This is a genomic window from Pseudomonas sp. LS_2 (assembly GCF_042709235.1).
In the GTDB taxonomy this organism is placed as follows: Bacteria; Pseudomonadota; Gammaproteobacteria; order Pseudomonadales; family Pseudomonadaceae; genus Aquipseudomonas.
The window spans coordinates 1-400,779 of record NZ_JAVAYC010000001.1 but is presented as its reverse complement, the minus strand read 5'-3'; the positions used below and the strand labels follow the sequence as shown (position 1 = coordinate 400,779).

Genomic DNA, 400,779 nt, shown 5'->3' with positions numbered 1-400,779 from the left:
CGCTCCGCTTAAGTGAACAGCATTACGGCCTGGTGCCGGGGTTTTTCTTTTTTCAGTTCGATGACCGGGTGAAGTCCACCAGGGCGAACGCCTTGGGGTCACCGCTGTCGGCTGGCGCACGAGGCAGCACCCTGCGGACTTCGCCAGGGGCCACTCGGTTCATGAACCGCAGCATCCTGCGCGATATTCCATCCAGCTCGGCCCCAGGGCCGACCTCGTTGCCGTACAGGCGCTGCAGCCTGCCATGGAGACCGTTGTAGAGCCGCTCGGCGAACCCTGCTGGCGTCAGGTAGGCCCGCGTGATACCGGTCTGCAAGTCCAGTGTCATGCCGTAGGTATTGGCGCCCAGGAAGGAAGAATAGGACCAGTGCCGCCAAGTGGGCACAAGGCCGTTGCGACTCAGCAACGCCCTTACCGGTTTGCCTATGTTGCTGCTCAACAGCCAATCGCCCCCCACCATTACCGCCGTGATCTCGCCCTCAGGGCCGCTCGCTCGCAAGCGCTCCACGGCCCCGTTGATAAGAGGCCTGATGTAGTTGGCGACCTTGTGGTCGATGTGCAGCACCGCGCCCATGCGGCTTACCGGGTTATAAAGCGCTACGCCAACGCAGGATTGAAGATTGAGCGTATAGAGGTAGTTCGCTTGGGCGCCTTCCAGAAATTGCGCGCACACATACTCACCCTGGAGTGCGCCGCGCGTAAGCTCTGGCCGGTCCAGGCCGGGAACCACGTGCTCGAGCGAACCTGCATAGCCTGCATCTTCCATTCGGTTGCCCCCGCGCAACCCCGGCAAGACCGGACGCAAACCGCCATCGGAAGTCACCTGTACGGGCAGCTTGTACATGGCATCGGGACGCTGGGAATTGACCACACGCAGGAAATCCTCGCCGCTGCGATGCTCCAGGCGGTAGTAACGCCCACGGTAGCGCACGTAGTGCCTGCCATCGGCAGCGACCTGCGTCCCCTTCCAAACGCCTTCCGTGCCATCACCCACCAGCCCTGCCGGTGGGTGCTCCAGTGCCCAGCGCCTGTTCATCCCTAGGGCCTCCAGCCTGACCGCCTTGCCCCCCGCGACCTCCCTGCCCCCCGCTACACTGCGCAGCCCTGCCACGGCCGAGCGCCCCACCAGCACCACGCCAAGCACCGCCCACGACGCCTGCAACCAGCCCATCAGGGCCTTGTTCGTATCGCCCTTGGCATGGGCGACGATCGCGGCATGCATACCTGCGGCGAGGAACGCCGCATCCATCAGCAACGCAAAGGGTGCACAGACCAGCGCCAGCGGCAACGCGCAGAGGAACAAGCCCTTCAGCACATGCGCCTCGATCAGTTGCCTGCGCGTCGTACTGACCTGGCTGACTTCATCCAAGCCGTGCTGCACGTAGGTATTGAATTCATCCACCAGTCTCCTCACGCGCTGCCCTTCTCGCAGTGAATCGGGATGCGCCTGCTGCGCCGCGAGCCTGACCAGCAAAGCGCTCGCTGACACCCGCGTGGCCTGCGTGGCGCGCCCCACCAGATAGTCGTGCAACACAACCGCTGTATCGCCACGCAGGTCAGCGTAGGGGCGTAGCAACCGTTGGTCAGGGGAGTCGGGGGTGTACAACCAATCCTTAGCTCGGCCATCCTTGAACACCCTGAACACATACACGCCGAGAATGGGCTTGGCATCCAGGGTCAGGCGAAAGATGCCGTCAGTCCGCGCGACGCTTTCGGAACCCTCCGGCCTGGCAGGCGTGGCCGTCCACTGCGATGCCTCGGTGACCAGGCGGGTCAGCGTCGAATGATCCTCCAGGTCCAGATGTTGTTGCCCCAGCCCCTGGCGCAGGTCGCGATCGAGCATCGCCACCAGCATTCTGTTGAAGGCGCGTCTGCGAGCGCTGTAGGTATCGGCGCTCTCGTCCAGGTACCTCGCCGCCATCGTCTCGACATATTGCTGCCCCAGGTACGCCGAGCGCGCGTAGATTGCCAAAGGGGCGCTACGGACTGCTTCCAGGTTTTGCCCAGCCGACGAGCGCACGCCACGCCTGGGGTCATCGATACCTGAGGTGTCGCTGTATCCATGGAGCGCCATGTCGAGCAATGTCATGGTGCCTTTGACCAACCCCGCACTGTCCTCGTGGTAGTCGATCAGCACCGTTTCCGGGTCTACCTCCTCGGTAACCCCGACACTGCGCAGGTAAGGCCTGATGCGCTCGGCTACCGTGCGTCGAACGAACGCCAGGTAAGGCTCATAGTCATCCAGTTGGCGCTCGAAGGCTTTCTCGAAGAGGCTGGCCTTCTGCCGTTCGGTGTTTTGAAGCCTGCGCCCGGCTGTCGTCAGGTTACGGTACCAGTCGGGTGAGTCTCGTCGCTGGACATCGCCCAGGTGACGGTTCTGACGCGCGTGCACAAGGTCCCTGGAGCAATCGCCATAACCTGCCGGCAGCCCGCGCAGTTCCAGGCTTCGATCCCAACTACCGACTTTCAGCGCCAGCTTGGCGTACTGCCCTGTGGCGTACTCCAGCAACGCATGGGGCGTAAGCTGCGACAGGTACTGGCGGCCTGCTTCATTCTCGAGCCAGCCTACTATTTCCTCGGTGACGGCACGCAGGCTGTTGAGTTCGACCCATTCCTGCCCGTCCGGCTTGTCAGGGGCATAGAGCACGAGCCTATCGATCTCCTTGCTTGGGCTTTCACGGTAGAACAACAGCAAGTCACACCAGTGGCTACCGGGTTGCAGCCCCAGGGTTCGCACGTGCAAGGCTCCGGCCTCGCCACCTGCGGCAGCCTTGACCTGATCGGCCAAGGCGTCCCCGACATGCCCGGCGTACCTGCCAATCAGCAGGCTGTGCTGCAACCGGGCCTCGTACTCCTCTTTCATCGCCTCCTCGAGCTCGTCGCTGCCATAGCGGGTAGTCAGCGCCTGGAGGTAGTCCGATGGTGCATCGATCGCTGCGAGCAATTCTTCGACAAGGGCGGGTGACAGTGCATGGGCATAACGTTGCGGGGCGTCCTCCCGATGGATCTCGTAGAAACCGGCCACGTTGACCGGCCCGGCCGCTACCAGCGCTGCAAGGCTTACGGTATCGCTATGCGTTGCATAACCTTCGGGAAAGCGCCGGTGGATCAAGATCTGCTCGGGGTGCATGCGATGGCCGGTCTGTTGCCACAGGTATTGCTGCGCACGCTTGCCGGCATGCTCCCTGAGCGTAGCGACGCCATCCATCAGTAGGTTGTGCACATGAACAGCATCCTCCAGACGCGCCTGGGTGGCCTTCAGTGCGTCCCATTGCGCCTGCGACAGGCCCTTCATCCAATCAGGTTCGAGCGGCTTGGCCAGCCGATCGAGGCGTTCGAGCTCCGAGTCGCTGGCCAGTGCTCGCAGCAGCACCTGTGTGCGCCAGGAGTGCTCGAGGTCCTCCATGCGCGCACGCAGCCCTTGTGGGGTCTGCCCCGCCAGTTCTGCACTGCCGAACAGTGCTTCGCACTCGGCCTTGTGACTGTCGAGACGCGTCTGTAGCCGACGGCGATAGCCGGCGACATCCGCTACCCCCTCCGGATCCTTCGACCAATGGGGTTGCAAGGCGTCGGTGTAGACGCAGGCCAGCCTGCCGCTCATCGCCTCCACCACTTGAACCAGAACGGTCCGACGTTGCGCGAGCACCGTATCGGCGGTCGACGTGTACCACATTGCCAACTCATCGGTAGGCGGCTCGTAGGGCCCCAACGCCCCCTGGATACGGCACTGCAGCACGATGTCGAGCAGTGCATCGGCAAAGCCGTCTACAAAGGCCTCGCCGGGCAATTGGCTATTCAGTTCGATTAACAGGTGCTCCTCCAACTGTTCGAACCAGCGCGGCTGGGTTGCGAGCCGCTTGCCGAGCGCTTCTCCCCATTGGGTCAAGCGCTCGAGCAACTGGGTGTCTGTTTCCCTGGGCGGCGTGGGTTCGGTCTGTTGATTCATAGCGGGCTCCTCCTGAAAAGGGCATGCAGGATGGCCGGACCGAGCGGCGCGCTTGCGGTAAATGCTGCTGGCCAGGCAGGCCTGGCGCCGGGGCCGCTCCACATTGCCGCCCGCCTGACGTAAACTGCGCCCTTTGCGCAGCCTGTGGCTGCCCCTGTCGATTTCTCAAAGGTGCCCGCCATGCCCTGGCTGCAAGTACGCCTGGCCATCAGCCCGGAACAAGCCGAAACCTACGAAGATGCCCTGCTGGAAGTAGGCGCCGTCTCGGTGACCTTCATGGATGCAGAAGACCAGCCGATCTTCGAGCCGGACCTGAACACCACCCCGCTGTGGTCGCACACCCACCTGTTGGCGCTGTTCGAGGCCGATACCGACCCCGAGCAGGTCTTCGCCCACCTGCGCCTGCTGACCGGCAGCGAGCTACCCGAGCACCAGGCCGAAGTGATCGAGGACCAGGACTGGGAGCGCAGCTGGATGGACAACTTCCAGCCCATGCGTTTCGGCCGCCGCCTGTGGATCGTGCCGAGCTGGCACGAGGCGCCTGAGAAAGATGCAGTGAACCTGCTGCTCGACCCAGGCCTGGCATTCGGCACCGGCACCCACCCCACCACCGCCCTGTGCCTGGAATGGCTCGACGGCCAGGCACTGCAAGGCACCCAGGTACTGGACTTCGGCTGCGGCTCGGGCATCCTGGCCATCGCCGCTTTGCTGCTGGGCGCCCGCGAGGCGGTCGGCACCGACATCGACGTGCAGGCCCTGGAAGCCTCCCGCGACAACGCCCAGCGCAATGGTATCGCCGACGAGACGTTCGCCCTGTACCTGCCCGAGCAGATGCCGGCCATGCAGGCCGACGTGCTGGTCGCCAACATCCTGGCCGGCCCGCTGGTGTCGCTGGCCCCGCAGCTGTCCGGCCTGGTGCGTCCTGGTGGCCTGCTGGCACTGTCGGGCATCCTCGCCGAGCAGGGCGAGGAAGTGGCCGCAGCCTATGCTGCGGACTTCGACCTGGACCCGATCGTCGTACGCGATGGCTGGGTACGGATCAGTGGTCGCCGCCGCTGAGTAGACCTAGACTCAACTTCTGCCAAGCCCTTCGGAACGCCGCATGACCGACAGTTTCGTCACCCAGTGCCCGCATTGCCAGACCAGCTTTCGCGTCACTCACCACCAACTGAGTGTGGCGCGCGGCGTGGTGCGCTGCGGCCAATGCCTGCAGGTGTTCAATGCGGCGCGCCAATTGCTGGAGCAGAGCCAGGCGGCCAACGCCGCGACACAACCCCTGGTGCCCGTGACAGCGCCACCTTCTGCCGTCGAGCCCCCAGCAGTGGTGGCGCCGCCAGTAGTACCGGTGAAGGCCCCTGAGGTTGCCCCCTTGCCGCCAAGCCAGGACGACTGGGCCAGCACCACCCAGGCGCTGGATGAGCTGGACCTCGACCAGGAGCTGGCGCTCCTGGAGCGTCGCGGGGCGCAACCCGAGCGTCAGGCCAAGGGCGATGCTGACACCTTGCAGGCCCGCCGCGACGAGCACCACAGCGAGGAGCATGACGATAAGCCTTTCGGCACGGCCAACGACGGCGATCATCAGCTCGAACCCGAAACTCACCCGCCGCTGGCGCAGGCGCCAGTCGAGCAGGAAGCCCTCGACCTTCAGCCAGCCGCCGAATCACGCACCGAACCCACCCTGGGCCGAGCCCTGGACCTGGACGACGAAGAACCGCCGGTGCGCAAGGCGGCTGTCGAGCCTCCAGCGCAAGCGCTCGCCAAATCCTCCGCCGAAGTCGACGATGAGCCGCTCGTACCGAAAGGCTTTTCGGCAATCGATGACGAGCCCGCCGCCGTGCGCGTCTCGACCCGCGATGACGATGACGAGCACGAACCAGCCCCAGGCGAGCGCCTGGAACCGGTACTGGCCACCAAGCCCACGCGTGCACGCAAGGAGCCGCTGGTCGACGTGGTAGACGACCCGCTGCAACTGGGCTGGGAAAAACCTGCGGCGAACTGGGGCATGCGCCTGCTGTGGGGCGTATTGACGTTGTTGGCCACCGCGCTTCTGGCCTTCCAGTACATCTGGTACCACTTCGACGAAATGGCCCGCCACGACAACTACCGCCCGCTGTTCCAGCAAGTGTGCCCGCTGGTCGGCTGCCAGGTGCCTACACGGGTCGACATCGCACGGATCAAGAGCAGCAACCTGGTGGTGCGCAGCCACCCGGACTTCAAGGGTGCGCTGATCGTCGACGCCATTCTCTACAACCGCGCGCCGTTCTCGCAGCCCTTCCCACTGCTGGAGCTGCGTTTCGCCGACCTTAACGGCCAGCTGATCGCCAGCCGACGCTTCAAGCCCAGCGAGTACCTTTCCGGGGAACTGGCCGGGCGCGGAGAAATGCCCAGCCAGACACCGATTCACATCGCCCTGGACATCCTCGACCCAGGGCCGAAGGCGGTGAACTACAGCCTGAGCTTCCGCTCCCCGGAGTAACTCCGGCAGCGCGATACGACCGGTGTAGGACTCGATTTTCCGGGCTATGCAGTGGTTGTAATGACATCACCAACCTAAATGTCATAACGCCGTAACTGTTCAGATTTTATCCAGCTCCATCTTTATCCGGTCACCGAGAGCGGGTATGATGCCAACCCTTTTTCGAACTCCCATGATCCGGCCCCACAACAGGGAACACCTATGTCGGCGGTACGCATCGGCCCATACATACTGCGGAACAACCTGATCCTCGCGCCCATGGCCGGGGTCACGGACCAACCTTTCCGCACGCTTTGCAACGCCCTGGGGGCGGGCATGGTGGTGTCGGAAATGGTGACCAGCGACATGAGCCTGTGGAACAGCCGCAAGTCGAGCCTGCGCCGCATCCACGAAGGTGATCCCGAGCCACGCTCGGTGCAGATCGCCGGGGGTGATGCGCAGATGATGGCAGCCGCGGCCAGGGCCAACGTCGAGGCCGGCGCGCAGATCATCGACATCAACATGGGCTGCCCGGCAAAAAAAGTCTGCAACAAGGCCGCAGGCTCTGCTTTATTGAGAGATGAAGCCTTGGTCAGCGAGATCCTCCACGCCGTGGTCGGCGCAGTGGAGGTCCCGGTGACCCTGAAGATCCGTACCGGCTGGGACCGGACGAGCAAGAATGGCCTGGAGGTGGCGAAGATCGCCGAACAGGCAGGAATCCGGGCGCTTGCGGTACATGGCCGCACACGCGCCGACCTGTACACCGGTGAAGCCGAGTACGACACCATCGCCGCGATCAAGCAGGCGGTGTCGATCCCGGTGTTCGCCAACGGCGACATCACCTCGCCGGAAAAAGCCCGCGCGGTGCTCGACGCCACCGGCGCCGACGGCCTGCTGATAGGCCGCGCCGCCCAAGGGCGACCGTGGATCTTCCGCGAGGTCGAGCATTACCTGCGTACCGGTGAACACCTGCCAGCCCCTGGGCTTGCGGAAGTTGAACGTATTTTGCTGGAGCACCTGGCCGCGCTGCATGCCTTCTATGGCGACGTGATGGGCGTACGTATCGCCCGCAAGCACGTAGGTTGGTACCTGGCTACACGCCCGGGCGGCAGGGAGTTTCGCGCCCGGTTCAATGCCTTGGAAGATACCCAAGCGCAGTGCGCCAACGTTCGAGCGTATTTCGCCGAACGTACAGAGAGCCTTGAGACAGAGGACGGACAAGGGGTGGCCGCATGACGATGATGACCGAGACATTAGTGAGTGGAACAACGCCCGTGAGCGACAACGCCAACCTCAAACAGCACCTCAACACGCCGAGCGAAGAGGGCCAGACCCTTCGCGACAGCGTCGAGAAAGCGCTGCACAACTACTTCGCCCACCTCGAAGGCGCGACCGTCACGGACGTGTACAACCTGGTGCTCTCGGAGGTCGAGGCGCCACTGCTCGAAAGCGTGATGAACTACGTCAAGGGCAACCAGACCAAGGCCAGCGAGATGCTCGGGCTCAACCGCGGCACCCTGCGCAAGAAGCTCAAGCAGTACGACCTGTTGTAAAGCCAGAATCCCAATCAGAAAAGGCGGCTCGTCAAAGAGGCGCCTTTTTTGCTGACTCCACCGCGTTATGGAATCCGAAATGACCGACCAGACTACCCGCCTGCCGATCCGCCGCGCCCTGATCAGCGTCTCCGACAAGACCGGTATCCTCGAATTCGCCCGTGAGCTGCAACAGCTCGGTGTCGAGATCCTGTCCACCGGCGGCACCTACAAGCTGCTCAAGGACAACGGCGTGAACGCGGTGGAAGTGGCCGACTACACCGGCTTCGCCGAAATGATGGACGGCCGGGTCAAGACCCTGCACCCGAAGATCCACGGCGGTATCCTCGGTCGTCGCGGCACCGATGACGCCATCATGAACGAGCACGGCATCAAGCCGATCGACCTGGTAGCGGTCAACCTGTACCCGTTCGAGGCCACCATTTCCAAGCCAGGCTGTGACCTTCCGACCGCCATCGAGAACATCGATATCGGCGGCCCGACCATGGTTCGCTCGGCAGCCAAGAACCACAAGGACGTCGCCATCGTGGTCAACGCCAGCGACTACGCGGGTATCGTCGAAGGCCTCAAGGCTGGCGGCCTGACCTATGCCCAGCGCTTCGACCTGATGCTCAAGGCCTTCGAACACACGGCCGCCTACGACGGCATGATCGCCAACTACATGGGCAGCATCGACCAGGCCCAGGACACCCTGTCCACCGAGGGCCGCAGCGAATTCCCGCGCACCTTCAACAGCCAGTTCGTCAAGGCCCAGGAAATGCGCTATGGCGAGAACCCGCACCAGAGCGCGGCGTTCTATGTGGAAGCGAAGAAGGGTGAAGCGAGCATCTCCACTGCCATCCAGTTGCAAGGCAAGGAACTGTCGTTCAACAACGTGGCCGACACCGACGCTGCGCTGGAGTGCGTGAAGAGCTTCGTCAAGCCGGCCTGCGTCATCGTCAAGCATGCCAACCCGTGCGGCGTAGCTGTCGTGCCTGAAGACGAGGGGGGCATCCGCAAGGCCTACGACCTGGCCTACGCCACCGACACCGAATCGGCCTTCGGCGGCATCATCGCCTTCAACCGCGAGCTCGATGGCGAAACCGCCAAGGCCATCGTCGAGCGCCAGTTCGTCGAAGTGATCATCGCCCCGAAAATCTCCCAGGCCGCCCGTGACGTGGTGGCTGCCAAGCAGAATGTGCGCTTGCTGGAGTGTGGCGAATGGCCTGCCGAGCGTGCTGCCGGCTGGGACTTCAAGCGCGTCAACGGTGGCCTGCTGGTGCAGAGCCGCGACATCGGCATGATCGCCGCCGACGACCTGAAGGTGGTGACCAAGCGCGCGCCGACCGAGCAGGAGATCCACGACCTGGTGTTCGCCTGGAAAGTGGCCAAGTTCGTCAAGTCCAACGCCATCGTCTACGCCAAGAACCGCCAGACCATCGGCGTCGGCGCCGGCCAGATGAGCCGCGTCAACTCCGCGCGCATCGCTGCAATCAAGGCCGAGCATGCTGGCTTGCAGGTGCAGGGTGCGGTCATGGCATCGGACGCGTTCTTCCCGTTCCGTGACGGCATCGACAACGCGGCTAAAGTGGGTATCAGCGCGGTGATCCAGCCAGGCGGTTCGATGCGCGATGCCGAAGTCATCGCTGCTGCCGACGAAGCCGGCATTGCGATGGTGTTCACCGGTATGCGCCACTTCCGCCATTAATCAGATGACAGGCTGATCGCCGGCCCCTGTGGGAGCGGGTTTACCCGCGAATGCGATGCTGGATTCACCGCCGCATTCGCGGGTAAACCCGCTCCCACAGGGTCGGGGATCACCGCTAGACAGAGGTTTTGAAATGAAAGTTTTGATCATCGGCAGCGGTGGCCGTGAACACGCCCTGGCCTGGAAAGTCGCCCAGGACCCCCGCGTCGAGAAAGTCTTCGTCGCCCCCGGCAACGCCGGCACCGCCACCGAAGCCAAGTGCGAGAACGTCGCCATCGACGTGCTGGCCCTGGAGCAACTGGCCGATTTCGCCGAGCAGAACGTGCAGATGACCATCGTCGGCCCTGAGGCGCCGCTGGTCGCAGGCGTCGTCGACCTGTTCCGCAGCCGTGGCCTGGACTGCTTTGGTCCGACCAAAGGTGCAGCCCAGCTGGAAGGTTCCAAGGCCTTCACCAAGGACTTCCTGGCCCGCCACAAGATTCCGACCGCCGACTACCAGAACTTCACCGAGATCGAACCGGCCCTGGCCTACCTGAAGGAAAAGGGCGCGCCGATCGTGATCAAGGCCGACGGCCTGGCCGCGGGCAAAGGCGTGATCGTCGCCATGACCCTGCAGGAAGCCGAAGATGCCGTGCGTGACATGCTCGCAGGCAACGCCTTCGGCGACGCAGGCTCGCGCGTAGTGATCGAAGAGTTCCTCGATGGCGAAGAAGCCAGCTTCATCGTCATGGTAGACGGCCACAACGTACTGCCAATGGCCACCAGCCAGGACCACAAGCGCGTCGGCGATGCCGACACTGGCCCGAACACTGGCGGCATGGGTGCCTACTCCCCTGCCCCGGTGGTCACCGCCGAGGTGCACCAGCGCGTGATGGACCAGGTTATCTGGCCGACCGTGCGCGGCATGGCCGCAGAAGGCAATGTCTATACCGGCTTCCTGTACGCAGGCCTGATGATCGACAAGGCGGGCAACCCCAAGGTCATCGAGTTCAACTGCCGCTTCGGCGACCCGGAGACCCAGCCAGTCATGCTGCGCCTGGAATCGAGCCTGGTGCTGCTGGTGGAAGCGGCATTGGCCAAGGCCCTGGACAAGATCGAAGCCCAGTGGAACCCACGGCCGAGCCTGGGCGTGGTGCTGGCCGCTGGCGGCTACCCTGGCGACTACGCCAAGGGCGCTGCGATCAGCGGCCTGGAGGCTGCCGCCAAGCTGGAAGGCAAGGTATTCCACGCCGGTACCACGCTCAAGGACGGTCAGGTCGTCACCGCAGGTGGCCGCGTACTCTGCGCCACGGCCCTGGGCGATACCGTCGAGGCTGCGCAACAGCAGGCCTACCGGCTGGCCAAGGAAGTGAGCTGGGAAGGCAGCTTCTACCGTACAGACATCGGCTACCGGGCCATTGCCCGCGAGCGCGGTGAAGTCAAGCACTAAGCTACAACCGAAACGTCGTGCCGCCCTGGCGCACGGCCTTCGGCTCGTCGACAAGGCCCTCCAAGGGCCTTGCCTTCGTCTTCGCGCGCCGCGCATAGTTGTAATCCGGCACCTCAGCCAAGAAAGGATCTCGTCGTGCGTCGGCTTCGGATTGCCATAGCCCTGTTCGTCAGCCTGCTGACCCTGCTCTGCCTGGCCCCGGCTTCAGCCGAACCTGGCGGGAGCTGGTCGGTTCTGCTCGACGAACAAGCCAGCCTGCAACTCTCCGACGTACGCTCCGAACGCTACCGCAACCAGTTCAGCCCGATCCCCCTCGACGAGCTGGATGCCGCCTTGCCCAACCAAGCCCTGTGGCTGCACTACCGCCTCGAGCCGGCGGACCAGGAACGCCTGTTGCGCATTTTCGCGCCCGACCTGTCGCAACTGGACCTCTATGCCCTGGACGGCAACACGCTGCTGCGCCAACTGCATCATGGGCGCCAAGTCGGCCTCGCCAGCCCGACCCTACGTGGCAGCGACCATGTGCTGCCGCTGCCGAACAGCGGGCAACCCCTGGATATCTACGTTCGCCTGGTTTCCGAGCACCAGCTGCGCCCGGCCATCAGCCTTGAAAGCGCGGCCATGGCGGCCATCGACCAACGCCAGCCACTGCTGTTCGGCCTGCTGTTCGGCGGCCTGGCGATGCTGATACTGCACAACCTGTTCCGCGTCCTCTATGCACGCTCCGGCACCACCCTGGTGCTGGCGCTGTACCACGCCCTGATGCTGCTGAGTGCGCTGATCCTGCTTAACCTCAGCGGCCCCTGGTGGCAGGTCTGGCACAGCGCGCAGACCCCCGCCGCCTACCTCACGCTGGTTTTGGCCGGGCTCTCAGGCCTGTACTTCACCCAGCGCTTTTTCAGCCACTGCCCCGCGCCGCGGCTGAATCGCCTGCTGCAGGCAGAGATGCTCATCGCCTGCATCAGCGGCCTGATGCTGCTGTTCATCGACACCCTGCCGCTGAACCTGACCACCTATGCCCTGCTGGCCCTGGGCAGCGTCAGCATGCTGCTGGTCAGCGCGTACCACTGGTACAAGGGCTACTCGCCAGCACGCCTGTTCACGCTGGCCATGCTGGTGTTCAACCTCGGCGGCCTGGTGCTGCTGCCCGCGCTGCTGGGGCTGACCCGCACCCCCACGCCATGGCTGCTGGGCATCCTGCTGGGCATGACGGTCGCCAGCGGCTTGCTGCTCAACCTGGCGGTCGGCGAGCGTCTGCGCAAGCTCACCGACGAAAGCGCCCGGGCCAGCCGCGCCATGGCCGCCAGCGATGCGGAAATCAACGCCAAGGCCGAGTTCCTGGCCAAGATCAGTCATGAAATACGTACACCGATGAATGGCGTGCTGGGCATGACCGAACTGCTGCTCGGTACACCCCTGTCGGTCAAGCAGCGCGACTATGTGCAAACCATCCACAGTGCGGGCAACGAGCTGCTCACGCTGATCAACGAGATCCTCGATATTTCCAAGCTCGAATCCCGGCAGATCGAGCTGGACGACGTACAGTTCGACCTCAACGCCCTGATCGAGGACTGCCTGAACATCTTCCGGGCCAAGGCCGAGCAGCAGAATATCGAGCTCATCAGCTTCACCCAGCCCCAGGTACCGCGGGTGATCAGCGGCGACCCCACCCGCCTGCGCCAGGCGCTGTCGAGCCTACTGGACAACGCCCTGAAGAACACCGCGCAAGGGGAGATCCTGCTGGTGGTGGCCCTGGACCAGCGCGGCGACACCCCGCGGCTGCGCGTCGCCGTGCAGGACAGTGGCGAGCCCATGCCTTCCGCCGAGCGCGACGCCCTGCTGCAAGCCGAGCTGCACAGCCATCACTTCCTCTCCAGCAACAAGCTCGGTGGGCACCTGGGGCTGGTGATCGCCAAGCAACTGATTGGCCTGATGCACGGCGAGTTCGGTATCAAGACCAGTACAAGCATGGGCAACACCCTGTGGCTGACGCTGCCGCTCGACCCTTCGCGCCTGGAGCAGCCCGCAGCCGACCTCGACGGCCCGCTGCGCGACGCACGGGTGCTGGTGGTGGACGACAACGATACCTGCCGCAAGGTGCTGGTGCAGCAATGCAGCGCCTGGGGCATGAATGTCAGCGCAGTACCGTCCGGCAAGGAAGCCTTGGCCTTGCTGCGTACCAAGGCGCACCTGCGTGACTACTTCGATGCCGTGCTGCTCGACCAGAACATGCCAGGCATGACCGGCATGCAACTGGCCGCCAAGATCAAGGAAGACCCCAGCCTGAACCACGACATCCTGGTGGTCATGCTCACCGGTATCAGCAATGCGCCGAGCAAGGTCATTGCCCGCAATGCCGGGGTCAAGCGCATCCTGGCCAAGCCGGTGGCGGGCTATACGCTCAAGACCACCCTGGCCGAGGAGCTGGCCCAGCGCGGCCGCGAGCCGTTGCAAACCCTAGCCCTGGGCGGCACACCGCCGCCACTGGACCTGCCCACGGACTTCCGCATTCTGGTGGCCGAAGACAACAGCATTTCCACCAAGGTGATTCGTGGCATGCTCGGCAAGCTCAACCTCGAGCCAGATACCGCGAGCAACGGCGAGGAAGCCTTGCAGGCGATGAAAGCCCAGCGTTACGACCTGGTGCTGATGGACTGCGAAATGCCGATACTCGACGGTTTCTCCGCCACCCAGCAACTGCGCGCCTGGGAAACAGCCAATCAGCGCCTGCGTACGCCGGTAGTGGCATTGACGGCGCATATTCTCAGCGAGCACAAAGAACGTGCACGGTTGGCGGGCATGGATGGGCACATGGCCAAGCCGGTCGAGCTCTCGCAACTGCGCGAGCTGATCCAGTTCTGGGCAGGCAGGCGTGCCGCGCGCTCAGGCTCGGTACCGGCCTCCTGAAACTGCGCTGCCCGACGGTGCTGCTGATACACTTTCCCGCACTTTCCCCGCCATGGACTCACGCCCATGCTTCATGAGTTGTTCAGCGTCTACCTGAAGATGCTCGTGCTCTACAGCCCATTCTTCGTGCTTTCGTGCTTCATCAGCCTGACCCGCGGCTACTCCAGCAAGGAGCGCAAGCAACTCGCCTGGCGTGTGGCGATCGCGGTGCTGATCGCCAGCGTGCTGCTGTACCTGTTCGGGCGGGTGATCTTCGGCGTGTTCGGCATCACCGCCGATGCCTTCCGCATCGGTGCAGGCTCGGTGCTGTTCATCTCGGCATTGGGCATGGCCCAGGGCAAGTCGGCGGTCCAGGCCGACAACGTGCAGCAGGACGTGACCATCGTGCCGCTGACCATCCCCCTCACCGTCGGCCCCGGCACCATCGGTGCCCTGCTGGTGATGGGGGTCAGCCAGCCGCACTGGGACGACAAGGCGCTGGCCATCGTCAGCATCGCCCTGGCCAGCTTTACCGTCGGCCTGGTGCTGTACCTCTCGCACCGTATCGAACGTATCCTAGGCGACCAGGGCTTGCAGATCGTCAGCCGCTTGATGGGGCTGTTCGTCTGCGCGCTCGCGGCGCAGATCATCTTCACAGGGATCAAGGGCTACCTGGTCGGCTAGATCTCGACGTCGCGGATGTATTGAGCGAAGCGGTTCTGCAACGCCTGCTCGACCTTGCCTCGGTACTCTTGGTCGAACAGGCGTGGGTTGAAGCGCACCAAGGTCGCTCGTGCTTTGCGCACCTTGCGTTCGCGGTAAAGAAAGCCGGCACTGAGCTGCGATATTTCGCACTCCTCGTGGTAGATCACCATGTCGACATATCCGCCCTTGACCCTCGCGCAGGGCACCAATTGGAAGCGGTGCTCCTCGCGGCTGCGCTGTTCGAAGTGCAACAACGCGCCTGCGTCCCGATTCAACTGATCGAAAGCCATGCCCGTGGTGACCGCGTAGTAATCCCCACCCTTGGCGCCAATCGTCTGCAACGCCGTATCGACGATCTGCACCCGGTTCTCGTCCGGCCAATGGATTCGCTCGGGGGTTACCGGGTCCCAGCCAAGGAAACGAAGCTTGTTGCAGTAGGCCGAATACCAGTCGAGCTCCGGATTCGTCTCGTATTCCGCCCGCGTCTGAGCCTGCGCCATCGAAAGGGCCATATGCACGGCACTGCGTTGCTGCGCATTGCCGCCCGGAATGGTTACCAGGCAGTTACCGACCACGGCAGTTTGTTGATCACTCACGCCCACCTCCGGTATTCAATTCGTCCAGCGGCACCAGGTAACGGAACTCCGCCTGTTTTTCCGCTATCGTTTCATGCAGTCTGGCCTGGTGCTTCTCGAACGAGGCTGGGTCCAAGGTGGCGCAAAAACCTTTCATCCAGTACTCGCGCAGCGTATCGCCCGCCATCATGCAACCCAGCCCAACCTGCTCGAGCGGTACGCTGCAATCGACGAAAACGCAGCACAGGTCGATGACCGGCCCCGTCTGCACCACCCCCACCTCCAACAGCGCACAGGAGCCGTGTGCATGCGTTTGATGGGTGAGCGAGCGCAAGCACTCAGCGCTGCCGTGTGCGATGGTCGCCAGGGCATAATTCAACGCTGGGACGGCCGCGGGGTTGCGTCCGTGCAACCACTCCTGCAAAGGCTGGGTCAGCGACAGGGGCGCGTCGTTTTTTCCGGTGGCGTGCTCGTTGCTGCGCTGGGTGATGATCCAGCCAGTCATGGAAATGGCCTGGACATACGCCTCATGCCACTTGGGAAAATGCGTGAGACGTGGACCTTGCTTCTTGTTCGCCAACAACTGCGCATAGATCAACGTATCGAGCGCAGCCTGCCGCTGTTCAGTCGGCAGGTCGTTGGCCACGAGCAGTACGGTGCCGTTGGCCAACCATAGCGAGTAATCCTGCTGCTTCATCGAATCCCCTCCTGCGAAAACGACAAAACGGGACGGCGCCTGAGCGCAGCCCCGTCCCCTTCAGATGTCGAAGTCCATGACATTGGCCAATGCGCGCTCGGCCAACTTGCCCACCACATGTTCACGCAAGCGGTTGTAGACCTGCTTGTTGAACGACAACATCGCCATGCCCGAATAGCTCTGCGACGAAGTACTCTTCCACTCGAACACGACGGTATCGAGGTCAGTCTGCGAGGCGGCGGAGCTGATGGCAGCGACCCCCATGACGACTTCGCCCTCGCTGGTTTCCAGGCACGATGCGAGCCCTACCGTGGCGCTGCTTTTCGTCTTCACATTCCTGGAGAACAGTTGCTGTGGCTCGTCGACCTTGCCCAACCCCTCCACCGCCTGGCCGGCCAGCGAAATCATCGCTTCGCCAACCGCCCCGCCCACCAGCGCCTGGCCTGTGATCTTCATCGCCTTGAAGGCGATGTTACCCAAGGTCAGCGACTCGCCTGCGATATGCTCGCGCTCGAATGTGCGACGGACAATGGTCCAGCCGCTCTGCGTCAAGGCACCGATGAACGTGTCGAACCACTGCTCCGCCTGATCTTCCTGGTCGTAGCGCTTGGAGGCGACCAGCGAAGCCAGCTGGAAAGAGCTCTTCACATCGGTGCGGCTCTGGTACGACATGCCAGCGCCAAATGCCATCAGGGATTGCTCTACCACCGCCGCACTGTTGGTGGTGGTGACGCTCATGTTGTCGGTCATCTTGGATAATCCTTCTGTATGAGCCCGACGCGAAGTGGACGGGCCGGCACACGCTATCCAAGTGCTCGCTGATCGACAGGAGCGAAGGCTTTCCTAACGCCCCTCGCCCGCTACCGGGTACCAGCGTGGCGTATACACCCACTGCCCGCCGCAAGCCCTGTCGAACGTGCAAGTGGTGGACGAACCGACCAGCACCATGGTGCGCATGTCGACCATTTCCGGCGTGAGCTCGGCCAAAGTGACTACCTTGAGCGTCTGCCCCGGCCTACCGATATCGCGACCAAGGACTACGGGCGTCTGGCTTTCACGATGACGCCGCACGATGTCCAGGGCATTGCCCAGCTGCCAGGGCCTGGCCTTGGAGATCGGGTTGTAGAACGCCAGCACCAGGTCAGCCTGGGCGGCCAGGTCCAGGCGCTTTTCGATGATCGACCAGGGCTTGAGGTTGTCCGACAACGACATCACGCAGAAGTCGTGCCCCAAGGGCGCGCCAGCCTGTGCTGCGGTTGCCAGCGAAGCGGAAACCCCCGGCAGAATTTGCAGATCGATACGATGCCAGGCGGGGTCGCTGGACGCGTGCAGCGCTTCGAGCACGGCGGCAGCCATGGCGAACACGCCTGGGTCGCCAGACGACACCACCACCACCGAACGCCCTTGTGCGGCCAGCTCGAAAGCGTGGCGTGCGCGCTGCATTTCCTCACGGTTATCGGTGCAGTGCAGCACTTGGTCGTCGCGGAACGGGCCGGCCATCCGCACGTAGGTCTCGTAACCCAGCACATCCTCGGCACGGGCCAGCTCTGCCTTGACCGCCGGAACCATCAGCTCGGCGGCGCCTGGACCTAGGCCGATCACAGCCAGACGCCCACGCCTGCGGCCAACCTGGGCGATATCGATTGGCGCGTTCGCGACAGCAATCGCGACACCCGCTTGCTCATTCACCCGCGCCCCGGGCACGGCCTGGGCCAGCATGTGCGCGAGGTTCTCGACCTGCGGCGCGTAGCGCAGGGCAACGCCCAATGCCTGCGCCGCCTCGTGCAATGCAGGCTCGGCCATCGCCTGCTCCGGCGCCAGCAGGCACGCCAACGCAGCCTCGGCAATGCCAGCGGCGTCCAGCGCCTGGCGAACTTGCGTGACGACCTCGCCCTGCTCGCCATCCACCGCCACCACCACCGCACGCGCGTGGATCAACAATTCGTCGCGGCTCGCCGGGCGCGCCTGGTAGCCCACATGGAGGGTGCGTTGGGCCGCATCGTCCTCGGGCAGTTGGGCATCAGCAAGCCAAGGTGCATCGCCTTCGATGCGCACCGTTTCACCTGCCAGCAGGTCGGAAACGAAGCGCTTGCCTTGCTCGATATCAGCCAGGACATAGCCCTCGGGCGGGTTGAGCAGGCAAGTGCCGAAGCGCAGCTCGCCACTGGTGGTGATGGCCGCGGCCACCCCCAGCGCCTCGCCCAACTGGCGCGCCATCACGTTCACCCCTGCCAGCCCCCCCAGCAGCGGCACCACCGCACTGCCGTCCTCGGCGACAGCCAGCACGGGAGGCTCGGCACCCTTCTTGTCGAGCAGCCCGGCCAGGCTACGGATGACGATACCCGCGGCGCACAGGGCGATGATCGGCGTGCCCTGGATGTACAGCGCACGCAGCGCATCGCCGAAGGCCAGGTAATGGACATCCGCCTCCTCGACCCGGCCACGCAGCCCGTGAACCAACGCCTGTGGATAACGCTGCTGGATACGCCGTGCCGTGGCCAGGCTGCCAGGGCCGAGAATCACGATTGCCGGAGCGGTGTTCGGGGTCAGCCCTGCCATTTTTCCCCCGGTACCACGATCAGCGAGAAGTACGGCGAAGACTGCGGGTCGACCTCATCCAGCGCGACGATCTTCTGGTTGGCCATGGTCGCGCGCTCGACATACAGCGCACGATCGTCCATGCCCAGCTCGGTGAGCACCTGACGCACCTTGGGGAAGTTGCGCCCGAGCTTCATGATCACCGCCGCGTCGGCATCGGCCAGGCGACGCTTGAGTTCAGCGTGGGGCAGCACGCCGGAAAGCACCGTGAGGGTCTGGTTGCGGTACACCAGTGGCGCGCCGAGTACCGAGGCGCCACCGAGCATCGAGCACACGCCCGGGACCACCTGGGCATCGAAGCGCTGCGCCAGGCGGTCGTGCAGGTACATGTACGAACCATAGAAGAACGGGTCGCCCTCGCAGATCACCGCCACGTCGCGCCCGGCATCCAGGTGCTCGGCCACTTGCACGGCCGCTTCGTCGTAGAAGTCGCTGATGACCTGTTCATAGGACAACGGCGCCGGCAGCACCTCGGTGGTCACCGGGTACACCAGCGGCAACAGGGTTTGCTGTGCCTGCAGGTGCCCCTCGATGATGCCGAAGGCATTGCCGCGCTTGCCCTTGGCCACGAAGTACGCGACCACGGGCGCTTCGCGCAGCAGACGCAGCGCCTTGAGGGTGATCAGTTCCGGGTCGCCAGGGCCTACGCCCAGGCCGAGCAGCCGTCCGCGTGGCACCATCACTCCACCTCCGTGGCCAGGGCATTGACCGCCGCTGCGGCCATCGCGCTGCCGCCCAGGCGGCCCTGCATGATCACGAACGGCACGCCGCGACTGTCGGCGGCCAGCATTGCCTTCGACTCGGCAGCCCCCACGAAGCCCACCGGGAAGCCAAGGATCAGCGCCGGCTTCGGCGCGCCGGCATCGAGCATTTCCAGCAGGTAGAACAACGCCGTCGGCGCATTGCCGATCACCACCACGCTGCCTTCAAGGTGCGGGCGCCACAGCTCCAGGGCCACCGCCGAGCGGGTGTTGCCGGCTTCCTGGGCGAGGGTCGGCACGCTCGGGTCGCGCAGGGTGCAGATCACCGGGTTGTTGGCGGGCAGACGCGCACGGGTGATGCCCTCGGCGACCATGTGTGCGTCGCACAGGATCGGCGCGCCCTTGGCCAACGCCTCGCGCCCGGCGCGGCCGGCACCTTCGGAGAATTGCAGGCCGTCGATGGCCTCGACCATGCCGCAGGCGTGGATCACTCGCACGGCCAGCTTTTCCAGGTCGGCGGGGATCCGCTCGAGGCGGGCTTCCTCGCGGATGATCCGGAAGGAATTGCGATAGATCTCCTGACCATCGCGGATGTAGTCAATCATCAAGGTGCTCCGTCGGCAGGTCGAGCATTGCGCCTGCTTCTTCTGGGGTAAGGTCGGATGCGCGCAAGCGGCCGAAGCCCGGCGTGCGCGCGTCACGCAGATAAAGGTCGTAGCGGCCCGCGGCGCGGGCCAGCAGGGTGGCCGGTGCGATGTGGGCCACGGCGCAGGAACGCGGGCAGCCCGACAGGTGCACGCTGCCCGGCGCCTTGGCGCGCAACAGGGTGGCCAGGTGGGTGGCATCGGCCTTGGTATCGGCCAGGCCCTTGGCACAGCCGCTGGAGCCTGTGCAGGCGATGACCTGTGCCAGAGGCTCGTGAGGTGTGCAGAGCATACCCAGCGCTGTCAGTTCAGCTTGGGCCTGCTCGATGCGGCCAGCCTTGAAATGGGTCAACACCAGGCTCTGCCAGGGGCTCAGGCGCAGGCTGCCGTCGCCTGCCTCGCGCGCCAGCCGGGCCAGCCCGCGCAACATGGCCGGAGTCAGGCGGCCCAGGGGCGGCGCCACGCCCAGGGCCATGCCTCGCTGCTGGGCAAGCGGCCCGAGCCAGTCGCCCACGCTTGGCTTGCGGCGCCAGCCAAGCACATCGGCATCCTGGCGAATGTGCAGCCCGAGGCCTGCGACGAACACCTTCGGCGAGCAGGTTTCCAGCAACTGGCGCATACGCGCTTGCTCAGGCGTTGCCAGGTCGAGGAAGCGCTCAAGCACGGCGCGCACCAGCACCAGCCCCTGGGATATCGGCACTGCGCCCAGTACCTGGCCGTCAGCGGGGCAACCGGCCAAGCCGAAGGCCAGCCATGGCTGGTGGTCGATCGCCATCGCCGACAGCCACACGTCGTGCGGGTGTTCAAGCATGGCCAGGCCCTCGCCGCCATCGAGCTGTATCGCGAACTTGGCCGAAAGCTCATGCAGGCGTGGCGTGGTTTCCAGCATCGCCAGCAGCTGCGCGGCCAGCGGGCGCACGTCGAACATCTGCTCGGGGTCGAAACCGGCCAAAGGGCTGAGCATCAGGTTGCGCACATCGTCACCCGCCGCCTCGCGCGGACCCAGGCCTGCGGCCAGGAGGTACTCGACCAGGTCGTTATGGTCGGCCTGGATACCCCGGATCTGCAGGTTGCCCCGGTTGGTCGCCTCGATCACCCCGCCGGCAAAACGTTCGGCGGCATTGGCCACGGCCTCGGCCTGCTCGGCCAGCAGCAGGCCACCGGGCAGCTTGATACGGCAGATGCCGCCGTCACGGGCCGCGACGATACGCCACAACCCCGGACAGGCCGAGGGGCGGGGCGAAACGCTGGAGGTCTGGGCGTGCTTCAAGAGGGGGTGTCCGACAATCGTGAAAGTGCGCTTCAGTGTAGAAGGCGCGGTATTATGCCTGCTTTGCCCGGCGGCATGAAAAGCCGGTGGTCGAACGCTGGCCGCCGGGCCGGCGCAACAGGCTTCATGAGGACACCATGGCCCCCTGGCTGACAGTAATAGGTATCGGCGAAGACGGCTTCAGCGGCCTGGGCAAACAGGCCCGGCGCGCACTGCTGGGCGCTGCGCGCATTTTCGGCAGCCCACGCCAATTGGCCCTGCTGCCACGCTGCGTGGTCGGCCAGCGCCATGAATGGCCAAGCCCCTTTTCCCTGGAGGACGTACTGGCCCTGCGCGGTGCGCCGGTCTGCGTGCTGGCCAGCGGCGACCCGATGTTCTATGGCGTCGGCGCCAGCCTGGCGCGGCAGGTTCCAGCAGCTGAAATGCAGGTGCTGTCGATGCCGTCCTGCTGTGCGCTGGCGGCCGCACGCCTGGGCTGGCCGTTGCAGGACGTGCAGGTGCTGTCGATCGTCGCCCGCCCCTTGTCGGCGCTCAACCTCCAGCTCTACAGCGGCGTTCGCCTGCTGGTGCTGAGCAACGACGGCGACAGCCCCGCAGCCATCGCTGCGCTGCTGTGCGCGCGCGGCTTCGGCCCTAGCCGCATGCAGGTTTTCGAGCACCTGGGCGGCGCGCAGGAGCGCACGCTGCAGGGTATCGCCCAGGACTGGCCCCACGCCCAGGTCGCCGCGCTCAACCTGGTGGCCATCGAATGCCAGGCCGCGCCCGACGCGCCACGCCTGTCGTCCGTGGTCGGCCTGTCGGACAGCGCCTTCCGCCACGACGGACAACTGACCAAGCGCGACGTGCGCGCCATCACCCTCGCCCGCCTGGCCCCCGCGCCAGGCGAGCTGCTGTGGGATGTCGGCGCAGGCTGCGGCTCCATCGGCATCGAGTGGATGCGTGCCCACCCCAGTTGCCGGGCGGTGGCCATCGAGGCCGACGAAGGCCGCCAGGCGTTCATCGAGCACAACCGCGAGCAGCTTGGCGTACCGGGCCTGCAACTGGTGCGCGGCAAGGCACCCGAGGCCCTGGAGGATCTACAGCGCCCGGATGCGATCTTCATTGGCGGCGGGGTCACCCGCGAAGGTGTGCTGGCGGTGTGCTGGGACCGCCTGCGCCCCGGCGGACGCCTGGTGGCGAACGCCGTAACCCTGCAAAGCGAACTGGCCCTGGCGCACTTTCGCGAGCAACATGGCGGCGAACTGACCCGCATCCACGTTGCCCAGGCCCAACCCCTCGGGGCCTTCGACACCTGGCGCCAGGCACTGCCCATCACCTTGCTCGACGTGGTCAAGCCGCCCCATGCGTGAAGAAACCCGCGAGCACTCCGCGCCCCTGCGCAGCGGCCTGACCACCGGCAGTTGCGCCACCGCCACCAGCCTGGCTGCCGCGCGCCTGCTGCTGACCGGCCAGCGCGACGACGCCGTGCACATCACCCTGCCCAAGGGTAAGCAAGTACAGATGCGCCTGGAGTTCTGCCGCCGCGACGGCGAGCGGGCCGAGGCCGGCACGCTCAAGGATGCCGGCGACGACCCGGACGTCACCCATGGCGCCCTGCTCTACAGCCAGGTACGCCTGCTGGCCGAGCCGGGCATCCGCTTCGTCGCAGGCCAGGGTGTCGGCACCGTGACCCGGCCAGGCCTAGTGCTGGCCGTGGGCGAGCCTGCGATCAACCCGGTGCCACGGCGAATGATCGGCGAACACCTGCAACGGCTCGCCGAGGAATGTACCTATGCGGGCGGCTTCGAGGTCACGGTCAATGTGCAGGGTGGCGAGCAACTGGCGCTCAAGACCATGAACCCACGCCTGGGCATCCTTGGCGGGTTGTCCATCCTGGGCACCAGCGGCATCGTCCGGCCCTTTTCCTGCGCGGCCTACATTGCCTCGATTCAGCAGGGCATCGACGTGGCCCACAGCAATGGCTACAGCCATGTCGCCGCCTGCACTGGCAACGCCAGCGAAGACACCATGCGCCGCGTCTACGCCCTGCCGGAAATCGCCCTGATCGAGATGGGCGACTTCGTCGGCGCGGTGCTCAAGCACCTGCGCAAGGTCCCCATGGCGCGCCTGAGCCTGTGTGGCGGTTTCGGCAAGATCAGCAAGCTGGCCGCCGGGCACATGGACCTGCACAGCCGCCATTCGAGCATCGACCTGCCGCAACTGGCTGGCTGGGCCGCCGATATCGGAGCCGACGCCTCCTTGCAGCAGGCCATCGTCGCCGCCAACACCAGCCAGCAGGCCTTGGCCCTGGCCCACGACGCGGGTATCGCCCTGGGCGACGCGGTGTGCGGGCATGCGTTGGCCTTTGCCCGCAGCGTGGTGCCTTCCCAGGTGCAGGTCGAGGTGTTCGCCATCGACCGCCAGGGCGGCATCGTCGGCCAGGCCGGCGTGCAATGAACGGTCGTATCCTGCTGCTGGGCGGCGTCAGCGAGGCCCTGGCCATAGCACGGCGCCTAGGCCCTGCACATGTCTACAGCCTTGCCGGCATCGGCCGCGTACCGCAAGACCTGGCCTGCCAGGTGCGGGTTGGCGGCTATGGCGGCGCCGAAGGGCTTGCAGCGTACCTGCGCGCCGCCGGTATCGACCTGCTGGTCGACGCCACCCACCCCTATGCCGCGCGAATCAGCCACAACGCTGCCCTTGCCGCCCAGGCCGCCGGCATTCCCTGCTGGGGCCTGCGCCGCCGGGCCTGGAAGGCGCAGGCCGGCGATGATTGGCGCGAGGTCGAGGACTGGGCCAGGCTGATCGAAGCGTTGGCGCCGTTCCAGCGCCCGCTGTTCACCCTGGGCCGCGAACCCTTGCAGCACCTGGCGGAAATCCCTTCGCACCAGTTCTGGACCCTGCGCGCCCTCGAAGCCTGTCCAGGCAACGAGCGTTGCGAGGTGATCGGTGCACGCGGGCCGTTCCAGCTCGCCGACGAACGCGTGCTGTTCGAGCGACGGCAGGTCGACGTGCTGGTAAGCAAGAACAGCGGCAGCGTGGCCACCGAGCCCAAGCTCGAGGTGGCGCGCGAGCGTGGCGTGCCGGTGCTGATTCTCAAGCGGCCGTCGTTGCCTGAAGTAGACCGGGTGTTCCACGAGAGCAACGAGCTTCTTGAAGCCCTGGGCCTCTGAGCGGCTGGCGCCATCAGAGTATTCCCACCAGGATGCCGGACGCGGCTGAATGGCTAATGCCACAGGCACTGCCGTAGACTCCAACCTTCCTTCCCCGCAAGGCCCTGCACCTATGGAAATGCAATGGTGGATCTGGCTGGTGTTCGGTATCGCCCTGGTATTGCTCGAACTGGTAATGCCGACGTTCTTCATCCTCTGGTTCGGCATCGGCGCCGTGCTGGTGGCGCTGATCGCCCTGGCGGCGCCCGAGCTGGGGCTGGATATGCAGATACTGCTCTGGGTACTGCTCTCCTCCGTCACCACCTTCCTGTGGTTCAAGGTGTTTCGCCGCAAGCAGCCCGACACCCGCTGGACCGCCGACAGCGTGATCGGCGAGGTCGGGCTGCTGACCGCCAGCGTGTCGCCATTCCAGAAAGGTCGCGTGCGTTTCCAGAAACCGGTCCTCGGCAATGAGGAGTGGGTCTGCGTCGCCGACAGCGACATCGCCGCCGGCGAGCGTGTGCGCCTGTCAGCCATCGAAGGCAATATCGCCCGGGTGATCCCGGCCTGAACCCCGTTTAAAAGGAAGTTCCTACCATGACCAGCCTTATCGTCGTCAGCGTCATCGCCCTGTTCGTGCTCATCACCGTGTTCAAGGGGGTGCGCATCGTGCCCCAGGGCGAGGAATGGATCGTCGAGCGCCTGGGCCGCTACCACAGCACCCTCAAGCCCGGCCTGAACATTGTCATTCCCTACATGGACGTGGTCGCCTACCGCCTGCCGACCAAAGACATCATCCTCGATGTCCAGCAGCAGGAAATCATCACCCGCGACAACGCGGTGATCGTGGCCAACGCCCTGTGCTTCGCCAAGGTCGTCGACCCGCAGAAGGCCTCTTACGGTGTGCAGAATTTCACCTTCGCCGTCACCAGCCTGACCATGACCTCGCTGCGGGCCATCGTCGGCTCCATGGACCTCGACGAGGCGCTGTCCAGCCGCGAGCAGATCAAGGCCCGCCTGCGCGAGGCGATGTCCGAGCAGACCGAAGACTGGGGCGTGACCGTGCGCTCGGTGGAAATCCAGGACATCAAGCCCTCCGAGAACATGCAGGTAGCCATGGAGCGCCAGGCGGCCGCCGAGCGTGAGCGTAAAGCCGACGTGACCCGTGCAGAAGGCGCCAAGCAGGCGGCGATCCTTGAGGCCGAAGCACGCCTGCAAGCGGCCAAGCTGGATGCCGAGGCGCAGATCAACCTGGCCGAGGCCTCGGCCCGCGCCATTTCCCTGGTGAAAGAAGCAGTCGGCAACGAAACCGTACCCGCCATGTACTTGCTTGGCGAACGCTACATCGGCGCGATGGAAAACCTCGCCGGCAGCGACAATGCCAAGGTGGTGGTACTGCCGGCAGACCTGCAGGAGACCGTGCGCGGGCTGCTGGGCCGCGGCAAGGCATGAAGCGGGGTGCGGCACTTCATCGCACCCCGGCATTTTTACCTATACTCGGCCTTACAATAGCCCCCTGATTCCTGACCGGATCTCTCCATGCCCCCACGTCGGCACATCGCCTGGATAGCCTGCCTAGCTGTGCTGTTCAACCTGCTGGCCATGCCGCTGTCCTCCGCCGCCCCTGATGGCGCGGCGCAGGAACTGCTGTGGGGGGCTTTTTGCTCCAGTGGCGCGGCCAAGGCCAAACCCGATGTGCAGGCCCTGGCCAAGATCGACCTCGGCCAGCAGGGCGAGACGCATTCCACCATGCAGCATTGCTGGTGTTGCTCTGGCGCCGCACCGGCATTGGCCCTTCCTGGCCACCCCGCGCAACTGCACACGCCTTCCGCGCTGCGCTTCGGCCACGCGCCGCCCATTGCCTCGCATCAACCCACGCCGCGCCAGCTATGGCCGGCACTCAATCCCCGCGCCTCTCCCCCGGCCTGATTCGCAACGCACTCACACGCACTCGAACAGACCGGAGATTCACCATGCTCAAGCAAGCCCTCATCCTGGCCACCCTGCTGCTGCCCAGCGCCTTCGCCAGTGCCCATGAATACAGCGTCGGCGAACTGCACATCGCCCACCCCTGGTCCCTGGCACTGCCGCCCAACGCCCCCAACGTCGCCGCTTACTTCGTCGTGCACAACAACGGCAAGGTCGACGACCGCCTGCTGAGCGTCGACACCCCGATCAGCGACGACGCGCAATTGCACGAGCATGCCAAGACCGTCGATGGGCTGATGAAAATGCAACAGGTGAAAAGCGTGGTGATCCCTGCCGGCAAGGACCTGGCCTTCGCCCCCAGCGCCTACCATGTGATGCTGCTGCAACCCAAGGACCGCAGCCTGCTGGTCGACGGCATGCGTTTCCCCCTGACCCTGCACTTCGAGAAGGCCGGCGACATCACCGTGGAGGTCGCCGTACAGCAGCAGCCTCCCGCCGCCCAGGCGGCACACGAACACGCGCACTGAGCTGACGTGACCTGACCTGGCCTGCGCTTTCCATGAGCCTGCCGCGCGACCGCTCACGCCACACCTCAAGCCCTGATCGCAGGCGCTACAGAGGCGGTTGGCTGAGCCTGTTCGCCATGTGGATGATTTTCATCGGCCCACTGGTCTCCCAGTCGATGCCGATGACCCCGCATGCCGGCATGCCAATGGACCACGCCATGCCGATGCCCAGTGGGCACGCTCACGGCGCCATGGCACATGGCGGTCACAGTGGCCACGGCGGTGACAGCCACGCCCACGCACTGTGGGAAGCGTGCGGCTACTGCACCCTGCTGTTCAATTGCCCCGCCCTGCCGCAAACCCTCAGCCCACTCAGCACCAGCAGCGCCCGCCCTTCTCTGCCCAATGCCCTGCCCACGCGCCACGGTCATGCCGACCAGGCCGTGTTCCCCGGTGCACGCAGCCGCGCACCGCCCCTCTCGATCAGCGTCTGACCCATCCGTTCCACGCCCGAAGCCAGGAAGCTTCGCGCTGACTCACGACTGATCGACTGGAATCACTATGTCCGGCTGCACCCCTGTTTTTGCCTTGTCCCTGCGCGGGACCATCGCCCTGCTCTGCGGCTCGCTGATCGCGCCGCTGGCCGTGGCTACGGAACATGCCCATGAAGGCCACGCCCATGAGCCGCCCGAGCTCAGCCCCACGGTGATCACCGCCGTGGCGCCCAGTTCGCCGTTGACCATCGTCACCAACCCCAAGGCCCCTCGCCAGCCCGTGCCTGCCAGCGATGGCGCCGACTACCTCAAGACCATCCCCGGCTTCTCGGCCATCCGCTCCGGCGGCACCAATGGCGACCCGGTGTTGCGCGGCATGTTCGGCTCGCGCCTGAACATCCTCACCAATGGCGGCCTGATGCTCGGCGCCTGCCCCAACCGCATGGACGCCCCCACCTCGTACATCTCGCCGGAAACCTACGACCGCCTGACCGTGATCAAAGGCCCGCAAAGCGTGGTCTGGGGACCAGGCGGCTCGGCCGGCACGGTGCTCTTCGAGCGTGAACCGGAGCAATTCGGCGAGCTTGGCAGCCGCGTCAACGCAAGCCTGTTGGCCGGCTCAAATGGCCGCTTCGACAAGGTCCTGGATACAGCGGCCGGAAACCGCCAGGCCTATGCGCGGTTCGTCGGCAACCAGTCGCGCTCGGACGACTACCAGGACGGCAACGGCGACGACGTGCCGTCGCGCTGGGACAAGTGGAATGGCGACGTCACCCTGGGCTGGACCCCAGACGCCGACACCCTGCTGGAGCTCACCGCCGGCAAGGGCGACGGCGAAGCCCGCTACGCCGGGCGCGGCATGGACGGCTCGCAGTTCAAGCGCGAAAGCCTGGGCCTGCGCTTCGAAAAGTCCAACTTCGGCGAAGTGCTCGACACGCTCGAGGCGCAGGTCTATTACAACTACGCCGACCACGTGATGGACAACTACAGCCTGCGTACCCCCAGCGGTAGCGGCATGATGGGCATGCCCATGGTCAGCAACGTCGACCGCCGTACCCTCGGCGCACGCATCAAGGCCACCTGGCGCTGGGCAGACGTGCAATGGGTCAGCGGACTGGACGCGCAGACCAACGAACACCGCAAGCGCGGCGGCATGGGCATCGATGCGCACAAGGGCCAGCCCTGGAGCAAGGACGCCGATTTCCACAACTACGGTCTGTTCAGCGAACTCACCTGGTACGCCACGGGCGAAGACCGCTTCATCACCGGCGCGCGCCTGGACCGCGCCTCTGCCCGCGACTTCCGTCAGGGCAGCGCCACCGACGGCAGCACCCGCGCCGACACCCTGCCCAGCGGCTTCGTGCGCTACGAGCACGACCTGGCAGACATCTCCGCCACCACCTACATAGGCCTGGGCCACGCGCAACGCTTCCCCGACTACTGGGAGCTGTTCTCGCCCAGCCGCGCCCCGGTTGGTGCAGCCAACGCCTTCGACGGCATCAAGCCGGAAAAGACCACCCAGCTCGACTTCGGCATCCAGTACCAGGGCGAACGCCTGGAGGCCTGGGCGTCGGGTTATCTCGGCCAGGTGCGCGACTACATCCTGTTCGACTACCGCCCGAACATGATGGGCACGCTCACTTCCCAGGCACAGAACATCGATGCCCGCATCATGGGCGGCGAGCTGGGCGCGGCCTACACGCTGACCGAGCGTTGGAAGGCCGACGCCACGCTGGCCTACGCCTGGGGCAAGAACAGCACCGACGGCAAGGCGCTGCCGCAGATGCCCCCCCTGGAAAGCCGCCTGGGCCTGACCTATAGCCGCGACGACTGGAGCGCAGGCGCCCTGTGGCGCCTGGTGGCCGCGCAGCACCGCATTGCCGAGAACCAGGGCAACGTGGTGGGCAAGGACTATGAGCAAAGCAGCGGCTTCGGCGTGTTCTCGTTCAACGGGGCCTACAAGGTGAGCCACAACCTCAAGCTCAGCGCAGGCGTCGACAACCTGTTCGACAAGGCCTACGCCGAGCACCTGAACCTCGCCGGGAATGCCGGGTTCGGCTTCCCGTCGGCAGACCCGCAGCCGGTGAACGAACCGGGCAGGACGTTCTGGACCAAGGTCGATGTGAGTTTCTGACAACAACAACGGGCGCGGTCCTTGCCGCGCCCAACCAAAGCCGATGGGGGTTCCCATGAGCAAATCGAGCGTTTCCTTCTACAACCTGGCGTGGCGCTGGCATTTCTATGCCGGGCTGTTCGTCGCGCCGTTCATGATCCTGCTGGCGCTTACCGGGATCATCTACCTGTTCAAGCCCCAGCTGGACCCGCTGATGTATCGCGAGCTGCTGGTAGTGGAAGCAGGCCACCACCCACAAACGGCCGACACCTTGCTGGGCAAGGTGCGCCAGGCCTACCCACAGGGCCAGGTCAGCCAGTACCTGCCAGCGCCCGAGGCCACCCGCAGCGCACAGTTCGTTGTGCAGGAGGCCGGGCATGAACTGAACGTTTTCCTCGACCCATACAGCGGCAAGGTACTGGGCGAGCAGGATGCCAAGCGCAACCTCCAAGCGATCGCCCGTGCGCTGCATGGCGAGCTGATGGTCGGCACCGTCGGCGACCGCCTGGTTGAACTGGCCGCCGGCTGGGGCATCGTGCTGGTGGTGTCGGGCCTTTATTTGTGGTGGCCGCGCGGGCGCAACAGCGCAGGCGTGCTGTGGCCACGGTTGTCGTCTCGCGGCCGTGTGCTGTGGCGCGACCTGCATGCGGTGAGCGGTTTCTGGGGCTCGGCCCTGCTGCTGCTGATGCTGCTCAGCGGCATGACCTGGACCGGCCTGTGGGGCAAGCAATACGCCGACCTGTGGAACCGCTTCCCGGCGGCCATGTGGAACGACGTGCCCAAGTCCGACCAAGAGGCCCGCGTGCTCAACGAAGCCCACCGCCAGACCGTGCCCTGGGCCGTCGAGAACACGCCGATGCCGGTGTCTGGCGCGCATGCCGAACACGCTGGGCACCACGGCATGACCAGCACCCCAGCCGCACCGCAGGTCAGCTTGCAGCAGGTCCAGGACCTGGCCAGCGCGCGCCAGGTCGAGCCGGGCTACAGCATCACTCTGCCGACCAGCGCCGAAGGCGTGTTCACCATCGCGGTGTTCGCCGACGACCCGCGCAACGACGCTACCCTGCATGTCGACCAGTACACCGGCCAGGTGCTGGCCGATGTGCGCTGGGAACACTACAGCCCGGTCGCCCGCGCTACCGAGCTGGGGGTGATGCTGCACGAGGGCAGGATGTTCGGGGTGTGGAACCAGCTGGTGATCCTGCTGGTGTGCCTGATGATCCTGTTGGGGTCGGTGAGCGGTCTGGTGATGTGGTGGAAACGCCGGCCTTCGGGCGGGCTCGGCGTACCGCCGCTGCGCCATGACCTGCCGCGCTGGAAGACTGCCGTCGGGGTGATGCTGGTACTGGGGGTCGCCTTCCCGATGGTGGGGGTTTCGATGGTGTTGATGTGGCTGGTCGACAGCCTGGTCGTGCGGCGCGGGGCCGTGGTTCAGGCTTGAGATCCGTGGCGCTGTCTTCGCGGGCAAGCCCGCTCCCACAGGGCTCAGTGCAATACCTGTAGGGGCGTGCCCGCGAACCGGCCATTCACACTAAATCTATCTGTACCGCCAACTTCCGAGCCTTCTGTCTACCCCACCCGCGAAACCCGCGTGGTAGCCTAGGCGGCCGTCACAAGAAGACACACCTTCGTTGGAACGCTGCCCATGACCCGCACCCCTGCCCCGCAACCTGCTGAAGACCAGCACCTGCAACGCAACCTGACCAACCGCCATATCCAGCTCATCGCCATTGGCGGTGCCATCGGCACCGGCCTGTTCATGGGCTCGGGCAAGACCATCAGCCTGGCCGGCCCATCGATCATCTTCGTCTACATGATCATCGGCTTCATGCTGTTCTTCGTCATGCGCGCCATGGGCGAGCTGCTGTTGTCGAACCTCGACTACAAGTCGTTCATCGACTTCTCCGCCGACCTGCTCGGTCCCTGGGCCGGCTACTTCACCGGCTGGACCTACTGGTTCTGCTGGGTGGTCACCGGTATCGCCGATGTGGTGGCGATTGCCGCCTACACGCAATTCTGGTTCCCCGAGCTGCCGCAATGGATACCGGCGCTGACCTGCGTCGGCGTGCTGCTGGCACTGAACCTGGTGACCGTGAAAATGTTCGGCGAGATGGAGTTCTGGTTCGCTTTGATCAAGATCATCGCGATCCTCGGCCTGGTCGCCACCGGCCTGTACATGGTTGTCACCGGCTTCCAGTCGCCCAGCGGGCACACCGCGCAGCTGGCCAACCTGTGGAATGACGGCGGCATGTTCCCCAACGGGCTTCTGGGCTTCTTCGCCGGGTTCCAGATCGCCGTGTTCGCCTTCGTCGGCATCGAGCTGGTGGGCACCACCGCAGCCGAAGCGAAGAACCCCGAGCGCACCCTGCCCCGGGCGATCAACTCGATACCAATCCGCATCATCGTGTTCTATGTGCTGGCGCTGGTGGCGATCATGGCGGTCACCCCATGGCGCGACGTGGTGCCGGGCAAGAGCCCGTTCGTGGAATTGTTCGTACTGGCGGGCCTGCCGGCGGCGGCCAGCATCATCAACTTCGTGGTGCTGACCTCGGCGGCGTCCTCGGCCAACAGCGGTGTGTTCTCCACCAGCCGCATGCTGTTCGGCCTGGCCCAGGAAGGCGATGCGCCCAAGGCCTTCGAGAAACTGTCGCGCCGCGCCGTGCCGGCCAACGGCCTGTACTTCTCCTGCGCCTGCCTGCTGCTGGGCGCGGTGCTGATCTACATCGTGCCCGACGTGGTCGAGGCGTTCACCCTGGTGACCACGGTGTCGGCGGTGCTGTTCATGTTCGTGTGGACCCTGATCCTGCTGTCATACCTGAGCTACCGCAAGCAGCGCCCGGCATTGCACCAGGCCTCGAAGTACAAGATGCCGGGCGGGCGCTTCATGTGCTACGTGTGCCTGGTGTTCTTCGCGGGCATTCTGGTGCTGTTGAGCCTGGAGGCCGACACCCGCTCGGCGTTGGTGGTGACGCCGATCTGGTTCCTGATCCTGGCGGTGACCTACCAGTTCGTGCGCAGCAAGCGCCAACCGCGGGCTGCGATTCGCAATAGCTGATAACCGGGGCTGCTGCGCAGCCCCAATCCTGTGCATCGCCTAGCGCACAGCACCAAGCTGGACCCACCCCCCTCGCGAAACCCCGCCAAAGCCCCGTATACACGGGGCTTTTCCACTTGTACACAAGTCGGCACACCACTTGCAAAAGCCCTCTCCCGAGTTGCCAACACCCTAATAAAACATCGGAGAGAGCACATGAAGCGTCGCAGTCTGATCAAGGCCGTCACCTTAAGCGCAGGCCTCGCAGCCATGGGTTTGAGCTGGACCATCCAGGCCGCCGAGACCATCAAGGTCGGCATCCTGCATTCGCTGTCGGGCACCATGGCCATCTCCGAGACCTCGCTCAAGGACATGGCGCTGATGACCATCGATGAGATCAACGCCAAGGGCGGGGTAAACGGCAAGATGCTCGAGCCGGTGGTGGTCGACCCCGCCTCCAACTGGCCGCTGTTCGCCGAGAAGAGCCGCCAGTTGCTGACCCAGGACAAGGTCGCGGTGGTGTTCGGTTGCTGGACCTCGGTTTCGCGCAAGTCGGTGCTGCCGGTGTTCGAGGAACTCAACGGCCTGCTGTTCTACCCGGTGCAATATGAAGGCGAGGAAATGTCGCCGAACGTGTTCTACACCGGCGCCGCGCCGAACCAGCAGGCGATCCCGGCGGTGGAATACCTGATGAGCGAAGACGGCGGCGCAGCCAAGCGTTACTTCCTGCTGGGCACCGACTACGTCTATCCGCGCACCACCAACAAGATCCTGCGCGCCTTCCTGCACAGCAAGGGTGTGGCCGACAAGGACATCGAAGAGGTGTACACCCCGTTCGGCCATGCCGACTACCAGACCATCGTCGCCAACATCAAGAAATTCTCCGCAGGCGGCAAGACCGCGGTCATCTCTACCGTCAACGGCGACTCCAACGTGCCTTTCTACAAGGAGCTGGCCAACCAGGGCCTGAAGGCTACCGACGTACCGGTGGTAGCGTTCTCGGTGGGCGAGGAAGAACTGCGCGGCATCGACACCAAGCCGCTGGTCGGCCACCTCGCAGCGTGGAACTACTTCGAGTCGGTGGATAACCCGGTCAACCAGAAGTTCGTCGCCGACTGGAAGGCCTACGCCAAGGCCAAGAACCTGCCGGGCGCCGACAAGGCCGTGACCAACGACCCGATGGAAGCCACCTACGTGGGTATCCACATGTGGGCGCAGGCCGCCGAGAAGGCCAAGTCCACCGATGTCGACAAGGTCCGCGAGGCCCTGGCCGGCCAGACCTTCGCTGCGCCGTCCGGCTACACCCTGACCATGGACAAGACCAACCACCACCTGCACAAGCCCGTGATGATCGGCGAGATCCAGGACGACGGGCAGTTCAGCGTGGTTTGGGAAACCCAGCAGCCACTGCGGGCACAGCCATGGAGCCCATTCATTCCGGGTAACGACAAGCGTCCTGACTATGCAGTGAAAAGCAATTAAGTGATCGGGGCTGCTTTGCGGCCCATTCGCGGGCGAGCCCGCTTCTACCGGTTCAACGCTGCACGTGTAGGAGCGGGCTCGCCCGCGAAGAATCCACCGCCGTTTTCCAGGACTGCTCGCATGCTCAGACTCCTGCTCACCCTCCTGCTCCTGCTGCCCCTGGCAACCCAGGCCAGCGAGGGCGAATTCTTCCTCACCGCCAAGCCCGCCGAGCAAGCCAACCTGCTCGAAGGCTGGGCGGCGCAACCTGACCCTGCACGCCTCACGCTGCTGGAAAACCTGCGCGAAGGCCGTATCGCCGAGGGCGACACGCGCAAGCTGCGCCTGAACAACCGCCTGCGCGGGCTGATCGATAACGCGCTGGCCAGCCACCAACTGCTCAGCGACCAGGCCGACACCCGCCTGGCCGCCGCCCGGCAACTGCAAAAAAGCGCGCAGCCCGCGCAAATGGCCTTTCTCGACCGGCGCTTCGCCAATGAAGCGGACAGCGCCGTGCACGCAGCCCTTGGCCTGGCCCTGGCCAACCTGCAACTCGGCGCCGAAGACCCCGCGGTACGCCTGGCCGCAGTGCGCCTGCTCGGCGAAACCGGTGACCCGCTGGCGCGCACCCGCCTCGAGGCGCTGCTGCAACCTGGCGTGGAAAACAACGCCGGCGTACGCACTGCCGCCGAAACCAGCCTGGCCCAGGTCAAGCGCAAGCTGCTGATGGGCGAGTTGCTCGGCCAGGCCTTCAGCGGCCTGTCGTTGGGCTCGATCCTGCTGCTGGCGGCCCTCGGCCTGGCCATCACCTTCGGCCTGCTCGGGGTCATCAACATGGCCCACGGCGAAATGCTGATGCTGGGCGCCTACAGCACCTACATGGTCCAGGTGCTGCTGCAGCGTTATGCCCCCGGCGCCATCGAGTTCTATCCCTTGATCGCCCTGCCGGTGGCATTCGCCGTCAGCGCCGGGGTCGGCATGGCCCTGGAGCGCACGGTGATCCGCCACCTGTATGGCCGCCCGCTGGAAACCCTGCTGGCGACCTGGGGCATCAGCCTGATCCTGATCCAGGCCGTACGCCTGATGTTCGGCGCGCAGAACGTCGAAGTCAGCAACCCGGCCTGGCTTTCTGGCGGTATCCAGGTCCTGCCCAACCTGGTGTTGCCCTACAACCGCCTGGTGATCATTGGCTTCGCCCTGGCCGTGGTGCTGCTCACCTGGATGCTGCTCAACCGCACGCGGCTGGGCCTGAACGTGCGTGCCGTCACCCAGAACCGCAACATGGCGGCCTGCTGCGGCGTCTCCACCGGGCGTGTCGACATGCTCGCCTTCGGCCTCGGCTCTGGTATCGCGGGCTTGGGCGGCGTAGCCCTGAGCCAGGTCGGCAACGTCGGCCCGGACCTGGGCCAGAGCTACATCATCGACTCGTTCCTGGTGGTGGTGCTCGGCGGCGTCGGGCAATTGGCCGGCAGCCTCTGGGCGGCCTTTGGTCTTGGCATCGCCAACAAGCTGCTGGAGCCGCAGATCGGTGCGGTACTTGGCAAGATCCTCATCCTTGCGCTGATCATTCTGTTCATCCAGAAACGCCCGCAAGGCCTGTTCGCCCTCAAGGGACGGGTAATCGACTGATGAACCAGCCACTGCTTGTCACTGCCGCGCAAAAGGCCGGGCCGCGGGTATCGCGGGCCTTAGGCGCCCTCGTCGTCCTGGTGCTGCTGGCCATGCCGCTGCTGTCGTTGCTGCCGGCCGACCATGCTTTGCAGGTCTCGGCCTACACCCTGACGTTGGTGGGCAAGATCCTCTGCTACGCCATCGTCGCCCTGGCCCTGGACCTGGTCTGGGGCTACGCCGGCTTGCTGTCGCTGGGTCACGGGCTGTTTTTCTCCCTGGGTGGCTACGCCATGGGCATGTACTTGATGCGCCAGGCCGCCGGCGACGGCCTGCCGGGTTTCATGACGTTTCTGTCGTGGACCGAACTGCCCTGGTACTGGGCCGGTACCCAGCACTTTGCCTGGGCAATCTGCCTGGTGGTTCTGGCGCCGGGGTTGCTGGCGCTGGTGTTCGGCTTCTTCGCCTTCCGCTCGCGGATCAAGGGCGTGTACTTCTCGATCATGACCCAGGCGCTGACCTTCGCAGGCATGCTGTTGTTCTTCCGCAACGAGACCGGCTTCGGCGGCAACAACGGCTTCACCAACTTCCGCACCATCCTGGGCTTCGACATCACCTCGCAAGGCACCCGCGCGGTGCTGTTCCTGCTGACCGTCTGCCTGTTGCTGGCCAGCCTGTACCTGTGCTGGCGCCTCACCCGCAGCAAGTTCGGGCGCCTGCTCACCGCCGTGCGCGACGCCGAGAACCGCCTGATGTTCTGCGGCTACGACCCGCGCGGCTTCAAGCTGATGGTGTGGGTGCTGAGCGCAGTGTTGTGCGGCCTTGCCGGTGCGCTGTACGTGCCCCAGGTGGGCATCATCAACCCCAGCGAGATGTCGCCGACCAACTCCATCGAAGCTGCCGTGTGGGTAGCCCTGGGCGGGCGTGGCACGTTGATCGGCCCGCTGCTTGGCGCGGGCCTGGTCAATGGCATGAAGAGCTGGTTCACCGTCGCGTTCCCGGAGTTCTGGCTGTTCTTCCTCGGCGCGCTGTTCATCCTCGTTACCCTGTACCTGCCCAAGGGCGTGGTGGGCCTGCGCAAGAAAAGGAGCCAGCCATGAGAGGCGTGCCCCCGGTACACCCGGAATTCATGCTCGAGCCGGTGTTCGACGAACTCGGCAACGGCCGCGACGCAATCGGCCTGGGCCAGGCGCGCAAGCAGGGCCTGGACACCCGCCACGGCACGGTGCTGAGCCTCGAGGACATCAGCGTCAGCTTCGATGGTTTCAAGGCGCTCAACGCGCTGAACCTGTACATCGGCGTCGGCGAGCTGCGGTGCATCATCGGCCCCAACGGCGCAGGCAAGACCACGATGATGGACGTGATCACCGGCAAGACCCGCCCTGACACCGGCACCGCGTTCTTCGGCGACACCCTCGACCTGACCCGCATGAGCGAGTACCAGATCGCCCAGGCCGGTATCGGCCGAAAGTTCCAGAAGCCCACGGTGTTTGAGGCGTTGAGCGTCTACGAGAACCTGGAGCTGGCGCTGAAGACCGACAAGTCGGTGTGGGCCAGCATCACCTCGCGCCTGGGCGACGAGCAGCGCCAGCGTATCGATGAGGTGCTGACCACACTGCGCCTGCAAGCACTGGCCGAACGCCAGGCGGGCTTGCTGTCCCACGGCCAGAAGCAGTTCCTGGAAATCGGCATGTTGCTGGTGCAGGAGCCGCAGTTGCTGCTGCTCGACGAGCCGGTGGCAGGCATGACCGATGCCGAGACCGAGTTCACCGCCGAGCTGTTCAAGGGCCTGGCGGGCAAGCATTCGCTGATGGTGGTGGAGCACGACATGGGTTTTGTCGGCAGCATTGCCGACCATGTGACCGTGCTGCACCAGGGCAGCGTGCTGGCGGAGGGATCGCTGGAGCAGGTGCAGGCGGATGAGCGGGTGATCGAGGTGTACCTCGGTCGTTGATTTTCGCAGTCTGTACCGGCCTCTTCGCGGCGGTTCGGCGCCCCGATAAACCCGCTCCCACAGGTATTGCGCTGCACCTGAGGGCACTGGAGAACCTGTGGGAGCGGGTTCACCCGCGAAAGGGCCAGTACAGGCAAAACAGGTTTACTAGGAACCCAACATGCTCAAGATCGACTCCCTGCACCAGTACTACGGCGGCAGCCACATCCTGCGCGGCCTGTCCTTCGAGGCGAAGGTCGGCGAAGTCACCTGCCTGCTGGGCCGCAACGGCGTGGGCAAGACCACCCTGCTGCGCTGCCTGATGGGCCTGGTGCCCTCGCGCGAAGGCAGCGTGGAATGGGAAGGCAAGCCGATCACCGCGCTCAAGCCCCAGCAACGCGTACATGCCGGCATCGCCTACGTGCCCCAGGGCCGTGAAATTTTCCCGCGCCTCACCGTCGAGGAAAACCTGCTGATGGGCCTGTCGCGCTTCCCGGCCCGCGAAGCGCGCGAGGTGCCGGCGTTCATCTACGAGCTGTTCCCGGTGCTGGAGCAGATGAAGCAGCGCCGCGGTGGCGACCTCTCCGGCGGCCAGCAACAACAACTGGCCATCGGCCGCGCCCTGGCCAGCCGCCCACGCCTGTTGATCCTCGACGAACCTACCGAGGGCATACAGCCGTCGGTGATCAAGGAAATCGGCGCGGTGATCCGCAAGCTGGCCAACCGTGGCGACATGGCCATCCTGCTGGTAGAGCAGTTCTACGACTTCGCCGAAGAACTGGCAGACCAGTACCTGGTGATGGCCCGTGGCGAAATCGTCCAGCGTGGCCGTGGCGAAAACATGCAAGCCGAGGGTGTGCGCGGCCTGGTTACCATTTAATCTGCGCCAAACCCTTTGCGAGACGTTGTCATGAGTTACCTGATCCGCGATGCCCTGCCCGAAGACGTACCCGGCATCCTCGATATCTACAACGACGCCGTGCGCAACACCACGGCGATCTGGAACGAAACCCCGGTCGACCTGGCCAACCGCCAGGCCTGGTTCGCGGCACGTGCCGAGCAGGGCTACCCGATCCTGGTAGCGGTGGATGACAGCGGCGTGCTGGGTTATGCCTCGTTCGGCGACTGGCGCCCGTTCGAGGGCTTCCGGCATACCGTGGAGCATTCGGTGTACATCCGCGACGACCAGCGCGGCAAAGGCCTGGGGCCCGTGCTGATGCAGTCCTTGGTGACTCGCGCACGGGCATGCGACAAGCACGTGATGGTGGCGGCGATCGAAAGCGGTAACGCCGCGTCCATCCGCCTGCACCAGCGGCTGGGTTTCACCATCACCGGGCAGATGCCGCAGGTGGGGGTGAAGTTCGGCCGCTGGCTCGACCTGACCTTCATGCAACTGCTGCTAGACGACAACGCACTGCCCCCGGCAAGGAGCTGATCCCATGAACGCCGCCCACCTGCATCGCGTGACCCACGAAGGCCTGGCCTACTACCGCGATGGCCTGGTGGAACTGCTGTTGGATGCGGTGCGCAATGGCGCTTCGGTGGGGTTTCTCGACGATATCGACGAAGGCCAGGCCGGGCGTTACTTCGATGAGGTGAAGACGCGGCTGGTCAGCGGCGAGTTGCTGCTGTGGGTCGTCGCCCAGGGTCAGGAGGTGCTGGCCAGCGTGCAGCTGGGGTTGTGCCTGAAGCCCAACGGGCTGAACCGGGCCGAGGTGCAGAAGCTGCTGGTGCACAGCCGGGCGCGCCGTCGAGGGCTGGGGCAGCAGTTGATGAAGGCGCTGGAGCAGGCGGCGCGTCAGCAGCGGCGCGGCATGCTGTACCTGGATACCGAGGCGGGTTCGGAAGCCGAAGCGTTCTACCGGGCGCTGGGGTACTCCAAGGCGGGGGAGATTCCCGACTATGCCTGTGGGCCGAGTGGGGTGTATCGGGCTACCGCGCTGTACTACAAAGTGCTGGCTAGCGCTTGAGGTAGGGGGTGTTCTTTTCGCGGGTAAACCCGCTCCCACAGGTACCCCACTGTACCCGAGGGCACTGGAGATCCTGTGGGAGCGGGTTTACCCGCGAAAAGAACACCCCATTTACATCTGGGTAAACCGCCCCAACCGCTGGCGCAACATGCTGTTCTCGCTACGCAACTGCTGCACTTCCTCCAGCAGCTCCAACGCCAGCGCCACGCCTTCCCATTCCAACTCAAGTTCCTGATGCAGCTTCACCGCGCGCTTCAAGGTCACCGGCGCGCGAGCGTCGAACACCCAGTCCTCCGGCGTTCGCCCCGAAGGTTCAACGATGCCGTGCTCGACGATCTCGATCACGCAGTCGGCCGTAAGGTCGGCTTCCTGGCAGAGGGTACGCATGTCCAGTTGAACGATCAGGGTGCTGCTCATGGTCACTTACTCCATTGTGTCCTCGGGTTGAACGCTGCCTTTTCGGACAGCTTGCTCCACAGTTCACGGGCCGCCGCATCGGACTGCGCGGGCATCACCACCTTGAGCTGGGCATAGAGGTCGCCGCGCTCGCCCTGCTTGTTGAGCAGGCCCATGCCCTTCACCCGCAGGCGTTGGCCACTCTGGCTGTCGGGGCGGATGGTCAGGTTGATCTTGCCGGTCAGGGTCGGCACCGCCACCTTGGCACCCAGTGCCGCCTCCCAGGGGGCCAGCGGCACGGTGATGATCAAGTCATGGCCTTCGACATCGAACAGCGGATGCGGTGCCATGCGCACGGTCAGGAACAGGTCGCCATTGGCCCCGCCACCAGCGCCCGGCGCGCCCTGGCCCTTGAGGCGAATACGCTCGCCATCGGTGACCCCGGCGGGAATCTTCACGTTCAGGGTCTTGGTGGTGAAACCGGTACGCTGACCAGCCGCGTTGGTCTGCGGCACTTGGAAGCTGATCTTCTTGGAGTCGTTGCTCAGGGTTTCCTCGAGGAAGATCGCCAGTTCCAGTTCCACGTCCTGCCCTCGCCTGCCGCTGCTGCGTTGCTGCTGGCCACCACGGCCGAAGGGGTTGTTGCCGCGGGCACCGAAAATGGAGCTGAAGAAGTCGGAGAAATCACCGCCCTCGAAGCCGCCACCCGCGCCACCGCGCCCTTCCCAGCCCGGTGGGGCCTGGAACGGGCGACCATGCTGGCCGCCGTACTTGCGAATCTCGTCGAACTCGGCGCGCTTTTGCGCATCGCCCAGCACTTCATAGGCCTCGTTGGCCTCCTTGAACTTGTCTTCGGCGTCACGCTCCTTGCTGACGTCGGGGTGATACTTGCGCGCGAGCTTGCGGTAGGCGGCCTTGATCGCCTTGTCGTCCGCTGTCGGCTCTACGCCAAGAATCTTGTAATAGTCTTTGAAGTCCATCTAAGGATCACCAGTGGGAAATTTCGCGTTGCTTCACAAGATAGGGGCCAAGCATAGCCTTTCAAGGTTCGCTTGGGTGCTTTGAACAGCAGACGACCGGTCTTGATTCTGTCGGCCAAAGGCATAAACTGCGCGGCCGTTTTGCCTCAGGAAGCCCATCCACCATGTCTGACGCATCCCCGGCCCGCGCCTGCGGCATCGACTTCGGCACCTCCAACTCCACGGTCGGCTGGCACCGTCCGGGTGTCGAATCGCTGATTGTCCTGGAGGACGGCAAGATCACCCTGCCATCGGTGGTGTTCTTCAACCTCGAAGAGCGGCGCCCGGTGTATGGTCGCCTGGCCTTGCACGAGTACCTGGAAGGCTACGAAGGCCGCCTGATGCGCTCGCTCAAGAGCCTGCTGGGCTCCAAGCTGATCAAGCACGACACCAGCGTGCTGGGCACTGCTCTGCCGTTCAAGGACCTGCTGGGCATGTACATCGGCGAGCTGAAAAAACGCGCCGAGGCTGCCGCGGGCCGTGAGTTCGAGCAGGTGGTATTGGGCCGTCCGGTGTTTTTCGTCGACGAAGATCCGGCCGCCGACCAGGAGGCCGAGGACACCCTGGCCGAGGTGGCACGCAAGCTGGGTTTCAAGGAGGTGTCGTTCCAGTACGAGCCGATTGCCGCGGCATTCGACTACGAGTCGGGTATCGAACGCGAGGAACTGGTGCTGATCGTCGACATCGGCGGTGGTACCTCGGACTTCACGCTGATTCGCCTGTCGCCTGATCGCCACCTGGTGGCCGAGCGCCAGAGCGACATCCTTGCCACCGGCGGCGTACACATCGGCGGTACCGACTTCGACAAACAGCTGAGCCTGCAAGGGGTGATGCCGCTGTTCGGCTATGGCAGCCGCATGAAAAGCGGCGCGCTGATGCCCACCAGCTACCACCTGAACCTGGCCACCTGGCACACCATCAACAGCCTCTATTCACAGAAGTCGCAGTTGGCCCTGGGCAGCATGCGCTACGACATCGAGGACACCCTGGGCATCGACCGCCTGTTCAACCTGATCGAACAGCGCGCCGGGCACTGGCTGGCGATGGAAGTGGAAGCCAGCAAGATCGACCTCACCGAGCGCGACAGCCGCCTCATCGACCTGGGCCGTATCGAACCCGCACTCTCGGTGGAGCTGACCCGTGCAGTGTTCGAGGACGCCATCGGCAGCCTGCTGGAGCGCGTGCGAGGCAGCGTCACCGAGCTGCTGGCCAAGGCCGGCGTGGGCGAAAGCCAGGTGGATACGGTGTTCTTCACGGGCGGCTCCAGCGGCATTCCCGCGCTGCGTAATAGCGTGGCCGCCCTGCTGCCCAATGCCCGACATGTAGAAGGCAATATCTTCGGCAGCATCGGCAGCGGCTTGGCGATCGAGGCACGCAAGCGCTACGGCGTGCTCTGAAGCGCGATGACGCGCAAGGCGAGGCCCGCACACGCGGGCCTCGCCTTCAATCACGTTGCAGCGGTTTCAAGCATCCTGCCATTTATTCGCCGGCCTTCTCGGCGTTGAAACCGTCGAAGTTCTCGAATACCCCCATGAAGCCAGGTACCGTCGCCTCGCGCGCCCAGTCGCGTTGCAGCTCGCAGTACATCTGCACACGGCTGATGAGCTTGACGCCGGCCTGCTCCATGCGGCGCAGCGCCGCCTCGTGGGCGGCGAGCGAGGTACCACCGACCGCATCGACCGGCACGTACACCTCATAACCTTCCTGGATCGCGTCCAGAGCCGGGAATGCCAGGCACGCTTCGGTCCACAGCGCAGTCATGATCAGTTTGCGACGGCCGACGGCCTTGACCGCTTCCTTGAAGCCGGTGTCTTCCCAGCTGTTGATCGAGGTGCGGTCGTAGGTCGGCAGATGGCCCAGGACATCTTGCAGAGGCTGGATCGGCGGCTTGTTGCGACCGGTTTCCACGTTCACCGTGGAATGAATGATCGGAAGGTTGTAGTTGAGGGCGGCCTTGGCGACGCTGGTGATGTTGAACACCAGTTCATCGCGGGGCATCGAGCGGATCGAGGAGACCTGGATCGGCTGGTAGTCGATGATGATCAGCATCGAGTTCTCAGGCGTCAGGAGCTGGTCGGTGAGGGGGTTGCGGATAGTCTCGCTTGCCATTTGCACATCCTGTTCTCAGTTGTAATGGCCGGACCAGGCGCCGACGGCGTTATAGTCCGGAGACCGGATTGTGCTGTTCCGGTTATCGCCGCAGTAGTCGCATCCCGTGACTAGCTGTGTTGCTAAAAGGGGAACACCGACGTGGATCTAGAAACACTCGAGACATTCGTGGAAGTCGCCGACACCGGAGGCATTTCCCAGGCGGCGCAACGCCTTGGAGTGAGCAAGTCGATCGTCAGTCGGCGGTTGTCGCGGCTGGAAGCAGAGCTGGGCACCCAGTTGCTGGCGCGCAACACCCGTGGGGCGGCGCTGACCGAGGCCGGGGCTACGTTTCGTGAACATGCCGCCAGGGTTTGCGCCGAGATCGACAGCGCACGGGAAGCCATTCTGCCGGACGGGCCGCTACGCGGTCGCTTGCGCGTTGCCGTGCCCGTGTCGTTCGGTCCCACCTTCGCCCCGATGCTGGCGCAAATGGCGCGGCGCCACCCCGGGCTCACCCTGCAGACCTGCTACAGCGACCGCTTCGTCGACCTGATCGGCGAAGGTTTCGATTGCGGAATAAGGGTGGGCTATCTGCCGGATTCGAACCTGGTCATCGCCAAGCGCATCGGGCCGGTGTACACCTCGCTGGTCGCCAGCCCAGGCTACCTGAAGACCCATGGCGCACCGCAGGCACCAGAAGCACTCGGCGAACACCAGGCACTCATGCAGGGCACCGAAACCTGGCAGTTCCTCGACGGCGACAAGGTCGTCACCGGACACCCGCAGGGACGTTTCAAGGCTGACAACGGCAGGGCACTGGTGGATGCCGCCGTGGCGGGGCTGGGCATCGCCTACCTGCCCGATTGCCTGGTCCAGGAGCATTTGAATTCCGGGGCGCTGGTGCCGATCATGACCGACTATCCACCACCGCCGGCAGGCGCCTACGTCGTGCGTCTGCCAGGGCAGCACCCTGCACGCAAGATACGCCTGCTGACTGAACTGCTGATCGAGCTGTTCGGCGAATCCCTGCACGCACCGGCGCCTGTCGCGCGCTGAACGCTCAGACCAGCTCGGCGCGCTTGAGCTCGCTCTTGAGGTAGGCGTAGTAGATCGGCCCTGCCACCACCCCTGGCAGGCCGAAGGCTGCCTCGAATACCAGCATCGCCAGCAGCAGCTCCCAGGACTTGGCGCTGATCTGCCCGCCGACGATGCGCGCGTTGAGGAAGTACTCGACCTTGTGGATGACGATCAGGTAACCCAGCGCCGCGACCGCCACCCAGATCGACAACGACAGCCCGACGATGGTGATGAGGGTGTTGGAGATCAGGTTGCCGATCACCGGCAGCAGGCCGAGCAGGAACGTCAGCACGATGAGCGTCTTGGTCAGTGGCAGGTGCACGTCGAACAGTGGCAACACCACCGCCAGGAAGATACCGGTGAAGAAGGTGTTGAGCAGCGAGATCTTGATCTGCGCGAAGACGATGTTGCGAAACGCCTGCACCAGCAGGCTCAGGCGCTCGAACAGCGCTGCCGCCAAGGGTTTGCGCCGGGTCAGGTCGGGAATGCGCTGCAAGGCCACGATGGCGCCGAGGATCATGCCGATCAGCAGGGTCACGAACATGTGCGCCATGCCCTTGCCGACCAGTTGCAATTCGCCCAGATGGCTTCTCAGCCAGTCGCCGATGGCCACCTTGAACTCGGCGGCGCTGGCCGGCAGGTAGCCCTCGATGAACGGCGGCAACTGGCCCCGCGCGCGTTCCACCAGGCCCATGAACTTGTCCAGCGAGGCGCCGGGGTTCTCAGCTTCGTGCAACAGGAAGCTGAACGCCCCGGCGATCAACAGCGTCAGGGTGCTGACCACGAGCGTGCCGAGCAGCGCCACCGCCAGCCAACGCGCACGCTGCCCGGCAATGACCACCTGCAAACGTGGGGTGAGCATGTTGACCAGCTCGAACACCAGCAGCCCGGCCAACAGGCTCGGCAGCAACTTCAGGGGCAGGGCCAGCAGCAGGCCGGCAAACACGATGATCCAGCTGGCCAGGGTGATCTGGCGGGGGGTGAAGGTCATACGGCCTCGGCGGCAGACGGCGCAAAGACACGCAGTCTGCCAGCCTTCACGCACCAGGCATAGGCGCGGGTCATTTCTTCTTCAGGCAGTCGCTCATGAAGGCTTTGCGCTCGTCGCCCTTGAGCGCCTTGGTAGTGGCGTCGGCGTTGCAGGTCTTCATTTTTTCCTGCTGGGTGGCCGGCGCCTTGGCCTTCAGGCAGGTGCTCATGAACGCCTTGCGCTCGTCGCCCTTGAGGGCCTTCTCGGTGGCCTCGGCGTTGCAGGTCTTCATCTTCTCCTGCTGCGCGGTGGCGGCGAATCCTTGCGCGCTGTGCAACACACCCAATACCAGCAATGGCAGGTGCAGCATTTTCATGGAGTGGTCTCCTTGTCTGCGCGCTGGATGCGCGGCTGTCGAGCTGAGTGTAGACAAGAATTTTTACAGCTCAGCCCTGGCGCGCCTGGCGGCGGTACTGCTCCGGTGTGCAATGGGCCTGGCGCTGGAACATGGCGATAAACGCCGAGGCAGTGCTGTAGCCCAGGTCGAAGGCGATGGCCTGGATCGATGCACCGCTCTCCAGCGCTTCGATGGCCCGCAGAAAACGCAGGCGCAAGCGCCATTCGCCGAAGCTGATGCCCAGCTCACGCAGAAACTGCCGGGCCAGGGTGCGCTCGCTGACGTGCACCTGGCTGGCCCATTCGGCCAGGGGGCGATTGTCGCCGGGCTCGGCATGCAGGGCCTCCAGGACCTGGCCCAGGCCTTCGCTGCGGGCGAACGGAAGGTAGGCGGTCTGGGTCGGTGCCAGCAGCAACTGGTCGAGCAGCACCTGCACCAGGCGCTGGTCACGAGCGTCTTGGGCCACACGCAGGTCGCGCCGGGCGAAATCGCCGAGAATCGCCTTGAGGATGTCGCTGATCAAAAGGCTACAGGGCTGCGCGGGCAACTGCGTGCACAGGCTGGCATCCAGGTAGACCGAGCGGTAGACGATGGCCTGGGGGTTGTAGCAACCATGCTCATGGCCCGGTGGCACCCACACCGCGTAGAGCGGCGGCGAGACGAAACGCTGGCCTTCGACATCCAGGTGCATCACGCCGTGGGAGGCATAGTTGAGCTGCCCCCAGGTGTGGCGGTGCGGGGCGCTGGTGGTGTCGGCGCCGAACTCGTCATAGCGGAAGTACACCGGGGCGGGTAACTCGGGGAAGGTGGGGATGTCGAGGTATTTGACGGCCATGGTGTCTGGTTCGATGGGCGGGTTGTCTGGATGCAAGTATAGGCGTGTGGACAGACAGGGGATAATGGCGGCCATCGGCGGCGCCCTCTTCGCGGGTAAACCCGCTCCCACAGGTACACCACTGCCCTTGAATTCAGTGGTGTACCTGTGGGAGCGGGTTTACCCGCGAAGAGGGCCGGCACTCACACCGCAATACCAAGAGCCACAGATACATGAACTACACCTTCCCCCTCATGGCGATCCTCATCTGGGCCGGCAACACCGTGGTCACCAAGATGTCCGCCGGGGTCATCTTCCCCGCCGAGATCGGCTTCTACCGGTGGCTGCTGGCCGGCCTGCTGTTCACTCCATTCCTGCTGCCCAAGGTCTGGCGCAACTGGAGCGCCATCCGTCCGCACCTGGGCAAGCTGTTCGTCCTGGGCGTACTGGGCATGGCCATCTACCAGAGCCTGGCGTACTTTGCCGCCGGCATCACCAGCGCGACCAACATGGGCATCATCCTCTCGCTGATGCCGTTGATGTCGCTGGCGCTGTCCATCGCCTGGCTAGGCCAGCGCCTGACCTTCGGCGCGCTGGCCGGCGCTGCGGTGTCGTTCGTCGGGGTGCTCGAAGTGGTCTCGGCGGGCCAGCCGCAGGCCTTGCTGCAACAGGGCCTGAACCACGGCGACCTGCTGATGCTGGTGGCTACCTTCGCCTACGCGCTATACAGCTTCCTGCTGAAGAAATGGCAACTGCGCCTGCCGCCACTGCAACTGCTTTATCTTCAGATACTGGTCGCCATCCTGGTGTTGCTGCCGCTGTTCGTGCTTTCGCCCAAGACTGGCCTCACCTCCGGCAACGTCGGTCTGGTGCTGTACGCCTGCATACTGGCCTCGATGATCGCCCCGCTGTTCTGGATGCAGGCCGTGCAGCGCCTGGGGCCCAGCCGCACCACGCTGTTCTTCAACCTGCTGCCGGTGGTTACCGCGCTGGTCGCCGCGGGGGTACTGGGCGAGGAACTGGCCAGCTACCACCTGTATGGCGGCCTGCTGACCCTGGTGGGGGTGATCCTTGCCGAACGCTGGACCACTCCGCTGCGCCACGGCCTCAGCAGCCCGCGGCCTTGAGCCGGGCGGCGTGTTCAAGGAACAGCCGCACCGGGTCGGCGCCCTTGCCCACTGCGCCCATCTGCTGGTTGACGATATCCAGGTGATCGAGCGGGTAGTCGTCGCCGATCACCTCGCCCAGATGTGAGCTGTAGCGCCCGACCATGCCGTCGCACTGGCCCTTTTCCCGTACGAAGCTGCGGGCGAACAGGCGGCAAAAGCGGTTGCTCCCGTCGAAGCGGTTCAGGCCGCGGTCGGTGCGGCCCGGCTGCAAGGTGCCAGACCACGAGTAATAGCGCACCCCGCCCTCCTCGCTGGGGCCATGGCCGCCCCAGGTGCTCGGCAGGCCCTGTGGATAAGCCTGGTTGAACAGCGCCACCCCGGCGCTGGTCAGCGACTGGTGCGACGCGTGCACGTCGATCGGCAGCGGCTCGCGGCGCCAGCCGGTTTCCAGCCATAACAGCAGCACGCCCAGCCCATGCAGCGCGGCGCGCAGCACGCGCCCTTTGGCCGAATGCCGCGGAGCCTCGCGTTCGAGGTGGTCGGCCAGTTCCGAGCCATGGTTGGGGCCGGCCACCGAGGTCACCGAAGCCACCCGCTGCGGGCGCAACGCCGCTGCGTAGCGCGCGCTGAGGGCGCCCTGGCTGTGACCGATGAGGTTGACCCGGTCGGCGCCGGTGCGTGCACAGATGTCCTCGATGATCGCCAGCAACTGCTCGCCGCGCACTTCGCTCGAATGCAGCGGCGAGACCTGCACCGGAAACACTTGCGCGCCGCCGCGGCGCAGCGCCGGCACGATGCCGAACCAGTAGGGGAAGAGCACCAGGCGCACGAACCCGAGCATGCCCGGCACCAGTACCAGCGGGTAGCGTGTGGCCAGATCCTGCGTCATTCCCTTGCCTCCCCGGACGCGCCCAAGCTGCTGCTTACTATAGGCGGCAATCGAACTCCTGGCGCGGCGCGCGGTTCCAACCAGTACACCCCCAAAGCAAGGAGCGTGACCATGTATAGAAAGACTCTGGCCATCCTGCTGGCAAGCGCCACCCTCGCCGCTTGCGGCAGCCGCCCGGAAAACCCGGTGGACTACGTCACCTACCGCGACGAGCCGCTGGTCAAGCAGGTCGAGAACGGCATGACCATGCAGCGGGTCAACGCCATCGGCGGCAACCCCTCGAGCGCCACCGACCTGCCTCATGGCGGCACCTGCAATGACTACATCCTCAACCGTGACGGCCACCAGCAGCCCTACTACGTGCGCTTCGACGCCACGGGGCATGTCGACGCCAAGGGCTTCAAGACCTGCAAGCAACGTGAAGAAGACAGCAAGGCTGCCGCCGGAGCGTGAGCAGCCTGAGCCGTCCAAGTACCCGATTACCCTGAACAGCGGAGATGACCATGAGCAATGCTGAACTGACCGACGTGAAAACCTTGCGCGAACGTGCCCGCCAGCATGTCGAGCAAGGCGCCGTGACCGAAGGCTACAGCGCCGACCGCGAGCAGATCTTGCGCCTGCTCAACGAATCACTGGCCACCGAGCTGGTCTGTACCCTGCGCTACAAGCGCCACTACTTCATGGCCAGCGGTATCAAGGCCAGCGTGGCGGCTGCGGAGTTTCTCGAGCATGCCAACCAGGAAAGCGAGCACGCCGACAAGCTGGCCGAGCGCATCGTGCAGCTGGGCGGCGAGCCGGACTTCAACCCGGACAACCTGAGCAAGAACTCCCACGCCCAGTACGTGGCGGGCAGTTCGCTGAAGGAAATGGTGCTGGAGGACCTGGTGGCCGAGCGGATCGCGATCGACAGCTACCGCGAGATCATCCAGTACATCGGCGAGCAGGACCCGACCACGCGGCGCATCTTCGAAGACATCCTCGCCCAGGAAGAAGAACACGCCGATGACATGGCGGACCTGTTGCAAGGGCTGTAGGCCTGGTTGAATCAGTACCGGCCATTCGCGGGCAAGCCCGCTCCTACAGGGTTGGCGTTGTCCCTGCAGGAGCGGGCTTGCCCGCGAATGGACCCTACCGCTTGGCCCCCACCGCCGCCGGCGCCTTGCCGGCCTTCATCTGCTCCAACAACGGCGTGCACTGGTTCGGCACATCACCACTCGGTGCGATCAGCGCCAGCAACCCCGCTGCCGGCCCCACCGCTACCCCCAACGCCACCATGCCCGCACCGCGCAGTGCCAGCGGTACGGCCTGCACACCGGCATTGGGCTCGGCGAACGGCCCGCGTACGTATAGCGGCGAGCGCAGCGAGAACAGGCGCAGGCCCTTGGATTCCGGGGTGACCTTCAGATCCAGCTGCTCGCTGGCGAAGTTGGCGGTGCCATTGATGTAGATGATGGCGTTCTCGGTGTCGAACACGAACAAGCGGGTCGTGGCCAGGCCATCCTTGATGCCGATGTTGGCCGCCGCGCAATTGATCTTCACATCTTCGTCGCCGAACAACTTGCCGACCACGTAGTTGCCGACGTTCAGCCCGGCGATCTCCATCAGGCTGCGGCTGATGGCGCCATCGTTGATCAACAGGCGCAAGTCGCCATTGGCGGTGCCCAACAGCGCGGCCACCGAATTGCCCTGGCCACTGATGTCGGCATCGCCATTGAGCTCGCCGAAGCTGGTCTGCATGGGCGCGAAGGTGGGGAACAGCTGCTTGAGCTTGAAGCCGCGGGCAGTAAGCTGGGCACTACCTTGCAGGGGCGTGGCGCGGCCGTCGAGGCGGATGTTCGAGTCCAGGTTGCCGCCCGCCACGCCGAAGCGCAGCGGGGCCAGGCGCAGCAGGCCGTCCTCGAGCAGCACGTGGGCCGAGAGGTCGTTGAAGGGCAATTGCTCGCTGTGCACGATACGCTTGCCGGCGAAAGTGACATCGGCGTCCATCGCCCGCCAGCGTTCGGTGCGGAACTCCTCTACCGGCAGCACCTTGCCTGCGGGTTGCTTGCTGGCGCCGCCACGGGCCTTCTGCTCGGCATTGGAGTCTGCACCGATCAATGGGGCGAGGTCCTTGAACAGCAGTTGGTTGGACACCAGGTTGCCGGAAAGCTTGGGCCGCGGCTGACTGGCGACGAACGCCAGGTCGCCGTGGATATCGCTGTCGCCGATCTTGCCATTGAAGCCTTCATAGCGGAAACGCGCGCCCTCGGGGTCGTGCAGGTTGGCGGTGAGGTGGCCGTCGGTGGCGTAGGGTGGGGTGTCCGGCAGGGTGACGCCGGTCAACGGGTAGAGGTTGCCCAGGCTGGCGCCGGACAAGCGCAGGCGCAGATCGAGGGCGCCCAGGTTACGCGGGTCGGTCAGGGTACCGGCGAGGGCTACGCGGGTATCGCCGATGCGTGCATCGGCCTGCAAGGGGAATGGCTGGCTGGCGTCCTGTAGCGCCAGCAAACCGCCGATCTTGCCGGTGGCCGACACCGCCTGGCCTTTATAGCGGCCCTGGGCCTTGAGACCAAAGGCGTAGTCCTGCGCCCCACCGGCCTTGTCAGCGCTGGCCTTGCCGACGATCTCGCTGAAGGGAATCGGCTTGCCGAGTGGGTCGATCTGCACCTTCATGCTGGTTTGCAGGGTCTGGTCGTCGAAACTGACGTTGCCCTGGTCGAAACCAATGGTGCCGATATCCAGCACCCACTTCGAGGGCTCGGCATTCTCGTCCTTCGGCCCGAAGTCGAAGACCCAGTTCGCCCGGCCATCTGCCAGCCGCGTCAGGCCAGCGACAGGCTGGGTAAGGTCGATACGCGGGATCACGATCTGCTGGAACAACAGTGGCAGCGGCGACAAGCGGAACTCGACACGCTCCAGGCCCACCATCTGCGGTTCCTTGGCCCATTCGGGGTTGCCCAGGGACAGGTCCTCGGCAATGAAACGCGGCCATGGCACCCAGGCGCGCCAGCCGCCTTGGTCCGGCTCACGTTGCCAGTGCACGGCCAGGTTGCCATTGATGGCGAAGGGGCGGTGCAGGGCTTCGGAGACCTTCTCGTTGAGCAACGGCTTGACGCGGTTCCAGTCAAAGGTGGCGATCACCACCACCAGTATCGCCAACAGTACCGCGAGGCTGGCGAGGGTCCAGGTAAAGATTCTGGCAGGGCGCGTCATTGCATGATTCTCCTGACTGCATGAGCTAAGCACGACGGTGGCTTTCACTTTCTCGGACTGATGAAAAACGCCGTGGTTTTATCGAAATGGCCAATGATAAGGAAGACTTTTCCTGACCGTATCCGTAACTTTTTGCTTGGCGAACCCTTGGATGTTACCCCGGACCGCAGCTAGCACTTAGCCACATTCCTCCCTGAAAGTGCTTATCTAGAGCCTCTCACTCGCTCCATCAATTCCGTCGATTGTCACCATTAGCTTTATGAACTTCTATCTTAAGTTACCAAGCGTAGCATTGGCCTCGTACCCACTTTCCAGCGCCCCACGAGGAGCACCGAATCATGAAACGCCAACTGCTGCTGAGCTTGAGTCTTTCCATCCTGGCTGCCAACGCCTTCGCGCTGCCAGCCAAAGATCAACACCTGACCTCCGAAGCACGTTCCAGCGCCGAGATCTCCCAGCCGCTGAACCCGCTGGCCGAAGGCGGTTCGGATCGACTGATCGAGCGTAACGACCGTGTTGCCGAAGGGGGTTCCGATCGTCTGATGGAGCGCAACAACCGCGTTGCCGAAGGGGGTTCGGATCGCCTGATGGAGCGCAACAACCGCGTTGCCGAAGGTGGTTCTGATCGTCTTATGGAGCGCAATAACCGTGTGGCCGAAGGGGGTTCCGACCGTCTGATGGAGCGCAACAACCGTGTTGCCGATAGCGGCGCCGACGTGCTGAACCAGCGCAACAGCGTTGCCGAAGGGGGTTCCGATCGCCTGATCGAGCGTAACAACCGCGTCGCCGAAGGTGGCTCGGATCGTCTGGTCGAACTCAGCCGTGTGAGCTAACCCTTATGGCTGAAAACGACAACTCGACCTACCAAGCCTTCTCCCCTCCAAAGCCCGGTCCATTGACCGGGCTTCGTTTTTTTATCTAGAGTGCCCAGCCGTACAACCACAGAATCCTGCCCCATGCTGCCGCGCGCCGAACAGAAGCTACAGACCCGCCAGGCCCTGCTGGACGCTGCCTGCCAGCTGATGGAGAGCGGCCGAGGCTTCGGTGGCATCAGCCTGCGCGAGGTGGCCAAGGCCGCCGGTATCGTCCCGACCGGTTTCTACCGGCACTTCACCGACATGGACGCCCTGGGCCTGGCCCTGGTCGCCGAGGTGGACACCACCTTCCGCCAGACCATTCGTCTGGTACGCCAGAATGAATTCGAGCTCGGCGGCATCACCGATGCCTCGGTGCGTATCTTCCTCGACGTCGTGGCCGCCCACCGTGCGCAGTTCCTGTTCCTCGCCCGCGAGCAATACGGCGGCTCCCAGGCCGTACGCCAGGCGATCGCGCAACTGCGCCAGGACATCAGCACCGACCTTGCCACCGACCTCGCCCGCATGCCGCGCTGGCAGCATCTCGACAGCGCTGCCCTGGCCGTGATGGCCGACCTGGTAGTGAAAACGGTGTTCGCCACCCTGCCGGAACTGATCGACCGCCCCACCCCGAGCAACCCGCAGGCCCTCAGCCCGCAAGATAAGATCATCCAGCAATTGCGCTTCATCTTTGTCGGCGCGCGCCACTGGCAAGGCCTGAGTCACCCGGGCTGAGATAGCGCCAGCACAGGTGAAAGCGCCAGGGGCAGTTCTGCTACCATGGCGCACTGCCCGATCGTCACGAGCGCCTTCATGTCCAGCACCGCCCCTTCCGAATTCACTACCCGCCTGGCCCACCTGCGCCAACACTTCGCCGAACGCATCGTGCCGCTGTGGCAGGGCCCTGGCTGGAACGCGGAACTGGCCCTGCCCTATGAAGCCCTCGACAACCAGCACAAGCCGCTGCCGGTACAACGCTACCGAGCCATGGCCTGCGCGCGCCAGCTGTACCTGTTCAGCAGCCGCATCGAGCAACCGGGCACGGCCGAGCGGGCTGCGGCGCTGTTTCGCTCGTTGCAACGGCACTTCCACGATGCCGAGCATGGTGGCTGGTTCTACAGTATCGACGCCGACGGCAAGCCACTGGACCGGCGCAAGGACCTCTACACCCATGCCTTCATCGTGTTCGCCTGCGCCCATTACTGGGGCAAGGTGCGCGAAGGCCTGGTGGAATCGACGCTGAATGCTGCCCTTGAGATCGTCGCCGAACGTTTCGCCCGCGACGACGGGCTGTACGAGGCGAGCCTGGGCGAAGACTGGACGGACCTGGCCAGCGGCCCGCTGCAGAACCCGCAAATGCACCTGGCCGAAGCCTTTCTGCAAACCCTCGCGGTGCGCGAGGATGCCCCGGTACAGCAGGCGCTGGAGCAGTTATGCACAGCCTTGCAGGCGCACTTCATCGAGCCGGCGCATGGCCTGATGCTGGAGAAACCACGCGGGGCTGTGGATAACTGGTTCGAGCCAGGCCATCAGTTCGAATGGTTCTACCTGCTCGAGACCTCTGCGCTGCTCAAGGGTAGCCCGCTGCACGCCTCGATTTCCCGGGCATTCGCCTATGCCGAGCGGTGTGGAATAAAGGATTCGGCAGTACTGGCCATGCTCGCCGTGGATGGCCAGGTCCTCGACCCTACTCAGCGTATCTGGGCCCAGGCCGAGTACCTGCGGGCGCTTGCGCTGCGCCCAGGCAGCGAATCGCGCCTGCTGGCGCAGCTCAAAGCAATGGAAGAACGCTTCCTGCACCCGGCGGGCTGGTACGAGTGCCGCGACGGCGCCGGTTCTGTCAGCCGCCACGACATGCCTTCCACCACCCCCTACCACCTGGCGACCTGCCTGGAAGGTTTGCAGCGCCTGGAGTAAGCCTGGCATTTTTGTCAGTTTCGCCGCCAAAAGCCTATTGCTAGGGTAAACCCAACATCAACGGGGGGTTTACCATGGACAAAGCAGCACTCAAGGACTTCCTCGAAGCAAACATCAACGTGGCAGCCAAGCAGATCCAGGACAAGAAGCGAGTGGACCTGGATCACATTGCCTACGGCCAGCTCAGCTACCTGTTGAGCCTGCGCCGCGTGATCGAGGGCACCGCTACCCGGGAAGACCTGGGCGTGCATGATGCGATCAACGATGTCCTCGAACGACTAGGCGTTATCACGCTGCTGCAAGAAAACGACCGACTTCCCAAGGGCAAGAGCTACCTGCATCTCATCAAGTGAGCAGTAGCCCTCGCCGCCTCCCCTCCTGGGTTAGCCCTTGACCGACCGGTCGATGGCAAACCCAGCCCAATCCTGGCTCACTGGCATCAGCTCGAGGTTGTTGATGTTGATGTGCGCCGGCTGGTTGAGCACCCAGAAGATGGTGTCGGCGATGTCCTGCGGCTGGATCGGCTCGGCGCCCGCATAGGTGGCGTCGTAGCGCGCCTGGTCGCCACCGAAGCGCACCAGGGAGAACTCGCTTTCGCACAGCCCCGGCTCAATGTTGGTGACGCGCACGCCAGTGCCGCGCAGGTCGCAACGCAGGCTCAGTGAGAACTGCCCGACAAAGGCCTTGGTGCCGCCATACACGTGGCTGCCGGGGTAAGGGTAGTTGCCCGCCACGGAACCGACGTTGAGGATGCTCGCGCCACGGCCATGGGCGATCAGCCGTGGCAGCAACAGGCGAGTGGTGTACATCAGGCCCTTGATATTGGTGTCGACCATGGTTTCCCAGTCGTCCAGGTCGCACTGTGGCGCCGGGTCCGCGCCCAGGGCCAAGCCTGCGTTGTTCACCAACGCCTGCAGCTTGTCGAAGGTCGGCGGCAGGCCCGCGATGGCTTCTTCCATGGCCTTGCGGTCACGCACATCGACCACCAGGCCCAGCACCTCGGTCTTGGCCGACAGTTCGCTGCACAGGGCATCCAGGCGCTCCTTGCGACGCCCGGTGAGGACCAGCTTCCAACCGGCCTCGGCAAAGCGGCGGGCAGTGGCCTCGCCGAAACCGGAAGTCGCGCCAGTGATGAATACGGTGGACGTCATGCTCTTCTCCTTCGCTGTTCAGGCTGGGTCGCCAAGCCATGCAGCATGCCCGCCAGGCAAGCTGTCAGCAAGCCGTTTCCACCCCTGGTCAAAAAACAACCATTCCGTGCAAAGCCTTGTGCCAAGGGGCCTGCCGCCAGCTATGCGCATGTTATCCACAAGGCTTTCCCCACGGATTGGGGGCAATTCGTCATAAGCGTGGAACCCTTTGGCGGTAGCGAAGTCGCCGGGATAGTGGCGCAACGCTTTCAACGATGCCTTTCGCAGCGGTCTGTCCAAGGCTTTTGCACAGAGTTATCCACAGGTTTTCCGGCACGGCGAACACCCTTCCCACAGCGCTGAAAGACGCTTTTTTCGACAGACAGGCAATTACCGATCAAAAATTGATCAAAGCCTTGCAGGCCACGAATATCAAGGAATACAACGGAATGCCACGAGGTTTTCCACAGGCGCTTCCACATCATCCGTGGACAAATACCTGCCTGTGGAAACAAGGGCTTGCGAAGGGAATATCGCGTGATTCAAACGGCATATGCGACAAGTTGTCCACATCGTGCCGTGGGGCTGCTGTACAGCAGCCCTGTTCGCATGGACTCAGTGTCCGCCGAGGTAGGCGTTGCGCACTTCCTCGTTGACCAACAACTCCTGACCCGTGCCAGTCATGCGGATCTGCCCGTTGACCATCACGTAGGCCCGGTCCGACAGCTTCAGCGCGTGGTTGGCGTTCTGCTCCACGAGGAAGATGGTCATGCCGGTCTGCGCCAGCTCGCGCAAGGTCGAGAAAATCTGCTTGACCACGATCGGCGCCAGCCCCAGCGACGGCTCGTCGAGCAGCAACAGCTTGGGCCGGCTCATCAGCGCACGGGCGATGGCAAGCATCTGCTGCTCGCCGCCCGACATGGTCATGGCCCGCTGGTTACGCCGTTCCTTGAGCCGTGGGAACAGCTCGTACATGCGCTGCATGTCCTCATCGGCGTGTTTGTCGCCGATCGGAATGGTGCCCATCATCAGGTTTTCCTCGACAGTCATGTCGGGGAACACCCGGCGCCCTTCGGGGGACTGGGCAATGCCGTTGGAAGCGATGTAGTGCGACGACTTGCGGGTGATATCGGTGCCGCGGTAGATGATCTGCCCGCCGGTCGCCCGCGGCTGGCCGAAGATCGACATCAACAGGGTCGACTTGCCCGCGCCGTTGGCGCCGATCAGGCTGACCGTCTCGCCTTCGTCGATGTGCATCGAGACTTTCTTCAGCGCCTGGATCGGCCCGTAGAACACGTCCAGGTCCTTGAGCTCGAGAATGGGTGCACTCATACCAGTTCCTCTTCGTCGGCACCCAGGTAGGCGGCGATCACCGTCGGGTTGTTGCGGATATCCTGCGGCGCGCCTTCGGCGATCACCGTGCCGTGGTCGAGCACCACGATATGGTCGGAAATGCTCATGACCATGCCCATGTCGTGCTCGATCAGCACCACAGTGATGTCATGCTCGTCACGCAGCACGCGAATCATGCGGCTCAGCGCCTCGGTTTCCTGCGGGTTGAGGCCCGCGGCCGGCTCGTCCAGGCAGATGATCTTCGGCCGCGTGCACATGGCCCGGGCAATTTCCAGGCGGCGTTGCTGGCCGTAGGACAGCTCGCCGGCCAGGCGGTTGGCGCAATCGACCAGGTCGACCACCTCCAGCCAGTAGAAGGCGTGGTCGAGAGCATCGCTTTCGGCCTGGCGATAGCCCTTGGTGTTGAGCACCCCAGCCAGCAGGCTGCGGTTGACCCACATGTGCTGGGCCACCAGCAGGTTCTCCACCACCGACATTTCCTTGAACAGGCGAATGTTCTGGAAGGTGCGCGCCAGACCTGCGCGGTTCACCAGGTGGGTACCGCCGAACATCTTGTAGTACATACGGTTGGCGAAGCGCGCCGGGGACACGAAGTCCGCCGCCTGGAAGCGTTCGCCCAGCAATTGGATGACGTTGGTGTGGCTGCCGCGCACGTTCAGCTCGATACGCCCACCGCTGGCCTTGTAGAAGCCGGTCAGGCAGTTGAACACGGTAGTCTTGCCGGCGCCGTTGGGGCCGATCAGGGCGAAGATCTGGTTGCGCTTGACCTTCAGGCTGACGTCGCTGAGCGCCTTGATGCCGCCGAACTGCATCATCAGGTTGTCGACCGACAGAATGATTTCGTCGCTCATGGCGCCACTCCTTTACGCGGGACCACACCGGTACGGCTGATGCGGATCAGCCCTCGCGGTCGCCAGATCATCATCAGCACCATCAGTACGCCGAACAGCAGCACGCGGTATTCCGAGAAGCTGCGCAGCAGTTCCGGGGCTACGGTCAGCACGAACGCGGCGATCACCACGCCCACGGTCGAACCCATGCCACCCAGCACCACGATGGCCAGGATCAGCGCCGACTCGAAGAAGGTGAACGACGACGGGTTGACGAAGCCTTGGTAGGTGGCGAAGAACACCCCGGCGAGGCCGGCAGTAGAGGCGCCCAGGGTGAATGCCGAAAGCTTGACCAGCACGTGGTTCAGGCCCATCGAACGGCAGGCGATCTCGTCTTCGCGCAACGCTTCCCAGGCCCGACCGACCGGCATGCGGGTCAGGCGGTGCTTGATGTACAGCACTGCCAGCACCACCAGGAACAGCACGGCGTAGATGAAGATGAATTTCAGGTTGGCGTTGTATTCGAAGCCGAAGAACTCGTGGATCGGCACCCCGCCGTCCTTGGCCCGGCGGCCGAACTCCAGGCCGAAGAAGGTCGGCGAAGGCGCCGGCATGCCGTTCGGGCCGCCGGTGAACGACAGCCAGTTGTTCAGCACCAGGCGAATGATCTCGCCGAAGCCCAGGGTCACGATGGCCAGGTAGTCACCGTGCATTCGCAACACCGGGAAGCCCAGTATGCACCCGGCCAGCGCCGCGGCGATGGCCGCCAGCGGCAGCACAGTCCAGAAACCCAGGCCAAGGTACTGGTAGCCCAATGCCAAGCCATAGGCGCCGATGGCATAGAACGCCACGTAGCCCAGGTCGAGCAAGCCAGCCAGGCCGACCACGATATTCAGGCCCAAGCCCAGCAGCACATAGATCAACCCGAGGATGACCACGGTCAGCAGGTACTTGTTGGCGAAGATCGGGAAGACGATGGCGATGACGATCAGCGCTGGAATGATATAGCGCAGGCGCGACTTGTAGTCCGGGGCGTTGACGTGCACGCCCGAGCCACCGCTGTCGAAGCTGTGCAGCAGGCGGTGCCCGCCGGCGGTTTGCAGGTACAGGCTGAGCAGGAAGCGCCCAAGCATGACTCCGCCGACCAGCCAGGCCACGCGGGAAGGTTCGGCATTGAAGCTGTAGCCGTCGAGCACCACACCGACGATCGGGCCGAAGACGATGAGCGCCAGCAAGCCGGCGACAACGGTTTCGATCAAGCTGCGCTTGATGTCGAAACCCTTGGTTTGGGATACAGAGGCAGTATTGGCAGCAGACATGTTTACACCTTAGCCACGAGCGGACGGCCCAGCAGGCCTTGCGGACGGAAGATAAGGATCAGCACCAGCAGCGAGAAGCTGAACACATCCTTGTAGTCGGAGTTGATCAGGCCGGCGAACAGCGACTCGGAAATCCCAAGGATGATCCCGCCGAGCATCGCGCCAGGCAGCGAGCCGATACCGCCGAGCACTGCGGCGGTGAACGCCTTGATGCCGATGATGAAGCCTGCGTAGAAGTCGAAGGTGCCGTAGTTCATGGTGATCAGCACGCCCGCCAGGGCGGCCATCACCGCACCGATGACGAACACGTAGGAAATCACCCGGTCGGTGTTGATCCCCAGGATCGAGGCCATCTTGCGGTCTTGCTGGGTAGCGCGGCACATGCGGCCGAGCTTGGTGTACTTGATGACGTAGGTGAGCAGGCCCATGCCGACGAAGGCAGCGACCAGGATGAAGATCTTGGTGTAGGTCAGTTGCACGAAGCCGCTGCCGACTTCCAGGCGCCAGGCACCTTCGAGCAGGGTTGGCACGCCTTGCTGGCGAGCGCCCTGGCTGATTTGCGCGTAGTTCTGCAGGATCAGCGAGATACCGATGGCACTGATCAGCGGTGCCAGGCGGGTGGAGTTACGCAGGGGCTTGTAGGCGATGCGTTCGATGGTGAAGCCATAGACGCCAGTGACGACAATGGTGAACAACAGCGTGCCGAGCATCAGCAGTGGAAACGACTCGATGCCGAAGTAGGCCAGCAATGCCAGGCTGATCGCCGCGAGGTACGCGGAAATCATGTACACCTCGCCGTGCGCGAAGTTGATCATGCCGATGATGCCATAGACCATTGTGTAGCCGATGGCGATCAGACCATAGACAGACCCGAGGGTCAGCCCATTGATCAGTTGCTGCAGGAAAATACCATCCATAACGCAATCTCACCTGTTGAGATTGCACGAGCGCCGACCACGACGAGGGCCGGTGCAACACCTCTCGCCGGGCAGGACTGTGCAGATCTACGGATAAAGTACAGATACCGCAAGGCAATGGCCCGGCGCTTTGCACGCCGGGCCGTCAGCCCTTGTTATTTTTGTTTTTCCAGCTGGTGGTACTTGCCGTTGGCATCCCACTGGTAGACCACGTAGTCGGAGACGGTCAGGTCACCCTTGTTGTCCCACTTCTTCTCGCCCATGACGGTCTTGACCGGGTTGGCCTTGAGCCACTTGGAAGCGTCTTCGCCCTTGTTCGACTTGGCACCGTTGAACGCGGCAGCCAGCGCCTGGACCGAGGCGTAGGCATACAGGGTATAGCCTTCAGGCTCGGTGCCGCCCTTGCGGAACTCCTCGACCACTTCCTTGCTGTCTGGCAGCAGGCGTGGGTCGGCGCCGAAGGTCATGTACACGCCGTTGGTGTACTGGGCGCCACCGGCGGTGGTGACCAGTTCGTCGGTGACGATACCGTCGTCGGACATGAACGCCACGTCCTTCAGGCCCTGCTCGCGCAGCTGGCGTACCAGCGGGCCAGCTTCCGGATGCAGGCCGCCGAAGTAGACCACGTCGGCACCGGCGGCGCGGATCTTGGTGACCACGGCGCTGAAATCTTTCTCGCCACGGGTCAGGCCTTCGTACAGCACGGGCTTGACGCCGCGCTTCTCCAGCTGGGCCTTGGTGGCATCGGCCAGGCCTTGTCCGTAGGTGTCTTTGTCATGCAGCACGACCACTTTCTTGCCCTTGAGCACATCGACGATGTAGTCGCCGGCAACGATGCCTTGCTGGTCGTCACGGCCGCACATGCGGAACATGCCGGACAGGCCGCGCTCGGTCACCTGTGGGTTGGTGGAACCTGGGGTGATGGCGATCACGCCGGCTTCGTCGTACACCTCGGAAGCAGGAATGGTGTTGGAGGAGCAGAAGTGCCCGACCACGCCAATCACTTTGTCCTGGTCGACCAGGCGGTTGGCCACGGCCACGGCCTGCTTCGGCTCGCAGGCGTCATCGCCGGCAACCAGGATGATCTTCTCGCCGTTGACCCCGCCTGCGGCGTTGATCTTGTCCGCCGCGGCCTGGGCACCTTTCATGTACTGCTCGCCAAACGCTGCGTTGGCGCCCGTCATGGGGCCCGCGACACCGATCTTGACGTCGGCTTGAACATACGAAGAAACACCCAGTGCCGTGGCAACGGCCAGAGCCAGGAAACCTTTCTTGTAAAACGTCTGCGACATGTGGTGGTGCTCCTAGAGTTTTTTTGGTTGGCACTACAACTTCTGCCCTGTGCTCCGAGCAAGGGCCGTGCCAGCGGTTTTATCAATCGTGAAAACACACCCTGTTGAGCTGCCGCGTGGACGTGAAGGGCGTTTCTTTATTGAGCGTGCAACCGTCTGCCATACGGCAAGCGCCACCACGCCAACAACAAAGGAGCAACCCGCTCGTGCCATCATTGCAACCCACGTATACGTCAACGTGCAACCAACCTGTAACCGGCTGACGTCACCGAAGTGCACACCTGCAGTGCGCAACTGCTACAGACACGCACCGAAAAAAGGCTAGCTGGTATAGGAAGAAACGGTAGTTTGTAGGTGATGGCCCTTTCATAGCTATTGCGACGTGCCCCGCGATAGGGCCATCGGCTAGGTCACAAATGCCTCATCACCAGGGAAAACGCTGGCACAATGGCCTTTCTTCCCGCCCCGACCAGGAGCCCCTGAATGAGCGAGAGCGCATTCGCCGAGCGGATCGTGCACAACCTGCTCGATACCGACTTCTACAAGCTGACGATGATGCAGGGGGTGTTGCACAACTATCCCGACGCCGATGTGGAGTGGGAATTCCGCTGCCGCAACGGCGAAGACCTGCGCCCCTACCTGGGCGAGATACGTCGACAGATCGAGCTGCTCGAAGAGCTGACCCTGGCCCCCGGCCAACTGGCCTTCCTTGAGCGCATCAGCTTCCTCAAGCCCGACTTCCTGCGCTTCCTCGGTCTGTTCCGCTTCAACCTGCGCTACGTGCACCTGGGTATCGAGAACGACCAGCTGTACCTGCGCCTGCGTGGCCCGTGGCTGCACGTGATCCTGTTCGAAGTGCCGCTGCTGGCGATCGTCAGCGAGGTGCGCAACCGCCACCTGCACCCGCACATGCGCCTGGTCGAGGCGCGTGACCAGCTCTACCGCAAGTTCGACTGGCTGCGTGCGCATGCCAGCGCTGATGAGCTGGAACACTTGCAGGTGGCCGACTTCGGCACGCGCCGACGCTTCTCCAGCCGGGTGCAGGATGAAATGGTGCGGGTGATGCGCGATGACTTCCCGGCGCGCTTCGTCGGCACCAGCAACGTCGACCTGGCATGGAAACTGGATATCAAGCCCCTGGGCACCATGGCCCATGAATGGATCATGGCCCACCAGCAGCTCGGGCCACGGCTGATCGACAGCCAGATCGCCGCCCTGGACTGCTGGGTCCGCGAGTATCGTGGGCTGCTCGGCATCGCCCTGACCGATTGCATCACCATGGATGCCTTCCTCGGCGATTTCGACCTGTACTTCGCCAAGCTTTTCGATGGCCTGCGCCACGACTCGGGCGAGCCGGTGGCCTGGGCGGAAAAGGCCATCGCCCATTACCGCAAGCTGGGAATCGACCCGATGACCAAGACCCTGGTGTTTTCCGACGGCCTGAACCTGACCCGCGCGCTGGAGATCTTCCGCGCCCTGCGTGGACGTATCAACGTCAGCTTCGGCATCGGCACCAACCTGACGTGCGACATCCCCGGGGTGGCGCCAATGAGCATCGTGCTTAAAATGACCGACTGCAACGGCTCGCCGGTGGCGAAGATTTCCGACGAGGCCGCCAAGACCCAGTGCCGCGACGAGAACTTCGTCACCTACCTGCGTCACGTATTCAAAGTCCCCAGCAAGGAGTAACCCATGCAAGCCGTCCAGCGAGAGATCGCGCAAGCGCTGCAAGTGCAGCCGCCGTTCGCCGACGCCGCAGCGCTCGAGGCCGAAGTCGCCCGGCGCGTGGCTTTCATCAAGGATTGCCTGGCCAATGCCCGGCTCAAGACCCTGGTGCTGGGCATCAGCGGCGGGGTCGATTCGATGACCGCCGCCCTGCTTGCCCAGCGCGCGATCAACGAGCTGCGCGCCGAGACGGGCGACAAGGCCTACACCTTCATTGCGGTACGCCTGCCCTACCACGTGCAGCACGACGAGCACGACGCCCAGGCCTGCCTGCAGACGATCAACGCCGACGAAGTGCATACCGTCGACATCGCTCCGGCGGTGAAGGCGTTGGCTGCGCAGGTCGAGGAGCTGAAGTGCGGCTCGCCAGAGTTGGTGGACTTCGTCGTCGGCAACATCAAGGCGCGCATGCGCATGGTAGCCCAGTACACCCTCGCCGGCGCCCGCGCGGGCCTGGTGATCGGCACCGACCACGCTGCCGAAGCGGTGATGGGCTTCTTCACCAAGTTCGGTGATGGTGCCTGCGACCTGGCCCCGCTGAGCGGCCTGGTGAAGAACCAGGTACGCGCCATCGCCCGCAGCTTCGGGGCGCCTGAGAACCTGGTGGAGAAAGTGCCGACCGCCGACCTGGAAGACCTGGCGCCAGGCAAGCCGGACGAAGCGTCCCATGGCGTGACCTACCAGCAGATCGACGCATTCCTGCATGGCGAGCCAGTAGACCAGGAGGCGTTCGACATCATCGTCAATACCTACCGCAAGACCCAGCACAAACGCGAACTGCCGTTCGCGCCTTGATGAAGCACTAGAAGCGCCTGTGGGAGCGGGTTTACCCACGAATGCAGCGGTGATTTCACCATCGCATTCGCGGGTAAACCCGCTCCCACAGTGTTCCAGGTCAGGCTTTGCTTACTTGACGACGACCTTGCCTTTCATCATCGCGATATGGCCTGGGAAGGTGCAGAAGAAGCTGTAGTCGCCACCGGCTTCCAGCTTGGACGTGTCGAACTTCACTTCAGTCTGTTTCTCAGGCGCGCCGATCATCGCGGTGTGGGCGATGATGTTGGCGTTGTCTTCCTTCAGGTAGCCCTTGTCGATACCCTGGCTCATGCCCTCGGTGGCGATAGCCTGCATGTCGGCAGTCTTGCTGATGACCAGGTTGTGGCCCATGACGTTCTTCGGCAGATTGCCGGAGTGGGTCAGCTTGACGGTGAATTCCTTGCAGCTCTTGTCGACGGTGAACTCCTTGGTGTTGAAGGACATCTGGTCGGTCGAGTCGACCGTCACCGAACACTCGGCGGCGAATACGGAGGCGCTGGCCAGGGTCAACAGGGATACCGCTACGGCTTTCGCAAACATCGTGAATCTCCTTGGAAGGGTTGATCAATTGCGAGACTGCCTGAAGCCACCGGCGCCCTCGCTGACATGGGTCAAGGGGCGGCCAGTGGCCAGCCAGTAGATTTGTTCAATGGATTGTATACAACCAATCTAAGTGCACATCATGCCTGCTTGATAGACGATGGGACAACCTCTAACTCTAGGAGCAAATTCCATGTCCCTCGGAAATTTCATGCGCAGTCTGTTGGCTGCCTACGCCTGCGGCGCCAGCGGCACTAACGTTCACGAATTCTCCCGCCCTGAATGAACCCCTTGGAAGCGGCAGGCTTGCGTCTTACCCTGTGTGCCCCTTGCCTGTGCAAGGGCTGAAATGCACTGGAGAGAAGCAATGCCTGTACGTTCCGTCTGTGTCTTTTGCGGCGCCAGCATCGGCGCCAACCCTGCCTATCGAGAAGCAGCCGTCGCACTTGGCCAGGCCATCGCCCAACGCGGCCTGACGTTGGTGTATGGCGGCGGCGCGGTCGGCCTGATGGGCACCGTGGCCGACGCCGCCCTGCAAGCCGGTGGCGAGGTGATCGGCATCATCCCGCAGAGCCTGATGAACGCCGAAATCGGCCACAAGGGCCTGAGCCGCCTGGAAGTGGTGGACGGCATGCATGCGCGCAAGGCGCGCATGGCCGAGCTCAGCGATGCCTTCATCGCCCTGCCGGGTGGGCTGGGTACGCTGGAAGAATTGTTCGAAGTGTGGACCTGGGGCCAGCTGGGCTATCACGCCAAGCCGCTGGGCTTGCTGGACGTGAATGGTTTCTATGAAAAGCTTGGCGGGTTCCTCGACCATATCGTCGAGCAAGGTTTCGTAAGGCCACAGCACCGAGCGATGCTGTTGCTGGGGCAGCAGCCAGGTGAGCTGCTGGATGGGATGGATAATTTCGTCTCGCCGGTGTTGCCCAAATGGGTCGACAAAAAGCCTGACTGATATTTAGGGAGCCTGCAGGGGCGGGCTTTCCCGCTCCTACAGGCGCTATCTGAGCCTTCGGTCAGCGCGGAATCACCGGCTGACGAGGCTTCTTGCCCTTGCCACCCTTGGCGGCCTCCTTGCGCTCCTTGGCCGCCTGCTGGTTGCGGGCAAACGCCTCGGCCTTGGCCTTCTCGCGCTTGTCCCATGGCTTGCTGCCATCGCTGGCACGCGGCGGCAGGCCGCTGTGTTGGGTAAGGATCTTCTGCTCCTTGCCCACCTTGTGACTGCCGCTCGGAGTCGAGTTCTTGCGACGTGCGCTCTGGTAGCTGTCGGTCTGCGGTTGGTGCGCCGGAATCAGCTGGTGCTTGCCAGGGCCGATGAGGTCGGCACGGCCCATGCGTTCCAGCGCCTCGCGCAGCATCGGCCAGCCCTTCGGGTCGTGGTAGCGCAGGAACGCCTTGTGCAACCGGCGTTGCTCGTCGCTCTTGACGATCTCCACACCTTCGCTCTTGTAGGTGACCTTGCGCAGCGGGTTCTTGCCCGAGTGGTACATGGCCGTGGCCGAGGCCATGGGCGAGGGGTAGAACGCCTGCACCTGGTCGGCGCGGAAGCCGTTGCCCTTGAGCCACAGCGCCAGGTTCATCATGTCTTCGTCGGTGGTGCCGGGGTGCGCGGCGATGAAGTACGGGATCAGGTACTGCTCCTTGCCCGCCTCCTTCGAGTATTTCTCGAACATGCGCTTGAAGCGGTCGTAGCTGCCGATGCCCGGCTTCATCATCTTGTCCAGCGGGCCACGCTCGGTGTGCTCCGGGGCGATCTTCAGGTAGCCGCCCACATGGTGGGTGACCAGTTCCTTGACGTACTCGGGGGACTCCACAGCCAGGTCGTAGCGCAGGCCCGAGGCAATCAGGATCTTCTTCACCCCCGGCAGCGCGCGGGCCTTGCGGTACAGCTCGATCAGCGAGCTGTGGTCGGTGTTGAGGTTCTCGCAGATGCCCGGGAACACGCACGACGGCTTGCGGCAATGCTTCTCGATGTCCTGGCTCTTGCAGGCGATGCGGTACATGTTGGCGGTCGGGCCGCCGAGGTCGGAGACCACGCCGGTGAAGCCTGGCACCTTGTCACGCATTTCCTCGATCTCGCGGATGATCGAGTCGTGGGAACGGTTCTGGATGATCCGTCCTTCGTGCTCGGTGATCGAGCAGAAGGTGCAGCCGCCGAAGCAGCCACGCATGATGTTCACCGAGAAGCGAATCATCTCGTAGGCCGGGATACGCGCCTTGCCATAGGCCGGGTGTGGCACGCGCGCATAGGGCATGCCGAACACGTAGTCCATTTCCTCGGTGGTCATGGGAATGGGTGGCGGGTTGAACCACACATCCACTTCGCCATGCTTCTGCACCAAGGCGCGGGCGTTGCCGGGGTTGGTTTCCAGGTGCAGCACGCGGTTGGCATGGGCATAGAGCACCGGGTCGTTGCGCACCTTCTCGAACGAAGGCAAGCGGATCACCGACTTCTCGCGGGTCATGCGCGGGCTGTCGAGAATCTGCACCACCTTGGCTTCGTTCGGGTCTTCCACCTCGCCCTTGGCCTGCTCGATGGCGCAGGCCTGGGTGTCCTGGGTGTTGACGTAGGGGTTGATGATCTTGTCCACGCGACCGGGGCGGTCGATGCGGGTCGAGTCGATCTCGTACCAGCCTTCAGGGGTGTCGCGACGTATGAACGCGGTGCCGCGCACGTCGCTGATGCTCTCGATCGACTCGCCGTTGGACAGGCGCTGGGCCACTTCGACCACCGCACGCTCGGCGTTGCCGAACAACAGGATATCGGCACAGGCGTCGATCAGGATCGAATGGCGGACCTTGTCCTGCCAGTAGTCGTAATGCGCGATACGGCGCAGCGATGCCTCGATGCCACCAAGCACGATCGGCACGTGCTTGTACGCTTCCTTGCAGCGCTGGCTGTACACCAGGCTAGCGCGGTCAGGCCGGCTGCCCGCCAGGCCGCCGGGCGTGTAGGCATCGTCGGAGCGGATTTTCTTGTCCGCGGTGTAGCGGTTGATCATCGAGTCCATGTTGCCGGCCGCGACGCCGAAGAACAGGTTCGGCTCGCCGAGCTTCATGAAGTCGTCTTTCGACTGCCAGTTCGGCTGGGCGATGATGCCCACACGGAACCCTTGGGCCTCCAGCAGACGCCCGATGATAGCCATGCCAAACGACGGATGGTCGACGTAGGCATCGCCGGTCACGATGATGATGTCGCAGGAATCCCAGCCGAGCTGATCCATCTCTTCCCGGCTCATCGGCAGGAACGGCGCTGGCCCGAAGCATTCGGCCCAGTACTTGGGATAGTCGTAGAGTGGTTTGGCTGCGTGCATGTCAGTGACCGGTTCTGGTGTGCAGGGAAATCGCGGGCGCGGAATATAGCACAAATTTTGACCAAATCCGACTGAAACGATCACCTTTTCGCGGCTCAGACGGCCTGCACATCCATGCACCTGACAGAATTATCAGTTGCAGGTTTATAGAGAATACTTAAAGTCGCATCTCACGCCATGCTGAAAACAGCTGATTTTCCCGGAGGGAAAATGCGTTTCTTCTACGCTAACAATAAGCTAGCCACGCTATCAGCAGACGTTACAAACAGTTCAGTATTCAGAATCGACCGCATCCCCTTGGCACTAAGCCAAGAGAACTGCACATCCGTTATCGCGTCTGACCCGATGGCCTCGCCGCATTACATTTTATCGACCACGGGCCTCCTGCCAGTTGCATTCAGCCCCTATGGTGCGAGCACCGTCGATAACCTTACGATAGGTTTCAAGGGCGAACACTCACTGCTAACGCCAGCGCTTTATTTGCTCGGCAATGGCTATCGGGGATACAACCCTACACTGATGCGCTTCAACAGCCCCGACCTGGAAAGCCCTTTCGCACGAGGCGGGCCGAATAGCTACACCTTCGTCCTAAACGACCCGGTTAATAAGCTAGATCCCACCGGAAGGTTTTTTCAGCGCATCACTTCGAACGCGTCAGCAGCCATGCGCTCCGCCGCTCAACGTATTGATGGCTGGGTGCGCAGCCTTGAGCACACGAAGACCTACCAAGGAAAAATAGTTGCAGAATTCGACGGAATCGTCGCTTTCACCGGGAGCAAGCACAAACCCGGTAGGGACCCAACTCTGTACATATCCGCCCACGGTAGAGCAGGCGCCATCTCAGGAAATAGGGAGATCGGATACAGCGCCCAGAAGCTCTTTGAAAAACTAGAGACCCTGGGTCTCTCACCGCAGCAAAAACAAATGCATATACTTGCGTGCGACAGTGCCGTTCCATCGAATCTAACCGGAACATCATTCATTGAGGATTTGGCGAAACTCACCTCGGCACAAGTATCAGGTTATGACGCTACGATATTGATCACCGAAGAACGAACCCTCACTGGCACTGACACTATTTACACCGCTCAGAAAAGACACTCAGCATTTGAGCGTGGAACGACGGGCATAAAAACCAGGGCCGGCAACATTCGAAACCCGCACAAGTTGAGTTAGGGCTATCCGACGCACGGGGCGTCATTCAGGTTTGTCACTCATCATCATCAAAGTTGTACATGCCCGGCGCCAAGTTCTCGAAGCGGGTGTACTTGCCGATGAACGCCAACCGCACAAAACCGATAGGGCCGTTACGCTGCTTGCCGATGATGATTTCGGCCACGCCCTTATGCTCGGTCTCGGGGTGATACACCTCATCGCGGTAGACGAACATGATCACATCGGCGTCCTGCTCGATCGCACCGGATTCACGCAAGTCGGAGTTTACCGGGCGCTTGTTCGGGCGCTGCTCCAGGGAGCGGTTGAGCTGCGACAGGGCGATGACCGGGCAGTTGAACTCCTTGGCCAGGGCCTTGAGCGAGCGCGAGATCTCGGAAATCTCGTTGGTACGGTTGTCGCCCGCAGAGCCGGGGATCTGCATCAACTGCAAGTAGTCGACCATGATCAGCGCGATCTCGCCATGCTCACGCGCCAAGCGGCGAGTACGGGCACGCATCTCCGAGGGGCTGATGCCGGCAGTATCGTCGATGAACAGCTTGCGGTCGTTGAGCAGGTTCACCGCCGAGGTCAGGCGCGGCCAGTCATCGTCGTCCAGCTGGCCGGAACGCACCTTGGTCTGGTCGATGCGGCCCAGCGACGAGAGCATACGCATGACCAGCGATTCACCGGGCATCTCGAGGGAGAACACCAGCACTACCTTGTCGCTGCGCAGTACCGCGTTCTCCACCAGGTTCATGGCGAAGGTGGTCTTGCCCATCGACGGACGCCCCGCGACGATCACCAGGTCGGCCGGCTGCAGGCCGCTGGTCTTCTCATCCAGATCGGTGAAGCCGGTGGAAACGCCGGTAATGTCGCTGTCGGAGTTGAACAGCGTGTCGATACGGTCGATGGCCAGGGTCAACAGGTCGTTGACCCCTACCGGGCCGCCGGTCTTGGGCCGCGCCTCGGCGATCTGGAAGATCTGTCGCTCGGCATCGTCAAGGATTTCCTCGGCATTGCGGCCCTGGGGATTGAAGGCGTTATCGGCGATGTCGGTGCTGATGCTGATCAACTGGCGCAGCGTCGCACGCTCGCGAATGATCGCCGCATAGGCCTTGATGTTGGCCACCGACGGGGTGTTCTTGGCCAGCTCCGCCAGGTACGCCAAGCCACCGACCTGGGTCGACAGGCCTTCCTTTTCCAACTGCTCGTGCAGGGTGACCACGTCGAACGGCTGGTTCAGGTCGGCCAGCTTATGGATCGCACGGAAGATCAGGCGGTGGTCATGCCGGTAGAAATCGCCATCCGATACTTGGTCCAGCACCCGTTCCCAGGCGCCGTTCTCCAGCAGCAGGCCACCGAGCACGGCCTGCTCGGCCTCGATGGAGTGCGGCGGCACCTTCAGCGCAGCGGTTTGCAGGTCGAGCTGTTCGGGATGGGTGATCTCGTTCATGGCCACGAATGAATTCTGGGGGAATGAAAAAACAAAGGGCACGGCCTGCGCGAGGCAGGGCCGTGCCCGATGTTACCGGCTGGCCCGCAATGAGCCAACCGACAGCTACAGCTTAGGCTGCAACGACGACCACGCGTACAGTGGCTTCGACATCGCTGTGCAGGTGCACGGCTACGTCGTATTCGCCAACTTGACGGATGGTGCCGTTCGGCAGACGAACTTCAGCCTTGGCCACTTCAACGCCGGAGGCGGTCAGGGCGTCAGCGATGTCGTGGGTGCCGATCGAACCGAACAGCTTGCCTTCATCACCAGCGGTAGCGGTGATGGTGACTTCCAGCTCAGCCAGTTGGGCAGCGCGGCTTTCAGCCGAAGCTTTCTTCTCGGCGGCAGCCTTTTCCAGCTCGGCACGGCGCTCTTCGAACGCAGCCAGGTTGGCGGCGTTGGCAACGGTGGCCTTGCCGAATGGCAGCAGGAAGTTACGGCCGTAACCGGCTTTAACTTTAACTTTGTCGCCCAGGTTGCCCAGGTTGGCGACTTTTTCCAGCAGGATCAGTTCCATTTGGTAAAACCTCTTAACTTTTAACCTTCACCGTTCGCGGAGTCGTCACCCTTGGGTGACTTGCGACCGCGAAAATCAATCAGGCTGTCGACAACGGCCAAAACCACGAGCAACGGATAAGTCAGCTGCATGAACAGCACCAGCGTCACGTACAACCCCACCAGCCAGAACTTGGCCAGGCGTTTCTGCGCCACCAGCCCATGCATCAGGGCAAGGCCCGCGAACATGAGCGGCACGCTGCACAGCGGCGTCAGCAGTGCCAGGCCAGAACCGAGGTTCGGGCCGAACAGCATGCAGGCCAGCAACAGCAACGCCGGCATCAGAGGAATACGCACCGCCTGAAACTCGCGGCCGAAACCTCCCGGGTTGTACAACTTGGCCTGCCAGTAGCGACCCAACATCAGGGCCAGCACACTGACAGCTTGCAACAGGGCCGCGATCAGGCCGTTGAGCACCGGTACGATGAGCCCCGCCAAGTGTCCCTGTTCCTCTACCGACAACTGCTGGTAGAGGCCGCCGAGCATCTGCGGCAGGGCTTTTTCAAGCGCTCGCGCCAGAGCTTCGATCGGTTCCTGGAACACTGAACCAAGGATCACACCGTACAACAGGCCCAGGGCGATGCTGGACAACAGCACCCGGTTCCAGGAATGCCCGGTGCGCAACAGCGCAGCCAGCCCCAGCGTACCCAGCAGCACCATCAAGGTGCGCGGCTCGCCGAAAACCCACCAGGCCAACGCGGGCAAGATGCCCCAGACGATGACCGAGAGTGCGTCCTTGAAACCGTGCCGCAGGAACACCAGGCTCGCAGCGGCAGCACTCAACCAGAACAACAGCGGCAATGCCGCACAACCGGCCACCACTACAGTGGCCTGCACGCGACCGCGCATGATGAAATCAGCCAACGCTCGCATGCCTATCCCTTACTTCTTGTCGACGACCCGGTCTCAGCGGCCGTGGCTGTCGGTGTAGGGCAGCAGGGCCAGGAAGCGGGCGCGCTTGATAGCGGTGGCCAGCTGACGCTGATAACGAGCTTTGGTACCAGTGATACGGCTCGGAACGATCTTGCCGGTTTCGGATACGTAAGCTTTCAGGGTGTTGAGATCTTTGAAGTCGATCTCTTTCACGTCTTCAGCAGTGAAGCGGCAGAATTTACGACGACGGAAGAAACGTGCCATGTAATAGGCTCCTTAAAAGGTCCGTGGATTACTCGTCAGCGTTATCGCTGTTGTCGCTGTCATTGCTGTCGTCGCCATCGGCGGAGTCAGCATGCTCAGGACGCTCGCGACGCTCACGGCGCTCACTGCGGTTCTCTTCGGCCTTCAGCATCTCGGACTGGCCAGTGACGGCCTCGTCGCGACGGATGACCAGGTTACGGATTACGGCATCGTTGTAGCGGAAGTTGTCTTCCAGCTCGGCCAGGGCCTTGCCCGAGCACTCAACGTTCAGCATCACGTAGTGAGCCTTGTGAACGTTGTTGATGGCGTAGGCCAGCTGACGACGGCCCCAGTCTTCCAGGCGGTGGATCTTGCCACCATCTTCTTCGATCAGCTTGGTGTAACGCTCGACCATGCCGCCGACTTGCTCGCTCTGATCCGGGTGGACCAGGAAGATGATTTCGTAATGACGCATGAATGCTCCTTACGGGTTAGTAGTCTGCCAGCGAATCTGGTCAGACAAGGAGTGAATGACACTGTATGTCTCGCCTTGAAGGAAGGCACGTAAGCACCTGCCAACTCGGCAAGGGGCGCAATTGTAGAGAAGGCCGGGCGCACAAGCAAGGCGATTGGCGATTATTTGAACAGCCGGAAACATATCGGTGGGGAGGATGTGGAAACCGCGGTGTGTTCTTCGCGGGCAAGCCCGCGCCTACAGATTCACGCTGAACGTGGAGGAGCGGGCTTGCCCGCGAAGTACACACCGCCGTTTCGGAACCTCAACGCTTGGCCTGACGCTGGCGTACCGCCTCGAACAGGCAAACACCCGTGGCCACCGAAACGTTAAGGCTGCTGACGCTGCCCGCCATCGGCAGCTTCACCAGGAAGTCGCAATGCTTGCGGGTCAGGCGACGCATACCCTTGCCTTCGGCGCCCATGATCATCACCAGCGGGCCGGTGAGGTCCTGCTGGTAGATCTCCTGCTCGGCCTCGCCAGCGGTGCCAACCACCCAAAGGCCGCGCTGCTGCAGTTTCTCCAGGGTACGCGAAAGGTTGGTCACGGCCACCAGCGGGATCACCTCGGCGGCGCCACAGGCGACCTTGCGCACCACGCCCGTGAGGGTGGCCGACTTGTCCTTGGGAATCACCACTGCCGTAGCCCCCGCAGCATCGGCGGTACGCAGGCAGGCGCCAAGGTTGTGCGGGTCGGTGACGCCGTCGAGCACCAGGATCAGCGGTGGCGTCTCGGTGCGCTCGAGCAGTTCCTCGAGCATCGCTTCGCCCCACACCTGGCTCGGGCTGACCTCGGCCACCACGCCTTGGTGCACACCCTCGACCCAGGCATCCAGCTCACGGCGCTCGGCCTGGCCGACCGGTACGCGGTACTCCGCGGCCAGCGCCAGCAAGGACTGGAGGCGCGGCTCGCTGCGCCCTTCCGACAACCAGATCTGCTTGACCCGCTTGGGATGGTGCTGCAGCAACGCCTGCACCGCGTGCACGCCGTAGATTTTTTCCAGCTGACTCATGACTTGTTCTTGCCTTTACGTGGCGCGCCGGACTTCGACGGTCCCTTGCGATGCTTGGTCGGCTTGCCGGACGCCTTGGTGCCTTTGTCCGACTTGCCGCCAGCGTTGGCGCTACGCGCCTCGCCCATCAGCGCCTTCTTCATTTCGCGGCTCTTGCGCACCTCGGCATTGCGCTGCACGGCGTCCTTGGGGAAATACGCATCGGCGGCTTCGCTCTTGCGGCTACGCGGCTTGGGCGTGGCGCGTGCGGTTTCCGGGGCCTGCTCGGCGGCGGCGGGTGCCGAAGCGCCCTGCTGCCTGCGGCCCACCGGGGCCTTGATCGCCGCTTCGGAAAGCTCGAAGTCGATCTTGCGCTGCTCAAGGTCGACCCGCATGACCTTGACCTCGATCGAGTCGCCCAGGCGGAAACTGCGGCCCGTACGCTCGCCGGCCAGGCGATGGTGCACAGGGTCGAAGTGGTAGTAGTCGCCCGGCAGTGCACTGACGTGCACCAGGCCTTCCACGTAGATGTCGGTCAGCTCGATGAACAGGCCGAAACCGGTCACTGCGGTGATCACGCCCGGGAAGGTCTCGCCCACGCGGTCACGCATGTATTCGCACTTGAGCCAGTTGACCACGTCGCGGGTGGCTTCGTCGGCACGGCGCTCGGTCATCGAGCACTGCTCGCCCATCTGCTCGAGGGTGTTCTCGTCGTACGGGTAGATACGCGCCTTGGGAATGCTCATGGCGCCAGCACGCTTGACGTGCGGGGTTTCCACCTTGGAGCGGATGACGCTGCGAATGGCGCGGTGCACCAACAGGTCCGGGTAGCGGCGGATCGGCGAGGTGAAGTGGGTGTAGGCCTCGTAGTTCAGGCCGAAGTGGCCGTTGTTCTCGACGCTGTACACCGCCTGGCTCAGCGAGCGCAGCATGACGGTCTGGATCAGGTGGAAGTCCGGGCGCCCGGCGATGCTCGCCAGCAGCGCCTGGTAGTCCTTGGGCGATGGGTCCTTGCCCTTGTGCAGGCTCAGGCCAAGCTCGCCGAGGAAGGCACGCAGCTTTTCCAGACGCTCCGGCGGCGGGCCGTCGTGCACGCGATACAGCGCCGGCACGTTGTGTTTTTGCAGGAATTCGGCGGTGGCGACGTTGGCCGCCAGCATGCATTCCTCGATCAACTTGTGGGCGTCGTTGCGTACGGTCGGACGAATTTCGTCGATCTTGCGATCTTCGCCGAAGATGATGCGGGTTTCCTGGGTCTCGAAGTCGATAGCGCCGCGGGTGTGGCGGGCATCGACCAGCACCTTGTACAGGGCATAGAGGTGCTTGAGGTCCGGCAGCACCGCGCTGTATTCCTCGCGCAGGGCCTTGCCTTCACGGGTACGGGCGTGCTCGAGCATGCTGCTGACCTTGTTGTAGGTCAGGCGTGCGTGGGAGTGGATGACGCCTTCGTAGAACTGGTAGTCGACCATCTGGCCGGACTTGTTGATGGTCATCTCGCAGACCATCGCCAAACGGTCGACGTGCGGGTTCAGCGAGCACAGGCCGTTGGACAGCTCTTCCGGCAGCATCGGTACCACGCGCTCGGGGAAGTACACCGAGTTGCCGCGCTGCTGGGCTTCGTGATCCAGAGCCGAACCCAGGCGCACATAGCTGGAGACGTCAGCGATGGCCACGTACAGGCGCCAGCCGCCGGAGAACATGCGCAGCTTGCCCAGAGGCTCGCAGTAGACGGCGTCGTCGAAGTCGCGGGCATCTTCACCATCGATGGTGACGAAGTTCAGGTGGCGCAGGTCGATGCGCTTTTCCTTGTCCTTCTCCTCGACCTCGGAATGGAACTTGCGCGCTTCCTTGATCACATCCTTGGGCCAGACGTGCGGGATATCGTAGCTGCGCAGGGCAACGTCGATTTCCATGCCGGGCGCCATGTAGTTGCCGATCACCTCGACCACATCACCCTGAGGCTGGAAGCGCGGGGTGGGCCAGTGGGTGATCTTGATCTCGACGAACTGACCGATCTTCGCACCACCGTTGCGCCCGGCGGTCACCAGCACTTCCTGCTGGATCTTCGGGTTGTCCGGGGTGACGTAGCCGATATCGCCTTCCTCGAAGTAGCGACCGACCACGCTCTCGTGGGCGCGGGAGATGATCTCGACCAGCGAACCCTCGCGGCGGCCCCGGCGGTCGACACCCGACACGCGCGCCAAGGCGCGGTCGCCATCGAATACCAGGCGCATTTGCGCAGGGCTGAGGAACAGGTCCTCGCTGCCATCATCGGGAATGAGGAAGCCGAAACCGTCGCGATGGCCCGAGACCCGTCCGCAGATCAGGTCCAGCTTGTCTACCGGGGCATAGGTGCCGCGCCGGGTATAGATGAGCTGGCCATCACGCTCCATGGCACGCAGTCGGCGGCGCAGGGCTTCGATCTGGTCTTCCTCGAAGAGCTGGAACTCCGCTGCCAGCTCTTCGCGCGCAGCTGGCTCGCCGCGGTCGGCAAGGCGCTGCAGGATCAGCTCACGGCTAGGAATGGGGTTCTCGTATTTTTCCGCTTCGCGGGCGGCCTCGGGGTCGAGGGATTGCCAATCGGCCATCAGGAAAGGTTCACCTTGGTGTATATAGAGAAGAAGTTTGGCATAGGCGTATTGAAACCGGAAATTTCAGCCTTGGACAGCCCCGCAGGAGGCTCGTGGTGCGCAAGAAGGCTTGCGGAATCAACAAGTTGAATTTTTTGAAATTTTTTTCGATTCGGGGGTTTACAGCCCCTGGGGGCATCCGTATAGTGCGCACCACGACGACGGACACCCCCGACGTTGTAGTTGAGATGAACGATGTTGTAAAGCATCATGTGGTCTCGACGAGTGTGCCCAGGTGGCGGAATTGGTAGACGCGCTGGTTTCAGGTATCAGTGACTTAACGGTCGTGGAAGTTCGAGTCTTCTCCTGGGCACCAAAAATTTCGAGTGATAGATAGCAGAGTCATCTGTCATTCAGCAACACGATTCATGCTGTAGATGCAAAAGCTTTGCCCAGGTGGCGGAATTGGTAGACGCGCTGGTTTCAGGTATCAGTGACTTAACGGTCGTGGAAGTTCGAGTCTTCTCCTGGGCACCATATAAAAACCCACTAGCTTGCTAGTGGGTTTTTTCTTGCCTGCGATTTTTATCCCCCCTCCCCCTTGGCTCGTCTACGACACGCCTACGCCGAGAGTCCGCTCCTGAAATTTCCTTCATGCGGCCACATGAGAAACGATTTCGTTTACCATTGTTACCAAATATGTAGCCGTAAGCGAGGAAGTACCCGCATGACGATCCGCCCGAAACTGCTGATGCGCACCCTGGCCGCCGCCGTACTGGGCCTGGTGATCGGTGCACCGGCCGCCCTGGCAGACGAACCGGTCACGCTGACCCTGTACAACGGCCAGCACAAGGAAATCGGCGACGCCATCGCCAAGGCCTACGAGGCCAAGACCGGTATCCATATCAATATCCGCAAGGGCAGCAGCAACCAGCTGGCCAGCCAGATCATCGAGGAAGGCGCACGCTCCCCGGCCGACCTGATCTACACCGAAGAGTCCCCACCGCTGAACAACCTGGGCGAACTGGGCCTGCTGGCGAAGATCGACGACGCCACCGCCAACATGGTGCCCAAGGAGTACGTGGGCGCCAATGGCACCTGGATGGGCATCACCGCACGCACGCGCATCGTGGTGTTCAACCCGAAGAAGGTGGACGAAAAAGACCTGCCCACCACGGTCATGGACTTCGCCAACCCCGAGTGGGACGGGCGCGTCGGCTACGTACCCACCAGCGGCGCCTTCCAGGAACAGGCCGTGGCCATCCTGAAGATGCACGGGCGCGAAGCCACCGAAGAATGGCTGACCGGCCTCAAGGCCTTCGGCAAGACCTACACCAACAACATGGTGGCCCTCAAGGCCGTGGAAAAAGGCGAAGTGGCTGCCGTACTGGTAAACAACTACTACTGGTATGCGCTCGAGCGCGAGCGCGGCAAGCTGGACTCCAAGCTCTATTACCTGGCCGATGGCGATGCTGGCAACCTGGTCACCATCTCCGGCGCTGCCGTGGTCAAGGCCAGCAAGCACCCGAAGGAAGCCCAGGCCCTGCTCAACTGGATGGCCAGCGAAGAAGGCCAGCGCGTAATCACCCAGACTACCGCCGAGTATCCACTGCACAAGGGCATGGTTTCCGACCGCGGCCTGAAGCCATTCGAAGACCTGCGCCCACCGAAGATCTCGCCAGCGGACCTTGGCAACGCCGAGGAAGCGATCGAGCTTGAACGCGAGGTCGGCCTGCTCTGATGACTGCCGCCGTGCCCGAACCTATGCAGGTACGTTTCGTGCCGCGCCGCAAGCGCCCCTCGGTGTGGGTGGTGCTGCCCGTGCTGTTTCTGGTAGCGATGAGCCTGCTGCCTTTGGCCTACGTTGCCATCAAGGCCTGGCAGGCCGGCTGGCATGAAGCCCTGCGCCTGCTCTGGCGCCCCTTCGTCTGGGGGCTTTTGCGCAACACCCTGATGTTGATGGCCGGCGTCACGCTGGCGTGCATGGTGGTTGGCCTGGCGCTGGCCTGGCTGCTCGAACGCAGCGACCTGCCTGGCCGGCGCTTGTGGGGCGTGGTGCTGTGCCTGCCCTTCGCCGTGCCCTCGTTCATCAGCAGCTTCACCTGGGTGTCGCTGAGCTCGGACTTCGAGGGGCTGGGCGGGGCGATCCTGGTCATGGCGCTGTCCAAGTACCCCCTGGTGTTCCTGCCGGTGGCCGCCACCCTGCGCAACCTCGATACCTCCCTGGAGGAGTCTGCGCGCACCCTGGGCCATGGCCGCTGGGGCGTGTTCACCAAGGTCACCCTGCCCTTGCTGTGGCCATCGATGCTGGGCGGCGCGTTGTTGATTGCCCTGCATATGCTGGTGGAATTCGGTGCGCTGTCGATTCTCGGTCTGCAAACTTTCACCACGGCGATCTACCAGCAGTTCGAGCTGGAGTTCAGCAATGCCAACGCCGCCATGCTCTCGGCGGTGCTGCTGGCGCTGTGCCTGGCCATGCTCTGGCTGGAACTGCGGGTGCGCGGCAAAGCTCGTCATGTGCGTATCGGCCAAGGTGTGGCACGTCGTGCGCAGCCCCTGCGCCTTCGCGGCTGGAGCCTGCCGGCGCAGTTGTTCTGCGGGGGCCTTGCGGTACTCGGCAGCGGCATCCCACTGGCCATGCTGGGTTACTGGCTGAGCGTCGGTTCGTCAGCGGCGTTCCCTGTCGCAGAGATTGGCAAGGCGCTGCTCACCTCGCTGTCGGTGTCCCTGGGCGGCGCGGGTTTCTGTGTGCTATTGGCCTTGCCCATCAGCTTCCTGGTCGTGCGCTACAAGGGCCGCCTGGCGATCTGGGCGGAACGCCTGCCCTACCTGCTCCACGCCCTGCCAGGCCTGGTGATCGCACTGACCCTGGTGTTCTTCGCCCTGCACTACGTGCCGACGCTGTACCAGACCACGGCCCTGCTGATCCTGGCCTATGCCCTGCTCTTCCTGCCACTGGCCCAGGCACCGGTGCGCACGGCACTGAACAAGGCCTCACCGACCCTGGAAGAGGCAGCGCGCACCTTGGGCGCCAGCAGCTTCGCGGCGTTCTGCCGGGTGACCCTGCCGATCATCTTCCCGGCACTGGCCGCCGCCTTCGCGCTGGTGTTTCTCGATGCCATGAAGGAGCTGACCGCAACCTTGCTGCTCAGCCCGACCGGCATGACCACCCTGGCCACCGAGGTATGGGCGCACACCGCCAACGTGGAGTTCGCGGCGGCGGCGCCTTATGCGGCTTTGTTGATCGTGGTGTCGGGGTTGCCGGTGTATCTGCTGACTACGCGGATGTACCTGAACAAGGCGTGACACTGCGCTGCATGGCACGGGCTACGCTTGTGTTCGCGGGCAAGCCCACTCCTACAGGTATTGCGTTGCCCTTGAAAGCCACAGAGCACCTGTGGGCTTGCCCCGCGGTAGCTGCTCCGCGGAGCATGAGCAACGCCTCAGGCGCGGAACTGCCCAAGGCTGGCGCGCAATTGTGCCGCCAGATCGTCCAGCACCTTGCTGCTGGCCGTGGTCTGCATCACCACCTTGGCCGAACGCTCGGCCTGGGCATGGATGTTTTCTACCCTGCCACGTACTGCCTGGGCGCCATGGGCCTGCTGCTCTGCCGCACGGGTGGCCAGGCCGATGGCTGCATGCACCTGTTCGACCGCCGCCTGCACCGATTGCTGGCGGCGCTCGTTGTCGCGCAGCACCACCAAGCCTTCGCTGGCCTTGATGCCCGCCTGGCTGATGGTCGCCACCGCCTCCTTGGCGCCCTTCTGCAACGCCGCGATGTGCTCCTGGATATCGCCCGTCGAGCTCTGGGTCTTGCTGGCCAGCGCCCGCACTTCGTCCGCCACGACAGCGAAACCACGGCCGGTCTCACCGGCGCGTGCCGCCTCGATGGCTGCGTTGAGTGCCAGCAGGTTGGTCTGCTCGGCGATGCCGTGAATGACCGTCAGCACCACTTCGATCTGCTCGCTCTGCTTGGCCAGCCGCTCGATCACCTGGGAACCGGTCTGCACCTGCCCCGCCAGGTTCTCGATCAACCCGGCCAGTTGCGTGGTGGCCTGGCTGTTCTCGTCAGTGGCCTGGCGAATGTCCACCACCTGCTGCAAGGCGGCTTGCATCGCGTGGCTCTCGGCCTGGGCTTCGTCAGCCATGCTGGAGAGGTCACGCAGGCTGGCCGCCACTTCGTCGCGCTGCAACGCGGCAGCGGCATCGGCGCCAGCGTTGTGCTGGGCCATGGTGTCGATCTCGACACCGGTACGCTGGGCTACTTCGCCGGCCTCGCGAACGATGGGTTGCAACTTGTCGACGAAGCGGTTGACCGACGAAGCCATATCGCCAATCTCGTCACGGCTGTCGAGGGCCACGCGCTTGGTCAGGTCGCCTTCGCCGGCCGCCAGGTCATCGAGAGCCGCGATCAGCAGGCGCAGCTTGCTGACCACGCGACGCCCCAGCACCACAGCGACCACCAGCAGCACACCCAGGCCCACCAGCACCAGGCCAACGCCGATACGCCAGCGCAGCTCGCCCGCAGCCTCGCGCACGGTATGCGCAGTGTTTGCCTGCATGGCGGTGGCGCTGTTCTGCGCCGTCTCCAGGCGCGCGCGCAGGGCCGCACCGGTATCGGCGGAGGCCGCCCCGAGGCTCTCGCCCACCAGTTGGTCGCCACTGGCGATCAAGGTAGCGAAACGCTCGTCGAGGGCTTTGAGCTCCTGTTCTACGGAGGCGGTGGAGACGCCCATGATCACCTTGCCGATTTCCGCGCCATTGGGGCTGATGGAAGCCTCGACGAAGTACACCGCAGGGTCTTTGCGCGCAGCGTTCAGCACTTTGTCCAGGGCACGCTCGCCCTCGCCCTTCTCCATCAACGCCTGGTTGATGGGATTTTGACGGTTCAGGTAGCGCGTCAAATGTTCGCCCTGGGCGTCGTCATAGATCACGAACAGCACGTTGGGGTTGCGCTGGGCACGTCGGGCGAAGTCGGAGAGGGTCGGGACGTCGTTGTCCCAGATCGCCCTGGGCGCCACCGAGGCCAGCAGCTCGGCCATGTCGTTGGCTGAGTCCTTAAGGTTTTTCTCCAGGGTCGCGCGCAGCTGCTGCTGCTCGCTTTCCAGCCGCGCGGAAAGCCCCGCGCTCAAGCGCTGGCGAGTGCTGGCCGAAAGGCTGTCGAGGCCGGAGCGCACATCCTGACTGGCCTGATCGAGCTCGCCAGTCAATTTGCGGGTGTCGGCGCCCAGGCGCTCGCCCAGGTCCGCCTCGAGGGCGGTAACCGTGCTCCTTGTCAGCGCCACGGCGACCAGCACCTGCACCAAAAGAGCGATACCGAGTGCAACAAAAACAGGCCGCAGGAGGCGGCTTCGTAACAGAGAGAGGATGGCAGACACGTTGTAACCCCCGTGTTTCTGGCGCCATTACTTTGATGGCATCTACAGAGCATTCTTACAGCAAGGGTTGTGCCGAAAACAAGTGGATACCTGACAAGGTACAGCAGTGCTCGCACCAGAATGAAAAACGCCGCGCTCCCGTACGGAAACGCGGCGTTCGATCAGCCGTTACAAGCGCGGATCAAGCGAACGGATGGCGCAGAACGATGGTCTCGTTGCGGTCCGGGCCGGTGGAGATGATGTCGATCGGAGCACCTACCAGTTCTTCGATGCGCTTGATGTAGGCACGTGCATTGGCTGGCAGTTCTTCCAGGGTTTTCACGCCCACGGTCGACTCGCTCCAGCCTGGCATCTCTTCGTACACCGGCTCCAGGCCGATGTAGCTGTCGGCATCGGAAGGCGCGTCGATGACCGCGCCGTTCTCGTTCTTGTAGCCCACGCAGATGCTGATGGTTTCCAGGCCGTCCAACACGTCCAGCTTGGTCAGGCAGATGCCCGAGATGCTGTTGACGTCGATGGCACGACGCAGGATCACGGCATCGAACCAGCCGCAACGGCGAGCACGGCCGGTGGTGGAGCCGAACTCGTGGCCACGCTTGGCCAGGGTGGCGCCGGTTTCATCGAACAGCTCGGTCGGGAACGGGCCGGAACCTACGCGGGTGGTGTAGGCCTTGGTGATGCCGAGGATGTAGTCGAGGTACATCGGGCCAACGCCGGAGCCGGTGGAGATACCGCCGGCGGTGGTGTTGGAGCTGGTGACGTACGGGTAGGTACCGTGGTCGATGTCCAGCAGCGAGCCCTGCGCGCCTTCGAACATGATGTCCTTGCCGGCGCGGCGCAGGTTGTGCAACTCGGCAGTGACGTCGAGCATCATCGGCTTGAGCTGCTCGGCATAGGCCATGCACTCGTCCAGGGTCTGCTGGAAGTCGATGGCTGGCTCTTTGTAGTAATTCACCAGCTGGAAGTTGTGGTAGTCCAGCAGCTCGCCGAGCTTGGCAGCGAAACGCTCGCGGTGGAACAGGTCGCCCACGCGCAGGCCGCGGCGCGCGACCTTGTCTTCGTAGGCTGGGCCGATGCCACGGCCGGTGGTGCCGATCTTGGCTTCGCCACGGGCTTTCTCACGGGCCTGGTCCAGGGCCACGTGGTAGGAGAGGATCAGCGGCGCAGCCGGGCTAATGCGCAGGCGTTCGCGAACTGGCACGCCCTTCTCTTCCAGCTTGGTGATTTCGCGCATCAGGGCGTCCGGTGCAACGACGACGCCGTTACCGATCAGGCACTGTACGCCCTCACGCAGGATGCCCGATGGAATCAGGTGCAGAACGGTCTTCTCACCGTTGATGACCAAGGTGTGACCCGCGTTGTGGCCACCCTGGTAGCGCACCACGGCGGCAGCATGTTCGGTCAGCAGATCGACGATCTTGCCCTTGCCCTCATCACCCCACTGGGTGCCCAGGACGACGACATTCTTACCCATAACACTTGTCCTCATTCACGCAAACTTGGTTGCCGGCCATATGCCGACGAGAAAATCTCATTGGGTCAGCGGCAGAACCTGCCAGCGCCCGTCTTGCTGAATCAATTGACGATCACAATCCGCCTCGCGGGCAGCACTCAGCGGCTGCCCAGGCAGAGCCTGGACCACACGCTGGCCCTCGTTGCGCAACTGGCAGACCAACTGCCACAGGGCTGCGTCGCTGCTGTCGGGCGTCCAGATCCCGCCAGTCGGCAACACAACCTCCGCTCGCCCCAGTGTGACCAGGGTCTTCAAATCCGTGGAGAAGCCGGTGGCCGGACGCGCCCGGCCGAAGTCGGCACCGATATCGTCGTAGCGACCGCCCTGGGCGATCGACTGGCCGACGCCTGGCACGAAAACGGCGAACACCACACCGGTGTGGTAGTGGTAGCCGCGTAGTTCGCCCAGGTCGAAATACAACGGCAGGTCCGGGTAGCGCGCAGCCAGGCGATCGGCGATGGCCAGCAGGTCGTCCAGTGCCGCCAGCACGCTCGCCGGCGCACGACCCAGGCGTACGCGAGCCTCGTTCAGCACCTCTCGGCCACCGCACAGTTCGGTCAGGGCACGCAACATGCTGCCCAGGTCCTTCGGCAGGTCGGCGGTCAGTGCCTGCACTTCATCACTGGCCTTGCGCTGCAAGGCATCGAACAGCTGCTGCTCGACATCGCCAGAGAGCCCGGCGGCACGCGCCAGGCCTCGGTAGATACCGACATGGCCGAGATCCATGTGCACATCTGCAACGTCGGTCAGTTGCAGGGTGGCGAGCATCAGGCTGATGACTTCGACATCGCTGGTAGGGCTGGCATCGCCGTACAGCTCGGCACCCAGCTGGATCGGGCTGCGCGAGGTGGACAGTGCACGCGGCTGGGCGTGCAGCACGCTACCGGCATAGCACAGGCGGCTCGGGCCTTCGCGGCGCAGGGTGTGGGCGTCGATGCGCGCTACCTGCGGGGTGAAGTCGGCACGGAAGCCCATCAGGCGGCCGGACTGCGGGTCGACGACCTTGAAGGTACGCTGGTCCAGGTCCTGGCCAGCGCCGGTCAGCAACGATTCCAGGTACTCGATATGCGGGGTGACGACCAGTTCGTAGCCCCAACTCTGGAACAGGTCCAACACCTGGCGCCGCGCGATCTCGATGCGCGCAGCTTCAGGTGGCAGTACTTCCTCGATGCCATCTGGCAGAAGCCAGCGGTCTACCGTTGCCATTAAGCCTTTTCCCCTCTGGTCCGGGCGGCCTGCCTGGGGCGAGCCGTCTGTAAAGCAGGCATTGGCACACAACAACAGGCAGCACCGATCCCAGCGCCACCGCCGTGCCAACACCCTCGAAATACGCTGCGCTGCGCTGCTGATCTTGCCAATCAACCTTGCAGACGCAAAAAAGCCGGGAATTTCCCGGCTGACTCATCATACACCCGTTTTCGTTCGGGATGCACCCCGCCGGACACTTTAGCTGCCCGGCGGGGTATTTCCTGTTACGGCTTGCTCTTGTCGAGGAAGCGGAAGAACTCGTTCTTCGGATCCAGGACCAGCACGTCGCTCTTGCTGGCGAAGCTCTCGCGGTACGCCTGCAGGCTGCGGTAGAACGTGTAGAAATCCGCATCCTGGCCGAAGGCCTTGGCGTAGATGGAAGCTGCCTCGGCATCACCATCACCGCGGGTTTCCTCAGCTTCACGATAGGCTTCTGCCAACAGTACGCGGCGCTGGCGGTCGGCATCGGCACGGATACCTTCGGCAAGCTCGTTACCCTTGGCGCGGTGCTCGCGGGCCTCACGCTCACGCTCGGTGCTCATGCGATCGAACACGCTGCGGTTGACTTCCTTCGGCAGATCGATGGTCTTGACGCGGACGTCGATAACCTCGATACCCAGCTCGGCGGTCGCCATGCGGTTGAGCGAAGCGGTGATTTCAGCCATCAGTGCGTCACGTTCACCGGAAACCACTTCGTGCAAGGTACGCTTACCGAACTGGTCACGCAGGCCGCTTTCCAGACGACGGGAAAGACGCTCGTCGGCGATCTGCTTCATACCCGATGTCGCGGTATAGAAGCGCTCGGCGTCCTTCACCCGCCACTTGGCGTACGCATCGACCATTACCGCTTTCTTCTCGAGGGTGAGGAAGCGCTGGGTCGGGGCATCCAGGGTCATCAGGCGGGCATCGAACTTGCGCACCTGGTTGACGTAGGGAACCTTCACATGCAGGCCTGGCTGGACATCCGCCTGGACCACACGGCCGAATTGCAGCAATACCGCACGCTCGGTCTGCGACACGATGTAGAAGCAGTTGAAGGCCACGACGGCCAGCACCACAGCGGCGATCAGGGCGATCAGCGATTTATTGCTCATCAGCGGCTCTCCCTAGAACGCAGCGGCTGTTGTTGCGGTTGCAGGTCCTGGACCGCGCGAGCGGCGGCGTCGTTGACCGACGGCGACACACTGCTGCCCGATACTGCGCTGTTGCGGCTGCCTTCGACCATCTTGTCCAGTGGCAGGTAGAGCAGGTTGTTCTGCCCGTCCTTGGTCGCCACCATGACCTTGCTGGTGTTGCTGTACACCTCCTGCATGGTCTCCAGGTACAGACGCTGACGAGTGACGTCAGGTGCCTTGCGGTACTCGGCGACCAGCTTGGTGAAGCGGTCGGCCTCACCCTTGGCGCGGGCGATCACTTCATCGCGGTAGCCGTTGGCGTCCTCGATGATACGCTGGGCCTGACCACGGGCTTCCGGTACCACGCCGTTGGCGTAGGACTCGGCCTGGTTGCGGGCACGCTGCTCGTCTTCACGGGCACGAATCACGTCGTCGAAGGCTTCCTGCACTTCACGCGGGGCTGCCGCGCTCTGCACGTTGACCTGGGTAACGGTGATGCCGGTACGGTAGGTGTCGAGGAAGCGCTGCAGGCGCTCGCGGATATCCACGGCCATCTGCTCACGGCCTTCGGTCAGGACCTGGTCCATGGAGGTGGAGCCCACGACATGGCGCAAGGCGCTGTCGGTGGCGTGCTGCAGGCTGACTTCCGGCTGGTCGACGTTGAGCACGAAGTCCTGCAGGTTGCTGATCCTGTACTGCACGGTCAGCGGCACCTCGACGATGTTCTCGTCCTCGGTGAGCATCTGGCCCTGCTTGGTGTACGCACGCTCACGCGTGACGTTTTCCATGTACTTGCGGTCGATCGGCGGGAAGTAGATGTTCAGGCCCGGGCCGACGGTCTCGTAGTACTTGCCGAAGCGCAGCACCACGGCCTGCTCCTGCTCGTCCACCACGTAAACGGCGCTGTACAGCCAGATGGCCGCGAGAACGGCCAGCCCGATGCCCAGCAGGCCGAAGCCAGCCCCCTTGCCGATGTTGCGGTCACCACCGCCACCACCGCGTTTCTTGCCGCTGCCGAACATGCCGTTCAGGCTGTCCTGCAGCTTGCGGAAGGCCTCGTCGAGATCCGGTGGCCCTTTCTTGTCGCCACCGCCACCGTTGCCGCCGCCACGACGGCCGCCCCAGGGATCCTGATTGTTCGAGTTGCCACCCGGCTCGTTCCAAGCCATAGCGCTCTCCATCTGATAAAGCAAAGACGCGCCCACGGCGCGCCGTCCAATGCTACAGAATGCCTGTCACGGTCGCCCGGCGACCTCGCTGGGCATTTATTGCAAAGTGTGTTGCTCGATGAACCCTTGCGGCTCAAGCCCTTCGCGACTGACCAGGCGATTCAACTCGACCCTGGGCAGACGCACGCTCAACAGGCTGCTGCCTTGCTCATCGTGCTCTTCGCCTTGCACAGCGCCGAGCTCGAAGAATTGCGCGCGCAGGCGGGCAAATCGCTGTTCAAGGCGCAGGGTTCCGACAAACAGATCATCCCCCAGCAATTCGGCAATCGCCTGGCCAACCAGCTCCAGGCCACGCCCATCACGTGCCGATACCCAGACCCGCTGCGGCTTGCCATCGGCATCGCGCTGGATCTGCGGCTCGACATCTTCGAGCAGGTCGAGTTTGTTATAGACCTCGAGGATCGGCAAGCCTTCGGCACCGATCTCACCCAGAACCGCAAGCACCTGCTCGATCTGCTCCATGCGCTCAGGCTCATGGGCGTCGATCACGTGCAGCAGCAGGTCGGAGTTGCTCGACTCCTCGAGCGTAGCCCGAAAAGCCTCGACCAGCTTGTGCGGCAGGTGACGAATGAAGCCCACGGTGTCGGCAAGCACGATTGGCCCCAGGTCGCTCAGTTCGAGCCGGCGCAGGGTCGGGTCAAGGGTGGCGAACAACTGGTCAGCGGCGTAGACCTCGGATTGGGTCAAGGCATTGAACAGTGTGGATTTGCCGGCGTTGGTGTAACCCACCAGCGATACCGAGGGAATGTCCGCGCGCTTGCGGCCACGGCGGGCCTGCTCACGCTGGCTGCGGACCTTTTCCAGGCGCGCCTTGATCTGGCGCAGGCGCACCCGCAGCAGGCGGCGGTCGGTTTCCAACTGGGTCTCGCCCGGACCACGCAGGCCGATACCGCCTTTCTGGCGCTCAAGGTGGGTCCAGCCACGCACCAGGCGTGTGCTCATGTGCTCAAGCTGGGCAAGTTCCACCTGCAGCTTGCCTTCATGGGTACGTGCGCGCTGGGCGAAGATATCGAGGATAAGGCCGGTGCGGTCAAGCACGCGACACTCGAAGACACGCTCGAGGTTACGTTCCTGACTGGGGGTGAGGGTGTGATTGAAGATCACCAGGTCGGCTTCCTGGGTCTTCACAAGGTCGCGCAGTTCCTCGACCTTGCCGCTGCCGATCAGGTACTTGGCCGTAGGCTGGTGCCGCGACACCGTACTCAGCGAGACGATGTCTGCCCCGGCCGACAGTGCCAGCTCCTGAAACTCCTGCGGATCTTCGCGCGCCTCAGGGTTCTGACCTTCCAAGTGAACGAGCAAGGCCCGTTCACCACCACCGTGGCGCTCAAAGAACAATGCGGGCTCCTAACTCAGGCGTTGCCTGGCTCGCTGTCGCCACTATCGGACTCGGACATCTGCAGGCGGATAGGACGGGAAGGTACAACGGTCGAGATCGCGTGCTTGTAGACCATCTGGCTGACGGTGTTCTTCAGCAACACGACGAACTGGTCGAACGACTCGATCTGGCCCTGCAACTTGATCCCGTTGACCAGGTAGATCGAAACCGGGACTCTTTCTTTTCTCAAAGCGTTCAAGTAAGGGTCTTGTAGCGAATGCCCTTTTGACATATGCCGCACTCCTGTAAGGATCAATAGTAGAAAAACAATAAAAATCGATAAATTTCGCCGCCCATCCGCAAGGATAGACGGCTAAAAGCAGGGACTCAGCTCAATATGGAGATGGCCCCAAGGTATTTCAAGGTGCGAGACAGATTGTCGCAGGCCAGGCTGTCAAGCCAGTGCACGCCGGACCAGCCACGCAACCAGGTGAACTGCCGCTTGGCCAGCTGACGCGTCGCGATGATACCGCGTTCGCGCATGGCGTCTGCGGTCAGCTTGCCGTCCAGATAGTCCCAGACCTGTCGATACCCCACTGCCCGTATAGACGGCAGCCCCGCGTGCAAGTCACTTCTGGCGCGCAAAGTTCGGACCTCGTCGACGAAGCCCTGTTCCAACATTTGTGAAAATCGTAACGCAATTCGATCATGCAAAATGTGACGATCTGTAGGAGCAATCGCCAAACTCGCGACAGTATAGGGTAAATGCCCGCCCGCGCCTGTGTCTGAATCGCTACTTTCCGCGAATTGACGTTGACGATGCGCCGTCATGCTCTGGCCACTGACCCGGTAAACCTCCAGTGCCCTGATCAAGCGCTGCGGATCGTTCGGGTGAATGCGCGCTGCCGACTCAGGGTCTACCTCGGCCAGTTGCCGGTGCAACTCGGCCAGCCCCAGCTCGCGGGCCTGGGCCTCGAGCTCGGCGCGAACGCTCGCATCGGCCGCAGGCATGTCGGCCAGGCCGTCGACCAAAGCCTTGTAGTAGAGCATGGTGCCGCCCACCAACAGCGGGATCTTGCCGCGCGCGGTGATCTCGGCCATCGCCGCCAGCGCATCGCTGCAGAACTGCGCGGCCGAATAGCTTTGCGCCGGGTCGAGGATATCGACCAGCCGATGCGGATAGGCGGCCAGGGTTTCCTTCGAGGGCTTGGCAGTGCCGATGTCCATGCCGCGATAGACCAGCGCCGAGTCGACGCTGACCAACTCACAAGGCAAGGCCTTGGTTAGCTCGATGGCCAGGTCGGTCTTGCCGGCTGCCGTCGGGCCCATGAGAAATATTGCCGGGGGCTTGCCACTCATGTCATCGACCGCGCAGGAAAAGTTTGTCCAGGTCGTCCAGCCCGAGCTGGGTCCAGGTCGGACGGCCATGGTTGCACTGGCCGCTGCGCTCGGTGTTTTCCATGTCGCGCAACAGTGCGTTCATCTCGGGAATGGCCAGGCGCCGGTTGGCTCGCACCGCGCCATGGCAGGCCATGGTGCCGAGCAGCTCGTTGAGGTGCGCCTGGATACGGTCGCTGGTGCCGTACTCCATCAGGTCGGCCAGCACATCCTGCACCAGACGGTTGGCCTCGGCCTGCTTGAGCAAGGCCGGAATCTGGCGAATCGCCACGGTTTCCGGGCCCAGGCGCTGCAACTCGAAGCCCAGGCGCTGGAACCACTGCGCATGTTCCTCGGCGCAATCGGCCTCGCGCTGGCTCATCGCGAGCGACTCCGGCACCAGCAAGGGCTGACCGCTCAGGCCCTCGCTGGCCATGGCCAGCTTGAGGCGCTCGTACATGATGCGCTCGTGGGCCGCGTGCATGTCCACCAACACCAGGCCCACGGCGTTCTCGGCGAGGATATAGATACCCTTGAGCTGGGCCAGGGCATAGCCCAGCGGCGGCACGTCACCCTGGGCCTGCGGCAATGCCGTCGGAGCCTGGGCGCCGGTGTCGAGCGGCGCATAGAACTCACGGTAGACCGCCTGGGCCTCGGCGGTAGCCACCGGTTGGGCCGGGCGCGGGCTGTACTGGTATGGGTAGCCGGCGCCTGCCGACGAGTACGACGGACGCTGCTCTGCCTGGGGCTGCTCGAGCACGGGCGACGCCAGGCGCATCTCGCCCTGGGGGCCGAACTCGCCCGCCTGCAAGCCGCTCGTGCGGACGATATCGGCGGCCGCAGCAGGTGCTGCCAATTGGTCTTCGGGACGCACATCGGCCAGCGCGCGGTGCAAGGTGCCGTACAGGAAGTCATGCACCATGCGCCCTTCGCGGAAACGCACCTCGTGCTTGGTCGGGTGCACGTTGACGTCGACGCCGCTGGGCTCGAGTTCCAGGAACAGTACGAAGGTCGGGTGCCGGCCATTGAACAGCACATCGCGATAGGCCTGGCGCACCGCATGGGCGACCAGCTTGTCGCGCACTGCGCGGCCATTGACGAAGAAGTACTGAAGGTCCGCCTGGCTGCGCGAGAAGGTCGGCAAGCCAACCCACCCCCAAAGGCGCAAGCCGTTGCGCTCCACATCGATGGGCAGCGCCTGCTCCAGGAAGCCCGGCCCGCAGATGGCGCCCACGCGCCGTGCACGGGCCATTTCATCCGGCGCCTCGTGCAGGCTGAGGACGCTCTTGCCGTTATGCCGCAGGTGGAAGCCCACGTCGAAGCGTGCCAGCGCCAGCCGGCGAATGACTTCGTGGAGGTGATCGAATTCGGTCTTCTCGGCCTTGAGGAACTTGCGCCGGGCCGGGGTATTGAAGAACAGGTCACGCACCTCGACCGAAGTGCCGACCGGGTGCGCAGCAGGCTGCACCCTTGGGGTCATGTCACGCCCCTCGGTCTCGACCTGCCAGGCCTCGCCAGCACTGGCGGTACGCGAAGTGAGGGTCAGCCGGGCGACCGAGCTGATAGAGGCCAGCGCCTCGCCGCGAAAGCCCAGGCTCAGCACCCCTTCGAGGTCTTCCAGCTCGCGGATCTTGCTGGTGGCATGACGCGCCAGGGCCAACGGCAGGTCGTCGGCCGCAATGCCAGCGCCATCGTCGCGCACCCGCAGCAGCTTGACGCCGCCCTGCTCGACTTCCACGTCGATGCGCCGGGCACCGGAGTCGAGGCTGTTCTCCAGCAGCTCCTTGACCACCGAGGCCGGTCGCTCGACCACCTCGCCAGCGGCGATCTGGTTTGCCAGCCGCGGGCTGAGCAGCTCGATTCGAGAACCGCCACTCATTGCTGGGACGCCAAGGTAGTGCCGGGAATATCCAGCTGCTGGCCGACCTTCAGCTCGTCAGTCTTGAGGCTGTTGGCGCTGCGCAGGCTGGCGACGCTGACCTGGTAGCGCACGGCGATCATCGCCAGGGTTTCGCCCGGGCGCACGGTGTGCTCGCGCGGTCCCTGGGCGATCTTGCCGGTGTCGCGCAGCCAGGCAATGTAGGTGCCAGGCGGAGGGTTCTGCTGGAAGAACTGCCGCACGCCGGTGTGAATCGAACGCGCCAGCGCCTGCTGGTGGCTCTTGGTCGCCAGCTTGGCGGCTTCGTTGGCGTTGGAAATGAAGCCGGTTTCCACCAGGATCGACGGGATGTCCGGCGATTTCAGCACCATGAAGCCCGCCTGCTCGACGCGCCGCTTGTGCAGCGAAGTGATGCGACCCATGTTGCCCAGTACCTTCTGTCCAACGTTCAGGCTGGAGCTCAAGGTAGCGGTCATCGACAGGTCGAGCAGCACCCCTGCAAGCATGCGGTCCTTGTCATCGAGGCTGACGTTGCCGGCGCCGCCGATCAGGTCGGAACGGTTTTCGCTGTCGGCCAGCCAGCGCGCGGTCTCGGAGGTGGCGCCGCGGTCGGACAAGGCGAACACCGAGGCGCCGAACGCGGCCTTGGACGGCGCGGCATCGGCGTGGATGGAAATGAACAGGTCGGCGCCCTTCTTGCGGGCGATCTCGGTGCGTTTGCGCAGCGGAATGAAGTAGTCGCCAGTACGCGTCAGTTCGGCACGGTAGCCCTTCTCGACGTTGATCTGGCGCTGCAGCTCACGCGCGATATCGAGAACGATGTTCTTTTCGTGCTGGCCGCGCGAGCCGGAGGCACCCGGGTCTTCACCGCCGTGGCCAGCGTCGATGGCGATCACGATGTCACGCTTGCCGCTGGGTGCCGGGGGCAACTTGATCGCAGGCTGCGCCGGGGTCACCGGTACCGCCGGGGTGGTGGCCGGTACCGGCACCGGCGCAGGAGCCGGGTTGCTCGCGGCGACGGCATCGGCTTCCTGGTCGTACAGGTCGACTACCAGGCGGTTGCCGTACTGGGCGTTGGGTGCCAGGGTGAAGCTCTTGGGCGTGACCGACTTGTTCAGGTCGATCACCACGCGCAGGTCGCTGGGCGTGCGCTGGGCCGAGCGCACGCTGGTGATCGGGGTATTCGAGGTGGCGACGTTCAGCGGCGCAGCCAGGGTGGCACCATTGATGTCGATGACCAGGCGGTCCGGTGCGCTCAGGGTGAAGACACTGTGCTGCACGGGGCCGGAAAGGTCGAAGACCAGCCGCGTGTTGTCCGGGGCGCGCCACAGACGCATGCTCTTGACTTGTGTGACGGCCAGCGCGTCGACGGTCACCGCGGTAAGCAGCAGCCCAACGACGGCGACCAGTGCGCGTATGCGCATACCATTCCCCACTTACTGTTTGTATTCGGCAGCCAGAGCGGCACACCAGGCTTCGCCGCGAGCCCCCTGCGGCGACAGGTTCAGCGAGCGGCCGCCCGCCTGGGGGCTTATGGTAATGGTCAGGTCAGGCTTTGGCAAAATGCCCGCACCCTTGCCTGGCCACTCGAACAGGCACAGCGGGTCGCCTTCGAAGTAGTCGCGAATGCCCATGAACTCCAGCTCTTCCGGGTCTACAAGGCGATAAAGGTCGAAATGGAAGGCACGTATTTCGCCGATCTCGTAGGGTTCTACCACGGTAAATGTCGGACTTTTCACCGGGCCGGTATGGCCCAAGCCTCGAATCAAGCCACGGGACAGCGTGGTCTTGCCGGCGCCCAGGTCGCCCTCGAGAAAGATCACGCCATGGCCGCCGCTCACCGCGGCCAACCGTGCGCCGAACGCGACGGTGGCTGGCTCGTCGGCCAGAAACAGGGTTATGCCTGACACGCTGAATGCTCCTCCAACAACTCACGAATGGCTGGCACCAGGTCACTGGCGGCCAACCCTCTACCTTTTATTCCCAGCCGTTCACCGGCACAGGCATGCAACCACACTCCCAGGCAGGCCGCCTGCCAGGCATTCAGGCCCTGGGCCAACAAGGCCGCCAACACACCGGTGAGCACATCGCCCAGGCCCGCGCCGGCCATGGCCGGATGCCCTCGCCCGCACAACGCCAGACGGCCGTCCGGCGCAGCGACCAGGGTGCCTGCGCCTTTCAGCACACAGACGCTGTCGTGTCGACGGGCCAACTTGCGGGCCGCGCCCGGCCGGTCCGTTTGCACCGCCTCGATGGAAACCCCGAGCAGGCGCGCGGCCTCCCCCGGATGCGGGGTGAGGATGCTGCCGCTGGGCAACGCCAAAGGGGATTGGGCCAGCAGGTTGAGGGCATCGGCGTCCCACACCTGGGCCTGGCGAGCATTGGCGGCCGCCGACAACAAGCTGCGCCCCCAGGCCGCCTGGCCTAGCCCTGGCCCCACCACCAGCACGGAGGCCCGCTCCAGCACCGTCACCAGTTGGTTGGCCGAACTCACCCCCAGGCACATCACCTCGGGCAGGCGCGCAAGGCTTGCCGACACATGCTCCGGTCGCGTAGCCACGCTGACCAGCCCGGCGCCGCAGCGCAAGGCCGCCTCTGCGCCGAGCAACACCGCGCCGCCCGCGCCCAGGTCGCCACCGACCACCAGCACATGGCCAAAGTCGCCCTTGTGGCTGTCCAGCGGGCGCGGCGGCAAGCGGGCGACGCTCACGCTGCTGAGTTCCTGTGCGTTATCGGGGTGTTTGGTCCGAGGCATGGGGTCAAAGGCTCCAATGTCTGGCAGAATTATACGCACCTGAGCCTGTATTGCCTTGCCCATCCATGCCTCTCTCATCCCCCGACCTCGCCGCGCTGGCCCAATCGATCAAGCATTGGGGCCATGAACTCGGTTTCGCCCATGTGGGCATTGCCGATATCGCGCTTGGCGAGCACGAACAGCACCTGCAGCGCTGGCTCGAGGCCGGCTACCAGGGTGAGATGGAGTATCTGGCAGCGCACGGCACGAAACGTTCACGCCCAGCCGAGCTGATCCCCGGCACTGTACGCGTGGTGTCCATGCGCATGGACTACCTGCCCGGCGACACGCTGATGGCGCAACGCCTGGCACAACCGGAGAAAGCCTACGTTTCGCGCTACGCCCTGGGCCGCGACTACCACAAGCTGGTACGAAAGCGCGTACAGCACCTGGCCGACCGCATCCAGGAAGCCATCGGCCCGTTCGGCTACCGCGCCTTCGTCGACAGTGCCCCGGTGCTGGAAAAAGCCCTCGCCGAACAGGCCGGCCTGGGCTGGATCGGCAAGAACACCCTGCTGCTCAACCGCAAGGCGGGCAGCTATTTCTTCCTTGCCGAGCTGTTCGTCGACCTGCCGCTGCCGGTGGATGGTGCCCAGGGCAGCGAACACTGCGGGCGCTGCCAGGCCTGCCTGGACATCTGCCCGACCCAGGCCTTCGTCGGCCCCTACCAGCTCGATGCCCGGCGCTGCATTTCCTACCTCACCATCGAGCTCAAGCACGCCATTCCGGTGGAATTGCGCTCGATGATCGGCAACCGCGTGTTCGGCTGCGACGACTGCCAGATCGTCTGCCCTTGGAACCGCTTCGCCAAGACAACCGACGAAAACGACTTCAAGCCGCGCCATGGACTGGACAATGCCGAGCTGGCCGCGCTGTTCCTGTGGGACGAGAAGACCTTCCTGGCCCACACCGAGGGCTCGCCGCTCAGGCGCGCAGGCTACGAGCGATGGCTGCGCAACCTGGCGGTGGGGCTGGGTAACGCGCCGTCGACGATACCGGTGCTGGAGGCGCTGAGGGCGCGGCGCGAGCACCCCTCAGCGCTGGTGCGCGAGCATGTCGAGTGGGCGCTGGCGCAGCATGCGGCGAACGGCCTTGGCTAACCGTCGGCCTTTGCGCGGGTGAACCCGCCCCTTAAAGGTTCGGCGCCGCTCTCAAGTACAGCACCCGCGAACAGCCGGAACAGGCGCTCACTGCTGGTCGTTGTAGTGGAACTTGGGCATTTCCCAATGGAAACGAATCGCCAGCAACCGCACCAGGAAACCGCCGAACAAGGTCAGCAGCATGGCCTGTTCAGCCGGCACTTTGAAGTGCACGCAGCCCAGGTAGAACCAGGCCGCAGCGAAGGACACGCTGGCGTAGAGCTCGCGGCGGAACACCAGGGGAATGTCGTTGCAGAAAATATCCCGCAGGATGCCGCCAAACACCCCAGTAATGACCCCGCTGATCGACGCCACCAGCATGCCCTGCCCCATCTCTAGCGCCGTCATGCAGCCGATCAGGGTAAAAGCCACCAGCCCCAGTGCATCGAGCACCAGGAACAGCGAACGTAGGTGGCGCATCAGCGGCGCGATGAAGATCGTCAGCAGCGCCGCGAAGCTGGTCAGTACCAGGTATTCCGGGTGCTTGACCCAGGTCAGCGGGTAATGCCCAAGCAACACGTCGCGCACCGAGCCACCACCCAATGCAGTCACGCAGGCGATCAGCACCACGCCGAACCAGTCCATGCCACGGCGACCGGCGGACAATGCGCCAGTCATGGCTTCGGCAGTAATGGCAACCAGGTAGAGCATCAACAGCATGGCGGGGCCCAGGCGAGAAAAGGCGCGCAGTCTACAGACTCAAGCCGCGCACCAAAAGGGGGCGAAGTGGCGCCCTCGGCACTTACACCTTGATGAAGTGCTCGCGGTAGTGACGCAGCTCGGCGATGGATTCGCGGATGTCGTCCAAAGCCAGGTGGGTGTTGCCCTTCTGGAAGCTGTCACGCACTTGCGGCGCCCAGCGCGCGGCCAGCTCCTTCAGGGTCGAGACATCCAGGTTGCGGTAGTGGAAGTAGCGTTCCAACGCTGGCATGTGGCGATAGAGGAAACGCCGGTCCTGGCAGATGCTGTTGCCGCAGATCGGCGACTTGCCCTTGGGCACCCACTGTTCGAGGAAGGCGATGGTCCGGGCCTCGGCCTCGGCCATGCTAACGCGGCTCTCGCGTACGCGCTGGGTCAGGCCCGAGTCGCCGTGGGTGCGGGTATTCCATTCGTCCATGCGCGCCAGTACTTCATCGCTGTGGTGGATGGCGATCACCGGGCCTTCGGCCAGGGTGTTCAGCTCGCTGTCGGTGACGATGGTGGCCATCTCGATAATGACGTCGCTGTCCGGGTCCAGGCCGGTCATTTCTAGGTCGATCCAGATCAGGTTCTGTGGGTTCTGCATGTAGGGGCTCCTCGAATAGGCCGCCATATTAGCCTAGTGGAGCATGCTAAACTGCCTGCCGTTTTCTTTTGCCCCGCCACCACGGAACCTTCATGGCCAAACGCCAGCTCAACCGCCGCCAGAACTGGCGCATCGAAAAGATCCAGGGCGAGCGCGCCGCCCGCGCCGCCAAACGTGAGCAGCATGCCTTGCAGGAATTGGAAGGCGGCGACCTGGGCCCCGAGCAACTGGGCCTGGTGATCGCCCACTTCGGCGTGACCGTCGAGGTAGAGGCGCAGGAGGGCGAAAGCGCAGGCCAGGTGTTCCGCTGCCACCTGCGCGCCAACCTGCCGGCACTGGTGACCGGCGACCGCGTGGTGTGGCGTGCCGGCAACCAGGGCAATGGCGTGATCGTCGCGCAGATGCCGCGCAGTGCCGAGCTGTGCCGCCCGAACAACCATGGGCAACTCAAGCCGGTGGCGGCCAACGTCGACCTGATCGTGATCGTCTTTGCCCCGGCTCCAGAGCCACAGGCCAACCTGATCGACCGCTATCTGGTTGCCGCCGAGCACGCAGGCATCCGCCCGCTGCTGCTGCTGAACAAGGCCGACCTCATCAACGACGCCAATGCCGCCACGCTCAATGCGCTGCTGGCGGTGTACCGCGAGCTCGGCTACCCGCTGCTGGAAGTGTCAGCGCACCATGGCGATGGCATGCAGCGCTTGCAGCAGACCCTCGATGGGCACATCAGTGTATTCGTCGGGCAGTCGGGGGTGGGCAAGTCGTCGCTGGTCAACAGCCTGCTGCCCGATGCGCAAAGCCGGGTCGGCGACCTGTCGGAGTGGTCCGGCCAGGGTACTCACACCACCACCACGGCGCGGCTGTACCATTTCCCCAATGGCGGCGACCTGATCGACTCGCCGGGCATTCGCGAGTTCGGCTTGGCGCATGTCAGCCGCGACGACGTGGAGGCGGGGTTCGTCGAGTTCCGCGACCTGCTCGGCACCTGTCGTTTTCGCGACTGCAAGCATGATCGCGAGCCGGGTTGTGCGCTGCTCAAGGCGTTGGATGAAGGGCGGGTATCGGCACAGCGGATGCACAGCTATCGCTCGATCGTGGCGAGCCTGACGCAAGACACCTACTGACGAGTGCGATCCCTTCAGGAGCGGGCTTGTCCGCGACCACCGGCAAGGCCGGTGCCATGCACCGCAGTGCCTGGTTCGCGGACAAGCCCGCTCCTACAGGGTATGGCCTCAGTTTTCCTTGGGCTCGTCCATCTTCAAGACACCCTCTTCGAAGATGTTCAGCTTCTGGCGCAGCTCACGCGGCTGCATCGGCTGCGAACCGTCGGTCGGCGCCGTTGACGCGCCGGGTGGCGCATCGACGGGCGCCGCCGGGTTGGCCGGTGCTTCGGGCGCGCCCTGCTCGCCTTCGATATCGCGCTGGGCCTTCTTGGTCAGGACGATGATATCGATACGACGGTTCACCGGGTTGAGCGGGTTCTCGCGGTCGAACAGCGACGACGAGGCATAACCCACTACCCGCGCCACCTGCCCGTCCGGGTAGCCACCAGCGACCAGCGCACGGCGCGCGGCGTTGGCGCGGTTGGCCGACAGCTCCCAGTTGCCGTAGTCGCCGGTGCCGGAGTAAGGCTTGGCATCGGTATGGCCACTGACGCTGATCTTGTTCGGCACCGCCTTGATGGTGTCGGCCATGGCCAGCAGGATGTCTTCGAAATAGGGTTTCAAGCGCGCACTGCCCAGGTCGAACATGGGTCGGTTCTCGGCATCCATGATCTGGATGCGCAGGCCGTCCTGGGTAATCTCGAACAGGATCTGGTCCTTGAACTTCTGCAGCTCAGGGTTTTCCTCGACCTTGTTCTGCAACTCTTGCAGCAGCAGGTTCAAGCGCTCCTGCTCGACCTGCTCGGCCATGTTCTCGATCCGGTCCTTGTCCAGCTGGATGCTGGTGTCAGGGGTGGGCTCGGCCTTTTCTTCCGGGTTGATGGTCTTTTCCGGCGCCAGCTCAGGCGAGCCGCCCAGGTCGATGACATAGGGCGTGCCACTTTCCGTGAAGCCGATCGGGTCCTTGAAGTAGCCGGCAATGGCGATCTTCTGCTCGGGCGTGGCGGTGGAAAGCAGCCACAGCACGAGGAAGAACGCCATCATCGCCGTGGCGAAGTCGGCAAAGGCGATCTTCCAGGAACCGCCGTGGTGGCCGTCGCCATAGCGCTTGACGCGCTTGACGATGATGGGCTGATTGTTCTCCATGGCTTAGCGACCGCGAACCGCTTGTTCCAGTTCGGCGAAGCTGGGGCGGTGCGCCGGGTACAGCACCTTGCGCCCGAACTCCACGGCCAGCGATGGCGGCATGCCGGAAGCCGACGCCACCAGCGAGGCCTTGATCGCCTCGTAGACGTTCAGCTCTTCCTTGGCATCGTGGCGCAGCGAGGTGGACAGCGGGCCGAAGAAACCGTAGGCCGCAAGAATACCGAGGAAGGTACCCACCAGTGCAGCGCCGACGTGCAGGCCGATGGACTTCTGGTCGCCCTCGCCCAGCGAGGCCATGGTGATCACGATACCCAATACCGCCGCCACGATACCGAAGCCCGGCAGGGCGTCGGACACGGCGGTCACGGCGTGGGATGGGTGCTCGAGCTCTTCCTTGAGGCTCATCAGTTCCATGTCGAACAGGCCTTCCAGCTCGTGGGGCGCCATGTTGCCGGTGGACATGATGCGCAGGTAGTCGCAGACGAACGCCGTCATGCGCTCGTCGCCGATCACCGCAGGGTACTTGGCGAAGATCGGGCTGGCCGCGGGGTCTTCGATATCCCCCTCGATGGCCATCATGCCTTCGCGACGGCTCTTGTTGAGGATCTCGTAGATCAGGCCCAGCACTTCCAGATAGAAGGTGTGCGTGAAGCGGGTGCCGAACATCTTCAGGGACTTCTTGAATACATGCATGGTCATGTATCCAGGGTTCGCCTGAAGGAATGCACCGAAGGCCGCACCGCCGATGATCAGAACTTCGTAGGGCTGGATCAGTGCCGCGATCTTGCCGTGGGAGAGCACATATCCGCCGAGCACGCTCGCGAATACGACGATGATGCCGATAATTTTAGCCATAGGTTCAAAGCACTTGCTGTCGTGGTCGGGGTCGGGGTGCGGAAGCTGTCAAACACTTCTTCTACTTATCGGCAGAACTGCGCCAGACTATAGCCACGAATCGCGAAAAGCCAGTTTGGACTGATGTCAAAATGCCAATTGAAACCAAGCTACCCGCTCAGACACCCTCCTCCCTCGATGCCTGGGTAAAGCTGCTCGACGGTGTTCGCGTACCGGTTCCCAAGGAAAGCTACGACAGCGTCATGGCGGCCATCAGGGACAGCCGCAGCTCCCTGCGCGACATCGCCGAGCTGATGCAGGACAGCCCGTCGCTGGTGTTGTGCGTGATGCGCGAGGCCAACCACCCGGCCAACGCCAGCCAGGCCCAACCCGCCGAGAGCCTGGAAGTGGCCCTCAACCGCCTGGGCCTGACGCGCATCGCCGAGATGCTCGGACGTCTGCCGGTAATGCCCGGGGACGATTTCCCGCCGGTACTGCGCCAGTTCCTGCTGATCAGCCAGCATGCCACGCAACAGGCCAACGGCCTGTTCGCCAGCCGCCTGGCGCGTCTCTGGCAGGAAATCCACTGGGGCAGCCTGCTGTTCCTCTCCCCGCTCTGGGCCATGGCCCTGGCCTACCCCAAACTGCTCGATGCCTGGGAACTGCGGGTCATCCACAAGGGCGAAGAAGCGGCGCAGGTGGAGCACGAACTGTTCGGCGTGCGCGTCATGCAGTTGTGCCAGGTTGTTGCAGAGCACTGGCGCCTGCCCGGCTGGGTGACCCAGGGCTACCGCCTGCTGCTCGAAGAACGCGAGCAACTGGCCCAGGTACTGCTGATCGCCCGCGAACAGGATGCCCTCACCCAGCAACACCTGCTGGACGAAGCACCGGCCCTGCGCCGCTGGTTCAACCAGCCACCCAACACCGTGCTGCTGGCCAACGGCTTGGCGCTGTCGGCCCAGGTAGGCTGGGACAACCCGCACCTGCTGCGCTGGCAGTTGCTCACTGCGTTGTACCTGCAAACCTCGCTGGATGACGTGCAGCAGCAGGTGCACCAACAGGCCGCCGCCAGCGCCCGCCACCACGCACGGCACGCCTTGTTCCACCCCGCCGAAGCGCTTATCTGGCCGTGGAACCAGCGCCGCCCGCACCCCGACATGCTCACCCCGCCGCCGCCACCGCCGCACGACCTGGAGCGCTGGCGGGCACTGTGCGGCGAACTGCTGGCCCAGCCCAGCCCGTTCAGCAATGCGGTGCACCTGGCAACCCAGGCGCGCATGGCCCTGCAAGCCTGCGGCCTGACCCGTATCATGCTGTTGATGGTCGACCGCCAGCAGGACTGCCTGCGCGTACAACAAACCACCGGCGTGCCACGTGAAGCCGCCGCCCTGGTACTGCCGCTTGCCGAGAGCAAGCTCTTGCAGCGCCTGGTCAGCAAGACCGGGCAACTGCGCCTGACCCCAGAGAACCACGCCCAGTTCGCCGCCCTGTTGCCCGCGCCGCTGCGCACGCTGTTCAATGGCGAGCACCTGCTGATGCGTTCGCTGGCAGTGGGCGAGCAAGTATTGATGCTGGCGATTGCCGACCAGGACGGCAGGCCGCTGGCCGACGTCAGCGTGCAGGGCTTCGGCAAGACCGCCCAATGCATTGAGCGGGCCCTGGCCACCTTCGCCAACCGCAATGCCTGAGCCTTGCGCTACAATCGCCCCTCCGTTCCACCTTGGAGACCGTGGATGACTGATTTTTCCGGCTTGCCCCTGGTGATCGAAGCCGCCGACCTGCTGCCACGCCTGGGCTCGCCCTCGCTGATCCTGGTAGACCTGACCAGCGCCAACCGCTACGTCAGCGGGCACATCCCCGGCGCCCGTTTCGTCGACCCGAAGCGCACCCAGCTTGGCCAGCCGCCTGCGCCAGGCCTGCTGCCGGCGCGTGCCGACCTGGAAAAGCTGTTCGGCGAACTCGGCCATCGCGACGATGCTGTCTACGTGGTGTATGACGACGAAGGCGGCGGCTGGGCCGGGCGCTTCATCTGGCTGCTCGATGTGATCGGCCACGGCAAGTACCACTACCTCAATGGCGGTATCCAGGCCTGGCCGGCCGACAAGCTGTCCACCGAAGTGCCCGACAACGTCGGCGGCCCAGTGAGCCTGCACCTGCATGCCGAACCTACCGCCACCCGCGAGTACCTGCAAAGCCGCCTGGGCGCCAGCGACCTGGCGATCTGGGACGCCCGCGCCCCCGGTGAGTACCGCGGCGAGAAGGTTCTTGCCGCCAAAGGTGGGCATATTCCAGGCGCGGTCAACTTCGAGTGGACCGCCGGCATGGACATGAACGACCACCTGCGTATCCGCAAGGACATGCCAGAAATCCTCCAGCAACTGGGTATCACCCCCGACAAGGAAGTGATCACCCACTGCCAGAGCCACCACCGCTCCGGCTTCACCTACCTGGTGGCCAAGGCCCTGGGCTACCCACGCGTCAAGGCCTACGCCGGCTCCTGGGGCGAATGGGGCAACCACCCGGACACGCCGGTAGAAGTCTGAATTCAAGGAATCTCAATGAAATCCCGCTTGTTCATCATCAGCCAGCACCTGCTGCCGCACCACTTGCTGTCGCGGCTGGCCGGCTGCATCGCCGAGTGCCGCGCGCGCTGGCTCAAGAACGCCTTCACCGCCTGGTTCGCCAAGCGCTACCAGGTGAACATGGACGAGGCGCTGGTCGAAGACCTGACCGCCTACGAGCACTTCAACGCCTTCTTCACCCGCGCCCTGAAGCCTGGTGCACGTCCGCTGGACGAGACCCCAGGGGCGATCCTCTGCCCGGCCGATGGCGCGGTCAGCCAGCTTGGTCCGATCGAGCACGGTCGAATCTTCCAGGCCAAGGGCCACAGCTTCAGCGCCCTGGAACTGCTGGGCGGCGACCCGGCGCTGGCGGCGCCGTTCATGGGCGGTGAGTTTGCCACCATCTACCTGTCGCCCAAGGACTACCACCGCGTGCACATGCCGTTGGCCGGCACCCTGCGCGAAATGGTCTACGTGCCGGGGCGGCTGTTCTCGGTCAACCAGACCACCGCAGAGAACGTGCCCGAGCTGTTCGCCCGCAACGAGCGCGTGGTCTGCCTGTTCGATACCGAGCGCGGGCCGATGGCCGTGGTACTGGTGGGCGCGATGATCGTGGCCTCGATCGAGACGGTCTGGGCGGGCCTGGTGACCCCACCGAAGCGCGAACTGAAGACCTTCCGCTATGACGAAGCCAGCCGTGCGCCAATCCACCTGGAAAAAGGCGCCGAGATGGGCCGCTTCAAGCTGGGCTCAACGGCCATCGTGCTGTTCGGGCCAGCGCAAGTGAAGTGGGCCGAGACCCTCGGCGCAGGCTCTGCTGTACGCATGGGCGAGCAACTGGCGCTGCCTGCACAGGGCTGATCGTCACGAAAATGAAAAAGGCCCTGCCTGGTCACCCAGGCAGGGCCTTTTTCATAGGCCTATCGGCCGACGGTAAACCGGTAGGCGCGTGTGGACACCGCCCTCATCAGCTGCGGGCGTCGCGGTCGCGCCAGCCCAGCAGGTACAGCACGCCATCGAGCCCCAGGGTGGAGATGGCCTGCTTGGCCGACTGGCGCACCAGCGGCTTGGCACGGAAAGCCACGCCCAGACCTGCCAGCGACAGCATCGGCAAGTCGTTGGCGCCATCGCCGACGGCGATGGTCTGCTCCAGTTGCAAGCCTTCCTTGTGCGCCAGCTCTTGCAGCAGCTGCGCTTTGCGCTGGGCATCGACGATCGGCTCCACCGCAACGCCGGTGACCTTGCCATCTACCACTTCCAGCTCGTTGGCGAAGACATAGTCGATTCCCAGGCGCGCCTGCACCTGCTTGGCGAAGTACGAGAAGCCGCCCGAGAGGATCGCGGTCTTGTAGCCCAGGCGGCGCAGCTCGGCGAACAGGTTCTCGGCGCCCTCGGTCAGGCGCAGCGAAGCGCCGATCTCGTCCAGCACGCCCACGTCCAGGCCCTTGAGCAAAGCCATGCGCTCCTTGAAGCTGGCGCGAAAATCCAGCTCGCCACGCATCGCCCGCTCGGTGATCGCCGACACCTGCTCGCCAACACCGGCCGCCTTGGCCAGCTCGTCGATCACTTCGGCCTCGATCAGCGTCGAGTCCATGTCGAATACCGCAAGGCGGCGGTTGCGGCGGAACAGGTCGTCCTGCTGGAAGGCGATGTCGATGCTCAGCTCGGCCGACAAGGCAAAGAAGTCCGCACGCAGGGCCTGGGCGTCGCTGGGCTCGCCACGTACGGAAATTTCCAGGCAGGCGCGGCCTTTTTCGGTCGGTGCATGCAGGGCCACCCGGGCCGACAGGCGCTCGATACGCTCGATGGTCAGGCCGTACTGGCTGATGACCGCACTCACCCGCTGCAACTGCTCGGGGGTGACCTTGCGGCTGAGCAGGGTCACGATATGGCGACCCTCGCCATGGTTGTCGACCCAATGCTGGTAGTCGGCCTCGGAAACCGGCGTGTAGCGCGCTTGCAGGTTCAGCTCGTGGGCCTTGGCCTGCACGCTTTGCAGTAGCTGGGTGGCGACTTCGTTGTCGGGTATGTCGACCAGGATGCCGAACGACAAGGTGCCGTGCATCACCGCAAGGCCGATGTCGAGAATGTTCACACCGCCCTGGAGCAGGACGCCGGTGATGGCCGCAGTAAGACCGGGACGGTCTTCGCCAGTGATGTTGACCAGGACGATTTCGCGCAAGACCGGGGCTCCAATTCGATGAAAAATGCGCATTCTACCGATTTTCCGTGACCATCGGGCGGCATCGATACTTTGCCGACAAAACACGGCTCGCTATACTGCGCACCACCTATATCGCCATAAAGAGCCGCGCTCTGTGAACCGGCCCACGCCTGTCAAGACCGACAACTTCTTCCTGATGATCTTCCGAGCCCTGCGCCAGCGTCGTGTCCCCTTGGCATTACGCATCGCCAGCCACAACATTTTCCTGGTTGCCCTGGCACTGGTGATCTACGCCTGCGTGATGGGCCTGCAATTCAAGCAGGCCATGCACGAGCAGGCCGATGCCGTGGGCCAGAGCCTGACCACCCAGACCGCCACCTCGGCGACCGAGCTGCTGGTGTCCAACGACATCCTCAGCCTCAACGTGCTGCTGGGCAACCTGGTGAAGAACCCGCTGGTGGCGCATGCGGCGATCTACAGCGTGGACAACCGCATCCTCGCCGAGGCCGGCCAGCGCCCGAAGAACAGCTTGCTGGGCGAGGTCGAAGGCCTCTACCAGACCAAGATCACCTTCCAGGACGTGACCGCCGGGCAGTTGCGCATCAGCCTGGACATGAACCAATTCCAGCAGCCGATGCTGATCAGCCTGCAGAGCATGGGCATCCTCGCCGCCATTCTGCTGGCCCTGGCCTTGACCCTGAGCCTGCGCCTGGGCCGCTTCATTTCCACGCCGCTGCTGCAGTTGCGCGTGTGGCTGCGCGACCCGCACCCCTACACCCCAGGCACCGACCGCCAGGATGAGATCGGCGACCTGGCCCGCCAACTCCACGCCCGCCTGGCGCCGCCGCCCCCGGAAGAGCCCGAGGAAGAGGACGAAGACGACTTCGCCGACCTTCACGACCCCGCGCCGGTGCCTATGGCAGCCAAGGCCGTGACGCGTGCGCGACCGGTCACCGACGATGAAGACGACGATGAGGCCTTCGCCGGGCTGATCGACGTTGACGACAGCCCTGCGCGTCCAGCCGTCGCAGTGTCGGACGAGCCACAGAGCAGCGCGGTGCTGGCCGTGCAACTCGGGTCCCAGGAGCAACTGCGCCGCCTGCCGCGCACGCGCCTGACCGAGCTGCTGGAGCGCTACCGCGACTGCCTGGACCAGGCCGCATCGCTGTATGAAGGTGAAGTGCACACCCTGAACGACGGCAGCACCTTGCTGTTGTTCCACAGCCAGGACAGCGGCGAAGACTACCTGACCAACGCCATTTGCTGTGGCGAGCTGCTGCGAGCCCTGGGCCACGCCTTGCAGATCGAGGTAGCCGACAGCGGCATCACCCTGCAACTGCAACTGGGCCTGGTGCTGGGCGATGACGACCTGCAGGGCCTGGACCAGGTCGACCTGCTGATGACCGAGAAGGCCCAGGACGCCCTGGCGCTGTCCCAGCACAGCCGCAACCTGCTGCTGGTCGAGCGCAAGGTCAGCGACGATGCACTGATTCGCCAGCGCGCACGTATTCGTCCGATCGCCAGCCCCGAAGGTGCCTGCTGTGTCGAACGCCTGATGGAGCCCTACCCGTCGATGCTCGAACGCCAGCTTGCACGGATGCACGAACGCCGCGCCTGACCTCTAGGCCCCAGACACAAAAAAACGCCACGAAAAAGCCCGCATTACTGCGGGCGTTTCGTGGCGTTTTCGTGTTAGAGCATCTATCAGAACCGATAGACTTCCATATCGGTACGAATCGGCGAAGCCATGGGGATCCTGGTCTTCTCCGGATCCTTCTTCACCTGGGTCGGTGCCGCAGGTTTCTTCGGGGTTTGCTCGGCGATCGCCGGTTGGTTGGCCAGCGGCTTGACCGCGACGCTCAACTGCTCGGCCAGCTTCTGCAGCAACTGGCCCTGGGCCTGGACCTGGGAAGCCTCGGTGCCCTGGTGCTGCTGCTCCAGGTGGACGATGCGGTTGTCGCGCACGTTGCCCCGGCGGTCCAGCACACGCCACTGGGCGTCGAGGATTGCCGGCTGGTCGACACCGGAATCCAGGCGAGTGATCGACAACAGTACCTGTACATCCGGGGTGAAGCCCGTGCTCGCCGGTGCCAGCACGACACGCTGGCTATCCAGACGCCAGGCGAGCTGGCGCACCAGCAACTGGTCGATATCCGACGAAAGGCTACCGGCCCAGCGACCGTCGGTCGCTGCGGTCAGGCTGCCATCGGCCTGGCGTTGCAGGAAGGTTTCGCGTTGCAGGTAGTCGGCCACCGACACGGGGCCGAGCACCACCGCCATGCCCGCTGCTTGCGAAGGCTGGCCGGGAGCACCGCTGTCGAGCTGATACAAGGCGACTGGCTGGTGCATGCTGCACCCGCTCAAGCCCAGCAAGCCGGTCATCAGCAGCGCAAATGGAAGGCGCAGAAATTTCATTCGTTCCATCCAAGCGGCCGCCATCCGGCAACCGCAGTGATACCCATATGTGAATATTCCTACAGACAAACGGCCACGCCGCGCCTGCAAGGGCACTATCATCCGCGAAATAACCCCAGGACTCCAGCATTTCCGCCGTGTAAAACGCCGAAAATGCCGTTCCAGACCACCGGTCCGCTTACTCAGGCCGCTCTACGAGCATGCCGTCGACCCGCTGAAAGCCGCGTGGCAATTTGCTACCACGACGACCCCGCTCGCCTTTGTAGTGCTCGAGGTCATCGGGCTTGAGGGACAGGGTACGCTTGCCAGCTTGCAATACAAGCGTCGATCCCTCACCGATCACGGCAAGATCCGTAACAAATTCTTCCCTGCTGGCCACTCGCTCACCAGGAACACCGATGATCTTATTACCCTTACCTTTACCAAGTTGTGGCAGGTCAGCGACCTTGAACACCAACAGGCGCCCTTCGGTGGTCACCGCCGCCAGCCAATCCTGCTCGCGGTCGAGCACCTGGCGCGGGGTCATCACCTTGGCGCCATTGGGTAGGCTGAGCAGGCCCTTGCCGGCCTTGTTCTTGGCTTGCAGGTCTTCACCCTTGACCACGAAGCCGTAGCCCGCATCGGACGCCACTACGTACAGCGCGTCGTCATCGGGCAGCAGCACACACTCGAAGGTGGCGCCCGGCGGCGGTGTCAGGCGCCCGGTCAGCGGTTCGCCCTGGCCACGGGCCGAGGGCAGGCTGTGGGCAGCCAGCGAATAGCTGCGCCCGGTCGAGTCGATCAGCACGGCGAACTGGTTCGAGCGCCCCGGTGCCGAGGCCTTGAAACCATCGCCGGCCTTGTACGACAGGCCCGTGGCATCGATATCGTGGCCCTTGGCGCAACGCACCCAACCCTTCTCCGAGAGCACCACGGTAACCGGCTCGGTCGGCATCAGCTCGTTTTCCGACAGGGCCTTGGCCTCGGCACGGGCGACGATGGGCGAGCGGCGGTCGTCGCCATAGGTCTCGGCATCCTTGAGCAGCTCGCTACGTACCAGCTTGCGCAGCTTGCTGTCGCTGCCCAGCAGGGCCAGCAGTTGTTTCTGCTCCTTGAGCAGCTCGTCCTGCTCGCCGCGGATTTTCATCTCCTCAAGGCGCGCCAGCTGGCGCAGGCGGGTCTCGAGGATGTAGTCGGCCTGGATCTCGCTCAGTTCGAAGCGGGCGATCAGCGCCTGCTTGGGCTGGTCCTCGGTACGAATGATGTGGATCACTTCATCAAGGTTGAGGAACGCGGTCAGCAAACCTTCCAACAGGTGCAGACGACGCTCGACCTTGTCGAGACGGAACTGCAAACGGCGACGGACGGTACCGATCCGGAACTGCAGCCACTCCTGCAACAGGGTGCGCAGGTTCTTCAGTTGCGGGCGGCCATCCAGGCCGATGATGTTGACGTTGACCCGATAGGTGCTTTCCAGGTCGGTGGTGGCGAACAGATGCTGCATCAGCTCATCGGCATCGACGCGGTTGGAGCGCGGGATGATGACGATGCGGCAGGGGTTCTCGTGGTCGGACTCATCGCGCAGGTCGGCAACCATCGGCAGCTTCTTTGCCTGCATCTGTGCGGCGATCTGCTCCAGCACCTTGGCCCCGGAAACCTGGTGCGGCAACGCGGTCACGACAATGTCGCCATCTTCCACGCGGTACACCGCGCGCATGCGGATCGAGCCCTTGCCGGTCTCGTAGAGTTTCAGGATCTCGGCACGCGGCGTGACGATCTCGGCTTCGGTCGGGTAGTCCGGCCCCTTGATGTGCTCGCACAACGCCTCGATGGTCGCCTTGGGCTCATCGAGCAGGTGCACGCAGGCACTGGCGACTTCCCGCAAGTTGTGTGGAGGCACGTCGGTGGCCATGCCCACGGCGATGCCGGTGGTGCCGTTGAGCAGGATGTTCGGCAGGCGCGCCGGCAGGACCTGCGGCTCTTGCAGGGTGCCATCGAAGTTCGGCACCCAGTCCACGGTGCCCTGGCCCAGCTCGCTGAGCAGCACCTCGGAATAGCGTGACAGGCGCGCCTCGGTGTAACGCATGGCGGCGAACGACTTCGGATCGTCCGGCGCACCCCAGTTGCCCTGGCCATCGACCAGGGTGTAGCGATAGCTGAACGGCTGGGCCATCAGCACCATGGCTTCATAGCAGGCCGAATCGCCGTGGGGGTGGAACTTACCAAGCACGTCACCGACGGTACGCGCCGACTTCTTGTGCTTGGCGTCGGCATCCAGCCCCAACTCGCTCATGGCATAGACGATACGTCGCTGCACCGGCTTGAGGCCGTCGCCGATATGCGGCAGGGCGCGGTCCATGATCACGTACATGGAGTAGTTGAGGTAGGCCTGTTCGGTGAAGTCAGCCAGGGAGCGGCGCTCTACGCCGTCGAGACTGAGTTCCAGTGAGTCGCTCATGCGGGCCTCGTCATTTCAGGTTCTGGCGCAGCAGCATGGTGCCGCCGCGCTGGGTAAATTCAAGTTGTTTCAGGGCGCTCATGCCCAGCAGGATCGTCTGTCCATCCAGTCCAGGCACCACCACGGCACGTACGTCGCCCAGGCGAATGTCGCCCAGTTGCAAGCTTTGCAGGCGGGTGCGATAGCCCTCGGTGCGGCCGTTGGCAGTGCTCAACAGCACAGGTGCGCCGCGCGGCAGGTCGAGGTCGCGCGCCAGCACCTCGGGAATCGCCACGTCGGTGGCGCCGGTGTCGAGCATGAAATGCACGACCTTGCCATTGATCGCGCCATCGGCGACGAAATGCCCTTGGCCATTGCCCAGCAGGCGCACTTCGATGAAACCGTCGCCGCGTTCGGATTGCACGACCGCGTTGGGGTTCTGCTGGCGGTCTTCCCACTGGCCGAAAAAGCGCGTGGCAAGGAACATCGCCGCGGCCCAGGCCAGTACCATCAGCACCCTGCCGGCGCGCTTCCCTGGTGGCTGCTGGCTCAAGGCTTGGCGCTCCAGCCGCCGTCGGGCGCGGCGAAGCGCCATACGATCGGCCGCGTCTCGCCATCGCCGCGGCTGCCGTTGTTGTTGTCCAGGCCGATCCAGGCGCTGTCCTTGTCGATCACCAAAGCCTCGGCCAGGCCGAACGGCTGGTCGTAGCGGCGTGCGTCCGTCAACGCGTCGGCGGCGAACGACCAGCAGCGCTCGACTGCGCCAGTGTCGGCATCACGGCGGCAGATGCGAAAGGCATTGCGCTCGAGGGTGAACAGCTTGCCGTCGAACAGCGCCAGGTCGGCGAAGTCCCGTGGCAGCGCACGCGAACCGGGCATCTGCGGCGGTTGCATTTCCACGCCGGCCTCGCTGAGCAACACGCAGCTGTGGCCACAGGTCCACACCGCCTGCTGGCGTTGCACGGCAATCAGCCCGCGGCGCTCGCGCTCGGCGGCAAGCCACAGGCGGTCGCCCGCCGGGTTGATCGCCAGGCCTTCGAACAAGGCATTGAAGTGCAGCAACATGCCGCTGGCGCGCGCCTGGCGCACCATGGTCTGGTCGATGCGCAGCCAGTTCGGCTCGCCCTCGAGCGGCACTTGCAACACGGCGGCGTGGGTCTCGCTGACCAGGTAGAGGTTGCCCGCCTGGTCGCAGGTGATGCCTTCATAGTCGAGCTCACCGCCGCGAATGAAGGAAACCGCCCAGTTGCGCACCTTCAGGCCCCAGGGCAGGCCGCTCTCCGGCGCGGGCGGCGGAACAAAGGCCAACGCCTGGGCTTGCCAGGTGTTGGCCTGCTGGTCGAAGCGGTAGACCTGATCGTCGTCGCGGTCGGAGACACCCCATAGGGCGCCACGGCACAAGGCCAGGCCCGACAGGTTGCCGCCGCGCATGCCGTCGATCGGGTGCTCGCTGGCAAGCTTCAGCTGCGGCCAGTCGCCCGCCAATGTCGGCAGGGCGAACAGCGCCAGCAGAGCCGCGAGTAGCAGACGCGTCAAACCAGGACCTCGGCCAGGTTGCCCTTGGTTTCCAGCCAGTTCTTGCGGTCACCGGCACGTTTCTTGGCCAGCAGCATGTCCATGATTTCGGTGGTGCCTTGCAGGTCGTCGAGGGTCAGCTGCACCAGGCGCCGGGTGTTCGGGTCCATGGTGGTTTCGCGCAGTTGCGGCGGGTTCATCTCGCCCAGGCCCTTGAATCGCGTGACCTGCGGCTTGCCGCGCTTCTTCTCGGCCACCAGCCGGTCGAGAATGCCGTCCCGCTCGGCCTCGTCCAGGGCGTAGTAGATTTCCTTGCCCAGGTCGATGCGGTACAGGGGCGGCATGGCCACGTACACGTGCCCGGCCTCGACCAAAGGGCGGAAATGCTGGACGAACAGGGCGCACAGCAAGGTGGCGATGTGCAGGCCGTCGGAGTCGGCGTCGGCGAGGATGCAGATCTTGCCGTAGCGCAGTTGCGACAGGTCGGTAGCGCCGGGGTCGACGCCGACGGCCACGGCGATGTTGTGCACTTCCTGGCTGGCCAGCACTTCGCCGCCGTCCACTTCCCAGGTGTTGAGGATCTTCCCGCGCAGCGGCAGGATCGCCTGGAATTCCTTGTCCCGCGCTTGCTTGGCGGAGCCGCCGGCCGAGTCACCCTCGACCAGGAACAGCTCGGCACGCATCGGGTCCTGCCCGGCGCAATCGGCCAGCTTGCCAGGCAACGCCGGGCCCTGGGTAATACGCTTGCGCTCGACCTTCTTGCTCGCCTTCAGGCGCCGGCCGGCGTTGCTGATCGCCAGCTCGGCCAGTTGCATGCCCAGCTCGGGATGGCCGTTGAGCCACAGGCTGAAGGCGTCCTTGACCACGCCGGAAACGAACGCTGCCGCCTCGCGGGACGACAGGCGCTCCTTGGTCTGCCCGGAGAACTGCGGTTCCTGCATCTTCATCGAGAGCACGAAGGTGATGCGTTCCCACACGTCTTCCGGCGCCAGCTTGACGCCACGCGGCAGCAGGTTGCGGAACTCGCAGAACTCCCGCATGGCATCCAGCAGGCCTTGGCGCAAGCCGTTGACGTGGGTGCCGCCCTGGGCGGTGGGAATCAGGTTGACATAGCTTTCCTGGATGCTGTCGCCGCCCTCCGGCAGCCAGAGCAAGGCCCAGTCCACCGCCTCCTTGTTACCGGCCAGGCTGCCGCAGAACGGCTCGTCGGGCAGGCGCTGGAACTCGCTGACCGAGTCCACCAGGTAGGAGCGCAAGCCATCCTCGTAGTGCCACTCGACCTTCTCGCCGGTGCCTTTGTCCTCGAAGCTGATGGACAGCCCCGGGCACAGCACGGCCTTGGCCTTGAGCACATGCTTGAGGCGGCTGATGGAGAACTTGGGGGAGTCGAAATACTTCGGGTCGGGGCTGAAGTAGACACTGGTGCCGGTGTTGCGCTTGCCGACCGTACCGATCACTTCCAGCTCGCTGGCCTTGAAGCCATCGGCGAAGGTCATCTGGTATTCGTTGCCGTCGCGCTTGACGCGCACCCGCACCTGGCTCGACAGGGCGTTGACCACCGAGATGCCGACGCCGTGCAAACCGCCGGAGAACTGGTAGTTCTTGTTGGAGAACTTGCCGCCGGCGTGCAGCTTGGTGAGGATCAGCTCGACCCCCGACACCCCTTCTTCAGGGTGTATATCCACCGGCATGCCGCGGCCATCGTCGCAGACTTCCAGGGAATGGTCGGCATGCAGGATCACCTGTACCGAGCGGGCGTGGCCGGCCAGGGCTTCGTCGACACTGTTGTCGATGACTTCCTGGGCCAGGTGGTTGGGCCGGCTGGTGTCGGTATACATGCCCGGGCGTTTGCGGACCGGGTCAAGGCCGGAGAGGACTTCGATGGCGTCTGCGTTATAGGCGCTAGCGCTGGGATTGGCCATGGGTTCTCGTCGTCAGTCTGGTGAATGCGAAAAAATCAAAATACCGAAAAATCGAGTGCTGCATATTGCTGGCGGGCAATGTCGGCGAAGGCCAGCAATGCCGGCATTTGCTCCATGAAGCCTTGGTAGCTGTGGTCGCCGCCCGCCTGGATGCGCAGGGCGCAGGCCCGGTAGTAGCGCTCGGCATGGCGATAGTCCAGTGTTTCATCGCCGGTCTGCAACCACACCTGGTAGCGCGCGGCGTCCTGAGGCTCCGGCACTTCCAGTTCGGCCAGGGCCTGCACGTGGTCCAGGGTCAGCTCCCAGGTTTCGTCGGTATAGAGGTTGCGCTGGGTGCCGAGGTAGCCGTCGAACAGCAGGTGCGGACGTACCGCAGGGTTGACCAGCAGGGCCTTCAGGCCATAGCGCTCGGCCAGGTGAGTGGCATAGTAGCCGCCCAGCGAACTGCCGACCAGCAAGGGCGCGCCAAGCTCAGCGATGTCTGCTTCGAGCTGGGCGATGGCCTGGCGCGGGTGGTGATGCAGGGCCGGGACGCGCAGGTGTCGGGCCAGGCCCAGGTGCTGCATCACCGCCTCGAGCTGGCGCGCCTTCATCGACAGCGGCGAGCTGTTGAAGCCATGGATATAGAGGATTGAACCCGACATGCTGCCCCCGGAATCTGTGGCTTCGCGCCCGGTCGTGCGGGCGCAGGGACGCGCAGTGTAGCGTGTTCGCCGGGTTTTGGCGCAATGTGCGGTTTTTCGCAGCATAACCTTCACAAATGAGGGTGCTATCGCGGGCCTCTTCGCGGGTAAACCCGCTCCCACAGGTACCCCACTGCATTCAAATTCAGTGGGGTACCTGTGGGAGCGGGTTTACCCGCGAAGAAGGCGCCTCAGTAACCGGGGCTATTGAAGTCCAGTTTCACCACATAACCCTGCGCCCGCTCCACACCGGTTTCGATACGCCCATCGGCATGCAGGCGCAACCAGCGGTAGCCCGGTCGCTCTTCGCTGACCTTGAAGTCGTCGCTGCCCGCGGCGAACTGGATACAGGTGGAAGGCGTAGCCAGCAGGCGCAGCCCGCCACGCTGCTCATCCCACTCCTGATGAATATGCCCCCAAAGCACGGCCTTTACCTGCGAGTGGCGCTCTAGTCGCTGGAATAGCTCATCGGCGTTGCGCAAGCCAATCGGCGCGATCCAGGCGCAGCCGATCTCCACCGGCTGATGGTGGCAGCACACCAGGCAATAGCGCTCACCAGCGCCTGCCAACGCAGTCTCCAGCGCCTCCAACTGCGCGGGTTCGAGGAACCCATGAGTAGCCCCAACCACTGCCGAGTCGAGCATGACGATGCGCCAGGCGCCAATGTCGGTGACCGCCTGCACCAGATGCGGCGCAACTTGGGCCATGACCCGCGCCTCGTCATGGTTGCCGGGCAACCAGCGGGTTGGCACGTCGAACACCGAGGTCAGCTCGCGAAACGCCTCATATGAAGCCACGCTGGCATCCTGGGACAGGTCACCGGTGCACAGCAGCAAATCGATGCGTGGCTGCTCCCGACGTACCTGCTCGACCACGTGACGCAGGCTGTCGCGGGTGGCGAGGCCCAGCAGCGTGCCGGCGGGGTCGGCGAACAGATGGGCGTCGGTCAGTTGCACCACGTGCACGGGTGTCGGGACGAGGGATGGGTCTGGCTGGGCCAACGGCCTTCTCCTGGAGCGGATTCAGCACGAATTATGGCGTGAGAAAGGTTTCGAGCAAACATTCGAAACCGACGGGCATCACATTTCAGCGCACCGCTTCGAGCTCGTGGCCGCAGGCCAGGCAGTGGCTCAGCCATTCGCCCAGGAACAGGTTGAGCTGAGCTTTTTCGTCCGGCTGGTGCATCGCCGCGTTGGGGTACGGGTAAATGCTGCGCAGGCGGCGGGTGTGCTCGGCACTGACCACCTCGGCCATGCGCGCGTCGTGGTACACCTGCACTTCCAATTGCGGCACGGGCAGCCAAGGCAGGCTGTGCTCCTGGCGCACGCGTACGGTGGTGGTGTAGGGGCAGGCCAGCAGCACGTCGAGCGTCAGCACACCCAGCATCTGTTCACCCTGGGTCATGCCGATACGGCGCGAACCCTGGGCGTTGCGCATTTCCGGCAACAGGCGCATCAAGCGGGCATAGTTGGCCTCGCAGGCCGCTTGCAGGCCGGCGAGGTCGACCTTGTAGCGCTCGCGCAGCGGGCTCACTTCCACATCCCCCGCACTTCGTCACGGTTCAGCGCCAGCCATTGTAGGGCGATGATGCTCGCGGCATTGGCGATGCGCCCGTCGCGCACGGCTTGCAGGGCATCTTCGAACGACCAGACGCGCACGCGGATATCTTCGCCCTCCTCTTCCAGGCCATGCAGGCCTCCCGCGCCTTCGCTGCTGCAGCGGCCCAGGAACAGGTGCACGAACTCATCACTTCCGCCGGGCGACGGGAAGTAGCGGGTCATCGGCCACAAGGCGCTGAAGGTAAGGCCCGCTTCCTCCATTGCCTCGCGGTGGGCGACTTCCTCGGGTTGCTCGTCCTTGTCGATCAGGCCGGCGACCAACTCGATCAGCCAAGGGTTTTCCACCTTGCCAAGGGCGCCGACGCGGAACTGCTCGATCAGCACCAACTCGTCGCGCAGCGGGTCGTAGGGCAGCACGCAGACCGCGTCGTGGCGCACGAACAGCTCGCGGCTGATCTCGCGGCCCATGCCGCCGGCGAACAATTCGTGGCGCAGGTGCACCTTGTCGAGCTTGTAGAAGCCCTGGAAACAGTTGGTGCGCTTGACGATCTCGACCGCCTTGGGCACCGCATTCAACGTGTCCGACATGGGAATCCTCATTACCTCGTCTACCGCATCGCGCCATCCTACTCTGCGTGCCGCCGCGTTTCATCCCCTTGACGCGACCGTTCGGGCAGGCGGGACAGGCCGCCTTCTCTTTGATAGCTTAGTGGCGAACCGAAGGCCCTGCCGACGGTCCAAGGCCGATCATCCAAGTTCTGCAAGGATCCTCATGACGCTCGTCAAACTGACTGCCGTGGCCATGCTGGCACTGGCCCTCGGCGCCTGCCAGAGCCTGTTCGCGCCCAATTACCGGGCCCCGTTGGAGGTCAAGCGCGAAGCCTGGGAGCACGTCAAACCTGGCTGCAGCGAAAGCGACTGCCCATTGGTGAACATCGACACCGTGCATTTCCCGGCCCTGCCCAAGCTCGACGGCATCGTCGAGAAGCGCCTGCTGCAACTGACCGAGGACAGCCAACGCGCGGACGCGCCAGCCACCTTGCAGGCTTATGAACAGCAGTACCTGGCCAGCGCACAGAAGCGCAACAGCAGCTATCTGCAAGCCAAGGTACGTGAGCAGCATGACGGACTGGTGATCGTCGAGCTGTCCAGCTACCTCGACACCGGCGGCGCCCATGGCATGCCGGGGCGCGCCTTCATCAACTACTCGCGCAAGCTGGACAAGGTGCTGACCCTGCAGGACATGCTGGTGCCGGGCCAGGAGGAAACCTTCTGGAAGACCGTGGAGGAATCCCACCGCGCCTGGATGATCAGCACCGGCATGGACAAAGACGCCGAGTTCATCAAGACCTGGCCGTTCAAGCGCTCGCCACACGTGGCGCTGACCTACGGCGCGGTGGTGGTGAAGTACGAGGTGTATGCCATCGCGCCCTACTCCATGGGCCACGTCGAGCTGAAGATTCCCTACCCGCGTCTCAATGGCGTGCTCAAGCCCGAGCTGTTCCCCGGTCGCGGCTGAACCGCGCCGCTGTGAAATCGCTGCTGAACCCGTAGGAGCGGGCTTTTCGGGGCGCCAAACCGCCGCAAACCGCGCTGCGCGGTGAATGGCGCTGCCCTTGCCGGTGTTCGCGGGCAAGCCCGCTCCTGCAGGCATATTGCAACAGGTGGAAAAAGGGCGGCTAACCGCCGCCCCCCCCTACTACACCTTCTTGTACAACTGGCTACCTTCCTGTCGGAACCGCTCGGCCTGCTCGCGCATGCCGTTCTCGACCGTCACGTCCACGGTTTCGATCTTCGCGGCGTACTCCCGCACTTCCTGGGTGATCTTCATCGAGCAGAACTTCGGCCCGCACATCGAGCAGAAATGCGCGACCTTGGCCGACTCCTTGGGCAGCGTCTCGTCGTGGAAGGAACGCGCGGTATCCGGGTCCAGGCCGAGGTTGAACTGATCCTCCCAGCGGAACTCGAAGCGTGCCTTGGACAGCGCGTTGTCGCGGATCTGCGCGCCCGGATGCCCCTTGGCGAGGTCCGCGGCATGCGCGGCGATCTTGTAGGTGATGATGCCGGTCTTGACGTCATCCTTGTTCGGCAGGCCCAGGTGCTCCTTGGGCGTGACGTAGCAAAGCATGGCGCAACCGAACCAGCCGATCATCGCCGCACCAATGCCGGAGGTGATGTGATCGTAGCCTGGGGCGATGTCGGTGGTCAGCGGGCCAAGGGTGTAGAACGGCGCCTCGTCGCAGCACTCGAGCTGCTTGTCCATGTTCTCCTTGATCAACTGCATCGGCACGTGGCCGGGGCCTTCGATCATGCATTGCACGTCGTGCTTCCAGGCGATCTTGGTCAGCTCGCCAAGGGTCTCCAGCTCACCGAACTGGGCCGCGTCGTTGGCATCGGCGATCGAGCCCGGGCGCAGGCCATCGCCCAGCGAGAAGCTGACGTCGTAGGCCTTCATGATTTCGCAGATCTCGTCGAAGTGCGTGTACAGGAAGTTCTCTTTGTGATGCGCCAGGCACCACTTGGCCATGATCGAACCGCCGCGGCTGACGATGCCGGTGACGCGTTTGGCGGTCAGCGGCACGTAGCGCAGCAGTACGCCGGCGTGGATCGTGAAATAGTCCACGCCCTGCTCGGCCTGTTCGATCAGGGTGTCGCGGAACAGCTCCCAGGTCAGGTCTTCGGCGACGCCGCCGACCTTTTCCAGAGCCTGGTAGATAGGCACGGTGCCGATCGGTACCGGCGAGTTGCGGATGATCCACTCGCGGGTTTCATGGATGTGCTTGCCGGTTGACAGGTCCATGACCGTGTCCGAACCCCAGCGAATACCCCAGGTCAGCTTGGCCACCTCTTCTTCGATCGAGGAGCCCAGGGCGCTGTTGCCGATGTTGCCGTTGATCTTCACCAGGAAGTTGCGGCCGATGATCATCGGCTCCAGTTCCGTGTGGTTGATGTTGGCTGGGATGATCGCGCGGCCGCGGGCAATTTCTTCGCGCACGAACTCGGGGGTGATTTCTTTTGGAATGCTGGCGCCGAAGCTGTGGCCGGCATGCTGCTGGCTCAGCAGGCCGGCGGCGCGGGCTTCCTGGAGCTTCATGTTCTCGCGGATGGCGACGTATTCCATCTCGGCAGTGATGATGCCCTGGCGGGCGTAGTGCATCTGCGAGACGTTGGCGCCGGCCTTGGCCCGGCGTGGGTTGCGCACATGGTTGAAGCGCAGCTTGGCAAGCTCGGCGTCGTTCAGGCGCTGCTGGCCGAAGTTCGAGCTCAGCCCGCCCAGGCGCTCGGTGTCGCCGCGGGCGTCGATCCACGCCGAGCGAACATCGCCCAGGCCCTTGCGCACGTCGATGATGACGTCGGGGTCGGTGTAGGGGCCAGAGGTGTCATAGACCAGCACCGGGGCGTTCTTCTCGCCACCGAAGTCGGTGGGGGTGTCGTGCAGGCTGATTTCGCGCATGGGCACGCGAATGTCGGGGCGTGAACCCTGGACATAGACCTTGCGGGAATTGGGCAGCGGTTGCACGGACTGCTGGTCGACTTGCGCCGACTCGCTGAGGTGGATCGTTTTTTCTTGTTTGCTCATCACAGGCTCTCCAGACGGCTTCCAGCGGGCGGAATGTCGGGGAAGAACCTGAAGGGCGCGGACGCACCCCTCGATGGGTGCAGTGCCGGATACCTGGAGTGCCATCGAGCATGAAGCATCGACAATCCCGGACCTGGCACAAGAGGCTCCCGGGAAGTGAGAGCAATCTTGTTCCCTACGCAGGCGCTAACCTGATCAGGTTCAACGGGATCCGCACCTATGCGATCTCAGCCTTCGACTCAAGGCACCCCGACAAGAACGTGGGCAGTCTAGACTGGAGTGGCCGGCAAAGCCAAGCACTCTGATGCGGCCCGCCAGGGCGGGTGATGAAAGGCGCGACGGGCGATTGTTGCCGGATGCGCGTGGCACTACACTGGCGCATCTAACAAAACTCAACAGTTCAGAAATTCAAGGATCGTCCTATGCTGCGCAAACTCTCACTGGCGATAGCCGTGTCTTGTGCGTCCAACGGAGCGGCCTGGGCAGCGGACGTGCCCACGACGGTGAAGACCGACCTGGTCAGCGTCTACCAGGAAGCCGTCGACAACAACGCCGACCTCGCCGCTGCCCGCGCCGACTACGGCGCTCGCCGCGAAGTGGTGCCCCAGGCTCGCGCAGGCCTGTTGCCGAACCTGTCGGGCGGGGCCGAAATGATGAGCACCCGCACCAAGCTGGACGAGCCTTCTATCACCTCCAACCGCGGTGGCAACAGCTGGAGCGCCACCCTGTCGCAGCCGATCTTCCGCGCCGACCGCTGGTTCCAGTTGCAGGCCGCCGAGGCGGTCAACGAGCAGGCAGCGCTGGAGCTGTCGGCCACCGAGCAGAACCTGATCCTGCAAACCGCCGAGAACTATTTCGCGGTCCTGCGCGCCCAGGACAACCTGGCCTCGACCAAGGCCGAGGAAGCGGCCTTCAGGCGCCAGCTCGACCAGTCCAACGAACGCTTCGACGTGGGCCTCTCCGACAAGACCGACGTGCTGCAATCCCAGGCCAGTTACGATACCGCCCGCGCCAACCGGATCATCGCCGAGCGCCGCGTGCAGGACGCCTTCGAGGCCCTGGTGACCCTGACCAACCGCGAGTACGCATCCCTCCAGGGTGTGGTTCATACCCTGCCGGTGCAGGTGCCGACACCCAACGATGCCAAGGCCTGGGTCGAGACCGCCGCGCGCCAGAACCTCAACCTGCTGGCCACCCACTACGCCGTCGACGCCGCCGAGGAAACCCTGCGCCAGCGCAAGGCCGGGCATGCGCCAACACTCGATGCCGTAGCACGCTACCAGAAGGGCGACAACGATAACCTCGGCTTCACCAACCCGGCGCCGCAGCCCGGCGTGCGTTATGGCGGCGACGTGGAACAGACCAGCATCGGCCTGCAACTGAACATTCCGATCTACAGCGGCGGCCTGACCAGCTCCCAGGTGCGCGAGGCGTATTCGCGCCTGAGCCAGACCGAGCAGCAGCGCGAAAGCCTGCGCCGCCAGGTGGTGGAGAACACCCGCAACCTGCACCGCGCGGTAAACACCGATGTCGAACAGGTGCAGGCCCGCAAGCAGTCGATCATTTCCAACCAGAGCGCACTGGAAGCCACAGAGATCGGCTACCAGGTCGGTACCCGCAACATCGTCGACGTGCTCGATGCCCAGCGCCAGCTGTACACCTCGGTACGCGACTACAACAACAGCCGCTACGATTACATCCTCGACAACCTGCGCCTGAAGCAGGCGGCGGGTACGCTCAGCCCGCAGGACTTGCGGGATCTGGGGCGCTACCTGAAGGCCGACTACAACCCGGACAAGGATTTCCTGCCGCCGGACCTGGCGGAGGCGGCGGCGAAGAATTTCGAACGCAGGCCCTGATTTTCGTCGCCTGTACCGGCCTATTCGCGGGCAAGCCCGCTCCCACAGGTTCTCCACCGCTCTTAGGGCAGTGGAGAACCTGTGGGAGCGGGTTTACCCGCGAAAGGGCCAGAGAAATCAGCGAAGAAGCCGCGCCAAACCGTCGAGCAGCCGTTGCAACGCCCCCTGGTTGGCCTGCATCACCGCCCTGCCCGCCTCGCCCATGCGCCGCGCATCCTGCGGCAACTCGACCAGCCGCCGCACTTCCTGCGCCAGCCCCTGGGCATCGTCAACCTGGCGCAGCGCCCCCGCCTCACGCAGCATCGCGCTGATCTCGAGGAAGTTGAACACATGCGGACCGGTGATTACCGGCAAGACCAGCGCCGCTGGCTCCAGCGGGTTGTGCCCGCCCGTGGGCACCAGGCTGCCACCGACGAAGGCGATATCGGCCAGGGCGTAGAGGAACAGCAATTCACCCATGGTGTCGCCCAGCAGCACCTGGGTGTCGCTGTCGAGCCGCTCGCCAGTAGAGCGGCGCACAACGCTGAACGCCTCGGCACACAACGCATGCACCGCAGCGAAACGCTCCGGATGACGCGGTACCAGGATCAGCAACGCATCGCTGTGCACCGCCAGCAACTGACGATGCGCCTCGAGGATCAACCCGTCCTCGCCCTCGTGGGTGCTGGCTGCGATCCATACCGGGCGCGATGTCGCCGACCACTGCTCGCGCAACTGGCGGGCACGCGGCAGCAGTTGGTCGTCCACCTTCAGGTCGAACTTGATCGAGCCGGTCACCTGCACGCACTCGGCGCGCGCGCCCAGGCTGCGGAAACGCTCGGCCTCCGCCTCGGTCTGTACGGCGATCAGGCTCATTTCCTCGAGCATCGGCCGGGTCAGGCCGGCGAAGCGGGCATAGCCACGCGCCGAGCGCTCGGACAACCGCGCATTGGCCAAGACCACCGGGATACCGCGCCTGGCGCACTGGTGGATATGGTTGGGCCACAGCTCGGTCTCCATGATGATGCCCAGCCGCGGCTGCACATGATCGAGGAAACGCCCCGCTGCCCAAGGCAAATCGTAGGGCAGGTAGCAGTGCTGGATACGCGGCTCGTCCTTGAACATCGCGCGGATGCGTTCGGAGCCGGTGGGGGTCATGCAGGTCAGGGTGATTGGCAGGTCCGGGTAGGCCAGAAGCAAGGCGCGTACCATCGGCGCAGCGGCAATGCTCTCACCCACCGAAACCGCGTGCACCCAGATGCCACCGCGACGCACCGGCGGCAGGCCACGGGCAAAGCGCTCGGCGATGCGCTGGCGATAGGCCGGCGCCTTGCGACCACGCAGGAACAGGCGCAGCGCGACCAGCGGCAGGCCAAGGTGAAACAGCAAGGTATAGAGGGTTCTGTTCATGGCGGCGAAGTGTACAAGGAACAGTGGAAAAAGGCCTGCTAGCCAATCGCCTTTAGGTGGACTGCGAAGCGTTGCGCCAACCACTGCGCCGCAGGCCCCAGTGGCTGATCGCGACGCCAGGCCAGTTCCACCACCAGCGCCGGGGGGCGCCACTCGCTGGCCAGTTCCACCATATGGGCCTGGTAGGTCGGGTACTGCACCACATGACGCGGCAACCACGCCCAACCCAGGCCTCGCATGAGCAGCTCGGCCATGGCGTAGAAGCTGTCGGCGCGCCATACCTGCGGGCTGATCGCCTGGCCGCCGGGGTAGTCGCTTTCCTGAGGCGCGATCAGCAACTGGCGATGACGCGCCAACTGCTGGCGAGTGACACGGCCCAAATGGGCCAGGGGGTGGCCCACGGCACACACGGTGACCATTTCCACGCTGCCCAGGACACGCCGCTCCAGCGACGCCGGGATGCTCTCATGATGGAAGAACAAACCCAGGTCGGCACGCCGTTCCACCAACTTGCGCGCCACGTCGCCCTGGGCAGCGCTGGCCAGCTGCACTTGCAGGTAGGGGAAGCGACTGGCCAGCTCATCCAGGCTGTCGATCACCGGCTGGTAAGGCATGGCTTCGTCCTGGGCCACTCGCAACAGGGCTTCCTGGCCGCGCATCAGCGCCAGCGCCCGCCCTTCAAGATGTTCGCACTGGCGCAGCAACTCGCGGGCATCTTCCAACAACGCGGCACCACTCTCGGTCAACTGGGGCTGGCGACCACTGCTGCGCTCGAACAGGGTCACGCCGAGGTCGGCCTCCAGCATCGCGATGGCGCTGCTCACGGCAGACTGCGCCTTGCGCTGCGCCCGCGCCACGGCAGAAAACGAGCGTAATTCGGCAACCTGGACGAACAGGCGCAGCTGCTCGAGGTTCCACTGATCGGCCATCGACCTATCTCCTTTAACGATAGGTAATGACTTTACCCCATCTGATCGAAGCCCGAAAATGCCGCCCATCAACGGAGGAATCGCACCATGAACGCCTACATCTACCTGACCATCGCCATCTTCGCCGAAGTCATCGCCACCGCTTCCATGAAGTCGGTCAAGGGCCTGAGCACTCCGCTGCCCCTGATGCTGATGGTCTGCGGCTATATTCTGGCGTTCTGGATGCTGACGCTGGTGGTGCGCACCATCCCGATCGGCATTGCCTACGCCATCTGGGCAGGGATGGGCATCGTCATGATCAGCGTGGCAGCGCTGGTGATCTACGGGCAGAAGCTGGACACCCCGGCCATGCTCGGCATGGCCATGATCGTCGGCGGCGTGGTGGTGATCCAGCTGTTCTCCAAGACCACGGGGCATTGATCGAAAGGCGCATGTGCCTGATGCGGGCTGTATACTGGGCAATCGTTCCAGTCTTCGAGGTACCCGCATGCCATCCGCCATTTCCACTGACGTACTCATCGTCGGCGCCGGGGTCGCAGGGCTCTGGCTCAACGCCCGGCTACGCCGGCTGGGCTATTCGACGGTGTTGGTGGAACGCGCGAGCCTGGGCGGCGAGCAGACCATCAAGTCCCAGGGGATCATCCACGGCGGCACCAAGTACGCCCTGCATGGCGCCCTGACCGGCGCCTCGGAGGCCATCGCCGATATGCCCCGGCGCTGGCGCGAGGCGCTGGCCGGCAGCGGCGAACTCGACCTGAGCCGCACCCGGCTGCTGTCCGATGCGCATTACCTGTGGTCGCCCGGTACCCTGGCCGGCAACCTCACCAGCTTCTTCGCCAGCAAAGCCGTGCGTGGCCGAGTCGACCAGGTCAAGGGCGAGCAACTGCCGCCGGCACTGCAGGACCGCGCTTTCAAGGGCAAGGTCTACCGCCTGGCAGAGCTGGTGATCGATGTGCCGAGCCTGCTGGCCAACCTGGCGGCACTCGGCGGCGACGGCCTGCTGGCCGGTGAACGTATCGAGCCGCTGCACGAGGCTGGCGAACTGGCTGGCCTGGTGGTCGACGGCCGCGCGATTCGCGCACAACGTGTGGTGCTCAGTGCCGGTGGCGGCACCGCGGCCTTGCTCGAGGCCCTGGGCCTGGAACAGCCCGCCATGCAACTGCGGCCGCTGCACATGGTCATCGCCAAGGGGCCGAACCTCAAGCCGCTGTACGCCCATTGCCTGGGTGGCGGGCCGAAGCCGCGGGTTACCGTGACCACCCACCCGGCCAGCGATGGCCAGTGGGTGTGGTACCTGGGCGGCGACCTTGCCGAAGCCGATGGCGTGGCACGCGGGCCCGCCGCACAAATCGCGGCGGCGCAGAAGGAAATCGCCAGCCTGCTGCCTTGGGTCGACCAGAGCCTGGTGCGCTGGGCCACCCTGCGCGTCGACCGTGCCGAGCCTGCGCAGTCGGGCCTGGTGCGCCCCGACAATGCCTTCCTCGCCGAACAGCAGCGTCTGCTGGTGGGCTGGCCGACCAAGCTGGCCCTCGCGCCAGACTTCGCCGACCGCGTGCTGGCCAGTTTCGAACGCGATGGCGTTCGCCCCCTCGCCCACCCCGAACTCAGCGACCTGCCTCGCCCGCCATTGGGTGTACCTGCCTGGGAGCAACTGCTGCCATGAGCCTGCCAACCCTGCACGACTTCCACCGCCCACTGGGCAGCACCGGCCTCAGGGTTTCGCCGCTGGGCCTGGGCACCGTCAAGCTGGGCCGCGACCAGGGCGTGAAATACCCCTCCGGCTTCACCATTCCAGGCGACGACGACGCCCGCTTGCTGTTGGCCCAGGCACGTGAGCTTGGCCTCAACCTGATCGACACCGCCCCCGCCTACGGCCGTAGCGAAGAGCGCCTTGGGCCGCTGCTGCGCGGTCAGCGCGAGCAATGGGTGATCGTCAGCAAGGTGGGTGAAGAGTTCGACGATGGCACGTCACGCTTCGACTTCAGCGCCGCGCACACCCGTCGCTCGGTCGAGCGCAGCCTCAGGCGTCTGGAAACCGACCGCATCGAACTGGTGCTGGTGCATTCCGACGGCAACGACCTGGCCATCCTCGAGCAGCAGGAGGTGTACCAGACCCTCGCCGCGCTCAAGCAGGAAGGCAAGATTCTCGGCTATGGCTTCTCCGGCAAGACCGCGGAGGGTGGCCTGAAGGCTTTGGAACAAGGCGACTGCGCCATGGTCACCTATAACCTGAACGAGCAGGCGGAGCGCCCGGTGCTGGACTACGCTGCCGCACACGGCAAGGCCATCCTGGTCAAGAAGGCCCTGGCCAGCGGCCATATCTGCCTGTCGCCAGGTGTCGACCCGGTTCAGGCCAGCTTCGAACTGTTGTTTGCCCACCCAGGCGTCAGCAGTGCTATCGTCGGCACTATCAACCCAGTGCACCTGGCCCATAACGTGGCCACCGTCGCCCGTATCCTGGGCCAGGCCTGAGCCGCCAGCGCGGCCGCCCAACGCAAGGAGGAGCCTCGTGGCGCGAACGCTGATCCGCAAGAACCCCAGCAACTTCAAGACCCTGCCCCTACATGTCGAAGCGACCCCCGACGGCCTGACGTACAAGAGCATCGGCATGCCGCTGAACTTCGCCCAGACCCTGCAAAGACGCAAGGCAATCAGCGTCGATGACAGCGAGCATTTCGTGGCTGAGCTGGCCAACCTCGGGGTGTCGGTACGGCTGACCCTGCACTGGCAGAACCGTGACTACTGGGTGCTGGTGCGCCAGCGGCGCCAGGACCGCGGCGATGTGGTGCTGAAGCTGATCTCGGGTTACGTACCGGCCCAGGAACTGAATATTCCGCTGCACACGGCCATTCAGGAAGTCGCCGAGGAGTGCCTGCTGGAAACGCCCGAGGGCTGGCTGGGCGGTCGCTTCAACGACACCTGGCTGCCCACCCCCTACGCGGCGGCCCTGCATTACCGAGAGACACCGCCCTTCGAGCTGTCCCCGGCATCCGGTGCGGCGCGACCGGTGCACTGCGCCAATCTGACGCTGCTGGAGCGACCGCGGGCCTATGTGCACTTGCCCACCGCCTCTCTGCAATTGATCTACGATCTGCGCTTGCAGGTGCCGAAGGACGCCAAGTCGCTGAGCCTGTTCCACGTCGATGAACGGCTGGAGGGCGACCAGCTGGTGACCCGCCTGAACCGCAAGCGCCCCGACCTGTACCTGATGCCGCTCAAGGATGGCCAACCCACGGCCGAACTCTACACCCTGAAGAAAGACCAGTTGGTACCGGCGAGCACGCGCGGCCTGTACCTGGCGGAAAGTTTCGCGCGCCAGGAAGGCTGGGTGGTGAAGGATGAGCGGGTACGCTGGAGGGACTGGCTGAAGCAGCAGGGCCTGGAGGAGCCGAAAGCCAGCAAGGCATCGCACTTGCGGCGTTTCAGTGACAAGGCGAAGGCGCTGCTGCGACGCGCACGCACATCGCTGCACAAATAACGAAAGGGGCTGCAATGCAGCCCCTTTCGGCATCCATCAATGCTTGCGGATTTTCTCGACGATCGCCGTGGTCGAGCTATTTTCTACCAGCCCCAGCACCCTTACCGTGCCGCCATAGGCCGTGACGATATCGGCCCCTACCACCTGGTCGATGCCATAGTCGCCGCCCTTGACCAACACGTCGGGCTTGACCTGGCGCAGCAGGTTCTCGGGCGTGCCTTCGGGGAAGCTGATGACCCAGTCCACCGCCCCCAGGCCTGCCAGTACGGCCATGCGCCGATCGACACTGTTGATCGGACGGCCCGGCCCCTTCAGGCGGCTCACCGAGGCGTCGTCGTTGACCGCGACGATCAGTCGGTCGCCCTGGGCGCGCGCCTGCTCGAGGTAGGTCACGTGGCCGGCATGGAGGATATCGAAGCAACCGTTGGTGAAGACGATCTTCTCGTTGTGCGCGCGGGCATCGTCGATGGCCAGCAGCAACTGCTCCAGGCCCAGCACACCTCGCTCGGAGCCTTCCTCACGCTGGATCGCGCGGCGCAGTTCGGGAGCGCTGATGGCGGCGGTACCCAGCTTGCCGACCACGATCCCCGCAGCCAGGTTGGCCAGGGCAACGGCGTGGGGCAGGTCTTCGCCGGCGGCGATGGCGGCGGCCAAGGTGGAAATCACCGTATCGCCAGCACCGGTCACATCGAACACTTCGCGGGCACGGGCCGGCAGGTGCAGGGCCGGGTGGCCGATGCGCAGCAGGGTCATGCCGTGCTCGCCGCGGGTCACCAGCAACGCGCCGAGGTCGAGATCTTCGAGCAGCTTCAGGCCCTTGCCGACCAGTTCGGTCTCGTCGGCGCAGCGGCCGACGATGGTTTCGAACTCGCTCAGATTAGGAGTGATCAGGCTGGCGCCACGGTAGATGGAGAAGTCCTTGCCCTTGGGGTCGGCAAGTACCGGGATGCCCTTGGCCCGGGCCGCCTCGATCAGGCCCTGGTGATCGCGCAGGGCGCCCTTGCCGTAGTCCGACAGCACCAGCACCTTGACCCCGGCGAGCAGGTTGTCGACTTCCGCGCCCAGCGACAGTGGATCGGTGGCGAACGGCTCCTCGAAATCGATACGCAGCAGCTGCTGGTGGCGGCTCATGACCCGCAGCTTGACGATGGTCGGCTGGTGGGCGATGCGCTGGAAGACCGAACGAACGCCAGCAGCCTGCAGGCTGTTGGCCAGGCTGTCGGCCGCCTCGTCCTGGCCGGTGACGCCAACCAGCGAGGCCGGGGCGCCGAGCGCTGCGATGTTCAAGGCAACGTTGGCCGCACCACCCGGGCGGTCCTCGATCTGGTCGACCTTGACCACCGGCACTGGCGCTTCAGGCGAGATACGCGAGGTACCGCCATGCCAGTAGCGGTCGAGCATGACATCGCCGACCACCAGTACCGGGGCTTGATCGAAACGCGGCATGGACAACTTCATGGACAACCCATCAGACAAAATGAACAGGGGCGGGATATTAGCACAGGGCTAATGACACCACTTCACTTGGCGATTCGCCGCACCCAGAACAGTTCGTGGCGCCTGACCGCCTTGCGGAAGAATTCGTCCTCGCCCGTCACCGGCCAGCGCCGCGCGCCGAGCAGCCACTGGATAAGTCGACGCACACGCTCCTTGAGCGGCAACGGCCCGCGCAAGTCGTGCTGCATGCCCAGTGCCATGGCCTTGTCGAGCTGGGTCTCGGGGTCCAGCGAGGGGCTCCACAGGCGATCAGCCGGCAGCGGCTCCAGGGTAGGCGGCAAGGCGACCCCCGTACCGGCCGGGCCCATTGGCCAGCGGTCGTTGTCGTGCAGGTGATTGGCATAGAACAGTGCGGTGCCGGGTTTGCAATCGCTCTGCGCGATGGCCTGGAAGATCGCCTGGGTCGTGGCGACATGGTCGGCATGCGGGTCCAGCTCGGGGTGCGGGGTGATGATCACCTCGGGGCGATAGTGTTCGAGCAGTGCCACGAGGTCCGCCACCAGGTTTTCCCAGGTGGGCGCACCATCGCGGTCGGCCGGAAGTTGTAACGGGTTGTGCCGACGCACGCTGCGGATATCGCTTTCGCCCGACTCACGCGAACCGAAAGCCTTGCCGGGCTCATCGTTCATCGCGGGCAATTGCAGGCAGTAGTAGCCCAATTGCACGCAGTGACTGGCCTTCACCCCGCCCCACAGCGGCACCGCCAGGCTGTCCCAGCTGCGCAGGCGACCCTTCAGGCGAGCAGCGGCAGCGGTGTCCAGCCCAAGCTCGTGATAGCTGTCGGCCTCGATTTCACCTTGAGTCAGGGTGGCGATAGCCACCTCGGGGCTATGGCTGTAGAAACCGAATGCCGCCAGCTCCGCATCGTCGGCATGGGGGGCGAGAATCAACGCGCGTTGTTGGCGGTAGTCCGGGCTCGCCATTACATACAGGCGCGCCTCGCGATGCACCCAGCAACGCCGGCCGCGTATCACCAGTTCACCCCGAGTCAGTTGCTCGCGCTGGCCGGAAAGGTTGAGGTAGCGCTGGCCGCTGGCGCGCCGCTCGAAGTCCTGGCGGTCGTCGCCAACTTCGATGAAGGGGTCCAGCCAGCGGCCCAGCCAGCAGTGGTGTACGCGAACGCACAGAATGAGGGTTTCCCCTTCACCCGGTTCACGGGACAGCTTTACCCGTCCATCCTCGAGGGTGACGGGTTGCGAATGAGCGTCATCGGGGAACAGGTATTGGTAGTCGTCGCTGCTGCGATAGAAGAGGTGGTCGGCAAACCACGCCTCGTGGGCGACCCAGGCCGCCAGCAAAACCAAGGGCAGCAACCACCAGGCGACGGCCGCCCCCAAGGCCAGGGCGGCCAGCAGCACGACCAGCAGGGTAATGCGCTTTCTACGACGATGAGCCTTCAAGAGCAGTTGCTTGCGTGCGCTCATTACTCAGACCTGATAGACCGCCACCTTCCGGCACCAACGGTCTTTGTATTCACGATCGGCGCGACCGAACGAGTAACGCAGGGGCTTGCCTATCGCCCTGGCGTCTTCCCAGGCCTGCTGGGTGTTGACGAAGCTCAGTACGCTACCAGGGCTGAAAGCACGGCTCTGCGGATCGACCCCGCCATTGATGTACTCCAGCGACACCCATTCTGGCGCCTCAACCCTGTACAGAACCTGAACGGCCACCGGGGCGCCATCGAGCAGCACCACCGACCCTGTCATGAACTCGCGCAGCAGGCCGAACACCTCCACCAGGCCCTGCTTGCCCGGCACCTCGAAGGCCCAGCGGCGCTGGAACAGGTCGGCGTACATCGCCGCCTGCTCGGCAGGCGTGAAGTCGCTCATCGGCCGCAGGCTGCCGCCCGACTCTTCGAGCAGGCGCAACTCGCGCCGCTGGTTGTAGCGGAACTTCTTCGAGTAATCCTCAGGCTCGCGGGCCAGCGCCAGGCCCTCGGGCTGGTTGCGTAGGGTCGCGATGTTGTCGGCATTGAGCTCGGAGACATAGCCCATGCGCTGGCGAACCGGAACCTGGACCGAGTTAGCGATGGGCAGGATGACCTCGGCATTGCCCAGGTCCAGCAGGCCACGCTTGCGCTCACGCTTGAGCACATCCTTGGCCAGCGCCAGGTACCGACCCGAACAAGGCATGGCGGCCTGCAACTGACCGTCGGCGTGCCAGCCCAGGTAGCGCACCGGCAGCTCGAGAAACGCCGACAGCCGCGCCACCACCTCCGGGTGCGTGGCAAAGCTGCCGCCATATCGATGCCAAGCCTTGGCGTAGTCTGTTGCGTCGATTTCCTGCCAACCCCGTTCACGCCACGCGCGCAACAGGTTCAGCATACGTCGGCGGCCTGCGCGGGCTTGTCGTCGTCGCCTTCCTCGAACTCGCGGGCATGCAAGCGCGCGTAGTGGCCGTTGCGCGCCAGCAGCTCGTCGTGCGAGCCGCGCTCCACGATACGGCCATCCTCCATCACCAGGATCAGGTCGGCCTTCTCGATGGTCGACAGGCGGTGAGCGATCACGATCGTGGTGCGATTCTGCACCACGTGGTCGAGTGCTGCCTGGATGTGACGCTCGGATTCGGTGTCCAGGGCCGAGGTGGCCTCATCGAGAATGAGCAGCGGTGCATCCTTGAGCAAGGCCCGGGCAATCGCCAGGCGCTGGCGCTGGCCACCGGACAGCAGTACGCCGTTTTCCCCCACCAGGGTGTCGTAGCCTTGGGGCATCTTGCGGATGAACTCATCGGCATAGGCCTCGCCGGCTGCCTTGTGCACCGCCTCGATGGGCGCACCGGCCAGGTCGCCGTAGGCGATGTTGTTGGTGACCGTGTCGTTGAACAGGGTCACCTGTTGGCTCACCAGGGCAATGTGACGGCGCAGGTTGCGCAGGGTGAACGCCTGCACTTCGTCATCGTCGAGCAGGATCTGCCCATGCTCATGCTGATAGAAACGCGGAATCAGCCCAGCCAGGGTCGACTTGCCGCTGCCCGAACGTCCCACCAAGGCCACCATCTGACCGGGCTCGGCGACAAAGCTGATGTCGTCGAGCACCTTCTTGTCGGTGCCGGGGTACTGGAAGCTCAGGTTGCGCACCTCGAGACGACCTTGTACGCGCTCGCGCTCGATGGTGCCGCTGTCGACTTCCGGGGCTTCGTCGAGTTGCTCGAAGATGCTTTCCGCGCCGGCCACGCCGCGCTGAATGGTCGAGCTGACCTCGGAGAGCTGGCGAATCGGCTTGGGCAAAAGGCCGGCCATGGTGATATAGGCCACCAGGTCACCGGCGGAAGCCTCGCCACGCAGCAGCAGCACCAGGAACATCACGATGGCCATGGCGCTGTAGGTCACCAGTTGCAGGGTCGGCGTGTAAACCGCGCCGGTCTTGGTCATCGACAGCTGCTTGTTGGTATTGCTCAGGCTGGCCTGCTTGAAACGGTCCTGTTCGTAGGTTTCGCCACCGAAGCTGCGTACCACGCGGTAGCCATGAATGGTTTCCGAGGCAACGTGGGTGACGTCGCCCATGGACACCTGGATCTTCTTGCTCTGCTTGCGGAATTTGCGGCTGGTGCTGCTGACCATCAGAGCGATGATCGGCAGGATCGCCACCATCACCAAGGTCAGTTTCCAGTTCATCCACAGCAAGGTGCAGAACAGGAAGACCACGGTCATGCCTTCGCGGATCACCACCTTGATGGCATCGGTCGCGGCGCCGGTAACCATGGTCACGTTGAAGGTGATGCGCGAGATCAGGTGCCCGGAGTTGTGCTTGTCGAAATACTGGTTAGGCAACTCGAGCAGCTTGTTGAACAGCACCACCCGCAGGTCATGTACCAGCCCCAGGGAAACCCGGGCGAGGAAATAGTTGCCCAGGTACGAGCCGACACCTTGCCAGGCGGCGATCGCCACGATCATCAGCGGCACGGCCTGCAGCAGGCGCAACTCGCCCAGCCAGGGGTTACCGGGGAACAACACGGCATCCGGGTTGGCCAGGCCGTCGACGAAATACTTGAGGATGTAGGCCAGCATTGGCTGCGTCGAGGCAAACAGCAGAAAGCCTACGATGCTGAGGATGAACAGCCCGATGTAAGGGCGCACGTAGGTCAACAGGCGGAAATAGATCGCCAGGGTGGACTGAGGGCGAGGTTCAGGACTGCTCATGGGAATCCGCACACTAAAATGAGGCGCCGATCATATCACAGCGACTTTTCACCCCCATGAAACCGACAGCAGCGACACCGAGGCAAGTCAGATAAGATAACCGGCTTGGTTATCGGAGGTTACTCATGCAAGCACTGGATCATTCCACCTACCTGGCTTTACGCGAAGGCGCCCAGGTACTGGAGGCCGACGGTTCCGGCGACAAGGTGCTGCGCTTGCGTGATGGCCGAATGCTCAAGCTGTTCCGGCGCAAACGCCTGCTCAGCTCGGCGCTGTTCTTCCCCTACGCCGAGCGGTTCGCACACAACGCAAGCACCCTCGCCAGCCTGGGTATCCCCAGCCCGGAAGTGATCGCCACGTACCGCATTGCCAGCATTGCCCGTGACGCCGTGTACTACCAGCCACTGCCAGGCCAGACCTTGCGTCAGCTGCTGGATGATGCGGCCCAGGCCCAGGCGCTGCGCCTGCAGCTAGGGCGCTTTGTAGCGCACCTGCACGAGACCGGGGTTTACTTTCGTTCGCTGCATCTGGGCAATGTGGTGCTTACGCCCGACCAGGAACTGGGGTTGATCGACATCGCCGACCTGCGCCGCCAGCGCCGCGCACTGCGCGATAGCCAGCGCGAACGCAACTTCCACCACATGCTGCGCTACCCGCAGGACCGTCAGTGGCTGCTGGGCGAGAATGCGGGGGAAACCTTCCTGCAAGGCTATCGCCAGGAAATGGAACGGGGCCAAAACAGGCCCCGTCCACGTCTGCTGAACAACCTGCGGCAGTTGCTTGGCTAGCGACCGATTACCAGCACGGTAGATTTCTTGCGATTGGCGAAACTCGCCAGTACGCGCATCTGGTGCTGCTCAAGCCACGCGGTGAGCCACGGCTCGTCTGGACGACCCTCCAAGACGAAGTAGCTGTAGCGGCGGGCTGCGTCATCATGAATGACTTCAGCCTGCGGCAGGGAGGTCACGTAGCCGCGCCCCGCGTAGTAGCTGACCCGACCATCATCGTAGTAAACCTTGGCCTTGGGGTCGATGTTGGCGGCAACCCAATGCCCTGCCTCGATCAGATGGGTTTTGCGTGCCCCCGTGGAAATGACGTTGGAGACCATCACCAGCAACCCCACCACCACCAGCACCTTGCCCAGACGGGGGAAATGGCTTGCGAAATGCCACGCCCCCACCGCCAGCAACGGTACTACCAACAGGTTGAGGAAGCTCAAGTAACGACCGTTCATGAACTGCATGCTGATGAAGAACAACATCAGCACCGTCAAGTACATCAGAGCCGCCCAGGCAAACGCCTGGTAATCGCGCAAGTAGGTACGCAGCGCCTGCCAGCTTTCGCGTCGCAGGAAGGGTAGCGAGAAGGGACCGGTCAACGACACGAACTGGATAAGCAACGCCGCAAGCATGCCGAAGAATATGATTCGACCGGTTTCGTCGCGTGAATACTTGTAGGTCATGCTGTCGCCCAACTGGTCAGCCACTTGACGCAAAGCGAAATACACCTGCCTCGGGTCAATCAACTCGAGGTAATCCTCAAGCCGCGTCGAGGTGATTTCACCCTTGGCCAGCAAGACCACCAACCCAGCGCTGCCAGCTACCAGCGGCAGGACGATGAACTGGGCCAGACGCCTCATTCCTTGAGGTTCGCGCAGCCCTACCACTAGCCAAAGCACCAAGGCCACCTCCAGCATCAATGCCTCGAGCCGGAACAGTATCGCCAGACCTATCGCCAGATGGACAGCGGCCGCGCGCAGCCATCCGCCTCGTAACTGCCAGCGCATGACCAGCCACAACGCCAGGACACAGAAAAACCAGAACCCGTACTCACGGATGATGTCATTGCGGAACTGGTTTACCGCCGGCATCGCCAGAACCACCAGGCAGGCCCAGCCTGCGGCGGCCGGGACACGCTGACGCACGACATCTACCAGCAAGGCGCACGTACCGGCCATGAATAGCGCGCACCACAGATAGGCACACCACTCCAACGGCAGGCGCAGAACCATGTGGCTTGCCGCAAGCAGGTAGGTAAACCAAGGCCAGTTGAAAAGCTGCCAGGCCACCTGCGGCCCTTCCTGGCTGACGCGCTCGGCGATAGTCATATAGAACGATGCGTCGCGACCAAGCGTACCCGCGCCCAGCACAGCTACCAACGAAAGCAAAAGGCTGGCGAAAAACGCCAGCCTTACAGGGTACTCGCCAACAATTTTTGAAACGAACTTGCCCACTCCAACATCCTTTCCGTCAACAGCAGTCCCAATGAACCCCTTAAGCCATCACCAACCGCGATGCCTTGCGCAAATATGACCAGCGCATCGCCTGAGTCGGACTCAGCCGCAGCGCATGGCCATAGAAGCGCCGCGCAGCAGTACGGTCACCCGACAGCAGCGCTGCGCGGAACAACGAAAGGTAGCGCTGAGCCCGGTAGCGCCCCCTCAGTTCCTGACACTCAGCCGGCAAACTGGCAAATACCTCGTCGACCAGCGTCATCGCGTAGGCTTCTTCGTTCTCGCGGTTGTGCCGCTGGCTGTCCGGGTGCTTGTGAATCCGCGCCAGGGGCACATCGGTGGTGACCACCTTGGCGTTGACCACCAGGAAGGCGAACACTGGAATGTCTTCGCTGGTACGCAAGTTCTCGGGGTATGGGCGACGCAGCAACAGATCACGGGCGAACAGCGTGCAGCAATGCGAGACGGTAATGCGCTTGTCCAGCAAGTAGCTGCGCGCCAGCTCCTTGGCGCTGGCCTGCGGCACCGGCGTCGGCAGGCGCACGCGCTCCTTGCCGTCCGGGAATACCGAAATCTGCCCACCCAGCACCATGCCGGTGTCGGGGTTGGCGCGCAGCACTTCGCGCAATACCTCGATGGCACCGGGTACCAGCTCGTCGTCGGCATCAAGCAACAATACGTAGCGACCGCGCGCCTGGGCGATGCCCTTGTTGCGAGCGGCAGCGGCACCGGCGTTGGCCTGATCGATGACCTGCAACTGCGGGTGGCGGGCAACGTAACCCGCCAACACTTCCAGGGTGTTGTCCTTGGAACCGTCGTTGACCACGATCACTTCAAGGTCATCGGCCCATTGAGCAAACACCGAGTCCAGCGCCCGTGGCAGCAGCTTGCCGTAGTTGTAAGCCGGAATGACCAGGCTAATCAGTATTTCAGGAATCTTCATACTCTGGCGCACCCTCTTTGACCACAAGGATGTCTTCCATGATCAGATACTGCAGGTCGGACCCATAGAACATGTTCAGCGCGTCGGTCGGCGAGCAGATCATCGGTTCGCCACGACGATTGAGCGACGTGTTCAGCGAAACGCCATTGCCAGTCAGCGCTTCCAGCGCCTTCATCATGTCGTAGTAACGCGGATTGTACTCCCGCTTCAGCACCTGCGCACGGGACGTGCCGTCCTCGTGGACTACCTCCGGCACGCGGGTTTTCCACTCCTCGGCCACCTCGAAGGTAAAGGTCATGAAGGGCGCCGGGTGGTCGACCTTGATCATCTGTGGCGCGACGGTGTCGAGCATCGAGGGGCAGAAAGGTCTCCAGCGCTCGCGGAACTTGATCTGCTCGTTGATACGGTTGGCAACGCCCGGCACGCTCGGACAGCCAATGATCGAACGCCCGCCCAGGGCGCGCGGCCCGAACTCCATGCGGCCCTGGAACCAGGCCACGGGGTTGCCATCGACCATGATCTTGGCGATGCGCTCCGGCATGTCGTTGAGCTTGCGCCATTTCGGTGCGTTCGGGTGGCGGGCGCAGGCGGCGATCACGTCCTCGTTGGAGTACGCAGGGCCCAGATAGACATGCTCCATCTTCTCGACCGGCACGCCACGGGCGTGGGAAACGTAGGCCGCAGCCCCCACGGCAGTACCGGCATCGCCGGACGCCGGCTGCACGAACAGCTCCTTGAGGTCCGGGCGGGCGATGATCTTCTGGTTGAGCTTGACGTTCAGCGCGCAGCCGCCGGCGAAGGCCAGCTTGCCGGTTTCCTTGAGGATGTCGCCCAGGTAGTGGTCGATCATCTGCAACGCCAGCTTCTCGAACAGCGCCTGCATGCTGGCCGCGTAGTGGATGTACGGCTCGTCGGCGATGTCGCCCTCGCGCTTGGGGCCCAGCCATTCGATCAGCTTGGGCGAGAAGTAAAAGCCCTTGCCCTTCTCTTTATAGCGGCGCAGGCCGATGACGTTGGCGTAGTCGGTATTGATGACCAGCTCGCCATTTTCGAAGCTGGCCAGGCGCGAGAAGTCGTACTTGCTGGCATCGCCATAAGGCGCCATGCCCATGACCTTGAACTCGCCGTCGAGCATCTCGAAGCCCAGGAACTCGGTCATCGCGCCGTACAGGCCGCCGAGCGAGTCCGGGTCGAAGAACTCCTTGATCTTGTGGATCTTGCCGTTCTCGCCATAGCCGAAGAAGGTGGTGGCGTATTCACCCTTGCCGTCGATGCCGAGGATGGCAGTCTTTTCCTTGAAGCCTGAGCAGTGGTAGGCACTGGAGGCGTGGGCCAGGTGGTGCTCGACCGGCTCGATCTTGACCTTCTTGGGGTCGAAGCCCAGTTGCTCCAGGCACCAGACGATCTTCTTGCGGTAGCGCTTGTAGCGACGGTTGCCCATCAGGATCGCGTCCAGCGCGCGGTCCGGGGCGTACCAGTAGCGTTTCGCGTAGTGCCAGCGCGCCTTGCCGAACAGGCTGATAGGCGCGAAGGGAATAGCCACGACGTCGACGTCCGAAGGCTTGATGCCAGCCTGCTCCAGGCAGAATTTCGCCGACTCGTAGGGCATGCGGTTCTTCGCATGCTTGTCACGCACGAAGCGCTCTTCTTCGGCGGCGGCAATCAGCTTGCCGTCGATGTACAGGGCCGCGGAAGGGTCATGGCTAAGGGCGCCGGACAGGCCAAGAATCGTCAATGCCAAGGGTTCAGCCTCTTCATTCGCTAGGGATGCGCCGGCGGCCTCATGGGCGGGCGGCGGCTAAAGGGCGCGATTATAACGCAAACATAGACGGCAAACTGCCCCCGCCGCTAACCAGACACTTCACTCGGCGATCAGCCAGTCAAGCCGGTGGCTGCCGGCGCTTTGCGCCAGTTCCTCGGCCAGCCAGGGCAGCAGCTCGCGCAGCTCGTCTTCCAGGCCCCATGGCGGGTTGGCGATGGCCAGGCCGGAGCCATTCAGGCCCTGAGGGCTGTCCTGGTGGTGCACGTACAGTTCGGCGCGCAGCAACTTGGGCGCCCCGGTACTGGTCAGGTCCTGGTAGAAACGCGTCAGCGAGCGCTGGTCCTTGATCGGGTACCAGATCGCCACGACGGTCTGACGCATGCGGCCGATCGCCTCTTTCATGGCCACGGTGCAGCGCTTCAGCTCGTCCGCCTGCTCGAACGGCGGGTCGATCAGCATGATCGCGCGCTTTTCCTGCACCGGCAGCAGGGCCCGCGGCACGTGCCAGCCCTCGCCCAGGTGCACGGTTACGCGCGGGTCTTTCTTCATGTTTTCCCGTAGCAACGGGCCGTCTTCGGGGTGTTTTTCGTTGAGCAGAGCGCGGTCCTGCTGGCGCATCAGGCGCCGGGCCAGCTCGGGGGAACCGGGATAGTAGCGCAGCTCGCCGTCCGAATTGAGGCGTTTGATGATGCGCAGGTAGTCGTCGGTGATGGCAGGCAGGTCGTCGCGATTCCACAGGCGAGCGACACCTTCGAGGTATTCACCGGTACGGTTCGCCTGGTCGCCCTGCAGGTCGTACAGGCCGAGGCCAGCATGGGTATCGAGGTAGGCGAAAGGCTGCTCCTTGCGCGACATCAGGGCGATGAGGCGGGTCAGCACGATATGCTTGAGGACGTCGGCGTGGTTGCCGGCGTGGAAGGCGTGACGGTAGTTCATGGCGGCTCCTGCGGGGGCCGGCAAGTTTACCTTGTCGTGCGGGAGCCGTCAGGTACGGCGGTCGAACGGCGGCGCCTGCTTCGCGGGCGCCGCCATGTCAACGGGTATTACTTGTCAGCGTGGTACGCCGCATCGGCGGTTTCGAAGCGCGAGACCATGCTGGTCGACGGACGACCTGCCTTGCTCACGAAAACGATGGCGAGGGTGGCGAACAGGAAGCCTGGAATGATTTCGTACAGCCCCAGGCCAACGTAGTTCTTCCACAGGATCACGGTCAGGGCACCGACGACGATACCGGCCAGCGCGCCATTGCGAGTCATGCCCTTCCAGAGCACCGAGAGCAGCACCACCGGACCGAAGGCGGCACCGAAGCCGGCCCAGGCGTAGGCCACCAGGCCCAGCACGCGGTTTTCCGGGTTGGCAGCCAGGGCGATGGCGATCAGCGCCACGGCCAGCACCATCAAGCGGCCGACCCACACCAGCTCACCCTGGGACGCATTCTTGCGCAGGAAGGCTTTGTAGAAGTCTTCGGTCAGGGCGCTGGAGCACACCAGCAGCTGGCAGCTCAGGGTGCTCATCACCGCCGCGAGGATGGCGGACAGCAGCACACCTGCAACCCACGGGTTGAACAGGATCTTCGCCAGTTCGATGAACACCCGCTCGTGGTTCTCGGTGACCGGGCCGGCCAGGTCAGGGTTGGCAGAGAAGTAGGCGATGCCGAAGAAGCCCACGGCGCAGGTACCGGCCAGGCACAGGATCATCCAGGTCATGGAGATGCGACGGGCGTTGGCGATCGACTTCACCGAATCAGCGGCCATGAAGCGCGCCAGGATGTGCGGCTGGCCGAAGTAGCCCAGGCCCCAGCCCATCAGCGAAATGACGCCGATGAAGGTAGCGCCGCGGAACATGTCGAAGTTGGCCGGGTTCACGGCCTCGATGGCAAGGAAGGTGGTGTCGAAGCCGCCGGTGGAAATCAGCACGATGATCGGGGTGAGGATCAGCGCGAAGATCATCAGCGCGGCCTGAACGGTGTCGGTCCAGCTCACCGCCAGGAAGCCCCCGATGAAGGTGTAGGCGATAGTGGCTGCAGCACCTGCCCACAGCGCGGTCTCGTAGGACATGCCGAAGGTGCTTTCGAACAGGCGGGCCCCAGCGACGATGCCGGAGGCGCAATAGATGGTGAAGAACACCAGGATGACCACGGCCGAGATGATGCGCAGCAGGCCGCTCTGGTCTTCGAAGCGGCTGGCGAAATAGTCCGGCAGGGTCAGGGCGTCACCGTTGTGCTCGGTCTGCACACGCAGGCGGCCAGCGACGAACAGCCAGTTCAGGTAGGCGCCGACGGTCAGGCCGATGGCGATCCAGGCCTCGGAAAGGCCCGACATGTAGATGGCGCCCGGCAGGCCCATCAGCAGCCAGCCGCTCATGTCGGAAGCGCCGGCGGAGAGTGCGGTGACCACGCTGCCCAGGCTGCGACCGCCCAGGATGTAGTCGGAAAGGTTCTTGGTGGAGCGGTAGGCCATGAAGCCGATCAGCACCATTACCGCGATGTAGATCACGAATGTGACCGTGATTGGATTGCCCATGAGTTGTGCCCTGGCGTTGTTTTTATCTCTTGCGACCGCTTGATGAGTCGGTTGCACCCAGGCGGCGCATGCTATGCAACAACCTGAACAAGGTGCAACCATTTTTCATTTGCAAGTTGCACCTCACCGCCACTTTTCCGATAAAACCGCTTTCTTGCTCCAAAAGGCAGCAGCAGCTGCACTTTCTTATAAGAAAACGCACCGCAAACGCCCCTTTTTAGCGTAGGGAAATAGCTGTCGGACGAGTTGCACCTGTTCTAATCCGATTTCGGGTTGCACCCGGTTGCACCTGAAAACTCCTACAGCTAATCTTGCATCCAGCTTAGGCCACCGCCGTGGCAATAACGAGGATAAGAAATGGCGACGACCACCCTTGGGGTCAAACTCGACGACCCAACCCGTGAGCGACTCAAAGCCGCTGCGCAGTCCATCGACCGCACACCGCACTGGTTGATCAAGCAAGCGATCTTCAACTACCTGGAGAAGCTCGAGGGTGGCGCCACCCTGAACGAACTCAATGGCCAGGCTGCCGCGCTCGGCGATGACGCTGGCGAAGTGCCTGCTGACCATGCCCACCAGTGTTTCCTGGAGTTCGCCGAAAGCATCCTGCCGCAGTCCGTACTGCGCGCGGCCATCACCGCCGCCTACCGTCGCCCTGAGCAGGAAATGGTGCCCATGCTGCTGGAGCAGGCGCGCCTGTCGGCACCGCAGGCCGAAGCCACCAACAAGATGGCTGCCGGCCTTGCCGACAAGTTGCGCAACCAGAAGAGCGCCAGCGGCCGCGCCGGTATCGTCCAGGGCCTGTTGCAAGAGTTCTCGCTGTCGTCCCAGGAAGGCGTGGCGCTGATGTGCCTGGCCGAAGCGCTGCTGCGAATCCCCGACAAAGGCACCCGTGATGCGCTGATCCGCGACAAGATCAGCAATGGCAACTGGCAACCGCACTTGGGCAACAGCCCCTCGCTGTTCGTCAACGCCGCCACCTGGGGCCTGCTGCTGACCGGCAAGCTGGTGTCCACCCACAATGAGTCCGGGCTGAGCTCCTCGCTCACCCGCATCATCGGCAAGAGCGGCGAGCCGATGATCCGCAAGGGCGTGGACATGGCCATGCGCCTGATGGGCGAGCAGTTCGTCACCGGCGAGACCATCGCCGAAGCCCTGGCCAACGCCAGCCGCTTCGAGTCCAAGGGCTTCCGCTATTCCTACGATATGCTCGGAGAAGCCGCACTGACCGAGCACGACGCACAGAAGTACCTGGCGTCCTACGAGCAGGCCATCCACTCGATCGGCAAGGCCTCCCATGGCCGCGGCATCTATGAAGGCCCGGGCATCTCTATCAAGCTCTCGGCCCTGCACCCGCGCTACAGCCGCGCCCAGTACGAGCGCGTGATGAACGAGCTGTACCCGCGCCTGCTGTCGCTGACCCTGCTGGCCAAGCAATACGACATCGGCTTGAACATCGACGCCGAGGAAGCCGACCGCCTGGAGCTGTCGCTGGACCTGCTCGAGCGCCTGTGCTTCGAGCCGTCGCTCGCCGGCTGGAACGGGATCGGCTTCGTGATCCAGGCCTACCAGAAGCGCTGCCCGTACGTGATCGACTACGTCATCGACCTGGCCAAGCGCAGCCGCCACCGCCTGATGATCCGCCTGGTGAAAGGCGCCTACTGGGACAGCGAGATCAAGCGCGCCCAGGTCGAGGGCCTGGAAGGCTACCCGGTCTACACCCGCAAGGTGTACACCGACGTTTCCTACATCGCCTGCGCACGCAAGCTGCTGTCGGTGCCAGAAGCCATCTACCCGCAGTTCGCCACGCACAACGCCCACACCCTGTCGGCCATCTACCAGATTGCCGGCCAGAACTATTACCCCGGCCAGTACGAGTTCCAGTGCCTGCACGGCATGGGCGAGCCGCTGTACGAGCAGGTTGTAGGCAAGGTTTCCGAAGGTAAGCTGAACCGTCCGTGCCGCGTATACGCGCCGGTTGGTACCCACGAAACCCTGCTGGCCTACCTGGTACGTCGTCTACTGGAAAACGGCGCCAACACCTCCTTCGTCAACCGCATCGCCGACCATTCCATTTCCATCCAGGAACTGGTCGCCGACCCGGTCGCCAGCATCGAGCGCATGGCCACCCAGGAAGGCAGCGTCGGCCTGCCGCACCCGCGCATCCCGCTGCCGCGTGACCTGTATGGCAGCGAGCGGGCCAACTCGGCCGGTATCGACATGGCCAACGAGCACCGCCTGGCGTCGCTGTCCTGCGCCATGCTGGCCACTGCCCACAACGACTGGAAAGCCACCCCGCTGCTGGCCTGCGCTGCCAGCGAAGGCGCCGCTCAGCCGGTGCTGAACCCTGCCGACCACCGCGACGTGGTGGGCCATGTGCAGGAGGCCAGCGTCGCCGACGTCGACAACGCCATCCAGTGTGCACTGAACGCCGCACCAATCTGGCAGGCTACCCCGCCCGCCGAGCGCGCCGCGATCCTCGAGCGCACCGCCGACCTGATGGAAGCCGAGATCCAGCCGCTGATGGGCCTGCTCATCCGCGAAGCCGGCAAGACCTTCGCCAACGCCATCGCCGAAGTGCGCGAGGCCGTGGACTTCCTGCGCTACTACGCCGTGCAGGCGCGCAACGACCTGCGCAACGACGCCTGCCGTCCCTTGGGCCCAGTGGTGTGCATCAGCCCGTGGAACTTCCCACTGGCGATCTTCAGCGGCCAGATCGCCGCCGCCCTGGCTGCGGGCAACCCGGTCCTGGCCAAGCCTGCCGAGCAGACCCCGCTGATCGCCGCCCAGGCCGTGCGCCTGCTGCTGGAAGCCGGCATTCCTGAAGGCGTGCTGCAACTGCTGCCAGGGCGTGGCGAGACGGTCGGCGCGGGCCTGGTGGGCGACGAACGCGTCAAAGGCGTGATGTTCACCGGCTCCACCGAAGTCGCGCGACTGCTGCAACGCAACGTCGCCGGTCGCCTGGATGCCCAGGGCCGTCCGATTCCGCTGATCGCCGAAACCGGCGGGCAGAACGCGATGATCGTCGACTCCTCGGCACTCACCGAGCAGGTGGTGATCGACGTGGTGTCCTCGGCCTTCGACAGCGCCGGCCAGCGTTGCTCGGCCCTGCGCGTGCTGTGCTTGCAGGAAGATTCCGCCGACCGCGTGATCGAGATGCTCAAGGGCGCCATGGCGCAGAACCGCTTGGGCAACCCCGACCGCCTGTCCGTGGATATCGGCCCGGTGATCGACGCCGAAGCCAAGGCGGGCATCGAGAAGCACATCCAGGGCATGCGCGAGAAAGGCCGCACCGTCTACCAGGTGGCCGTCGCCGAAGGCGAAGAGATCAAGCGCGGCACCTTCGTGATGCCGACGCTGATCGAGCTGGAAAGCTTCGACGAGCTCAAGCGCGAGATCTTCGGCCCGGTACTGCACGTGGTGCGCTACAACCGCAAGCACCTCGACCAACTGATCGAGCAGATCAACGCGTCCGGCTACGGCCTGACACTCGGCGTGCACACCCGCATCGACGAGACCATTGCCAAAGTGGTGGACAACGTCAACGCGGGCAACATGTACGTCAACCGCAACATCGTCGGTGCCGTGGTCGGCGTGCAACCGTTCGGTGGCGAAGGCCTGTCGGGCACCGGCCCGAAAGCCGGTGGCCCGCTGTACCTGTACCGCCTGCTGTCGACTCGCCCGGCCGACGCCATCGCCCGCCACTTCGCGCGTGCCGACGGCGAAGGCAAGGCCGACACCACCCTGCACGACCAGCAGATCAAGCCGCTGCTCGCCCTCAAAGCCTGGGCTGGCAGCAACCAGCCTGAGCTGGCCGCGCTGTGCGACAGCTTCGCCGAGCAGTCGCAGAGCGGCATCACCCGCGTGCTGCCCGGCCCGACCGGCGAGCGCAACACCTACACCGTGCTGCCACGCGAACACGTGCTGTGCCTGGCCGACAACGAAGCCGACCTGCTGGCGCAGTTTGCGGCGGTGCTGGCGGTGGGCAGCTCGGCGGTATGGGCCGAGGGCGAACCAGCCAAGAGCCTGCGTGCACGCCTGCCGAAGGAGTTGCAAGGCAAGGTCAAGCTGGTGGCGGACTGGAGCAAGGATGAGGTCGCGTTCGACGCCGTCATCCACCATGGCGACTCCGACCAACTGCGCGGCATCTGCAAGCAGGTAGCCAAGCGTGCTGGCGCTATCGTCGGTGTGCATGGGTTGTCGAGCGGCGACCACCAGATTGCCCTGGAGCGCTTGGTGATCGAGCGGGCGGTGAGTGTGAACACTGCTGCGGCGGGGGGTAATGCTAGCTTGATGACTATCGGCTAAAACCCACTTACGCCATCGCGGGGCAAGCCCGCTGCCACAGGTACCGCGCCAACTCTCAGGCGGCGCAATACCTGTTGGGAGCGGGCTTGCCCCGCGACGTTTTGAGGGTGGTCAGTGCATCATGCCCAGCTCGGCATCATCCATCAGCGCCTTGGCCAGGGCGCTCAGGTAATGCGCTGCCCAGACCAGCTGCGGGTTGTCGTCCATCACCCCGCTCAGGGTCATGTCGCGCACGTAACCCATCAACTCCGAAGCCTGCTCGCGGGCATGCTGGCAGGAAATGCCGGGCTCGATGCAGAACAGCGGTTGGGTCATGTCTTCGCCTTGGTAGAACTTGGTCTTGCCGACGGTGGTTTTGAGGGTGGGGTCGTCTGTGCTCATGGTGGGTCTCCCTGAAATTTCCGGTGGCCCAACTGGCCCTTCGCGGGTAAACCCGCTCCCACAAGGACGGCGGTGAACCCTGTGGGAGCGGGTTTACCCGCGAAAGGGCCAGTACAGCCAATACATAAATGAAGGCCTAGTGCCGCGCCTGCGGCGGCGCCGACATCTGCACCTGGATCAATGCCGATTCGAGCAACACACGCAGCGACTCAAGTTCATGCATCGATGCCGTCATCAGGATCGAGCCATGCGACCTGGGCTGGAGACGAACGGCTTGCTGGGCGACGGTCAGCGCGCAGAGGGCGTATTCCGTGGCCTGGATGAGGGTATCTTCGAGGGAGTGATGGTTGTGGGGTGGGTCGGGGACTGTCTTCAGCATCTTGGGGTACCTGATAAGGGCCACCACACGCCGGCTGTCAAACAAGAGGGTGGCAGCTGTACATAGGTTGACAGACCGGTAGATATCCCAGAACCCGGCGCACACGAAGTGCCCCATGCACAGCCGCCATATAAGGCAAAGCCATCGGGATAGACCTAGTTCGGCCTGTCAAAGCCGGTCGTTGATTCGCAACGACTGCCGGAGACTAGAAGCCAACCCAGACCACCGCAATGGCTCAAAGGGGCTTGAGAGCATGTTTGGGAAATGGACTACAAGGAATAAGGAAAATCTTAAGAAACCTCTGATTTTAGCGCTCATACGCTGACAAATCGGCGGTTCAGCTATAGAGTGGCAGCCATCCCATCCCGCCTTAACGCCCCCTGGAGGTCGACATGACTGCCAAAGTCGCCAACAAGCCCAAAGCTGATAACCCTCACCTCGAGGCCGCCCAACGCATCAGCCAACTGGCTCAAATACTCGCCAACGATCCCTCCGAGGCCAAGGCGTTTCTCGCTACAACGGGAATGTTCACCAGCAAAGGTGAACTCAAGGCAAATTTCCGCTGAATGTATAGACAGCTCCCCTCTTTCGTCCTCGGGTTCCACGGTTGTGACCGAAAAATCGGTGAAGCTATCCTAGCTGGCGATCGAGTATCGCCAAGCGTAAACGACTATGACTGGCTAGGTGCAGGCGCCTACTTCTGGGAAAACAGCCCGGAGCGCGCATTGAGCTATGCCCATCGCATCAAGCAGCACAAGCGTGGCCAAGGCTCTATCAAAGACCCATATGTTGTTGGAGCAGTGATCAATTTAGGCCTCTGTCTTAACCTGACAGAAGAAGGAGCCCTGCAAGAGCTTGCAGCGGCTTACCACCTTCTAGCGTCAAGCACCGATACGCTTCCTGAGAACAAACCAGGCTTCACCGGCGATACCGATAATCTCAAGCGCTTTCTAGACTGCCTTGTTTTCCAGTCACTTCACTCCGCTCGCGAGGTCGTGGACCTAGAGCCGTATCATTCGGTTCGCTCGCCCTTCCTCGAAGGGCCAAGCCTCTACCCAGGCACAGCTTTTCGGCAAGAAACCCACATTCAGCTTTGTGTACGAGAAGTCACCTGCATTAAGGGTTACTTTCGCCCACTGAACCCGGACGGAACGCTATTCCAGCCCTGATCGCCTCATGCTCGGGGCTGCCCGCATTGTGCCCTGCCATCAGCTGAATCAATCATGGTGGTAAGCACCGCCAGCCAATCCTAGACTCGCCCCACGCCTGCCTAGGAATGTCGACATGTCCGATACCCTGCTCAACCCCCGCAACCTCGCCTTCGAACTCTACGAAGTCCTCGACGCCGAAGCCCTCACCCAGCGCCCGCGCTTCGCCGAGCACAACCGCGAAACCTTCGACGCCGCGCTTGCCACCGCCCGCACTCTGGCCGAAAAGCTCTTCGCACCGCACAACCGCAAGGCCGACGAGAACGAGCCGCGCTATGTGGACGGCCGCGCCGAGCTGATCCCGGAAGTGAAACCCGCCGTCGACGCCTTCCTCGACGCCGGCTTCCTCAACGCCAACCGCGACTTCGAAGTCGGCGGCATGCAACTGCCCAGCCTGGTGTCGCAAGCCTGCTTCGCCCACTTCCAAGCGGCCAACGCGGGCACCACGGCCTACCCCTTCCTGACCATGGGCGCCGCCAACCTGATCGAAAGCTTCGGCACCGTTGAACAGAAACGCCTGTACCTGCAACCGATGATCGAAGGCCGCTATTTCGGCACCATGGCGCTCACCGAGCCCCATGCCGGTTCGTCGCTGGCCGACATCCGCACCCGCGCCGAACCCGCAGGCGACGGCAGCTATCGCCTCAAGGGCAACAAGATCTTCATCTCCGGCGGCGACCACGAACTCTCCGACAACATCGTGCACATGGTGCTGGCCAAGCTGCCTGACGCCCCCGCCGGGGTAAAAGGCATCTCACTGTTCATCGTGCCCAAGTACCTGGTCAATGAAGACGGCACCCTGGGCGAGCGCAACGATGTGCTGTTGGCCGGGCTGTTCCACAAGATGGGCTGGCGCGGCACCACCTCCACCGCGCTGAACTTCGGCGACAGCGGCCAGTGCGTCGGCTACTTGGTCGGCCAGCCGCACCAGGGCCTGGCGTGCATGTTCCAGATGATGAACGAGGCACGTATCGGCGTCGGCATGGGCGCGGTGATGCTCGGCTATGCCGGCTACCTGTACTCGCTGGAGTACGCCCGTCAGCGTCCCCAGGGCCGCCTTGTGGATAACAAGGACCCGGCCAGCCCCGCCGTGCCGATCATCGCCCACACCGATGTGAAGCGCATGCTGCTGGCGCAGAAGGCCTACGTGGAAGGCGCCTTTGACCTCGGCCTGTACGCCGCACGGCTGTTCGACGACACCCAGACCGCCGCCGACGACAACGCCCGCCGCCAGGCTCACGAGCTGCTCGACCTGCTGACCCCGATCGTCAAGTCGTGGCCTTCGGAGTACTGCCTGAAGGCCAACGAGCTGGCGATCCAGATTCTCGGCGGCCACGGCTACACCCGCGAATACCCGGTGGAGCAGTACTACCGCGATAACCGGCTGAACCCCATCCATGAAGGCACCCATGGCATCCAGTCCCTCGACCTGCTGGGCCGCAAGCTGGCGCAGAACGGCGGCGCTGGGCTCAAGCAACTGATCCGCCTGATCGCCACCACCTGCGAGCGCGCCAGCCATCACTCCAACCTCGACGCACTGCGCCAGCCTTTGGAACACCTGGTCAACCGCCTGCAAGCGGTAACCCTGGCGCTGCTCGGCGACCTGGCCCAAGGCAAGGTCGCCGGTGCCTTGGCCAACTCGGCGCTGTACCTCAAGGCCTTCGGCCACTGCGTGGTCGGCTGGCGCTGGCTGGAGCAAGCGATTCATGCCGAGCTGGGCTTGCTCAAGGGCGTCGAGGCCGACCGCAACTTCTACCAGGGCAAGCTGCAGGCCGCGCGTTATTTCCTGACCTGGGAAGTACCTCCCTGCCATAATGACCTGGCATTGCTCGAGGCCCGCGACGATACCTGCCTCGCCATGCAGGAAGGGTGGTTCTAGGGGAGCCACCATTGACTGGGAGGTTCCCGCATGTTCGATTCCAGCGCCCTGCTGCGCCAGCGCTTCGCTGCGCTGCGCAGCAAGGCCGATGTGTTTTCCCTGCGTCATGTGAAGCAGTCGCACCAGGCGCTGTCGGTACGACGCAACGTGGCCGAGCCACCCTTCTTCAGCCAGGACGAAGGCGCGATGCTGACCGTGCGGGTCAATGGCGTGGAGGCTTACGCGGCCACCGCCGACCTGTCCCAGAGCGGCCTGCAACGCGCCCTGGAACAGGCCGAGGCCCTGGCGCGGGGCATCGCCGCCCACAACCTGCTCGACCTGCGCGAGCACACGGTGCCGAACCAGCGCCATGACCACCTCTCGCCCAACCTCGACCAGCCCCTGCCCAGCCTCGCCGAGTGCCTGGAGCTGCTCGCCGCCGAATCGGCCAGCGTGCCCAAGGACAGCCGCCTGGTGGACTGGCAGGCCAGCCTGGGCATCACCCGGGTCGAGCAAACCTATCTGAACAACGTCGGCGCCGAGCTGCGCCACGCGCAGCGGTTCCTGTTCCCAGGCCTTGCAGTCACCGCCAGCGATGGGCAGGACAGCCAGACCCGCAGCCTGGGCCGGGAGAACTTCGGCCAGCAAGGCGGCTTCGAAGTGATCCAGCGCTGCGGCCTGGTCGGTGCCGGCAAACGCATCGCCGACCAGGCCCTGCAACTGCTGCTGGCGCCCAACACCCCCAGCGGTGCGCGCGACCTGCTGCTGATGCCAGACCAGATGATGCTGCAGATCCATGAGTCCATCGGCCACCCGCTGGAGATGGACCGCATCCTGGGCGATGAGCGCAACTACGCCGGAACCAGCTTCGTCAAAGCCAGCGACTTCGGCCGGCTGCAGTACGGCTCGGCGCTGCTCAACGTCACCTTTGACCCTACCCTGGGCGAAGAACTGGCCAGCTACAGCTTCGATGACGACGGCACCCGGGCCAGCAAGCAGTTCCTGATTCAGAACGGCCTGTTGCTGCGCCCGCTGGGCGGTGCGCTGTCGCAGTTCCGCTCGGGCCTTTCGGGCGTAGCCAACAGCCGCGCCTGTGGCTGGAACCGCGCGCCCATCGACCGCATGGCCAACCTCAATATCGAACCCGGCGACCAGTCGCTGGAACAGCTGATCGGCGGTATCGAACGCGGCATCCTGATGCGCACCAACCGTTCGTGGTCCATCGACGATGCACGCAACAAGTTCCAGTTCGGCTGCGAATGGGGCCAGCTGATCGAAAACGGCGAACTCAAGGACGTGGTGAAGAACCCCAACTACCGCGGCATTTCCGCCAGCTTCTGGCGCAGCCTCGCAGCGGTAGGCGATGCCAGTACCTTCCAGGTGCTCGGTACGCCCAACTGCGGCAAGGGCGAGCCCAACCAGGTGGTGCGAGTGGGCCACGCCTCGCCTGCCTGCGTGTTCCGCCAGGTCGATGTATTCGGAGGAGACGCCTGATGAGCAGCCCCTACCAGCAACGCTTCGAACACCTGCTCGACAGCCTCAACGCCGCTCTCCAGCCCGGCGAGCAGTTCACCCTCGGCTACAGCGCCGAGCAGTCGCGATTCATCCGCTTCAACCACGCCAAAGTGCGCCAGGCCGGCGAAGTTGCCCAGGCCAGCGCGCTGCTGCGCCTGGTGTGCGATGGCCGCCAGGCCGAGCAGCAACTGACCCTCAGCGACGACCCGCAGCTCGACCGCCAGCACCTGCACCAAGCCTTGGAGCAACTGCGCCAGACCCTGCCCCTGCTGCCGCCAGACCCCTACCTGCAACTGGACGACGACGCCTGGCACAGCCACAGCCAGCAAGACCAGTCGCTGCCGGAGCTCGCTGAAGTACTGACGCTGATCGAACGCGAGGCCGGTGACCTGGACCTGGTCGGCATCTACGCCGCAGGGCCGATCTGCCGAGGCTTCGCCAGTTCGTTCGGGGCATTCGGCTGGCACCAGGCCAACAGCTTCAACATCGACTGGAGCCTGTTCCACGCCAACGGCCAGGCGGTGAAGGCCAATTACGCAGGCCAGGCCTGGAGCGCCACGGCGTTCGCCGCACGACTGCGCCAAGCCCGTGAGCAACTGGCATTCCTCGGCCGCCCGGCAGTCGCCCTCAAACCCGGAAGCTACCGCGCCTACCTGGCTCCGGCGGCGATGGAAGAGATTGCCGGCATGCTCGCCTGGGGTGGGTTCTCGGCCCAGGCGCTGGCCACCGGCAACAGCCCGTTGCAGCGTCTGTACAACGGCGATGTACGCCTGAGCCCGCTGGTGAGCTTCGATGAACAGGTCGCAGGCTCGCTGAGCCCGGCGTTCTCCAACGAAGGCTCGCCGCGCCAGGACTTGCGCCTGGTTTCGGAAGGCCGCGCCATCGAGCGCCTCACCTGCGCTCGCAGCGCCGCCGAGTTCACCCTGGCGGCCAATGGCGCCGACGGCCACGAGTCGCCCTGCGCCCTGAGCCTTGCGCCCGGCGCACTGGCCATGGCCGATGTGCTCGAGCGCCTGGGCACGGGGTTGTACATCAGCAACCTGTGGTACTTGAACTACTCCGACCTGCCCGCCGCGCGCATGACCGGGCTGACCCGCTTCGCCACCTTCTGGGTGGAAGGTGGGCAGATCCAGGGGCCGGTGAGCACCATGCGCTTCGATGACAGCCTCTACAACCTGCTCGGCGGCCAGCTGGAAGCCCTCACCCGCGAACGCGAGATGATCCTGTCGACCAGCACCTACGGGCAGCGCCAAACCGGATCGAGCCATTTGCCCGGGGCGTTGGTCAAAGCCCTGACCCTGACATTGTGATTGGCTGTACCGGCCTATTCGCGGGTAAACCCGCTCCCACAGGTATAGCGCCGCCCTCAAATGCAGCGCAGTACCTGTGGGAGCGGGTTTACCCGCGAATAGGCCAGTACTGACGAACGAGGAAGTCATGCCCGAACGCGCCCCGCTCGACCCTACCACCGCCCGCTGGATCCCCTGGGTCGTGGCCATCGCCTTCTTCATGCAGTCGCTGGACGGCACCATCCTCAACACCGCGCTGCCGTCCATGGCCCACTCATTGTCGGAAGACCCGCTGCGCATGCAGGGCGTGATCATCGCCTACATGCTCACCGTGGCCCTGCTGATTCCCGCATCGGGCTGGATCGCCGACCGCTTCGGCACCAAGCACATCTTCTTCGGCGCCATCCTGCTGTTCAGCCTAGGCTCGTTGCTGTGCGCCATCGCCAACAGCCTGGGCTTTCTGATTTTCGCGCGGGTCATCCAGGGCCTGGGCGGCGCGCTGATGCTGCCGGTGGGAAGGCTGGTCGTGCTGCGCGCCTACCCGCGCTCGGAGCTGGTGCGGATCATGAGCTTCATCACCATTCCCGGCCTGCTCGGGCCGTTGCTGGGGCCGACCGTGGGCGGCTGGCTGGTGGAGATTCTCAGCTGGCACTGGATCTTCCTGCTCAACCTGCCGGTCGGCGCGCTGGGCTGCTACGCGGTGTGGAAGTTCATCCCCGACCTGCGCGGCAGCGAGCGCACCACCTTCGACGGGCCAGGCTTCGTGCTGTTCGGTGCGGCAATGGTGCTGATCACCATCGCCATGGAAGGCCTGGGCGAACTGCACCTGCCGCACCTGCGGGTGATGTTGCTGCTGTTCGCCGGCATGGCTTGCCTGGCGGCCTATTGGCTGCGGGCCGGGCGCGACCCGGAGCCGCTGTTTTCGCCCAGCCTGTTTCGTGTGCGCACCTTCGCCATCGGTATCCTGGGCAACCTGTTCGCCCGCCTGGGCAGCGGCGCCCTGCCCTTCCTGGTGCCGTTGCTGCTGCAAGTGGCGCTGGGCTATTCGCCGTCGCAGGCGGGCATGAGCATGATTCCGCTGGCGGCGGCGGCGATGGTGGCCAAGTCGATTGCCCGGCCACTGATCGAGCGCCTGGGCTACCGCATCATTCTTACCGGCAACACGCTACTGCTGGGCATCCTGCTGGCCAGCCTGGCGCTGGTCGACGAAAACACACCTTATGCCCTGCTGCTGACCCAACTGGCCTTGCTTGGCGCGGTCAACTCGCTGCAGTTCACCGCCATGAACACGGTGACGCTGATCGACCTGGACGATGCCAGCGCCAGCAGCGGCAACAGCCTGCTGTCGGTGGTCGCGCAAATTTCCCTGAGCCTTGGCGTGGCCTGTGCGGGGGCCTTGCTCGGTGGTTTCACCGCCTCGGGCAGCGCCGAAGGCGTGGAAACCACGCTCGCCGCGTTCCAGCTGACCTTCGTGACCATCGGCGTCATGGCCATGCTGGCGGCGACCATCTTCCTGCAACTGGCGCCGACGGACGGAAGGCGTGCCCGTCGTCCGGAACAACACGTGGAATCGTAGGGCGAATGGCCATGAGGCTGGTAGACTGTGCGGCATTTTTCGCTTCGCACCGCAGGCCCGCCTCGTGACCACCACTTCCTCCGCCTTCGCCACCCTGCCGTTGTCCGCCGCCATGCTGGCCAACCTGGACACCCTCGGCTACACCGCGATGACGCCGATCCAGGCGCAGAGCCTGCCGGTCATCCTCAAGGGCCAGGACCTGATTGCCCAGGCCAAGACCGGCAGCGGCAAGACCGCCGCCTTCGGCATCGGCCTGCTCAACCCGATCAACCCGCGCTACTTCGGTTGCCAGGCCCTGGTGCTGTGCCCTACCCGGGAGCTTGCCGACCAGGTAGCCAAGGAGCTGCGCCGCCTGGCCCGCGCCGAGGACAACATCAAGGTCCTCACCCTGTGCGGTGGCGTGTCGCTCGGCCCGCAGATCGCCTCGCTGGAGCATGGCGCGCACATCATCGTCGGCACGCCAGGGCGCATCCAGCAGCACCTGGACAAAGGCACCCTGGTGCTCGACGGCCTCAACACCCTGGTGCTCGATGAAGCCGACCGCATGCTCGACATGGGCTTCTTCGATGCCATCGCCAGCATCATCGGGCGCACCCCGGCCCGTCGCCAGACGCTGTTGTTCTCGGCCACCTACCCCGCCGGTATCGAGCAACTGGCCGCCGACTTCATGCGCAAGCCGCAGCAGGTGAAGGTCGAGAGCCTGCACGCCGACAATCAGATCGAGCAGCGCTTCATCGAGATCGACCCGCAGCAGCGCCTGGAAGCCACCACCCGCGTACTCGGCCACTACCGCCCGACGTCCTGCGTGGCATTCTGCTTCACCAAGCAGCAGTGCGAGGACCTGGTGACCCACCTCAAGGCCAAGGGCATCCACGCCCAGGCGTTGCACGGCGACCTCGAGCAGCGCGACCGCGACCAGGTACTGACCATGTTCGCCAACCGCAGCAGCTCGGTGCTGGTGGCCACCGACGTAGCCGCCCGCGGCCTGGACATCGATGGCCTGGACATGGTCATCAACGTCGAGCTGGCGCGCGATGCCGAGATCCACGTGCACCGCGTCGGCCGCACGGGGCGAGCTGGCGAGAAGGGTATCGCGGTGAGCCTGGTGGCGCCTGCCGAAGGGCACCGCGCCCAGGCCATCGAGGCATTGCAGAAAAGCCCACTGCGCTGGGACCAGCTGGACAGCCTGAAGAACAAGGGCGGCGAGCCGCTGCTGCCAGCCATGACCACCCTGTGCATCGCTGCCGGGCGCAAGGACAAGCTGCGCCCAGGCGATATTCTCGGCGCTCTGACTGGCGATGCCGGCATCCCCGGTACCCAGGTGGGCAAGATCGCCATCTTCGATTTCCAGGCGTTCGTCGCCGTGGAGCGGGCGGTGGCCAAGCAGGCCATGCAGCGGCTCAACAGTGGCAAGATCAAGGGCCGCGCCCTGAAGGTGCGCATCCTCTAACGCTTTGCAGTCCCCCTGTAGGAACGGGCTTGCCCGCTCCTACAGGGTTCGGCGTCTCACTCTTGAATTCAGACAGGTTTTTACCGTGCACTCCACCGACGTGATCATCCTCGGCGCCGGCGCCGCCGGCCTGATGTGCGCCCAGCTCAGCGCCCGCCGCGGGCGCCGTGTGCTGCTGCTCGACCATGCCAACAAGCCGGGCAAGAAGATCCTCATGTCCGGCGGCGGGCGCTGCAACTTCACCAATATGTACACCGAGCCCGCCAACTTCCTCTCGCACAACCCGCACTTCTGCAAGTCGGCCCTGGCCCGCTACACCCAGTGGGACTTCATCGAGCTGGTGGCCAGGCACGGCGTGCCGTACCACGAGAAAAAGCTCGGCCAGCTGTTCTGCGACAACAAGTCCAGCGACATCCTCGACATGCTGCTGGCCGAGTGCGACGCGGCCGGCGCCGAGCTGCGCATGAACACCAGCATCGAGACCATCGCCAAGGTCGAAGGCGGCTACCAGCTGCAAACCAGCGCGGGGGCGTTCGCCTGCCAGTCGCTGGTGATCGCCACCGGCGGGCTGTCGATCCCGACCCTGGGTGCCACCGGTTTCGGCTATCAGGTGGCGCGCCAGTTCGGCCATGAACTGCTGCCGACCCGCGCGGGGCTGGTGCCGTTCACCATCACCGAGCCGCAACTCAAGGCCCTGTGCACCGAGCTTTCCGGCACCTCGCTGGACTGTATCGCCAGCTGCAACGGCGCAAGCTTTCGCGAGAACCTGCTGTTCACCCACCGCGGCCTGAGCGGGCCGGCGATCTTGCAGGTTTCGTCGTTCTGGGAAGCCGGTGACACGGTGGAGCTGAACCTGTTGCCCGACCGCGATGCCCTGGAGTGGCTGCAAGGCCAGCAGGCCGAACGCCCCAACAGCGAGCTGAAAACCGTGCTGGGCGAGGTGTTCACCCGCAAGCTGGCCACCCTGCTGGCCGAGCAATGGTTCGTTTCCAAGCCCCTGAAGCAGTACACCCCGGCGGAATTGGCCGAGGTGGCGGAAAAGCTCGCGGCCTGGCAAGTGGTGCCGGCGGGTACCGAAGGCTATCGCACTGCCGAGGTGACGCTGGGTGGAGTGGACACCCGCGAGGTGTCGTCCAAGACCATGGAGTCACTCAAGAGTCCAGGGCTGTATTTCATCGGCGAGGTACTGGACGTCAGTGGCCACCTGGGTGGCTTCAACTTCCAGTGGGCCTGGGCTTCGGCTAACGCCGCGGCGCAGTTCGTGTAGAGTAGAAACCTTTCAGCACGGAACGCTTCATGCTGGTCTGTGCCAGGTCAGGGTATTGGGGCCGCGAAGGTCTCGCCACGGCTCCAAGGCCATGACCGCCAAAGGACACCCATTCGCTCACCGCCCAGGGCCATCATGTCATCGAGCTCGTTCCGCCATTCCTTGCGTCGCCTGTGGGGCCAAGACAAGTTCAGTTACGCCATCCGTGTGACCATCGCCCTCACCGGCAGCATGGCCTGGTGCTTGTACCAGAACGAGATGAGCCTGCTCATCCCGCTGTTCCTGGGCATTATCGCCAGCGCCCTGGCCGAGACCGACGATGGCTGGCAGGGCCGCCTCAGCGCGCTGGTCGTGACCCTGGTATGTTTCGCGGTCGCGGCGCTGTCGGTGGAGCTGCTGTTCCCCTACCCCTGGATCTTCGTCATCGCCATGGCCCTGGCAGCGTTCGGCCTGACCATGCTCGGCGCGCTGGGCGAGCGCTATGGCGCCATCGCCTCGGCCACATTGATTCTCTCGGTGTACACCATGATCGGTGTGGACCAGCGCGGCGGCCAGGTCACCGACTTCTGGCACGAGCCGATGATGCTGGTGGCCGGCGCCGCCTGGTACGGGTCGCTGTCGGTGCTGTGGCAGGCGCTGTTTTCCAACCAGCCGGTGCAGCAGAGCCTGGCCAAGCTGTTCTTTGAACTGGGCAGCTACCTCAAGCTCAAGGCCAGCCTGTTCGAGCCGGTGCGCACCCTGGACGTCGAGGCCGGGCGCCTGGAGCTGGCCAAGCAGAACGGCAAGGTGGTGGCGGCGCTCAATGCGGCCAAGGAAATCATCCTGCACCGAGTCGGCAACAGCCAGCCGAACTCCAAGGTCAGCCGCTACCTGAAGCTGTACTTCCTGGCCCAGGACATACACGAGCGGGTCAGCGCCTCGCACTACCCCTACAACGCCCTCAACGAGGCGTTCTTCCACAGCGATGTGATGTTCCGCTGCCAGCGCCTTTTGCGCAAACAGGGCGCCTCCTGCCAGGAGCTGGCCCGTTCCATTCGCCTGCGCCAGCCCTTCGTGCTTGCCAGCGGTTACCCCGAGGCCCTGGAAGACCTGAACGCCTCGCTGGAACACCTGCGCGAACAGAACAACCCTGCCTGGCGCAGCCTGCTGCGTTCGTTGCGCGCCCTGGCGGCGAACCTGGCCACCCTCGACCGCCTGCTCAGCGCTGCAAGCAACCCCGACAGCCTGGCCGACGCCAGCGACAGCAGCCTGCTCGACCGCTCGCCGCGCAACCTCAAGGATGTCTGGAAACGCCTGCGCACCCAGCTCACCCCGACTTCGCTGCTGTTCCGCCACGCCCTGCGCCTGCCACTGGCGTTGTCGGTCGGCTACGGCATGGTGCACCTGATCCACCCCACCCAAGGCTACTGGATCATCCTCACCACCCTGTTCGTCTGCCAGCCCAACTATGGCGCCACCCGGCGCAAGCTGGTGCAGCGGGTGATCGGTACCGCCATCGGCCTGACCGTAGGCTGGGCGCTGTTCGACCTGTTCCCCAACCCGCTCATCCAGTCGCTGTTCGCGGTGGTGGCTGGAGTGGTGTTCTTCGTCAACCGCACCACCCGCTACACCCTGGCCACGGCGGCGATCACCTTGATGGTGCTGTTCTGTTTCAACCAGATCGGCGATGGCTATGGGCTGTTCCTGCCGCGCCTGTTCGATACCCTGGTCGGCGCGTTGATCGCCATCCTCGCGGTGTTCCTGTTCCTGCCCGACTGGCAGGGGCGGCGCCTGAACAAGGTGCTGGCCAACACCCTGACCTGCGCCAGCCTGTACCTGCGCCAGATCATGCAGCAGTACGCCAACGGCAAGCGCGACGACCTGGCCTACCGCCTGGCCCGACGCAACGCGCACAACGCCGACGCGGCGCTGTCCACCACGCTTTCGAACATGCTGATGGAACCGGGGCACTTCCGTAAGGAGGCCGACGTGGGCTTCCGCTTCCTGGTGCTGTCGCACACCTTGCTCAGCTATCTGTCAGGGCTGGGGGCGCACCGCGACACCGCGCTGCCGGCGGAAGTCCACGAGCAGTTGATCGATGGTGCGGGCAGCAGCCTGGCGCAGAGCCTGGATGAAATCGCCAATGGCCTGGCGGCGCGGGCGCCCATCGCGATCCACAGCGACAGTGAGGAAGCGCTGGCCAACCAGTTGGAGCAGATGCCCGAGGAGCTGGATGAGCACCAGCGCCTGGTACAGACCCAGCTGGCGTTGATCTGTCGACAGTTGGGGCCGCTGCGCACCCTGGCGGCGCACTTGAACAAGGAAGGCGAGCCGACCTGATGTGTTGCCAGCACTGGCCCTTTCGCGGGTAAACCCGCTCCCACAGGTTCGGCACTGAACTCAAGAGCGGTGCAGTACCTGTGGGAGCGGGTTTACCCGCGAAGAGGGCGACACCGCTCACAAGCCGTAATGCTTCATCAACCGCGCATAGCTGCCATCGGCCTTCATCGCCTCGATCGCCTGCTCGAACCGCTGCACGATCACCTGGTGCTGCGGGTGCTTGAGGCTGACCAGAATGTGCAGACTGTTCTCCCCCAGCGGCCGCTCGACGAAATCCACCGCGTCGCGAACCGCCGACGGCTCGGAGCGCAGGTTGTAGCGCGCCACGTACTCATCCTCCACCGCCAGGTCCACCCGGCCAGCCGCCAGCATGCGCACGGCAGAGGGGAAGTTGCGCACGGGCACTTTGTTCAGCCGGGTATCGCTGTCGAAATCGGCCGCGTAGGCGTAGTCGCGGACCACAGCGATGCTGTACGGGTAAAGGTCGGGCAGCTTGCGAAAGCTGAAAGCGTCGCCCTCGCGCTTGAGCAGGCGGATGCGGTTGGTCAGGTAGGGGGCGGAGAACTGGCCAAGGCGCGTGCGCGATTCGTTATACCAGGCATTCACGAGCACATCGTAACGCCCTTCGCCCACGCCCATGAGCGCCCGCGCCCAAGGCACTTCCTCGAACTTGCTGGCATAGCCCGCGCGGGCCAATGCCTCGGTGACGATACCGGTGGCCAGCCCGCCGCCCGGCATGCTGCGGTCGGTGAACGGCGGCCAATGGTCGGCCACCAAACGCAGGGTCTGCTGTGCCCACGAAGGCGTTGCAAGCATCGATACCGCAAGACCTAGAACACAAAGCAGTGGCCGCATGCTCAGTTCCTTTCGCAGTTGGGGTTCCACGCTGGTCTCGGGAGATTACACAAAGGCGCGAGGCGCCCGCAGCGGGCAATAATGTCATTTAGCCTCTATTTTGGCCGAAATGCATGAAAACTTTTCCTGGATCAGGGGTAGCCGAGCACGTCGCGGATCTGCCGCAGGTGCTGGATGATCCACTGCTTTTCGATCGCGCCCCAGTCGTGGATGCGGTAATGCCCTGCATGGTTGCGCGCGCCGGCCTGTTGCTCGAACGCGCAGACGATGTCCAGGTCGGCCAGGGCGGCGATGGTGTCCTGGGCAGTGCGCCGCGGCATGCCGGTGGCTTCCATCAGCGCCGGCACGCTGGTGGCTGTCTGGCTGTCGATCAGCCAGGCCACGTAGAGGCGACGGTAGAAGCTGCTCTTGGTCTTGCTCACTTCCATGGCGGTGGGCTCCTTATTCATGGCCTGGCAGCTCTTGGTAGGTCAGGTAGATGCGCAGGTCGAACTCCAGTTGATGGTAGTCCGGCTCCATGTGCTGGCACAGCTGGTAGAAGGCTTTGTTGTGGTCGCGCTCACGCAGGTGAGCCAGCTCGTGCACCACGATCATGCGCAGGAACTGCGGCGCTGCGTCCTTGAACAGCGAGGCGATGCGGATTTCCTTCTTGGCTTTGAGCTTGCCGCCCTGCACACGTGAGACCGCCGTGTTCAGGCCCAAGGCGCGGTGGGTGAGGTCGAGGCGATTGTCGTAGAGCACCTTGTCCAGCGGCGGCGCAGTGCGCAGGTATTCCTGGCGCAGGTCCTGGGCGTAGCTGTACAGCGCCTTGTCGCTCTGCACGTCATGGCGGCCTGGGTAGCGCTGTTGCAGGTAAGCGCCCAGGCGGTCGCTGGCGATCATCTGGCGAACCTGGTCCTGCAGGTGCGGGGGGTAGGCTTGCAGGTAGCGTAGGGGGGTCATGGCGTCGTGTTTGTTGGCCGATGGCGGAGTTTATCAGGCACGGCCCTTTCGCGGGTAAACCCGCTCCCACAGGTAGGGTGCAGTTCTCAAGAGCTACGCCGTACCTGTGGGAGCGGGTTTACCCGCGAAGAGGCCCGCACAGGCAAGCATTTTTGGCTAGGATATCCACTCGCCCCCGGTCGACGCGATCATCATGCCCAAAACCAGCAAAGTCACCGACCCGTCCTACGAATTGATGGATGACCACGAAGGTCATTCATTGATCTACCGCCAGCACGGCTTCCCCAGCCCGCTGGTGCGCTGGCACTTTCACAAGGAATACGAACTGCACCTGATCGTCGCCAGCGCAGGCAAGGTGTTCATCGGCGACTACATCGGCAACTTCGGCCCCGACACGCTGTTCCTCACCGGCCCCAACCTGCCGCACAACTGGATCAGCCAGCTCGACCGCGACGAAGCGGTGGAAAAGCGCGACATGCTGGTGAACTTCACCGACGAGGTGCTGGAAGACGGCAGCAGCGTGTTTTCCGAGCTGAACCAGCTGGCGCCGCTATTGGCCAGGGCCCGCTATGGCATCGAATTCCGCGACGCGGCCTTGATCAGCGAAAGCCGCCACCTGCTGCAACGCATCGCCGACAGCAGTGGCATGACTCGCCTGGGATACTTTTTTATCCTCATGGAACAACTCGCTGCCTGCGAGGACTACCAGTTGCTGTCCACCGTCACCTCCTCGCAGTTGGCCGACGAACACAATGTCGAGCGCATCAACCGGGCGGTGGACTACATCTTTCAGCACTATGCCCACGACCTCTCCCAAAACGAGGTCGCCGAGCATCTGGGCATGACCCCCACCTACTTCTCACGCTTCTTCAAGCAGGCTGCCGGGCGCGGTTTCGTTGAGTTCGTCAACCGCCTGCGGATCAGCAAGTCCTGCGAGCTACTGGCCAAGAGCGACCTGCCGGTAACCGAGGTGTGCTTCGAATCGGGCTTCAGCAACCTGTCGAACTTCAATCGGCGCTTCCAGCAACTCAAGGGCATGACCCCCTCCGGTTATCGCAGCCTGGTGACCCAGCGCCTGACCGAGCAGAACCAGCACTGAAAACCCAGCAGTGCAAAAAAGTATCAACCACTGTGCAGGCAAGGCTTTGTCCGCATCGCCGTGCAGCGGTGTAATCGGCAGCGAGCGACATAAAAAACACAATAATGTCTTCCGTGCCCTCACCCGGCCCGGGAGGGGAGTTCACAGATGAACGACTCGATCAAGGCCTGTGTGGCCGCCGCCTGCCTGAGCCTGCCGCTGTTCGCCCAGGCCGCCGAAACCCTGACCATCGCCACGGTCAACAACAACGACATGATCCGCATGCAGCGTCTGGCCAAGGTGTTCGAAGAGCAGCACCCGCAGATCAAGCTCAAGTGGGTTGTGCTCGAGGAAAACGTGCTGCGCCAGCGCCTGACCACCGACATCGCCACCCAGGGCGGGCAGTTCGACGTGCTGACCATCGGCATGTACGAAGCGGCGCTGTGGGGCGAGAAAGGCTGGCTGGAGCCGATGACCAACCTGCCCGCCGACTACAACCTCGACGACGTATTTCCCTCGGTACGCGAAGGCTTGTCGGCCAAGGGCACGCTGTACGCCCTGCCGTTCTACGCCGAAGCCTCGATCACCTACTACCGCAAGGACCTGTTCCAGCAGGCCGGGTTGGACATGCCCGAGCAGCCCACCTGGACGCAGATCGGCGAATTCGCTGCCAAGCTGAACAAGCCCGACCAGGGCCAGTACGGGCTTTGCCTGCGCGGCAAGGCCGGCTGGGGCGAGAACATGGCGCTGATCGGCACCGTGGCCAATGCCTTCGGCGCACGCTGGTTCGACGAGCAGTGGACACCTGAATTCAGCGGCAACGAGTGGAAGAACGCGCTGACCTTCTACGTCGACGCCATGAGGCAGTACGGCCCGCCCGGCGCCTCCAGCAACGGTTTCAACGAGAACCTGGCGCTGTTCAACAGCGGCAAGTGCGCCATCTGGGTCGATGCCAGCGTGGCCGGCTCGTTCGTCACCGACAAGAGCCAGAGCAAGGTGGCCGACGACACCGGCTTCACCTTCGCGCCGAGGGAGGTTACCGACAAAGGTGCCTCGTGGCTGTATTCCTGGGCGCTCGCGATCCCTGCCAGTTCCAAGTCCAAGGACGCCGCCAAGACCTTCAGCACCTGGGCCACCTCCGAGGCCTACGGCAAGCTGGTGGCCGAGAAGGAAGGCGTGGCCAACGTGCCGCCCGGCACCCGTGCCTCGACCTACAGCGATGCGTACCTGGCCGCCGCGCCCTTCGCCAAGGTGACGCTGGAGTCGCTCAAGCGGGTCGACCCCAAGCACCCTACCCTCAAGCCCGTGCCCTACGTGGGCATCCAGCTGGTGACCATTCCTGAATTCCAGGCTATCGGCACCCAGGTCGGCAAGCTGTTCTCCGCCGCCCTGACCGGGCAGATGAAGGTCGAGCAGGCGCTGGCCGCTGCCCAACAGTCCACCGAACGCGAGATGAAACGCGCCGGTTACCCCAAGTAACCCGCCACCGATCGCTACCGCGCAGCGCCCTGCGCGGTGGCGGCTGGCCGCGCCCTTTTCGAAAGAAACCCACGGAGTCGCCATGAACACCTCGGCCCTCGACACCCAGCCCCTCGCCGCCCCGCGCCCCACCAAACACAGGGTCGGCCCCGGCTGGTTCCTGGTCAGCCCCTCGGTGGCACTGCTGCTGTTGTGGATGCTCGTGCCCCTGGGCATGACCCTGTACTTCTCGCTGATCCGCTACAACCTGCTGTACCCCGGCGAAAACGATTTCGTGGGCCTGGAGAATTTCAGCTTCTTCGTCACCGACGCAGGCTTCATGCCAGGCGCGCTGAACACCCTGACCCTGGTGGGCAGCGTGCTGCTGATCAGCGTGGTGCTCGGCGTGCTGATCGCCGCGCTGCTGGAGGCCGGTGAATTCTGGGGCCGTGGCGTGGTGCGGGTGCTGCTGATCTCGCCGTTCTTCATCATGCCCACGGTCAGTGCGCTGCTGTGGAAGAACCTGATCTTCCACCCGGTGTCGGGCATTCTGGCTGCCATTTGGCGGCTGTTCGGCGCACAGCCCGTGGACTGGCTGGCGCACTACCCGTTGCTGTCGATCATCCTGATCGTGTCGTGGCAGTGGCTGCCGTTCGCCATCCTGATCCTGATGACCGCCATGCAGTCGCTCGACCAGGAGCAGAAGGAAGCCGCGCGCCTCGACGGCGCCGGCCCCCTGGCAATCTTCTGGCACCTGACCCTGCCGCACCTGGCCCGGCCCATCGCCGTGGTGGTGATGATCGAGACCATCTTCCTGCTCTCGGTGTTCGCCGAGATCTTCACCACCACCAGCGGCGGCCCGGGCTACGAGTCCACCAACCTCGCCTACCTGATCTACAACCAGGCCCTGCTGCAGTTCGATGTCGGCATGGCCTCGGCCGGCGGCCTGATCGCCGTGGTCATCGCCAACATCGCCGCTTTCGTGCTGGTGCGGATGATCGGCAAGAACCTTACCGAGCGCAGCTAAGGAGCCCACCATGCTGACACTCAAGCAACACCGCCGCCTGCGTGACGGGCTGATCGGCCTGCTGTGCTGGGGCATCGCCCTGGTGATCTTCTTCCCGATCTTCTGGATGCTGCTGACCAGCCTCAAGACCGAGCTGGACGCCTTCGCCACGCCGCCGCAGTTCATCTTCACGCCGACGCTGGAAAACTACCTGCACATCAACGAGCGCAGCGACTACTTCGCCTACGCCTGGAACTCGGTGCTGATTTCGTTCTCGGCCACCCTGTTGTGCATGCTGATCGCGGTGCCGGCGGCGTACTCGATGGCCTTCTTCGAAACCCGCCACACCAAGCGCACGCTGCTGTGGATGCTGTCGACCAAGATGCTGCCGCCGGTGGGCGTCCTGATGCCGATCTACTTGCTGGCCAAGCAGTTCGGCCTGCTCGACTCGCGCCTGTCGCTGATCATCGTCTACACCCTGATCAACCTGCCGATCGTGGTGTGGATGGTGTACACCTACTTCAAGGACATTCCGGTGGACATCCTCGAAGCCGCCCGCCTGGACGGCGCCGGCACCTGGCAGGAGATCGCCCATGTGCTGTTGCCGATCGCCCGCGGCGGGCTGGCCTCGACCGTGCTGCTGTCGTTGATCCTGTGCTGGAACGAGGCGTTCTGGTCGCTCAACCTGACCTCTTCGGCCGCCGCCCCACTGACCGCGCTGGTTGCCTCCTACTCGAGCCCCGAGGGGCTGTTCTGGGCCAAGCTCTCGGCCGTCTCCACCCTGGCCTGCGCGCCGATCCTGATCTTCGGCTGGATCAGCCAGAAACAGCTGGTGCGCGGGTTGTCGTTCGGTGCCGTGAAATGAGCCGCCTGGAAACTCCGCTGCGCTCCCTGTGGGAGCGGGTTCACCCGCGAAGCACACAACGCGGTGCATGGCACCGGCTGCGCCGGTGTTCGCGGGTAAACCCGCTCCCACAGGACCCTGCAAAATCTCAACTTTCCCCGGCCACCGCGGAGGTAACTCGACATGGCTGACCTGAAGATCCGCAACCTGCAAAAAGGCTTCGATGGCCACGCCATCATCAAGGGCATCGACCTGGACGTACGCGACCGCGAGTTCGTGGTGTTCGTCGGCCCCTCCGGCTGCGGCAAGTCGACCCTGCTGCGGCTGATCGCCGGGCTGGAGGAAGTCAGCAGCGGCAGCATCGCACTGGACGGCGTCGACATCACCGACACCGCCCCGGCCAAGCGCGACCTGGCCATGGTGTTCCAAACCTACGCACTGTACCCGCACATGACCGTGCGCAAGAACCTGTCGTTCGCCCTGGACCTGGCCGGCGTGGACAAACGCGAAGTGGCCAGCAAGGTGGACAACGCCGCGCGCATTCTCGAACTGCAACCCTTGCTCGAACGCAAGCCGCGCCAGCTCTCGGGCGGCCAGCGCCAGCGCGTGGCCATTGGCAGGGCGATCGTGCGCAATCCGAAGATCTTCCTGTTCGACGAGCCGCTGTCGAACCTCGACGCCGCCCTGCGCGTGCAAATGCGTCTGGAACTGGCACGGCTGCACCAGGAGCTGGCCGCTACCATGATCTACGTGACCCACGACCAGGTCGAGGCGATGACCCTGGCCGACAAGGTGGTGGTGCTCAATGGCGGGCGCATCGAGCAGGTCGGCTCGCCCCTGGAGCTGTACCACCACCCGGCCAACCTGTTCGTCGCAGGCTTCCTCGGCACACCGAAGATGGGCTTCTTGCGCGGCCACCTGAGCCGCAACCAGGGCAACCAGTGTGAAGTCGCCCTCGAATGCGGCACGCGCATCAACCTGCCGCTGTGCGTCAGCGCGCTGGCCACCGGCAGCGCAGTGACCCTGGGCATTCGTCCCGAGCACCTGAACATCACCCGCACCGGCCTTGGCGATGCAGGCTCGCTGCAAGTCACCGCCGACGTCAGCGAACGCCTGGGCAGCGACAGCTACTGCCATGTGCGCAGCGCCTCCGGGGAAATGCTCACCGTGCGCGTGCGCGGCGACTTCGCCCCAGGCTACGGCGAGCAGTTGGAGCTGACCTTCGACCCAGGCCACTGCCACCTGTTCGACAGCAACGGCCAGGCCCTCGACAAACGACTGCAACAGGTGGCCTGAAGCCGCCTCAAGGTACCCAGGATGAAACTCAACCGGCACAACCTCGGGCAGCTGGCGACCACCGTCGCGCGCCCTTCCTACGACCCGACGGCCTTGGCCCAGGGCATCGTGCACATCGGCGTCGGCGGCTTCCACCGCGCCCATCAGGCGGCCTATACCGATGCCCTGATGAACCGCGGCGAAGGCCTGGACTGGGCGATCTGCGGGGCGGGCCTGCGCAGCGACGACCGCGCGATGCGCGACACCCTCAAGGCCCAGGACCACCTCTACACCCTGTTCGAACTGGGCGACACGCCCGACACCGAGGTGCGGGTGATCGCCGCGATCAACGACATGCTGCTGGCCGAAGACAGCCCCGAAGAGCTGCTGGGCAAGCTGTGCGAGCCAGGTATTCGGATCGTCTCGCTGACCATCACCGAGGGCGGCTACTGTATCGACGACAGCACCGGCGAATTCCGCGCCGACCTGCCGCTGATCCAGCATGACCTGGCCAACCCGCGGGCGCCACGCAGCGTCTTCGGCTTTCTCTGCGAGGCCCTGCGCCGACGTCGCGAGGCCAGGCTGGGCGCGTTCACCGTGATGTCCTGCGACAACCTTCCACATAACGGCGACGTGGCGCGCAAGGCCCTGCTGGCCTTCGCCCACCTGGCCAACCATGACTTGGCCCAGTGGATCGCCAGCAACGTCAGCTTCCCCAACGCCATGGTCGACCGCATCACGCCCATGACCAGCGCCACCCACCGCCAGCAACTGGCCGAACACCATGGTGTCGAGGATGGCTGGCCGGTGGTCTGCGAGCCGTTCCTGCAATGGGTGCTGGAAGACAAGTTCGTGGCTGGGCGCCCGGCCTGGGAAAAGGTCGGGGTGCAATTCACCGACGATGTCACGCCCTACGAGGAAATGAAGATCAAGCTGCTCAACGGCAGCCACCTGGCGCTCACCTACCTGGGCTTCCTGCAAGGCTACCGGTTCGTCCACCAGACCCTGGCCGACCCACTGCTGCGCCGCTACATGCGCACCTTCATGGACCTCGACGTAACCCCGCAACTGGCACCGGTGCCTGGCATCGACCTGGAGCAGTACAAGGACAGCCTGACCGAGCGCTTCTCCAACACGGCCATCGCCGACCAGCTGGAGCGCGTGTGCTCGGACGGCTCGTCGAAGTTTCCCAAATTCATCGTGCCCACTGCCAACCGCCTGATAGCAGACGGCAAGCCACTGGAGCGCGTGGCGTTGGTAGCAGCGGCCTGGGCCCTGTACTTGCGCGGCGTCGACGAAAACGGTACGCGCTACGAGATTCCCGACCCCCGCGCCGAGGACTGCAAGGCCCGCGTGGTGCAGCGCGAAGGCCTGGCGGCGCGGGTGCTGGGCGACGAGGTGATCTTCGGCACGGCGATCCCGGCGTCCAAGGCGTTCGTCGCGGCGTTCGAGCAGATGTACGACAGCTTGCGCGAGCACGGCGTGAGCAAGACCTTGAGCCGAGTACTCGGCGACTGACCGCGGAGCGCGCGCCCATGCACGAACTGTTCATCGGCATCGACTGCGGCACCCAAGGCACCAAGGCCCTGGTGCTGGACGCCGCCAGCGGCCAGGTGCTGGGCCTGGGCAGCGCCGCGCATGCACCGCCCCAGGGCAACGACGGGCGCCGCGAGCAAGACCCCGCCGACTGGCTCGCGGCCCTGCGCACGGCGGTGACCAACGCCCTGCACGCAGCCGGTGTGGAAGGCACGCACATCCGCGGGCTGGCGGTGTCCGGCCAGCAGCATGGCCTGGTGCTGCTCGACGCCCGGGGCCAGGTATTGCGTCCAGCCAAGCTGTGGTGCGACACCGAGACCACGCCGGAGAACCTCGAGCTGCTGGAGGCCCTGGGTGGCGTGCAAGGTTCGCTGGACCGCCTTGGGCTGGTGATTGCGCCGGGCTACACCGTTTCCAAGCTGCTCTGGAGCAAGCGGCATTTCCCCGATTTGTTCGCCCGCACCGCGCATATCCTGCTGCCTCACGACTACCTCAACTACTGGCTGACCGGCCGCGTCTGCACCGAGCCCGGCGACGCCTCGGGCACCGGCTACTACGATGTGCGCCGCAACGCCTGGGCGCCGGACGTACTGCAACTGATCGAGCCCGGCGAACGCCTGCCTGCGGCACTGCCGGACCTGCTGCAACCCGGCGAGTGCATCGGCCCGCTGCGCGAGCAGGCCGCATCGCAACTGGGTCTTTCAGCCCAAACGCGGGTGGCCACTGGGGGTGGCGACAACATGCTGGCAGCCATCGGCACCGGCAATATCCGCCCCGGCGCCATCACCCTCAGCCTGGGTACCTCCGGCACCTTGGCCGCTCATGCCGAGCATGCCCTGGTCAGCCCGCTGGGCGAAGTGGCAACGTTCTGCGCCTCGAGCGGTGGCTGGCTGCCGCTGATCTGCACGATGAACCTGACCAGCGCCTGTGCCTTGGTGCAAGACCTGCTGCAACTTGGGCTGGAAGATTTCACCCGGCTGGCCGGGCAAGCGCCGATCGGCGCCGAGGGCCTGCTGATGCTGCCCTTCTTCAATGGCGAGCGCGTGCCCGCCTTGCCCAATGCCAGCGCCAGCCTGCATGGCATGACCAGCAACAATCTGACCCGCGCCAACCTCTGTCGCGCGGTCCTCGAAGGCACCTGCTTCGCCCTGCGCCATGGCCTCGACCTGCTGCGCGCCAGCGGCCTGCAAGGCGAGGAAATCCGCCTGGTCGGTGGTGCGGCGAAAAGCCCGCTGTGGCGCGAGGTACTCGCCGATCTGCTTGGCCTGCCACTGGTCTGCCCACGACAGACCGAAGCTGGCGCCCTTGGCGCAGCGATCCAGGCAGCCTGGAGCGTGGGCGGGCACAATCTGGAGACCTTGTGCCAACGTTGCGTCAGCCTCGACGAGTCGACCCGTACCCTGCCCCGCCCAGCCCAGCGAGCGGCCTATGAAACAGCCTATCAGCGCTACTTGGCACAGTTGCCCGCGCGCTGAGCCAAGGTATCCTTGCCCATTCTTTCCCGTCGGAGAACTTCATGTACCTGGTGTGTGGCGAAGCCCTGTTCGATGTCTTCAGCCAAGAAACCAGCCCCCGCGCTGGCGAGCTCGGCTTCACCGCCATCGCTGGTGGCTCGCCGTTCAACGTGGCGGTGGGCTTGCGTCGGCTCCAGGTGGCCTCGGCGCTGTTTGGCGGCCTGTCCAGCGACTACCTCGGTGCGCGCCTGCGCCGGGTGCTTGAGGACGAGCAGGTGGACTGCGCCTGGCTGGTGACCAGCGATGCGCCGACCACCCTGGCGATGGTCGGCCTGGACGCCAACGGTTCCGCGCAATACCAGTTCCGCGGCGAAGGCTGCGCCGACCGGCAGGTGCGCCAGGAGCACCTGCCGCTGCTGGATGAACGGGTGCGCGGCGTCCATGTGGGTTCCTACACCCTGGTGGTCACGCCGGTGGCCGATACCTTGCTGGCCCTGGTGCAACGCGAAAGCGGGCAGCGGCTGATCAGCCTGGACCCGAACGTGCGGCTCAACCCGCAGCCAGATGTGCAGCGGTGGCGGCACCAGGTCGAAGCGTTTGCCCAGCACGCCCACCTGATCAAGGCCAGCGAGGAAGACCTGGCCCTGCTCTACCCAGGGCGTGACCCGCAGGACGTTGCGCGTGGCTGGCTGAACGAGCGCTGCCGCCTGGTGTTCGTCACCCATGGCGGCGAAGGTGCCAGCGCGCACTGCGTCCATGGGTCATGGGCGCGGCCTGCCGATAGCTCATTGGCGGTGAAGGATACGGTAGGGGCTGGCGATACCTTCCAGGCGGCGGTACTGGCCTACCTTGCGCGGCTTGGCGCGGATAGCCCGGCGGGGCTGGCGGGGCTTGGGCGCGAGGCCATCGACGAGATGCTGGCGTTCGCCATTCGTGCGGCGGCTATTACCTGTTCACGCAAGGGGCCGCAGTTGCCGTTTGCTCACGAGCTGTAGATACCGCGTGGCCTGGCCGGGGCTTTACCCCGGTTCGCGGGTAAACCCGCTCCTACAGGTATTGCGCTGTGCTTGAGAGCGGTGCAGGGCCTGTGGGAGCGGGTTTACCCGCGAAGAAGGCACCGCAGTGGATGCTGTGGAATGCGCCGATGAGTACCCTTACCCCGGCCACGGGTACATCGTCGGGAATTGCCCGGCATCGCTGGCAGTCATCGGCCGCGCGACCAGGAAGCCCTGCACGTAGGCGCAACCATTGTCCTTGAGCCACTTCGCCTGGGCCTCGGTCTCCACCCCTTCGGCGATCACCGTGATGCCATAGTCCGCACACAACGCGATGACACTGCTTGCCAGTGCGGTATCGGCCTGCGAATCCGGTAGCCGGGCCACCAGGTGGCGGTCGAGCTTGAGGGTGTCGATAGGCAGATCGCGCAGCATGCGCAACGAACAATCGCCCGCGCCGAAATCATCCAACGCTACGCGCACGCCCAGCTCGCGCAGCCTGCTGACCTGGCGGACCGCCGCGTCGATGTCGTACATCAGCGAGGTCTCGGCCACCTCGACTTCCAGTTGCGACGGCTTCAGCCCCTGCTCCTGGATCACCCGCTGAAGCTCATCGACCAGGTTCGGCTGAGTGAACTGGGCACGGCTGAGGCTGATGCCCAGCACCAGGTCGTCGTCGAAGCAGGCGTACCAATCGCGGCGCTGCGCAGCGCCTTTGCAGTAGATCCAGCTGGCCAGGCGATGGATCAGCCGGGCCTCTTCCAGCAACGGAATGAACAGCCCCGGCGGCACGTCGCCGACACTCGGGTGCTGCCAGCGCAGCAGAGCCTCGAACCCGCGTAGGCGGCCATCGGCGAACGCCACCTGGGGCTGGTAGACCAGGGTGAAGTCCTTGTGCTCGATGGCCGTGCGCACGCCATCCTCGAGCATCAGCCGCGAGCGGGCCCGACCATTGAGTTCCTGGTCGTAGAACCGGTACTGGTGGCGCCCGGCGCGCTTGGCCGCGTACATCGCAGCGTCCGCCGCGCGCAGCAGGCCTTCGACATTCGAGCCACATTCCGGGTAGGTGGCGATGCCGATGCTCACCCCAAGGCTGACTTCGAGACCGTCCTGCTGCGGGTAGCTGGCCATTCGCTCGAGCAGGCGCTCGGCGTAGCGCCCGGCCAGTTCCGGATAGGCCAGGCCATCGAACAGCACGGTGAACTCATCGCCGCCCATGCGTGCCAGCAGGGGGTGGCTGGACAGGCACTCCTTCAACTGGTCGGCGACCCAGCGCAGCACCTGGTCACCGGCCTCATGGCCAAGGTAGTCGTTGATCCGCTTGAAGCCGTCGAGGTCCATGTACATCAGGGCCTGGAACTTGTCGCTGCGCTCGTTGCGCACCAACTGGCTCTCGGCCGCCTGGTAGAAACCGCGACGGTTGAGCAGGCCGGTGAGCGGGTCGGTGACGGCCTGTTGCTCCAATTGCTGGTGCAGGCTGCGCACCACCGACATGTCCAGCACCGTCACCACCATCGCCTGCTGCTCCACCGGCAAGGGCGCGCAGGACAACGCCACCGGTACCAGTTGGCCCGAGGCCTTGCGTAGCTGGGCATCGTGCACGCGGAAGATCTGCCTGCCAAGGTAGGCCTGGTAGAAGTCCGACTCGCGCCACAGGCTGCTGCTGGTCAGTTGGATAAGCTCCAGCACGTGGGCACCCTTGAGGTTATCCACAGGTGCTTCGAGCAGGCGCGAGATCGCCGGGTTGGCAAACCCGATGGTGCCGTCCTCGTCGACCACCAGGATACCTTCGGCAGCGTTCTCCAGGATCGAAGCATTGAACGCCCGCGCCGACTCCAACTCGTGAGTCAGACGCTGAAGCATGCGGCGGTTGCGTTGCTGGTCGAGCAGCGCCTGCACCTTGGGCTTGAGGATCTGAGGGTCGAAGGGTTTGAACAGGTAGTCCACCGCGCCGCTGGCATAGCCTTTGAGCACGGCAGCCTGGGACTGCTCGTTGGCAGTCAGGAAGATGATCGGTGTAAGCCGCGTACGTTGGCTTCCCCGCATCAGGCGGGCGACTTCGAAGCCATCCATCTCGGGCATCTGCACGTCGAGCAGGACCAAGTCCACCTCGTGTTCCAACAAGGTGCCTAGCGCTTCCATGCCTGAGCTTGCCGTCAGTACCTGCCAATCCTGGCGAGCCAGCAGCGCACGCATGCTGACCAGGTTTTCCTGGTAATCGTCGACGACCAGCAACACGGAATTGTTGTCCCGCCCCGGTTGTTGAGCTCCATCCATGCCGCTTCTCTATAAATGACTGACTGCCACGTGCGAATTGGATCCAGGTGAAAACTCTAGACGCCGCTGCGCCAGACGCAATGCAATCAGAACGCTATCATCGAATAAACATCAAGGTAGTCGACTAACGGTCATCTTGCTGCGTATTTGCCTACGCACAGCCATAAAAAAACCCGCATCGCTGCGGGTTTTTTATTTCCAGCTTGGAATCAGTTGACCTTGGCGGTCAGCTCACCCTTGGCGTAGCGCTGGAACATGCCTTCCAGGGAGATCGGCTTGATCTTCGAGGCGTTGCCGGCGGTGCCGAAGGCTTCGTAGCGGGCGATGCACACGTCGCGCATGGCCTTGACGGTCTCGGCGAAGAACTTGCGTGGGTCGAACTCGCTCGGGTGCTGGGCCATGTAGCGGCGGATGGCACCGGTGGACGCCAGACGCAGGTCAGTGTCGATGTTGACCTTGCGCACGCCGTGCTTGATGCCTTCGACGATTTCTTCGACCGGCACGCCGTAGGTTTCTTTGATCTGGCCGCCGTACTCGTTGATGATCGCCAGCCAGTCCTGCGGTACCGAGGAAGAACCGTGCATCACCAAGTGAGTGTTGGGGATACGCTTGTGGATTTCCTTGATGCGGTCGATCGCCAGGATGTCGCCGGTAGGCGGCTTGGTGAACTTGTAGGCGCCGTGGCTGGTGCCGATGGCGATGGCCAGGGCATCGACCTGGGTCTTCTTGACGAAGTCGGCGGCTTCTTCCGGGTCGGTCAGCATCTGGCTGTGGTCCAGGATGCCTTCGGCGCCGACGCCGTCTTCCTCACCAGCCTGGCCGGTTTCCAGGCTGCCCAGGCAACCCAGCTCACCTTCTACCGACACACCGCAGGCGTGGGCGAATGCCACGGTCTGCTGGGTGACGCGCACGTTGTAGTCGTAGTCCGACGGGGTCTTGCCGTCTTCTTTCAGCGAGCCGTCCATCATCACCGAGCTGAAGCCCAGCTGGATCGAGCGCTGGCACACGTCAGGGCTGGTGCCGTGGTCCTGGTGCATGCACACCGGGATGTGCGGGAACTCTTCGATCGCCGCGAGGATCAGGTGGCGCAGGAACGGCGCACCGGCGTATTTGCGGGCACCGGCGGAGGCCTGGACGATGACCGGAGAGTCGGTCTTGTCGGCCGCCTCCATGATGGCGCGCATCTGCTCGAGGTTGTTGACATTGAAAGCCGGAACGCCGTAGCCGAATTCGGCAGCGTGGTCCAGCATCTGGCGCATGCTAATGAGTGCCATTGTGTATCTCTCTCCCGACAAGCGTCGTTATTTCGTGCAAGCCTGCCGCAGGGGCGGTTGCTGTTCAAGTAGTGTGGGCCATGTGCGGCCCGGCCAGTCACGGTGCCTTGCAGCCCCGCCCAATCAAGTCGTTGGTCGCCACCCAGTACACCAGGCCTTCCTCGCCCTTGTTGTGGAAGGCCAGCACGCCATCACTGTACAGCGCACCCGAGGCGCCCGGCTCGGGCTTGAGCCGGTAGACCTGGTCGCCGCCGCCCAGGCGTACATCGACCGCATCCTGCTGGGCGTCGGCGTAGCGCCACAGCACTTCGGCCTGGCTGTCGCAGACCCAGCGGGTCCAGTTGTCCGTGGCGGCGGGCGCCGACGGTTGCAGCAGCGAGCAGCCTGCCAGTGTCGCCAGGGCCACGAGGGCCAGAAGCGCTTTCATTCAGTATCCTCGCTTCAACGTCGCTGTGAAGCCTTCGCCGCACCGCCGCGAAGGGGCGCGCAGCGGCCCCAATGTCCAAGACCTCAGAACCCCAGTTAGGTTGCCTGCCACCCGATCAAGGGCAACCCGGCGCCTTGCGCTGGTGTTCGTCGTCGTACTTTTCCAGGCCATCCGGGCCCAGGCGCTTGTTGATTACCGGTACCGTCTCTTCCTGCCACTGCGACTGGTAGCAGCCGCCCTTTGGCGTTGCGGGTGCTTCTTCGGTCCGTGGGGCCTGGCTGCTGGAGCAAGCGCCCAGCAGCAAGGCCACGATCATCACAGGCAATTGCTTGACCATCCGGTCGCTCCCTTTGCCAGGCGCCTCGCTTATCAGGCCTTGGCCCGCTCTTCCAGGATTGCCACGGCGGGCAGGACCTTGCCTTCGACGAATTCGAGGAACGCGCCGCCACCGGTAGAAATGTAGGAGATATCCTTGCCGACGCCATATTTGTCGATGGCCGCCAGGGTGTCACCGCCACCGGCGATGGAGAACGCCGCGCTGTCGGCGATGGCCTTGGCCAGCACCCGGGTGCCGTTGCCGAACTGGTCGAATTCGAACACGCCGACCGGGCCGTTCCACAGGATGGTCTTCGACGACTTCAGCAGTTCGGCGAAGTTGGCTGCGGTTTGCGGGCCGATGTCCAGGATCATGTCGTCGGCCGCCACGTCGGCGATGGCCTTGACGGTGGCTTCGGCGCTCTCGGCGAACTCCTTGGCAACTACCACGTCCACCGGCAGCGGCACGCTGACCTTGGCGGCGATGGCCTTGGCGGTCTCGACCAGGTCAGGCTCATACAGCGACTTGCCGACCGGGTGACCGGCAGCCGCCAGGAAGGTGTTGGCGATGCCGCCACCGACGATCAACTGGTCGCAGACCGCGCTCAGGCTGTTCAGCACGTCCAGCTTGGTCGACACCTTGGAGCCGGCGACGATGGCCGCCATCGGCTTGGCCGGGGCCTTCAGGGCCTTGCCCAGGGCATCCAGCTCGGCGGCCAGCAGCGGACCCGCAGCGGCGACCTTGGCGAACTTGGCCACGCCATGGGTGGAACCCTCGGCGCGGTGGGCGGTACCGAAGGCGTCCATGACGAATACGTCGCACAGGGCGGCGTATTGCTGCGCAAGCTCGTCGGCGTTCTTCTTCTCGCCCTTGTTGAAGCGTACGTTTTCGAACAGCACCACCTCACCGGCCTTGACTTCGACGCCGTCCAGGTAGTCGGCGACCAGCGGCACCTCGCGGCCCAAGGCCTTGCTCAGGTAGTCGGCGACCGGCTTGAGGCTGTTCTCGGCAGAGAATTCGCCCTCGGTCGGGCGGCCCAGGTGCGAGCAGACCATCAGCGCCGCACCCTTTTCCAGGGCCAGCTTGATGGTCGGCAGCGCTGCCAGGATACGTGCGTCGCTGGCTACCACACCGTCCTTCACAGGGACGTTGAGGTCTTCGCGGATCAGTACGCGCTTACCTTGCAGGTCGAGGTCGGTCATCTTCAACACGGTCATGAATGCAGTCCTTCAGGGCTGTTTGCTGCGGGTTTGGTGGACGACGTGCAGATAATGTTCGGCAACGTCGAGCATACGGTTGGCGAACCCCCATTCGTTGTCGAACCAGGCCAGCAGGTTCACCAGGCGTGGGCCGGCGACGCGGGTCTGGCTGGCATCGACGATCGCCGAATGCGGGTCATGGTTGAAATCACAGCTGGCGTGGGGCAGCTCGGTGTAGGCCAAGAGGCCCTTCAGCGGGCCGTCCAGCGCGGCCTCGCGCAGCACCCGGTTGACCTCGGCGGCGTTTGTGTCGCGGGCGGTCTGCAAGGTGATGTCCAGGCACGAGACGTTGACGGTCGGCACACGTACCGCTTTGGCCTGGATTCGCCCGGCAAGTTCCGGAAGCAAACGTTCGATACCCCGGGCAAGCCCGGTGGACACCGGGATCACCGATTGGAACGCCGAGCGGGTGCGGCGCAGGTCTTCGTGGTGGTAGGCGTCGATCACCGGCTGGTCGTTCATCGCCGAGTGGATGGTGGTGATCTGCACGTACTCGATGCCGAACGCCTGGTCCAGCACGCGCAGCAGCGGCACGCCGCAGTTGGTGGTGCAGGAAGCGTTGGACACCAGCAGCTCTGCGCCGGTCAGGCAGCCTTGGTTGATGCCGTAGACCACGGTGGCGTCGACGTCCGCCTCGCTGGCCATCGGCTGCGAGAACAGCACCCGTGGCGCACCGGCATCCAGGAAACGCTGGCCATCGGCGCGGGTGTTGTAGGCGCCGGAGCACTCCAGTACCAGGTCGATGTCCAGGGAGGCCCAGTCGATGCCTTCGGGCGATTCCTGGCGCAGCACCTTCACGCAATCGCCATTGATGTGCAGACAGTCACCGTCGACCCGCACTTCGCCGGGGAAGCGGCCATGGGTGGAGTCGAAACGGGTTAGGTATTCCAGGCTGGCCTGGTCGGCCAGATCGTTCAGCGCAACGATCTCGAAACCGGCCCTTGCCCCTCGCTCGACCAGTGCGCGCAGGACACAACGACCAATGCGGCCGTAACCGTTGAGTGCAACTTTGTAAGGGCGCTGGGGCATTCGGGGGCTCACGGAACGGTTCGATCGTGTTCAGCCTGCGAGACTTGGGGTGTGGCATTCGCGGGCAAGCCCGCTCCTACAGGGACCACATCGTTCCTGTAGGAGCGGGCTTGCCCGCGAATAGGGCGACACCGCCCGCAGATCGGTTACATCAGTCTTCCAGCAGCTCTTCGGCGGTGCCCAGGATGTTCTCCAGGGTGAAGCCGAACTCCTCGAACAACGCGCCAGCCGGGGCGGACTCACCATAGGTGGTCATGCCGATAACACGACCTTCGAGGCCGACGTACTTGTACCAGAAGTCGGCATGGGCAGCTTCGATGGCGATGCGTGCCCCCACTTCCAGCGGCAGTACCGACTGCTTGTAGGCGGCATCCTGGGCATCGAACACGCTGGTGCTCGGCATCGACACCACGCGGACCTTGCGGCCCTGTTCGCTGAGCTTGTCGAACGCCTGCACCGCCAGGCCCACTTCGGAACCGGTGGCGATCAGGATCAGCTCAGGCTCGCCAGCGCAGTCTTTGAGCACGTAGCCGCCACGGGCGATATCGGCGATCTGCTGGGCGTTGCGGTCCTGGTGCTGCAGGTTCTGGCGCGAGAAGATCAGCGCCGAAGGGCCGTCCTTGCGCTCCAGCGCGGCCTTCCAGGAAACCGCCGACTCCACGGCATCGGCCGGACGCCAGGTGTCCAGGTTCGGGGTGCTGCGCAGGCTGGTCAGCTGCTCGATCGGCTGGTGGGTCGGGCCGTCTTCGCCCAGGCCGATGGAGTCGTGGGTGTAGACGTGGATCACGCGCTGCTTCATCAGCGCCGACATGCGCACCGCGTTGCGGGCGTATTCCATGAACATCAGGAAGGTCGCGCCGTAGGGCACCAGGCCACCGTGCAGGGCGACGCCGTTCATGATGGCGGTCATGCCGAACTCGCGCACACCGTAGAATACGTAGTTGCCGCTGGCGTCATTGGCATCGACGCCCTTGCAGCCTTTCCACAGGGTCAGGTTGGAGCCGGCGAGGTCCGCCGAGCCGCCGAGAAACTCGGGCAGCAGCGGGCCGAAGGCGTTCAGGGTGTTCTGGCTGGCCTTGCGGCTGGCGATGGTCTCGCCCTTGGCGGCCACTTCGTTGATGTAGGCCTGGGCCTTCTCGGCGAAGTCGGCTGGCAGCTCGCCTGCGGTGCGGCGCTTGAATTCGGCAGCCAGCTCAGGGAAGGCCTGGGCGTAGGCGTCGAAACGCTGGTTCCACTCGGCCTCGGCCTTGGCACCCGCTTCCTTTGCGTCCCACTCGGCGTAGATGTCGGCAGGAATTTCGAACGGGCCGTGGTTCCAGTTCAGTTCCTTGCGGGCCAGGGCGATTTCGTCGTTGCCCAGCGGTGCGCCGTGGCAGTCTTCCTTGCCCTGCTTGTTCGGCGAGCCGAAGCCGATGATGGTCTTGCAGCAGATCAGGGTCGGGCGGTCGCTCTTGCGCGCAGTCTCGATCGCCATCTTGATTTCGTCGGCGTCGTGGCCGTTGACGTTGCGGATCACCTGCCAGTTGTAGGCTTCGAAGCGCGCCGGGGTGTTGTCGGTGAACCAGCCGTGCACTTCACCGTCGATGGAAATACCGTTGTCGTCGTAGAACGCGACCAGCTTGTTCAGGCCCAGGGTGCCGGCCAGCGAGGCGACTTCGTGGGAGATGCCTTCCATCATGCAGCCATCGCCGAGGAACACATAGGTGTTGTGGTCGACGATGTTGTGGCCTTCACGGTTGAACTGGGCGGCCATGACCTTTTCGGCCAGGGCGAAGCCCACGGCGTTGGCGATGCCCTGGCCGAGCGGGCCGGTGGTGGTCTCGACGCCAGCGGTGTAACCGTACTCAGGGTGGCCGGGGGTGCGGCTGTGCAACTGGCGGAAGGCCTTGAGGTCGTCGATCGACAGGTCGTAGCCGGTCAGGTGCAGCAGCGAGTAGATCAGCATCGAGCCGTGGCCGTTGGACAGCACGAAGCGGTCACGATCGGCGAACTTCGGGTTGCTCGGGTTGTGCTTCAGGTAATCGCGCCAAAGCACCTCGGCGATATCCGCCATACCCATGGGGGCACCTGGGTGGCCGCTGTTGGCTTTTTGCACGGCATCCATGCTGAGGGCACGAATGGCGTTGGCACGCTCACGACGGCTGGGCATCGCTTATCTCCTGGGGCTTGAATAAGTAGTGAAACGAAAAAAGGCGGCCATTTTCGCCCACAGCGGGGGCCGGGGGCAAACATTTAAGCGCCGAGCGGCACCCTTACAGCTCATCGCCAATATCAAAACTTTTTGATATTGGCCTTGCGAGGGCAACGCTGCCTGACTAGACTGCCGCCCCATGACCCTGAACGCACAGTCCATTCCCCCTCAGAACAGCGACGAACTGGCTGCCTTGTGCAAAGCCAGCGGCGACTCGCTGCGCCTGAATGTGCTGCGCGCGTTGGCCAGCGACTCGTTCGGCGTACTGGAACTGGCGCAGATCTTCGATATCGGCCAGTCCGGCATGAGTCACCACCTCAAGGTGCTGGCCCAGGCAGACCTGGTGGCGACTCGCCGCGAAGGCAACGCGATCTTCTATCGCCGCGCCCTGCCCGACAGCCTGCGCCTGGGCGGTCGCCTGCACGCGGCGCTGCTCGAGGAAGTAGATGGCCTGGCCCTGCCGGGCGACGTGCAATCGCGCATCGCCCAGGTGCAGCAGCGCCGCGCCGCCACCAGCCAGGACTTCTTCCTGCGCGTTGAAGAACGCTTCCGCGCCCAGCAGGACCTGATCGCGGGCCTGCCACAGTACCGCGAAAGCCTGCTGGCGCTGCTCGACAACCTGAGCTTCGAACCCGACGCCAGCGCGCTGGAGGTCGGCCCCGGCGACGGCGGCTTCCTGCCGGACCTGGCGCGCCGTTTCGCCCAGGTCACGGCCCTGGACAACAGCCCGACCATGCTCGAGCTGGCCCGCCAGGTGTGCCAGCGCGAGGGCCTGGGTAATGTAAACCTGCAGTTGGCCGATGCACTGGGTGCAACGGATGTGGAAGCCGACTGCGTTGTGCTGAACATGGTGCTGCACCATTTCAGCGACCCGGCCTTGGCCCTGCGCCTGTTGGCCAAGCGCGTGAAGGCAGGCGGCAGCCTGCTGGTCACCGAGCTGTGCAGCCATGACCAGGGGTGGGCGCGGGAAGCCTGCGGCGACCTGTGGCTTGGCTTCGAGCAGGACGAACTGGCCCGTTGGGCCAATGCCGCAGGGCTGCTTTCCGGGGAAAGCCTCTATGTGGGCCTACGTAACGGTTTCCAGATTCAAGTCCGACATTTCCAGCGGACGGCTGGCAACACTCAACATCGGTAAATTTAGGAACCCGTCGAAATGAGCGAATACTCACTTTTCACCTCCGAGTCCGTGTCCGAAGGCCACCCGGACAAGATCGCCGACCAGATTTCGGACGCGGTCCTCGATGCAATCATCACCCAGGACAAGCATGCCCGCGTTGCCTGCGAAACCCTGGTGAAGACCGGTGTCGCCATCATCGCCGGTGAAGTCACCACCTCGGCCTGGGTCGACCTCGAGGACCTGGTGCGCAAGGTCATCATCGACATCGGCTACGACAGCTCTGACGTCGGCTTCGATGGCGCCACCTGCGCCGTGATGAACATCATCGGCAAGCAGTCGGTCGACATCGCCCAAGGCGTCGACCGCTCCAAGCCGGAAGACCAGGGCGCTGGCGACCAGGGCCTGATGTTCGGCTACGCCAGCAACGAAACCGACGTGCTGATGCCAGCCCCGATCTGCTTCTCGCACCGCCTGGTCGAGCGCCAGGCCGAGGCGCGCAAGTCCGGCCTGCTGCCATGGCTGCGCCCGGATGCCAAGTCCCAGGTCACCTGCCGCTATGAAAATGGCAAGGTAGTCGGCATCGACGCCGTCGTGCTGTCGACCCAGCACAACCCTGAAGTGTCGCTCAAAGACCTGCAGGAAGCGGTGATGGAGCTGATCGTCAAGCACACCCTGCCTGCCGAGCTGCTGCACAAGGACACCCAGTTCCACATCAACCCGACCGGCAACTTCATCATCGGCGGCCCGGTGGGCGACTGTGGCCTGACCGGTCGCAAGATCATCGTCGACTCCTACGGCGGCATGGCCCGCCACGGTGGCGGCGCGTTCTCCGGCAAGGACCCGTCCAAGGTCGACCGCTCCGCGGCCTACGCTGGCCGCTACGTGGCCAAGAACATCGTGGCAGCGGGCCTGGCCGAGCGCTGCGAGATCCAGGTGTCCTACGCCATCGGCGTGGCCCTGCCGACCTCCATCTCGATCAACACCTTCGGCACCGGCAAGGTTTCCGACGAGAAGATCGTGCAACTGGTGCGCGAATGCTTCGACCTGCGCCCATACGCCATCACCAAGATGCTCGACCTGCTGCACCCGATGTACCAGGAGACCGCTGCCTACGGCCACTTCGGCCGTGAGCCGCAGCAGAAGACCGTCGGCAACGACACCTTCACCACCTTCACCTGGGAGCGCACCGACCGCGCCGCCGCCCTGCGCGACGCCGCCGGCCTGTAAGCTTCCTACAGCAGTAAAGGAAAGCCCCTGCCGAGCGATCGGCAGGGGCTTTTTCGTGACATATCGCCTGACACCTTTGCCCGGCATGCCGCAAGGGACCCACCTACGCTGTGCGCTCCCCCTGCCACGCAAGGATGCTGGCCATGCTGTCCAGAACCAGTCTGTACCTCCTGTCATGTCTATACGCGTCGCTGGTCGGCGCACACACTTGCCCCGACTGGCCTGTCGAGCGCGCTGGCGAAGAGGTCCGGCAACTGCAAGGCACCCTGGCGACATGGGATGACCACTACCACCGACAGGGCATTTCGCAGGTTGCCGACGAGCTCTACGACCAAAGCCTCACTCGCCTGCGCACGCTGCAAGCCTGTTTCGGCCTGGGCCAGCCCTACGCACCACTCGACAGCGCGAAAGGCCCTGTCCCTCACCCGGTCCCCCACACCGGCGTCGCCAAACTGGCCGATGAGGCCGCAGTCGCCCGCTGGATGCAGGGCAAGCAAGGTGTCTGGATACAGCCAAAGGTCGATGGGGTGGCGGTCACGCTGGTCTATCACCAAGGCAAGCTGGTCCGGCTGCTTAGTCGTGGCGATGGCACCCATGGCCACGATTGGAGTCGCCACATCGAACAGTTGGGCGGCATCCCCAGGCAGCTCCCGCAAACGCGCGACCTGGTGCTGCAAGGCGAGCTTTACTGGCGCTTGCCGCAACACATCCAGGCCGACTCCGGCGATGCGGGTGCCCGGGGTATCATCGCCGGCCTGATGGCGCGCACGCGCCTGGCGAGCGAACAGGGTGAAGGTATCGGGCTGTTCGTCTGGGATTGGCCGCACGGGCCAGCCGACCAGGCAGAGCGCTTGGCGCAACTTGCACAGCTGGGCTTCGTCGACAGCCAGGCCTTCAGCGTGGCCATCGCCGACCCCACGCAAGCCCTGCACTGGCGCCAACATTGGTATCGCTCGCCACTGCCCTTCGCCAGCGACGGCGTGATCCTGCGCCTGAGCAGCCGCCCCCCCGCCGAGCGCTGGCAGGCCAAGGCGCCCTATTGGCTGGCCGCCTGGAAATACCCCTTCACCCAGGCCATGGCCGAAGTAAGTGAAGTGCGCTTTCGGGTGGGAAGGACGGGACGGGTCACGCCCGTGGTGAAATTGCTCCCGGTGCAGTTGGAGGGACGGCGTATCAGCCAGGTCAGCCTTGGCTCGGTGCGACACTGGCAGGCCCTCGACATCCGGCCAGGCGACCAAGTCGCGGTCGGCCTCGCCGGCCTGACCATTCCCCGCGTGCTGGGCGTGGTGCACCGCGCCGTCGAGCGCTCGCCGGTCACGCCGCCGCCTGACGGGCGCTACCACCCGCTCAGCTGCTGGCAAGCCACGCCTGGGTGCGAAGAACAGTTCATCGCCCGGCTTACCTGGCTGGGCGGCAAGCAGGGGCTCGACATGCCTACGCTCGGGCCCGGTACCTGGAAACGGTTGGTCGAGGCAGGGCTGGTGACACGACTCGGGGACTGGCTGGCACTTGCCCCTGAGCAACTGAACGAGGTGCCAGGCATCGACCAGGCCCGTGCACGACAACTGGCGGCAAGTTTTGCGCTAGGTCGCTCGCGTCCCTTCGCCGATTGGGCCAGGAGCCTGGGTTTGCCAACGCCACGTGGGCTCGGGCTGGGCCCCGACTGGGCAGCGCTCACTCACCGCAAGGCCGAACAGTGGCAGGCGCTTGCAGGTATCGGTCAAACCGGGGCAGGAAAGATCGAAGCCTTCCTGCGTGCACCACAGGTCCAGGCCCTGGCACTGCAATTGGGTGACAGGGGCATCGAAGGGTTCCCCTCGACCATGCCCAGCGACGGCCCGTCGAGCCTCTGAACCCCCAGGATTCCCTGATTATCTGTGAGCAAGTGTCACCAAGGGTTTCTAAATCATCTGAAGCAAGGCAGGATTTCTCCTACTTTTTTAGGCTGCCCCGCCCTGACATGGAGGCCTTTTCATGAAACTGTTCACCTCGCTAGCCCTGCTGACCACCCTGGGCCTGGCCGTTACCCCCGTTCACGCCGCCGAGCCCGAACCAGGCCTGAGCGGATGCGCCGCCAAGCGCAGCGCCATCGAGAGCCAGCTCAAGGTCGCCCGCGACAACAACAATACCGACCAGGTCGCCGGCCTCGAAAAGGCCCTGCAAGAGAACACCGCGCATTGCACCGATGCTGGCCTGCGCAAGGAACGCGAACAGAAGGTGCTCGATGCCCGCCACGAAGTGGCCCAACGCACCAAGGACCTGGACAAAGCCATGAAGAAAGGCGACCCGGAGCGCATCAACAAGCGTAAGGAAAAGCTCGCCGAGGCGAAGAAGGAACTGCAAGCTGCAGTGGACGAACTGGAACGCTAGGAATACGCCATCGTCGCTTCGCGCAGCGGGTGGCGATGGCTGCGATCAGTGATTGCGAAACTCGCTATGACACGCCTTGCACGCCCCTTCCACCCGGTCCATCGGCGCCTTCAGTTGCGTGGCGTCCAGCGGCTGGGTGCGGGTCACATCGCGCAGGGCGCCGGTGCTCGCTTCCAACTGCCGGGCCAGCTCATGGAAACGTGCCTGGCGCTCCCACACCTCGACGCGTGCGCTGCTGTCAGCTTCGTCACGCACCTGCGGGAAATGCTGCCAAGGTTCACGGGACAATGCATCGAGCTGCACCGCGCCGTCGGCGAAGCGGCCGCTGTCGAACGGCAGGCGACCCCGCAGCATGCCGCCCATGTCCTCGCTGGTTTTGAGCATCTGCTTGAAGATCTCCTTACGCTGGCCCAGCGGCGAATTCGGGTCGACGTCATCGCAGGCGCTCAGGGCAAGAACGGCAAGCAGTACTACGGTCAATCGCTGGAACATCTCGGTCACTCAGGCCTGCGCAAAGGGGACGCCAGTATCGCTGCCGCCCAGGCAAAGGCCAATACCCATACAGAAACAAGGGTCGAACATTCACGTTCGACCGTAACAGGACACTGCACATGAAACGAGCCCTACGCCACCTCGCCTGGGCGCTGCCCGCTCTGGCCCTGCTGGCCGGCTGCGATGGCGGCGACAGAGCCAAGCCCGAGCCCCAGCCCCACGCCATTGCCACGTACGTACCCGCCACCTGGAAAGACCTGCCAAGCGTCAGCGACGAAGACCTGCTGGCCGGTTTCTACGCCTGGCGCACCGGCTGCGAGAAGCTCACCCGCGACCCGGTCTGGGGTCCGACATGCGAGGCGGCAGGCACGACCAATGCCAGCGCCGAGCAAGTACGCAACTTCCTGGAAAGCAACCTGCAGGTGTACGGCCTGCGCTCGGCGCAGAACAGCGCCAGCGGCCTGATCACCGGCTACTACGAGCCGGTCTACCGCGGCAGCCTGGAGCGGACCGAGGCCGCTCATGTACCGGTGTACGGCGTCCCCGAGGACATGATCGTGGTCGACCTGGCCAGCGTGTACCCTGAACTCAAGGGCAAGCGCCTGCGCGGACGCCTGGAAGGCCGGGTGCTCAAACCCTACGACACCGCCGAGCAGATCAACGCCAATGGCATCAAGGCGCCGGTACTGGCCTGGCTGACCGACCCGATGGATGTGCAGTTCCTGCAAATCCAGGGTTCTGGGCGCATCCAGCTGGAGAACGGCCGCCAACTGCGCCTGGGCTATGCCGACCAGAACGGCCACCCATACCGGCCGATTGGCCGCTGGCTGGTGGAACAGGGCCAGTTGCCGAAAGAAGAAGTGACCATGGGCAGCATCCACGCCTGGGCCCAGGCCAACCCGCAGCGGGTCCCGGAACTGCTGGCCAGCAACCCCAGCTACGTGTTTTTCAGTACCCGCCCGGACAGCAACGAAGGGCCGCGCGGCTCGCTCAACGTACCGCTGACAGCGGGCTACAGCGTCGCCATCGACCGCAAGGTGATTCCATTGGGCAGCCTGCTGTGGCTGTCGACCACGCGTCCTGACGGCTCGCCGGTGGTACGCCCGGTCGGCGCGCAGGATACCGGCGGCGCGATCACCGGCGAGGTGCGGGCAGACCTGTTCTGGGGCACGGGCGCCGAGGCCGGTGAGTTGGCGGGGAACATGAAGCAGCAGGGGCAGATCTGGATGCTCTGGCCCAAGGGCCAGCCGCTGCCTGAGGTGCCGAAGGTGCTTTGATCAGCGGTGCGCCCTTCGCGGGTAAACCCGCTCCCACAGGTACCCCACTGCCCTTGAATTCAGTGGGGTACCTGTGGGAGCGGGTTTACCCGCGAAAAAAGCGACGCGGTCTTAGGCAGAAACCACGAAGAACGCCACGATCAACCCGACGCCGACGATCCAGGCCAACGACCGCAGAAGCGCCAGGTCGGCCAGGTAGCAGATGATGTAGAGCAGGCGACTGGTGATATACAGCACTGCCAGCACATCCTGGGTCACCTGCTCGGCATTACCGACGATATCGGCAACCAACACCGCGGCGGCGAACGCCGGGAACGCTTCGTAGCCATTCTGCTGGGCGGCATGGGCACGGCGCGGCAAGCCCGAGAGGGTATCGAGGAAGGCGCGCGGGTCGTGGTTGTCCGCCAGGCGGAAACGGCCGCTGGTCATCTTGGCGACACCGGCGCACAGCGGCGGCAGTACCAGGGCAATCAGGATGCACCACAGGGCGACGGTCATGGGCAAGGCTCCTCTCTGTTGGAAATGATCGGGGTCAGAGCTTCATCACCAGCATGCCTGCCAGGACCAGCCCGCATGCTAGGAGTCTCGGCCCGCCAAAAGGTTCTTTGAGATAGCGCATGCCCAGCAGCACCACCAGGATCACACTCAGCTCTCGCAGGGCCGCCGCTTCTGCCACCGACCCCAGGTGCATGGCCCACAGCACCAGCGCGTAGCTCAGCAGCACGCATACTCCCACCGCCAAGCCCAGCCGCCACTGCGTGCGCCAGAACAACGCGAACGGAGCGCGCCGCGCCACGCTGGCCAATAGCGGAAACGGCCAGGCGCTGAGCAGGGTCAGCCATACCAGGTAGTCCCAGGGCTTGCCCCACAAGCGCACCGCCTGGCCGTCGAACCAGGTGTAGCAGCCGATGCACAGGCCGATCAACGCCACTACCGGCAGCATCGACCACGGCAGGCGCTCGCCCCCGCCGCCTTGCCACAACAGGCAGGCCATGCCGCAAGGGATCAAGAGGATGCCGATAACCTGCTGCTGGCTGAGGTTTTCACCGGCGAACGCCAGGGTCAGTCCCAGCACAACCAGCGGCGAAAGCCCGCGCATCAGAGGATAGACCAGGCCCAGGTCGCCCACCCGGTAAGCTCGAATCAACAGCATCCGGTAAAGCTGTTCGGCAGACGCCGAGGCCAGCAGCCATGGCCAGATGGCAGCCGGCGGCGGCTCGACGAACGCCACCGCCAGCAAGGCGAAAAGCAAAGCGACGGCGTCCATGCTGGCGATCACCAGCAGGCGTTCGCCGCTGAACTTGACGAGGGTGTTCCAGGTCGCGTGCAGCAGCGCCGCGACCAGCACCAGGGCTGTGGCCAGCACGTGCGCGGCTTACTCCACAGCGCTGTCCGGGAACTGGTCCTGGATGTACTTGATCTCGGTGCGACCGTGGGGAGCCGGCAGGCCGTCCTCGCCGAGGTTGACGAAAACCATCTTGTCCACGGTGAGAATCGCCTTGCGGGTAATCTTGTTGCGCACTTCGCACTTGAGGGTGATCGAGGTACGGCCGAATTCGGTGGCGGTGATGCCCAACTCGATGATGTCGCCCTGGCGCGAGGCGCTGACGAAGTTGATCTCCGAGATGTACTTGGTCACCACGCGCTGGTTGCCCAGCTGGACGATGGCGTAGATCGCCGCCTCCTCGTCGATCCAGCGCAGCAGGCTGCCGCCGAACAGGGTGCCGTTGGGGTTGAGGTCTTCGGGTTTTACCCACTTGCGCGTGTGGAAGTTCATCACTGCTCCTGAACGGCTTGGCTGATGGCGGTAATGATGGCAGAGCCGCTCGCCGCCCTCCATTGCACATCGACTATCGTCGCGATTAATCGACGGAAAGTCTTGGGTGTGTCACACGTGCGCGGCTATAATCTGCGCCGCTTCACATGGTCGCCCGGCGAGGGGGCCATCCCGCCACCTGTCCGAGGGGCGCTGCAGCAGGTTCAACCTGTCAGGCTCGGATGGGGCGTTGTCCGCCACGCGGACGCTCAACGCACAACGGCGCCCATTCGCACACTACGAATGGAGGCTCTCATGAGCGCTGTAAACACGCCCGCAGGTTTTGCCGATTTCAAGGTCGCGGACATTTCCCTGGCCGACTGGGGCCGCAAGGAAATCATCATCGCCGAGTCGGAAATGCCGGCACTGATGGGCCTGCGCCGCAAGTACCAAGCCGAACAACCGCTCAAGGGCGCGAAGATCCTCGGCTGCATCCACATGACCATCCAGACCGCCGTGCTGATCGAAACCCTGATCGCCCTGGGCGCCGAAGTGCGCTGGTCGTCCTGCAACATCTTCTCCACCCAGGACCAGGCCGCCGCCGCCATCGCAGCGGCCGGCATCCCGGTCTTCGCCTGGAAAGGCGAGACCGAGCAGGAGTACGAGTGGTGCATCGAGCAGACCATCCTCAAGGATGGCCAGCCATGGGACGCCAACATGGTGCTGGACGACGGCGGTGACCTGACCGAAATCCTGCACAAGAAATACCCGGCCATGCTGGACAAGATCCACGGCGTGACCGAAGAAACCACCACAGGCGTGCACCGCCTGCTCGACATGCTCAAGGCCGGCACCCTGAAAGTCCCGGCGGTGAACGTCAACGACTCGGTCACCAAGAGCAAGAACGACAACAAGTACGGCTGCCGTCACAGCCTGAACGACGCCATCAAGCGTGGCACCGACCACCTGCTGTCGGGCAAGCAGGCCCTGGTGATCGGCTACGGCGACGTGGGCAAGGGCTCGGCCCAGTCCCTGCGCCAGGAAGGCATGATCGTCAAGATCACCGAAGTCGACCCGATCTGCGCCATGCAGGCCTGCATGGACGGTTTCGAAGTGGTTTCGCCGTTCAAGGATGGCATCAACACCGGTACCGAAGCGGGCATCAACACCGACCTGCTGGGCCGCATCGACCTGATCGTCACCACCACCGGTAACGTCAACGTCTGCGACGCCCACATGCTCAAGGCCCTGAAGAAGCGTGCCGTGGTCTGCAACATCGGCCACTTCGACAACGAGATCGACACCGCCTTCATGCGCAAGAACTGGGCCTGGGAAGAGGTCAAGCCACAGGTGCACAAGATCCACCGCACCGGCGCCGGCACCTTCGACCCGCACAACGATGACTACCTGATCCTGCTGGCCGAGGGCCGCCTGGTGAACCTGGGCAACGCCACCGGCCACCCAAGCCGTATCATGGACGGCTCCTTCGCCAACCAGGTCCTGGCGCAGATCTTCCTGTTCGAGCAGAAGTTCGCCGACCTGCCAGCCGCCAAGAAGACCGAGCGCCTGACCGTCGAAGTACTGCCCAAGAAGCTCGACGAAGAAGTGGCCCTGGAAATGGTCCGCGGCTTCGGCGGCGTGGTCACCCAGCTGACCTCGCAGCAGGCCGAGTACATCGGTGTTCGCGTCGACGGCCCATTCAAGCCGGACAGCTACCGCTACTAAGTGGTGTGCGCCCGGGCTTGCGGCTCGGGCGCCACCCGGTGTCACGACTGATCGATGTCCAAGCCAGGCCGGCCCACACCGCCCTGGCTTTTACTTGCAGCGCTCCGCCCCAGGCGCACCGCTGAGGAACCAACGATGTCCCAAGAACGCCGCTACAGCTTCGAGTTCTTCCCGACCAAGACCGAGGCCGGCCATGAAAAGCTCATGACCGTCGCCCGTCAGCTGGCCACCTACAACCCCGACTTCTTCTCCTGCACCTACGGCGCTGGCGGCTCGACCCGCGACCGCACGCTGAACACCGTGCTGCAACTGGAAAACGAAGTGAAGGTCCCCGCCGCGCCGCACCTGTCGTGCGTGGGCGACACCAAGGACGAGCTGCGCAGCCTGATCGCCGAATACAAGGCCGCAGGCATCAAGCGTATCGTTGCCCTGCGCGGCGACCTGCCGTCCGGCATGGGCATGGCCAGCGGCGAGCTGCGCTACGCCAACGACCTGGTCGAGTTCATCCGCCAGGAAAGCGGCGACCACTTCCACCTGGAAGTCGCTGCGTACCCGGAAATGCACCCACAGGCCCGCAATTTCGAGGACGATATCGCCAACTTCGTGCGCAAGGTCAAGGCCGGCGCCGACAGCGCCATCACCCAGTACTTCTTCAACGCCGACAGCTACTTCTACTTCGTCGAGCGCGTGCAGAAGCTGGGCGTGGACATTCCCGTGGTGCCCGGCATCATGCCGATCACCAACTACAGCAAGCTGGCGCGCTTCTCCGACGCCTGCGGCGCCGAGATCCCACGCTGGATCCGCAAGCAACTGGAAGCCTATGCCGACGACACCGCCAGCATCCAGGCATTCGGCGAAGAGGTGATCAGCCGCATGTGCGACGACCTGCTGCAAGGCGGCGCGCCAGGCCTGCACTTCTATACCCTGAACCAGGCCGAGCCGAGCCTGGCGATCTGGAACAACCTGAAGCTTCCCCGCTGAACCCGTGCGGCGAGGGCCCGCCCTCGCCTGCCAACCCGCTTCGACGCACAGAACCGGCCACTGGCCATCATCTTGAAGACGGCGTACCCTCGCGCCATGCCCACCTTCATCCGTCGCCTCTGCCTGCTGTTGCTCGTGTGCCTGAGCCCATTGGCCCAGGCCGAACGCTTGCGCCTGGTGAGCGACGACTGGGCGCCCTACCTCTACCAGGACAATGGCCGTCCCGCCGGTATCGACTATGAAGTCACCACCGAAGTGTTCCGCCGCCTAGGGGTGGAAGTGGACTGGGAGTTCATGCCGTGGAAACGCTGCCTGGCGATGGTCGAGCAGGGCCTGGCCGATGGTGTGATGGACATCTTCGACATCGACACCCGCAAGCCGTACATGGTCTTCCCGAACGAGCCCATGTCCACGGTGGAGTTCGTGCTGTTCCAGGCCACCGCCCGCCCCCACGCCATCACCCGGCTGGAAGACCTCGAAGGTCTCACCGTCGGCACCTCGCCTGGCTACTTCTACGGCAAGCGTTTCAATGACTCCCCGCTGTTTCGCCGGGAGGCCGCGCCCACTCATGAAGCCAATTTCGGCAAGCTGCTGCTTGGCCGGGTCGATGTGCTGGTCACCGACCGCCGTGTCGGGCGCTACCTGAGCCGGCAGTTGGGGCTGGCGGACAAGGTCGAGGAAGTGCCGCTGGTCATCGACCGCCAGCCGCAATACCTGGGCTTGGCACGCAAGCCGGGCCGCGCACAGCTGGCCGTCGCGTTCTCCGGAGCCCTGCGACAATTCAAGAAAGAGCCGGCATTCGCCGCGATCATGGCGCGTTACGAAAACGGCATTGGCGAATTTCCTACCGCCGTTGAGCAGCAGGATCGCAGCAGAGTGCATTAGCTCTGTTATACTCGGGCCTTCCCGCCCGGCTCACGCCCGGACGCTCGGCCTCGCAACAGGCATCTCGATCAGCAGCGACGCACCCTCAGGTGCCCGCCCGCCGCCTCCCGGATGCGCAGTGTAAGCCCAGCTGGACCGGACGCGATCGCATCCCTCCGATGCCCGTCGCGCCAGGCAGAACATCCCACAGGGCCCAGCCCCCACGAGAACAGGATCGCCCATGTCCTTTGCTTCCCTCGGTCTCTCCGAGGCACTTGTCCGCGCTATCGAGGCAGCGGGCTATACCCAGCCTACCCCGGTGCAACAGCGGGCCATTCCCGCCGTGTTGCAAGGCCGCGACCTGATGGTCGCCGCCCAGACAGGTACTGGCAAGACCGGCGGTTTCGCCCTGCCGATCCTCGAGCGCCTGTTCCCGGGCGGCCACCCTGACAAGTCCCAGCGCCACGGCCCGCGCCAACCGCGTGTCCTGGTGCTGACCCCGACCCGCGAGCTGGCGGCCCAGGTGCACGACAGCTTCAAGGTCTATGCCCGTGACCTGCACTTCGTCAGCGCCTGCATCTTCGGCGGTGTCGGCATGAACCCGCAGATCCAGGCCATGGCCAAGGGCGTCGATGTGCTGGTGGCCTGCCCGGGCCGTCTGCTGGACCTCGCCGGCCAAGGCAGCGTCGATCTGTCCAAGGTGGAAATCCTGGTACTGGACGAAGCCGACCGCATGCTCGACATGGGCTTCATCCACGATGTGAAGAAGGTTCTTTCGCGGCTGCCGGCCAAGCGCCAGAACCTGCTGTTCTCGGCGACCTTCTCCAAGGACATCACCGACCTCGCCGACAAGCTGCTGCACAACCCCGAACGCATCGAGGTGACGCCGCCGAACACTACCGTCGAGCGTATCGAGCAGCGCGTGTACCGTCTGGCCGCCAGCCACAAGCGTGCCCTGCTGGCGCACCTGATCACCCTGGGCGCCTGGGAACAGGTACTGGTGTTCACTCGCACCAAGCACGGCGCCAACCGCCTGGCCGAGTACCTCGAAAAGCACGGCCTGACCGCGGCGGCGATCCACGGCAACAAGAGCCAGAACGCCCGCACCAAGGCTCTGGCCGACTTCAAGGCTAACAGCGTGCGCGTACTGGTCGCCACCGACATCGCCGCCCGCGGCCTGGACATCGACCAGTTGCCCCACGTGGTCAACTTCGAGCTGCCCAACGTCGAGGAAGACTACGTTCACCGCATTGGCCGTACAGGCCGTGCCGGCCGCTCGGGCGAGGCCATCTCGCTGGTGGCCCCGGATGAAGAAAAGCTGCTCAAGAGCATCGAGCGTGTTACCCGCCAGAAGATCCCGGATGGTGACCTGATGGGCTTCGATGCCTCGCAGGTGGAAGCCGAGAAGCCTGAAGTACGTGAACGCCAGCAGAACAACGGCCGTGGCGGCCGTAACCAGCAGGCACGCGGTGAAGGCAAGGAAGGCAGTGGCGGTCGCAAGGACAAGGGCAAGGACAAAGGCAAGGCCAAGCAGCAGGCTGGCGACAAGCCCAACGACGGCGAGAAGGCCGATAAGCCGCAACAGAAGCAGAAGCAGCCCAACAAGCAGCGTGAGCGCAAGCCACGCCAGCAGCAGGCCGCCCAGGGTCAAAGCATTCCTCCCAAGCCCGCTGCCGATCGCGACCCGGAAGAGTTCCTGGACGACGATGTGGACAACTTCGGCAACCGCGCCGACTACGTGAGCCCCTACCAGAACGCCAAGGGCCAGGGTCGCAACCGTCGCCCAGGTGGCAATGGCGGCCAGGGCCAGGCGCAAGGTCAGGGCCAAGGCCAGCGCAATGGCGGTGGTCAAGGTCGTAGCAACGGCGGTGGCCAGCGTCAGGGCTCCGGCGAGAAGCGTGCGCGCAAGGGCGCCAGCAACAATGGCGGTGGTCGTCGCGAAGGCAACAGCGCAGGCCGCGGTCGCGCCAATGGCCGTGACGACAACGCCCGCCAGGAGCCGGCAGTGCGCAACACGCGCGACTCGCAGCCCCAACCGGTGATCATTCGCAAGGAATCCAAGCTCGACCGTTACCCGACACCCGAGCAACTGGACGACCTGCCGAGCCGCCCGCGCGGTGAGCGGCCGGCCCTGCTGACCCGCAAAGGTTCGTAAGGCCTGCAACAACGAAAACGCCGCCCGATTGGGCGGCGTTTTCGTTTGCCTCCTGGAAGCCGGAGCGCTACCGGCTCCTTCGCGGGCAAGCCCGCGAAGGGCCGAGTAGCAGCCCAACCAGATTACTTCTGCTTGATGCCTTCGAGGGTGATGTCCAGGTCCAGGGTCTGGGAAGTCGGGCCTGGGCCCTTGATGCCGAAGTCACTCAGGTTCAGCGTGGTCTTGGCGTTGAAGCCCGCGCGCTCACCGCCCCATGGGTCCTTGCCTTCGCCGTTGAACACCGCCTTGAAGGTAACCGGCTTGGTCACGCCGTGCAGGGTCAGGTCGCCCGTCACGTCGGCAGTCTTGTCACCGGTGGACTTGACGCTGGTGGAAACGAACTTGGCGTCCGGGTACTTCTTCACGTCCAGGAAGTCGGCGCTGGCGATGTGCTTGTCGCGCTCGGCGTGGTTCGACCACAGGCTTGCGGTTTTCAGGTCGACGTTGATTTTGCTGGCTTCAGGCTTGGCGCTGTCCCAGGTGAAGCTGCCGTCGAAATCCTTGAAGGTACCGTGGATGAAGCTGTAGCCCAGGTGGCTGATCTTCCAGTCGACGAAGGCATGCTGGCCTTCCTTGTCGATCTTGTAGTCGGCGGCCATGGCCTGGCCGGCGCTGAACAGTGCGGTACCGAGCGCCAGAGCGGCAAAAGTCTTTTTCAACATCGTTACTTCCTTCCGTTGCGATTGAGGTTGAGAGTCAAGCTTTGCGGCCCAGCATACGAATGAGGGTCGCGTCACGGTCGATGAAATGGTGCTTGAGTGCTGCCAGGGCATGGAGGCCTGCGAAAATCACCAGCCCCCACGCCAGGTAGAAGTGGATCTCCCCGGCGATATCCGCCTGGTCGGGCAGGTTGCTGAGCACTGCCGGCACCTCGAACAGGCCGAACACCGGGATACCCGCGCCATCGGCGGTGGAAATCAGGTAACCGGCGATCATCACTGCGAACAGACCCAGGTAAAGCGCCAGGTGCCCGAGCTTGGCCGCCAGGCGCGTTAGCGCGCCATGGTTGGCCGGTACTGGCGGTGGTGGGCTGACGAAACGCCAGACCAGCCGCAGTATCATCACCCCCATCAGCACCAGGCCGATGCTCTTGTGCAAGTCTGGGCCGGACTTGCGCCAGGGGTCGTAGTAGTCGAGGCCGACCATCCACAGGCCCAGGGCGAAAAGCCCGAAGACCGCCAAGGCCACGCCCCAGTGTAGGGCCATGCTGATCAAGCCGTAGCGTGAAGCTGAGTTGCGCAATTGCATGGTGGCCTAATTCCCCGTGAAAGCTGAGCTAGAGACTAACGCTTAAAATATCGAATAAAAGCTTAAAAAGCCGCTTCTTATTATCGGAAAAAACGATAGCTTAGTATGCGTAAGCGCAATTAAGAAAACATTAAGATAGACAAGAGGGAAGCCTTTGCCAGGCAAGGCCTGAAGGGTGTGGCACCCGCTTCGCGGGCGAGCCCGCTCCCACCGGTGCTCCACTGAACCCAAAGGCTGTGCAGTACCAGTAGGAACGGGTTTACCCGCGAAAAGGCAGACGCAGGCCTTAACCCGATTTCGCCTGGGTGTTGTTGCTAGCCGGTTTCTTGGCCGGCTCGCTCTTCTTGACCGGCGCCGACGTGTGCGTTGCGGCTGGCTTGGTCGTCTCGGCCTTCGCGGGCGTTGCCTTGACTGGTTCTTGCTTGACCGCCGGCGCTGGCGCCGGTGCGGCAGGTGCCGGTGCTTCTGTCTTGGCTACCGGCTCGGCTGCCTTGGCTGCGTCATTGTCTTCAGCGCCGAACATGCGCGAGAAGAAACCTGGCTTGTCGTCCTGCCTGGTCGCCTCCTCCTTCACCGGCTCCGCCTTGGCTGGGGCCTTGTCGGACGAGCCGCCGAACATGTTGGAGAAGAACCCGCCCTTGTCCTTTGCCGCTACCGCGCCCGCCGCCGCAGCACCGGCAGCCGCCGCCGCGACAGGTGCCGCCTTGGCCGGTTCGAACGACTTGCCGGCCGCCAGGTCCTGCACCTGGCTTGCCGCCCGCTGGCCGCTGCGCAGGGCACCTTCCAGGGTGCCGGGGTACAGTGCATCGGTGTGTTCACCCGCAAAGGCGATACGTTGCACCGGGCGCTCCCACAGGCGCCAGTACTTGCTGATCTGCCCCGGGCCATAGGCCAGGTAGGCGCCGCCCATACCGGCGTCGGTACTGTAGCGGCGCACCTCATAGCCGGTGAACGCGCCACGCGCCTGTGGGTAGAAGGCATGCAGACGGATCAACACCTGGTCGACCATCTGCTTGTCGCCGAATGCCTGCAACAGCCGCGCATTGTCGCCAGACAGGTTGACCACCACGTTGGCCCCGCCCTTGAGCGCCGGCTCGATCCACAGCATGCCCAACCCGGTGTTACTGAAGATTTCGCCGGACATCCGCGCGCGACTCTCCCATACCGGGGTCTTGAACTTCAGCATGAGTTGGTCGCGCCAGCCGTAGTTGGTGCCCTTGAGCGCCGCCAGGTGTTTCGGGTCCAGGCCCGGGGTGATCTGGATCTTGGCCAAGGCCCGCAGCGGTACGGCCAGTACCAGGTAGTCAGCGGTGTAGCCGACGGCACCGACCTTGACCGTGACGCCATCCTTGTCCTGCACGATGGCCGACACCGGCGAGCTGGTCTTGATGGTCTTGAGCTGCTTGACGAAGGCCTGGGCCAGCACCGGGCTACCGCCGGGCAGGCGCGCAGCGCGCAGGTCGCGGTCGCCGACACCTCGGTATACGCGACTCTGCTGGGCGAAATACAGCAACGACAGGCGCGAAGGCTCGTCGTAGCGGCTGCGGATCTGCTGGTTGACCAATTGCCGAGCGGTGGCCGGCAGTTGCAGTTTGTCGAGCCAGGTGGAAACGTTGATCTGGTCGAGGGCGAACAGCGTGCTGTTGGCAGCCGGGTTCAGCGGGTCGTCGATAGAGCGGGCAAGGTCGTCCAGGGTCTTCTCGTAGCGCTTGATCGCCTCGGCGGTGGCCGGCTGCTTGGTGGCAAGGTCGGTGGCGCTGAAATACTCGCCATCGATCAGGTAGCCGGGGGTGCGAACGAACTCGGGCGCGGGCAGTGTCTCGAGCTTGAAACGCTCCAGATACTGGGTGAGCACCGGCTGGGTCTTGCTGTTGCCGATCCACTCGCTGGTGGCAAGGCCCGAGCGCCCGCCCATGCCCGCCTTGGCTTCCAGCAAGGTCACCTGCCAGCCCTTGGCCTGTAGCTCATAGGCAGCCGTAAGGCCCGCCATTCCACCGCCGACCACGATTGCCGTGGGGGTCTTGTCCTTGGCGAGCGCGGCGCCGCTGGACACACCAATCAATACCAACGCGCACAGGCGCACCCAAGCAGCAGCCATGTCGGCAGACTCCGGAAAAGGGAAGTAAAGGGGGAAGAAATACCCCAGGGAAGATGCGTTAAGAATACGTCAGGTCGCCAGGGGCTGCCAGCTCAGCGCCATCAAGTGCCTCGCCGGACTGGAGTTTTGGCGTTTGCGCGGGCAGACAAGAGAGGGGAAGGTTGTCCCCAGAAGTGGCTTTGCTTAGGCTTGTGCCGTCCTACCTGCCACACCCTCCAGGAGAAGTTGCCCATGGGCCTCAATCAACAGTGGATGCAGCGCGACCTCAAGGTCCTCTGGCACCCCTGCACGCAGATGAAAGACCACGAGCAACTGCCGCTGATTCCGATCAAGCGCGGCGAGGGTGTGTGGCTGGAAGACTTCGAGGGCAGGCGCTACCTGGATGCCGTCAGCTCCTGGTGGGTCAACGTGTTCGGCCACGCCAACCCACGTATCAACCAGCGCATCAAGGACCAGGTCGACCAGCTCGAACATGTGATCCTCGCAGGCTTCAGTCACCAGCCGGTCATCGAGCTGTCCGAGCGCCTGGTGGCCATGACGCCCGCCGGGCTCGACCGGGTGTTCTACGCCGACAACGGCTCGTCATGCATCGAAGTGGCGCTGAAGATGAGCTTTCACTACTGGCAGAACAAGGGCCAGCCGCAGAAGAAGCGCTTCGTCACCCTGACCAACAGCTATCACGGCGAAACCATAGCGGCGATGTCGGTGGGCGACGTGCCGCTGTTCACCGAGACCTACAAGGCGCTGCTGCTCGACACCCTCAAGGTGCCCAGCCCGGATTGCTATCTGCGCCCCGAAGGCATGGGCTGGGAAGAGCACTCGCGCAACCTGTTCGCCGCCATGGAGCAGACCCTGGCCGAACACCACGCGAGCATTGCCGCCGTGATCGTCGAGCCGCTGATCCAGGGTGCTGGCGGCATGCGCATGTACCACCCGGTGTACCTCAGGCTGCTGCGCGAGGCCTGCGACCGCTACAACGTGCACCTGATCCATGACGAAATCGCCGTAGGCTTCGGCCGTACCGGCACCCTGTTCGCCTGTGAGCAGGCCGGTATCCGCCCGGACTTCCTGTGCCTGTCCAAGGCCCTTACCGGCGGCTACCTGCCGCTGGCCGCCTGCCTGACCACCGATGACGTCTACCAGGCCTTCTACGACGACTACCCGACCTTGCGCGCCTTTCTTCATTCGCACAGCTACACCGGCAACCCGCTGGCTTGTGCCGCGGCCCTGGCGACGCTGGATATCTTCGAACAGGACAACGTGATCGAAGCCAACAAGGCGCTGTCGGCGCGCATGGCCAGCGCCACCGCGCACCTGGTCGACCACCCGCACGTGGCCGAAGTGCGCCAGACCGGCATGGCCCTGGCCATCGAGATGGTCCAGGACAAGGCCGGCAAGGTCGCCTACCCGTGGCAGGAGCGCCGCGGCCTGAAAGTCTTCGAGCACGCCCTGACCCGTGGCGCCTTGCTGCGCCCGTTGGGCAGCGTGGTGTACTTCCTGCCGCCCTACGTGATCACCCCGGAGCAGATCGACTTCCTGGCCGAGGTGGCCACCGAAGGTATCGATATCGCTACCCGCAACAGCGTCAACGTGGCCGTGCCGGCCAACTTCCACCCCGATTTCCGTGACCCAGGCTAGGCCCTGAACGTTACGCCTCCCCTTGTAGAAGCGGGCCTGTCTGCGAGCAGGCACTGCGATGTATGGCACCGGCTGCGCAGGTGTTCGCGGGCAAGCCCGCTCCTACAAGGCCCAAGTCAACCCTTTGCCCTGAGTTGAACCATGCGCCTGTCCCGCTTCTTCATCGACGCCCCCCTCTCCCTCGGCGAGCACGACCTGCCCGAGGCCCAGGCCCACTACATCGGCCGCGTCCTGCGCATGAGCGCAGGCGAGGCCGTGCAGCTGTTCGACGGCAGCGGCCAGGAGTACCGCGGCCAGTTGCTGGAGGTCGGCAAGAAGAGCGTGCGCGTATCCCTCGACCAGGCCCTGCTCGGCCAGGCCGAGTCACCCCTGCACATCCACCTCGGCCAGGGCCTGTCCCGCGGCGAGCGCATGGACTGGGCGATCCAGAAGGCCACCGAGCTGGGCGTGAACGAAATCACCCCGATCGTCAGCGAACGCTGCGAAGTACGCCTGAAGGACGAACGCGCCGACAAGCGCCTGGCCCACTGGCGCCAAGTGGCGATCAGCGCTTGCGAACAGTGCGGCCGCTCGAGCGTGCCGGTGATCCACCCGCCAGTCACCCTGGCCGAATGGCTCAAGAGCAGCGATGCCGACCTCAAGCTGGTGCTGCATCCGGTAGCCGAGCCACTGACCCGCCACGCCAAGCCGGCGCGCCTGGCCTTCCTGATCGGCCCCGAGGGCGGCTTGAGCGATGCGGAAGTGGACCAGGCCAAGGCCAGCGGCTTTGACGCAGCACGCCTGGGCCCACGGGTGCTGCGCACCGAAACCGCGCCCGTCGTCGCGCTGAGCGTGGCGCAACAGCTATGGGGTGATTTCTAGAGCACGAAGAAGGACACCGCCACGAAGTGCATCAGGCTGCCGGCGATGACGAACAGGTGCCAGATGCCGTGCCAGTGACGGAAGCGGCTGTCGAAGGCGAAGAAGATGATGCCGACGGTGTAGAACACCCCGCCCGCCGCCAGCCAGGCGAAGCCTGCGCTACCGAGGCTGTGCAGCAGGGGCTTGACTGCCACCAGCACGATCCAGCCCATCACCGCGTAGATGACGATCGATAAGATCCGCGCCTCCGAGCGCGGTTTTATCTCTTGCAGCATGCCTACCAGCGCCAGCCCCCAGACCACCCCGAACAAGCTCCAGCCCCACGGCCCACGCAGGCTCACCAGGCAGAACGGCGTGTAGCTGCCAGCAATCAGCAGGTAGATGGACAGGTGATCGAGCTTGCGCATGATCACCTTCGCCCGACCACGGGTGCTGTGGTAGAGGGTCGAGATGCTGTAGAGCAGCAGCAGGGTGAAGCCGTAGATGGAGAAGCTGACGATCTTCCAGGGGTCGCCTTTCAGGCCTGCGACGACGATCAGCCAGACCGCGCCGATACAGGCCAGTACCGCGCCCACCAGGTGGGTCCAGGCGTTGAAGCGTTCACCGTAGTACATGCAAAGATGGACCTCTTGAGGGGTAGTGGGTTCCAAGGTTGCGGCGGCGGTGCCTTCTTCGCGGACAAGCCCGCTCCTGCAGTGTTGGTGGCGAACTCTGTAGCAGCGGGCTTGCCCGCGACGAAGTCAGCCAGGGCAACATCCTACCCGGCAACCGGTTGCAGATCCGCGTCACGCACCAAGCGCTCCAGCGCCGCAAGGTCGGGCACCCGCGCCACCTGCTCGCCCACCTGCACCGCCGCCAGCTCCATCGAGCCCAGCGGTACATCCACGTAGTTGAGCTGGCTATCGAGCTTGCACGAGCGCGGAATGCCCTGCAGCAACACCGCCAGGTAACGCAAGCCGGTGTCGCCCAGGGCATTGAGCACCACCACCCGCGCACGCTCGCCGCAGGGCGTTTCCCCTCCGCAGGCGGCCTCGAAGCCGATCAGCGGCAGGCGCTGCTGGCGCCAGTCGATCCAGCCCATGTGCCACGAAGGCTCGAAGGTTTCGCAGACGAACCGCCGCTCCCCCATGAGCTCGGCCACCGCCACGTTGGGCAGCACCAGGGTGCGGTCGCCCAAGGGCAGCAGCAGCCCGGTCAGGCTGCTGCGCTGGCCGGCGATATGTTCAAGCATGTGGCTGGCTCCAATGGGCGATGCTCTGCAACAACAGCGACTCCTGGTAAGGCTTGCCCAGGTATTCGTTGACTCCGATGGCCATGGCCCGGTCGCGGTGCTTCTGGCCGCTGCGCGAGGTGATCATGATGATCGGCAGGTCGCGCAAGCGTGGGTCGCGGCGAATCCGCGTGGCCACCTCGAAACCATCCATGCGCGGCATCTCGATGTCCAGCAGCAGCACGTCGGGGCGGTGCTCTTCGAGCAAGGCCATGGCATCGACTCCGTCCTTGGCGGTCAGCACGCTCATGCCATGGCGCTCCAGCAGGCGGCTGGTCACCTTGCGCACTGTCACCGAATCGTCCACCACCATCACCAGCAACGCACGCCGCGGTGCCGGGCCGAGCAGCGGCCGCTGCGTATCCAGCCCGCTGGGCAGCCGCGCCAGGCGGCGCTGCTGGCCACGCAATTGGCCAAGCAGGTCGAGAATCAGCACCACACGGCCATCGCCCAGCAAGGTCGCCCCCGACAGCCCCGGCACCGCCGCGAACTGTGGGCCCAGGCTCTTGACCACGATTTCCCGGCTCGGCGACAGGCCATCGACCTGGATGGCGAACGATTGCTCCTGGGCATGCACCAGCAGCACCGGCAAGGGCACGGTCTGGCCCAGCAGGATGGGCCGGGTGACATCCTGCAACAGCTCGCCGAGGTAGCGCAGGTCGTATTCGTGGCCGGCATAGCGGTAGCGCGGCGGGTCCAGCTGGTAGCAGGCCTCGAGCTCGGCGGGGGGCACCCGCACGATGCCTTCGACGGTATTGAGCGGGATGGCGTACTGCTCATCGCCCAGGTGCACCATCAACGCCCGGTTCAGCGACACCGTGAACGGCAGGCGAATCTGGAAGCGCGCGCCCTTGCCCGGGCTGGACTCGATACTCATCGCCCCGCCAAGCTGCTTGACCTCCTCGTGCACCACATCCATGCCCAGGCCGCGCCCGGAGATCTGGGTGATCTTCTCGGCGGTGGAGAACCCCGGCCGCAGGATGAACTGCAAGATCTCGTGGTCACTCAACTGCGCCTGGGGCGCCAGCAGCCCGCGCTTGATGGCTTTATCGCGCACCGCCTCCAACGGCACGCCCGCGCCATCGTCGCTCATTTCGATGACGATGTCGGCCCCTTCGTGCAGCAGGTTCAGGTGGATGGTGCCGTGCTCCGGCTTGCCGGCGGCCAGGCGCGCCTCGCGGCTCTCAAGGCCATGGTCGACGGCATTGCGCAGCATGTGCTCCAGCGGCGCGACCATACGTTCCAGCACGCTGCGGTCCAGCTCGCCCTCGGCGTTGCCGACCACCAGCTCCACCTGCTTGCCCAGCTCACTGGCCACCTGCCGCACCACCCGCTGCAAGCGCGGCACCAGGCGCTCGAAGGGCACCATCAGGGTCGCGGTCAGGCCTTCCTGCAACTGGCTGTTCACCCGCGCCTGCTGCTGCAACAGGCTTTGCGCCTCCTGGGCACGCTGGGCGAGGGTTTCCTTGAGGTCGAGCAAGTCCGAGGCCGACTCGAACAGCGCCCGCGACAACTGTTGCAGCAGCGAATGGCGGTCCATCTCCAGGGGGTCGAAGTCTTCGTACACATCGCCTTCGGCCTGCCAGCGGCTGGCCAGGCGACCCTGGGTCTCGTTGTCCAGGCGCAGCAACTGGTCACGCATGCGCTCCAGGGTGGTTTCCATCTCGTTGAGGGCGAACTGCGCGTCGTTCACCTGCTGTTCGATGCGCCCACGGATGATCGCGTGTTCGCTGGCCAGGTTGCCCAGGTCGTCGAGCAGCTCGGCATCGACCTTGACCATATCCCCCGGCGCCCGCTCGGGGGTGGCCGTCGGCGCCTCGGCGGGGGCGGTCTCGGCAGGTACCTGGCCCGCGGCGCTGTCGGTAAGGGCGGCGCTGGAGAAGTTGCGGATGTAGTCGATCAGCGCCGTGGCCGCGTGCAGCGGCTGACCCAGGCGCGCCGCATCGAGCATGTGCGCCAGGCGGTCATGGCAATTCTGCAGCAGGCTGAACAGCGCCGGGCTCGGCGGCAGGCGTCCGGCGGCCAGCAGCTCGTAGAGGAATTCCAGTTCGTGGGCCAGGTCGCCGATGGCGGCGATCTCGACCATGCGCGCGCCGCCCTTGAGGGTATGCAGGTCACGCAGCAGGTTCTCCACCTCGACGCCGCTGCGTGGGTCGGCCTGCCAGCGCGCCAGGGCGGCGCCTGCGCTTTCGACGATATCCGAACTTTCCTCGAGGAAGACCTCCAGCAGCTCGGAATCGGCCGGGGCCTCGCCATCGACCTCCAGCACCTGCACGCTTGCAACCGATGGCGGTGCGTGGCGCAGGTCGCGCAGCTCACCCAGCAAGGCCGCATCCGACAGAGGCACCCGGCCCTGGCGCACCTGATCGAGCATGCCCCCCAGGGTCGCATGGCTACGCCGCAGCAAGCCCAGCGGCACGGCGATGGCGCTCAGGCGTCGGTCCACCAGCGCCTCGTAGAGCAACGCGAGCTCCTGGGCCAGCACCTCCAACGCACCCAGCGCCGCCAACTGCGCACCGCCATGCAGGGTTTGCAGGTCGTGTTGCAGGGTCGACAGCGCAGAGGCACTGTCGGGGTCGTTCGCCCAGTGCGCCAGCGCCTGGTCGGCGCTGGCGAGGGTGTCACTCGCCTCGACGAGGAACAGTTGAACCAGCGCAGGCTCCGGCAAGCCCAGCGGCACCACGCCATCGGCGCCCACCCGGCCCATGGCCGAGGGCGCCAGTGCCGTGTGCAGCAGCGCACGCAGGCCATCCAGGCAGTCCGGGCGCGGCGTCACCTCCTGCCCGGCGGCGATCTCATCGAGCATGTCCAGCAACGCTTCATGGGCCTGCCGGGCCTGAACGAAGAAGCGCCCATCGGCCACCAGGCTGCCCTCCTCGACGGCGCCATACAGGTCGAGCAATGCCTCGCAGATTTCATCCACCTGCCATAGCTCGGCCAGGTGCGCGCTGTGGCCCAGGGTAGTCAGCTCATCGAGCAAGGCGTCCAGTTCGTGTCGCTCGCGAGGGTGCTCCTGCCAGCGCGACAGCAACGACTCGGCGTCCAGCAGGATATCCATGGCCTGCTCCAGGAAACGCGCGATCAGTTGCGGGTCGCGCCGGGGACGACGAGGGTGCTGCGCGTCGTCGTGCAGCACCGCCAGGCGCGCATCGACCGCCTCGCCGACCTGTTCGATCAACGCCGCAGCGCCTGGAATCGGCGCCAGCGGCGTGCTGTCGAGCTGGGCCAGGCCGAGGCGGAACAACGAGCGGGCGGCCTCCAGCCATTCGATGTCGGCGACCTGCAACGCCAACTGATGCGCCTTGTACTCGCGCACCAGGCGGTCCAGGGCCGTGGCCAGCTCGGCAATCGGCATCACCCCCGCCATCGCGGCGCTGCCCTTGAGGGTATGCAAGGCGCGCTGCAGGCGGTCGTTGACCGGGGTGTCCTGGCCATCGGCCTGACCCAGGAAGGCATCCAGGCTGGCCAGATGGCCCTGGGCCTCGTTGCGGAAAATTTCCAGCAGCTGTGGGTCGAGGCCGCCAGCCTCGCTGGCCACCGGCGTGTCGTTCATCGCCAGGGCGTGCAGGTGGCCGGCCAAGGGCTCCAGCTGGGCCAGCCGCAGCGACTGCCCAGCGGCGAAATCGGCGAGCAGGTCGGGCAGGTGCACGAACACCTGCTGCAAGGCCACCTGGGCCTCGCCAGACAGCACCACCCGCCCTTCCAGCACGCGGTTGAGCAGGTGCTCGGCGCCCCAGGCCAGCTCAGCCACGCCAAGGGCCTGGACTACCCGGCCACCGCCCTTGAGCGTGTGCAGTGCGCGGCGCACCTCGACCAAAGCCTCGCGCAGCGTATTGTCGGCGCGCCAGCGCAGCCAATGGCGTTCGATTTCCGGCAACAACTCGCCCGCCTCTTCGAGGTACACCTGGCGCAGTTCATCGTCGATACCGTCCTGCGCGTGGTGATCGTCGGGCTTGGCCCGACAACACTCCACACCCAGTGCCGACAGGCTGGCGAAGGCCTGTTCGAGAAACGTCTGGGCCTCGACCAGCGGGTCGGCGACCCGCCACTGCAAATAGCACTCTGCCGCGCTCAAGGCGTCGGCCAGGTGTTCCAGTTCATCCGCTGGGGGCTCGTCTTCCAGGTGCGACAGCCAACCCTGCACGTAGCTGGCGCAAGCGCCGAACACTTCGGCCGCGGCCGGCAGCATCAGCATCGCCAAGGCGCCACGCAGCTGATGCAGCAAGCCCGGCAAGGGTTGCAGGCGCTGGCGTGGCCAGCCTGATTCCAGGCAGTCGCCGATCAGGTCCTTGGCCTGCTGCAGTACCGACAGCGACTCGTTGAGCACGACCTGGCGGATGTCGACCAGGTCGCTGCCAGGCAGGCTGCCGGGTTGGCTGTCTTCCAGCGGGCCGACCATGCCGTTGAGGGTCGCCTCGACGTACAGCAAGGCACCGGCGATATCCATCAGCACCGCGTCATCCGCCGCGCGCTCGCCCTGGGCCAGCGCCTGCAACGCCAGGACCTGGTCGATGATGACCCGGCGCGGCTGCTGGAAACCCAGCACTGCCAAAGTGTCGGCAACATGGCGCAATGGCGCCACCAGCACATCGAGCTGCTCGCCTTGCTGGCGGTCGCCACGCACGAAGTGGTCGAGCCGTTCCTTGATACGCACCAGGTCGTCGCACAGGGCCATCACCACCGAACGCAAGGCATCGCGCCCCTGGCCCGCCTGCAACTGCTCGCGCCAATTACCCAGCGACAGGTCGAGGTTGGCCAAATCCGCCGCACCTGCCAGACGCTGCGCCGCCTCGCCCATCAGGCTGCCCTGGGCCAACGCTTCAACGCCCCGGCAGCTACGCAGTTGGTTGAGTAGCGGCAGCACTACCAGTGGCAGGTCGTGACGAGCGCCGCGCAAACGCTCGAGGTAAGGCGGCAATTGTTCCAGGCCACGAAAAAGCGCGCCAAGGCAGTCGCCGCGCGGCGAGACCTGCCCATCGGCCATGGCCCGCCCGAGCAGCTCCAGCTCCTCGGCAAGGCGCGCCGCGCCACGCAGTTCGAGCATGCGCAGGCAGCCATGCACCTGATGCAGGTTGTCGACGAAGAATTCCAGCAGGCTGGGGTCGTCCGGCTCGCCGGTGAAGCGTTCCAGGGCCTGGCGCGCCTGGGCCAGGCAATCGAGGATGGCGCCCTTGGTCCAAGCCAGGGCGACCGTGTCGTGGCGCTCGGGACTCACTGCGGTGATGGCCATCTGGGATCCTCAGCGCCGTGCGGACGAAGCTGGCAACGTAAAGCCGGAGACCGAGCGGCGCATCTCGCTGGCCATCTTCGCCAGATGGCGGATGCTGTCGGCGGTGGCGCCGGAGCCTGCGGAGGTCTGCGCGGTGATCTGTTGGATCACCGCCATGGTGTGGGAAATCTGCCCGGCGGAAGAAGTCTGCAACTGCGCGGCGTCGGAAATGCTGTGGATCAATTCGGCCAGGTTCTGCGACACGCCCTCGATCTCCGCCAGGGCGACCCCGGCATCCTGAGCCAGGCGCGCGCCACGCACCACCTCGGCGGTGGTCTGCTCCATGGAGATGACGGCCTCGTTGGTGTCGGCCTGGATGGTGCGCACCAGCGCTTCGATCTGCCGGGTGGCAGACGACGACCGCTCGGCCAGGCGCTGCACCTCGTCGGCCACCACCGCGAAGCCGCGCCCGGCCTCGCCAGCCAGCGACGCCTGGATCGCCGCGTTGAGGGCGAGGATGTTGGTCTGGTCGGCAATGTCGTCGATCAGGCTGACGATGTCGCCGATTTCCTGGGAAGACTCACCCAGGCGCTTGATCCGTTTGGCGGTGTCCTGGATCTGCTCGCGGATGTTGTCCATGCCATGGATGGTGTTGTGCACCACCTCGTTGCCCTTGTTGGCGATGGCCACCGAGCGCTCGGCGACCTTGGCCGACTCATAGGCATGGGCCGAAACCCGGTCGATCGACTCGACCATGTCGCCCACCGCCACGGACGCCTCGCTGATCTGGTCAGCCTGGTGCTCGGACGCCTTGGCCAGTTGCCGCGAGGTGTTCTGCGTATCCTGCACGGCGGCGGCGACCTGCTCGGCGCTGTGGATGATGGTGGCCACGAGGTCGCGTAGCTGGTCCACGGAGTAATTGATCGAGTCGGCGATGGCGCCGGTGAAATCCTCGGTCACCGACACGGTGACAGTCAGGTCGCCATCGGCCAGTTCTTCGATTTCGTCGAGCAGGCGCATGATCGCCTGCTGGTTACGTTCGTTCTTCTCGCCGGTTTCGCGCAACTGACGGTGTGTGGCGCGCACCATCACCAGGCCGATGAGGATGATCGAGGCCAGCGCCAGCAGGCCGAGCGCGTAGCCGCCAAGGGTGTCGAGGGTACGCCCGCCGGCCAGGTTCTCGAAACCGTTGGCCAGGTGCGAGGCTTCGTCGAGCAGAGTCTGCGACAGGCTGAAGATGTTACTCGCCGCTTCGCGCACCCGCAGCAACTCGGGCGAGGTCTCGAGGATTTCGTCCACGGAGCCGGAGACGAACTGGAACAGCTCGGCGATCTCCGTCAGCCGGGCGCGGGCATCCGGGTCTTCGACCCGGGTTATCTGGATGGCTGGGTTTCCGGCCAGCATCCCTTCGAGCACCTGGCCGAAACGGCTGGCATCGCGGCCAAAGGTGTCGGCCGCCTGCGCCGAGGCTTCGTCGCCACCCAGCACGGTGTTGACCGAACCAAGAATGCGCTCGGCCAGCAGCAACTGGCGCTGGGCCACCGCCACCTGGTTGGCCGGCGCGCCGCTCTGCAGCAGGCTTTCCACCACTTTTTCGTACTCGACCTGCAACTGCGGCACGGTTTCGGACAGGGTCGCCGCTACCTGGTGCAACGACAGCACGGTCTGCTCGCTGGCCAAAATGGTGTCGGTATTGGCGCGCAGGTTGTCCCAGTCCCGGCGTACCGCGTCCATTTCATCACGCACTGCAACCGGCGCTGGCGGCAGGCTGGTGGCCGGGTCGCCTTCGCGCAGGTATTTCCAACGCCGCTCGAAATCGTTGCGTGCATCGGACAGCAGCTTGAAAGCCAGCGCCTTGCCGGCCGCGGCCTCGGTGGCGTTCTTGGCGATACGCTGGGACAGCACCCGTAGCTCGCCAGCATGGCCGATGTACTGCTTGTCGTAGTTGGACTGGGTGTTGAGGTAGGCGAAGTTGGCGAACAGCAGGATGATCGACAGGATCAGCACCACGAACAGCACGGTGATCTGCGCCGTGCTGCGCGGGCGCTGGGCCACGGCGGCGGGGGCAATGGGTGCAGCAGGGTTGTTCACGGTCGATATCCTCTACAGCGCCACATCGAGAAAACCGGGCGCCTGGGCCAGGGCGAACGGGCTGAAGATCGCCCAGTTGTGTTCACGGGGGAAATGCCCCTGCACGAAGGGTGCCGCCGCACCGAGCAGTGGGTAGGGGGGCTCCAGCGCCAAGCTGCTCAGGGCGAAATGCTGCAAACCCACCACCTCGTCCACCAGCAGCCCGGCGAACAAGTCCTCGACGTCGAGCACCAGCACACGGCGCTGCTTGCCCGGCGCGGCTTGCCCGAGGCCGAAAAAAGCCGATAGGTCCATCAGCGGCAACAAGCGCCCACGCACGTTGGCCACGCCCCGCACCCACGGCTGCACACCCGGTACGCGGCTGCTGCGCGGCTCGCGCAGCACCTCGGCAACTTCGCCCATGGGCGCCACGAACCAAAACCCGGCGATGCGAAAACCGATACCGCTCCATTGTTGCAAGCGCAGGTCCTGGGGCGGCTGGTCCGCCACCAGCAGGCGGCAGCGCCGGTCGATGTCCAGCAACAACTCGAACGCGGTAAGCGCCGCGCCCTGGGGCCGAGTGGTCAACCTTTGAGCACTTCGTCGAGCTTGGCGATCAGCGCATCTTCGGCGACCGGTTTGGTCAGAAAGTCCCGCGCGCCTTGGCGGGTGGCCCAGATACGGTCGGTTTCCTGGTCCTTGGTGGTCACCACGATCACCGGGATGGCACTGGTTTCAGGGTCCTTGCTCAACTGGCGGGTGGCCTGGAAACCGTTCATGCCAGGCATGACGATGTCCATCAGCACCGCATCGGGTTTTTCCTGGCGGGCCAGGGCTACGCCGTCGGCGCCGTTGTCGGCCTTGAGCACTTGGTGGCCGTGCTTTTCCAGCCACTCGGTCAAGCGGTACATCTCTGTCGGCGAGTCGTCGACAATCAGAACTCGGGCCATGCTGTTTCCCCAATCTAAGGAAAAGGACACCGCCAATGGCGGGACGGTGTCGGAGTGCGTTGTCAGGGTGCGTCCAGTGCCTGCTCGGCGAACCCGGGCACATGCACACGGATCGCATCGAGCAGTTCTTCCTTGCTGAACGGTTTGGTGAGGAACTGGTCGGAGCCGACCACCCGCCCACGCGCCTTGTCGAACAGGCCATCGCGCGAGGACAGCAGGATCACCGGGGTGTCCTTGAAGGTGGCGTTCTGCTTGATGACTGCGCAGGTCTGGTAGCCGTCCAGGCGCGGCATCAGCACATCGACGAAGATGATGCGCGGCTCATGGTCGACGATCTTGGCCAGGGCATCGAAGCCATCGCTGGCGGTGATTACCTCGCAGCCCACTTCGCCGAGCAACATCTGCGCGGTGCGGCGGATCGTGCGCGAATCGTCGATCACCATCACCTTCAGGGGTTGTTCCATACGTTGCATCACCATCGCTGCTGAGGCGCAAATTCCGGGGTTTGCTCGCGCAAGGGCTGCGCGGCGGCCGCAGAAGCCTGCGAGTGCTCGAATGCAGGCATTTTTAGCACAGTCCGGGAAGGCATTCCATCTGCGCCACCCCTTGACCAGGCGCGTTCGCGGCGCCACCCTGAGCCACTTTTCTTTCGTGCCATCGCGCCTTCAGGGCGCCAAGAGGAATTACCCCATGAGCGTTCGCCTCGGGATTGTCATGGACCCCATCGCGTCCATTTCCTATAAGAAGGACAGCTCGCTGGCCATGCTGCTGGCGGCCCAGGAGCGCGGCTGGAGCCTGTTCTACCTGGAGCAGCCCGACCTGTACCTGGGCGCCGGCCAGGCCCGCGCGCGGATGCGCCCGCTCAAGGTGTTCGCCGACCCGGCGCACTGGTATGAGCTGGGCGAGGAACAGGACGGCAAGCTCGCCGAACTGGACGTGATCCTGATGCGCAAGGATCCGCCCTTCGACATGGAGTTCGTCTACAGCACCTACCTGCTGGAGCAAGCCGAGCGCGAGGGCGTGCTGATCGTCAACAAGCCGCAGAGCCTGCGCGACTGCAACGAAAAACTTTTCGCCACCCAGTTCCCGCAGTGCATGGCGCCGACGCTGGTGAGCCGCCGCGCCGATATCCTGCGGGAATTCGCCGCCACCCATGGCGATGTGATCCTGAAGCCGCTGGACGGCATGGGCGGCGCGTCGGTGTTCCGCCACCGCCAGGGCGACCCGAACCTCTCGGTGATCCTCGAGACCCTGACTCAGCACGGCAAGCAGCAGATCATGGCGCAGGCCTTCCTGCCGGCGATCACCGACGGCGACAAGCGCATCCTGATGATCGACGGCGAGCCGGTCCCCTACTGCCTGGCCCGTATTCCTGCCAGTGGCGAGACCCGTGGCAACCTGGCCGCCGGCGGCCGTGGCGAAGCCCGCCCGTTGACCGAACGCGACCGCTGGATCGCCGCCCAGGTCGGCCCGAGCCTGCGTGAGAAGGGCCTGTTGTTCGTCGGCCTGGACGTAATCGGCGACTCGCTGACGGAAATCAACGTCACCAGCCCCACCTGCATCCGCGAGATCGACGCTGCCTACAACACCAACATCGGTGGCCAGCTGATGGATGCCATTGATCGCAAGCTCACGGCGCGCTGACCACCGACGCGGAGCAAAGCCACGCAGTGGGGTATGATGCCGGTCCCTTGAACCGACCCGCCGCCCCACCCGGTTGCTGGATACCCGATGACGCTGCCTGCCGACATCCCCGCCGACCTGTTGCCACCGCGCGTCCGCCCTGCGGACCGGCTCGGCTTCACCCTGTTCCTGGCTGCCCTGGTGCACCTGGCGCTGATCCTCGGCGTGGGCTTCAGCGTGGTCGAGCCGCAGGAAATCCGCCGGACGCTGGACATCACCCTGGCCCCGTTCAAGAGCGAGACCCCGCCGGAGAAAGCCGACTACCAGGCCCAGGCCGACCAGCAGGGCAGCGGCACGCTGGACAAGAAGGCCGTGCCCACCACCACCGAGGTGGCGCCCTTCCAGGACAGCAAGATAAACAAGGTAACCCCGCCACCGGCCAGCCGCCCGCAAACGCCGCCCGCCCCGGAAAAGTCCGTGGTGGCCACACAGGCGCCCAAGGCACAGAAGGTCGAGAACAGGCCCAAGGAAACCAAGCCGCAACCCAAGCCCGAGGCCGCCGTGCCGGAGTTCGACAGCTCGCAGTTGTCCAGCCAGATCGCCAGCCTCGAGGCCGAGCTTGCCAATGAGCAGCAGATGTATGCCAAGCGCCCGCGCATCCACCGCCTCAACGCCGCCTCGACGGCCCGCGACAAGGGCGCCTGGTACAAGGAAGACTGGCGCAAGAAGGTCGAGCGCATCGGCAACCTCAATTACCCCGAACAGGCCCGACGCGAAAAGCTCTACGGCAGCCTGCGCATGATGGTTTCGATCAACCGCGACGGCTCGCTGCACGAGGTGCTGGTGCTCGAGTCATCCGGCGAGGCGGTGCTGGACCAGGCGGCCCAGCGCATCGTGCGCCTGTCGGCGCCTTTCGCGCCGTTTACCGGGGACATGGCCGAATTCGACCGCCTGGAAATCATCCGCACCTGGCGCTTTGCCCGGGGTGACCGGCTTTCCAGCAACTGAGCCACAGCCTGAATTGCTCTCGCAAACACGCCGCCAACCCTGTAGGCGCGGGTTTACCCGCGAACCAGGGCGAAGCCCTGGCCATACACCGCGGTGTCTACTTCGCGGGTAAACCCGCTCCCACAAGGTCGGCGGCGTTTTCAAGAGCGGTGATTGGCTCCTTGCCAAGACCCTCACAGACACCACACAGCCACCTTGTCAGCCTCGCCACCTGACGCCACACTATCCCCCATGAAAACCCTCACCTCCAGCTACCTCAAGCATCAGTTCCTGATCGCCATGCCGCACATGGCCGACCCGAACTTTGCCCAGACCCTCACCTACATCGTCGAGCACAACGCCAACGGCGCCATGGGCCTGGTGGTGAACCGCCCGCAGGAGTTGAACCTGGCCGACATCCTCGAGCAACTGCGCCCGGACGACACGCCCCCCGCCAGCACCCTGCATGTTCCCATCTACCAGGGCGGCCCGGTGCAGACCGATCGCGGTTTCGTGTTGCACTCCAACGAATGCAGCTTCCAGGCCACGGTGGCGCTGGACGGCCTGTCGCTGTCCACCTCCCAGGACGTGCTGTTCGCCATCGCCGCGGGCGTGGGCCCGAAAAAGACCCTGATCACCCTCGGCTACGCCGGCTGGGAGGCAGGCCAACTGGAAGCGGAACTGGCCGACAACGCCTGGCTCAACTGCCCCTTCGACCCCGAGATCATCTTCGGCTTGGCCAGCGACCAGCGCCTGAGCGCCGCCGCCGCCAGCCTGGGCATCAATCTCAGCCTGCTGACCAGCCAGGCGGGCCACGCCTGATGGCCGAACTGCGCCTGCTGCTGGGCTTCGACTACGGCACCCGGCAGATCGGCGTCGCCGTCGGCCAGGTCATCACTGGCCAGGCTCGCGAGCTGTGCACGCTCAAGGCACAGAACGGCGTGCCGGACTGGAGCCAGGTCGAAAAGCTGATAAAGGAATGGAAACCCGACGCCATCGTCGTCGGCCTGCCGCTGAACATGGACGGCACGCCCAGCGAGATGAGCGAGCGTGCCGAGAAATTCGCCCGGCGCCTGAACGGGCGCTACAACCTGCCGGTGCATACCCACGACGAACGCCTGACCACCTTCGAAGCCAAGGGTGAGCAGATGGCTCGCGGCACACGCCACGGCAGCTATCGCGACAACCCGGTCGACGCCATCGCCGCAGCCCTGTTGCTGCAAGGCTGGCTGGAGGCCAATACCTGACCACCCGCTTTACCGCCGGCCCGCCGGCGCCCCAAGGAGCACGCAATGAGCCTACCCAATCCCGCCGAGCTGATCCGGCAGATGGCCGTCGACCTTCGCGCCCACCTGGCGCGCCGCGCCATCGTCGAGCCACGCTTCATCGGCATCCGCACCGGGGGTGTCTGGGTCGCCCAGGCCCTGCAGCAGGAACTTGGCGACCAAAGCCCGCTGGGCACGCTGGATGTTTCCTTCTACCGCGACGACTTCAGCCAGAACGGCCTGCATCCGCAGGTGCGCCCCTCCGAGCTGCCCTTCGAGATCGAAGGCCAGCACCTGGTGCTGGTGGACGACGTGTTGATGAGCGGTCGCACCATCCGCGCAGCGCTCAACGAACTGTTCGACTATGGCCGCCCGGCCAGCGTGACGCTGGTGTGCCTGCTCGACCTGGACGCAGGCGAACTGCCAATCCGCCCCAACGTGCTCGGTGCCACCCTGTCGCTGGCCCCCCATGAACGGGTAAAATTGACCGGACCCACGCCGCTCGCCCTCGAGCGCCAGGACCTCGCTTCCGCATCCGCCCTTTAAGAGTCCCCCGCGATGACGCCATTCGACGCCAAGCGCCCGCTGCAGCTCAATGACCAGGGCCAGCTACGCCACTTCCTCTCGCTCGACGGCTTGCCCCGTGAGCTGCTCACCGAAATCCTCGACACCGCCGATTCCTTCCTCGAGGTCGGCGCCCGGGCCGTGAAGAAAGTCCCGCTGCTGCGCGGCAAGACCGTGTGCAACGTGTTCTTCGAGAACTCCACCCGCACCCGCACCACCTTCGAGCTGGCGGCCCAGCGCCTGTCGGCCGATGTCATCAGCCTGAACGTTTCGACCTCTTCGACCAGCAAGGGCGAAACCCTGTTCGACACCCTGCGCAACCTTGAAGCCATGGCCGCCGACATGTTCGTGGTGCGCCACTCCGACTCCGGCGCCGCCCACTTCATCGCCGAGCACGTGTGCCCGGACGTCGCGGTGATCAACGGCGGCGACGGCCGCCACGCGCACCCGACCCAGGGCATGCTCGACATGCTGACCATTCGTCGGCACAAAGGCGGCTTCGAGAACCTCTCGGTGGCCATCGTCGGCGATATCCTGCACTCGCGCGTGGCCCGCTCGGACATGCTGGCGCTCAAGGCGCTTGGCTGCCCGGACATCCGCGTGATCGGCCCGAAGACCCTGATCCCGGTAGGTATCGAGCAATACGGGGTGAAGGTGTACACCGACCTGGCCCAAGGCCTGAAGGACGTCGACGTGGTCATCATGCTGCGCCTGCAGCGCGAGCGCATGGCAGGCGGCCTGCTGCCCAGCGAGGGCGAGTTCTACCGCCTGTTCGGCCTGACTACCGCGCGCTTGGCCGGCGCCAAGCCCGATGCCATCGTCATGCACCCCGGCCCGATCAACCGCGGCGTGGAAATCGAGTCGGCGGTGGCCGACGGCAAGCACTCGGTCATCCTCAACCAGGTCACCTACGGCATTGCCGTGCGCATGGCCGTGCTGTCGATGGCCATGAGCGGGCAGAACGCGCAACGTCAACTGGACCAGGAGAACGCCCTGTGAGCATCAGCATTCTTGGCGCCCGGGTCATCGACCCCAGCAGCGGCCTGGACACCGTCACCGACCTGCACCTGGACGGCAGCCGCATCGCCGCCATCGGCGCCGCCCCGGCAGGCTTCAACGCCAGCCGCACGATCCAGGCCGAGGGCCTGGTGGTCGCCCCGGGCCTGGTCGACCTCGACGTCGCCCTGCGCGAGCCGGGCTACAGCCGCAAGGGCAGTATCGCCAGCGAAACCCGCGCAGCGGTGGCCGGTGGCGTCACCAGCCTGTGCTGCCCGCCGCAGACCAAGCCGGTGCTGGACACCTCGGCAGTGGCCGAACTGATCCTCGACCGCGCCCGCGAAGCCGGCAACAGCAAGGTCTACCCGATCGGCGCCCTGACCAAGGGCCTGGACGGCGAACAACTGGCAGAGCTTGTGGCCCTGCGCGACACCGGCTGCGTGGCCTTCGGCAACGGCCTGAAGGAGATCCCCAACAACCGTACCCTGGCCCGCGCCCTGGAATACGCCGCCACCTTCGACCTGACCGTGGTGTTCCACTCCCAGGACCTGGACCTGTCCCAAGGCGGCCTGGCCCACGAAGGCGCCATGGCAAGCTTCCTGGGCCTGTCGGGCATTCCGGAAAGTGCCGAGACCGTGGCCCTGGCGCGCAACCTGCTGCTGGTGGAGCAGACCGGCGTGCGCGCGCACTTCACCCAGATCACCAGCGCCCGTGGTGCGCGGCTGATCGCCCAGGCCCAGCAACTGGGGCTGCCGGTCACTGCCGATGTGGCGCTGTACCAGCTGATCCTTACCGACGAGGCCCTGCGCGACTTTTCCAGCCTCTACCACGTGCAGCCGCCGCTGCGCACCGCTGCTGACCGCGATGGCCTGCGCGAGGCGGTGAAGTCTGGGGTGATCCAGGCGATTTCCAGCCACCACCAGCCCCACGAGCGCGACGCCAAGCTGGCGCCGTTCGGCGCGACCGAGCCGGGCATCAGCAGTGTCGAACTGCTGCTGCCACTGGCCATGACACTGGTGGAGGATGGCCTGCTCGACCTGCCGACCCTGCTGGCCCGCCTGAGCAGCGGCCCGGCCCAGGCCCTGCGCCTGCCAGCGGGCGAGCTGAAGGTGGGTGGCGCCGCCGACCTGGTGCTGTTCGACCCGAACGCCTCCACCGTGGCGGGCGAACAGTGGTTCTCCCGTGGCGAGAACTGCCCGTTCATCGGCCACTGCCTGCCCAGTGCAGTGCGTTATACCCTGGTCGATGGGCACGTTTGCCACGAAGCCTGATAGACCGCGTCGCCCTTTTCGCGGGTAAACCCGCTCCCACAGGTATCCCACAGCTATTGAACACTGTGGGATACCTGTGGGAGCGGGTTTACCCGCGAAAGCCTCACCACCGCTGCTCCCGCCTAAACACCGCTCATCCCGTCAGGTTGAAATCCTTCCCCCCTCCCCCCATATGAGTTTCCAACAGGCATTTTCGCCCCGCTGTGTGGAGACTCTCTCTTGACCACCATCGTTTCTGTCCGCAATGGATCCAACGTCGTCATGGCCGGCGACGGACAGGTATCGCTCGGCAACACCGTCATGAAAGGCAATGCCAAGAAGGTGCGCCGCCTGTACAAGGGCGAGGTCCTGGCCGGCTTCGCCGGTGCCACCGCCGATGCCTTCACGCTGTTCGAACGCTTCGAGGCCCAGCTGGAGAAGCACTCCGGCCACCTGGTCCGCGCGGCTGTCGAACTGGCCAAGGAATGGCGTACCGACCGCACCCTGAGCCGCCTGGAAGCCATGCTGGCCGTGGCCAACAAGGACGCTTCGCTGATCATCACCGGCAACGGCGACGTCGTGGAGCCCGAACATGGCCTGATCGCCATGGGTTCCGGCGGCAACTATGCCCAGGCCGCTGCGCGCGCACTGATGGACAATACCCAGCTCGCGCCGCGTGAAATCGCCGAGCGCGCGCTGAACATCGCCGCAGACATCTGCGTGTTCACCAACCACAACCTGACCATCGAGGAGCTGGGCTGAGGTAATCGAGCAGTTGTTCTGGCGCCGGCCCGTAGGCCCGGCTTTTCCACGCTGATTCGACATTGCGAGCCCCCGACACCATGTCCATGACCCCCCGCGAGATCGTCCACGAACTCAACCGCCACATCATCGGCCAGGACGACGCCAAGCGCGCCGTGGCCATCGCCCTGCGCAACCGCTGGCGGCGCATGCAGCTGCCTGCCGAGCTGCGCGCCGAAGTGACGCCCAAGAACATCCTGATGATCGGCCCCACCGGCGTGGGCAAGACCGAAATCGCCCGCCGCCTGGCCAAGCTGGCCAATGCACCGTTCCTCAAGGTGGAGGCGACCAAGTTCACCGAAGTCGGGTATGTGGGCCGCGATGTCGAGTCGATCATCCGCGACCTGGCCGATGCCGCCCTGAAGATGCTACGCGAGCAGGAAATCGTGCGCGTGCGCCACCGCGCCGAAGACGCCGCCGAAGACCGCATCCTCGATGCCCTGCTGCCCCAGGCGCGGGTCACCAGCTTCAGCGAGGAAGCCCAGCAGTCGAGCAGCGACTCCAATACCCGCCAACTGTTCCGCAAGCGCCTGCGTGAAGGCCAGCTGGACGACAAGGAAATCGAGATCGAAGTCGCCGACAATGTCGGCGTCGAGATCGCCGCGCCGCCCGGCATGGAAGAAATGACCAACCAGCTGCAAAGCTTGTTCGCCAACATGGGCAAGGGCAAGCGCAAGACCCGCAAGCTGAAGGTCAAGGAAGCGCTGAAGATGGTGCGCGACGAGGAGGCCAGCCGCCTGGTCAACGAAGAGGAGCTCAAGGGCAAGGCCCTGGAAGCGGTCGAGCAGCATGGCATCGTGTTCATCGACGAGATCGACAAGGTGGCCAAGCGCGGCAATGTCGGTGGCGCCGATGTGTCCCGCGAGGGCGTGCAGCGCGACCTGTTGCCGCTGATCGAAGGCTGCACGGTGAACACCAAGCTGGGCATGGTCAAGACCGACCATATCCTGTTCATCGCCTCCGGCGCGTTCCACCTGAGCAAGCCGAGCGACCTGGTGCCCGAGCTGCAAGGCCGCCTGCCGATCCGCGTGGAGCTCAAGGCACTGACCCCGCAGGACTTCGAGCGCATCCTTACCGAGCCGCATGCCTCGCTCACCGAGCAGTACCGTGAGCTGCTCAAGACCGAAGGCCTGAACATCGAGTTCGACGCCGAGGGCATCAAGCGCCTGGCCGAGATCGCCTTCCAGGTCAACGAAAAGACCGAGAACATCGGTGCTCGTCGCCTGCACACCCTGCTCGAGCGCCTGCTCGAGGAAGTGTCGTTCAGCGCCGGTGACCTGGCCAGCGCCCATGACGACACGCCGATTCGTATCGATGCAGCGTACGTAAACAGCCACCTCGGCGAGCTGGCGCAGAACGAAGACCTGTCGCGCTATATCCTGTAAGACCGGCGTCGCCTTCTTCGCGGGTAAACCCGCTCCCACAGGTTACGCAGCCCTGTAGGAGCGGGTTTGCCCGCGAACATCGGCGCAGCCGGTGCCATTCCCCACCGCGACAGGCCCCTTGAATCCCAGCAGCACAAGCGGGAAGCTAGCAGCATCCGCTGCCGAGAGATTCCCCATGGCCCGCCTGCCCACCGCCATCAACCTGCACAAAGCCTCGAAAACCCTCACCCTCACCTACGCCCCCGGCGAGGTCTACCACCTGCCCGCCGAATTCCTGCGCGTGCATTCCCCCTCCGCCGAGGTCCAGGGCCACGGCAACCCCATCCTGCAGTTCGGCAAGATCAACGTCGGTCTCAGCGGCCTGGAGCCTGCCGGCCAATATGCACTGAAATTGACCTTCGACGACGGTCATGACAGCGGCCTGTTCACCTGGGAGTACCTTGAGCAGTTGTGCCTGCGCCAGGAACAACTGTGGGCCGAGTACCTCGAAGAATTGCACAAGGCCGGGAAATCCCGCGATCCGTCCGAGTCGGTGGTCAAACTGATGCTCTAGCTCAAGGTTCCTACGCATTAGAGCGCATTTTCTAATCTCATCTGCTTGAATGCCTTCTTGGCAACCCATGAAGGGTTGTCTTGCGCATTACATGAAAGTCGGGTAACCAATGGAGCTGGCAAGCTCCCTGCATTGTTTGCTGTGTTGCATGAACGTGCGGGGTCAGGCCGGTATGTAGAGGTCGCGAGCGAAAGCAGGCTGTCTTCACGCGCAGGTAACCCGCAGCTCATCGCCGAATGCATCCGGCCCGCAACCGCTGTTCGTTATCACTGGTCACCCGAGCAGCAGTACCGGGCAGTCGTCTGTGTACCCGCCACAGCCTACCGGTACTCGTCTCAGGACAACGGAGCGTCGTAGATGAGTAACAAGAACAACGATGAGCTGCAGCGGCAGGCCTCGGAAAACACCCTGGGCCTGAACCCGGTCATCGGTATCCGCCGCAAGGACCTGCTCAGTTCGGCACGCACAGTGTTGCGCCAAGCGGTCCGGCAACCGCTGCACAGCGCCAAGCACGTGGCGCATTTCGGCCTGGAACTGAAGAACGTGTTGCTGGGCAAGTCTGCCCTGCGGCCCGAAGGCGACGACCGACGCTTCAACGACCCTGCCTGGAGCCAGAACCCCCTTTACCGCCGCTACCTGCAGACCTACCTGGCGTGGCGCAAGGAACTCAACGACTGGATCGCCGACAGCGACCTGTCGCCTCAGGACATCAGCCGCGGACAGTTCGTCATCAACCTGATGACCGAGGCCATGGCACCGACCAATACCTTGGCCAACCCCCAGGCGGTCAAGCGCTTCTTCGAGACCGGCGGCAAGAGCCTGCTCGATGGCTTGTCCAACCTGGCCAAGGACATGGTCAACAACGGCGGCATGCCCAGCCAGGTGAACATGGACGCCTTCGAGGTGGGCAAGAACCTCGGCACCAGTGAGGGCGCGGTGGTGTTTCGCAACGACGTGCTGGAGCTGATCCAGTACCGCCCGATCACCGAGCAAGTGCACGCCCGCCCGCTGCTGGTGGTGCCGCCGCAGATCAACAAGTTCTACGTATTCGACCTGAGCCCGGAAAAGAGCCTGGCGCGCTTCTGCCTGCGCTCCAACCAGCAAACCTTCATCATCAGCTGGCGCAACCCTACCAAGGCCCAGCGCGAATGGGGGCTGTCGACCTACATCGATGCGCTCAAGGAAGCGGTGGACGCGGTGCTGGCGATCACCGGCGCGAAAGACCTGAACATGCTCGGCGCATGCTCCGGTGGCATCACCTGCACCGCACTGCTGGGCCACTACGCAGCAATCGGTGAAACCAAGGTCAATGCCCTGACCCTGCTGGTGAGCGTGCTCGACACCACGGTGGATACCCAGGTAGCGCTGTTCGTCGACGAACAGACCCTGGAAGCGGCCAAGCGCCACTCCTACCAGTCGGGCGTGCTGGAAGGCAGCGACATGGCCAAGGTGTTCGCCTGGATGCGTCCCAACGACCTGATCTGGAACTACTGGGTCAACAACTACCTGCTCGGCAATGAACCGCCGATCTTCGACATCCTGTTCTGGAACAACGACACCACCCGCCTGCCTGCGGCCTTCCACGGCGACCTGATCGAGATGTTCAAGAACAACCCGCTGACCCGCTCCGATGCCTTGGAAGTGTGCGGTACGCCGATCGACCTGAAAAAGGTGCAGTGCGACATCTACAGCGTCGCCGGCACTGCCGACCACATTACCCCCTGGCAGTCGTGCTACCGCTCGGCGCACCTGTTCGGCGGCAAGATCGAGTTCGTGCTGTCCAACAGCGGGCATATCCAGAGCATCCTCAACCCGCCGGGCAACCCCAAGGCACGCTTCCTCACCGGCGAAGATCGCCCCGACGACCCGCTGGCCTGGCAGGAGAACGCGGTCAAGCACGCCGACTCCTGGTGGCTGCACTGGCAGACCTGGCTGGCCGAGCGCGCCGGCGAGCTGAAAAAGGCGCCGACGCGCCTGGGCAACCGTGCCTTTGCCCCAGGGGAAGCGGCACCCGGCACCTACGTCCACGAACGCTGAGCCCCGAGCGCCGTGGCCACGGCGTTTTATCAACCCTAGAGTCCCGTGCATGTCGCAACCGTATATCTTCAGGACCGTAGAGCTGGACAACCAGTCCATCCGCACGGCCGTCCGCCCTGGCAAGCCGCACCTGACGCCGCTGCTGATCTTCAACGGCATCGGCGCCAACCTCGAGCTGGTATTCCCATTCATCGAGGCGCTGGACCCGGACCTGGAAGTCATCGCGTTCGACGTGCCTGGAGTCGGCGGCTCGTCCACACCGAGCCGCCCCTACCGTTTCCCTGGGTTGGCCAAGCTCACCGCACGCATGCTCGACTACCTGGACTACGGCCAGGTCAGCGTGATCGGCGTGTCCTGGGGCGGTGCGCTGGCCCAGCAGTTCGCCCACGACTACCCCGAGCGCTGCAAGAAGCTGGTGCTGGCCGCCACCGCGGCGGGCGCGTTCATGGTGCCGGGCAAGCCCAAGGTGCTGTGGATGATGGCGAGCCCGCGCCGCTACGTGCAGCCGTCTCACGTGATTCGTATCGCCCCGCTGATCTACGGTGGTGGCTTTCGCCGCGACCCGGAGCTGGCCATGCACCACGCCGCCAAGGTGCGCTCCGGTGGCAAGGCAGGCTATTACTGGCAGCTGTTCGCAGGCCTGGGCTGGACCAGCATCCACTGGTTGCACAAGATCAGCCAGCCGACCCTGGTGCTGGCCGGCGACGACGACCCGTTGATCCCGCTGATCAACATGCGCTTGCTGGCTTGGCGAATTCCCAACGCACAGCTACACATAATCGACGATGGCCACCTGTTCCTCATCACCCGGGCCGAGGCCGTCGCTCCGATCATCATGAAATTCCTCCAGCAGGAGCGCCAACGCGCGGTGATGCACCCGCGTCCCGCTTCCGGTGGCTAGGGCCTGTATTGCCCGGCGATTTACCGCGGCCCCTGTGGGAGCGGGCATGCCCCGCGATGGGAACTGCGCGCCAATGGAACAACGAGGGAGTGTTGCCATGAAAGACAAACCGGAAAAAGGGAAGGCATCGCCCCCCGCCACCAGCATGAACGTGCAGAACGCCATGACCGGCCTGCGCGGCCGCGACCTGGTCTCGACCCTACGCCAGGTCGGGCGTATCGGCCTGCGCAACCCACTGCACACCGCACACCACCTGCTGGCTCTCGGCGGCCAGCTGGGCCGTGTGCTGCTCGGCGACACCCCAAACCAGCCGAACCCGCGCGACACACGCTTCAGCGATCCCACTTGGAGCCAGAACCCGTTCTACCGCCGCGGCCTGCAAGCCTACCTGGCCTGGCAGAAGCAGACCCGCCAGTGGATCGAGGAAAGCTCGCTGAGCGATGACGACCGCGCCCGTGCGCACTTCTTGTTCAACCTGCTCAACGACGCGGTGTCGCCCAGTAACACCCTGCTCAACCCCATGGCGGTCAAGGAGCTGCTCAATACCGGCGGCCTGAGCTTGGTCCGCGGGCTAGGCCACCTGGTCGACGACCTGCGCCATAACGACGGCTTGCCGCGCCAGGTTGACGAGCGCGCCTTCGAGGTCGGCGGCAACCTGGCCACCACTCCCGGCGCGGTGGTGTTTCGCAACGATTTGCTGGAGCTGATCCAGTACAAGCCGATGAGCGAGAAGCAGTATTCGCGCCCACTGCTGGTGGTGCCGCCGCAAATCAACAAGTTCTACATCTTCGATCTGGGCCCGACCAACAGCTTCGTCCAGTACATGCTCAAGAACGGCCTGCAAGTGTTCATGGTGAGCTGGCGCAACCCCGACCCGCGTCATCGCGAATGGGGCCTGTCGAGCTATGTGCAAGCCCTGGAAGAAGCCCTCAACGCCTGCCGCAGCATCAGCGGCAACCGCGACCCGAACCTGATGGGCGCCTGCGCCGGTGGCCTGACCATGGCCGCGCTGCAGGGCCACTTGCAGGCCAAGCGCCAGTTGAACCGGGTACGCAGCGCCACCTACCTGGTGAGCCTGCTCGACAGCCAGTTCGAAAGCCCCGCCAGCCTGTTCGCCGACGAGCAGACCATCGAGGCCGCCAAGCGCCGCTCCTACCAACGCGGCGTGCTGGACGGCGGCGAGGTGGCGCGGATTTTCGCCTGGATGCGTCCCAACGACCTCATCTGGAACTACTGGGTCAACAACTACCTGCTCGGCAAGAGCCCGCCCGCCTTCGACATCCTCTACTGGAACGCCGACAACACCCGCCTGCCTGCAGCGCTGCACGGCGACCTGCTGGACTTCTTCAAGCTCAACCCGCTCACCCACCCTGAAGGCCTCGAGGTATGTGGCACGCCGATCGACCTCAAGCAGGTGACCGTCGACAGCTTCACCGTGGCCGGCAGCAACGACCACATCACCCCGTGGGATGCGGTGTACCGCTCGGCCTTGCTGCTGGGTGGCGAGCGGCGTTTCGTGCTGTCCCACAGCGGGCACATCCAGAGCATCATCAACCCGCCCGGCAACCCCAAGGCCTACTACCTGAAGAACCCCAAGATGTCGGGCGACCCACGGGCCTGGTTCTACGACGCGCAACGCAGCGACGGCAGCTGGTGGCCGCAGTGGGTGGAGTGGATCGGCCAGCGCTCCGGCAGCCTGAAGGCGCCACGCACGACGCTGGGCAATGCCACCTACCCGGTGCTCGGCCCGGCGCCCGGTACCTACGTGCTGGCGCGCTGAGCCGATGAAGACCCGTGAGCGCATCCTGGCCTGCGCCCAGCAGCTGTTCAACCAGCAGGGCGAGCCGAATGTCTCGACCCTGGAGATCGCCAACGAGCTGGGCATCAGCCCTGGCAACCTGTACTACCACTTCCACGGCAAGGAGCCGCTGGTGCTGGGCTTGTTCGAGCGCTTCGAGGAAGAGCTGATGCCGCTGCTCGACCCGCCGCTGGAGGTGCGCCTGGATGCCGAGGACTATTGGCTGTTCCTGCATCTGATCGTCGAACGCATGGCGCAGTATCGCTTCCTGTTCCAGGACCTCTCGAACCTGGCCGGCAGGCTGCCGAAGCTGGCGCGTGGCATGCGCAACCTCATCAACGCGCTCAAGCGCACGCTGGCAGCGCTGCTGGCGAGTTTGAAGGCCCAGGGGCTGCTGGTGAGCGAGATGCAGGCGCTGGGTCAACTGGTGGAGCAGATCACCCTGACCTTGCTGTTTTCGCTGGATTACCAGCGGGTGATCGGGCGCGAGGGGGACGTGGGGATCGTGGTGTATCAGGTGATGATGCTGGTGGCGCCGCACCTTCAGCCGCCGGCGCGCAAGGCGGCGGAGCAACTGGCGGGGAAATACCTGGAGGCCTGATTTCGGCTACTCCAACGTATTCGCGAGTAAACCCACTCCCACAGCGCCCCACAGCATTCAAAAACTGTGGGGGCCCTGTGGGAGCGGGTTTACCCGCGAAGAGGGCGCCGCGGTATCAGGCCTGGCTGGCCGGATTCACAGGTGCCGATGGGGTGCTGCTGGCCGGTGCCGCGCTGGGCGCCGGCGCTGCGCTTGCTGCCGGGGTAGCCGGTGCAGCAGGCTTGACGGCGGCAGGCTTGGCCGGGGCTTTCTTCACCGCCGGTTTCTTCGCCGCAGCGGGCTTGGCTGCAGTGGGCTTGGCTGCAGTGGGCTTGGCTGCCGCAGGTTTTGCCACAGGCTTGGCAGCCGGTTTCGCGGCAGCAGGCTTGGCGGCAACCGGTTTCGCCGCTGCGGTCTTGGCAGCAGGCTTGGCCGCTGCGGTTTTCGCCGCAGGTTTAGCCGCAGCCTTCACCGCCGGCTTGGCAGCAGGCTTCGCCGCAGCGGTCTTGGCAGCCGGTTTCGCCGCAGGCTTGGCAGCCGCTTTGGCCAGTGGCTTGGCGGCAGTCTTGCTGGCCGCAGCCTTGGAAACCGGAGTGACCGAAGCGCCAGTCAGCTTCTCGATCTTCTTGGTCAGGCTATCGACCTGCTGGTGCAGGGCCTTGATCTCGTTGCGGCTCGGCACGCCCAGGCGCGAGATGGCGCTGTTCAGACGCTTGTCGAAAGCCTCCTCGAGTTCGCTCCACTTGCCCATTGCGCGGTCCTTGACGTCGGACACCCGCGAGGTGGTGGCGGACTTGGCGCTGTCCTTGGCGGAGGTGACCTCGACCTTGGCTTTCTTCTCGGCCTTCTCGCCATCCTTCACCAGCGAGTCGAAGAGTTTCGGGCCGTCCTGGTCGATCTTCGAATAGATACCCAGGCCAGCCAACCAGATCTTGCGGGAATACTTTTCGATTCCGCCGACCCAGGAGCTGCCTTCTTTCTCGGTGTTCTTCTTGCCAGCCATCCTGCTCTCCTTATGGTTTGCGCGCGACACGCTCGAGCAGCTCGGTCAGTTGCTCAAGCTTGATGGACAACGCCTCAACGTCATGTTTAGACGGAATGCCGAGGCGATTCAAGGCGCGGGCCACCCGCGCGTCGAAAGCTTTCTCGATTTTGTCGAGCTGCACCTCGACCTTGCCACGTACTCGGCTCACTTGCACGGTGGCTTCATCGAGCTGGCCGTTGGCGGCATCGAGCTTCTTGTCGAGGGTTTTCTTGCCACGTTTCTCGACACCTTCGCCCGCTTTCACCAGCTCCTTGAAATAGTCGGAGCCTTCCTGGCCCACACGGGCGTAGGCGCCCAGGCCTGCCAGCCAGATCTTGCGCGCGTAGCCGCGCACGTCTTCCAGGGCGCTGGTTGCGGCGTCTTCTTTCTTCTTCAGGTTCAACTTGGCCATGCTCTGCACCTCACGCTCGAAAAGGAATGGAGGAACCGCCCAGGGGTTGGGCTTGAGCATGAAGGTAGGAAAAAAAATTAGAATCCTCACCCTAAGGTGAGTGGTGCCAGACGAAAGTCCGAACATCACACCACACCCTGTAGGAGCGGGTGTCATCACACCAGCGCTTTATCCAACGCCCGCTCGATCTCGCCCTTGATGGTGCCGCTCATCATCGACAGCATCATGCCCAGCTTGAGCTCGACGCGGATGCTGTCCTCGCCGATGTGCACGCTGCCGTTGGCACCACTGCGCGTCACATCGACGCGGTCGCCGTTCCAGCTGGCTTTGAGGTCGTACTCGCGGGACAGTTTCTCCACCAGGGCCTCGGCCTTGGCACGGACCGCCTCGCGACCGAGGGAGTGTTTGCGTTCGACGCTGATCTGAGTCATGCGGGGTATCCAGGCATTGGGGACATACTGCGCATTATGCCCGCCCCCGCGAGACGGCACACCCTGCCAAGACAAATGCGCCCGTTCGCCCTAGAATGGCGGTACTTTTTCCCCGGTGAAGCGATATGAACGACCAGCGCAAAGGCGAACACGCCGAGCCCACCACCCATTTCGGCTACCAGGACGTGCCCGAGAGCCAGAAGGCGCAGAAAGTCGCCGAGGTCTTCCACTCCGTAGCCGCCAAGTACGACCTGATGAACGACGTCCTCTCCGGTGGCATGCACCGGCTTTGGAAGCGCTTCACCATCGAGCTGTCCGGCGTGCGCAGCGGCAACCGGGTGCTGGACATCGCCGGCGGCACCGGCGATCTGGCGGCCAAGTTCTCGCGTCTGGTCGGCCCCACCGGCCAGGTGGTGCTCGCCGACATCAACGAGTCAATGCTCAAGGTCGGCCGCGATCGCCTGCTCGACCGCGGCGTGGCTGGCAACATCGAGTTCGTGCAGGCGGACGCCGAGAAGCTGCCGTTCCCCGACAACCACTTCGACTGCGTGACCATCGCCTTCGGCCTGCGCAACGTCACCCACAAGGACCAAGCCCTGCGCTCGATGCTGCGCGTGCTCAAGCCCGGTGGCCGCCTGCTGGTGCTGGAGTTCTCCAAGCCCACCAACAAGCTGATGTCGCGCGCCTACGACGCCTACTCGTTCGCCTTCATGCCACTGGCCGGCAAGCTGATCACCAACGACTCGGAAAGCTATCGCTACCTGGCCGAATCGATCCGCATGCACCCCGACCAGGAAACCCTCAAGAGCATGATGGTCGACGCCGGCTTCGACCGCGTCACCTACCACAACATGACCAGCGGCATCGTCGCCGTCCACCGGGGAATCAAGCCCTGATGCTCCTGGCCGGCCTGCTCGCCAGCGCCGAGCACGGGCTCAACCGTGTGCTGCGCATGGACAGCACCGCGCTGCCGCGCCTGGCCGCGCTCGAGGGCAAGGTGATCGAGATCGACTGCACGCAGCCGGCCTTGCAGGTGTTCATCCTGCCCGACGAAGAAGGCCTGATGCTCGCCGCCCACTGGGAAGGCGAGGTCGATTGCCGCCTGCGCGCACCGGCCAGCCGCCTGGGCCAGCTGGCCTTGAGCAAGGACAAGAACGCCGTGCTGCACAACCCGCAGGTCGAGCTGCACGGTGACAGCGCCGTGCTGCTGGACCTGGTCGGCATCCTGCAGGACCTGGAGCTGGACTGGGAGTACGCGCTGCAACGCTGGCTCGGCCCGGTGCCCAGCGCCCTGCTCGCCGGCCACCTGCGCCTGCGCGCACGCTGGACCAAGCAAGGCCTGTCGCGCTTCAGCCAGAATCTGTCCGAATACCTGGCCGAAGAGTCCCGCACCCTGGTGGGTCAACGCGAAGCCGAAGCGGCCTTCAGCGAGCTGGACTCGCTCAAGGTCGACATAGAACGCCTGGAGGCACGCATCCGTCGCCTCTCCCAATCCCTCGATACCAGCGATAACGCATGAAGCTGCTCGCCGTCCGCCGTCTGTTGCGCATCCAGCGCGTCGTGATCCGCTACCGCCTCGATGACCTGCTGTTCGACCTGCCCCTGCCCTGGTGGCTGCTCAGCCTGCGCCTGCTGATGCCCTGGCGCTGGTTGCCGCGCAAGCCGCTGGCACTTTCCCGTGGTGCGCGCCTGCGCCTGGCCTTGCAGGACCTGGGGCCAATCTTCATCAAGTTCGGTCAGTTGCTCTCGACCCGCCGCGACCTGCTGCCCACCGATGTCGCCGACGAACTGATGCTGCTGCAGGACCGCGTGCCGCCGTTCGACCCGCAGAAAGCCGTGGCGCTGATCGAAGCGCAACTCGGCGCCAAGGTGGGCGAGGTGTTCAGCCGTTTCGACGTCGAGCCCCTGGCCTCAGCCTCGGTGGCCCAGGTGCACGCTGCGCGCCTGAAAAGCGGCGAGGAAGTGGTGGTGAAGGTGGTGCGCCCGGGCCTGAAGCCTGTGATCGCCCAGGACCTTGCCTGGCTGTTCCTGATCGCCAAGGCGGCCGAGCGGGTGTCCGCCGACGCCCGCCGCCTGCACCCGGTGGAGGTGGTCGGCGACTACGAGAAGACCATCTACGACGAGCTCGACCTGCTGCGCGAAGCCGCCAACGCCAGCCAGCTGCGACGCAACTTCGAAGGCTCCGAGCTGATGTACGTGCCCCAGGTGTACTGGGACTTCTGCCGCCCCAAGGTGCTGGTGATGGAGCGCATCTATGGCGTGCCGGTGACCGACATGGCCACCCTGGCCGACCAGCGCACCGACATGAAGCTGCTGGCCGAACGCGGCGTCGAGGTGTTCTTCACCCAAGTGTTCCGCGACAGCTTCTTCCATGCCGACATGCACCCCGGCAACATCTTCGTCAGCACGGTCAAGCCGTGGAGCCCGCAGTACATTGCCATCGACTGCGGCATCGTCGGCAGCCTCACCGACGAGGACCAGGACTACCTCGCGCGCAACCTGATCGCCTTCTTCAAGCGCGACTATCGCCGCGTGGCGCAATTGCACATCGACTCGGGCTGGGTACCGGCGAACACCAAGGTCAATGAATTCGAAGCGGCGATCCGCACCGTATGCGAGCCGATCTTCGAAAAACCGTTAAAAGATATTTCCTTCGGCCAGGTACTGATGCGCCTGTTCCAGACCGCACGGCGCTTCAACATGGAAGTGCAACCGCAGCTGGTGCTACTGCAGAAGACCCTGCTGAACATCGAAGGCCTGGGCCGCCAGCTGTACCCGGACCTGGACCTGTGGAGCACCGCCAAGCCCTTCCTGGAACGCTGGATGCGCGAGCGCATGAGCCCCAAGGCAGTGTTCGGCAACCTCTACAGCCAGGCCGAGCAATTGCCGCACCTGGCCGACATGACCCGCGACCTGCTCGAACGTCTGTCGCAGCCGCACCTGCACGACCCGCAGTTGCCCGAGCGCAGGCGCCACGGCGACACCTGGGCACTGCGCCTGCTCGGTGCCGGCCTGCTCGGCGGCGGCGCAATGCTGGCCGCCGGTGCCGCCAGCCTCAGCGCACCGGCCGTTTGGCCGGCCTGGCTGATGCTGGCCGCCGGGCTCTACCTGATCGTGCGCCGATAGCCAGCCGCGCCGCTGGCTGGCACACTAGGGCGCAAAGGGCCTGTACAGGAGCGGGCCCGGGTTTGGAGTCGACGATGAAAGACTGGCTGGACGAGATCAAGTGGAACAGCGATGGCCTGGTACCGGCCATCGCCCAGGACCACAAGACCGGGCGCGTACTGATGATGGCCTGGATGAACCGTGAGTCCCTCGCCCTGACCGCCGCCGAGCAACGCGCCATCTACTGGTCGCGCTCGCGGGGCAAGCTGTGGCGCAAGGGCGAAGAGTCGGGCCATGTGCAGAAGCTGCATGAGCTGCGCCTGGACTGCGATGCCGACGTGGTCATCCTGATGGTCGAGCAACTGGGTCATATCGCCTGCCATACCGGTCGTGAAAGCTGCTTCTATCGGGTCTTCGAAGACGGCCAGTGGAAAATCGTCGACCCGGTCCTGAAGGACCCGGACGCCATCTACAACGCAGGGCACTGACAATGAGCGACACCCTCAACCGCCTCGCCGAAGTACTCGAGGAGCGCAAACACGCCGCCCCCGACAGCTCCTACGTGGCCAGCCTGCACCACAAGGGCCTGAACAAGATCCTCGAGAAGCTCGGCGAAGAGTCGATCGAGACCATCATTGCCGCCAAGGATGCCGCCGTCAGCAAGGATTGCAGCGATGTCATCTATGAAACCGCCGACCTGTGGTTCCATAGCCTGGTCATGCTCAGTGCGCTGGGCCAGCATCCGCAGGCGGTGCTCGACGAACTGGAGCGCCGCTTCGGCCTCTCCGGACATGACGAGAAGGCCGCACGCCAGCCTTCCGCCTGATGTATCCAGGGGCTGCGCCCCCCCACCTTTCAGGAGCACGTAATGGGTATCTTTGACTGGAAACACTGGGTCGTCCTGCTGGTCGTCGTGGTGCTGGTGTTCGGCACCAAGAAGCTGAAGAACTTCGGCAGCGACCTGGGCGAGTCGATCAAAGGCTTTCGCAAGGCCATGAACGACGAAGAGAGCAAACCTGCCGAGCAAACCCCACCGCCGCCGGTACAGCCATCCGTACAACCCACCCAGCAGCCGCAGGGCACCGCGCCGCTGAACCCGCCGCACACCATCGAGGGCCAGGCCACGCCGGTCCAAGATCCACAGCGCAAAGACTGAGCCATGTTCGGCATCAGCTTCAGCGAGCTGCTGCTCGTCGGCCTGGTCGCCCTGTTGGTGCTCGGCCCCGAGCGCCTGCCGGGGGCCGCGCGCACCGCAGGCCTGTGGATCGGCCGGCTCAAGCGCAGCTTCAACAGCATCAAGATGGAAGTCGAGCGCGAAATCGGCGCCGACGACATCCGTCGCCAGTTGCACAACGAGCACATCCTGCAAATGGAAGAGCAAGCCAAGCGCATCCTCAACCCGCAGGCCCAGCCGAGCACGCCACCGACCACCCGCGAAACACCGGCCAGTAGTCCACCACAGGTGCCTGCCGCCGATGCCCCGCCCGTGGCGCCTCCTACTCCCGAGCCAAGCCAGCCGCCCCGAACCCCATGAGCGAAAACCCGGAACAAGACCAGCCGATGCCGCTGGTCGCGCACCTGACCGAGCTGCGTACCCGCCTGCTGCGCTGCGTTGCCGCCATCTTCCTGATCTTCGCCGGGCTGTTCTCCTTCGCCCAGCAGATCTACACCCTGGTGTCGGCGCCCCTGCGTGCGCATTTGCCGGAACATGCGACGATGATCGCCACGGACGTGGCCTCGCCGTTCCTCACGCCGTTCAAGCTGACGATGATCGTCTCGCTGTTCCTCGCCATGCCGGTCATCCTCCAGCAGGTGTGGGGCTTCATCGCACCGGGTCTGTACAAGCATGAAAAGCGCATCGCCATCCCGTTGCTGGTGTCGAGCATCGTGCTGTTCTACACCGGCATGGCCTTCGCCTACTTCCTGGTGTTCCCGCTGATCTTCGGCTTCTTCGCCAGCGCCACGCCCGAGGGGGTGTCGATGATGACCGACATCGCCAGCTACCTCGATTTCGTCATGACCCTGTTCTTCGCCTTCGGGGTGGCGTTCGAGATCCCCGTAGCGGTGGTGCTGCTGGTGTGGATCGGCGTGGTCGACGTGGCCTACCTGCGCAAGATCCGCCCCTACGTGATCATCGGCTGCTTCGTGGTCGGCATGGTCCTCACCCCACCGGACATCTTCTCCCAGACCCTGCTGGCCGTGCCGATGTGGCTGCTGTTCGAGGTCGGCGTGCTGTTCGGCGGCCTGGTGCGCAAGCGCAGCCAGGCCCGCGAGGACGCTGCGGACGACCACAACGACCAGCCGCCTGCGACCCAACCGTGAACCTGCTGCTACTGGAAGACGCCGACTTCGTCGCGGCGGACCGCGTGGTGCTGGCCGACCGGCGCTTCACTCACATGCTGGAGATCCACCGCGTGGTGGTCGGCGACAGCCTGCGCGTCGGGCGCATCGGTGGGCTGATGGGCAAGGCCACGGTGCTGCGCCTGGAAGGCCACGAAGCCGAGCTCGAGGTAACCTTCGACCAGCCGCCGCCAGCCAAGCTGCCCCTGACCCTGGTGCTGGCCGTGCCGCGCCCGAAGATGCTGCGCCGACTGTTCCAGACCTGCGCCACCCTGGGCGTGCAGCGGCTGATCCTGGTCAACAGCTACAAGGTCGAGAAAAGCTTCTGGCAAACGCCGTTCCTCACCCCCCAAAGCATTCGCGACAACCTCATCCTTGGCCTTGAGCAGGCACGCGACACCGTGCTGCCCGAGGTCATCATCGAGAAGCGCTTCAAACCTTTCGTGGAAGACCGCTTGCCCGCCATCACCCAAGGCACCACCGGCCTGGTCGGCCACCCCGGCCCCTACCCGGCCTGCCCCCGTGCCGTGCACGGGCCAGTGACCCTGGCCATCGGCCCTGAAGGCGGCTGGATCCCCTACGAGGTCGAGCTGCTGGAAAAGGCCGGCCTCGCCCCCGTGCAGCTGGGCGAACGCATCCTGCGGGTCGAGACCGCCGTCACCGCCCTGCTCTCGCGCATTTTCTAAACACATTCCATTTCATTTTTCTGACCAACGGGTCAGCAAACACCTATCAAGTTTCCCCCCGGCAAGCCGATGGCCTTTGCAACATAAGAAAAATGGCTTCACGGCGTTACCAAGGGGAGTTGCTATGTACAGGTGGTTTGCCCAGACACTGGGAAATATGAGCGTCAATCGCAAGCTGGGGATGGGCTTCGGCCTGGTATTGCTGTTGACCCTGGCGATCACCGCCACGGGCTGGAGCGGCGTGGACAGCGTGATAGCCCGTGGCGACAAGCTGGGCAATATCTCGGTAATTCTCGAATACAGCCAGGAGCTGCGCATCGCCCGGCAGCAGTTCGAGCGTAACCGCGACGAAGCCTCGATGGCCGAGCTGGAAAAAGCGCTGCGCCAGCTCGACGCGCAGGTACAGATGATGTTCGGCCAGATCGAGCAACCCCAGGACCACCAACGCTTGGAGCAACAACGCGAGGCGGTGCGCCAGTACCAGCAGGCGTTTACCGAAATCAGACAGGCCAACCAGCGCCGTGAAGCGGCCCGGGCCATGCTCGGCGACACGGCCGACAAGGCCGCCGACCTGCTCGGCAAGGTGCAGCAGCGCTTGATGCAAGCGGGCGATATCGCCCAATACCAGGAAGCCGTGCAGGCCAGCGCCCTGTTGCAACAGGCACGCTTCCAGGTGCGCGGCTACACCTACAGTGGCAAGGCCGAGTTCCAGCAGACTGCCCTGAACGCCATCGACCAGTCACTCGCCGTGCTCAAGACCCTGCCGACCAAGGTTCCCGCCGAATATGCCGCCAGCCTGGCCGACGCCGCTACGGCCATGGCCGGCTACCGTGACGCGGTGAACCAGTTCGGCGCAGCCCAGTCGAGCGCCGAACAGCTCCTGCAACGCATGGTCGCCCAGGGCCAGGTGCTGGTGGATACCAGCCAGCAGATGACCGAATCGCAGACCGGCGTGCGCAATGCCGGCGCCCAACAGGCCAAGACCGTGCTGGCCGGTGCCACCGCGCTGGCGCTGGTGCTGGGCCTGCTGGCCGCCTGGGTGATCACCCGGCAGATCGTCGTACCCCTGCGCCAGACCCTCACCGCCGCCGAACGCGTGGCCAGCGGCGACCTGAGCCAGGACCTGCTGGTGGAGCGTCGCGACGAGCTGGGTCAGTTGCAGGCCAGCATGCAGCGCATGACCATCGGCTTGCGCCAGCTGATCGGCGGGATCGGCGAAGGCGTGACGCAGATCGCCAGCGCCGCCGAAGAGCTTTCCGCGGTCACCGAGCAGACCAGCAGCGGGGTCAACAACCAGAAGGTCGAGACCGACCAGGTGGCCACCGCCATGAACCAGATGACCGCCACCGTGCACGAGGTCGCACGCAGCGCCGAACAGGCTTCGGAAGCGGCCCTGATGGCCGACCAGCAGGCACGCGAAGGTGACCGCGTGGTGGGCGAGGCAATCGCGCAGATCGAGCGCCTGGCCGGCGAGGTGGAGAATTCCAGCGAAGCGATGAACCAGCTCAAGGCCGAGAGCGACAAGATCGGCAGCGTGCTCGATGTAATCAAATCGGTGGCCCAGCAAACCAACCTGTTGGCCCTCAACGCCGCCATCGAGGCGGCCCGTGCCGGTGAGGCCGGGCGCGGTTTCGCGGTAGTCGCCGACGAAGTCCGCAGCCTGGCCCAGCGCACCCAGCAGTCCACCGAGGAAATCGAAGAGCTGATCGCCAGCCTGCAAAGCGGCACCCAGCGGGTAGCCAGCGTGATGGACAATAGCCGTGAGCTGACCGGAAGCAGTGTGGAACTGACCCGCCGCGCCGGCGGGTCGCTTGAGACCATCGCACACACGGTGTCGTCGATCCAGGCGATGAACCAGCAGATCGCCACGGCGGCGGAAGAACAGACAGCGGTAGCCGAGGAGATCAACCGCAGTGTGATGAACGTGCGGGATATTTCCGAGCAGACCTCGGCGGCAAGCGAGCAGACGGCCAGCTCCAGCGTTGAACTGGCGCGGTTGGGGACTCATCTGCAAGGGTTGGTGGCGCGGTTCAGGCTCTGAGCCGACATCTGCGTCGCCTGCTCCTGCAGGTTCACCGCCGCTGGGCGCTGTACCTGTAGGAGCGGGCTCGCCCGCGAGCACCGGCCAAGCCGGTGCCATTCACCGCTGTTAAAGCACCTGCCGCAAGAACGCCTGGGCGCGGGGATCCTTCGGCGAGGCGAAGAACTCGCTGGGCGCCGAGTCTTCCAGCAGCTTGCCGTGATCGAAGAACAGCACGCGGTCCGCCACTTCCCGGGCAAAGCCCATCTCGTGGGTCACGCAGACCATGGTCATGCCTTCCTGGGCCAGGGTCTTCATCACGTCCAGCACCTCGCCGACCATCTCCGGGTCCAGCGCCGAGGTGGGCTCGTCGAACAGCATCACCTTCGGATCCATCGCCAGGGCCCGAGCGATCGCCACGCGCTGCTGCTGGCCGCCAGAGAGCCGCGATGGGTACTCGTTGGCCTTCTGGCCGATACCCACCTTCTCCAGCAACGCCCGCGCCTTGGCCTCGCGCTCGGCCTTGTTGCGCTTGCGCACCACCTTCTGCGCCAGGCACAGGTTCTCGAGCACGGTCATGTGCGGGAACAGGTTGAAATGCTGGAACACCATGCCGACTTCGCGACGGTAGGCGTTGATATCGGTCTTGGGGTCGTCCAGGCGCAGACCGTCGATAGACACATGCCCATCGTCGAAATGCTCGAGGCCATTGAGGCAACGCAGGAAGGTCGACTTGCCCGAGCCCGAAGGGCCCAGCACCACTACGACTTCGCCCTTGGCCACCTGGGTGGTGACCTTGTCCACCGCGCGAACCACATGGCCACGGGTGTCGAAGACTTTCAACAGGTCACGGACTTCAATCACTTTGCGCAAGCCTCCGCTCGAGCCGGCTGGCGATGTGCGACAGCGGCAGGTTGATCAGCAGGTACAGGCCCGCCACGCAGAACCAGATCTCGAAGGTCGAGAACGACGTGGTAATGGCCTCGCGGCCGCTCTTGGTCAGCTCGGTGATGGCGATCACCGACACCAGCGAAGTGTCCTTGACCAAGCTGATGAACTGCCCGGCCAGCGGCGGCAGCACGCGCTTGAACGCCTGCGGCAGGATCACGTGGCGCATCGACTGCGCACCGTTCAGGCCGAGCGAGCGCGCCGCCTCGTTCTGTCCCTTGGCGATGGACTGCACGCCGGCACGCACGATCTCGGCCACATAGGCGCCCGTGAACAGCGCCAGCGCCGCCACCCCGGCGAATTCGCGGGAGAGGTTGAGCACGGTGCCGATGAAGAAGTAGAAGATGAAAATCTGCACCAACAGCGGCGTACCGCGCACCAGCTCGACATACACAGTGGACAGGTCGCGCAGGGTCGGGTTGCTCGACAGCCGGCAGAGCCCGGCGAACAGGCCGATCGCCAGGCCCAGCGCACCGGACACCACGGAAATCCACAAGGTGGTCCAAAGGCCCCAGGCCAGTGGGCCTGCAGCCCAGTGGCGGGTAACGCCGATCGCGTCGCCCTCGGCAACATCGTCACCGCGGCTCAGTTGCAGGCTGTCCTTGACCACTTCCAGCACCTGCTGGTCGCCGTCTTCGTCCTTGAGGGTGACACGTGCGGTGTCACCGGACACGACGATCTCCTCGACCGTGCCGTAGCCTGCCGCGCGCTGCACGTCCTCGGCCTTGTAGGCGAAGTACTGCGGCACGCGGTTCCAGCGCCACTCGTAGGAAATCATCGAGGTGGCCATGTACAGGCTGAATGCCAGGCCGACCAGGACCAGCGCGGTCAGCGCGTGCCAGGGCCACTGGGCTTTCTTGTGTTTGATCACGTGGGTGCTTCCAGTAAATGCGAACGCGCAGGGGTTGCCTGCGCGTCGGGGTCAGTGCCTGGGCGTGTAGCCTGGGCCTTATTCCATGTCCTTCAGCCAGTCCTTGTTCTTGAACCACTTGTCGTGGATACGATCGTAGGTCCCGTCATGCTTGATCTGGTGCAGGAAGTTGTTGATGAAGTTGAGGCTGTCGTAGTCGCCTTTCTTCAGGCCGAAGGCCAGTGGCTCGAAGGTGAAGGGCTCCTCCAGGAACACCAGCTTGCCAGCGCCGGCCTTCTCGATGGCCACAACGTTGTAGGGCGCGTCGTAGACGAAGGCGTCGGCCTTGCCGTTGACCACGTCCATCACCCCTTCCTGCTCGTTGTCGTAGCCGTGGTACTTGGCTTTGCTGATGAGCTTCTTGGCGACCATCTCACCGGTGGTGCCCAGCTTGGAGGTGATGCGGTACTTCTCGTTGTTCAGGTCCTTGTACGACTTGATCTCGCCCGCCAGCTCCTTGCGGATCAGCAGGGTCTGGCCCACGACGATGAAGGGTTCGCTGAAGTTCAGGCGCAGGTTGCGTTCCTGGGTCAGGGTCATGCCGCTGCCGATCATGTCGAACTTGTCGGTCAGCAGGGCCGGGATGATGCCGTCGTAGGCGGTGGAAACGGTTTCCAGCTTGACGTTCATCGACTTGGCCATGGCCTTGAGGATGTCCACTTCGAAGCCGACGATCTCGCCGCGCTTGTTGGTCATCTGGAACGGCATGTAGGTTGGGTCCATGCCTACACGCAGGGTGCCGCGCTTGACTGCATCGTCGATAGCGCCGGCCTGGGCGGTCGCAACGGCGACCAGCGCAGTGACGCCGAGCATCATGCCCGACAGGAATTTCTTCATCATCACCAGATCCCCTAGCAAGAAGTACGCAAAGTATTATTTTTTTGCACGATCGTTCCGACCGGTGCGTTATGTCGGGGGGGATGCTAACGCATGCGCGGCCCTGCACCTAGAGCCGGAGGGGACTTTGTTGGCCAAAAATCACTGTGCCGCAAAAAGCATCGCGGGCAAGCCCGCTCCTACAAGGTTCACAGCGATCCTGTAGGAGCGGGCTTGTCGGGGCGCCGAACCGCCGCGAATGCGATCGGTCAGGCGCCTGCGAGAGCGGGCTGCGCCTCATTCTCCGGATGCAATGGCAACAGCGGCGAGTGCGGGTCGCTGGTGATGGAGTTGCGCCATACCTTGATCCACGCCTCGTGGCCCTCGGCCCACACCTGCTCATGCAGGCGCGACAATGCCACCGGGTCGCTGAGCAGGGCCAGCTTGGTATTGCCATCCACACCCTTCGGCCCCGCCTCCAGGGCCTTGGCGATGCGCTCGGCACGCAGCGCCTCGATTGGCGCAGCCTGGCCGTGGCGAGCGGTACCCATGGCGCAAGCCAGGGCGTTCTGCCGCGGGTCGACCACGGCACGAACGAAGCCTTCCTTCATCGCGTGCCAGCGGTTCTCGTGGGTGTACTGGTCGGTGGCCAGCAGTTCGTGGGGCGTGGCGTATTCCTCGGGAATCAGGAACAGCTTCTCGTCCTTGGCCCGCAGGCCCAGGCGCACGCGGCTGGAAATCACCGACACCGGGATCGACAACACAAGCGAACCCACGATAGGCGCCAGCCACCACAGGAAGCTCGGGTTCAACCACGCCACCAGTGCAGCCCAGGCAATACCCAGCAGGGTCTGTGGGCCATGGCGACGGACGGCCTCGCTCCACGGGGTGGAGTCGTCGTCACGCTGCGGCGAGTTCCAGGTTGCGGCCCAACCGAGGAACGCGGCCAGCACGAAGCGGGTGTGGAAGATCATCCGTACTGGCGCCAGCAGCATGGAGAACAGCATCTCCAGCAGCATCGACAGGGTCACCTTGAAGCGACCGCCGAACTCGGTTGCGCCCTTGGCCCAGATGAGGATGACGCTGAGCAGCTTGGGCAGGAACAGCAGCACGATGGTCGTGGAGAACAGGGCGATAGCCTTCTCCGGGTGCCACTGCGGCCATAGCGGGTAGAGCTGGAACGGCTCGACGAAGTACTGCGGCTCCATCAACGTGTTGGTCGCCAGCAGCGCGGTCGACAACACCAGGAACAGGAACCACAGAGGCGCCGACAGGTACGACATCACGCCGGTGAGAAACACCGCGCGGTGCACCGGGTGCATGCCCTTGACCAGGAACAGCCGGAAGTTCATCAGGTTGCCGTGGCACCAGCGGCGGTCGCGCTTGAGCTCATCGAGCAGGTTCGGCGGCAGTTCTTCGTAGCTGCCCGGCAGGTCGTAGGCGATCCACACGCCCCAGCCGGCACGGCGCATCAGCGCAGCCTCGACGAAGTCGTGGGAGAGGATCGCGCCGGCGAACGCGCCTTTGCCCGGCAACGGCGCCAGGGCGCAGTGCTCGATGAACGGCTTCATGCGGATGATCGCGTTGTGGCCCCAGTAATGCGATTCGCCCAGCTGCCAGAAGTGCAGGCCGGCGGTGAACAGCGGGCCGTACACACGGGTGGCGAACTGTTGCAGACGCGCATAGAGGGTGTCCATGCCCGAAGCCTTGGGCCCGGTCTGGATGATGCCTGCGTCGGGGTTGGCCTCCATCAGGCGTACCAGGCTGGTCAGGCATTCGCCGCTCATCACGCTGTCGGCGTCGAGCACGACCATGTACTTGTATTCACCCCCCCAGCGACGGCAGAAGTCGTCGAGGTTGCCGCTCTTGCGCTTCACGCGGCGCCGACGGCGGCGGTAGAAGATGCGCCCGAAGCCCTTGGCCTCACGGCACACCTCCAGCCAAGCCTGTTGCTCGGCGACAGCGATGTCGCTGTCGTTGGTGTCGCTGAGCACGAAGAAGTCGAAGCGGTCCAGGTCACCGGTCGCGGCAACCGACTCGAAGGTCGCGCGCAGGCCGGCGAACACCCGTGGCACGTCCTCGTTGCAGATCGGCATGACGATGGCGGTACGTGCATCGCTGGCGATCGGCTCGTTGCCGGCACTGCTGCCGGAAATCTTGTACTTGTCGCGCCCGGTGAGCAGCTCGAGGAAGCCCATCAGCGCAGTCCAGAAGCCCGCCGACACCCAGCAGAAGAGGATACCGAAGAGGATCAGGATGGAGGTTTGCAGGGCGTAGGGCCAGACCTGCACGACCGTGTCCCAGAGGGGTTGGTTGGCCACCTCGTCGAAGTCGACGAACGACCAGCCCTGGTACGGCAGAATGCCCTTCATGTACCAGCCGGCCACGGCGGTCTGGCCGATCATCAGCAACAGCAGGATATAGCGGCGCATCGAGCCGACCCAGCGCCAGCGCGCCGGCGGCAACTCGCGCTTGGGCGGCTGCGGGGCGTTGGGTCGGCCAGTCATGCGGCGCCACATGCGCACCAGAATGTTGGTGCGCCATGGCTCTGGCAGCACCTTGGTACGCTTGATGGGCGGGGCGATCTTCAGGCACAGCCGACCGCTACCGTCGACGGCAAGCATCTCGGCGTCTTCCAGCTCGGCGGCAGTGCCTACGGTAAGGCGCGGGCCTACCGAGGCCTGGGTGGCCTCGGCAGGGCTGGCGACCGGTTGGGCCGCCAGGCGTTGGTGCAGCTCGCTGAACGAGGCGCAGCTGGCGAGTTCCGCGCGCTGCTCATCGCTCAGTGGGAGGTGGGCCAGGTATTCGCCAAGCGATTCCGGCCTTGGGCTTGAGTTACTCATCGGCAGGCAACTGATAGCTCCAGGTCTCGGTCAGCACTTTTTCGGTGGTGGCCGGGGCCTCTTGGGTGGACGCCGCATCGGCGGCTGGTTGCTCGGCAGGTTTTTCCGCCTTGCCAGCCTTGGCGTGTTCAGCCTTGGCATGGGCGTGCTTGGTATCCTTGGCCGGGTTCGCTTCCTTCGGCGCCTCTACCGCTACGTCGCGCACCAGTGCGGCACGCATCTCGGTAGGTTTCTTCGGATCCTTCACCTTCATCCGCAGGGTCAGGCGCCAGCCCTTGATTTCAGGGTTGTAGCGCAGGTTGTTCTCGACCACTTCGGCGTTGTCGCCAACGCTGATCTGGCTGCGTACCGGGGTGTCCTCGGCCAGCGCGGCCAGGGCCGGGCCATTGAAGTCGACCAGGAAGGCTACGCTGCCGTCCGGCTGGCGGATCAGGTTGGACTGTTTGACGTCACCGGTCGAACGCAGGGTCTGCTTGACCCAGCCCAAGTCGGGAGCCTGGAACTTCGGTTCTTCGATGGTCCAGTGCTGACGGTAGTCGAACTCGAAGGGTTTGCCAGGCTCAGGCAGTTTCTCCGGGCTCCAGAAGGCAACGATGTTGTCGTTGGTCTCGTCGGCAGTGGGGATCTCCACCAGGTCGACGGTGCCCTTGCCCCAGTCGCCCTTGGGCTCGATCCAGGTGCTTGGGCGGCGCTGGTAGTTGTCGTCGAGGTCTTCGTAGTCGCTGAAGGCGCGCTGGCGCTGCATCAGGCCGAAACCACGCGGGTTCTCGACGCTGAAGTTGCTCACGGCCAGGTGTTTCGGGTTGTTCAGCGGACGCCACAGCCACTCGCCATTGCCGGCATGGATCGACAGGCCTTCGGAGTCATGCAGGGCCGGACGATAGTTCATGATGCGCGATGGCTGGTTGGGGCCGAACAGGTACATGCTGGTCAGCGGGGCAATGCCCAGTCGGCTGACGTTGTCACGCAGGAACACGCGCGACTTCACGTCTACGATGGTGTCGTTGGACGGGCGCACGGTCAGCTTGTAGGCGCCGGTAGCGCGCGGCGAGTCGAGCAGGGCGTAGATCACCAGGTGCTTGTCGGCAGGCTTTGGCTTTTCCACCCAGAACTCGGTGAAGCGCGGGAACTCTTCACCGGACGGCAGCGCGGTGTCGATGGCCAGGCCACGGGCCGACAGGCCATAGGCGTGGTTCTTGCCCACTACACGGAAATAGCTGGCGCCAAGCAGGGTCATGATTTCGTCCTGCTTGTCGGGCTTGTTGATCGGGTAGAGCACGCGGAAGCCGGCGTAGCCGAGGTTCTTGGTGGTCTCCGGGTCATGGGGCACGTCAGAGAAGGCGAAGCGGCTCGGGTCGTACTTGATTTCCTCGACCTTGGTCGCCGTCACTTCGTTGATCTTCACCGGCGTGTCGAAATGCATGCCCTGGTGATAGAAGGACAGCTTGAACGGGGTCTTGTCGTTCGCCCATTCGGCCTTCTCCTGCAGGAAGCGGATCTTCTGGTAGTCGGCATATTTCATGTCACGGAACACCGGAGGCAGGTTGCTCTTCGGTGCTTCGTACTTCTGGCCGGCCAGATCCTTTGCCTTGGCTGCAACATCGTCAAGATTGAATGCCCACAGCTGGCCTGCGTTCATCAGGCCAACCAGCGCTGCGCCTGCCAACAATGCCTTGCGCAGCCGACTGCCGGGGATTCTTGGTGCATTACAGGGACTTACAATCACGAGCAACCCTCGCCGAAAACAGATCATGAAACCAACGGCCAGCGACAAATGCCGGGTTGGCGAGCACTGTTCCGACCCCGTAAGGGCGCAATGATTCCCCAAACGGATCCAGACAATGCTCGAGTCAGAGTGAAACGAACCTGCGAACGCAGGTTCACGCAGCGCGCGATTATCCAGCAGGCCGCGCTACAACGCATCAGGCTGAACAAACTATTTATCGTACAAAACCCCTTGTTTTATACAAACAAGGGGTTTTTTGGGCTCATATTTGTAACATAAATGTTACCGGGCCATCATTGACCAGATGCACCTGCATGTCTGCCCCGAAGCGACCACTGGCAACGTCGGAATACTGACTGCTGGCTTGCGTCAAAAGGTAGTCGAAAAGCTCAACGCCCAAAGCAGGGGGAGCTGCCGTCGAGAAGCCTGGACGCATGCCGCTGCGCGTATCCGCCGCCAGGGTGAACTGCGACACCAGCAGCAGGCCGCCGCCTACATCCTTGAGCGACAGGTTCATCTTGCCTTGCGCGTCACTGAAGACCCGGTAGTTCAACAGCTTGTGCAACAGCTTGTCGGCATGTTCGCGGGAATCTTCAGGCTCGACCGCCACCAGCACCAATAAACCCTGGTCGATGGACCCGACAACTTCGCCATCGACCTCTACCCGCGCCTGCCGCACCCGTTGCAGCAGGCCCTTCATGCTTCTTCCAGGGGTAAATCGAGCAGGCGCCGGGCCATCTGGTCGGCGGCGCGTACCAGGGCATCGGTGATGCCCGGCTCGGAGGCCGCGTGGCCGGCGTCGCGAATCACCTTCAGTTCGCTGTTCGGCCAGGCCTGGTGCAGTTCCCAAGCGTTGTCCAACGGGCAGATCACGTCGTAGCGGCCATGCACGATCACCGCCGGCAGGTGGGCGATCTTGGGCATGTCGCGGATCAACTGGTCCGGCTCGAGGAAGGCATTGTTGGTGAAGTAATGGCATTCGATGCGAGCGATCGACAGCGCACGCTGCGGCTCGGAGAAGCGGTCGACCACCAGCGGGTTCGGACGCAGGGTAGCGGTGCGACCTTCCCAGGTGGACCACGCCTTCGCGGCGTGCATCTGGGCGATCTGGTCGTTGCCGGTCAGGCGCTTGTGGAAGGCCTTGACCAGGTCGCCGCGCTCCTCGGCGGGAATCGGCGCGATGTAGTCCTGCCAGTAGTCCGGGAACAGGCGGCTGGCGCCTTCCTGGTAGAACCAGTGGATCTCCTGCGGACGGCACAGGAAGATGCCGCGCAGGATCAGGCCGTGTACCCGCTCGGGGTGAGTCTGGGCGTAGGCCAGGGCCAGGGTGGAACCCCAGGAGCCGCCGAACAGCACCCACTTATCGATGCCCAGGTGCTCGCGGATACGCTCCAGGTCCTCGACCAGGTGCCAGGTGGTGTTGTTCTCCAGGCTCGCATGGGGTGTCGAGCGGCCGCAGCCGCGCTGGTCGAAGGTGATGATGCGGTACAGGTTGGGGTCGAAGTAGCAACGGCTCTGGGCGTCGCAGCCAGCACCCGGTCCACCGTGGATGAACACCACCGGCAGCCCCTCGGGCGAGCCACTTTCATCGACATACAACACATGGGGCGCTTCCACGGCCAGATCGTGCCGGGCGTAGGGTTTGATCTGCGGGTAGAGGGTCTGCATTGCGCACTCCGTGTGGGGATTTTATCTGCCGTTGGGCATCATAAACCTGAATCGTGCTTTGAGCATGTGTCTGTTCAGGCTTCGTGCATCCCGCCGTCTCGGCACCCCCCCATTAACAGTTGCACCCGGCGCCCCTGTGCGGCGCAGGGCTTCCTATTGCTGGAGGGAGGCTGCCGATCTTCGACCGCCGGCAGCGCCAGGTCGGGGGCATCGGCATCAGCGGCGCCACGCCCGAGCTGAACCGCGCCTCGCCGAAGCAGGCCTGGCGGCCTACGCGGCGTGCGAGACGTGCTGAGCGCTCAACACCCGTAGCGCGACCGCCCCCAGGCCAGCGCGCTTTGCAGCAGGGCGCGCAGTACCGCCTGGGTCGGCTGGGCAAGGTCCTGGCGATAGGCGAACGGCGCCACTTCTTCCATGTAGGTGCTTTGCGCCAGCTCCAACTGCACGGCATGGATGTGGTTGGCCGGGTCGCCGTAATGGCGGGTGATGTGCCCGCCCTTGAAGCGCCCGTTGAGCACATGGCTGTAGGCCGGCGCCTCGGCGCACACGGCCTCCAGCCGCTCGGCCAACTGCGGGTCGCAGCTGGCGCCATTGAAGGTGCCGAGGTTGAAGTCCGGCAGCTTGCCGTCGAACAGGTGGGGGATGACCGAGCGGATCGAGTGGGCATCCCACAGCAGCGCATAGCCGAACGTTTCGCGCAGGCGGTCGAGCTCACTGCGGATGGTTTCGTGATAGGGGCGCCAGACCTGCTCCAGATACCCTGCCCGCTCTTCGGCCGACGGCTCCAACCCCGGCTTGAACAGCGGCTCGCCCTCGAACAGCGTGGCGGGGTACAAGCCGGTGGTGGCGCCGGCATACAGCGGCTTGTCGTCGTCCGGGCGGTTGAGGTCGATGACGAAGCGCGAGTATTGCGCTGCCACCACGCTGGCACCCAGGCCCTGGGCGAAATCGTACAGCTGCGGAATGTGCCAGTCGGTGTCCGGCAGGCAGCGCGCAGCATCGACCAACCCATCGCGCACGGCAGGCGTCAGGCCCAATCCGGCGTGGGGCATGCTAACCAGCAGCGGCAGCGTGCCTTGGTGAAAACTCAAAACCTTGTCCATGACGCCTCGCTCAATTGGATATCTCATGGCCCAGGCGCACCACGCGCTTGGGCAGGTCGCCGCCAAGCCAGTAGGCCAGGTCGGCGGGGCGATCGATCTGCCAGGCGATGAAGTCGGCGACCTTGCCGGTTTCCAGAGAGCCGTGGCTGTCGCCCAGGCCCAACGCCGTGGCCGCGTGCACGGTGACGCCGGCCAGGGCTTCTTCCGGGGTCATGCGGAACAAGGTGCAGCCCATGTTCAGCATCAGGCGCAGCGACAGCACCGGCGAGGTGCCGGGGTTGAGGTCGCTGGCCAGGGCGATCTTCACGCCGTGGCGGCGCAGGGCATCCATCGGCGGCAATTGGGTTTCGCGCAGGAAATAGAACGCCCCCGGCAGCAATACCGCGACCGTGCCGGCCTTGGCCATGGCGATGGCATCCTCTTCGGTCATGAACTCCAGGTGGTCCGCCGACAGCGCCTGGTAGCGCGCGGCGAGGCTGGAGCCATGCAACGACGACAATTGCTCGGCGTGCAGCTTCACCGGCAGCCCCAGCTCATGGGCCTTGATGAACACCCGCTCGACCTGTGCCGGGGAAAACGCCAGGTGTTCGCAGAAGGCGTCCACGGCATCCACCAGCCCTTCCTCGGCCAGGGCCGGCAGCATGACGTCGCACACATGGCTGATGTAGTCGTCGGCGCGCCCGGCGAACTCCGGTGGCAAGGCGTGGGCGGCCAGGCAGGTGGTGCGCACCGTCAGCGGCAGTTCCTCGGCCAGGCGCCGCGCCACACGCAGCATCTTGCGTTCGTTGGCCAGGTCCAGGCCGTAGCCAGACTTGATCTCCAATACCGTCACACCATCGCGCAACAAGGCCTGCACGCGCAGGCGGGCGCTGGCCAGCAGCTCGTCCTCGCTGGCGGCACGGGTAGCGCGCACGGTGCTGGCGATACCGCCGCCCTGAGCCGCAATCTCGGCATAGCTCACGCCTTGCAGGCGCTGCTCGAACTCACCGCTGCGGTTACCGCCGAACACCGCATGGGTGTGGCAGTCGATCAGCCCCGGGGTGACCCAGGCGCCGCCCAGGTCGACCGTGCGGGTGAGCTCAGTGGCAGGCACGTCGGCCTGACGACCGATCCACTCGATCAGCCCACCGTTGGTGACGATCGCCGCATCCTCGATGATCGAATAGCTGCCCCCGGCCATGGTGGCCACGTGGCAGTGCTGCCAGAGGGTTCTCATAGCGTTCTCCATTACAGGCTCGGCAATACCCCGGCCATCAGCAGCCCGGTCAGGCGCCCTTCGGCCAACAGTTCGGTAGCCACCTCGATATCCGGGGCGAAGAAGCGGTCACGGTCGTAGTGCGGCACTTCGCGGCGCAGCACCTGGCGCGCCTGCTCCAGCTTGGCCGAGGTCTTCAGGCCTTCGCGCAGGTCCAGGCCCTGGCAGGCGCCAAGCCATTCGATGGCGAGCACGCCACGGGTGTTCTCGGCCATTTCCCACAGGCGCTTGCCGGCGGCCGGGGCCATCGACACGTGGTCTTCCTGGTTGGCCGAGGTCGGCAGGCTGTCGACGCTGTGCGGGTGCGACAAGGCCTTGTTCTCGCTGGCCAGGGCCGCCGCGGTGACCTGGGCGATCATGAAGCCGGAGTTGACCCCGCCGTTTTCCACCAGGAAAGGTGGCAGTTGCGACATGTGCTTATCCATCATCAGCGAGATGCGCCGCTCGCTCAGCGCGCCGATTTCGGCGATGGCCAGGGCGAGGTTGTCGGCGGCCATGGCCACGGGCTCGGCGTGGAAATTACCGCCGGAAATCACTTCGTCCTCGGCAGCGAACACCAGGGGGTTGTCCGACACCGCGTTGGACTCGATGGCCAGCACCTCGGCGGCCTGGCGCAGTTGGGTCAGGCAGGCGCCCATGACCTGCGGCTGGCAGCGCAGCGAGTAAGGGTCCTGCACCTTGCCGCAGTGCTTGTGCGACTGCGACACCTCGGTGGAGTCGCCCAGCAGGTCACGGAAACAGGCGGCGGTATCGATCTGCCCACGCTGGCCACGCACCTCGTGGATGCGCGCATCGAAGGGCGAACGCGAGCCCAGCGCGGCCTCGACGGTCAGGGCACCACACGCGATGGCGCCGGCGAACAGGTCTTCGGCCTGGAACAGCCCGCGCAGCGCGTAGGCGGTGGAGGCCTGGGTGCCGTTGAGCAGCGCCAGGCCCTCCTTGGCCGCCAGGGTCAACGGCTCCAGGCCCGCCACTGCCAGCGCTTCGCTGGCGGGCAGCCATTGCCCCTGGTAGCGCGCCTTGCCTTCCCCCAGCAGCACCAGCGACATATGCGCCAGCGGCGCAAGGTCGCCGGAGGCGCCCACCGAGCCCTTGAGCGGGATGTGCGGGTAGACCTCGGCGTTGACCAGGGCTATCAAGGCATCGATGACTTTGCGGCGGATGCCCGAGAAGCCACGGCTGAGGCTGTTGATCTTCAGCACCATGATCAGCCGCACCAGGGCGTCGTCCAGCGGCGCGCCGATACCGGCGGCATGTGACAGCACCAGCGAGCGTTGCAGGTTTTCCAGGTCATGGCTGGCGATGCGGGTCGAGGCCAGCAGGCCGAAACCGGTATTGATGCCGTAGGCCGTGCGGTCTTCGGCCAGAATGCGCTCCACGCACGCCACGCTGGCATCGATCGCAGCGCCAGCACTGGCGTCCAGTTGCAGGCGCAGCGGCGCCTGGTGGATACGGCGCAGCTCGGCCAGGGTCAGTTGGCCGGGCACCAGGTTGAACACTTCCATTTCCATGCTCCTTCTAATCATTGTTCAGTGCAGCGCCGCCAGCACAGGCTGCGGCAGCCGCGAATCTTTAAGCAGTGCTGCGGCGCGGGCGATGTCCGGCGCCAGCCAGCGGTCTTCCAGGTAGGCCGGCACCTGCTCGCGCAGCAGGCGCCAGGCGGCATCGGTGCCCACGCCGAAACGTTGCGCCTTGAGGAACTCGAACGCCTGGCCAGCCAGCAGATACTCGATGGCCAGCACCTGGGTGCAGTTCTCCAGCACCTGGTGCAGCTTGAGCGCGGCGTTGGTGCCCAGGCTCAGGTGGTCTTCCTGCAGGCCCGAGGTGACGTAGTTGTCGAGCACCGCCGGTTGCGCCAGCTGGCGGTTCTGCGCGCACAGCGAGGCGGCGACGTACTGCACGATCATCATTCCCGAGTTGACCCCGGGGTTGCTCACCAGAAACGCCGGCAGGCCGCTGACGTGCGGGTTGATGAGACGATCGAGGCGGCGCTCGGCGATCGAGCCGATCTCGGCCATGGCAATCGCCAGCAGGTCGGCGGCCATCGCCACCGACTGGCCATGGGGGTTGGCCTGGGACACCACCCGGAATTCTTCCGGGGTGCCCAGCAACAGCGGGTTGTCATTGGCGCCGTTGAGTTCGTTCTCCACCTGGCGCGCGGCGTGGGCCAGCTGGTCGCGTGCGGCGCCGTGCACCTGGGGAATGGAGCGGATGCTCAGGGCATCCTGGGTACGAATGCCTTTGCTCGAGGCGATCACCTCGCTGCCGAACAACAGGCCGCGCAGGTTCTCGCTGACTATTTGCATGCCGGGGTGCGGCTTGAGCGCGATGATCTCGGGGTCGAACGCGTCGATCTGCCCGCGCTGGGCCTCGAAGCTCATGGCGCCGATCACATCGGCCCACTGCAGCAGGCGCGTGGCGTCGTCCAGCGCCAGGCAGGCCAGGCCGGTCATGCACGGCGTGCCGTTGACCAGACACAAGCCGTCCTTGGCCCCCAGCGCCACCGGGGCCAGCCCTTCGGCGGCCATGGCCTCGCTAGCCTCGACGATACGCCCGCGATAACTGACCTTGCCCACGCCGAGCAAGCACACGCCCACATGGGCCATATGGGTGAGGTAGCCCACTGAACCCTGGGACGGCACCTGTGGGGTGATACCCCGCTCGAGCAGCGCCAGCAACGCCTCGACCACCCCGCGTTGCACGCCGGACTTGCCATGGCTGTAGTTCACGATGGCGGCGCAGATGATCGCCCGGGTCTGCTCGTCGGGCAGCGCCGGGCCTACGCCGCAGGCATGACTGAGCAGGGTATTGCGCGACAGCGCGCTGAGCTGCTCGCCCTTGAGCGAAACGTTGCACAGCGCGCCGAGCCCGGTGTTCACGCCATAGGCGCGCTCGCCGCTGTCGACGATGCGCCGCACGATGGCCTGGGCGTTGTCGATACGCGCCCACACCACCGGTGCCAGTTGCAGCTGCGCGCCATGGCGGGCCACGGCGGCGACGTCCTGCCAACGCACCTGGGCATCGGTGATCACGACAGTTTCAGGTTGCGACATGACGGCCCCTTACACGGCAACAGCGCGGCGCTGGACGAAGCGGTCGACGTATTCGTCGGCCGGCGAGTGGAGGATTTCCTGCGGGGTGCCGACCTGGATCAGGCGCCCGTCCTTGAGGATGGCGATGCGGTTGCCGATGCGCACGGCTTCGTCCAGGTCATGGGTGATGAACACGATGGTCTTGTGCAGGGTCTTTTGCAGTTCCAGCAGCTGGTCCTGCATCTCGGCGCGGATCAGCGGGTCAAGGGCGCTGAAGGCCTCGTCCATGAGGATGATGTCGGTGTCCGCTGCCAGCGCCCGGGCCAGGCCTACGCGCTGGCGCATGCCGCCGGACAACTGGTGCGGGTACTTCTTCTCGTAGCCCTTCAGGCCCACGGTCTCGATCCATTGCTGGGCGCGCTGGGCGCACAGCTCCTTGCTCTCGCCACGCACCTTCAGGCCGTAGGCGACGTTGTCCAGCACGTTGCGGTGCGGCAGCAGGCCGAAGCTCTGGAACACCATGCTGATCTTGCGTCGGCGAAATGCGCGCAGGGCATCCATGTCGTACTGCAGGATGTCCTCGCCATCCACCAGGATCTGCCCGCTGGTGGGGTCGATCAGGCGGTTGAAGTGGCGCACCAGGGTGGACTTGCCCGAGCCCGAGAGGCCCATGATGACAAAGATCTCGCCGCTGCCGATCGACAGCGACAGGTCATTGACCCCCACTACGCAGCCGGTCTGCGCCAGCACCTGTTCCTTGCTGTGCTGTTGACCGATCAATTGCAGGGCTTCTGCGGCGCGCTCACCGAAAATCTTGTAGACGTTCTTCACTTCGATCTTGCTGATCGCCTGCGTGCTCATTTGCTCACCTCATGCCTTGGCCGACCGTAGGCCTGGGTAATGCGGTCGATCACCACCGCGAGAATCACGATCGCCAGGCCCGCTTCCAGGCCACGACCGACGTTCAGGGTCTGGATACCCACCAGCACGTCTTCGCCCAGGCCACGGGCACCGATCATCGAGGCAATCACTACCATCGACAGGGCCATCATGGTGGTCTGGTTGATGCCGGCCATGATGCTCGGCAGCGCCAGCGGCAACTGCACGCCGAACAGTTGCTGCCAGCGGTTGGCGCCAAAGGCGTTGATCGCCTCCATCACCTCGCCGTCGACCTGGCGAATCCCCAGGTCGGTCAGGCGAATCAGCGGCGGCGCGGCGTAGATGACGGTGGCGAAGATCGCCGGCACCTTGCCCAGGCCGAACAGCATCAGCACCGGAATCAGGTACACGAAGCTGGGCATGGTCTGCATGATGTCCAGTAGCGGCATCAGCACCGCGCGCAGGCGGTTGCTGCGCGCCGAGAGGATGCCCAGCGGCACCCCTACCAGCACCGAGATGAAGGTGGCCACCAGCATCAGCGCCAGGGTCTGCATCAGCTTGTCCCACAGCCCCACGGCACCCACCAGGAACAGCAGGCCGATGATCACTGCGGTCGGCAGGATGCGCCGGGTGGCATGCCAGGCGATGATCCCGACCACCGCCAGCATCAGCCACCAGGGCGTGGCCCGCAGCAGGCCTTCGAGGTTGACGATGGCCCACAGCAGGGTGTCGGAGATGTGCCGGAACACATCGCCGTAGTTGGTGACCAGCGCATCGACCCAGCCATTGACCCAGTCGGCGATGGAAAACGTCAGGTTCTCAGGAAACATAGGCTCCACTCATCAGGTGACGGCGCTCACAGCGCCGCGTTGATCTTCTTGGCCGCGTCTTCGCTGACCCACGCCTGCCACACCTCAGGATGTTCCTTGAGGAAGATCTTCGCCAGCTTCGGCGACTCGATGCGCTCCTTGCTCATGCGGGCGAGGTTCTGGTTGAGCAGGTCGATCGGCAGGTTGACCTTCTCCAACACCGCGACCAACTCGGGCGCCTCGTCGTGGAAAGCCTTGGACAGGCCGACCTTGATCGACACGCTCTTGTCCACGCCGGGCTTCTCTTCCAGCTTGACCAGGTCGACCTGGCCCATCAGCGGGGTTGGGGTCCAGTAGTAGAACAGGATCGGCTCGCCGCGCTTGTAGCTCGACAGCACCGCGGCATCCAGCGCCGGGCCCGTGCCTGGGCGGAAGTTGGTGTAGCTGGCTTCCAGGCCGTAGTCCTTGAGCATCTGGCTGTTGTCCAGCTCACAGGTCCAGCCGGCCGGGCAATTGTAGAAGCGGCCCTTGCCTGGCTCTTCCTGGTCCTTGAACACGCTGGCGTACTGGGCCAGGTCGGCGACGTTCTTCAGGTTCGGCGCCTTGGCTTCGAGCTTGCGCTTGGCATCGCCCTCGATCACGTAGCGCGGTACGTACCAGCCCTCGACGGCGCCCACTACCGGCGCCCCCACGCCGACCACCTTGCCGGCGGCCTCGGCCTTCTTCCACACCTCGCTGCGGCCTACCCATTCCTCGGCGAATACCTGGATGTCATTGGTGCCCAGGGCGTTCTCCATGGTGATGGAGTTACCGGGCAGGCTGTCGACCTTGCAGCCGTAGCCTTCCTTGAGGACGAACTGCATGACGTCGGTCAGCAGCATGCCGCTTTCCCAGTTCAGCCCGGCGAATTTCACCGGCTTGCCCGAGTCGCACCAAGTGGCGGCCTGGGTGGCGCCAGCGGTGGCGCACAGGCCCAGGGCGAACAGCGATGCGAGCAAGGTCTTGTTGGTTTTCATTGCGTGACGCTCCCAAACTTTTTTGAAATGGAAATCGGCAGTCTGTGCAAGAAAGTAGAGCCTTGGCGCCGCGTTGCGGCGCTTCGCGGGTAAACCCGCTCCCACAAGGACAGTGCAAGCCCTGAGAACACTGCAAAACCCTGTGGGAGCGGGTTCACCCGCGAAGGGCTGCAAAGCAGCCCCCGGGCTCATCAGCCAGTAATCATCGGCAGGTTCAACCCCTGCTCTTTGGCGCAATCGATCGCAATCTGGTAACCCGCATCGGCATGGCGCATCACCCCGGTGGCCGGGTCGTTGGTCAGCACACGGGCAATGCGCGCAGCGGCTTCGTCGCTGCCATCACAGACAATCACCACGCCCGAATGCTGCGAGAAGCCCATGCCCACGCCACCCCCGTGGTGCAGCGACACCCAGGTGGCACCACCGGCCGTGTTCAGCAGGGCGTTGAGCAGCGGCCAGTCGGACACGGCATCGGAGCCATCCTGCATGGCTTCGGTTTCCCGGTTGGGGCTGGCGACCGAGCCGGAGTCGAGGTGGTCACGGCCGATCACCACTGGCGCCGACAGCTCGCCGCTGCGCACCATTTCGTTGAACGCCAGGCCCAGCTTGGCGCGCAGCCCCAGGCCAACCCAGCAGATACGCGCTGGCAGGCCCTGGAAGGCGATGCGCTCGCGTGCCATGTCCAGCCAGCGGTGCAGGTGGGCATCGTCCGGGATCAGTTCCTTGACCTTGGCGTCGGTCTTGTAGATGTCCTCGGCATCGCCCGACAGCGCGGCCCAGCGGAACGGGCCGACGCCACGGCAGAACAGCGGGCGGATATAGGCCGGCACGAAGCCTGGGAAGTCGAAGGCATTGGAAACGCCCTCTTCCTGGGCCATCTGACGGATGTTGTTACCGTAGTCGAAGGTCGGCACGCCGGCTTTCTGGAAATCGAGCATGGCTTGCACGTGCACGGCCATCGACTGCTTGGCGGCCTTGACCACGGCGGCCGGGTCGGTCTTGGCGCGGTCGCGGTACTGCTCCCAGGTCCAGCCGATCGGCAGGTAGCCATTGAGCGGGTCGTGGGCGCTGGTCTGGTCGGTGACCATGTCCGGGCGCACGCCACGCTTGACCAGCTCAGGCAGAATTTGTGCCGCGTTGCCATGCAGGGCGATGGAGACGGCCTTGCCAGCGCTGGTGTACTTGGCGATGCGCGCCAGGGCGTCGTCCAGGTCGCTGGCTTGTTCGTCGACGTAGCGGGTGCGCAGGCGGAAGTCGATGCTGGTTTGCTGGCATTCGATGTTCAGCGAGCAGGCGCCGGCCAGGGTCGCCGCCAGTGGCTGTGCACCGCCCATGCCGCCCAGGCCGGCGGTGAGCACCCAGCGGCCCTTGAGGTTACCGCCGTAGTGCTGGCGGCCGGCCTCGACGAAGGTTTCATAGGTGCCCTGGACGATGCCTTGGCTGCCGATGTAGATCCAGCTGCCGGCGGTCATCTGGCCGTACATGGCCAGGCCCTTGGCATCCAGTTCGTTGAAGTGCTCCCAGTTGGCCCAGTGCGGCACCAGGTTGGAGTTGGCGATGAGTACGCGCGGGGCGTCGCGGTGGGTCTTGAACACGCCGACCGGTTTGCCCGACTGCACCAGCAGGGTTTCGTCGTCGTTCAGCTCCTTCAGGCTGGAAACGATCTTGTCGTAGCACTCCCAGTTGCGGGCGGCGCGGCCGATGCCGCCATACACCACCAGCTCCTTGGGGTTCTCGGCCACTTCCGGGTCGAGGTTGTTCATCAGCATGCGCAGCGGCGCTTCGGTCAGCCAGCTTTTGGCGTTCAGCTTGGTGCCACGCGGGGCGCGGATCTCGACGTCACGGAATTTGTTGAGCTTGTTGTCAGTCACGAAAGTGCTCCTTGAGCGATCTAGGCAAACCCGGCGAGATCGGCGGGGCTGTGGGGCTGTGCGTACCGTGCACAAGGGACGGCCTATCCACTATTGCGCACTTATCTTTACTTGTACATACAAGCATATGCAATTGAATTGCCAAGTTGCTTTGTCGGCTTGGGCGGGGGTGCTGGAGAGAGGTGCGCAGGCCTTGTGATTCAAGGCGTGGGGTGGAACATGAAAAATTGCGAGGGGGATTGGGAGAGGGATTCAGCAGAAGTTGGCGTTGCGCCATTCTGAGGCGTTCGGTAACAGGGTGCGCGTTGAGCGGGCGTTACCAGGTAACTTTCAAGGTGATCTTGCCGGCCCTTTCGCGGGTAAACCCGCTCCCACAGGCACCCCACTGTTCTTGAGTTCAGTGGGGTGCCTGTGGGAGCGGGTTTACCCGCGAAAGGGCCGGGGCATACAGCAAAAAGGCAAACCTAAGCCGCGAGACGATCAGTCAACTCGATCACACAGCACCGCCCCGAAACCTCAACCTCCAACAAACCGGCGTTACCGCTCAGTTGCAGGCAGTCATAAAGCCCCAGCAGCGACTCGCCCTGCCCTTCGATACCCACCTCAAGTTCGGCCTCGCCACTGAACACCAGCACCGTCTGCGCCGAACTGAACAACCGCGTAGCACCTTCGAACCACTGCAAGCGCGCCTGGTAACGGCTGGGCGCGTAGATCAGGTTGAAGTCGCGGATCGCCCCGCCCAGCAGCGCACACGCCACTTGGCTTTCGCCACTGAAAGCGAAAGCATCGAACGGCAACAGCTCGCGGCTCTCACGGCCATCCACAGACAGACGCATGCCATCGCCCTGCAACACGCTGATCACCCGCTGGTAACCGGCGAAGCTGGAGAACCCACCCGATGCCTCGATATCGGCGATCGACAGGCGCCAGCCGAAACCGTCCAACCCCTCGCCGGCATCGCGGGTGATTTCCTCGGTGGAGCCACCGCCGTTCTTCCAAGGCATGCGCGGGTAGTCCTGGGCACGCAACACGCGCAACTGGCTCATTTACCGAAACGTCCTTCCAGGCGGTGGCGGGAACCGGGGTGGATCAGCCGCGCGGCGGTCACCGGCTGGCGGCCGGACCAGGTGCGGCGGCGAATCAGCAGGCAGGGCTCGCTGCGTTCGATCTGCAACAGGCGACATTCGTCGGGGTCGGCCAGGATCGCCTCGACCACGTGCTCGCCCTCGGTCAGCGGCGCGACCTGGGATAAATAGGCGTAGGGGGTCTGGCGGGTGAAGTCCTGTTTGAGGTAGTCCGGGGCGATGGCCGCGTTGACGAAGCGGTCTTCGATCTGCACCGGCACGCCGTTCTCGTAATGCACGATCAGCGAGTGGAACACCCGCTGGCCTTCGCGCATGTCCAGGGCCAGGGCGCGCTCGGAGCCTGCGGCCTCCTCGGCCAGAATCATCACCTTGCAGCTATGCTGGTGGCCACGGCTGGCGATCTCGTCGGCGATGTTGTTGACCTCGAACAGCGCCGAACGAGTCTTCGGCTCGGCAACGAAGGTGCCCACGCCCTGCATGCGCACGAGCAAGCCCTCGGCAGTCAGCTCGCGCAGGGCGCGGTTGATGGTCATGCGGCTGAAGCCCAATTGGCTGACCAGCTCGCTTTCCGAGGGCACGCGATGATGCGGCGGCCAGCTGCCGTTTTCGATCTGCTGGACGATCATCTGCTTGACCCGGGCATACAGCGGCGCCGGCCCTTCGCCCATCTGGGCAACCAGCGCGGAGACGGGAGTTGTCGGCACGGCGGTGCATCCTTGTGCAATAGATTGACGGTAGCTTGCCGGAGTTTACCCGGCAGGCAAACGTCTGTATATGTATATACAAATTACAGAATAGGGTTTCCCCGCGATGTCCGCCTATTTCGCCGAACGCGCCCTGCTGCCCAGCGGCTGGGCCAGCAACGTCCGCCTCGAAGTCGCTGCCGACGGGCAACTGGCCAAGGTCGAAACCAATGCCAGCGCCGAGGGCGCCGAGCGCTTGGCCGGGCCATTGCTGCCGGGCATGCCGAACCTCCATTCGCATGCGTTCCAGCGGGCCATGGCGGGCCTCGCCGAGGTGGCGGGCAACCCCAATGACAGTTTCTGGACCTGGCGCGATCTGATGTACCGCCTGGTTGGGCGCATCACGCCTGAACAACTGCAAGTGATCGCCCGCCAGCTGTATATCGAGATGCTAAAGGCCGGCTACACCTCGGTGGCCGAGTTCCATTACGTGCACCATGACCGCGACGGCCAGGCCTATGCCGACCCGGCGGAACTGTCCCGGCGCATCAGCGCTGCGGCCAGCACCAGTGGCATCGGGCTTACCCTGCTGCCCGTGCTGTACAGCCACTCGGGGTTCGGCGGCCAGGCGCCCAACGACGGGCAACGCCGCTTCATCAACTCCACCGACCAGTACCTGCACCTGCAACAGCAGCTGGCGCCAGTGCTCGCAGCGCAACCGGCGCAGCACCTGGGGCTGTGTTTCCACTCGTTACGTGCCGTCACCCCTGGGCAGATCGACGAGGTGCTCAAGGCGGGCAACGCGCAGTGCCCTGTGCATATCCACATCGCCGAGCAGCAGAAAGAAGTCGACGATTGCCTGGCCTGGAGTGGTCGCCGCCCCTTGCAGTGGCTGTATGACAACGTGCCGGTGGATGAGCGCTGGTGCCTGGTGCACGCCACCCACGCCGAAGCCGACGAAATCCGCGCCATGGCCAGCAGCGGTGCGGTCGCCGGCCTGTGCCTGACCACCGAGGCGAACCTGGGCGACGGGATTTTCCCGGCCGTGGATTTCCTCGCCCAGGGCGGTCGCATGGGCATTGGCTCCGACAGCCATGTGTCGCTCAGCGTGGTCGAGGAACTGCGCTGGCTGGAGTACGGCCAGCGCCTGCGCGACCAGCGTCGCAACCGCTTGTACGGCAGCGACCAGCCAATGGTCGGGCGCACCCTCTATGACGCGGCACTGGCCGGTGGCGCCCAGGCGCTGGGGCAGCCGATCGGTGAGCTGGCGGTGGGCAAGCGCGCGGATTGGCTGGTGCTGGATGGGCAAGACCCGTACCTGGCCTGCGCGAGTGGCGATGCGATTCTCAACCGCTGGCTGTTCGCCGGGGGTGATCGTCAGGTGCGTGATGTGATGGTCAATGGACAGTGGGTAGTGCGCCAGGGGCGGCATGGGCAGGAAGAGGAAAGTGCCCGGGCGTTCGTGGAGGTCTTGCAGGCCTTGCTGGGCTGAAACGTCGCCCCCTGCGCTCGGGCGAGGTGGATGGCCTGTGGGCGCGGGTTTACCCGCGAAAAGAACAACGCGGGGCTTCGCCCTGGTTCGCGGGCGGGCCCGCGCCTACAGGTACCGCGGCGCCTGCGCAAACGCTGGAAAACCTGTAGGGGCGGGCCTGCCCGAACCGGGGCTAACGGCCCCCTGCAATTCAATGCCGGGCGACGATGTCCTTGTCTGCCACCCGCCAGATCAACCGATTGGTGTCATACCCCTGCTGGCGCGCCTTGGACAGCAACTTCTCACGCTCCCACGCCGGCAGGCTCGGCGAGCGCGACAGAATCCACAGGTACTTGCGGTTGGGGCTGCCGACCACGGCCGTGCGGTAGTGCTCGTCCACGTAGAGCACCCAGTAAGGCGCCTTGGCCACGCCCGGCACCAGGCGGGTGAACCAGTTATCGAACTGCACCCACAGTTTGTCGGTATGCCCCGGCTCCTGAGGCCAGGCACTGCCTTCAGCGCGCAGCCACTCGTCATCCAGCGTGCGGCAACGGTTCAGCACACCCACCGTGCCGTCGGGCCGCGCGTTGTAATGCGCCTCGGACTGCGCGCAATCACGCTGGAAGTACATCGGTAGGCGCGCCAGCTCGTACCACTTGCCCTGGTACTTCTTGAGGTCGACATTGCCCACGGTCTTGGGCGCCAGCGGGTCGGTCGCGGAGCTGGCACAGCCGCCCAGCAGCAGCGCGGCACCCAACACCAGCAGCAGGTGCAGACGGCTCATTTGAGGCCCTGCCCCGAGTACATCAGCACCTTGTCAGCGGCATACTGCACGCTGATGAAACTCTGCTCGTCACCCCAGGTGCAACTGCTCATGCCCAGCGCGCCGGAACACTCCTTGGGCGACCCCAGCAAGTGCTCGACTTCAGCCTTGTTCATGCCGGCCTTGAGCTTGGAATAGTTTTCCTGGTTGACCTTGCTGCACGCGGCCAGGGCAACGCACAGGGACAAGAGGGCGAGGTTACGCAACGACATGGGGGTACTCCTGACGGTGGACACTCAGGCGAGACACCTGAAGACAGCTTAGAAGGAAAAATGCCTCCCGGGTTCCCTGCCCGCCGCCCTTTGTTTTCCTAGCCGTTGGTCGGCTAGCGCGACCCTGCCTAATGTTTTAGCCATCGCGGGCGACACAAGATGCATCGGTGTGGCTGTTCGCCACACCCCCTCCCGAAATGCTTTGCGCAGACCTTGTAAAAATGACCAAGAACCTCAAGTTCAGCCACAAGATCCTGGTGGCCGCCGCGCTGGTGGTAGCTGTCGCCTTCACCTGCTTCGTGCTGTTCAACGACTACCGCCAACGGCAGTCGCTGCGCGCCGACACCGAGACCAACCTGCAGGAACTGGGTAGCCTCACAGCCGGCAACATCCACAACTGGCTGGAAAGCCGCATCCAGCTATTGCAGTCGTTCGCCCAGCAAGTGGCCGTCGACGGCCCGGAAAAGGACAGCCTGGCCCGCAGCCTGGCGCTGCCGGTGTACGCCAGCAACTTCCAGCTCACCTACTTCGGCGGCAAGGACGGGCGCATGACCTCGGTACCGGTGGGCAGCCGCGCCGCCGACTACGACCCACGCGCACGTGGCTGGTACAAGGCCGCAGAAGCTGCCAACCAGACCATCATCACCGAACCCTACATCTCGGCCTCGGCGAAGAAACTGGTCTTGACCCTGGCCACTCCCGTGCGCCAAGCCGGCCAGCTGATCGGCGTGGCAGGTGTGGACACCGACCTGCAGACCATCAGCGACCTGATCAACACCCTGGACTTCGAAGGCCATGGCCATGCCTTCATCGTCAGCGGCGATGGCAAGGTGCTGGTCCACCCGAAAGGCGAGTTGGCGCTCAAACCACTGGCCGAGGTCTACCCAGGCAACACCCTGCGCGTCGGCAAGGGCGTGTCGGAGGTAGCGCTCGACGGGCGCAAGCAATTCATCAGCTTCACCCGCGTCGAGGGCGTCCCTTCGGCGGACTGGTACGTTGCGCTGGTGCTCGACCAGGACGCGGCCTACGCCATGCTCGGCGAGCTGCGCACCTCGGCCTTCGTGGCCACGATCATCGCGGTACTGGCGATCACCGCCCTGCTGGGCTTGCTGATTCGCGTGCTGATGGAGCCGCTGCACGTCATGGGCCGCGCCATGCACGACATCGCCGAGGGCGAGGGCGACCTGACCCGGCGCCTGACCATCCACGGCCATGACGAGTTCGGCAGCCTGGGGCAGTCGTTCAACCGCTTCGTCGAACGTATCCACGAGTCGATCCGCGAAGTGGCCTCGGCCACCGGCCAGGTGAATGCCGTGGCCAAGCAGGTGGTCACCGCCTCGAATGCCTCGATCATCAACGCCGACCAGCAGTCCAGCCGCACCAGCAGCGTGGCCGCCGCGATCAACCAGCTCGGCGCCGCAGCCCAGGAAATCGCCCAGAACGCCGCCCTTGCCTCGCAGCACTCCAGCGCGGCCCGCGACATGGCCATCGAAGGCCAGCAGGTGGTCGGGCAGACCATCGAGGTGATGAATCAGCTGTCGGCGCGCATCAGCGACTCGTGCGGCAACATCGAGACGCTGAACAGCCACACCGTGAACATCGGGCAGATACTGGATGTGATCAGCGGCATTTCCCAGCAGACCAACCTGCTGGCGCTGAACGCCGCCATCGAAGCGGCGCGCGCAGGCGAGGCCGGGCGTGGTTTCGCGGTGGTAGCCGACGAGGTACGCAACCTGGCCCACCGTACCCAGGACTCGGCGCAGCAGGTCCAGGGCCTGATCGAGGAACTGCAAGCCGGCGCCCAGGTGGCGGTAAGCACCATGAACCAGAGCCAGCAGCACAGCGACCATAGCGTCGGTATCGCCAACCAGGCCGGTCAGCGCCTGGGCAGCGTGACCCAGCGTATCGGCGAGATCGACGGCATGAACCAGTCGGTGGCCACTGCTACAGAGGAACAGACCGCCGTGGTCGAGTCGATCAATGTCGACATCACCGAGATCAATACGCTGAACCAGGAAGGGGTGCAGAACCTGCAGAGCACCTTGCGTGCGTGTAACGACCTGGAGCATCAGGTCGACCGGTTGAAGCACCTGGTGGGTAGTTTCAGGATCTGAAAATAGCGGCGCCTGCTTCGCGGGTAAACCCGCTCCCACAGGTACACCACTGTCCTTGGATTCAGTGGTGTACCTGTGGGAGCGGGTTTACCCGCGAAGCAGGCGCCGCTGTGTTTAGAATCTGGACCCAGGCTCCAGCAGGAAGTCCATCTCTTCACTGGTACTAGGCCGCCCCAGCACCAGGTTGCGGTGCGGGAAGCGCCCAAACCGGGCAATCACCCGCTGGTGCTTCTCGGCATAGTCCAAGAAGCCCTCGAACAGCCGCTTGTTAGCTTCAGGCTGTTCATCCAGCAGCATCTGGTAGCGCTCCACGCACAGGTTCTGCCAATCCAGCACCTCGGCATGCTCCAGCACCAGCAGCACGAACACCCGCTGGATCGGCAGCAACTGGTAGTCCCAGCCCTTCTGCAAACCCTGCAAGGCCACTACCTGGGCGCGCCGGTCACCTTCGAAGGCGCGCGGCGTGTCGCGATAGATCATGCGCGGCAGTTGGTCGAGCAGCAGCAGCAGGCCCAGCCAGCCCTGGGGGCTTTGCTGCCATTCGTCGAGGCCACCGGCCAAGGCTTGCTCGACCAGGTCGCCGAACAGGGCCTGGACCTCGGCATCGTGGCTCTTGCCGAACCAGAAGGTGTTCTTCTCGTCAGCCACGGCCTGTGGGCTTGCGCCCCAGCCGAACCACCACTCCAGCAACGGCTGCCAAGGTGCGAGCATGACTTACTCCTTGTGGTAGGCGGTGACGCGCTCCACCTCTTCCTTCGAGCCAAGGATCACCGACACACGCTGGTGCAGGCTGTCTGGCTGGATGTCGAGGATACGCTCGTAACCGTTGGTGGACGCGCCACCGGCCTGTTCGATGATGAACGACATCGGGTTGGCCTCGTACATCAGGCGCAGCTTGCCCGGCTTGCTCGGTTCGCGGGCATCGCGCGGGTACATGAACAGGCCGCCACGGGTCAGGATGCGGTGCACGTCGGCAACCATCGAGGCGATCCAGCGCATGTTGTAGTTCTTCTTCAGCGGGCCGGTCTCACCGGCCAGCAGCTCGCTCACGTAGCGCTGCACCGGGGCTTCCCAGTGGCGCTGGTTGGACATGTTGATGGCGAACTCGGCGGTGGTTTCCGGTACCCGGATGTTCTCGTGGGTCAGCACGAAGCTGCCCAGCTCGCGGTCCAGGGTGAAGCCCTTGACGCCGTTGCCCAGGGTCAGGATCAGCATGGTCTGCGGGCCGTAGATGGCGTAACCGGCGGCGACCTGCTGGGTACCTGGCTGGTGGAAGGCTTTCTCGTTGAGGGTTTCGTTCTGGCTCAGGTACTCGTTCGGGCAGCGCAGTACCGAGAAGATGGTACCGACCGAGACGTTGACGTCGATGTTCGACGAGCCGTCCAGCGGGTCGAAGACCAGCAGGTAGGCACCCTTGGGGTATTTGCCCGGGATCTGGTAGGCGTTGTCCATTTCCTCGGACGCCATGCCGGCCAGGTGGCCGCCCCACTCGTTGGCTTCGAGCAGGATGTCGTTGGAGATCACGTCGAGCTTTTTCTGCACCTCGCCCTGCACGTTCTCGGTGCCCATGCTGCCCAGTACGCCGCCCAGGGCGCCCTTGGACACGTGATGGCTGATCTCCTTGCACGCACGGGCCACCACCTCGATCAGGAAGCGCAGATCGGCAGGAGTATTGTTGCTGCGGGTCTGCTCAATCAGATAGCGACTCAGGGTAACGCGGGACATGTATGGCTCCGAAAAGGATAGGGGGGGTGGAAAACCCCCGCAGTTTACAGGGAGTGTCGCGGGCTAGCGAGCGAAGGTTCAGACGGTGGTTTTGGGGTTGAGTTCAGGCAGTTGGTCGGCGGCGACGCTTTCGCGGGTAAACCCGCTCCCACAGGTACTCCACTGAATCCAAGGACAGTGGGGTACCTGTGGGAGCGGGTTTACCCGCGAAGAGGCCGGGTCAGTCCAGCGCCTTCCAGATTTCGCTGGCGTATTCACGAATGGTCCGATCCGACGAGAACCAGCCCATGTTGGCGGTATTGAGCACCGCCATGCGCCACCATTCCTGCGGTGTATGCCACAGCTGGTCGACCCGGCGCTGAGCATCCCAGTAGGCGTCGAAGTCGGCACACACCAGGAAGCGGTCGTAGGCCACCAAGCCATCGATCAGCCCGGCATAGCGCCCCGGGTCGTCCGGCGAGAACACCCCGCTGCGAATGGCTTGCAGCACATCCCCCAACCGGTTCGAGTTGGCGATGGCCGCTGCCGCGCCGAAATCGCCCGCCTTGCGCCGCGCCTCCACTTGCTGGGCGGTGAGGCCGAAGATGAACATGTTCTCGGCCCCCACCTGCTCGCACATCTCGACGTTGGCACCATCGAGGGTGCCGATGGTCAGCGCGCCGTTGAGCGCGAACTTCATGTTGCTGGTACCGGACGCCTCGTAGCCGGCGGTGGAGATCTGCTCTGAAAGGTCCGCCGCCGGGATGATGCTCTCGGCCAGGCTGACGTTGTAGTTGGGCAGGAACACCACCTTGAGCTGCCCCCGCACGGTCGGGTCGTTGTTGACCACCCGGGCGATATCGTTGGCCAGCTTGATGATCAGCTTGGCCTGGTGGTAGCTCGCTGCCGCCTTGCCGGCGAAGATCGTCACCCGGGGCACCCAGTCGCTTCCAGGGTCGTTGCGCATGGCCTGGTACAGCGCCACGGTGTGCAGCAGGTTGAGCAACTGGCGCTTGTATTCGTGAATACGCTTGACCTGCACGTCGAACAGCGCCTCGGGGTTCACCGTGACGCCCACGCGGTCCTGGATGATGCTCGCCAGCGCGCGCTTGCTGTGCAGGCGCTGGGCGGCGAACTGCTTGCGGAAACTGGCCTTGTCGGCGAACGGCGCCAAGCCCTTGAGCTTGCCTTCCGGGTCGTCCAGGACCTCGCGGCCCAGGGCCTCGACCAGCATGGCGGTGAGCTGCGGGTTGGCCTGGTACAGCCAGCGGCGGAAGGTGATGCCGTTGGTCTTGTTGTTGATGCGCTGCGGGTAGAGCTTGTGCAGCTCGGCGAACACCGTGTTTTTCATCAGTTTACTGTGCAGCGCCGAGACACCGTTGACGCTGTGCGAGCCGAGGAACGCCAGGTTGCCCATGCGTACACGGCGACCGTTGTCTTCCTCGATCAGCGACACCGCGCGGAGCACGTCGAAATCATGCAGGCCTTTGGCCCGCAGGGCGTCGATATGGTAGGCGTTGATCAGGTAGATGATCTGCATGTGCCGCGGCAGCATGCGCTCCATCAGGGCCACCGGCCAGGTTTCCAGGGCCTCGGGCAGCAGGGTGTGGTTGGTGTAGGCCAGGGTGCCGACGGTCAGCTCCCAGGCTTTTTCCCACGGCACCTCGTGCTGGTCGACCAGCAGACGCATCAGCTCGGCCACGGCAATCGAGGGGTGGGTGTCGTTGAGCTGGATCGCCGCTGCGTCGGGCAGGTTGAGCAGGTTCTTGTGCATGTTCAGGTGACGCCGCAACAGGTCCTGAAGCGAGGCACAGACGAAGAAGTATTCCTGGCGCAGGCGCAGTTCCTGGCCGGCCTCGGTGCTGTCGGCCGGGTACAACACCCGCGAGATGCTCTCGGCACGCGCGACTTCGGCCACCGCGCCCAGGTGGTCGCCGGCATTGAAGCGCTCCAGGTGCAGCTCTTCCAGGGCCCGGGCACGCCACAGGCGCAGGGTGTTGACGCTGGCACCACGCCAGCCGACCACCGGGGTGTCGTAGGCCACCGCGCGCACCGTTTCGGCCGGTTTCCACACCTGGCGCTGCTGGCCATGGGCGTCTTCGACCGTTTCGACGCTGCCGCCGAAGCTGATCGGGTAGATGACCTCGGCGCGCTCGAACTCCCAGGGGTTGCCGAAGTCCAGCCAGTTCTCGGTCTGCTCCTGCTGCCAGCCATCAACCAGCGCCTGGCGGAACAGGCCGTGCTCGTAGCGGATGCCATAGCCATGGGCGGCGATGCCCAGGGTCGACATGCTCTCCATGAAGCACGCCGCCAATCGCCCGAGGCCACCGTTGCCCAGCGCCGCGTCGGGCTCGAGCAGGCGAATGCGCTCGAGGTCGACGTCCAGGCCTTCCAGGGCCTCGCGGGCAATCTCCAGGTAACCCAGGTTGCTCAGGCTGTCGTACAGCAGCCGACCAATGAGGAACTCGAGGGAGAGGTAGTAGACACGTTTCTGGCTACGGCGGTAGGCCTGCCGGGTGTGGTCCATCCAATGGTCGACCATGTGGTCGCGGGCCGCCAGGGCGATGGCTTCGAACCAGTCGTGGTCGAAGGCATGCTCGGGGTCCTTGCCGACCGCATAGGTCAGCTTGGTCAGCACCGCATCGCGAAAAGCCGCAACTTCCGCTTCATGGGCTTTGGCGTCACGGGCTACAGGTTCCTGGGACATGGGGCATCCTCGGGGCAAGTGGGCGAAAGCGCAGGCAGATTGTTCAGCCTAGACGCTCTGACACGGAGCGACAGCGACGGTTCGCGGTTTTCGTCCAGCCCGGGTAAATCGGGCGAAAGGTTGTTCACAAATTGAACAACTCCGGTATCATCGCGCGCCCTTGAACCGTGATTGCCTTGCAAGAATAAAACCGCCCCCATGAAACCGACCCTGATCGCCGCCGCCGAAGTCGACCGCCTGGAAACCTGGCAGCGCTATGCCAGCCATATGTGCGGGGGTTGCCACTCGACCTGCTGCACGCTGCCCGTCGAAGTGAAGATCAAGGACTTGATCCGCATTGGCGTGGTGGACGAGTTCGAGAAAGACGAACCGCCGAAGAACATCGCCAAGCGCCTGCAAAAGGACGGCATCATCGAGCGTTTCAACCAGAAGTCGGGAATCTTCACCCTGACCCGGATGAGCAACGACGACTGCCTCTATCTGGATCGCAAGAGCCGCCTGTGCACCATTTACGACAAGCGCCCGGACACCTGCCGCAACCACCCCAAGGTCGGGCCGCGGCCAGGGTACTGCGCCTATAAGCCCAAGGTGGCCTCGCGCTGATCTTTGGCCTGTAACGGCCTCTTCGCGGGCAAGCCCGCTCCTACAAGGACCGCAGTGATTCTGTAGGAACGGGCTTGCCCGCGAACAAAGCAGCACCGAACCAGCAGACAAACAAAAACGCCCCCGGCCTTTCGACCGGGGGCGTTTTCATTGCGCCTGAACTAACTCAGTTCTTGGCTTTCTTGGCAGCGCGGGTACGCTCGCCTTCGTCCAGGATCTTCTTGCGCAGACGGATCGACTTCGGCGTGACTTCGCACAGCTCGTCGTCCTGGATGAACTCCAGGGCCTGTTCCAGGGTGTGGCGAACCGGCGGTACCAGGGCGATGACTTCGTCTTTGCCCGAAGCACGCATGTTGTCCAGCTTCTTGCCCTTGGTCGGGTTCACGCCCAAGTCGTTGTCACGGCTGTTCAGACCGATGATCTGGCCGTTGTAGATGTCCTGGCCGTGCTCGATGAACAGCTTGCCACGCGCCTGCAGGGTTTCCAGCGAGTAGGTCAGCGCCTTGCCGGTCTCGATCGAAACCAGGACGCCGTTCAGACGGCCGGACATCTGGCCCGACTTCATGGTGTCGTAGCGATCGAAGATCGAGGTCAGGATGCCTGCACCGTTGGTCAGGGTCAGGAACTGGTTACGGAAACCGATCAGGCCGCGAGCAGGTACGTTGTACTCCAGACGTACACGGCCCTTGCCATCTGGCGCCATGTTGGTCAGGTCGGCTTTGCGCAGGCCCATTTCTTCCATGACCTTGCCCTGGGATTCCTCAGGGATGTCGATGGTGACGTTCTCGAACGGCTCCTGCTTGACGCCGTTCACTTCGCGGATGATCACTTCCGGACGGCCTACGGCCATCTCGAAGCCTTCACGACGCATGGTTTCGATCAGAACCGACAGGTGCAGCTCACCGCGGCCGGAAACCTTGAACTTGTCGGCCGAGTCGCCTTCTTCAACGCGCAGTGCAACGTTGTACAGCAGCTCTTTGTCCAGGCGCTCCTTGATGTTGCGGCTGGTGACGAACTTGCCTTCCTTGCCGCAGAACGGCGAGTCGTTGACCTGGAAGGTCATCGAAACGGTCGGCTCGTCGACGGTCAGGGGCTTCATCGCCTCGACGTTGTTCATGTCGCACAGGGTGTCGGAGATGAACAGCTCTTCGAAGCCGCTGATGCAGACGATGTCGCCGGCGGTGGCCTCTTCGACATCGACGCGGTGCAGGCCGTGGTGGCCCATCAGCTTGAGGATACGGCCGTTGCGCTTCTTGCCTTCGGCGTCGATGGCGACGACCGGGGTGTTCGGCTTGACGCGGCCACGGGCGATACGGCCGATGCCGATGACGCCGAGGAAGCTGTTGTAGTCCAGGGCCGAGATCTGCATCTGGAACGGGCCGTCGACATCGACCTTCGGGGATGGCACGTGGTCGACGATGGCCTGGTACAGCGGGGTCATGTCTTCGGCCATGTCGGTGTGGTCCAGACCGGCAATGCCGTTCAGGGCCGAGGCATAGACCACCTGGAAGTCCAGTTGGTCGTCGGTGGCGCCGAGGTTGTCGAACAGGTCGAAGATCTGGTCCAGTACCCAGTCAGGACGCGCGCCCGGACGGTCGACCTTGTTGATCACGACGATGGGCTTCAGGCCTGCTTCGAAGGCCTTCTTGGTCACGAAGCGGGTTTGCGGCATCGGGCCGTCCTGGGCGTCGACCAGCAGCAGCACCGAGTCGACCATCGACATCACGCGCTCGACTTCGCCACCGAAGTCGGCGTGGCCGGGGGTGTCGACGATGTTGATGCGGTAGTCGTTCCAGCGAATGGCGGTGTTCTTCGCCAGAATGGTAATGCCGCGCTCTTTTTCCTGGTCGTTGGAGTCCATGACGCGCTCGTCGTTGAGCTCGTTACGCTCCAGGGTGCCGGACTGGCGCAGCAGTTTGTCGACCAGAGTGGTTTTACCATGGTCAACGTGGGCGATGATGGCGATGTTACGCAGATTTTCGATCACAACTGTATCTCGATCAGAGGATTCGGTTGCCGCCAGTGTAGGCGGCGAATATGTACTGTTTAAGGCTTAGCGGGCCCGGTGGTCGGGAGGGCGATGGCGGATGCTGCCGCCATACAGCCCTGGCGTCTTATGCCGGACGATAAACGCGCACATTGGCATGTCCCTCGCTAAGCAGGTGGTGTGCATGCAGACGGCTCATCACACCTTTGTCGCAATACAGCAGGTACTGGCGGTTGCCATCGAGCTGCTTGAACTTGCTGTTGATCGCGTAGAACGGCATGGCCTGGACTTCGACGCCCTCCAGCACCAAGGGTTCGTCTTCCTGGGCATCGGGGTGGCGGATATCGATGACGATCTGGCCCGGCAGGGCCTCGGCCACCTCTTCGATCTCCACATCCTTGCCCAACTCGTCGATCACGTTGTCGATGGAGATGAACTTGGCACGCTCCAGCGCGCGCTCCAGCACCGCCATGTCGAACTGCTTCTCTTCGTGCTCCATGCGGTGGCGCTTGGCATGGGTGGTCGGGTTCACCGAGATCACGCCGCAGTATTCGGGCATGTGCTTGGCGAACTCGGCGGTGCCGATTTCAGAGGCGGTGTCGATGATGTCCTGCTTGTGGCTGGCCAGCAGCGGGCGCAGCACCAGCTTGTCGGTGGCCGAATCGATGATCGACAGGTTCGGCAGGGTCTGGCTGGACACCTGGGAAATCGCCTCGCCGGTGACAAGCGCGTCGATCTGCAAGCGCTCGGCCATGTGCGCGGCACCACGCAGCATCATGCGCTTGAGGGTCACGCCCATATAGCTGTTGTCGACCTTATTGAGGATTTCCCCGACCACTTCCTCGAACGGCACGCTGATGAACAGCACGCGCTGGCTGCTGCCGTACTTCTTCCACAGGTAGTGGGCCACTTCCATCACGCCCAGCTCGTGGGCACGGCCGCCAAGGTTGAAGAAGCAGAAGTGGGTCATCAGGCCGCGACGCATCATCTGGTAGGCCGCCACCGTGGAGTCGAAGCCACCGGACATCAGCACCAGGGTCTGCTCCAGGGCGCCCAGCGGGTAGCCGCCGATGCCGTTGTGCTGGTTGTGGATGACATACAGGCGCTGGTCGCGGATTTCGATACGCACCAGTACCTCCGGTGCCTTCAGGTCGATGCCGACGGCGCCGCACTGCTGGCGCAACTGGCTGCCGACGTAGCGGTCGACGTCCATCGAGGTGAAGTCGTGGTGGCCGCCGCGCTTGCAACGCACGGCGAAGCGCTTGCCGGCCAGCAAGTGGCCAAAATGCTGCCGGCACTTGGCAACGATGTCGTCGAAATCGCCGAGGGGGTATTCCTCGACTTGCAGGAAGTGGGTAATGCCGGGCGTGCAGGTAAGACGCTCGATCATTTCGCGCTGAATCTTTTCGTCCTCGACGCGGGTGACCACTTCGAGATTGTCCCAGACACCGTCGACCGCGAGCTCAGGATCGAGGTCCTTGAGCACGACGCGGATGTTCTTGCCGAGCTGGCGGATGAAGCGCTTGCGCACCGGCCGGCTCTTGATGGTGATTTCCGGGAAGACTTTGACGATGAGTTTCATGGGTTTAACAGCGCGCCCAGGGCCTACTGAAAATGAGGGGCGCGAATTATAGCGGAAATTGCTCAAGGTTTGAGCAACTTTTGTACAGAAGGTTTGCAGCGCGATATCGGGCACCTGCGCCAGCTCGATTCACCGTCAAATCGGTCACAAAGCCCCCAGAAAGAGCACGGAAGCCGCTTAATGCACCACAATGATGCGCAGCCAATGATTATCGCCCTTTATGAGTGCGCTTTTCAGCGGCGCCACCCCTGGAAATGCCCGCAGACGCCCCTTTTTATCCCGCACTCGCCATTTTCGGGCACTGGCATGCAATTTGCTCCCTTGTGAGGCAGGTAAGCTTGGCCGACTATCCGCGCCCGGCAACACCCTTTTTCCAGGGCAGCGGCCCACCGCGCTCTAGACCATCCGGAGGACAACATGTCGAAGTCGTTCAAGTCGGTTCAGCTCATCAAGGACCATGACGTCAAGTGGATCGATCTGCGTTTCACTGACACCAAAGGCAAGCAGCAACACGTCACCATGCCAGCTCGCGATGCGCTGGACGAAGACTTCTTCGAAATCGGCAAGATGTTCGACGGCTCCTCCATCGAGGGCTGGAAAGGTATCGAAGCCTCCGACATGATCCTGCTGCCGGATGACACCTCCGCCGTGCTGGACCCGTTCACCGAAGAGCCGACCCTGATCCTGGTCTGCGACGTGATCGAACCGTCCACCATGGAAGGCTACGACCGCGACCCGCGTGCCATCGCCAAGCGTGCCGAAGCGTACCTGAAGACCACCGGTATCGGTGACACCGTCTTCGTAGGCCCTGAGCCTGAGTTCTTCATCTTCGACTCGGTCAAGTTCAAGTCCGATATTTCCGGCTCGATGTTCAAGATCTTCTCCGAGCAAGGCTCCTGGATGACCGACGGCGACGTCGAAGGCGGCAACAAAGGCCACCGCCCAGGCGTCAAAGGTGGCTACTTCCCGGTTCCACCGGTCGACCACGACCACGAAATCCGTACTGCCATGTGCAACGCCATGGAAGAAATGGGCCTGGTCGTCGAAGTTCACCACCATGAAGTGGCGACTGCCGGCCAGAACGAGATCGGCGTGAAGTTCAACACCCTGGTCGCCAAGGCTGACGAAGTACAGACCCTGAAGTACTGCGTTCACAACGTTGCCGATGCCTACGGCAAGACCGCTACCTTCATGCCCAAGCCTCTGTACGGCGACAACGGCTCGGGTATGCACGTTCACATGTCGATCTCCAAAGACGGCAAGAACACCTTCTCCGGCGACGGTTATGCCGGCCTGTCCGATACCGCCCTGTACTTCATCGGCGGCATCATCAAGCACGGCAAGGCCCTGAACGGCTTCACCAACCCGTCCACCAACTCGTACAAGCGTCTGGTCCCAGGCTTCGAAGCCCCGGTCATGCTGGCCTACTCGGCTCGCAACCGCTCGGCCTCGATCCGTATTCCTTACGTTTCCAGCCCGAAAGCCCGCCGCATCGAAGCGCGCTTCCCGGACCCAGCGGCCAACCCATACCTGTGCTTCGCCGCACTGCTGATGGCTGGCCTGGACGGCATCAAGAACCAGATCCACCCAGGCGATGCCGCCGACAAGAACCTGTACGACCTGCCGCCTGAAGAGGCCAAGGAAATCCCGCAGGTATGCGGCAGCCTGAAAGAGGCACTGGAAGAGCTGGACAAGGGCCGTGCGTTCCTGACCCAGGGCGGCGTGTTCTCCGACGACTTCATCGATGCCTACATCGAGCTGAAGTCGGAAGAAGAGATCAAGGTCCGCACCTTCGTTCACCCGCTGGAATACGACCTGTACTACAGCGTCTGATGTAAGCGGCGCCTAGCGCCGCAAGCGTCAAACCGGAACGGCCTCCTTAGGGAGGCCGTTTCTGTTTATACCCACATGGTATTCGGAAGCCACCTACGCGCGAGTAGCCTGACGCATCGCCACACTCGGGCCCTCACCCATAGAAGGAGACTTCCCATGCGTCCTTTCCTGCTGCCCCTGCTCTGCGCCTTGGCCCTGCCCGGCCACGCAAACGCCGCCACTCCCCTCGACTCGCTGCTCGACACCCTGCAACACCGGCTTGCGATAGCCGAGGATGTGGCCCTGCACAAATGGGACACTGGCCAGCCGGTGCAAGCGCCCGAACGCGAACGCCAGGTGCTGGACAACGTCCGCACAATGGCACCGGCGTACGGCCTGAGCGCGGACCGCGCAGAAATGTTCTTCGCCGACCAGATCGAAGCCAACAAGCTGGTGCAGTACCAATTGCTGAGCCACTGGCACCACCTTCGCGAGGCGCCAGACAAACCACGCCGGGACCTGGTCGAGGAAATTCGCCCAGCACTGGACCGCCTGCAGGAACAACTACTGCGCCAACTGGCCGAGTTCGACCAGCAGGCTCCGGCCAACTGCGAAACCCTGCTGGCCGACACCCTGGCCCAACGCCAACCCGATACCGCCCAGCGCCCGGCGGCCATACGTGCCGCGGCGAATCTTTGCAGGCGCCCCTGACAGGCAATGCTCTATATTGGTGCATTAATGGGACGCCCGCCCTGCAATGCACCCCAAATTAGGTCATGAAACCCGCTCCAGTCGTATTTTCTGAGCCGAATTCGCGCAGCTCACGGCGCACATCAGGAAATTCCGCTTCTTTTCGGAGCCTTGGTTTGGTTCTTGCATTTTCCAGGCATCAGCGGAACAGCCGCGTGCCCGCCCCTGGACCCGCCAGGGGCGCCCCAAGCCGGAAAAGCGCCAAAAGAGGTCAACGACGCACCATGACCATCAGCGATGCCCAGCACCGTCTGCTCCTGGACAACCTGACCACCGCCACCTTGCTGCTCAACGGCGAACTGCGCCTCGAGTACATGAACCCGGCGGCGGAAATGCTCCTGGCCGTCAGCGGCCAGCGCAGCCACGGTCAGTTCATCAGCGAGCTGTTCACCGAATCGACCGAGGCGCTCAACTCCCTGCGCCAGGCCGTGGAACAGGCGCACCCGTTCACCAAGCGCGAAGCCCAGCTGACCTCCCTCACCGGGCAGAGCATCACCGTGGACTACGCCGTCACGCCGATCCTCTACCACGGCCAGACCCTGCTGTTGCTGGAAGTGCATCCGCGCGACCGGCTGCTGCGCATCACCAAGGAGGAGGCCCAGCTAAGCAAGCAGGAAACCACCAAGATGCTGGTGCGCGGCCTGGCCCACGAGATCAAGAACCCCCTGGGCGGGATTCGCGGCGCAGCTCAGTTGCTGGCCCGCGAGCTGCCCGAGGAAAACCTGCGCGACTACACCAACGTCATCATCGAAGAAGCCGACCGCCTGCGTAACCTGGTCGACCGCATGCTCGGCTCGAACAAGCTGCCCTCGCTGGCCATGACCAACATCCATGAAGTGCTGGAGCGGGTCGGCAGCCTGGTGGAGGCGGAAAGCCAGGGCTGCATCACCCTGGTGCGCGACTACGACCCGAGCCTGCCGGACGTGTTGATCGACCGCGAGCAGATGATCCAGGCCGTACTCAACATCGTGCGCAACGCCATGCAGGCCATCAACGCGCAGAACGAACTGCGCCTGGGCCGCATTACCCTGCGCAGCCGCGCGGTGCGCCAATTCACCATCGGGCACATCCGCCACCGGCTGGTGGCGCGGGTCGATATTACCGACAACGGCCCAGGCATCCCGGCAGAACTGCAGGACACCCTCTTCTACCCAATGGTCAGCGGCCGCCCGGACGGTACCGGCCTCGGCCTTGCCATTACCCAGAACATCATCAGTCAGCACCAGGGCCTGATCGAGTGTGAAAGCCATGCCGGCCACACCACCTTCTCGATCTTCCTGCCCTTGGAACAAGGAGCCACAGCCCCATGAGCCGAAGTGAAACCGTGTGGATCGTCGACGATGATCGCTCCATCCGCTGGGTCCTGGAAAAAGCCCTGCAACAAGAAGGCATGACCACCCAGAGCTTCGACAGCGCCGATGGCGTCATGGGCCGCCTGGCTCGCCAGCAGCCTGACGTGATCATTTCCGACATCCGCATGCCCGGCACCAGCGGCCTGGACCTGCTGGCGCAGATCCGCGAACAGCACCCGCGCCTGCCGGTCATCATCATGACCGCTCACTCCGACCTCGATAGCGCGGTGGCCTCGTACCAGGGCGGCGCCTTCGAGTACCTGCCCAAGCCGTTCGACGTGGACGAGGCGGTGTCGCTGGTCAAGCGTGCCAACCAGCATGCCCAGGAACAGCAAGCGCTCGACGTGCCCCAGGCGCTGGCCCGCACCCCGGAGATCATCGGCGAGGCACCGGCGATGCAGGAGGTGTTCCGCGCCATCGGCCGTCTCAGCCACTCCAACATCACCGTGCTGATCAATGGCGAGTCCGGTACCGGCAAGGAGCTGGTCGCCCATGCCCTGCACCGCCACAGCCCACGCGCGGCCGCGCCGTTCATCGCGCTGAACATGGCAGCGATTCCCAAGGACCTGATGGAATCCGAACTGTTCGGCCATGAGAAAGGCGCGTTCACCGGCGCCGCCAACCAGCGCCGCGGCCGCTTCGAGCAGGCCGATGGCGGCACGCTGTTCCTCGACGAGATCGGCGACATGCCCGCCGACACCCAGACCCGCCTGCTGCGCGTGCTGGCCGACGGCGAGTTCTATCGGGTCGGCGGTCACGTGCCGGTGAAGGTCGACGTGCGCATCATCGCCGCGACCCACCAGAACCTGGAGTCGTTGGTACAGGCCGGCAAGTTCCGTGAAGACTTGTTCCACCGCCTGAACGTCATCCGTATTCATATCCCGCGTCTGGCCGACCGCCGCGAGGACATCCCGGCCCTGGCGCGCCACTTCCTTGGCCGCGCCGCCCGCGAGCTGGCGGTGGAGCCCAAGCTGCTCAAGCCGGAAACCGAGGAGTTCATGCGCAACCTGCCGTGGCCGGGCAATGTACGCCAGTTGGAGAACACCTGCCGCTGGATCACGGTGATGGCCTCCAGCCGCGAGGTGCTGATTGGCGACCTGCCACCGGAACTGCTCAACCTGCCCCATGACTCCGCCCCGGTGACCAACTGGGAGCAGGCGCTGCGCCAGTGGGCCGACCAGGCCCTGGCCCGTGGCCAATCGAGCCTGCTCGACAGCGCCGTGCCTAGCTTCGAGCGCATCATGATCGAGACTGCGCTCAAGCACACCGCCGGGCGCCGCCGCGATGCGGCAGTGCTGCTGGGCTGGGGTCGCAATACCTTGACGCGCAAGATCAAGGAGCTGGGCATGAAGGTCGACGGTGCGGACGACGACGAGGGTGATGAGCACTAAACCTCGCTGACTGAACCGACGCATTCGCGGGCAAGCCCGCTCCTGCAGGTACGCCACAAGCCCTGTAGAAGCGGGCTTGCCCGCGATGCGTTTTGACGATGGCTAAACATGCACCGATCCTGTGCCCGATGCACCTCGGAAAGGCACAATTCCCCTCAAAACCTGGCATAACCGTCGCAAAACCCCGGTTTTACGGGGGGCGCGAAGTTGGCACGCCCCCTGCAATAACCAAAGCAACTCCCTTTTCGGGGTCCTCGGTACAGGCAGGCCGGGATAGCCCCACTTTTATTCGCTGCAATACCCGTTTTGGGGACCTTGGTACAGGCAGGCCAGGACACCCCTCTTTTATTCGCTGTAATGCCCGTTTTGGGGACCTTGGTACAGGCAGGCCGAGACATCCCCTCTTTTATTCGTGCAGCGTCACCTGCACACGCCACCCTCCGGCGTCCTCTGCGGCATGCCATTCCCCCCGCAGGGGACGCGCAGCCAGCACCGTCAGCAACAACCCACCGTCACTGTGCTGCACCCGCCAGCTCGCAGGCTTGCCCTGCAGGCTCAACTGGCCGCGCTGGGCCTTGCCTTCGGCCTGGAACAGCAGCGCCACGGTGCCCTCCACGTTCTCGCCATGCAGCTGCGGTTCATCGCTGAACCACAGCGCAAGGCCATCCGGCACCTGCTCGACACGCTCAAGCACGGGCGGTTCGGGATTGGTCAGGCGGCCGATCATCAGCCCTACCAGCAGCCCCATGATCGCCATCGAGCCCAACACCCGCGGCCAGGCCTTCGAACGTCGGTCGGGTTCGGGGTTAGAATGCTCGTCATCTTCGTGCCTGGAGCCGTGCATGTTTCACGTCATCCTCTTTCAACCAGAAATTCCGCCGAATACCGGCAACATCATTCGCCTCTGTGCCAACAGCGGCTGTGACCTGCACCTGATCGAGCCGATCGGCTTCGAACTGGATGACAAACGCCTGCGCCGGGCGGGTCTGGACTACCACGAGTATGCCACGCTCAAACGCCACGAGAGTTTGGCCGCATGCCTGGAAAGCCTGGGCCAGCCCAGGCTGTTCGCCTTCACCACCAAGGGCTCGCACCCCTTCCATGAAGTGGCTTACCAACCGGGCGACGCCTTCCTGTTCGGCCCCGAAAGCCGCGGGCTGCCGGCCGAGGTGCTGGACGCCCTGCCCGCCGAACAGCGCCTGCGCCTGCCGATGCGGCCTGGGTGCCGTAGCCTGAACCTGTCCAATACCGTGGCGGTGACGGTGTACGAGGCGTGGCGCCAGCAAGGGTTTGCCTGAGATTTCTGCGTCGGCCCTTTCGCGGGCCCGCTCCTACAGAATTTGCGCCGTACCTGCAGGAGCAGGCTTGCCCGCGAGAGGGCCGCCATGTGCCCAACAAAAAAGCGCCTGGAAAGGCGCTTTTTCATTCACAAGCACACCGCTTACTGAACGGTCGGCAGCTCGCCGGCTTCCTGCATGCGCTGCATTTCCTGGGCGTACAGGGCGTCGAAGTTCACTGGGGACAGCATCAGCGCCGGGAACGAACCACGGGTCACCAGGCTGTCCAGGGTCTCGCGGGCATACGGGAACAGGATGTTCGGGCAGAACGCGCCGAGAGTGTGGCTCATCGAGGCGGCATCGAGGTTGGCGATCAGGAAGATACCCGCCTGCTGCACTTCAGCGATGAAGGCGACTTCTTCGCCGTTCTTGACGGTCACCGACAGGGTCAGCACGACCTCATGGAAGTCACCTTCCAGGGCCTTTTGCTTGGTGTTCAGGTCCAGGGCAACGCTTGGCTCCCACTGCTGGCGGAAAATCTGCGGGCTCTTCGGCGCTTCGAACGACAGGTCACGCACATAGATGCGCTGCAGGGAGAACTGTGGGGAGGTGTCTTCGGCGGCTGCGCCGTTGTTCTGCTGGTCAGTCATGGCAGATCCTTTTCCTAATGATTTTCTAAAGAGGCGTGAATCAGGCCTTGAGCAGGGCGTCGAGCTTGCCCGCGCGCTCCAGGGCATAAAGGTCATCGCAACCACCGACATGGGTGCTGCCGATCCAGATCTGCGGCACCGAGGTACGACCGGCCTTCTGGATCATCTCGGCGCGAACCTGCGGCTTGCCGTCGACCTTGATTTCCTCGAAGGCCACGCCCTTGCTCTCGAGCAGGTGCTTGGCGCGCATGCAGTAAGGGCAGTAGTCGCTGGAATAGACGATGACGGGCTTCATGTCACTTCACCAATGGCAGGTTGTCGGCTTTCCAGCTGGAAACGCCACCGCTGAGCTTGGCAGCGGTGAAACCGGCCTTGAGCAGGTCGCGGCAGACGCCACCGGACTGCTGGCCCATGCTGTCGACGATGATCAGCGTCTTGGCCTTGTGCTTTTCCAGCTCGGACATGCGCGCAGCGACTTTGTCCTGCGGAATGTTCAGCGCCCCGACGATGTGCCCGGCAGAGAATTCCTTGCTGGTGCGGATGTCGATCACCACGCCGGTCTCGGCGTTAAGCAGCGCGGTCAACTGGCCACTGCTCAGGCTCTGGCCGCCGCGACGGATTTCGTTGACCAGCAGCAGAATCAGCAGAACGAAGAAAATCGCAACCAGGATGAAGTGGTTTGTCGCAAATTGAATCAGGTTGGCAACCATCAGGGGTGTTCCAGGCGATTGAAAATGCCGGCCAGTATACACAGCCACCCAGGCCGGCCAAAGCCCGGCGGGCGGGCGCGAAGTCGGCCTCGATGTCCATGGGGCTGGGACGCCGGTCGGGCGACCCCAGGAATTTTCGCCGCCATTGGCTGATTTGCCCTAAAATGCGTGTCTTTATCATCTTTGAACAACCGTGAGTTTGATTGATGACGAGCACGCCCAAGCCCCTGGTCCTGATCATCCTGGATGGTTTCGGTCACAGCGAAAAACCCGAATACAATGCCATCCTGGCCGCCAACACACCGGTCTACGACCGCCTGCGCGCCACCCAGCCGCATGGCCTGATTTCCGGTTCCGGCATGGATGTTGGCCTGCCTGACGGGCAGATGGGCAACTCCGAGGTCGGCCATATGAACCTCGGCGCCGGGCGCGTGGTGTACCAGGACTTCACCCGAGTCACCAAGGCCATTCGCGATGGCGAGTTCTTCGAAAACCCGGTGCTTACCGCTGCGGTAGACAAGGCAGTTGGCGCCGGCAAGGCCGTACACATTCTCGGTCTGCTCTCCGACGGTGGCGTGCACAGCCACCAGGACCACCTGATCGCCATGGCCGAACTAGCCGCCAAGCGCGGTGCCGAGCACATCTACCTGCACGCGTTCCTCGACGGCCGTGACACTCCGCCGCGCAGCGCGCAGTCGTCCATCGAACTGCTGGATTCGACCTTCGCCAAGCTGGGCAAGGGCCGCATTGCCACCCTGATCGGCCGCTATTACGCCATGGACCGCGACAACCGCTGGGACCGCGTCAGCGCCGCCTACAACCTGATCGTCGACAGCACCGCCGAATTCACCGCCGCCACTGCCGTGCAAGGCCTGGAAGCGGCCTATGCGCGTGACGAGAGCGACGAATTCGTCAAGGCAACCCGCATTGGCGAGGCGGCACCGGTCGCAGACGGCGATGCGGTGATCTTCATGAACTTCCGCGCCGACCGCGCCCGCGAGCTGTCGCGGGTATTCGTCGAGCCCGAGTTCAACGAATTCCCCCGCGCCCGCTTGCCCAAACTGGCTGCCTACATCGGCCTGACCCAGTATTCGGCGAAAATCCCCGCCCCGGCGGCATTCGCCCCGGCCAGCCTGAACAACGTACTGGGCGAGTACTTGGCCAAGAACGGCAAGACCCAGTTGCGCATCGCCGAAACCGAGAAGTACGCCCACGTGACATTCTTCTTCTCGGGCGGGCGTGAAGAGCCGTTCGACGGCGAAGAGCGCATCCTGATCCCGTCGCCGAAGGTCGCCACCTATGACCTGCAACCGGAAATGAGCGCTCCGGAAGTTACCGACCGCATCGTCGAGGCCATCGAGCAGCAGCGCTTCGATGTGATCGTGGTCAATTACGCCAACGGCGACATGGTTGGCCACACAGGTGTATTCGATGCGGCGGTCAAGGCCGTGGAGGCCCTGGATGCCTGCGTCGGGCGTATCGTCCAGGCGCTGGACAAGGTCGGCGGCGAAGCGCTGATCACCGCTGACCACGGCAACGTCGAGCAAATGGAAGACGAAAATACCGGGCAAGCACACACCGCCCACACCACCGAACCGGTGCCCTTCATCTATGTCGGCAAGCGCGACCTGAAGGTCCGTGAAGGCGGCGTGCTGGCCGACGTGGCGCCAACCCTGCTCAAGCTGCTGGGCCTTGAGAAACCTGCGGAAATGACCGGTACGTCGATCCTGGTCGACTAAACGCAGCAAAGCCCCTGCGAAAGGGCTGCCTGGCAGCCCCCGCAACAGCGGTTTCCAGACAAACGCCCCGCCGCATCTGCCGCGGGGCGTTTTTTTTGCCGCCCCGCGCGGGCATACTAGGCCGGTCTCCAGCCCTGGTACGCCCATTCCATGCTCCGCGCCCTGATACTTCTAGCCCTGTCATGCCTGTTCGCCCCGGCCTTCGCCGACGAGCGCGCACAGACCCAGCAACAACTGGACGCCACCCGCCAGGACATCGCCGAGCTGAAGAAAATGCTGGGCAAGCTCCAGGAAGAAAAATCCAGCGTGCAGAAAGACCTCAAGACCACCGAGACCGACATCGGCAACCTCGAGAAACAGGTGGAGGCATTGCAGCAAGAACTAAAAAAGACCGAGGGCGAACTGGAGCGCCTTGACCACGAGAAAAAAAAACTCCAGTCCGCCCGCGTTGAACAGCAACGCCTGATCGCCATCCAGGCCCGTTCGGCCTACCAGAACAATGGCCGCGAGGAATACCTCAAGCTGCTGCTCAACCAGCAGAATCCCGAGAAATTCGCCCGCACCCTCACCTATTACGACTACCTGAGCAAGGCGCGCATGGAGCAACTGCGTGCCTTCAACGAAACCCTGCGCCAGCTGGCCGGGGTCGAGCAGGACATCGCCAGCCAGCAGGCGCAGCTCCTGGCCCAGCGCGGCAACCTCGACAGCCGCCGCCAGGCACTCGAAGCCGAACGCAGCAAGCGCCAGCAGGTCCTGGCCAAGCTCAACGGCGACCTCAAGGATCGCGACCAGAAGCTACAGGCCCGCGAACAGGACCAGGCCGAGCTGACCCAGGTACTCAAGACCATCGAGGAAACCCTCGCCCGCCAGGCCCGCGAAGCCGAAGAGGCGCGCCAGAAAGCGCTATTGGCCCAACAGGAGGCCGAGAAGCGCCGCGAGCAAGAGGCCCTCGCTGCCCGCGAAACGCCCGAGGAGGCGCCGAAGAAGGCCCGCACCACCCTCGGCCCGATGGTATCCAGCGACGGTGCCAATTACGGCGGCGCATTTTCTGCCGCCCGCGGAAAACTTCCATGGCCGGTCAATGGTCGATTGCTGGCACGTTTCGGCGATGCCCGTGGCGACGACGCCCGGGCCAAGTGGGACGGCGTGATGATCAGCGCCAGCGCCGGCACCCAGGTACGTGCCGTGCACGGTGGTCGCGTGGTGTTCGCCGACTGGTTGCGCGGTGCTGGACTTCTGGTCATTCTCGACCATGGTAATGGTTACCTGAGCCTCTACGGCCACAACCAGCGCCTGCTCAAGAATGCCGGCGATATCGTCAAGGCCGGCGAAGCCATTTCCACCGTCGGCGACAGTGGCGGCCAGGAAAGTGCGGGCTTGTACTTCGCCATTCGCCAGCAGGGCCGTCCATCGGACCCTTCGCAGTGGTGCCGCGGCTAGCAGTCATTCACGGCGCAACGCGCCGATGCTCCCCGGAGCGCCAACAGGATCAGGAGTTCGTTCGACATGCTGCACTCGCCCCGCCTCACCCAACTGGCCCTGACCATCGCACTGGCGGTTGGCGCGCCCCTGGCCTTCGCCGCAGACCCGGCCAAGCCTGCCACCGTGCCGGCTACCGAGGTAACCAGCAAGGCGCCGCTGCCGCTGGATGAATTGCGCACCTTCGCCGAGGTCATGGACCGCATCAAGGCCGCCTATGTGGAGCCGGTGGACGACAAGACCCTGCTGGAAAACGCCATCAAGGGCATGCTCAGCAACCTCGACCCGCACTCGGCCTACCTGGGCCCCGAGGACTTCCAGGAACTGCAGGAGAGCACCAGCGGCGAGTTCGGCGGGCTGGGCATCGAGGTGGGCATGGAGGACGGCTTCGTCAAGGTGGTGTCGCCTATCGATGACACCCCGGCTTCCCGCGCCGGCATCGAGGCAGGTGACCTGATCGTCAAGATCAACGGCGCGCCGACCCGCGGCCAGACCATGACCGAGGCCGTGGACAAGATGCGCGGCAAGGTCGGCGAGAAAATCACCCTGACCCTGGTACGTGATGGCGGCACGCCATTCGACGTGACCCTCGCCCGCGCGGTGATCCAGGTGAAAAGCGTGAAGAGCCAGTTGCTGGAAAACGACTACGGCTATATCCGCATCACCCAGTTCCAGGTCAAGACCGGCGATGAAGTGGGCAAGGCCCTGGCCAAGCTGCGCAAGGACAACGGCAAGAAGCTGCGCGGCATGGTCCTGGACCTGCGCAACAACCCCGGTGGCGTGCTGCAATCGGCGGTCGAGGTGGCCGACCACTTCCTGACCAAGGGCCTGATCGTCTACACCAAGGGCCGTATCGCCAACTCCGAGCTGCGTTACTCCGCCGACCCGGCCGACGCCAGCGAAGGCGTGCCGCTGGTAGTGCTGATCAACGGCGGCAGCGCCTCGGCGTCCGAGATCGTCGCCGGTGCCTTGCAGGACCAGAAACGCGGCGTGCTGATGGGCACCGACAGCTTCGGCAAGGGCTCGGTGCAAACCGTCCTGCCACTGGCCAACGACCGTGCGCTGAAGCTCACCACCGCGCTGTACTTCACTCCCAATGGCCGCTCCATCCAGGCCCAGGGCATCGTTCCGGACATCGAAGTGCGCCCGGCCAAGCTCACCGCCGAAGCCGACAACGAAGCCTTCAAGGAAGCCGACCTGCAAGGTCACCTGGGCAACGGCAACGGCGGCGCCGACCGTCCGAGCGGCAGCAGCAAGCGCAAGGAACGTCCGCAGGACAACGACTTCCAGCTGAGCCAGGCGCTGAGCCTGCTCAAGGGCCTGAACATCACCAAGGGCGACTGATTACCCGCCATGCGTGCGTTGTTTCTCGCGCTGTTCCTGTGCCTGGCCGGCACCGCCCACGCGGCCCCGGCCAAGGCCTACCTGAGCATCGTCATCGACGACCTTGGTCAGAACGTCGAGCGCGACCGCCGCACGCTGGCGCTGCCCGGGCCGGTCACCATGGCGATCATGCCCGATACCCCCCACGCCACCGAGTTCGCCCGCCAGGCCCACAAGGCCGGGCGCACGGTGATCCTGCACATGCCCATGGACCCCGCCACCGGCCCGTATGCCTGGCACCCCGGCACACCGCTAGAGGAGCTGGCTCGGCGCCTGGATGCAGCACTGGCCAAGGTGCCGTTCGCAGCGGGCATCAACAACCACATGGGAAGCCGCATGACGGCCCAGCGCGAGCCGATGACCTGGCTGATGGGTGAGTTGCAGCGGCGCCAGTTGTTCTTTGTCGACAGCCGCACCAGCGCCGCCACGGTGGCCGCTGCCGAGGCCCAAGCGCAAGGCCTGGCGCATGTATCGCGCGATGTGTTCCTGGATGACGTACGCACCGCCGAGGCCATCACCGCGCAACTGCAACAGGGCATCGCCCTGGCCCGCAGGCAAGGCTCGGCCGTGCTGATCGGCCACCCCTACCCACAGACCCTCGAAGTACTGGAAAAACAGATGCCCCGGCTGAAAAGCCAGGGCATCGAATTGATCGGCCTGCAACAGATGATCGCCGAGCGCAGCAACCAGGCCATGCCCGCCCACGGCAGGCATGGACGCTACAGCAATCGCTAGGCGAGAGGGATCAGCCCGTCGATGTCGGCCAACCTCAGGTCGCCCCGATAGATCGCCTTCATGTCCTTGCGCCTGGCCAGGCGCACCTGGACGTCACGCCCGATCGATAATTGCGACCATAGCTTGATATGGCCTTTGCTGAACTCACGTGGCGGTGTCTCCATGCCTGGATAGTGCAAGTGCACCTGCCATAGGCCTTCGCCGCTGCCTTTACGGCGGACATCGTAGACCTGGAGATAGTCCGAAGCGGTCTTCTTGCGCTTGCCCACGCGCTGCACGGTGATCGCCTGCGCGTCGTGCAGGAAACGCAGGCTGTTGGCCGTGGGGTGCGTGGTGGAGAAATGAAACGTGGTCAATTGATCGCGCCTGAACAGCTGCAGGCGTTCGATGCCCTTGTCCAGGCTGTCGAGCAACGCTTCGGACTCGGGGGTACGCACAAGCTTGCCACGAGCATGCTGCATCTTGTCGATCTGGCCCTCGATCACCGTCTCGAAACCCAAGGGTTCATCGGAAGAGATGTACTGCTTGCCAAGGCTCATGATCGAGTCGACCTGGGCCAGCAGCTCATCGGCTCGCCGGGTATCCTTGACCGGGTCGGCCAGAGGGCTCCAGGGCAGTTTGCTGGACGTGGGGTGTGCGTCCTGCTCGACCCATCCGCCACCCTCCTGGCGAAACGTCTTGAGCACTTGCTTGGTACGAAAATCGCGCTGCTGCACGACTGCCGCGCCATCGACCTCCACTTCCTCGACCACCACGCTGCGTCCGCGATGGGTTTTCGCCACGCGCCGCTTGCCCCCGCGCGAAGGATACAGCGCTGGCTTGGAGACCCTGGGCTCAGCCAGTTCCTTCTCCCGCATCGAAGCTTCAAGGCTACGCTCAGCGCTTTCCTTCAGGTTGGCCAACACACGCTTGTAGGCTTGCAGTGACTCTCCACGAACCGCTACACCACCCAGGCTCAACAGGTAGTCACTCATCGCCGCGGCCTGCTCGTAGGCATCGTGCACCCCGCCGAGCACCTCGATGCACTCGGTCACCGACAGTCCGCTGCCCGTCAGCTCGCCATGGGCGGCACCTGCACTCTTGAGGTCTTCGCCCACCAGGTAGTCAGCGTATTCCTCCAGCACCCGCTCCTCCACGCTCGCCAGCCGATCCAAGCTCAGTTCGCCGAGGTCGAGCAACTGCCGAAACTGCACATCCACATCCGTCAAGCGGCGTTGTTCGATGATATTCCTGACCCAGGTTTCCTTGACCCTACGGTTATCGGCCTCACCTTCGCTCTCACCTTCAGCCTTGAAGACGATCGTATGATCGTTGAGCGTATCTTCGAGCAGGTCGTCGAAGCGGCCGGCCAGCTCGCTGAGTTCGGCCTGCCACTCGACCACCCTCTCCAGCGAAGCACGGAAGTCCCGGTAATGCCGTATTTCCGCCTCGGTTTCCGGGTGGACCACCAGCGACTCGCCAAGCGCTCCCGGGTTTTCGTCGTTGATCAGCTTCGCCAAGTAGTTGTAGTAGCTTTCACAGTGCTCGATCAGGTCCTGGCGCGTGTTGTTGCGCTGCGTGGCAAGGGCATACTCCAGCGTGGCGTCGTTGCGCCGTCTAGCGGCAATGTCGGACAGTACCTGGTTGTGCTCGAGGCCAATGTAGACGAGGTTTTTCAGGTCCTTGGCAATTTCCAGGCGAATGCGCTGGTGAAGACGTCTGACCAGTACCAGCTGATCCAGCTGCAGGTTATCCGTCGACTGCTCGAGCGCCTGGATCTCTTGTGCCCTCTTCAACAGCAGCTCGCGGTGCTGCTTGAACTTGTCCCCTTGCTCATTGAGCATACGGATCAGTTCCTTTTCCCTCGCGTTGAGCGCTTGCAGTTCCTCGCTGTTCTTCTGGACGAGCAATTCCCTACGGGTCTTGGGCATGCCGCCACGCAGACGCAGACCATCATCGACCCGCCAGGCCCCATGCTCGAACACCAGCCATGGGCCAAAGGCGCCTTGCTCGTCCATGATCCGCACCCCTTCCTCCAACACCCTGGCGGGGTAGAAGTCGCCCTCCAGTGTCGCGTAGTAGCGGCCATCGACCTTGTATAACCCCTTGGCACTCCCCGAGGTTTCTGCCACGAGCCCCGTCCGCCCAGGGTCGCGGCGCATGCCGACGATCGCCTCGCGTTGCTGGTGGGTGAGTCGATTGAAACCCCGGCCGCCGCGCCAGGAAAAGTCCAGCGGACGGTGCTCCAGCGCACGCAGCGAACCCGGCAAGCCGACCTTGCCCTGGCTGGGCAGGACTTCGAGCGGCGCGCCAGCATTGCCCCGCGCCAGGGTTGCCGGGAACGAGCTGGCGTGCGCAAGCCTCGTCGCTCGAGGTAGAGGCGCGCTAGGCAGTCGCGCATGCAGCAGCATCATGCCGAGGTTGAGCAATGCATCGACCACCGCTGCAGAACGCTCGAACTCAGTGCCCTGGGTGAACGACTCGACATCCCGGTTGACGCTTTCGATCAATTGCACCAGCCAGGCGATGGTAGCTACGGGCCCGGTCAGCACCACGGTCACGACATCGAACAGCAACCAGGCCCCCTCGCGCAGCAACGCCCAGCGGCTTTCGGCATTGGAAGTCGATTGCAAACCGGCGAGCTCGACCAGAAGATCTCGGTTGGCCGAATAGAGCCGCTCATCCACGTCGTCCAACCAAAAGCGCGTGGCCAGGCTGGCCGGCTTGGGTCGCTCGGGCACATCGAGCGGGTCGGGCCCCAGGTGCGAAATGTGGGGTTCGCGGAACCCACCGTCGGCATAGATGGCACGCGCATGGGCCGGCATCCAGTCCAGCACCGAGTGCTGCAGCGGGCCATCCTCGCAGATCGCCGCCAGCAACGCCTCGAGGCCGGTAAATTCACGAAGCGCTGTGCTGCCGTAAAGGGGGCGGTACAGCACTACCCGAGCAGGTGTTGCCGAAAACAGCACGTACATGGCGCTGACCTGGTCGTGTATCGCAGAATTCGGCTGGCGTTTGAATGCCAGGGGCATCAGGGTCAGGTCCGGCACTTCAGGGTTGATATGGCCTGCGCAGTAGTTGCTGACACATTGCAAGGCAACCTCGCTCAACGTGCCCTCCAGATGCGCGCTCAGCGCACTGAACAGCAGCGAGCAGCGCCACTGACGGGCGAAGCGCTGTGCGCGTTGCGGCCGCTCGGCGGGGTCATCCAGGCACTGCGCGACATAGCGCGGGTAACGTCCACCGATATCGACCCGCGTGACCAGGTTCTTCAGGTAGTCGACCGTCAGCCAAGGCTGGATCAATTGACCGGTACGATGGCGAACAGCAGTGATCAGCGCACCCCTCAACGAGCTCAGGTTGCCGATCGCGAAATCAGTCAGCGTGCTTACGCCAATCGCTTTCAGCGGCTCCCCTCCTCCCGCCCCGGCCCCAGCCCCGCCGGGCATGCCATGGGCAACACTCAACTCGAGCAGCAGGTCGTCGGAGAAATAATTCGCCTCGTGTGGGTAGTCGGCAAGCAGGTGTTGACGCAACTGCTCTTTGGCGTAGCTTTTCAGGTCCTGTATTTCCCCCAGCGCCGCTTGTCCCTGCAGGTTGGCCTGCTCCAGGGTCAGTTCGAACAGGGCGCTCTGGTAGGCGAAGCCGGTGAAGGCAGTGGCGCTGGCAAGGCCTGGGGGGATCGGGATCGGCACGTCGCCAGCCGCGATGTACCCTTCGATGAACCACTGCGCCGGGTCGCAAAGCGCCGTGAACAGTTGTTCCATTTCAGCCGGGTTACCGAGCAGGTTGAAGCGTGCACGACGCACCCGGTCCAGCATGATGTCGAGCAGCAGGGCCACTTGCTGGGCGAATACATCCCCCTCCAGCGCGTAGCGGTTCCAGCGCATGGCATCGAAACGGTAGCGTTCGCCGAGCTCGTCGCGCAGCGCCAGGGCAAAATCATCCAGTGAGTCGAAGGCCCGTACCTGGCTCGAAGGCGAGCACCACAGCACCACCTGGCGCCTATCCCATTCGCCTAGCAACAGCAGGCCGGGCAGCAGCGTCTCGAAGTGTTCATCGCCCAGCTCCAGGCAGGCCTCGACGACGCATGCGTCATGTTTGCGCCCCGTATCGGCAAGCACGTCTCGGACCAATGCCTGTTGCTGCATATCCAGGCCTTGCAACGGCAGGTTGTTCAGCAAGGCGGTCCTGAGCAGCTGTCGCAACCAACGATCACGCCCAACTCCAGCGCTGCCTTGTTCACGCCAGTATTCGACCTGGGCTTGGCACAGGTATTCAGGCAACAACAGCAACAACTCGTCGAGGGCCTGGCCCAGGTCCTCAAGTGCCAGCGCCTGAAAGGCATCGTCGGTGTCGGGAAAGCGGTAAGGCTCGGCCAGCGCCAGGAAATACCCGCGCCCATTCACTGGCGCGAAGTTGATCGCTGCACCATCGAACAGTGCTTGCAGCAACACGTCCAGGAAGGCTCGGTTGTGCCGGTAGTCGCGTGCAGGCTCTGGGCTGAGCAGACGCAAGGGTTCGGCCGAAGTCAACGATGGCTCGGCCCGCCTGAGCAGGGGGTGACGCTCGGTCAGCAGGGCAAGCAACTGCCTGGAGGCAACCTGGCGTAGCGTGGGATAGTCGGCGAACTGCCGCGCCACGGCGTTCCGGAAATCGGGCGCGGCACTGGACGTAGCGTTGGAGGTTGGCATGGGCTCGAGGCTCCTGGGGTGGGTGAACCCCACCGCAGCCTAGAGCGATCGCGGCCCCTCGGGCGCTACATATAGCTAGCCGACGCAGGGCCCGGAAACGCCAGGGGCTCCGCCGTTTCCGGCGAAGCCCCTGGTGCTGCGCGTGAGCGAATCAGCTGTAGACGCGTCCCAGCAACTGACGATGGCTCTCGAACTGGTCGAGCACGTCACGCACCATCTGCTCGGGCGTGAAGCCCATCAGGTCGTACTCCTGGCTGCCGTCATGCAGGTACACCTCGGCGCGGTAGAAACGCTGGCGCACTTCGCCAGCGCCGTCCGCCGACGCCTCGCTGGGCGCGGCCAGGTAGCCGTCCAGGCTCACTTCGTAGACGAAGGGGTTGCCCTCTTCCATCATCACCCGCAGGCCCATCATGCTGCGCGCCTGGCCTATCCGGGTCTCGACGCTGAAACCCTGCACGCGCAACTGCTCGGCGGCTTCCTTGAGCGCAGGGCTGACGTGCTTGTCCATGAAGCGCTGCACTACCGCCTGGGTAGGCTGGAGCTCAAGCTGAGTCAGGCGCTCGCTGAAGCCGCGACGCCCTCGGGCGGCCAGCTCGGCGCGCTCGCTTTCAACCGCCACGTCCTGCTTCATGGCCTTGTACAAGCCGAACATGAACAGCACCAGCACCACCGAGAACGGCAGGCCGGCCAATACCACCATGGTCTGCATGGCTTCGAAGTTGCCGGCGAGGAGCAGACCGATGGTCACCAGGGTGATGACCACCGACCAGAACACCACCATCCAGTGCGGCGCGTCTTCATCGACCTTGCCGCCCTTGCAGGAAAGGTTGGCCATCATCACCGCGCCGGAGTCGGCGGGGGTGAGGAACAGCACGAAGCCGACGAACACCGCCACGCCGATCACGATCTTCGCCGCCGGGAAGTATTCCAGCAGTTGGTAGATCGACATCGATGGCTGCTCCAGGGCGGTCTTGCCCAGCTCAACCGCGCCCTGGTTGATCACCAGATCCAGGGCGGTGTTGCCGAAGATCGACAGCCACGCCAGGGTGAAGCCCAGGGGAATCAGCAGCACGCCGCTGACCAGCTGGCGCACGGTGCGGCCCTTGGAGATCCGTGCGATGAACATCCCCACGAACGGCCCCCAGGAGATCCACCAGGCCCAGTAGAACACGGTCCACAGGCCCAGCCAGCGCTCGGACTTGCCCGCTTCGCCCTCGTACACGTACAGGTCGAAGGTCTTGAGCACGATGCCGTTGAGGTAGTCACCGATGTTCTGCACGAAGCCATTGAGCAGGTGCAGGGTTTCGCCGCCCAGCAGCACGAACAGCAACAGGCCGCTGAACAGCATGATGTTCAGGTTGGACAGACGACGAATACCGTTTTCCACACCCGACACCGCCGCGACGGTGGCCACGCCGGCCATCACCAGGATCACCACCAGCAGGTTGGTCTTGCTGTGGTCCATGCCGAACAGGTATTCCAGGCCCGAAGCCACCTGCATCGACCCAATGCCCAGGTTGGTCACCAGGCCCAGCAGGGTCACGAACATGCCGAAGATGTCCACCGCGTTGCCCGCAGCGCCCTTGACCCAGCGCTCCCCGACCAGCGGGTACAGTGCCGAGCGCAGGGCCAGCGGCTGGTTGTGACGGTAGGCGAAGTAGCCCACGGCCAGGCCGACCAGGGCGTAGATCGCCCAGCCGTGCAGGCCCCAGTGCAGGAAGGTCAGTTGCAAGCCTTGGCGCGCAGCCTCGAGGCTGGCCGGCGTGCCTTCGGGTGGATTGAAGTAGTGGTCCAGCGGTTCGGAGGCGCCGAAGTACAACAGCGAAATACCAATACCCGAGGAGAACAGCATGCCGGCCCAGGCGCCGTAGCTGAAGTCAGGGGTGTCGTCCTTGCCGCCCAGCTTGAGCTTGCCGTAGTCGGAGAAGGCGATGGCGATGACGAACACCAGGTAGCCGCCTATCACCAGCATGTAGTACCAGCCGAAAGTACGTGTCAGCCATTTCTGGGCCACGCCCAGCACCTGGCCGGCGGTTTCGGGAACAGCGATCAACAAGGCAGTCAGAACGAGGATCATCAACGCCGAGGTGAAGAACACCACGCGGTTGACCCTTACCCTCTCGGCGGGGGGTTTGGTTAGGGAGGCAGAACTCATTGCACGAAGGCTCCGGGGAGTGCGGCAGTGGAGGCTAATCAGTGATTTCCCGCGCAATTGGTGCAATAGCCCCACTGCCGCAGGTGTTATAAAAGCAACCTGGAAACCGTGATCCCGAATCGAACCGTTGCAAAAAACAGACTCGGGCCTGCTCCAAAGGCCCTTCCGCGCGGCCTGTGACCGCTCGGCAGAATCTGCAACTCGCCTCGCTCATGCCCGTCAACGCCTTGTATTCCGGGGGTTACGCGATTTCCTGGGGTGCCACTTCGTGCCTTCTTGAACGCCCTTGAGGGTGTCAATGGCACAAATTGTCGCAGAGCTTATTCTTTATTGATTGAACGTTCAATCAAAACAAAATAGACTGGCCTTCGCCGAGGCAGCCGCTCGTCGTCTGCTCGCAGGCCTGAGGAGAATCGCAAGATGCCCAAGGTCGGTATGCAACCCATCCGCCGCCAACAGTTGATCGACGCCACGTTGCAGGCGGTCGACCAGGTCGGGCTGGGAGATGCCAGCATTGCGCTGATTGCCCGTTTGGCCGGTGTGTCGAACGGCATCATCAGTCACTACTTTCAGGACAAGAACGGCCTGATCGCAGCGACCATGCGCCACCTCATGAACGCGTTGAGCGAAGGCACCGTCGCCCGTCGACAGGCCCTCACCGACGACAGCCCGCGGGCGCACCTGCAGGTGATCATCGAAGGCAACTTCGACGCCACCCAGGTCAGCGGCCCGGCAATGAAGACCTGGTTGGCCTTCTGGGCCGCCAGCATGCACCAGCCGTCGTTGCACAGGTTGCAGCGGATCAACGATCACCGCCTGTACTCCAACCTGTGCTTCCAGTTCCGCCGGGTGTTGCCGCGCGACGAAGCGCGCAGCGCGGCCCGCGGGCTGGCAGCGCTGATCGACGGCCTGTGGCTGCGTGGCGCCTTGTCGGGAGATGCCTTCGATACCGACCAGGCAGTACGGATTGCTTACGAATACATGGATCAACAACTGGCTAAGCAGGCCCCGGCCACCCGACCGGCCCCTGAACGATCGCGCGCAGCGCTTGCCAAAACGGCAGGAGCGCGACGCGGCTAGCCGCACATACATTGCACTTGCGAGGACACTATGGCCCGTTTCGGAACGCAAAAACTCTACATCGATGGTGGTTATGTCGACGCTGGCAGCGATGCCACCTTCGAAGCCATCAACCCGGCCAACGGCGAGGTGCTTGCCCACGTGCAGCGCGCTACCCAGGCTGACGTCGAGAAGGCGGTGGAAAGCGCCGAGCGTGGCCAGAAGGTCTGGGCGGCGATGACCGCCATGCAGCGTTCGCGCATCCTGCGCCGTGCCGTCGACATCCTGCGCGAGCGCAATGACGAACTGGCCCAGCTGGAAACCCTGGACACCGGCAAGTCGTATTCGGAAACCCGCTATGTCGATATCGTCACCGGCGCCGACGTGCTGGAGTACTACGCAGGCCTGGTACCCGCGATCGAAGGCGAGCAGATTCCGCTGCGCGAATCATCCTTTGTCTATACCCGCCGCGAGCCGCTGGGCGTCACCGTCGGTATCGGCGCGTGGAACTACCCGATCCAGATCGCCCTGTGGAAATCCGCCCCGGCCCTGGCCGCGGGCAACGCGATGATCTTCAAGCCGTCGGAAGTCACCTCGCTGACCACCTTGAAACTGGCCGAAATCTACACCGAAGCCGGCCTGCCGGACGGCGTGTTCAATGTCCTGACCGGCAGCGGCCGTGAAGTCGGCACCTGGCTGACCGAGCACCCGCGCATCGAGAAGGTGTCCTTCACCGGCGGCACCACCACCGGCAAGAAAGTCATGGCCAGCGCCTCGAGCTCCTCGCTCAAGGAAGTGACCATGGAACTGGGCGGCAAGTCGCCGCTGATCATCTGCGCCGATGCCGACCTGGACAAAGCCGCCGACATCGCCATGATGGCCAACTTCTACAGCTCCGGACAGGTCTGCACCAACGGCACCCGCGTGTTCATCCCGGCGCCGATGAAAGCCGCCTTCGAAGCCAAGGTCGCCGAACGCGTGGCGCGCATTCGCGCTGGCAACCCGCAGGACGAGAACACCAACTTCGGCCCGCTGGTCAGCTTCGCGCACATGGAAAGCGTGCTCGGCTACATCGCCAAGGGCAAGCAAGAAGGCGCCCGTGTACTGTGCGGCGGCGAGCGCATGACCGAAGGTGATTTCGCCAAGGGCGCATTCGTGGCCCCGACCGTGTTCACCGACTGCACCGACGACATGACCATCGTCAAGGAAGAGATCTTCGGTCCGGTGATGAGCATCCTCAGCTATGAAACCGAAGAAGAAGTGATCCGCCGCGCCAACGACACCGAGTACGGCCTGGCCGCCGGTGTGTGCACCAACGACATCAGCCGCGCCCACCGCATCATCCACAGACTCGAAGCGGGTATCTGCTGGATCAACGCCTGGGGTGAGTCGCCGGCGGAAATGCCAGTCGGCGGCTACAAGCAGTCGGGCGTCGGTCGTGAGAACGGCGTCAGCTCGCTGGCCCAATACACTCGCATCAAGTCGGTCCAGGTCGAGCTGGGCGGCTACAACTCGGTCTTCTAAGGCCCTGTTCAGCCACGCCCGCGCCGCTGCGCGCGGGCGTTTTCGCTCCCTGCCTACCGCAAACGAGGGTACTTTCCCATGTCCCAAGAATTCGACTACATCATCGTCGGTGCCGGTTCGGCCGGTAACACCCTGGCCACCCGCCTGACCGAAGACGCCGGCGTCACCGTACTGCTGCTCGAAGCCGGTGGCCCGGACTACCGCTTCGACTTCCGCACCCAAATGCCCGCCGCCCTGGCCTTCCCGCTTCAGGGTCGCCGCTACAACTGGGCCTACGAGACCGACCCGGAGCCGCACATGAACGGCCGCCGCATGGAATGCGGCCGCGGCAAGGGCCTGGGTGGCTCGTCGCTGATCAACGGCATGTGCTACATCCGCGGCAACGCCATGGACTTCGACGGCTGGGCCAAGCTGCCAGGCCTGGAAGACTGGACCTACCTCGACTGCCTGCCGTATTTCCGCAAGGCCGAAACCCGCGACATTGGCCCCAACGACTACCACGGCGGCGAAGGCCCGGTCAGCGTCACCACGCCCAAGGCCGGCAACAACCCGCTGTTCCACGCCATGGTCGAGGCAGGCGTGCAAGCGGGCTACCCGCGCACCGAAGACCTCAACGGCTACCAGCAGGAAGGCTTTGGCCCGATGGACCGTACGGTGACCAGCAAGGGCCGCCGCTCCAGCACCGCCCGTGGCTACCTGGACCAGGCCAAGCAGCGTCCGAACCTGACCATCGTCACCCACGCCCTGAGCGACCGCATCCTGTTCGACGGCAAGCGGGCGGTCGGCGTGACCTACCTGGTCGGCGACAGCGAAGAACGCGTCGAGGCCCGTGCACGCAAGGAAGTGATCGTCAGCTCCGGTGCCATCGCCTCGCCGCAACTGCTGCAACGCTCCGGCGTCGGCCCACGCGCATTGCTGGAAAGCCTGGACATTCCAGTCGTCCACGAGCTGCCGGGCGTCGGTGAGAACCTGCAGGACCACCTCGAGCTGTACCTGCAATATGCCTGCACCCAGCCAGTGTCGCTGTACCCCTCGCTGCTGTGGTGGAACCAGCCGGCCATCGGTGCCGAATGGCTGTTCAACGGTACCGGCATCGGCGCCAGCAACCAGTTCGAGGCCGGTGGTTTCATTCGTACCCGCCCTGAGTTCGAGTGGCCGAACATCCAGTACCACTTCCTGCCGGTGGCGATTAACTACAACGGCTCCAACGGCGTGAAGGAGCACGGTTTCCAGGCACATATGGGCTCGATGCGTTCGCCAAGCCGCGGTCGTATCCAGGCCAAGTCCAAGGATCCGCGCCAGCACCCGAGCATCCTGTTCAACTACATGGCCACCGAACAGGACTGGCAGGAGTTCCGCGACGGCATTCGCCTGACCCGCGAGATCATGGCCCAGCCTGCGCTGGACCCCTACCGTGGCCGCGAGATCAGCCCCGGCGAGCACGTGCAGACCGACGAGCAACTGGACCAGTTCATCCGCGAGCACGCCGAAACCGCCTTCCACCCCTCCTGCTCGTGCAAGATGGGCGACGACGACATGGCGGTGGTCGATGGCCAGGGCCGCGTGCATGGCATGCAAGGTCTGCGCGTCGTGGATGCGTCGATCATGCCGATCATCATCACCGGCAACCTCAACGCCACCACGATCATGATTGCCGAAAAGATCGCCGACCGGATCCGTGGCCGCCAGCCGCTGCCGCGCAGCACTGCCAAGTACTATGTGGCAGGCGATGCGCCGGTGAAAGGCAAGGCGATGCGTGAGGTCAAGCAGGGCTGACCGCAGCGCGGCCTTCGCGGGTAAACCCGCTCCTACAGGTACAACACCGCTCTCGAGGGCAGTGCAAATCCTGTGGGAGCGGGTTTACCCGCGAATAGGCCGGCACAGGCACCCCACACAAAGGCACCTTTACGGTGCCTTTTCTACCTATGCAGAAACGCTTTACAGCCTGCCAATTCATCAGGTTAGAATCGATTGGCACGCGACCTGCTAGTTCTCGTTTTCCAGCACGTCTTCTTCCCCGCGATGTACCGGAGTACTTGCCTTTGGATGCCAGCACCATCAACAGCCTGTTCCTGATCGGCGCATTGCTGGTGGGCGCGAGTATCCTGGTCAGCTCGCTGTCCTCGCGCCTGGGCATTCCCATTCTGGTCATCATCCTCGCAGTCGGCATGGTCGCTGGGGTCGATGGTGGCGGCATCATCTTCAACAACTATCCCGTGGCCTACCTGGTGGGCAACCTGGCCCTGGCGGTCATCCTGCTCGACGGCGGCTTGCGCACGCGGGTGGCGAGCTTCCGCGTGGCGCTGTGGCCGGCGCTGTCGCTGGCCACGGTGGGCGTACTGATCACCACGGGCCTGACCGGCATGGTCGCGGCCTGGCTGTTCGACCTCAGCCTGATGCAGGGCCTGCTGATCGGCGCCATCGTCGGCTCCACCGACGCTGCAGCGGTCTTCTCGCTGCTGGGCGGCAAAGGCCTGAACGAACGAGTGACGGCCACGCTGGAAATCGAATCGGGCAGCAACGACCCGATGGCCGTGTTCCTCACCGTCACCCTGATCGAGATGATCGCCAGTGGCCAGACCGGCCTGCACTGGGGCCTGCTCGGGCACCTGCTGCGCGAATTCGGCATCGGCGGCCTGATGGGCCTTGGCTGCGGCTGGCTGTTGCTGCAAATGGTCAACCGCATCAACCTGGCCGGTGGGCTGTATCCGATCCTGGTGGTCGCCGGTGGCCTGGCGGTGTTCTCGCTGACCAACGCCCTGCACGGCAGCGGCTTTCTCGCCGTGTACCTGTGCGGCCTGGTGCTGGGCAACAAGCCGATCCGCAGCCGCCACGGCATTCTGCACATGCTCGACGGCATGGCGTGGCTGGCGCAGATCGGCATGTTCCTGGTGCTGGGCCTGCTGGTCACGCCCCACGACCTGCTACCCATCGCCCTGCCCGCCCTGGGCCTGGCGCTGTGGATGATCCTGGTGGCGCGGCCGCTGTCGGTGGTGGCGGCACTGCTGCCGTTCAAGGCCTTTCATGGCAAGGAAAAGGGCTTTATCTCCTGGGTCGGCCTGCGTGGCGCGGTGCCGATCATCCTGGCGGTATTCCCGCTGATGGCCGGGCTGCCGCAGGCACAGCTGTTCTTCAACCTGGCGTTCTTCATCGTACTGGTGTCGCTGCTGGTGCAGGGCACCAGTCTGCCGTGGATGGCCAAGCTGCTGAAGGTCACCGTACCGCCCGACCCCGCGCCGATTTCCCGCTCCGCGCTCGAGGTGCATATCACCAGCGAGTGGGAGCTGTTCGTCTACCGCCTGGGCGCCGAGAAGTGGTGCATCGGCGCCGCGCTGCGCGAGCTGAAGATGCCCGAAGGCACGCGTATCGCCGCGCTGTTTCGCAACGAACAGCTGCTGCACCCCTCGGGCAGTACGGTGCTGGAAGTCGGTGACATGCTTTGCGTGATCGGCCACGAACATAACCTGCCAGCGCTGGGCAAACTGTTCAGCCAGGCCCCGCAGCGCGGCCTGGACCTGCGCTTCTTCGGCGACTTCGTGCTTGAAGGCGATGCCGAGCTGGGCGCGGTGGCGACCCTGTATGGCCTGAAACTCGATGGCCTGGACGCGAAAATGCCCCTGGCGCAGTTCATCCGACAGAAGGTCGGAGGCGCTCCAGTAGTAGGCGACCAGGTCGATTGGCACGGCACGATCTGGACCGTGGCGACGATGGACGGGAACAAGATCCAGAAAGTCGGCGTCAGATTCCCCGAAGGTACCCGCCCCGGCCCCGGGTTGTTCCTCTAAACTCGATTTTCCGCCCCGTACAAGATTTCTGCCTATGTCCCTGCGTGTGTCCTTGCGCGTAGCCCTGCTGGGGCTGTGCCTGTCTCTCTCGTTCGCCACCCTCGCGGCCGAGGCGCCCACCACCGCCTCCATCCAGAGCAGCCTCGACAAGATCGCCGAGCGCAAGTTGCCCGAAGCCGAGCAGAAGGCGCTTCAGCAAGTGCTGGAGCAAACCCTCGCGCAGCTCACCAGTCGGCAGGACAGCGAGAACAAGCTCGCCGCCCTCAAGCAGCAGCTGGCCGACGCGCCCCAGGAAACCCGCGATGCGCAGCGCGAACTGGCCAAGCTCAAGGACAGCAAGGTCACCCCGGTTGCCCAGCGCTACGCCGCCCTCGACGTGCCGCAGCTCGAACGCATGCTCAGCGAGCGCAGCACCCAGCAGGGCGAACTGCAAAAGGCGCTGTCCGAAGCCAACAGCCTGATCATCAACTCGCAGACCCGCCCCGAGCGCGCCCAGGCGGAAATCAGCAACAACCAGACCCGCACCCAGCAGATCAACAACCTGCTCAAGGCCGGCAAGGACAACGGCAAGGCCCTGTCCGCCGACCAACGCAACCAGCTCACCGCCGAGCTGGCCTCGCTCAATGCCCTGACCCTGCTGCGCCGCCAGGAACTGGCCGGTAACAGCCTGCTGCAAGACCTGGGCAACGCGCGCCACGACCTGCTGATCGAACGCACCGCGCGCCTGGAGCAGGAGATCCTCGACCTGCAGACGCTGATCAACGAAAAGCGCCTGGCCCAGTCGCAGCAGACCGTCACCCAGCAGTCGATCGAAGCGCAGAAAGCCGGCGGCAGCACGTTGCTGGCCAACGAGAGCGCGGCCAACCTCAAGCTCTCCGACTACCTGCTCAAAAGCACCGATCGTCTCAACGAACTGACCCAGCAGAACCTGCAGACCAAGCAGCAGCTCGATACCCTGAGCCAGGCCGACCAGGCGCTGGACGAGCAGATCAACGTGCTCAAGGGCAGCCTGTTGCTTTCGAAGATTCTCTACAAGCAGAAGCAGGCGCTGCCGCACCTGAAGCTCGACCGCAACCTGGCCGACCAGATCGCCGACATCCGCCTGTACCAGTTCGAGGTCAACCAGCAACGCGAGCAGATCAGCAGCCCGGCCAGCTACGTGGACAAGCTGCTGGCCAGCCAGCCCGAGGAGAACGTCACCCCGGCGCTGCGCAAGGCCCTGCTGGAGGTGGCGATCACCCGCAGCGACCTGCTCGAACGCCTGAACCGCGAGCTGTCTGCGCTGCTCAATGAATCCATCACCCTGCAGCTGAACCAGAAGCAACTGCTGAGCACCGCGCAGAACCTGCGCACCACGCTGGATGAGCAGATGTTCTGGATCCCCAGCAACAAGCCGCTGGACTGGGAGTGGTTGCGCTCGGTACCCGAGCGCCTGGTCGAGCAGGTCGCCAGCCTGCCTTGGGGCTCAGGGGTCAAGGAGCTGGCCGATGGCCTCGGTCAGCGCCCGCTGCTGTTCGTGCCCTTGCTGCTGGCGATCGGTGCGCTGCTATGGCGGCGCAAGTACCTGTACCACCGCCTCAGCAAGGTGCACCAGGACATCGGCCATTTCCGCCGCGACAGCCAGTGGCACACGCCCCAGGCGATCCTGATCAACGTCCTCCTGGCACTGCCGCTGAGCCTGGCCCTGGCGCTGGGCAGCTATGCCCTGCAGATCGACGCTCGCGGGCAGAACGCCAACCTCGGCGCTGCGCTGTGGCAGTTGGCCCAGGCCTGGCTGGTGTTCTACACCGCCTACCGGGTGCTGGCGCCGGGCGGCGTGGCCGAGGTGCACTTCCGCTGGCACAAGCCGCAGGTCGAATTCCTGCGTGGCTGGGTACGCCGGTTGGGCACCGTGGTGCTGGCGCTGGTCGGCGTGGTGGCGGTGGCCGAGCACCAACCTTCAGCGTTGGCCGATGATGTACTGGGTATCGGCGTGGTGCTGACCTGCTACGCGCTGATGGCCTGGCTGCTCAGCCGCCTGCTGCTGAGCAGCCCGGCGCACCGCGACACCTCGCTGTTCCGCAAGGCGGTGGCGGTGGCCTTCACCGCCTTGCCCATCACATTGTTCGTGGCGGTGTGCTTCGGCTATTACTACACCGCACTGAAGCTCACCGACCGGCTGATCTACACCCTGTACCTGCTGATGTTCTGGCTGGTGATCGAGGCGGCGTTCGTTCGCGGCCTGTCGGTGGCGGCACGGCGCCTGGCCTACCAGCGAGCGCTGAGCAAGCGCCAGACAGCCAAGGAAGGGCTGGACGGCGAGGTGGTGGTCGAGGAACCGACGCTGGATATCGAGCAGGTCAACCAGCAGTCGCTGAGGCTGATCCGCCTGGCCCTGCTCGGCGGCTTCATCGGCGGCCTGTACTGGGTCTGGTCCGACCTGATCACGGTGTTCGCCTACCTGAACAACATCACCCTCTACGAATACACCAGCGGCACGGGCGCTGCGGCCAGCATGGTGCCGATCAGCCTCGGCGACCTGCTCGGCGCACTGGTGATCGTCGGCATCACCTTCGCCCTGGCTGGCAACCTGCCGGGCTTGCTGGAGGTGCTGGTGCTGTCGCGGCTGAACCTGGCCCAGGGCAGCGCCTATGCCACCACCACGCTGCTGTCGTACGCCATCGCCGGTATCGGCTTCGTCAGCACCCTGTCTACCCTGGGGGTGAGCTGGGACAAGCTGCAATGGCTGGTGGCGGCGTTGTCGGTGGGCCTGGGCTTCGGCATGCAGGAGATCTTCGCCAACTTCATCTCAGGCATCATGATCCTGTTCGAACGCCCGGTACGCATCGGCGACACCATCACCATCGGCAACCTGTCGGGCACAGTGAGCAAGATCCGCATCCGCGCCACCACCATCACCGACTTCGACCGCAAGGACATCATCGTCCCCAACAAGACCTTCATCACCGGCCAGTTGATCAACTGGTCGCTGACCGACACCGTTACCCGGGTGACGCTGAAGCTGGGCATCGACTATGGCTCGGACCTGGACCTGGTGCGCGATCTGCTGCTCAAGGGCGCCCACGAGAACCCACGGGTGCTCAAGGACCCCGAGCCAATCGTGTACTTCCTGAACTTCGGCGAAAGCTCGCTGGACCACGAGCTGCGCATGCACGTGCGCGACCTGGGCGACCGCAACCCGACCCTGGACGAGCTTAACCGCTACATCAACCGTGAGTTCAAGGCACACAACATCAAGATCTCGGTGCGCCAGGTGGAGGTGTTCCTGATGGACACCCAGGGCGGCAAGCAGCAGTTGATCGTCCAGGAGGGCGGCGACGGCGGCAAGCCCGCGTAACTGGACGCCAACGGGCCTGACCGCCCAGAATGCTGGCGAGGGTTGCGCCCTCGTTCGCGGGTGAACCCGCTCCTACAGAGGCTGCACTGCACCTGTGGGAATGGGTTCACCCCCGAAGGGCCGCACCGCGGCCCCCGCCACCGATCCCGGAGCCGCCTGTGAAAACGCTCGACCAACTCAGCTTCGACAACCGCTTCGCTCGCCTGGGCGACACCTTCTCCACCCAGGTACTGCCCGACCCCATCGCCGAGCCGCGTGTGGTCGTGGCCAGCGAATCGGCCATGGCCCTGCTCGACCTCGACCCTGCCCAGGCCGAACTGCCGGTGTTCGCCGAGCTGTTCAGCGGCCACAAGCTCTGGGAAGAAGCCGACCCACGGGCCATGGTGTATTCCGGCCACCAGTTCGGCTCGTACAACCCACGGCTGGGCGACGGCCGTGGCCTGTTGCTGGGCGAGGTGCTCAACGACGCCGGCGAGCACTGGGACCTGCACCTCAAGGGTGCCGGGCAAACCCCGTATTCGCGCATGGGCGATGGCCGAGCCGTACTGCGCTCGTCGATCCGCGAGTTCCTCGCCTCCGAAGCCCTGAGTGCGCTGGGCATCCCCAGCAGCCGGGCATTGTGCGTGGTCGGCTCCAGCACCCCGGTGTGGCGTGAAACCCAGGAAAGCGCGGCGATGCTGCTGCGCCTGGCGCACAGCCACGTGCGCTTCGGCCACTTCGAATACTTCTACTACACCCAGCAGCACGAGCAGCAGCGCGTACTGATCGACCATGTGCTTGACGAGCACTACCTCCAGTGCCGCGACGCCGAGCAGCCGTACCTGGCGATGTTCCGCAGCATCGTCGAACGCAATGCCGAGCTGATCGCCCGCTGGCAGGCCTATGGCTTCTGCCATGGGGTGATGAACACCGACAACATGTCGATCCTGGGTATCACCTTCGACTTCGGCCCCTACGCCTTCCTCGACGATTTCGACGCCAACTTCATCTGCAACCACTCCGACGACCGTGGCCGCTACAGCTACGCCAACCAGGTGCCGATTGCCCACTGGAACCTCAGCGCCTTGGCCCAGGCACTGACCACGGTGATCGAGGTGGAGGCGCTCAAGGAGGCATTGGCCCTGTTCCTGCCGCTGTACCAGGCCCACTACCTCGACCTGATGCGTCGTCGCCTGGGCCTGACCACTGCCGAGGACGACGACATGGCGCTGGTCGAGCGCCTGTTGCAGCGCATGCAGACCGGGGGCGTGGACTATCACCTGTTTTTCCGCAAGCTGGGCGAGCAGCCAGTGGAGGAGGCGTTGAAGGTGGTACGCGATGATTTCATCGACCTGGCCGGCTTCGACGCCTGGGGCCAGGACTACCTGGCCCGCTGCCAGCGCGAGCCAGGCAACGCGCAAGGGCGACGCGAGCGGATGCATGCGGTGAACCCGCTGTACGTGCTGCGCAACTATTTGGCACAGAAGGCCATCGAAGCGGCAGAAGCTGGGGATTACAACGAAGTGCGGCGTCTGCACCAGGTGTTGTGCAAGCCTTTCGAGGAGCAACCTGGCATGCAGGCCTATGCCGAGCGCCCGCCGGAGTGGGGCAAGCACCTGGAAATCAGTTGTTCGTCATAACGATCACCTCGCCCCTGTAGGAGCGGGTTTACCCGCGAACACCGGCATAGCCGGTGCCAGGCTGCGCGGTGCCGGCTTCGCGGGTAAACCCGCTCCCACAGGGTCCGCGCAAAACAGAACAAGGAGACAACATGCCCGACCCGCTACTGATCCCCTGCCCCCACTGCAACGGCCTGAACCGCCTGCCCGCCGCACGCCTGGGCGACAGCCCCAAGTGCGGTCGTTGCAAGCAGGACATGCTGCTGGCCACCCCCTTCGACCTCAACGAGCGCAGCTACGCCGCGCAAATCAAGGGCGACCTGCCCTTGCTGCTGGATGTCTGGGCCGACTGGTGCGGCCCATGCAAGTCCTTCGCGCCGATCTTCGAGCAAGCCGCACGCCAGCTCAGTGGCCGCTGCCGCCTGGCCAAGCTCGACAGCGAGGCCAACCGCAACCTCGCCGGGCAACTGGGCATCCGCTCGATTCCCAGCCTGATCCTGTTCAAGGACGGCCGCGAAGTGGCCCGCCAGGCCGGCGCGTTTCCCTTGCAGCCCCTGCTGGAGTGGCTGCGCTCGCAGGGGGTCTAGGCGCTCTCTTCGAGCAGCGAATGCAACTCGACGAACTGCTGCGTCAGCTTGTGTCGCGGTTCCAGGTGAATCAGCGGCAGGCTGGCGTGGTGCGACTCACGCATCTTCACCGAGCTGCCCAGGTACACCGGCAATACCGGCAGGCCTTCGGCCAGCAGTTCGTCGAGCATCTGCTGCGGCAGGCTGGCGCGTGACTGGAACTGGTTGACCACGATGCCCTCGACCATCAGCTCTTCGTTGTGGTCGTCCTTGAGCTCTTCGATCTCGGCCAGCAGGCCATACAGCGCCTGGCGCGAGAAGCTGTCGCAATCGAAGGGAATCAACACGCGATCTGCGGCGATAAGTGCAGAGACCGCATAGAAGTTCAAAGCTGGCGGGGTATCGATGTAGATCCGGTCGTAGTCTTCGTCCAGCTCGTCGAGCAATTTGCGCAGCTTGTTGATCTTGTGCTTGGCCTCGAGCTTGGGTTGCAGGTCAGCCAGCTCCGCGGTCGCGGTGACCACATGCAGGTTGTCGAAGGGGGTTTCGTAGATATCGACCTTGTTCTTCTTCGAAAACGGCCCGCTGGACAGGCTCTGCTTGAAGAAGTCGGCAATGCCCATGGGAATGTCGTCACCCGTGAGCCCGGTCAGGTACTGGGTCGAGTTGGCCTGGGCATCCAGGTCGATCAGCAACGTCCTGTAGCCCTCGTTGGCACTCACCGCCGCCAGGTTGCAGGCGATGCTCGACTTGCCCACGCCACCTTTCTGATTGAACACCACGCGCCGCATGCTGAACCTCCGTGTATCAAGGAATGCCCGAGTATGTGTCGCACTCCCGGCATTGGCCAGCATTCTTCATCGCCGTACAAGCCTGGTGCCAAGCAGCCAACACGCTTTTCACAGCCGATTGTCGGAAAAAACGGTTGTGAAAAGTCAACAACGCCGCAACTGCGAATCGCTGTTGTCTGATGGCAAATAGGTAACAGTTATTTGCTACACACCTCCGTCACCGGGATAATGCCCGCCACTCGGCGAAGCGCCACCCCTGCAAGGTCTGTGTTCCGAGTCATCCCACGGCAAGGAAGTCCCTCAGGGCGGGAAGTAACAACCATCGTGATCAGCTTCGATATCAGCCAATGGCGCGCCTGGGCCCCGGGCCTGCAAACGCCTGACGATTGGCAGGCCTGGGCCACTGGAGCCCCCCTCGTACCTGCCGACGGGCAGGCACCGGACGTTTCGTTCCTGCCTGCCATGCAACGCCGCCGCCTCAGCCACCTGGCACGCATGGCCTTCAGCGTGGCCTGGCCGCTGGCCGAGGGCCAGGCGCCGATGCCGCTGGTGTTCGTTTCACGCCATGGCGAAACCCCGCGCACCTTCTCGATCCTCAGTGAACTGGCCGAAGGCCAGCCGCTGTCGCCGACCCAATTCAGCCTGTCGGTGCACAACGCGGTGATCGGCCTGTGGTCGATCATGCGGGGCGAAACTTCCGAGATGACCGCACTGGCCGCAGCCGGCGATGGTTTCGAGCAAGGCCTGCTGGAAGCGGCTGCGCTACTCCAGGAAGGCGCCCCCGCCGTCCTGTTGATCGTCGCCGAGGAGCAACCGCCGGAAATCTATCGTCCCTGGGTGGACGACGTGCCGTTCGCCTATGCCGTCGGCCTGCGTGTCACCTGCGGGCAGCAATGGCAGCTATCGCCGCAACCTGCTGCCGCGAATGCCCCACGCCCCACGCTACCCCACGCGTTGAGCTGGCTACAGGCCTCGCTGGCCGGACAACATTCACTCACCCACACCTGGAAGCGTCGCGCATGGAACTGGCAACGACAGCCATAGACCGGCCCCGCGACGCCTATTACTGGCGCCTGCTGGCCACTGCCCTGAGCTTTGCCCTGTTCGGCATCGGCGGCCTGTGCCTGCGCGTGCTGGTCTTCCCGCTGCTCACCTGCCTGCCAGGCGATGCGGCCCGCCACCGCCAGCGCGCCCGGCGCACCATCGGTTGGCTGCTGCGGCGCTTCATCCATTTCATGCGCGCGACCGGCGTGCTGACCTACGACATCCAGGGCATCGAACGGCTTGGCCGCCCGGGGCAGATGATCGTCGCCAACCACCCATCGCTGATCGACGTGGTGTTCCTGCTCGGCCTGGTGCGCCAGGCCAACTGCGTGGTCAAGCACAGCCTGTTCACCAACCCGTTCACCCGTGGGCCGGTCAGCGAGGCGCAGTACATCGGCAACGACGGCAGCATGGACATGCTCGACAGCACCGTCGCCGCGCTGCAACAAGGCCAGACGCTGATCATCTTTCCCGAAGGCACCCGCACGCCGCCCGGCCAGGCGCCAGCCTTTCATCGCGGCGCCGCGGCCATTGCCTTGCGCGGTGCGAAAATCATCACACCGGTGACCATCCGCGTCAGCCCCACGACCCTGACCAAGTACGAGCCCTGGTACCGCATTCCCCGCCGGCGCGTGCATTTCAGCCTGCACGTCGGCGCCGACATCGACCCACAAGGCTTCACCGCCCTGGGCCCGGCACCGGTCGCCTCGCGGCGGCTCAACGATTTCCTGCACCAGCACTATATGAAGGAGCTCGCCACAGATGAGCGATCCACGACAAGACCTGACCCATGACATCAAGCAACTGATCATCGACGCCCTGGGGCTGGAAGACATCAGCGTGCACGACATCGACGACCAGCAGACCCTGTTCGGCGAAGGCCTGGGCCTCGATTCGGTGGACGCCCTGGAGCTGGGCCTGGCGCTGCAGAAGCGCTTTGGCATCAAGATCGACGCCGATGCCAAGGACACCCGCACCCACTTCACCAACGTCGCCACCCTCGCGGCGTTCGTCACTGCCCGTCAGGCCGCTTGAGACCGCACCATGCAAAACCGTGAAGACATCTTCAACATCCTGCGCGACGCCCTGGTCGAGCTGTTCGAATTGGAACCCGAGCGCATCACCCTGCAAGCCCACCTGTACCAGGACCTGGAAATCGACAGCATCGATGCGGTCGACCTGATCGACCATATCAAGCGCCAGACCGGCAAGAAGATCGCCGCCGACGATTTCAAGGCAGTGCGTACCGTAGGCGATGTGGTCGAAGCGGTGCACCGCCTGGTCAACCCGGCGGCATGAGACGCCTGGTCGGCCTCGGCCTGCTGTTGGCCGGCGTGCTGTACCCGTTCGCGGTGCATTTCGGCATGGCCCATTTCGCCCCCTGGCAGTTCGCCGTGCTGCTCGGCGGGCTGTGGCTGGCCCGCGCGCTGAAGACCCCGCGCCACACCCACGACCTGTGCATGGCCGTGGCGGCGCTGGCGTTCTGCGTGCTGCTGGGGCTGTCCGACAGCCCGCAGCTGCTGCGCTGGTACCCGGTATTGATCAACGCCTTCATGCTGGTGTGGTTCGGCAGCAGCCTGCTGCACGGCATGCCGGTGGCCGAGCGCCTGGCGCGCCTGCGCGAGCCGCAACTGCCGGCGCAAGGTGTGCGCTATACGCGCCGGGTCACCCAGGTGTGGTGCCTGTTCTTTCTGGTCAACGGGCTGATCGCCGCCGGCCTGACACTGTGGGCGCCGCTGGCCTGGTGGACCCTTTACAACGGCCTGCTCGCCTATGCCGCGATGGGCCTGCTGTTCGTTGGCGAATGGCTGGTTAGAGAACGCGTGCGAGGACGCTCATGAACTGGATCAACCTCGAGCATCTGTTGCAACCCGTAGAATCGCCACGGCTGGTCACCCAGGCTCCGCCCCTGGACCACGCCCAATGGCGCCTGCAAGCCCTGCGCCTGGCTGCTGGCCTGCAACGACGCGGCGTGCAGCGCATGGCCCTGCACTTGGAAGACGCCGCCGACCTTGCCACCGCGCTATTCGGTGCCTGGCGCGCAGGCGTCGAGGTGCTGCTGCCGGCCGACCTGCAACCTGCCACCCGTGAGCGTTGGCACAACCAGGTCGACCTGTGGCTCAGCGACCAGCCCGGCGACACCAGCCTTGCCAGCCTGCTCGACGAAGCCCTCGCCCCTGCCGACCTGGACCTCGACACCTGCCGCATCAGCCTGTGCACCTCAGGCTCCAGCGGCGAGCCCAAGCGCATCGACAAGCACCTGCGCCTGCTGGCCAACGAAGTGAGCGCCCTGGAGCAGTTGTGGGGGAAAGACCTGGGCGATGCCTGGGTGATCGGCAGTGTCGCCACCCAGCACATCTACGGCCTGTTGTTCCGCGTGCTGTGGCCGCTGTGCGCCGGGCGCGGCTTCGAGCGCCGCCAGCTGCCCTTCCCCGAAGACCTGCAACGCGCCAGCCGCACACATGCAGCCTTCGCCTGGGTCGCCAGCCCGGCCTTGCTCAAGCGCATGGGCGACAACCTCGACTGGCCGGCCCTGAGCCCGGTGCGGCGAGTGTTTTCCTCCGGTGGCGAGCTGCCAGGCGCCGCTGCGGCGAGCCTGCACCAGCGCCTTGGCCAGTGGCCCACGGAGATTCTCGGCAGCTCGGAAACCGGCGGTATCGCCTGGCGCCAAGGCCCTGCGCCCTGGCAGCCGTTCGCCGATGTGCAATTGAGCCAGGACGAGCATGGTGCCCTGCGCATCGCCTCGCCCTACCTGCCCATCGGGCACACCGAGCAGGGCGCCGATGCGGTCGAGTTCGACAGCGACGGGCGCTTCCGCCTGCTGGGGCGGCTCGACCGCATCGTCAAGCTGGAGGAAAAACGAATCTCCCTGCCCATGCTCGAACAGGCCCTGTGCAGCCACCCGTGGGTCGCCGAGGCGCGCCTGGGAGTGCTCGAGGAAGGCCGTGCCTACCTGGGCGCGCTGGTGGCGCTCAGCCCTCTTGGCGTGCATGCCTTGCGCAGCCAGGGCAGACGCGCCCTGCTCGAAGACCTGCGCCGGCATCTGGCTGCGCACTGCGAGGCGCTGGCCTTGCCACGCCGCTGGCGACTGCTGCGCCAACTGCCTTTCAACGCCCAGGGCAAGCTGCCCAACGCCACCCTGCTGGCCCTCCTGCAAGCCCCGCGCAGCATGGCCCCGGAGCTGCTCGAGCAGGCCATGGAAGGCGAGGCGTTGCAGTTGCGCCTGGCCGTACCGCCAGACCTCGCCTGCTTCACCGGGCACTTTCCCACCAGCCCGGTACTGCCCGGCGTCGTGCAGGTCGACTGGGCCATCGCCCTGGCCAAGGCGCACCTGCAATTGCCGCCACGTTTCGTCGGCATGGAAGTGCTCAAGTTCCAGCAGCTGGTACGCCCGGGCGACGAGCTGCTGCTGACCCTGCGTTTCGATGCCGGGCGCAGCAAGCTGTACTTCACCTACACCTGCGCCGGGCAGCCGTGCTCCAGCGGCCGGGTCATCCTGGAGGCTCCTCGTGCATAAGCCCTGTGCGGTGATCCCGGTCTTCAACCACGAACAGGCCGTGCCCAAGGTGGTGGAAGACCTGCTGCGCGCCGGCCTGCCCTGCGTACTGGTGGACGACGCCAGCCATGCCCCCTGCGCGCTCGTATTGGGCCAGCTGGCCCAGCGTGACGACGTTTACCTGGTGACCCTGGCCGTCAACCAGGGCAAGGGCGGCGCGGTGATGGCCGGCCTGCGCGAAGCTTCCAGGCTCGGCTTCAGCCATGCTTTGCAGGTAGATGCCGACGGCCAGCACGACCTGGCCGATGTAAGCCGCTTCCTCGAGCAATCCCAGGCGTTTCCTCAGGCGCTGGTGTGCGGCTACCCGCAATACGACGCCAGTGTTCCCAAGGGCCGCCTGTACGCGCGCTACCTGACCCACGTGTGGGTGTGGATCAACAGCCTGTCGCTACAGATACCTGACTCGATGTGCGGCTTTCGCGTGTACCCGCTGCCGGTGACCCTGGCGCTGATCGACCGCGTGCGCCTGGGCCGGCGCATGGATTTCGATCCGGAGATTCTGGTGCGCCTGTCATGGCGCGGGCAGCCCATGCGCTGGCTGCCGACCCGGGTGCACTACCCTCAGGACGGCCTGTCGCATTTCCGCCTGTTCCACGACAACGCGCTGATCTCCAAGATGCACGCCAAGCTGTTCTTCGGCATGCTCGTGCGCGCCCCATGGATCCTCTGGCGCAGGTGGCGCACATGAGCCAGCAGCCCGAACATTGGGCAGCGCACCAGGAGCGCGGCAACTTCTGGCTGATGAAGCTCACCGCCACCCTGGCGCGGGTGCTGGGCCGGCGCGTGCTCAGCCCGCTGATCCACGTGATCGTCGCCTATTTCTTCGCCTTTGGCGCCCGTGCCCGGGGCAGCGCCTGGCAGTACCAGCAGCACCTGCACCAGTGGAGTGCCGGGCAGACCGGGGCACCCAGCCACTGGCAGGTGTTCCGCCAGTTCATGGCCTTCGCCGATTCCCTGCTCGACAAACTCGATGCCTGGAATGGCCGATTGCGTCTCGACCAGATCGACATCGTCGACCCGGCCGACCTGCGCCAGCAGATGCGCGGCGCCCGCGGCCAAATGCTGGTGGGCGCACACCTGGGCAACCTGGAGGTGTGCCGCGCCCTGGCCGAACTGGGCGAGCAGGTGACCATGAACGTGCTGGTGCACACACGCCATGCCGAACAGTTCAACCGCTTGCTGGGCGAAGCCGGGGCCAGCCACCTGCGGCTGATCCAGGTCAGCGAGCTGGACCCGGCGGTGATGCTGCAACTGAGCGAGCGTCTGGAGCGCGGCGAATGGCTGGCGATTGCCGGCGACCGTGTGCCACTGCACGGCGGGCGTACCGTCGAGGTGGACTTCCTCGGCAAACCGGCACGGCTGCCCCAAGGCCCGTGGCTGCTGGCCGGGATGCTCGAATGCCCGCTCAACCTGCTGTTCTGCCTCAAGCACCAGGGCCGCTACCAGATCACCCTGGAGCCGTTCGCCGAGCGCCTGCAATGGCGCCGCGGCCAGCGCGACGCGGTGATCAAGGCGTGGGCGGCGCGCTACGCCGAACGCCTGGGGCATTACTGCCGCCAGGCGCCGCTGCAATGGTTCAATTTCTACCCCTTCTGGAAGAGCGATGACGATGCATCCGCATGAGCCCGTGACCTTCGGCGAAACGCCGCTGACAATCGAAGATGTCCTGGCCGTGGCCGAACGCCGCGCACCGTCGCGCCTGCAGGACGATGCCCCGTACCGTGAACGCATCGCCCGCGGCGCACGCTTTCTCGACACCCTGCTGCACAAGGAAGGGGTGATCTACGGCGTCACCACAGGCTATGGCGACTCCTGCGTGGTGGCCGTGCCGCTGGAGCATGTCGAAGCGCTGCCGCGTCATCTCTACACCTTCCATGGCTGCGGCCTGGGGCGCCTGCTCGACGCACAGGCCACCCGCGCGGTGCTGGCGGCGCGCCTGCGCTCATTGAGCCACGGCATGTCCGGTGTGCGCCTGGAGCTGCTGGAACGCCTGCAAGCGTTCCTCGAACACGACATCCTGCCGCTGATTCCCGAAGAGGGCTCGGTGGGCGCCAGTGGCGACCTGACGCCCCTGTCGTACGTGGCCGCCACCCTTTCGGGCGAACGTGAAGTGATGTACCAGGGCGAGCGACGCACCAGCGCCGACGTGCACCGCGAGCTGGGCTGGCAGCCCCTGGTGCTGCGGCCCAAGGAAGCCCTCGCGCTGATGAATGGCACTGCGGTAATGACCGGCCTGGCTTGCCTGGCCTACGCCCGCGCCGACTACCTGCTCAAGCTGGCCACGCGCATCACCGCGCTCAATGTCATCGCCCTGCAAGGCAACCCCGAGCACTTCGATGAACGCCTGTTCGCCGCCAAGCCGCACCCAGGCCAGACCCAGGTGGCCGCCTGGCTGCGCCAGGACCTGGCCATCGACGCGCCGCTGCCCTCGCTGCACCGCCTGCAAGACCGCTACTCGCTACGCTGCGCACCTCACGTGCTGGGCGTGCTGGCCGACAGCCTGGGCTGGCTGCGCGGGTTCATCGAGACCGAGCTGAACAGCGCCAACGACAACCCAATCATCGACGGCGACGAAGAGCGCGTGCTGCACGGCGGGCACTTCTATGGCGGGCATATCGCCTTCGCCATGGACAGCCTCAAGACCCTGGTGGCCAACGTCGCCGACCTGCTCGACCGTCAGCTCGCGCTGCTGGTGGACGTGCGCTACAACCATGGCCTGCCCAGCAACCTCTCGGGCGCCGAGGCCGACCGCGCGATGATCAACCACGGCTTCAAGGCCGTGCAGATCGGCGCCAGCGCCTGGACCGCCGAAGCCCTCAAGCAGACCATGCCGGCCAGTGTGTTCTCGCGCTCCACCGAGTGCCACAACCAGGACAAGGTGAGCATGGGCACTATCGCCGCACGCGATGCCCTGCGCGTGCTGGAGCTGACCGAGCAGGTGGCGGCCGCGACGCTGCTGGCAGCCCACCAGGGCGTATGGCTGCGCACCCGCCAAGCCGACGCACGGCCACTGCCACCGCCCTTGGCGCAGATGCACGAAGCACTGCTGGGCGACTTCGCCCCCGTCATCGAGGACCGCGCCCTGGAACACGAACTGCGACTGTGCCTGGCACGTATCGGCCAGCGCCACTGGAGGCTGCATGCGTAACCCTGGGGTGTTCCACGTCGACAGCGAGGTGGTCGTGCCATTTTTCGACGTGGACAGCATGCACATCGTCTGGCACGGGCATTACGTGAAATATCTGGAGGTCGCCCGCTGCGCGCTGCTCGACCGTCTGGCGCACAACTACCGGCAAATGCAGGCAAGCGGATATGCATGGCCGGTGATCGACCTGCAGGTGCGCTATATCCGCGGCGCCACCTTCGGCCAGCGCCTGAACGTGCGCGCCAGCCTGGTGGAATGGGAGAACCGCTTGAAGATCCACTACCTTATCAGCGATGCCCAGACCGGCGAGCGCATGACCCGCGCCAGCAGCGTGCAGGTGGCGGTGCATATCGAAAGCGGCGAGATGCAGCTGGCCTCGCCGCAGGTGATGCTCGATGCCGTGGCCAAGGTGTTGGCATGAGCCTGGTTTTTTGCGCTGAAGCCACCGGCCTCTTCGCGGGTAAACCCGCTCCCACAGGCACCGCGCAACCTGTGGGAGCGGGTTTACCCGCGAAGAGGCCAGCCGCCTCAACAGTGCTAATGGCTCTGCTGCTGATGCTCGCCAGCCCCCTGACCCAGGCCTTCACCCTCGACGACCTGCAACGCCAGCTCAGCGAACCCGCCGTGGTCACTGGCCCGTTCATCCAGGAAAAACACCTGCGCGCGCTGCCCCAGCCGCTGCAAAGCAAAGGCCGCTTCGTCCTCGCTCGCGACCATGGCCTGCTGTGGCTGCTGCAAACGCCGGTGCGCCAGGACTACCGCATCACCGACAAGGGTATCGCCCGACGCGACCCCAGCGGCTGGCAGCCTCTGCCCAGCGCCAGCGCCGCCACCGAGCAGAACCGCCTGTTCTTCGCTGTCCTGCAAGGCGACAGCAGCGGCCTGCAACGGGATTTCGACCTGAACCTCACAGGCGCCCCCCAGCACTGGCAACTGCGCCTGAGCCCACGCTCGCTGCTGCTCAAGCAGGTGTTCACGCACATCGACATCAGCGGCGGGCGTTTCGTCGAGCGCATCGAGCTGAACGAAACCCAGGGCGACCGTACACTGCTGCGCATGCCTGAAAGCACGGGTGCAGCCAACCTGGACGACGCGCAGCGCAATGACTTTGCCAACTGAACGCCTGCTGCCGCGCCTGTTCGTGGCCCTGCTGCTGGTGATGCTGGCCGTCGCCGGCTGGCAGTGGCGCCACGGCGCGCCGCTGTCGGCCGACCTGATGACCCTGGTGCCGGGCGCCAGCGAAGATGCACGGGTCAAACAAGCCGAGCAACGCATGCAGCAACCGCTCAACCGCGAACTGCTGTTGCTGGTCGGTCACCCCGAGCGCGAGCGGGCCGTCGCCCAGGCCCAGGCATTGGCCGGGCAGTGGCAGGCCAGCGGGCTGTTCGAGACGGTGCAGTGGAGCCTGCAAACCGACTTGCAAGCGGTGCGTGCGCAGCTGCTGCAAGGGCGCCTGGCCATGCTCTCGCCCGCCGACCGCCAGGTACTGGCCGAACAGCCAGAGCGCTTCATCGAGCAACGCCTGCAAAGCCTGTTCGACCCCTTCGCCGGCTTCAGCCTGGTGCCCAGCCAGGATGATTGGCTCGGGCTGGCCGGGCGTATCCAGCACAGCCTGCCAAAGCCTGTGAACGTGCAGCTGGACACCGCCAGTGGCGCGCTCTATGCCAAAGCCGACGGCCAGCAATGGGTGCTGTTGCGTGCCCGCACCCAGGCCGACGCCTTCGACCTGCGCCTGCCGTTGCAGGTGGCCGAGCTGCTCGCCAGCAGCCGCGCCGAAGCCCAGCGCCACGGCGTACAGCTACTGGCCGCCAGTGGCCTGCTGCATGCAGCCGCGGGCCAACAGCAAGCCAGCCGAGAAATCAGCTGGGTGGGTGGCGGTGCCAGCGTGGGCATCCTGCTGCTGTTGCTGCTGACCCTGCGCCGCTGGCGCGCATTGCTGGCCTTCGTGCCGGTGCTGGTGGGCATACTGTTCGGCGCGGTGGCCTGCGTGGCGTTGTTCGGCCAGATGCACGTGATGACCCTGGTGCTCGGCTCCAGCCTGATTGGCGTTGCGGTCGACTACCCGCTGCACTACCTGTCGAAAAGCTGGAGCCTGCGCCCGTGGCTGAGCTGGCCTGCGCTGCGGCTGACCCTGCCGGGCCTGAGCCTGAGCCTGGCGACCAGTTGTATCGGCTACCTGGCCCTGGCCTTCACGCCGTTCCCGGCCCTGACCCAGATCGCCGCGTTCTCCGCCGCCGGGCTGCTAGGCGCCTACTTGAGCGCGGTTTGCCTGCTGCCAGCGCTGCTCGATGGCGTCGAACTGAAGCCGGCGCAGTGGCCGCTGCGCATCGCCCAATGCCTCACCCAACTGCGAGCACGCCTGCTGCAAAAAGTACCCAGCGGCGCGCTGTTGGTGCTCGTACTGCTGTTCTGTGCCTCGGGCCTCTGGCAGTTGGAAAGCCGCAACGACATCCGCCAGTGGGTCGCCAGCCCGCCCGAGCTGCTGGATGAAGCCCAGGCGGTGGCGCGCATCACCGGCTACCAGCCCACCAGCCAGTTCTACCTGGTGCGTGCCAGCGACCTGCAACAGCTGCTGGAACGCCTGCAGGCCCTGGGTGGCCAGCTTGATGAACTGGTCGCCCTGGGCAAGCTCAAGGGCTACCTGTCCCTCGCCCAACTGCTGGCCAGCCCCGCGGAGCAGGCAAGCATGCGTCAGGCCCTGCTGGCATTGCCCGAGCACTGGCAGCCGCTGCTGGCACTGGGCGTTCCGCAAGCTGCGCTGGAAGCGGAAGTTGAGCAGCTGCGCCAACTGCCGACACTGGGCATCGACGAAGCGCTGGCCGGCCCGCTGGCCGAAGCCTGGCGCCCGTTGTGGCTCGGCCAGACCGCGAACGGCGTGGCCGCCATCGTCAGCTTGCAGGGCCTGGGCGACAGCGCCTTGCTGCGCTTGCAGAGCGACGGCCTGCCCGGCGTACAGCTGGTGGACCGGCTGGGCGAGCTGAACCAGCTGTTCGCCGCCACCCAGGTCAGCGCTGCCGAGCTCAAGCTGCTGTCGTGCGTGTTGATCCTGGTGCTCCTGGTACTGCCGTTCGGCCTGCGCGGCGCATTGCGCATCGTCGCCCTGCCGCTGCTGGCTGCGCTGTGCAGCCTGGCGAGCCTGGCCTGGCTGGGGCAGCCACTGACCCTGTTCAGCCTGTTCGGCCTGCTGCTGGTAACGGCGATCAGCGTGGACTACGCGATCCTCATGCACGAACGCATCGGCGGCGCCGCGGTGAGCCTGCTGGGCACGCTGCTGGCCGCACTGACCACCTGGTTGTCGTTCGGCCTGCTGGCGCTGTCCAGCACCCCGGCGGTCAGCAATTTCGGCCTGGCGGTAAGCCTGGGCCTGGTATTCAGTTTCCTCCTGGCCCCCTGGGCCGCACCACGCGAAGGAGCGCACGTACACCCATGAATGTCCGCCAACAGCCTTACCTGAGCGACACCTACGTCGAAGAGACGCGCATCGGCTTCTGGTTCCTGCGCAGCCACACCTGGCAGCACCATGTGCTACGGGTGGCCATCGACGACCTGCGCCGCCTGTTCGACGGCCCGCTGCCCCAGGCGCCGGTACTGCTCGATGCCGGTTGCGGCCAGGGCCGCTCGTTCAAGCACCTGCACCGGGTATTCGCCCCGGCACGCCTGCTAGGCACCGATGCCGACCCGCACAGCCTCGCGCTGAGCGCCGCAGAGGCGGACCGACTGGGCCTTGAAGTGGAACTGCGGGGCAGCGACTGCGCCGACTTGCAGTTCCCCGATGCCAGCGTGGATATCCTGTTCTGCCACCAGACCTTCCATCACTTGGTCGAGCAGGAAAAAGCGCTTGCCGAGTTCTACCGGGTGCTCAAGCCCGGCGGCTACCTGCTGTTCGCCGAATCCACCGAGGCCTATATCGATACCTGGGTGATCCGATGGCTGTTCCGCCATCCGATGCACGTGCAAAAGAGCGCCGATGGCTACTTGCAGATGCTTCGCGAGCAGGGCTTCCAGTTCAGCCCGCGCAACGTCTCCTACCCTTATCTATGGTGGAGCCGGGCCAAGGACTTCGGCCTGCTCGAACGCCTCGGCCTGCGCCAGCCGCCACCGGTTGGCCAGCGCGAGGAAACCCTGGTCAACGTAGTGGCGCGCAAGCCCCTGGAGCCGACATGAAAACCTGGCTGGCCGCCCTGTTGTGCCTGGTGCTGACGGCCTGCGCCGCCCAGGCGCCATTGCCCGAGCGCTTGCCGACGCTGGTGCTGCCGAATTCGTTGCACGTGGTGCGTGAGCAGGCTGGCCAACGTCTGGACTGGCTGCTGGTGATACAGGGTGAAGGCCAGCAGCTGCGCTGGTCGCTGCTCGATTTGCTGGGCGTGCCCCAGGCCCGCCAGTTGCTCGAGGGCGAACACTGGAAGGCCGACGGCCTGCTGCCCCCCAACCCCGCCGCGCGTGAACTGTTCGCCGCCGTACTGTTCGCCCTGACCCCGGCACAACAGCTGGCCCAGCTGTACCCGCAAGCCAAGCAAAGCGGCCAGCGACGCTGGCTGGGCGAGCGCTGGCAGGTCAGCTACCAGGCAGCCGGGCGCTTCACCTTGAACCTTGGCCAGGGCCTGCGTTATGAAGTCAGCCCACTGCCCCGCGAGAGCACACCATGACCGCCTTCCTCAATGCCCTCGGTGTGGTCTGCGCCCTCGGCCGTGGCCAGGCACAAGTGGCCAAGCGGCTGTTCGCGGGCGATAGCGCCGGCATGCAACCGCAGGCCGGCTGGGTACCCGGACGCCAGCTCCCGGTCGGGGAGGTGGTGGGCCAACTGCCCGCGCTGCCGCTGCCTGAGCAACAAAGCCGCAACAACCAGTTGCTGTACTGCGCAGCCCTGGAAATCGAGCCAGCCATTCACCAGGCCATCGCCCAGTATGGCCCCGCGCGGGTTGGCGTGGTGCTGGGCACCAGCACCTCCGGTATCGCCGAGGCCAGCGCCGACATCGCCCACTACTTGAATCACGGGCAACTGCCCACGCGTTACCGCTATGACCAGCAGGCCCTCAGCGCCCCGGCCGACTTCCTCGCCGACTGGCTGCACCTGAGTGGCCCGGCCTATGTGATTTCCACCGCCTGCACCTCCAGCGGTCGTGCGCTGCTCAATGCCCGCCGCCTGCTCGACCTGGGCCTGTGCGATGCGGTGCTGTGCGGTGGCGTCGACAGCCTCTGCGGCTTGACCCTCAACGGTTTCAGCGCTCTGGAGGCGGTCAGCGAGCAGCGCTGCAACCCGTTCTCGGCGAACCGCAGCGGCATCAACATCGGCGAGGCGGCGGCGCTGTTCGTGATGACCCGCACACCCAACCCGAGCGGCCCGCGCATCGCCCTGCTCGGCGCAGGCGCCAGCTCCGACGCCCACCATATCTCGGCCCCCGACCCCAGCGGCAAAGGCGCCTTGCAGGCCATGGCCAAAGCACTGGACAATGCAGGCATTGAGCCATCACTGATCGATTACCTTAACCTGCATGGCACCGCCACCGCGCACAACGACGCCATGGAAAGCCTGGCCGTACACGACCTGTTCGGTGCTGGCTTGCCGTGTTCCTCGAGCAAGCCGCTGACCGGCCATACGCTGGGCGCCGCTGGGGCGCTGGAGGCGGCCTTCTGCTGGTTGAGCCTGAGCGAGCACAACCCGCAGGGCCAACTGGTGCCGCATGTATGGGACGGCCAGGCCGACCCGCAACTGCCAACGCTGAACCTGACCGATGGCAGCCAGCGCCTGCCCCGCGGCAGGGCTCGCCACCTGATGAGCAATTCGTTCGCCTTCGGTGGCAACAATGTAAGCCTGATTCTCGGAGACACCCCATGATTGCCTGGCCCGTGGCCGAACTACTGCCCCACGCGGGCGACATGATCCTTATCGATCAGGTCGACAGCTGCGACGAGGAACAGATCCACACCCGCGCAACCGTGCGCCCCGGCGGGCTGTTCAACCGCGAGGACGGCAGCCTGCCGGCCTGGTTGGGCCTGGAGTTGATGGCCCAGAGCGTGGCCGCCTATGCCGGCTGTCGCGCACGTCGCCTGGGCCAGACGGTGGAGCTGGGCTTCCTGGTCGGTACGCGCCAGTTTGAATGCGATGTCGAGCACTTCCCTGCCGGTGCCGAGCTGCACATCCATGCGCAGCGCTCGCTGGAGGACGACAACGGCATGGGTGTGTTCGAATGCCACCTGCGCGGCCCTGGCCTGCACGCCAGCGCGCGCCTGAACGTGTATCGCCCGCCACAGGCGGCCAGCTACCTGGCCGAAGCGGGCCCTGAGGAGTCCCACCATGACTGACACCATTCTGGTCACCGGCTCCAGCCGGGGCATCGGCCGGGCCATCGCCCTGCGCCTGGCACAGGCCGGCTTCGACCTGGTGTTGCATTGCCGCAGCGGCCGCGCCGAGGCCGACGCCGTCGCCGCCCAGGTGCAGGCCCTGGGCCGCCAGGCGCGGGTGTTGCAGTTCGACGTGGCCGACCGCGCTGCCTGCAAGGCCGTGCTGGAGGGTGACGTGGAAAGCCACGGCGCTTACTACGGCGTGGTGTGCAACGCCGGCCTGACCCGCGACGGCGCTTTCCCGGCGCTGAGCGAGGAAGACTGGGACCAGGTGCTGCGTACCAACCTCGATGGTTTCTACAACGTCCTGCACCCGGTGATGATGCCGATGATCCGCCGCCGCGCGCCGGGCCGTATCGTCTGCATCACCTCGGTTTCCGGGCTGATCGGCAACCGTGGCCAGGTCAACTACAGCGCCTCCAAGGCCGGCGTCATCGGCGCCGCCAAGGCTCTGGCCATCGAGCTGGGCAAGCGCCGTATCACCGTGAACTGCGTGGCACCCGGGCTGATCGACACGGCCATGCTCGATGAAAACGTGCCGGTCGAAGACCTGTTGAAGATGATCCCGGCGGGACGCATGGGCACCCCGGAAGAAGTCGCCGGTGCGGTGAACTTCCTGATGTCGCCCGAGGCAAGCTACATCACCCGGCAGGTACTGGCGGTGAACGGGGGGCTGTGCTGATGCGCCGCGTCGTCGTCACCGGCATGGCCGGCATCACTGCCCTGGGCAACGACTGGGCAACCATCGCCGGGCAGTTCGCGGCCCAGCGCAGCGGCATCCGCCGCATGGACGAATGGGACCGCTTCGAAGAAATGAACACCCGCCTGGCCGGCCCCATCGATGACTTCCAGGTGCCTGGCCATTGGACCCGCAAGCAGTTGCGCAGCATGGGCCGGGTTTCGCGCCTGGCGGTGGCCGCTGCCGAGCGCGCCCTGGCCGACGCCGGGCTGCTGGACGATGCGAGCATTCGCGATGGGCGCATGGGCGTGGCCTGCGGTTCGTCCACCGGCAGCACCGACGAGATCAAGGCCTTCGGCAACATGCTGCTCAATTCGGTGGCCGATGGCCTGAACGCCAACTCCTACGTGCGCATGATGCCGCACACCACGGCGGCCAACATCAGCATCTTCTTCGGCCTGACCGGGCGGCTGATCCCCACCTCCAGCGCCTGCACCAGCGGCAGCCAGGGCATCGGCTACGCCTATGAAGCGATCAAGTACGGGCGCCTGCCGATGATGCTCGCCGGCGGCGCCGAAGAGCTGTGCCCCACCGAGGCCATGGTGTTCGACGCGCTGTACGCTACCAGCCTGAAGAACGACACCCCGCACTTGAGCCCACGCCCCTACGACCTGGCCCGCGATGGCCTGGTGATCGGCGAAGGCGGCGGCATGCTGGTGCTCGAGGAGCTCGGGCACGCCCAGGCGCGTGGCGCGCGCATTCATGCAGAGATCGTCGGCTTCGGCAGCAACGCCGACGGCCAGCACACCACCCGCCCAGAACAAGCCACCATGCGCCGGGCCATGGAACTGGCGCTGGAAGATGCCAACCTCGCGCCCGAGGCGATCGGCTACGTCAACGGCCATGGCACCGCCACCGAACAAGGCGACATCGCCGAGACCCAGGCCACCAGCAGCCTGTTCGGCCCGCGTAAGCCCATCAGCTCGCAGAAAAGCTTCCTCGGCCACACCCTGGGCGCCTGTGGCGCGCTGGAGTCGTGGTTCAGCATCGAGATGATGAACAGCGACCAGTACGTGCCCACCCTGAACCTCGACCACGTCGACCCGCGCTGCGGCGAACTGGACTACCTGCAAGGCCAGTTCCGCGCGATGCAGCACGAGCACGTGATGAACAACAACTTCGCCTTTGGCGGGGTCAACACCTCGTTGATCTTCCGTCGCTGGCGCTGATTATTTTTTGACTACTCCTGGAGTGAAAGGAATGACTCGGTTCCACCGCCTATTCGCCGTGCTGGCCATGGCCCTGCTGTTCACAGGCTGCACCAGCAAGCCCGTCTACAACGCCAAGGAGCAGTTCTCCGGCAACCTCAACTTCACCGACGACCAGATGAAACGCGCCATCGTCACCGCCCTGAACGACCGCCAGTGGATCGTGCAGTCGGTGCGCCCAGGCATGGTCAAGGCCGAGATCACCGTGCGCGGCCGCCACCACGCCGAGGTCGATATCCCCTACAGCCCCACCGAGTTCCAGGTGGTGTACCGCAGCAGCTGGGGCCTGGACTACGACGACGGCAAGATCCATGGCAACTACAACCGCTGGGTCAACCGGCTGCGCGACAACATCCTCAAGGAGCTGTCGTTCGACCCGTACGTCGAGCAACTGAACAGCAAGGGCTTCGTCAACCAGGGCGTGGACGAACCCACCTACCTGAGCTTCCGCGAAGGGGTGAAGCGCGCGACCCAAGCCGGCGTGCTCGACGGCAGCGTGAAGTTCTACCTGGCCGGCGAAGCCCTGCCCGCCTCCACCCGCACCCTGAACCCGGTGAGCAGCAGCCGCAAGACCAACGGCAGCAACAAGAGCGACATCGATGCCTGCTACTGGGCCCTGCAATCGGCCCTGGCAACCCTGCAGAATGCGGCGCGCAAGGCCGACGCCAATGCCGTGGTGAACATCGCCAGCGTCGACCAGCGCAACCTGTACAAGGACACCGAGAAGTTCCAGTGCCGCGCCGGCACGTTGATTACGTCGGTGGCGCTGCGCGGCGACCTGGCCCAGGTGGACTGACCCCGCCCAGCAGCTCGGCGAAGGCCCTGGCCATCGCCGAGCCCGCGCCCGCCCGCTGCACCAGCCACACGGCGGTGTCGGCGCCTTCGTCCAGCAGCGTGCGATAGACCACACCGTCGATGCGTATGCGCTGGAACGACGCTGGCAACACCGACACCCCCAGCCCCGCCGACACCAAGCCGATGATGGTCAACGCCTCGCCCGCCTCCTGGGCGAAGTGCGGGCTGAACCCTGCCTTGCCGGCCAGGCTCATCAACTGCGCGTGCAAGCCGCTGCCATAGCTGCGCGGAAAGAACACGAACGGCTCCTGGGCCAGCGCCGCCATGTACACGCCCTGTTCGCTGCCCACTGCCAGCGGGTGCGAGGCATTGAGCACGGCCACCAGCGGCTCGCGGAACAGTTCGCTGACCACCAGCCCCTCCGGCACCGACAGCGGGCGCATCAAGCCAACCTCGATGGACTCGTCGAACACCCCCTCCACCACTTCCCGACTGCTCATTTCCGTGAGGTGCAGGTGCACCGACGGGAAGCGTTGGCGGAAGGCGTGGATCGCCTGGGGGATACGCGAGGTGAAAGGGGCCGAGGAGGTGAAGCCGATCTTCATCTCGCCCAGCTCGCCCAACTGCGCGCGACGCGCCACATCGGCAGCCTTGTCGACCTGGGCCAACACCTGGCGCGCTTCGTCCAGGAACAGCCGCCCGGCCTCGCTAAGCTCGACCCGACGGTTGGTGCGATCGAACAGGCGCGCGCCCAACTCCTGCTCCAAGGCCTGGATCTGCTGGCTCAGCGGTGGCTGGGAAATGCCCAGCTGCTGGGCGGCGCGGCCGAAGTGCAGTTCTTCGGCCACGGCGATGAAATAACGCAGATGACGCAGCTCCATGGCGGGCTCCAAACAAGTCGCAGAACCTATCAAATAGGTCGAACAATATATTGGATCTAATCATTAGGCGGCTATATGCTTTTTTCCAGTCGCATTACCGGCCTCGCGCCATGAGGTACCCTCGTGAAATCCGCCATAGCCCCCCTTTCCATTGCCCCCGAGCCTGCCCCGCTGAACGACATATGGATTGAGAAAGGCACTCCTGCCTTCATGAAGACCGTGCTGGCGCTGTTCAGCGGCGGCTTCGCCACTTTCGCCCTGCTGTATTGCGTGCAGCCGATGATGCCGCTGCTGTCGCAGGAGTTCTCGATCAATGCCGCGCAGAGCAGCCTGGTGCTGTCGGTGTCCACCGGCATGCTGGCCATCGGTCTTTTGATTACCGGGCCGATTTCCGACCGCATCGGACGCAAGCCAGTGATGGTCTTCGCATTGCTGTGTGCCGCGCTGTCGACCATGGCCAGCGCAATGATGCCCAGTTGGGAACTGCTGCTGGCCACGCGCGCGCTGGTGGGCCTCTCGCTGAGCGGTCTGGCGGCGGTGGCGATGACCTACCTGAGCGAGGAGATCCACCCGCAGCACATTGGCCTGGCCATGGGTCTGTACATTGGTGGCAATGCCATTGGCGGCATGAGTGGACGCCTGATCCTCGGCGTGCTGATCGACTTCGTGAGCTGGCACACGGCGATGCTGGTGATGGGCGGTCTGGCACTACTGGCCGCGGTGGTGTTCTGGAAAGTGCTGCCCGAGTCGCGCAACTTCCGCAGCCAGGCCCTGAACCCGCGCAGCCTGCTGGATGGCTTCACCACGCACTTCAAGGACGCCGGGCTGCCCTGGCTGTTCCTCGAAGCCTTCCTGCTGATGGGCGCATTCGTCACTCTGTTCAACTACATCGGCTACCGCCTGCTGGCCGAGCCCTATCACATGAACCAGGCGCTGGTGGGGTTGCTGTCGGTGGTGTACCTGTCAGGCATCTACAGCTCCGCTCAAGTGGGCGCGCTGGCCGACCGGCTGGGACGACGCAAGGTGTTCTGGGCGAGCATCGTGGTGATGGCCGGCGGCATGCTGATGACGCTGGCCAGCCCACTGGCAATGGTGATCGTCGGCATGCTGGTGTTCACCTTCGGCTTCTTCGGCGCGCACTCGGTGGCCAGTAGCTGGATCGGCCGCCGCGCCTTGAAGGCCAAGGGGCAAGCGTCGTCGCTCTACCTGTTCTGCTATTACGTGGGTTCAAGTATCGCCGGGACGGCGGGAGGGGTGTTCTGGCATTACGCGGGGTGGAATGGCATCGGGCTGTTTATCGGCAGCTTGCTGGCGGTGGCGTTGGCGGTGGCGTTGCGGCTTAGCCGGTTGCCTGCCAAGACCCAGTGACGCGGCTCGCTGCGGTGTATGGCACCGGCTCTGCCGGTGTTCGCGGGTAAACCCGCTCCCACAGGTACCCCGCTGACTCTGGAACCAGCGGGGTACCTGTGGGAGCGGGTTTACCCGCGAATGGGCTGTCAAATCACTTGATGATTTCGACGATATCCACATCCACTTCACGGCTCATCAGGTGCTTCTCCACCTCGCCGGTGAGCTTGACCTTGGTCTTTTCATCGAACGGGGTCGGCGGCAGGTCTTCGTTGTCGATCTCGACCGTGATGGTGCCGGTGTTGTCCTTGAACTCGTATTTGTCGTCGTTATCGATCTTCTTGGTCACGAAGCCTTGCAGCACCACAGGGGTGTCGTCGGCGGCTTCGTTGGCGGCAGCGACGGTGCTCACCGCCTGCGCGCCAGGGCCGGTGTAGCTGGAGGCCAGGGCGGCGGTGCTGAACAGTGGCGCGAGGATCAGGGCGAGGTAACGGGCTTTCATGGCGTGGTTCCTGTGTGGGTTTCGATGGGTGCAGGTTAGCGCCGTCGGCTGAAGCCAAACTTAATGGCAATCACCCATCATCGAGGGTCAGTCCGATACGCGCCTGCAACTGGTCGTCGGCTGCCTGCAGGCGGATCTCGCTCAAGGCAGCGCCATCCTGTTCCAAGGCCTGGAGCCAACTCATCAAGGTCTGTGGCGGCCCCTGCACGGTCATCGTCAACTGCTGGCCGTTGCTGTGCAGGTCGACGGTAGCCAGGCCACCGGCCTGCGCCCGCTCGCTCAGCCGCGCGGCGCTCAAGACAGTGCCAGCCTGTTGCGCCACCATCGGGGTGCCCGACAGGCGCGACAAGTGCTGGGCCAGCACCCGCTCCTGACGCAAGAGCGTCTCAGCCTGCTCCAGGCGTTGCTGGCCCGGTAGCCACAGCCCCTGCCAAGCCACCAGCATTGCCAAGCCCCAGGCAGCGGCCTTGAACGCCGAGCGGCGCCTGGGTGGAATCTGCTGCCACTGCCCCACCCACCGATCACCTATGCCGAGCCTCACTGCCCTGCCTCCCAGACCAATGTCGCGCTGACCCGCTGCGCATCCTGGCGCGCCTGCCCGACCTGCACGCCGGGCAAGCGCTCGCGCAAACGCTCCAGGTCAGCGAAGCCTTGGGCGACTACCTCGACCCGCCAGCCTTGGCCGGCCGTGCGCTCGGCCTGCTCGATCCACAGGCCGCTGCTTTCCACCAACGGCTCGCTCAACAGCGCCAGGCGCTGCATCGAGGTGATCGGCAGCGGGCGTTGCGTCAGTTCGATGACCTGGCGCGCCAGATCGGCACGCGGTGGTTGGTCCGGCGCCCAATGCGCAAAAACGCGCAAGTTGTCCTGATGCAACTGCGCGGTTTGCTGCTCAAGCCAACCTGCACGCCAGTGATCAGCCAGGCATACCATCAGCCCGGCCAGCAGGCAGCCCGCCAGCAGCCCCTGCCAAGGCACGGACAGCACAGCTGTCGGCGCGAACGCTCCCTGGCGCAGGTCGATGGCCTGCGTCCGGCCTTCCCAGAGCATGGCGAATGCACCGGCAACCGGTTGGCAGGCGATGCCTGGCACCACTTGCCCAGGTTCTGCCAGCCAAGCCACCTCGGGCAACGAAGCGGCCAGCACCTCGGCAGCCGCCGGGCCGAGCGCCAGGCGCTGGTGCTTCAGCCCCCCCAACAGCCAGCGCCCCTCCAGCCACAGGGCGGTGGGACCAGCAGAGGCCAGAAGGTCGGCATCGACCAGTACAGCCTGGGGCTCGATGCCCTGCGCGCGGACCCAGGCCAGCAGTTGCTCAAGGCACGCGCGCTCGACCGCCAGGCAAGGGCGCGAGCGGCTTTCGTCCGCCTCGCCGAACGCCAGGTGAAGCGCCTCCAGAGGTGTGGCCAGCCGCTCTTCCACGGCAAAGGCCAGGGCCTCTCGACCAGGCCGACGCCCCGGCAGCGGGCCGGTCTGGCAATAGGCGAACAGCTCCATCGGCAACACCAGTGCCACACCCTGCCCAGCCAACGCCGCCAGCTCATCCAACCGAGATCGGTACATCGAGCCGTCGGGGCGGCGAACCAAGGCAGGCCAGCTCGCCTGCGCCGAGCCCACCCCTTCGGGCAGAAGGTATACCGCGTACTCACTCATTCGATACCTGCTTTTCGTACTGTGGAAAACGCGCGCCGCAACACCCGTAGTCGCTTCGTTTCGAAGTCCATCTCCACTTCGCTGTACAGAAACATGCGCCGCCCTTCGAGGTCGGCCTGCAAGGTCACGCCGAACCACCGGCTGCCCACCGCCAAGCCCCGCCCGGTAGCGACCTGGCCGTCGAGCAACGGGCTCTGGAGAAACGCCTGTACGCTGGCATGGCCATCCTCGGGACGCGCTTCGACCAACTGCCGCGCGCTAGCCGACGTCACCCCCTCCAATGCAGTGAGCACGCGCTCATCGGCAGTGTTGATGTTCAAACCTGCCTGCGCAGGCAGCACCGTCACCCAGGGCCTGAGGCGCGCAAGCACCCCGGCATCGACGCCAGGCAGCTCCCTCAGTTGGCTGACGTCGAAGAAGGGTTGCCCGTGCAACGCGGCGAGGTCGGGAGGCGTGACGCCCAAAGCACCGCACAGGCGCTGCCAGCGCTCGAGCAACACCGGGTCCGGCGTGCGGTTGCGGGTCAGCGCCGCGAGGTTGAAGCGTGCCGCCAGGTCCTCGGCCTGCACCCGCAGGTGCACGCCGCCCAGGCTGAACCGCTGTGGCTGCGCCCAAGGTTGCCTGCCGTGAACCACCCGCATTTCCTCCCGCAAGCGCTCGCGCAGCGAGGCCAGCGCCCGGTGCTCCGCCGCCACCAGCAATTGCAGGCCACGCGAGGCCTCGGATTGCTGCGCAACACTGGCGATCAACAGCTGATGACTGCGCAACATGCCGGCGACCAGCATCACCACCAGCGCCATGACCAGCAGCACGGTGATCAGCGCCAGGCCTTGTTGCCGTTTCCCTCTCACAGGCTCGTCCCCGCCAGTGGCAGCACGCGACGAACCTGCTGCACCCGCTCGGTGGACAAGGTGATCTCGACGGCAGCCGGCGGTGCATCCACGCCCGCTGCGCCAGGCCAGTCGGCCTGCCAGCCCGTCCCTGGCACGAAGATCCGCCAACGCAGGCTGGTGACGCCCTCGAGCAGACGCTGTGCACGCCCCTCACCCTTCGCGAGCGTACTGCGTTTGCGCCACAGCACGCCGTCAGCCAGCCAGTACTGGGTCAGGCGCAGGTCGCTGTGGGGTTGCAGATGGCCATCGTAGCCGTTGCTCGACATCCAGCTCAGCCGATGCCCCTGCAACGCCAGGCCATAGTTGTGCTTCTTCAGCGTAGAGGGAAAAAACCCCTGCAAGGCATCGCGCTGCAGCAGGCCCATGGCCCTGGCCAGGCTGCGTACCTCAGCGGCCTGGGATTGCCGGGCCAGGTCGGTACGCACCAACGCATCGAACAACCGTGTGCTGCCCGCGGCCAGCAAGGCGAAGATCGCCACGGCCAGCAGCAGCTCGAACAGCGTGAAGCCACGCTGTCTGCGCTTGGCGAGCGGCTCAGTCCGGTTCACGGGTCAACTCCAGCCAGCCATTGGCCTGGTGCAGTACCTGGCCGTCCGCGGCATGGGCGACCCGTACCTCGACCAGCAGGCCCCCCGCTTCAGGCCGGCGCCGCTCCTCCAGTCGCCAGCGCCGCTCGGCGAAATCGGCGGTGAGCGTGCGCTGGCCCGGCCCTGGCGTAGCCTGAAGACGCATTTCAGTGAGGTGGTTGTCCGCCACCCAACTGGCGTAAAGCCGGTCGCGCAGTTGATGCGACTGCACCAGCATATGCTGCATCGCCAGGCTCGCCGCCGATGCCAACACAGCGAAGATCGCCAACGCGACCATCACCTCCAGCAAGGTGAAGCCCCGCTCAGCAGCCGAGTTGCGCATTGAGACCATCACTGAGCACGCAGGCCAGGGCCTCGTCGGCCTGGATGAAAGACAAGGTGAACGGCACATGCTCTTCATCGCCGGCCAGCACCAATCGGGCAGGCTCGTGCGAAGCCTGTGCGTCGTCCAGGCGCAGCCGCAGCACCAACTCGCTCGACTGCGTTTTGCCGTGCGCATGCCAGCCCTGCTCGGTCAACCGCGACAGTCGGTAGCCGTGCGCGTCGACCTGAATGCCAAGGGTCTGCCCCTGCAACATGGCCTGTTCGCGCACATGGTCGAAGAATTGCAGGAACAGCTGCGCCTCCTGCGCCGCCATGCGCTGCGCATTGCGCGTTGGCGCAAGCCCGGCCATGCCGATCACCACCCCCAGCACCGCCAGCACCAGCAGCAGTTCCAGCAAGGTGAAGCCACGATTGCCTCGCAGCTTCATTGCGACCAATTGCCGATCTCGGCATCCAGCCCCTCGCCGCCCGGCTGGCCGTCGGCGCCGAAGGAATAGAGGTCGAAACCCTGGTTGGAACGGGTACCAGGGCTCAGGTATTGATACGGGGTGCCCCAGGGGTCGACGGGCATGCTCTTGAGGTAGCCCTGGGCATTCCATAGCCGTGGCAGCGGCGCCTGTGTCGGGCGCGTCACCAGTGCCTCAAGGCCCTGCGCAGTGGTCGGGTAGCGGCCATTGTCGAGGCGGTAGATTTCCAGCGCGGTAGAGACCGATTGCAGGTCGGTACGTACCGCAGTGGCCTTGGCGTGGTCCGGGCGGCTCATGACGTTGGGCAGTACCAGGCCGCCCAGTACGCCCAGGATAATGACCACCACCATGATTTCGATAAGGGTGAAACCGCCCTGTCGACGGCGAGAAGTGCGAGGGGACATGTTCAGGAGACCAATTGGTTGAGGTTGAGGATCGGCAGCAGAATGGCCAGCACGATGAACAGCACGATGCCGCCCATGACCAGCAGCATCAGCGGCTCGCACAGGCTCACCAGTAGCGAGATACGCGAAGCCAGGTGCTTCTCCTGGAGATCCGCGGCACGCTCGAGCATGGCGTCGAGCTCGCCGGCCCGTTCGCCACTGGCGATCATGTGCAGGGTCAACGGCGGCAATGCCGCGCAACGTGTCAGGCTGGAGGCCAGGCTGCTACCTTCGGCCACCTCCTGGGCGGCGCTGACAAGACGCTCGCGCAGGACCAGGTTGCTGGTGACCGCCGCGCCGATGCGCATGGCCTCGACCAGGGCTACGCCGCTGCGTCCGAGGGTGGCCAGCGTGGCGACGAATCGCGCGGCATCGCCGGCACGGATGAAATCGCTCCACATTGGCAAGCGCAGGGCCAGCGCATCCCAGCGCGCACGCCGGGCGGGCTGCCGAAGTGCCCAGCGGGCCGCCGTCACACCGCTCAGCAGCGCGATGAGGGTGAGCAAGCCGAAGCGCCCGGTGAACTCGCTGAGGCCGATCAACAGCTGCGTGGCGAAGGGCAACTGTGCCTGGTCTCGGGCAAAAGCCTGGACGACATCAGGCACCACGTACCCCAGCAGGAACCCCACCACCAGCAAAGACACCAGCATCAGGATCACCGGGTAGACCATCGCCAGCTGGATTTTCTGACGCAGCGCCTGCTGGCGCTCGCCGTGCTCGGCCAGGCGCTCGAACACATCCGGCAGGTAGCCCGAGCGCTCGGCGGCCGCCACCGTGGCTCGGTAAACCACGGGGAAGGCGTGCGGGAACTGGCCCAAGGCGTCGGCAAGGGTGTGCCCCTGGGTCACCTGCTCGTTCACCGCGCGCATCAATTGGCTGACTTCACGGTGTTCGCTCTGCGAGGCGACCGCCTGCAAAGCGTCGCTCAACGGCATGCTGGCGTGCAGCAAGGTTGCCAACTGGCGGGTGACGATGGCCAGCTGCGTTGGCCCTAGGCGCTTGCCGGGCATCCAGGCGCTCGGCCACTGCATGCGCACCGGGCGCATCGACAGCACGTGCAAGCCACGTTCACGCAGTTGCTGGCGAGCCTGCCGGGCGCTGGCGGCTTCCAGCGTGCCGCGCTGGCGTGCACCTTGGGTGTCCTGGGCGTAGTACTTGAACCGCATGCCGCTCATTCCTGCCCCGCTACCCGCAGCAGTTCCTCGACGCTGGTCTGCCCCTGGCAGACGCGCTGCACGCCGTGTTCGAACAGGCTGGGCGTGGAGTGGCGAACCAGATCGAGCATCTGTGCTTGCGAAGCACGCCCATGAATGGCCTCGGCCAGTTGCGGCGTCACCAGCACCAGCTCATGCAGCGCCAAACGCCCGCTATAGCCGTGCTGGCAGTGCTCGCAACCCTGCGCACGGTAGACCTGTGCGGGCAGCTCATGGGGCTGGCCGAGCAAACCAGCGATAACGGCGTCCACCTCGACGGCAACCTTGCAGTGCGGGCACAGCCGGCGCACCAGACGCTGGGCCATCACCCCCGACAGCGACGAGGCCAGCAGGCAGGTGTCCACGCCCATGTCGGCCAACCGGGTGATGGCGCCCAAGGCGCTGTTGGTGTGCAAGGTAGACAGCACCAAATGCCCGGTCAGCGAAGCCTGCACGGCGATCTCGGCGGTTTCCCGGTCGCGGATCTCGCCCACCATCACCACGTCCGGGTCTTGTCGCAGGATTGCCCGCAAGCCGCGGGCGAAGGTCATGTCGACCTTGCCATTGACCTGGGTCTGGCCGATGCCGGGCAGGTGGTATTCGATGGGGTCTTCGACGGTGAGGATGTTGCGCGTGACCTGGTTGAGCACCGACAACGCGGTGTAGAGCGTGGTGGTCTTGCCCGAGCCGGTGGGGCCGGTGACCAGGAAGATGCCATGGGGTTTTTCCAGCAGTTGCAGAAAGCTCGCCCGGGTGCGCGGCTGCATCTGCATGTGCTCCACATCCAGGCGCACCGCCTGTTTGTCCAGCAGGCGCAGCACCACCCGCTCGTCATGGGCTGCGGGCAGGGTCGAGACACGCACGTCCACCTCGTGCCCAGCCAGGCGCAGGCTGATGCGGCCATCCTGGGGGATGCGCTTCTGCGCGATATCCAACCGCGCCATGACCTTTATCCGTGACACCAGCAAGGCCGACAGTGCACGGGGCGGAGACAACACCTCGCGCATCACGCCATCGATGCGCATGCGCACGCGCAACTGTTGTTCGAAGGTTTCCAGGTGGATATCCGAGGCCCGCGACCTGACTGCCTCGCTGAGCAGTGCGTTGAGCAGGCGGATGATCGGCGCGTCGTCCTGTTGGTCGAGCAGGTCGCTGGTTTGCGGCAGTTCCTCGGCCAGGCGGCTGAGATCCAGTTGCTGGTCGATACCTTGTACCACCGTTTGCGCAGCGTCCTGAGTGTGGCCGTAGCAGGTGGCCAGGCGCTCGGCGAACCCGTCTGCATCCACATAGCGCAATGGCCAGGACGCGCCGACCAGGCGGCATACCTCGGACAGCGACGCCAGCGAGGCGTCTTCGCGCATCAACAATGCAGGGCGCGCGGCCTGGTGGTCGAACAACACGCCATGACGCCTGGCGAATGCGAATGGCAAGCTCGGTTCGGTCATGGACGCTCGGCCTCGGGGGCGGGGGCGTCGAACAGTTGGCGTACGTCCTCTGGCAGCATGGGCGCACCGGGCGCGCGAACATCCTGGTAGGCGCGCTGCCCGGCCTCGGCTACCTGCTGCTGGCTGCGCAGGATGGTCGGGCGCAGGAACACCATCAGGTTGGTTTTTTCCTCGATGTCCTGCTGCCAGCGGAACAGCCCACCGATCCACGGCAAGCGCCCGAGCAACGGCACGCCGCGCTGTGCGGCCCGCACGCTGTCCTTGATCAACCCACCGAGCACGATGATTTCACCGTCAGCGGCGAGAATGGTGCTTTTAAGCGTGCGCTTGTTGGTGATCAGGTCGCTTTCCAGGCTGCTGGGGGCCAGTTCCGAACTCTCCTGTTCGACTTCCAGGCGCAGGCTGCGGCCCTCGTTGATGTAGGGACGGATCTTCAGGCTGATGCCAATGTCCTTGCGCTCGATGGTGGTGAAGGGATTGTCCGCACCACCGCTGTTGTTGGTGTAGCTGCCGGACCTGAACGGCACGTTTTGCCCGACGAGGATCTGCGCTTCCTGGTTGTCCAGGGTCACCAGGCTGGGTGTGGAAAGCAGGTTGCTGCTGTTGTTGTTGGCCAGTGCGCTGATCAGCACGGCAAACCGATCGGAGCCGATCGCCAGCGCCGCCCCGGGCGGCAGCGTTCCCTCCCCAAGGAGCCCCGACAGGGAAACGTCGCTGTCCGGGAAGCTGATGCCGCCCTTCAGGCTGCCGGCGTCAACGCCCCATTGCAGGCCGAGGGCTTCGCTGATGTTGCCGCTGACTTCGACGATGGCCGCGTGAATCAACACCTGCGCCCGCGGTTGGTCGAGCTGCTGGATGATCTGCTCCAAGCCACTCAACACCTCTGGCTCACCCAGCAACACCAACGCGTTCTGGCTGGCATCGGCCTTCACCGCCGCCTTTTCCGGCAAGCTGCCGAAGCCTTTGCGTTCAGTGCCCGGCTTGCTCTCCAGACGACCGCCGACCTCGGCCAGCACCTCGGCCAGCTGTTCGGCATTGCTGTGCTGCAAACGCACCACGCGCCAGTTCTGCGATGCCTGTGGGGTCGGCACGTCCAGCGAGCGCAGCAGCTGCGCCAGACGCTGCCTGGATTGGACAGGGCCGAGCACCAGCACGCGGTTGCTGCGCGTGTCGGCCAGCACCCGTACGCCACTTTCCGGGCCGCCTGCCGCAGCCTCCACGACCGGCAGCAATTCGCCGGCCTGGCCGTGACGCAAAACCACGACCTCGTAGTCATGGCGTTCACCGCTGTCGAGCTGCTCGACCAGCGCCGTCAGGCGCTCCAGGTTGGCCTGCGAATCGGTCACCACCAGGGCATTGGCCGAACTCGATGGGCCGATATAGCCATTGCTCGACACCAGCGGCCGCAGCAACCCCGCCAAGTCCGCAGCCAGGCTGCCCTGCAGGCTGAAAACCCGAGTCGTGAAAGCCGCCGGGATGGCGTCCATTTGCTGGCTGGCCCAGGCCTTGGCCTCGCTGGCAGGTAGCACCAACAGGCGCTCGTCGTCGTTCACGGCGGCGAAACCATGGGCGTTGAGCACTGAGTAGAAAAGACGGCGAATACCTTCGCGGTCCAGCCGCTCGTTGGACAGCACGGTGATGCGGCCCTGCACGCGCGGGTCGAGAATGATCGGCTGGTCGAGGATCGCGCCCACCTCGCGTACCACATCGCGTACGTCGGCATCGCTCATCGCCATTTGCCAGGTGGCCTCGTCCTGTGCGTGGGCAAATACGCCGGGCACGGCTAGGAAAGCGCTGAGCGAGGCCAGCCGCAGCATTCGCCGAATAGTCATGGGGTGTTCCGTAGGTGAAGAAGTGAAGTAGTCGGTGCCGGTTGCAGGGGGGTATCTGCGCCGACCGGCCGCAGCAACGTGTCGCGTGGCCCCGCCAGCGCCAGGGTTTGCTCGCGGCCCTCGGCCCAGACCGTGATCGCGTGCGACTCGATGCGCCGTACCACGCCACCGCCTGGCAGCCGATCGCCCACGAGATAGATGGCGTCGTGGGAATCGTTGGACACCAGCGCACGCGCCTCGCCGAGGCTGGAGACGAAACTGGCTTTGAGGACGATGTCCGAGCGCGTGGAGGCCTGCGCGCCTGCGCCCTGGAAGCCAAATGCCAGTGCAAGCGCAGCAACTGGCAAGGGGCGCGGCGCATCGACGGCGGCGGGTGCGGCCGATACCGGCATGTCCGCCTGCCAGTCGGCACGCCCCTGGACTTCGCGCCACAACAACAATGACGCCACCAATACAGGTGGCGCCAGGCAGGCTACGCAGTACCACTGCCTTGCCCGGTTCAAAACCACATCCGTCGCAAAACGGCTCGCCCTGACAGTTCGTGCTTGATGACAGCTGCCACATGCAACATCACCAAGGCGGCCAGCAAGGCACAGCTGAACACATGCATGTCGAACCAGAAGTCCAGCCAGAAGTGGTCCTTCAGCAGGGGCTCCAGGGCGAAGAGCGCCAGGTCGATGTCGCGCTCCATCATCAGGATGCCCGACAACAGCACCACGGCCGTCAGGCTATACAGCCCCAGGTGGGTGAAATGCGCGGCCACGGCCTGCCAACCCTCGGCATCGGCGTCCTTGGGCAATGGCCTGACGGCACGCAGGTAGCAGCGCAGTAGGAATACCGGGACAAACACGGTACCGACTATCGAATTGACCTGCGTTATCTGCTCGAATGTGGCGGGGGCCACATCGAGTAGCGAAACGGCGAAACCGCTAACCAGCGCCCATATGATGACGACCGCTGAAAGCCAGTGAAGCAGCATCTGCTGCCAGTTGAATTTTTCGTTGATCATGGCTATGCCTACGAATGAAAGGGGCGTTCAGAAGAACGCCCCTCTGCTCATCAGAGCTTGTCCCACGCCATATCGAAGTGCGAACCTACGCCAGGTTCGTATTGAGTCGCGCTCGGACTCCACTGCTTGCAATAGCCGCTGAACGGGAACGGCTTGCACTCGAACATCTCGCCGGTTTTAGGCTGCAGCACCTTGGTACCGGCCTCGTAAGTGGCGAGTCCATCCGGGAAGACCTTGTGGTCACCGCTTTGCTCGACGAGTTTCACGGCCCGATCTTCCTGCAGAAGAACGTCGTCATCCACGTTCTTGCCGACGATCTTCAGCACGTGATCGCCTCCTACACTCACGGCCTTCAGCTCGAATGGCCTGGTGGTGTCGTTTACTCGCTCGCTCTGGAAGCCGACCTGCTTTTTGTCTGCATCGAACAGCGTGGCGGTGACTTCCAGGTCACGGTTGGTCATTACCTTGAAGCTGACGGTGGCCTCGCCATCCTTGAGCGAATAATCAGGCTTCAAGTCATGCAGGTGCATGTAGGCATCGGGTGGGCTGCCCTCGAAGCCGAACTCATAGCCGGTCACGCCGCTTTCCTGCTTGGCGAAGATGAGGTTGGCACCGCGTACTGGCGCGATATTGCCTTCGGCATCCTTCTGCCCGGCACTCACCAGCATCTGGGTATCGTTGAGCTGCTTGGCCAGCTTGTACGACCAGTTCGCTGCGGCGCCTTCTTCGACGGAGTCGATGTCGATGCTGGCGCTGAACTGCTCGGACTCGCTACCACCGATGAAAGCCCGGGCCTTGACCTTGTCGCCGACCTTCAGGTCACGGTGTGGGTTGATGCTGCTGACCTGGCGCCATTCTGGAGCAGGGCCGCCCTCGGCCTGGATGTCGACATCGATAGCTTTGTAGAACGCACTGGCCGTATCGCCGACGTCCCAGATGGCCAGGATGACGTGGTGCCCCGTACGATCACTTGGAATCGTACAGGTGTGCTTGGGGTGCGAAGGATCGTTGGCAGGCTTGTCATGGCCTTGGAAGGCGCAGAACGGGGTGCTCTCGAAGGAGGCCCGTGCCAGAGGAGCATTGGGATTCCAGTCTGGCTTGGTGACGAAGTACTCCCAACTCCGGGTTCTGTGAGGGGCGGTATAGGCCCAGCGGAATTCGTAGTCGTGGCTGTCGAGACGCACCAGGTGCCAGCGGTTGGCCGTTTGTTCATTCAACAAGGAAAACGTACCGCCACCCCCGATGAGCTGGCCATCGACCGGCCCTCTGGCCGGAAAGCCTTCACTCAACTCGCCAGCACTCTGCGGCTCATACTGGGCCTGCCCACAACCCGAGTTCAAACCCATCTGACAAGCGCGATCCCGCGAGGGCGGATCTTGAACAAAACCATGGGCACTGGCCAACTGCGGCGCCAGCGCCGCCCCGGCGATTGCGGCGTAGATGCTGCTCGCCAAGAATCTGTTTCGTAGAACTGCTTTTTTCATACAAAAACCCCAGACACACTTCAACACTCCAGTCGACCGAAACACCCAGGTGGATGACCGATACGGCCTGGCGGAAAGAGCGGAGAGGTTAGGGAAATCCCACACAGGAAAATGCAGGGATATTCTGATGATGACGCAGCATTTGCCACAGGCACTCCGAAGGCTCGACCCCGTTGCAGGTTCGAGCCTCGCGGCCAGGTTACTCAGCTGTGGTAGCGCGCAGAAAGCTCATGCACGGCATTGATGAACACACCCGCATGCGCCGGGTCGACTTCCGGGGTAATGCCATGGCCCAGGTTGAATACGTGACCACTGCCATGGCCATAGCTTTCCAGAATGCGCGCCACTTCTGCGCGGATCGCCTCGGGCTTTGCGTACAGCACGGTAGGGTCCATGTTGCCCTGTAGCGCGACCTTGGCGCCGACCCGGCGACGGGCATCGCCAATCTCGCAGGTCCAGTCCAGGCCCAGCGCATCGGCGCCAGCCTCGGCGATGCTTTCCAACCACAGGCCGCCGTTCTTGGTGAACAGGATCACCGGCACCTTGCGCCCTTCGTGCTCGCGGATCAGCCCACTGACGATCTTGCGCATGTAGGCCAGCGAGAACTCCTGGTAGGCCGCCGCCGACAGCGCGCCGCCCCAGGTGTCGAAGATCTGCACGGCCTGGGCGCCCGCCAGGATCTGGCCGTTGAGGTAGGCGGTGACCGCCTGGGCCAGCTTGTCCAGCAGCAAGTGCATGGCCTGCGGGTTGTCGTAGAGCATTGCCTTGGTCTTGCGGAAGTCCTTGGACGAACCGCCCTCGACCATGTAGGTAGCCAGCGTCCAGGGGCTGCCGGAGAAACCGATCAGCGGCACGCGCCCATTGAGTTCTCGGCGAATGGTGCTGACCGCGTCCATCACGTAGCCCAGGTCCTTCTGCGCGTCGGGAATCGGCAACGCCTCGATGTCCGCCGGGGTATCGATGACCTTCTTGAAACGCGGGCCTTCGCCGGTCTCGAAGTACAGGCCCTGGCCCATGGCATCGGGGATGGTGAGGATGTCGGAGAAGAGGATCGCGGCGTCCAGCGGGTAGCGGTCCAGCGGCTGCAGGGTCACTTCGCAGGCGAACTGCGCGTTCTTGCACAGGCTCATGAAATCACCGGCCTTGGCGCGGCTGGCGCGGTATTCCGGGAGGTAGCGCCCGGCCTGGCGCATCATCCAGACCGGGGTGACATCTACGGGCTGCTTGAGCAGTGCACGCAGGAAACGATCGTTCTTCAGGGCAGTCATGTCGGCATCCGGGGAAAATGTGCCGGGCATTTTCTCAGACAGCAACGCAAAAGGCACGGCTGAGGCCATGCGTTTTGTCTATCGACTGCCCTGGATCAAGCTCTTTTGTATACAAAACCCATCACAGGAAACGCAATCCCTTATAGGAGCCGGCTTGCCCACGAAGTGTGCGCCGCGCTCGATGGCAACGGCTCCGCCAGTGTTGGCGGGCGAGCCGCTCCTACAGGGAATGCAGGTCAGACTTCGAGATAGTCAAGGATCCCTTCGGCGGCGTTGCGCCCCTCGAAGATCGCCGTCACCACCAGGTCCGAACCGCGCACCATGTCGCCACCGGCGAACACCTTCGGGTTGCTGGTCTGGTGCTTGAACCTGGCTTTCTCTGGCGCGACCACGCGGCCTTGGCTGTCCAGCTGGATATCATGCTGCTCGAACCACGGGGCCGGGCTCGGGCGGAAGCCGAAGGCGATCACCACGGCGTCGGCAGGCAGGATTTCCTCGGAACCGGGAATTGGCTCAGGGCTGCGACGGCCACGGGCATCAGGCTCGCCAAGACGAGTCTCGACCACCTTCACGCCCTCGACCTTGTCCTCGCCGACGATGGCGATGGGCTGGCGGTTGTAGAGGAACTTAACGCCCTCTTCCTTGGCGTTCTTCACTTCCTTGCGCGAGCCCGGCATGTTGGCCTCGTCACGACGATAAGCGCAGGTCACCGACTTGGCGCCCTGGCGAATCGAGGTGCGGTTGCAGTCCATCGCGGTGTCGCCACCGCCAAGTACCACCACCTTCTTGCCCTGCATGTCGACGAAGTCTTCCGGCGACTTCTCGAAGCCCAGGTTGCGGTTGACGTTGGCGATCAGGAAATCCAGCGCGTCGTGCACGCCTGGCAGGTCCTCCCCCGGGAAACCGCCCTTCATGTAGGTGTAGGTGCCCATGCCCATGAACACTGCATCGTACTCGGCGAGCAGCTGTTCCATGGTGACGTCCTTGCCCACCTCGGTGTTCAGGCGGAACTCGATGCCCATGCCGGTGAAGACTTCGCGACGATTGCTCAGCACGGTCTTTTCCAGCTTGAATTCGGGGATGCCAAAGGTCAGCAGGCCACCAATCTCGGGGTTCTTGTCGAACACCACCGGGCTCACCCCGGCGCGCACCAGCACATCAGCACAGCCCAGGCCTGCGGGCCCTGCGCCGATGATGGCGACGCGCTTGCCGGTAGGCTTGACCTTGGACATGTCCGGGCGCCAGCCCATGGCGAAGGCGGTGTCGGTGATGTACTTCTCCACCGAGCCGATGGTCACCGCGCCGAAGCCGTCATTCAAGGTACAGGCACCCTCGCACAGGCGGTCTTGCGGGCAGACGCGGCCACACACCTCAGGCAAGGTGTTGGTCTGGTGCGACAGCTCGGCGGCGGCCAGGATGTTGCCCTCGGACACCAGCTTCAACCAGTTGGGAATGAAGTTGTGGACCGGGCACTTCCATTCGCAATACGGGTTGCCGCAACCCAGGCAGCGGTGTGCCTGTTCGACGGATTGCTGCGGCTTGAAGGGTTCGTAGATTTCCACGAACTCCTTCTTGCGCTGGCGCAGCAGCTTTTTCTTGGGGTCTTTGCGCCCCACTTCGATGAACTGGAAGTCGTTGCTCAGACGTTCAGCCATTTTTCAAAACCTCTTTACCGCAGTTGCCGGCATCCGCCGCAAGCTGCAAGACGATCACTTGAGCCGGGCAGGCCCCGCGCACGGGGCCTGCCACTTGCAGCTGTTGTTACTGCGGGTTGGCACGGGTGCTGGACAGCAGTTGCTTGAGATTGGCCGCTTTCGGCTTGACCAGCCAGAAACGCCGCACGTAGTCGTCCAGGTTCTCGAAGAGCTCGCGCCCCCACTCACTGCCGGTTTCTTCCACGTATTCGCCCAGGACCCGCGCCAAGTGGCTGCGGTAGGCCTCCATCGCCTCGCCACTGATGCGCTGGATTTCCACCAGCTCGTGGTTGAGTTTGTCGAAGAAGGTGTTGTCCATGTCGAGCACGTAGGCGAAGCCGCCCGTCATGCCAGAACCGAAGTTGTAACCGGTCTTGCCCAGGACGCAGACAAAGCCGCCGGTCATGTATTCACAGCAGTGATCGCCGGTGCCCTCGACCACAGCGTGGGCGCCGGAGTTGCGTACAGCGAAGCGCTCGCCCGCGGTGCCGGCGGCGAACAACTTGCCGCCAGTGGCGCCGTACAGGCAGGTGTTGCCGACGATGGCGCTGTGCTGGGTTTCGAACGGGCTACCGGCTGGCGGCACGATGGTGATCTTGCCACCGGTCATGCCCTTGCCGACGTAGTCGTTGGCGTCGCCTTCCAAGTGCAGGTTCAGGCCACCGGCGTTCCACACGCCGAAGCTCTGGCCCGCGGTGCCCTTGAAGCGGAAGGTGATCGGGTTGGCGGCCATGCCTTGGTTGCCGTGCAGGCGGGCGATCTCGCCGGACACACGTGCACCGATGGAGCGGTCGCAGTTGCAGATGTCGAGCGTGAATTCGCCACCGGCCTGGTCGCGGATCGCGGCGTTAGCCATTTCCACCATCTTCTCGGCCAGCTCGCCCTTGTCGAATGGCGGGTTCTTGTCGACTTCGCAGAACTGCGGCTTGTCCGCCGGAATGTGCGAGCTGCCCAGCAGCGGCGACAGGTCGAGGTACTGCTGACGCTCGGTATCGCCTGGCAGCACCTCGAGCAGGTCGGTGCGGCCGATCAGCTCGCCCAGGCTGCGCACGCCGAGCTTGGCCAGCCACTCGCGGGTTTCCTCGGCGACGAAGGTGAAGAAGTTGATCACCATGTCGACCGTGCCGATGTAGTGGTCCTTGCGCAACTTGTCATTCTGGGTGGCAACGCCGGTGGCGCAGTTGTTCAGGTGACAGATACGCAGGTACTTGCAGCCCAGGGCGATCATCGGCGCGGTGCCGAAGCCGAAGCTCTCGGCGCCCAGGATGGCCGCCTTGATCACGTCCAGGCCGGTCTTCAGGCCGCCGTCGGTCTGTACCCGCACCTTGCCGCGCAGGTCGTTGCCGCGCAGGGTCTGGTGGGTTTCGGCCAGTCCCAGTTCCCACGGGGCGCCGGCGTACTTGATCGAGGTCAAAGGCGATGCGCCGGTGCCGCCATCGTAGCCGGAGATGGTGATCAGGTCGGCATAGGCCTTGGCCACGCCAGCGGCGATGGTGCCTACGCCGGCTTCGGCCACCAGCTTGACCGACACCAGCGCCTGCGGGTTGACCTGCTTGAGGTCGAAGATCAGCTGCGACAGGTCTTCAATCGAGTAGATGTCGTGGTGCGGCGGCGGCGAGATCAGCGTCACGCCCGGTACCGCATAGCGCAGCTTGGCGATCAGGCCATTGACCTTGCCGCCCGGCAGCTGGCCGCCCTCACCGGGCTTGGCGCCCTGGGCGACCTTGATCTGCAGCACTTCGGCGTTGACCAGGTATTCCGGGGTCACACCGAAACGGCCGGTAGCCACCTGCTTGATCTTCGAGCTCTTGATGGTGCCGTAGCGGGCCGGGTCTTCGCCGCCCTCACCGGAGTTGGAACGCGCTCCCAGGCGGTTCATCGCCTCGGCCAGCGCTTCGTGGGCTTCTGGCGACAGTGCACCCAGGGAGATACCGGCGGAATCGAAGCGCTTGAGGATTTCCTCCAGCGGCTCGACCTGCTCCAGCGCCAGCGGCTGGTCGGCGACCTTGACCTTGAGCAGGTCGCGGATCATCGACACCGGGCGCTGGTCGACCAGCTCGGTGTATTCCTTGAACTTGGCGTAGTCGCCCTTCTGCACCGCTGCCTGCAAGGTGTTGACCACGTCGGGGTTATAGGCGTGGTACTCGCCACCGTGCACGAACTTCAGCAGGCCACCCTGCTGGATCGGCTTGCGCGCGCTCCAGGCTTCGGCTGACAGCAGCTTCTGGTCGCTTTCCAGATCTTCGAAGCGGGCGCCCTTGATACGGCTTGGCACACCCTTGAAGCTCAGGCTGGTGACTTCGTCGGACAGGCCAATGGCTTCGAACAGCTGGGCGCCGCGGTACGAGGCGATGGTGGAGATGCCCATCTTCGACAGGATCTTCAACAGGCCCTTGGAGATGCCCTTGCGGTAGTACTTGAACACCTCGTCCAGGTCGCCCAGCACCTCCCCGGTACGGATCAGGTCCGCCAGCACTTCGTAGGCAAGGTACGGGTAAACGGCCGAGGCGCCGAAGCCCAGCAGCACGGCGAAGTGGTGCGGGTCGCGGGCAGTGGCGGTTTCCACCAGGATGTTGCTGTCGCAACGCAGGCCCTGCTCGGTCAGGCGATGGTGCACCGCGCCGACGGCCAGCGAAGCATGCACCGGCAGCTTGCCCGGCGCGATGTAGCGGTCGCTCAATACCAGCTGGGTCTTGCCGCTGCGTACCGCTTCCTCGGCCTGGTCGGCGATATTGCGGATGGCCGCTTCCAGGCCGACGCCTTCTTCATAGTTGAGGTCGATCAGCTGGCGCTCGAAGCCTTGGCGGTCGAGGTTCATCAACGAGCGCCACTTGGCGGGCGAGATGACCGGCGAGCTGAGGATCACCCGCGAGGCGTGCTCGGGGGACTCCTGGAAGATGTTGCGCTCGGCGCCCAGGCAGATTTCCAGCGACATCACGATCGCTTCGCGCAGCGGGTCGATCGGTGGGTTGGTCACCTGGGCGAACTGCTGGCGGAAGAAGTCGTACGGCGAACGCACGCGCTGGGACAGCACGGCCATAGGCGTATCGTCGCCCATCGAGCCGACCGCTTCCTGGCCTTGCTCGCCGAGCGGGCGCAGCACCTGGTCACGCTCCTCGAAGGTGACCTGGAACATCTTCATGTATTGCTTGAGCTGGTCGGCGTCGTAGCTGGCCACGCCCTGGTCGTCGGTCAGCGTCGCCTGGATACGCAGGGCGTGCTGACGCAGCCAGCGCTTGTATGGGTGACGCGACTTCAGGCGGTTGTCGATGGCATCGGTGTCGAGGATCTGGCCGGTCTCGGTGTCCACGGCGAAGATCTGCCCCGGGCCGACACGGCCCTTGGCGACGACGTCTTCGGGCTGGTAGTTCCAAACGCCGATTTCCGAAGCCAGGGTGATGTAGCCATTCTTGGTGGTGACCCACCGCGCCGGGCGCAGACCATTGCGGTCGAGCAGGCACACCGCGTGGCGGCCTTCGGTCATGACGATACCGGCCGGGCCATCCCACGGCTCCATGTGCATGGAGTTGTATTCGTAGAAGGCGCGCAGGTCGGCGTCCATGGTCTCGACGTTCTGCCAGGCTGGCGGTACCAGCATGCGCACACCGCGGAACAGGTCGATGCCGCCGGTAACCATAAGCTCGAGCATGTTGTCCATGCTCGAGGAGTCCGAGCCCACGCGGTTGACCAGCGGGCCAAGCTCTTCGAGGTCGGGAATCAGGTCGTTGGCGAACTTGGTGCGACGGGCCATGGCCCAGTTGCGGTTGCCGGTGATGGTGTTGATCTCGCCGTTGTGGGCGAGGAAACGGAACGGCTGAGCCAGCGGCCATTTTGGCAGGGTATTGGTGGAGAAGCGCTGGTGGAACACGCAGATCGCGGTTTTCAGGCGCTCGTCGCTGAGGTCTGGATAGAAGGCGGTAAGATCCGCCGGCATCATCAGGCCTTTGTAGATGATGGTCTTGTGCGAGAAGCTGCAGATGTAGTGGTCGGCGTCGTGGGCGTTGGCCACCGACGAACGACGACGGGCACTGAACAGCTTGATTGCCAGTTCCTGGTCGCTCAGGCCTTCGCCACCAATGAACACCTGCTCGATCTGCGGCAGGCGCTCCAGGGCCAGGCGGCCAAGGACGCTGGTGTCGATCGGCACCTTGCGCCAGCCCACCAGGGTCAGGCCGGCAGCCAGGATCTCGCGGTCCATGTTGGCACGGGCGGCTTCGGCTTTGACCGGGTCCTGGTTGAAGAACACCATGCCGACGGCGTACTGCTTGGGCAGCTCGACAGTGAAGTGCTCTTGGGCCACGGCGCGCAGGAACTGGTCGGGCTTCTGCATGAGCAGGCCACAACCGTCACCGGTCTTGCCGTCTGCGTTGATCCCACCGCGATGGGTCATGCAGGTAAGGGCCTCGACGGCAGTTTGCAGAAGGTGGTGGCTCGGCTCGCCCGTCATGTGGGCAATCAGGCCGAAACCACAGTTATCCTTGAATTCTTCGGGATGGTACAGACCTGTTTTCATAGACACTTTCTCACCAGGTTCGCCTCTCAACCAAGGCAAATCTCTTTTTAGTACAACCACTTACCATCCACGCCAGTCGAATGCCAGCTTTTTGCGGTGGGCAATGGGAAACCATTGTTGCACAGCGACAGGGAAGCTCACAAATTTTAACGACGCATCGTTGAAAATTTATGTCGCATTTTTGAATGTTTTTGAGCCCTGGGCCGTGATGCGGCTTGGCTTCGATCTGAAGCGATTCAGACGTGACTGCTACGAAAGGCTTTTGGCCGGCAGTCTGGGACAGAAAAGCCTGCCGCGCACAAGCGCAGCAGGCTGGTCGGTATCCGGGATTCGCTCAGCAACTGGGCGGCGGGGTGGTGCCACCCGGAAGGTTTCAGCGGGCCGTGGCCAGCTCTTGTTGGACGCTGGCGACAGTACGAGGCCAAGGTTTACCAGCCTGGACCTTGGCTGGCAAGTTCTTGATTGCCGCTGCGGCCGCATCACGGTTGGCGAAACTGCCATAGGTGACCACATACAGCGGCTTGCCCTGCAGGGTTTTCTTGAAGTAGCGATAGTCGCCACCCTGCTCCTTGATGAACGACTGGGCTGAGGCTTCGGAGCTGGTACCGAGGATCTGCACCACGTAGTTCCCGGGTTTCTGGCCTGCATACCAGCTGCTGTTGCCCGCGCCACCGGCAGCGGGTTTGTCTGCTGGCTTGGCGCTGGCAACCTGGGTAGGCGCTGGTTTGGCGGGTGCAGGCGCAACCGGCTTCGCAGGCTGGGTTGCAACCGGGTTTTGCGTCGGCGCAACCGAAGGCGCAGCGGCGATCGGCTGAGCCGGCGTCGGCGCCGGGCCAGCGGTTGCACCTTGCGGTGGTGCAGTGGTGGTGACCGTTGGCGGAACAGCGGCGGATGGTGCGGACGGTTGCAGCGCGGTGTCTCCCGCAGGGCCACCCTCCTCACCATCGCCCATACCTGCCGCCTGGGCCAACGGCTCGCGCATCACGGGCTGCGACTGCCCTACCAGTGGCAATGGCATCGGCTGCGAATTGCCAGAGAACTCGATGGCTGGGCTACCGCTACCGGATTGGCCGCCCTGGCCCAGCGGCAACTGGGCCTGCGCGGCAGGTGCGTCGGTTGGCGCCTTGTCGCTTTTCTTGGGCATCAGGACTGCGGCTGCGACAGCCACCACGACGACAGCAGACAGCGCGAGCACGTGTTTCATAGGCATTTTGAACCCCATGGATGGTCGCTTCGCCGTTGTACGGCTGGCGATCATGGTTTCGATCAAGGTATCGCGGGCGACCTGGTTGATGTTTCCTGGCCAGCCGTCGGAGTTTTCATGAATGTCGACGATCTGCTCGCGGGTGAACACCTCGATGCCCCGGCCTGCGCCTTCCAGGCGCTGCTCAAGGTACTCGCGGGTCTCCTCCTCGCTATAGGGCGCGAGCTCGACGATGTGGAAGCGTTCTTCCTCGACATTGAGCTCTTCCAGCCCTGCGATCAGCGATGGCTCGCCAAACAGGAACACATGCGGGCGACCTTCCGGCACGCCCCCGGCCAGCTCCAGCAACGCTTGGAGTGCCGACTCGTCGAGTTGTTCCGCGTCGTCCACCAATAGATAGACTTCCTGCCCGGTCAGCGCCAGCTGCACCACCTGGGACAGGATCGCCTGTACTTCGACCTGGGCCACGTTCAGCGCCTGGGCAACCTGGCCCAGCACGCTGGCGGCGTCGGTTGCAGTGCGCGCGGAAACCACCACGCTCTGCACCGACTGTTTATTGGTGCTGGCCACAAGGGCCTGGCGCAGCAAGGTCTTGCCGCTGCCCACGGGTCCTGTGACCACCAGCATCAGCTGGCTATAGCGGGCCAGGTGATGCAGTTGACCGAGCACTGGCTTGCGCTGGGCCGGGAAGAACTTGAAGCCGGGCACACGTGGCGCAAACGGATCGTGGCTCAACTGGTAGTGGTCGAGAAACGCCTCATCGGCATGCAAACTGGTCATTGCGCTGTCACAACCTCAAAGCTGCGCCACGATAGCGCGGTAGTCCGCTGCCAAGGTGGCCTGAAGAATCTCTTTCGGATAGTCGTCGGTTACCACGGCCTCGCCCATCTGGCGCAACAGCACCAGGCGCAAGCGTCCGTCGAGTACCTTCTTGTCGACCGCCATATGCTCCATGAAATGCGCCGGGGTCATTTCCTGTGGTGGCACCACCGGCAAGCCTGCATCCTGCAACAGGCGAATTCCGCGATCACGCGCCGACTGGTCGATCCAGCCCAGGCGCATGGACATTTCCAGGGCCATTACGGTCCCGGCAGAGACGGCCTCGCCATGCAGCCACACCCCGTAGCCCATATGGGTCTCGATCGCGTGGCCGAAGGTGTGGCCAAGGTTCAGGGTGGCACGTACGCCGGACTCGCGCTCATCGGCACCGACCACTGCGGCCTTGGCAGCGCAGGAGCGGCGGATGGCCTCGGTCAGGGCGACGGGCTCAAGCTTGCGCAAGCCGGCCATGTGATCTTCCAGCCAGCCCAGGAACGGCTCATCGCAGATCAGGCCGTACTTGATGACCTCTGCAAGGCCCGCAGACAGCTCGCGGGGCGGCAGGGTGCGCAGGCTGGCGGTGTCGATCAGCACCGCGTTGGGCTGATAGAAGGCGCCCACCATGTTCTTGCCCAGCGGGTGGTTGATACCGGTCTTGCCGCCCACCGACGAGTCCACCTGGGACAGCAGGGTGGTCGGCACCTGGATGAAATCGACACCGCGCTGGTAGCAAGCGGCCGCGAAACCGGCCATGTCGCCGATCACCCCGCCGCCCAACGCCACCACGGTGGTGCGCCGGTCATGGCGGGCGCCGAGCAGGGCGTCGAAGATCAACTGTAGCGTTTCCCAGTTCTTGAAGGCTTCGCCGTCGGGAAGCACCACCGGCAATACCTTATAAGCACCCAGGGTGCGAGAGAGGCGCTCGAGGTACAGGGGGGCGACGGTTTCGTTGGAGACGATAGCGACCTGCCGCCCGGCAATGTGCGGTGCCAGCAGTTCGGGCTGGTCAAGCAAGCCCTCGCCAATGTAGATCGGGTAGCTACGTTCGCCCAGGTCGACCTTAAGTGTCTGCATGTATCCCCACAATATCTTCTGGCGCGGCCTCAGTGAGCGACCCGCGCGGTCACGTACAAGCTCGGCTCGGCGCTGGTCGCCGAGGATAGTCCCGGGTTAGCGGGGCGGCAACTGCTCCAGGCGCTCGAGGATGTCGAGCACCACCATACGCGGTGGCCGTTCGTCGGTTTCCACCACCAGGTCGGCGATCTCGCGATAGAGCGGGTCGCGCGCCTCCAGCAGGGCACGCAGGGTCGCCTCGGGGTTGGCGGTGCGCAGCAGCGGCCGATTGCGGTCACGCGCGGTGCGGCCGACCTGCTGCTCCACCGAGGCGTGCAGATAGATCACCCGCCCGCCCTCGCGCAATGCGGCACGGTTGGCATCGCGCATCACCGCACCGCCGCCGGTCGCCAGCACCACGCCATCAAGGGCGCTGAGCTCGGCGATCATGGCCTGTTCGCGATCACGAAAGCCCGGCTCGCCTTCCTTGTCGAAGATCCACGGGATATTGGCGCCGGTTCGCAGCTCGATTTCCTTGTCGGAATCCTTGAACGGCAGGCGCAGCTCTTTGGCCAGAAGGCGACCGATGGTGCTCTTTCCAGCACCCATGGGCCCCACAAGTATCAAATTTCGCACAGAATCAACGACTCACAGCAATCGCCTGGTCACCCATGATACGCGGAGTCAGGAAGACCAGCAGCTCGGATTTTTTCTCTTGTAGTACATCGCGTCGAAACAGCCGTCCAACATACGGCAGATCGGCAAGAAATGGCACCTTGTCGACGATATTGTTTTGCGACGTCGAATACACGCCGCCGATCACAATCGTCTCGCCATCGGCCACGCGAACCTTGGCGTTGACCTCGTTCTTGCGGATAGGCGGCACGTTGTCGAGGGCATTGACGTAGTCGGGCTCGTCCTTGGTCACCCGCACCGCCATGATGACCTTGCCATCCGGGGTGATCTGCGGCGTCACCTCCAATGACAGCGACGCCTCGCGAAACGCCACGGAGGTGGCGCCGCTACGGGTGGATTGCTGGTAGGGCACCTCGGTGCCCTTGAGGATGCGCGCGGTTTCCTTGTCGGCGGTGACTACCTTGGGCTGAGAGATGATTTCGCCGTTACCGCTCTTTTCCATGGCGGTGAGCTCAAGGTCCAGCAGCACATCCCCCCGCAGCACGCCCAACCCAATGCCTGATGTGGCCTGTGCGACGCCCAGGTCGACGAACGCGTCGCCAGCCAACCTCGACGCGGCCCCCGGCTGGCCTCCCCAGCGCACCCCGAGCGCCTTGTCAAAGTCGACATTGGCCTCGACGATCCGGGCCTCGATCATCACTTGGCGTACCGGCACATCCAGTTGCTCGACCAGTTTGCGCAGTTCGCTGAGGCGCTCGGCAGGCTGCGTGACGACCAGCGTGTTGGTGCGCGTATCCACGCTCAGGCTGCCCCGCCCGGCGAGGATGCCGTCATCGGCGAGGCTGGCCAGCAACAATTCGGCCAGCTCGCCGGCGTCGGCGTGATGAATCGACAGCAACTCCCGCTGCAAAGGCTGCAACTGGGCATCCCAGGCCTGGCCCAGGCGGGCCTCGCGAGACTGTTCGGCCAGCTCTGCGGCAGGCGCGACCAACAGCACGTTGCCTTCCTCGCGTCGGGCCAGGCCCCTGCTGCGCAGCACCAGGTCGAGGGCCTGATCCCAAGGGACGTCCTGCAAGCGCAGGGTGACGTTGCCCTGCACACTGTCACTGGCTACCAGATTGATACCGGCGTAGTCAGCCAGTACCTGCAACACCGAGCGCACCTCCACATCCTGGAAATTCAGCGACAGCGGCTCTCCTTTATAGACCTTCGCCGAAACGCCCATCGACAGGCCCAGGGTCATCACCCATGCCAACAGCAACCTTACGCTCATCCATGACCTCCTGGTCTTTGTGCCCGCGCAATACCAGATACCTCGAGCGCCCCTGCCAACGACCCGCAACGAACACGCGCTCGCGGATTTCCAGCCGGCCCTCGTCGATTTGCGCCACGACACCGTCGTCACGCCCCAGCCGATCGCCCTCGGTGACCCGGTGGAGGCGCCCTGAAAACTCCAGCAAGGCATGGATGCGCCCGTCACGAGACAGGCTGCCGACCATCTGCAGTTGCTCCACGGGGACGCCTACCAAACCCTCCACCGCCTGGCGTGACGACCAGGGTACGAATGGGTCTACACGGGGGGCCGGCAAGGCGATATGGGCAGGTTCATCCACCAGCGATGCCGGACTCGGCAACGCTTCGCCGGCGTGAAACGCGTGCACTGCCAGCTGCAGTTGCAATTGCCCTTCCTGCCCGTCCACCTCGCTCATCGACAGGCTGGAAACCTGGAGCGTGCGCATCTGCCGCCCCCATTCCTCCAGCCACATCCGCAAGCCCTGGTAACGGCCCGACACGGACATTTGCAAAGGAATCCGCAGGTAATCGTCTTCCCTGATCGGCACCTCGCTCTCGAAGCGCTCGAGCGTCAGGCCGTAGGTTCGCCCGGAAGCCGCCACGTGTTCGAGCAAGTCCTCCATGCCTGCCCCCGCCGACAGGCGCCAACGAGCGTCCTGCAACCGCGCCCGGGCCAGCGCCAACGCTTCGTTCAGGTGCTCGCGGCCAACGACTTCAGCGGCCTTGGCCTCCCGCACCTGCTCAAGAGACCGCGTATCTGCCACTGCCTGGCGGTAGGCCTCGCGCACCTCGTGCAAGCGAAAGAGATACCCAAGCACGAGTGCGCCAACCAGCACACCCAGGATGACCAAGTACCTGGACCTGCGCGAGTGCACGACGTATTCGCGCACTCTCGCTATCAACCCGGCATTCACGAAGCGAACGCCTTGAGGCGAGCGGTCAACAGGAAACCATCCCCACCGGGTAGCCCCTGCACGCGCTTGAGCTCCAGCCCATGCAAGGTGGGGGAGCGTTGCAGGTCACGCATGAACTGCGCCAGCACGGCAGAGGAAACCGCCAGGCCACTGAGCGACAACTGTTCGTCTTGCAACTGCACAACCGTCAAGCGCATGCCCGGCAGTAGTGCCTGCTCGATATCCAGCAGCAACTGCGCCACGCCTTCTTGCCCCGTGCGCAACCCCGCCAGCTTTGCGTGTTGCGCGTGCACCATCGCCAGGCTGGCACCAGCTTCATCGAGGCTTCGCAACGTCGCATCCAGACTACGCACCTGGGTTTCCCGTGCTGCATTGGCCATGGCCTGCTGCTTCAGGCGTAGATGTGCGAGCCGATCGATCACCATCACCCCGACGAAGGCTGCCAGCAGGCTGGCCATCAAGGCGAGGCGAAACCTTTGCAAGGTCGCCAGCCGCTTTCGTTCACGCCAAGGCAGGAGGTTGAGCCGCACGTTCATCGAACAGCCCCCAACGCCAAGCCACACGCAAGGGTCATCGAAGCAGATGCCTGGGCCAACGCCTGGGAGCGCTCGAAGGCCCCAAGGTCCAAACCACGCAGCGGCTGCGCAAGCTCGCAGGCAACGCCCAGGTGCTCGGTCATCGCCTCAACCCACGCCTGGTTGGCCGCGCCACCCGCAACCAGAAGCGTGTCGCCGGCCAGCAAAGGGCTACCGATGGCCAGCAAACGCTGGATATCGTCCAGGCGCTGCGCAGAGTCCCCTGCACCACTCCAACGCCTTGCATGACGTATCGGCAGCGGCCCGTCAGGCCACGTATGCAACGCCATGCCATCGGCCTCGAGCAGCAGAAGCCGCCTCGACGGCGCGCCGGACGATGCCAGTGACGCTGCACGCGCCAGGGCGATGCTATCGACCTCGACCGCCCCCAACTCAAGGCCAGCCGCCTCGAGCCTGAGCGACAGGCGCTCCAGCGTGCTGTGGCGGCACGCGGCAACCAGCACCTCCAGCTTGTCGGGCGCGTTGCGGGCCGTCCCCAATACCTGGAAGTCCAGGGCCAGGTCGTCCAGCGGAAAGGGGAAAAGGCCCTGCGCCTCGGCCAGCAGGTACGCTTCCTGCTCGAACTCGCACAGCCCGAGCGGTAAGGTATGCCGCTTGCAAATCACCTGTGTGCCCGGCAGGGCCATCGCCAGGCGCGGGTGGCCACTGCCACAACCGGCATGCGCCTCGCGCAAGGCAGCCACCAGTTCGGGCTGTTCGAGCCAGTCACCGTGCAACGGCACGGGCAATGCTTGCCGGGCCCAGGCTGATACGCGATTGCGGCCCCGGGCGCGCTGCAATTGAAGCATCCGAATGGAGTCCGGGGCGATTTCCACCCCCAGGAGTGAACCGGCATCCTTGCCGCAGCGTCCTAGCATCGTCGTTCCCTTTTCATCGTGACGGCCGGTCGATACCTGTATGCCACCGGCCGCGCCTCGCCCGGGCGGTCACCCGGTGAAGCGAAAAATGCTTATAATGCCCAGCGTTTTTCCCTGTCCGCCGGCCCCGCGCGCAACCCACTTCACAACCTGGACACCCAAAAGCCTTGATACGCCTGCTGAAGTTCTTCTGGTGGTCTTTCGTCGCAGTCATCTGTGCGCTCGTACTCGGTGTGAGCGGTGCGTTTCTGTATCTTAGTCCCAGCCTGCCCTCGGTCGAGTCGCTCAGAAGCATCCAGTTGCAGATACCCCTGAGGGTGTACAGCAGCGACGGCAAGCTGATTGCCGAGTTCGGCGAAATGCGCCGCTCGCCGATCCGCTTCGCGGAAATTCCCCCACAGTTCATCCAGGCACTTCTGTCAGCCGAGGACGACAATTTCCTCAATCACTACGGGGTCGACCCGGGCAGCCTCATGCGCGCCGCGACCCAATTGGTGAAGTCAGGTCATATCCAGACCGGCGGCAGCACCATCACCATGCAGGTGGCCAAGAACTTCTTCCTCAGCAGCGAACGCAGCTTCTCGCGCAAGACCAACGAAATTCTCCTGGCCTTGCAGATCGAGCGCGAACTGACCAAGGACGAGATCCTCGAGCTGTACGTCAACAAGATCTACCTGGGCAACCGCGCCTACGGCATCGAGGCGGCGGCTCAGGTGTACTACGGCAAGTCGATCCGCGATGTGAGCCTGGCGCAGATGGCGATGATCGCCGGGTTGCCCAAGGCGCCGTCGCGCTTCAACCCGCTGGCCAACCCGGTGCGCGCCAAGGAACGTCGCGACTGGATCCTCGGCCGCATGCACCGGCTGGGCAAGATCGACGACGCCAGCTACCAGGCCGCTCTGGCCGAGCCGCTGAACGCCAGCTACCACGTGCCGACGCCAGAGGTGAGCGCGCCCTACGTGGCCGAAATGGCCCGTGCCGAAATGGTCGGTCGCTACGGCAGCGAGGCGTATACCGAAGGTTTCCGGGTGACCACCACGGTGCCCAGCAACATGCAGGAAATGGCCAACAGCGCGGTGCTCAACGGGCTCTCGGAATACGACGAGCGCCACGGCTACCGCGGCCCCGAGGCCCGCCACCCGGGCAAGAACCTCGCCGCCTGGCAGCAGGAACTGAGCAAGCAACGCAGCCTCGGCGGCCTGGAACCGGCCATCGTCACCCAGGTAGAGCGCAGCGGTCTGAAGGTCCTGACGCGCGGGGGCCAGGAACAGGACGTGGCCTGGGACACGATGAAATGGGCACGACCATTCATCAACAGCAACTCCCAGGGCCGCTCGCCACAGTCGCCCGCCGAAGTGGCCCAGGTCGGCGACCTGATCCGCGTGCAGCGCCTTGAAGACGGCAAGCTCAAGTTCAGCCAGGTACCCGTTGCGCAAAGCGCGCTGGTAACCCTGGACCCGCACGACGGCGCGATTCGCGCCCTGGTCGGCGGCTTCTCGTTCGAGCAGAGCAACTACAACCGCGCCATGCAGGCCAAACGCCAGCCAGGCTCGAGCTTCAAACCCTTCATCTATAGTGCGGCGCTGGACAACGGCTACACCGCCGCCAGCCTGGTAAACGACGCGCCGATCGTATTCGTCGATGAATACCTGGACAAAGTCTGGCGGCCGAAGAACGACACCAACACCTTCCTCGGCCCGATCCGCATGCGCGAGGCGTTGTACAAGTCGCGCAACCTGGTGTCGATCCGCCTGTTGCAGGCCATGGGCGTAGACAGCACCATCGACTACATCGCCAAGTTCGGCTTCAACAAGCAGGACCTGCCGCGCAACCTGTCCCTGGCCCTGGGCACAGCGACCCTGACGCCGATGGAAATCGCCACGGGCTGGAGCAGCTTTGCCAATGGCGGCTACAAGATCAGCCCTTACCTGATCGAGCGCATCGAGAGCCGCAACGGCGAGACCTTGTTCACTGCCAACCCAGCGCGAGCCATGCAAGGCAACCAGGACCAGGCAGGTCTCGCTGCGCCCGAACAGCCGATCACTACCGCAGCGCAGCCAGACGCTGCGCCTTCGGTGTACGGCCAGACCGCTCCGGCGCCACAAACCCCAGTAGCAGCCGAGCGCATCATCGATGAGCGCACCAGCTACATCCTCACCAGCATGCTCCAGGACGTGATCAAGCGCGGTACTGGCCGTCGCGCCCTGGCCCTTGGCCGTGCCGACCTGGCTGGCAAGACCGGCACCACCAACGAGTCCAAGGACGCCTGGTTCTCTGGCTACAACGCCGACTACATCACCACCGTGTGGGTTGGATTCGACCAGCCGGAAACCCTGGGTCGTCGCGAATATGGCGGCACGGTGGCCTTGCCGATCTGGATGCGCTTCATGGGCGCAGCGCTCAAGGACAAGCCCGAGCACGCCCCGGCAGAGCCCGAGGGAATCCTCAGCCTGCGGGTCGACCCGGTGAGCGGCCGCGCCGCCACGCCGAGCACGCCAAATGCCTACTTCGAACTGTTCAAGGCCGAAGACTCGCCGCCTTCGGTGGATGAACTGGGCAACGGGGCGATTCCAGGCAGCCCACTGCCTGCGGATGAAGCGGCGCCGATGGACCTGTTCTAACCAGACCCGCACAAACCGCAGAGACAAAAAAGCCCCGGTTCTCAGAAACCGGGGCTTTTTTCATGACGCTACGGCATCAGCCGTTGAACACGTCATCCACGCTCTTGAGCGGGTAGTGCTTCGGATACGGCAGGGTAGCAACGCCGGACTCGATGGCTGCCTTGGCCACGGCGTCGGAAACGACGGTGATCAGGCGTGGGTCCAGCGGCTTCGGAATGATGTACTCACGGCCGAATTCCAGGGCCTGGACGTTGTAGGCGTCGCACACTTCCTTCGGCACCGGCAGCTTGGCCAGGTCTTTCAGAGCAATGGCGGCGGCGATCTTCATTTCTTCGTTGATGCGCTTGGCACGCACGTCCAGGGCACCGCGGAAGATGAACGGGAAGCCCAGCACGTTGTTGACCTGGTTCGGGTAGTCGGAACGACCGGTAGCCATGATTACGTCGCTGCGGGTCTCGTGGGCCAGCTCCGGCTTGATTTCTGGGTCGGGGTTCGAGCAGGCGAACACGATCGGGTTGGCGGCCATCGACTTCAAGCCTTCCGGGCTCAGCAGGTTCGGGCCGGACAGGCCGACGAACACGTCTGCGCCTTGCAGGGCATCGGCCAGGGTGCGCTTGTCGGTGGCGTGGGCGAACTGGGCCTTGTACTGGTTCAGGTCGTCACGGCCAGCGTGGATCACGCCGCTGCGGTCGATCATGTAGATGTTCTCGACCTTGGCGCCCATGCTCACCAGCAGCTTCATGCAGGAGATGGCGGCAGCGCCGGCACCCAGGCAGACGATCTTCGCTTCTTCGAGCTTCTTGCCGGCGATTTCCAGGGCGTTGATCATGCCGGCGGCGGTAACGATCGCGGTGCCGTGCTGGTCGTCGTGGAAAACCGGGATGTCGCACTGCTCGATCAGGGCGCGCTCGATCTCGAAGCACTCAGGTGCCTTGATGTCTTCGAGGTTGATGCCGCCGAAGGTGATGGAGATGCGACGGACGGTGTCGATGAAGGCCTGCGGGCTTTCCGACTCGACTTCGATGTCGAAAACGTCGACACCGGCGAAACGCTTGAACAGAACGCCCTTGCCTTCCATGACCGGCTTGGAGGCCAGCGGGCCGAGGTCGCCCAGACCGAGGATGGCGGTGCCATCGGAGATCACCGCGACCAGGTTGCCCTTGCCGGTGTATTGGTAGGCCAGCTCGGGGTCACGGCCGATCTCGCGCACAGGCTCGGCGACGCCTGGGCTATAGGCCAGGGCGAGGTCGCGGGCGGTGGCGGTGGGCTTGGTGAGCTCGACGCTCAGTTTCCCCGGGCGGGGTTGAGCGTGGTATTCGAGAGCGGCGGTTTTCAGGTCTGACATGATGGGCATTCCGCTTGTTTACTGTTCTGACGGACCGCCGAGGATACGCAAAGAGCCGGAGAGCGACAAGACTGACCGGTCACATGTGTCAAGGCCTCTGGCCTACGACTTTATGCTACAACCCACGGGGCGCACGGACTTCAGTGTGTACAATTGCAAACTTAAATGTCTACAATTTTTTAGCTGGAGATTCGCTCGAGCATGCTCGGGTCGGTGAGCGGCAATAGCCAACGTCTCTGGCCCGGTTTTAGAGCACCCTTGCGGGAACGGTCCAGCACCCAACCCCGCGCCTCGACCTGCCGCCCCTTGAGATTATCGAAGAAGCCCGAGGGGAAGTGCTGGCGCAGACGAGCGGGTACCTGCAGCACCAAACCCCCGTCCATTTCCAGCCAGAAACCGGCCTGGTTACGTTCGATTGCCGTCACTTTGCCGCCGATCACCGCAAACCCCGATTGCTTCAGCTGCCCCGCCCGCACCACCGGCGACTGCCGCCACACCCCTATACGCGCCTGCCGCGCCACGCGCTCGGCTTGCTGCTGGCACCCGGTCAATTGCACGTTGGGCGCCACGGCAACGCGGTAGCCAAGGCCTTCGCTCAGCAGTTGTGCTTCGAGATTGTCGCCATTGCGTGCATAGATGTGCGCCAAGGTGCGACCGTACTTGTCCTTGGCCTCTCTGCCCGGCACCAGCGCGACGCGCCCATCGCTGGCCTTGATCAACGCTTGCAGACGGCGCTTGGCCAGCTCGGCATAGGGCTCGCTGGCGCGCCCTTTGCGACCGATTTCCGGGGCATTGATACCAATCATCCGCACGCTGCGCCCATCGCTCAGACGCACGGTATCGCCGTCGACCACTTGGCGCACCGCCACCACCTGGTGCTTGTCCGGCAGCGGGCAAAAGGCCAGGGCCGGGAAATGCCAGATCAGGCCGACAAAAAAGGCGCCCACAAGGGGCGCCTTCTTTTGCCACGACGCGAAACCCGACGGGCTCGCTGTGCGCATGATTACTTCTTGGTACCGAACATACCGAAGCGATCGGCGAACTTCTGTACGCGACCACCGGTGTCCAGGACTTTCTGCTTGCCAGTGTAGAACGGGTGGCACTGGGAGCACACGTCGATCGCCAGCGGCTTGGCCAGGGTCGAACGGGTTTCGAATTTGTTGCCGCAGCTGCAGGTGACTGCAACTACTTCGTAGTTCGGATGAATATCTGCTTTCATGGTCACTTCCTCGGCTGCGTGCCGCCATCCAACACCATTGTTGAATACCGCACGTAATTAGGCGGCGAATAATACCAGAGCGAGGCGCCAGCGCAAGTTGTCGCTTGCACCGACCGTCGTCTGCTAGGCTCGCCGGATCGAGCGACAACCCCGAAATACCCTCCAGAGAACTTCCGCGTGTCCGACGTCATCTTGCGCCTTGCCCTGCCCTCGCCCCTGCGTCGCCTGTTCGACTATCGGGCACCGGCCGCCATGGCGCGCCAGCCGCTGACACCGGGGATGCGCATTCGGGTGCCGTTCGGGCGACGCGAGATGATCGGCGTGCTGGTGGAGGTATGCGAGCAGAGCGAGGTGCCCGCCGACAAGCTCAAGCCGGCCAGCAAGCTGCTCGACCCGGTTTCGCCCCTGCCTCCTGCGCTGTTCAAGCTGTGCCTGTGGACTGCCCAGTATTATCAGCACAGCCTGGGGGACACCTTGAGCTGGGCGCTGCCGGTGCTGCTGCGCCAGGGCGAGCCCGCCGAAGTGCGCCAGGAGCGGTTCTGGCACGCCGTCCAGGGCGCGCGCCTGGACGATCCGCGCATCGCCCGCGCGCCGCGCCAGCGCGAGGCTCTGCAAGCGCTCGCCCAGCATCCCCATGGCGTGGCGCACAGCGTGCTGGGCAAGCTTGGCCTGAACAAGGACAGCCTGGACCTGCTGCTGGCCAAGGACCTGGTGCAAGTCGAGGTACGCCGCCATCTTCCCAGCGCACGCCACGAGCATTGGCTGGCGCAGCCGGAGCTGCCGCTAAACGAAGAACAGCGCGCGGCGTTCGAAGCCGTGCGTTCCGGGTTCGGCAGCTTCCATGCTTTCCTGCTGGCCGGGGTGACCGGCAGCGGCAAGACCGAGGTCTACCTGCAACTGATCCGCGAGACGCTGGAGGCCGGCAAGCAGGCATTGATCCTCATCCCCGAGATCAACCTCGGGCCGCAGACCCTGGCGCGCTTCGAACAGCGCTTCAACGCCCGCATCGCCCTTCTGCACTCGGCGGTCAACGACCGCGAACGCCTGGACGCCTGGCTCGCAGCGCGCGATGGCGAGGCCGACATCATCATCGGCACCCGCTCGGCGCTGTTCACCCCGATGAAGAACCCAGGGTTGATCATCATCGACGAGGAACACGACGGCTCCTATAAACAGCAGGAAGGCCTGCGCTACCACGCCCGCGACCTGGCGGTGGTGCGTGCGCACCAGGAGAACATCCCGATCCTGCTGGGCTCGGCCACACCCTCGCTGGAAAGCCTGCACAATGCCCACACTGGCCGCTACGGCCTGCTGCGCATGAACCAGCGGGCGGGCGGTGCGCGCCAGCCGCGCTTCCTGCGCCTGGATGTACGCAGCCGCCCGCTGGACAGCGGCATCAGTGGCCCGCTGCAACAGGCCATCGGCCAGACCCTGGAGGCCGGCCAGCAGGTGCTGGTGTTCCTCAACCGTCGCGGCTTCGCACCCACGCTGCTGTGCCACGACTGTGGCTGGTTGTCCGAATGCCCGCGTTGCGATGCGCGGATGACCGTGCACCAACGCTCCGGCGTGCTGCGCTGCCACCACTGCGGCTATGACGAGCGCCTGCCGCTGCAATGCCCACAGTGCGCGCACGTTGACCTGCGTCCGGTAGGGGCCGGCACCGAGCGCGCCGAAGAGCGCCTGAAGACCTTGTTCCCGCAGTACCCGGTGCTGCGGGTGGACCGCGACAGCACCTCGCGCAAGGACGCCATGCAGCAGCTGTTCTCTACCATCCAGCGCGGCCAGCCAAGCATCCTGGTGGGCACGCAGATGCTGGCCAAAGGTCACCACTTCCCCAAGGTGACCCTGGTGGCCATCCTCGATGCCGACGGCGGCCTGTTCTCTGGCGATTTCCGCGCCAGCGAGCGCATGGCCCAGCTGATCGTGCAGGTGGCCGGACGCGCTGGACGTGCCGATGAGCCCGGCAAGGTGATCGTGCAGACCCACCTGGCCGAACACCCACTGCTGGTGCAGTTGACCGAGCAGGGCTACTTCGCCTTCGCCGAGCAGGCGCTGAGCGAGCGACGGGCGGCGGGCCTGCCGCCGTTCTCGCATCTGGCGCTGCTGCGCGCCGAGGCGCACAAACCGGGCCAGGCCGAGGGCTTTCTCGACGAGGCCTGCGCGGGCGCAGAACGCCTGCTGGCCGAACAAGGCGCGCAGGGCATCGAACTATTGGGGCCGGTTCCGGCTCCGATGGAACGCCGGGCCGGACGCTTCCGCGCGCAGTTGCTGATCCAGGCCAATGCCCGGGCGGCGCTGCATCGCCTGATAAGCAGCTGGCTGCTAGTGTTGGAACAGATGCCATCGGGGCGCCAGGTGCGCTGGTCACTGGATGTGGACCCTGTCGACCTTTATTGAATGCCCCCAAAGGTTGGCAACCACGCCCCAGCCACGGATAATGCCCCGTTTTTCCACCTGCGCATCGAAGCGCCCCACCGCGCTTGCGGTCGAAAAGAGATCCCGATGAAAGACACCATTCGCCAGCTGATCCAGCAAGCCCTCACCCAACTCGTCGCCGACGGTGCGTTGCCTGAAGGCCTGACCCCGGCGATCCAGGTGGAAAACGCTCGCGACAAGACCCACGGCGACTTCGCCAGCAACATCGCCATGATGCTGGCCAAGCCCGCGCGCATGAAGCCGCGCGACCTGGCCGACAAGATCATCGCCGCCCTGCCGGCCAGTGCCGACATCAGCAAGGTCGAGATCGCCGGCCCCGGCTTCCTGAACTTCTTCCAGAATACCGATGCCCTGGCCCAGCGCCTGGACGCCGCCCTGGCCGATGCTCACCTGGGCGTGCGCAAGGCCGGCAGCGCCGAGAAGGTGGTGGTCGACATGTCGGCACCGAACCTGGCCAAGGAAATGCACGTTGGCCACCTGCGCTCGACCATCATCGGCGACAGCGTCGCGCGGGTACTGGAGTTCCTCGGCGACGAAGTGATCCGGCAGAACCATGTGGGCGACTGGGGCACCCAGTTCGGCATGCTGCTGGCCTATCTCGAAGAAAACCCGATCACCAGCGACGAGCTGTCTGACCTGGAGAATTTCTACCGTGCCGCGAAGAAGCGCTTCGACGAGTCGGAGGAGTTCGCCACCCGCGCCCGTGGCCTTGTGGTCAAGCTGCAAGCCGGCGACCCGGATTGCATGGCCCTGTGGACGCGCTTCAAGGACATCTCCCTGTCGCACTGCCAGAAAACCTACGAGCTGCTCAACGTCAAGCTGACCATGGCCGATGTGATGGGCGAAAGCGCCTACAACGCCGACCTGGCCAATGTGGTCGCCGACCTCAAGGCCGCAGGCCTGCTGGTCGAGAGCCAGGGCGCCCAGTGCGTGTTCCTCGAGGAATTCAAGAACACCGAAGGCGAGCCCCTGCCGGTGATCGTGCAGAAGGCCGACGGTGGCTACCTGTACGCCACCACCGACCTTGCCGCCGTGCGCTACCGCAGCAACACGCTCAAGGCCGACCGCGCGCTGTACTTCGTCGACCAGCGCCAGGCGCTGCACTTCAACCAGGTGTTCGAGGTGGCCCGCCGCGCAGGCTTCCTCGGCCATCCGATGCAGATGGAGCACATGGGCTTCGGCACCATGAACGGCGCCGATGGCCGCCCCTTCAAGACCCGCGACGGCGGCACGGTCAAGCTGATCGACCTGCTGAACGAGGCCAAGGAGCGCGCCTACACCGTGGTCAAGGAGAAGAACCCTGGCCTGCCCGAGAACGAACTGCGCAAGATCGGCGAAGTCGTCGGTATCGGAGCGGTCAAGTACGCCGACCTGTCCAAGCACCGCACCAGCGACTACAGCTTCAACTTCGAACTGATGCTTGCCCTCGAGGGCAACACCGCACCTTACCTGTTGTATGCCTACACCCGTGCAGCAGGGGTGTTCCGCAAACTGGGCAAGGAAGAACAGGACGCCCTCGACGGCAAGATCGTCCTCGCGGCCAGCCACGAGCAGGAACTCGGTGCCCGCCTGGCCCAGTTCGGCGAAGTGCTCAACAACGTGGCCGAAAAAGGCACCCCGCACGTGCTGTGCAGCTACCTGTACGACATTGCTGGCCTGTTCTCGAGCTTCTATGAGCACTGCCCGGTCCTCACTGCCGAAACCCCCGAGCAGCAGCAGAGCCGCCTGCGACTGACCGCCGTGACCCGCCGCACCCTCAAGCAGGGCCTGGAACTGCTCGGCCTGGAAACCCTGGAGCGCATGTAAGTTGGCTGCCAAGAAAAAACCCGCACCGAAGCGCGGCGCGAGCCGTTACCAGGCGCCGGCCAAACAGCCGATTCCGGGCTGGGTGTGGCTGGCGGTCGGCCTTACCGTGGGCGCCTTCATCGTCTTCCTGATGAAGCTCGAGCCTGGTGGCGACGACATCAAGCGCGCCAAGCCCGAGCAGCAGAAGCCGGCCAAGGTTGCCGAGGCGGAAAAATCCGCCACGGCGCAGCAGCCGGTGAAGCCCAAGTACGACTTCTATACCTTGCTGCCGGAATCCGAGGTGATCGTGCCTCCTGAGGCCGTGCCGGAGAAAACCCCGCCGGTACCGGCAGTACCGACCACGCCGGTGACCCCGGCCGAGGCGGCGAAGATCGACACCGCCCGCGCCCAGGCCGCGCTGATGGGGCAAACCCCACCACCAGCGCCGCCGGTAATAAAGCCTGCGGCCACCACGCTGTTCTTCCTGCAGGCCGGCTCGTTCCGCAAGGAAGCCGATGCCGACAAGGTGCGCGCGCAGATCATCCTGCTGGGCCAGGTGGTGAAGGTGGAGTCCGGTACGGTGAAGGATGAGACCTGGTACCGCGTGCTGGTCGGCCCGTTCAGCAACCGGGAGCAACTGACCGTAGCGCAGAAACAACTGGCCGGGGCGGGGTTCAGTAACCTGCTGCTACAGCAGCGACAGACGCGGCAGTGACGCGATAAAGCAAAAGGCCTTGCCGGTGACGGCAAGGCCTTTTGCTTACTGGGCTCAGCGCCGCTCGCTGTTGACCAGCGACGCTTGGGTGTTCAGTGTCCAGAAGTCATATAGCACGCCGATCAGGAACAACCCGCCGGTGAAGAAGTAGATCACCGCAGTAATCCACTTGCCCATGTACAGACGGTGCACGCCGAAGATCCCCAGGAAGGTCAGGAGGATCCAGGCGACGCTGTAGTTCACCCGCCCCGACTGGAAGCGCAGGTCCGCTTCGCGGTCCATCGACGGGATCAGGAACAGGTCGATCAGCCAACCAATGCCGAGCAGGCCCAGGGTAAAGAACCAGATGGTCCCGGTGACCGGCTTGCCGTAGTAGAACCGATGCGCCCCAAGGAAACCGAAGATCCACAGCAGGTAGCCAATGACTTTGCTGTGGGTATCGTGCGCTGGCGCACCGTGCTGATAGGTATGCATGCCTAGACCTCTTGCAATAGCGGAAAATTTTCTAAGAAAAAATGTGACTTTTTCATTTTGAGCCGACGTATGGCACCGGAACAAACGACCAACGGACCAGAATAGAGCAAAAAAGCTGTTATAAAGTTGCGCGCCAACACTTATAAAGAGCTTCAACTATGCCGCCTTCGATCAAGACATGGCTGACCCTCTGCCTTTTGTTACCCCTGGCCGCCCACGCCACCAATCGTGAGCAAAGACTTCCAAACGGTTTTACTGGCTACACGACCAACGCCAGTGCCACTGTGAAACGCACGCCGGTCAAGCAGGCAGTAGTTCGCAACCGCCCGGCCAATGCCGCCAAGAACCACGAACTGCAAAAAGTGGCGGCCATGTCGCCCAAGCAAAGCAGCGAAGTGCTCAGCCGAGCAGTGAACGAGCTCGGCACGCCCTACCGCTGGGGCGGCAGCACGCCTGGCAAGGGCTTCGACTGCAGCGGCCTGGTCAAGTATGCCTTCAACGACGTCGCCAATGTCGACCTGCCTCGCACTTCCAACGCCATGGCCCAGGGCCACGGTGTGAAGGTTGCACGCAACGACCTTCAGCCGGGTGACCTGATTTTCTTCAAGATCAAGAGCCGCCGTGTTGACCACGTGGCCATCTATCTGGGCAATGACCGGTTCATCCATGCGCCCCGGACGGGCAAGCGGGTGAGCATCGACAGCCTGGAGAAGCCCTTCTGGCATAAACGCTATGTGGTGGCCAAGCGGGTGCTGCCAAAAGAGCAGGAAGCGCTGCGCCTGGCCAAGCGCTGAAGAAGTTTTTCGGCCAGATCGCGCTGCCTGTGCGGCCGTACGGATTCTCTAGGAGCGGGCTGGCCCGCGAAGAGTCCTGCAGCTTCACTACTGCACATTGATGATGCCCTGGGCCACCAACGCCGCCACGGCCGCCTCCATCGTAACCATCCCCTGCGCCCCACCCATCTGCATCGCCGACGCCAACTGCGCCATGCGCCCCTCGCGGATCAAGTTGCGCACCGCAGGCGTCGCCACCAGCACCTCCCGCGCCGCCACCCGGCCACCGCCGACCCGCTTGAGCAGCACCTGCGCCACCACCAGGCGCAGTGAATCGGCCAGCATGCCGCGCACCAACGCTTTCTCCTCGGCGGCGAACACCTCCACCAGCCGGTCGATGCTGCCCACCGCGCAACGGGTGTGGACGGTGGCCAGCACCAAGTGCCCGGTTTCCGCGGCACGCAACGCCAGGCGGATGGTTTCCAGGTCACGCAACTCGCCAATCATGATCACGTCCGGGTCCTGGCGCAGGGCGCTGCACAAGCCCTGGGCAAAGTCGCGAGTGTCTCGCCCGACTTCCCGTTGGCTGACCAGGCTGCGCTGGCTGGCCTGAAGGTATTCGACCGGGTCCTCGAGTGTGACGATATGCCCGGCGCGCATGCGGCCCAACTGGTCGAGCAGTGCCGCAAGGGTGCTCGACTTGCCGCTGCCGGTCGGGCCACCCACCAGCACCAGGCCATCGCGATACGAACACATCACACGAAACACATCTTCCAGGCCGAGCGCTTCGACACCTGGAATGCACGAGGGAATCAGCCGCAGGCTCGCTGCCAGGCCCTGGCGCTGGCGGAACAGGTTGGCCCTGACCCGCCCCACGCCGGGCACACTCAGCGCCAGGTCAAGCTCATCGCAGGACGCCCAGTCATTGCAGTGTTGCTGGTCGAGAAGACGCGCCATGCCCTGCTCCAGGGCCTGCGACGTCAGGCGCGGCAACTCCAGCCGCTGCAATTCGCCATCCACACGCAGCAGCGGCGGCTCCCCCACCGCCAGGTGCACATCGGAAGCACCCGCGCCCAGCGCGCGGGCCAGCAGGTCGGTCACATCCATGAGACTCCCCAAAGGCCATCAAGCAGGTAGAATGCCGCAGACTCTTTCACCGCCGGCAGCGATCCATGTCCACCATAGCAGACAACCTTGGCGCCCTTGCCGCCCGCATCGATCGTGCGGCAAAGGCCGCCTCACGCGCTCCGGGCAGCGTTCAGTTGCTGGCCGTAAGCAAGACCAAGCCAGCCAGCGCCATTCGCGAAGCCTACGCCGCCGGATTGCGCGACATGGGCGAGAACTACCTGCAAGAGGCCCTGGCCAAGCAGCAGGAGTTGCGCGACCTGCCCTTGATCTGGCACTTCATCGGCCCCATCCAGTCGAACAAGACCAAGGCCATTGCCGAACACTTCGACTGGGTACATTCCGTGGACCGCCTCAAAGTCGCCCAACGCTTGTCCGAGCAACGCCCGGCGGGCCGTGCGCCGCTGAATATCTGCCTACAGGTGAATGTCAGTGGCGAGGCCAGCAAGTCCGGCTGCTCGCCCGCCGAGCTGCCCGCCTTGGCGGCAGCGGTCGCCGGCCTGCCCAACCTGCACCTGCGTGGCCTGATGGCCATTCCCGAGCCCACCGACCAGCGCGCCGAACAGGAAGCAGCCTTCGCTCGCCTGCGCCAGTTGCAGGAAGGCCTGGGGCTGGGCCTGGATACCCTGTCCATGGGCATGAGCCACGACCTGGAGGCGGCGATCGCCCAGGGCGCGACCTGGGTACGTATCGGCACCGCCCTGTTCGGCGCCCGTGATTACGGGCAGCCCTGATCCATGTTCTACTCTCTTTTTCCTTAAGGACCCGACATGAGCAAGACGCGTATTGCCTTTATCGGCGCAGGCAACATGGCCGCCAGCCTGATCGGCGGCCTGCGGGCCCAGGGCCTGGATGCCACGCAGATCCGCGCCAGCGACCCGGGTAGCGAGACTCGCGCACGCATCAGTGCCGAGCACGGCATCGAAACCTTCGCCGACAACCAGCAGGCCATCGACGGCGCCGAGGTGATCGTCCTGGCCGTCAAGCCACAAGTCATGAAGGCCGTGTGCGATGCGCTGCAAGCGCACCTCGAACCAGGCCAACTGGTGGTTTCCATCGCCGCCGGTATCACCTGCGCCAGCCTGCAAGCCTGGCTGGGGCAGGTTCCCGTGGTGCGCTGCATGCCCAACACCCCCGCGCTGCTGCGCCAAGGCGTGAGCGGCCTGTTCGCCACCAGCGAAGTCAGCCCGGCGCAACGCGAGCAGGCCGAGCAATTGCTGTCGGCCGTGGGCACCGCCCTGTGGTTGAGCGAAGAGCAGCAGCTGGACGCCGTCACCGCCGTGTCCGGCAGCGGCCCAGCGTATTTCTTCCTGCTGATCGAGGCCATGACCGCCGCAGGCGAAAAGCTCGGCCTGCCGCGCGAAACCGCGTCGCAACTGACCCTGCAAACCGCGTTGGGCGCCGCGCGCATGGCGGTGGCCAGCGATGTCGATGCCGCCGAGCTGCGCCGCCGTGTGACCTCCCCCGCAGGCACCACGGAAGCGGCTATCAAATCTTTCCAAGGCAACGGTTTCGAAGCCATCGTCGAGCAGGCGCTGCAAGCAGCAGCCACCCGCTCCGCCGAGCTGGCCGAACAATTGGGCAAATAAGGAGCTGTCGATGAATGCACTGTCCGGCGCCACGATCTTCGTGGTGCAAACCCTGGTCAGCCTGTACCTGGTGATCGTCCTGCTGCGCTTCGTCCTGCAGTTGGTCAAGGCCGATTTCTACAACCCACTGTGCCAGTTCACCGTGCGCGCCACCCAGCCGCTGCTTAAGCCGATCCGCCGCATCATCCCCAGTATCGGCGGGCTGGACACCTCCTCGCTGCTGCTGGCGATCGTGATCCAGGCGCTACTGATGGCCTTCGTGCTGATGGTCAGCTACGGCGCCTTCGGCGACGTCCTTTATCTGCTGCTGTGGGCCATCATCGGCATCACGTCGCTGTTCCTGAAGATCTTCTGGGTGGCGATGATCATCATGGTGATCGTCTCGTGGATCGCGCCGAACAGCCACAACCCCGCCGCCGAACTGGCCTACCAGATCAGCGAGCCGGTGCTGGCGCCGTTCCGTCGCCTGATTCCCAACCTGGGCGGCATGGATATCTCGCCGATCTTCGCGTTCCTGGCGATCCAGGTGATCCAATCGTTCGTCATGCCCCCGCTGGCAGCCTATGCCGGCATGCCGCAGGAGCTGTGGCGGATGATCTGACCCAGCGCTACCCCCAGCGCTTGCCGCTGGGGGTAGCGCTCTTTAGACTTACGCCTCCGTCAAGCGTGAGCAGGGTCGATGTCCACTGTCCTTCCCGAAGATTCCGTCGGCCTGGTAACCCCCCAGGTCGCCCGGTTCGAAGAGCCCCTGGCCCTGGCCTGTGGCCGCGCCCTGGCCAGCTACGAGCTGGTCTATGAAACCTATGGCACCCTCAATGCCAGCGCCAGCAATGCGGTGCTGATCTGCCATGCGCTGTCCGGCCATCACCATGCCGCCGGCTACCACAGCCCGGACGACCGCAAGCCAGGCTGGTGGGACAGCTGCATCGGCCCCGGCAAGCCGATCGACACCAACCGTTTCTTCGTGGTCAGCCTGAACAACCTGGGCGGCTGCAATGGCAGCACCGGCCCGAGCAGCACCAACCCTGCGACCGGCAAACCCTATGGCGCCGAGTTCCCGGTACTGACCGTGGAAGACTGGGTGCACAGCCAGGCACGCCTGGCCGACCGCCTCGGCATCACGCAGTGGGCGGCAGTGGTCGGCGGCAGCCTGGGCGGCATGCAGGCCCTGCAGTGGACCATCACCTACCCCGAGCGCGTGCGTCACTGCGTCGATGTCGCCTCGGCCCCCAAGCTCTCGGCACAGAACATTGCCTTCAACGAAGTCGCCCGCCAGGCCATCCTCACCGACCCGGAATTCCACGGCGGCTCGTTCCAGGACCAGGGCGTAGTGCCCAAGCGCGGGCTGATGCTGGCGCGCATGGTCGGGCACATCACCTATTTGTCCGACGACTCGATGGGCGAGAAATTCGGCCGCGAGCTGAAAAGCGACAAGCTCAACTACGACTTCCACAGCGTCGAGTTCCAGGTCGAAAGCTACCTGCGCTACCAGGGCGAGGAATTCTCCGGGCGCTTCGATGCCAACACCTACCTGCTGATGACCAAGGCGCTGGACTACTTCGACCCGGCCGCAGCCAAAGGCGGCGACCTGTCCGCAACGCTGGCCCATGTCACGGCGGACTATTGCATCATGTCGTTCACCACCGACTGGCGCTTCTCGCCTGCGCGCTCCCGGGAGATCGTCGACGCCTTGCTGGCGGCACGCAAGAACGTCTGCTATCTGGAGATCGACTCTCCGTACGGGCACGACGCCTTCCTGATCCCGACCCCTCGCTACATGCAGGGTTTCGCGAACTACATGAACCGCATCGCCATCTGAGGACCGCATGAGAGCCGACCTGGAAATCATCCACGACTGGATCCCCGCCGGCAGCCGGGTACTCGACCTGGGCTGCGGCAACGGCGAGCTGCTGGCTTCGTTGCGCGAGCGCAAGAACGTCACAGGCTATGGGCTGGAGATCGACGCCGATAACATCGCCTCCTGCGTGGCCAAGGGCGTCAACGTCATCGAACAGGACCTGGACAACGGCCTGGGCAACTTCGCCAGCAACAGTTTCGACGTGGTGGTCATGACCCAGGCCCTGCAAGCCGTCGAGTACCCGGACCGGATCCTCGACGAGATGCTGCGCGTGGGCCGCGAGTGCATCATTACCTTTCCCAACTTCGGCCACTGGCGCTGCCGCTGGTACCTGGCCACCAAGGGCCGCATGCCGGTGTCGGACTTCATGCCCTACACCTGGTACAACACGCCGAACATTCACTTCTGCACCTTCGAAGACTTCGAGAACCTGTGCCACGAGCGTCGCGCCAAGGTGCTCGACCGCCTGGCCGTCGACCGCCTGCACCGCAACGGGTGGGGCGGCCGGCTTTGGCCTAACCTTCTAGGTGAAATCGGTATCTACCGGGTCAGCAGCCCAGGGCTGCAGGAGCACCACGTCGCGGTCTGACCCGCTTATCCAGAAGGAGTGGCACCATGCGTCGAGTCGTGATGTTCCTGTTGAGCCTGTGCCTGGCCCTGCCGGCATTGGCCGCCGATGCCGCGCGGCCAGAGCGCAAGGAAGTGTTCGGCGACGTGACGGTGCACTACAGCGCGTTCACCTCGAGCATGCTGCAACCGCAAGTGGCTGCCGCCACGGGGCTGACCCGCAGCAAGAACCAGGGCGTGCTCAACATTGCCGTGCTCAAGGGCGGCAAGCCAGGCATGGCGGTGGTAAGCGGCACGGTGAAAGACCTCACCGGGCGCAGCTCGCCGCTTTCGTTCAGGCAGATTACCGACCAGGGCGCGGTGTACTACATCGCCCAGTTCAAGATCGCGCAGCCGGAAACCCTGACCTTCGAGCTGAAGGTCGAGACGGGCGGCGTCACTCACACCTTAAGCTTCAACCAGGAACTGTTCCCAGGCGAATGATGAACTTCCAACAACTCGTATTGGCCAGCCACAACGCCGGCAAACTCAAGGAGCTGCAAGCCATGCTCGGCGGCTCGGTACAACTGCGCTCGGTGGGCGAGTTCAGCCAGGTGGAGCCAGAGGAAACCGGCCTGTCGTTCGTCGAGAACGCCATTCTCAAGGCCCGCAACGCTGCCCGTTTGTCCGGCCTGCCGGCGCTGGCCGACGACTCGGGCCTGGCCGTGGACTTCCTTGGCGGCGCACCGGGCATCTATTCGGCGCGCTATGCCGATGGCAAGGGCGATGCGGCGAACAACGCCAAGCTGCTCGATGCCTTGAAGGAAGTACCGGCCGAGCAGCGTGGCGCCCAGTTCGTCTGCGTGCTGGCCTTGGTGCGACATGCCGACGACCCGCTGCCGATCCTCTGTGAGGGCATCTGGCCGGGGCGCATTCTGTTCGAAGCCAGCGGCGAGCATGGTTTCGGCTACGACCCGCTGTTCTGGGTGCCGGAGCGCAACTGCTCCAGCGCCGACCTGCCGCCTGTAGACAAGAACCAGCTCAGCCACCGCGCCCGCGCCATGGCCCTGCTGCGTCAACGCCTGGGCCTGGCATGACCGACCAGCCGTCCCTCCAGTTGCGCCCCTGCGGCGCAGCTGGCCTGCTGCTGCCTGAGCTACCGCCGCTAGCGCTGTATATCCACATCCCCTGGTGCGTGCGCAAATGCCCTTACTGCGACTTCAACTCCCACCAGGCCGGCCCGAGCCTGCCGGAAGCGGAGTACGTCGACGCGCTGCTGGCCGACCTCGACCAGGAACTGCCTGCCGTACAAGGTCGCCTCATCAGCACCATCTTCTTCGGTGGTGGCACCCCCAGCCTGTTCAGCGCCGACGCCCTGGGCCGCCTGTTGCGTGGCGTGGAACAGCGCATCGGGTTCGCCCCGGACATCGAGATCACCCTCGAAGCCAACCCCGGTACGTTCGAGCAGGAAAAATTCAAGGCCTACCGCCAGACCGGCATCAACCGCCTGTCAATCGGTGTGCAGAGCTTCCAGCCGGCCAAGCTGGAAAAGCTCGGGCGTATTCACAATGGCGACGAAGCGGTACGCGCAGCCGGCATGGCTCGTGCCGCGGGCTTCGACAACTTCAACCTCGACCTGATGCACGGCCTGCCCGAGCAGTCGCTGGACGACGCCCTGGGCGACTTGCGTCAAGCCATCGAGCTGGGGCCGACGCACCTGTCGTGGTATCAGCTGACACTGGAGCCGAACACGGTGTTCTGGAACCAGCCGCCGGAACTGCCTGAGGACGACATCCTCTGGGATATCCAGGAGGCCGGGCAAACGCTGATGGCAGCGCACGGCTACCGGCAATACGAGGTATCGGCCTATGCCCAGACCGACCGCGCAGCGCGCCACAACCTGAACTACTGGCGCTTCGGCGACTTCATCGGCATTGGTGCCGGTGCCCATGGCAAGCTGTCGTTCCCGGATGGTCGCATCCTGCGCACCTGGAAGACCCGTACGCCGAAGGACTACCTGAACCCCGCCAAGCCGTTCAAGGCTGGCGAGAAGCTGTTGCCCGCCGACGAGCTGCCCTTCGAGTTCCTGATGAATGCGCTGCGCCTCACCGATGGGGTGGAAGCCGGGCTGTTCACCCAACGCACCGGCCTGCCCCTGGCGCAACTGGCCGAGGCGCGCCGCGAAGCCGAACAAAAGGGCCTTTTGCGGGTCGAACCGAATCGGCTGGCGGCCACGCCACGGGGCCAGCTGTTCCTCAACGACCTGCTGCAGTATTTCTTGAATTAAGGATGACCCATGGACCTGGTACTTGACCTGCTCTCGACCGTTTCCCGCTGGAGCCGCAGCAACCTGTCGGAGATTTCCCTGGCGCTGGTAGGCTGTCTACTGGTGCTGTTCGGCACTGATATCAAGAGCTGGGTCGAAGGCCGCCTCGGCAACCTGGCCGGCGCTCTACGGGTGCCGTTCATGGCCTTGCTGGTGATGATCGGCAGTGGCGCGGCGTTGATCTACGCCACCCCATGGGTGGTGAAGGGGCTGAGCCAGTTCAACAACTATGCGCTGGCACCGGTGTTGCTGGTGGTGCTGGTGTTGATCGGCGTGGTGGCCGATCGGCGGGGGTGATCCAAAAAGGCCGCCCAGGCAAGCCAGGGCGGCCTTCTCACTCGACTAATCCTTAGAGGGAGTCGTCAAAGTAATCACGCATGAAATCTCGTGCGGTCTTGCAAACCACCAAGATTCGCACAAGCGTCCACACGCGGCTCAGTGCATCAAGCAAACGCTTCATACGCCTTGGCCTCCGTGTTGGCGGGCCAGTCTTCCAGCATCTAACCGGTACTTCGATGCCTTCGGAAAACATGTGGTTGTTTCCAGTGAAGTGGCCAGGTTAATGGCCCTTCGAGGAAAATCACCGGCGCGGGTCGTAGGTCGCGTCGAAGGGGCCGAGAAAGCGAAACTCTTCGGTTCCAGGCCCGTCACTGAATCATTCACATGTGAGCCGGGTGGATCTTACGCGACCCAATCCGCAAGGACTGTAACCAGCGCAGTCACACTTAATGCCAGACATTTCCGTGATTGACGCTACCTAAAAGGTCGCCGTAAGATTCCTTCGTGGTTGTTTCCAGTGCCGTGCGGGTCTAGGCCTCGTAACCCGAAGCCCGCAAAAAAAAACGCCCTTCACAGGGCGGTTTTTTTGTACCTGCGATCTACAGCTCGATCATTCCACTCGTTCGAACTTCAAGTCCCACACGCCATGCCCAAGGCGCTCGCCACGGCGTTCGAACTTGGTGATCGGGCGCTCTTCAGGGCGCGGCACATAGCCGCCATCGGCGGCCTGGTTGCGGTAACCCGGCGCCACCTTCATCACTTCCAGCATGTGCTCGGCGTACGGTTCCCAGTCAGTGGCCATGTGGAACACGCCGCCGGGCTTCAGCTTGCGGCGTACCAGCTCGGCGAACTCCGGCTGAACAATGCGGCGCTTGTGGTGACGCGCCTTGTGCCAGGGGTCAGGGAAGAACAGCATCAGGCGGTCGAGGCTGTTGTCGGCCACGCAGCGGTTGAGCACCTCGATGGCATCGCAGTCATACACCCGCAGGTTCTTCAGGCCTTGGGTCAGCACGCCGTTGAGCAGCGCACCGACGCCTGGGCGGTGTACTTCGACGCCGATGAAGTCCAGCTCGGGCGAAGCCGCAGCCATTTCCAGCAGGGAATGGCCCATGCCGAAGCCGATCTCCAGGGTGCGCGGCGCCGAACGGCCAAACACCTGGTCGTAGTCCACCGGGCTTTCAGCCAGCGGCAGGATGAACAGCGGTCCACCCTGCTCCAGGCCGCGCTGCTGGCCTTCGGTCATGCGGCCAGCGCGCATCACGAAACTCTTGATGCGGCGGTGCGGGCGCTCTTCGCCTTCTGGGGTGCTCGGCGTTTCTTGCGATTCAGTCATCGGGGGCTCTTACTTGATCAGACCTTCCAGCGGCGACGAGGCGCTGGCATAGAGTTTCTTCGGCATGCGGCCGGCCAGGTAGGCCAGGCGACCGGCCTCGATGGCGTGCTTCATCGCCTGGGCCATCAGCACCGGCTGCTGGGCGTGGGCGATGGCCGAGTTCATCAGCACCGCCTCGCAGCCCATCTCCATGGCGATGGTGGCGTCGGACGCCGTACCCACACCCGCGTCGACCAGCACCGGCACCTTGGACTCTTCCAGGATGATCTGCAGGTTGTACGGGTTGCAGATGCCCAGGCCGGTGCCGATCAGGCCCGCCAGTGGCATCACTGCGATGCAGCCGATCTCGGCCAGTTGACGGGCGATGATCGGGTCGTCGCTGGTGTAGACCATCACGTCGAAACCTTCCTTGACCAGCACTTCGGCGGCCTTGAGGGTTTCGATCACATTGGGGAAAAGGGTTTTCTGGTCCGCCAGGACCTCCAGCTTGACCAGGTTGTGGCCATCGAGCAGCTCACGGGCCAGGCGGCACGTGCGCACGGCCTCGATGGCGTCGTAGCAGCCTGCAGTGTTCGGCAGGATGGTGTAGCGGCTGGGTGGCAGCACGTCGAGCAGGTTCGGCTCGCCCGGGTTCTGGCCAAGGTTGGTGCGACGCACGGCGACGGTGACGATTTCAGCGCCCGACGCCTCGATGGCCAGGCGGGTTTCTTCCATGTCACGGTACTTGCCGGTGCCGACCAGCAGGCGCGACTGGAACGTGCGCCCGGCCAGGGTGAAGGGCTTGTCGCTACGAACGTTGCTCATCGTTGTTCCTCTGGAAAAGGTTGCAGGGCTACAGGTGAAGTGCTGGCGGCTAGCTAGCCACCACCGATGGCATGCACCACTTCGACCTGGTCGCCTTCGTTCAGCAGGGTGCTCTCGTGCTGGCTGCGCGGCACGATGTCCAGGTTCAGCTCCACGGCCACCCGGCGTCCGACCAGCTCCAGCCGGCCCAGCAGGGCGGCGACGCTCTCGCCGGCAGGCAATTCGTAAGGTTCACCGTTCAGTTGAATGCGCATGCGCACGGCCACCATCGTTCATTGGGGCCCGCATTCTAGCCCCGATCAACGCGTGAACCCAAGGCCGGCGGGCACCATTAGTCGCGATTCCCGACCGCTCGGTCAACCCAGCCGCCAGGCCGCCAGCCCAAGGCACAGCCAGCCGGCGAGGAAGCACAGGCCACCGAAGGGGGTAACGATGCCCAGCTTGCCCAGCCCGGTGGTGCTGAGCAGGTAGAGGCTGCCGGAGAACAGCACGATACCCACCGCGAACAGGCAACCGGCCCAGCCTACCAGGCGGCCCGGCAGGTGCACCGCGAGCACCGCGACCGCCAGGATCGCCAGCGTGTGCACCAGTTGGTAGGTGACGCCGGTCTGGAAGACGGCCAGGTATTCGGCGCTCAGGCGGCTCTTCAGGCCGTGGGCGGCGAACGCGCCCAGGGCGACGCCGGTGAAACCAAAGAACGCGGCGAGCATCAGGAAGCTACGAAGCATGGGACGACTCCTCGAAAGGGGTCTGTATAATGGCCCGTTCCACAGGCCCGGCCAAGCTATCGACATGCTGTCATCCGTTATTCGCCGCCTCGTTCGCGCCCTGCTCTGGTTCGCCGCCGGCAGCATCGTGCTGGTGCTGATGCTGCGCTGGGTACCGCCGCCAGGTACGGCGCTAATGGTCGAGCGCAAGGTACAGTCGTGGTTCGGCGGCGAGTCGATTGACCTTCAGCGCGACTGGCAACCCTGGGACGACATCTCCAACGAGCTGAAAGTGGCGGTGATCGCCGGCGAAGACCAGCGTTTTGCCAACCACTGGGGTTTCGACATTCCCGCCATCCAGGCCGCCTTGGCGCACAACGAGCGCGGCGGCAGCGTGCGCGGTGCCAGCACGCTGACCCAGCAGGTGGCCAAGAACCTGTTCCTCTGGTCGGGCCGCAGCTGGCTGCGCAAGGGGCTGGAGGCCTGGTTTACCGGGTTGATCGAACTGTTCTGGTCGAAGCAACGGATTCTCGAGGTGTACTTGAACAGCGCCGAATGGGGGCCGGGGGTGTTTGGCGCGCAGGCTGCGGCGCGCTATCACTTCGGCGTCGATGCCAGCCGCCTGAGCCGCCAGCAGGCCGCCCAGCTTGCAGCCGTACTGCCTAGCCCGATCAAGTGGAGCGCCAGCCGGCCCAGCGCCTATGTGGCCAGCCGCGCAGGGTGGATTCGCCGCCAGATGAGTCAACTGGGTGGCAATAGCTACCTGATGCAGTTGGAAGCCGGGCGCAGCCCCTAACAGGGACAACAAAAAGCCGCCTGCCCCGTGAGGGACAGGCGGCTTTTCGATTCAGCAGGTCGATCAGGCAGTGATCAGCGCCTTGACCTTGTTCATCGCGTTCTTTTCCAGCTGGCGAATACGCTCGGCCGACACGCTGTATTTCTCGGCCAGCTCATGCAACGTGGCCTTCTCTTCAGCCAACCAGCGCTGGTAGAGGATGTCGCGGCTGCGCTCATCCAGGCCACTGAGGGCTTCGTGCAGGTTGCTGCTGGAGTTGTCGCTCCAGTCGGCGTCTTCGAGTTGCAGCGCCGGATCGTAGCGGTGGTCTTCCAGATAGTGCGCGGGCGACTGGAAGGCGCTGTCGTCGTCAGCATCCGCTGCCGGATCGAAGGCCATGTCCTGGCCGCTCAGACGGCTTTCCATCTCGCGCACTTCACGGGGCTCGACGCCCAGGCTTTCCGCCACGCGATGCACTTCGTCGTTGTTCAACCAGGCCAGGCGCTTCTTCTGGCTGCGCAGGTTGAAGAACAGCTTGCGCTGGGCCTTGGTGGTAGCCACCTTGACGATGCGCCAGTTGCGCAGGATGAATTCGTGGATCTCGGCCTTGATCCAGTGCACCGCGAAGGACACCAGACGCACGCCCATTTCCGGGTTGAAGCGCTTTACCGCCTTCATCAGGCCGACGTTGCCTTCCTGGATCAGGTCGGCCTGGGCCAACCCGTAGCCTGCATAGCTACGGGCGATATGTACGACGAAACGCAGGTGGGCCATCACCATTTGCCGAGCGGCCTCAAGATCCTGCTCGTAGTAGAGACGCTCGGCCAGTTCACGCTCCTGCTCGACCGTCAGCAGCGGAATGCTGTTGACCGTATGCACATAGGCTTCCAGGTTTGCACCGGGGACCAGGGCATAGGCAGGTTGCAACGAAGTGGTCATCAAGGTACCTCCAGACTCACTAGACTCGTGCCTTGTGGGCACTGCCAACATTGACCGGAAACCGCGAAGTAAGTTCCCAGATCGTTAATGAAGTCAATGCTGGCAAGAAAACATTATCGCGGCGCCAACTCGTTCAGGTGACGGGCGACCGCAATCCATGCACCGATATACCCCAACAATACTGCCCCAATCAAGAGCGATAGACCATCGGACCCTGGTACACCGGCCAGGGCGAAATCACTGCCATACAGGCCGGAGAGCCCTACCACCGCATCGTTCAGCCAGTTCAGCCCGAACGCCAGGATACCCCAGGCCAGCACGCCCGCGCCCAGGCCATACAAGGCGCCCATATAAAGGAACGGCCGACGTACGTAGCTGTCGGTACCGCCAACCAGCTTGATCACTTCGATCTCGACGCGCCGGTTCTCGATATGTAGACGAATTGTGTTACCAATTACCAAAAGCAAGGCGGAAATCAGCATTACCGCCAAGCCGAAGACAAAACGGTCACCCAGCTTGAGGATCGCCGCCAGACGCTCGACCCACAGCAGGTCGAGCTGCGCCGCCTCTACTCGAGGCAGCTCCGACAGACGCTGGCGCAGCGCTTCGAGCGCTGGCTTGTCGACCTCCGTCGGTGTCACCACCACGACTCCAGGCAGCGGGTTGTCCGGCAGCTCACGCAAGGCCTCGCCCAGGCCCGACTGTTGCTGGAACTCCTGCAAGGCCTCTTCGCGACTGACGTAATGGGCCTCGGCGACACCCGGCATGCCCTTGATTTCATCACGCAGGGCCTCGCCATCGCGGCTGCCGGCATCGAGCTTCAGGTAGAGCGAGATCTGTGCGGCGCGCTGCCACGAACCGCCGAGTTTCTCGACGTTTTGCAACAGCAGCGACAAGCCCATGGGCATGCTCAGGGCAACGGCCATCACCAGGCAGGTGAAGAAGCTGCCGATCGGCTGCTTGCCCAGGCGCCGCAGGCTGTCGGCCAGGCTCGCCCGGTGACTTTCCAGCCAGGCGTTGAACAGGGTGCGCAAATCCGGGCCGTCGTCGTCATGGCTGCCGCGCGGCTTCTTTTCAGGTTGCGGATCGGCGGCCTTGGGCGCGACGCGCTCGGACATCTTCGTTGAACGTGTGCTGCTCATTGGCCGGCCTCCCCATCGCCGATCAGGCGACCGCGCTGCAAGGTCAGCATGCGGTGACGCATGCGCGCGATCAGCGCCAGGTCGTGGCTGGCGATCAATACCGTGGTGCCCAGGCGGTTGATGTCCTCGAACACGCCCATGATCTCCGCAGCCAGGCGCGGATCGAGGTTACCGGTCGGCTCGTCGGCCAACAGCAGCGCGGGCTGGTGCACGATGGCCCGGGCAATGCCGACCCGCTGCTGCTGCCCGGTGGACAGGTCGGCGGGAAACAGGTCGCCCTTGTCGGTCAACGACACGCGTTCAAGCGCCGAATCCACGCGCTTGGCGATTTCCGGCTTGGACAGCCCGAGAATCTGCAACGGCAGGGCGATGTTGTTGAACACCGTGCGGTCGAACAGCAACTGGTGGTTCTGGAATACCACGCCGATCTGCCGACGCAGGAAGGGAATCTGCGCGTTGCTGATCTGACCCAGGTCCTGGCCGGCCAGCAGCAGCTTGCCGCTGGTCGGGCGCTCCATCGCCAGCAACAGGCGCAGCAAGGTGCTCTTGCCCGCGCCGGAGTGGCCGGTGACGAACAGGAATTCGCCACGACGCGCCCTGAAGCTCAGTTCATGCAGGCCGACATGGCCATTGGGGTAGCGCTTGGCGACCTGTTCGAATCGGATCATGACTGCTCCCGCTCGGCAAACAGGGCCTTGACGAACGACTCGGCCTCGAAGGTGCGCAGGTCGTCGATGCCTTCGCCGACACCGATGAAGCGGATCGGCAGGTTGAACTGCTTGGCCAGGGCGAAGATCACCCCGCCCTTGGCGGTGCCGTCCAGCTTGGTCAGGGCCAGGCCGGTGAGCTCGACGCTCTGGTTGAAGTACTTGGCCTGGCTGATAGCGTTCTGCCCAGTTCCGGCATCCAGCACCAGCAGCACCTCGTGCGGCGCCTCGGCATCAAGCTTGCCGATCACCCGACGGACCTTCTTCAGCTCTTCCATGAGGTTGTCCTTGGTGTGCAGGCGCCCGGCGGTGTCGGCGATCAGCACGTCGGCGCCACGGGCCTTGGCGGCCTGCACGGCATCGAAGATCACCGAGGCCGAATCGGCACCCGTGTGCTGGGCGATCACCGGGATCTGGTTGCGCTCGCCCCACACTTGCAACTGCTCTACCGCTGCGGCGCGGAAGGTATCGCCGGCGGCCAGCATGACCTTCTTGCCTTCGAGCTGCAGCTTCTTGGCCAGCTTGCCGATGGTGGTGGTCTTGCCGGCGCCGTTCACGCCAACCACGAGAATCACGTAGGGCTTGTTCTGCGACTCGATCTTCAGCGGCTGCTCCACCGGGCGCAGCAGGTCGGCCAGTTCAGCCTGCAGAGAGTGGTACAGGGCGTCGGCATCGGCCAGCTGCTTGCGCGCGACCTTCTGGGTCAGGTTCTGGACGATGGTGGAAGTGGCCTCCACGCCCACGTCTGCGGTGAGCAGACGGGTCTCGATCTCGTCGAGCAGGTCGTCGTCGATGGCCTTCTTGCCCATGAACAGGCTGGCCATGCCTTCGCCGATGCTGGCGCTGGTCTTGGAAAGGCCTTGCTTGAGGCGGGCAAAGAAGCCGGGCTTGTTGGCTTCGCCGGCAACAGGGGCGGCAGCGGTGACAGGCTCGGGGTCGACTGGGGCAGCCACGGCAGGCTCAGGCTCTACCGGCAGCTCGGGAATGGCCGGAGGCGCTTTTGCCTCCAGGTCCGGCACCAGGGCCACGGGTTCTTCGGGAACCGGCAGGACCAGATTGCTGACCGGCGCGCTCGCGGGCAGCGCTGGCGCGACTACCGGGGCAATCGAGGGCTCACTGGCGAGCGAAACCTCCGCCGCGGGGGGCGCTGGACGCTCGGCAGGCTCGACGATGACCGGGGCTTCGACAGGCGCGGACACAGGCTCGGTCACGGCGGCGGGCTGCTCGTCGGGCAGCGCTGGCGCGACCGGCTCTACAGCCTGTGGCTCAGGGGTTTGCGGCTGTTCGGCGACAGCTTGCTGCGGTTTCTTGCGGAACCAGCCGAACAGGCCTTTCTTTTCGCCAGACTCGTCCGGCGCTTTCTTGTCGTCGTTGGAACCAAACATGGAAGACGGCTATCTCAGGGTGGCGATGCGCCACTGATGACGCATCGGAAATTCTCTAAACGCAGAACAGACTGTTTTGCAGCCGGCTGGTTCATGCGCAACGTTTTGTCGAACAGGCCCGTAGGCCAGAACGGCGACAGGCATGGTCGCCAGGCAACCGGATCAGTATCCTAGCACCTCCTGGCCCGCCGACGCTAAACCCACGCGGGCCGCCGTACAGGTTATCCATCGTATGAATGCTCTAGCCCGCCGCGCCGCTGGCCTGTTGCTCAGCACGCTCTGCCTGCCGCTGGTGGCCCTCGCCGCCGATGCGCAACCCACCCACGAATTCATCCTCGACAATGGTCTGAAGGTGATCGTGCGTGAAGACCACCGCGCCCCGGTGGTGGTGTCGCAGATCTGGTACAAGGTCGGCTCCAGCTACGAAAGCCCGGGCCAGAGCGGCCTGTCCCACGCCCTGGAGCACATGATGTTCAAGGGCAGCGCCAAGGTCGGGCCCGGCGAGGCCTCGCGCATTCTGCGCGACCTCGGCGCCGAGGAGAACGCCTTCACCAGCGATGACTACACCGCCTATTACCAGGTACTGGCCCGCGACCGCCTGCCGGTGGCCCTGGAGCTGGAGGCCGACCGCCTGGCCAGCCTGCGCCTGCCGGCCGACGAGTTCAGCCGCGAACTCGAGGTCATCAAGGAAGAACGCCGCCTGCGTACCGACGACCAGCCCAACGCCAAGGCCTTCGAGCTGTTCCGCGCCATGGCCTACCCGGCCAGCGGCTACCGCACCCCGACCGTCGGCTGGATGGCCGACCTCGAGCGCATGAAGGTCGAGGAACTGCGGCACTGGTACGAAGCCTGGTACACCCCCAACAATGCCACCCTGGTAGTGGTCGGCGATGTCACCGCCGACGAGGTCAAGGGCCTGGCGAACAAGTACTTCGGCGCCATTCCCAAGCGCGCAGTGCCACCGGCCAAGCTGCCCCTGGAGCTGGCCGAGCCCGGCCTGCGCCAGCTCACCCTGCACGTTCGCACGCAACTGCCCAGCTTGATCTACGGCTTCAACGTGCCAGGCCTGGCCACCGCCAAGGACCCACGCAGCGTCCATGCCCTGCGCCTTATCTCCGCCCTGCTCGACGGCGGCTACAGCGCACGCATGCCAGCGCGCCTGGAGCGTGGGCAGGAACTGGTGTCCGGCGCTTCGTCCAGCTACAACGCCTTCACCCGGGGCGATAGCCTGTTCCTGGTCTCGGCTACCCCGAACGTGCAGAAGCACAAGACCCTCGCCGATGTCGAGAAAGGCGTCTGGCAACTGCTCGACGAACTCAAGACCACCCCGCCCAGCGCCGAGGAGCTCGAGCGCGTACGTGCCCAGGTGATCGCCGGGCTGGTCTACGACCGCGACTCCATCACCAGCCAGGCCACCACCATCGGCCAGCTGGAAACCGTGGGTCTGTCCTGGAAGCTGATCGACAGCGAGCTCGACGAGCTCAAGCGCGTGACCCCGCAAGACATCCAGAACGCCGCCCGCACCTATTTCACCCGCGAACGCCTCAGCGTTGCCCATGTCCTGCCCGAGGAGTCCGCCCATGAGTGATCGCAGCGCACCCCGCTACACCCTGTTCGGCATCGGCATCATCGTCGCGTTGGTGGTCGTGGCCGTACTGCTGGCCCGCCCCGTGCAGTCGGACAACGCCGCCAAGGCCGACAGCAGCGCCGCACGCCCGGCCAATACCTTGCAATCGCTGGCCGAGCTCGACGGCAAGGCGCCCAGCCGACGCCAGCTGAACATCCAGCACTGGACCACCGCCGAAGGCGCCCGGGTGCTGTTCGTCGAAGCCCGCGAGCTGCCGATGTTCGACCTGCGCCTGACCTTCGCCGCCGGCAGCAGCCAGGATGGCGGCACCCCAGGCCTGGCCACGCTGACCAACGCCATGCTCAACGAAGGCGTCGCCGGCAAGGACGTCACCGCCATCGCTCAAGGCTTCGAAGGCCTGGGTGCAGACTTCGGCAATGGCTCCTACCGCGACATGGCCGTGGCCTCGCTGCGCAGCCTGAGTGCCCTGGACAAACGCGAACCGGCGTTGAAGCTGTTCGCCGAAGTAGTCGGCAAGCCGACCTTCCCGCAGGACGCCCTCCAACGTATCCGCAACCAGTTGCTGGCCGGTTTCGAGTATGAAAAGCAGAGCCCCGGCAAGATCGCCGGCAAGGCCCTGTTCGCCAAGCTGTACGGCGACCACCCCTACGCCCATCCCACCGACGGCACCGCGCAAAGCATCTCGGGCATCACCCTGGAACAGCTGCGCGCCTTCCATGCCAGGGGCTACGCCGCGGGCAACGCGGTCATCGCCTTGGTCGGCGACCTGAGCCGCAGCGATGCCGAGGCGATAGCCGCCCAGGTGTCCGCCGCCCTGCCCCAAGGCTCGGCGCTGGCCGCCCCCGCCGAACCGACCGCACCCAAGGCCGGTGTCACCCACATCGACTTCCCGACCAAGCAAACCCACCTGATGCTCGCGCAGTTGGGCATCACCCGCCAGGACCCGGACTGGCCTGCACTGTCGCTGGGCAACCAGATCCTCGGAGGCGGCGCCTTCGGCACCCGGCTAATGGCTGAAGTCCGCGAAAAACGCGGCCTGACCTATGGCGTGTACTCGGCATTCAGCCCGATGCAGGTACGCGGTCCATTCATGATCAACCTGCAAACTCGCGCCGAGCTGAGCGAAGGCACCCTCAAGCTGGTGCAGGGCCTGCTCGCCGACTACCTGAGGACCGGCCCCACCCAGCAAGAACTGGACGACGCCAAGCGTGAACTGGCCGGCAGCTTCCCGCTTTCCAACGCCAGCAATATGAGCATCGTCGGGCAACTGGCAGCCATCGGCTTCTATAATTTGCCTCTTACCTGGCTCGAGGACTTCATGCAGCAGTCCCAGGCCCTGACCGTCGAGCAGGTGAAGGCCGCCATGAACAAGCACCTGGCGGCCGACCAACTGGTGATCGTCACGGTCGGCCCGAACGTGCCGCAACAACCCCTGCCACCCCCCGCTGAAAAAGCCGCCGAGCAACCGCCTGGCGTACCGGAGCACTGATGCCAAGACCACACTCCCCCGCCCCGAAAGGCCAGGCCAGCAGCAAGGGCCAGGGGCACCTGCGCATCATCGCCGGCGAATGGCGCAGCCGTCGCCTGGCCGTGCCAGACGGCGAAGGCCTGCGGCCGACCCCCGACCGGGTTCGCGAAACCGTGTTCAACTGGCTGGCGCCCTACATCGAGGGCGCACTGGTGCTCGATGCCTTCACCGGTAGCGGCGCGTTGGTTCTCGAGGCGCTGTCGCGAGGGGCCAAGGACGCCGTGGCGCTGGACAGCAACCCAGCCGCCATCGCCAACCTCAAGGACAACCTCGAGCTGTTGCGCTGCCCGCGTGGGCAAATCCTTCAGACCGACGCCCTGCGCTACCTGCAAGGCCCGGCCAAGCAGCAGTTCGACGTAGTGTTCCTCGACCCGCCTTTCCACCAGGAGCTACTGGCCAACACCTGTACCCTGCTGGAGCAAGGCCAGTGGCTGCGTGAGCAGGCGTGGGTGTACACCGAGAGCGAGGCCGCGCCGTCCTCGCTGCAACTGCCGGGCAACTGGCGCTTGCACCGCGAGAAGAAGACCGGCCAGGTGCACTACGCACTCTGGCAGCGGGGCTGACAAAAGGCCCAGGCACGGTGGCGGTGTTTCATGGCACTCTAGGCAGGCCTATCACGAGTCGCCCAGCATGCCCAGCGTCACCGCCACCTTCCGCCCGGCCACCGGGCTCGCCAACCCACATTTGCAGACCCTCTGGGGGCCGCTGTGGCGCAAGATGCCGACGCTATCCCGCAGCCGCGAACGCCTGTGGCTGGCCGACGGCGACTTCATCGACCTTGACTGGCACGGCCCGCACCAGCCGCACGCACCGCTGGTGCTGGTGCTGCATGGCCTTACCGGTTCGTCCCACTCACCCTACGTGAAAGGCCTGCAACTGGCGTTGCAAGCACGCGGCTGGGCCAGCGTCGCGGTGAACTGGCGCGGCTGCTCGGGCGAACCGAACCTGTTGGCGCGCAGCTACCACTCCGGAGCCAGCGAAGACCTTGCTGAAATCATCGGGCACCTGCGTGCACAGCGGCCAATGGCGCCCTTGTACGCAGTGGGCTATTCGCTGGGGGGCAATGTGTTGCTCAAGTACCTGGGAGAAAGTGGTTCGACGAGCCAGCTGCAGGCGGCGGTAGCGGTATCGGTGCCGTTTCGCCTGGATCAATGCGCCGACCGTATCGGCCAGGGCTTTTCCAAGGTCTACCAGGCGCACTTCATGCGCGAAATGCTGGCCTACGTGCAAGACAAGCAGCGGCACTTTCGCGACCAGGGCCACCAGGAAGGCCTGGCGTCGATCGAGCGCCTGGGTTCGCTGCGCAACCTTAAGACCTTCTGGGACTTCGACGGCAAGGTCACCGCGCCGCTCAATGGCTTCGCGGATGTCCACGACTACTACCGGCGCGCGTCCAGCCGCTACTACCTGGGCGAGAACCGCACGCCGACGCTGCTCATCCACGCCAACGACGACCCCTTCGTCTCCAGCCACAGCCTGCCGACAGTGGACGAGCTTTCAGCGCAGACCCACTTCGAGCTGCATGAGCGTGGCGGGCATGTCGGCTTCGTCGAAGGCAGCCTGCTCAACCCCGGTTATTACCTGGAGCGGCGCATTCCGCAGTGGCTGGTCGAGGGGCAGTAAACCCCATCAATCTCCAGTCGCGACCCCATGGCTTGGATCATTGATCCACTCGCTCCAAGACCCGGCATACAACCGCCCCAGCGGATAACCTGCCAGCGCCAGGGCGAACAGGTTGTGGCAGGCCGTCACCCCCGAGCCGCAATACGCTACCAGCTGCTCCGGCGAACGCCCCGCGAGCTTCTCGGCGAAACGTTGCTTGAGCTGCTCGGCCGACAGGAAGCGACCATCAGCACCCAGGTTGTCGGAGAATGCCGCGCACTGCGCGCCAGGGATATGCCCGGCGACCGGATCGATCGGCTCCACTTCGCCACGAAAGCGTGGCAGCGCGCGGGCGTCGATCAAGGTCAGGCCGGCATCGTCCAGGCGCTTGGCCAGGTGCTCGGCATCGACCAGCAGCTTCGCATCCGCCTTGCCGCTGAACGCGCCCTCGCGCTTGAGCGGCGGGTCCAGGCTCAAGGGCAGGTGCGCGGCGTGCCAGGCCTTCAGGCCGCCATCGAGCAGGAACACACCATCACGCTTGCCCAGCCATGCCAGCAACCACCAGGCCCGCGCCGCGAACGCGCCGGGGCCGTCGTCGTACACCACCACTTGGCTGTCGTTGTCCATGCCCCAGCTACGCAGGCGCTCCACCAGCCTGGCGGGGTCCGGCAGCGGGTGGCGACCGGTCTTGCCCTTGAGCACCGGGCCGCTCAGGTCGCGCTCGAGATCGGCGAAATGCGCACCGGCGATATGCCCCTCGGCATAGCTGCGTTGGCCGTAGTCCACATCCTCCAGGGCGAAGCGACAGTCGAGGATCACCAACCCCGGCGAGCCCAGGCGCTCGGCCAGTTGCTGCGGGGTGATCAATTGCGCGAGGGGCATGACAATCTCCTGATGGTCTGACGAACGCCCTGGCTCACTGCTCCAGGGCCTGGTTGAAGGGGATATGGAACTCCTGGCACAGGGCATCCACGGCGACACGCGAATCGGCGGTGACGAAACCCAGTTCCAGCACCAGTACCTGGTAGACGCCGCGCTTGAAGGCTTCTTCACCCAGGTGCGTGGAATGTTCACGGGTGGTGCTGAGGAAACGAACCCAGGAGGTCAGCACGATCCAGGCGTTGATGGTCAGCGACTCGATCTGCGCGGTATCCATGGCCAGGATCCCGGCTTCGACGAACCCCCGGTAGATCGCCTGGGCCTGTTGCAGGCAGCGCTCGGAAAACCGCCGGTAGCGAGCCGCCAGTTCCGGGTCGCTGTCGAGCAGGTGTTCCAGGTCGCGGTGCAGGAAACGGAAGTTCCACATCGCCGCAAGCAGCGCCTTGAGGTAGAACCGCTTGTCTTCGACAGTGAGCATGCGCCCCTGCGGTGGGCGCAGGAAGCTGTCCACCAGTTGCTCGTACTGGCTGAACAGCAGGGCAATGATCGCTTGCTTGTTGGGGAAGTGGTAATACAGGTTACCCGGCGAAATCTCCATGTACGCAGCGATATGGTTGGTGCTGACGCTACGCTCGCCCTGTTGGTTGAACAGCTCCAGGCTGCTCTGCACGATCCGCTCGCGGGTCTTCATGCGAGGTGCCATCCGTTGACTCCCAATCTCCAGGGTTCAATAAGGATTCATCTTACGGCCATCGTCGTGCGCGGTGCACCGGGTGTAAGTATGAAAAACAGATGACAGGGAAATTAGAGTATAGACTCTAGTGACTCGTCACTGCCCTTGGGAAGTCACCATGACGTCGTCCATTTCCCCGCCTGCCGTGCATTCCGACCTCCAGTTGCGGGGGACGTTCGCCGCCCAGCGTGCCGCGTTCGCCGCCCACCCCATGCCTGACGCCGCACAACGGCGGCAATGGCTCAAGGCCCTGCGCGAGGCCCTGCTGAGCGAGCGCCAGGCACTGGTGCAGGCGGTGGATGCCGACTTCGAAGGACGCAGCGCCGATGAAACCCTGGTGGCGGAATTGCTACCCGCGGTACAGGGCCTGCGCCATGCCGAGCGCCACCTGCGGCGCTGGATGCAGCCCGAGCGGCGCAGGGTCGGCCTGGCCTTCCAGCCCGCCGCCGCCCAGGTGCTGTACCAACCGCTGGGCGTGGTGGGCGTCATCGTGCCGTGGAACTACCCGCTGTTCCTCGCCATCGGCCCACTGACCTGCGCCCTGGCGGCGGGCAACCGGGTGATGCTCAAGCTCAGCGAAGCCACGCCGGCCACGGGGCTTGCGCTCAAGGCCTTGCTGGAGCGAGTGTTCCCCAGCGACCTGGTCAGCGTGGTGCTCGGCGACATCGAGGCTGGTCAGGCCTTCGCCCGCCTACCCTTCGACCACCTGCTGTTCACCGGCGCCACCCAGGTCGGCCGCCAGGTAATGCTGGCCGCCGCGCAGAACCTGACCCCGGTGACCCTGGAACTGGGCGGCAAGTCGCCCGCGATCGTTTCGGCCGACGTGCCACTGGACGCCGCCGCCGAGCGCATCGCCTTCGGCAAGACCCTCAATGCTGGCCAAACCTGCGTGGCCCCCGACTACGTACTGGTGCCCAACAACCGTCTGGCCGCGTTCGCCGACGCCTACCAGCGTGCGGTGCATCGCCTCTACCCGCGCATCGCCAACAACCCCGACTACAGCGCGATCATCAACCCCCGCCAACTGCAACGCCTGGAGCGACTGCTGGAAGACGCGGCCAGCAAGGGCGCCGAGGTGCTCGACCTGTATGCCAGCGAAACACGCCAGGGGCGCCGGCTGCCGCCACACTTGCTGCTGGGCGTGCACGACGACATGCAGGTGATGCACGAGGAAATCTTCGGTCCGCTGCTGCCGCTGGTGCCCTACGACAGCCTCGACGACGCCTTGGCCTACATCAACCAGCGTCCTCGCCCCCTGGCGCTGTACTACTTCGGCTATGACCGCGCCGAGCAGGCGCACGTGCTGCGCCACACCCATTCCGGTGGCGTCTGCCTGAACGACACCCTGCTGCACGTGGCCCAGGACGACCTGCCGTTCGGCGGCATCGGCCCCTCAGGCATGGGGCATTACCACGGTCAGGATGGCTTTAGAACCTTCAGCCAGGCCAAGGCAGTGCTGAGCAAGCAGCGTATCAACGCGGCGCGGCTGATCTACCCGCCCTATGGCAAAGCCTTGCAGCGCCTGGTCCACAAGCTTTTCATCCGCTGACCGGGGCCAACCATGCACCGCCGCGACCTGCTGCGTTTCAGCCTGGGTGCCAGCGCTTTCCTGGCCACCGCCAGCCTGCTTGGCTGCGCGCCGCAAACGCCTGGCCAAGGCTACCGGGTGCTGCGCGACGACGACTTGCCGCTGCTCAATGCGTTGGTTCCCGTAGTGCTGGCCGGTACCGCCGCCACGCCCGAGCCGGTGCTGCGCAAGCTCGACCAGGCGCTGGCGGCGCTGTCGCCGGAAATGCTCAAACTCACCCGACAATTGTTCGATGTGCTCAGCCTGCCGTTGACGCGCGGCCCGCTGAGCGGCGTCTGGGGTAGCTGGGAAAGCGCCAGCGCCGCGCAGGTAGAAGCCTTCCTGCACCGCTGGCAGGACAGCTCGCTGAACCTGCTGCGCATGGGCCACGCCTCGTTGCTGCAACTGCTGCTGATGGCCTGGTACGCCACCCCCCAGGCCTGGCCGGGCTGTGGCTACCCCGGCCCGCCACGAATCTGACCACACAAGAGCCCTCGACATGCCGGTTGCCGACCCCTTCCGCCAAGGCCTCGAACGAGGCTGGACCACCCATGCTGGCTCGCGCCTGACACAAGACCTGACCCTTGAGGCCGACGTGGTCGTGATCGGCAGCGGCGCAGGCGGAGCCACCAGCGCGCAGGTGCTCAGCGCTGCCGGCCTGAAGGTGCTCTTGGTGGAGGAAGGCCCGCTGCGCACCAGCAGCGACTTCCACCTGCTGGAAGACGAAGCCTACGCCGCCCTTTACCAGGAAGGCCTGGGACGCATGAGCAAGGATGGCGCCATCACCATCCTGCAAGGCCGCGCGGTCGGCGGCACTACCCTGGTGAACTGGACATCGAGCTTCCGCACACCGCCGCAGACCCTGCAACACTGGGCCAGCGAGCATGCAGTGAAAGGCCTGGGCAGCGACGATCTGGCGCCTTGGTTCGAGCGCATGGAGCACTCCCTGGGCATCGAGCCCTGGATCATGCCGCCCAATGGCAACAACGACGCGTTGCGAAAGGGCTGCGAGGCGCTCGGGTGGCATTGGGCGGTGATCCCGCGCAACGTGCGCGGTTGCCGGAACCTGGGCTACTGCGGCATGGGCTGCCCGGTGAATGCCAAGCAGTCGATGCTGGTCACCAGCATCCCGGCTGCCCTCGAGCAAGGCGCCGAACTGCTCTATCTGGCCCGCGCCGAGCGCTTGCGCCATAACGGCGAGCGTATCGACGAACTGCACTGCCAGGCCCTTGATGCGGGCGGCGTCAGCCCAACCGGGCGGCGCATCACAGTGCGTGCACGTCACTATGTACTGGCCGCAGGCGGCATCAACAGCCCGGGCCTGCTGCTGCGTTCGGAGGCGCCCGACCCGCACCGCCGGCTGGGCAAGCGCACCTTTCTGCACCTGGTGAACTTCAGTGCCGCCCGGTTCGCCGAGCGCATCGACCCTTACTACGGGGCGCCGCAGTCCATCTACAGCGATCACTTCCAGTGGCGTGATGGCATCGACGGGGCCGTCGGCTACAAACTGGAGGTGCCCCCCCTGCATCCGGCCCTGGCCAGCACCCTGCTGGGCGGGCACGGCCAGGACCACGCCCGGCGCATGGCCGAGCTGCCCCACACGCAGATGATGCTGGCGCTGCTACGCGACGGTTTTCACCCCGAAAGCCAGGGCGGCGAGGTGGAGCTGCGCAGCGATGGCTCGCCGGTGCTCGATTACCCCGTCACCGACTACCTGCGCGAAGGCCTGCGCCGTGCCTACCGCAGCATGGCCGAAGCGCAGTTCGCAGCCGGTGCACGCCAGGTGATGCCGGTACACGCCGACGCGCGCTACGTCGGCACGTTGCAACAGGCCCAGGCGCTGATCGATGGCCTGTCGCTGGAAGCGTTCCGTACCCGTCTGGGCAGCGCCCACGTCATGGGTGGCTGCGCCCTGGGCGAGGACCCGCGCCAGGCGGTATGCGACAGCCTGGGTCGGCACCACCAGTTGGCGAACCTGTCCATCCACGACGGCTCGCTGTTTCCGACCAGCATCGGCGCCAACCCGCAGTTGTCGGTGTACGCCCTGGCCGCGCGCCTCAGCGACGCCCTGGTCGCCCGCCTGGCACGGGGTGCATGACAACGATTGTCCGCACTGTCTATAGTGCCTGCATCCGGCCACGCGACTTGGCCGGGCGCAGTCGCTGCGCTACCATCCGACTCCCCAACGCACTCCAGCCAGGATGACGCGATGAACCGAGTGTTGTACCCGGGTACTTTCGACCCCATTACCAAGGGCCACGGCGACCTGGTCGAACGCGCCTCGCGCCTGTTCGACCATGTGATCATCGCCGTGGCGGCCAGCCCCAAGAAGAACCCCTTGTTCCCGCTGGAACAACGGGTAGCGCTGGCCCGTGAGGTCACCAAGCACCTGCCCAATGTCGAGGTCATCGGCTTCTCCAGCCTGCTGGCGCACTTCGCCAAGGAACAGAACGCCAATGTGTTCCTGCGCGGCCTGCGCGCGGTGTCGGACTTCGAGTACGAGTTCCAGCTGGCCAACATGAACCGCCAGTTGGCCCCGGACGTCGAGAGCCTGTTCCTGACGCCTTCAGAGCGTTATTCGTTCATTTCCTCGACCCTGGTGCGAGAAATCGCGGCATTGGGCGGCGACATCACCAAGTTCGTCCACCCGGCCGTGGCCGAGGCCCTGACCGAACGTTTCAAGAAGTGACCACCGCTGACTGAACGTCGCGCCCGCGTGCACTGCGGGCGCGAATGCGGCACAATTGCGCCCATCGCCTTTGAAACATGCCCAGGCCCCAGGCCTCGGCCGGAGTACCCATGTCCCTGATCATCACCGACGATTGCATCAACTGCGACGTCTGCGAACCCGAGTGTCCGAACGCCGCCATTTCCCAGGGCGAGGAGATCTACGTGATCGACCCGAACCTGTGCACCCAGTGCGTGGGCCACTACGACGAGCCGCAATGCCAGCAAGTCTGCCCGGTCGACTGCATCCCGCTGGACGAAGCGCACCCGGAAACCGAAGACGAGCTGATGGCCAAGTACCGGCGCATTACCGGCAAGGCCTGATACGCCGTCAACGGCCCGTGGCGGGTATCAGCGCTGGCAACGCGGGCAATACACACTCGCCCGTTGCCCCAGCTTTACCTCGCGCAGCAACGTACCGCACACCTTGCACGGCTCCCCGCCGCGCCCGTAGGCGAACAATTCCTGCTGGAAATACCCTGGCTGCCCATCACCGCCGATGAAGTCTCGCAACGTGGTGCCGCCACGCTCGATCGCGGCCGCCAGCACTCGCTTGATCTCCCCCGCCAGCTTCACGTAGCGCGCCCGGGAGACGCTGCCCGCCTCGCGTCGTGGGTCGATGCCGGCCGCGAACAGTGCCTCGGTGGCGTAGATGTTGCCCACACCCACTACCACCGCGTTGTCCATGATGAACGGCTTGACCGCCATCGCCCGCCCCCGCGACAGCTGGAACAGGCGCTCGCCGTCGAACAGCTCGGTCAACGGCTCCGGGCCCAGGCGCAGCAACAGTTCGTGGTTGAGTGGGTCGGGGCTCCAGAGCATCGCACCGAACCGCCGCGGGTCGGTGTAGCGCAGCATCAGCCCCGACTCCAGCTCGATATCCACATGCTCGTGCTTGGCCGCCGGCAGCCCAAGCTCGACCAGACGCAGGTTGCCGGACATGCCCAGGTGACTGATCAGCGTGCCCACCTCGGCGTTTATCAACAGGTATTTGGCGCGCCGCTCGACGCTGACGATGCGCTGCCCCGACAGGCGGATGTCGAGGTCTTCCGGGATCGGCCAGCGCAGGCGCCGGTCACGCACCACCACTCGGCTGACCCGCTGGCCTTCCAGGTGTGGGGCAATACCGCGTCGGGTGGTCTCGACCTCTGGTAGCTCCGGCATGACTCAGTGCCCACCCAGGTCGCGAATGTTCTGCTTGAGGGTCTCGAAGTCGTACTCGCTCAAGCCGATGTAGTCCAGCACCAGCGGCCCCACCACGTTCCACTCGTGGTCTTCGCTCTGGTTGCCCAGCACGCGGTAGGAAGCGCAGATGTGCTCGGCCATCTTCAGCACTGCCAGCAGGTTCTTCAGCTGGGTCTGGGCGTTGCGCGAAGACTCGTCGCGGAACACCGCCAAGGCGTTGTGGTGGTTGGCGATGGCGGCGCTGATGTGCTCCGGCAGGCGCCAGGACTTGGCGGTGAAGTAGCCGACCACCGAATGGTTGGTGTTGAAGGCGCGGTTCTCGGTGTCCACCACGCGAATCTCTTCGCTGGCCCCGGCGTAGGCCTGCTCCAGCACCTCCATGTAGTCGGGGAAGCGCTTGAGCATCAGCGGCACGCCGCAATCGTGGAACAGGCCGAGGGTGTAGGCCTCGTCCGCCGCTTGCAGGCCGGTACGCTTGGCCAGGGTCAGGCAGGTCATGGCCACGTCCTGGGCGGTGTCCCAGAAGCGGTTGAGGGTGACGATGGTTTCGTCGGTCATCTCGCCCTTGATCGACTGGGCGTTGATAAGGTTGATGATCGAACGGCTACCCAACAGGTTCACCGCGCGCTGGATCGAGCCAATCTTGTTGGAAAGGCCGAAGTGCGGCGAATTCACCAGTTTCAGCAACGCACCGGCGAGCCCAGGGTCCTGGGCGATCAGCTTGGCGATGGTCTCAAGGTCCGGGTCGGGCATGTACTGCTCGAACTGCAGATCGACCATGATCTGCGGCTGTGGCGGGATGGTGATGCCTTGCAAGGCTTGCTGGATCTGTTCGGCAGTAAGTTCCTGGGACATGGGTACACACTCGGAATGGACGGGGAATTCTAACCCTGTACGCCGGCAGGGCACCAACCACTGGATCGTTCCCAAGGCCGTTTACTTTAGCCATTGGGGATGGATGGCGCTGACGTTCATCCCGCCCTCGCAGCGAACACTGGGCCAACACGGTATACTCCCGCTCTTTTTTCCCGGAGCGACGTCATGTCCCTGCCCAGCCTTCGCCTCAAAGCCAACGCCGACCGCCGCCTGCGCGCCGGCCACCTGTGGGTCTACAGCAACGAAGTCGATGTTGCCGCAACCCCGCTGCAAGGCCTGAAGGCCGGCCAGCAGGCCATTCTCGAGGCGGCCAACGGCAAGCCGTTGGGCGTGGTGGCGCTGAGCCCGAACAACCTGATCTGCGCCCGCCTGCTGTCGCGCGACGCCAAGCTGGCGCTGGACAAGTCGCTGCTGGTGCACCGCCTGAACGTCGCCCTGTCCCTGCGCGAGCGCCTGTTCGAGCAGCCCTGCTACCGCCTGGTGTACGGCGACTCCGACCTGTTGCCGGGGCTTGTGGTCGACCGCTTCTTCGACATCCTCGTGGTGCAACTGGCCTCGGCCACCATGGAAGCGCACAAGGACGAGGTAATCGCCGCGCTGGTGCAGGTGCTCAAGCCCAGCGGCATCCTGTTCAAGAACGACTCCGCCGCCCGTGACGCCGAAGGCCTGGAACGCTACGTCGAGACCGTCTATGGCGAGGTACCGGACTGGGTCGCGCTGGAAGAGAACGGCGTGAAGTTCGAAGCCCCGGTGCGTGAAGGCCAGAAGACCGGCTGGTTCTACGACCACCGCATGAACCGCGCGCGCCTGGCGCCCTACGTCAAGGGCAAGCGCGTGCTCGACCTGTTCAGCTACATCGGCGGCTGGGGCGTGCAAGCTGGGGCGTTCGGCGCCAGCGAAGTGTTCTGCGTCGACGCCTCGGGCTTCGCCCTCGATGGCGTGGAGCGCAACGCCGCGCTCAACGGCATCGGCGAGAAGCTGACCTGCATCGAAGGCGACGTGTTCGAAGCGCTGCGTGAACTGAAGGCCGCCGAGGAGCGTTTCGACGTGATCATCGCCGACCCGCCCGCCTTCATCAAACGCAAGAAAGACCTGAAGAACGGCGAAGCGGCGTACCGCCGCCTCAACGAACAGGCCATGCGCATGCTGAACAAGGACGGCATCCTGGTCAGCGCCTCGTGCTCGATGCACCTGCCCGAGGACGACCTGCACAACATCCTGCTCACCAGCGCCCGCCACCTGGACCGCAACCTGCAACTGCTCGAGCGTGGCGGCCAAGGCCCGGACCACCCGGTGCACCCGGCGATCGCCGAGACGCGCTACATCAAGAGCATCACCTGCCGTCTGCTGCCCAACAGCTGACACGCAAAAGGGGCCGCAATGCGGCCCCTCTGTTTTTCATAGATCGAGCACATACGAGGCGATCCCGAAGTACACCAGCACACCGGCCGCATCGGCAATCGAGGTCACCAGGGGCCCACTGGCCGTTGCCGGGTCGAACTTGAGCCTGGTGAACAGGAACGGCAGGCTCATGCCGATCAAGCTGCCGACCAGCACGATCACCAGCATGCTGCTGGCGACGATAAAGGCAATTTCCGGCCCACCTCGCAGCCAGCCCAGCGATGCCACTGCCAACGCCATGGTCCCGCCCAACGCCAAGGCAACCCCGCACTCGCGCCCCAGCATGCGCAGCCAATCGCGAATGACCACCTCTCCCGTCGCCAAGCCGCGCACCATCAGGGTTGCAGATTGCGCGCCGGCATTGCCGCCACTGTCAACCAGCAGCGGCAGGAAGAACACCAGCACGATGTTGGCAGCGATGGTGTCTTCGAACGCGGCGATACCGGCCCCGGAGAACAGGTTGCCGAACACCAGCAACACCAGCCACAGCACGCGCTTGCGGTACAGCAGGCTGACGGTGGCCTCCTTGAGGTTGCCGATATGGGTGGTGATCGAGGCCCCCTTGTGGAAGTCCTCGGTGGCTTCCTCGACCATCACATCCAAGGCATCGTCGCAGGTCACGATGCCCACCAGGCGCCCTAACTCATCAAGCACTGGTATGGCCAGCAGGTCCTGCTCACGTATCAGCCGGGCCACTTCCTCCTGGCGAGTGGCGACCGTCACGCAGATCACCGGGCGCACCATGAAGGTATCGATGGGCTGGTCGGGCGCCGCGAGAATAAGCTCGCGCAACGACAGGGTGCCAAGCAGGTTGCGCTGCTCGTCGAGCACGTAGGACTGGTAGATGGTTTCGGCATCGGCGGCCTCGCGGCGCAGCATGTCGACCGCCTGGCTGGCGCTCAGGCCGCTGTCGAGGCTGGAATACTCACTGGTCATCAAGGCGCCGGCAGTGCCTTCGGCGTAGAAACCGGGCTGTAGCAGGCGGTCACGGCGGGCCTGGGCGGCTTGGCGCTGGCTGTGGGTGCAGAGGCCCGGCAGGTTGAGGGATTGTTGCATGAGGTTTCTCCAGGCGCCGTCCGGGCGCCCACAGGCCTCAGACGCGTAGACGCGCAGCCTCAGGGAGCCCTGGCAACGGCACGCTCAGTGCCCGTTTACAGGTTCGAAGTGAACTGAAACTGGGAAGGTCCATGGGAATTGCTCGTCAAGCCGCACATGCGGCGGGCGGATGATAGGCGCTCAGGTCAGGGTTACCCAGCCGCAGGGACGCGTTTCGGAAATGCCCTACAGCACATCGGCTAATCGGTCAGGGCCACCATCCAGACACATCGCCATTCCCTCGTCGCGCCAGCGGTGTAGAATCGGCCTATTCATCGCCAGACATCCCCCGGCGGGTTTATGAGCTCTGGCCAAGCACGCGGCGATCCCGCGCTGTCTTGTGCCCCATCCGTGCCAGCGGCAACCGGCCTTCGGCACAAAGGACAAGAGAAGCTCACTCCCCTACTGTGACCTGATTTAGCCGCCAGGAGTGCTTCATGCCTGATTACCGTTCCAAGACTTCCACCCAGGGCCGCAACATGGCAGGCGCCCGTGCCCTCTGGCGCGCCACCGGGATGAAGGACGAAGACTTCAAGAAACCGATCATCGCCATCGCCAACTCCTTCACCCAGTTCGTCCCGGGCCACGTGCACCTGAAGGACCTGGGCCAGCTGGTCGCCCGCGAGATCGAACGCGCCGGTGGCGTGGCCAAGGAATTCAACACCATCGCCGTGGACGACGGCATCGCCATGGGCCATGACGGCATGCTGTATTCGCTGCCGAGCCGCGAGATCATCGCCGACGCCGTGGAATACATGGTCAACGCCCACTGCGCCGATGCCATCGTCTGCATCTCCAACTGCGACAAGATCACCCCCGGCATGCTGATGGCCGCACTGCGCCTGAACATCCCGGTGATCTTCGTGTCCGGTGGCCCGATGGAAGCCGGCAAGACCAAGCTGGCCAGCCACGGCCTGGACCTGGTCGATGCCATGGTCATCGCCGCCGACTCCTCGGCCTCCGACGAGAAGGTCGCCGAATACGAGCGCAGCGCCTGCCCGACCTGCGGTTCGTGCTCCGGCATGTTCACCGCCAACTCGATGAACTGCCTGACCGAGGCCCTGGGCCTGGCCCTGCCGGGCAACGGTTCCACCCTGGCCACCCACGCCGACCGCGAGCAGCTGTTCCTCACCGCCGGGCGCACCATCGTCGAGCTGTGCAAGCGCTACTACCACGACAACGACGCGTCGGTGCTGCCGCGCAACATCGCCAACTTCAAGGCGTTCGAGAACGCCATGATGCTGGACATCGCAATGGGCGGCTCGACCAACACCATCCTGCACCTGCTGGCTGCGGCCCAGGAGGCGGAAGTGGACTTCGACCTGCGCGACATCGACCGTCTGTCGCGCAAGGTGCCGCAACTGTGCAAGGTGGCGCCGAACATCCAGAAGTACCACATGGAGGACGTGCACCGAGCCGGCGGCATCTTCAGCATCCTCGGCTCGCTGGCCCGTGGCGGCCTGCTGCACACCGACCTTCCGACCGTGCACAGCCCCAGCATGGAGGAGGCCATCGCCAAATGGGACATCACCCAGACCGACGACGAAGCCGTGCATACCTTCTTCAAGGCAGGCCCGGCCGGCATCCCCACGCAAACCGCGTTCAGCCAGTCGACCCGCTGGGAAACCCTGGACGATGACCGCGAGAACGGCTGCATCCGCAGTGTCGAGCACGCCTACTCGCAAGAAGGCGGCCTGGCCGTGCTGTATGGCAACATCGCGCTGGATGGCTGCGTGGTGAAAACCGCCGGTGTCGATGAGTCGATCCACGTGTTCGAAGGCACCGCGAAGATCTTCGAAAGCCAGGACAGCGCCGTGCGCGGCATTCTCGCCGACGAAGTGAAGGCCGGCGACATCGTGATCATCCGCTACGAAGGCCCGAAAGGCGGGCCGGGCATGCAGGAAATGCTCTACCCGACCTCGTACCTGAAGTCCAAAGGCCTGGGCAAGGCTTGCGCCCTGCTCACCGATGGCCGCTTCTCGGGCGGTACCTCGGGCCTGTCGATCGGCCACGCCTCGCCGGAAGCGGCAGCGGGCGGCGCCATCGGTCTGGTGCAGGACGGCGACAAGGTGCTGATCGACATCCCCAACCGCTCGATCAACCTGTTGGTCAGCGACGAAGAACTGGCGGCGCGCCGCGCGGAGCAGGACAAGAAAGGCTGGAAACCGGTCGAAACCCGCCCACGCAAGGTGACCACCGCGCTCAAGGCCTACGCCCTGCTGGCAACCAGCGCCGACAAAGGTGCAGTGCGCAACAAGGCGATGCTCGACGGGCTGTGAGATTTTGAAAGCATGAAAAAACCGGCGCCAGGCGCCGGTTTTTTTTTGCGTTCAATACACTGGCAAAGAACGCAACGGTTCAAAATAGGGGTTCAAAGACACGCTTGTTAATGAATTCAAAACTTCGGCACATTGCTACTGAATCTGCTCCGGTTCGACGATTACCCAGTTCTTGTCCGCCGTCACCGGCAACCCTTCCTTCGCCTGCGCCGCCGCCTGCTTGGCGATCATGCCATTCAACTGGTCCATGTACTTGGCCTTGCGGTTTATCCACAGGTGGATGCCACCCTTGTCCACATCCACTCCATGAAACTGCATGTAGCCATCGCTGGTCGGCGTGTCGCCCCCAACCAGCACCGGCTTCTTCCACTCATCGATGTAGGTCAGGATCGCCGCCTGCTTACCCGCCATCCAGGTAGCCGGGGTCCAAAGGTAAGGGGTCAGCTCCAGCCCTTCATTGGCCTTGGCGTCATAATGCCCGGCGCTGATCTGCTTGCGGGCCGTGGTCAGCTGGCCGCTGGCGCGGTCCTTGAGCAGAAGGCTTACGCCGATCACGTTCTGCGGCTTCACGTTGTAGCCGTACTTGGGGTCTGACGCGACCATGCGCACCAGTTCTTCCGAAGCGGCGGAGATCACATAGACCTCGATGCCGTTCTCCATCAGCTTGTTGTAAAGCTCCGCCTGGCCCTTGAAGACCTTGGGCGGCTGCACCTCAATGGCCTTGAGCTGATCGCCTTCGTAATAGGTGCTGGGAATGGCCTTGCTGGATGCCATCAGCTCATCCACCTGCACCTTCAACGCTTTCAGGGTAAAACCCGAGAACACCTGGGCCACCCAGGGGTAGCAAACCATGTCGTCGATTTCGCACAGGCGATAGTAGTAGCTGAACAGGCTTTCCTTGTGCTCGGCGGTGTCCTTGAAAGGCATCAGCTTCAAAGAAGGGTCGAGCTTGTCACGGGTCAACAACCCCTTGTTTTCCATGAACGGCAGCAACGACTCTTCCAGGTCGTATCGATAGCTGGTGTTGTCCATGTCGAAGACTGCGTAATTGCCCTTGTGGGCATTGGCGGCAATCATCTGGTCCAGCTGCCTGGCCGCCTCGACGGGCCAATGCTTGAGCTCGGTGGCGGCCCAGGCGCTGGCGCTCAGCAACAGCGCCAGGCTGCCGGCCAGGGTCTTGTGAACGGACATCATGTGCAGTTCTCCCAGGAGGTAGTCGCTGAACGCTAGACAAAATTTGTTACGCCTGACCTCCCGGTTACGACCCTGAAGCAGCTCTAAACGTCGCGTTCATTGCCTGCAATGACACCCTTCATATTCCATAAGCGCCTATCTAAATTCCCTTTAGGTATAAATTCGTTTGTTTTCATACTGTTAGCATTTCCGTTCGCAATCGCTCACAGAGACGATGCCCTTCATACGAGTTTCCTGGAGCTTCAATGAACCTGCCGCTTTCACTCAACCTGCTGGCGTTCCTGGCCCTGCTGCTAGGCCTGGCGCAAACCCGTCGCACAGACTGGAGCCTGGCCAAGAAGGTGCTGCTGGGCCTGGTGCTCGGCGTGCTGTTCGGGCTTGTGCTGCAAGCTTTCTACGGTGCCGGCAGCCCCGTGCTCAAGGCCACCATCAGCTGGCTCGACCTGGTCGGCAACGGCTACGTGGGACTGTTGCAGATGATCGTCATGCCGCTGATCTTCGCCTCGATCCTCAGCGCCGTGGCCCGCCTGCACAATGCCTCCGCACTGGGCCGTATCAGCGTGCTGAGCATCGGTACGCTGCTGCTGACCACCGCCATCGCCGCCCTCATCGGCATCGCCCTCACCAACCTGTTCGGCCTCAGCGCCGAGGGGTTGGTGGCCGGCGTTCGGGAAACCGCGCGTCAGGCAGCGATCGACAGCGACTACGCGGGCAAGGTCGCCGACCTCAACGTGCCGCAACTGCTGCTGTCGTTCATCCCCAGCAACCCGGTGGGCGACCTGGCGCGAGCCAAGCCGACCTCGATCATCAGCGTGGTGATCTTCGCCGTGTTCGTGGGCCTGGCGGCCCTGCAGTTGCTCAAGGACGACCAGGAAAGGGGCCAGCGCGCGCTATCGGCCATCGACACCCTGCAAGCCTGGGTGATGCGCCTGGTGCGCCTGGTGATGAAGCTCACGCCCTATGGCGTACTGGCGTTGATGACCAAGGTAGTGGCCAGCTCGAACCTGGACGACATCCTCAAGCTCGGTACCTTCGTGCTGGTGTCGTACCTGGGCCTGGGCCTGATGTTCGTGGTGCATGGGGTGATTCTGGCGATGACCGGCATCAGCCCGCTGCGCTTTGCGCGCAAGGTCTGGCCGGTGCTCACCTTCGCCTTCACCAGCCGCTCCAGCGCTGCCAGCATTCCGCTGAATATCGAGGCGCAGACCCGCCGCCTCGGCGTACCACCGGCCATCGCCAGCTTCAGCGCCTCGTTCGGCGCGACCATCGGCCAGAACGGCTGCGCTGGGCTGTACCCGGCCATGCTGGCGGTGATGGTGGCTCCGGCGGTAGGCATCGATACCTTCGACCCGCTGTGGATCGCCACCCTGGTGGCCATCGTCACCCTGAGCTCAGCGGGCGTGGCGGGCGTGGGCGGCGGCGCCACCTTCGCCGCACTGATCGTACTGCCTGCCATGGGCCTGCCGGTTGAGCTGGTGGCGTTGCTGATTTCGGTGGAGCCGCTGATCGACATGGGCCGAACGGCGCTGAACGTGAACGGTTCGATGACCGCAGGCGTGGTGACCAGTCAGTTGCTCAAGCAGACCGACCAGCAGGTGCTGGCGGATGAGGAGCATGTGGCGTTGAGCCATAGCTGAGGCGCGACCGGCCCGCTCAGCGAGGCCTCTGTAGGAGCGGGTCTACCCGCGAAGGAGACACCGCGGTGCATGGCACGAGCTTCGCTCGTGTCGCGGGCACGCCCGCTCCTACAGCTCGCGCGCCAGCGCTTGCAGATGCGGCCTCAGCGTTTGTCCCACACCTCGAAGTGATACGCCGGCCCCTGCCCCTCGGCAGCCTGGGGCGCGCTCGAGGTCAACTCCCATCGCTCGGTATCGAAGTCGGGGAACCAGGCATCGCCCTCTGGCGACAGCTCTACCCGCGTCAAGTACAGGCGGCTGACCAGGCCCTTTTCCAGCGCCTGCCCATAGAGCTGCGCGCCGCCAATCAGCATCAGCTCATCGACACCCTGTTCGCGCGCCCACTGTTCGGCACGTACCAGCGCCGCTTCCAGCGAAGCGAACACCTCGGCCCCTTCCAGTTGCAGCCCCGGCTGGCGGCTCACCACCAGGTTCAAGCGGCCCGGCAGCGGTCGACCCAGCGAGTCCCAGGTCTTGCGCCCCATGATGATCGGCTTGCCCAGGGTGGTGGCCTTGAAGTACTTGAAATCCCCTGGCAAGTGCCAGGGCATGGAATTGTCGATGCCGATCACGCGGTTCTCGGCGAGCGCCGCGATCAGGCTGAGAGGGAGTGATGTATTCATGGTCGCGAGGATAGCACCGGGTGTGTGGGTTATGCTTGCGCCCAGACCTGTGCAATGGAAAAGCTTGTGACCGAACTGGACAAACGTTGGCTCACCGAAGCGGTGCGCCTGCGCGAGGAACATGCCGGCCCCCTGGAAGACCAGGAAGCCAACCGCCGCGCCCGCCAGCAAGGCGGCGACCTGGCAACACGCATCGAAACCCGCGCGCTGTGGCTGGCCGAACGCGATGGCATCACCCAGGCGCTGCGCCACTGGAAGCAAGGCGCACGGCTGGCCTTGCTGGCCCTGGCGCTGCTGGCGGTGGTCAGTGGCGCCAGCCTGGGCCTGGCCGCGCTGGGCGATGGCCAACGCCCGGTGAACGTGTTCTGGGCCTTGGGCAGCCTGCTGGGGCTGAACCTGTTACTGCTGGTCGGCTGGGCGCTGGGCTTTTTCTTCGCGGGTGAACAAGGCTCGACGCTGGGCCGGCTGTGGCTGTGGCTGAGCGAGCGCCTGGCCCGCGACGCCAAGGCCGCGCACTTGGCCCCCGCCCTGCTGGTGCTACTGCAACGCCAGCGCCTGAACCGCTGGTTGCTGGGCCTGCTGGTGCATGGGCTATGGCTGCTAGCCATGCTCGCCGCACTGGGCATGCTGCTGGCGCTGCTGGCCACTCGGCGTTATGGGTTCGTCTGGGAAACCACCCTGCTCGCTGCCGAACCCTTCATCGCCCTCACCCACGCCCTTGGCGCCGTGCCGTCGCTGCTCGGTTTCGCCGTCCCGGACGACGCCATGATCCGCGCCAGCGGCAGCACCCTGCCAGCGCTGGAGCAAGCCCGCCAAGCCTGGGCCAGTTGGCTGCTTGGCGTGCTGCTGGTGTACGGCCTGTTGCCACGTCTGCTGCTCGCGGCCCTGTGCCTGTGGCGCTGGCGCCAGGGGCGCCAACGTCTGACGCTGGACCTGGCCCTGCCCGGCTACGCGCAACTGCGCGAGCCACTGATGCCACGCAGTGAACGCCTCGGCGTGCAGGACGCCGCACCCGACAGCCTGCCGGACTTCCAGGCCAGCCAAGTGCAAAGCGACAGCAGCGGCGCCCTTTTGGTAGGCCTGGAACTGGACGACCAACGCCCCTGGCCGCCCACTCTGCCAAAGACCGTGACCCACGCAGGCGTGCTCGACAGCCGCGAGTCGCGCAACAAACTGCTCGAACAGCTCAGCCGCTTCCCCCCAGCCCGCCTGGCCATCGCCTGCGACCCACGCCGCTCGCCAGACCGCGGCAGCCTGGCACTGCTCGCCGAACTTGCGCGCAACGCTGGGGCCACACGCATCTGGCTGCTCCAGGCCCTGCCCGGCCAGGCGCTGGACGCCGCGCGCCTGGGCGACTGGCATGAAGCGCTCGACCGTCTCGGCCTGCCCCACGCCGACACCTCGCCCCTGACCTGGTTGGAGCACGGCCATGACTGAGCCACTGAAACTGGCCGTGGTCGGCCACACCAACGTCGGCAAGACCTCGTTGCTGCGCACCCTCACCCGCGACGTCGGCTTCGGCGAAGTCTCGCACCGCCCCAGCACTACCCGCCATGTGGAAGGCGCGCGCCTGTCGGTGGACGGCCAGCCGCTGCTGGAGCTGTACGACACCCCTGGCCTGGAAGACGCCATCGCCCTGCTCGACTACCTCGAACGCCTGGAGCGCCCCGGCGAGCGCCTCGACGGCCCGGCGCGTCTCGCGCGCTTCCTGCAAGGCAGCGAGGCGCGCCAGCGTTTCGAGCAGGAAGCCAAGGTGCTGCGCCAATTGCTGGCGAGCAACGCAGGTTTGTATGTGATCGACGCCCGCGAACCGGTGCTGGCCAAGTACCGCGACGAACTGGAGGTGCTGGCCAGTTGTGGCAAGCCGCTGCTGCCGGTGCTGAACTTCGTCGCCAGCCACCAGCACCGCGAGCCGGAGTGGCGCGAGGCCCTGGCGCGCCTGGGCCTGCACGCGCTGGTGCGGTTCGACAGCGTAGCGCCGCCGGAAGACGGCGAGCGGCGCCTGTACGAAAGCCTGGCCTTGCTGCTGGAAGACGCGCGCCCCTCGCTGCAACGCCTGATAGACGACCAGCAAGCCCAGCGCCTGGCGCGCCAACATAGCGGCAAGCGGCTTATCGCCGAGTTGCTGCTCGATTGCGCGGCCTGCCGGCGCAGCGTCGAGGCCGAACCGGCCGCAGAAGCCCGGGCCATCGAAGCCCTGCGCCAAGACATCCGCCAACGCGAGCAACGCTGCGTCGAGGCACTGCTGCGGCTCTACGCCTTCCGCCGCGAAGACGCCCGGCCCGGCGACCTGCCCCTGCTCGATGGCCGCTGGGGCGACGACCTGTTCAACCCCGAAACCCTCAAGCTGCTGGGCGTACGCCTGGGCGGCGGCGTGGCGGCCGGGGCGGCGGCGGGTGCGGGGGTCGACCTGCTGGTCGGCGGCCTCACCTTAGGCGCTGCGGCGCTGGCTGGCGCCATTGCCGGTGGCGCGTTGCAGACCGCGCGCAACTACGGTTCGCGGCTGATGGGCAAGCTCAAGGGCCAACGCGAGCTGACCGTGGACGACGGCGTGCTGCGCTTGCTTGCCCTGCGCCAGCAGCAGTTGATGAAGGCGTTGGATAACCGTGGCCATGCGGCGCAAGACAGCATCCGCCTGGGCGAGCCCGAGGAAAAGACCTGGCGCGAAGGCAAGTTGCCCGAGGCACTTGGCAAGGCCCGGGCACACCCGCAGTGGTCGACGCTCAACCCTGGAGCGAAGGTGAACCAGGCTGAACGACAGGAGCAATTGGAGGCACTGTCGGCGCAACTTTGAACAGGCAGGAGACGGTGCTACGAGGCCGACATAACTGACATTTTTGTCAGTAGTCGGCTTCGTGAAAGCCCACTACTTTCTGGACTCAGGACTACACCTGAACCCGAAAAGGAGAGCGCGGCATGGCCCTGAAAATCACTTCTTCCGATAACTCCTTCAACGCGTACATCGACGCATTCCAGCACGACGACAACATTACCCCGCTTGAAAGTATCAAGCTCCGTAAATCGGCCGACGAAGAAATGGACGCACTGCTGGAAAACCTCAAGGTGCACGTGAACGAGGTTTTGAAAAAGGAACAGAAGCCCGACCTGGACTGGCCCCTGAAGCGCCTGCAAATGCTCTGCGACCTGATGGTCGAGGATTTGCAGTACCTGGCCAAGGCCGCACGCAGCGCTAACCTGGATGAACGCACCTTGAAAGCGCTTCGCTCGGCGATCGAGCATCAACTGGCCTACGTGGTGTTCGGCCACAACGCGTCGGTGAACCGCTTGAAGGCGCAGAAAAAGGCACCTTGAACCTCACTTCCTGGGGCGCCCAAGCTCCGCCCCAGGAAGCCTCTCCCGTTACATGCGCAGCAGCCGCAACCCGTTGAACACCACCAGCAGGCTCACGCCCATATCGGCGAACACCGCCATCCACAACGTGGCCATGCCCGCGAAGGTGATCGCCAGGAAAACCGCCTTCACCCCCAGCGCCAGGACAATGTTCTGGATCAGGATCGCGGCGCTCTGGCGCGACAGCCTGACGAACGCCGGGATCTTGCGCAGATCGTCGTCCATCAGCGCAACATCGGCGGTCTCGATGGCGGTGTCCGTACCCGCTACCGCCATGGCGAAGCCAATCTCGGCACGGGCCAGCGCCGGCGCATCATTGATGCCGTCGCCCACCATGCCCACGCGGTGGCCTTGCGCGTAAAGGCCCTCGATGCTTTTGAGCTTGTCCGCCGGCAGCAGGTTGCCCTCGGCCCGGTCGATGCCCACCTGGGCAGCGATGGCTTGGGCGGTGTGCGGGTTGTCGCCGGTCAGCATGACAGTCTTGATGCCCAGTTCGTGCAGCTCGGCGATGGCCTGGCGGCTGCTGTCCTTGACCGTGTCGGCCACGGCGAACAGCGCCAGCGGGCCGGAGCGGTCGAGCAGCAGGACCACGGTCTTGCCCTGGCGCTCCAGTTGGTCCAGCTCGGCTTCCAACTGCGGCGAGCACAGGCCCAGTTCCTCGACCAGGCGGTGGTTGCCCAGGTGGTAGGCCTGACCCTCGATTTCACCGCGCACACCTCGCCCAGCCAGGGCTGCGAAGTCGCTCACCTCGGCCAGGGCGATACCCTGCTCGCGGGCCTGCTGGGCGATGGCGCTGGAAACCGGGTGGTCGGAGCGCTCGCCCAGGCTGGCCGCCAAGGCCTGGGCGCGGCCCTCGAACAGCGGGTCGAGCACCTTGAAGTCGGTCTGCACCGGCTTGCCGTGGGTGAGCGTGCCGGTCTTGTCCAGGGCCAGGAAGTCCAGCTTGCGCCCGCCTTCCAGGTACACGCCGCCCTTGATCAGGATGCCCTTGCGCGCGGCCGCAGCCAGGCCACTGACGATGGTCACCGGCGTCGAGATCACCAGCGCGCAGGGGCACGCCACCACCAGCAGCACCAGCGCGCGGTAGACCCAGTCGAACCAGGCACCGGCCATGAACAGCGGTGGAATCAGCGCCACCAGCAGGGCCACGGCGAACACGGTCGGGGTATAGATGCGCGAGAACTGGTCGACGAAGCGCTGGGTCGGCGCCCGCGCGCCCTGGGCTTCTTCCACGGCCTTGATGATGCGCGCCAGGGTCGACTGGCCCGCCTCGGCGGTGACGCGGTATTCCAAGGCACCCTCCTGGTTGATGGTGCCGGCGAACAGCTTGTCGCCCGCCGCCTTCTCCACGGGCAGGCTCTCGCCGGTAATCGGCGCCTGGTCGACACTGGACTGCCCGCTGACCACCACGCCATCCAGGCCGATGCGCTCTCCGGGGCGTACTCGCGCCAGTGTGCCGATGACCACCTCGCGCACGTCCACTTCACGCCACTGGCCATCGGCCTGCTGCACCGTGGCCATGTCCGGCGTGAGCTGCATCAGGCCGCTGATAGCGTTGCGCGCACGGTCCAGGGAGCGGGCCTCGATCACCTCGGCCAGGGTGAACAGCACCATCACCATGGCCGCCTCCGGCCATTGGCCGATCAGTACGGCGCCGGTCACGGCGATGCTCATCAGCGCATTGATGTTGAGGTTGCGGTTCTTCAGGGCGATCCAACCCTTCTTGTAGGTACCCACGCCGCAGCCCAGGATCGCCGCCAGGGCCAGCACCGCCACCACCCATTCCGGCGCCAGCGCGGTGAAGTGCACCACCTCGGCGGCAAAGGCCGCCACCCCGGAAAGCGCCAGCGGCCACCAGTGGGTCTTGTTGGCGACAGGCGCGCTGGCGCTGCCGTCGTCGTCATCGGCCATGGGCTCGGCTTTCATGCCCAGGCTGTCGATGGCCTGCACGATGGGCGCGGTGCCCTCCAGCGTGTGATGCACGCCGAGCACGCGGTTCATCAGGTTGAACTCCAGCTGCTCGACACCCGCCAGCTTGCCCAGCTTGTCCTGGATCAGCGTCTGCTCGGTCGGGCAGTCCATGGCCTGGATGCGAAAGCGGCTGAGGCGCGCCTGGCCACTGGTCTTCTCGCTCAGTTGCACCAATGCCGGCGCAGCAGTGCTGGCACCGCAGCAGCTATGGGCGTGGTCGTCGTGGCAAGAACGTTTGCCGCCATGGACATGGTCGTGCTTGGGGTCGTGACTGACAGGCTGGTACATGGACTCATCCTTAATCAAGAACACGCCACCCTTCGCATTCCGAGCGAAGGGCTGGCTGGATGTTGCCAAGTGAACACCCTGTAGCCACTATAGGGTCAAGCACCCTCCTGGAGATTTCGTGATGAAGATCGGAGAACTGGCCAAGGCCACCGATTGCGCCGTGGAAACCATCCGCTACTACGAACGCGAGCAACTGCTGCCCGAGCCCGCCCGCAGCGACGGCAACTACCGGCTCTACACCCAGGCCCACGTGGAGCGGCTGACGTTCATCCGCAACTGCCGCACGCTGGACATGACCCTCGACGAAATCCGCAGCCTGCTGCGCCTGCGTGACAGCCCCGAAGGGCAATGCGGCAGCGTGAATGCGTTGATCGATGAACATATCGAGCACGTGCAGGCGCGTATCGATGGGCTGGTAGCGTTGCAGGCGCAGTTGGTGGAGCTGCGTCGGCAATGCACTGCACCAGGCGCCGAGTGCGCGATCCTGCAACAACTGGAAGTGAACGGCGCGGTAACCGTGCCGGAAGGCGAGCATTCGCACGTAGGCAGGAGCCACGGGCACTGAAGGGGTCGCGCCAGGTGTGAGCGAGTTCGCTCACACCTGAACGCTGGCATTGCTGAAGGGCAGCGCTCAGTTCACAGGAACCAGTCGCCCGCCTTTGCGGGTGACCTGCTGGCCGACGGCGAACTGGGTGTTGGGCGAGCGAACGGTGTGGAGCTCGCCGTCGGGCGACCTCACCTCGTAGGCGGTGTCGGCCTTGCCCGTTGCCTCTTGGGCGGAGCTGCCGGCCAAGAAGCCAATACCAGCACCGACCAAGGCACCGATAGGGCCGCCGATAGCACCGACCATCATCCCGGTGCCAGCGCCGAAGCCTTTGCCGGCGGTGGTGTCGGGGACTTGGCGGACGACTTGGTCGGCCAGGGTCAGAGGGGAGGCTAAGCAGAAGAGGATGAAGCTGAGGGGGGTAAGGCGTTTCATGGGGGTGGACCTTTGCAAGGAGATTTACTCTATGCAAGTCACGAAGCGTGCCAATTAAATTAAATATTAAAATCAACGGCTTAATAACTATATGAGTCGAAATGACAACATGAATTAGCAGTCATTAAGACTACATAATGAGTCACTATGACTTTTTGAGCAAAAGCGAAAAAGCCGACCACAGGGCTAAACCAGCCGCTCCAGCGAAAAATTAGAGTAGGAAAAATAAATTTTGGGCCTGTCCCCTTTCGCTATGATAATGGTTTAACAGCGCTATAATTGTGGAGTCTCCGTCCTTTAGGCTGTTGTACCAAACCCCATAAAGGTCATTTTTTTATAATGAGTGGCTGTGCTACTGGGCTCATTGGGTGTCTTCTCGCTGGCCATAGCTTTATTTGCAAAAACTACAAGTCAAACTAATAGTAGAGTGGCGATAGCAAACTGCTTATTCATTTCGATCCGATATCCTTTTCAGAAAAGCTCGAAATTCTAGCAGCGGCCATCTGACAGCACAAGACAGAATAACTATTCTTAAGATTTTCAACTCAACAATCCCTGTAGGAAAAACGCGAAAAACACAACAAGGAGCGTATCTATTTTTAGATTTAGCTAAAAACAGATTCGCTCTTTTTAACAAATATCAACCAATCACATCAAAGGTGCGCGCTTCTTCCTCGCTTATCTCAACCCAACCTTCACGCAGGTACAAGGTGGCGAGGAATTTTTGGATAAGGGCCATGTAGAAAATTTGAAGTCCGAGGACCGCCAAAGCGCCCCACTGTGGTGCTATCACGATAGCTAGCCCGACGATGGCAATCCATATCAGCAGGTGTTTCATTTGCTCGGAGAGAAGTAGATACAGCGGACCAAAGAACATGACCATGAAAGTCTGAAACGAGCTGACTTCTTCTACTTTTTGGGATCCAGGGTGTTTGAAATAACGAGCCATTCTAAGCTTCCTATTGCTATGTAGTGGAACTACCTGTCGACTCATCTCCAGAGCGACAAAAAACAAAATTGATTTATTTCTTCAAAAAATAAATCAAAACCACCTCCGACTCCAGCTCCCTCTGGGCCGACCTGTTAAATATTCAGTGACTTCTGTTATGCAATTAAATCTTGGACTGGCTAGTGCGCCCCATCACCTGGAACGATTAGCCTTAAGCCTCAATTTAGACAACTCCAACATCTTTGACCAACTTCTAAAAAGCCGATCCTCCCCTTCTAAGGAAGGTTCTGCCGCTGGCATATACCTAACAATAGTAGCCACAGACTCTGGATAATTAAAATTCGCATTTCCCAAGTGCTTTCATCAAAGTCGAAGCATCCTTTAATAATTCGGGATCTTGACTTAACTTCTTTATTTCGCCCAAAGCACAAGCGGCCGTTTGCGCCGCATTTGTATTTTTCTGCCAACACTCTGCACTCACAGTTGCAAGAGCTGCAAGCAGCTCACCGTCGTACCTTTCCCCTGCCAACACATCATCATGTAGCAATATTACAGCAAAGGGTAATAACTCATTAGTAAATAGGTCTTGCCTAATTGCGCGACACACATCCCCTACACCTAGCTGATCTAATGGAGTATCGCGCGCCAAAAGATACCATTCGGTCAAAGACGAAGGGCTGTCTTCTGGTAACCAACCGATGCCAGTAAGCCTTGCCAACTCACGAAACGTCATATTCCGGCACCACCTAAAGCTGACTCAATACGATCAATAGTATCCAACGCTCGCTGGCGTGCAGCTTGCGCTGATGGTTCATTCACACCCTTTAGGGTTTCCGCATGGTTTCGTAAACCTCGAAGAGTGTCGTTCATCTCTTTTAGGTGATCCCAGTAACCACCGCCAGGCTTCGGAACAGGATTACCAGCCATATCCTTTAAGGTGCCCGTAATATCACTATCCTTGAAATTATTGAGAATATTGTCAATTTTTCCGACAGCTCTTTTTTGGCCCTGACTCAACTTAGCCTGAGTGGCTCCAGCCCCTTTTTCACCTGTCCCACCACTAACATCACCCGGTCCACCAACGGTTGTCGCCCCCGACGAATGCCCATCAGCAAGCGACTCGCCAGGCGGCCCATCCGAACTCGACCGTCCAGGATTCCCACCATTCCCCTTCGCCTTCCCAGCAGCCTCCGCCGCCTCCGCCGCCTCAGCCGCTTCCTTGGACCCAGCCTTCACCACCTTACCAACAACAGCCCCAATCGGTAAGGCAGCAGCCGCCGCCAGCAGGTATTCCTCTGCCGTATTAGCCTCAACGAAACCCTTGATAGTGCCAACAACCGGCAGGAAGTCAGCGCCAAACAGCCCCGCGCCAACGAGCAGTTCCTTCTGGTGAGCCTCCATCTTCACAGCACAGGCATCGCTGCTAAGTCCCGCGCAGCTCTGCGCCTTGAACTCCTTGACCGCTCGTATCAGTTCATCCTGCGCCCTCTGGTATTTCTCCTCTTGGGTAATCCCAGCAGCTTTGTTCTCGATGATGTCGCTAAGCGCGTTGTTTTCGGCAGCGTTCCTCCCCGCCTGCCCCGCCGCAACAGCACCCGACAGGTCACCACCCACTGCAGCCCCTGCCATACCCGCAGCAAGCGTTGCCAGAGCGGAAACCGTTTCCTTCTGCGCTTCGCTCAGCGCCTTGCCATCGCTCGTGCCATACAACTGCTGAGCAATCAGATGCGCCGCCAACTCCCCCGACGCCGCTCCCGCAGCCCCAGCCGCTGCCGAATTCCCCTGCGCCTGCGCCACCACAGCGCCCAGTACCGCATGCGCCATCACATTCAGCGCCGCGTTATCCCCGGTCGACTTCTTGATGAGCTGCGCCACATACGGCGCCGAAGCCCCCGCCAACGCCCCGCCGATGTTGCCACCGGCCAACCCTTGCAAGGCCGCCGTCACCGCCTGGGTGACGCGCTGGTAATCCCCGCTGGTGCCGTTCTTGCCCATGATCCGCTGGTAGGCCTTGGTGCCCACCAACTGCTGGTTGTACTGCTTGAGGTCTTCGTCACTGGCGCCTTTGGCCGGCGCCTTGATGCCCTGGGCTTCCAGCTCGGCGGTGGCCTCTTGGTTGGCTTTGCGCAGCCCTTCGGTGCGGATGATGTCCGACACCTGCGTACCAATCTCGCCAATCAACTGCACCTGTTGCAGGCGCCGCTGCTCTTTCTCCTTGTCGAAGATCGGGCTGATGCTGCCGTTGGCGTTTTCCACATCGCGGCTCAGGGTCGCGACGTCCTGCTGTTGGTTGGCCGCGTCACGCACTTCCAGCGTGCCGTTTGAGATCGCCGACGATGTGGTGCCGCTGGCGCTATCGCCATGGCTCGCCGCAATCAACATCCCGCTCGGCATGTTGCTGGTGAACCCGGTAGTACCGCTGTTGCCGCCACTCACGCTGGCGCTGACTACCTGGCTCTTGTACTCGGCCTTGTTCTCGATATCGCTCCAGCCCAGGGTGCCGGTGCTGAGGCGGTTCTTGTCGGCGTCGGCGGTGCTGGCGATGACGCTGCCGTCGAGCTGGGTGTGCTTGCCGACTTCTAT

The 400,779-nt window shown here is 64.4% G+C and carries 358 protein-coding genes, 2 tRNA genes, 2 pseudogenes and 2 riboswitches; of the genes and pseudogenes, 181 read left to right on the top strand and 181 right to left on the bottom strand.

Annotated features, from left to right (window positions below):
* Positions 1–52: 52 nt before the first annotated feature.
* Entirely contained in the window at positions 53–3,946 is a 3,894-nt protein-coding gene (locus RAC97_RS01810; RefSeq protein WP_379671400.1) for a hypothetical protein, read from the bottom strand.
* Between the two features lie 180 nt (positions 3,947–4,126).
* Here RAC97_RS01810 and prmA point away from each other — a divergent pair, with 180 nt between their 5' ends.
* From prmA to RAC97_RS01770, 8 genes are all read left to right on the top strand, one after another.
* Positions 4,127–5,005: a 50S ribosomal protein L11 methyltransferase gene (gene prmA / locus RAC97_RS01805; RefSeq protein WP_375098744.1), complete on the top strand. Its 879-nt coding sequence runs from the start codon at positions 4,127–4,129 to the stop codon at positions 5,003–5,005.
* A 43-nt stretch (positions 5,006–5,048) separates the two neighbouring features.
* Positions 5,049–6,422 (top strand): DUF3426 domain-containing protein, encoded by a 1,374-nt coding sequence (locus tag RAC97_RS01800; protein WP_375098745.1) that lies wholly within the window; start codon positions 5,049–5,051, stop codon positions 6,420–6,422.
* A 201-nt stretch (positions 6,423–6,623) separates the two neighbouring features.
* A complete protein-coding gene (dusB, locus tag RAC97_RS01795; RefSeq protein WP_375098746.1) occupies positions 6,624–7,637 on the top strand; it encodes a tRNA dihydrouridine synthase DusB in 1,014 nt (337 codons plus the stop codon).
* A complete protein-coding gene (gene fis / locus RAC97_RS01790) occupies positions 7,634–7,954 on the top strand; it encodes a DNA-binding transcriptional regulator Fis (RefSeq protein WP_008093076.1) in 321 nt (106 codons plus the stop codon). The genes dusB and fis overlap by 4 nt, the downstream gene beginning before the upstream one ends.
* A gap of 79 nt (positions 7,955–8,033) precedes the next feature.
* Positions 8,034–9,641, top strand: coding sequence for a bifunctional phosphoribosylaminoimidazolecarboxamide formyltransferase/IMP cyclohydrolase (gene purH, locus RAC97_RS01785; RefSeq protein WP_375098747.1), 1,608 nt, complete (start codon positions 8,034–8,036; stop codon positions 9,639–9,641).
* A 133-nt stretch (positions 9,642–9,774) separates the two neighbouring features.
* Complete coding sequence (gene purD / locus RAC97_RS01780; protein ID WP_375098748.1) at positions 9,775–11,070, top strand: phosphoribosylamine--glycine ligase; 1,296 nt, start codon at positions 9,775–9,777, stop codon at positions 11,068–11,070.
* Between the two features lie 135 nt (positions 11,071–11,205).
* Positions 11,206–13,977, top strand: a complete 2,772-nt coding sequence (locus RAC97_RS01775) for a response regulator (protein ID WP_375098749.1) — start codon at positions 11,206–11,208, stop codon at positions 13,975–13,977.
* Positions 13,978–14,043: 66 nt separating this feature from the next.
* On the top strand, positions 14,044–14,640 hold the full coding sequence (locus tag RAC97_RS01770; RefSeq protein WP_375098750.1) for a MarC family protein: 597 nt from the start codon (positions 14,044–14,046) through the stop codon (positions 14,638–14,640).
* On the opposite strand, the gene RAC97_RS01765 is transcribed toward RAC97_RS01770, so the two are convergent.
* From RAC97_RS01765 to cobG, 7 genes are all read right to left on the bottom strand, one after another.
* Positions 14,637–15,257, bottom strand: coding sequence for a hypothetical protein (locus RAC97_RS01765; RefSeq protein ID WP_375098751.1), 621 nt, complete (start codon positions 15,255–15,257; stop codon positions 14,637–14,639). The two genes, RAC97_RS01770 and RAC97_RS01765, sit on opposite strands and share 4 nt — an antisense overlap.
* Complete coding sequence (locus RAC97_RS01760; protein ID WP_375098752.1) at positions 15,250–15,933, bottom strand: hypothetical protein; 684 nt, start codon at positions 15,931–15,933, stop codon at positions 15,250–15,252. The genes RAC97_RS01765 and RAC97_RS01760 overlap by 8 nt, the downstream gene beginning before the upstream one ends.
* A 60-nt stretch (positions 15,934–15,993) precedes the next feature.
* Positions 15,994–16,683: a hypothetical protein gene (locus RAC97_RS01755; RefSeq protein ID WP_375098753.1), complete on the bottom strand. Its 690-nt coding sequence runs from the start codon at positions 16,681–16,683 to the stop codon at positions 15,994–15,996.
* Between the two features lie 93 nt (positions 16,684–16,776).
* A complete protein-coding gene (gene cobJ / locus RAC97_RS01750; RefSeq protein WP_375098754.1) occupies positions 16,777–18,492 on the bottom strand; it encodes a precorrin-3B C(17)-methyltransferase in 1,716 nt (571 codons plus the stop codon).
* Positions 18,480–19,211, bottom strand: coding sequence for a precorrin-2 C(20)-methyltransferase (locus RAC97_RS01745; protein WP_375098755.1), 732 nt, complete (start codon positions 19,209–19,211; stop codon positions 18,480–18,482). Before RAC97_RS01745 ends, cobJ begins: the two co-directional genes overlap by 13 nt.
* On the bottom strand, positions 19,211–19,837 hold the full coding sequence (locus RAC97_RS01740) for a precorrin-8X methylmutase (protein WP_375098756.1): 627 nt from the start codon (positions 19,835–19,837) through the stop codon (positions 19,211–19,213). The genes RAC97_RS01745 and RAC97_RS01740 overlap by 1 nt, the downstream gene beginning before the upstream one ends.
* On the bottom strand, positions 19,830–21,146 hold the full coding sequence (gene cobG / locus RAC97_RS01735; RefSeq protein ID WP_375098757.1) for a precorrin-3B synthase: 1,317 nt from the start codon (positions 21,144–21,146) through the stop codon (positions 19,830–19,832). The genes RAC97_RS01740 and cobG overlap by 8 nt, the downstream gene beginning before the upstream one ends.
* Before the next feature lie 137 nt (positions 21,147–21,283).
* Here cobG and cbiE point away from each other — a divergent pair, with 137 nt between their 5' ends.
* From cbiE to RAC97_RS01645, 18 genes are all read left to right on the top strand, one after another.
* Positions 21,284–22,495 carry a precorrin-6y C5,15-methyltransferase (decarboxylating) subunit CbiE gene (gene cbiE, locus RAC97_RS01730; protein ID WP_375098758.1) on the top strand — a complete coding sequence of 404 codons (1,212 nt, stop codon included), beginning with the start codon at positions 21,284–21,286 and terminating at the stop codon, positions 22,493–22,495.
* Positions 22,488–23,582 carry a cobalt-precorrin-5B (C(1))-methyltransferase gene (locus tag RAC97_RS01725; RefSeq protein WP_375098759.1) on the top strand — a complete coding sequence of 365 codons (1,095 nt, stop codon included), beginning with the start codon at positions 22,488–22,490 and terminating at the stop codon, positions 23,580–23,582. The genes cbiE and RAC97_RS01725 overlap by 8 nt, the downstream gene beginning before the upstream one ends.
* Entirely contained in the window at positions 23,579–24,298 is a 720-nt protein-coding gene (locus tag RAC97_RS01720; protein ID WP_375098760.1) for a cobalt-precorrin-6A reductase, read from the top strand. The genes RAC97_RS01725 and RAC97_RS01720 overlap by 4 nt, the downstream gene beginning before the upstream one ends.
* Positions 24,299–24,410: 112 nt before the next feature.
* Positions 24,411–24,848, top strand: a complete 438-nt coding sequence (locus RAC97_RS01715; RefSeq protein WP_375098761.1) for an NfeD family protein — start codon at positions 24,411–24,413, stop codon at positions 24,846–24,848.
* Positions 24,849–24,874: 26 nt separating this feature from the next.
* On the top strand, positions 24,875–25,729 hold the full coding sequence (locus RAC97_RS01710; protein WP_375098762.1) for an SPFH domain-containing protein: 855 nt from the start codon (positions 24,875–24,877) through the stop codon (positions 25,727–25,729).
* Between the two features lie 87 nt (positions 25,730–25,816).
* Positions 25,817–26,206 carry a DUF2946 domain-containing protein gene (locus RAC97_RS01705; RefSeq protein WP_375098763.1) on the top strand — a complete coding sequence of 130 codons (390 nt, stop codon included), beginning with the start codon at positions 25,817–25,819 and terminating at the stop codon, positions 26,204–26,206.
* Between the two features lie 44 nt (positions 26,207–26,250).
* Positions 26,251–26,733, top strand: a complete 483-nt coding sequence (locus RAC97_RS01700; protein ID WP_375098764.1) for a copper chaperone PCu(A)C — start codon at positions 26,251–26,253, stop codon at positions 26,731–26,733.
* Between the two features lie 32 nt (positions 26,734–26,765).
* A complete protein-coding gene (locus tag RAC97_RS01695) occupies positions 26,766–27,206 on the top strand; it encodes a DUF2946 domain-containing protein (protein ID WP_375098765.1) in 441 nt (146 codons plus the stop codon).
* Between the two features lie 67 nt (positions 27,207–27,273).
* Positions 27,274–29,340, top strand: coding sequence for a TonB-dependent copper receptor (locus RAC97_RS01690; protein ID WP_375098766.1), 2,067 nt, complete (start codon positions 27,274–27,276; stop codon positions 29,338–29,340).
* Positions 29,341–29,395: 55 nt separating this feature from the next.
* A complete protein-coding gene (locus RAC97_RS01685; protein ID WP_375098767.1) occupies positions 29,396–30,760 on the top strand; it encodes a PepSY-associated TM helix domain-containing protein in 1,365 nt (454 codons plus the stop codon).
* Between the two features lie 204 nt (positions 30,761–30,964).
* The gene (gene cycA / locus RAC97_RS01680; protein ID WP_375098768.1) at positions 30,965–32,374 is read left to right on the top strand and encodes a D-serine/D-alanine/glycine transporter; all 1,410 of its coding nucleotides are present in this window, start codon (positions 30,965–30,967) and stop codon (positions 32,372–32,374) included.
* Between the two features lie 195 nt (positions 32,375–32,569).
* Positions 32,570–33,835 carry an urea ABC transporter substrate-binding protein gene (gene urtA, locus RAC97_RS01675; protein ID WP_375098769.1) on the top strand — a complete coding sequence of 422 codons (1,266 nt, stop codon included), beginning with the start codon at positions 32,570–32,572 and terminating at the stop codon, positions 33,833–33,835.
* Positions 33,836–33,955: 120 nt separating this feature from the next.
* On the top strand, positions 33,956–35,443 hold the full coding sequence (urtB, locus tag RAC97_RS01670; protein WP_375098770.1) for an urea ABC transporter permease subunit UrtB: 1,488 nt from the start codon (positions 33,956–33,958) through the stop codon (positions 35,441–35,443).
* A complete protein-coding gene (gene urtC / locus RAC97_RS01665; RefSeq protein ID WP_375098771.1) occupies positions 35,443–36,522 on the top strand; it encodes an urea ABC transporter permease subunit UrtC in 1,080 nt (359 codons plus the stop codon). The genes urtB and urtC overlap by 1 nt, the downstream gene beginning before the upstream one ends.
* Positions 36,519–37,376, top strand: coding sequence for an urea ABC transporter ATP-binding protein UrtD (gene urtD / locus RAC97_RS01660; RefSeq protein WP_375098772.1), 858 nt, complete (start codon positions 36,519–36,521; stop codon positions 37,374–37,376). The genes urtC and urtD overlap by 4 nt, the downstream gene beginning before the upstream one ends.
* Before the next feature lie 160 nt (positions 37,377–37,536).
* A complete protein-coding gene (gene urtE / locus RAC97_RS01655) occupies positions 37,537–38,235 on the top strand; it encodes an urea ABC transporter ATP-binding subunit UrtE (protein WP_375098773.1) in 699 nt (232 codons plus the stop codon).
* 30 nt (positions 38,236–38,265) lie between these two features.
* Positions 38,266–38,790, top strand: a complete 525-nt coding sequence (locus tag RAC97_RS01650; protein ID WP_375098774.1) for a GNAT family N-acetyltransferase — start codon at positions 38,266–38,268, stop codon at positions 38,788–38,790.
* 4 nt (positions 38,791–38,794) lie between these two features.
* Positions 38,795–39,325, top strand: coding sequence for a GNAT family N-acetyltransferase (locus RAC97_RS01645; RefSeq protein WP_375098775.1), 531 nt, complete (start codon positions 38,795–38,797; stop codon positions 39,323–39,325).
* A 111-nt stretch (positions 39,326–39,436) separates the two neighbouring features.
* Here the strand turns inward: RAC97_RS01645 and RAC97_RS01640 are convergent, their stop codons facing one another.
* Together RAC97_RS01640 and cbpA are read right to left on the bottom strand one after the other, a co-directional pair.
* Complete coding sequence (locus RAC97_RS01640; protein ID WP_375098776.1) at positions 39,437–39,742, bottom strand: chaperone modulator CbpM; 306 nt, start codon at positions 39,740–39,742, stop codon at positions 39,437–39,439.
* A 2-nt stretch (positions 39,743–39,744) separates the two neighbouring features.
* Complete coding sequence (gene cbpA / locus RAC97_RS01635; protein ID WP_375098777.1) at positions 39,745–40,701, bottom strand: curved DNA-binding protein; 957 nt, start codon at positions 40,699–40,701, stop codon at positions 39,745–39,747.
* A gap of 164 nt (positions 40,702–40,865) precedes the next feature.
* Between cbpA and RAC97_RS01630 the strand changes: the two genes are divergently transcribed.
* Positions 40,866–42,137 (top strand): Hsp70 family protein, encoded by a 1,272-nt coding sequence (locus RAC97_RS01630; protein ID WP_375098778.1) that lies wholly within the window; start codon positions 40,866–40,868, stop codon positions 42,135–42,137.
* An 82-nt stretch (positions 42,138–42,219) separates the two neighbouring features.
* Here the strand turns inward: RAC97_RS01630 and RAC97_RS01625 are convergent, their stop codons facing one another.
* Positions 42,220–42,849 carry a hydrolase gene (locus RAC97_RS01625; RefSeq protein WP_375098779.1) on the bottom strand — a complete coding sequence of 210 codons (630 nt, stop codon included), beginning with the start codon at positions 42,847–42,849 and terminating at the stop codon, positions 42,220–42,222.
* A gap of 141 nt (positions 42,850–42,990) precedes the next feature.
* On the opposite strand from RAC97_RS01625, the gene RAC97_RS01620 reads away from it, so the two are divergent.
* Positions 42,991–43,887 carry a LysR substrate-binding domain-containing protein gene (locus tag RAC97_RS01620; RefSeq protein ID WP_375098780.1) on the top strand — a complete coding sequence of 299 codons (897 nt, stop codon included), beginning with the start codon at positions 42,991–42,993 and terminating at the stop codon, positions 43,885–43,887.
* 4 nt (positions 43,888–43,891) lie between these two features.
* Here RAC97_RS01620 and RAC97_RS01615 read toward each other — a convergent pair whose 3' ends face one another.
* The 3 genes from RAC97_RS01615 to RAC97_RS01605 form a co-directional block, all read right to left on the bottom strand.
* On the bottom strand, positions 43,892–44,899 hold the full coding sequence (locus RAC97_RS01615; protein WP_375098781.1) for an AI-2E family transporter: 1,008 nt from the start codon (positions 44,897–44,899) through the stop codon (positions 43,892–43,894).
* A gap of 70 nt (positions 44,900–44,969) precedes the next feature.
* A complete protein-coding gene (locus RAC97_RS01610) occupies positions 44,970–45,254 on the bottom strand; it encodes a PsiF family protein (protein WP_375098782.1) in 285 nt (94 codons plus the stop codon).
* A gap of 70 nt (positions 45,255–45,324) precedes the next feature.
* A complete protein-coding gene (locus tag RAC97_RS01605) occupies positions 45,325–46,110 on the bottom strand; it encodes a helix-turn-helix transcriptional regulator (RefSeq protein WP_375098783.1) in 786 nt (261 codons plus the stop codon).
* A 212-nt stretch (positions 46,111–46,322) separates the two neighbouring features.
* On the opposite strand from RAC97_RS01605, the gene RAC97_RS01600 reads away from it, so the two are divergent.
* Positions 46,323–47,216 (top strand): DMT family transporter, encoded by an 894-nt coding sequence (locus RAC97_RS01600; protein ID WP_375098784.1) that lies wholly within the window; start codon positions 46,323–46,325, stop codon positions 47,214–47,216.
* Here RAC97_RS01600 and RAC97_RS01595 read toward each other — a convergent pair.
* On the bottom strand, positions 47,197–48,087 hold the full coding sequence (locus RAC97_RS01595; RefSeq protein ID WP_375098785.1) for a lipase family alpha/beta hydrolase: 891 nt from the start codon (positions 48,085–48,087) through the stop codon (positions 47,197–47,199). The two genes, RAC97_RS01600 and RAC97_RS01595, sit on opposite strands and share 20 nt — an antisense overlap.
* A gap of 111 nt (positions 48,088–48,198) precedes the next feature.
* Here RAC97_RS01595 and osmE point away from each other — a divergent pair, with 111 nt between their 5' ends.
* Both osmE and RAC97_RS01585 read left to right on the top strand, forming a co-directional pair.
* Positions 48,199–48,540, top strand: coding sequence for an osmotically-inducible lipoprotein OsmE (gene osmE / locus RAC97_RS01590; RefSeq protein ID WP_375098786.1), 342 nt, complete (start codon positions 48,199–48,201; stop codon positions 48,538–48,540).
* Between the two features lie 50 nt (positions 48,541–48,590).
* Positions 48,591–49,121, top strand: coding sequence for a bacterioferritin (locus RAC97_RS01585; protein WP_375098787.1), 531 nt, complete (start codon positions 48,591–48,593; stop codon positions 49,119–49,121).
* Between the two features lie 94 nt (positions 49,122–49,215).
* Here RAC97_RS01585 and RAC97_RS01580 read toward each other — a convergent pair whose 3' ends face one another.
* A complete protein-coding gene (locus RAC97_RS01580; protein ID WP_375098788.1) occupies positions 49,216–51,279 on the bottom strand; it encodes an AsmA family protein in 2,064 nt (687 codons plus the stop codon).
* A gap of 338 nt (positions 51,280–51,617) precedes the next feature.
* On the opposite strand from RAC97_RS01580, the gene RAC97_RS01575 reads away from it, so the two are divergent.
* From RAC97_RS01575 to RAC97_RS01560, 4 genes are all read left to right on the top strand, one after another.
* Entirely contained in the window at positions 51,618–52,112 is a 495-nt protein-coding gene (locus RAC97_RS01575) for a phage infection protein (RefSeq protein WP_375098789.1), read from the top strand.
* A gap of 123 nt (positions 52,113–52,235) precedes the next feature.
* Positions 52,236–52,868, top strand: coding sequence for a TetR family transcriptional regulator (locus tag RAC97_RS01570; protein WP_375098790.1), 633 nt, complete (start codon positions 52,236–52,238; stop codon positions 52,866–52,868).
* Between the two features lie 78 nt (positions 52,869–52,946).
* Positions 52,947–54,050, top strand: a complete 1,104-nt coding sequence (locus RAC97_RS01565; RefSeq protein WP_375098791.1) for an AGE family epimerase/isomerase — start codon at positions 52,947–52,949, stop codon at positions 54,048–54,050.
* 74 nt (positions 54,051–54,124) lie between these two features.
* The gene (locus RAC97_RS01560) at positions 54,125–54,403 is read left to right on the top strand and encodes a hypothetical protein (RefSeq protein ID WP_375098792.1); all 279 of its coding nucleotides are present in this window, start codon (positions 54,125–54,127) and stop codon (positions 54,401–54,403) included.
* 30 nt (positions 54,404–54,433) lie between these two features.
* Here RAC97_RS01560 and RAC97_RS01555 read toward each other — a convergent pair whose 3' ends face one another.
* The 6 genes from RAC97_RS01555 to RAC97_RS01530 all read right to left on the bottom strand — a co-directional run bounded on the left by RAC97_RS01555 (position 54,434) and on the right by RAC97_RS01530 (position 60,891).
* On the bottom strand, positions 54,434–55,201 hold the full coding sequence (locus tag RAC97_RS01555; RefSeq protein ID WP_375098793.1) for an SDR family oxidoreductase: 768 nt from the start codon (positions 55,199–55,201) through the stop codon (positions 54,434–54,436).
* A gap of 594 nt (positions 55,202–55,795) precedes the next feature.
* Entirely contained in the window at positions 55,796–56,512 is a 717-nt protein-coding gene (locus RAC97_RS01550; RefSeq protein ID WP_375098794.1) for an ABC transporter ATP-binding protein, read from the bottom strand.
* Entirely contained in the window at positions 56,509–57,384 is an 876-nt protein-coding gene (locus RAC97_RS01545) for an ABC transporter ATP-binding protein (RefSeq protein WP_375098795.1), read from the bottom strand. Before RAC97_RS01545 ends, RAC97_RS01550 begins: the two co-directional genes overlap by 4 nt.
* The gene (livM, locus tag RAC97_RS01540; RefSeq protein WP_375098796.1) at positions 57,381–58,682 is read right to left on the bottom strand and encodes a high-affinity branched-chain amino acid ABC transporter permease LivM; all 1,302 of its coding nucleotides are present in this window, start codon (positions 58,680–58,682) and stop codon (positions 57,381–57,383) included. The genes RAC97_RS01545 and livM overlap by 4 nt, the downstream gene beginning before the upstream one ends.
* Positions 58,683–58,684: 2 nt before the next feature.
* Positions 58,685–59,599, bottom strand: coding sequence for a branched-chain amino acid ABC transporter permease LivH (locus tag RAC97_RS01535; RefSeq protein ID WP_375098797.1), 915 nt, complete (start codon positions 59,597–59,599; stop codon positions 58,685–58,687).
* Positions 59,600–59,754: 155 nt separating this feature from the next.
* Positions 59,755–60,891, bottom strand: a complete 1,137-nt coding sequence (locus RAC97_RS01530) for a branched-chain amino acid ABC transporter substrate-binding protein (protein WP_375098798.1) — start codon at positions 60,889–60,891, stop codon at positions 59,755–59,757.
* A gap of 483 nt (positions 60,892–61,374) precedes the next feature.
* On the opposite strand from RAC97_RS01530, the gene pncB reads away from it, so the two are divergent.
* Entirely contained in the window at positions 61,375–62,580 is a 1,206-nt protein-coding gene (gene pncB, locus RAC97_RS01525) for a nicotinate phosphoribosyltransferase (RefSeq protein ID WP_375098799.1), read from the top strand.
* Positions 62,581–62,583: 3 nt separating this feature from the next.
* On the top strand, positions 62,584–63,411 hold the full coding sequence (nadE, locus tag RAC97_RS01520; protein WP_375098800.1) for an ammonia-dependent NAD(+) synthetase: 828 nt from the start codon (positions 62,584–62,586) through the stop codon (positions 63,409–63,411).
* Between the two features lie 111 nt (positions 63,412–63,522).
* On the opposite strand, the gene azu is transcribed toward nadE, so the two are convergent.
* Entirely contained in the window at positions 63,523–63,972 is a 450-nt protein-coding gene (gene azu / locus RAC97_RS01515; protein WP_375098801.1) for an azurin, read from the bottom strand.
* Positions 63,973–64,339: 367 nt separating this feature from the next.
* Here azu and RAC97_RS01510 point away from each other — a divergent pair, with 367 nt between their 5' ends.
* A complete protein-coding gene (locus RAC97_RS01510) occupies positions 64,340–64,927 on the top strand; it encodes a TIGR00730 family Rossman fold protein (protein WP_375098802.1) in 588 nt (195 codons plus the stop codon).
* A gap of 61 nt (positions 64,928–64,988) precedes the next feature.
* Here the strand turns inward: RAC97_RS01510 and RAC97_RS01505 are convergent, their stop codons facing one another.
* Positions 64,989–67,286: a YgiQ family radical SAM protein gene (locus tag RAC97_RS01505; protein ID WP_375098803.1), complete on the bottom strand. Its 2,298-nt coding sequence runs from the start codon at positions 67,284–67,286 to the stop codon at positions 64,989–64,991.
* A 210-nt stretch (positions 67,287–67,496) separates the two neighbouring features.
* On the opposite strand from RAC97_RS01505, the gene RAC97_RS01500 reads away from it, so the two are divergent.
* A complete protein-coding gene (locus RAC97_RS01500; protein WP_375098804.1) occupies positions 67,497–68,462 on the top strand; it encodes an RHS repeat-associated core domain-containing protein in 966 nt (321 codons plus the stop codon).
* A 34-nt stretch (positions 68,463–68,496) separates the two neighbouring features.
* Here RAC97_RS01500 and dnaB read toward each other — a convergent pair whose 3' ends face one another.
* The 8 genes from dnaB to RAC97_RS01460 form a co-directional block, all read right to left on the bottom strand.
* A complete protein-coding gene (gene dnaB / locus RAC97_RS01495) occupies positions 68,497–69,894 on the bottom strand; it encodes a replicative DNA helicase (protein WP_375098805.1) in 1,398 nt (465 codons plus the stop codon).
* A 112-nt stretch (positions 69,895–70,006) separates the two neighbouring features.
* Positions 70,007–70,453, bottom strand: a complete 447-nt coding sequence (rplI, locus tag RAC97_RS01490; RefSeq protein WP_375098806.1) for a 50S ribosomal protein L9 — start codon at positions 70,451–70,453, stop codon at positions 70,007–70,009.
* Between the two features lie 20 nt (positions 70,454–70,473).
* Positions 70,474–71,364 carry a hypothetical protein gene (locus tag RAC97_RS01485; protein ID WP_375098807.1) on the bottom strand — a complete coding sequence of 297 codons (891 nt, stop codon included), beginning with the start codon at positions 71,362–71,364 and terminating at the stop codon, positions 70,474–70,476.
* 33 nt (positions 71,365–71,397) lie between these two features.
* A complete protein-coding gene (rpsR, locus tag RAC97_RS01480) occupies positions 71,398–71,628 on the bottom strand; it encodes a 30S ribosomal protein S18 (RefSeq protein WP_003249563.1) in 231 nt (76 codons plus the stop codon).
* Positions 71,629–71,656: 28 nt separating this feature from the next.
* The gene (gene rpsF, locus RAC97_RS01475; protein WP_275639813.1) at positions 71,657–72,082 is read right to left on the bottom strand and encodes a 30S ribosomal protein S6; all 426 of its coding nucleotides are present in this window, start codon (positions 72,080–72,082) and stop codon (positions 71,657–71,659) included.
* Positions 72,083–72,386: 304 nt separating this feature from the next.
* Entirely contained in the window at positions 72,387–73,133 is a 747-nt protein-coding gene (gene rlmB / locus RAC97_RS01470; RefSeq protein ID WP_375098808.1) for a 23S rRNA (guanosine(2251)-2'-O)-methyltransferase RlmB, read from the bottom strand.
* The gene (rnr, locus tag RAC97_RS01465; RefSeq protein WP_375098809.1) at positions 73,130–75,700 is read right to left on the bottom strand and encodes a ribonuclease R; all 2,571 of its coding nucleotides are present in this window, start codon (positions 75,698–75,700) and stop codon (positions 73,130–73,132) included. The genes rlmB and rnr overlap by 4 nt, the downstream gene beginning before the upstream one ends.
* Positions 75,700–75,954 (bottom strand): hypothetical protein, encoded by a 255-nt coding sequence (locus RAC97_RS01460; protein WP_375098810.1) that lies wholly within the window; start codon positions 75,952–75,954, stop codon positions 75,700–75,702. The genes rnr and RAC97_RS01460 overlap by 1 nt, the downstream gene beginning before the upstream one ends.
* Before the next feature lie 17 nt (positions 75,955–75,971).
* Here RAC97_RS01460 and RAC97_RS01455 point away from each other — a divergent pair.
* The 4 genes from RAC97_RS01455 to RAC97_RS01440 all read left to right on the top strand — a co-directional run bounded on the left by RAC97_RS01455 (position 75,972) and on the right by RAC97_RS01440 (position 78,988).
* Positions 75,972–76,058 (top strand) — tRNA-Leu (locus RAC97_RS01455).
* 74 nt (positions 76,059–76,132) lie between these two features.
* Positions 76,133–76,219: transfer RNA gene (locus tag RAC97_RS01450), tRNA-Leu, on the top strand.
* Between the two features lie 190 nt (positions 76,220–76,409).
* On the top strand, positions 76,410–77,423 hold the full coding sequence (locus tag RAC97_RS01445) for an extracellular solute-binding protein (protein ID WP_375098811.1): 1,014 nt from the start codon (positions 76,410–76,412) through the stop codon (positions 77,421–77,423).
* Complete coding sequence (locus RAC97_RS01440; RefSeq protein WP_375098812.1) at positions 77,423–78,988, top strand: ABC transporter permease; 1,566 nt, start codon at positions 77,423–77,425, stop codon at positions 78,986–78,988. The genes RAC97_RS01445 and RAC97_RS01440 overlap by 1 nt, the downstream gene beginning before the upstream one ends.
* Positions 78,989–79,125: 137 nt before the next feature.
* On the opposite strand, the gene RAC97_RS01435 is transcribed toward RAC97_RS01440, so the two are convergent.
* From RAC97_RS01435 to RAC97_RS01375, 13 genes and pseudogenes are all read right to left on the bottom strand, one after another.
* The gene (locus tag RAC97_RS01435; RefSeq protein ID WP_379671401.1) at positions 79,126–79,830 is read right to left on the bottom strand and encodes a methyl-accepting chemotaxis protein; all 705 of its coding nucleotides are present in this window, start codon (positions 79,828–79,830) and stop codon (positions 79,126–79,128) included.
* Positions 79,831–80,031: 201 nt separating this feature from the next.
* Positions 80,032–80,244, bottom strand: a pseudogene (locus RAC97_RS01430) (methyl-accepting chemotaxis protein); the annotation flags it as partial.
* A gap of 997 nt (positions 80,245–81,241) precedes the next feature.
* Positions 81,242–82,534: an adenylosuccinate synthase gene (locus tag RAC97_RS01425; protein WP_375098813.1), complete on the bottom strand. Its 1,293-nt coding sequence runs from the start codon at positions 82,532–82,534 to the stop codon at positions 81,242–81,244.
* Between the two features lie 57 nt (positions 82,535–82,591).
* Positions 82,592–83,779, bottom strand: coding sequence for an ATP phosphoribosyltransferase regulatory subunit (locus RAC97_RS01420; RefSeq protein ID WP_375098814.1), 1,188 nt, complete (start codon positions 83,777–83,779; stop codon positions 82,592–82,594).
* A gap of 266 nt (positions 83,780–84,045) precedes the next feature.
* Positions 84,046–84,915 carry a protease modulator HflC gene (gene hflC, locus RAC97_RS01415; protein ID WP_375098815.1) on the bottom strand — a complete coding sequence of 290 codons (870 nt, stop codon included), beginning with the start codon at positions 84,913–84,915 and terminating at the stop codon, positions 84,046–84,048.
* Complete coding sequence (gene hflK / locus RAC97_RS01410; protein WP_375098816.1) at positions 84,915–86,105, bottom strand: FtsH protease activity modulator HflK; 1,191 nt, start codon at positions 86,103–86,105, stop codon at positions 84,915–84,917. The genes hflC and hflK overlap by 1 nt, the downstream gene beginning before the upstream one ends.
* A 96-nt stretch (positions 86,106–86,201) precedes the next feature.
* A complete protein-coding gene (gene hflX, locus RAC97_RS01405; RefSeq protein ID WP_375098817.1) occupies positions 86,202–87,503 on the bottom strand; it encodes a ribosome rescue GTPase HflX in 1,302 nt (433 codons plus the stop codon).
* Positions 87,504–87,517: 14 nt separating this feature from the next.
* Positions 87,518–87,775: an RNA chaperone Hfq gene (hfq, locus tag RAC97_RS01400; protein WP_375098818.1), complete on the bottom strand. Its 258-nt coding sequence runs from the start codon at positions 87,773–87,775 to the stop codon at positions 87,518–87,520.
* Between the two features lie 95 nt (positions 87,776–87,870).
* Positions 87,871–88,842: a tRNA (adenosine(37)-N6)-dimethylallyltransferase MiaA gene (miaA, locus tag RAC97_RS01395; RefSeq protein ID WP_375098819.1), complete on the bottom strand. Its 972-nt coding sequence runs from the start codon at positions 88,840–88,842 to the stop codon at positions 87,871–87,873.
* Between the two features lies 1 nt (position 88,843).
* Positions 88,844–90,739, bottom strand: a complete 1,896-nt coding sequence (gene mutL, locus RAC97_RS01390) for a DNA mismatch repair endonuclease MutL (RefSeq protein ID WP_375098820.1) — start codon at positions 90,737–90,739, stop codon at positions 88,844–88,846.
* Positions 90,736–92,175: an N-acetylmuramoyl-L-alanine amidase gene (locus RAC97_RS01385; RefSeq protein WP_375098821.1), complete on the bottom strand. Its 1,440-nt coding sequence runs from the start codon at positions 92,173–92,175 to the stop codon at positions 90,736–90,738. The genes mutL and RAC97_RS01385 overlap by 4 nt, the downstream gene beginning before the upstream one ends.
* Positions 92,176–92,649: a tRNA (adenosine(37)-N6)-threonylcarbamoyltransferase complex ATPase subunit type 1 TsaE gene (gene tsaE, locus RAC97_RS01380; RefSeq protein WP_375098822.1), complete on the bottom strand. Its 474-nt coding sequence runs from the start codon at positions 92,647–92,649 to the stop codon at positions 92,176–92,178.
* Positions 92,637–93,494: an NAD(P)H-hydrate dehydratase gene (locus RAC97_RS01375; RefSeq protein ID WP_375098823.1), complete on the bottom strand. Its 858-nt coding sequence runs from the start codon at positions 93,492–93,494 to the stop codon at positions 92,637–92,639. The genes tsaE and RAC97_RS01375 overlap by 13 nt, the downstream gene beginning before the upstream one ends.
* A gap of 65 nt (positions 93,495–93,559) precedes the next feature.
* Here RAC97_RS01375 and queG point away from each other — a divergent pair, with 65 nt between their 5' ends.
* Positions 93,560–94,633: a tRNA epoxyqueuosine(34) reductase QueG gene (gene queG, locus RAC97_RS01370; RefSeq protein ID WP_375098824.1), complete on the top strand. Its 1,074-nt coding sequence runs from the start codon at positions 93,560–93,562 to the stop codon at positions 94,631–94,633.
* A gap of 87 nt (positions 94,634–94,720) precedes the next feature.
* Here queG and RAC97_RS01365 read toward each other — a convergent pair whose 3' ends face one another.
* Positions 94,721–95,332 (bottom strand): trimeric intracellular cation channel family protein, encoded by a 612-nt coding sequence (locus RAC97_RS01365; RefSeq protein ID WP_043211988.1) that lies wholly within the window; start codon positions 95,330–95,332, stop codon positions 94,721–94,723.
* 82 nt (positions 95,333–95,414) lie between these two features.
* Complete coding sequence (orn, locus tag RAC97_RS01360) at positions 95,415–95,957, bottom strand: oligoribonuclease (RefSeq protein ID WP_375098825.1); 543 nt, start codon at positions 95,955–95,957, stop codon at positions 95,415–95,417.
* Between the two features lie 92 nt (positions 95,958–96,049).
* Between orn and rsgA the strand changes: the two genes are divergently transcribed.
* A complete protein-coding gene (rsgA, locus tag RAC97_RS01355) occupies positions 96,050–97,081 on the top strand; it encodes a small ribosomal subunit biogenesis GTPase RsgA (protein ID WP_375098826.1) in 1,032 nt (343 codons plus the stop codon).
* A gap of 108 nt (positions 97,082–97,189) precedes the next feature.
* Here rsgA and motB read toward each other — a convergent pair whose 3' ends face one another.
* Together motB and motA are read right to left on the bottom strand one after the other, a co-directional pair.
* Positions 97,190–98,206 (bottom strand): flagellar motor protein MotB, encoded by a 1,017-nt coding sequence (gene motB / locus RAC97_RS01350; RefSeq protein ID WP_375098827.1) that lies wholly within the window; start codon positions 98,204–98,206, stop codon positions 97,190–97,192.
* A gap of 3 nt (positions 98,207–98,209) precedes the next feature.
* Complete coding sequence (gene motA / locus RAC97_RS01345) at positions 98,210–99,061, bottom strand: flagellar motor stator protein MotA (protein ID WP_375098828.1); 852 nt, start codon at positions 99,059–99,061, stop codon at positions 98,210–98,212.
* A 131-nt stretch (positions 99,062–99,192) separates the two neighbouring features.
* On the opposite strand from motA, the gene RAC97_RS01340 reads away from it, so the two are divergent.
* From RAC97_RS01340 to asd, 3 genes are read left to right on the top strand one after another with little or no spacing between them, the layout of a single operon-like run.
* Positions 99,193–100,728 carry an HDOD domain-containing protein gene (locus RAC97_RS01340; RefSeq protein ID WP_375098829.1) on the top strand — a complete coding sequence of 512 codons (1,536 nt, stop codon included), beginning with the start codon at positions 99,193–99,195 and terminating at the stop codon, positions 100,726–100,728.
* A 45-nt stretch (positions 100,729–100,773) separates the two neighbouring features.
* Positions 100,774–101,583: a rhodanese-like domain-containing protein gene (locus tag RAC97_RS01335; RefSeq protein ID WP_375098830.1), complete on the top strand. Its 810-nt coding sequence runs from the start codon at positions 100,774–100,776 to the stop codon at positions 101,581–101,583.
* Between the two features lie 9 nt (positions 101,584–101,592).
* Complete coding sequence (asd, locus tag RAC97_RS01330) at positions 101,593–102,462, top strand: archaetidylserine decarboxylase (RefSeq protein WP_375098878.1); 870 nt, start codon at positions 101,593–101,595, stop codon at positions 102,460–102,462.
* Positions 102,463–102,568: 106 nt separating this feature from the next.
* Here the strand turns inward: asd and serB are convergent, their stop codons facing one another.
* Positions 102,569–103,783 carry a phosphoserine phosphatase SerB gene (serB, locus tag RAC97_RS01325; RefSeq protein ID WP_375098831.1) on the bottom strand — a complete coding sequence of 405 codons (1,215 nt, stop codon included), beginning with the start codon at positions 103,781–103,783 and terminating at the stop codon, positions 102,569–102,571.
* 136 nt (positions 103,784–103,919) lie between these two features.
* On the opposite strand from serB, the gene RAC97_RS01320 reads away from it, so the two are divergent.
* Positions 103,920–105,383 (top strand): histidine kinase, encoded by a 1,464-nt coding sequence (locus RAC97_RS01320; protein WP_375098832.1) that lies wholly within the window; start codon positions 103,920–103,922, stop codon positions 105,381–105,383.
* A gap of 86 nt (positions 105,384–105,469) precedes the next feature.
* Here RAC97_RS01320 and RAC97_RS01315 read toward each other — a convergent pair whose 3' ends face one another.
* From RAC97_RS01315 to RAC97_RS01275, 9 genes are all read right to left on the bottom strand, one after another.
* Positions 105,470–106,180, bottom strand: coding sequence for a membrane integrity-associated transporter subunit PqiC (locus RAC97_RS01315; RefSeq protein WP_375098833.1), 711 nt, complete (start codon positions 106,178–106,180; stop codon positions 105,470–105,472).
* Positions 106,181–106,358: 178 nt separating this feature from the next.
* Positions 106,359–108,617 (bottom strand): DNA topoisomerase IV subunit A, encoded by a 2,259-nt coding sequence (gene parC / locus RAC97_RS01310; RefSeq protein WP_375098834.1) that lies wholly within the window; start codon positions 108,615–108,617, stop codon positions 106,359–106,361.
* A gap of 10 nt (positions 108,618–108,627) precedes the next feature.
* Positions 108,628–109,149, bottom strand: a complete 522-nt coding sequence (locus RAC97_RS01305) for a TIGR02281 family clan AA aspartic protease (protein WP_375098835.1) — start codon at positions 109,147–109,149, stop codon at positions 108,628–108,630.
* Positions 109,146–110,132, bottom strand: a complete 987-nt coding sequence (locus RAC97_RS01300) for an esterase-like activity of phytase family protein (protein WP_375098836.1) — start codon at positions 110,130–110,132, stop codon at positions 109,146–109,148. Before RAC97_RS01300 ends, RAC97_RS01305 begins: the two co-directional genes overlap by 4 nt.
* Positions 110,129–112,033, bottom strand: coding sequence for a DNA topoisomerase IV subunit B (parE, locus tag RAC97_RS01295; RefSeq protein ID WP_375098837.1), 1,905 nt, complete (start codon positions 112,031–112,033; stop codon positions 110,129–110,131). The genes RAC97_RS01300 and parE overlap by 4 nt, the downstream gene beginning before the upstream one ends.
* A 35-nt stretch (positions 112,034–112,068) precedes the next feature.
* Positions 112,069–112,677 (bottom strand): YqiA/YcfP family alpha/beta fold hydrolase, encoded by a 609-nt coding sequence (locus tag RAC97_RS01290; RefSeq protein ID WP_375098838.1) that lies wholly within the window; start codon positions 112,675–112,677, stop codon positions 112,069–112,071.
* A gap of 230 nt (positions 112,678–112,907) precedes the next feature.
* A complete protein-coding gene (cpdA, locus tag RAC97_RS01285; protein WP_375098839.1) occupies positions 112,908–113,717 on the bottom strand; it encodes a 3',5'-cyclic-AMP phosphodiesterase in 810 nt (269 codons plus the stop codon).
* A gap of 85 nt (positions 113,718–113,802) precedes the next feature.
* Positions 113,803–114,255 carry a DUF1249 domain-containing protein gene (locus RAC97_RS01280; RefSeq protein ID WP_375098840.1) on the bottom strand — a complete coding sequence of 151 codons (453 nt, stop codon included), beginning with the start codon at positions 114,253–114,255 and terminating at the stop codon, positions 113,803–113,805.
* Entirely contained in the window at positions 114,246–114,863 is a 618-nt protein-coding gene (locus tag RAC97_RS01275) for an NUDIX domain-containing protein (protein WP_375098841.1), read from the bottom strand. The genes RAC97_RS01280 and RAC97_RS01275 overlap by 10 nt, the downstream gene beginning before the upstream one ends.
* A gap of 184 nt (positions 114,864–115,047) precedes the next feature.
* Here RAC97_RS01275 and RAC97_RS01270 point away from each other — a divergent pair, with 184 nt between their 5' ends.
* Complete coding sequence (locus RAC97_RS01270) at positions 115,048–115,794, top strand: RsiV family protein (protein WP_375098842.1); 747 nt, start codon at positions 115,048–115,050, stop codon at positions 115,792–115,794.
* Between the two features lie 180 nt (positions 115,795–115,974).
* On the opposite strand, the gene thiC is transcribed toward RAC97_RS01270, so the two are convergent.
* Entirely contained in the window at positions 115,975–117,855 is a 1,881-nt protein-coding gene (gene thiC, locus RAC97_RS01265) for a phosphomethylpyrimidine synthase ThiC (RefSeq protein ID WP_375098843.1), read from the bottom strand.
* Between the two features lie 155 nt (positions 117,856–118,010).
* Positions 118,011–118,117, bottom strand: a riboswitch (TPP riboswitch).
* 160 nt (positions 118,118–118,277) lie between these two features.
* Here thiC and RAC97_RS01260 point away from each other — a divergent pair.
* Positions 118,278–119,714: a TolC family outer membrane protein gene (locus RAC97_RS01260; protein WP_375098844.1), complete on the top strand. Its 1,437-nt coding sequence runs from the start codon at positions 118,278–118,280 to the stop codon at positions 119,712–119,714.
* A gap of 117 nt (positions 119,715–119,831) precedes the next feature.
* Here the strand turns inward: RAC97_RS01260 and waaA are convergent, their stop codons facing one another.
* Both waaA and RAC97_RS01250 read right to left on the bottom strand, forming a co-directional pair.
* On the bottom strand, positions 119,832–121,103 hold the full coding sequence (waaA, locus tag RAC97_RS01255) for a lipid IV(A) 3-deoxy-D-manno-octulosonic acid transferase (protein ID WP_375098845.1): 1,272 nt from the start codon (positions 121,101–121,103) through the stop codon (positions 119,832–119,834).
* A gap of 38 nt (positions 121,104–121,141) precedes the next feature.
* Complete coding sequence (locus RAC97_RS01250) at positions 121,142–122,032, bottom strand: LysR family transcriptional regulator (protein WP_375098846.1); 891 nt, start codon at positions 122,030–122,032, stop codon at positions 121,142–121,144.
* Between the two features lie 87 nt (positions 122,033–122,119).
* Here RAC97_RS01250 and RAC97_RS01245 point away from each other — a divergent pair, with 87 nt between their 5' ends.
* From RAC97_RS01245 to RAC97_RS01230, 4 genes are all read left to right on the top strand, one after another.
* Positions 122,120–122,452 carry a DMT family transporter gene (locus tag RAC97_RS01245; RefSeq protein ID WP_375098847.1) on the top strand — a complete coding sequence of 111 codons (333 nt, stop codon included), beginning with the start codon at positions 122,120–122,122 and terminating at the stop codon, positions 122,450–122,452.
* A gap of 67 nt (positions 122,453–122,519) precedes the next feature.
* Positions 122,520–123,695, top strand: a complete 1,176-nt coding sequence (locus tag RAC97_RS01240; RefSeq protein WP_375098848.1) for an NAD(P)/FAD-dependent oxidoreductase — start codon at positions 122,520–122,522, stop codon at positions 123,693–123,695.
* Complete coding sequence (locus tag RAC97_RS01235; RefSeq protein ID WP_375098849.1) at positions 123,692–124,504, top strand: aldo/keto reductase; 813 nt, start codon at positions 123,692–123,694, stop codon at positions 124,502–124,504. The genes RAC97_RS01240 and RAC97_RS01235 overlap by 4 nt, the downstream gene beginning before the upstream one ends.
* A 37-nt stretch (positions 124,505–124,541) precedes the next feature.
* Complete coding sequence (locus tag RAC97_RS01230) at positions 124,542–125,510, top strand: metal ABC transporter ATPase (protein WP_375098850.1); 969 nt, start codon at positions 124,542–124,544, stop codon at positions 125,508–125,510.
* A gap of 36 nt (positions 125,511–125,546) precedes the next feature.
* Here the strand turns inward: RAC97_RS01230 and hldE are convergent, their stop codons facing one another.
* From hldE to msbA, 4 genes are all read right to left on the bottom strand, one after another.
* On the bottom strand, positions 125,547–126,968 hold the full coding sequence (gene hldE, locus RAC97_RS01225) for a bifunctional D-glycero-beta-D-manno-heptose-7-phosphate kinase/D-glycero-beta-D-manno-heptose 1-phosphate adenylyltransferase HldE (RefSeq protein ID WP_375098851.1): 1,422 nt from the start codon (positions 126,966–126,968) through the stop codon (positions 125,547–125,549).
* 62 nt (positions 126,969–127,030) lie between these two features.
* The gene (locus RAC97_RS01220; protein ID WP_375098852.1) at positions 127,031–128,431 is read right to left on the bottom strand and encodes a PIG-L deacetylase family protein; all 1,401 of its coding nucleotides are present in this window, start codon (positions 128,429–128,431) and stop codon (positions 127,031–127,033) included.
* A gap of 3 nt (positions 128,432–128,434) precedes the next feature.
* The gene (locus RAC97_RS01215; RefSeq protein WP_375098853.1) at positions 128,435–129,331 is read right to left on the bottom strand and encodes a GNAT family N-acetyltransferase; all 897 of its coding nucleotides are present in this window, start codon (positions 129,329–129,331) and stop codon (positions 128,435–128,437) included.
* Complete coding sequence (gene msbA / locus RAC97_RS01210; protein WP_375098854.1) at positions 129,325–131,145, bottom strand: lipid A export permease/ATP-binding protein MsbA; 1,821 nt, start codon at positions 131,143–131,145, stop codon at positions 129,325–129,327. The genes RAC97_RS01215 and msbA overlap by 7 nt, the downstream gene beginning before the upstream one ends.
* A 125-nt stretch (positions 131,146–131,270) precedes the next feature.
* Between msbA and RAC97_RS01205 the strand changes: the two genes are divergently transcribed.
* Positions 131,271–131,933: a lipopolysaccharide kinase InaA family protein gene (locus RAC97_RS01205; RefSeq protein WP_375098855.1), complete on the top strand. Its 663-nt coding sequence runs from the start codon at positions 131,271–131,273 to the stop codon at positions 131,931–131,933.
* On the opposite strand, the gene RAC97_RS01200 is transcribed toward RAC97_RS01205, so the two are convergent.
* The 5 genes from RAC97_RS01200 to putP all read right to left on the bottom strand — a co-directional run bounded on the left by RAC97_RS01200 (position 131,930) and on the right by putP (position 138,605).
* Positions 131,930–133,378: a hypothetical protein gene (locus RAC97_RS01200; RefSeq protein WP_375098856.1), complete on the bottom strand. Its 1,449-nt coding sequence runs from the start codon at positions 133,376–133,378 to the stop codon at positions 131,930–131,932. The two genes, RAC97_RS01205 and RAC97_RS01200, sit on opposite strands and share 4 nt — an antisense overlap.
* Positions 133,379–133,418: 40 nt before the next feature.
* Complete coding sequence (locus tag RAC97_RS01195) at positions 133,419–134,321, bottom strand: glycosyltransferase family 2 protein (RefSeq protein ID WP_375098857.1); 903 nt, start codon at positions 134,319–134,321, stop codon at positions 133,419–133,421.
* Entirely contained in the window at positions 134,308–136,062 is a 1,755-nt protein-coding gene (locus tag RAC97_RS01190) for a carbamoyltransferase (protein ID WP_375098858.1), read from the bottom strand. Before RAC97_RS01190 ends, RAC97_RS01195 begins: the two co-directional genes overlap by 14 nt.
* A 120-nt stretch (positions 136,063–136,182) precedes the next feature.
* Entirely contained in the window at positions 136,183–137,019 is an 837-nt protein-coding gene (locus RAC97_RS01185; RefSeq protein WP_375098859.1) for a 23S rRNA (adenine(2030)-N(6))-methyltransferase RlmJ, read from the bottom strand.
* A 107-nt stretch (positions 137,020–137,126) separates the two neighbouring features.
* A complete protein-coding gene (gene putP, locus RAC97_RS01180) occupies positions 137,127–138,605 on the bottom strand; it encodes a sodium/proline symporter PutP (protein ID WP_375098860.1) in 1,479 nt (492 codons plus the stop codon).
* 73 nt (positions 138,606–138,678) lie between these two features.
* Here putP and RAC97_RS01175 point away from each other — a divergent pair, with 73 nt between their 5' ends.
* Both RAC97_RS01175 and putA read left to right on the top strand, forming a co-directional pair.
* Positions 138,679–138,831: a hypothetical protein gene (locus RAC97_RS01175; RefSeq protein ID WP_375098861.1), complete on the top strand. Its 153-nt coding sequence runs from the start codon at positions 138,679–138,681 to the stop codon at positions 138,829–138,831.
* A 131-nt stretch (positions 138,832–138,962) separates the two neighbouring features.
* On the top strand, positions 138,963–142,913 hold the full coding sequence (gene putA / locus RAC97_RS01170) for a trifunctional transcriptional regulator/proline dehydrogenase/L-glutamate gamma-semialdehyde dehydrogenase (protein WP_375098862.1): 3,951 nt from the start codon (positions 138,963–138,965) through the stop codon (positions 142,911–142,913).
* Positions 142,914–143,024: 111 nt separating this feature from the next.
* Here putA and RAC97_RS01165 read toward each other — a convergent pair whose 3' ends face one another.
* Positions 143,025–143,294, bottom strand: a complete 270-nt coding sequence (locus tag RAC97_RS01165) for a DUF3077 domain-containing protein (protein WP_375098863.1) — start codon at positions 143,292–143,294, stop codon at positions 143,025–143,027.
* 136 nt (positions 143,295–143,430) lie between these two features.
* Positions 143,431–143,673 (bottom strand): hypothetical protein, encoded by a 243-nt coding sequence (locus tag RAC97_RS01160; RefSeq protein WP_375098864.1) that lies wholly within the window; start codon positions 143,671–143,673, stop codon positions 143,431–143,433.
* 392 nt (positions 143,674–144,065) lie between these two features.
* On the opposite strand from RAC97_RS01160, the gene RAC97_RS01155 reads away from it, so the two are divergent.
* The 9 genes from RAC97_RS01155 to yccS all read left to right on the top strand — a co-directional run bounded on the left by RAC97_RS01155 (position 144,066) and on the right by yccS (position 156,155).
* Positions 144,066–144,239, top strand: a complete 174-nt coding sequence (locus RAC97_RS01155) for a hypothetical protein (RefSeq protein ID WP_375098865.1) — start codon at positions 144,066–144,068, stop codon at positions 144,237–144,239.
* Positions 144,240–144,398: 159 nt separating this feature from the next.
* On the top strand, positions 144,399–144,842 hold the full coding sequence (locus RAC97_RS01150; RefSeq protein ID WP_375098866.1) for a hypothetical protein: 444 nt from the start codon (positions 144,399–144,401) through the stop codon (positions 144,840–144,842).
* Positions 144,843–144,957: 115 nt separating this feature from the next.
* A complete protein-coding gene (locus tag RAC97_RS01145; protein WP_375098867.1) occupies positions 144,958–146,760 on the top strand; it encodes an acyl-CoA dehydrogenase in 1,803 nt (600 codons plus the stop codon).
* A 30-nt stretch (positions 146,761–146,790) separates the two neighbouring features.
* The gene (locus RAC97_RS01140; RefSeq protein WP_375098868.1) at positions 146,791–148,233 is read left to right on the top strand and encodes a TldD/PmbA family protein; all 1,443 of its coding nucleotides are present in this window, start codon (positions 146,791–146,793) and stop codon (positions 148,231–148,233) included.
* Positions 148,233–149,564, top strand: coding sequence for a TldD/PmbA family protein (locus tag RAC97_RS01135; protein ID WP_375098869.1), 1,332 nt, complete (start codon positions 148,233–148,235; stop codon positions 149,562–149,564). The genes RAC97_RS01140 and RAC97_RS01135 overlap by 1 nt, the downstream gene beginning before the upstream one ends.
* Before the next feature lie 127 nt (positions 149,565–149,691).
* Positions 149,692–151,119, top strand: coding sequence for a multidrug transporter subunit MdtD (mdtD, locus tag RAC97_RS01130; protein WP_375098870.1), 1,428 nt, complete (start codon positions 149,692–149,694; stop codon positions 151,117–151,119).
* A 112-nt stretch (positions 151,120–151,231) separates the two neighbouring features.
* Positions 151,232–152,569, top strand: coding sequence for an ATP-dependent RNA helicase DbpA (dbpA, locus tag RAC97_RS01125; RefSeq protein WP_375098879.1), 1,338 nt, complete (start codon positions 151,232–151,234; stop codon positions 152,567–152,569).
* Positions 152,570–152,654: 85 nt separating this feature from the next.
* The gene (locus tag RAC97_RS01120) at positions 152,655–153,836 is read left to right on the top strand and encodes an NAD(P)/FAD-dependent oxidoreductase (RefSeq protein ID WP_375098871.1); all 1,182 of its coding nucleotides are present in this window, start codon (positions 152,655–152,657) and stop codon (positions 153,834–153,836) included.
* Between the two features lie 135 nt (positions 153,837–153,971).
* Complete coding sequence (yccS, locus tag RAC97_RS01115; RefSeq protein WP_375098872.1) at positions 153,972–156,155, top strand: YccS family putative transporter; 2,184 nt, start codon at positions 153,972–153,974, stop codon at positions 156,153–156,155.
* 117 nt (positions 156,156–156,272) lie between these two features.
* Here the strand turns inward: yccS and RAC97_RS01110 are convergent, their stop codons facing one another.
* The 3 genes from RAC97_RS01110 to RAC97_RS01100 all read right to left on the bottom strand — a co-directional run bounded on the left by RAC97_RS01110 (position 156,273) and on the right by RAC97_RS01100 (position 157,952).
* A complete protein-coding gene (locus RAC97_RS01110) occupies positions 156,273–157,010 on the bottom strand; it encodes a substrate-binding periplasmic protein (RefSeq protein ID WP_375098873.1) in 738 nt (245 codons plus the stop codon).
* 131 nt (positions 157,011–157,141) lie between these two features.
* Positions 157,142–157,438, bottom strand: a complete 297-nt coding sequence (locus RAC97_RS01105) for a helix-turn-helix domain-containing protein (RefSeq protein WP_375098880.1) — start codon at positions 157,436–157,438, stop codon at positions 157,142–157,144.
* Positions 157,439–157,451: 13 nt separating this feature from the next.
* Entirely contained in the window at positions 157,452–157,952 is a 501-nt protein-coding gene (locus RAC97_RS01100) for a M48 family metallopeptidase (RefSeq protein ID WP_375098874.1), read from the bottom strand.
* A 193-nt stretch (positions 157,953–158,145) separates the two neighbouring features.
* On the opposite strand from RAC97_RS01100, the gene RAC97_RS01095 reads away from it, so the two are divergent.
* The 8 genes from RAC97_RS01095 (at position 158,146) to RAC97_RS01060 (ending at position 167,598) form a co-directional block, all read left to right on the top strand.
* Positions 158,146–159,051 carry a helix-turn-helix domain-containing protein gene (locus RAC97_RS01095; RefSeq protein ID WP_375098875.1) on the top strand — a complete coding sequence of 302 codons (906 nt, stop codon included), beginning with the start codon at positions 158,146–158,148 and terminating at the stop codon, positions 159,049–159,051.
* A gap of 147 nt (positions 159,052–159,198) precedes the next feature.
* The gene (locus RAC97_RS01090) at positions 159,199–160,509 is read left to right on the top strand and encodes an ABC transporter substrate-binding protein (protein WP_375098876.1); all 1,311 of its coding nucleotides are present in this window, start codon (positions 159,199–159,201) and stop codon (positions 160,507–160,509) included.
* A gap of 82 nt (positions 160,510–160,591) precedes the next feature.
* Positions 160,592–161,515: a carbohydrate ABC transporter permease gene (locus RAC97_RS01085; protein WP_379671399.1), complete on the top strand. Its 924-nt coding sequence runs from the start codon at positions 160,592–160,594 to the stop codon at positions 161,513–161,515.
* A 10-nt stretch (positions 161,516–161,525) separates the two neighbouring features.
* Positions 161,526–162,359: a carbohydrate ABC transporter permease gene (locus RAC97_RS01080; protein ID WP_375099638.1), complete on the top strand. Its 834-nt coding sequence runs from the start codon at positions 161,526–161,528 to the stop codon at positions 162,357–162,359.
* A gap of 162 nt (positions 162,360–162,521) precedes the next feature.
* Entirely contained in the window at positions 162,522–163,634 is a 1,113-nt protein-coding gene (locus tag RAC97_RS01075; RefSeq protein ID WP_375099640.1) for an ABC transporter ATP-binding protein, read from the top strand.
* Positions 163,635–163,655: 21 nt separating this feature from the next.
* Positions 163,656–165,131 carry a mannitol dehydrogenase family protein gene (locus RAC97_RS01070; protein WP_375099641.1) on the top strand — a complete coding sequence of 492 codons (1,476 nt, stop codon included), beginning with the start codon at positions 163,656–163,658 and terminating at the stop codon, positions 165,129–165,131.
* A 17-nt stretch (positions 165,132–165,148) separates the two neighbouring features.
* The gene (gene xylB / locus RAC97_RS01065; protein WP_375099642.1) at positions 165,149–166,624 is read left to right on the top strand and encodes a xylulokinase; all 1,476 of its coding nucleotides are present in this window, start codon (positions 165,149–165,151) and stop codon (positions 166,622–166,624) included.
* A 41-nt stretch (positions 166,625–166,665) separates the two neighbouring features.
* Complete coding sequence (locus RAC97_RS01060) at positions 166,666–167,598, top strand: carbohydrate kinase (RefSeq protein ID WP_375099643.1); 933 nt, start codon at positions 166,666–166,668, stop codon at positions 167,596–167,598.
* 159 nt (positions 167,599–167,757) lie between these two features.
* On the opposite strand, the gene RAC97_RS01055 is transcribed toward RAC97_RS01060, so the two are convergent.
* The 7 genes from RAC97_RS01055 to tkt all read right to left on the bottom strand — a co-directional run bounded on the left by RAC97_RS01055 (position 167,758) and on the right by tkt (position 176,329).
* A complete protein-coding gene (locus tag RAC97_RS01055; protein WP_375099644.1) occupies positions 167,758–169,875 on the bottom strand; it encodes a putative bifunctional diguanylate cyclase/phosphodiesterase in 2,118 nt (705 codons plus the stop codon).
* A gap of 209 nt (positions 169,876–170,084) precedes the next feature.
* Positions 170,085–171,149, bottom strand: a complete 1,065-nt coding sequence (fba, locus tag RAC97_RS01050) for a class II fructose-bisphosphate aldolase (RefSeq protein ID WP_375099645.1) — start codon at positions 171,147–171,149, stop codon at positions 170,085–170,087.
* Positions 171,150–171,246: 97 nt separating this feature from the next.
* Entirely contained in the window at positions 171,247–171,576 is a 330-nt protein-coding gene (locus tag RAC97_RS01045; RefSeq protein ID WP_375099646.1) for an MliC family protein, read from the bottom strand.
* A gap of 115 nt (positions 171,577–171,691) precedes the next feature.
* Positions 171,692–171,946: a hypothetical protein gene (locus RAC97_RS01040; RefSeq protein ID WP_375099740.1), complete on the bottom strand. Its 255-nt coding sequence runs from the start codon at positions 171,944–171,946 to the stop codon at positions 171,692–171,694.
* Positions 171,946–173,109 carry a phosphoglycerate kinase gene (locus tag RAC97_RS01035; RefSeq protein WP_375099647.1) on the bottom strand — a complete coding sequence of 388 codons (1,164 nt, stop codon included), beginning with the start codon at positions 173,107–173,109 and terminating at the stop codon, positions 171,946–171,948. The genes RAC97_RS01040 and RAC97_RS01035 overlap by 1 nt, the downstream gene beginning before the upstream one ends.
* Before the next feature lie 12 nt (positions 173,110–173,121).
* Positions 173,122–174,180, bottom strand: a complete 1,059-nt coding sequence (gene epd, locus RAC97_RS01030; protein WP_375099648.1) for an erythrose-4-phosphate dehydrogenase — start codon at positions 174,178–174,180, stop codon at positions 173,122–173,124.
* 151 nt (positions 174,181–174,331) lie between these two features.
* Positions 174,332–176,329 carry a transketolase gene (gene tkt / locus RAC97_RS01025; RefSeq protein ID WP_375099649.1) on the bottom strand — a complete coding sequence of 666 codons (1,998 nt, stop codon included), beginning with the start codon at positions 176,327–176,329 and terminating at the stop codon, positions 174,332–174,334.
* A 181-nt stretch (positions 176,330–176,510) separates the two neighbouring features.
* Between tkt and RAC97_RS01020 the strand changes: the two genes are divergently transcribed.
* The 4 genes from RAC97_RS01020 (at position 176,511) to RAC97_RS01005 (ending at position 181,085) form a co-directional block, all read left to right on the top strand.
* On the top strand, positions 176,511–177,506 hold the full coding sequence (locus RAC97_RS01020) for an ArsR/SmtB family transcription factor (protein ID WP_375099650.1): 996 nt from the start codon (positions 176,511–176,513) through the stop codon (positions 177,504–177,506).
* 18 nt (positions 177,507–177,524) lie between these two features.
* Complete coding sequence (gene metK / locus RAC97_RS01015) at positions 177,525–178,715, top strand: methionine adenosyltransferase (RefSeq protein ID WP_375099651.1); 1,191 nt, start codon at positions 177,525–177,527, stop codon at positions 178,713–178,715.
* A 143-nt stretch (positions 178,716–178,858) separates the two neighbouring features.
* A complete protein-coding gene (gene ligB / locus RAC97_RS01010; protein ID WP_375099652.1) occupies positions 178,859–180,568 on the top strand; it encodes an NAD-dependent DNA ligase LigB in 1,710 nt (569 codons plus the stop codon).
* Between the two features lie 121 nt (positions 180,569–180,689).
* Positions 180,690–181,085, top strand: coding sequence for a DUF1090 domain-containing protein (locus tag RAC97_RS01005; RefSeq protein ID WP_375099653.1), 396 nt, complete (start codon positions 180,690–180,692; stop codon positions 181,083–181,085).
* A 45-nt stretch (positions 181,086–181,130) separates the two neighbouring features.
* On the opposite strand, the gene RAC97_RS01000 is transcribed toward RAC97_RS01005, so the two are convergent.
* Positions 181,131–181,577, bottom strand: coding sequence for a c-type cytochrome (locus RAC97_RS01000; RefSeq protein WP_375099654.1), 447 nt, complete (start codon positions 181,575–181,577; stop codon positions 181,131–181,133).
* Positions 181,578–181,696: 119 nt separating this feature from the next.
* Between RAC97_RS01000 and RAC97_RS00995 the strand changes: the two genes are divergently transcribed.
* Positions 181,697–182,854, top strand: a complete 1,158-nt coding sequence (locus tag RAC97_RS00995) for a murein transglycosylase A (RefSeq protein WP_375099655.1) — start codon at positions 181,697–181,699, stop codon at positions 182,852–182,854.
* A 111-nt stretch (positions 182,855–182,965) separates the two neighbouring features.
* Here the strand turns inward: RAC97_RS00995 and RAC97_RS00990 are convergent, their stop codons facing one another.
* The 3 genes from RAC97_RS00990 to RAC97_RS00980 are packed head-to-tail and all read right to left on the bottom strand — an operon-like array spanning position 182,966 to position 184,631.
* Entirely contained in the window at positions 182,966–183,352 is a 387-nt protein-coding gene (locus RAC97_RS00990) for an MAPEG family protein (protein ID WP_375099657.1), read from the bottom strand.
* Between the two features lie 34 nt (positions 183,353–183,386).
* Positions 183,387–184,220: an EamA family transporter gene (locus RAC97_RS00985; RefSeq protein ID WP_375099658.1), complete on the bottom strand. Its 834-nt coding sequence runs from the start codon at positions 184,218–184,220 to the stop codon at positions 183,387–183,389.
* 9 nt (positions 184,221–184,229) lie between these two features.
* Complete coding sequence (locus RAC97_RS00980) at positions 184,230–184,631, bottom strand: acyl-CoA thioesterase (protein WP_009399312.1); 402 nt, start codon at positions 184,629–184,631, stop codon at positions 184,230–184,232.
* A 178-nt stretch (positions 184,632–184,809) separates the two neighbouring features.
* Positions 184,810–184,905: riboswitch (S-adenosyl-L-homocysteine riboswitch) on the top strand.
* Between the two features lie 20 nt (positions 184,906–184,925).
* Here RAC97_RS00980 and ahcY point away from each other — a divergent pair.
* From ahcY to RAC97_RS00960, 4 genes are all read left to right on the top strand, one after another.
* A complete protein-coding gene (ahcY, locus tag RAC97_RS00975; protein WP_375099659.1) occupies positions 184,926–186,335 on the top strand; it encodes an adenosylhomocysteinase in 1,410 nt (469 codons plus the stop codon).
* Positions 186,336–186,470: 135 nt separating this feature from the next.
* Complete coding sequence (gene metF / locus RAC97_RS00970) at positions 186,471–187,316, top strand: methylenetetrahydrofolate reductase [NAD(P)H] (protein WP_375099660.1); 846 nt, start codon at positions 186,471–186,473, stop codon at positions 187,314–187,316.
* Positions 187,317–187,412: 96 nt separating this feature from the next.
* Positions 187,413–188,201, top strand: coding sequence for a substrate-binding periplasmic protein (locus tag RAC97_RS00965; RefSeq protein ID WP_375099661.1), 789 nt, complete (start codon positions 187,413–187,415; stop codon positions 188,199–188,201).
* Positions 188,202–188,421: 220 nt separating this feature from the next.
* Positions 188,422–190,335: a DEAD/DEAH box helicase gene (locus tag RAC97_RS00960; protein WP_375099662.1), complete on the top strand. Its 1,914-nt coding sequence runs from the start codon at positions 188,422–188,424 to the stop codon at positions 190,333–190,335.
* A 122-nt stretch (positions 190,336–190,457) separates the two neighbouring features.
* Here RAC97_RS00960 and RAC97_RS00955 read toward each other — a convergent pair whose 3' ends face one another.
* The 3 genes from RAC97_RS00955 to RAC97_RS00945 form a co-directional block, all read right to left on the bottom strand.
* On the bottom strand, positions 190,458–191,036 hold the full coding sequence (locus RAC97_RS00955) for a YceI family protein (protein ID WP_375099663.1): 579 nt from the start codon (positions 191,034–191,036) through the stop codon (positions 190,458–190,460).
* A gap of 34 nt (positions 191,037–191,070) precedes the next feature.
* On the bottom strand, positions 191,071–191,622 hold the full coding sequence (locus RAC97_RS00950) for a cytochrome b (RefSeq protein WP_375099664.1): 552 nt from the start codon (positions 191,620–191,622) through the stop codon (positions 191,071–191,073).
* A 286-nt stretch (positions 191,623–191,908) separates the two neighbouring features.
* The gene (locus RAC97_RS00945; RefSeq protein ID WP_375099666.1) at positions 191,909–193,720 is read right to left on the bottom strand and encodes a flavin monoamine oxidase family protein; all 1,812 of its coding nucleotides are present in this window, start codon (positions 193,718–193,720) and stop codon (positions 191,909–191,911) included.
* Positions 193,721–193,951: 231 nt separating this feature from the next.
* Here RAC97_RS00945 and RAC97_RS00940 point away from each other — a divergent pair, with 231 nt between their 5' ends.
* Together RAC97_RS00940 and RAC97_RS00935 are read left to right on the top strand one after the other, a co-directional pair.
* Complete coding sequence (locus tag RAC97_RS00940; protein WP_375099667.1) at positions 193,952–195,358, top strand: adenosylmethionine--8-amino-7-oxononanoate transaminase; 1,407 nt, start codon at positions 193,952–193,954, stop codon at positions 195,356–195,358.
* A 141-nt stretch (positions 195,359–195,499) separates the two neighbouring features.
* Positions 195,500–196,219: a 16S rRNA (uracil(1498)-N(3))-methyltransferase gene (locus RAC97_RS00935; protein ID WP_375099668.1), complete on the top strand. Its 720-nt coding sequence runs from the start codon at positions 195,500–195,502 to the stop codon at positions 196,217–196,219.
* Here the strand turns inward: RAC97_RS00935 and RAC97_RS00930 are convergent.
* The 7 genes from RAC97_RS00930 to RAC97_RS00900 form a co-directional block, all read right to left on the bottom strand.
* Complete coding sequence (locus tag RAC97_RS00930; protein WP_375099669.1) at positions 196,216–196,833, bottom strand: hemolysin III family protein; 618 nt, start codon at positions 196,831–196,833, stop codon at positions 196,216–196,218. The two genes, RAC97_RS00935 and RAC97_RS00930, sit on opposite strands and share 4 nt — an antisense overlap.
* Before the next feature lie 143 nt (positions 196,834–196,976).
* Positions 196,977–197,450 carry a chemotaxis protein CheW gene (locus RAC97_RS00925; protein WP_375099670.1) on the bottom strand — a complete coding sequence of 158 codons (474 nt, stop codon included), beginning with the start codon at positions 197,448–197,450 and terminating at the stop codon, positions 196,977–196,979.
* Entirely contained in the window at positions 197,443–202,719 is a 5,277-nt protein-coding gene (locus tag RAC97_RS00920) for an Hpt domain-containing protein (protein WP_375099671.1), read from the bottom strand. The genes RAC97_RS00925 and RAC97_RS00920 overlap by 8 nt, the downstream gene beginning before the upstream one ends.
* A 9-nt stretch (positions 202,720–202,728) precedes the next feature.
* Positions 202,729–204,768, bottom strand: a complete 2,040-nt coding sequence (locus tag RAC97_RS00915; protein ID WP_375099741.1) for a methyl-accepting chemotaxis protein — start codon at positions 204,766–204,768, stop codon at positions 202,729–202,731.
* Positions 204,769–204,801: 33 nt separating this feature from the next.
* Complete coding sequence (locus RAC97_RS00910) at positions 204,802–205,356, bottom strand: chemotaxis protein CheW (RefSeq protein WP_375099672.1); 555 nt, start codon at positions 205,354–205,356, stop codon at positions 204,802–204,804.
* Positions 205,353–205,718, bottom strand: a complete 366-nt coding sequence (gene pilH, locus RAC97_RS00905; protein WP_375099673.1) for a twitching motility response regulator PilH — start codon at positions 205,716–205,718, stop codon at positions 205,353–205,355. Before pilH ends, RAC97_RS00910 begins: the two co-directional genes overlap by 4 nt.
* A 62-nt stretch (positions 205,719–205,780) precedes the next feature.
* Entirely contained in the window at positions 205,781–206,182 is a 402-nt protein-coding gene (locus tag RAC97_RS00900) for a PleD family two-component system response regulator (RefSeq protein WP_375099674.1), read from the bottom strand.
* 226 nt (positions 206,183–206,408) lie between these two features.
* On the opposite strand from RAC97_RS00900, the gene gshB reads away from it, so the two are divergent.
* The 14 genes from gshB (at position 206,409) to RAC97_RS00830 (ending at position 220,479) form a co-directional block, all read left to right on the top strand.
* A complete protein-coding gene (gshB, locus tag RAC97_RS00895; RefSeq protein ID WP_375099675.1) occupies positions 206,409–207,362 on the top strand; it encodes a glutathione synthase in 954 nt (317 codons plus the stop codon).
* Positions 207,363–207,449: 87 nt separating this feature from the next.
* The gene (locus RAC97_RS00890) at positions 207,450–208,349 is read left to right on the top strand and encodes a TonB family protein (protein WP_375099676.1); all 900 of its coding nucleotides are present in this window, start codon (positions 207,450–207,452) and stop codon (positions 208,347–208,349) included.
* A gap of 231 nt (positions 208,350–208,580) precedes the next feature.
* A complete protein-coding gene (locus RAC97_RS00885; RefSeq protein WP_375099677.1) occupies positions 208,581–209,150 on the top strand; it encodes a YqgE/AlgH family protein in 570 nt (189 codons plus the stop codon).
* Entirely contained in the window at positions 209,150–209,575 is a 426-nt protein-coding gene (gene ruvX, locus RAC97_RS00880) for a Holliday junction resolvase RuvX (protein WP_375099678.1), read from the top strand. The genes RAC97_RS00885 and ruvX overlap by 1 nt, the downstream gene beginning before the upstream one ends.
* Before the next feature lie 45 nt (positions 209,576–209,620).
* Entirely contained in the window at positions 209,621–210,139 is a 519-nt protein-coding gene (gene pyrR / locus RAC97_RS00875) for a bifunctional pyr operon transcriptional regulator/uracil phosphoribosyltransferase PyrR (protein WP_375099679.1), read from the top strand.
* A 12-nt stretch (positions 210,140–210,151) separates the two neighbouring features.
* A complete protein-coding gene (locus RAC97_RS00870; protein ID WP_375099680.1) occupies positions 210,152–211,156 on the top strand; it encodes an aspartate carbamoyltransferase catalytic subunit in 1,005 nt (334 codons plus the stop codon).
* Entirely contained in the window at positions 211,153–212,424 is a 1,272-nt protein-coding gene (locus tag RAC97_RS00865) for a dihydroorotase (protein ID WP_375099681.1), read from the top strand. Before RAC97_RS00870 ends, RAC97_RS00865 begins: the two co-directional genes overlap by 4 nt.
* Positions 212,425–212,643: 219 nt before the next feature.
* Positions 212,644–213,165 carry an ATP-dependent protease subunit HslV gene (gene hslV / locus RAC97_RS00860; RefSeq protein WP_375099682.1) on the top strand — a complete coding sequence of 174 codons (522 nt, stop codon included), beginning with the start codon at positions 212,644–212,646 and terminating at the stop codon, positions 213,163–213,165.
* Positions 213,166–213,245: 80 nt separating this feature from the next.
* The gene (gene hslU, locus RAC97_RS00855; protein WP_375099683.1) at positions 213,246–214,589 is read left to right on the top strand and encodes an ATP-dependent protease ATPase subunit HslU; all 1,344 of its coding nucleotides are present in this window, start codon (positions 213,246–213,248) and stop codon (positions 214,587–214,589) included.
* 175 nt (positions 214,590–214,764) lie between these two features.
* Positions 214,765–215,142, top strand: a complete 378-nt coding sequence (locus RAC97_RS00850; RefSeq protein ID WP_375099684.1) for a gamma-butyrobetaine hydroxylase-like domain-containing protein — start codon at positions 214,765–214,767, stop codon at positions 215,140–215,142.
* 357 nt (positions 215,143–215,499) lie between these two features.
* Positions 215,500–217,179, top strand: a complete 1,680-nt coding sequence (gene phaC, locus RAC97_RS00845) for a class II poly(R)-hydroxyalkanoic acid synthase (protein WP_375099685.1) — start codon at positions 215,500–215,502, stop codon at positions 217,177–217,179.
* A 49-nt stretch (positions 217,180–217,228) separates the two neighbouring features.
* Entirely contained in the window at positions 217,229–218,080 is an 852-nt protein-coding gene (gene phaZ, locus RAC97_RS00840) for a poly(3-hydroxyalkanoate) depolymerase (protein WP_375099686.1), read from the top strand.
* A gap of 97 nt (positions 218,081–218,177) precedes the next feature.
* A complete protein-coding gene (phaC, locus tag RAC97_RS00835) occupies positions 218,178–219,860 on the top strand; it encodes a class II poly(R)-hydroxyalkanoic acid synthase (protein ID WP_375099687.1) in 1,683 nt (560 codons plus the stop codon).
* A gap of 4 nt (positions 219,861–219,864) precedes the next feature.
* On the top strand, positions 219,865–220,479 hold the full coding sequence (locus RAC97_RS00830) for a TetR/AcrR family transcriptional regulator (RefSeq protein WP_375099688.1): 615 nt from the start codon (positions 219,865–219,867) through the stop codon (positions 220,477–220,479).
* 115 nt (positions 220,480–220,594) lie between these two features.
* Here RAC97_RS00830 and RAC97_RS00825 read toward each other — a convergent pair whose 3' ends face one another.
* From RAC97_RS00825 to RAC97_RS00815, 3 genes are all read right to left on the bottom strand, one after another.
* Positions 220,595–221,461 carry a phasin family protein gene (locus RAC97_RS00825; RefSeq protein WP_375099689.1) on the bottom strand — a complete coding sequence of 289 codons (867 nt, stop codon included), beginning with the start codon at positions 221,459–221,461 and terminating at the stop codon, positions 220,595–220,597.
* 10 nt (positions 221,462–221,471) lie between these two features.
* On the bottom strand, positions 221,472–221,894 hold the full coding sequence (locus RAC97_RS00820) for a phasin family protein (RefSeq protein ID WP_375099690.1): 423 nt from the start codon (positions 221,892–221,894) through the stop codon (positions 221,472–221,474).
* Between the two features lie 155 nt (positions 221,895–222,049).
* Entirely contained in the window at positions 222,050–222,325 is a 276-nt protein-coding gene (locus RAC97_RS00815) for a polyhydroxyalkanoic acid system family protein (protein WP_375099691.1), read from the bottom strand.
* 125 nt (positions 222,326–222,450) lie between these two features.
* Here RAC97_RS00815 and ubiE point away from each other — a divergent pair, with 125 nt between their 5' ends.
* The 10 genes from ubiE (at position 222,451) to RAC97_RS00765 (ending at position 230,497) form a co-directional block, all read left to right on the top strand.
* A complete protein-coding gene (gene ubiE / locus RAC97_RS00810) occupies positions 222,451–223,221 on the top strand; it encodes a bifunctional demethylmenaquinone methyltransferase/2-methoxy-6-polyprenyl-1,4-benzoquinol methylase UbiE (protein ID WP_375099692.1) in 771 nt (256 codons plus the stop codon).
* Positions 223,221–223,844, top strand: coding sequence for an SCP2 domain-containing protein (locus tag RAC97_RS00805; RefSeq protein WP_375099693.1), 624 nt, complete (start codon positions 223,221–223,223; stop codon positions 223,842–223,844). Before ubiE ends, RAC97_RS00805 begins: the two co-directional genes overlap by 1 nt.
* Positions 223,841–225,451, top strand: a complete 1,611-nt coding sequence (ubiB, locus tag RAC97_RS00800; protein WP_375099694.1) for a ubiquinone biosynthesis regulatory protein kinase UbiB — start codon at positions 223,841–223,843, stop codon at positions 225,449–225,451. The genes RAC97_RS00805 and ubiB overlap by 4 nt, the downstream gene beginning before the upstream one ends.
* A gap of 74 nt (positions 225,452–225,525) precedes the next feature.
* On the top strand, positions 225,526–225,918 hold the full coding sequence (gene hisI, locus RAC97_RS00795) for a phosphoribosyl-AMP cyclohydrolase (protein ID WP_375099695.1): 393 nt from the start codon (positions 225,526–225,528) through the stop codon (positions 225,916–225,918).
* A 2-nt stretch (positions 225,919–225,920) separates the two neighbouring features.
* On the top strand, positions 225,921–226,256 hold the full coding sequence (locus RAC97_RS00790) for a phosphoribosyl-ATP diphosphatase (RefSeq protein WP_375099696.1): 336 nt from the start codon (positions 225,921–225,923) through the stop codon (positions 226,254–226,256).
* Between the two features lie 42 nt (positions 226,257–226,298).
* Entirely contained in the window at positions 226,299–226,586 is a 288-nt protein-coding gene (locus tag RAC97_RS00785; RefSeq protein ID WP_375099697.1) for a twin-arginine translocase TatA/TatE family subunit, read from the top strand.
* Between the two features lie 3 nt (positions 226,587–226,589).
* A complete protein-coding gene (gene tatB / locus RAC97_RS00780) occupies positions 226,590–226,964 on the top strand; it encodes a Sec-independent protein translocase protein TatB (protein WP_375099698.1) in 375 nt (124 codons plus the stop codon).
* Positions 226,961–227,752, top strand: a complete 792-nt coding sequence (gene tatC / locus RAC97_RS00775; protein ID WP_375099699.1) for a twin-arginine translocase subunit TatC — start codon at positions 226,961–226,963, stop codon at positions 227,750–227,752. The genes tatB and tatC overlap by 4 nt, the downstream gene beginning before the upstream one ends.
* Entirely contained in the window at positions 227,749–228,456 is a 708-nt protein-coding gene (locus RAC97_RS00770; protein ID WP_375099700.1) for a 16S rRNA (uracil(1498)-N(3))-methyltransferase, read from the top strand. Before tatC ends, RAC97_RS00770 begins: the two co-directional genes overlap by 4 nt.
* Before the next feature lie 124 nt (positions 228,457–228,580).
* Positions 228,581–230,497, top strand: coding sequence for a methyl-accepting chemotaxis protein (locus tag RAC97_RS00765; RefSeq protein WP_375099701.1), 1,917 nt, complete (start codon positions 228,581–228,583; stop codon positions 230,495–230,497).
* Between the two features lie 108 nt (positions 230,498–230,605).
* Here RAC97_RS00765 and RAC97_RS00760 read toward each other — a convergent pair whose 3' ends face one another.
* The 17 genes from RAC97_RS00760 to hutC form a co-directional block, all read right to left on the bottom strand.
* A complete protein-coding gene (locus RAC97_RS00760; protein WP_375099742.1) occupies positions 230,606–231,340 on the bottom strand; it encodes an amino acid ABC transporter ATP-binding protein in 735 nt (244 codons plus the stop codon).
* Positions 231,333–232,295, bottom strand: coding sequence for an amino acid ABC transporter permease (locus RAC97_RS00755; protein ID WP_375099702.1), 963 nt, complete (start codon positions 232,293–232,295; stop codon positions 231,333–231,335). The genes RAC97_RS00760 and RAC97_RS00755 overlap by 8 nt, the downstream gene beginning before the upstream one ends.
* 78 nt (positions 232,296–232,373) lie before the next feature.
* Positions 232,374–233,171 (bottom strand): transporter substrate-binding domain-containing protein, encoded by a 798-nt coding sequence (locus RAC97_RS00750; RefSeq protein ID WP_375099743.1) that lies wholly within the window; start codon positions 233,169–233,171, stop codon positions 232,374–232,376.
* Between the two features lie 248 nt (positions 233,172–233,419).
* Entirely contained in the window at positions 233,420–235,993 is a 2,574-nt protein-coding gene (gene mdoH / locus RAC97_RS00745; protein WP_375099703.1) for a glucans biosynthesis glucosyltransferase MdoH, read from the bottom strand.
* On the bottom strand, positions 235,986–237,719 hold the full coding sequence (locus RAC97_RS00740) for a glucan biosynthesis protein G (protein ID WP_375099704.1): 1,734 nt from the start codon (positions 237,717–237,719) through the stop codon (positions 235,986–235,988). Before RAC97_RS00740 ends, mdoH begins: the two co-directional genes overlap by 8 nt.
* Positions 237,720–237,981: 262 nt before the next feature.
* Complete coding sequence (gene dtd / locus RAC97_RS00735; protein WP_375099705.1) at positions 237,982–238,419, bottom strand: D-aminoacyl-tRNA deacylase; 438 nt, start codon at positions 238,417–238,419, stop codon at positions 237,982–237,984.
* The gene (gene pip, locus RAC97_RS00730) at positions 238,416–239,387 is read right to left on the bottom strand and encodes a prolyl aminopeptidase (protein ID WP_375099706.1); all 972 of its coding nucleotides are present in this window, start codon (positions 239,385–239,387) and stop codon (positions 238,416–238,418) included. Before pip ends, dtd begins: the two co-directional genes overlap by 4 nt.
* Positions 239,388–239,686: 299 nt before the next feature.
* The gene (hutG, locus tag RAC97_RS00725; RefSeq protein ID WP_375099707.1) at positions 239,687–240,490 is read right to left on the bottom strand and encodes an N-formylglutamate deformylase; all 804 of its coding nucleotides are present in this window, start codon (positions 240,488–240,490) and stop codon (positions 239,687–239,689) included.
* Positions 240,491–240,500: 10 nt separating this feature from the next.
* A complete protein-coding gene (hutI, locus tag RAC97_RS00720; protein ID WP_375099708.1) occupies positions 240,501–241,706 on the bottom strand; it encodes an imidazolonepropionase in 1,206 nt (401 codons plus the stop codon).
* A gap of 11 nt (positions 241,707–241,717) precedes the next feature.
* Positions 241,718–243,250 (bottom strand): histidine ammonia-lyase, encoded by a 1,533-nt coding sequence (gene hutH, locus RAC97_RS00715; RefSeq protein ID WP_375099709.1) that lies wholly within the window; start codon positions 243,248–243,250, stop codon positions 241,718–241,720.
* A 24-nt stretch (positions 243,251–243,274) separates the two neighbouring features.
* On the bottom strand, positions 243,275–244,798 hold the full coding sequence (hutH, locus tag RAC97_RS00710) for a histidine ammonia-lyase (RefSeq protein WP_375099710.1): 1,524 nt from the start codon (positions 244,796–244,798) through the stop codon (positions 243,275–243,277).
* Positions 244,799–244,807: 9 nt separating this feature from the next.
* On the bottom strand, positions 244,808–245,638 hold the full coding sequence (locus RAC97_RS00705; RefSeq protein ID WP_375099711.1) for a glycine betaine/L-proline ABC transporter ATP-binding protein: 831 nt from the start codon (positions 245,636–245,638) through the stop codon (positions 244,808–244,810).
* Positions 245,635–246,486 (bottom strand): ABC transporter permease, encoded by an 852-nt coding sequence (locus RAC97_RS00700; RefSeq protein ID WP_375099712.1) that lies wholly within the window; start codon positions 246,484–246,486, stop codon positions 245,635–245,637. The genes RAC97_RS00705 and RAC97_RS00700 overlap by 4 nt, the downstream gene beginning before the upstream one ends.
* 26 nt (positions 246,487–246,512) lie before the next feature.
* Positions 246,513–247,481, bottom strand: a complete 969-nt coding sequence (locus RAC97_RS00695; RefSeq protein WP_375099713.1) for an ABC transporter substrate-binding protein — start codon at positions 247,479–247,481, stop codon at positions 246,513–246,515.
* A gap of 191 nt (positions 247,482–247,672) precedes the next feature.
* Positions 247,673–249,352 carry a urocanate hydratase gene (hutU, locus tag RAC97_RS00690; RefSeq protein ID WP_375099714.1) on the bottom strand — a complete coding sequence of 560 codons (1,680 nt, stop codon included), beginning with the start codon at positions 249,350–249,352 and terminating at the stop codon, positions 247,673–247,675.
* Positions 249,353–249,816: 464 nt separating this feature from the next.
* Entirely contained in the window at positions 249,817–250,398 is a 582-nt protein-coding gene (locus RAC97_RS00685; protein WP_375099715.1) for a HutD family protein, read from the bottom strand.
* On the bottom strand, positions 250,395–251,105 hold the full coding sequence (hutC, locus tag RAC97_RS00680) for a histidine utilization repressor (protein ID WP_375099744.1): 711 nt from the start codon (positions 251,103–251,105) through the stop codon (positions 250,395–250,397). Before hutC ends, RAC97_RS00685 begins: the two co-directional genes overlap by 4 nt.
* Before the next feature lie 142 nt (positions 251,106–251,247).
* Between hutC and RAC97_RS00675 the strand changes: the two genes are divergently transcribed.
* Entirely contained in the window at positions 251,248–252,612 is a 1,365-nt protein-coding gene (locus RAC97_RS00675; RefSeq protein WP_375099717.1) for a formimidoylglutamate deiminase, read from the top strand.
* Between the two features lie 190 nt (positions 252,613–252,802).
* Here RAC97_RS00675 and RAC97_RS00670 read toward each other — a convergent pair whose 3' ends face one another.
* Positions 252,803–253,375 carry a lipocalin family protein gene (locus RAC97_RS00670; protein WP_375099718.1) on the bottom strand — a complete coding sequence of 191 codons (573 nt, stop codon included), beginning with the start codon at positions 253,373–253,375 and terminating at the stop codon, positions 252,803–252,805.
* A complete protein-coding gene (gene bamE, locus RAC97_RS00665; protein WP_375099719.1) occupies positions 253,372–253,626 on the bottom strand; it encodes an outer membrane protein assembly factor BamE in 255 nt (84 codons plus the stop codon). Before bamE ends, RAC97_RS00670 begins: the two co-directional genes overlap by 4 nt.
* Before the next feature lie 197 nt (positions 253,627–253,823).
* On the opposite strand from bamE, the pseudogene RAC97_RS00660 reads away from it, so the two are divergent.
* Both RAC97_RS00660 and RAC97_RS00655 read left to right on the top strand, forming a co-directional pair.
* Positions 253,824–254,885, top strand: a pseudogene (locus RAC97_RS00660) (cache domain-containing protein); the annotation flags it as partial.
* A 222-nt stretch (positions 254,886–255,107) separates the two neighbouring features.
* The gene (locus RAC97_RS00655) at positions 255,108–255,740 is read left to right on the top strand and encodes a methyl-accepting chemotaxis protein (protein ID WP_377748210.1); all 633 of its coding nucleotides are present in this window, start codon (positions 255,108–255,110) and stop codon (positions 255,738–255,740) included.
* Between the two features lie 114 nt (positions 255,741–255,854).
* Here RAC97_RS00655 and RAC97_RS00650 read toward each other — a convergent pair whose 3' ends face one another.
* From RAC97_RS00650 to RAC97_RS00640, 3 genes are all read right to left on the bottom strand, one after another.
* Entirely contained in the window at positions 255,855–256,451 is a 597-nt protein-coding gene (locus RAC97_RS00650; protein WP_375099720.1) for a DUF924 family protein, read from the bottom strand.
* A 3-nt stretch (positions 256,452–256,454) separates the two neighbouring features.
* Positions 256,455–257,465, bottom strand: a complete 1,011-nt coding sequence (locus RAC97_RS00645; RefSeq protein WP_375099721.1) for a class 1 fructose-bisphosphatase — start codon at positions 257,463–257,465, stop codon at positions 256,455–256,457.
* Between the two features lie 220 nt (positions 257,466–257,685).
* Positions 257,686–260,151 carry a glycogen/starch/alpha-glucan phosphorylase gene (locus tag RAC97_RS00640; protein ID WP_375099722.1) on the bottom strand — a complete coding sequence of 822 codons (2,466 nt, stop codon included), beginning with the start codon at positions 260,149–260,151 and terminating at the stop codon, positions 257,686–257,688.
* Between the two features lie 198 nt (positions 260,152–260,349).
* On the opposite strand from RAC97_RS00640, the gene RAC97_RS00635 reads away from it, so the two are divergent.
* On the top strand, positions 260,350–260,754 hold the full coding sequence (locus tag RAC97_RS00635) for a YkgJ family cysteine cluster protein (protein WP_375099723.1): 405 nt from the start codon (positions 260,350–260,352) through the stop codon (positions 260,752–260,754).
* 166 nt (positions 260,755–260,920) lie between these two features.
* Here the strand turns inward: RAC97_RS00635 and typA are convergent, their stop codons facing one another.
* Together typA and thiI are read right to left on the bottom strand one after the other, a co-directional pair.
* Positions 260,921–262,741 (bottom strand): translational GTPase TypA, encoded by a 1,821-nt coding sequence (gene typA, locus RAC97_RS00630; RefSeq protein ID WP_375099724.1) that lies wholly within the window; start codon positions 262,739–262,741, stop codon positions 260,921–260,923.
* 127 nt (positions 262,742–262,868) lie between these two features.
* Complete coding sequence (gene thiI, locus RAC97_RS00625; protein ID WP_375099725.1) at positions 262,869–264,323, bottom strand: tRNA uracil 4-sulfurtransferase ThiI; 1,455 nt, start codon at positions 264,321–264,323, stop codon at positions 262,869–262,871.
* Positions 264,324–264,740: 417 nt separating this feature from the next.
* On the opposite strand from thiI, the gene glnA reads away from it, so the two are divergent.
* From glnA to ntrC, 4 genes are all read left to right on the top strand, one after another.
* On the top strand, positions 264,741–266,156 hold the full coding sequence (glnA, locus tag RAC97_RS00620) for a glutamate--ammonia ligase (protein ID WP_375099726.1): 1,416 nt from the start codon (positions 264,741–264,743) through the stop codon (positions 266,154–266,156).
* A gap of 156 nt (positions 266,157–266,312) precedes the next feature.
* A complete protein-coding gene (locus RAC97_RS00615; protein WP_375099727.1) occupies positions 266,313–266,846 on the top strand; it encodes a chorismate mutase in 534 nt (177 codons plus the stop codon).
* A 263-nt stretch (positions 266,847–267,109) separates the two neighbouring features.
* Positions 267,110–268,195: a nitrogen regulation protein NR(II) gene (glnL, locus tag RAC97_RS00610; protein WP_375099728.1), complete on the top strand. Its 1,086-nt coding sequence runs from the start codon at positions 267,110–267,112 to the stop codon at positions 268,193–268,195.
* Positions 268,192–269,628 carry a nitrogen regulation protein NR(I) gene (ntrC, locus tag RAC97_RS00605; RefSeq protein WP_375099729.1) on the top strand — a complete coding sequence of 479 codons (1,437 nt, stop codon included), beginning with the start codon at positions 268,192–268,194 and terminating at the stop codon, positions 269,626–269,628. The genes glnL and ntrC overlap by 4 nt, the downstream gene beginning before the upstream one ends.
* Positions 269,629–270,034: 406 nt before the next feature.
* Here the strand turns inward: ntrC and RAC97_RS00600 are convergent, their stop codons facing one another.
* Positions 270,035–270,472, bottom strand: coding sequence for a hypothetical protein (locus tag RAC97_RS00600; RefSeq protein WP_375099730.1), 438 nt, complete (start codon positions 270,470–270,472; stop codon positions 270,035–270,037).
* On the opposite strand from RAC97_RS00600, the gene trmL reads away from it, so the two are divergent.
* Positions 270,471–270,926, top strand: coding sequence for a tRNA (uridine(34)/cytosine(34)/5-carboxymethylaminomethyluridine(34)-2'-O)-methyltransferase TrmL (gene trmL, locus RAC97_RS00595; RefSeq protein WP_375099731.1), 456 nt, complete (start codon positions 270,471–270,473; stop codon positions 270,924–270,926). The two genes, RAC97_RS00600 and trmL, sit on opposite strands and share 2 nt — an antisense overlap.
* Positions 270,927–271,069: 143 nt before the next feature.
* Here the strand turns inward: trmL and secB are convergent, their stop codons facing one another.
* From secB to RAC97_RS00580, 3 genes are read right to left on the bottom strand one after another with little or no spacing between them, the layout of a single operon-like run.
* Positions 271,070–271,555, bottom strand: a complete 486-nt coding sequence (secB, locus tag RAC97_RS00590; RefSeq protein ID WP_375099732.1) for a protein-export chaperone SecB — start codon at positions 271,553–271,555, stop codon at positions 271,070–271,072.
* A gap of 40 nt (positions 271,556–271,595) precedes the next feature.
* Positions 271,596–271,850, bottom strand: coding sequence for a glutaredoxin 3 (gene grxC, locus RAC97_RS00585; RefSeq protein ID WP_375099733.1), 255 nt, complete (start codon positions 271,848–271,850; stop codon positions 271,596–271,598).
* A gap of 1 nt (position 271,851) precedes the next feature.
* Positions 271,852–272,265 (bottom strand): rhodanese-like domain-containing protein, encoded by a 414-nt coding sequence (locus tag RAC97_RS00580; protein WP_375099734.1) that lies wholly within the window; start codon positions 272,263–272,265, stop codon positions 271,852–271,854.
* Between the two features lie 206 nt (positions 272,266–272,471).
* Here RAC97_RS00580 and gpmI point away from each other — a divergent pair, with 206 nt between their 5' ends.
* The 4 genes from gpmI to RAC97_RS00560 all read left to right on the top strand — a co-directional run bounded on the left by gpmI (position 272,472) and on the right by RAC97_RS00560 (position 277,601).
* Positions 272,472–274,004 carry a 2,3-bisphosphoglycerate-independent phosphoglycerate mutase gene (gene gpmI, locus RAC97_RS00575; protein WP_375099735.1) on the top strand — a complete coding sequence of 511 codons (1,533 nt, stop codon included), beginning with the start codon at positions 272,472–272,474 and terminating at the stop codon, positions 274,002–274,004.
* A 150-nt stretch (positions 274,005–274,154) separates the two neighbouring features.
* A complete protein-coding gene (locus RAC97_RS00570) occupies positions 274,155–275,444 on the top strand; it encodes a peptidoglycan DD-metalloendopeptidase family protein (protein ID WP_375099736.1) in 1,290 nt (429 codons plus the stop codon).
* 66 nt (positions 275,445–275,510) lie between these two features.
* On the top strand, positions 275,511–276,827 hold the full coding sequence (locus RAC97_RS00565; RefSeq protein WP_375099737.1) for a S41 family peptidase: 1,317 nt from the start codon (positions 275,511–275,513) through the stop codon (positions 276,825–276,827).
* A gap of 9 nt (positions 276,828–276,836) precedes the next feature.
* Positions 276,837–277,601: a divergent polysaccharide deacetylase family protein gene (locus RAC97_RS00560; protein WP_375099738.1), complete on the top strand. Its 765-nt coding sequence runs from the start codon at positions 276,837–276,839 to the stop codon at positions 277,599–277,601.
* On the opposite strand, the gene RAC97_RS00555 is transcribed toward RAC97_RS00560, so the two are convergent.
* Together RAC97_RS00555 and RAC97_RS00550 are read right to left on the bottom strand one after the other, a co-directional pair.
* Positions 277,598–282,274 carry a dermonecrotic toxin domain-containing protein gene (locus RAC97_RS00555; RefSeq protein WP_379671398.1) on the bottom strand — a complete coding sequence of 1,559 codons (4,677 nt, stop codon included), beginning with the start codon at positions 282,272–282,274 and terminating at the stop codon, positions 277,598–277,600. The genes RAC97_RS00560 and RAC97_RS00555 overlap by 4 nt on opposite strands.
* A gap of 151 nt (positions 282,275–282,425) precedes the next feature.
* Positions 282,426–284,372, bottom strand: coding sequence for a BCCT family transporter (locus RAC97_RS00550; protein ID WP_375099975.1), 1,947 nt, complete (start codon positions 284,370–284,372; stop codon positions 282,426–282,428).
* A 477-nt stretch (positions 284,373–284,849) separates the two neighbouring features.
* Here RAC97_RS00550 and betI point away from each other — a divergent pair, with 477 nt between their 5' ends.
* The 7 genes from betI (at position 284,850) to trxC (ending at position 296,319) form a co-directional block, all read left to right on the top strand.
* Positions 284,850–285,509, top strand: coding sequence for a transcriptional regulator BetI (gene betI, locus RAC97_RS00545; RefSeq protein ID WP_375099866.1), 660 nt, complete (start codon positions 284,850–284,852; stop codon positions 285,507–285,509).
* A 30-nt stretch (positions 285,510–285,539) separates the two neighbouring features.
* Entirely contained in the window at positions 285,540–287,012 is a 1,473-nt protein-coding gene (betB, locus tag RAC97_RS00540) for a betaine-aldehyde dehydrogenase (protein ID WP_375099867.1), read from the top strand.
* Between the two features lie 78 nt (positions 287,013–287,090).
* Positions 287,091–288,788 carry a choline dehydrogenase gene (gene betA, locus RAC97_RS00535; protein WP_375099868.1) on the top strand — a complete coding sequence of 566 codons (1,698 nt, stop codon included), beginning with the start codon at positions 287,091–287,093 and terminating at the stop codon, positions 288,786–288,788.
* Between the two features lie 266 nt (positions 288,789–289,054).
* Positions 289,055–290,797, top strand: a complete 1,743-nt coding sequence (locus RAC97_RS00530; protein ID WP_375099869.1) for a potassium/proton antiporter — start codon at positions 289,055–289,057, stop codon at positions 290,795–290,797.
* 34 nt (positions 290,798–290,831) lie between these two features.
* Positions 290,832–294,134: a mechanosensitive channel MscK gene (mscK, locus tag RAC97_RS00525; protein WP_375099871.1), complete on the top strand. Its 3,303-nt coding sequence runs from the start codon at positions 290,832–290,834 to the stop codon at positions 294,132–294,134.
* A 158-nt stretch (positions 294,135–294,292) separates the two neighbouring features.
* Positions 294,293–295,753 (top strand): protein adenylyltransferase SelO, encoded by a 1,461-nt coding sequence (gene selO, locus RAC97_RS00520; protein WP_375099872.1) that lies wholly within the window; start codon positions 294,293–294,295, stop codon positions 295,751–295,753.
* A gap of 131 nt (positions 295,754–295,884) precedes the next feature.
* A complete protein-coding gene (trxC, locus tag RAC97_RS00515) occupies positions 295,885–296,319 on the top strand; it encodes a thioredoxin TrxC (RefSeq protein WP_375099873.1) in 435 nt (144 codons plus the stop codon).
* Here the strand turns inward: trxC and RAC97_RS00510 are convergent.
* Complete coding sequence (locus tag RAC97_RS00510) at positions 296,316–297,089, bottom strand: ParA family protein (protein WP_375099874.1); 774 nt, start codon at positions 297,087–297,089, stop codon at positions 296,316–296,318. The genes trxC and RAC97_RS00510 overlap by 4 nt on opposite strands.
* Before the next feature lie 324 nt (positions 297,090–297,413).
* On the opposite strand from RAC97_RS00510, the gene RAC97_RS00505 reads away from it, so the two are divergent.
* From RAC97_RS00505 to RAC97_RS00415, 19 genes are all read left to right on the top strand, one after another.
* Complete coding sequence (locus RAC97_RS00505; protein WP_375099876.1) at positions 297,414–298,133, top strand: beta-ketoacyl synthase chain length factor; 720 nt, start codon at positions 297,414–297,416, stop codon at positions 298,131–298,133.
* Positions 298,109–298,927 (top strand): lysophospholipid acyltransferase family protein, encoded by an 819-nt coding sequence (locus RAC97_RS00500; protein ID WP_375099877.1) that lies wholly within the window; start codon positions 298,109–298,111, stop codon positions 298,925–298,927. Before RAC97_RS00505 ends, RAC97_RS00500 begins: the two co-directional genes overlap by 25 nt.
* Positions 298,896–299,168 carry a phosphopantetheine-binding protein gene (locus RAC97_RS00495; protein ID WP_375099878.1) on the top strand — a complete coding sequence of 91 codons (273 nt, stop codon included), beginning with the start codon at positions 298,896–298,898 and terminating at the stop codon, positions 299,166–299,168. Before RAC97_RS00500 ends, RAC97_RS00495 begins: the two co-directional genes overlap by 32 nt.
* Positions 299,169–299,177: 9 nt before the next feature.
* Complete coding sequence (locus RAC97_RS00490) at positions 299,178–299,432, top strand: acyl carrier protein (protein ID WP_375099879.1); 255 nt, start codon at positions 299,178–299,180, stop codon at positions 299,430–299,432.
* Positions 299,429–299,974, top strand: coding sequence for a hypothetical protein (locus RAC97_RS00485; RefSeq protein ID WP_375099880.1), 546 nt, complete (start codon positions 299,429–299,431; stop codon positions 299,972–299,974). Before RAC97_RS00490 ends, RAC97_RS00485 begins: the two co-directional genes overlap by 4 nt.
* A complete protein-coding gene (locus RAC97_RS00480; RefSeq protein ID WP_375099881.1) occupies positions 299,971–301,650 on the top strand; it encodes an AMP-binding protein in 1,680 nt (559 codons plus the stop codon). Before RAC97_RS00485 ends, RAC97_RS00480 begins: the two co-directional genes overlap by 4 nt.
* Positions 301,643–302,377, top strand: a complete 735-nt coding sequence (locus RAC97_RS00475; protein WP_375099882.1) for a glycosyltransferase family 2 protein — start codon at positions 301,643–301,645, stop codon at positions 302,375–302,377. The genes RAC97_RS00480 and RAC97_RS00475 overlap by 8 nt, the downstream gene beginning before the upstream one ends.
* Complete coding sequence (locus RAC97_RS00470; RefSeq protein WP_375099883.1) at positions 302,374–303,312, top strand: glycosyl transferase; 939 nt, start codon at positions 302,374–302,376, stop codon at positions 303,310–303,312. The genes RAC97_RS00475 and RAC97_RS00470 overlap by 4 nt, the downstream gene beginning before the upstream one ends.
* A complete protein-coding gene (gene hutH, locus RAC97_RS00465) occupies positions 303,293–304,837 on the top strand; it encodes a histidine ammonia-lyase (protein ID WP_375099884.1) in 1,545 nt (514 codons plus the stop codon). The genes RAC97_RS00470 and hutH (RAC97_RS00465) overlap by 20 nt, the downstream gene beginning before the upstream one ends.
* Positions 304,830–305,255: an acyl-CoA thioesterase gene (locus RAC97_RS00460; RefSeq protein WP_375099885.1), complete on the top strand. Its 426-nt coding sequence runs from the start codon at positions 304,830–304,832 to the stop codon at positions 305,253–305,255. Before hutH (RAC97_RS00465) ends, RAC97_RS00460 begins: the two co-directional genes overlap by 8 nt.
* A gap of 119 nt (positions 305,256–305,374) precedes the next feature.
* On the top strand, positions 305,375–305,953 hold the full coding sequence (locus RAC97_RS00455; RefSeq protein WP_375099886.1) for an outer membrane lipoprotein carrier protein LolA: 579 nt from the start codon (positions 305,375–305,377) through the stop codon (positions 305,951–305,953).
* Positions 305,937–308,264: an MMPL family transporter gene (locus RAC97_RS00450; RefSeq protein ID WP_375099887.1), complete on the top strand. Its 2,328-nt coding sequence runs from the start codon at positions 305,937–305,939 to the stop codon at positions 308,262–308,264. The genes RAC97_RS00455 and RAC97_RS00450 overlap by 17 nt, the downstream gene beginning before the upstream one ends.
* A complete protein-coding gene (locus tag RAC97_RS00445) occupies positions 308,261–308,998 on the top strand; it encodes a class I SAM-dependent methyltransferase (protein ID WP_375099888.1) in 738 nt (245 codons plus the stop codon). Before RAC97_RS00450 ends, RAC97_RS00445 begins: the two co-directional genes overlap by 4 nt.
* On the top strand, positions 308,995–309,480 hold the full coding sequence (locus RAC97_RS00440) for a hypothetical protein (RefSeq protein WP_375099889.1): 486 nt from the start codon (positions 308,995–308,997) through the stop codon (positions 309,478–309,480). Before RAC97_RS00445 ends, RAC97_RS00440 begins: the two co-directional genes overlap by 4 nt.
* Positions 309,477–310,670 (top strand): beta-ketoacyl-[acyl-carrier-protein] synthase family protein, encoded by a 1,194-nt coding sequence (locus tag RAC97_RS00435; protein ID WP_375099890.1) that lies wholly within the window; start codon positions 309,477–309,479, stop codon positions 310,668–310,670. The genes RAC97_RS00440 and RAC97_RS00435 overlap by 4 nt, the downstream gene beginning before the upstream one ends.
* Positions 310,667–311,137, top strand: a complete 471-nt coding sequence (locus tag RAC97_RS00430) for a 3-hydroxylacyl-ACP dehydratase (RefSeq protein ID WP_375099891.1) — start codon at positions 310,667–310,669, stop codon at positions 311,135–311,137. The genes RAC97_RS00435 and RAC97_RS00430 overlap by 4 nt, the downstream gene beginning before the upstream one ends.
* Complete coding sequence (gene fabG / locus RAC97_RS00425) at positions 311,130–311,858, top strand: 3-oxoacyl-ACP reductase FabG (protein ID WP_375099892.1); 729 nt, start codon at positions 311,130–311,132, stop codon at positions 311,856–311,858. Before RAC97_RS00430 ends, fabG begins: the two co-directional genes overlap by 8 nt.
* Positions 311,858–313,084: a beta-ketoacyl-ACP synthase gene (locus tag RAC97_RS00420; RefSeq protein ID WP_375099893.1), complete on the top strand. Its 1,227-nt coding sequence runs from the start codon at positions 311,858–311,860 to the stop codon at positions 313,082–313,084. Before fabG ends, RAC97_RS00420 begins: the two co-directional genes overlap by 1 nt.
* A 31-nt stretch (positions 313,085–313,115) precedes the next feature.
* Positions 313,116–313,919, top strand: a complete 804-nt coding sequence (locus RAC97_RS00415) for a hypothetical protein (RefSeq protein ID WP_375099894.1) — start codon at positions 313,116–313,118, stop codon at positions 313,917–313,919.
* Here RAC97_RS00415 and RAC97_RS00410 read toward each other — a convergent pair.
* A complete protein-coding gene (locus RAC97_RS00410) occupies positions 313,876–314,799 on the bottom strand; it encodes a LysR substrate-binding domain-containing protein (RefSeq protein ID WP_375099895.1) in 924 nt (307 codons plus the stop codon). The two genes, RAC97_RS00415 and RAC97_RS00410, sit on opposite strands and share 44 nt — an antisense overlap.
* A 210-nt stretch (positions 314,800–315,009) precedes the next feature.
* Here RAC97_RS00410 and RAC97_RS00405 point away from each other — a divergent pair, with 210 nt between their 5' ends.
* Positions 315,010–316,167: an MFS transporter gene (locus RAC97_RS00405; RefSeq protein WP_375099896.1), complete on the top strand. Its 1,158-nt coding sequence runs from the start codon at positions 315,010–315,012 to the stop codon at positions 316,165–316,167.
* Between the two features lie 133 nt (positions 316,168–316,300).
* Here the strand turns inward: RAC97_RS00405 and RAC97_RS00400 are convergent, their stop codons facing one another.
* The 24 genes from RAC97_RS00400 to pilM form a co-directional block, all read right to left on the bottom strand.
* A complete protein-coding gene (locus tag RAC97_RS00400; protein ID WP_375099897.1) occupies positions 316,301–316,648 on the bottom strand; it encodes a YgiW/YdeI family stress tolerance OB fold protein in 348 nt (115 codons plus the stop codon).
* A 70-nt stretch (positions 316,649–316,718) separates the two neighbouring features.
* Positions 316,719–317,162, bottom strand: coding sequence for a type II secretion system protein GspM (gene gspM / locus RAC97_RS00395; RefSeq protein ID WP_375099898.1), 444 nt, complete (start codon positions 317,160–317,162; stop codon positions 316,719–316,721).
* A 23-nt stretch (positions 317,163–317,185) separates the two neighbouring features.
* Positions 317,186–318,298 carry a type II secretion system protein GspL gene (gene gspL / locus RAC97_RS00390; RefSeq protein WP_375099899.1) on the bottom strand — a complete coding sequence of 371 codons (1,113 nt, stop codon included), beginning with the start codon at positions 318,296–318,298 and terminating at the stop codon, positions 317,186–317,188.
* A complete protein-coding gene (locus RAC97_RS00385) occupies positions 318,295–319,149 on the bottom strand; it encodes a general secretion pathway protein GspK (protein ID WP_375099900.1) in 855 nt (284 codons plus the stop codon). The genes gspL and RAC97_RS00385 overlap by 4 nt, the downstream gene beginning before the upstream one ends.
* Positions 319,146–319,739, bottom strand: a complete 594-nt coding sequence (gene gspJ / locus RAC97_RS00380; protein ID WP_375099901.1) for a type II secretion system minor pseudopilin GspJ — start codon at positions 319,737–319,739, stop codon at positions 319,146–319,148. Before gspJ ends, RAC97_RS00385 begins: the two co-directional genes overlap by 4 nt.
* Entirely contained in the window at positions 319,726–320,100 is a 375-nt protein-coding gene (gene gspI / locus RAC97_RS00375; RefSeq protein WP_375099902.1) for a type II secretion system minor pseudopilin GspI, read from the bottom strand. Before gspI ends, gspJ begins: the two co-directional genes overlap by 14 nt.
* On the bottom strand, positions 320,081–320,530 hold the full coding sequence (locus RAC97_RS00370) for a prepilin-type N-terminal cleavage/methylation domain-containing protein (RefSeq protein ID WP_375099903.1): 450 nt from the start codon (positions 320,528–320,530) through the stop codon (positions 320,081–320,083). Before RAC97_RS00370 ends, gspI begins: the two co-directional genes overlap by 20 nt.
* Positions 320,527–320,973 (bottom strand): type II secretion system major pseudopilin GspG, encoded by a 447-nt coding sequence (gspG, locus tag RAC97_RS00365; protein WP_375099904.1) that lies wholly within the window; start codon positions 320,971–320,973, stop codon positions 320,527–320,529. Before gspG ends, RAC97_RS00370 begins: the two co-directional genes overlap by 4 nt.
* Positions 320,974–320,975: 2 nt before the next feature.
* The gene (gene gspF / locus RAC97_RS00360; protein ID WP_375099905.1) at positions 320,976–322,178 is read right to left on the bottom strand and encodes a type II secretion system inner membrane protein GspF; all 1,203 of its coding nucleotides are present in this window, start codon (positions 322,176–322,178) and stop codon (positions 320,976–320,978) included.
* Between the two features lie 5 nt (positions 322,179–322,183).
* A complete protein-coding gene (gene gspE, locus RAC97_RS00355; protein ID WP_375099906.1) occupies positions 322,184–323,650 on the bottom strand; it encodes a type II secretion system ATPase GspE in 1,467 nt (488 codons plus the stop codon).
* On the bottom strand, positions 323,647–325,482 hold the full coding sequence (gene gspD / locus RAC97_RS00350; RefSeq protein ID WP_375099907.1) for a type II secretion system secretin GspD: 1,836 nt from the start codon (positions 325,480–325,482) through the stop codon (positions 323,647–323,649). Before gspD ends, gspE begins: the two co-directional genes overlap by 4 nt.
* Complete coding sequence (locus RAC97_RS00345; protein ID WP_375099908.1) at positions 325,479–325,985, bottom strand: hypothetical protein; 507 nt, start codon at positions 325,983–325,985, stop codon at positions 325,479–325,481. The genes gspD and RAC97_RS00345 overlap by 4 nt, the downstream gene beginning before the upstream one ends.
* Positions 325,982–326,491: a cytochrome b gene (locus RAC97_RS00340; protein WP_375099909.1), complete on the bottom strand. Its 510-nt coding sequence runs from the start codon at positions 326,489–326,491 to the stop codon at positions 325,982–325,984. The genes RAC97_RS00345 and RAC97_RS00340 overlap by 4 nt, the downstream gene beginning before the upstream one ends.
* A 50-nt stretch (positions 326,492–326,541) precedes the next feature.
* Positions 326,542–327,975 carry an N-acetylglucosamine-binding protein GbpA gene (gene gbpA / locus RAC97_RS00335; protein ID WP_375099910.1) on the bottom strand — a complete coding sequence of 478 codons (1,434 nt, stop codon included), beginning with the start codon at positions 327,973–327,975 and terminating at the stop codon, positions 326,542–326,544.
* A gap of 203 nt (positions 327,976–328,178) precedes the next feature.
* Positions 328,179–329,243 carry a uroporphyrinogen decarboxylase gene (hemE, locus tag RAC97_RS00330; protein WP_375099912.1) on the bottom strand — a complete coding sequence of 355 codons (1,065 nt, stop codon included), beginning with the start codon at positions 329,241–329,243 and terminating at the stop codon, positions 328,179–328,181.
* 236 nt (positions 329,244–329,479) lie between these two features.
* On the bottom strand, positions 329,480–330,898 hold the full coding sequence (locus RAC97_RS00325; protein WP_375099913.1) for an FAD-dependent oxidoreductase: 1,419 nt from the start codon (positions 330,896–330,898) through the stop codon (positions 329,480–329,482).
* A gap of 106 nt (positions 330,899–331,004) precedes the next feature.
* Positions 331,005–335,450: a glutamate synthase large subunit gene (gene gltB, locus RAC97_RS00320; protein ID WP_375099914.1), complete on the bottom strand. Its 4,446-nt coding sequence runs from the start codon at positions 335,448–335,450 to the stop codon at positions 331,005–331,007.
* A gap of 373 nt (positions 335,451–335,823) precedes the next feature.
* Complete coding sequence (locus RAC97_RS00315; protein ID WP_375099915.1) at positions 335,824–337,434, bottom strand: AAA family ATPase; 1,611 nt, start codon at positions 337,432–337,434, stop codon at positions 335,824–335,826.
* Positions 337,435–337,449: 15 nt separating this feature from the next.
* A complete protein-coding gene (gene aroB / locus RAC97_RS00310; RefSeq protein ID WP_375099916.1) occupies positions 337,450–338,547 on the bottom strand; it encodes a 3-dehydroquinate synthase in 1,098 nt (365 codons plus the stop codon).
* Between the two features lie 96 nt (positions 338,548–338,643).
* The gene (gene aroK, locus RAC97_RS00305) at positions 338,644–339,162 is read right to left on the bottom strand and encodes a shikimate kinase AroK (protein ID WP_375099918.1); all 519 of its coding nucleotides are present in this window, start codon (positions 339,160–339,162) and stop codon (positions 338,644–338,646) included.
* A gap of 4 nt (positions 339,163–339,166) precedes the next feature.
* Positions 339,167–340,435: a type IV pilus secretin PilQ gene (locus RAC97_RS00300; RefSeq protein WP_375099919.1), complete on the bottom strand. Its 1,269-nt coding sequence runs from the start codon at positions 340,433–340,435 to the stop codon at positions 339,167–339,169.
* Complete coding sequence (locus RAC97_RS00295; protein WP_375099920.1) at positions 340,362–341,306, bottom strand: pilus assembly protein PilP; 945 nt, start codon at positions 341,304–341,306, stop codon at positions 340,362–340,364. Before RAC97_RS00295 ends, RAC97_RS00300 begins: the two co-directional genes overlap by 74 nt.
* A 59-nt stretch (positions 341,307–341,365) precedes the next feature.
* Positions 341,366–341,827 (bottom strand): PilN domain-containing protein, encoded by a 462-nt coding sequence (locus RAC97_RS00290; protein WP_375099921.1) that lies wholly within the window; start codon positions 341,825–341,827, stop codon positions 341,366–341,368.
* Positions 341,828–341,901: 74 nt separating this feature from the next.
* Entirely contained in the window at positions 341,902–342,822 is a 921-nt protein-coding gene (gene pilM / locus RAC97_RS00285) for a type IV pilus biogenesis protein PilM (protein ID WP_375099922.1), read from the bottom strand.
* A 170-nt stretch (positions 342,823–342,992) separates the two neighbouring features.
* Between pilM and RAC97_RS00280 the strand changes: the two genes are divergently transcribed.
* Entirely contained in the window at positions 342,993–345,443 is a 2,451-nt protein-coding gene (locus RAC97_RS00280) for a penicillin-binding protein 1A (protein WP_375099976.1), read from the top strand.
* Positions 345,444–345,519: 76 nt separating this feature from the next.
* Here the strand turns inward: RAC97_RS00280 and RAC97_RS00275 are convergent, their stop codons facing one another.
* The 3 genes from RAC97_RS00275 to rpmE all read right to left on the bottom strand — a co-directional run bounded on the left by RAC97_RS00275 (position 345,520) and on the right by rpmE (position 348,007).
* Positions 345,520–346,788, bottom strand: coding sequence for a malic enzyme-like NAD(P)-binding protein (locus RAC97_RS00275; protein ID WP_375099923.1), 1,269 nt, complete (start codon positions 346,786–346,788; stop codon positions 345,520–345,522).
* A 179-nt stretch (positions 346,789–346,967) separates the two neighbouring features.
* Positions 346,968–347,789: a thermonuclease family protein gene (locus RAC97_RS00270; protein ID WP_375099924.1), complete on the bottom strand. Its 822-nt coding sequence runs from the start codon at positions 347,787–347,789 to the stop codon at positions 346,968–346,970.
* Positions 347,790–347,791: 2 nt separating this feature from the next.
* Positions 347,792–348,007 (bottom strand): 50S ribosomal protein L31, encoded by a 216-nt coding sequence (gene rpmE / locus RAC97_RS00265; protein WP_023378219.1) that lies wholly within the window; start codon positions 348,005–348,007, stop codon positions 347,792–347,794.
* Between the two features lie 177 nt (positions 348,008–348,184).
* Here rpmE and RAC97_RS00260 point away from each other — a divergent pair, with 177 nt between their 5' ends.
* From RAC97_RS00260 to RAC97_RS00250, 3 genes are all read left to right on the top strand, one after another.
* Positions 348,185–350,404 carry a primosomal protein N' gene (locus RAC97_RS00260; protein ID WP_375099925.1) on the top strand — a complete coding sequence of 740 codons (2,220 nt, stop codon included), beginning with the start codon at positions 348,185–348,187 and terminating at the stop codon, positions 350,402–350,404.
* A 105-nt stretch (positions 350,405–350,509) separates the two neighbouring features.
* Positions 350,510–352,249, top strand: a complete 1,740-nt coding sequence (argS, locus tag RAC97_RS00255; protein ID WP_375099926.1) for an arginine--tRNA ligase — start codon at positions 350,510–350,512, stop codon at positions 352,247–352,249.
* 1 nt (position 352,250) lies between these two features.
* Positions 352,251–352,943, top strand: a complete 693-nt coding sequence (locus tag RAC97_RS00250; protein ID WP_375099928.1) for an SPOR domain-containing protein — start codon at positions 352,251–352,253, stop codon at positions 352,941–352,943.
* 54 nt (positions 352,944–352,997) lie between these two features.
* On the opposite strand, the gene RAC97_RS00245 is transcribed toward RAC97_RS00250, so the two are convergent.
* Positions 352,998–353,417 carry an NINE protein gene (locus tag RAC97_RS00245; protein WP_375099930.1) on the bottom strand — a complete coding sequence of 140 codons (420 nt, stop codon included), beginning with the start codon at positions 353,415–353,417 and terminating at the stop codon, positions 352,998–353,000.
* 158 nt (positions 353,418–353,575) lie between these two features.
* Between RAC97_RS00245 and RAC97_RS00240 the strand changes: the two genes are divergently transcribed.
* Complete coding sequence (locus tag RAC97_RS00240; RefSeq protein WP_375099931.1) at positions 353,576–354,211, top strand: C40 family peptidase; 636 nt, start codon at positions 353,576–353,578, stop codon at positions 354,209–354,211.
* 87 nt (positions 354,212–354,298) lie between these two features.
* On the opposite strand, the gene RAC97_RS00235 is transcribed toward RAC97_RS00240, so the two are convergent.
* Positions 354,299–355,297 (bottom strand): type IV pilus twitching motility protein PilT, encoded by a 999-nt coding sequence (locus RAC97_RS00235; protein WP_375099932.1) that lies wholly within the window; start codon positions 355,295–355,297, stop codon positions 354,299–354,301.
* Positions 355,298–355,362: 65 nt separating this feature from the next.
* Between RAC97_RS00235 and RAC97_RS00230 the strand changes: the two genes are divergently transcribed.
* From RAC97_RS00230 to RAC97_RS00190, 9 genes are all read left to right on the top strand, one after another.
* Positions 355,363–356,049, top strand: coding sequence for a YggS family pyridoxal phosphate-dependent enzyme (locus RAC97_RS00230; protein ID WP_375099933.1), 687 nt, complete (start codon positions 355,363–355,365; stop codon positions 356,047–356,049).
* A gap of 36 nt (positions 356,050–356,085) precedes the next feature.
* Positions 356,086–356,904, top strand: coding sequence for a pyrroline-5-carboxylate reductase (gene proC, locus RAC97_RS00225; RefSeq protein ID WP_375099934.1), 819 nt, complete (start codon positions 356,086–356,088; stop codon positions 356,902–356,904).
* Between the two features lie 10 nt (positions 356,905–356,914).
* Positions 356,915–357,505, top strand: a complete 591-nt coding sequence (locus tag RAC97_RS00220) for a YggT family protein (protein WP_375099935.1) — start codon at positions 356,915–356,917, stop codon at positions 357,503–357,505.
* A gap of 78 nt (positions 357,506–357,583) precedes the next feature.
* The gene (locus tag RAC97_RS00215; protein WP_375099936.1) at positions 357,584–358,723 is read left to right on the top strand and encodes a homoserine O-acetyltransferase; all 1,140 of its coding nucleotides are present in this window, start codon (positions 357,584–357,586) and stop codon (positions 358,721–358,723) included.
* A gap of 7 nt (positions 358,724–358,730) precedes the next feature.
* Positions 358,731–359,351: a methionine biosynthesis protein MetW gene (gene metW, locus RAC97_RS00210; RefSeq protein ID WP_375099937.1), complete on the top strand. Its 621-nt coding sequence runs from the start codon at positions 358,731–358,733 to the stop codon at positions 359,349–359,351.
* Between the two features lie 26 nt (positions 359,352–359,377).
* Positions 359,378–359,812 (top strand): DUF4426 domain-containing protein, encoded by a 435-nt coding sequence (locus RAC97_RS00205; protein WP_375099938.1) that lies wholly within the window; start codon positions 359,378–359,380, stop codon positions 359,810–359,812.
* Positions 359,809–360,405, top strand: a complete 597-nt coding sequence (rdgB, locus tag RAC97_RS00200) for an RdgB/HAM1 family non-canonical purine NTP pyrophosphatase (RefSeq protein WP_375099939.1) — start codon at positions 359,809–359,811, stop codon at positions 360,403–360,405. The genes RAC97_RS00205 and rdgB overlap by 4 nt, the downstream gene beginning before the upstream one ends.
* Positions 360,402–361,595: a radical SAM family heme chaperone HemW gene (hemW, locus tag RAC97_RS00195; RefSeq protein WP_375099940.1), complete on the top strand. Its 1,194-nt coding sequence runs from the start codon at positions 360,402–360,404 to the stop codon at positions 361,593–361,595. Before rdgB ends, hemW begins: the two co-directional genes overlap by 4 nt.
* 9 nt (positions 361,596–361,604) lie before the next feature.
* Positions 361,605–361,931, top strand: coding sequence for a DUF3392 family protein (locus tag RAC97_RS00190; protein WP_375099941.1), 327 nt, complete (start codon positions 361,605–361,607; stop codon positions 361,929–361,931).
* 592 nt (positions 361,932–362,523) lie between these two features.
* Here the strand turns inward: RAC97_RS00190 and trmB are convergent.
* The 4 genes from trmB to RAC97_RS00170 form a co-directional block, all read right to left on the bottom strand.
* Complete coding sequence (gene trmB, locus RAC97_RS00185) at positions 362,524–363,246, bottom strand: tRNA (guanosine(46)-N7)-methyltransferase TrmB (RefSeq protein ID WP_375099943.1); 723 nt, start codon at positions 363,244–363,246, stop codon at positions 362,524–362,526.
* A 9-nt stretch (positions 363,247–363,255) separates the two neighbouring features.
* Positions 363,256–364,050, bottom strand: a complete 795-nt coding sequence (locus tag RAC97_RS00180; protein ID WP_375099944.1) for a thiazole synthase — start codon at positions 364,048–364,050, stop codon at positions 363,256–363,258.
* Positions 364,051–364,103: 53 nt separating this feature from the next.
* Positions 364,104–364,304: a sulfur carrier protein ThiS gene (gene thiS / locus RAC97_RS00175; RefSeq protein WP_054891258.1), complete on the bottom strand. Its 201-nt coding sequence runs from the start codon at positions 364,302–364,304 to the stop codon at positions 364,104–364,106.
* A 102-nt stretch (positions 364,305–364,406) separates the two neighbouring features.
* The gene (locus RAC97_RS00170) at positions 364,407–364,778 is read right to left on the bottom strand and encodes a DUF423 domain-containing protein (protein ID WP_375099945.1); all 372 of its coding nucleotides are present in this window, start codon (positions 364,776–364,778) and stop codon (positions 364,407–364,409) included.
* A gap of 64 nt (positions 364,779–364,842) precedes the next feature.
* Between RAC97_RS00170 and mtgA the strand changes: the two genes are divergently transcribed.
* The gene (gene mtgA, locus RAC97_RS00165) at positions 364,843–365,553 is read left to right on the top strand and encodes a monofunctional biosynthetic peptidoglycan transglycosylase (RefSeq protein ID WP_375099946.1); all 711 of its coding nucleotides are present in this window, start codon (positions 364,843–364,845) and stop codon (positions 365,551–365,553) included.
* A 63-nt stretch (positions 365,554–365,616) separates the two neighbouring features.
* Here the strand turns inward: mtgA and rpoH are convergent, their stop codons facing one another.
* From rpoH to ftsY, 4 genes are all read right to left on the bottom strand, one after another.
* Positions 365,617–366,471, bottom strand: coding sequence for an RNA polymerase sigma factor RpoH (gene rpoH / locus RAC97_RS00160; RefSeq protein WP_375099947.1), 855 nt, complete (start codon positions 366,469–366,471; stop codon positions 365,617–365,619).
* A 113-nt stretch (positions 366,472–366,584) separates the two neighbouring features.
* Positions 366,585–367,613 (bottom strand): permease-like cell division protein FtsX, encoded by a 1,029-nt coding sequence (gene ftsX, locus RAC97_RS00155; protein WP_375099948.1) that lies wholly within the window; start codon positions 367,611–367,613, stop codon positions 366,585–366,587.
* On the bottom strand, positions 367,610–368,281 hold the full coding sequence (gene ftsE / locus RAC97_RS00150; RefSeq protein WP_375099949.1) for a cell division ATP-binding protein FtsE: 672 nt from the start codon (positions 368,279–368,281) through the stop codon (positions 367,610–367,612). Before ftsE ends, ftsX begins: the two co-directional genes overlap by 4 nt.
* Positions 368,278–369,705: a signal recognition particle-docking protein FtsY gene (gene ftsY / locus RAC97_RS00145; protein ID WP_375099950.1), complete on the bottom strand. Its 1,428-nt coding sequence runs from the start codon at positions 369,703–369,705 to the stop codon at positions 368,278–368,280. Before ftsY ends, ftsE begins: the two co-directional genes overlap by 4 nt.
* A gap of 232 nt (positions 369,706–369,937) precedes the next feature.
* Between ftsY and RAC97_RS00140 the strand changes: the two genes are divergently transcribed.
* The 4 genes from RAC97_RS00140 (at position 369,938) to RAC97_RS00125 (ending at position 374,444) form a co-directional block, all read left to right on the top strand.
* Positions 369,938–371,293, top strand: a complete 1,356-nt coding sequence (locus RAC97_RS00140) for a M16 family metallopeptidase (RefSeq protein ID WP_375099952.1) — start codon at positions 369,938–369,940, stop codon at positions 371,291–371,293.
* Positions 371,286–372,782, top strand: a complete 1,497-nt coding sequence (locus RAC97_RS00135; protein WP_375099954.1) for a M16 family metallopeptidase — start codon at positions 371,286–371,288, stop codon at positions 372,780–372,782. Before RAC97_RS00140 ends, RAC97_RS00135 begins: the two co-directional genes overlap by 8 nt.
* Positions 372,782–373,384 (top strand): 16S rRNA (guanine(966)-N(2))-methyltransferase RsmD, encoded by a 603-nt coding sequence (rsmD, locus tag RAC97_RS00130; protein WP_375099955.1) that lies wholly within the window; start codon positions 372,782–372,784, stop codon positions 373,382–373,384. The genes RAC97_RS00135 and rsmD overlap by 1 nt, the downstream gene beginning before the upstream one ends.
* Positions 373,385–373,451: 67 nt before the next feature.
* Positions 373,452–374,444 (top strand): hydrolase, encoded by a 993-nt coding sequence (locus RAC97_RS00125; protein ID WP_375099957.1) that lies wholly within the window; start codon positions 373,452–373,454, stop codon positions 374,442–374,444.
* Positions 374,445–374,450: 6 nt separating this feature from the next.
* Here the strand turns inward: RAC97_RS00125 and RAC97_RS00120 are convergent, their stop codons facing one another.
* Both RAC97_RS00120 and RAC97_RS00115 read right to left on the bottom strand, forming a co-directional pair.
* A complete protein-coding gene (locus RAC97_RS00120) occupies positions 374,451–375,305 on the bottom strand; it encodes a sulfurtransferase (protein WP_375099958.1) in 855 nt (284 codons plus the stop codon).
* A 34-nt stretch (positions 375,306–375,339) separates the two neighbouring features.
* A complete protein-coding gene (locus RAC97_RS00115; protein ID WP_375099959.1) occupies positions 375,340–376,005 on the bottom strand; it encodes a TetR/AcrR family transcriptional regulator in 666 nt (221 codons plus the stop codon).
* 148 nt (positions 376,006–376,153) lie between these two features.
* Between RAC97_RS00115 and RAC97_RS00110 the strand changes: the two genes are divergently transcribed.
* The 5 genes from RAC97_RS00110 to RAC97_RS00090 all read left to right on the top strand — a co-directional run bounded on the left by RAC97_RS00110 (position 376,154) and on the right by RAC97_RS00090 (position 380,653).
* Positions 376,154–377,584 (top strand): coniferyl aldehyde dehydrogenase, encoded by a 1,431-nt coding sequence (locus tag RAC97_RS00110; protein WP_375099960.1) that lies wholly within the window; start codon positions 376,154–376,156, stop codon positions 377,582–377,584.
* A 12-nt stretch (positions 377,585–377,596) separates the two neighbouring features.
* Positions 377,597–378,082, top strand: a complete 486-nt coding sequence (locus RAC97_RS00105; protein ID WP_375099961.1) for a twin-arginine translocation pathway signal protein — start codon at positions 377,597–377,599, stop codon at positions 378,080–378,082.
* A 19-nt stretch (positions 378,083–378,101) separates the two neighbouring features.
* A complete protein-coding gene (locus tag RAC97_RS00100) occupies positions 378,102–379,700 on the top strand; it encodes a GMC family oxidoreductase N-terminal domain-containing protein (RefSeq protein WP_375099962.1) in 1,599 nt (532 codons plus the stop codon).
* A gap of 111 nt (positions 379,701–379,811) precedes the next feature.
* Complete coding sequence (gene coaD, locus RAC97_RS00095) at positions 379,812–380,291, top strand: pantetheine-phosphate adenylyltransferase (protein ID WP_375099963.1); 480 nt, start codon at positions 379,812–379,814, stop codon at positions 380,289–380,291.
* 110 nt (positions 380,292–380,401) lie between these two features.
* On the top strand, positions 380,402–380,653 hold the full coding sequence (locus RAC97_RS00090) for a YfhL family 4Fe-4S dicluster ferredoxin (protein ID WP_011531711.1): 252 nt from the start codon (positions 380,402–380,404) through the stop codon (positions 380,651–380,653).
* A 27-nt stretch (positions 380,654–380,680) separates the two neighbouring features.
* On the opposite strand, the gene mutM is transcribed toward RAC97_RS00090, so the two are convergent.
* Complete coding sequence (gene mutM / locus RAC97_RS00085; protein ID WP_375099964.1) at positions 380,681–381,493, bottom strand: bifunctional DNA-formamidopyrimidine glycosylase/DNA-(apurinic or apyrimidinic site) lyase; 813 nt, start codon at positions 381,491–381,493, stop codon at positions 380,681–380,683.
* A 3-nt stretch (positions 381,494–381,496) separates the two neighbouring features.
* The gene (locus RAC97_RS00080; protein WP_375099977.1) at positions 381,497–382,315 is read right to left on the bottom strand and encodes an HDOD domain-containing protein; all 819 of its coding nucleotides are present in this window, start codon (positions 382,313–382,315) and stop codon (positions 381,497–381,499) included.
* A 240-nt stretch (positions 382,316–382,555) separates the two neighbouring features.
* Between RAC97_RS00080 and RAC97_RS00075 the strand changes: the two genes are divergently transcribed.
* On the top strand, positions 382,556–383,752 hold the full coding sequence (locus RAC97_RS00075) for a class I SAM-dependent rRNA methyltransferase (RefSeq protein WP_375099965.1): 1,197 nt from the start codon (positions 382,556–382,558) through the stop codon (positions 383,750–383,752).
* Positions 383,753–383,788: 36 nt separating this feature from the next.
* On the opposite strand, the gene mgtE is transcribed toward RAC97_RS00075, so the two are convergent.
* Positions 383,789–384,847, bottom strand: a complete 1,059-nt coding sequence (gene mgtE, locus RAC97_RS00070; protein WP_375099966.1) for a magnesium transporter — start codon at positions 384,845–384,847, stop codon at positions 383,789–383,791.
* Positions 384,848–385,323: 476 nt separating this feature from the next.
* Here mgtE and ilvD point away from each other — a divergent pair, with 476 nt between their 5' ends.
* Positions 385,324–387,165 (top strand): dihydroxy-acid dehydratase, encoded by a 1,842-nt coding sequence (gene ilvD, locus RAC97_RS00065; protein ID WP_375099968.1) that lies wholly within the window; start codon positions 385,324–385,326, stop codon positions 387,163–387,165.
* 135 nt (positions 387,166–387,300) lie between these two features.
* Here the strand turns inward: ilvD and RAC97_RS00060 are convergent, their stop codons facing one another.
* A complete protein-coding gene (locus RAC97_RS00060; protein WP_375099978.1) occupies positions 387,301–388,356 on the bottom strand; it encodes a haloacid dehalogenase-like hydrolase in 1,056 nt (351 codons plus the stop codon).
* Between the two features lie 248 nt (positions 388,357–388,604).
* Here RAC97_RS00060 and RAC97_RS00055 point away from each other — a divergent pair, with 248 nt between their 5' ends.
* Positions 388,605–389,996: an L-cystine transporter gene (locus RAC97_RS00055; RefSeq protein ID WP_375099969.1), complete on the top strand. Its 1,392-nt coding sequence runs from the start codon at positions 388,605–388,607 to the stop codon at positions 389,994–389,996.
* A 143-nt stretch (positions 389,997–390,139) separates the two neighbouring features.
* On the opposite strand, the gene RAC97_RS00050 is transcribed toward RAC97_RS00055, so the two are convergent.
* Complete coding sequence (locus tag RAC97_RS00050) at positions 390,140–390,658, bottom strand: dihydrofolate reductase (protein WP_375099971.1); 519 nt, start codon at positions 390,656–390,658, stop codon at positions 390,140–390,142.
* A gap of 54 nt (positions 390,659–390,712) precedes the next feature.
* Between RAC97_RS00050 and RAC97_RS00045 the strand changes: the two genes are divergently transcribed.
* The 3 genes from RAC97_RS00045 (at position 390,713) to RAC97_RS00035 (ending at position 393,970) form a co-directional block, all read left to right on the top strand.
* The gene (locus tag RAC97_RS00045; RefSeq protein ID WP_375099973.1) at positions 390,713–392,095 is read left to right on the top strand and encodes a DUF2868 domain-containing protein; all 1,383 of its coding nucleotides are present in this window, start codon (positions 390,713–390,715) and stop codon (positions 392,093–392,095) included.
* On the top strand, positions 392,088–393,452 hold the full coding sequence (locus tag RAC97_RS00040) for a GTPase/DUF3482 domain-containing protein (RefSeq protein ID WP_379671397.1): 1,365 nt from the start codon (positions 392,088–392,090) through the stop codon (positions 393,450–393,452). Before RAC97_RS00045 ends, RAC97_RS00040 begins: the two co-directional genes overlap by 8 nt.
* A gap of 122 nt (positions 393,453–393,574) precedes the next feature.
* Positions 393,575–393,970 carry a hypothetical protein gene (locus RAC97_RS00035; protein WP_375100120.1) on the top strand — a complete coding sequence of 132 codons (396 nt, stop codon included), beginning with the start codon at positions 393,575–393,577 and terminating at the stop codon, positions 393,968–393,970.
* A gap of 48 nt (positions 393,971–394,018) precedes the next feature.
* Here the strand turns inward: RAC97_RS00035 and RAC97_RS00030 are convergent, their stop codons facing one another.
* Positions 394,019–396,268: a heavy metal translocating P-type ATPase gene (locus tag RAC97_RS00030; protein WP_375100118.1), complete on the bottom strand. Its 2,250-nt coding sequence runs from the start codon at positions 396,266–396,268 to the stop codon at positions 394,019–394,021.
* Between the two features lie 121 nt (positions 396,269–396,389).
* On the opposite strand from RAC97_RS00030, the gene cadR reads away from it, so the two are divergent.
* Positions 396,390–396,833 carry a cadmium resistance transcriptional regulator CadR gene (gene cadR / locus RAC97_RS00025; RefSeq protein ID WP_375100116.1) on the top strand — a complete coding sequence of 148 codons (444 nt, stop codon included), beginning with the start codon at positions 396,390–396,392 and terminating at the stop codon, positions 396,831–396,833.
* A gap of 66 nt (positions 396,834–396,899) precedes the next feature.
* Here cadR and RAC97_RS00020 read toward each other — a convergent pair whose 3' ends face one another.
* The 4 genes from RAC97_RS00020 to RAC97_RS00005 all read right to left on the bottom strand — a co-directional run.
* Complete coding sequence (locus RAC97_RS00020; RefSeq protein ID WP_375100114.1) at positions 396,900–397,247, bottom strand: hypothetical protein; 348 nt, start codon at positions 397,245–397,247, stop codon at positions 396,900–396,902.
* A 640-nt stretch (positions 397,248–397,887) separates the two neighbouring features.
* Positions 397,888–398,196 (bottom strand): hypothetical protein, encoded by a 309-nt coding sequence (locus RAC97_RS00015; RefSeq protein WP_375100112.1) that lies wholly within the window; start codon positions 398,194–398,196, stop codon positions 397,888–397,890.
* A 334-nt stretch (positions 398,197–398,530) separates the two neighbouring features.
* Positions 398,531–398,929: a contact-dependent growth inhibition system immunity protein gene (locus RAC97_RS00010; protein ID WP_375100110.1), complete on the bottom strand. Its 399-nt coding sequence runs from the start codon at positions 398,927–398,929 to the stop codon at positions 398,531–398,533.
* Positions 398,926–400,779 (bottom strand): VENN motif pre-toxin domain-containing protein (locus RAC97_RS00005; protein ID WP_377748420.1); only part of this gene is annotated, 1,854 nt, incomplete at its 5' end. The genes RAC97_RS00005 and RAC97_RS00010, both read right to left, overlap by 4 nt.

Excerpts from the sequence above, each read along its gene's own strand:
- RAC97_RS01810 (WP_379671400.1), bottom strand. The coding sequence starts at position 3,946 with ATGAATCAACAGACCGAACCCACGCCGCCCAGGGAAACAGACACCCAG.
- prmA (WP_375098744.1), top strand. The coding sequence starts at position 4,127 with ATGCCCTGGCTGCAAGTACGCCTGGCCATCAGCCCGGAACAAGCCGAA.
- RAC97_RS01800 (WP_375098745.1), top strand. The coding sequence starts at position 5,049 with ATGACCGACAGTTTCGTCACCCAGTGCCCGCATTGCCAGACCAGCTTT.
- dusB (WP_375098746.1), top strand. The coding sequence starts at position 6,624 with ATGTCGGCGGTACGCATCGGCCCATACATACTGCGGAACAACCTGATC.
- fis (WP_008093076.1), top strand. The coding sequence starts at position 7,634 with ATGACGATGATGACCGAGACATTAGTGAGTGGAACAACGCCCGTGAGC.
- purH (WP_375098747.1), top strand. The coding sequence starts at position 8,034 with ATGACCGACCAGACTACCCGCCTGCCGATCCGCCGCGCCCTGATCAGC.
- purD (WP_375098748.1), top strand. The coding sequence starts at position 9,775 with ATGAAAGTTTTGATCATCGGCAGCGGTGGCCGTGAACACGCCCTGGCC.
- RAC97_RS01770 (WP_375098750.1), top strand. The coding sequence starts at position 14,044 with ATGCTTCATGAGTTGTTCAGCGTCTACCTGAAGATGCTCGTGCTCTAC.
- RAC97_RS01760 (WP_375098752.1), bottom strand. The coding sequence starts at position 15,933 with ATGAAGCAGCAGGATTACTCGCTATGGTTGGCCAACGGCACCGTACTG.
- RAC97_RS01755 (WP_375098753.1), bottom strand. The coding sequence starts at position 16,683 with ATGACCGACAACATGAGCGTCACCACCACCAACAGTGCGGCGGTGGTA.
- cobJ (WP_375098754.1), bottom strand. The coding sequence starts at position 18,492 with ATGGCAGGGCTGACCCCGAACACCGCTCCGGCAATCGTGATTCTCGGC.
- RAC97_RS01745 (WP_375098755.1), bottom strand. The coding sequence starts at position 19,211 with ATGGTGCCACGCGGACGGCTGCTCGGCCTGGGCGTAGGCCCTGGCGAC.
- RAC97_RS01740 (WP_375098756.1), bottom strand. The coding sequence starts at position 19,837 with ATGATTGACTACATCCGCGATGGTCAGGAGATCTATCGCAATTCCTTC.
- cbiE (WP_375098758.1), top strand. The coding sequence starts at position 21,284 with ATGGCCCCCTGGCTGACAGTAATAGGTATCGGCGAAGACGGCTTCAGC.
- RAC97_RS01725 (WP_375098759.1), top strand. The coding sequence starts at position 22,488 with ATGCGTGAAGAAACCCGCGAGCACTCCGCGCCCCTGCGCAGCGGCCTG.
- RAC97_RS01720 (WP_375098760.1), top strand. The coding sequence starts at position 23,579 with ATGAACGGTCGTATCCTGCTGCTGGGCGGCGTCAGCGAGGCCCTGGCC.
- RAC97_RS01715 (WP_375098761.1), top strand. The coding sequence starts at position 24,411 with ATGGAAATGCAATGGTGGATCTGGCTGGTGTTCGGTATCGCCCTGGTA.
- RAC97_RS01710 (WP_375098762.1), top strand. The coding sequence starts at position 24,875 with ATGACCAGCCTTATCGTCGTCAGCGTCATCGCCCTGTTCGTGCTCATC.
- RAC97_RS01705 (WP_375098763.1), top strand. The coding sequence starts at position 25,817 with ATGCCCCCACGTCGGCACATCGCCTGGATAGCCTGCCTAGCTGTGCTG.
- RAC97_RS01700 (WP_375098764.1), top strand. The coding sequence starts at position 26,251 with ATGCTCAAGCAAGCCCTCATCCTGGCCACCCTGCTGCTGCCCAGCGCC.
- RAC97_RS01695 (WP_375098765.1), top strand. The coding sequence starts at position 26,766 with ATGAGCCTGCCGCGCGACCGCTCACGCCACACCTCAAGCCCTGATCGC.
- RAC97_RS01690 (WP_375098766.1), top strand. The coding sequence starts at position 27,274 with ATGTCCGGCTGCACCCCTGTTTTTGCCTTGTCCCTGCGCGGGACCATC.
- RAC97_RS01685 (WP_375098767.1), top strand. The coding sequence starts at position 29,396 with ATGAGCAAATCGAGCGTTTCCTTCTACAACCTGGCGTGGCGCTGGCAT.
- cycA (WP_375098768.1), top strand. The coding sequence starts at position 30,965 with ATGACCCGCACCCCTGCCCCGCAACCTGCTGAAGACCAGCACCTGCAA.
- urtA (WP_375098769.1), top strand. The coding sequence starts at position 32,570 with ATGAAGCGTCGCAGTCTGATCAAGGCCGTCACCTTAAGCGCAGGCCTC.
- urtB (WP_375098770.1), top strand. The coding sequence starts at position 33,956 with ATGCTCAGACTCCTGCTCACCCTCCTGCTCCTGCTGCCCCTGGCAACC.
- urtC (WP_375098771.1), top strand. The coding sequence starts at position 35,443 with ATGAACCAGCCACTGCTTGTCACTGCCGCGCAAAAGGCCGGGCCGCGG.
- urtD (WP_375098772.1), top strand. The coding sequence starts at position 36,519 with ATGAGAGGCGTGCCCCCGGTACACCCGGAATTCATGCTCGAGCCGGTG.
- urtE (WP_375098773.1), top strand. The coding sequence starts at position 37,537 with ATGCTCAAGATCGACTCCCTGCACCAGTACTACGGCGGCAGCCACATC.
- RAC97_RS01650 (WP_375098774.1), top strand. The coding sequence starts at position 38,266 with ATGAGTTACCTGATCCGCGATGCCCTGCCCGAAGACGTACCCGGCATC.
- RAC97_RS01645 (WP_375098775.1), top strand. The coding sequence starts at position 38,795 with ATGAACGCCGCCCACCTGCATCGCGTGACCCACGAAGGCCTGGCCTAC.
- RAC97_RS01640 (WP_375098776.1), bottom strand. The coding sequence starts at position 39,742 with ATGAGCAGCACCCTGATCGTTCAACTGGACATGCGTACCCTCTGCCAG.
- cbpA (WP_375098777.1), bottom strand. The coding sequence starts at position 40,701 with ATGGACTTCAAAGACTATTACAAGATTCTTGGCGTAGAGCCGACAGCG.
- RAC97_RS01630 (WP_375098778.1), top strand. The coding sequence starts at position 40,866 with ATGTCTGACGCATCCCCGGCCCGCGCCTGCGGCATCGACTTCGGCACC.
- RAC97_RS01625 (WP_375098779.1), bottom strand. The coding sequence starts at position 42,849 with ATGGCAAGCGAGACTATCCGCAACCCCCTCACCGACCAGCTCCTGACG.
- RAC97_RS01615 (WP_375098781.1), bottom strand. The coding sequence starts at position 44,899 with ATGACCTTCACCCCCCGCCAGATCACCCTGGCCAGCTGGATCATCGTG.
- RAC97_RS01610 (WP_375098782.1), bottom strand. The coding sequence starts at position 45,254 with ATGAAAATGCTGCACCTGCCATTGCTGGTATTGGGTGTGTTGCACAGC.
- RAC97_RS01605 (WP_375098783.1), bottom strand. The coding sequence starts at position 46,110 with ATGGCCGTCAAATACCTCGACATCCCCACCTTCCCCGAGTTACCCGCC.
- RAC97_RS01600 (WP_375098784.1), top strand. The coding sequence starts at position 46,323 with ATGAACTACACCTTCCCCCTCATGGCGATCCTCATCTGGGCCGGCAAC.
- RAC97_RS01595 (WP_375098785.1), bottom strand. The coding sequence starts at position 48,087 with ATGACGCAGGATCTGGCCACACGCTACCCGCTGGTACTGGTGCCGGGC.
- osmE (WP_375098786.1), top strand. The coding sequence starts at position 48,199 with ATGTATAGAAAGACTCTGGCCATCCTGCTGGCAAGCGCCACCCTCGCC.
- RAC97_RS01585 (WP_375098787.1), top strand. The coding sequence starts at position 48,591 with ATGAGCAATGCTGAACTGACCGACGTGAAAACCTTGCGCGAACGTGCC.
- RAC97_RS01580 (WP_375098788.1), bottom strand. The coding sequence starts at position 51,279 with ATGACGCGCCCTGCCAGAATCTTTACCTGGACCCTCGCCAGCCTCGCG.
- RAC97_RS01575 (WP_375098789.1), top strand. The coding sequence starts at position 51,618 with ATGAAACGCCAACTGCTGCTGAGCTTGAGTCTTTCCATCCTGGCTGCC.
- RAC97_RS01570 (WP_375098790.1), top strand. The coding sequence starts at position 52,236 with ATGCTGCCGCGCGCCGAACAGAAGCTACAGACCCGCCAGGCCCTGCTG.
- RAC97_RS01565 (WP_375098791.1), top strand. The coding sequence starts at position 52,947 with ATGTCCAGCACCGCCCCTTCCGAATTCACTACCCGCCTGGCCCACCTG.
- RAC97_RS01560 (WP_375098792.1), top strand. The coding sequence starts at position 54,125 with ATGGACAAAGCAGCACTCAAGGACTTCCTCGAAGCAAACATCAACGTG.
- RAC97_RS01555 (WP_375098793.1), bottom strand. The coding sequence starts at position 55,201 with ATGACGTCCACCGTATTCATCACTGGCGCGACTTCCGGTTTCGGCGAG.
- RAC97_RS01550 (WP_375098794.1), bottom strand. The coding sequence starts at position 56,512 with ATGAGTGCACCCATTCTCGAGCTCAAGGACCTGGACGTGTTCTACGGG.
- RAC97_RS01545 (WP_375098795.1), bottom strand. The coding sequence starts at position 57,384 with ATGAGCGACGAAATCATTCTGTCGGTCGACAACCTGATGATGCAGTTC.
- livM (WP_375098796.1), bottom strand. The coding sequence starts at position 58,682 with ATGTCTGCTGCCAATACTGCCTCTGTATCCCAAACCAAGGGTTTCGAC.
- RAC97_RS01535 (WP_375098797.1), bottom strand. The coding sequence starts at position 59,599 with ATGGATGGTATTTTCCTGCAGCAACTGATCAATGGGCTGACCCTCGGG.
- RAC97_RS01530 (WP_375098798.1), bottom strand. The coding sequence starts at position 60,891 with ATGTCGCAGACGTTTTACAAGAAAGGTTTCCTGGCTCTGGCCGTTGCC.
- pncB (WP_375098799.1), top strand. The coding sequence starts at position 61,375 with ATGAGCGAGAGCGCATTCGCCGAGCGGATCGTGCACAACCTGCTCGAT.
- nadE (WP_375098800.1), top strand. The coding sequence starts at position 62,584 with ATGCAAGCCGTCCAGCGAGAGATCGCGCAAGCGCTGCAAGTGCAGCCG.
- azu (WP_375098801.1), bottom strand. The coding sequence starts at position 63,972 with ATGTTTGCGAAAGCCGTAGCGGTATCCCTGTTGACCCTGGCCAGCGCC.
- RAC97_RS01510 (WP_375098802.1), top strand. The coding sequence starts at position 64,340 with ATGCCTGTACGTTCCGTCTGTGTCTTTTGCGGCGCCAGCATCGGCGCC.
- RAC97_RS01505 (WP_375098803.1), bottom strand. The coding sequence starts at position 67,286 with ATGCACGCAGCCAAACCACTCTACGACTATCCCAAGTACTGGGCCGAA.
- RAC97_RS01500 (WP_375098804.1), top strand. The coding sequence starts at position 67,497 with ATGCGTTTCTTCTACGCTAACAATAAGCTAGCCACGCTATCAGCAGAC.
- dnaB (WP_375098805.1), bottom strand. The coding sequence starts at position 69,894 with ATGAACGAGATCACCCATCCCGAACAGCTCGACCTGCAAACCGCTGCG.
- rplI (WP_375098806.1), bottom strand. The coding sequence starts at position 70,453 with ATGGAACTGATCCTGCTGGAAAAAGTCGCCAACCTGGGCAACCTGGGC.
- RAC97_RS01485 (WP_375098807.1), bottom strand. The coding sequence starts at position 71,364 with ATGCGAGCGTTGGCTGATTTCATCATGCGCGGTCGCGTGCAGGCCACT.
- rpsR (WP_003249563.1), bottom strand. The coding sequence starts at position 71,628 with ATGGCACGTTTCTTCCGTCGTCGTAAATTCTGCCGCTTCACTGCTGAA.
- rpsF (WP_275639813.1), bottom strand. The coding sequence starts at position 72,082 with ATGCGTCATTACGAAATCATCTTCCTGGTCCACCCGGATCAGAGCGAG.
- rlmB (WP_375098808.1), bottom strand. The coding sequence starts at position 73,133 with ATGAGTCAGCTGGAAAAAATCTACGGCGTGCACGCGGTGCAGGCGTTG.
- rnr (WP_375098809.1), bottom strand. The coding sequence starts at position 75,700 with ATGGCCGATTGGCAATCCCTCGACCCCGAGGCCGCCCGCGAAGCGGAA.
- RAC97_RS01460 (WP_375098810.1), bottom strand. The coding sequence starts at position 75,954 with ATGATGCTTTACAACATCGTTCATCTCAACTACAACGTCGGGGGTGTC.
- RAC97_RS01445 (WP_375098811.1), top strand. The coding sequence starts at position 76,410 with ATGACGATCCGCCCGAAACTGCTGATGCGCACCCTGGCCGCCGCCGTA.
- RAC97_RS01440 (WP_375098812.1), top strand. The coding sequence starts at position 77,423 with ATGACTGCCGCCGTGCCCGAACCTATGCAGGTACGTTTCGTGCCGCGC.
- RAC97_RS01435 (WP_379671401.1), bottom strand. The coding sequence starts at position 79,830 with ATGGCTGACGAAGCCCAGGCCGAGAGCCACGCGATGCAAGCCGCCTTG.
- RAC97_RS01425 (WP_375098813.1), bottom strand. The coding sequence starts at position 82,534 with ATGGGTAAGAATGTCGTCGTCCTGGGCACCCAGTGGGGTGATGAGGGC.
- RAC97_RS01420 (WP_375098814.1), bottom strand. The coding sequence starts at position 83,779 with ATGGCAACGGTAGACCGCTGGCTTCTGCCAGATGGCATCGAGGAAGTA.
- hflC (WP_375098815.1), bottom strand. The coding sequence starts at position 84,915 with ATGAGCAATAAATCGCTGATCGCCCTGATCGCCGCTGTGGTGCTGGCC.
- hflK (WP_375098816.1), bottom strand. The coding sequence starts at position 86,105 with ATGGCTTGGAACGAGCCGGGTGGCAACTCGAACAATCAGGATCCCTGG.
- hfq (WP_375098818.1), bottom strand. The coding sequence starts at position 87,775 with ATGTCAAAAGGGCATTCGCTACAAGACCCTTACTTGAACGCTTTGAGA.
- miaA (WP_375098819.1), bottom strand. The coding sequence starts at position 88,842 with ATGAGTGGCAAGCCCCCGGCAATATTTCTCATGGGCCCGACGGCAGCC.
- mutL (WP_375098820.1), bottom strand. The coding sequence starts at position 90,739 with ATGAGTGGCGGTTCTCGAATCGAGCTGCTCAGCCCGCGGCTGGCAAAC.
- RAC97_RS01375 (WP_375098823.1), bottom strand. The coding sequence starts at position 93,494 with ATGCCTCGGACCAAACACCCCGATAACGCACAGGAACTCAGCAGCGTG.
- queG (WP_375098824.1), top strand. The coding sequence starts at position 93,560 with ATGCCTCTCTCATCCCCCGACCTCGCCGCGCTGGCCCAATCGATCAAG.
- RAC97_RS01365 (WP_043211988.1), bottom strand. The coding sequence starts at position 95,332 with ATGCTGTTGATGCTCTACCTGGTTGCCATTACTGCCGAAGCCATGACT.
- orn (WP_375098825.1), bottom strand. The coding sequence starts at position 95,957 with ATGCAGAACCCACAGAACCTGATCTGGATCGACCTAGAAATGACCGGC.
- rsgA (WP_375098826.1), top strand. The coding sequence starts at position 96,050 with ATGGCCAAACGCCAGCTCAACCGCCGCCAGAACTGGCGCATCGAAAAG.
- motB (WP_375098827.1), bottom strand. The coding sequence starts at position 98,206 with ATGGAGAACAATCAGCCCATCATCGTCAAGCGCGTCAAGCGCTATGGC.
- motA (WP_375098828.1), bottom strand. The coding sequence starts at position 99,061 with ATGGCTAAAATTATCGGCATCATCGTCGTATTCGCGAGCGTGCTCGGC.
- RAC97_RS01340 (WP_375098829.1), top strand. The coding sequence starts at position 99,193 with ATGCCAATTGAAACCAAGCTACCCGCTCAGACACCCTCCTCCCTCGAT.
- RAC97_RS01335 (WP_375098830.1), top strand. The coding sequence starts at position 100,774 with ATGACTGATTTTTCCGGCTTGCCCCTGGTGATCGAAGCCGCCGACCTG.
- RAC97_RS01315 (WP_375098833.1), bottom strand. The coding sequence starts at position 106,180 with ATGAAATTTCTGCGCCTTCCATTTGCGCTGCTGATGACCGGCTTGCTG.
- parC (WP_375098834.1), bottom strand. The coding sequence starts at position 108,617 with ATGAGCGACTCACTGGAACTCAGTCTCGACGGCGTAGAGCGCCGCTCC.
- parE (WP_375098837.1), bottom strand. The coding sequence starts at position 112,033 with ATGGCCAATCCCAGCGCTAGCGCCTATAACGCAGACGCCATCGAAGTC.
- RAC97_RS01290 (WP_375098838.1), bottom strand. The coding sequence starts at position 112,677 with ATGTCGGGTTCAATCCTCTATATCCATGGCTTCAACAGCTCGCCGCTG.
- RAC97_RS01275 (WP_375098841.1), bottom strand. The coding sequence starts at position 114,863 with ATGTCGGACACGTTGAATGCGGTGCCCAAGGCGGTCGAGATCGTCAAG.
- RAC97_RS01270 (WP_375098842.1), top strand. The coding sequence starts at position 115,048 with ATGACGCTCGTCAAACTGACTGCCGTGGCCATGCTGGCACTGGCCCTC.
- thiC (WP_375098843.1), bottom strand. The coding sequence starts at position 117,855 with ATGAGCAAACAAGAAAAAACGATCCACCTCAGCGAGTCGGCGCAAGTC.
- RAC97_RS01260 (WP_375098844.1), top strand. The coding sequence starts at position 118,278 with ATGCTGCGCAAACTCTCACTGGCGATAGCCGTGTCTTGTGCGTCCAAC.
- waaA (WP_375098845.1), bottom strand. The coding sequence starts at position 121,103 with ATGAACAGAACCCTCTATACCTTGCTGTTTCACCTTGGCCTGCCGCTG.
- RAC97_RS01250 (WP_375098846.1), bottom strand. The coding sequence starts at position 122,032 with ATGGCCGATCAGTGGAACCTCGAGCAGCTGCGCCTGTTCGTCCAGGTT.
- RAC97_RS01245 (WP_375098847.1), top strand. The coding sequence starts at position 122,120 with ATGAACGCCTACATCTACCTGACCATCGCCATCTTCGCCGAAGTCATC.
- RAC97_RS01240 (WP_375098848.1), top strand. The coding sequence starts at position 122,520 with ATGCCATCCGCCATTTCCACTGACGTACTCATCGTCGGCGCCGGGGTC.
- RAC97_RS01235 (WP_375098849.1), top strand. The coding sequence starts at position 123,692 with ATGAGCCTGCCAACCCTGCACGACTTCCACCGCCCACTGGGCAGCACC.
- hldE (WP_375098851.1), bottom strand. The coding sequence starts at position 126,968 with ATGAAGTTGTCCATGCCGCGTTTCGATCAAGCCCCGGTACTGGTGGTC.
- RAC97_RS01220 (WP_375098852.1), bottom strand. The coding sequence starts at position 128,431 with ATGAGCGCACGCAAGCAACTGCTCTTGAAGGCTCATCGTCGTAGAAAG.
- RAC97_RS01215 (WP_375098853.1), bottom strand. The coding sequence starts at position 129,331 with ATGCTGAACCTGTTGCGCGCGTGGCGTGAACGGGGTTGGCAGGAAATC.
- msbA (WP_375098854.1), bottom strand. The coding sequence starts at position 131,145 with ATGAGCAGTCCTGAACCTCGCCCTCAGTCCACCCTGGCGATCTATTTC.
- RAC97_RS01205 (WP_375098855.1), top strand. The coding sequence starts at position 131,271 with ATGCAAGCACTGGATCATTCCACCTACCTGGCTTTACGCGAAGGCGCC.
- RAC97_RS01195 (WP_375098857.1), bottom strand. The coding sequence starts at position 134,321 with ATGAAGATTCCTGAAATACTGATTAGCCTGGTCATTCCGGCTTACAAC.
- RAC97_RS01185 (WP_375098859.1), bottom strand. The coding sequence starts at position 137,019 with ATGAACTACCGTCACGCCTTCCACGCCGGCAACCACGCCGACGTCCTC.
- putP (WP_375098860.1), bottom strand. The coding sequence starts at position 138,605 with ATGGGCAATCCAATCACGGTCACATTCGTGATCTACATCGCGGTAATG.
- RAC97_RS01175 (WP_375098861.1), top strand. The coding sequence starts at position 138,679 with ATGCAACAACCTGAACAAGGTGCAACCATTTTTCATTTGCAAGTTGCA.
- putA (WP_375098862.1), top strand. The coding sequence starts at position 138,963 with ATGGCGACGACCACCCTTGGGGTCAAACTCGACGACCCAACCCGTGAG.
- RAC97_RS01165 (WP_375098863.1), bottom strand. The coding sequence starts at position 143,294 with ATGAGCACAGACGACCCCACCCTCAAAACCACCGTCGGCAAGACCAAG.
- RAC97_RS01160 (WP_375098864.1), bottom strand. The coding sequence starts at position 143,673 with ATGCTGAAGACAGTCCCCGACCCACCCCACAACCATCACTCCCTCGAA.
- RAC97_RS01155 (WP_375098865.1), top strand. The coding sequence starts at position 144,066 with ATGACTGCCAAAGTCGCCAACAAGCCCAAAGCTGATAACCCTCACCTC.
- RAC97_RS01145 (WP_375098867.1), top strand. The coding sequence starts at position 144,958 with ATGTCCGATACCCTGCTCAACCCCCGCAACCTCGCCTTCGAACTCTAC.
- RAC97_RS01140 (WP_375098868.1), top strand. The coding sequence starts at position 146,791 with ATGTTCGATTCCAGCGCCCTGCTGCGCCAGCGCTTCGCTGCGCTGCGC.
- RAC97_RS01135 (WP_375098869.1), top strand. The coding sequence starts at position 148,233 with ATGAGCAGCCCCTACCAGCAACGCTTCGAACACCTGCTCGACAGCCTC.
- mdtD (WP_375098870.1), top strand. The coding sequence starts at position 149,692 with ATGCCCGAACGCGCCCCGCTCGACCCTACCACCGCCCGCTGGATCCCC.
- dbpA (WP_375098879.1), top strand. The coding sequence starts at position 151,232 with ATGCTGGCCAACCTGGACACCCTCGGCTACACCGCGATGACGCCGATC.
- yccS (WP_375098872.1), top strand. The coding sequence starts at position 153,972 with ATGTCATCGAGCTCGTTCCGCCATTCCTTGCGTCGCCTGTGGGGCCAA.
- RAC97_RS01110 (WP_375098873.1), bottom strand. The coding sequence starts at position 157,010 with ATGCGGCCACTGCTTTGTGTTCTAGGTCTTGCGGTATCGATGCTTGCA.
- RAC97_RS01105 (WP_375098880.1), bottom strand. The coding sequence starts at position 157,438 with ATGGAAGTGAGCAAGACCAAGAGCAGCTTCTACCGTCGCCTCTACGTG.
- RAC97_RS01100 (WP_375098874.1), bottom strand. The coding sequence starts at position 157,952 with ATGACCCCCCTACGCTACCTGCAAGCCTACCCCCCGCACCTGCAGGAC.
- RAC97_RS01095 (WP_375098875.1), top strand. The coding sequence starts at position 158,146 with ATGCCCAAAACCAGCAAAGTCACCGACCCGTCCTACGAATTGATGGAT.
- RAC97_RS01090 (WP_375098876.1), top strand. The coding sequence starts at position 159,199 with ATGAACGACTCGATCAAGGCCTGTGTGGCCGCCGCCTGCCTGAGCCTG.
- RAC97_RS01085 (WP_379671399.1), top strand. The coding sequence starts at position 160,592 with ATGAACACCTCGGCCCTCGACACCCAGCCCCTCGCCGCCCCGCGCCCC.
- RAC97_RS01080 (WP_375099638.1), top strand. The coding sequence starts at position 161,526 with ATGCTGACACTCAAGCAACACCGCCGCCTGCGTGACGGGCTGATCGGC.
- RAC97_RS01075 (WP_375099640.1), top strand. The coding sequence starts at position 162,522 with ATGGCTGACCTGAAGATCCGCAACCTGCAAAAAGGCTTCGATGGCCAC.
- RAC97_RS01070 (WP_375099641.1), top strand. The coding sequence starts at position 163,656 with ATGAAACTCAACCGGCACAACCTCGGGCAGCTGGCGACCACCGTCGCG.
- xylB (WP_375099642.1), top strand. The coding sequence starts at position 165,149 with ATGCACGAACTGTTCATCGGCATCGACTGCGGCACCCAAGGCACCAAG.
- RAC97_RS01060 (WP_375099643.1), top strand. The coding sequence starts at position 166,666 with ATGTACCTGGTGTGTGGCGAAGCCCTGTTCGATGTCTTCAGCCAAGAA.
- RAC97_RS01055 (WP_375099644.1), bottom strand. The coding sequence starts at position 169,875 with ATGGATGGAGCTCAACAACCGGGGCGGGACAACAATTCCGTGTTGCTG.
- fba (WP_375099645.1), bottom strand. The coding sequence starts at position 171,149 with ATGGCACTCATTAGCATGCGCCAGATGCTGGACCACGCTGCCGAATTC.
- RAC97_RS01045 (WP_375099646.1), bottom strand. The coding sequence starts at position 171,576 with ATGAAAGCGCTTCTGGCCCTCGTGGCCCTGGCGACACTGGCAGGCTGC.
- RAC97_RS01035 (WP_375099647.1), bottom strand. The coding sequence starts at position 173,109 with ATGACCGTGTTGAAGATGACCGACCTCGACCTGCAAGGTAAGCGCGTA.
- epd (WP_375099648.1), bottom strand. The coding sequence starts at position 174,180 with ATGCCCCAGCGCCCTTACAAAGTTGCACTCAACGGTTACGGCCGCATT.
- tkt (WP_375099649.1), bottom strand. The coding sequence starts at position 176,329 with ATGCCCAGCCGTCGTGAGCGTGCCAACGCCATTCGTGCCCTCAGCATG.
- RAC97_RS01020 (WP_375099650.1), top strand. The coding sequence starts at position 176,511 with ATGACCCTGAACGCACAGTCCATTCCCCCTCAGAACAGCGACGAACTG.
- metK (WP_375099651.1), top strand. The coding sequence starts at position 177,525 with ATGAGCGAATACTCACTTTTCACCTCCGAGTCCGTGTCCGAAGGCCAC.
- ligB (WP_375099652.1), top strand. The coding sequence starts at position 178,859 with ATGCTGTCCAGAACCAGTCTGTACCTCCTGTCATGTCTATACGCGTCG.
- RAC97_RS01005 (WP_375099653.1), top strand. The coding sequence starts at position 180,690 with ATGAAACTGTTCACCTCGCTAGCCCTGCTGACCACCCTGGGCCTGGCC.
- RAC97_RS01000 (WP_375099654.1), bottom strand. The coding sequence starts at position 181,577 with ATGTTCCAGCGATTGACCGTAGTACTGCTTGCCGTTCTTGCCCTGAGC.
- RAC97_RS00995 (WP_375099655.1), top strand. The coding sequence starts at position 181,697 with ATGAAACGAGCCCTACGCCACCTCGCCTGGGCGCTGCCCGCTCTGGCC.
- RAC97_RS00990 (WP_375099657.1), bottom strand. The coding sequence starts at position 183,352 with ATGACCGTCGCCCTGTGGTGCATCCTGATTGCCCTGGTACTGCCGCCG.
- RAC97_RS00980 (WP_009399312.1), bottom strand. The coding sequence starts at position 184,631 with ATGAACTTCCACACGCGCAAGTGGGTAAAACCCGAAGACCTCAACCCC.
- ahcY (WP_375099659.1), top strand. The coding sequence starts at position 184,926 with ATGAGCGCTGTAAACACGCCCGCAGGTTTTGCCGATTTCAAGGTCGCG.
- metF (WP_375099660.1), top strand. The coding sequence starts at position 186,471 with ATGTCCCAAGAACGCCGCTACAGCTTCGAGTTCTTCCCGACCAAGACC.
- RAC97_RS00965 (WP_375099661.1), top strand. The coding sequence starts at position 187,413 with ATGCCCACCTTCATCCGTCGCCTCTGCCTGCTGTTGCTCGTGTGCCTG.
- RAC97_RS00960 (WP_375099662.1), top strand. The coding sequence starts at position 188,422 with ATGTCCTTTGCTTCCCTCGGTCTCTCCGAGGCACTTGTCCGCGCTATC.
- RAC97_RS00955 (WP_375099663.1), bottom strand. The coding sequence starts at position 191,036 with ATGTTGAAAAAGACTTTTGCCGCTCTGGCGCTCGGTACCGCACTGTTC.
- RAC97_RS00950 (WP_375099664.1), bottom strand. The coding sequence starts at position 191,622 with ATGCAATTGCGCAACTCAGCTTCACGCTACGGCTTGATCAGCATGGCC.
- RAC97_RS00945 (WP_375099666.1), bottom strand. The coding sequence starts at position 193,720 with ATGGCTGCTGCTTGGGTGCGCCTGTGCGCGTTGGTATTGATTGGTGTG.
- RAC97_RS00940 (WP_375099667.1), top strand. The coding sequence starts at position 193,952 with ATGGGCCTCAATCAACAGTGGATGCAGCGCGACCTCAAGGTCCTCTGG.
- RAC97_RS00935 (WP_375099668.1), top strand. The coding sequence starts at position 195,500 with ATGCGCCTGTCCCGCTTCTTCATCGACGCCCCCCTCTCCCTCGGCGAG.
- RAC97_RS00930 (WP_375099669.1), bottom strand. The coding sequence starts at position 196,833 with ATGTACTACGGTGAACGCTTCAACGCCTGGACCCACCTGGTGGGCGCG.
- RAC97_RS00925 (WP_375099670.1), bottom strand. The coding sequence starts at position 197,450 with ATGCTTGAACATATCGCCGGCCAGCGCAGCAGCCTGACCGGGCTGCTG.
- RAC97_RS00920 (WP_375099671.1), bottom strand. The coding sequence starts at position 202,719 with ATGGCCATCACCGCAGTGAGTCCCGAGCGCCACGACACGGTCGCCCTG.
- pilH (WP_375099673.1), bottom strand. The coding sequence starts at position 205,718 with ATGGCCCGAGTTCTGATTGTCGACGACTCGCCGACAGAGATGTACCGC.
- RAC97_RS00900 (WP_375099674.1), bottom strand. The coding sequence starts at position 206,182 with ATGGAACAACCCCTGAAGGTGATGGTGATCGACGATTCGCGCACGATC.
- gshB (WP_375099675.1), top strand. The coding sequence starts at position 206,409 with ATGAGCGTTCGCCTCGGGATTGTCATGGACCCCATCGCGTCCATTTCC.
- RAC97_RS00890 (WP_375099676.1), top strand. The coding sequence starts at position 207,450 with ATGACGCTGCCTGCCGACATCCCCGCCGACCTGTTGCCACCGCGCGTC.
- RAC97_RS00885 (WP_375099677.1), top strand. The coding sequence starts at position 208,581 with ATGAAAACCCTCACCTCCAGCTACCTCAAGCATCAGTTCCTGATCGCC.
- ruvX (WP_375099678.1), top strand. The coding sequence starts at position 209,150 with ATGGCCGAACTGCGCCTGCTGCTGGGCTTCGACTACGGCACCCGGCAG.
- pyrR (WP_375099679.1), top strand. The coding sequence starts at position 209,621 with ATGAGCCTACCCAATCCCGCCGAGCTGATCCGGCAGATGGCCGTCGAC.
- RAC97_RS00870 (WP_375099680.1), top strand. The coding sequence starts at position 210,152 with ATGACGCCATTCGACGCCAAGCGCCCGCTGCAGCTCAATGACCAGGGC.
- hslU (WP_375099683.1), top strand. The coding sequence starts at position 213,246 with ATGTCCATGACCCCCCGCGAGATCGTCCACGAACTCAACCGCCACATC.
- RAC97_RS00850 (WP_375099684.1), top strand. The coding sequence starts at position 214,765 with ATGGCCCGCCTGCCCACCGCCATCAACCTGCACAAAGCCTCGAAAACC.
- phaC (WP_375099685.1), top strand. The coding sequence starts at position 215,500 with ATGAGTAACAAGAACAACGATGAGCTGCAGCGGCAGGCCTCGGAAAAC.
- phaZ (WP_375099686.1), top strand. The coding sequence starts at position 217,229 with ATGTCGCAACCGTATATCTTCAGGACCGTAGAGCTGGACAACCAGTCC.
- phaC (WP_375099687.1), top strand. The coding sequence starts at position 218,178 with ATGAAAGACAAACCGGAAAAAGGGAAGGCATCGCCCCCCGCCACCAGC.
- RAC97_RS00830 (WP_375099688.1), top strand. The coding sequence starts at position 219,865 with ATGAAGACCCGTGAGCGCATCCTGGCCTGCGCCCAGCAGCTGTTCAAC.
- RAC97_RS00825 (WP_375099689.1), bottom strand. The coding sequence starts at position 221,461 with ATGGCTGGCAAGAAGAACACCGAGAAAGAAGGCAGCTCCTGGGTCGGC.
- RAC97_RS00820 (WP_375099690.1), bottom strand. The coding sequence starts at position 221,894 with ATGGCCAAGTTGAACCTGAAGAAGAAAGAAGACGCCGCAACCAGCGCC.
- RAC97_RS00815 (WP_375099691.1), bottom strand. The coding sequence starts at position 222,325 with ATGACTCAGATCAGCGTCGAACGCAAACACTCCCTCGGTCGCGAGGCG.
- ubiE (WP_375099692.1), top strand. The coding sequence starts at position 222,451 with ATGAACGACCAGCGCAAAGGCGAACACGCCGAGCCCACCACCCATTTC.
- RAC97_RS00805 (WP_375099693.1), top strand. The coding sequence starts at position 223,221 with ATGCTCCTGGCCGGCCTGCTCGCCAGCGCCGAGCACGGGCTCAACCGT.
- ubiB (WP_375099694.1), top strand. The coding sequence starts at position 223,841 with ATGAAGCTGCTCGCCGTCCGCCGTCTGTTGCGCATCCAGCGCGTCGTG.
- hisI (WP_375099695.1), top strand. The coding sequence starts at position 225,526 with ATGAAAGACTGGCTGGACGAGATCAAGTGGAACAGCGATGGCCTGGTA.
- RAC97_RS00790 (WP_375099696.1), top strand. The coding sequence starts at position 225,921 with ATGAGCGACACCCTCAACCGCCTCGCCGAAGTACTCGAGGAGCGCAAA.
- RAC97_RS00785 (WP_375099697.1), top strand. The coding sequence starts at position 226,299 with ATGGGTATCTTTGACTGGAAACACTGGGTCGTCCTGCTGGTCGTCGTG.
- tatB (WP_375099698.1), top strand. The coding sequence starts at position 226,590 with ATGTTCGGCATCAGCTTCAGCGAGCTGCTGCTCGTCGGCCTGGTCGCC.
- tatC (WP_375099699.1), top strand. The coding sequence starts at position 226,961 with ATGAGCGAAAACCCGGAACAAGACCAGCCGATGCCGCTGGTCGCGCAC.
- RAC97_RS00765 (WP_375099701.1), top strand. The coding sequence starts at position 228,581 with ATGTACAGGTGGTTTGCCCAGACACTGGGAAATATGAGCGTCAATCGC.
- RAC97_RS00750 (WP_375099743.1), bottom strand. The coding sequence starts at position 233,171 with ATGAAGAAATTCCTGTCGGGCATGATGCTCGGCGTCACTGCGCTGGTC.
- mdoH (WP_375099703.1), bottom strand. The coding sequence starts at position 235,993 with ATGAGTAACTCAAGCCCAAGGCCGGAATCGCTTGGCGAATACCTGGCC.
- dtd (WP_375099705.1), bottom strand. The coding sequence starts at position 238,419 with ATGAAGGGCCTGCTGCAACGGGTGCGGCAGGCGCGGGTAGAGGTCGAT.
- pip (WP_375099706.1), bottom strand. The coding sequence starts at position 239,387 with ATGCAGACCCTCTACCCGCAGATCAAACCCTACGCCCGGCACGATCTG.
- hutG (WP_375099707.1), bottom strand. The coding sequence starts at position 240,490 with ATGGACAAGGTTTTGAGTTTTCACCAAGGCACGCTGCCGCTGCTGGTT.
- hutI (WP_375099708.1), bottom strand. The coding sequence starts at position 241,706 with ATGAGAACCCTCTGGCAGCACTGCCACGTGGCCACCATGGCCGGGGGC.
- hutH (WP_375099709.1), bottom strand. The coding sequence starts at position 243,250 with ATGGAAGTGTTCAACCTGGTGCCCGGCCAACTGACCCTGGCCGAGCTG.
- hutH (WP_375099710.1), bottom strand. The coding sequence starts at position 244,798 with ATGTCGCAACCTGAAACTGTCGTGATCACCGATGCCCAGGTGCGTTGG.
- RAC97_RS00705 (WP_375099711.1), bottom strand. The coding sequence starts at position 245,638 with ATGAGCACGCAGGCGATCAGCAAGATCGAAGTGAAGAACGTCTACAAG.
- RAC97_RS00700 (WP_375099712.1), bottom strand. The coding sequence starts at position 246,486 with ATGTTTCCTGAGAACCTGACGTTTTCCATCGCCGACTGGGTCAATGGC.
- RAC97_RS00695 (WP_375099713.1), bottom strand. The coding sequence starts at position 247,481 with ATGAAAACCAACAAGACCTTGCTCGCATCGCTGTTCGCCCTGGGCCTG.
- RAC97_RS00685 (WP_375099715.1), bottom strand. The coding sequence starts at position 250,398 with ATGAGCCAGTTGCGCGTGTTGCGTGCCCAGGACTACCCGCGCATGCCT.
- hutC (WP_375099744.1), bottom strand. The coding sequence starts at position 251,105 with ATGGGCGAAGGGCCGGCGCCGCTGTATGCCCGGGTCAAGCAGATGATC.
- RAC97_RS00675 (WP_375099717.1), top strand. The coding sequence starts at position 251,248 with ATGTCCGCCTATTTCGCCGAACGCGCCCTGCTGCCCAGCGGCTGGGCC.
- RAC97_RS00670 (WP_375099718.1), bottom strand. The coding sequence starts at position 253,375 with ATGAGCCGTCTGCACCTGCTGCTGGTGTTGGGTGCCGCGCTGCTGCTG.
- bamE (WP_375099719.1), bottom strand. The coding sequence starts at position 253,626 with ATGTCGTTGCGTAACCTCGCCCTCTTGTCCCTGTGCGTTGCCCTGGCC.
- RAC97_RS00655 (WP_377748210.1), top strand. The coding sequence starts at position 255,108 with ATGGCCATCGAAGGCCAGCAGGTGGTCGGGCAGACCATCGAGGTGATG.
- RAC97_RS00650 (WP_375099720.1), bottom strand. The coding sequence starts at position 256,451 with ATGCTCGCACCTTGGCAGCCGTTGCTGGAGTGGTGGTTCGGCTGGGGC.
- RAC97_RS00645 (WP_375099721.1), bottom strand. The coding sequence starts at position 257,465 with ATGTCCCGCGTTACCCTGAGTCGCTATCTGATTGAGCAGACCCGCAGC.
- RAC97_RS00640 (WP_375099722.1), bottom strand. The coding sequence starts at position 260,151 with ATGTCCCAGGAACCTGTAGCCCGTGACGCCAAAGCCCATGAAGCGGAA.
- RAC97_RS00635 (WP_375099723.1), top strand. The coding sequence starts at position 260,350 with ATGAAACCGACCCTGATCGCCGCCGCCGAAGTCGACCGCCTGGAAACC.
- thiI (WP_375099725.1), bottom strand. The coding sequence starts at position 264,323 with ATGAAACTCATCGTCAAAGTCTTCCCGGAAATCACCATCAAGAGCCGG.
- glnA (WP_375099726.1), top strand. The coding sequence starts at position 264,741 with ATGTCGAAGTCGTTCAAGTCGGTTCAGCTCATCAAGGACCATGACGTC.
- RAC97_RS00615 (WP_375099727.1), top strand. The coding sequence starts at position 266,313 with ATGCGTCCTTTCCTGCTGCCCCTGCTCTGCGCCTTGGCCCTGCCCGGC.
- glnL (WP_375099728.1), top strand. The coding sequence starts at position 267,110 with ATGACCATCAGCGATGCCCAGCACCGTCTGCTCCTGGACAACCTGACC.
- ntrC (WP_375099729.1), top strand. The coding sequence starts at position 268,192 with ATGAGCCGAAGTGAAACCGTGTGGATCGTCGACGATGATCGCTCCATC.
- trmL (WP_375099731.1), top strand. The coding sequence starts at position 270,471 with ATGTTTCACGTCATCCTCTTTCAACCAGAAATTCCGCCGAATACCGGC.
- RAC97_RS00600 (WP_375099730.1), bottom strand. The coding sequence starts at position 270,472 with ATGCACGGCTCCAGGCACGAAGATGACGAGCATTCTAACCCCGAACCC.
- secB (WP_375099732.1), bottom strand. The coding sequence starts at position 271,555 with ATGACTGACCAGCAGAACAACGGCGCAGCCGCCGAAGACACCTCCCCA.
- grxC (WP_375099733.1), bottom strand. The coding sequence starts at position 271,850 with ATGAAGCCCGTCATCGTCTATTCCAGCGACTACTGCCCTTACTGCATG.
- RAC97_RS00580 (WP_375099734.1), bottom strand. The coding sequence starts at position 272,265 with ATGGTTGCCAACCTGATTCAATTTGCGACAAACCACTTCATCCTGGTT.
- gpmI (WP_375099735.1), top strand. The coding sequence starts at position 272,472 with ATGACGAGCACGCCCAAGCCCCTGGTCCTGATCATCCTGGATGGTTTC.
- RAC97_RS00570 (WP_375099736.1), top strand. The coding sequence starts at position 274,155 with ATGCTCCGCGCCCTGATACTTCTAGCCCTGTCATGCCTGTTCGCCCCG.
- RAC97_RS00565 (WP_375099737.1), top strand. The coding sequence starts at position 275,511 with ATGCTGCACTCGCCCCGCCTCACCCAACTGGCCCTGACCATCGCACTG.
- RAC97_RS00560 (WP_375099738.1), top strand. The coding sequence starts at position 276,837 with ATGCGTGCGTTGTTTCTCGCGCTGTTCCTGTGCCTGGCCGGCACCGCC.
- RAC97_RS00555 (WP_379671398.1), bottom strand. The coding sequence starts at position 282,274 with ATGCCAACCTCCAACGCTACGTCCAGTGCCGCGCCCGATTTCCGGAAC.
- betI (WP_375099866.1), top strand. The coding sequence starts at position 284,850 with ATGCCCAAGGTCGGTATGCAACCCATCCGCCGCCAACAGTTGATCGAC.
- betB (WP_375099867.1), top strand. The coding sequence starts at position 285,540 with ATGGCCCGTTTCGGAACGCAAAAACTCTACATCGATGGTGGTTATGTC.
- betA (WP_375099868.1), top strand. The coding sequence starts at position 287,091 with ATGTCCCAAGAATTCGACTACATCATCGTCGGTGCCGGTTCGGCCGGT.
- mscK (WP_375099871.1), top strand. The coding sequence starts at position 290,832 with ATGTCCCTGCGTGTGTCCTTGCGCGTAGCCCTGCTGGGGCTGTGCCTG.
- trxC (WP_375099873.1), top strand. The coding sequence starts at position 295,885 with ATGCCCGACCCGCTACTGATCCCCTGCCCCCACTGCAACGGCCTGAAC.
- RAC97_RS00510 (WP_375099874.1), bottom strand. The coding sequence starts at position 297,089 with ATGCGGCGCGTGGTGTTCAATCAGAAAGGTGGCGTGGGCAAGTCGAGC.
- RAC97_RS00500 (WP_375099877.1), top strand. The coding sequence starts at position 298,109 with ATGGAACTGGCAACGACAGCCATAGACCGGCCCCGCGACGCCTATTAC.
- RAC97_RS00495 (WP_375099878.1), top strand. The coding sequence starts at position 298,896 with ATGAGCGATCCACGACAAGACCTGACCCATGACATCAAGCAACTGATC.
- RAC97_RS00490 (WP_375099879.1), top strand. The coding sequence starts at position 299,178 with ATGCAAAACCGTGAAGACATCTTCAACATCCTGCGCGACGCCCTGGTC.
- RAC97_RS00485 (WP_375099880.1), top strand. The coding sequence starts at position 299,429 with ATGAGACGCCTGGTCGGCCTCGGCCTGCTGTTGGCCGGCGTGCTGTAC.
- RAC97_RS00480 (WP_375099881.1), top strand. The coding sequence starts at position 299,971 with ATGAACTGGATCAACCTCGAGCATCTGTTGCAACCCGTAGAATCGCCA.
- RAC97_RS00470 (WP_375099883.1), top strand. The coding sequence starts at position 302,374 with ATGAGCCAGCAGCCCGAACATTGGGCAGCGCACCAGGAGCGCGGCAAC.
- hutH (WP_375099884.1), top strand. The coding sequence starts at position 303,293 with ATGACGATGCATCCGCATGAGCCCGTGACCTTCGGCGAAACGCCGCTG.
- RAC97_RS00460 (WP_375099885.1), top strand. The coding sequence starts at position 304,830 with ATGCGTAACCCTGGGGTGTTCCACGTCGACAGCGAGGTGGTCGTGCCA.
- RAC97_RS00455 (WP_375099886.1), top strand. The coding sequence starts at position 305,375 with ATGGCTCTGCTGCTGATGCTCGCCAGCCCCCTGACCCAGGCCTTCACC.
- RAC97_RS00450 (WP_375099887.1), top strand. The coding sequence starts at position 305,937 with ATGACTTTGCCAACTGAACGCCTGCTGCCGCGCCTGTTCGTGGCCCTG.
- RAC97_RS00445 (WP_375099888.1), top strand. The coding sequence starts at position 308,261 with ATGAATGTCCGCCAACAGCCTTACCTGAGCGACACCTACGTCGAAGAG.
- RAC97_RS00440 (WP_375099889.1), top strand. The coding sequence starts at position 308,995 with ATGAAAACCTGGCTGGCCGCCCTGTTGTGCCTGGTGCTGACGGCCTGC.
- RAC97_RS00435 (WP_375099890.1), top strand. The coding sequence starts at position 309,477 with ATGACCGCCTTCCTCAATGCCCTCGGTGTGGTCTGCGCCCTCGGCCGT.
- RAC97_RS00430 (WP_375099891.1), top strand. The coding sequence starts at position 310,667 with ATGATTGCCTGGCCCGTGGCCGAACTACTGCCCCACGCGGGCGACATG.
- fabG (WP_375099892.1), top strand. The coding sequence starts at position 311,130 with ATGACTGACACCATTCTGGTCACCGGCTCCAGCCGGGGCATCGGCCGG.
- RAC97_RS00420 (WP_375099893.1), top strand. The coding sequence starts at position 311,858 with ATGCGCCGCGTCGTCGTCACCGGCATGGCCGGCATCACTGCCCTGGGC.
- RAC97_RS00415 (WP_375099894.1), top strand. The coding sequence starts at position 313,116 with ATGACTCGGTTCCACCGCCTATTCGCCGTGCTGGCCATGGCCCTGCTG.
- RAC97_RS00410 (WP_375099895.1), bottom strand. The coding sequence starts at position 314,799 with ATGGAGCTGCGTCATCTGCGTTATTTCATCGCCGTGGCCGAAGAACTG.
- RAC97_RS00405 (WP_375099896.1), top strand. The coding sequence starts at position 315,010 with ATGAAGACCGTGCTGGCGCTGTTCAGCGGCGGCTTCGCCACTTTCGCC.
- RAC97_RS00400 (WP_375099897.1), bottom strand. The coding sequence starts at position 316,648 with ATGAAAGCCCGTTACCTCGCCCTGATCCTCGCGCCACTGTTCAGCACC.
- gspL (WP_375099899.1), bottom strand. The coding sequence starts at position 318,298 with ATGAGTGAGTACGCGGTATACCTTCTGCCCGAAGGGGTGGGCTCGGCG.
- gspI (WP_375099902.1), bottom strand. The coding sequence starts at position 320,100 with ATGCGCAACTCGGCTGCTGAGCGGGGCTTCACCTTGCTGGAGGTGATG.
- RAC97_RS00370 (WP_375099903.1), bottom strand. The coding sequence starts at position 320,530 with ATGAAGCTGCGAGGCAATCGTGGCTTCACCTTGCTGGAACTGCTGCTG.
- gspG (WP_375099904.1), bottom strand. The coding sequence starts at position 320,973 with ATGTCCCCTCGCACTTCTCGCCGTCGACAGGGCGGTTTCACCCTTATC.
- gspF (WP_375099905.1), bottom strand. The coding sequence starts at position 322,178 with ATGCGGTTCAAGTACTACGCCCAGGACACCCAAGGTGCACGCCAGCGC.
- gspE (WP_375099906.1), bottom strand. The coding sequence starts at position 323,650 with ATGACCGAACCGAGCTTGCCATTCGCATTCGCCAGGCGTCATGGCGTG.
- gspD (WP_375099907.1), bottom strand. The coding sequence starts at position 325,482 with ATGACTATTCGGCGAATGCTGCGGCTGGCCTCGCTCAGCGCTTTCCTA.
- RAC97_RS00340 (WP_375099909.1), bottom strand. The coding sequence starts at position 326,491 with ATGATCAACGAAAAATTCAACTGGCAGCAGATGCTGCTTCACTGGCTT.
- gbpA (WP_375099910.1), bottom strand. The coding sequence starts at position 327,975 with ATGAAAAAAGCAGTTCTACGAAACAGATTCTTGGCGAGCAGCATCTAC.
- hemE (WP_375099912.1), bottom strand. The coding sequence starts at position 329,243 with ATGACTGCCCTGAAGAACGATCGTTTCCTGCGTGCACTGCTCAAGCAG.
- RAC97_RS00325 (WP_375099913.1), bottom strand. The coding sequence starts at position 330,898 with ATGGCTGAACGTCTGAGCAACGACTTCCAGTTCATCGAAGTGGGGCGC.
- gltB (WP_375099914.1), bottom strand. The coding sequence starts at position 335,450 with ATGAAAACAGGTCTGTACCATCCCGAAGAATTCAAGGATAACTGTGGT.
- RAC97_RS00315 (WP_375099915.1), bottom strand. The coding sequence starts at position 337,434 with ATGACCAGTTTGCATGCCGATGAGGCGTTTCTCGACCACTACCAGTTG.
- aroB (WP_375099916.1), bottom strand. The coding sequence starts at position 338,547 with ATGCAGACACTTAAGGTCGACCTGGGCGAACGTAGCTACCCGATCTAC.
- RAC97_RS00300 (WP_375099919.1), bottom strand. The coding sequence starts at position 340,435 with ATGAGCGTAAGGTTGCTGTTGGCATGGGTGATGACCCTGGGCCTGTCG.
- RAC97_RS00290 (WP_375099921.1), bottom strand. The coding sequence starts at position 341,827 with ATGGCCAGCCTGCTGGCAGCCTTCGTCGGGGTGATGGTGATCGATCGG.
- pilM (WP_375099922.1), bottom strand. The coding sequence starts at position 342,822 with ATGCTAGGACGCTGCGGCAAGGATGCCGGTTCACTCCTGGGGGTGGAA.
- RAC97_RS00275 (WP_375099923.1), bottom strand. The coding sequence starts at position 346,788 with ATGTCAGACCTGAAAACCGCCGCTCTCGAATACCACGCTCAACCCCGC.
- RAC97_RS00270 (WP_375099924.1), bottom strand. The coding sequence starts at position 347,789 with ATGCGCACAGCGAGCCCGTCGGGTTTCGCGTCGTGGCAAAAGAAGGCG.
- rpmE (WP_023378219.1), bottom strand. The coding sequence starts at position 348,007 with ATGAAAGCAGATATTCATCCGAACTACGAAGTAGTTGCAGTCACCTGC.
- argS (WP_375099926.1), top strand. The coding sequence starts at position 350,510 with ATGAAAGACACCATTCGCCAGCTGATCCAGCAAGCCCTCACCCAACTC.
- RAC97_RS00245 (WP_375099930.1), bottom strand. The coding sequence starts at position 353,417 with ATGCATACCTATCAGCACGGTGCGCCAGCGCACGATACCCACAGCAAA.
- RAC97_RS00240 (WP_375099931.1), top strand. The coding sequence starts at position 353,576 with ATGCCGCCTTCGATCAAGACATGGCTGACCCTCTGCCTTTTGTTACCC.
- RAC97_RS00235 (WP_375099932.1), bottom strand. The coding sequence starts at position 355,297 with ATGGATGTGACCGACCTGCTGGCCCGCGCGCTGGGCGCGGGTGCTTCC.
- RAC97_RS00230 (WP_375099933.1), top strand. The coding sequence starts at position 355,363 with ATGTCCACCATAGCAGACAACCTTGGCGCCCTTGCCGCCCGCATCGAT.
- proC (WP_375099934.1), top strand. The coding sequence starts at position 356,086 with ATGAGCAAGACGCGTATTGCCTTTATCGGCGCAGGCAACATGGCCGCC.
- RAC97_RS00220 (WP_375099935.1), top strand. The coding sequence starts at position 356,915 with ATGAATGCACTGTCCGGCGCCACGATCTTCGTGGTGCAAACCCTGGTC.
- RAC97_RS00215 (WP_375099936.1), top strand. The coding sequence starts at position 357,584 with ATGTCCACTGTCCTTCCCGAAGATTCCGTCGGCCTGGTAACCCCCCAG.
- metW (WP_375099937.1), top strand. The coding sequence starts at position 358,731 with ATGAGAGCCGACCTGGAAATCATCCACGACTGGATCCCCGCCGGCAGC.
- RAC97_RS00205 (WP_375099938.1), top strand. The coding sequence starts at position 359,378 with ATGCGTCGAGTCGTGATGTTCCTGTTGAGCCTGTGCCTGGCCCTGCCG.
- rdgB (WP_375099939.1), top strand. The coding sequence starts at position 359,809 with ATGATGAACTTCCAACAACTCGTATTGGCCAGCCACAACGCCGGCAAA.
- hemW (WP_375099940.1), top strand. The coding sequence starts at position 360,402 with ATGACCGACCAGCCGTCCCTCCAGTTGCGCCCCTGCGGCGCAGCTGGC.
- RAC97_RS00190 (WP_375099941.1), top strand. The coding sequence starts at position 361,605 with ATGGACCTGGTACTTGACCTGCTCTCGACCGTTTCCCGCTGGAGCCGC.
- trmB (WP_375099943.1), bottom strand. The coding sequence starts at position 363,246 with ATGACTGAATCGCAAGAAACGCCGAGCACCCCAGAAGGCGAAGAGCGC.
- RAC97_RS00180 (WP_375099944.1), bottom strand. The coding sequence starts at position 364,050 with ATGAGCAACGTTCGTAGCGACAAGCCCTTCACCCTGGCCGGGCGCACG.
- thiS (WP_054891258.1), bottom strand. The coding sequence starts at position 364,304 with ATGCGCATTCAACTGAACGGTGAACCTTACGAATTGCCTGCCGGCGAG.
- RAC97_RS00170 (WP_375099945.1), bottom strand. The coding sequence starts at position 364,778 with ATGCTTCGTAGCTTCCTGATGCTCGCCGCGTTCTTTGGTTTCACCGGC.
- mtgA (WP_375099946.1), top strand. The coding sequence starts at position 364,843 with ATGCTGTCATCCGTTATTCGCCGCCTCGTTCGCGCCCTGCTCTGGTTC.
- rpoH (WP_375099947.1), bottom strand. The coding sequence starts at position 366,471 with ATGACCACTTCGTTGCAACCTGCCTATGCCCTGGTCCCCGGTGCAAAC.
- ftsX (WP_375099948.1), bottom strand. The coding sequence starts at position 367,613 with ATGAGCAGCACACGTTCAACGAAGATGTCCGAGCGCGTCGCGCCCAAG.
- ftsE (WP_375099949.1), bottom strand. The coding sequence starts at position 368,281 with ATGATCCGATTCGAACAGGTCGCCAAGCGCTACCCCAATGGCCATGTC.
- ftsY (WP_375099950.1), bottom strand. The coding sequence starts at position 369,705 with ATGTTTGGTTCCAACGACGACAAGAAAGCGCCGGACGAGTCTGGCGAA.
- RAC97_RS00140 (WP_375099952.1), top strand. The coding sequence starts at position 369,938 with ATGAATGCTCTAGCCCGCCGCGCCGCTGGCCTGTTGCTCAGCACGCTC.
- RAC97_RS00135 (WP_375099954.1), top strand. The coding sequence starts at position 371,286 with ATGAGTGATCGCAGCGCACCCCGCTACACCCTGTTCGGCATCGGCATC.
- rsmD (WP_375099955.1), top strand. The coding sequence starts at position 372,782 with ATGCCAAGACCACACTCCCCCGCCCCGAAAGGCCAGGCCAGCAGCAAG.
- RAC97_RS00125 (WP_375099957.1), top strand. The coding sequence starts at position 373,452 with ATGCCCAGCGTCACCGCCACCTTCCGCCCGGCCACCGGGCTCGCCAAC.
- RAC97_RS00120 (WP_375099958.1), bottom strand. The coding sequence starts at position 375,305 with ATGCCCCTCGCGCAATTGATCACCCCGCAGCAACTGGCCGAGCGCCTG.
- RAC97_RS00115 (WP_375099959.1), bottom strand. The coding sequence starts at position 376,005 with ATGGCACCTCGCATGAAGACCCGCGAGCGGATCGTGCAGAGCAGCCTG.
- RAC97_RS00110 (WP_375099960.1), top strand. The coding sequence starts at position 376,154 with ATGACGTCGTCCATTTCCCCGCCTGCCGTGCATTCCGACCTCCAGTTG.
- RAC97_RS00105 (WP_375099961.1), top strand. The coding sequence starts at position 377,597 with ATGCACCGCCGCGACCTGCTGCGTTTCAGCCTGGGTGCCAGCGCTTTC.
- RAC97_RS00100 (WP_375099962.1), top strand. The coding sequence starts at position 378,102 with ATGCCGGTTGCCGACCCCTTCCGCCAAGGCCTCGAACGAGGCTGGACC.
- coaD (WP_375099963.1), top strand. The coding sequence starts at position 379,812 with ATGAACCGAGTGTTGTACCCGGGTACTTTCGACCCCATTACCAAGGGC.
- RAC97_RS00090 (WP_011531711.1), top strand. The coding sequence starts at position 380,402 with ATGTCCCTGATCATCACCGACGATTGCATCAACTGCGACGTCTGCGAA.
- mutM (WP_375099964.1), bottom strand. The coding sequence starts at position 381,493 with ATGCCGGAGCTACCAGAGGTCGAGACCACCCGACGCGGTATTGCCCCA.
- RAC97_RS00075 (WP_375099965.1), top strand. The coding sequence starts at position 382,556 with ATGTCCCTGCCCAGCCTTCGCCTCAAAGCCAACGCCGACCGCCGCCTG.
- mgtE (WP_375099966.1), bottom strand. The coding sequence starts at position 384,847 with ATGCAACAATCCCTCAACCTGCCGGGCCTCTGCACCCACAGCCAGCGC.
- ilvD (WP_375099968.1), top strand. The coding sequence starts at position 385,324 with ATGCCTGATTACCGTTCCAAGACTTCCACCCAGGGCCGCAACATGGCA.
- RAC97_RS00060 (WP_375099978.1), bottom strand. The coding sequence starts at position 388,356 with ATGTCCGTTCACAAGACCCTGGCCGGCAGCCTGGCGCTGTTGCTGAGC.
- RAC97_RS00055 (WP_375099969.1), top strand. The coding sequence starts at position 388,605 with ATGAACCTGCCGCTTTCACTCAACCTGCTGGCGTTCCTGGCCCTGCTG.
- RAC97_RS00050 (WP_375099971.1), bottom strand. The coding sequence starts at position 390,658 with ATGAATACATCACTCCCTCTCAGCCTGATCGCGGCGCTCGCCGAGAAC.
- RAC97_RS00045 (WP_375099973.1), top strand. The coding sequence starts at position 390,713 with ATGGAAAAGCTTGTGACCGAACTGGACAAACGTTGGCTCACCGAAGCG.
- RAC97_RS00040 (WP_379671397.1), top strand. The coding sequence starts at position 392,088 with ATGACTGAGCCACTGAAACTGGCCGTGGTCGGCCACACCAACGTCGGC.
- RAC97_RS00035 (WP_375100120.1), top strand. The coding sequence starts at position 393,575 with ATGGCCCTGAAAATCACTTCTTCCGATAACTCCTTCAACGCGTACATC.
- RAC97_RS00030 (WP_375100118.1), bottom strand. The coding sequence starts at position 396,268 with ATGTACCAGCCTGTCAGTCACGACCCCAAGCACGACCATGTCCATGGC.
- cadR (WP_375100116.1), top strand. The coding sequence starts at position 396,390 with ATGAAGATCGGAGAACTGGCCAAGGCCACCGATTGCGCCGTGGAAACC.
- RAC97_RS00020 (WP_375100114.1), bottom strand. The coding sequence starts at position 397,247 with ATGAAACGCCTTACCCCCCTCAGCTTCATCCTCTTCTGCTTAGCCTCC.
- RAC97_RS00015 (WP_375100112.1), bottom strand. The coding sequence starts at position 398,196 with ATGGCTCGTTATTTCAAACACCCTGGATCCCAAAAAGTAGAAGAAGTC.
- RAC97_RS00010 (WP_375100110.1), bottom strand. The coding sequence starts at position 398,929 with ATGACGTTTCGTGAGTTGGCAAGGCTTACTGGCATCGGTTGGTTACCA.